The organism is Lacticaseibacillus sp. YLM2-1 (genome assembly GCF_056583465.1).
On record NZ_CM152617.1, the window covers coordinates 922,096 to 1,383,468 of the forward strand.

Annotated in this window: 439 protein-coding genes, 5 tRNA genes, 1 other RNA gene, 7 pseudogenes, 1 riboswitch and 1 other annotated feature (2 of these 454 cut by a window edge); of the genes and pseudogenes, 346 read left to right on the forward strand and 106 right to left on the reverse strand. The window is 46.5% G+C overall.

From position 1 onward, the window contains the following. Nucleotides 1-824, reverse strand: partial view of a magnesium transporter CorA family protein gene (locus AC07KQ_RS04495; RefSeq protein WP_003564155.1) — the 5' portion only. It extends 124 nt beyond the left edge of the window; only the first 824 of its 948 coding nucleotides appear in the window; it begins with the start codon at nt 822-824; its stop codon lies off the left edge, out of view. A 65-nt stretch (nt 825-889) separates the two neighbouring features. Here AC07KQ_RS04495 and AC07KQ_RS04500 point away from each other — a divergent pair, with 65 nt between their 5' ends. From AC07KQ_RS04500 to rny, 12 genes are all read left to right on the forward strand, one after another. Beyond that, nucleotides 890-1,732 carry a methyltransferase domain-containing protein gene (locus AC07KQ_RS04500; RefSeq protein ID WP_003569501.1) on the forward strand — a complete coding sequence of 281 codons (843 nt, stop codon included), beginning with the start codon at nt 890-892 and terminating at the stop codon, nt 1,730-1,732. 254 nt (nt 1,733-1,986) lie between these two features. Beyond that, nucleotides 1,987-2,496 carry a tRNA (uridine(34)/cytosine(34)/5-carboxymethylaminomethyluridine(34)-2'-O)-methyltransferase TrmL gene (gene trmL, locus AC07KQ_RS04505; protein ID WP_003564157.1) on the forward strand — a complete coding sequence of 170 codons (510 nt, stop codon included), beginning with the start codon at nt 1,987-1,989 and terminating at the stop codon, nt 2,494-2,496. A gap of 126 nt (nt 2,497-2,622) precedes the next feature. Continuing rightward, the gene (locus tag AC07KQ_RS04510) at nt 2,623-3,033 is read left to right on the forward strand and encodes a DUF1149 family protein (RefSeq protein WP_003564159.1); all 411 of its coding nucleotides are present in this window, start codon (nt 2,623-2,625) and stop codon (nt 3,031-3,033) included. 172 nt (nt 3,034-3,205) lie between these two features. Next, a complete protein-coding gene (locus tag AC07KQ_RS04515) occupies nt 3,206-5,527 on the forward strand; it encodes an FtsK/SpoIIIE family DNA translocase (RefSeq protein ID WP_480156621.1) in 2,322 nt (773 codons plus the stop codon). A gap of 8 nt (nt 5,528-5,535) precedes the next feature. After that, complete coding sequence (gene yfmF / locus AC07KQ_RS04520; protein WP_274991043.1) at nt 5,536-6,798, forward strand: EF-P 5-aminopentanol modification-associated protein YfmF; 1,263 nt, start codon at nt 5,536-5,538, stop codon at nt 6,796-6,798. Continuing rightward, the gene (gene yfmH / locus AC07KQ_RS04525) at nt 6,795-8,087 is read left to right on the forward strand and encodes an EF-P 5-aminopentanol modification-associated protein YfmH (RefSeq protein ID WP_004469407.1); all 1,293 of its coding nucleotides are present in this window, start codon (nt 6,795-6,797) and stop codon (nt 8,085-8,087) included. Before yfmF ends, yfmH begins: the two co-directional genes overlap by 4 nt. Beyond that, on the forward strand, nt 8,087-8,815 hold the full coding sequence (gene ymfI, locus AC07KQ_RS04530; protein ID WP_013245560.1) for an elongation factor P 5-aminopentanone reductase: 729 nt from the start codon (nt 8,087-8,089) through the stop codon (nt 8,813-8,815). The genes yfmH and ymfI overlap by 1 nt, the downstream gene beginning before the upstream one ends. 86 nt (nt 8,816-8,901) lie before the next feature. Then, the gene (locus tag AC07KQ_RS04535) at nt 8,902-9,831 is read left to right on the forward strand and encodes a helix-turn-helix domain-containing protein (protein ID WP_003569516.1); all 930 of its coding nucleotides are present in this window, start codon (nt 8,902-8,904) and stop codon (nt 9,829-9,831) included. After that, entirely contained in the window at nt 9,828-10,421 is a 594-nt protein-coding gene (pgsA, locus tag AC07KQ_RS04540; RefSeq protein WP_003569518.1) for a CDP-diacylglycerol--glycerol-3-phosphate 3-phosphatidyltransferase, read from the forward strand. Before AC07KQ_RS04535 ends, pgsA begins: the two co-directional genes overlap by 4 nt. A gap of 373 nt (nt 10,422-10,794) precedes the next feature. Further along, nucleotides 10,795-12,036: a competence/damage-inducible protein A gene (locus AC07KQ_RS04545; protein WP_013245561.1), complete on the forward strand. Its 1,242-nt coding sequence runs from the start codon at nt 10,795-10,797 to the stop codon at nt 12,034-12,036. 56 nt (nt 12,037-12,092) lie between these two features. Further along, entirely contained in the window at nt 12,093-13,154 is a 1,062-nt protein-coding gene (recA, locus tag AC07KQ_RS04550; protein WP_003587498.1) for a recombinase RecA, read from the forward strand. Between the two features lie 294 nt (nt 13,155-13,448). Further along, a complete protein-coding gene (rny, locus tag AC07KQ_RS04555) occupies nt 13,449-15,020 on the forward strand; it encodes a ribonuclease Y (RefSeq protein WP_003657913.1) in 1,572 nt (523 codons plus the stop codon). Nucleotides 15,021-15,113: 93 nt separating this feature from the next. Here rny and AC07KQ_RS04560 read toward each other — a convergent pair whose 3' ends face one another. After that, nucleotides 15,114-15,764 carry a YigZ family protein gene (locus tag AC07KQ_RS04560; protein WP_003574282.1) on the reverse strand — a complete coding sequence of 217 codons (651 nt, stop codon included), beginning with the start codon at nt 15,762-15,764 and terminating at the stop codon, nt 15,114-15,116. A 27-nt stretch (nt 15,765-15,791) separates the two neighbouring features. On the opposite strand from AC07KQ_RS04560, the gene AC07KQ_RS04565 reads away from it, so the two are divergent. The 3 genes from AC07KQ_RS04565 to hpf all read left to right on the forward strand — a co-directional run bounded on the left by AC07KQ_RS04565 (nt 15,792) and on the right by hpf (nt 18,409). Next, the gene (locus tag AC07KQ_RS04565; RefSeq protein ID WP_003598114.1) at nt 15,792-17,054 is read left to right on the forward strand and encodes a helicase-related protein; all 1,263 of its coding nucleotides are present in this window, start codon (nt 15,792-15,794) and stop codon (nt 17,052-17,054) included. 212 nt (nt 17,055-17,266) lie between these two features. Then, nucleotides 17,267-17,728 carry a ComF family protein gene (locus tag AC07KQ_RS04570; protein WP_003564183.1) on the forward strand — a complete coding sequence of 154 codons (462 nt, stop codon included), beginning with the start codon at nt 17,267-17,269 and terminating at the stop codon, nt 17,726-17,728. Nucleotides 17,729-17,851: 123 nt separating this feature from the next. Continuing rightward, nucleotides 17,852-18,409, forward strand: coding sequence for a ribosome hibernation-promoting factor, HPF/YfiA family (gene hpf, locus AC07KQ_RS04575; RefSeq protein ID WP_003569531.1), 558 nt, complete (start codon nt 17,852-17,854; stop codon nt 18,407-18,409). 99 nt (nt 18,410-18,508) lie between these two features. Here the strand turns inward: hpf and AC07KQ_RS04580 are convergent, their stop codons facing one another. Beyond that, nucleotides 18,509-19,753 (reverse strand): ISL3 family transposase, encoded by a 1,245-nt coding sequence (locus tag AC07KQ_RS04580; protein WP_013245374.1) that lies wholly within the window; start codon nt 19,751-19,753, stop codon nt 18,509-18,511. Between the two features lie 459 nt (nt 19,754-20,212). Between AC07KQ_RS04580 and secA the strand changes: the two genes are divergently transcribed. The 59 genes from secA to AC07KQ_RS04875 all read left to right on the forward strand — a co-directional run bounded on the left by secA (nt 20,213) and on the right by AC07KQ_RS04875 (nt 89,384). Further along, the gene (secA, locus tag AC07KQ_RS04585; RefSeq protein WP_003578257.1) at nt 20,213-22,576 is read left to right on the forward strand and encodes a preprotein translocase subunit SecA; all 2,364 of its coding nucleotides are present in this window, start codon (nt 20,213-20,215) and stop codon (nt 22,574-22,576) included. A gap of 125 nt (nt 22,577-22,701) precedes the next feature. Beyond that, nucleotides 22,702-23,818, forward strand: a protein-coding gene (gene prfB, locus AC07KQ_RS04590) for a peptide chain release factor 2 (protein WP_096772597.1) whose coding sequence is annotated in 2 segments (ribosomal slippage) — nt 22,702-22,773 and nt 22,775-23,818 — 1,116 coding nt in all. Because the reading frame shifts where the segments join, the coding sequence is not laid out codon by codon here. A 76-nt stretch (nt 23,819-23,894) separates the two neighbouring features. Then, nucleotides 23,895-24,581, forward strand: coding sequence for a cell division ATP-binding protein FtsE (gene ftsE / locus AC07KQ_RS04595; RefSeq protein ID WP_003564191.1), 687 nt, complete (start codon nt 23,895-23,897; stop codon nt 24,579-24,581). Then, entirely contained in the window at nt 24,571-25,458 is an 888-nt protein-coding gene (gene ftsX / locus AC07KQ_RS04600; protein ID WP_003564193.1) for a permease-like cell division protein FtsX, read from the forward strand. Before ftsE ends, ftsX begins: the two co-directional genes overlap by 11 nt. Nucleotides 25,459-25,781: 323 nt before the next feature. After that, nucleotides 25,782-26,885: a PDZ domain-containing protein gene (locus AC07KQ_RS04605; protein WP_013245563.1), complete on the forward strand. Its 1,104-nt coding sequence runs from the start codon at nt 25,782-25,784 to the stop codon at nt 26,883-26,885. Further along, nucleotides 26,882-27,589 (forward strand): response regulator transcription factor, encoded by a 708-nt coding sequence (locus AC07KQ_RS04610; RefSeq protein ID WP_003564199.1) that lies wholly within the window; start codon nt 26,882-26,884, stop codon nt 27,587-27,589. Before AC07KQ_RS04605 ends, AC07KQ_RS04610 begins: the two co-directional genes overlap by 4 nt. Beyond that, nucleotides 27,582-29,249 (forward strand): two-component system histidine kinase PnpS, encoded by a 1,668-nt coding sequence (gene pnpS / locus AC07KQ_RS04615; protein WP_003564201.1) that lies wholly within the window; start codon nt 27,582-27,584, stop codon nt 29,247-29,249. The genes AC07KQ_RS04610 and pnpS overlap by 8 nt, the downstream gene beginning before the upstream one ends. A 102-nt stretch (nt 29,250-29,351) precedes the next feature. Beyond that, nucleotides 29,352-30,212: a phosphate ABC transporter substrate-binding protein PstS family protein gene (locus AC07KQ_RS04620; protein WP_003569539.1), complete on the forward strand. Its 861-nt coding sequence runs from the start codon at nt 29,352-29,354 to the stop codon at nt 30,210-30,212. 140 nt (nt 30,213-30,352) lie between these two features. After that, complete coding sequence (gene pstC, locus AC07KQ_RS04625) at nt 30,353-31,276, forward strand: phosphate ABC transporter permease subunit PstC (RefSeq protein ID WP_003564205.1); 924 nt, start codon at nt 30,353-30,355, stop codon at nt 31,274-31,276. Next, nucleotides 31,273-32,157: a phosphate ABC transporter permease PstA gene (pstA, locus tag AC07KQ_RS04630; protein WP_003564208.1), complete on the forward strand. Its 885-nt coding sequence runs from the start codon at nt 31,273-31,275 to the stop codon at nt 32,155-32,157. Before pstC ends, pstA begins: the two co-directional genes overlap by 4 nt. 79 nt (nt 32,158-32,236) lie before the next feature. Then, nucleotides 32,237-33,055 carry a phosphate ABC transporter ATP-binding protein PstB gene (gene pstB / locus AC07KQ_RS04635; RefSeq protein ID WP_003564210.1) on the forward strand — a complete coding sequence of 273 codons (819 nt, stop codon included), beginning with the start codon at nt 32,237-32,239 and terminating at the stop codon, nt 33,053-33,055. A 9-nt stretch (nt 33,056-33,064) separates the two neighbouring features. Continuing rightward, the gene (pstB, locus tag AC07KQ_RS04640; RefSeq protein ID WP_013245564.1) at nt 33,065-33,829 is read left to right on the forward strand and encodes a phosphate ABC transporter ATP-binding protein PstB; all 765 of its coding nucleotides are present in this window, start codon (nt 33,065-33,067) and stop codon (nt 33,827-33,829) included. Between the two features lie 10 nt (nt 33,830-33,839). Then, nucleotides 33,840-34,517, forward strand: coding sequence for a phosphate signaling complex protein PhoU (gene phoU, locus AC07KQ_RS04645; RefSeq protein ID WP_003569545.1), 678 nt, complete (start codon nt 33,840-33,842; stop codon nt 34,515-34,517). Nucleotides 34,518-34,935: 418 nt separating this feature from the next. Continuing rightward, nucleotides 34,936-36,417: a daptomycin-sensing surface protein LiaX gene (gene liaX, locus AC07KQ_RS04650; protein WP_003564216.1), complete on the forward strand. Its 1,482-nt coding sequence runs from the start codon at nt 34,936-34,938 to the stop codon at nt 36,415-36,417. An 11-nt stretch (nt 36,418-36,428) separates the two neighbouring features. Next, on the forward strand, nt 36,429-36,698 hold the full coding sequence (locus tag AC07KQ_RS04655) for a hypothetical protein (RefSeq protein WP_013245565.1): 270 nt from the start codon (nt 36,429-36,431) through the stop codon (nt 36,696-36,698). Beyond that, nucleotides 36,698-37,033 carry a phage holin family protein gene (locus tag AC07KQ_RS04660; protein WP_003564220.1) on the forward strand — a complete coding sequence of 112 codons (336 nt, stop codon included), beginning with the start codon at nt 36,698-36,700 and terminating at the stop codon, nt 37,031-37,033. Before AC07KQ_RS04655 ends, AC07KQ_RS04660 begins: the two co-directional genes overlap by 1 nt. A 191-nt stretch (nt 37,034-37,224) precedes the next feature. Further along, entirely contained in the window at nt 37,225-38,184 is a 960-nt protein-coding gene (hprK, locus tag AC07KQ_RS04665; protein WP_003564222.1) for an HPr(Ser) kinase/phosphatase, read from the forward strand. 1 nt (nt 38,185) lies between these two features. Continuing rightward, the gene (gene lgt / locus AC07KQ_RS04670; protein WP_003578277.1) at nt 38,186-39,013 is read left to right on the forward strand and encodes a prolipoprotein diacylglyceryl transferase; all 828 of its coding nucleotides are present in this window, start codon (nt 38,186-38,188) and stop codon (nt 39,011-39,013) included. Between the two features lie 10 nt (nt 39,014-39,023). Then, entirely contained in the window at nt 39,024-40,079 is a 1,056-nt protein-coding gene (locus AC07KQ_RS04675) for an NAD(P)H-dependent glycerol-3-phosphate dehydrogenase (protein WP_003583985.1), read from the forward strand. Nucleotides 40,080-40,144: 65 nt separating this feature from the next. Further along, nucleotides 40,145-41,092 (forward strand): thioredoxin-disulfide reductase, encoded by a 948-nt coding sequence (gene trxB, locus AC07KQ_RS04680; RefSeq protein WP_003564228.1) that lies wholly within the window; start codon nt 40,145-40,147, stop codon nt 41,090-41,092. 231 nt (nt 41,093-41,323) lie between these two features. Continuing rightward, nucleotides 41,324-43,051 carry a phospho-sugar mutase gene (locus AC07KQ_RS04685; protein ID WP_013245566.1) on the forward strand — a complete coding sequence of 576 codons (1,728 nt, stop codon included), beginning with the start codon at nt 41,324-41,326 and terminating at the stop codon, nt 43,049-43,051. Between the two features lie 237 nt (nt 43,052-43,288). Then, the gene (locus AC07KQ_RS04690) at nt 43,289-43,936 is read left to right on the forward strand and encodes a response regulator transcription factor (RefSeq protein WP_013245567.1); all 648 of its coding nucleotides are present in this window, start codon (nt 43,289-43,291) and stop codon (nt 43,934-43,936) included. Continuing rightward, nucleotides 43,929-44,939 carry a sensor histidine kinase gene (locus AC07KQ_RS04695; RefSeq protein WP_003574294.1) on the forward strand — a complete coding sequence of 337 codons (1,011 nt, stop codon included), beginning with the start codon at nt 43,929-43,931 and terminating at the stop codon, nt 44,937-44,939. The genes AC07KQ_RS04690 and AC07KQ_RS04695 overlap by 8 nt, the downstream gene beginning before the upstream one ends. Before the next feature lie 99 nt (nt 44,940-45,038). Next, nucleotides 45,039-45,704, forward strand: a complete 666-nt coding sequence (locus AC07KQ_RS04700) for an ABC transporter ATP-binding protein (RefSeq protein WP_013245568.1) — start codon at nt 45,039-45,041, stop codon at nt 45,702-45,704. 5 nt (nt 45,705-45,709) lie between these two features. Beyond that, entirely contained in the window at nt 45,710-48,076 is a 2,367-nt protein-coding gene (locus tag AC07KQ_RS04705; RefSeq protein ID WP_013245569.1) for an ABC transporter permease, read from the forward strand. A gap of 157 nt (nt 48,077-48,233) precedes the next feature. Continuing rightward, nucleotides 48,234-48,881, forward strand: coding sequence for a YfbR-like 5'-deoxynucleotidase (locus tag AC07KQ_RS04710; protein ID WP_003564240.1), 648 nt, complete (start codon nt 48,234-48,236; stop codon nt 48,879-48,881). A gap of 205 nt (nt 48,882-49,086) precedes the next feature. After that, on the forward strand, nt 49,087-51,102 hold the full coding sequence (gene uvrB / locus AC07KQ_RS04715; protein ID WP_003578292.1) for an excinuclease ABC subunit UvrB: 2,016 nt from the start codon (nt 49,087-49,089) through the stop codon (nt 51,100-51,102). Between the two features lie 267 nt (nt 51,103-51,369). Beyond that, nucleotides 51,370-54,261, forward strand: coding sequence for an excinuclease ABC subunit UvrA (gene uvrA / locus AC07KQ_RS04720; protein WP_003564244.1), 2,892 nt, complete (start codon nt 51,370-51,372; stop codon nt 54,259-54,261). A gap of 351 nt (nt 54,262-54,612) precedes the next feature. Continuing rightward, entirely contained in the window at nt 54,613-55,152 is a 540-nt protein-coding gene (locus AC07KQ_RS04725; protein ID WP_003564246.1) for an HdeD family acid-resistance protein, read from the forward strand. 162 nt (nt 55,153-55,314) lie between these two features. After that, nucleotides 55,315-56,202, forward strand: coding sequence for an RNase adapter RapZ (gene rapZ, locus AC07KQ_RS04730; protein ID WP_003564248.1), 888 nt, complete (start codon nt 55,315-55,317; stop codon nt 56,200-56,202). Beyond that, entirely contained in the window at nt 56,199-57,227 is a 1,029-nt protein-coding gene (locus AC07KQ_RS04735; RefSeq protein ID WP_003564250.1) for a gluconeogenesis factor YvcK family protein, read from the forward strand. Before rapZ ends, AC07KQ_RS04735 begins: the two co-directional genes overlap by 4 nt. 4 nt (nt 57,228-57,231) lie before the next feature. Next, entirely contained in the window at nt 57,232-58,179 is a 948-nt protein-coding gene (gene whiA, locus AC07KQ_RS04740) for a DNA-binding protein WhiA (RefSeq protein ID WP_003564251.1), read from the forward strand. Nucleotides 58,180-58,564: 385 nt separating this feature from the next. Continuing rightward, nucleotides 58,565-59,020 (forward strand): MarR family winged helix-turn-helix transcriptional regulator, encoded by a 456-nt coding sequence (locus tag AC07KQ_RS04745; RefSeq protein ID WP_003564253.1) that lies wholly within the window; start codon nt 58,565-58,567, stop codon nt 59,018-59,020. 116 nt (nt 59,021-59,136) lie between these two features. Continuing rightward, nucleotides 59,137-59,727 (forward strand): ATP-dependent Clp endopeptidase proteolytic subunit ClpP, encoded by a 591-nt coding sequence (gene clpP / locus AC07KQ_RS04750; protein WP_003564255.1) that lies wholly within the window; start codon nt 59,137-59,139, stop codon nt 59,725-59,727. A gap of 103 nt (nt 59,728-59,830) precedes the next feature. Beyond that, nucleotides 59,831-59,902, forward strand: a tRNA-Arg gene (locus tag AC07KQ_RS04755). A gap of 625 nt (nt 59,903-60,527) precedes the next feature. Further along, entirely contained in the window at nt 60,528-61,565 is a 1,038-nt protein-coding gene (locus AC07KQ_RS04760) for a sugar-binding transcriptional regulator (RefSeq protein WP_003564263.1), read from the forward strand. Between the two features lie 36 nt (nt 61,566-61,601). Further along, the gene (gap, locus tag AC07KQ_RS04765) at nt 61,602-62,624 is read left to right on the forward strand and encodes a type I glyceraldehyde-3-phosphate dehydrogenase (RefSeq protein ID WP_003564265.1); all 1,023 of its coding nucleotides are present in this window, start codon (nt 61,602-61,604) and stop codon (nt 62,622-62,624) included. Between the two features lie 190 nt (nt 62,625-62,814). After that, complete coding sequence (locus AC07KQ_RS04770) at nt 62,815-64,005, forward strand: phosphoglycerate kinase (protein ID WP_003564267.1); 1,191 nt, start codon at nt 62,815-62,817, stop codon at nt 64,003-64,005. Nucleotides 64,006-64,079: 74 nt separating this feature from the next. Then, entirely contained in the window at nt 64,080-64,835 is a 756-nt protein-coding gene (gene tpiA / locus AC07KQ_RS04775; RefSeq protein WP_003564269.1) for a triose-phosphate isomerase, read from the forward strand. 48 nt (nt 64,836-64,883) lie between these two features. Further along, nucleotides 64,884-66,188, forward strand: a complete 1,305-nt coding sequence (eno, locus tag AC07KQ_RS04780; RefSeq protein ID WP_003564271.1) for a phosphopyruvate hydratase — start codon at nt 64,884-64,886, stop codon at nt 66,186-66,188. A 329-nt stretch (nt 66,189-66,517) separates the two neighbouring features. Beyond that, the gene (locus tag AC07KQ_RS04785; RefSeq protein ID WP_013245571.1) at nt 66,518-67,780 is read left to right on the forward strand and encodes an MFS transporter; all 1,263 of its coding nucleotides are present in this window, start codon (nt 66,518-66,520) and stop codon (nt 67,778-67,780) included. A 5-nt stretch (nt 67,781-67,785) separates the two neighbouring features. Then, on the forward strand, nt 67,786-68,142 hold the full coding sequence (locus tag AC07KQ_RS04790) for a hypothetical protein (protein ID WP_013245572.1): 357 nt from the start codon (nt 67,786-67,788) through the stop codon (nt 68,140-68,142). Between the two features lie 88 nt (nt 68,143-68,230). After that, on the forward strand, nt 68,231-69,802 hold the full coding sequence (locus tag AC07KQ_RS04795; RefSeq protein ID WP_003564276.1) for a ClC family H(+)/Cl(-) exchange transporter: 1,572 nt from the start codon (nt 68,231-68,233) through the stop codon (nt 69,800-69,802). A 185-nt stretch (nt 69,803-69,987) separates the two neighbouring features. Beyond that, nucleotides 69,988-70,224, forward strand: coding sequence for a preprotein translocase subunit SecG (gene secG / locus AC07KQ_RS04800; RefSeq protein ID WP_003564279.1), 237 nt, complete (start codon nt 69,988-69,990; stop codon nt 70,222-70,224). Between the two features lie 242 nt (nt 70,225-70,466). Beyond that, a complete protein-coding gene (locus tag AC07KQ_RS04805; protein WP_003569577.1) occupies nt 70,467-71,201 on the forward strand; it encodes an alpha/beta hydrolase in 735 nt (244 codons plus the stop codon). 1 nt (nt 71,202) lies between these two features. Then, on the forward strand, nt 71,203-73,572 hold the full coding sequence (gene rnr / locus AC07KQ_RS04810) for a ribonuclease R (protein ID WP_003564282.1): 2,370 nt from the start codon (nt 71,203-71,205) through the stop codon (nt 73,570-73,572). 31 nt (nt 73,573-73,603) lie between these two features. Then, the gene (gene smpB / locus AC07KQ_RS04815) at nt 73,604-74,077 is read left to right on the forward strand and encodes an SsrA-binding protein SmpB (protein WP_003564285.1); all 474 of its coding nucleotides are present in this window, start codon (nt 73,604-73,606) and stop codon (nt 74,075-74,077) included. 405 nt (nt 74,078-74,482) lie between these two features. After that, entirely contained in the window at nt 74,483-75,436 is a 954-nt protein-coding gene (locus tag AC07KQ_RS04820) for a LacI family DNA-binding transcriptional regulator (RefSeq protein ID WP_274991078.1), read from the forward strand. Between the two features lie 483 nt (nt 75,437-75,919). Further along, nucleotides 75,920-77,596 carry an alpha-glucosidase gene (locus AC07KQ_RS04825; protein WP_013245574.1) on the forward strand — a complete coding sequence of 559 codons (1,677 nt, stop codon included), beginning with the start codon at nt 75,920-75,922 and terminating at the stop codon, nt 77,594-77,596. Then, on the forward strand, nt 77,593-79,338 hold the full coding sequence (locus AC07KQ_RS04830) for a glycoside hydrolase family 13 protein (RefSeq protein WP_003569585.1): 1,746 nt from the start codon (nt 77,593-77,595) through the stop codon (nt 79,336-79,338). The genes AC07KQ_RS04825 and AC07KQ_RS04830 overlap by 4 nt, the downstream gene beginning before the upstream one ends. 129 nt (nt 79,339-79,467) lie before the next feature. Further along, a complete protein-coding gene (locus AC07KQ_RS04835; protein WP_016386501.1) occupies nt 79,468-81,729 on the forward strand; it encodes a glycoside hydrolase family 65 protein in 2,262 nt (753 codons plus the stop codon). Continuing rightward, a complete protein-coding gene (gene pgmB / locus AC07KQ_RS04840; RefSeq protein WP_013245576.1) occupies nt 81,722-82,414 on the forward strand; it encodes a beta-phosphoglucomutase in 693 nt (230 codons plus the stop codon). Before AC07KQ_RS04835 ends, pgmB begins: the two co-directional genes overlap by 8 nt. A 4-nt stretch (nt 82,415-82,418) precedes the next feature. Then, on the forward strand, nt 82,419-83,549 hold the full coding sequence (locus AC07KQ_RS04845) for an ABC transporter ATP-binding protein (RefSeq protein ID WP_480156622.1): 1,131 nt from the start codon (nt 82,419-82,421) through the stop codon (nt 83,547-83,549). A gap of 27 nt (nt 83,550-83,576) precedes the next feature. Next, complete coding sequence (locus tag AC07KQ_RS04850) at nt 83,577-85,202, forward strand: glycoside hydrolase family 13 protein (protein ID WP_013245578.1); 1,626 nt, start codon at nt 83,577-83,579, stop codon at nt 85,200-85,202. A 39-nt stretch (nt 85,203-85,241) separates the two neighbouring features. Continuing rightward, nucleotides 85,242-86,474 (forward strand): extracellular solute-binding protein, encoded by a 1,233-nt coding sequence (locus AC07KQ_RS04855; protein ID WP_013245579.1) that lies wholly within the window; start codon nt 85,242-85,244, stop codon nt 86,472-86,474. A 70-nt stretch (nt 86,475-86,544) separates the two neighbouring features. Next, a complete protein-coding gene (locus AC07KQ_RS04860; RefSeq protein WP_016386499.1) occupies nt 86,545-87,903 on the forward strand; it encodes a carbohydrate ABC transporter permease in 1,359 nt (452 codons plus the stop codon). A 5-nt stretch (nt 87,904-87,908) separates the two neighbouring features. Continuing rightward, nucleotides 87,909-88,766, forward strand: a complete 858-nt coding sequence (locus tag AC07KQ_RS04865) for a sugar ABC transporter permease (RefSeq protein ID WP_003564309.1) — start codon at nt 87,909-87,911, stop codon at nt 88,764-88,766. 137 nt (nt 88,767-88,903) lie between these two features. Beyond that, the gene (locus tag AC07KQ_RS04870) at nt 88,904-89,206 is read left to right on the forward strand and encodes a hypothetical protein (protein ID WP_013245580.1); all 303 of its coding nucleotides are present in this window, start codon (nt 88,904-88,906) and stop codon (nt 89,204-89,206) included. After that, nucleotides 89,196-89,384, forward strand: coding sequence for a helix-turn-helix transcriptional regulator (locus AC07KQ_RS04875; protein ID WP_003564314.1), 189 nt, complete (start codon nt 89,196-89,198; stop codon nt 89,382-89,384). Before AC07KQ_RS04870 ends, AC07KQ_RS04875 begins: the two co-directional genes overlap by 11 nt. A 393-nt stretch (nt 89,385-89,777) precedes the next feature. On the opposite strand, the gene AC07KQ_RS04880 is transcribed toward AC07KQ_RS04875, so the two are convergent. From AC07KQ_RS04880 to AC07KQ_RS04900, 5 genes are all read right to left on the reverse strand, one after another. Continuing rightward, the gene (locus AC07KQ_RS04880; RefSeq protein WP_013245581.1) at nt 89,778-91,019 is read right to left on the reverse strand and encodes an MBL fold metallo-hydrolase; all 1,242 of its coding nucleotides are present in this window, start codon (nt 91,017-91,019) and stop codon (nt 89,778-89,780) included. A 128-nt stretch (nt 91,020-91,147) separates the two neighbouring features. Continuing rightward, entirely contained in the window at nt 91,148-92,461 is a 1,314-nt protein-coding gene (locus tag AC07KQ_RS04885) for an ABC transporter substrate-binding protein (RefSeq protein ID WP_003564318.1), read from the reverse strand. 9 nt (nt 92,462-92,470) lie between these two features. Then, the gene (locus tag AC07KQ_RS04890) at nt 92,471-93,292 is read right to left on the reverse strand and encodes a carbohydrate ABC transporter permease (protein WP_003569669.1); all 822 of its coding nucleotides are present in this window, start codon (nt 93,290-93,292) and stop codon (nt 92,471-92,473) included. Nucleotides 93,293-93,307: 15 nt separating this feature from the next. Beyond that, a complete protein-coding gene (locus AC07KQ_RS04895) occupies nt 93,308-94,201 on the reverse strand; it encodes a carbohydrate ABC transporter permease (RefSeq protein ID WP_003564323.1) in 894 nt (297 codons plus the stop codon). After that, on the reverse strand, nt 94,191-95,252 hold the full coding sequence (locus AC07KQ_RS04900) for an ABC transporter ATP-binding protein (protein ID WP_003593952.1): 1,062 nt from the start codon (nt 95,250-95,252) through the stop codon (nt 94,191-94,193). The genes AC07KQ_RS04895 and AC07KQ_RS04900 overlap by 11 nt, the downstream gene beginning before the upstream one ends. A gap of 369 nt (nt 95,253-95,621) precedes the next feature. On the opposite strand from AC07KQ_RS04900, the gene AC07KQ_RS04905 reads away from it, so the two are divergent. Beyond that, nucleotides 95,622-96,203, forward strand: a complete 582-nt coding sequence (locus tag AC07KQ_RS04905) for a GNAT family N-acetyltransferase (RefSeq protein WP_003569672.1) — start codon at nt 95,622-95,624, stop codon at nt 96,201-96,203. A gap of 307 nt (nt 96,204-96,510) precedes the next feature. Here the strand turns inward: AC07KQ_RS04905 and AC07KQ_RS04910 are convergent, their stop codons facing one another. Then, nucleotides 96,511-97,017: an LURP-one-related family protein gene (locus tag AC07KQ_RS04910; RefSeq protein WP_003569673.1), complete on the reverse strand. Its 507-nt coding sequence runs from the start codon at nt 97,015-97,017 to the stop codon at nt 96,511-96,513. A 90-nt stretch (nt 97,018-97,107) separates the two neighbouring features. Continuing rightward, entirely contained in the window at nt 97,108-98,001 is an 894-nt protein-coding gene (locus AC07KQ_RS04915) for a Cof-type HAD-IIB family hydrolase (RefSeq protein ID WP_003569675.1), read from the reverse strand. Between the two features lie 119 nt (nt 98,002-98,120). Between AC07KQ_RS04915 and AC07KQ_RS04920 the strand changes: the two genes are divergently transcribed. From AC07KQ_RS04920 to AC07KQ_RS04945, 6 genes are all read left to right on the forward strand, one after another. Continuing rightward, entirely contained in the window at nt 98,121-98,807 is a 687-nt protein-coding gene (locus tag AC07KQ_RS04920) for a uracil-DNA glycosylase (protein ID WP_003564334.1), read from the forward strand. A gap of 121 nt (nt 98,808-98,928) precedes the next feature. Continuing rightward, nucleotides 98,929-99,906 (forward strand): phosphate acetyltransferase, encoded by a 978-nt coding sequence (gene pta / locus AC07KQ_RS04925; RefSeq protein ID WP_003578382.1) that lies wholly within the window; start codon nt 98,929-98,931, stop codon nt 99,904-99,906. Further along, the gene (tsaE, locus tag AC07KQ_RS04930; RefSeq protein WP_003569677.1) at nt 99,903-100,364 is read left to right on the forward strand and encodes a tRNA (adenosine(37)-N6)-threonylcarbamoyltransferase complex ATPase subunit type 1 TsaE; all 462 of its coding nucleotides are present in this window, start codon (nt 99,903-99,905) and stop codon (nt 100,362-100,364) included. Before pta ends, tsaE begins: the two co-directional genes overlap by 4 nt. Before the next feature lie 82 nt (nt 100,365-100,446). After that, nucleotides 100,447-101,055 carry a helix-turn-helix transcriptional regulator gene (locus AC07KQ_RS04935; RefSeq protein ID WP_003564340.1) on the forward strand — a complete coding sequence of 203 codons (609 nt, stop codon included), beginning with the start codon at nt 100,447-100,449 and terminating at the stop codon, nt 101,053-101,055. A 259-nt stretch (nt 101,056-101,314) separates the two neighbouring features. Continuing rightward, nucleotides 101,315-102,211, forward strand: coding sequence for an ABC transporter ATP-binding protein (locus AC07KQ_RS04940; protein ID WP_003564343.1), 897 nt, complete (start codon nt 101,315-101,317; stop codon nt 102,209-102,211). Beyond that, on the forward strand, nt 102,204-103,463 hold the full coding sequence (locus AC07KQ_RS04945; protein WP_003564346.1) for an ABC transporter permease: 1,260 nt from the start codon (nt 102,204-102,206) through the stop codon (nt 103,461-103,463). The genes AC07KQ_RS04940 and AC07KQ_RS04945 overlap by 8 nt, the downstream gene beginning before the upstream one ends. Before the next feature lie 133 nt (nt 103,464-103,596). On the opposite strand, the gene AC07KQ_RS04950 is transcribed toward AC07KQ_RS04945, so the two are convergent. Both AC07KQ_RS04950 and AC07KQ_RS04955 read right to left on the reverse strand, forming a co-directional pair. Next, nucleotides 103,597-104,139, reverse strand: coding sequence for a 3'-5' exonuclease (locus AC07KQ_RS04950; RefSeq protein WP_003564348.1), 543 nt, complete (start codon nt 104,137-104,139; stop codon nt 103,597-103,599). Nucleotides 104,140-104,150: 11 nt separating this feature from the next. Next, nucleotides 104,151-104,909: an exodeoxyribonuclease III gene (locus tag AC07KQ_RS04955; RefSeq protein WP_003564350.1), complete on the reverse strand. Its 759-nt coding sequence runs from the start codon at nt 104,907-104,909 to the stop codon at nt 104,151-104,153. 306 nt (nt 104,910-105,215) lie between these two features. Here AC07KQ_RS04955 and murB point away from each other — a divergent pair, with 306 nt between their 5' ends. From murB to AC07KQ_RS04995, 8 genes are all read left to right on the forward strand, one after another. Further along, nucleotides 105,216-106,121, forward strand: coding sequence for a UDP-N-acetylmuramate dehydrogenase (murB, locus tag AC07KQ_RS04960; RefSeq protein ID WP_003564352.1), 906 nt, complete (start codon nt 105,216-105,218; stop codon nt 106,119-106,121). A gap of 21 nt (nt 106,122-106,142) precedes the next feature. After that, nucleotides 106,143-108,251, forward strand: coding sequence for a cation:proton antiporter (locus AC07KQ_RS04965; protein ID WP_003564354.1), 2,109 nt, complete (start codon nt 106,143-106,145; stop codon nt 108,249-108,251). 307 nt (nt 108,252-108,558) lie between these two features. Beyond that, a complete protein-coding gene (locus tag AC07KQ_RS04970) occupies nt 108,559-109,098 on the forward strand; it encodes a helix-turn-helix domain-containing protein (RefSeq protein ID WP_003564356.1) in 540 nt (179 codons plus the stop codon). A 13-nt stretch (nt 109,099-109,111) separates the two neighbouring features. Continuing rightward, nucleotides 109,112-110,200: an ABC transporter ATP-binding protein gene (locus tag AC07KQ_RS04975; protein WP_003564358.1), complete on the forward strand. Its 1,089-nt coding sequence runs from the start codon at nt 109,112-109,114 to the stop codon at nt 110,198-110,200. A gap of 99 nt (nt 110,201-110,299) precedes the next feature. Then, a complete protein-coding gene (locus AC07KQ_RS04980) occupies nt 110,300-111,124 on the forward strand; it encodes an ABC transporter permease (RefSeq protein ID WP_003564360.1) in 825 nt (274 codons plus the stop codon). After that, a complete protein-coding gene (locus AC07KQ_RS04985) occupies nt 111,114-111,953 on the forward strand; it encodes an ABC transporter permease (RefSeq protein WP_274991081.1) in 840 nt (279 codons plus the stop codon). The genes AC07KQ_RS04980 and AC07KQ_RS04985 overlap by 11 nt, the downstream gene beginning before the upstream one ends. After that, nucleotides 111,937-113,010 carry an ABC transporter substrate-binding protein gene (locus AC07KQ_RS04990; protein ID WP_003564364.1) on the forward strand — a complete coding sequence of 358 codons (1,074 nt, stop codon included), beginning with the start codon at nt 111,937-111,939 and terminating at the stop codon, nt 113,008-113,010. Before AC07KQ_RS04985 ends, AC07KQ_RS04990 begins: the two co-directional genes overlap by 17 nt. A gap of 340 nt (nt 113,011-113,350) precedes the next feature. Further along, nucleotides 113,351-113,545 (forward strand): hypothetical protein, encoded by a 195-nt coding sequence (locus tag AC07KQ_RS04995; protein WP_003564368.1) that lies wholly within the window; start codon nt 113,351-113,353, stop codon nt 113,543-113,545. A gap of 69 nt (nt 113,546-113,614) precedes the next feature. Here the strand turns inward: AC07KQ_RS04995 and AC07KQ_RS05000 are convergent, their stop codons facing one another. Then, nucleotides 113,615-113,809, reverse strand: coding sequence for a hypothetical protein (locus AC07KQ_RS05000; protein WP_003564370.1), 195 nt, complete (start codon nt 113,807-113,809; stop codon nt 113,615-113,617). 253 nt (nt 113,810-114,062) lie between these two features. Here AC07KQ_RS05000 and AC07KQ_RS05005 point away from each other — a divergent pair, with 253 nt between their 5' ends. Next, nucleotides 114,063-114,818, forward strand: a complete 756-nt coding sequence (locus tag AC07KQ_RS05005) for a helix-turn-helix domain-containing protein (RefSeq protein ID WP_013245323.1) — start codon at nt 114,063-114,065, stop codon at nt 114,816-114,818. Next, nucleotides 114,794-115,690, forward strand: coding sequence for an IS3 family transposase (locus tag AC07KQ_RS05010; RefSeq protein WP_123796487.1), 897 nt, complete (start codon nt 114,794-114,796; stop codon nt 115,688-115,690). Before AC07KQ_RS05005 ends, AC07KQ_RS05010 begins: the two co-directional genes overlap by 25 nt. Before the next feature lie 228 nt (nt 115,691-115,918). Here the strand turns inward: AC07KQ_RS05010 and AC07KQ_RS05015 are convergent, their stop codons facing one another. The 4 genes from AC07KQ_RS05015 to AC07KQ_RS05030 form a co-directional block, all read right to left on the reverse strand. Then, complete coding sequence (locus tag AC07KQ_RS05015) at nt 115,919-118,711, reverse strand: cation-translocating P-type ATPase (RefSeq protein WP_013245590.1); 2,793 nt, start codon at nt 118,709-118,711, stop codon at nt 115,919-115,921. A gap of 114 nt (nt 118,712-118,825) precedes the next feature. After that, nucleotides 118,826-119,470: a TetR/AcrR family transcriptional regulator gene (locus tag AC07KQ_RS05020; RefSeq protein WP_003658467.1), complete on the reverse strand. Its 645-nt coding sequence runs from the start codon at nt 119,468-119,470 to the stop codon at nt 118,826-118,828. A 38-nt stretch (nt 119,471-119,508) separates the two neighbouring features. Beyond that, the gene (locus AC07KQ_RS05025; protein ID WP_003564376.1) at nt 119,509-120,648 is read right to left on the reverse strand and encodes an ABC transporter permease; all 1,140 of its coding nucleotides are present in this window, start codon (nt 120,646-120,648) and stop codon (nt 119,509-119,511) included. Then, nucleotides 120,638-121,372: an ABC transporter ATP-binding protein gene (locus tag AC07KQ_RS05030; protein ID WP_003564378.1), complete on the reverse strand. Its 735-nt coding sequence runs from the start codon at nt 121,370-121,372 to the stop codon at nt 120,638-120,640. Before AC07KQ_RS05030 ends, AC07KQ_RS05025 begins: the two co-directional genes overlap by 11 nt. A gap of 263 nt (nt 121,373-121,635) precedes the next feature. On the opposite strand from AC07KQ_RS05030, the gene cdaA reads away from it, so the two are divergent. The 4 genes from cdaA to glmS all read left to right on the forward strand — a co-directional run bounded on the left by cdaA (nt 121,636) and on the right by glmS (nt 127,088). Beyond that, on the forward strand, nt 121,636-122,493 hold the full coding sequence (gene cdaA / locus AC07KQ_RS05035; protein WP_003564381.1) for a diadenylate cyclase CdaA: 858 nt from the start codon (nt 121,636-121,638) through the stop codon (nt 122,491-122,493). Then, a complete protein-coding gene (locus tag AC07KQ_RS05040; RefSeq protein WP_016386672.1) occupies nt 122,490-123,575 on the forward strand; it encodes a CdaR family protein in 1,086 nt (361 codons plus the stop codon). The genes cdaA and AC07KQ_RS05040 overlap by 4 nt, the downstream gene beginning before the upstream one ends. A gap of 21 nt (nt 123,576-123,596) precedes the next feature. Next, entirely contained in the window at nt 123,597-124,961 is a 1,365-nt protein-coding gene (glmM, locus tag AC07KQ_RS05045; RefSeq protein WP_003564385.1) for a phosphoglucosamine mutase, read from the forward strand. 315 nt (nt 124,962-125,276) lie between these two features. After that, a complete protein-coding gene (gene glmS / locus AC07KQ_RS05050) occupies nt 125,277-127,088 on the forward strand; it encodes a glutamine--fructose-6-phosphate transaminase (isomerizing) (RefSeq protein WP_003569704.1) in 1,812 nt (603 codons plus the stop codon). Here glmS and AC07KQ_RS05055 read toward each other — a convergent pair. After that, complete coding sequence (locus AC07KQ_RS05055; protein WP_003658460.1) at nt 127,066-127,206, reverse strand: hypothetical protein; 141 nt, start codon at nt 127,204-127,206, stop codon at nt 127,066-127,068. The two genes, glmS and AC07KQ_RS05055, sit on opposite strands and share 23 nt — an antisense overlap. Nucleotides 127,207-127,295: 89 nt before the next feature. Continuing rightward, the gene (locus AC07KQ_RS05060; RefSeq protein WP_003658458.1) at nt 127,296-129,101 is read right to left on the reverse strand and encodes a M3 family oligoendopeptidase; all 1,806 of its coding nucleotides are present in this window, start codon (nt 129,099-129,101) and stop codon (nt 127,296-127,298) included. Between the two features lie 74 nt (nt 129,102-129,175). Here AC07KQ_RS05060 and AC07KQ_RS05065 point away from each other — a divergent pair, with 74 nt between their 5' ends. The 19 genes and pseudogenes from AC07KQ_RS05065 to AC07KQ_RS05155 form a co-directional block, all read left to right on the forward strand. Then, the gene (locus AC07KQ_RS05065) at nt 129,176-129,667 is read left to right on the forward strand and encodes a VanZ family protein (RefSeq protein ID WP_003564394.1); all 492 of its coding nucleotides are present in this window, start codon (nt 129,176-129,178) and stop codon (nt 129,665-129,667) included. 70 nt (nt 129,668-129,737) lie between these two features. Continuing rightward, entirely contained in the window at nt 129,738-130,469 is a 732-nt protein-coding gene (locus tag AC07KQ_RS05070; protein WP_003564397.1) for a YebC/PmpR family DNA-binding transcriptional regulator, read from the forward strand. Between the two features lie 123 nt (nt 130,470-130,592). After that, the gene (locus AC07KQ_RS05075; protein WP_003569709.1) at nt 130,593-131,459 is read left to right on the forward strand and encodes an ATPase, T2SS/T4P/T4SS family; all 867 of its coding nucleotides are present in this window, start codon (nt 130,593-130,595) and stop codon (nt 131,457-131,459) included. Beyond that, nucleotides 131,456-132,409, forward strand: coding sequence for a type II secretion system F family protein (locus tag AC07KQ_RS05080; RefSeq protein ID WP_013245593.1), 954 nt, complete (start codon nt 131,456-131,458; stop codon nt 132,407-132,409). The genes AC07KQ_RS05075 and AC07KQ_RS05080 overlap by 4 nt, the downstream gene beginning before the upstream one ends. A gap of 2 nt (nt 132,410-132,411) precedes the next feature. Beyond that, complete coding sequence (locus AC07KQ_RS05085; RefSeq protein ID WP_003564402.1) at nt 132,412-132,735, forward strand: type II secretion system protein; 324 nt, start codon at nt 132,412-132,414, stop codon at nt 132,733-132,735. Next, entirely contained in the window at nt 132,732-133,172 is a 441-nt protein-coding gene (locus AC07KQ_RS05090) for a hypothetical protein (RefSeq protein WP_003564404.1), read from the forward strand. The genes AC07KQ_RS05085 and AC07KQ_RS05090 overlap by 4 nt, the downstream gene beginning before the upstream one ends. A 44-nt stretch (nt 133,173-133,216) precedes the next feature. Further along, a complete protein-coding gene (locus tag AC07KQ_RS05095; RefSeq protein ID WP_003594020.1) occupies nt 133,217-133,453 on the forward strand; it encodes a hypothetical protein in 237 nt (78 codons plus the stop codon). Then, a complete protein-coding gene (locus AC07KQ_RS05100) occupies nt 133,413-133,874 on the forward strand; it encodes a type II secretion system protein (RefSeq protein ID WP_003569716.1) in 462 nt (153 codons plus the stop codon). The genes AC07KQ_RS05095 and AC07KQ_RS05100 overlap by 41 nt, the downstream gene beginning before the upstream one ends. After that, nucleotides 133,858-134,190 (forward strand): hypothetical protein, encoded by a 333-nt coding sequence (locus tag AC07KQ_RS05105; RefSeq protein WP_003564410.1) that lies wholly within the window; start codon nt 133,858-133,860, stop codon nt 134,188-134,190. Before AC07KQ_RS05100 ends, AC07KQ_RS05105 begins: the two co-directional genes overlap by 17 nt. Nucleotides 134,191-134,292: 102 nt before the next feature. Next, the gene (locus AC07KQ_RS05110; protein WP_003598234.1) at nt 134,293-135,303 is read left to right on the forward strand and encodes a class I SAM-dependent methyltransferase; all 1,011 of its coding nucleotides are present in this window, start codon (nt 134,293-134,295) and stop codon (nt 135,301-135,303) included. 218 nt (nt 135,304-135,521) lie between these two features. Then, a complete protein-coding gene (locus AC07KQ_RS05115) occupies nt 135,522-135,980 on the forward strand; it encodes a hypothetical protein (RefSeq protein ID WP_003604785.1) in 459 nt (152 codons plus the stop codon). Between the two features lie 138 nt (nt 135,981-136,118). Next, a complete protein-coding gene (locus AC07KQ_RS05120; RefSeq protein ID WP_013245595.1) occupies nt 136,119-137,507 on the forward strand; it encodes an amino acid permease in 1,389 nt (462 codons plus the stop codon). A 199-nt stretch (nt 137,508-137,706) separates the two neighbouring features. Next, complete coding sequence (locus AC07KQ_RS05125; protein WP_003564418.1) at nt 137,707-138,471, forward strand: lysophospholipid acyltransferase family protein; 765 nt, start codon at nt 137,707-137,709, stop codon at nt 138,469-138,471. Beyond that, nucleotides 138,468-139,307: a glycosyltransferase family 8 protein gene (locus AC07KQ_RS05130; protein ID WP_013245596.1), complete on the forward strand. Its 840-nt coding sequence runs from the start codon at nt 138,468-138,470 to the stop codon at nt 139,305-139,307. The genes AC07KQ_RS05125 and AC07KQ_RS05130 overlap by 4 nt, the downstream gene beginning before the upstream one ends. Next, nucleotides 139,308-140,264 (forward strand): glycosyltransferase family 8 protein, encoded by a 957-nt coding sequence (locus AC07KQ_RS05135; RefSeq protein ID WP_003578518.1) that lies wholly within the window; start codon nt 139,308-139,310, stop codon nt 140,262-140,264. Next, nucleotides 140,261-141,130 (forward strand): lysophospholipid acyltransferase family protein, encoded by an 870-nt coding sequence (locus tag AC07KQ_RS05140; protein WP_003569724.1) that lies wholly within the window; start codon nt 140,261-140,263, stop codon nt 141,128-141,130. Before AC07KQ_RS05135 ends, AC07KQ_RS05140 begins: the two co-directional genes overlap by 4 nt. Before the next feature lie 277 nt (nt 141,131-141,407). Beyond that, nucleotides 141,408-141,911: pseudogene (locus AC07KQ_RS05145) on the forward strand (glycoside hydrolase family 36 N-terminal domain-containing protein); the annotation flags it as partial. Between the two features lie 109 nt (nt 141,912-142,020). Continuing rightward, entirely contained in the window at nt 142,021-142,941 is a 921-nt protein-coding gene (locus AC07KQ_RS05150; RefSeq protein ID WP_003574021.1) for an IS30 family transposase, read from the forward strand. 19 nt (nt 142,942-142,960) lie between these two features. Continuing rightward, nucleotides 142,961-144,754 (forward strand): annotated as a pseudogene (locus tag AC07KQ_RS05155) (alpha-galactosidase); the annotation flags it as partial. Nucleotides 144,755-144,886: 132 nt separating this feature from the next. On the opposite strand, the gene AC07KQ_RS05160 reads toward AC07KQ_RS05155, so the two are convergent. The 4 genes from AC07KQ_RS05160 to AC07KQ_RS05175 all read right to left on the reverse strand — a co-directional run bounded on the left by AC07KQ_RS05160 (nt 144,887) and on the right by AC07KQ_RS05175 (nt 147,489). Continuing rightward, entirely contained in the window at nt 144,887-145,009 is a 123-nt protein-coding gene (locus AC07KQ_RS05160) for a hypothetical protein (RefSeq protein WP_003564429.1), read from the reverse strand. 15 nt (nt 145,010-145,024) lie between these two features. After that, nucleotides 145,025-145,333, reverse strand: coding sequence for a hypothetical protein (locus AC07KQ_RS05165; protein ID WP_003569727.1), 309 nt, complete (start codon nt 145,331-145,333; stop codon nt 145,025-145,027). A 271-nt stretch (nt 145,334-145,604) separates the two neighbouring features. Further along, nucleotides 145,605-146,753 carry a tyrosine-type recombinase/integrase gene (locus AC07KQ_RS05170; protein ID WP_013245598.1) on the reverse strand — a complete coding sequence of 383 codons (1,149 nt, stop codon included), beginning with the start codon at nt 146,751-146,753 and terminating at the stop codon, nt 145,605-145,607. A gap of 163 nt (nt 146,754-146,916) precedes the next feature. Continuing rightward, nucleotides 146,917-147,489 carry a helix-turn-helix domain-containing protein gene (locus AC07KQ_RS05175; protein ID WP_048481301.1) on the reverse strand — a complete coding sequence of 191 codons (573 nt, stop codon included), beginning with the start codon at nt 147,487-147,489 and terminating at the stop codon, nt 146,917-146,919. Nucleotides 147,490-147,624: 135 nt separating this feature from the next. Between AC07KQ_RS05175 and AC07KQ_RS05180 the strand changes: the two genes are divergently transcribed. From AC07KQ_RS05180 to AC07KQ_RS05255, 16 genes are all read left to right on the forward strand, one after another. Continuing rightward, the gene (locus tag AC07KQ_RS05180; RefSeq protein ID WP_013245601.1) at nt 147,625-147,900 is read left to right on the forward strand and encodes a helix-turn-helix domain-containing protein; all 276 of its coding nucleotides are present in this window, start codon (nt 147,625-147,627) and stop codon (nt 147,898-147,900) included. A 69-nt stretch (nt 147,901-147,969) separates the two neighbouring features. Then, nucleotides 147,970-148,191: a hypothetical protein gene (locus tag AC07KQ_RS05185; RefSeq protein WP_013245602.1), complete on the forward strand. Its 222-nt coding sequence runs from the start codon at nt 147,970-147,972 to the stop codon at nt 148,189-148,191. Between the two features lie 110 nt (nt 148,192-148,301). Continuing rightward, complete coding sequence (locus AC07KQ_RS05190; protein ID WP_013245604.1) at nt 148,302-148,493, forward strand: hypothetical protein; 192 nt, start codon at nt 148,302-148,304, stop codon at nt 148,491-148,493. A gap of 44 nt (nt 148,494-148,537) precedes the next feature. Next, the gene (locus AC07KQ_RS05195) at nt 148,538-148,813 is read left to right on the forward strand and encodes a hypothetical protein (RefSeq protein ID WP_013245605.1); all 276 of its coding nucleotides are present in this window, start codon (nt 148,538-148,540) and stop codon (nt 148,811-148,813) included. Then, nucleotides 148,810-148,998, forward strand: coding sequence for a hypothetical protein (locus AC07KQ_RS05200; protein WP_013245606.1), 189 nt, complete (start codon nt 148,810-148,812; stop codon nt 148,996-148,998). The genes AC07KQ_RS05195 and AC07KQ_RS05200 overlap by 4 nt, the downstream gene beginning before the upstream one ends. Next, nucleotides 148,982-149,809: a bifunctional DNA primase/polymerase gene (locus tag AC07KQ_RS05205; protein WP_043925799.1), complete on the forward strand. Its 828-nt coding sequence runs from the start codon at nt 148,982-148,984 to the stop codon at nt 149,807-149,809. The genes AC07KQ_RS05200 and AC07KQ_RS05205 overlap by 17 nt, the downstream gene beginning before the upstream one ends. Further along, a complete protein-coding gene (locus tag AC07KQ_RS05210; protein WP_274991075.1) occupies nt 149,802-151,226 on the forward strand; it encodes a virulence-associated E family protein in 1,425 nt (474 codons plus the stop codon). Before AC07KQ_RS05205 ends, AC07KQ_RS05210 begins: the two co-directional genes overlap by 8 nt. Before the next feature lie 272 nt (nt 151,227-151,498). After that, complete coding sequence (locus AC07KQ_RS05215; RefSeq protein WP_013245609.1) at nt 151,499-151,840, forward strand: hypothetical protein; 342 nt, start codon at nt 151,499-151,501, stop codon at nt 151,838-151,840. An 82-nt stretch (nt 151,841-151,922) separates the two neighbouring features. Then, a complete protein-coding gene (locus AC07KQ_RS05220) occupies nt 151,923-152,297 on the forward strand; it encodes an HNH endonuclease signature motif containing protein (RefSeq protein ID WP_013245610.1) in 375 nt (124 codons plus the stop codon). A 124-nt stretch (nt 152,298-152,421) separates the two neighbouring features. Further along, nucleotides 152,422-152,892 carry a phage terminase small subunit P27 family gene (locus AC07KQ_RS05225; protein WP_013245611.1) on the forward strand — a complete coding sequence of 157 codons (471 nt, stop codon included), beginning with the start codon at nt 152,422-152,424 and terminating at the stop codon, nt 152,890-152,892. Then, a complete protein-coding gene (locus AC07KQ_RS05230) occupies nt 152,889-154,592 on the forward strand; it encodes a terminase large subunit (protein ID WP_274991074.1) in 1,704 nt (567 codons plus the stop codon). Before AC07KQ_RS05225 ends, AC07KQ_RS05230 begins: the two co-directional genes overlap by 4 nt. After that, nucleotides 154,558-154,737 (forward strand): hypothetical protein, encoded by a 180-nt coding sequence (locus tag AC07KQ_RS05235; RefSeq protein ID WP_013245613.1) that lies wholly within the window; start codon nt 154,558-154,560, stop codon nt 154,735-154,737. The genes AC07KQ_RS05230 and AC07KQ_RS05235 overlap by 35 nt, the downstream gene beginning before the upstream one ends. Before the next feature lie 4 nt (nt 154,738-154,741). Then, the gene (locus tag AC07KQ_RS05240; protein WP_274991073.1) at nt 154,742-155,926 is read left to right on the forward strand and encodes a phage portal protein; all 1,185 of its coding nucleotides are present in this window, start codon (nt 154,742-154,744) and stop codon (nt 155,924-155,926) included. Further along, entirely contained in the window at nt 155,913-157,466 is a 1,554-nt protein-coding gene (locus AC07KQ_RS05245; RefSeq protein WP_013245615.1) for a phage major capsid protein, read from the forward strand. The genes AC07KQ_RS05240 and AC07KQ_RS05245 overlap by 14 nt, the downstream gene beginning before the upstream one ends. Before the next feature lie 55 nt (nt 157,467-157,521). Then, nucleotides 157,522-157,812 carry a head-tail connector protein gene (locus AC07KQ_RS05250; RefSeq protein WP_003586097.1) on the forward strand — a complete coding sequence of 97 codons (291 nt, stop codon included), beginning with the start codon at nt 157,522-157,524 and terminating at the stop codon, nt 157,810-157,812. Further along, nucleotides 157,796-158,137 carry a phage head closure protein gene (locus AC07KQ_RS05255; protein WP_013245616.1) on the forward strand — a complete coding sequence of 114 codons (342 nt, stop codon included), beginning with the start codon at nt 157,796-157,798 and terminating at the stop codon, nt 158,135-158,137. Before AC07KQ_RS05250 ends, AC07KQ_RS05255 begins: the two co-directional genes overlap by 17 nt. A 518-nt stretch (nt 158,138-158,655) precedes the next feature. On the opposite strand, the gene AC07KQ_RS05260 is transcribed toward AC07KQ_RS05255, so the two are convergent. From AC07KQ_RS05260 to ssrA, 3 genes are all read right to left on the reverse strand, one after another. Beyond that, the gene (locus tag AC07KQ_RS05260; RefSeq protein ID WP_003568371.1) at nt 158,656-158,796 is read right to left on the reverse strand and encodes a hypothetical protein; all 141 of its coding nucleotides are present in this window, start codon (nt 158,794-158,796) and stop codon (nt 158,656-158,658) included. A 15-nt stretch (nt 158,797-158,811) separates the two neighbouring features. Continuing rightward, nucleotides 158,812-159,060: a GlsB/YeaQ/YmgE family stress response membrane protein gene (locus tag AC07KQ_RS05265; RefSeq protein WP_003568375.1), complete on the reverse strand. Its 249-nt coding sequence runs from the start codon at nt 159,058-159,060 to the stop codon at nt 158,812-158,814. 239 nt (nt 159,061-159,299) lie between these two features. Further along, nucleotides 159,300-159,663: a transfer-messenger RNA gene (gene ssrA / locus AC07KQ_RS05270) on the reverse strand. 109 nt (nt 159,664-159,772) lie between these two features. On the opposite strand from ssrA, the gene AC07KQ_RS05275 reads away from it, so the two are divergent. The 4 genes from AC07KQ_RS05275 (at nt 159,773) to AC07KQ_RS05290 (ending at nt 163,186) form a co-directional block, all read left to right on the forward strand. Beyond that, the gene (locus AC07KQ_RS05275) at nt 159,773-160,168 is read left to right on the forward strand and encodes an SdpI family protein (protein ID WP_003584155.1); all 396 of its coding nucleotides are present in this window, start codon (nt 159,773-159,775) and stop codon (nt 160,166-160,168) included. Between the two features lie 15 nt (nt 160,169-160,183). Next, a complete protein-coding gene (locus AC07KQ_RS05280; protein WP_003564436.1) occupies nt 160,184-160,912 on the forward strand; it encodes a response regulator transcription factor in 729 nt (242 codons plus the stop codon). Next, nucleotides 160,909-162,384 carry a sensor histidine kinase gene (locus AC07KQ_RS05285; protein ID WP_013245618.1) on the forward strand — a complete coding sequence of 492 codons (1,476 nt, stop codon included), beginning with the start codon at nt 160,909-160,911 and terminating at the stop codon, nt 162,382-162,384. Before AC07KQ_RS05280 ends, AC07KQ_RS05285 begins: the two co-directional genes overlap by 4 nt. 268 nt (nt 162,385-162,652) lie before the next feature. Beyond that, nucleotides 162,653-163,186: a GNAT family N-acetyltransferase gene (locus AC07KQ_RS05290; protein ID WP_003564441.1), complete on the forward strand. Its 534-nt coding sequence runs from the start codon at nt 162,653-162,655 to the stop codon at nt 163,184-163,186. A 61-nt stretch (nt 163,187-163,247) separates the two neighbouring features. Here the strand turns inward: AC07KQ_RS05290 and AC07KQ_RS05295 are convergent, their stop codons facing one another. Beyond that, the gene (locus AC07KQ_RS05295) at nt 163,248-163,457 is read right to left on the reverse strand and encodes a hypothetical protein (RefSeq protein ID WP_003564443.1); all 210 of its coding nucleotides are present in this window, start codon (nt 163,455-163,457) and stop codon (nt 163,248-163,250) included. Nucleotides 163,458-163,905: 448 nt separating this feature from the next. Here AC07KQ_RS05295 and AC07KQ_RS05300 point away from each other — a divergent pair, with 448 nt between their 5' ends. After that, entirely contained in the window at nt 163,906-164,340 is a 435-nt protein-coding gene (locus AC07KQ_RS05300; RefSeq protein ID WP_003564445.1) for an ACT domain-containing protein, read from the forward strand. Between the two features lie 24 nt (nt 164,341-164,364). Beyond that, on the forward strand, nt 164,365-164,868 hold the full coding sequence (locus tag AC07KQ_RS05305; RefSeq protein ID WP_003564448.1) for a hypothetical protein: 504 nt from the start codon (nt 164,365-164,367) through the stop codon (nt 164,866-164,868). An 80-nt stretch (nt 164,869-164,948) separates the two neighbouring features. Here the strand turns inward: AC07KQ_RS05305 and AC07KQ_RS05310 are convergent, their stop codons facing one another. The 6 genes from AC07KQ_RS05310 to AC07KQ_RS05335 form a co-directional block, all read right to left on the reverse strand. After that, nucleotides 164,949-165,269, reverse strand: coding sequence for a hypothetical protein (locus AC07KQ_RS05310; protein WP_003574405.1), 321 nt, complete (start codon nt 165,267-165,269; stop codon nt 164,949-164,951). Further along, a complete protein-coding gene (locus tag AC07KQ_RS05315; protein ID WP_003564452.1) occupies nt 165,262-166,569 on the reverse strand; it encodes a Y-family DNA polymerase in 1,308 nt (435 codons plus the stop codon). The genes AC07KQ_RS05310 and AC07KQ_RS05315 overlap by 8 nt, the downstream gene beginning before the upstream one ends. 134 nt (nt 166,570-166,703) lie before the next feature. Next, nucleotides 166,704-166,880 (reverse strand): hypothetical protein, encoded by a 177-nt coding sequence (locus AC07KQ_RS05320; RefSeq protein WP_003564455.1) that lies wholly within the window; start codon nt 166,878-166,880, stop codon nt 166,704-166,706. Between the two features lie 135 nt (nt 166,881-167,015). Further along, complete coding sequence (locus AC07KQ_RS05325; protein ID WP_013245619.1) at nt 167,016-168,212, reverse strand: zinc-ribbon domain-containing protein; 1,197 nt, start codon at nt 168,210-168,212, stop codon at nt 167,016-167,018. A gap of 3 nt (nt 168,213-168,215) precedes the next feature. Beyond that, complete coding sequence (locus tag AC07KQ_RS05330) at nt 168,216-169,007, reverse strand: SGNH/GDSL hydrolase family protein (protein ID WP_003594062.1); 792 nt, start codon at nt 169,005-169,007, stop codon at nt 168,216-168,218. A 31-nt stretch (nt 169,008-169,038) separates the two neighbouring features. After that, on the reverse strand, nt 169,039-169,359 hold the full coding sequence (locus AC07KQ_RS05335; protein ID WP_003564461.1) for a DUF898 family protein: 321 nt from the start codon (nt 169,357-169,359) through the stop codon (nt 169,039-169,041). Between the two features lie 465 nt (nt 169,360-169,824). On the opposite strand from AC07KQ_RS05335, the gene pcrA reads away from it, so the two are divergent. From pcrA to AC07KQ_RS05385, 10 genes are all read left to right on the forward strand, one after another. Beyond that, nucleotides 169,825-172,080: a DNA helicase PcrA gene (gene pcrA / locus AC07KQ_RS05340; RefSeq protein ID WP_013245620.1), complete on the forward strand. Its 2,256-nt coding sequence runs from the start codon at nt 169,825-169,827 to the stop codon at nt 172,078-172,080. Between the two features lie 56 nt (nt 172,081-172,136). Continuing rightward, complete coding sequence (gene ligA, locus AC07KQ_RS05345; RefSeq protein ID WP_480156623.1) at nt 172,137-174,161, forward strand: NAD-dependent DNA ligase LigA; 2,025 nt, start codon at nt 172,137-172,139, stop codon at nt 174,159-174,161. 9 nt (nt 174,162-174,170) lie between these two features. Next, nucleotides 174,171-175,322, forward strand: coding sequence for a CamS family sex pheromone protein (locus tag AC07KQ_RS05350; protein WP_003569748.1), 1,152 nt, complete (start codon nt 174,171-174,173; stop codon nt 175,320-175,322). A gap of 51 nt (nt 175,323-175,373) precedes the next feature. Next, nucleotides 175,374-175,670: an Asp-tRNA(Asn)/Glu-tRNA(Gln) amidotransferase subunit GatC gene (gene gatC, locus AC07KQ_RS05355; RefSeq protein ID WP_003564470.1), complete on the forward strand. Its 297-nt coding sequence runs from the start codon at nt 175,374-175,376 to the stop codon at nt 175,668-175,670. Nucleotides 175,671-175,673: 3 nt separating this feature from the next. Then, entirely contained in the window at nt 175,674-177,128 is a 1,455-nt protein-coding gene (gene gatA, locus AC07KQ_RS05360) for an Asp-tRNA(Asn)/Glu-tRNA(Gln) amidotransferase subunit GatA (protein ID WP_013245622.1), read from the forward strand. 1 nt (nt 177,129) lies between these two features. Next, nucleotides 177,130-178,560: an Asp-tRNA(Asn)/Glu-tRNA(Gln) amidotransferase subunit GatB gene (gene gatB, locus AC07KQ_RS05365; RefSeq protein WP_003578560.1), complete on the forward strand. Its 1,431-nt coding sequence runs from the start codon at nt 177,130-177,132 to the stop codon at nt 178,558-178,560. A gap of 272 nt (nt 178,561-178,832) precedes the next feature. Next, nucleotides 178,833-179,867: a diacylglycerol kinase gene (locus AC07KQ_RS05370; protein ID WP_003564476.1), complete on the forward strand. Its 1,035-nt coding sequence runs from the start codon at nt 178,833-178,835 to the stop codon at nt 179,865-179,867. Next, complete coding sequence (gene rlmD, locus AC07KQ_RS05375) at nt 179,860-181,233, forward strand: 23S rRNA (uracil(1939)-C(5))-methyltransferase RlmD (protein WP_162484116.1); 1,374 nt, start codon at nt 179,860-179,862, stop codon at nt 181,231-181,233. Before AC07KQ_RS05370 ends, rlmD begins: the two co-directional genes overlap by 8 nt. 593 nt (nt 181,234-181,826) lie before the next feature. Then, nucleotides 181,827-183,038, forward strand: a complete 1,212-nt coding sequence (locus AC07KQ_RS05380) for an MFS transporter (RefSeq protein WP_020751533.1) — start codon at nt 181,827-181,829, stop codon at nt 183,036-183,038. A 28-nt stretch (nt 183,039-183,066) separates the two neighbouring features. Further along, nucleotides 183,067-183,903: a Cof-type HAD-IIB family hydrolase gene (locus AC07KQ_RS05385; protein ID WP_013245625.1), complete on the forward strand. Its 837-nt coding sequence runs from the start codon at nt 183,067-183,069 to the stop codon at nt 183,901-183,903. Between the two features lie 79 nt (nt 183,904-183,982). Here AC07KQ_RS05385 and AC07KQ_RS05390 read toward each other — a convergent pair whose 3' ends face one another. After that, complete coding sequence (locus AC07KQ_RS05390; RefSeq protein ID WP_003578566.1) at nt 183,983-184,858, reverse strand: PPK2 family polyphosphate kinase; 876 nt, start codon at nt 184,856-184,858, stop codon at nt 183,983-183,985. Between the two features lie 168 nt (nt 184,859-185,026). Between AC07KQ_RS05390 and AC07KQ_RS05395 the strand changes: the two genes are divergently transcribed. Together AC07KQ_RS05395 and AC07KQ_RS05400 are read left to right on the forward strand one after the other, a co-directional pair. Further along, the gene (locus AC07KQ_RS05395) at nt 185,027-186,931 is read left to right on the forward strand and encodes a M13 family metallopeptidase (protein ID WP_013245626.1); all 1,905 of its coding nucleotides are present in this window, start codon (nt 185,027-185,029) and stop codon (nt 186,929-186,931) included. 119 nt (nt 186,932-187,050) lie between these two features. Next, entirely contained in the window at nt 187,051-188,475 is a 1,425-nt protein-coding gene (locus AC07KQ_RS05400; protein ID WP_013245627.1) for an MFS transporter, read from the forward strand. An 85-nt stretch (nt 188,476-188,560) separates the two neighbouring features. On the opposite strand, the gene AC07KQ_RS05405 is transcribed toward AC07KQ_RS05400, so the two are convergent. The 4 genes from AC07KQ_RS05405 to AC07KQ_RS05420 form a co-directional block, all read right to left on the reverse strand. Next, a complete protein-coding gene (locus AC07KQ_RS05405) occupies nt 188,561-189,013 on the reverse strand; it encodes a GNAT family N-acetyltransferase (RefSeq protein WP_003574439.1) in 453 nt (150 codons plus the stop codon). A 298-nt stretch (nt 189,014-189,311) separates the two neighbouring features. Further along, nucleotides 189,312-190,184 (reverse strand): DegV family protein, encoded by an 873-nt coding sequence (locus AC07KQ_RS05410; protein ID WP_003569778.1) that lies wholly within the window; start codon nt 190,182-190,184, stop codon nt 189,312-189,314. A 257-nt stretch (nt 190,185-190,441) separates the two neighbouring features. Beyond that, nucleotides 190,442-191,368: an SPFH domain-containing protein gene (locus tag AC07KQ_RS05415; RefSeq protein ID WP_003578571.1), complete on the reverse strand. Its 927-nt coding sequence runs from the start codon at nt 191,366-191,368 to the stop codon at nt 190,442-190,444. A gap of 84 nt (nt 191,369-191,452) precedes the next feature. Then, nucleotides 191,453-191,647 carry a hypothetical protein gene (locus tag AC07KQ_RS05420; RefSeq protein WP_003564497.1) on the reverse strand — a complete coding sequence of 65 codons (195 nt, stop codon included), beginning with the start codon at nt 191,645-191,647 and terminating at the stop codon, nt 191,453-191,455. Nucleotides 191,648-192,153: 506 nt separating this feature from the next. Here AC07KQ_RS05420 and AC07KQ_RS05425 point away from each other — a divergent pair. Both AC07KQ_RS05425 and AC07KQ_RS05430 read left to right on the forward strand, forming a co-directional pair. Continuing rightward, complete coding sequence (locus AC07KQ_RS05425) at nt 192,154-192,891, forward strand: GH25 family lysozyme (RefSeq protein ID WP_013245630.1); 738 nt, start codon at nt 192,154-192,156, stop codon at nt 192,889-192,891. Nucleotides 192,892-193,023: 132 nt separating this feature from the next. Beyond that, entirely contained in the window at nt 193,024-193,380 is a 357-nt protein-coding gene (locus AC07KQ_RS05430) for a YxeA family protein (protein WP_003564501.1), read from the forward strand. Between the two features lie 211 nt (nt 193,381-193,591). Here AC07KQ_RS05430 and AC07KQ_RS05435 read toward each other — a convergent pair whose 3' ends face one another. Next, the gene (locus tag AC07KQ_RS05435) at nt 193,592-193,948 is read right to left on the reverse strand and encodes a DUF4828 domain-containing protein (RefSeq protein WP_003564504.1); all 357 of its coding nucleotides are present in this window, start codon (nt 193,946-193,948) and stop codon (nt 193,592-193,594) included. A 346-nt stretch (nt 193,949-194,294) separates the two neighbouring features. Between AC07KQ_RS05435 and AC07KQ_RS05440 the strand changes: the two genes are divergently transcribed. The 7 genes from AC07KQ_RS05440 to recQ all read left to right on the forward strand — a co-directional run bounded on the left by AC07KQ_RS05440 (nt 194,295) and on the right by recQ (nt 200,296). Then, nucleotides 194,295-195,248, forward strand: a complete 954-nt coding sequence (locus AC07KQ_RS05440; RefSeq protein WP_016386677.1) for a Gfo/Idh/MocA family protein — start codon at nt 194,295-194,297, stop codon at nt 195,246-195,248. Nucleotides 195,249-195,261: 13 nt separating this feature from the next. Continuing rightward, a complete protein-coding gene (locus AC07KQ_RS05445; RefSeq protein WP_003578577.1) occupies nt 195,262-196,548 on the forward strand; it encodes a DEAD/DEAH box helicase in 1,287 nt (428 codons plus the stop codon). Then, nucleotides 196,548-196,916: a PTS lactose/cellobiose transporter subunit IIA gene (locus AC07KQ_RS05450; protein WP_003569787.1), complete on the forward strand. Its 369-nt coding sequence runs from the start codon at nt 196,548-196,550 to the stop codon at nt 196,914-196,916. Before AC07KQ_RS05445 ends, AC07KQ_RS05450 begins: the two co-directional genes overlap by 1 nt. Before the next feature lie 73 nt (nt 196,917-196,989). Then, entirely contained in the window at nt 196,990-197,412 is a 423-nt protein-coding gene (locus AC07KQ_RS05455; protein ID WP_003564512.1) for a DUF3284 domain-containing protein, read from the forward strand. A gap of 92 nt (nt 197,413-197,504) precedes the next feature. Beyond that, a tRNA-Arg gene (locus AC07KQ_RS05460) sits at nt 197,505-197,578 on the forward strand. Between the two features lie 131 nt (nt 197,579-197,709). Further along, entirely contained in the window at nt 197,710-198,432 is a 723-nt protein-coding gene (locus AC07KQ_RS05465; protein ID WP_013245632.1) for a hypothetical protein, read from the forward strand. Nucleotides 198,433-198,517: 85 nt separating this feature from the next. Next, nucleotides 198,518-200,296 carry a DNA helicase RecQ gene (gene recQ, locus AC07KQ_RS05470; protein ID WP_013245633.1) on the forward strand — a complete coding sequence of 593 codons (1,779 nt, stop codon included), beginning with the start codon at nt 198,518-198,520 and terminating at the stop codon, nt 200,294-200,296. Nucleotides 200,297-200,449: 153 nt separating this feature from the next. Here recQ and AC07KQ_RS05475 read toward each other — a convergent pair whose 3' ends face one another. Then, nucleotides 200,450-201,685, reverse strand: coding sequence for an aminopeptidase (locus tag AC07KQ_RS05475; RefSeq protein WP_016386679.1), 1,236 nt, complete (start codon nt 201,683-201,685; stop codon nt 200,450-200,452). Between the two features lie 324 nt (nt 201,686-202,009). Here AC07KQ_RS05475 and AC07KQ_RS05480 point away from each other — a divergent pair, with 324 nt between their 5' ends. From AC07KQ_RS05480 to AC07KQ_RS05490, 3 genes are all read left to right on the forward strand, one after another. Next, nucleotides 202,010-202,618, forward strand: coding sequence for a TetR/AcrR family transcriptional regulator (locus tag AC07KQ_RS05480; protein ID WP_003564519.1), 609 nt, complete (start codon nt 202,010-202,012; stop codon nt 202,616-202,618). A gap of 389 nt (nt 202,619-203,007) precedes the next feature. Further along, nucleotides 203,008-204,381, forward strand: a complete 1,374-nt coding sequence (locus AC07KQ_RS05485) for a DUF2252 domain-containing protein (RefSeq protein ID WP_003564521.1) — start codon at nt 203,008-203,010, stop codon at nt 204,379-204,381. A 140-nt stretch (nt 204,382-204,521) separates the two neighbouring features. After that, complete coding sequence (locus AC07KQ_RS05490; RefSeq protein ID WP_003569796.1) at nt 204,522-205,529, forward strand: YihY/virulence factor BrkB family protein; 1,008 nt, start codon at nt 204,522-204,524, stop codon at nt 205,527-205,529. Nucleotides 205,530-205,614: 85 nt separating this feature from the next. Here the strand turns inward: AC07KQ_RS05490 and AC07KQ_RS05495 are convergent, their stop codons facing one another. Beyond that, nucleotides 205,615-206,076, reverse strand: coding sequence for a flavodoxin (locus AC07KQ_RS05495; RefSeq protein WP_003564526.1), 462 nt, complete (start codon nt 206,074-206,076; stop codon nt 205,615-205,617). A 250-nt stretch (nt 206,077-206,326) separates the two neighbouring features. Between AC07KQ_RS05495 and map the strand changes: the two genes are divergently transcribed. Beyond that, entirely contained in the window at nt 206,327-207,151 is an 825-nt protein-coding gene (map, locus tag AC07KQ_RS05500) for a type I methionyl aminopeptidase (RefSeq protein WP_003564528.1), read from the forward strand. A gap of 278 nt (nt 207,152-207,429) precedes the next feature. Continuing rightward, a complete protein-coding gene (locus AC07KQ_RS05505) occupies nt 207,430-208,491 on the forward strand; it encodes a glycosyltransferase family 2 protein (protein WP_274991071.1) in 1,062 nt (353 codons plus the stop codon). Nucleotides 208,492-208,709: 218 nt separating this feature from the next. Here AC07KQ_RS05505 and AC07KQ_RS05510 read toward each other — a convergent pair whose 3' ends face one another. Both AC07KQ_RS05510 and AC07KQ_RS05515 read right to left on the reverse strand, forming a co-directional pair. Next, nucleotides 208,710-208,967 carry a DUF2922 domain-containing protein gene (locus AC07KQ_RS05510; RefSeq protein WP_274991070.1) on the reverse strand — a complete coding sequence of 86 codons (258 nt, stop codon included), beginning with the start codon at nt 208,965-208,967 and terminating at the stop codon, nt 208,710-208,712. A 15-nt stretch (nt 208,968-208,982) separates the two neighbouring features. Next, the gene (locus AC07KQ_RS05515) at nt 208,983-209,192 is read right to left on the reverse strand and encodes a DUF1659 domain-containing protein (RefSeq protein WP_003564534.1); all 210 of its coding nucleotides are present in this window, start codon (nt 209,190-209,192) and stop codon (nt 208,983-208,985) included. A gap of 378 nt (nt 209,193-209,570) precedes the next feature. On the opposite strand from AC07KQ_RS05515, the gene AC07KQ_RS05520 reads away from it, so the two are divergent. From AC07KQ_RS05520 to AC07KQ_RS05540, 5 genes and pseudogenes are all read left to right on the forward strand, one after another. Continuing rightward, the gene (locus AC07KQ_RS05520) at nt 209,571-210,644 is read left to right on the forward strand and encodes a phosphomevalonate kinase (protein WP_003564536.1); all 1,074 of its coding nucleotides are present in this window, start codon (nt 209,571-209,573) and stop codon (nt 210,642-210,644) included. Nucleotides 210,645-210,801: 157 nt separating this feature from the next. Beyond that, a complete protein-coding gene (gene galU / locus AC07KQ_RS05525) occupies nt 210,802-211,716 on the forward strand; it encodes a UTP--glucose-1-phosphate uridylyltransferase GalU (protein ID WP_003564538.1) in 915 nt (304 codons plus the stop codon). 226 nt (nt 211,717-211,942) lie between these two features. Continuing rightward, nucleotides 211,943-213,241, forward strand: coding sequence for a zinc metalloprotease (locus AC07KQ_RS05530; RefSeq protein ID WP_013245637.1), 1,299 nt, complete (start codon nt 211,943-211,945; stop codon nt 213,239-213,241). A gap of 545 nt (nt 213,242-213,786) precedes the next feature. After that, nucleotides 213,787-214,467, forward strand: a pseudogene (locus AC07KQ_RS05535) (zinc metalloprotease); the annotation flags it as partial. Between the two features lie 429 nt (nt 214,468-214,896). Further along, on the forward strand, nt 214,897-215,730 hold the full coding sequence (locus tag AC07KQ_RS05540) for a zinc metalloprotease (RefSeq protein WP_013245639.1): 834 nt from the start codon (nt 214,897-214,899) through the stop codon (nt 215,728-215,730). A gap of 132 nt (nt 215,731-215,862) precedes the next feature. Here AC07KQ_RS05540 and AC07KQ_RS05545 read toward each other — a convergent pair whose 3' ends face one another. Beyond that, nucleotides 215,863-216,957, reverse strand: coding sequence for a sugar transferase (locus AC07KQ_RS05545; RefSeq protein WP_013245640.1), 1,095 nt, complete (start codon nt 216,955-216,957; stop codon nt 215,863-215,865). Between the two features lie 461 nt (nt 216,958-217,418). On the opposite strand from AC07KQ_RS05545, the gene AC07KQ_RS05550 reads away from it, so the two are divergent. Next, nucleotides 217,419-218,435, forward strand: a complete 1,017-nt coding sequence (locus tag AC07KQ_RS05550) for a glycosyltransferase (protein WP_013245641.1) — start codon at nt 217,419-217,421, stop codon at nt 218,433-218,435. Nucleotides 218,436-218,446: 11 nt separating this feature from the next. Here the strand turns inward: AC07KQ_RS05550 and AC07KQ_RS05555 are convergent, their stop codons facing one another. Then, entirely contained in the window at nt 218,447-218,635 is a 189-nt protein-coding gene (locus AC07KQ_RS05555) for a hypothetical protein (protein ID WP_013245642.1), read from the reverse strand. A 71-nt stretch (nt 218,636-218,706) separates the two neighbouring features. Between AC07KQ_RS05555 and secA2 the strand changes: the two genes are divergently transcribed. The 4 genes and pseudogenes from secA2 to AC07KQ_RS05575 all read left to right on the forward strand — a co-directional run. Further along, on the forward strand, nt 218,707-221,055 hold the full coding sequence (gene secA2 / locus AC07KQ_RS05560) for an accessory Sec system translocase SecA2 (protein WP_043925808.1): 2,349 nt from the start codon (nt 218,707-218,709) through the stop codon (nt 221,053-221,055). 21 nt (nt 221,056-221,076) lie between these two features. Further along, complete coding sequence (locus AC07KQ_RS05565) at nt 221,077-222,315, forward strand: preprotein translocase subunit SecY (RefSeq protein ID WP_013245644.1); 1,239 nt, start codon at nt 221,077-221,079, stop codon at nt 222,313-222,315. Nucleotides 222,316-222,327: 12 nt separating this feature from the next. Next, a complete protein-coding gene (asp1, locus tag AC07KQ_RS05570; protein WP_013245645.1) occupies nt 222,328-223,920 on the forward strand; it encodes an accessory Sec system protein Asp1 in 1,593 nt (530 codons plus the stop codon). 124 nt (nt 223,921-224,044) lie between these two features. Beyond that, nucleotides 224,045-224,859, forward strand: a pseudogene (locus AC07KQ_RS05575) (accessory Sec system protein Asp2); the annotation flags it as partial. 33 nt (nt 224,860-224,892) lie between these two features. Here the strand turns inward: AC07KQ_RS05575 and AC07KQ_RS05580 are convergent. The 4 genes and pseudogenes from AC07KQ_RS05580 to AC07KQ_RS05595 all read right to left on the reverse strand — a co-directional run. After that, nucleotides 224,893-224,994 (reverse strand): annotated as a pseudogene (locus AC07KQ_RS05580) (family 1 glycosylhydrolase); the annotation flags it as partial. A 56-nt stretch (nt 224,995-225,050) separates the two neighbouring features. After that, complete coding sequence (locus AC07KQ_RS05585; RefSeq protein WP_013245647.1) at nt 225,051-226,904, reverse strand: beta-glucoside-specific PTS transporter subunit IIABC; 1,854 nt, start codon at nt 226,902-226,904, stop codon at nt 225,051-225,053. 87 nt (nt 226,905-226,991) lie between these two features. Continuing rightward, on the reverse strand, nt 226,992-227,822 hold the full coding sequence (locus AC07KQ_RS05590; RefSeq protein ID WP_003604899.1) for a PRD domain-containing protein: 831 nt from the start codon (nt 227,820-227,822) through the stop codon (nt 226,992-226,994). A 674-nt stretch (nt 227,823-228,496) separates the two neighbouring features. Next, complete coding sequence (locus AC07KQ_RS05595) at nt 228,497-231,160, reverse strand: YfhO family protein (protein WP_013245648.1); 2,664 nt, start codon at nt 231,158-231,160, stop codon at nt 228,497-228,499. Nucleotides 231,161-231,470: 310 nt separating this feature from the next. On the opposite strand from AC07KQ_RS05595, the gene AC07KQ_RS05600 reads away from it, so the two are divergent. Beyond that, entirely contained in the window at nt 231,471-233,210 is a 1,740-nt protein-coding gene (locus tag AC07KQ_RS05600) for a glycosyltransferase family protein (protein WP_013245650.1), read from the forward strand. Nucleotides 233,211-233,658: 448 nt separating this feature from the next. On the opposite strand, the gene AC07KQ_RS05605 is transcribed toward AC07KQ_RS05600, so the two are convergent. The 4 genes from AC07KQ_RS05605 to AC07KQ_RS05620 form a co-directional block, all read right to left on the reverse strand. Further along, entirely contained in the window at nt 233,659-234,555 is an 897-nt protein-coding gene (locus AC07KQ_RS05605) for an IS3 family transposase (RefSeq protein WP_123796487.1), read from the reverse strand. Beyond that, nucleotides 234,531-235,286, reverse strand: coding sequence for a helix-turn-helix domain-containing protein (locus tag AC07KQ_RS05610; RefSeq protein ID WP_013245323.1), 756 nt, complete (start codon nt 235,284-235,286; stop codon nt 234,531-234,533). Before AC07KQ_RS05610 ends, AC07KQ_RS05605 begins: the two co-directional genes overlap by 25 nt. 166 nt (nt 235,287-235,452) lie before the next feature. Beyond that, nucleotides 235,453-236,382 (reverse strand): glycosyltransferase family 2 protein, encoded by a 930-nt coding sequence (locus AC07KQ_RS05615; RefSeq protein WP_003566527.1) that lies wholly within the window; start codon nt 236,380-236,382, stop codon nt 235,453-235,455. Between the two features lie 86 nt (nt 236,383-236,468). Beyond that, nucleotides 236,469-237,107, reverse strand: a complete 639-nt coding sequence (locus AC07KQ_RS05620) for a YkyA family protein (RefSeq protein ID WP_003590400.1) — start codon at nt 237,105-237,107, stop codon at nt 236,469-236,471. 127 nt (nt 237,108-237,234) lie between these two features. On the opposite strand from AC07KQ_RS05620, the gene AC07KQ_RS05625 reads away from it, so the two are divergent. The 9 genes from AC07KQ_RS05625 (at nt 237,235) to purB (ending at nt 245,240) form a co-directional block, all read left to right on the forward strand. Continuing rightward, nucleotides 237,235-238,200, forward strand: a complete 966-nt coding sequence (locus tag AC07KQ_RS05625) for an aromatic acid exporter family protein (protein ID WP_003566523.1) — start codon at nt 237,235-237,237, stop codon at nt 238,198-238,200. A 63-nt stretch (nt 238,201-238,263) separates the two neighbouring features. After that, entirely contained in the window at nt 238,264-238,392 is a 129-nt protein-coding gene (locus AC07KQ_RS05630) for a hypothetical protein (RefSeq protein WP_003594150.1), read from the forward strand. 683 nt (nt 238,393-239,075) lie between these two features. Continuing rightward, nucleotides 239,076-239,276, forward strand: coding sequence for a cold-shock protein (locus AC07KQ_RS05635; RefSeq protein WP_003566521.1), 201 nt, complete (start codon nt 239,076-239,078; stop codon nt 239,274-239,276). Nucleotides 239,277-239,517: 241 nt separating this feature from the next. Further along, complete coding sequence (locus AC07KQ_RS05640) at nt 239,518-240,000, forward strand: GNAT family N-acetyltransferase (protein ID WP_013245652.1); 483 nt, start codon at nt 239,518-239,520, stop codon at nt 239,998-240,000. Beyond that, the gene (locus tag AC07KQ_RS05645) at nt 240,000-240,641 is read left to right on the forward strand and encodes a glycoside hydrolase family 73 protein (protein ID WP_480156624.1); all 642 of its coding nucleotides are present in this window, start codon (nt 240,000-240,002) and stop codon (nt 240,639-240,641) included. Before AC07KQ_RS05640 ends, AC07KQ_RS05645 begins: the two co-directional genes overlap by 1 nt. Before the next feature lie 190 nt (nt 240,642-240,831). Continuing rightward, a complete protein-coding gene (locus AC07KQ_RS05650; protein ID WP_003566514.1) occupies nt 240,832-241,410 on the forward strand; it encodes a xanthine phosphoribosyltransferase in 579 nt (192 codons plus the stop codon). Nucleotides 241,411-241,416: 6 nt separating this feature from the next. Next, on the forward strand, nt 241,417-242,745 hold the full coding sequence (locus AC07KQ_RS05655; RefSeq protein WP_003566511.1) for a nucleobase:cation symporter-2 family protein: 1,329 nt from the start codon (nt 241,417-241,419) through the stop codon (nt 242,743-242,745). A gap of 20 nt (nt 242,746-242,765) precedes the next feature. After that, the gene (locus AC07KQ_RS05660) at nt 242,766-243,875 is read left to right on the forward strand and encodes an ATP-grasp domain-containing protein (protein WP_003598329.1); all 1,110 of its coding nucleotides are present in this window, start codon (nt 242,766-242,768) and stop codon (nt 243,873-243,875) included. 69 nt (nt 243,876-243,944) lie between these two features. Beyond that, nucleotides 243,945-245,240, forward strand: a complete 1,296-nt coding sequence (gene purB, locus AC07KQ_RS05665; RefSeq protein WP_003566506.1) for an adenylosuccinate lyase — start codon at nt 243,945-243,947, stop codon at nt 245,238-245,240. A 226-nt stretch (nt 245,241-245,466) separates the two neighbouring features. On the opposite strand, the gene AC07KQ_RS05670 is transcribed toward purB, so the two are convergent. The 5 genes from AC07KQ_RS05670 to AC07KQ_RS05690 form a co-directional block, all read right to left on the reverse strand. Continuing rightward, entirely contained in the window at nt 245,467-246,363 is an 897-nt protein-coding gene (locus AC07KQ_RS05670) for an IS3 family transposase (RefSeq protein ID WP_123796487.1), read from the reverse strand. Next, nucleotides 246,339-247,094: a helix-turn-helix domain-containing protein gene (locus AC07KQ_RS05675; protein ID WP_013245323.1), complete on the reverse strand. Its 756-nt coding sequence runs from the start codon at nt 247,092-247,094 to the stop codon at nt 246,339-246,341. Before AC07KQ_RS05675 ends, AC07KQ_RS05670 begins: the two co-directional genes overlap by 25 nt. A gap of 157 nt (nt 247,095-247,251) precedes the next feature. After that, complete coding sequence (locus AC07KQ_RS05680) at nt 247,252-247,821, reverse strand: branched-chain amino acid ABC transporter ATP-binding protein (RefSeq protein WP_003566504.1); 570 nt, start codon at nt 247,819-247,821, stop codon at nt 247,252-247,254. A gap of 9 nt (nt 247,822-247,830) precedes the next feature. Then, the gene (locus AC07KQ_RS05685) at nt 247,831-248,577 is read right to left on the reverse strand and encodes a hypothetical protein (RefSeq protein ID WP_003566502.1); all 747 of its coding nucleotides are present in this window, start codon (nt 248,575-248,577) and stop codon (nt 247,831-247,833) included. An 85-nt stretch (nt 248,578-248,662) separates the two neighbouring features. Further along, nucleotides 248,663-250,918 carry an LTA synthase family protein gene (locus tag AC07KQ_RS05690; protein ID WP_016386802.1) on the reverse strand — a complete coding sequence of 752 codons (2,256 nt, stop codon included), beginning with the start codon at nt 250,916-250,918 and terminating at the stop codon, nt 248,663-248,665. Nucleotides 250,919-251,383: 465 nt separating this feature from the next. Between AC07KQ_RS05690 and AC07KQ_RS05695 the strand changes: the two genes are divergently transcribed. The 3 genes from AC07KQ_RS05695 (at nt 251,384) to AC07KQ_RS05705 (ending at nt 254,572) form a co-directional block, all read left to right on the forward strand. Then, nucleotides 251,384-251,989, forward strand: coding sequence for a VanZ family protein (locus AC07KQ_RS05695; protein WP_480156625.1), 606 nt, complete (start codon nt 251,384-251,386; stop codon nt 251,987-251,989). 171 nt (nt 251,990-252,160) lie between these two features. Beyond that, nucleotides 252,161-253,018: a GRP family sugar transporter gene (locus tag AC07KQ_RS05700; protein WP_003566496.1), complete on the forward strand. Its 858-nt coding sequence runs from the start codon at nt 252,161-252,163 to the stop codon at nt 253,016-253,018. A 213-nt stretch (nt 253,019-253,231) separates the two neighbouring features. Continuing rightward, nucleotides 253,232-254,572: a glucose-6-phosphate isomerase gene (locus AC07KQ_RS05705; RefSeq protein WP_003566494.1), complete on the forward strand. Its 1,341-nt coding sequence runs from the start codon at nt 253,232-253,234 to the stop codon at nt 254,570-254,572. Nucleotides 254,573-254,805: 233 nt separating this feature from the next. On the opposite strand, the gene AC07KQ_RS05710 is transcribed toward AC07KQ_RS05705, so the two are convergent. The 9 genes from AC07KQ_RS05710 to AC07KQ_RS05750 all read right to left on the reverse strand — a co-directional run bounded on the left by AC07KQ_RS05710 (nt 254,806) and on the right by AC07KQ_RS05750 (nt 261,142). Further along, nucleotides 254,806-255,597, reverse strand: a complete 792-nt coding sequence (locus tag AC07KQ_RS05710; RefSeq protein ID WP_013245655.1) for a DUF1829 domain-containing protein — start codon at nt 255,595-255,597, stop codon at nt 254,806-254,808. A 21-nt stretch (nt 255,598-255,618) separates the two neighbouring features. Then, nucleotides 255,619-256,056, reverse strand: a complete 438-nt coding sequence (locus AC07KQ_RS05715; protein WP_016384445.1) for a DUF6978 family protein — start codon at nt 256,054-256,056, stop codon at nt 255,619-255,621. Between the two features lie 211 nt (nt 256,057-256,267). Then, on the reverse strand, nt 256,268-256,507 hold the full coding sequence (locus AC07KQ_RS05720; protein ID WP_032791034.1) for a hypothetical protein: 240 nt from the start codon (nt 256,505-256,507) through the stop codon (nt 256,268-256,270). A gap of 252 nt (nt 256,508-256,759) precedes the next feature. Beyond that, nucleotides 256,760-256,903 (reverse strand): hypothetical protein, encoded by a 144-nt coding sequence (locus AC07KQ_RS05725; RefSeq protein WP_158423317.1) that lies wholly within the window; start codon nt 256,901-256,903, stop codon nt 256,760-256,762. Nucleotides 256,904-257,167: 264 nt separating this feature from the next. Then, complete coding sequence (locus AC07KQ_RS05730; protein ID WP_013245658.1) at nt 257,168-257,455, reverse strand: putative quinol monooxygenase; 288 nt, start codon at nt 257,453-257,455, stop codon at nt 257,168-257,170. Between the two features lie 182 nt (nt 257,456-257,637). Further along, a complete protein-coding gene (locus AC07KQ_RS05735; protein WP_013245659.1) occupies nt 257,638-258,168 on the reverse strand; it encodes a hypothetical protein in 531 nt (176 codons plus the stop codon). Between the two features lie 80 nt (nt 258,169-258,248). Further along, nucleotides 258,249-259,100: a DNA/RNA non-specific endonuclease gene (locus AC07KQ_RS05740; protein WP_013245660.1), complete on the reverse strand. Its 852-nt coding sequence runs from the start codon at nt 259,098-259,100 to the stop codon at nt 258,249-258,251. After that, a complete protein-coding gene (locus AC07KQ_RS05745) occupies nt 259,097-259,843 on the reverse strand; it encodes a sunset domain-containing protein (protein ID WP_013245661.1) in 747 nt (248 codons plus the stop codon). The genes AC07KQ_RS05740 and AC07KQ_RS05745 overlap by 4 nt, the downstream gene beginning before the upstream one ends. Nucleotides 259,844-259,978: 135 nt before the next feature. Continuing rightward, entirely contained in the window at nt 259,979-261,142 is a 1,164-nt protein-coding gene (locus AC07KQ_RS05750; RefSeq protein WP_003574634.1) for a glycosyltransferase, read from the reverse strand. Nucleotides 261,143-261,528: 386 nt separating this feature from the next. Here AC07KQ_RS05750 and AC07KQ_RS05755 point away from each other — a divergent pair, with 386 nt between their 5' ends. The 3 genes from AC07KQ_RS05755 to AC07KQ_RS05765 all read left to right on the forward strand — a co-directional run bounded on the left by AC07KQ_RS05755 (nt 261,529) and on the right by AC07KQ_RS05765 (nt 263,250). Continuing rightward, nucleotides 261,529-262,446 (forward strand): Gfo/Idh/MocA family protein, encoded by a 918-nt coding sequence (locus tag AC07KQ_RS05755; protein WP_480156626.1) that lies wholly within the window; start codon nt 261,529-261,531, stop codon nt 262,444-262,446. A gap of 112 nt (nt 262,447-262,558) precedes the next feature. Further along, a complete protein-coding gene (locus AC07KQ_RS05760; RefSeq protein WP_013245663.1) occupies nt 262,559-263,026 on the forward strand; it encodes a nucleoside deaminase in 468 nt (155 codons plus the stop codon). Between the two features lie 152 nt (nt 263,027-263,178). Then, nucleotides 263,179-263,250 (forward strand) — tRNA-Glu (locus tag AC07KQ_RS05765). Between the two features lie 307 nt (nt 263,251-263,557). Here the strand turns inward: AC07KQ_RS05765 and AC07KQ_RS05770 are convergent. Beyond that, complete coding sequence (locus AC07KQ_RS05770) at nt 263,558-263,731, reverse strand: hypothetical protein (RefSeq protein WP_003574640.1); 174 nt, start codon at nt 263,729-263,731, stop codon at nt 263,558-263,560. 190 nt (nt 263,732-263,921) lie between these two features. Further along, entirely contained in the window at nt 263,922-264,404 is a 483-nt protein-coding gene (locus AC07KQ_RS05775; protein ID WP_016386755.1) for a TspO/MBR family protein, read from the reverse strand. Nucleotides 264,405-264,604: 200 nt separating this feature from the next. Between AC07KQ_RS05775 and AC07KQ_RS05780 the strand changes: the two genes are divergently transcribed. Next, nucleotides 264,605-264,751: a hypothetical protein gene (locus tag AC07KQ_RS05780; protein WP_003564909.1), complete on the forward strand. Its 147-nt coding sequence runs from the start codon at nt 264,605-264,607 to the stop codon at nt 264,749-264,751. 182 nt (nt 264,752-264,933) lie between these two features. Here AC07KQ_RS05780 and AC07KQ_RS05785 read toward each other — a convergent pair whose 3' ends face one another. The 3 genes from AC07KQ_RS05785 to AC07KQ_RS05795 form a co-directional block, all read right to left on the reverse strand. Then, complete coding sequence (locus AC07KQ_RS05785) at nt 264,934-266,127, reverse strand: MDR family MFS transporter (protein WP_003578695.1); 1,194 nt, start codon at nt 266,125-266,127, stop codon at nt 264,934-264,936. 204 nt (nt 266,128-266,331) lie between these two features. Further along, a complete protein-coding gene (locus AC07KQ_RS05790; protein WP_003569935.1) occupies nt 266,332-266,934 on the reverse strand; it encodes a TMEM175 family protein in 603 nt (200 codons plus the stop codon). Between the two features lie 119 nt (nt 266,935-267,053). Then, on the reverse strand, nt 267,054-268,484 hold the full coding sequence (locus tag AC07KQ_RS05795; protein WP_003564915.1) for a C69 family dipeptidase: 1,431 nt from the start codon (nt 268,482-268,484) through the stop codon (nt 267,054-267,056). Between the two features lie 126 nt (nt 268,485-268,610). On the opposite strand from AC07KQ_RS05795, the gene AC07KQ_RS05800 reads away from it, so the two are divergent. Continuing rightward, a tRNA-Gln gene (locus AC07KQ_RS05800) sits at nt 268,611-268,681 on the forward strand. 83 nt (nt 268,682-268,764) lie between these two features. Here AC07KQ_RS05800 and AC07KQ_RS05805 read toward each other — a convergent pair. Both AC07KQ_RS05805 and AC07KQ_RS05810 read right to left on the reverse strand, forming a co-directional pair. Beyond that, nucleotides 268,765-268,950 carry a hypothetical protein gene (locus AC07KQ_RS05805; protein ID WP_003564917.1) on the reverse strand — a complete coding sequence of 62 codons (186 nt, stop codon included), beginning with the start codon at nt 268,948-268,950 and terminating at the stop codon, nt 268,765-268,767. After that, nucleotides 268,943-269,278 (reverse strand): hypothetical protein, encoded by a 336-nt coding sequence (locus AC07KQ_RS05810; RefSeq protein ID WP_003569937.1) that lies wholly within the window; start codon nt 269,276-269,278, stop codon nt 268,943-268,945. The genes AC07KQ_RS05805 and AC07KQ_RS05810 overlap by 8 nt, the downstream gene beginning before the upstream one ends. 150 nt (nt 269,279-269,428) lie before the next feature. On the opposite strand from AC07KQ_RS05810, the gene AC07KQ_RS05815 reads away from it, so the two are divergent. The 4 genes from AC07KQ_RS05815 to AC07KQ_RS05830 all read left to right on the forward strand — a co-directional run bounded on the left by AC07KQ_RS05815 (nt 269,429) and on the right by AC07KQ_RS05830 (nt 274,658). Beyond that, nucleotides 269,429-270,151 (forward strand): histidine phosphatase family protein, encoded by a 723-nt coding sequence (locus tag AC07KQ_RS05815; protein ID WP_013245665.1) that lies wholly within the window; start codon nt 269,429-269,431, stop codon nt 270,149-270,151. A gap of 183 nt (nt 270,152-270,334) precedes the next feature. Then, the gene (locus AC07KQ_RS05820; protein WP_003569939.1) at nt 270,335-270,985 is read left to right on the forward strand and encodes a TetR/AcrR family transcriptional regulator; all 651 of its coding nucleotides are present in this window, start codon (nt 270,335-270,337) and stop codon (nt 270,983-270,985) included. A gap of 56 nt (nt 270,986-271,041) precedes the next feature. Further along, nucleotides 271,042-272,772: an ABC transporter ATP-binding protein gene (locus AC07KQ_RS05825; RefSeq protein WP_003569941.1), complete on the forward strand. Its 1,731-nt coding sequence runs from the start codon at nt 271,042-271,044 to the stop codon at nt 272,770-272,772. After that, nucleotides 272,772-274,658, forward strand: a complete 1,887-nt coding sequence (locus AC07KQ_RS05830; RefSeq protein ID WP_480156627.1) for an ABC transporter ATP-binding protein — start codon at nt 272,772-272,774, stop codon at nt 274,656-274,658. Before AC07KQ_RS05825 ends, AC07KQ_RS05830 begins: the two co-directional genes overlap by 1 nt. 403 nt (nt 274,659-275,061) lie before the next feature. Here AC07KQ_RS05830 and AC07KQ_RS05835 read toward each other — a convergent pair whose 3' ends face one another. Then, nucleotides 275,062-275,820, reverse strand: a complete 759-nt coding sequence (locus AC07KQ_RS05835; RefSeq protein WP_003564934.1) for a flavodoxin family protein — start codon at nt 275,818-275,820, stop codon at nt 275,062-275,064. Nucleotides 275,821-276,080: 260 nt separating this feature from the next. On the opposite strand from AC07KQ_RS05835, the gene AC07KQ_RS05840 reads away from it, so the two are divergent. Continuing rightward, on the forward strand, nt 276,081-276,947 hold the full coding sequence (locus AC07KQ_RS05840) for a VOC family protein (RefSeq protein ID WP_003564936.1): 867 nt from the start codon (nt 276,081-276,083) through the stop codon (nt 276,945-276,947). 38 nt (nt 276,948-276,985) lie between these two features. Beyond that, the gene (locus tag AC07KQ_RS05845) at nt 276,986-277,993 is read left to right on the forward strand and encodes a serine hydrolase domain-containing protein (RefSeq protein WP_003564938.1); all 1,008 of its coding nucleotides are present in this window, start codon (nt 276,986-276,988) and stop codon (nt 277,991-277,993) included. 367 nt (nt 277,994-278,360) lie between these two features. Here AC07KQ_RS05845 and AC07KQ_RS05850 read toward each other — a convergent pair whose 3' ends face one another. After that, a complete protein-coding gene (locus AC07KQ_RS05850; protein WP_013245667.1) occupies nt 278,361-279,713 on the reverse strand; it encodes a Mur ligase family protein in 1,353 nt (450 codons plus the stop codon). 127 nt (nt 279,714-279,840) lie between these two features. Between AC07KQ_RS05850 and AC07KQ_RS05855 the strand changes: the two genes are divergently transcribed. The 21 genes from AC07KQ_RS05855 to AC07KQ_RS05955 all read left to right on the forward strand — a co-directional run bounded on the left by AC07KQ_RS05855 (nt 279,841) and on the right by AC07KQ_RS05955 (nt 296,711). Continuing rightward, nucleotides 279,841-280,431, forward strand: a complete 591-nt coding sequence (locus AC07KQ_RS05855) for a thymidine kinase (protein ID WP_003569954.1) — start codon at nt 279,841-279,843, stop codon at nt 280,429-280,431. Between the two features lie 97 nt (nt 280,432-280,528). Next, a complete protein-coding gene (gene prfA / locus AC07KQ_RS05860; RefSeq protein ID WP_003564946.1) occupies nt 280,529-281,608 on the forward strand; it encodes a peptide chain release factor 1 in 1,080 nt (359 codons plus the stop codon). After that, nucleotides 281,601-282,431, forward strand: a complete 831-nt coding sequence (gene prmC, locus AC07KQ_RS05865) for a peptide chain release factor N(5)-glutamine methyltransferase (protein ID WP_274990948.1) — start codon at nt 281,601-281,603, stop codon at nt 282,429-282,431. The genes prfA and prmC overlap by 8 nt, the downstream gene beginning before the upstream one ends. Nucleotides 282,432-282,528: 97 nt before the next feature. Beyond that, nucleotides 282,529-283,530 (forward strand): L-threonylcarbamoyladenylate synthase, encoded by a 1,002-nt coding sequence (locus AC07KQ_RS05870; protein ID WP_003564954.1) that lies wholly within the window; start codon nt 282,529-282,531, stop codon nt 283,528-283,530. Between the two features lie 269 nt (nt 283,531-283,799). Beyond that, nucleotides 283,800-285,032, forward strand: a complete 1,233-nt coding sequence (gene glyA, locus AC07KQ_RS05875) for a serine hydroxymethyltransferase (protein WP_003564955.1) — start codon at nt 283,800-283,802, stop codon at nt 285,030-285,032. 160 nt (nt 285,033-285,192) lie between these two features. Next, nucleotides 285,193-285,822 carry a uracil phosphoribosyltransferase gene (gene upp, locus AC07KQ_RS05880; RefSeq protein ID WP_003564957.1) on the forward strand — a complete coding sequence of 210 codons (630 nt, stop codon included), beginning with the start codon at nt 285,193-285,195 and terminating at the stop codon, nt 285,820-285,822. 302 nt (nt 285,823-286,124) lie between these two features. Then, entirely contained in the window at nt 286,125-286,835 is a 711-nt protein-coding gene (gene atpB, locus AC07KQ_RS05885) for a F0F1 ATP synthase subunit A (protein WP_003564958.1), read from the forward strand. Nucleotides 286,836-286,857: 22 nt separating this feature from the next. Beyond that, a complete protein-coding gene (atpE, locus tag AC07KQ_RS05890; RefSeq protein WP_003564959.1) occupies nt 286,858-287,070 on the forward strand; it encodes a F0F1 ATP synthase subunit C in 213 nt (70 codons plus the stop codon). Nucleotides 287,071-287,104: 34 nt separating this feature from the next. Then, nucleotides 287,105-287,593 (forward strand): F0F1 ATP synthase subunit B, encoded by a 489-nt coding sequence (atpF, locus tag AC07KQ_RS05895; protein WP_003564960.1) that lies wholly within the window; start codon nt 287,105-287,107, stop codon nt 287,591-287,593. Beyond that, on the forward strand, nt 287,580-288,125 hold the full coding sequence (gene atpH / locus AC07KQ_RS05900; RefSeq protein ID WP_003574676.1) for an ATP synthase F1 subunit delta: 546 nt from the start codon (nt 287,580-287,582) through the stop codon (nt 288,123-288,125). Before atpF ends, atpH begins: the two co-directional genes overlap by 14 nt. Before the next feature lie 25 nt (nt 288,126-288,150). Continuing rightward, nucleotides 288,151-289,680 (forward strand): F0F1 ATP synthase subunit alpha, encoded by a 1,530-nt coding sequence (atpA, locus tag AC07KQ_RS05905; protein ID WP_003564962.1) that lies wholly within the window; start codon nt 288,151-288,153, stop codon nt 289,678-289,680. Nucleotides 289,681-289,691: 11 nt separating this feature from the next. Next, nucleotides 289,692-290,618, forward strand: a complete 927-nt coding sequence (locus AC07KQ_RS05910; RefSeq protein WP_003564963.1) for a F0F1 ATP synthase subunit gamma — start codon at nt 289,692-289,694, stop codon at nt 290,616-290,618. Between the two features lie 191 nt (nt 290,619-290,809). Beyond that, nucleotides 290,810-292,276 carry a F0F1 ATP synthase subunit beta gene (atpD, locus tag AC07KQ_RS05915; protein ID WP_003564972.1) on the forward strand — a complete coding sequence of 489 codons (1,467 nt, stop codon included), beginning with the start codon at nt 290,810-290,812 and terminating at the stop codon, nt 292,274-292,276. 14 nt (nt 292,277-292,290) lie between these two features. Continuing rightward, a complete protein-coding gene (locus tag AC07KQ_RS05920; protein WP_003564973.1) occupies nt 292,291-292,722 on the forward strand; it encodes a F0F1 ATP synthase subunit epsilon in 432 nt (143 codons plus the stop codon). 175 nt (nt 292,723-292,897) lie between these two features. Beyond that, complete coding sequence (locus AC07KQ_RS05925; protein WP_003564975.1) at nt 292,898-293,134, forward strand: DUF1146 family protein; 237 nt, start codon at nt 292,898-292,900, stop codon at nt 293,132-293,134. A gap of 64 nt (nt 293,135-293,198) precedes the next feature. Beyond that, complete coding sequence (gene mreB / locus AC07KQ_RS05930; protein ID WP_003564976.1) at nt 293,199-294,188, forward strand: rod shape-determining protein; 990 nt, start codon at nt 293,199-293,201, stop codon at nt 294,186-294,188. A gap of 9 nt (nt 294,189-294,197) precedes the next feature. Further along, nucleotides 294,198-294,368, forward strand: a complete 171-nt coding sequence (locus AC07KQ_RS05935; protein ID WP_003564979.1) for a DNA-directed RNA polymerase subunit beta — start codon at nt 294,198-294,200, stop codon at nt 294,366-294,368. A gap of 9 nt (nt 294,369-294,377) precedes the next feature. Then, a complete protein-coding gene (gene yidD / locus AC07KQ_RS05940) occupies nt 294,378-294,683 on the forward strand; it encodes a membrane protein insertion efficiency factor YidD (RefSeq protein ID WP_003564982.1) in 306 nt (101 codons plus the stop codon). Further along, nucleotides 294,676-294,897, forward strand: a complete 222-nt coding sequence (locus tag AC07KQ_RS05945; protein WP_003564985.1) for a DUF2969 domain-containing protein — start codon at nt 294,676-294,678, stop codon at nt 294,895-294,897. The genes yidD and AC07KQ_RS05945 overlap by 8 nt, the downstream gene beginning before the upstream one ends. A gap of 297 nt (nt 294,898-295,194) precedes the next feature. Next, nucleotides 295,195-296,400, forward strand: a complete 1,206-nt coding sequence (locus AC07KQ_RS05950; protein ID WP_003564988.1) for an FtsW/RodA/SpoVE family cell cycle protein — start codon at nt 295,195-295,197, stop codon at nt 296,398-296,400. Nucleotides 296,401-296,411: 11 nt separating this feature from the next. After that, nucleotides 296,412-296,711, forward strand: coding sequence for a glycine cleavage system H family protein (locus AC07KQ_RS05955; RefSeq protein ID WP_003564990.1), 300 nt, complete (start codon nt 296,412-296,414; stop codon nt 296,709-296,711). 74 nt (nt 296,712-296,785) lie between these two features. Here AC07KQ_RS05955 and AC07KQ_RS05960 read toward each other — a convergent pair whose 3' ends face one another. After that, nucleotides 296,786-297,910 (reverse strand): ArgE/DapE family deacylase, encoded by a 1,125-nt coding sequence (locus AC07KQ_RS05960; protein ID WP_003564992.1) that lies wholly within the window; start codon nt 297,908-297,910, stop codon nt 296,786-296,788. Between the two features lie 610 nt (nt 297,911-298,520). On the opposite strand from AC07KQ_RS05960, the gene AC07KQ_RS05965 reads away from it, so the two are divergent. The 14 genes from AC07KQ_RS05965 (at nt 298,521) to AC07KQ_RS06030 (ending at nt 311,748) form a co-directional block, all read left to right on the forward strand. Next, on the forward strand, nt 298,521-299,351 hold the full coding sequence (locus AC07KQ_RS05965) for a MetQ/NlpA family ABC transporter substrate-binding protein (protein WP_003564994.1): 831 nt from the start codon (nt 298,521-298,523) through the stop codon (nt 299,349-299,351). A 1,022-nt stretch (nt 299,352-300,373) separates the two neighbouring features. Further along, nucleotides 300,374-301,201 carry a MetQ/NlpA family ABC transporter substrate-binding protein gene (locus AC07KQ_RS05970; protein WP_003564996.1) on the forward strand — a complete coding sequence of 276 codons (828 nt, stop codon included), beginning with the start codon at nt 300,374-300,376 and terminating at the stop codon, nt 301,199-301,201. A gap of 18 nt (nt 301,202-301,219) precedes the next feature. Beyond that, the gene (locus AC07KQ_RS05975) at nt 301,220-302,272 is read left to right on the forward strand and encodes a methionine ABC transporter ATP-binding protein (protein WP_003564998.1); all 1,053 of its coding nucleotides are present in this window, start codon (nt 301,220-301,222) and stop codon (nt 302,270-302,272) included. Between the two features lie 4 nt (nt 302,273-302,276). Further along, nucleotides 302,277-302,966 (forward strand): methionine ABC transporter permease, encoded by a 690-nt coding sequence (locus AC07KQ_RS05980; RefSeq protein WP_003565000.1) that lies wholly within the window; start codon nt 302,277-302,279, stop codon nt 302,964-302,966. A 131-nt stretch (nt 302,967-303,097) separates the two neighbouring features. After that, the gene (gene sufC / locus AC07KQ_RS05985) at nt 303,098-303,865 is read left to right on the forward strand and encodes a Fe-S cluster assembly ATPase SufC (RefSeq protein WP_003565002.1); all 768 of its coding nucleotides are present in this window, start codon (nt 303,098-303,100) and stop codon (nt 303,863-303,865) included. Further along, a complete protein-coding gene (locus AC07KQ_RS05990; protein ID WP_003565004.1) occupies nt 303,858-304,889 on the forward strand; it encodes a SufD family Fe-S cluster assembly protein in 1,032 nt (343 codons plus the stop codon). Before sufC ends, AC07KQ_RS05990 begins: the two co-directional genes overlap by 8 nt. Further along, a complete protein-coding gene (locus AC07KQ_RS05995; protein ID WP_003565006.1) occupies nt 304,882-306,078 on the forward strand; it encodes an aminotransferase class V-fold PLP-dependent enzyme in 1,197 nt (398 codons plus the stop codon). The genes AC07KQ_RS05990 and AC07KQ_RS05995 overlap by 8 nt, the downstream gene beginning before the upstream one ends. Beyond that, entirely contained in the window at nt 306,065-306,511 is a 447-nt protein-coding gene (gene sufU / locus AC07KQ_RS06000; protein ID WP_003569981.1) for a Fe-S cluster assembly sulfur transfer protein SufU, read from the forward strand. Before AC07KQ_RS05995 ends, sufU begins: the two co-directional genes overlap by 14 nt. Beyond that, entirely contained in the window at nt 306,504-307,940 is a 1,437-nt protein-coding gene (gene sufB / locus AC07KQ_RS06005) for a Fe-S cluster assembly protein SufB (RefSeq protein ID WP_003565010.1), read from the forward strand. Before sufU ends, sufB begins: the two co-directional genes overlap by 8 nt. Before the next feature lie 185 nt (nt 307,941-308,125). Further along, the gene (locus AC07KQ_RS06010; RefSeq protein ID WP_003565012.1) at nt 308,126-308,308 is read left to right on the forward strand and encodes a hypothetical protein; all 183 of its coding nucleotides are present in this window, start codon (nt 308,126-308,128) and stop codon (nt 308,306-308,308) included. A gap of 197 nt (nt 308,309-308,505) precedes the next feature. Then, nucleotides 308,506-308,886 carry a DUF1694 domain-containing protein gene (locus AC07KQ_RS06015; protein ID WP_003565014.1) on the forward strand — a complete coding sequence of 127 codons (381 nt, stop codon included), beginning with the start codon at nt 308,506-308,508 and terminating at the stop codon, nt 308,884-308,886. A 100-nt stretch (nt 308,887-308,986) separates the two neighbouring features. Further along, on the forward strand, nt 308,987-309,955 hold the full coding sequence (locus tag AC07KQ_RS06020; protein WP_003565016.1) for a DUF2785 domain-containing protein: 969 nt from the start codon (nt 308,987-308,989) through the stop codon (nt 309,953-309,955). Nucleotides 309,956-309,985: 30 nt separating this feature from the next. Next, a complete protein-coding gene (locus tag AC07KQ_RS06025; protein ID WP_013245669.1) occupies nt 309,986-310,639 on the forward strand; it encodes an HAD family hydrolase in 654 nt (217 codons plus the stop codon). Between the two features lie 221 nt (nt 310,640-310,860). Continuing rightward, nucleotides 310,861-311,748, forward strand: coding sequence for a helix-turn-helix domain-containing protein (locus AC07KQ_RS06030; protein ID WP_003565019.1), 888 nt, complete (start codon nt 310,861-310,863; stop codon nt 311,746-311,748). Nucleotides 311,749-311,892: 144 nt separating this feature from the next. Here the strand turns inward: AC07KQ_RS06030 and AC07KQ_RS06035 are convergent, their stop codons facing one another. The 3 genes from AC07KQ_RS06035 to AC07KQ_RS06045 form a co-directional block, all read right to left on the reverse strand. Beyond that, a complete protein-coding gene (locus AC07KQ_RS06035) occupies nt 311,893-312,390 on the reverse strand; it encodes a universal stress protein (RefSeq protein ID WP_003565021.1) in 498 nt (165 codons plus the stop codon). 60 nt (nt 312,391-312,450) lie between these two features. Further along, nucleotides 312,451-312,729, reverse strand: coding sequence for a hypothetical protein (locus AC07KQ_RS06040; RefSeq protein WP_003565023.1), 279 nt, complete (start codon nt 312,727-312,729; stop codon nt 312,451-312,453). A 668-nt stretch (nt 312,730-313,397) separates the two neighbouring features. Further along, nucleotides 313,398-314,693 carry a replication-associated recombination protein A gene (locus tag AC07KQ_RS06045; RefSeq protein ID WP_003565025.1) on the reverse strand — a complete coding sequence of 432 codons (1,296 nt, stop codon included), beginning with the start codon at nt 314,691-314,693 and terminating at the stop codon, nt 313,398-313,400. A gap of 217 nt (nt 314,694-314,910) precedes the next feature. On the opposite strand from AC07KQ_RS06045, the gene AC07KQ_RS06050 reads away from it, so the two are divergent. Further along, nucleotides 314,911-316,875: a glutamate--cysteine ligase gene (locus AC07KQ_RS06050; protein WP_274990947.1), complete on the forward strand. Its 1,965-nt coding sequence runs from the start codon at nt 314,911-314,913 to the stop codon at nt 316,873-316,875. 31 nt (nt 316,876-316,906) lie between these two features. Here the strand turns inward: AC07KQ_RS06050 and AC07KQ_RS06055 are convergent, their stop codons facing one another. Next, entirely contained in the window at nt 316,907-317,347 is a 441-nt protein-coding gene (locus AC07KQ_RS06055) for a YueI family protein (RefSeq protein WP_003565031.1), read from the reverse strand. Nucleotides 317,348-317,417: 70 nt separating this feature from the next. Here AC07KQ_RS06055 and AC07KQ_RS06060 point away from each other — a divergent pair, with 70 nt between their 5' ends. The 8 genes from AC07KQ_RS06060 to AC07KQ_RS06095 all read left to right on the forward strand — a co-directional run bounded on the left by AC07KQ_RS06060 (nt 317,418) and on the right by AC07KQ_RS06095 (nt 324,473). Further along, on the forward strand, nt 317,418-318,020 hold the full coding sequence (locus tag AC07KQ_RS06060) for a DUF1054 family protein (RefSeq protein WP_003565033.1): 603 nt from the start codon (nt 317,418-317,420) through the stop codon (nt 318,018-318,020). Nucleotides 318,021-318,239: 219 nt separating this feature from the next. Continuing rightward, a complete protein-coding gene (gene sdaAB, locus AC07KQ_RS06065; RefSeq protein WP_003565035.1) occupies nt 318,240-318,905 on the forward strand; it encodes an L-serine ammonia-lyase, iron-sulfur-dependent subunit beta in 666 nt (221 codons plus the stop codon). Nucleotides 318,906-318,953: 48 nt separating this feature from the next. Continuing rightward, nucleotides 318,954-319,820 carry an L-serine ammonia-lyase, iron-sulfur-dependent, subunit alpha gene (gene sdaAA / locus AC07KQ_RS06070; protein WP_003565036.1) on the forward strand — a complete coding sequence of 289 codons (867 nt, stop codon included), beginning with the start codon at nt 318,954-318,956 and terminating at the stop codon, nt 319,818-319,820. A gap of 102 nt (nt 319,821-319,922) precedes the next feature. After that, on the forward strand, nt 319,923-320,606 hold the full coding sequence (locus AC07KQ_RS06075; RefSeq protein ID WP_003565038.1) for a histidine phosphatase family protein: 684 nt from the start codon (nt 319,923-319,925) through the stop codon (nt 320,604-320,606). A 255-nt stretch (nt 320,607-320,861) separates the two neighbouring features. Then, nucleotides 320,862-321,692, forward strand: coding sequence for a peptide-methionine (S)-S-oxide reductase MsrA (gene msrA / locus AC07KQ_RS06080; protein ID WP_003565040.1), 831 nt, complete (start codon nt 320,862-320,864; stop codon nt 321,690-321,692). 48 nt (nt 321,693-321,740) lie between these two features. After that, complete coding sequence (locus AC07KQ_RS06085; protein WP_003565042.1) at nt 321,741-322,676, forward strand: SDR family NAD(P)-dependent oxidoreductase; 936 nt, start codon at nt 321,741-321,743, stop codon at nt 322,674-322,676. A gap of 261 nt (nt 322,677-322,937) precedes the next feature. Further along, complete coding sequence (gene pnuC / locus AC07KQ_RS06090) at nt 322,938-323,669, forward strand: nicotinamide riboside transporter PnuC (RefSeq protein ID WP_003565044.1); 732 nt, start codon at nt 322,938-322,940, stop codon at nt 323,667-323,669. 75 nt (nt 323,670-323,744) lie between these two features. Next, nucleotides 323,745-324,473 (forward strand): deoxynucleoside kinase, encoded by a 729-nt coding sequence (locus AC07KQ_RS06095; RefSeq protein ID WP_003565046.1) that lies wholly within the window; start codon nt 323,745-323,747, stop codon nt 324,471-324,473. Between the two features lie 109 nt (nt 324,474-324,582). On the opposite strand, the gene AC07KQ_RS06100 is transcribed toward AC07KQ_RS06095, so the two are convergent. After that, nucleotides 324,583-325,206: a transmembrane-type terpene cyclase gene (locus AC07KQ_RS06100; RefSeq protein ID WP_003565048.1), complete on the reverse strand. Its 624-nt coding sequence runs from the start codon at nt 325,204-325,206 to the stop codon at nt 324,583-324,585. Nucleotides 325,207-325,325: 119 nt separating this feature from the next. Between AC07KQ_RS06100 and AC07KQ_RS06105 the strand changes: the two genes are divergently transcribed. Both AC07KQ_RS06105 and AC07KQ_RS06110 read left to right on the forward strand, forming a co-directional pair. Then, nucleotides 325,326-325,853, forward strand: coding sequence for a TetR/AcrR family transcriptional regulator (locus tag AC07KQ_RS06105; protein ID WP_003565050.1), 528 nt, complete (start codon nt 325,326-325,328; stop codon nt 325,851-325,853). Nucleotides 325,854-326,262: 409 nt separating this feature from the next. Continuing rightward, on the forward strand, nt 326,263-327,075 hold the full coding sequence (locus AC07KQ_RS06110; protein WP_274990946.1) for a PHP domain-containing protein: 813 nt from the start codon (nt 326,263-326,265) through the stop codon (nt 327,073-327,075). A 270-nt stretch (nt 327,076-327,345) separates the two neighbouring features. Here AC07KQ_RS06110 and AC07KQ_RS06115 read toward each other — a convergent pair whose 3' ends face one another. From AC07KQ_RS06115 to AC07KQ_RS06125, 3 genes are all read right to left on the reverse strand, one after another. Next, nucleotides 327,346-328,986 carry a peptide ABC transporter substrate-binding protein gene (locus AC07KQ_RS06115; RefSeq protein WP_016386480.1) on the reverse strand — a complete coding sequence of 547 codons (1,641 nt, stop codon included), beginning with the start codon at nt 328,984-328,986 and terminating at the stop codon, nt 327,346-327,348. Nucleotides 328,987-329,123: 137 nt separating this feature from the next. Further along, entirely contained in the window at nt 329,124-330,020 is an 897-nt protein-coding gene (locus AC07KQ_RS06120; protein ID WP_274990945.1) for a sensor histidine kinase, read from the reverse strand. Nucleotides 330,021-330,090: 70 nt separating this feature from the next. After that, nucleotides 330,091-330,768, reverse strand: coding sequence for a response regulator transcription factor (locus AC07KQ_RS06125; RefSeq protein WP_003565058.1), 678 nt, complete (start codon nt 330,766-330,768; stop codon nt 330,091-330,093). A 396-nt stretch (nt 330,769-331,164) separates the two neighbouring features. Here AC07KQ_RS06125 and AC07KQ_RS06130 point away from each other — a divergent pair, with 396 nt between their 5' ends. After that, nucleotides 331,165-332,094 (forward strand): ABC transporter ATP-binding protein, encoded by a 930-nt coding sequence (locus tag AC07KQ_RS06130; protein WP_003565060.1) that lies wholly within the window; start codon nt 331,165-331,167, stop codon nt 332,092-332,094. Then, entirely contained in the window at nt 332,091-332,861 is a 771-nt protein-coding gene (locus AC07KQ_RS06135; protein WP_274990944.1) for an ABC transporter permease, read from the forward strand. The genes AC07KQ_RS06130 and AC07KQ_RS06135 overlap by 4 nt, the downstream gene beginning before the upstream one ends. Nucleotides 332,862-332,934: 73 nt before the next feature. Here AC07KQ_RS06135 and AC07KQ_RS06140 read toward each other — a convergent pair whose 3' ends face one another. Then, on the reverse strand, nt 332,935-333,813 hold the full coding sequence (locus tag AC07KQ_RS06140) for a LysR family transcriptional regulator (RefSeq protein WP_003565064.1): 879 nt from the start codon (nt 333,811-333,813) through the stop codon (nt 332,935-332,937). A gap of 114 nt (nt 333,814-333,927) precedes the next feature. Here AC07KQ_RS06140 and AC07KQ_RS06145 point away from each other — a divergent pair, with 114 nt between their 5' ends. The 10 genes and pseudogenes from AC07KQ_RS06145 (at nt 333,928) to AC07KQ_RS06190 (ending at nt 340,243) form a co-directional block, all read left to right on the forward strand. Then, nucleotides 333,928-334,344 (forward strand): cupin domain-containing protein, encoded by a 417-nt coding sequence (locus AC07KQ_RS06145; protein ID WP_003565065.1) that lies wholly within the window; start codon nt 333,928-333,930, stop codon nt 334,342-334,344. A 1-nt stretch (nt 334,345) separates the two neighbouring features. After that, complete coding sequence (locus tag AC07KQ_RS06150) at nt 334,346-334,663, forward strand: carboxymuconolactone decarboxylase family protein (protein WP_480156628.1); 318 nt, start codon at nt 334,346-334,348, stop codon at nt 334,661-334,663. Beyond that, the gene (locus AC07KQ_RS06155) at nt 334,660-335,295 is read left to right on the forward strand and encodes an NAD(P)H-binding protein (RefSeq protein ID WP_003565069.1); all 636 of its coding nucleotides are present in this window, start codon (nt 334,660-334,662) and stop codon (nt 335,293-335,295) included. The genes AC07KQ_RS06150 and AC07KQ_RS06155 overlap by 4 nt, the downstream gene beginning before the upstream one ends. Nucleotides 335,296-335,431: 136 nt before the next feature. Beyond that, nucleotides 335,432-335,716 carry an ArsR/SmtB family transcription factor gene (locus tag AC07KQ_RS06160; protein WP_003565071.1) on the forward strand — a complete coding sequence of 95 codons (285 nt, stop codon included), beginning with the start codon at nt 335,432-335,434 and terminating at the stop codon, nt 335,714-335,716. A 48-nt stretch (nt 335,717-335,764) separates the two neighbouring features. After that, nucleotides 335,765-336,394, forward strand: coding sequence for a glutathione S-transferase family protein (locus AC07KQ_RS06165; protein ID WP_003565073.1), 630 nt, complete (start codon nt 335,765-335,767; stop codon nt 336,392-336,394). Between the two features lie 195 nt (nt 336,395-336,589). After that, nucleotides 336,590-337,228: an SAP domain-containing protein gene (locus AC07KQ_RS06170; RefSeq protein ID WP_003565075.1), complete on the forward strand. Its 639-nt coding sequence runs from the start codon at nt 336,590-336,592 to the stop codon at nt 337,226-337,228. A gap of 273 nt (nt 337,229-337,501) precedes the next feature. Further along, nucleotides 337,502-338,395, forward strand: a complete 894-nt coding sequence (locus tag AC07KQ_RS06175) for a GNAT family N-acetyltransferase (RefSeq protein ID WP_003565078.1) — start codon at nt 337,502-337,504, stop codon at nt 338,393-338,395. Beyond that, nucleotides 338,382-338,855 carry a GNAT family N-acetyltransferase gene (locus tag AC07KQ_RS06180; protein ID WP_003565079.1) on the forward strand — a complete coding sequence of 158 codons (474 nt, stop codon included), beginning with the start codon at nt 338,382-338,384 and terminating at the stop codon, nt 338,853-338,855. The genes AC07KQ_RS06175 and AC07KQ_RS06180 overlap by 14 nt, the downstream gene beginning before the upstream one ends. 113 nt (nt 338,856-338,968) lie before the next feature. After that, nucleotides 338,969-339,187: pseudogene (locus AC07KQ_RS06185) on the forward strand (iron ABC transporter permease); the annotation flags it as partial. A 198-nt stretch (nt 339,188-339,385) separates the two neighbouring features. Beyond that, a complete protein-coding gene (locus tag AC07KQ_RS06190; protein ID WP_003565081.1) occupies nt 339,386-340,243 on the forward strand; it encodes a DegV family protein in 858 nt (285 codons plus the stop codon). A gap of 117 nt (nt 340,244-340,360) precedes the next feature. Here the strand turns inward: AC07KQ_RS06190 and AC07KQ_RS06195 are convergent, their stop codons facing one another. From AC07KQ_RS06195 to AC07KQ_RS06215, 5 genes are all read right to left on the reverse strand, one after another. Continuing rightward, nucleotides 340,361-340,969, reverse strand: coding sequence for a response regulator transcription factor (locus AC07KQ_RS06195; RefSeq protein ID WP_003565084.1), 609 nt, complete (start codon nt 340,967-340,969; stop codon nt 340,361-340,363). After that, a complete protein-coding gene (locus tag AC07KQ_RS06200; RefSeq protein ID WP_003570038.1) occupies nt 340,966-342,003 on the reverse strand; it encodes a sensor histidine kinase in 1,038 nt (345 codons plus the stop codon). The genes AC07KQ_RS06195 and AC07KQ_RS06200 overlap by 4 nt, the downstream gene beginning before the upstream one ends. A 67-nt stretch (nt 342,004-342,070) precedes the next feature. Further along, the gene (locus AC07KQ_RS06205; protein WP_003565089.1) at nt 342,071-342,835 is read right to left on the reverse strand and encodes an ABC transporter permease; all 765 of its coding nucleotides are present in this window, start codon (nt 342,833-342,835) and stop codon (nt 342,071-342,073) included. Next, a complete protein-coding gene (locus tag AC07KQ_RS06210) occupies nt 342,832-343,719 on the reverse strand; it encodes an ABC transporter ATP-binding protein (protein WP_003565091.1) in 888 nt (295 codons plus the stop codon). Before AC07KQ_RS06210 ends, AC07KQ_RS06205 begins: the two co-directional genes overlap by 4 nt. Nucleotides 343,720-343,915: 196 nt before the next feature. After that, nucleotides 343,916-345,142, reverse strand: a complete 1,227-nt coding sequence (locus AC07KQ_RS06215; RefSeq protein WP_003565093.1) for a hypothetical protein — start codon at nt 345,140-345,142, stop codon at nt 343,916-343,918. A gap of 197 nt (nt 345,143-345,339) precedes the next feature. On the opposite strand from AC07KQ_RS06215, the pseudogene AC07KQ_RS06220 reads away from it, so the two are divergent. From AC07KQ_RS06220 to AC07KQ_RS06230, 3 genes and pseudogenes are all read left to right on the forward strand, one after another. After that, nucleotides 345,340-345,744 (forward strand): annotated as a pseudogene (locus AC07KQ_RS06220) (MerR family transcriptional regulator). After that, nucleotides 345,737-346,063 (forward strand): YrdB family protein, encoded by a 327-nt coding sequence (locus AC07KQ_RS06225; protein ID WP_003658351.1) that lies wholly within the window; start codon nt 345,737-345,739, stop codon nt 346,061-346,063. Before AC07KQ_RS06220 ends, AC07KQ_RS06225 begins: the two are co-directional and overlap by 8 nt. 612 nt (nt 346,064-346,675) lie before the next feature. Next, nucleotides 346,676-348,853: a Tex family protein gene (locus tag AC07KQ_RS06230; RefSeq protein WP_274990943.1), complete on the forward strand. Its 2,178-nt coding sequence runs from the start codon at nt 346,676-346,678 to the stop codon at nt 348,851-348,853. 424 nt (nt 348,854-349,277) lie between these two features. Here AC07KQ_RS06230 and AC07KQ_RS06235 read toward each other — a convergent pair whose 3' ends face one another. Then, nucleotides 349,278-349,835 (reverse strand): helix-turn-helix domain-containing protein, encoded by a 558-nt coding sequence (locus AC07KQ_RS06235; RefSeq protein ID WP_003565104.1) that lies wholly within the window; start codon nt 349,833-349,835, stop codon nt 349,278-349,280. Nucleotides 349,836-350,594: 759 nt separating this feature from the next. Here AC07KQ_RS06235 and AC07KQ_RS06240 point away from each other — a divergent pair. The 4 genes from AC07KQ_RS06240 (at nt 350,595) to AC07KQ_RS06255 (ending at nt 353,704) form a co-directional block, all read left to right on the forward strand. Further along, nucleotides 350,595-352,106 (forward strand): LysM peptidoglycan-binding domain-containing protein, encoded by a 1,512-nt coding sequence (locus AC07KQ_RS06240; protein ID WP_013245673.1) that lies wholly within the window; start codon nt 350,595-350,597, stop codon nt 352,104-352,106. 202 nt (nt 352,107-352,308) lie between these two features. Next, nucleotides 352,309-352,380 (forward strand) — tRNA-OTHER (locus AC07KQ_RS06245). A gap of 148 nt (nt 352,381-352,528) precedes the next feature. Next, complete coding sequence (locus AC07KQ_RS06250) at nt 352,529-352,894, forward strand: hypothetical protein (protein ID WP_041168856.1); 366 nt, start codon at nt 352,529-352,531, stop codon at nt 352,892-352,894. A 498-nt stretch (nt 352,895-353,392) separates the two neighbouring features. Further along, nucleotides 353,393-353,704, forward strand: coding sequence for a helix-turn-helix domain-containing protein (locus tag AC07KQ_RS06255; protein ID WP_013245674.1), 312 nt, complete (start codon nt 353,393-353,395; stop codon nt 353,702-353,704). On the opposite strand, the gene AC07KQ_RS06260 is transcribed toward AC07KQ_RS06255, so the two are convergent. Next, nucleotides 353,699-353,908 carry a hypothetical protein gene (locus tag AC07KQ_RS06260; RefSeq protein ID WP_041168857.1) on the reverse strand — a complete coding sequence of 70 codons (210 nt, stop codon included), beginning with the start codon at nt 353,906-353,908 and terminating at the stop codon, nt 353,699-353,701. The two genes, AC07KQ_RS06255 and AC07KQ_RS06260, sit on opposite strands and share 6 nt — an antisense overlap. 166 nt (nt 353,909-354,074) lie before the next feature. Further along, complete coding sequence (locus AC07KQ_RS06265) at nt 354,075-354,629, reverse strand: hypothetical protein (RefSeq protein ID WP_013245675.1); 555 nt, start codon at nt 354,627-354,629, stop codon at nt 354,075-354,077. A gap of 161 nt (nt 354,630-354,790) precedes the next feature. Between AC07KQ_RS06265 and AC07KQ_RS06270 the strand changes: the two genes are divergently transcribed. From AC07KQ_RS06270 to AC07KQ_RS06295, 6 genes are all read left to right on the forward strand, one after another. Beyond that, nucleotides 354,791-355,126 carry a hypothetical protein gene (locus AC07KQ_RS06270; protein WP_013245676.1) on the forward strand — a complete coding sequence of 112 codons (336 nt, stop codon included), beginning with the start codon at nt 354,791-354,793 and terminating at the stop codon, nt 355,124-355,126. Then, the gene (locus tag AC07KQ_RS06275) at nt 355,119-356,186 is read left to right on the forward strand and encodes a cell division protein FtsK (RefSeq protein ID WP_013245677.1); all 1,068 of its coding nucleotides are present in this window, start codon (nt 355,119-355,121) and stop codon (nt 356,184-356,186) included. The genes AC07KQ_RS06270 and AC07KQ_RS06275 overlap by 8 nt, the downstream gene beginning before the upstream one ends. Before the next feature lie 2 nt (nt 356,187-356,188). After that, entirely contained in the window at nt 356,189-356,776 is a 588-nt protein-coding gene (locus AC07KQ_RS06280) for a hypothetical protein (protein WP_020751556.1), read from the forward strand. A 220-nt stretch (nt 356,777-356,996) separates the two neighbouring features. Next, complete coding sequence (locus AC07KQ_RS06285) at nt 356,997-357,950, forward strand: protein rep (protein WP_013245679.1); 954 nt, start codon at nt 356,997-356,999, stop codon at nt 357,948-357,950. A 195-nt stretch (nt 357,951-358,145) separates the two neighbouring features. Beyond that, entirely contained in the window at nt 358,146-358,337 is a 192-nt protein-coding gene (locus AC07KQ_RS06290; RefSeq protein ID WP_013245680.1) for a helix-turn-helix domain-containing protein, read from the forward strand. A gap of 66 nt (nt 358,338-358,403) precedes the next feature. Next, on the forward strand, nt 358,404-359,456 hold the full coding sequence (locus AC07KQ_RS06295) for a tyrosine-type recombinase/integrase (RefSeq protein WP_013245681.1): 1,053 nt from the start codon (nt 358,404-358,406) through the stop codon (nt 359,454-359,456). A 70-nt stretch (nt 359,457-359,526) separates the two neighbouring features. Here AC07KQ_RS06295 and rpsD read toward each other — a convergent pair whose 3' ends face one another. Together rpsD and AC07KQ_RS06305 are read right to left on the reverse strand one after the other, a co-directional pair. Beyond that, nucleotides 359,527-360,138, reverse strand: coding sequence for a 30S ribosomal protein S4 (gene rpsD, locus AC07KQ_RS06300; protein ID WP_003565106.1), 612 nt, complete (start codon nt 360,136-360,138; stop codon nt 359,527-359,529). Nucleotides 360,139-360,313: 175 nt separating this feature from the next. After that, the gene (locus tag AC07KQ_RS06305; RefSeq protein ID WP_003565108.1) at nt 360,314-360,796 is read right to left on the reverse strand and encodes a GAF domain-containing protein; all 483 of its coding nucleotides are present in this window, start codon (nt 360,794-360,796) and stop codon (nt 360,314-360,316) included. Nucleotides 360,797-360,972: 176 nt separating this feature from the next. On the opposite strand from AC07KQ_RS06305, the gene ezrA reads away from it, so the two are divergent. The 17 genes from ezrA (at nt 360,973) to cls (ending at nt 381,021) form a co-directional block, all read left to right on the forward strand. Further along, nucleotides 360,973-362,676, forward strand: a complete 1,704-nt coding sequence (gene ezrA / locus AC07KQ_RS06310; protein ID WP_480156629.1) for a septation ring formation regulator EzrA — start codon at nt 360,973-360,975, stop codon at nt 362,674-362,676. Nucleotides 362,677-362,984: 308 nt separating this feature from the next. After that, nucleotides 362,985-364,142, forward strand: a complete 1,158-nt coding sequence (locus AC07KQ_RS06315; RefSeq protein ID WP_003565113.1) for a cysteine desulfurase family protein — start codon at nt 362,985-362,987, stop codon at nt 364,140-364,142. A 16-nt stretch (nt 364,143-364,158) separates the two neighbouring features. Beyond that, complete coding sequence (gene thiI / locus AC07KQ_RS06320) at nt 364,159-365,376, forward strand: tRNA uracil 4-sulfurtransferase ThiI (RefSeq protein ID WP_003565115.1); 1,218 nt, start codon at nt 364,159-364,161, stop codon at nt 365,374-365,376. A 305-nt stretch (nt 365,377-365,681) separates the two neighbouring features. Then, nucleotides 365,682-366,335 carry a redox-sensing transcriptional repressor Rex gene (locus tag AC07KQ_RS06325; protein WP_003565117.1) on the forward strand — a complete coding sequence of 218 codons (654 nt, stop codon included), beginning with the start codon at nt 365,682-365,684 and terminating at the stop codon, nt 366,333-366,335. Between the two features lie 82 nt (nt 366,336-366,417). Beyond that, nucleotides 366,418-366,619, forward strand: a binding site (T-box leader). A 90-nt stretch (nt 366,620-366,709) separates the two neighbouring features. Continuing rightward, nucleotides 366,710-369,352, forward strand: a complete 2,643-nt coding sequence (locus AC07KQ_RS06330) for a valine--tRNA ligase (RefSeq protein WP_003565119.1) — start codon at nt 366,710-366,712, stop codon at nt 369,350-369,352. Nucleotides 369,353-369,643: 291 nt separating this feature from the next. Then, nucleotides 369,644-370,921, forward strand: coding sequence for a bifunctional folylpolyglutamate synthase/dihydrofolate synthase (locus AC07KQ_RS06335; RefSeq protein ID WP_003565121.1), 1,278 nt, complete (start codon nt 369,644-369,646; stop codon nt 370,919-370,921). A 189-nt stretch (nt 370,922-371,110) separates the two neighbouring features. Then, complete coding sequence (locus AC07KQ_RS06340; RefSeq protein ID WP_003565122.1) at nt 371,111-371,755, forward strand: HAD family hydrolase; 645 nt, start codon at nt 371,111-371,113, stop codon at nt 371,753-371,755. Nucleotides 371,756-371,816: 61 nt separating this feature from the next. Further along, nucleotides 371,817-372,485: a RadC family protein gene (gene radC, locus AC07KQ_RS06345; protein ID WP_003565124.1), complete on the forward strand. Its 669-nt coding sequence runs from the start codon at nt 371,817-371,819 to the stop codon at nt 372,483-372,485. Between the two features lie 139 nt (nt 372,486-372,624). Then, nucleotides 372,625-373,626: a rod shape-determining protein gene (locus AC07KQ_RS06350; protein ID WP_003565127.1), complete on the forward strand. Its 1,002-nt coding sequence runs from the start codon at nt 372,625-372,627 to the stop codon at nt 373,624-373,626. Between the two features lie 88 nt (nt 373,627-373,714). Continuing rightward, on the forward strand, nt 373,715-374,575 hold the full coding sequence (gene mreC / locus AC07KQ_RS06355; protein ID WP_003565129.1) for a rod shape-determining protein MreC: 861 nt from the start codon (nt 373,715-373,717) through the stop codon (nt 374,573-374,575). Between the two features lies 1 nt (nt 374,576). Continuing rightward, nucleotides 374,577-375,107: a rod shape-determining protein MreD gene (gene mreD / locus AC07KQ_RS06360; RefSeq protein WP_003565130.1), complete on the forward strand. Its 531-nt coding sequence runs from the start codon at nt 374,577-374,579 to the stop codon at nt 375,105-375,107. Nucleotides 375,108-375,120: 13 nt separating this feature from the next. Then, a complete protein-coding gene (locus tag AC07KQ_RS06365; protein ID WP_274990940.1) occupies nt 375,121-375,777 on the forward strand; it encodes a septum site-determining protein MinC in 657 nt (218 codons plus the stop codon). Next, complete coding sequence (minD, locus tag AC07KQ_RS06370) at nt 375,778-376,575, forward strand: septum site-determining protein MinD (RefSeq protein ID WP_003565134.1); 798 nt, start codon at nt 375,778-375,780, stop codon at nt 376,573-376,575. A 665-nt stretch (nt 376,576-377,240) separates the two neighbouring features. Continuing rightward, nucleotides 377,241-377,897 carry an amino acid ABC transporter permease gene (locus AC07KQ_RS06375; RefSeq protein WP_003565136.1) on the forward strand — a complete coding sequence of 219 codons (657 nt, stop codon included), beginning with the start codon at nt 377,241-377,243 and terminating at the stop codon, nt 377,895-377,897. 12 nt (nt 377,898-377,909) lie between these two features. Next, nucleotides 377,910-378,548 (forward strand): amino acid ABC transporter ATP-binding protein, encoded by a 639-nt coding sequence (locus AC07KQ_RS06380; protein WP_003565139.1) that lies wholly within the window; start codon nt 377,910-377,912, stop codon nt 378,546-378,548. After that, nucleotides 378,545-379,357 carry an amino acid ABC transporter substrate-binding protein gene (locus AC07KQ_RS06385; RefSeq protein ID WP_003565141.1) on the forward strand — a complete coding sequence of 271 codons (813 nt, stop codon included), beginning with the start codon at nt 378,545-378,547 and terminating at the stop codon, nt 379,355-379,357. The genes AC07KQ_RS06380 and AC07KQ_RS06385 overlap by 4 nt, the downstream gene beginning before the upstream one ends. Before the next feature lie 230 nt (nt 379,358-379,587). Further along, nucleotides 379,588-381,021: a cardiolipin synthase gene (gene cls, locus AC07KQ_RS06390; RefSeq protein WP_013245683.1), complete on the forward strand. Its 1,434-nt coding sequence runs from the start codon at nt 379,588-379,590 to the stop codon at nt 381,019-381,021. Between the two features lie 84 nt (nt 381,022-381,105). Here cls and AC07KQ_RS06395 read toward each other — a convergent pair whose 3' ends face one another. After that, complete coding sequence (locus AC07KQ_RS06395; RefSeq protein ID WP_003565145.1) at nt 381,106-381,225, reverse strand: DUF4044 domain-containing protein; 120 nt, start codon at nt 381,223-381,225, stop codon at nt 381,106-381,108. A gap of 350 nt (nt 381,226-381,575) precedes the next feature. Here AC07KQ_RS06395 and AC07KQ_RS06400 point away from each other — a divergent pair, with 350 nt between their 5' ends. The 17 genes from AC07KQ_RS06400 (at nt 381,576) to AC07KQ_RS06480 (ending at nt 398,736) form a co-directional block, all read left to right on the forward strand. Beyond that, nucleotides 381,576-381,908: a hypothetical protein gene (locus tag AC07KQ_RS06400; protein WP_003565147.1), complete on the forward strand. Its 333-nt coding sequence runs from the start codon at nt 381,576-381,578 to the stop codon at nt 381,906-381,908. 175 nt (nt 381,909-382,083) lie between these two features. Continuing rightward, nucleotides 382,084-382,515, forward strand: coding sequence for a division/cell wall cluster transcriptional repressor MraZ (gene mraZ, locus AC07KQ_RS06405; RefSeq protein ID WP_003565149.1), 432 nt, complete (start codon nt 382,084-382,086; stop codon nt 382,513-382,515). Nucleotides 382,516-382,517: 2 nt separating this feature from the next. After that, nucleotides 382,518-383,459, forward strand: a complete 942-nt coding sequence (rsmH, locus tag AC07KQ_RS06410) for a 16S rRNA (cytosine(1402)-N(4))-methyltransferase RsmH (protein ID WP_003565152.1) — start codon at nt 382,518-382,520, stop codon at nt 383,457-383,459. Between the two features lie 12 nt (nt 383,460-383,471). Next, on the forward strand, nt 383,472-383,837 hold the full coding sequence (ftsL, locus tag AC07KQ_RS06415) for a cell division protein FtsL (protein WP_003565154.1): 366 nt from the start codon (nt 383,472-383,474) through the stop codon (nt 383,835-383,837). Next, the gene (locus AC07KQ_RS06420) at nt 383,834-385,981 is read left to right on the forward strand and encodes a penicillin-binding transpeptidase domain-containing protein (protein ID WP_003565156.1); all 2,148 of its coding nucleotides are present in this window, start codon (nt 383,834-383,836) and stop codon (nt 385,979-385,981) included. The genes ftsL and AC07KQ_RS06420 overlap by 4 nt, the downstream gene beginning before the upstream one ends. 14 nt (nt 385,982-385,995) lie before the next feature. Then, entirely contained in the window at nt 385,996-386,961 is a 966-nt protein-coding gene (gene mraY / locus AC07KQ_RS06425; RefSeq protein WP_003565157.1) for a phospho-N-acetylmuramoyl-pentapeptide-transferase, read from the forward strand. Nucleotides 386,962-386,991: 30 nt separating this feature from the next. Next, the gene (murD, locus tag AC07KQ_RS06430) at nt 386,992-388,371 is read left to right on the forward strand and encodes a UDP-N-acetylmuramoyl-L-alanine--D-glutamate ligase (protein ID WP_003565159.1); all 1,380 of its coding nucleotides are present in this window, start codon (nt 386,992-386,994) and stop codon (nt 388,369-388,371) included. Next, on the forward strand, nt 388,372-389,463 hold the full coding sequence (gene murG / locus AC07KQ_RS06435; RefSeq protein ID WP_003565161.1) for an undecaprenyldiphospho-muramoylpentapeptide beta-N-acetylglucosaminyltransferase: 1,092 nt from the start codon (nt 388,372-388,374) through the stop codon (nt 389,461-389,463). 5 nt (nt 389,464-389,468) lie between these two features. Further along, the gene (locus AC07KQ_RS06440) at nt 389,469-390,323 is read left to right on the forward strand and encodes a cell division protein FtsQ/DivIB (RefSeq protein ID WP_003565163.1); all 855 of its coding nucleotides are present in this window, start codon (nt 389,469-389,471) and stop codon (nt 390,321-390,323) included. A gap of 109 nt (nt 390,324-390,432) precedes the next feature. Continuing rightward, nucleotides 390,433-391,779, forward strand: coding sequence for a cell division protein FtsA (gene ftsA / locus AC07KQ_RS06445; RefSeq protein WP_003565166.1), 1,347 nt, complete (start codon nt 390,433-390,435; stop codon nt 391,777-391,779). 24 nt (nt 391,780-391,803) lie between these two features. Next, nucleotides 391,804-393,063 (forward strand): cell division protein FtsZ, encoded by a 1,260-nt coding sequence (gene ftsZ, locus AC07KQ_RS06450; RefSeq protein ID WP_480156630.1) that lies wholly within the window; start codon nt 391,804-391,806, stop codon nt 393,061-393,063. A gap of 17 nt (nt 393,064-393,080) precedes the next feature. Continuing rightward, entirely contained in the window at nt 393,081-393,536 is a 456-nt protein-coding gene (locus AC07KQ_RS06455; RefSeq protein WP_003565171.1) for a cell division protein SepF, read from the forward strand. 11 nt (nt 393,537-393,547) lie between these two features. Next, nucleotides 393,548-393,841 carry a YggT family protein gene (locus tag AC07KQ_RS06460; protein ID WP_003565173.1) on the forward strand — a complete coding sequence of 98 codons (294 nt, stop codon included), beginning with the start codon at nt 393,548-393,550 and terminating at the stop codon, nt 393,839-393,841. Nucleotides 393,842-393,847: 6 nt separating this feature from the next. Next, nucleotides 393,848-394,627, forward strand: coding sequence for a YlmH family RNA-binding protein (locus AC07KQ_RS06465; protein WP_003565175.1), 780 nt, complete (start codon nt 393,848-393,850; stop codon nt 394,625-394,627). Between the two features lie 56 nt (nt 394,628-394,683). Beyond that, nucleotides 394,684-395,469: a DivIVA domain-containing protein gene (locus AC07KQ_RS06470; RefSeq protein WP_003565176.1), complete on the forward strand. Its 786-nt coding sequence runs from the start codon at nt 394,684-394,686 to the stop codon at nt 395,467-395,469. A 246-nt stretch (nt 395,470-395,715) separates the two neighbouring features. Next, nucleotides 395,716-398,502 carry an isoleucine--tRNA ligase gene (gene ileS / locus AC07KQ_RS06475; RefSeq protein ID WP_003565178.1) on the forward strand — a complete coding sequence of 929 codons (2,787 nt, stop codon included), beginning with the start codon at nt 395,716-395,718 and terminating at the stop codon, nt 398,500-398,502. 12 nt (nt 398,503-398,514) lie between these two features. Then, complete coding sequence (locus AC07KQ_RS06480) at nt 398,515-398,736, forward strand: cold shock domain-containing protein (RefSeq protein WP_003565181.1); 222 nt, start codon at nt 398,515-398,517, stop codon at nt 398,734-398,736. A 137-nt stretch (nt 398,737-398,873) separates the two neighbouring features. Here AC07KQ_RS06480 and AC07KQ_RS06485 read toward each other — a convergent pair whose 3' ends face one another. Continuing rightward, nucleotides 398,874-399,779, reverse strand: coding sequence for a phosphate ABC transporter substrate-binding protein PstS family protein (locus tag AC07KQ_RS06485; protein WP_003565182.1), 906 nt, complete (start codon nt 399,777-399,779; stop codon nt 398,874-398,876). 175 nt (nt 399,780-399,954) lie between these two features. Between AC07KQ_RS06485 and AC07KQ_RS06490 the strand changes: the two genes are divergently transcribed. Then, nucleotides 399,955-401,391, forward strand: a complete 1,437-nt coding sequence (locus tag AC07KQ_RS06490) for an MFS transporter (RefSeq protein WP_003658327.1) — start codon at nt 399,955-399,957, stop codon at nt 401,389-401,391. A 95-nt stretch (nt 401,392-401,486) separates the two neighbouring features. Here the strand turns inward: AC07KQ_RS06490 and AC07KQ_RS06495 are convergent, their stop codons facing one another. After that, nucleotides 401,487-402,698: a toxic anion resistance protein gene (locus AC07KQ_RS06495; RefSeq protein WP_480156631.1), complete on the reverse strand. Its 1,212-nt coding sequence runs from the start codon at nt 402,696-402,698 to the stop codon at nt 401,487-401,489. Further along, nucleotides 402,695-403,357 (reverse strand): 5-bromo-4-chloroindolyl phosphate hydrolysis family protein, encoded by a 663-nt coding sequence (locus tag AC07KQ_RS06500; protein WP_003565189.1) that lies wholly within the window; start codon nt 403,355-403,357, stop codon nt 402,695-402,697. Before AC07KQ_RS06500 ends, AC07KQ_RS06495 begins: the two co-directional genes overlap by 4 nt. A gap of 301 nt (nt 403,358-403,658) precedes the next feature. On the opposite strand from AC07KQ_RS06500, the gene AC07KQ_RS06505 reads away from it, so the two are divergent. The 11 genes from AC07KQ_RS06505 (at nt 403,659) to AC07KQ_RS06555 (ending at nt 416,921) form a co-directional block, all read left to right on the forward strand. Beyond that, nucleotides 403,659-404,195, forward strand: a complete 537-nt coding sequence (locus tag AC07KQ_RS06505) for an NUDIX hydrolase (RefSeq protein WP_003565190.1) — start codon at nt 403,659-403,661, stop codon at nt 404,193-404,195. A 111-nt stretch (nt 404,196-404,306) separates the two neighbouring features. Continuing rightward, nucleotides 404,307-404,567 (forward strand): membrane protein, encoded by a 261-nt coding sequence (locus AC07KQ_RS06510; protein WP_003565192.1) that lies wholly within the window; start codon nt 404,307-404,309, stop codon nt 404,565-404,567. A gap of 102 nt (nt 404,568-404,669) precedes the next feature. After that, nucleotides 404,670-405,380 (forward strand): 5'-methylthioadenosine/adenosylhomocysteine nucleosidase, encoded by a 711-nt coding sequence (locus tag AC07KQ_RS06515; RefSeq protein WP_003565193.1) that lies wholly within the window; start codon nt 404,670-404,672, stop codon nt 405,378-405,380. Nucleotides 405,381-405,395: 15 nt separating this feature from the next. Further along, nucleotides 405,396-406,559, forward strand: a complete 1,164-nt coding sequence (locus AC07KQ_RS06520) for a cysteine desulfurase family protein (protein ID WP_003565195.1) — start codon at nt 405,396-405,398, stop codon at nt 406,557-406,559. Nucleotides 406,560-406,769: 210 nt separating this feature from the next. Then, a complete protein-coding gene (locus AC07KQ_RS06525) occupies nt 406,770-407,111 on the forward strand; it encodes a DUF1831 domain-containing protein (protein ID WP_003570154.1) in 342 nt (113 codons plus the stop codon). 216 nt (nt 407,112-407,327) lie between these two features. Then, nucleotides 407,328-409,610, forward strand: a complete 2,283-nt coding sequence (locus AC07KQ_RS06530; RefSeq protein ID WP_013245687.1) for an ATP-binding cassette domain-containing protein — start codon at nt 407,328-407,330, stop codon at nt 409,608-409,610. 575 nt (nt 409,611-410,185) lie between these two features. Beyond that, nucleotides 410,186-411,319, forward strand: a complete 1,134-nt coding sequence (gene mnmA / locus AC07KQ_RS06535) for a tRNA 2-thiouridine(34) synthase MnmA (protein WP_003565200.1) — start codon at nt 410,186-410,188, stop codon at nt 411,317-411,319. A 554-nt stretch (nt 411,320-411,873) separates the two neighbouring features. After that, the gene (locus tag AC07KQ_RS06540; RefSeq protein ID WP_003565202.1) at nt 411,874-412,536 is read left to right on the forward strand and encodes a histidine phosphatase family protein; all 663 of its coding nucleotides are present in this window, start codon (nt 411,874-411,876) and stop codon (nt 412,534-412,536) included. Nucleotides 412,537-412,573: 37 nt separating this feature from the next. Further along, entirely contained in the window at nt 412,574-413,242 is a 669-nt protein-coding gene (locus tag AC07KQ_RS06545; RefSeq protein WP_003565204.1) for a CDC27 family protein, read from the forward strand. Next, nucleotides 413,229-415,697 (forward strand): SF1B family DNA helicase RecD2, encoded by a 2,469-nt coding sequence (gene recD2 / locus AC07KQ_RS06550; RefSeq protein ID WP_480156632.1) that lies wholly within the window; start codon nt 413,229-413,231, stop codon nt 415,695-415,697. The genes AC07KQ_RS06545 and recD2 overlap by 14 nt, the downstream gene beginning before the upstream one ends. A 6-nt stretch (nt 415,698-415,703) precedes the next feature. Further along, nucleotides 415,704-416,921 carry a GNAT family N-acetyltransferase gene (locus AC07KQ_RS06555; protein ID WP_003565208.1) on the forward strand — a complete coding sequence of 406 codons (1,218 nt, stop codon included), beginning with the start codon at nt 415,704-415,706 and terminating at the stop codon, nt 416,919-416,921. Between the two features lie 73 nt (nt 416,922-416,994). Here the strand turns inward: AC07KQ_RS06555 and AC07KQ_RS06560 are convergent, their stop codons facing one another. The 3 genes from AC07KQ_RS06560 to AC07KQ_RS06570 all read right to left on the reverse strand — a co-directional run bounded on the left by AC07KQ_RS06560 (nt 416,995) and on the right by AC07KQ_RS06570 (nt 420,134). Beyond that, the gene (locus tag AC07KQ_RS06560) at nt 416,995-417,945 is read right to left on the reverse strand and encodes a diacylglycerol/lipid kinase family protein (protein ID WP_013245691.1); all 951 of its coding nucleotides are present in this window, start codon (nt 417,943-417,945) and stop codon (nt 416,995-416,997) included. A 289-nt stretch (nt 417,946-418,234) separates the two neighbouring features. Beyond that, nucleotides 418,235-419,917 carry a ribonuclease J1 gene (gene rnjA, locus AC07KQ_RS06565; RefSeq protein WP_003565212.1) on the reverse strand — a complete coding sequence of 561 codons (1,683 nt, stop codon included), beginning with the start codon at nt 419,915-419,917 and terminating at the stop codon, nt 418,235-418,237. Between the two features lie 4 nt (nt 419,918-419,921). Beyond that, a complete protein-coding gene (locus AC07KQ_RS06570) occupies nt 419,922-420,134 on the reverse strand; it encodes a DNA-dependent RNA polymerase subunit epsilon (protein WP_003565214.1) in 213 nt (70 codons plus the stop codon). A gap of 619 nt (nt 420,135-420,753) precedes the next feature. Here AC07KQ_RS06570 and AC07KQ_RS06575 point away from each other — a divergent pair. Together AC07KQ_RS06575 and AC07KQ_RS06580 are read left to right on the forward strand one after the other, a co-directional pair. Further along, nucleotides 420,754-421,203, forward strand: a complete 450-nt coding sequence (locus AC07KQ_RS06575) for a hypothetical protein (protein WP_003565216.1) — start codon at nt 420,754-420,756, stop codon at nt 421,201-421,203. A gap of 30 nt (nt 421,204-421,233) precedes the next feature. Further along, entirely contained in the window at nt 421,234-421,527 is a 294-nt protein-coding gene (locus AC07KQ_RS06580; RefSeq protein WP_003565218.1) for a hypothetical protein, read from the forward strand. A gap of 63 nt (nt 421,528-421,590) precedes the next feature. On the opposite strand, the gene def is transcribed toward AC07KQ_RS06580, so the two are convergent. Further along, nucleotides 421,591-422,145 (reverse strand): peptide deformylase, encoded by a 555-nt coding sequence (gene def, locus AC07KQ_RS06585; RefSeq protein WP_003565220.1) that lies wholly within the window; start codon nt 422,143-422,145, stop codon nt 421,591-421,593. Nucleotides 422,146-422,536: 391 nt separating this feature from the next. Further along, nucleotides 422,537-422,700: riboswitch (M-box (ykoK) riboswitch) on the forward strand. Nucleotides 422,701-422,917: 217 nt separating this feature from the next. Here def and AC07KQ_RS06590 point away from each other — a divergent pair. From AC07KQ_RS06590 to holA, 18 genes are all read left to right on the forward strand, one after another. Then, a complete protein-coding gene (locus AC07KQ_RS06590) occupies nt 422,918-423,733 on the forward strand; it encodes a P-type ATPase actuator domain-containing protein (RefSeq protein ID WP_013245692.1) in 816 nt (271 codons plus the stop codon). Nucleotides 423,734-423,993: 260 nt separating this feature from the next. Further along, nucleotides 423,994-425,106: a pyruvate dehydrogenase (acetyl-transferring) E1 component subunit alpha gene (gene pdhA / locus AC07KQ_RS06595; RefSeq protein ID WP_003565223.1), complete on the forward strand. Its 1,113-nt coding sequence runs from the start codon at nt 423,994-423,996 to the stop codon at nt 425,104-425,106. A gap of 2 nt (nt 425,107-425,108) precedes the next feature. Next, nucleotides 425,109-426,086, forward strand: coding sequence for an alpha-ketoacid dehydrogenase subunit beta (locus AC07KQ_RS06600; protein ID WP_003565225.1), 978 nt, complete (start codon nt 425,109-425,111; stop codon nt 426,084-426,086). A gap of 17 nt (nt 426,087-426,103) precedes the next feature. Continuing rightward, on the forward strand, nt 426,104-427,765 hold the full coding sequence (locus AC07KQ_RS06605; protein ID WP_013245693.1) for a dihydrolipoyllysine-residue acetyltransferase: 1,662 nt from the start codon (nt 426,104-426,106) through the stop codon (nt 427,763-427,765). Between the two features lie 2 nt (nt 427,766-427,767). Continuing rightward, nucleotides 427,768-429,171: a dihydrolipoyl dehydrogenase gene (gene lpdA / locus AC07KQ_RS06610; protein WP_012491553.1), complete on the forward strand. Its 1,404-nt coding sequence runs from the start codon at nt 427,768-427,770 to the stop codon at nt 429,169-429,171. Nucleotides 429,172-429,407: 236 nt separating this feature from the next. Continuing rightward, complete coding sequence (locus AC07KQ_RS06615) at nt 429,408-430,298, forward strand: Rossmann-fold NAD(P)-binding domain-containing protein (protein ID WP_013245694.1); 891 nt, start codon at nt 429,408-429,410, stop codon at nt 430,296-430,298. Further along, on the forward strand, nt 430,288-430,569 hold the full coding sequence (locus AC07KQ_RS06620; RefSeq protein ID WP_003565234.1) for a UPF0223 family protein: 282 nt from the start codon (nt 430,288-430,290) through the stop codon (nt 430,567-430,569). The genes AC07KQ_RS06615 and AC07KQ_RS06620 overlap by 11 nt, the downstream gene beginning before the upstream one ends. 2 nt (nt 430,570-430,571) lie before the next feature. Continuing rightward, entirely contained in the window at nt 430,572-431,363 is a 792-nt protein-coding gene (locus tag AC07KQ_RS06625; protein ID WP_003565236.1) for an inositol monophosphatase family protein, read from the forward strand. Between the two features lie 258 nt (nt 431,364-431,621). Next, on the forward strand, nt 431,622-433,466 hold the full coding sequence (gene typA, locus AC07KQ_RS06630; protein ID WP_003570179.1) for a translational GTPase TypA: 1,845 nt from the start codon (nt 431,622-431,624) through the stop codon (nt 433,464-433,466). Between the two features lie 239 nt (nt 433,467-433,705). Beyond that, nucleotides 433,706-434,875 carry an FtsW/RodA/SpoVE family cell cycle protein gene (locus AC07KQ_RS06635; RefSeq protein ID WP_016384330.1) on the forward strand — a complete coding sequence of 390 codons (1,170 nt, stop codon included), beginning with the start codon at nt 433,706-433,708 and terminating at the stop codon, nt 434,873-434,875. Then, nucleotides 434,868-438,305 carry a pyruvate carboxylase gene (locus AC07KQ_RS06640; protein WP_013245696.1) on the forward strand — a complete coding sequence of 1,146 codons (3,438 nt, stop codon included), beginning with the start codon at nt 434,868-434,870 and terminating at the stop codon, nt 438,303-438,305. Before AC07KQ_RS06635 ends, AC07KQ_RS06640 begins: the two co-directional genes overlap by 8 nt. Nucleotides 438,306-438,322: 17 nt before the next feature. Next, nucleotides 438,323-438,679 carry a YlbG family protein gene (locus AC07KQ_RS06645; protein WP_003605069.1) on the forward strand — a complete coding sequence of 119 codons (357 nt, stop codon included), beginning with the start codon at nt 438,323-438,325 and terminating at the stop codon, nt 438,677-438,679. Continuing rightward, a complete protein-coding gene (gene rsmD, locus AC07KQ_RS06650) occupies nt 438,666-439,232 on the forward strand; it encodes a 16S rRNA (guanine(966)-N(2))-methyltransferase RsmD (protein ID WP_003579005.1) in 567 nt (188 codons plus the stop codon). Before AC07KQ_RS06645 ends, rsmD begins: the two co-directional genes overlap by 14 nt. Continuing rightward, nucleotides 439,225-439,728 (forward strand): pantetheine-phosphate adenylyltransferase, encoded by a 504-nt coding sequence (coaD, locus tag AC07KQ_RS06655; protein WP_003605072.1) that lies wholly within the window; start codon nt 439,225-439,227, stop codon nt 439,726-439,728. Before rsmD ends, coaD begins: the two co-directional genes overlap by 8 nt. Continuing rightward, on the forward strand, nt 439,706-440,788 hold the full coding sequence (locus tag AC07KQ_RS06660) for a SepM family pheromone-processing serine protease (protein WP_480156633.1): 1,083 nt from the start codon (nt 439,706-439,708) through the stop codon (nt 440,786-440,788). Before coaD ends, AC07KQ_RS06660 begins: the two co-directional genes overlap by 23 nt. A gap of 113 nt (nt 440,789-440,901) precedes the next feature. Beyond that, nucleotides 440,902-441,585 (forward strand): helix-hairpin-helix domain-containing protein, encoded by a 684-nt coding sequence (locus AC07KQ_RS06665; RefSeq protein WP_013245698.1) that lies wholly within the window; start codon nt 440,902-440,904, stop codon nt 441,583-441,585. After that, nucleotides 441,582-443,786: a ComEC/Rec2 family competence protein gene (locus AC07KQ_RS06670; protein ID WP_016386566.1), complete on the forward strand. Its 2,205-nt coding sequence runs from the start codon at nt 441,582-441,584 to the stop codon at nt 443,784-443,786. The genes AC07KQ_RS06665 and AC07KQ_RS06670 overlap by 4 nt, the downstream gene beginning before the upstream one ends. After that, entirely contained in the window at nt 443,773-444,816 is a 1,044-nt protein-coding gene (holA, locus tag AC07KQ_RS06675) for a DNA polymerase III subunit delta (protein ID WP_003587824.1), read from the forward strand. Before AC07KQ_RS06670 ends, holA begins: the two co-directional genes overlap by 14 nt. 90 nt (nt 444,817-444,906) lie before the next feature. On the opposite strand, the gene rpsT is transcribed toward holA, so the two are convergent. After that, nucleotides 444,907-445,161 carry a 30S ribosomal protein S20 gene (gene rpsT, locus AC07KQ_RS06680; protein WP_003565265.1) on the reverse strand — a complete coding sequence of 85 codons (255 nt, stop codon included), beginning with the start codon at nt 445,159-445,161 and terminating at the stop codon, nt 444,907-444,909. A gap of 247 nt (nt 445,162-445,408) precedes the next feature. Between rpsT and rpsO the strand changes: the two genes are divergently transcribed. The 10 genes from rpsO (at nt 445,409) to AC07KQ_RS06730 (ending at nt 457,095) form a co-directional block, all read left to right on the forward strand. Beyond that, nucleotides 445,409-445,678 carry a 30S ribosomal protein S15 gene (gene rpsO, locus AC07KQ_RS06685; RefSeq protein ID WP_003565267.1) on the forward strand — a complete coding sequence of 90 codons (270 nt, stop codon included), beginning with the start codon at nt 445,409-445,411 and terminating at the stop codon, nt 445,676-445,678. 191 nt (nt 445,679-445,869) lie between these two features. Beyond that, nucleotides 445,870-446,565, forward strand: a complete 696-nt coding sequence (locus AC07KQ_RS06690) for a hypothetical protein (protein WP_013245700.1) — start codon at nt 445,870-445,872, stop codon at nt 446,563-446,565. 175 nt (nt 446,566-446,740) lie between these two features. Further along, nucleotides 446,741-448,423 (forward strand): ribonuclease J, encoded by a 1,683-nt coding sequence (locus AC07KQ_RS06695; RefSeq protein WP_003565271.1) that lies wholly within the window; start codon nt 446,741-446,743, stop codon nt 448,421-448,423. A gap of 86 nt (nt 448,424-448,509) precedes the next feature. Beyond that, nucleotides 448,510-449,421, forward strand: a complete 912-nt coding sequence (locus AC07KQ_RS06700; protein ID WP_003579029.1) for a hypothetical protein — start codon at nt 448,510-448,512, stop codon at nt 449,419-449,421. A gap of 210 nt (nt 449,422-449,631) precedes the next feature. Continuing rightward, a complete protein-coding gene (gene tuf / locus AC07KQ_RS06705) occupies nt 449,632-450,822 on the forward strand; it encodes an elongation factor Tu (RefSeq protein ID WP_003565275.1) in 1,191 nt (396 codons plus the stop codon). 453 nt (nt 450,823-451,275) lie between these two features. Next, a complete protein-coding gene (locus tag AC07KQ_RS06710; protein WP_003565277.1) occupies nt 451,276-453,012 on the forward strand; it encodes an ABC transporter ATP-binding protein in 1,737 nt (578 codons plus the stop codon). Between the two features lie 190 nt (nt 453,013-453,202). After that, nucleotides 453,203-454,540: a trigger factor gene (gene tig / locus AC07KQ_RS06715; protein ID WP_003565279.1), complete on the forward strand. Its 1,338-nt coding sequence runs from the start codon at nt 453,203-453,205 to the stop codon at nt 454,538-454,540. A gap of 194 nt (nt 454,541-454,734) precedes the next feature. After that, the gene (clpX, locus tag AC07KQ_RS06720) at nt 454,735-455,985 is read left to right on the forward strand and encodes an ATP-dependent Clp protease ATP-binding subunit ClpX (protein WP_003565281.1); all 1,251 of its coding nucleotides are present in this window, start codon (nt 454,735-454,737) and stop codon (nt 455,983-455,985) included. 219 nt (nt 455,986-456,204) lie between these two features. Continuing rightward, on the forward strand, nt 456,205-456,801 hold the full coding sequence (gene yihA / locus AC07KQ_RS06725; RefSeq protein WP_003565283.1) for a ribosome biogenesis GTP-binding protein YihA/YsxC: 597 nt from the start codon (nt 456,205-456,207) through the stop codon (nt 456,799-456,801). 3 nt (nt 456,802-456,804) lie between these two features. Continuing rightward, nucleotides 456,805-457,095: a nucleoside triphosphate pyrophosphohydrolase family protein gene (locus tag AC07KQ_RS06730; protein WP_003565285.1), complete on the forward strand. Its 291-nt coding sequence runs from the start codon at nt 456,805-456,807 to the stop codon at nt 457,093-457,095. A 43-nt stretch (nt 457,096-457,138) separates the two neighbouring features. On the opposite strand, the gene AC07KQ_RS06735 is transcribed toward AC07KQ_RS06730, so the two are convergent. Next, complete coding sequence (locus AC07KQ_RS06735) at nt 457,139-457,300, reverse strand: SPJ_0845 family protein (RefSeq protein ID WP_003565287.1); 162 nt, start codon at nt 457,298-457,300, stop codon at nt 457,139-457,141. A 154-nt stretch (nt 457,301-457,454) separates the two neighbouring features. Here AC07KQ_RS06735 and AC07KQ_RS06740 point away from each other — a divergent pair, with 154 nt between their 5' ends. The 3 genes from AC07KQ_RS06740 to uvrC form a co-directional block, all read left to right on the forward strand. Beyond that, nucleotides 457,455-458,912, forward strand: a complete 1,458-nt coding sequence (locus tag AC07KQ_RS06740; RefSeq protein ID WP_013245706.1) for an ABC transporter substrate-binding protein/permease — start codon at nt 457,455-457,457, stop codon at nt 458,910-458,912. Next, on the forward strand, nt 458,902-459,648 hold the full coding sequence (locus AC07KQ_RS06745; protein ID WP_003565291.1) for an amino acid ABC transporter ATP-binding protein: 747 nt from the start codon (nt 458,902-458,904) through the stop codon (nt 459,646-459,648). Before AC07KQ_RS06740 ends, AC07KQ_RS06745 begins: the two co-directional genes overlap by 11 nt. 176 nt (nt 459,649-459,824) lie before the next feature. Then, nucleotides 459,825-461,373, forward strand: the 5' portion of a protein-coding gene (gene uvrC / locus AC07KQ_RS06750) for an excinuclease ABC subunit UvrC (protein ID WP_003565294.1). The gene runs 260 nt beyond the window's last position; 1,549 of the gene's 1,809 nt are visible here — the first part of the coding sequence; its start codon is at nt 459,825-459,827; the stop codon falls past the right edge of the window.

Below are 461,373 nucleotides of genomic sequence, written 5' to 3' on the forward strand. Positions count from 1 at the left end.
AACGAGAAGACCAAAGTGGGAATGGTTAACAAAATTGAATAAGAAGTTAGGAACTTCATGACGCCGTTCATGTTATTGTTAATAATTGACGAGTAGGTGTCTGCCGTTTCGTTAATAATAGAATTGCTAATTTGTGCCATTTCGATGGCTTGTTGATTTTCGATGATGGTGTCTTCCAGAAAGTCTTGGTCGTCTTCATCCAAACCAAGAGGATTGCTGCGTTTTAATTGTTCGAGGACGTTGCGGTCGGTCCGCAAACTCATCATAAAATAAACCAGTGACCGTTGAATGCCCATCAAGCCGTAGAGTTCTTCGTTGCGGAGGCTGCGTTGCAGTTTGTTTTCATTGGCTTCACGTGCCTTGTTTAGATCACGTAGGTAGGTTAGGTAACTGATTGAAATCTGGTAAAGGAACTGCAGCACGGACCGATTTTGTCGGCGAGGGTCGAAGTTACTGACTTTACCTTCTGCAAAAAGACTGAGGAGTGGAATCGGCTCGCCGTTGATGGTGATCACCGCGGTATTAGTGATGATGATCGCTAGCGGAGCCGTTTCGTACACCACCTTTTTACGTGCGTCCCGTGTGACGATGGGCATGTCGAAAATAAACAGATGGCTATCATTATCTTCGTCGTATTCGTAACGGGCGCCTTCATCGGGATCAAGGCCGTACAAAAGGAAAGCTTCTGAGAGCTTAGCTTTGTCCTGTAGTTGCTGACGTTCCGCAGGAGTAGGATCAACCACATTGATCCAGACCCCCGGACTGATGCGGGATTGCTGGTTCAGTTGACCGGTTTTGTCATCAAATCGATAAATTGCAAGCATAGCGGGCTCCTTGGCTTTTTCTTTTAGTTTACAACAAGCAACAGCAGGATGCAGGAGGGAAACACATGCGTAAGCGTGAAACAAAAATTCATTTGGCCGCAGCACAAGCACCGCTTTTTGCTTGTCCAGTCTGTGGCCAACCATTACAGGTGACAGCGGGATCGTTGGTTTGTGTCAACGGACATGTACGCGATTTCAGCCACAAAGGGACGCTGAACTTCCTGAATCAGCAAGTAGCCACCGAATACACGACGCCGATGTTAGCCGCACGGCGGCGAATGTTGAACGCTGGTTTGTTCACCCCATTTTTGGCAGCTATGGCAGCCAAACTTCCGAAACATCAACGACTGTTAGATGTCGGCTGCGGGGAAGGCACGCCGACTGCGTATTTGGCCGAGGCGGGTCAACAAACTGCCGTGGGTTTTGATATCTCATCACCGGCGATCAATCTAGCAGGCGGCTTAGCGGCACCAGTTCTGTTTGCGGTTGCGGATCTGGCCCACCTGCCTTTCGTTAACGATGCATTTGATACCGTGACCGACATCTTTTCGCCAGGTAATTATCGTGAATTCAGACGTGTGCTGCGTCCTGATGGTCAGCTATTGAAAATTATTCCGCGGGCGGGTTATCTTCGAGAAATCCGGGAAGGCTTATACTCCGGGACGGCTAAGGCTGTGTATAACAATGAGCCTGTCTTAAAAAGGTTCTTAGCAGCTTTCCCTGATGCGAGTCAGGAGACAATCACCTACGATTTTCCGTTAGCGCCAACTCAATTTGGTGATTTAATGGCCATGACCCCGTTAACGTGGCAGGCGCCCGCCGATCAACGCGACCAAATGCTTGCTGCACCGCCGATTAGTATCCATATTGATGTTGATTTGCTCACTGTGTCGCATCTTGTCAAGTAAAAGGGTTGTAAACATCGATGGCTGGTGTTAATATTCCTTTAAGCTATTTATTTTTAACTTTTATCAGGGCTAGCTTTTGGGTAATTGATAAAAGTTTGCGATAAATTACTTCACTAACGTATCGCTTCGCTGAGTGCGCTCCGAAGCAATGCGTTTTTTTCTTGCTTATTTTTACAAATTGACCTGTCCACAAGGCCTGTTCGTGCAAGTTAAATGTGCTAAACTTAAACCACTTGCGTTGAAGGGAAGATAACATGGCGAATCACATTGTTTTATTTGAACCGCTGATTCCGGCAAATACCGGGAACATTGCCAGAACCTGTGCAGCAACGAATAGCTATTTGCATCTCATCAAGCCACTGGGATTTGAGACAGATGATAAGCATCTGCGTCGTGCAGGTCTGGATTATTGGCAACGCGTCCGGATCATCTATCATGATAGTCTGGATGACTTCATGGCAACCGTTAAGGAACCGCAACACCTTTACCTTATTACTAAGTTTGCTGATCAGACATACTCAGACCGAGATTATGCCGACATTGATCAGGATCATTATTTCCTTTTTGGCAAAGAGACGACGGGACTACCGGAAGGCTTCATGCGCGATCATGCCGATCAGTGCTTACGTATTCCCATGACTGACAACGTCCGCGCGTTGAACTTGTCAAATTGCGCAGCATTGGTCATTTATGAAGCTTTACGCCAGCAGCATTTTGCAGGACTTGAAACATCACATACGTACGAGCACGACAAATTAAAGTAACCCAACAATAGAAGTGTGCGAGCTGGCTCGAGTAGAAACTGGCATGTGAATGGCTTTGACCGTTATGGAAAAGGACGCTTACAAGAAGGTTTCTCGGTTGGCAAGCGCGTTTAGGAGGCTGTATTTATGGAAACAAAACGTTACCCTATCGCGGTTGAATCTTTTCACTATGATTTGGTTAAGCAAGGAACACCGGTTAAGAACGACTTGCAAGTTGCCATGCGCCAGATTGAATGGTCAGATCCCGCTAAACAAGATGAGTTGAAAAAAGGCAATCTTTTTCAGATGATGATTCCATTTGACGTTGTCCCTGACGATGCCGGTTTTGAGATTTCTGGCAAAATTACCCAGATCGTGCAGGTTTTGGATTATTTTGGTGAGGCAAATGAATTGCCGCAAGCCGAACTTGGCAAACTAAGCCGGCCATTGGTTGAAACCATTGAAACGTTGACTTACCAAGTGACCGCAGTTGCCTTGGATCAAGGGGTTAACCTTCAGTTTGGTGCCAGTGATGAACAACCGGGCCAAACAAAATAAGACAAAGTTGAGTCATGATGAAAGGCGGCCGTTATCAGCCGCTTTTTTGATGAGCGCGAATGCATTCTGACGACAGGCGTTGTCTTTTAGCTCAATGATCGCTGAATCATCATGGCTTTTTATTTGCGAGTTCAGCTCGTGTATAATAGGCGGGTATGAAAGGAGCATCACGATGGCACAGAAACGCAGCGGACGCAAAAGCCCGCGCAGAAAACGACCTACCAAACAACAACAGCACACCCTTAGTTGGGTCGGTGCGTTATTTGTGGTGTTCGCCAGCTTGGCATTTTTCCGGTTAGGCATTGTCGGAACCGTGTTTGCTAATGTTTTCCGATTGGTTGTTGGTGATAGCTTTCTAGTTGTCAGCGCAGGGATGATCCTGATGGGGATTTGGTTTCTCTTCGCAGATCGATTGCCGAAATTGGCACGGCATGTGTGGGTTGGTCTGGCAATTATCTTAATTTGTGCCTTGGTACTGTTAAGCGCAGGCACCATGACCACATTGAATGTGCACAGTCATTATTTGTTGGCGACCTGGCGCCTACTTCAAAATGATTTCGGCCTAATGACGACGGCCTCTAGTGTTGGCGGGGGATTGATCGGGGCGGGGTTGTATGCGTTACTTGCCCCTTTACTAAGCAGCATCGGTGCAACGATTCTTGCATGGCTAGGCATCGTTGTTGGCACATTAGCTTTTCTAGGTGTGGGTGCGAATCAGGTTTTTAATTGGTTGCAGCGGTGTGGGCAAGCTTGTAAACATGGCGTGATGCAGGTACAAGCAGCCGTGGCGGCTATGAAAAAAGAGCGCGCGCAAAAAGCGGCTGCCCAGCAGAAAAAAACCGTTTCTGCGAAGCCACAGACAACTACGCCGGTTACCGAAAACGAAGCACCCAGTGAAACACCTGATCACCAGGATGATTTCACGATTAACGGGCCGGCACCGGTTCACGAATCGACGCAACCGGCTCCCTTGCCACGCACAGAACCTAAGCCGCAGTCAGCTACGACTGCGCCACAACCTGAGCCTAGTGAAGCGGCATCTGGACTTGATGCAGACGATCCTTCCACGAATTATCAGTTGCCTGATCTTGACATGCTGACAACGATTCCGCCAGTTGATCAAAGTGCTGAATACAAGGCGATCAAAACAAATCGGGTTAAACTAAAAGAAACCTTTGAAAGTTTTGGGGTTCATGTTGCGGTTAAAAGTGCCACACTTGGACCATCGATTACCCAATACGAGATTCAGCCAGCGGTCGGCGTTAAGGTTTCAAAGATTGTCAATCTTTCGGACGATCTGGCCTTAGCTTTGGCAGCAAAGGATATCCGAATCGAAGCACCGATTCCTGGTAAATCATTGATTGGGATTGAAGTGCCAAATCAACACATTGCAACGGTCGGCTTCAAACAAGTCATGGCAGAAACGCCGAAGTCGCCTGATCGCCCATTAGTCTTACCATTGGGTCGCGATGTGAACGGCAAAGTCGTGACTTTTGATTTGACAAAAATGCCGCACTTGCTGATTGCCGGCGCCACCGGTTCTGGTAAATCAGTCATGATCAACGTCATTTTAACTAGCATTTTAATGCGAACGAAGCCAAGTGATGTTCGCTTAATGTTGATAGATCCTAAACGGGTTGAATTGTCGGTATACAACGGCGTGCCGCATCTATTAACGCCGGTTGTGACAGAAGCTAAACGGGCGCCAAGTGCGCTGAACAAGATTTTAACGGCCATGGATGAGCGGTATCAACGTTTTGCTGCGGCTGGCGTGCGGAATATGACCGAATTTAATCAAAAGGTGGCGGCTGATCCGACAAGCGGCCAACAAAAGATGCCGTATATTGTCGTGATCATAGATGAGTTGAGTGATTTGATGATGGTGGCAGGTAACGAAATTGAAACTGCCATCGTCCGCTTGGCTCAAATGGCACGAGCGGCTGGTATTCACGTCATCATTGCGACACAACGGCCGTCTGTGGATGTCATCACTGGGCTAATGAAAGCGAATATTCCCTCGCGGATTGCTTTTGCAACGTCTAGTGGCATCGATTCACGAACTATTTTAGACAGTAACGGTGCCGAAAAACTTCTAGGTCGCGGCGACATGCTCTTTTCACCAATTGGGGCATCTAAACCGATGCGAATTCAAGGCGCCTTCATACCATCTGTGGACGTTGAGCGAGTTGTTAAGGAAATTACTGACCAAGTTTCACCTGCATATGTGGAGAGCATGACGCCAACGGAAAATACGGAGGCTGAGAAACCCGGTGATTCAGAGGATGAGCTATATGATGATGCGAAGGCGTTTGTCATTTCACAGCAGAGTGCCTCGACGTCAATGCTGCAAAGACGCTTCCGAATTGGTTACAATCGAGCGGCGCGCTTGATTGATGATCTTGAAGCCAATCAAATTGTTGGGCCAAGTGAAGGCAGCAAACCGCGCAAAGTCTTTGTGACGCCAGAACAAGTAACGAATGGTACGCCATCATAAGGAGTTTTATGCGAAAAGAAATGAAACCGGGTGTTTGGTTGATTGTCTTGCCGACAACGCAATTTAAAACCACCCGCATCAATGTGCAATTTTTAGCACCGTTGCAACGGGCAACAGTGACTAAACGAACATTATTAACAAGCCTGTTAGAAACGAATAGCGCTGTCTATCCGACGCAAGCAGCTTTGTCAGCACATCTCGAGTCGCTCTATGGCGCTAATTTCAGTATTGGCGTGGCCCGTGAAGGCAAGTTGCATCGAATTGGCGTGACGATGAGTACCGTGGATGATCGGTTTACCGATACGCCTTTATTGCCTCAAGCAGCGGCCTTCTTACGCACCATCTTGTTTGAACCCAACATGCAGGCGGGTAGTTTTGACGAAGCCACTTTTGCGCGGGAAAAGGAGAATTTGGATCATTATTTAGCCAGTCTAGATGATGATCGCCAAACCCAAGCGGCGCTGGGAGTGCAGCAACTATATTTTGGAACCGATCAGGATCAGGCTATTCCGAGTTTTGGGACGCGGGAAGATCTTGCATCGCTGACGGCGTCCAGTTTGGCTACTTACTATCAAGAAATGATGCAGCATGATCAGGTCGTCATCACGGTGTTAGGAGATGTTGATCCTGAGCAAGTGGCAGCATTATTTGCTGATTGGCCACTTGATGCTCGGTCACAAACCGTACCAGCAGTGGCGTTTGATTTGCCGACGCATCCAGATGTGCTGACCCAAACAACCAAGGTGAATGCGCAACAGGCCAAGTTTGACTTGGCTTATCATGTTGAAACTGATTTGATGGGACCCAAATATGCAGCAACATTGGTGGCAGAGGAATTATTTGGCGGCTCAAGCTTGTCACTTCTATTCACCAATGTCCGCGAGAAGGCTAGTTTGGCTTATTATGCGAGCTCCATGTTCGATGCTTTTCGCGGCTTGATGCTGGTTCAAACCGGGATTGAAGGAAAAGATCGTCAGCAAGTTGCTGATCTTATTCGTGATCAGTTGGCGGCAGTGGTCAATGGCGATTTTTCTGACGCCCTATTGAAGGCCGTGAAGGACGGCATTTTGGATCATCAGCGTGCCGCCTATGACAGCCCACGGTTTTTGACAAACCAGGCGTTGTATCAGTTGTTAGTACCAGATGCGCCACAGAATTTTGATGAGTTTGCTCAGCGGATTAAGGCGGTTGATCGCCAAGCGGTTCAACAGGCCGCCGCAGATATGAAATTGCAGGCCACCTATTTCTTGACTGGGGAGGATAGCGAATGAAGACACAGTATTTTAGTGATGTCGATGAAACGGTGATCACGACCACGCTATCGAACGGGCTGCGATTGCAAGTTGTGCCTCGCCCGGCGTATCACAAAAGCTATGCGATCATGACAACCGATTATGGTTCGATTGATACGCAATTTGCACCAGATGGCAAACAGATGGTGACTTATCCGGCCGGAATTGCCCACTTTCTTGAGCACAAGCTATTTGAAAAGGAAGATCATGATGCCTTTGATCTTTTTGGTGAAACTGGGGCATCAGCAAATGCATTCACGAGTGCGACCAAAACGAGTTTTTTATTCTCTACAACAACGCAGCTGACGAAGAACTTACAGATTTTACTGGATTTTGTGCAAACGCCATTTTTTTCTAAGGCATCAGTTGCTAAGGAGCAAGGCATTATCGGGTCAGAAATTCAAATGTATCAGGATGATCCGGGGTGGCGCGGTTATGCTGGTTTGTTAGAAAACCTTTTTCCAAACCATCCGGCGCATGTTGATGTGGCTGGCACAGTGGCAAGTATTGCCCAAATCACACCGGAAATGTTGTATACGATTCATCGGGTTTTCTATCAACCAAGCAACATGACGTTGATTGTTGTGGGAAATATTGACGCTGATGCCATTATGGCTTTTGTTGCGGCTAATCAAGCAGCCAAACAGTTTCCGGCGCCACAGGCGATTGTGCGTGGCGTTCACGCGGATTTGCAGACGGATGATATCGTGCCATATCGCCAGTTGGAGATGCCAATTAGTCGCCCAAAGACGCTGGTCGGCATCAAAGGGCAGGTTGCGATTCCTACGACGGCTGAGGGCTGGCGGTACCAATTAACCATTCGGCTCTTGCTAGAAGTTCTGTTTGGCGATTCTTCCCAGTTATATCAAGATTGGTATGACCGAGGATTGATTGATGACTCATTTGATTTTGATTTTACGAACCAGCGCAGCTTTAGTTATGGCTTGGTCGGTGGTGATACCGATGATCCGCATGCATTAAGTGATGCGATCAAACATGTGTTGCTAAACGCAGCGACGCAGCCGGATTTGACCCGCGACCGGGTTGCTCTAATTAAGCGGGCGTCACTGGGTAAATACTACGCTGGCCTTAACGGACTGAATGGTGTGGCCAATCAGCTAAGTGCGTTGAGTTTTGGCCAGGCGAGTTTGTTTGATTTCCCCGAGATTTTGAGCAGCATCACGCTAGCGGATTTACAAGCTATGATTGATCAGGTTTTTCAGGCGAAAGCATTGACCGTTTTAGATATGATTCCGGAGGCAGATTGATGCGAGCAGCTTTGATTGTTGGTGCGTCGGGTGACATTGGCCAAGCGGTGGCTAAAAAGTTGGCCCACGATGGCTGGTCATTGTACCTGCACTATTTTGAACACGAACAAGTGGTTACCAGCCAAATTGCGACTTTTCAAGCGGCGTATCCGAATCAGGATTTTATTCCGTTACAGTATGATTTAACTGATGATCGTCATTTGGATGATTTGACGGCCCAGCTTTTTAGCTTGGACGCGGCCATTTTTGCGGCAGGGATGACGTATTATCATTTATTTAAAGATACAACCGTTTCTGAATTAACAACTTTGATGCGCGTGCATCTATTGACGCCGATGGCTCTTTTAACGAAGATCGAGCACAAATTAGCACAGTCCGGTCATGGCCGCGTTGTCTTTATCGGGTCTGTCTATGGTGGCGCAGGTTCAGCGATGGAAGTGGCCTATAGTACTGTCAAAGGCGCGCAAAGTGCCTTTGCAAAAGCCTATGCTCAGGAAGTGGCCAGTCTGGGCATCACGGTCAATGTGGTCGCGCCAGGTGCAGTGACAACAAAAATGAACACTAAAATGTTTGATCAAGCGACCTTGACCAAGGTTCGAGAGGAAATTCCTGCTGCACGATTTGCGACCCCACAAGATATTAGTTACTATGTGACTATGCTAGTTGCAAAAGATGCTGCTTATCTAACAGGACAAACTTTATATGTTACAGGTGGCTGGCGAATCTAGGAAACAAAGGATTTCTTAAGGCTTGCAGTTGGTTTTTCATGATATACTGAAAATGGTCAATAAAAAATAGCGGGTGAATAAAACTTATGGATGAAATTGGGCAAAAATTACGGGACGCCCGGATTCAAAAAGGCTATACGATTGATGATCTTCAACAGATCACCAAGATTCAAAAACGCTACCTGATCGCGATCGAAGAAGGTAATTTTGATGCGCTGCCAGGCGACTTTTATGTGCGTGCCTTTATTAAACAATATGCTGACACTGTCGGCCTTGATGGGGATGCGTTGCTGACGCAATTCCAGCAGGACATCCCGGAACCTCAACCCCAAGAGTATGCAGCACAATCAGTTGAAAATAAGACTCGGGCAACCCGCGCCGAAGAAGCGAGTCCGGTTAACCGTTTGCGGCGTTATTTACCGCAAATTGCGATTGCTGCAGTTGTTGTCGTGGCAGTCATTGTGATCTATGTCATCATGTTGGTTTACCAATCAGGACCCAAGCAAACGATCCCGACAGATTCAGAAAGTGTTGCGGTCTCATCGAAGCGTAGTACATCCAAGACTTCGAAATCGTCGACATCTTCGAAAACAAGCAAGACATCATCGGCTTCTAGTTCTTCGAAGACTGCGGAGAAGTCGTCCAAGAAGAGTACTAAAAAGAGTTCGAAATTGGACATTTCTGTAGCGGATGCCAATGGTGCTACTCAGGCAGTTACTTTAAAGAATCTGCCGAAGACGGGTAACAAGTTAACGCTTGGTGCAACCGGCGCCACTGCTTGGATTTCAGTGATTGTGAACGGCTCAACGACGTGGCAAGGTTCATTGACATCAGGTAATTCACAAGAAGTGACATTGCCAGACAACGTCACGACATTCCAAGTGCGGTCAGGCAATGCAACTGCGACCACCATCAAGCTCAATGGTCAGAGTGTTGATATCTCAAAGGGAACCAGCATCGTACGGACCATCACCTTCACGGCTGATGCAACAGAAAGCGAGGGTTCGCAAGAATGAATCTTCCGAATAAATTAACGCTCATCCGAATTTTTCTGATTCCTGTTTTCACGATCCTGCTGGCACTTGATTGGCCGGCTGGGTATCTGACACTTGCAGGAACTAAGGTCGCCTTGAGCTGGTTTATCGCGCTGATTATTTTTATTGTGGCCTCTTTAACCGACTTTGCTGACGGTCAAATTGCCCGACGCAAGCATTTGGTCACTAATTTCGGTAAATTTGCCGATCCACTGGCTGACAAACTGTTGGTTATGACTGCCTTCATCTTTCTGACGGCCAATGGTCAGATTCCAGCATGGGGAACCGCGATTATCCTGTGGCGTGAATTAGCCGTAACCGGATTACGCTTATTGCTTTCAAACGAAGGTGAAGTCTTAGCAGCGGCTTGGCCGGGAAAAATCAAAACAAACGCGCAAATGTTTGCCATTATTTTCTTGATGCTAAACAACGCATGGTTTAACAATATCAATGTGCCGTTTGCACTGATCCTGTTCTATATCGCCGTTTTCTTCACGATTTACTCAGGTGTCGAATACTTCTACAAAAACCGTGGTGTGTTCAAGGACTCATTCGGTTCAAGTCATCAATAATAAGTTATTCCAATACCCAGGCAGGTGCTTGGGTATTTTTGTAGAGCGCGAGCAGGAGCGATTAGAAACCGGAGTGTGAGTGGCCTTGAACGCAGGTTTCTGCGACTGCGAGCGCGTTTGCGAGCGCAGCGTGAAGTCGCCACTAACCTAAGCTGGGTGGGGAGCCCCACCAGCAAATACGGAGATCCCTATGTGCAAGCTTTTGGACCAGCAGGCTCGGTTGCGAGCAAAGCATGAATCAGCCAACAAAAATTGCACGCTAATCTTAGTAAAGATGTATCTAAGCACCATAGAGCTATTTAGTTGCAACTTTTTTTAAAAATGTCAGGTCAAGTACCTTAAAAAACGAATTCTATTGTTAGGTGGGAAAAGTATGCAAGCAGAGATTATTGCTGTCGGGACAGAGATCCTGATGGGACAGATTACTAACACAAATGGTGCCTATATGGCTAAGCAACTGACAGCAGTGGGTATTGATAGCTACCATCAACAGGTGGTGGGAGACAACGGTCCGCGACTTGAGGAGGCCATTAAGTTGGCGGAAAGTCGCAGTAATTTAGTTATTTTGATTGGCGGGTTAGGACCGACACCAGATGATCTGACCAAGCAAACATTGGCAGCGCACTTGAACCGCAAATTGGTTGAAGATCCTGACGCTATGGCTAAATTACAGGCGCGCGCCAAGCAACAGCAGCGGCCAATGACACCTAATAATCAATTACAGGCCATGTATCCGGAAGGCGCCGATATTTTGGTCAATCGGGTTGGCTTAGCGGTTGGTGCGTGGATCGTCAATGGGCAGCACACCTATGTCTTATTGCCGGGACCACCGAAGGAATTCGTTCCGATGGTTGATCATGAACTGCTGCCGCGGCTAGCAAAATGGAGCGGCCACGCGGAAGTTATGGTCAGCCGGGTCTTACGTTTCTTTGGCATTGGCGAATCGCAACTAGTGACAGATCTGGACGACTTGATTGCCAACCAAACCGATCCGACCATTGCAACTTATATCAAGGATCATGAGGTGACGGTGCGCGTCACTGCCAGTGGCGCTACCGAAAAAGACGCTGATGCAAAGTTAGAACCAATGGTCGGTGCCATCATGGATCGTGATGGTCAATATTTTTACGGCTACGGTGACGACAATAGTTTGGCAAAAGAGCTTGTGAAGACGCTTGCGGCAAATGATATGCAAATTACTGCAGCTGAGAGTTTGACTGCCGGCGCATTTCAAGCAGCGTTAGGCGATGTGCCGGGGGTATCCACTTATTTTAAGGGCGGTTTTGTCACTTACTCACTTGCAACAAAGGCCGCTTTTTTGGCAATTGATGCTCGCGAATTAGCGGCACACGGAGTTGTCAGCGCATTTACAGCCAAGGCGATGGCTGAACATGCTCGGCGTAAGGCAGCGGCGGATATAAGTGTCAGCTTTACCGGCGTTGCCGGTCCAGACACGCTGGAAGGACAGCCTGCTGGTACGGTTTGGATCGGTTTAGCGCGGCGCGGCCAACTGCCTGAAGCACATGTTTACCATTTTCCTGGCGGTCGCAATGATGTTCGGCAGCGTGCTGTGATGACTGGTATGATGCTTGCATTAAGGGCGCTGCAGGCCTAACAGAATCATTCTTTAACACGTTAATACGTCAGGTTTACGCAAGAGGAGGCGGCAAGATGGCAGGAGACGAACGCCAGAAAGCATTGGATGTTGCACTGAAAAAGATTGAAAAAAATTTTGGTAAAGGCGCGATTATGCGAATGGGTGCTAAGGCGGACACGCGCGTTTCCGTTGTCTCTAGCGGCTCACTTGCCGTTGATGATGCACTTGGTGTTGGGGGCTTTCCGCGCGGACGAATTGTCGAAATTTATGGACCGGAAAGTTCCGGCAAAACAACCGTCGCGCTGCATGCTGTTGCTGAAGTGCAGAAGCAAGGCGGTACTGCCGCCTATATTGATGCCGAGAATGCGATGGATCCCAAGTACGCAACTGCTTTGGGCGTCAATATTGACGAATTATTGCTCTCCCAGCCAGACACAGGCGAACAAGGGCTGGAGATTGCTGATGAACTAGTCGCGTCTGGTGCCATTGATATTGTGGTGATTGATTCAGTTGCTGCTTTGGTGCCGCGGGCTGAGATTGAGGGCGATATGGGGGATGCCCATGTTGGCTTGCAAGCCCGATTAATGTCACAGGCGTTACGTAAGTTATCCGGTTCCATCAATAAGACAAAAACGATTGCTTTATTCATTAATCAGATTCGTGAGAAAGTCGGGATCATTTTTGGGAGTCCGGAAACGACACCAGGTGGTCGTGCCTTGAAGTTTTATGCGACTGTTCGGTTAGAGATCCGGCGGTCGGAACAGATCAAGACAGGCGCAGATGTCGTCGGCAATCGCACTAAAATCAAAGTGGTCAAGAATAAGGTGGCACCGCCTTTTCGAACAGCAATTGTGGATATCATGTATGGCCAAGGCATTTCGCAAACTGGCGAACTTGTCGACATGGCCGTTGAGAGAGATATTGTTGAAAAAGCAGGGTCATGGTACGCGTATCAAGGTGAACGCATCGGCCAAGGTCGCGAAAACGCTAAGACATATCTTGATAACCACGCTGATCTTCAGCAGACGATTAAACAACAGGTTCGCGTGGCTTATGGTATGGCAGCCGCACCTGGTCGGGAGACGGCTTCGGTCAGTGAAGATCAACCCGAAATACCTCAACAGGCTGAAGTATGAATCATGAGTCAACTTGCTGTTGTCGGATGTGATGAGTCCGATGGCGCAAGTTTTTTTATCTGAGCGGTCTTAAAGAGATTTGATATATGTTTTATTTTTCTCAGTTCGTAAAAAGCATCACCCAGACTTAAGACTGCTTTAATGCTGGTTTTTAGGCGCCGCTATGCGCCTCCCGCTTCGGTTGACACCTTGCACCCTAGCACGTAAACTAATAGAGGTGTAATAATTTAAAAAAGCATCAAAGATTTTGATCAAAATTTGATTGAATCGCTTAGATGATGCGGAGGTGAAATGATGAGTTCAGTAACACTGGTCTCAATAACCCTCGCAGCAGTCATCGCTTTAGCGGTCGGTTTATTGATCGGATTTGCACTTCAAAAGAAGCTCCACCAGAACAATTTGGATCGAGCGACGCAGACAGCAGAAGGCATTATTGAGGCCGCTAAAAAAGAAGCAGCGACTTTAAAAAAAGAAAAACTGCTGGAAGCAAAAGACGAGAATCATCGCTATCGAACCCAACTTGAAGATGAATTGAAAGATCGGCGGACAGAAGTCCAGAAGTCGGAACATCGACTGAATCAGCGAGAGGATACTTTGGATCGGCGGGACGATACGCTAGATCGCAAGGAACAAAGTCTTGCTGACCGGGAAGCAAATTTGAACAAGCGGCAGCAACAGCTAGATGAACGTGAACAAGATATCTCTTCAGAAATCAGTAAACAGCACACAGAACTTGAACGGATCGCCGAGTTGACTCATGAACAGGCTCGGCAGCAGATTCTTGACCAGACACAATCAGAACTGACGCATGAACGCGCCGTGATGATCAAAGAAAGCGAAGATGAAGCTAAGGAAGCCGCGGATAAGAAAGCTAAAGTACTGATCGCCGATGCGATTCAGCGCAGCGCTTCTGACATCGTTGCCGAAACGACAGTGACCGTGGTGAACTTGCCAAATGACGACATGAAAGGCCGAATCATCGGCCGTGAAGGTCGAAATATTCGGACACTTGAGACTTTGACAGGTATCGATTTGATTATTGATGATACCCCACAAGCCGTTGTTTTGAGCGGCTTTGACCCAATTCGCCGGGAAATCGCGCGAATTGCTTTGGAAAAACTCATTCAAGATGGTCGGATCCATCCAGCACGAATTGAGGAAATGGTTGATAAGGCGCGCAAAGAAATGGACGACCGGATTCGTGAAATTGGTGAACAAGCCATTTTCGACGTCGGTATCCATAATATGCATCCCGATCTGATTAAGATTTTGGGCCGATTGCACTTCCGTACGAGTTACGGTCAGAACGTTCTGGATCATTCGATTCAGGTCGCCAAACTGACTGGTGTGATGGCTGCTGAATTAGGAGAAGATGTCACCTTAGCGAAACGCGCGGGGTTATTACATGATATAGGCAAGGCGCTTGACCATGAAGTTGACGGATCTCACGTTGAAATCGGGGTTGAGCTGGCAACGAAGTATAAGGAACCAAAGACGGTCATCAACGCCATTGCATCGCATCATGGTGACGTTGAACCAACCAGTGTCATTTCGGTACTGGTTGCCGCAGCAGATGCGATTTCAGCTGCCCGCCCAGGCGCGCGGTCGGAATCGCTTGAAAACTATCTTCATCGTTTGGAGAAACTAGAAGCAATCGCCAACAGTCATGCTGGCGTGGATCATAGTTTCGCTATTCAAGCAGGTCGAGAAGTCCGGGTCATCGTCCAACCGGAAAAGCTCTCTGATGATCAGAGCGTCATCTTGGCTCGTGATATTCGCAATGAAATTGAAAAAGAACTGGAGTATCCAGGCCATATCAAAGTCACCGTGATTCGGGAGACAAGGACTGTGGAATACGCCAAGTAAAAAACACAGTACCCACCAGCACAAAGTTGGTGGGTACTGTATTTTTTATGCTGTTTTAGTTCGGACGTTATTGTTAGACAGTTAGATGTCCTCTTAGAGCTTAGGCTTTGTTGGTAAAGGGACTTCGCGGTATTGACTGGCGCCAATGGTAGGCGAAAACTGTCCATTCAAGAAATCATTTAGGGCCGCGAGCGTCGCCTGCAAATGCTCATCATCTAGATACAGGGTGATGGTAACAGCGGTCCCGTAATCAGTGTTCGCAATTGACAAATGATTGGTTGTCAAAAAATGCTGAATTGGATCAAAGTCAGCGTAAGGAATGGTAAAAGTTACAGCTTTTTGTTTGATGCGCGCCACAATGCCGATGGTTTCGATCGCCGTGTTGGCATTGCCTGCATACGCCCGGATGAGTCCGCCAGCACCAAGTTTAATGCCGCCAAAGTAACGAGTTGTGACGGCTACCACATCACGCAAGTCATGCTGCAACAAAGCCTCCAGTGTTGGGGCACCGGCAGTTCCAGAAGGCTCGCCATTATCGCTTGCGCGTTGAATTTGATTGGTATCGCCAAGAACATAAGCAAAAACATTGTGGGTAGCTTTGGCGTTTTCCTTTGATACTTGCGCAATGACGGCCTTGGCATCGTCTTCATCCTTGATACGCGCAAGATGGGTGATGAAACGCGATTTTTTAATGGTATTTGTGTAGTTGCCGGTTTGTTGGATGGTAAGATATTGCTCTGACATGCGTAATCTCCTTATGAGGTGATCATGATGAATCTTGCTGGGGCACAATTGACAGAAAATGAACTGATGCGCTTAACCGTTTCTAATATAGCACAGGCCACATCACTGCCAGCGTTGATTCAAGAACACGGGCGCTGGTGTTGCCAACGTTGCGGTGATCGAAAGCCAGTTCAATTGCCTGATGGGCGGTTTTATTGTTCAGCTTGCGTGAGTTTAGGCCGCTTAACAAATCGTGATTTGCTTTACCGCTTTGAACAGCCGCACCGGCCTGTTGGCGACGGCTTATTAACGTGGCACGGGACATTGACGCCTGCCCAGCAAAAAGCGTCAACGGCTTTACAAACGAGTGTTACAGCAGGGGCTGATCATTTGATTTGGGCAGTGACAGGTGCTGGCAAAACCGAGATGCTTTTTCCGACCATTTCACAGATGGTACAACAAGGCAAGCGCGTGGCTATTGTTTCGCCGAGAATTGATGTTATTCGGGAGCTTGCGCCGCGACTGCGAACTGCCTTTGCAACCACGCCCATCGCCGTTCGATATGGCGGTCATTTTGATCAAACTGACAGTGATTTGGTGCTGGCCACCGTGCATCAATTATTACGATTTCATCGGGCTTTTGATCTGATTGTCGTTGATGAGGTCGATGCGTTTCCGATGGCGGGAACACCCATGCTCCATCGGGCTGTTCAAGGTGCCCGGCGTGGACCGGTTGTTTATTTAACGGCAACGCCGGATCGGCCATTGAAGGCGGCGATGCGTAAAGGGTTGATGGTCAGTCGATTGTTTCGTCGATTTCACGGGCACCCTTTGCCAGTTCCAGCGATTCGGTTGATGAATTTTAAAAAATTACCGTCCCAGTTGCCACCTGCCATCGTGAAGTGGGTGCGTGATGTCGTGGCGACAGGGCGGTCATGTTTGCTGTTTGTTCCTAAGATCAGCTGGGCGCCTCAAATTGCTGCGCTTGTTCAACGTAACGGGCTAAGGGTAGCTGGCGTTGCTAGCACGGACCGTCTACGGGCAGAGAAAATAACGGCTTTTCGTCAGCGGCAAATTCAGGTTTTAGTCACGACGACAATTTTGGAACGCGGCGTAACGGTGCCCAAGTGTGCGGTTGGGGTCGTGGCCGCAGCCGATCGGGCATTCACGGCCTCGGCGCTAGTACAGATCGCTGGTCGAGCCGGGCGGGCAGCCGATAGTGCCGACGATCCGGTTGTCTTTTTCACGGATCGCTATACGTTAGCATTGTTAGCGGCCAAACGTCAGATTGTCATGATGAATGGACGGTGATGGTGATGCGTTGTTGCGGGTGTGATCGCCATGTTGATCGTAGTCCGACATTGAAGGCGTTGTTAGCTGGCAGCAAGTTGATAGCACCCCGATTGTGCAGTAGTTGTTTAGCCCGCTTTAAGATGATTACTGGAGCGACTTGTCCAGGCTGCGGCCGGTCGGGTGATGCACGAATATGCGCGGATTGCCGCCAATGGGAGCAGCAAGGGCGGTTGTTACATAATCGGGCTTTATTTGTTTATGACGCAGCTATGAAACAATGGATTTACCAGTACAAGGGTCTTGGCGATTATCGCTTACACGATGCGTTTCAAGATCTCATTGCTGCACAATTGCAAAATGCTGGGACACTGGTCGCCATTCCTAGCGAATCCAAACATTATGATGTGCGGGGATTTGATCCAATTCAGGGACTTTTTGGCGGTTTGCAGCTACAGCCATGGCTACGTAAATCACCAACGGCCAAACCGCAGGCGCAGAAAAATCGTCGCGAACGATTACAAACGCCGCAAAGCTTTACCGTACTTGTGCCAGCAGCAAAGTTGAATCAAACCAAACAAATTACATTGGTTGACGATTTATATACCACAGGACGGACATTGTATCACGCTCGCGATGCGCTTGTGGCCGCGGGATTTCAGGGCACGGTGACCGCATTTACTTTAATTCGCTGAAATGTGGCTTTTGTTGTGTCTGGAGACAACATTCGGGTATAATGAAATTGAAGATTGGAAGGGTTTTATCCCAACCAATCGACGTGTAAGTGTTTATTACACGTAGGAAAGGGGAGAAGTTTTATGCTCACATACAATGTTCGTGGCGAAAACATCGAAGTCACCGAGGCCATCAGAAGTTACGTGGAGAAGCGGATTAGCAAACTGAACAAGTTCTTCGGAGGTTCGGTTACTGCAACGGCACACGTCAATTTGAAGGTTTATTCCGATAAAACTGCAAAAGTTGAAGTGACCATCCCGTTGTCTTTCTTGACCCTGCGTGCTGAAGAAACCAGCCCGGATCTTTATGCCAGCATCGATCTCGTGACCGACAAGCTGGAACGGCAGGTACGCAAGTTCAAGACAAAGATCAATCGCAAGTCACGTGAAAAAGGCTTTGGCCAAATCGACATTGATGCGACTGCACCAGCTGAACCGAAACCAGCCGAAGATGATGATAATCTGACGGTTGTTCGAACTAAGCGAGTGTCGTTGAAGCCGATGGATTCGCAAGAAGCCATTCTACAGATGGATATGTTGGGGCACAACTTCTTTATCTTTGAAGATGCTGACACCAATGGCACAAGCATTGTTTATAAGCGGCGTGACGGGCGTTATGGCTTGATCGAAACCGACGAATAAGCAGTTCTTAAAACAAAAAACGGCTCTACGTCAACTGGTGTTGAAGAATAAATTTATCATTTGAGGCGGTTCTCCATTTGGGGAGCCGTCTTTGTCATGTTATGCCGTGATTTGGTAGATTCGTTTGAAGAAGTTCAGCTGATTCTTGAAGCCAAAACAGGATCGTTTGAGTGACTTGATGAGGCGGTTAACGCCTTCGATCGGACCGTTGGAATAAGGGCTGGTGACAGCGGCGAGAACAGCGACTTTGTGTCGCTTAAGCGTCGCGATCGTCATGTCCATTGCCGTACCGTTTGGCTCGTAAGTAGCTAACAGGTTTGCCAGTTCCGCGGGATGTTTCTTCACCATCAAAGCATCATGAAGTGCTAAGTAGGTCTCGTAGGTTTGCTTGAGCTTGGGCTCAGTATCAAGTGCGATATCGATGGCCTCCTGTTGCGTGACGTATTCATTCAAACCAAACAGGAACTGTTTGTGTTTAGCGTCAGGCGCGGTTTGATGAAAAAGCCGCCAGTTTGTCTTCATGATCTTATAAGGACGGCTGTGTTTGTCATCAAGCTGTTTGAGCGCTTGGACGCGTACCTGATCAAGGGCACGAGCCGCAAGTTGAATGATATGGAACCGATCAATGACGACTTGGGCCTTGGGGAAAACCTCATGAATAATCGTTTGATAAGCTGCATTCATGTCCATGGTGACCGTCTGGACCCGAGTGCGGTCAGCGAGTGAATAATGAGCGATGAAAAAATTTTTAATCGTGCGGTTGAATCGATCACCAAGCAAGGCAATCAGACGATGTGAATCGGCATCAAGACAGATAAACGACATCATGCCATGAGTGGAACGGAACTCATCAAAGCAGAGTCGCGTGGGTAGCCGGCGAGCCGGTCGGAGTTTGAGATTTTGGTCAATGATCCGTTGAACCGAGGAGGCTGAGATTCCGATAATACGGGCGATGGTTTTGACTGGCAACCGTTCATGCGCTAACTTCATGATTCGCTCTGTCATGTGAGCGGCGATCGTGTGGTTGGGTTGCACGAGTGGCGTCTTGGCACTGACTGTGTGGTAACAGTTATGACAGCGCCATCGTTGCTTGTGCAAGTCAATGACTGTCGGCATTTCAACCCCATTGAGGACGCGCACGTGGGCCGTATAAAACCCGTTAGGGTGCAAGGCCTCAAAGCCACACAGTGGGCACCGGGTTAACCGGTAAGTCAGCTCGGCATCAATCACATGATACTGGCGGCGACGTACCCCGTTGCCGCGATATTCATGACGAACAAAGGCAACTTTGATATTATGGTCTGGTATTCCAAGGACGGACAGTGTAGGATCGTATTGGGACATTTACTCATAACCTCGCTTGCTTTTGGTTTCGACGCTAACAAGCATAGCATGGACACTGAGTAGGTGTCTTTTTGCGTTATCCAAAAAGGGCCTACACGTTCAGTGTTGATTATTTCTCAACACCAGAAAGTGTAGACCCCAAAAAACAAGATCGCCGCAAAAGGTGATCTTGTTTTTTGTTGGGAAAGTTTGCCATATGGACTTATTGCTGGTAAGTTTTTATTAAAGTTTAATGACAATATACAAATTGGGGCCTGGTATATGAACTTGCAGGCAGTGAAGATTGAGGCGCTATCGTGCTGGTATTCAGTTGTTATTGTGAACGGCATCGGCGTGCGCTCGTCGATGTGGATAATGCAGGATCTTTGTACTGCTCGGTTTTCAATACCCAATGAAAATGTTAAGATACTATAGATATACTGTCAGTTTAACAAAGTTTCGACAGAGAGGAATCCATTCATGGCCAATATTCTTAGAAAATGGGTCGAAAGCGATAAGCGAGAAATCGCGCGCCTAGGCAAAATTGCTGATAAGGTTCAGCAATATGAAGATGAGTATGCAGCATTATCTGATGAACAATTAAAAGCAAACACACCAAAATTAAAAGATCGTCTCGCAGCTGGTGCTACCCTTGATGACATTCTGCCAGAAGCCTTTGCGACTGCGCGGGAAGGTGCCAAGCGTGTTTTAGGTCTATTCCCGTTCCGAGTCCAAATTATTGGCGGGATTGTGTTGCATGAAGGCAACATTGCGGAGATGAAGACCGGTGAAGGGAAAACTTTAACCGCAACCATGCCTGTTTATTTGAACGCACTCACTGGTAAAGGTGTTCATGTTGTCACGGTCAATGAGTACCTGTCAACCCGTGATGCCACGGAAATGGGCGAGCTATACAACTGGCTTGGCTTGAGCGTAGGGTTAAACCTCAATTCCAAGAACAGTGATGAAAAACGAGAAGCTTATAATTGCGACATTACCTATTCCACGAACAGTGAACTCGGGTTTGATTATCTGCGTGACAACATGGTTGTTTACAAAGAGCAGATGGTTCAGCGGCCACTGAATTTTGCAATCGTCGATGAAGTTGACTCTATTTTGATTGATGAGGCGCGAACCCCATTGATCATTTCTGGCGGCGCAGAAAAAACAACCGGTCTCTACATTCGTGCCGATCGGTTTGTCAAGACGCTAAAAGCGGAGACCGATTACAAGATCGACTGGCCAACGAAGACAATCTCGTTAACTGAAAGCGGCATCCGGAAGGCTGAAAAGAATTTCGGACTGGATAATCTGTATGACACCGAAAATACGGCCTTAACCCATCATATTGATCAGGCCTTGCGGGCTAATTACATCATGCTCAAGGATATCGATTACATGGTTTCCGATGGTGAAGTCCTCATTGTTGATCAGTTTACTGGCCGAGCAATGGAAGGTCGCCGATATTCTGACGGCTTGCATCAGGCGATTGAAGCCAAAGAAGGCGTCCAAATTCAGGACGAAAATAAGACGATGGCTAACATCACTTATCAAAACTTCTTCCGGATGTACACCAAGTTGGCCGGGATGACTGGGACCGCAAAGACCGAGCAAGAAGAATTCCGAGAAATTTATAACATGGAAGTCATCTCTGTTCCGACCAACAAGCCAGTTATCCGGGTTGACTCCCCTGACGTGCTGTACCCGACGTTAGATGCTAAGTTCAACGCGGTTGTTGAAGACATCAAAGCGCGTCATGAAAAAGGCCAGCCGATGCTGATTGGGACGGTTGCGATTGAATCGAGTGAACGGCTTAGTAAGCAACTTGATGAAGCCAAGATTCCACATACCGTTTTGAACGCGAAGAATCACTTTAAAGAAGCAGAAATCATTATGAATGCTGGCCAACGCGGCGCTGTGACAATTGCGACGAACATGGCTGGGCGTGGTACGGATATCAAACTTGGACCTGGTGTCACCGAACTTGGCGGTTTGGCAGTTATCGGGACGGAACGCCATGAAAGTCGTCGAATTGATAATCAGTTGCGAGGCCGTTCAGGGCGTCAAGGCGATCCAGGTTCTACACAGTTTTACCTGAGCCTTGAAGATGATCTGATGAAACGCTTTGGTTCTGATCGAATTAAAGCTATGTTGGATCGCTTTAAGGTGGCGGATGATGATCAGGTGATTCAAAGTCGGATGATTTCACGGCAGGTGGAGTCAGCCCAGAAACGGGTCGAAGGGAATAACTACGACACGCGGAAGAATACGCTGCAATATGATGATGTGATGCGTGAACAACGCGAGGTCATTTACAAGCAGCGGCAGCAAGTCATCAATGAACAGGAAACGTTGAAGCCTGTCTTGATGGCTATGATCAATCGAACGATTACACGGATTGTTCAGACTCATACCCAAGGAGATCAGAAGGACTGGAACCTTGATGCCTTGTACGCTTGGGTCACTGCCAACATGATTGATCCTGAGAAATTCAAACGCAGCCAGTTAGATGGCAAGTCGCAAGACGAGTTGATCGGGTTACTGGCCGAGATGGCGGAGACCAACTTCCAGCAAAAGAATAAGCAGCTGGGCGATGACGCGCAGATGCTTGAATTCGAAAAAGTTGTTATTTTGCGCGTGGTTGATTCTGCTTGGACCGATCATATTGATGCGATGGATCAGTTGCGGCAGTCGATCGGATTGCGCGGTTATGGTCAAATGAATCCGCTGGTCGAATATCAAGAAGAAGGCTACCGGATGTTTGAAGAAATGATTGCATCAATTGATGATGATGTGACTCGGCTGTTCATGAAAGCTGAAATCCGACAAAATATTCGCCGTTAATAACGGCTTAGCGCCCCGGCACCGCGGCTACAGCTTGCGGTACTGGGGTGTTTTGAAGCAGTCGCCGACGCACTTAGTCACGCTACAATAACGCAACTATGTTTAAAAAAAAGGGAGATTACACGATGGAACTGAGTGTTATGCGCAACACCTTGGCCGCCATGCGGACCAAAATTAATCAATTTAGGGGGTCACTTTGACCTCGATGCGCTGAACGAACGCATTACTGAAAATGAAGGCAGAATGGCTGAACCCGGCTTTTGGGATGACTCGGAGGCGGCTCAAAAGGTTATTGACAACAACAATGCGCTCAAAGAAAAGCACGATCGATTTTATGCACTAGAAAATGAGTTGGAAGATCTTGAGGCTGGTTTTGAGTTATTACAAGACGAGCCTGATAAGGACTTGCAGCAAGAAGAAGAAGCAAAGATCAAAGATTTACAGGAAAAGCTGGACAAGTATGAGATGCAGCTTTTGCTGAACGGTCCATATGATCACAACAATGCCATTTTGGAAATTCACCCTGGTGCAGGCGGCACGGAATCTCAGGATTGGGGGTCAATGCTGATGCGGATGTATCAGCGTTGGGCCGATCAGAACGGATTCAAAGTAGAAGTGGCGGATTATCAGCCTGGGGATGAAGCTGGCATCAAGAGCGTAACGCTGCTGATCAATGGCGAGAATGCTTATGGCTTGCTGAAAAGTGAAAAAGGCGTCCATCGACTTGTGCGGATTTCGCCATTTGATTCCGCTGGACGGCGACACACTAGCTTTGCCTCGGTGGACGTGATGCCGGAACTCGACAACTCAATCGAAGTTGATCTGCGGCCGGAAGACATCAAAATGGAGGTTTTCCGCTCAAGCGGCGCTGGCGGTCAGCATATCAACAAAACCTCCAGTGCGGTTCGCTTGATTCATCTACCAACCGGAATCGTCACCTCAAGTCAGGCGCAACGGTCACAGTTTCAGAACAAAGCGACTGCGATGGCGATGTTAAAGGCTAAATTGTATCAGCGCGAAGAAGAAGCTAAGCGTGCTAAGGCCAAGGCCATTCAAGGCGAACAAAAAGATGTCGCATTTGGTTCACAAATTCGCTCTTACGTCTTTCACCCATACACGATGGTGAAAGATCATCGCACGAATTATGAAACAGGCAATGGCAATGCGGTTATGGACGGGGATTTGAATCCATTCATCAATGCGTATCTTCAATGGGAACTTGCGCAAAAGAATCCTGATTAAACTGTAATCTGCCTGAAACCTTGCTGACTTAATCGCCTGTTATACTGATGCTAGCTTAGAAAAAGGAGCAATTTGCATGATTCAAATGGAGAACGTGACGAAGCAGTATGCTAACGGCGTGACTGCCATTAAAAATCTCAATCTTGAGATTCATGATGGCGAGTTCGTCTATGTGATCGGTCCCAGCGGTGCCGGGAAATCGACTTTCGTCAAAATGCTTTACCATGAACTAATGCCAACCAGCGGTACGATTAAAATTGATGATTTTGATTTTGCAACAATGAAACCGAGCCGGGTACCATTTTTGCGACGTCATATTGGTATCGTCTTTCAAGATTTTAAACTTTTACCGCGGTTAACAGTGTACGAAAACATTGCTTACGCGATGCAAGTGATCGAAGCACCTGACGAAAAAATCAAGGACCGAGTCCTCGAAGTACTGGGCCTGGTAGGTCTCGAACAAAAACTGCGCCGTTTTCCTGATGAATTATCCGGTGGGGAACAACAACGTGTGTCAGTTGCTCGTGCCATCGTCAACAAGCCTAAGGTATTGATCGCCGACGAACCGACAGGCAATTTGGATCCACAAACATCAGATGAAATTGTTGATATTCTTGAGCGGATCAATGCCAGTGGGACAACTGTTATTATGGCGACGCATAACAAGGACATCGTAAATGAGCGTCAGCATCGCTTACTTGAAATTGCTGGCGGCCGTTTGGTTCGTGACGAAGAAGGAGGCACTTACGGTAATGAAGACTAAGATCTTTTTCCGGCATGTAAAGGATTCGCTGCGCAGTCTGAAGCGAAATGGCTGGATGTCAGTTGCCGCTGTCAGTGCCGTTACAGTTACCTTACTATTGGTCGGTATTTTCATGGCACTTATTTTCAACTTGCATCATGTATCAGAGCAAGTTGAAAATGACGTTCAAGTGCGTGTTTACATCGAGAAGAAAACTACGACGAAACAACGTGATGCATTAAAGACTCAGCTAGAAAAGCTTGATAATGTCAAGAAAGTGACTTACCGGTCACGTCAGCAGGAATTGAACACCATTGTCGGCGGGTATGGTTCGCAATGGAAAATGTTCTCTGGCGATCAGAACCCATTGAGTGATGTCTTCATGGTTAAGACAAGCAACCCTAAGGCGACGATCAAGGTCTCCAAACAAGCTCAAAAACTAAACCATGTGGTGGACGCAAGTTATGGCGGCCGGACTGCGAAAAAACTGTTCAACTCAGTTGATTCAGCACAAAAGTGGGGACTTGGTTTTACTGTCCTTCTGCTGTTCGTGGCGGTTTTCCTGATAAGTAATACCATTCGGATTACGATTCTGTCGCGTTCTGACGAAATCAGAATTATGCGCCTAGTTGGGGCAACAAATTCATACATTCGTTGGCCATTTATTCTTGAAGGCGCTTGGACTGGATTGTTCGGGGCTGTGCTGCCAATTGTGATTGTTGACATCGGTTATGCCGTTGTTTACCGCAGCTTCAGCTTATCAAGCGGCTCTAACGGTTATTCGCTATATGGCACGATGCCATTTCTGCTTTGGCTTGATTTGATGCTGGCGGGCATTGGTATCATCATCGGTGCATTAGGCGCAGTCATTTCAATGCGGCGTTTCCTCAAAATTTAATCGTGCAATTTGTGAACTCATCCTCGCTAATGACGGGGATGAGTTTTTTGCTTTGATGTGAGCGCTAAGTTGCAGTTGATTGAACCGGTGATACGCTGATTGACTGGTTTGCATGTCAACAGAGCCACTCAAAACTGAGGAAAAATAGTCATTAGAATAAGCGGGAGGGGAACACCTTAATCATCATGCATAAGCTTGATGATTAAGGTGTTTGCTATCATACTCGGCTATGCGTGCCTACTCACATTTTGATTTTTATGACGTTGTGGGAGCCTCCGGCGATTTCTGCTATACTGGTCACAGTGAATATTGGAGGGTTACCGATGGCAGTTGTAGTTGCCTTACTTATCAATCCGGTTGGTTTGGTGTTTTGGCTAGCGCTAGGTTTAACGATTTGGTTTGCTGTCAATCGCACTGATCGCGAGCGCCGCCGGTATCTGCGCGCAATTCATCCCAAACATCCAGAAATTGGTCGGTTCTTCTGGATCGGACTTGTCGTAGGTGCGCTAGTCTCGCTGGTGATGGTTATTGGACGACTGCAGATCAGTTTAGCTGCTTTGCTTGCATTAAGCGGCTTGACGTTAGTAGCATTGCTATTTTCTAAATGGCGATTTAGCCCTTGGTGGCTAGGTCTTGCCAGTCTGGCGGCAGTTGGTCAGTCTGGTTTGCTAGCTGAACAGCATGCAGCTAATTTAGCTATTTTGGTCGGCCTATTATGGCTAACACAAGCTGGACTTGCGAGATTCAACCGCGGCGATGAGATCGAGTCGCCTGTGATTCAACAAGACCGCCGCCAGCGGCAAAGTGCGGCGTTTGAGTTGCGGCAACTGTTCTGGGTGCCGTTAATCTTACCTGTTGCTGTTGAAAACGTCAGCAACCTCCCACTGCTGGCGGTTACAGTGCAGTCTTTGACTTTTGTGGGCTTGCCGTTGCTTTTAGGTGCGACCTTCATGACTCCGCGAGATCGCGCTCAGACGGCTTGGCGGCGAAGTTGGCCGTGGTATGGCGGCGCAGGTGGCGTGCTTATCATTTATGGCATTGTTGCCCGCACCATGACCTTGCCTTTGCTGGTTAGTCTTGTCTTTCCAGCAGTGGTGAGTTTAGTATTGGTTGGCGGCTTCATTTGGCAGGGACGGCAGGTGCATCTGACGGTGACTTTAGCCGATCAAGGTGTGGTGTTGATTGGTGTCGTGCCGCATACACCGGCTGCAGAGATGGGCTTACAACCCGGTGATCGTGTATTGGCCTGCAATCACCATTCCGTGAACAATTCTCGTGAGCTTTACGATGCCATTCAAAAAGAACCAACCTATTGCCGCTTGCGGCTTCGACAGGCAGATGGTGAGCTGCGATTAGCTGAGACGGCCATTTTTGCCGGTGCCCCACACGAACTTGGTATGATTTTATTTCCGGAGGAGACAGCATGAAGAAGATCTTGATTGTTGATGACGAACCTGCGATTTTGACGTTGCTGCAATATAATTTGGAAGCTGAACACTATCAGGTCGAAACAGCGACAGATGGTCAGGAGGCTTTGGATAAAGTACGCAACGAGCCATTTGACTTTATCATCCTCGATTTAATGCTGCCGAGTCTGAGCGGCTTGGATGTTACCCGCAAAATTCGTGAAGATAAAATTCAGACGCCGATTATGATCTTGACTGCCAAAGACAATGAAACCGATAAAATTGTTGGCCTAGAACTCGGAGCAGATGACTATGTGACTAAGCCGTTTTCGCCGCGGGAGATCATTGCTCGGATCAAGGCGATTGAACGACGGAGTCAGAGTCAGCCACAAACCAGTCAAAAACCGGGCAACAGTGATCAGATCACAGTTGGCCAGATCGCGATTGATCCAGAAAATTATAAGGCCAGCAAGGGTGGCAAACGGCTGCAGTTGACGCCAAAAGAATTTGAGCTACTGGTTTACTTTGCTCAACGTGTTGGCAAGACCTTGTCTCGAGATGCTTTATTGAACGGGGTTTGGGGATTCGACTATCCCGCAGAGACGCGAATGGTGGATATTCAGGTCAGCCATTTACGCGATAAAATTGAAACGGATCCGAAACATCCGGACTATTTAAAGACAGTTCGCGGTTTCGGATACCAAATGGAGGCACCCCATGAATAAACGAATCATTCGGCGTGCACTCATCATTAGTCTGCTATCATTGGCAGGCTTTTTTGTGCTTGTGACAACGGTGAATCAACAAATTGTCCATCAACAAGCGCGTGATCTTCGGCGGGTCGGCCGGACGTATGCGGCCTCGAGTCATGATGGGGTCAATCGGCAAGCATTGGCAGAGTCAGAGGCAGCCTTCATCACGGTCATTCCCAATAATCCGCGGACCACGCGTCAAAAAGTGATGGCTGATGCCTTGCGTGGTAATCGGGATGCAGCGTTTGTAACAACCGTCAACGTGAATGGTCGAACAGAGCAAGCGTATTTATTCCAAAATAAAGGGCAGTGGGTGGCAGTCAGCCGCTTTAAGTCAAGTGTCTGGACAACTGCACCAGAGCAATTCTGGCTCCTAACGCTTGCCTTTGCGGCATTGCTCGCTGCCATTCTCATTTGGCTTTTTCGATCTGAACATCGTTATCAAGAAGCGATTGAAGTCATGAGCCATAATCTAGATCGCATCCGTCGAAAGAAAGACCCAGATCCGGTGATTTTACCGCCCGATTCACCTTTTGTACCAGTTGCTCGCCGCATCAATGCATTGGCCGCTGAACAAGCCCATCTCCGTGAAAAAGTGGCGGTGCGTCAATCAAGTTTTGATCGGTTGATTGATAACTTGCCATTGGGAGTCATGCTGATTGACACCGATAAAGATGTCATCTTGCATAATCACGCCATGTCGCAGCTGCTAGGTCATCAAATCCCGCAGCCCCGACACAGCTATCTTGATGATGTTAAAACTTATGCCTTGGCGCGCATGATCGAACACACTTTTCGCCATGAAAAAACGCATCATCAGGAACTGACAATTTTGACCACGCAAAAATCCGTTGATGCTTCGGTTATTCCTTTGAATCAAGGCATCAGTCGGTTGCAGGTGCTGGTGATTTTATATGATGTCACTTACTTGCGACAGGTTGAAAAAATGCAACTGGACTTTGTCGGGAATGTCAGCCATGAATTGAAGACCCCAGTCACAGCTATTTCTGGATTTGCAGAGACTTTACTTGGCGGTGCGAAGAATGATCCGGCGACCTTGGACAGGTTCTTAGGGATTATTTATGACGAGAGCAAGCGATTAACACAATTAATTAATGACATTTTGACGTTGAGTCGACCGGATTCCAACCAAAATGTGGCTGCATCGGTTGCTTTGAAAAAATTGGTCGATGATGCATTGCATAATTTGGCCAAAGTGATTCAAGACAAGCAAATTCGCGTTGAAGTGGCAATTACCCCGGATCTATTGGTCGTGACTGACGAGCGCAAATTGACCCAAATCGTGCGCAACTTATTGAACAACGCAGTCTTCTACAATCGCTTGGCTGGTCATGTCACAATCAGCGCTCAGGTTGTCGATCATCAGCTGTCACTGGCAGTTGCCGACACTGGGATCGGGATTTCTGAGACGGAACAGGCCCGGATCTTCGAACGCTTTTACCGAGTAGATAAGGCTCGCAGTCGTCATAATGGCGGTACCGGTCTCGGTTTAGCGATTGTGGCCGAACTGGTTAAGAGTATGGATGGTCATGTTGCGGTTCACAGCCAAGTAGGGGTTGGGTCAACGTTTACGGTCACTTTGCCTGTGGGTGAGGGCCCGCACAGAGGATGAAAAACTGCAGCCATCATGCCTTTACACAATCTTTACATTCAATGACATGAACATTTACATGTAACTGATAAAATAATTGGAGCTTGAAATGGAGGATTTCGTGTGAAAAAAATTGTGACCCTGTTGAGCCTGCTGTTCTTGCCACTGTTAATCAGTGCTTGCAACAGCAGCAGTCAACAGTCGGGAGAATCGATCACCGCAGTTGGATCAAGTGCCTTACAGCCCTTGGTTGAAGCGGCGGGTGAACAATATCAGACGGAACATTTGGGGGTCTTTATCAACGTCCAAGGCGGCGGGAGTGGCACAGGTTTAAGCCAGATCCAACAAGGTGCTGTGGACATTGGTAATTCGGATCTTTTTGCTGAAGAAAAAGCTGGTATCAAGGCCAAAGCATTGGTTGATCATAAGGTAGCAGTTGTCGGGATTGCCCCGATTGTGAATCCGAAGGTTGGCGTTAAAAACGTCTCGATGGCACAGCTACAAAAAATCTTTCTTGGCGAAATTACCAACTGGCAGCAGTTGGGCGGCAAAAATGTGCCGATTGTTCTAGTCAATCGAGCGCAAGGCTCAGGCACACGCGCGACTTTTGAAAAATGGGTGATGCAAGGCAAACAGCCAATGGCCGCTCAGGAGCAGGATTCTACCGGGATGGTTCGACAAATTGTCGGCAGTACGCCTGGTGCCATTTCTTATGTGGCGTTTTCGTACATTGATAAAACAGTTCAGGGGCTCTCAGTTGATGGCGTCGCACCCACGGATGCAAATGTCACGACCAATCAATGGCGCATTTGGTCGTACGAACATATGTATACGAAAGGGCAGCCAAAAGGACTCACTAAGAAATTTTTGGCTTATGTGATGTCACCAGCTATTCAGAAGAAGCTTGTTTTGAAAATGGGTTACGTCCCGATGACACAAATGAAAGTGGTTCGGGACGCGAATGGCAAAGTGAGCAAGCAGTAACCTGTGATGTTATCAAGGCACGGTCAGATCCGTTGGCTGTGTCAGGTGTCGGACAGAAGCGTGATCTAATCCGGATAGAAACCGATGTTGTGGTCTTCGCCGGGAAGGTTTTAGTTAGAAAGCGCGTTTAGGAGGTCAAGATGGATCCAATTCGGGAAGCAATGCTCAAAAAATCGCGTTCAGCTAAGTTAGAGCAGCGTGGTAAACTGATCAGTTTGCTTTGTATCAGTTTAATTGTGATTGTGGTGGTGGCAATTTTCTTCTTTGTGGCATCGAAAGGACTAGCTACCTTCTTTCAAAACAAGATTAATCTTTGGTCGTTTCTAAGCAAGAGTGTTTGGAATCCGTCAATCAAAGATGCGCACGGCAATCCCGAAGTTGGCGCCTTGCCAATGATCGTCGGTTCGTTTGGTGTGACGTTCCTGTCAGCAATTATTGCGACGCCGTTTGCGGTTGGCGCAGGCATTTTTATGACTGAGATTTCCCGTAAATGGGGACAGAAGATTTTGCAACCGGTGATTGAATTACTGGTTGGGATTCCATCAGTTGTTTATGGGTTCATCGGCCTCTCCGTCATCGTGCCTTTTATTCGCCACATTTTTGGTGGTACTGGGTTCGGGATTTTAGCTGGTACTTTTGTTTTGTTCGTCATGATTTTACCCACTGTGACATCCATGACCGTGGACGCGTTAAAAGCTGTTCCACGACATTATCGTGAAGCGTCATTAGCATTAGGGGCAACACGCTGGCAAACCACGTATCGCGTGGTTCTACGTGCTGCGATTCCGGGAATTCTGACTGGGATTGTGTTTGGGATGGCACGTGCCTTTGGTGAAGCACTGGCGGTTCAGATGGTGATTGGGAACGCAGCGCTTTTACCGAAAAATTTGGTTTCTCCAGCTTCGACACTGACCTCTGTCTTGACGAGCGGTATTGGCAACACAGTTATGGGGTCGCTAGATAACAATGCTTTGTGGTCTCTGGCATTGTTGCTGCTCCTCATGTCGCTAGCCTTTAATCTGCTGATTCGCTGGATCGGGAAGAAAGGGGAGTTGAACAAATGAATCCAAAAGTTGCTGATAAAATCGCAACGACGGTTTTGTATATCGTCTCAGGTATCATCATTATCATCTTGGCGAGCCTTCTTGGATACATTCTATTTCAAGGCTTACCTCACATCTCCTGGCATTTTCTGACAAGTCCGGCTCAAAGCTTTGAGGCTGGCGGCGGGATCGGTATCCAGTTGTTTAACTCCTTTTATCTCCTGCTGCTCGCAATGTTGATTTCCACGCCAATTTCATTGGGTGCAGGGATTTACTTGAGCGAATATGCTAAGAAAAACTGGCTGACCGATGTCATTCGGACGTCCATCGAAATCTTAAGCTCGCTACCTTCCGTGGTGGTTGGTTTATTCGGCTTCTTGATTTTCGTGTTGCAGTTCAAGTTTGGCTTTTCAATTTTATCCGGTGCGTTGGCGCTGACGGTTTTCAACCTGCCGTTGTTAACGCGTAACGTGGAAGATTCGTTGCGTGGAGTTGAGTATGAGCAGCGCGAAGCCGGTCTGGCGCTTGGCTTGTCACGTTGGGAAACTGTCCTGCATGTTGTCATTCCTGAAGCATTGCCAGGTATCATTACTGGGATGATTCTCGGCGCAGGGCGTGTCTTCGGTGAAGCTGCGGCCCTGATTTATACCGCTGGACAAAGTGCGCCAGCGTTGGATTTTACCGACTGGAATCCTGCTAACATCGCAAGTCCGCTTAATCCTTTCCGTCCGGCCGAAACATTAGCCGTGCATATTTGGAAGATCAACTCGGAAGGCATTCAGCCAGATGCCGTTGCCGTCTCGGCCGGTGCAAGTGCGGTCTTGGTTCTGGCCGTTCTGCTGTTTAATCTCGGTGCGCGCTACTTTGGCAATCGCCTGTTCAAAAAAATGACCGCATCCTAATGTGAATACGCACATGCCATTGCAGTGAAGTTGGTGATGGTGGTCATAAAGTTGGCGACAAAACGCTTGGAGGCTCACGATGCAAGAACTTGAAAAATATTCATTAGATGACACTTATATTCGTCCATTCGATCGCGACAAGCAGGAAATTGCGATCGAAACAGAGAATCTACGCGTTTTTTATGGTGAGAATGAAGCCATTCATAAGGTCTCTTTACCGTTTGAGCGGTATAAGATTACGGCATTAATCGGCGCCAGCGGTTCAGGGAAGTCGACTTACTTGCGCTCGTTGAATCGCATGAATGATAATATTGAAGGTGCACGTGTCACCGGCAAGATCATGTATCGCAACCTTGATATCAATAGTGACGCGGTGGATGTCTACGAAATGCGTAAGCATATTGGTATGGTCTTTCAGCGGCCTAATCCATTTGCCAAATCTATTTACGACAACATTGCCTTTGCCTTACGTCGATTTGGATTAAAAGACAAGCAAAAACTCGACGAGATAGTTGAAACCAGTTTGAAGCAGGCGGCGCTTTGGGACCAAGTCAAAGATGACTTGAATCAAAGTGGCATGTCACTTTCAGGGGGGCAGGCGCAGCGTTTGTGTATTGCCCGCGCGATTGCGATGAAGCCTGATATTTTGCTGTTAGATGAACCAGCCAGTGCGCTGGATCCGATCTCAACTTCGGCGGTTGAGGATACCTTGATGTCATTGAAGGATAAGTATACGATTATCATCGTCACACACAACATGCAGCAGGCCGCCCGAATCAGTGACTACACGGCGTTCTTCTACAGCGGAACGGCGATCGAATATGATGAAACCCGCAAAATCTTTACCCGGCCTAAGATCAAAGCGACGAACGACTATGTCTCCGGACATTTCGGCTAGGAGGAACACATGGCTGAAGCAAAAAAAATTATTACCAGTTCAAATGTTCATCTTTTTTATGGCAAATATGAGGCTTTAAAAGGCATCGACCTAGACTTCAATCAGAATGAAATTACGGCGTTAATTGGGCCATCTGGCTGTGGTAAGTCAACGTATTTGCGAACCCTGAATCGGATGAATGATCTCATTCCGGGTGTCACCATCACTGGCAATGTCAGTTTGCGGGGCAATAACATTTATTCGCCCAATGAAGATGTCGTTCAATTGCGAAAACAAGTCGGCATGGTTTTTCAACAACCTAATCCATTTCCTTTTTCGATTTATGAAAATGTCATCTATGGTTTGCGGCTGGCAGGCGTTAAGGATAAAGCCGTTTTAGATGAAGCCGTTGAAACCAGTTTGAAGCAAGCAGCAATTTGGGACGAGGTTAAGGATCACTTGCATGAAAGTGCCTTATCATTGTCAGGTGGTCAGCAGCAGCGGGTCTGCATCGCTCGGGTGTTGGCCGTTAAACCGGATGTGATTTTGTTAGACGAACCAACAAGCGCGCTTGATCCGATTTCGAGCACGCAGATCGAAAATATGCTGCTGGAATTGCGTGATCAGTATACGATTATTCTGGTAACTCACAGTATGCACCAGGCCTCGCGGATTTCAGATAAAACGGCTTTCTTCTTGACGGGTAATCTGATTGAATTTGCTGACACAAAACAAATGTTTTTAAATCCAAAGGAAAAGGAAACCGAAGATTACATTACTGGACGCTTCGGATAGGAGGGGTAGTATGCGACGACTTTTTGTTGATGAATTGAACGATCTTCATGTGCGCTTTTCGGAAATGGGGATGATGGTCAACGAGGCCATCTATAAGTCCGTGAAAGCATTCATCAATCACGACAAGGCCCTGGCCCGCGAAGTGATTCATGAAGATAAGCATATCAATGAACGTGAAGTAGATTTGGAAAAACGCAGCTTCGAATTGATTGCACTGCAGCAGCCGGTTACGACTGATTTGCGGGTGATTGTGACGGTCATGAAGGCCAGCTCTGATTTGGAACGGATGGGTGATCATGCGGTATCAATTGCTAAATCTACCATTCGGGTCAAGGGTGAGACCCGGGTTCCTCAAATCGAGGAAGATATCGCTGGCATGGCTGAAGCGGTTAAAGAGATGGTAGAACAGGTTCTGGATGCGTATGTGAAGGAAGATTCTGCTCGCGCCCGCAAGATTGCGCTTGAAGACCATGGGATCAATGACTTTTCATCACGAATCTACAAGGAATGTATTCGGCAGATGCAGGATAATCCAGAAACGGTGATCGGATCCATGGATTACATGCTGGTTTCTTCCTATCTTGAACGAATTGGCGATTATGTCACCAATATCTGTGAATGGATTGTTTATCTCAAAACAGGGAAGATTACCGAATTGAACTCAAATGCTATTGAGGATAAGTTCTGAGAAAATGACGCTCTTGCTGGCTTGCAAGGGTGACTGAAAAAGATTGACATTGATTGTTATTTTGAAAGAGGGATGATTTTTACTTTTGTGAAAATCATCCCTCTTTTGATCTCTCATGGATGACTTACTAATATCTAAAGATCCCGGTGCCAAGGCGGAGCAATCATAGGCTAGATGGGGTTCAGCCGTGCAAACATCATCAGCTCAGCGTTGCCAGCCCCATCTGGCTGGCGACTGTGGATAGATTTTTTTTGATGAACGCGCTGATGATGTGTCTCATGTCAATAACCAGATGAGTAGATGCATTACTTTCAAGCGTCCGTCTTCCGACCCGTTCAAAAATCAACCTTTGGACCTATGCGCCCCGGCGCGAATCCGTGCATACTAATCATGTAATCAAATCCTGGAGGGATAACCCATGAATGAACGCGAAAGAATTTTAGACCTAGTTAAAAAAGGCGTTATTTCAAGCGAAGAGGCGCTGGTACTTTTGGAAAACCTGGCGAAACGTCAAGGTTCCCAGCAGGCCGCTAGCCCGGCCGATAACACAGCTCCCGAAGAAACTTCGGAAACGCCGAATACGGATGATGAGCATGCAACCAGTGACACGGATCGCAATGAAGCGCTGACAGAACTCAACACTGAGATTGCTGAAGCAGCAGGTGCCTTAGATGCTGCTACCGCACAGGTTACAACTATTGGTAAACAAATCGATGCGAACAACGAACAGATCATCGTGCTGGACACGATGGAAGATCTCGAAGCCCTTTCCCCGGAAAAATACCAAAAGCGCGGGGATTTGAAACAGGAGAATCAGAAATTGACTGATCAGTTGGCCGAACTAAAAGGCCAAATTGAGTCTCTGAAAGCGAACCTTGCCGGCTTACGTCACCAAAAGCATGATTTAGAGCGTAAGAAGCTTGGCGACAAGATTTTAAATGACGATTGGCAAAAAGATGCTCGCGATGCTTTTTCTGAGTTTGGCAAAAACTTAGGTGATGCAACCACGCAACTGGGTGGGTTCGTGAAGGATACTGTCAACAATGTTTTGGATAACGTTGACTGGAAGAATGTCACCATTACAGTACCCGGTTTAGCAACTGAAAAATTTGACCATGTTTTCGATTTTCCAGATAGTCAGGCAACGATTCTTGATGTGAAAGTTGCTAATGGTGACGTGAAGTTCAAGACTTGGGATCAGCCAGGCATTCAAGTTGCTGCTGCGATCAAGTTGTACGGCAAAATGGATGCCGCATCGCCGCTGGATGCGTTCAAAGACCGGAGCCGCATTGATGTCACGGACGATCATTTTAGCTTCCAAGTACCAAACAAGCGGGTTCAAGCTGATTTGGTCATCTCATTGCCAAAGCGCAGTTATGATCATGTTGCTGTCCGGTTATTAAATGGCAGTGCAGACTTAACTGGCATTACCGGTAAAGATTTCTATGTTAAGAGTACAAATGGTCAGATGAACTTCACTCATGTTGATGGTGTCATGATCGAGAGTGAAGGTGTCAACGGCTCAATCAAGGTTCAAGGTGGTCATACCCATGACTTGTTGCTCACAACAGTGAATGGCGATGTCAGTGTTGATGCCGATCCGGCAACGGCCGCCTTAAAGACAGTTAACGGGACTGTGCGAGCTACCTATCACACGGACTTCACGACGCTTGAAGGCACTTCGATGAACGGCAATGTTAAAGTCGCCGTGCCGTCCTCCATTGCGCTTAACGGCGAGGTTCGGACGCATTTTGGCAGCATCAAGAGCCGCTTGAGTGAGGTTGCCGAACCAGCAAAAGGGATTAAGCGTCTGGAACTGACGCGTCCCGGGACTGGCAGTAGTGAAATGAAACTCAATACAACCAGTGGTAACATTCAATTAAAAGATTCAAATGACTGAGGGGATTGCTTATGCCTTTTCTATTAATTCCATTAATGTTCTTTATCATTGGCTTGATCATCGTGGCGGTTTTTGCCATTGGGATATTCCTGCTGAAACTTCTCATTGTACCGGCCTTACTCATCATCTTAGCTGTGTGGCTCTTCTCGCGGCACGATCGGTCTGACCGTTATGATCGTTGGCGTCCGCGTCACCCTTATCGTGATCGCGACTCATCTCGGCCCCGAAAAAATGCAACGCATGTGACCGAGTCGCATGACGATGACTGGAGCGATTTCTAATGAACTTCGTCAAACGCACCATCATAACGACGGCAGTTTTCCTGATTTACGCGCAACTGTTTCCGGCTCAGCTTTATGTGGCAGGATTTGGCGTTGCGGTAGTCGGTGCATTGGTGCTCGGCGTCTTGAATGGTCTGTTGCGACCAATTCTAGTGATTCTGTCGATACCAATCACGATTCTGACACTAGGTTTGTTCCTGATCGTGCTGAATGGTTTGATGCTAAGCATGATGACTTGGTTCGTACCAGGCATTGTGTTCAGCGGTTTCGGCGCTACGATGTTGCTGGCGGTCATTATTTCCGTGTTGAATATGATGTTTGTTGGCAAAAATTAAAGTGACGATTGAAAATGGCTTGCGATCTGCAGGCCATTTTTGCGTGACTTGAATGAACTAAAGGCTTATCGTTACCTTCCAACGAAGCGCACAATGTGAATGACCTTTTGCGAATGTTTCAACCTGCTGACCATAAGGGGAATCGACTTATGGTAAAATAGAGCAAATATGGCGAAAGAAAGGTGGACTTCATGGCAGACAGCGTGACAGTGCGGCAGTTGGTTAAGGCAACCAAGCTCGAGGTATACAGCGGCGAGGAATATCTTGATCAGCGGCAAGTCGTTTTGAGTGATATTTCGCGTCCCGGCTTGGAACTGACTGGCTATTTTAATTACTATCCACATGAACGGATTCAATTGTTCGGTCGAACGGAAATTTCATTTGCGCGAAACATGTCATCCGAAGAACGTTTATTGATTTTAAAGCGCATGGCAACTGAAGATACCCCAGCATTTTTGGTATCGAGGGGGTTGGAGGCGCCGGCAGAAATGATCACCGCAGCGACAGCGGCTCATATTCCTGTTTTGGGATCGCGTTTGCCGACGACGCGTTTGTCGAGTCTGATTACCGAGTATTTGGATAGTCAGCTGGCGGAGAGGCGCAGTATGCATGGGGTGCTAGTCGATATTTATGGGCTCGGCGTGCTGATTACCGGCGATTCTGGTGTCGGCAAATCCGAAACAGCGTTGGAATTGGTTCAGCGTGGGCATCGCTTGATTGCCGATGATCGGGTTGATGTTTATCAACAGGATGAACAAACCATTGTCGGGGCTGCACCGCCGATTCTTTCGCATCTGCTGGAAATTCGTGGCTTGGGCATTATCGATGTCATGAATCTTTTCGGTGCTGGCGCTGTTCGTGAAGATACTACTATTTCATTAATCGTCCATCTCGAGAATTGGACACCAGACAAAACCTTTGACCGGCTTGGTTCTGGGGAACAGACACAATTAATTTTTGATGTGCCAGTGCCAAAAATCACAGTGCCAGTTAAGGTCGGGCGTAACTTGGCCATCATCATTGAAGTCGCGGCCATGAACTTCCGCGCCAAGTCAATGGGCTATGACGCCACCAAGACATTTGAAAAAAATCTTAATCATCTGATCGAGCATAATGAAGAAACCGACCAGAACAGTTCGGGGGACAAATAACTTGTTATTAGCACTTAATCCGATCGCTTTTCAATTAGGCGGTCTGGAAGTTCATTGGTACGGTATCATTATTGCCAGTGCCGTTCTAATTGCGGTTTATCTAGCGATGCGCGAAGCACCCAAACGCGGGATTAAGGAAGACCACATTTTGAATCTTATCTTGTGGGCGTTGCCGTTTGCCTTGATCGGCGCACGGCTTTACTATGTGGCGTTTGAATGGCCTTACTATGCCGCTCATCCCGGCGAGATCATTGCTATTTGGCATGGCGGGATTGCGATTTACGGTGCATTAATTGCCAGTGTCATCGTTTTTGCCATTTATTGTCGGGTCCAATGGTTGCCAGTTTGGCTTGTCCTCGATATTGCTGCACCAACTGTGATGTTGGCGCAGGCAATTGGTCGCTGGGGCAACTTCATGAATCAAGAAGCCCATGGTGCTGTGACCACGTTAGCCTATTTACGCGGCTTGCATTTGCCAGAATTTATCATTCAGCAGATGAACATCGGTGGGGCATATCGTCAACCGACTTTTCTGTATGAAAGCATGTGGAATCTAGTCGGCTTTGCTTTGCTCATGACGGTGCGTCACCATGAGCACTGGTTTAAGCAAGGCGAAGTTGTGTTGAGTTATGTGATGTGGTACAGCTTTGGCCGTTTCTTTGTTGAAGGTATGCGGACCGACTCATTGTATGTCATGCCCGGACTGCGTGTTTCACAATTGTTGTCGATCATCTTATTTGTTGCAGCGGCTGGCTTAGTTTGGTATCGGCGGCGGCAAGGAAATGTGGCATGGTATTTAGACGGCAATCCGCTTAAAGCGGTGGAATAGGAGTGATTTTGTGCCAACGAAAATAGCAGTGTTAGGGGCTGGTTCTTGGGGCACCGTGCTAGCCAATTTATTAACTGAAAATGGTCATGAAGTTGATTTGTGGAGTCACAATCCGGATCAGGTAGCCTTGATGAAGCGGACCCATCAAAATGAACACTATCTTGGTGCTGAGTTTACATTACAGCCGGCTTTGCATGTGACTGCTGACCTTGGCCAAGCCTTGGATCAAGCGGCGGTCATTTTGTTTGTTGTTCCAACCAATGCGATTCGCAGCGTGGCCGAGCAAGTTAAACCAATTCTGCAAGCTCATAAAGGGCGCGGTGAACAACCGATTATTGTTCATGCTGCTAAAGGACTTGAACGTGGCAGTGAGTTGCGCATCTCGCAAGTGCTCGCAGAAGTCTTGCCGAAGGAATTAATTCAAGGTATTGTTGTGATTTCCGGCCCGAGTCACGCCGAAGATGTCGCCACCCACGATATTACAACGTTAACCGCCGCTTCCGATGATTTGAAGTTGGCAGAAAAAGTGCAGAAGCTGTTCATGAATGATTATTTTCGGTTGTATACCAACACCGACGTCATTGGCGTTGAAATTGGTGCCGCTCTGAAAAACGTGATTGCCATTGGCGCTGGTGCCTTGCACGGTCTCGGCTATGGCGACAATACCAAAGCGGCCTTGATGACTCGCGGTTTAGCTGAAATCAGTCGGGTCGGCGTGAAGCTAGGTGCCGAACCGTTGACTTTCATCGGCTTATCCGGTGTCGGTGATCTGATTGTGACCTGTACCTCGGTCCACAGTCGTAACTGGCGAGCCGGCAACGCACTTGGACAAGGTGAAAAGTTGCCGGATGTGTTGAAAAACATGGGGATGGTGGTTGAAGGTGTCTCAACGACCAAAGTTGCCCATCAAATGGCCCGTGAACTTGACGTTGACATGCCAATCACAGACGCGATTTATCAAGTGCTCTACGAAAACGCGCCGATTCGTACTGTCATTACTGACTTGATGAAGCGTTCTGGTAAGCCGGAATTCGATTTTGACAATGCAAGTTTACAAAAACCATAAAACCATGTATATTAAACAGTATAGCTTACTAATTGTAAGCAATATGACAAAAGGAGAGACTGCCCATGGCAAAAAAATATGATGTAATCGTGATCGGTGCCGGCCCAGGTGGTATGACGGCTGCACTTTATGCATCGCGTGCCAATTTATCTGTGCTGATGCTGGATCGCGGCGTCTATGGCGGGCAGATGAACAACACCGCTGAAGTTGAAAACTATCCGGGTTTCAAGTCAATCCTCGGGCCAGATCTTGGTCAGAAAATGTATGATGGTGCCACCCAATTTGGTGCTGAGTATGCCTATGGCAATGTCGTTAGCGTTCAAAATCGCGGTGCCGTCAAGCTAGTGAAAACTGACGAGGATGAGTACGAGGCTAAAGCGATTGTCATTGCGACAGGCGCAGAGCATAAGAAGTTGGGCGTACCGGGCGAAGAAGCCTACAGCGGCCGTGGCGTTTCATACTGTGCTGTCTGCGATGGCGCCTTCTTTAAGGATCGCGAGTTGGCCGTTATTGGCGGTGGCGATTCCGCGATTGAAGAAGGCCTTTACCTGACACAAATGGCCAAGAAGGTCACAGTTATTCATCGCCGTGATCAATTGCGTGCTCAGCAGATTATCCAGAAGCGAGCATTTGCCAATGATAAGATGCATTTCGTTTGGAATGCTCAGGTTCAGGAAATCCAAGGTGACGATATGAAAGTCACCGGCGTGAAGTACCGTGATAAGGAAACTGGCGAGGAACATGTTTTGCCAGTCGCTGGGGTTTTCATTTATGTTGGCATTATGCCGATGACTGAAGCCTTCCAAGATTTAGGTGTTCTGGATGAGCATGGTTGGATTCCAACCGACGAGCATATGCGGACAAAGGTTCCAGGCGTTTTCGCGATCGGCGATGTTCGCGCCAAGGACCTGCGGCAGATTACCACAGCTGTTGGTGAAGGTGGCACGGCTGGACAAGGCGTGTTCAACTATATCCAGAGTTTGAATGATACGAATATTGAGATTAAGGCGTAATTTTGTTCGAGACCAGCGATGCGAGTCGCTGGTTTTTTTGTGTCTGTGAGCAGAAACGCTTAGAAACAAGCAGTCTTGGAAACTTGTTTTAGCTAGCACGCATCATCGGTAATAAAAGAATTTTCTTATTTGAGCGCGTTTTCAACCCAGCACTCGTCCACTTATAGTATGATTGGGACGGGAAGGGTATTGCCCGAAATTATTAATTATAGACAGATGGGAGCTGATCACGTGAGTTATCGTGATACGTATCAACAATGGGTCGACGAACCGACCCTTGATCCGGAGCTGAAAGCTGATCTTAAGAATATGGCTGATGATGAGACGACTAAGGAAGAGGCATTTGCTGCTCCTATGGCGTTTGGCACGGCAGGCATGCGTGGTGTTCTTGGTGCCGGGATTGGTCGGATGAATATTTACACGGTTCGGCAAGCCACTGAAGGTTTGGCCCGGTTTATGGACACACTGTCGGATGAAACTAAGGCCCGGGGGGTTGCGATTAGTTACGACTCCCGTTACATGAGTCAAGAGTTTGCTTATGAAAGTGCCGGGGTCTTGGGTGCTCATGGTATTAAGAGTTATGTTTTTGATCAGTTGCGGCCAACACCGGAATTAAGTTTTGCGGTGCGTCATTTAAAGACCTATGCAGGCATTATGATCACTGCAAGTCATAACCCTAAGCAGTACAACGGGTATAAGATTTACGGTCCAGATGGCGGGCAGATGCCACCGGAAGAATCCGACAAAATCACCAAATATGCTCGTTCAGCAGCGGATCTTTTTGCTATCAAGTCTCTGAACGTCCATGTGCTACGCGCCAAAAAGTTGATGCAACCGATTGGTGAAGATGTTGATGAAGCTTACTATGCTGAAGTGGACACGGTCACCATCAACCATGATTTGATTAACAAAGTCGGCAAGAACATGTCGTTGGTTTATAGCCCACTGCACGGGACTGGACGGATTCCAGCGCAAATGGTTTTGCGTAATGCTGGTTTCGAAAACTTCCGGTTGGTACCTGAGCAAAGTATTGCTGATCCAGAATTTGCAACTACCCCATTCCCGAACCCAGAGTTCGCTCAAGTCTTTGATTTGCCAATTGCATTAGGCAAAAAAATCGGCGCTGATGTCTTAATCGCGACTGATCCCGATGCTGATCGGCTGGGCACAGCAGTTAAAGTCGGCGACCATTATCAGTTGTTGACTGGTAACCAAATCGCTTCGGTCTTATTGCATTATATTCTGGAAGCGCGCAAGCAAGCTGGCACACTGCCGAAGAATGGCGCGGTTGTGAAGTCAATCGTGTCGACGGAATTGGCAACCGCCATTGCGAAGGATTATGGCGTGGACATGATCAATGTGCTGACTGGTTTCAAGTTTATCGGTGATCAGATCAAGCATTTTCAAGCTACTGGCGAGCACGAATTTCTGTTTGGCTTTGAGGAAAGTTACGGCTATCTGATCAAGCCATTCGTGCGCGACAAGGATGCGATTCAGTCAACAGTGCTGCTGGCTGAAGTTGCCGCCTACTATCAGTCACAAGGCAAAACGCTTTGGGACGGCGTTCAGGAACTGTACAAGAAGTATGGTTACTATGCTGAAAAGACTGTTGGCGTCGATTTTGAAGGGGTTGACGGTCAGAAGCAAATGGCTAACTTGATGACCAAGTTCCGCGAAGAACAGCCTGCTGATTTTGCGGGTGTCAAGATTACGAAGGTTGAAGACTTCCTGAGTCAGGAAGCTAAATCCGCTGATGGCACTGTTGAAAAACTGACCATGCCATCAAGCAACGTTCTGAAGTATATTTTGGCAGACGGTACTTGGATTGCTATCCGGCCATCCGGCACCGAACCGAAAGTTAAGTTCTATGTCGGTACCAAAGCAGACACAGAAGCTAAGGCCCAAGAAAAATTGGATGCCTTCGAAAAGGCGCTCAATGATTTTCGTGAAGAAGCTTAGCTTGTTTTAAACGAATCAATGTGTGAATCCTGACGATTAAGCAGGTGAAGCAAGATAGCGGCGAACGTATTGTCCCAAATTTGGGACAAGGCGTTCGCCGTTTTCTGTAGGGACTATCCGGACTTTTTCGGTTTCTAAAAGCGATTGTTCAAGGTCCTTTAAAAAACGTTGTCATGCCCACAGCCATGTTTCTCCGGTATACTTTAATCAAGGTAATGATACGGGGGTGGCATGATGATGAACTATTTAATCGTTGAAGATGAACCGGCATTAGGCGAGACACTGCGCGCCTATTTGGCCAAAGACGGTCAGGCCGTGCTAGCGACCTCGTTAGCGCAAGCCAATGAACGAGTCGCGCAGATTTCGCCCGATGTCATCATTTTAGATCTGAGCATGCCCGATGGTGACGGCTTGACTTGGTTAGCGCAATGGCGGAAGCATTTGACTGCTAAGGTGATTGTTTTGACGGCTAATGACGAGGAGCTAACGATGCTAAAAGGACTCCGACTTGCTGATGATTACGTGGTAAAACCGGTTAGTTTACGTGTTTTAAAGGCTCGCATTGCTAAACAGCTGCCGATGACAGTGCAACAATTTGGGGCGGTTAGCCTGAATTTAGCCACTGGTCAAGCGACGAAAAATGAGACAGCGGTTGTGCTAACGGCGGCCGAGTATCGTTTGCTGGCCTATTTTTTTGCCAACTCCAATCAAATTTTGGCAAGAGATCAGTTGCTAGCAGCCTTGTGGGACACGCGTGAGCAGTTTGTGGCGGATAATACTTTAACCGTGACCATCAAACGCCTGCGAGAAAAGCTTGAGGATGATCCGGCACATCCGACCTTAATTCGGACTGTGCGGGGAATGGGGTATTTTATTGATGGTTAAGCATGATTATTGGGCTATGCCGGAAACAAAAAGTGTGTTGAAACTAACAGTGTGGCTACTGGCTATCCTGTGGACTGTTTTACTGATGGTGATGGTGTTTGTCCCAGAAACTCGTATTTGGTTGGCTGCCATGGGTGTCGGTGGCACGTTGATCAGCAGTTGGATCGTGTGGCGTTGGGCAGTCAGGTTTAGTCGACGCTTTGATTTGGCGCTGCGACAACTAGATCTGACAAAGGCAGGTGCAAGCAACTATGCGATTGATCGGAATGATGAAGGACTGTTTTCCGATCTCAACAATCGACTTTATCAATATGCCCGCCAAATGCAGGCTGAACGCACGGCGGTGAAGCGTGATCGCGATCAGCTGAGTGTTGCTATTACCGATATTGCGCATCAGTTGCGAACACCTTTAGCGGCGAATAATAATTTGCTTGAAATGATGACCGCGGCTAATTGGGAGGTCACCCGTCAGGAGCTTTTAGCGCAGCACACACGTCAAGCAGAGTTAGTTGAGCAGCTCATTTTATTAGCTAAGGTGGATACACATACGCTGAGCCAAACTAGACAAGATGTGAGCGTAGCGGCGCTGGGAAAAGAGGCATTGAAGCCACTGCTGCGAATGGTTGCTGATAAGCAGTTGACGATTGATTGGCAGGTATCACCAGACCTAATGCTTCATGTGAACCCGGCATTGGTCAAAGAAGCGTTGGTCAATGTCTTGAAAAATGCGGTTGAACATACTGCTTTTGGCGGTCAAATTCAGATTATTGGGATTGCTGATCCTATTCGCGTCCGCCTGAAGATTATCAATACAGGCTCACCAATTGCTGAAGCAGATATGCCTCATTTATTTGAGCGTTTTTTCCGAGGTCAATATGCCACTGCCAATAACGTGGGCATTGGGTTAGCGATCGCTGCTGGCATTACGCGTGAAAACGATGGCCGCTTATCTGCTGAAAATACGGCGGAAGGCGTGCAATTCACGTTTGAATTTTTTCGTTGAGCGTGTTTTGTCACTTACTTGTCACTTACCATTGATAGGCTGAGAGTATCATAAGAAAGCCAACACAAATTGATGTGTCAGGCGCGAGGAGGGGTACTAGTGGCCATTTTGACGGCACGACAACTGACGAAGCAATATGCAGGGGAAAGTCGACCGGCCTTAGATCATGCCGATTTGAGCATTGAAAAAGGCGAATTTGTAGCGGTGGTTGGGCCGAGTGGTTCGGGTAAGTCAACCTTGCTACATCTGCTGGGCGGTATTGATCAACCAACCAGTGGTCGGGTACAGCTATACGATACAGATATTTATGCTTTGGATCAGACACAATTGGCGATTTTTCGGCGGCGACAAGTCGGGTTGATTTATCAATTCTATAATCTGATTCCCGATTTGACAGTGGTCGAGAACATGACGCTGCCCGCTGACTTGGACGGTCGAACCGTCGCGACATCTGAGTTGACAGAATTACTGGCTACTTTGGGCCTGACGGAAAAGCAAGATGCTTTGCCAAATCAACTGTCAGGCGGCCAACAGCAGCGCGTGGCGATTGGCCGGGCACTGATGAATCATCCGGCCATTATTTTAGCCGATGAACCAACGGGCAACTTGGACCGCCGTAATTCACAAGACATCATGACCTTATTGCGACAGGCGAATATCAAGCAAGGTCAGACTTTAATTGTGATTACGCATGATCCCGATATTGCTAAGCAAGCAGATCGCGTTGTAACCATCAATGACGGTGTGCTACGCGAAGGGCGGTGAGCGTCATGGGGACGATGACCAATTTAGTTTGGCGTCAACTGATTAAGGAGAAGGCGCGCACGTTCACAACCATTCTGGCGATGGCAGTTGCTGCGACCTTAACTGTGGCCACCTTGATTGGCATTAATTCGGCTCGGCATTCAATGTATCAAGATAATATTCAAAATACCGGCGGCCTACAGTTTGTTTTATCGAAGGTTAACCAAGAAACCGCACTGGCTATTCAGAAAAAAGCCGATATTTCCGAAAGTGTCCGCTATCAGCAACAAGGACAAATCAGCTTTGCTGATCAGGTACCTAACCAACCAGATTCGCCTTTGTTAATGTTGCCGAAACCGGCGCTGCAGCGATTAATCCAACCCATTCTTTTGGAAGGGCGGCTACCCCAAAATGAGCAAGAAGTCATGTTAGCCCAAGATTTGATTTCTGATGTTTATGCAGTGGGCAAAACCGTGGCGGCACAGCGCAATGGTCAGCGCGTCGTTCTTAAAATCGTCGGTAGTTACCGTGGCTATGCTGGCCTCATGGCAAGTGATGGCGCTGTCACCACCGGCCATTTTGACGGCACGAAGAACTATGCTGTTGCAGCGGCTTTTGGCAACTATGGCAATTTTTACGTGAAGTTGAAGAAACTCACAGCGCAGTATCATGTCGGATCCGACCAGCAGAGAGTGAATGAATTAGCTTTGGAACGGGCCGGTGAGTCGCGAGATGTCAAGGTCCGTGCCATGTTCGTATTACTTGTCATCGTGGTGCTAAGTGTGATTGGTTTGGTGTCATTGGCGTTGATTTATACCAGCATCAATCTGAGTGTACAAGCACAAACGCAGCGTTATGGCTTATTGCGTTCAATTGGTGCAACGCCGAGACAAATCCGGCAATCGGTGTATCTGCAAGCACTGACTTTGGTATTGCCAGCGATTTTACTGGGTTTGCTTGCAGGAATAGGTGGGTTGTCACTCGCTTTTCATGAATTGAATCGAATTTTTAAGGCGAGTGGTAACACCTTTCAGCTCCTACTCACGATCAGTTGGTGGCCGATTTTAGTCAGCGGATTTTTCATGTTGCTTGTCACGTTACTAGCAGCACGACGACCAGCCAAACGCGCCGCACAAGTGAGTCCGATTGCCGCAGTTCGCGCGCAGTCAGCAAGTCGGAAGGTGAGTCAGCGTATGTTACGGCAAGGGATGCTGGGACGATTTTTGCCGACGCCGATTGCTAAATTGGCTTATAAACATTATCGGCGTTTGGGCTGGTCAAAAGTCACGATGATGACAACGCTGGCCTTGTCACTCATGATCTTTATCGGCTTTACCAGTTTCTTTCGCGGCATGTTAACTTTTAGCGATGAAACGATTAGTCGCCAGGCAGATGTGACGATCACCAAGACACAATCGCTGGCATCAGCGGATTTCTCTTTTAATCCGAGGCGACTGCCAGGGGTGAAACGCGGAACGGTGACTGGCACAACTCAAGTCGGTTTGAAAAACGCTCCACAAGCATTTCATGATCGGCTGAATGTGATCGTGGTGAGTGACCAAACGTTCGGCACTGTTTTTAAAGATCAGCCGACGATTATCACAGGCAGTCGGTTAGTGACAAACTCAAAAACAGGCAAGCGCCAGCAGCAATGGGACACGCCAAAAGATTTTGCAGGGACCTTGGAGCTTGCTAACGAGCAAAGTAACCAAAAGACTTTAACGCAGCCGATGAAGGTCGTCACCAAGACTGCTGCGGAAATGACCGATTGGCTTGTCAGTGACCAAAGTGGTTTGGTGCTTTCTGCTAGCCGGTTCCGTCAAATCAGCCAAGCACTCCAAATTAAAAATGATGACATTACGTATGCCATTCAAGTCTTACTAATTAAACCAAATTTTCATGAGACGGTGGCCAGTGCTTTACGGCATGAAGTGCCACATGCAGCACTTTTTGATCAAATTGAAAATGATGCGCGTGGCAGCAGCTTTCAGCTTGCTATTCAAGTCATGGTCTATGGCTTTTTAACCCTGCTGACCCTTGTGAGTCTGGCGAACATTGTGAATCATATTTTTGCTAATCTGTTGCAACGGCGGCGAAGTCTCGCCATGCTGCAAAGTGTCGGTACGACACCTGGTCAAATTGTTCGGATGTTGGCACTTGAGAATGGGTTTCTGTTTGGGACAAGTATGGTGATTGGGTCTTTGCTGGGGACACTGCTTGGCTGGATTCTGCATCAAGCTGTCAACACCGGTATTACGATGGCTTTTCAGGTTCCTTGGTTAGAGATGGGGATGGCCGGACTTGCATTACTGGCTATCTGGGGTATTTTTGCAGGGATTAGTTTTCAGATTATGCGACATCAGGATATTGATCAATTGATTCGTGTGGGTTAAGACAAAAATGAAATGATTGATGGCACTTATGCTCCGGTTTCTAACCGCGCCTGTTCACGCTCTGCTCTTGCAATGGGCTTCACAAGGTGGTAGTCTTTTAACAATTTAATTTACTGCCATCACTATCACGCCACGAATATCAGGAGGTCATTTAATCATGGGCATGCACCAATTTATCCAAGGACTAAGCAACTTAGAGACACTGCGTCGGGCACCGGGATTCTTTAAGTATCAGGAACATTCAGTGGCGGCACATAGTTTCAAAGTTGCCGAAATCGCGCAAATGCTAGGCGATGTCGAGGAGTTAGCTGGTAACAAGGTTAATTGGCAGATGCTCTATGAGAAATCTCTGAATCACGATTATACTGAACGTTTTATCGGCGACATCAAAACGCCGGTTAAATATGCTACCCCGACACTGCGCCACATGCTGGCTGATGTTGAAGCGACCATGACGGAGAACTTTATCAAAAATGAAATTCCCCGTGACTTTCAGGATCGCTATCGTCGTCGTCTTTCTGAAGGCAAGGATGAAACGCTTGAAGGGCAGATCTTGAGTGTTGCTGATAAAATTGATCTGCTATACGAAGGTTTTGGCGAAATCGAGAAAGGCAATCCTGAACAGGTTTTTCTGGATATCTACTCCGAAAGCTTAAGCACGATCCTGCAGTTTCGGAATCGTCCTAGCGTGCGCTACTTCTTGGAGGAAGTGTTGCCGGACATGCTTGATGAAAAATTTGCCAGCCGCGATCAGCTTGCTAAACTGACTAAAGAAACCATGGCAGAACATGAACCAAACAAGTAGCGAAAGTATGTTCGCTATGTTATAATAAGCAAGACAAAAGTTGGAATGCGCATCATGTCGATTCCAACTTTTTTGATGACGAAATTTTGTTTGGATAATGTAAAAATGCGTTCACTGGGGCCTTTTTCCTGCACGGATTGACACGTGTTCACCTTGTATTCGGAATGAATGATGCCCATGTGATTGTTTTATAGGAGGCATGTCGATGATCGAACGAATAGCCGATCGTAAATTTGATCTGGTTTCACCTTACCAACCAGCTGGTGATCAGCCACAGGCCATTGCCAAGTTGACAAAGGGCTTTGAAGAGGGTAAGAAAGAACAGATCTTGTTGGGTGCAACTGGGACTGGGAAGACCTTTACGATGAGCAACATCATCGCCAACCTGAACAAGCCGACCTTGATTTTGTCTCACAACAAAACATTGGCCGGGCAGCTTTATGGTGAATTCAAGGAATTCTTCCCGCATAACGCGGTTGAGTATTTTGTTTCCTACTATGATTATTATCAACCTGAAGCCTATGTCCCGAGTACCGACACGTATATTGAAAAAGATAGTGCGATTAACGACGAAATTGATAAACTGCGGCACAGCGCCACCAGTGCGTTGTTGGAACGAAATGATGTCATCGTGGTGGCCTCAGTGTCGTCAATCTTTGGTTTAGGTGATCCGCATGAATACAAGAATCATGTGTTGTCATTGCGAACTGGCATGACGATTGATCGTAATACACTGTTACGCCAACTTGTAGATATTCAATTTGATCGAAACGACATTGATTTTCAACGTGGTCGCTTTCGAGTTCGCGGCGATGTCGTTGAAATTTTCCCGGCCAGTCGTGATGACCATGCGATTCGAGTCGAGTTTTTCGGTGACGAAATTGATCGGATTACCGAAGTCGACGCATTGACCGGCGAAGTCATCGGGACACGTGATCATGTGGCAATTTTTCCGGCAACGCATTTCATGACCAGCGATGAACAGATGCAGCGAGCGATTAAGAGCATTGCTGCTGAGTTAGAGGCACAATTGAAAGTCCTGCGCAGTGAAAACAAACTGTTGGAGGCGCAACGGTTAGAGCAGCGGACGAACTATGATATCGAAATGATGCGGGAAATGGGTTTCACCAGCGGCATTGAAAACTATTCACGCCATATGGATGGCCGTAAGCCTGGTGAACCACCGTATACACTGCTGGACTTTTTCCCGAAAGACTTCAACATTATGGTGGATGAAAGTCATGTCACCATGCCGCAAATTCGCGGGATGTACAATGGCGACCGAGCGCGGAAGCAAATGCTGGTCAACTACGGCTTCCGTTTACCAAGTGCTTTGGACAACCGGCCATTGAAAATCAATGAATTTGAACAACATGTCCATCGTATTTTATATGTGAGTGCTACTCCTGGTCCTTATGAACTGGATCGGGTTCCTAAAGACGATATTGCTGAGCAGATCATTCGGCCAACCGGGTTGTTGGATCCGAAGATCGAGGTTCGACCGGTCATGGGTCAAATTGATGATCTTGTTGGTGAAATTAACAAACGGGTTGATGCTCACGAACGTGTTTTCATCACCACCTTGACCAAGAAAATGGCTGAAGATCTGACTGACTACCTGAAAGACATGGGCATCAAGGTTCGCTACTTGCATAGTGACATCAAGACACTTGAACGGACGCAGATTATTCGTGATCTGCGACTTGGCAAGTTTGATGTGCTGATTGGGATTAACCTTTTGCGTGAAGGGATCGATGTCCCTGAAGTTTCGTTGATTGCAATCTTGGATGCTGACAAGGAAGGCTTTTTGCGTGCCGAACGTTCCTTGATTCAAACCATTGGGCGGGCTTCACGTAACGAGCATGGCAAAGTCATCATGTATGCTGATAAGGTGACAGATTCCATGAAGGCTGCCATTGATGAAACCCAACGTCGACGGACGATTCAGGAGAAGTTCAACGAAGAACATCACATCACGCCAAAGACCATTATCAAACCGATTCGGGCAGCTATTTCCAGCTATGAACAATCAGATGATGATAAAGCCGAGGCCAAGAAGACTTTTGCTGAAGTTGATTATGAGGATATGAGCAAGGCTGATAAGAAGGAGTTAGTAGCAAACCTGCGCTCACAAATGCAGGCGGCGGCTAAGAAGCTTGATTTCGAGCAGGCAGCGTCATTACGCGACACAATTCTTGAATTGCAGGCTGATATGTCTTAATCAGATCGCACTTGCACGATGGTACCAAGTCAGCCATGATTGCTTTGAACAGATCCGGTGAGCGCGAACCAGCCCGGTTAGAAACCGGAGCATAAGTGGCCTTGAACGTGATGGCCGGTCTTTAGCCATTGCGTTCAAGGTCCTTATGTGCAGGTTTTGGGGCTGGCGAGCGCGTTAAGGTGAGCGGTCAGAAGTCGGCGTATAAGCTGTTGTGGCAATGTGATTTTCGCCAATACTGCTTGCTAAAAATGAGGAGATCTTTTGTGAATGGCAAACGATAAAATTGTGATCCATGGGGCTCGTGCCCACAATTTAAAGAATATTGATGTGACGATTCCCCGCAATAAACTGGTCGTGATGACCGGCCTATCTGGTTCAGGTAAGTCCAGTCTGGCTTTTGACACGCTTTACGCCGAAGGTCAGCGTCGTTACGTGGAAAGTCTCTCAGCATATGCCAGACAGTTTCTGGGACAGATGGAAAAACCGGATGTCGATTCGATTGACGGCTTAAGTCCGGCGATTTCGATTGATCAGAAAACCACTTCAAAAAATCCCCGATCAACTGTGGGAACAGTCACTGAAATCAACGATTACTTGCGCTTGCTGTGGGCACGTGTCGGGCATCCGATTTGTCCAAATGATGGCACACCGATTACCAGTCAAAGTGTTGAACAGATGGTGGATCGCGTTTTAGCCTTACCTGATAAGACCCGGATTCAAATTCTGTCACCAGTGGTGCGTCGCAAGAAAGGCAGTCATAAAAAAGTCTTCGCCAAAATCATGCGTGAAGGTTATGTCCGGATGCGTGTTGATGGTGAAGTTGTTGATGCAACGGCTGATTATGAACTGGATAAAAATAAGTCGCATGACATTGATATTGTGATTGACCGAATTGTGGTTAAGCCTGAGGCGCGCAGTCGGCTTTTCGACTCATTTGAAGCAGCTCTGCGGTTGTCAGAAGGGTATGCCAACGTGGACGTGATTGGCGGTGAACCACTGCGCTTTTCCGAACATTTTGCCTGCCCGATTTGTGGCTTTACGATTGGCGAAATGGAACCACGACTATTTTCATTCAACGCTCCTTTTGGCGCTTGCCCAGAATGTGACGGGTTGGGTGTTAAGCTGACAGTTGACATGGATTTGGTGCTGCCAGAACCGAGTATGACTTTGGCAGAAGGGGCAATCGCGCCATGGAATCCAATCAGTTCCCAGTACTATCCGGAACTGCTGGCTCAGGCGGCGAAAACCTTCAAAGTACGAATGGACGTACCCTTTAACAAGCTGACCCACCGTGAGCGGAATGTGGTGCTTAATGGGAGCGACGGCAAGTTATTCCATTTTCATTATGAAAATGACTTTGGCGGTGTACGCGATGTTGATGTGCCTTTTGAAGGGGTGCTGAATAACATTTCCCGCCGATATGCAGAAACGAATAGTGATTTTACTCGCCAGCAGATGCGCAGTTATATGACAGCATTGCCGTGCCCGGTTTGTCACGGCAAGCGGCTGAATCGGCAGGCTTTGGCTGTTAAAATTGAAGGTCGCGATATTGCAGAAGTTTCTGATCTTGCCATCAAGGATGCCCTACCATTTTTCAAAACCGTGCATCTTAGTGAAGCCGAAAGCGTCATTGCCCAACCAATCGTGAAAGAAGTCGTTGACCGCTTGACATTCTTGGTCAACGTTGGTCTTGGTTATCTCACATTGAGTCGTAGTGCTGGTACACTATCCGGCGGCGAGGCTCAGCGAATTCGCCTAGCTACCCAAATCGGTTCGAATCTGAGCGGCGTCATGTATGTGCTTGATGAACCATCTATCGGCTTGCATCAGCGCGATAACGATCGCCTGATTGCCTCCTTGAAAAAAATGCGCGATCTTGGCAACACGTTGATCGTGGTCGAACATGATGAAGATACGATGCGCGCCGCCGATTATCTGATTGATGTCGGACCGGGGGCTGGCGAACACGGTGGCCGTATCATGGCATCCGGTACCCCTAAACAAGTTGCACGTGTGCGCAAATCAATCACTGGCCAATATTTATCAGGGCGCAAGTTTATTCCGGTACCACTAAAACGGCGACAAGGTAGTGGCAAAGTGATTCGTTTGGAAGGCGCCACTGACCACAACTTAAAAAACATCGACGTTGATTTTCCATTAGGTAAATTCATCGTGGTTTCTGGTGTTTCTGGGTCAGGTAAATCTACTTTGGTTAACTCGATTCTTCGGCGTGCATTGGCTCAAAAGTTAAATCATAATTCTGAGAAACCGGGTCCATACAAAAAGATTCTTGGCTATAAAAATATTGAAAAGCTGATCAATATTGACCAAAGTCCAATTGGCCGCACACCGCGGAGCAATCCGGCTACCTATACGAGTGTTTTCGATGACATCCGCGGGCTATTTGCCGAAACCAACGAAGCTAAATTACGTGGTTACAAAAAAGGCCGCTTTAGTTTCAACATTAAGGGTGGTCGCTGTGAGAACTGTAAAGGCGACGGGATCATCAAGATTGAAATGAACTTTTTACCTGATGTTTACGTGCCTTGCGAAGTTTGCCATGGCAAACGGTATAACTCTGAAACCCTCGAAGTAACGTATAAGGGCAAGAATATTGCTGAAGTGCTTGATATGACTGTCGAAGAAGCCACTGACTTCTTCAAGAATATTCCAAAGATTCGGCGCAAGTTGCAAACCATCGTGGATGTTGGCCTTGGTTACGTTAAGCTGGGACAAAGCGCTACCACCTTGTCTGGTGGCGAGGCTCAACGGATGAAGCTTGCAAGCGAACTGCAGAAGCTTTCAACCGGCAAGAATTTTTATATTCTTGACGAACCCACCACTGGTCTGCATACAGATGATATCAAGCGGCTGCTGGAAGTGTTGGAACGGCTAGTCGATGAAGGCAATACCGTACTGGTTATCGAGCATAATCTAGATGTCGTCAAAACAGCTGACTGGGTCATTGATCTTGGCCCTGAAGGCGGAGACGGCGGCGGTCAGATCATCGCCACTGGCACACCTGAACAGGTGGCTAATGTGGCCGATAGTTATACTGGCCAATACTTGAAACCAATCCTCGTTCGCGACACTCAACGGACTAAGGAAGCTGCGCAAACATCAACTAAGAATGAAGCGCAGGCGGTAAGCAAGAAGTAGATTGACTGAACAGGTTGGACCATCATTCACGGCGGTTAATAAGGGCAAACAATGACACCAAAAATTGTTTGCCTTTTTGATATGGGAAATTTATTAGAATTTTCGAGACACTAGTACCAAGGCGGAGCAATCGTAGACCGGATGGGGATCAGCAGTACAAAAAGCACGGCGACCGCGCCTTGTTACTGATGTTGTTAGGCGACTTCGAGACCGCGAGCTTTGCGAGCTTGGAGCGTTGTCTCCGGTCTAGCAACGCGTCGCCGGCCCAGAAACCGACTTGTTTCACACTCTGATTTGCTCATTCTTGTGCTTAATATTATGATGAATAGGATTAAGAAAGTAGGGAAATAGATGTTAAATCGAAAAAGTTTTGGTTTTGACTGGGGGCAGTTTATCACTGGTATCCTGTTCCTGATCGCCGCATTTGTTGTCATGCGCTATCCGCTGGCAACGTTGAAAACGGTGACCTTTATCTTTGCTGTTGTTGCCATTATTCGTGGGATTGCGATTTTAGCAGGGTATTCAACACTTCGCCAGCTCACTGGTAAACTAGCTTGGGTGTCGCTCTTGATGGGGATTTTTGACCTCGTTATTGGTGTCATTTTCCTGGTCAACAGTAATTTTGGTGTTGCAACGATTACCATGATGTTTGCAATCTGGTTCTTAGTTGATTCAGTTGGTTCGCTATTCAACGTGGGCCATTTGCGGATTGCAGGTACTGGCTGGTTTGTCCTTTACCTCGTTTTGGATATTCTGGCAGTGATTGTGTCTTTGATGCTGTTCATGCAGCCAGTGGTTGCGGCCATCACGTTGGTCACATTATTGTCGATGTTTTTCGTCCTATTCGGCATCGAATGTATTGTCCTTGCCTTTGCACGACGCAATATTTAATGAACATCGCTTTTATTTAACCTGATGCAGCTGATTCATTGCGCTGCATCAGGTTTTTTAATAACAACGCTTGATGATGCGGTGAAAAGAAACCGGGGATCGGTAGGAATGACACGCCCGGCATGTTATACTTGAATAAATATGATCAAAAAGGAGCCTTTTATGACTGAAAGTTTGGATCTTGTCATTATCACCGGTATGTCCGGTGCCGGTAAAACCGTTGCCATGCAGGCATTCGAAGACCTGGGATATTTTTGCGTAGATAATATGCCTCCAGCTTTGTTGCCGAAGTTTTGGGAATTGGTAAAAGAATCCGGAAAGATCACGAAGGTCGCGCTTGTTGTCGATCTGCGCAGTCGTGCTTTTTACGATCAGATTATCGATATGCTGGCTAATTTGGACAACAATGCCTATGTTCATTCTCGCATCTTATTCTTGGATGCAACTGATGAAGAGCTGGTTTCTCGGTACAAGGAAACCCGTCGCTCTCATCCGTTGGCCATGGAAGGCCGATTGATGGACGGCATTAAAAAAGAACGTGCATTACTCACAGAATTGCGCAATCGCGCGCAGGTTGTGATTGATACCACGACCTTAAGTCCACGTCAGTTACGGGAAAAGATTTTCCTTAACTTTAAGGAAAGCGGTAGTCAACCAGCATTTCATATTGAAGTCATGTCATTCGGGTTTAAATACGGATTACCAATAGACGCTGATATTGTCATGGATGTCCGTTTCCTGCCTAATCCTTTTTACATCAAGGATTATCGGCCCAAGACTGGGCTTGATCCGGAAGTTTACAATTACGTGATGGATAATGAAGATGCTGAAAGTTTCTATAACAAGTTTTATGATCTATTGTCTGAAATCATGCCAAAGTACAAGGCGGAAGGCAAAACCAGCGTAACGATTGCGATTGGCTGCACAGGCGGCCAGCATCGGAGTGTGGCTTTTGCCGAGCGGATTGGTAAGGCGTTTTCAGATGCATATGCCGTTGATATCACGCATCGAGACATTAAGAAGCATAAGGAGACGGTGAATCGCTCATGAGTCGTGAAACTAAATTTATTCGGGTCATCCGCGGTCGGCGTCCAAAGGTGGTTGTCATTGGCGGTGGAACAGGCTTGCCGGTCATTCTGCATAGTTTGCATGAGCAAGATGCAGATGTGACTGCAATTGTGACTGTTGCCGATGACGGCGGTTCATCAGGGACAATCCGCAACTATATCAACGTAGTGCCGCCTGGTGATATTCGCAATGTGCTAGTGGCTTTATCGGAGTTGCCGAGTTTGTATTTGGATATTTTTCAATATCGGTTCAATACAACTGATGCTTTTTTCGCTGGGCATGCGATTGGCAATCTGATTATTGCCGCGCTGTCTGAAATGAAAGGCGGCATTTTCCCAGCGGTTCAGCAACTAAGCGAAATGATGCAAGTTGATGGTCACGTTTATCCGGCCAGCAACACGCCGTTAACCTTAAATGCTGAATTCACCGATGGTACAAAGCTGTCTGGTGAAGCTGAGATTACAGCGGCTGGGAAAAACATCAAGCATATTTCGGTTTCAGAAACAGATCCCGCCAATGGCAAACCAGAGGCGGTCAAAGAAGTTATCGATGCGATTATGGACGCTGATGTTGTTGTTTTAGGCCCAGGCAGTCTTTTCACTAGCATTTTGCCTAACTTGATGATTGAAAATCTGGGGGATGCGGTGAAGAAGACGCAAGCCGAAGTGATTTACATTGTCAATATCATGACCCAAAAAGGCGAAACCCAGCATTTTACCGATGCCGATCATGTCCGGGTTCTGAATGAACAAATGGGCGAGAACTTTGTGGATACGGTTTTGGTTAACATTGAACCAGTCCCCGATAATTATCTGGATCATCAAAAGTACAACGAAATTCTCACGCCGGTTAAGCATAACTATCAAGGCTTGCGAGACATGGGCTGCCGCGTGATTTCCGAAGACTTTTTAAAGTTGCGCGATCATGGTGTCTTTCATGATGGTGATAAAGTCGCCAAGGAGATTTTAAACTTGGCCTTTCAGGTCAGCGGCAAAACCCGGAGGTGAGGGTATGGCAAGTTTCGCCAGTCTGGTGAAAAAAGAACTGACACAGCTCGAGGTACATCCAGAACATGCTAAGGCTGAATTGTCTGCTTTGATTCGTATGAACGGCAGCCTGACACTGATGGCTCATCGTTTTGTGTTAAATATTCAAACCGAAAATCCGGCTATTGCACGTCGGATTTATAGCTTGATTCGCCAAGTCTATCATCACGAAGCTAATCTGGTTGTTCACCGTAAGATGAAGCTCAAGAAGAATTATCAATACATTGTGCGGCTAACAGAAGGCGTCAATGACATCTTGTCGGATCTATCAATTTTAGATCCGGATACCATGGCGATTTCAACAACCGTTCCAGCTTCGGTGTTGAAGGAACCGCAGCGGATGCGTTCTTATTTACGCGGTGCCTTTTTGGCCAGTGGTTCAGTGAATAACCCGGAAACCTCGCGTTATCATCTGGAAATCTATTCTTTATACGATAATCACAATGCTGGTATTTTGAAAATGATGAATCATTTTAATCTGAACGCTCGCACCGTAGAACGGCGAAGCGGCTACATTGTTTACCTCAAGGAAGCAGAAAAGATTGCCGATTTCTTGCAGGTTATTGGGGCCACGAATGCCATGCTGAAGTTTGAAGATGTTCGGATCATGCGGGATATGCGGAATTCAGTGAATCGATTAGTTAACTGTGAAAATGCGAATATGAATAAAACGATTGACGCTGCACAGAAGCAGATTGAGAATATTAACTATTTAAAGAACCATGTTGGGCTAGATAACTTACCGGCCAAATTGCGGGAAATTGCAGTTTTACGCTTAGCACATCCTGACGTCTCGCTTCAAGAGCTTGGAGCGATGATGCCGAGCGGCCAAATTTCAAAGTCTGGGGTCAATCACCGGTTGCGGAAATTGAATCAGATTGCTGAAGGGTATCAACAACCAGAAGACGCTTGAGCACTAATGCGAAGTGGGCTGCGTTCATCATAATCGGGTGTTGACAATCAACAAATCAATCCCTTTGTTTCCTCAAGCTAATCGTGTACAATGTAACCGACATCAAGTTATTTTTTTGCTGAAGATTGACTGTTTTGGACGCATGTCGATGTCTTTTAGCTTGGATGTATCCCTTTGGCGACGACTTGTTTGAAGGAGCCGTGATGATCTTGGCAACCAGAGAGAAGCGCCATCGCTTTTTTGAGATGACTGTCTTGAAGCAATGACGTGAGCCCCGTCGGTGTTGATGGTGGCTAATAATTGATAGATGAGCGCATTTTTCACAGTGTGGACGGCTATTGCGAGCTGTTCGCGCGTTTAAAGGTAAGTTTTAGGAGGAAGCAGCATGGTTAAACCGATTACTTTGAACGAACAGCTTTGTTTTGCGATTTACAAAGCACAAAAACAATACAATCATTTCTATTCACAAGCGCTAGCCCCGTTCAAGTTAACCTATCCGCAGTACATCACGTTATTGTCGCTATATGAACATGGCACAATGTCGGTTAAGCAAGTTGGACAAACACTTGAACTGGATAGCGGTACTTTGACGCCGTTAATGAAACGGCTTGAAAAAGATGGCTGGATCAGTCGCAAGCGTTCCACTGAAGACGAGCGGCGAGTTGACGTCAGCCTGACCCAAAAGGCGCTGGACGCCCGTGATCAGATTTTTGAACACGTTGGCTCCTGCATGGAATTAATGAACCTTCCTAAGCCTGAGTATGACCATATTAAGTCCGAGGTCAGTCGGGTTGATGACCATTTAAGCGCTATTCCCGACGGCGCTTTTCCAGAAGCGTAACGCCCAAAAATAAGGTCAAAGATTTTTACCTAAATCTTTGACCTTATTTGACTTTAGTTGTATACTTAGCACTGTACTTTTAAGAGTGCTAATAACGATTATCAGGAGGTTAGGACATGCTAGTACCTACCGTCGTTGAACAAACTAGTCGTGGCGAACGTGCTTACGACATTTACTCACGTCTATTAAAAGACCGAATCATTATGTTATCCGGTGAAGTCAATGATCAAATGGCCAATTCTGTCATCGCGCAACTGCTTTTCTTGGACGCGCAAGACTCTGAAAAGGATATCTATCTCTACATCAACAGTCCCGGTGGTGTTATCACCAGTGGCTTGGCGATGCTGGATACGATGAACTTCATCAAGTCAGATGTGCAGACGATCGCTATCGGGATGGCTGCCTCAATGGCGTCCGTTTTGCTGGCTGGTGGGACGAAAGGGAAGCGGTTCGCATTGCCGAACTCAACCATCCTGATCCATCAACCTTCAGGCGGTGCCCAAGGTCAGCAGACCGAAATTGAAATCGCTGCTGAAGAAATCTTGAAGACACGTCGCAAGATGAACCAAATTTTGGCTGACGCAACTGGTCAAACGATTGAGCAAATCAAGAAGGACACCGAGCGTGATCATTATATGAGCGCTCAGGAAGCCAAGGATTACGGCTTAATCGATGATATCTTGGTCAACAAAAATACGCAAAAATAAGCTGTAAAAAGAAAAGCGCGTTGCCATATCGTGGCAACGCGTTTTTGTTTCCCCGAAAAGACTTGCAAAGCGAGGGCATATTGAGTAATATAATTAGGTACTTGCGCGGTTAGTGTAATGGATCGCACGTGAGATTCCGGTTCTCGAAATCCGGGTTCGACTCCCGGGCTGCGCAGAAACCCGGTTAAATGGGAAAAGGTAGGACAGCATAACCCCGAGTAATCGGGGTTTTTGTTTTGTTTAAAATTAAAAACATTCAAAACAGGATAGAGGCGTGACATGCATCATGCTAAAACGCCGATAAGTGATAGCCTGAGATCCGAATTGCAGCGACGATCTTCACCGTTCATTGCTCGGGTGCTTGATGAGAGATTCGGTGGCTATTTTTGCAAACGCTAACATTATGACTTGGAAACTGCTCATTATATAACGAACGGGAATAAAACCAACCCTTGTCACTACTGAACTAAGACACAAACTGAATCACTTTTCCCAGCATGAAAATTCCATTAGAAACAACCCGAAACCCGCTTTCAAAAAAACCCGCCAGACGGGATGATGTTTTAGTAAAATCCGAATAATCTTCACACCAAAAAAATAGATGTTCTAAGTTTACCGAATATGTGATTGTTTTTGGACGATTAAGGCCGCAGACTTGCGATAAAGCGGAACCCCTGCTACAATTGGTCTTGTTGGTAAAGGAAAACAGCATTTGTTGGGTTCCTAATTTTTTTCAGCTTGCTGGGTCGGCGAACGACTCGGAGGGACGTGAAATGACCCATTAAAGAAGGACGTGCCTTATGCATACTGAACTTGCGTGGCTCAAAGCGATCGCGCCTGATCTGATGGGCGTTGTCACTAAACGCTATCAGGTCCTTCAATTTATTAACTGGATGGCACCAGTTGGCCGGCGAACGTTGGCCGAACAGATGAAGATCTCAGAACGTGCTTTGCGCACAGAAACGGATTTTCTGCGTAGTCAAGGTTTGTTGGAAAGCTCAAAATCTGGCATGGTGCTAACAGCAAAAGGGTTAGAGACATTTCATGGCCTTGATCATCTTATGAATCAGCTGTTAGGAATTAAGGATGATGAAAAACGACTTGCTGCCCAGCTTCAAATCGATCATTGTTTGGTCGTATCTGGCGATGCCGATCAAAGTGGTCGGGTGCTTGATGAGCTGGGGAAGACGTTGAATTCGACCTTACAATTACTGTTGCCGCCGGGTCGCTTGACGGTTGCCGTGATGGGTGGAACGACAATGGCACATCTTGCAAGGCAGCTGACATTTCAGTTGTCTGCAGGACGTGAATTGACGTTTGTCCCTGCTCGCGGTGGCTTAGGCGAAGCGGTGACGATTCAGGCCAACTCGATTGCTGCTGCGATGGCGGAAGCAACCGACAGCAACTACCGAGCGTTGTATGTACCGGAAAATCTTAGCTCGGAATCCTACGAATCATTGATTAAAGAGCCTTCTGTTAAAGAGGTTTTAGGGCTGATTGATAAGGCTCAGGTCGTGATTCATAGTGTGGGTGACGCTTTAGTCATGGCTCGTCGCCGTGGCATGTCATCTGACACGATCAGCATGTTGAAAGCCAAACATGCCGTTGCCGAAGCATTCGGTGTTTTCTACGATGCGAGCGGCAAGGTCGTTTACAAGATACCGCAGATTGGTTTACAGCTCGCGGATCTTGATCATATACCGTATGTATTCGCTGTTGCTGCTGGCAAAAGTAAGTCCAAAGCAATTGCGGCATATATGCAACACGCACCGAGTCGGACGTGGCTGTTAACAGACGTCGGTGCAACTAATTCGATTTTAACTGGGGCAACCCGTTAGAATAAAACCTTATTTCCTAAAGGAGGAAATTTTAGCATGACTGTTAAGATTGGTATTAATGGTTTTGGCCGTATCGGTCGTTTGGCATTCCGTCGTATTTACGAATTGGGTGCAAAGAGCAATGACATCCAGGTTGTTGCAATTAACGATCTGACCAGCCCAACCATGCTGGCTCACTTGCTGAAGTATGATTCAACCCACGGTACTTTCCCTGGTGAAGTTAGTGCAACCGATAACGGTATCGTCGTTGACGGTAAAGAATACCGTGTCTACGCAGAACCGCAAGCCCAGAATATTCCTTGGGTTAAGAACGATGGCGTTGACTATGTTCTTGAATGCACAGGCTTCTACACCTCTGCTGAAAAGTCACAAGCTCATTTGGACGCAGGCGCAAAGCGTGTTCTGATTTCTGCCCCAGCCGGCAAGATGAAGACCATCGTTTACAACGTCAACGATGACACTCTGAATGCAGACGACAAGATTGTTTCTGCTGGTTCTTGCACAACCAACTGCTTGGCACCAATGGCTTACTTCCTGAACAAGGAATTCGGCATCGAAGTTGGTACCATGACCACCGTTCATGCTTACACCTCAACTCAGATGTTGCTTGACGGCCCAGTTCGCGGTGGCAACCTGCGCGCTGCACGTTCCGCTGCTGCTAACACGATTCCTCACAGCACAGGTGCTGCTAAGGCTATCGGTTTGGTTATCCCAGAATTGAACGGCAAGTTGCAGGGCCACGCACAGCGTGTTTCTGTTGTTGACGGTTCTTTGACCGAATTGGTTTCCATCTTGAAGACCAAGAACGTTACTGCTGATCAAGTTAACGAAGCTATCAAGAAGCACACCGAAAACAACCCTAGCTTTGGCTGGAACGAAGACGAAATCGTATCTTCCGATGTTATCGGTACGACACAAGGTTCAATCTTTGATCCTACACAGACCGAAGTTACAACTGCTGGTGACTATCAATTAGTTAAGACGGTTGCTTGGTACGATAACGAATATGGCTTTACTTGCCAGATGATCCGTACCTTGCTGAAATTTGCTACTCTCTAATCCGGAGTAACGCTTTTCTAGCCGCAACATCCGAAGCGGAGGGAGCTTACTCCCTCCGCTTTTTTTGGAAATAGGCGATCAATTCTCAGGATGTTTTAGCATCCTGCTGAAAACGAGCGCTTATTTCTGGTGTTAAGCGGTCGTTACTTGAAGTTAAGTCATCTTTAGGAAAAATAGGAGGTCATTTCTCTTGGCTAAATTAATTGTTTCAGACTTAGATGTTAAGGACAAAAAAGTCCTGATCCGCGTTGACTTCAACGTGCCGATCAAAGATGGTGTTATCGGTGATGATAACCGGATCGTGGCAGCATTGCCAACCATCCAGTATGTTATTGATCATGGTGGCAAGGCAATCCTCTTGTCACATCTCGGCCGTGTCAAGACCGAAGAAGACAAGGCTAAGCTGACCTTGAAGCCAGTTGCAGAACGTTTGAGTGAATTGCTGAAGAAGCCAGTGACATTTGTCCCGGCAACTCGCGGCAAGGAACTTGAAGATGCTATCAACAAGATGAATGATGGCGACGTTCTTGTTATGGAAAACACCCGGTTTGAAGATCTTGACGGCAAGAAAGAATCCGGCAACGATCCTGAACTTGGCAAGTACTGGGCAAGCCTTGGCGACTTATTCGTTAACGATGCCTTTGGGACTGCACACCGCAGCCATGCTTCAAACGTCGGCATTGCTTCCAACATGAAGCAAACTGCTGCCGGCTTCTTGATGGAAAAGGAAATCAAGTTCTTAGGCGATGCCGTTGACAACCCGAAACACCCATTCATTGCTATCTTGGGTGGTGCAAAGGTTTCCGATAAGATCGGCGTGATCGAAAACTTGGTACCTAAGGCTGATAAGATTCTTATCGGCGGCGGCATGACCTATACTTTCTATGCTGCTAAGGGTATGAGCATCGGTAAGTCTTTGGTTGAAAAAGACAAGATCGAACTTGCCAAGAAGATCATGGATCAGGCTGGCGACAAGCTGCTTTTGCCGGTTGATTCCGTTGTTGCAACTGAATTCTCTAACGATGCCCCACATAAAGTTGTTGACGGCGACATTCCTGATGGCTATATGGCCTTGGATATCGGCCCGAAGACAATCAAAGAATTCAAAGATGCTTTGCAAGGTGCCAAGACCGTTGTTTGGAATGGCCCAATGGGTGTCTTCGAAATGAGCAACTATGCTGAAGGGACCCTTGAAGTCGGCCGTGCCCTTGGCGACTTGAAGGATGCTACTACAATTATCGGCGGCGGCGATTCAACAGCTGCTGCTAAGCAATTGGGTATTGCACCTAAGATTACCCATATTTCCACTGGCGGTGGCGCTAGCCTTGAATATCTTGAAGGCAAGACCTTGCCAGGTATCGCAGCTATTTCTGACAAGTAATTGTCAGGCATGCTGATCTAACAGTCACTACCGGCAGACGGTGTCTGTCGGTACATATGAAAGGAAGATATGCCATGCGTACACCATTCATTGCTGGTAACTGGAAAATGAACAAAAATCCTAAGGAAACGCAAGAATTCTTAGACGGCGTTAAAGGCAAGTTGCCTGATGCAAGCAAGGTTGAGACTGTCATTGGCGCACCTGCCATTGATTTGACCACCTTAGTTGCTGGCGCTGAAGGCACACCTTTGAAGACGGCGGCTGAAAACTGCTACTTTGAAGACGAAGGTGCCTTCACTGGTGAAACCAGCCCGAAAGCTTTGAAAGAAATGAACGTTGATTACGTCATTATCGGTCACAGCGAACGTCGCGGCTATTTCCACGAAACCGATGAAGATATCAATAAGAAGGCTAAGGCCATCTTTAAGAACAATCTTTTGCCAATCATTTGCTGCGGCGAAAGTTTGGCTCAGCGCGAAGCTGGCCAAACCGAAGACTGGGTTGCTTCACAGATTGAAGCTGCTTTGGCCGGTTTAAGTGCTGACCAAGTCAAAGTTTCAGTCTTAGCCTATGAACCAATCTGGGCTATCGGGACAGGTAAGACGGCAACTGCCGATCAGGCACAAGAAGTTGTCGCACATATTCGTGCAACGGTTGAGAAGTTGTATAATAAAGATACGGCAGATGCTGTTCGTATTCTTTACGGCGGCTCTGTTAAACCAGCGAACGTCAAGGAATTAATGGCTAAGCCTGATATCGATGGCGGTTTAGTCGGTGGCGCTTCGATGGATCCTGAAAGTTTCATCGCCTTGGCTAACTACCAAGATTAATCTGGGTTCTACTATTAAACAGCCTTCTGGCAAAAAGGAGAAGAATTTATGTCTATCATTACTGATGTATTGGCACGCGAAGTCTTAGACTCCCGTGGCAACCCTACTGTTGAAGTTGAATTGTACACTGAAGACGGCGGCTTTGGCCGTGCGTTGGTACCATCAGGTGCTTCAACCGGTGAACACGAAGCCGTTGAACTTCGTGATGGTGACAAGGATCGTTTTGGCGGCAAGGGTGTTTTGAAGGCCGTTGGTCATGTGAACAACGAAATCGCTAAGGCGGTTATTGGCCTTGACGTGACTGAACAACGCCTGATTGACCAAACCATGATTGACCTTGACGGTACCCCGAACAAGGGCAAGTTTGGCGCCAATGCTATCTTGGGTGTTTCCTTGGCTGCAGCCCGTGCTGCTGCTGATGAAGTTGGCCTGCCATTGTATCAATATCTTGGCGGCCCGAATGCCCACGTTCTGCCAACGCCAATGATGAACGTCCTCAATGGTGGTGCACACTCAACCAACACCGTTGACTTCCAGGAATTCATGATCATGCCTGTTGGCGCTAAGAGCGTTCGTGAAGCTGTTCGGATGGGTTCAGAAACCTTCCATGCTTTACAGGCACTGTTGAAGAGTAAAGGCGACATCACCGCTGTTGGTGATGAAGGCGGCTTTGCCCCGAACTTGAAGGATAACGAAGAAGCCTTCGAACTTCTTGTTGAAGCAATCAAGAAGGCTGGCTACAAGCCAGGCGACGACATTGCTTTGGCCTTTGACGTTGCTGCTTCAGAAATGTACGATGCCGAGAGCAAGACATACACAACCAAGTGGTCTAACCCTGACAAGAAGTACACCACTGAAGAATGGACCGACATGATTGATGGTTACATTAACAAGTACCCAATCGTTTCTGTTGAAGATCCTATCGACGAAAACGACTGGGAAGGCTGGCAGACATTCACCAAGAAGATGGGCGACAAAGTCCAAATCGTTGGTGATGATCTGTTTGTTACCAACACCGACTACCTGAAGAAGGGTATCGATATGGGTGTTGCTAACTCCATCCTGATCAAGCTGAACCAGATCGGTACATTGACCGAAACCTTCGAAGCCATCGAAATGGCTAAAGAAGCTGGTTACACAGCTGTTGTTTCACATCGTTCCGGTGAAACTGAAGATACAACGATTGCTGACTTGGTTGTTGCAACCAACGCTGGCCAGATCAAGACTGGTTCAATGAGCCGGACAGATCGTATCGCTAAGTACAACCAGTTAATGCGGATCGAAGATCAACTGGGTGCACAATCCTTGTACAAGGGCCGCAAGTCCTTCTACAATGTGAAAGCAATCGACTAATTTGCTTAATTAGTTGGCAGCTTGGAAAGCACGTTTCCGTTAAGGAGCGTGCTTTTTTTGTGGAGCGTGAGCTGGCGCGGTTAGAAACCAGAGTGTGTAAGTTCAAGGTCCTTACATGCAGGTTTCCGCGCCAGCGAGCGCGTTTAATTGTGCGCGAACAGGAGCGCTTAGAAGCCGGAACATAAGTGGCTTCGACCAAATGGCGTGGTTTTAGCGAGGTCGCTTGGGTTGAAAGAATCAGGATTTTTTAATCGGTGAGACTGAATCGCGGTTGTCGGGTGCACCTTTCTGTATACTAGGGATAAGCACAAATGAAAGGACAGTTTTCTATGCAAACGACGCCACCTCATTGGCAACGAAACATTGCTATCTTTTTGCTTGGTCAATTTCTTTCTGGCATTACCAGTATGACGGTTCAGTATGCGATCATTTGGTACTTAACTGCTAAAACTGGTTCTGCAACGATTCTCAGCATTGCTACTTTATTAGGTATGTTGCCGACGATTCTGCTGAGTCCTTTTGTCGGGCCTTATATTGATCGCTTGAACAAGAAAATGTTGTTGATTGTACCGGATATTGTCGCCGCTATGGTGGCACTTATTTTGAGTGCCGTTGGCGAGTTCGGTGGCTTTTTTCCTGTTTGGCTGATCTTTGTGTCGTTGCTGGTGCGGGCGTTGGCACAAACATTCCAGATGCCGACGATTCAGGCTATTTTGCCAACCATGGTACCTGGTGATCAGTTGACGCGCGTGAACGGTCAACTCGGTGTGGTGAATTCGGCGAACATGATTATTGCGCCGGCACTGGGAGCTGTCCTTTTTGGCCTGATGCCGATGCCGCTTTTGATTTTGTTAGATGTTTTAGGTGCGATTCTAGGAGTCAGCTTGTTGTTGTTCGTTAGTATTCCAGAAAATCGCTTGGTCGGGACAACCGTCCATGTTGCGCAGGATGCCAAGGTCGGGTGGCAATTGTTGCGAGGCAATCGTGGCCTGTGGTATATGACTTTAATTGGCATGTTGACGACGTTTGCCTTCATGCCAGCCGCTAGTATGTATCCTTTAATGACCATGCGTTATTTTCATGGTACTGTCGGCCAAGCTGGATTGATTGAAGTTGTTTATTTTGCTGGGTCGCTACTTGGTGGATTGCTCATTAGCGCCTTTGGCCATTTTCGTGATCGTATTCATCCGATTGTCTGGGGGATGGTGGTCATTGGCGTGACGTTTGGATTAAGTGGTGTTTTGCCACGAACTGAAAATGGCTTTTTATGGTTTCTTATCTTGAATGGCGTTGCTGGCTTAGCTTGGCCGTTTTTCAACACGCCTTTGATCGCGATGTATCAGCAAAGTTATGCCCCTGAGACGCTCGGGCGGGTTATGGGGATTTTGAATGCGCTAATGAGTCTGCCAGGGCCGGTCGGCTTGATCTTTGCTGGTCCCATCGCCGATCGCTTTGGTGTCGCAACTTTATTTGTAGTTGCAGGGATCGGCGTGTTACTGGCCGCTGGCGTTATGTTCGGCTTGAAGATCACCCGCGAATATGACCGTCAGTTGCAAGCAGACGGGTCATCAGATTTGACTAAAAGGGGATAGATCGTTTGAAAAAATTCTTCACCGTGTTTGCTTGGCTGGAAGTTGTTTTAGGATTGACGATGTTATGGATGACGTGGGATGTGGGCTTGCGAGCATCTGGCCAGATTTTTGGCGCCTTAGTTGTTTTAATCGGGATTGTGCTTTTATACGGGTTGATCATTTATGCGTTGATTGGTTGGTTCATGGATCATACGCACCGTTACTGGTATGTGCTGACACTGGTGCTAACTTTGCTGTACAACGTGTTAGCCTGGACCTTTCCCAGCGTCATGATCCAAACATGGGCCACATATCCATTTCCGCTCATCACTTTGTTAATCGGTGCAATGTTGGTTTGGGTGGCTCGGCAAGAGAAACAATAATTGGCTTTGCTGACTCGGGTGACTGAGTCGTTTTTGATTCCCAGCCAGAGGTATATACTGAGATCATGTTGTACTGGAGGGGAATTACTTGGCACGACCTGTAAAAGAAAAATTTGACGTTACTCGCCTGCGATTTGTGCTACTCGGACTACTCGTTGGTTTAATGAGCGGCACTGTTGTCAGCGCGTTTCGCTATTGTATTGAGGTAGGGCTGCGCTACAGTCGGCTGGTATATGGGCACTTGCGAATAGCACCGTTTGTCTGGTGGCAATGGGCGTTGTTGATCGGTGTCAATCTTGGTTTGGCGTTGATCGTGGCGTGGCTTCTCAAGAAAGAGCCCTATATTTCTGGCTCTGGGATTCCGCAAGTTGAAGGCCAATTGGCTGGTGAATTGGAAATGCACTGGTGGTCGATCCTCTGGCGAAAATTTGTCGGCGGTGTTCTGGCGCTGGGGCCTGGGTTGTTTCTCGGACGGGAAGGACCGTCGATTCAGTTAGGCGCTTCAGTCGGGCAAGGTTTAGCTGCGGGGTTCAAGCTATCAGGAACTGATCGGCGATTGTTAATTGCATCCGGTTCTGCTGCAGGATTGGCGGCGGCATTTAATGCACCCATTGCTGGGACCTTGTTTGTCTTAGAAGAGGTTTATCATAATTTCTCACCGCTTGTTTGGTTAACGGCATTGGCTGGGGCAATTGGATCGGATTTTGTTTCACTGAATGTTTTCGGACTTGTTCCGGTGCTGCATTTAAGCTATTCGCGTAGTTTACCTGTATCAAGTTATTGGCATTTAATTTTGCTAGGCATTCTTTTGGGCTTGTTTGGGTACTTATACCAGCGAATCTTGTTGGTGATGCCGCGGTGGTATCGCAACTTGACACATTTACCGCGGCCATTACAAGGCATTGTACCGTTTCTGCTGGTGATTCTGGTTGGCTATTTTGCACCAAACTTACTTGGTGGTGGCAATGGTTTGATTGTCGGTTTTGGCCAGTATGTGCCATCTTTGCTTGTATTGATCGCAATTTTTGTTGTACGTTTCGTTTTTTCAATGATTTCATATGGTTCTGGATTACCAGGTGGCATTTTTCTGCCGATTCTTTCTTTGGGTGCCGTGATTGGTGCCATTTATGGCGTCTTCATGAATCAACTCGGCTTATTGCCGCACGTCTATATCATGAACTTAATCATTTTTTCAATGGCCGGTTACTTTGCTGGCATTGGGAAAGCACCGTTTACTGCGATTCTATTGGTAACGGAGATGGTTGGTAATTTGACGCATTTGATGCCGTTAGCGGTCCTATCGTTAACTGCTTATCTCGTGGTTGATTTGCTTGGCGGTGCACCGATCTATGAAGCGTTACTCGAGCAAATGACAATGCCGAAAACAGTTCAGCAGCTTCATCGACCCGACCGACTGGAAATACCGGTTTTCTTCGGCAGTCCCTTGAATGGCAAAATGGTCCGCGATATGCCATGGCCTAAAGAAGCATTACTAATCGGAATCCGGCGTGGCGAACAGGAAGTGATTCCACATGGTGATTCCTTGATCCGTGAAGGTGATACGTTGGTGCTGTTAACGGATGCGACCCAACGTGCTCGGGTCAAGCGGCGGATTGATGCGCTATCGGCGGCGTTGGGGAAAACGCACCAAAACTCATGAGCAAGTTATCTGTCAGGACGTTGACGTGCTACTATTGTGAGTTATTTTACTTGCTGTGAGACGGTTCAAGTAGCTAAAAAGGTGGATTTCAGCAAAGATGCCTCTTTTAGGTAGAATGCGTTCGCCTTTATGTTGCTTTTATGCTAAACTACTAGGGTGAGATTTTTCGCAAGGGAGGCAACAACTTGCAAAGTTTATTGACCACATTTCTTGTGATCGATTCGATTTTGATCGTGATCGCAACATTAATGCAACCAAGCAAACAACAAGATGCGTTAAGCGCATTGTCCGGTGGGGCAACAGATCTTTTCGGGAAGACGAAATCCCGCGGCTTCGAAGCTTTCATGGAGAAAGTCACCGTTGTACTAGGTGTTATTTTCTTCGGCCTCGCAATCGCGCTGGTATATCTGGAAGCCCATTAACGAAAGTCTCCTGGTACTCAGGAGACTTTTTTTGCAGAGCGTTCATTGGCCCGGTTTTTGGGCCAGTGAACGCGTTTCGACAGCAACTGCGGTGGAATAGCTAACCATATGACAAGGCTGACTTTATTCGCCAATAGACAAGACCTACAACCGTTTTTTTACCGCAATATCGAGCCTTTTCACCAAGAGATTGAATTTCCACTTGTCCACCCAGCCACTTGCCACAAAGGATGAAACCCATCATGATCTTTCGTGAACCGCAACCATTCGAATACGAGGGCACTGATACCGGTGTTGTTTTGCTGCATGCCTATACTGGCAGCCCAAACGACATGAACTTCATGGGGCGGGCCTTGCAGCGGGCTGGGTATGGCGTGTATGCGCCGTTGTTCACGGGACATGGTACCATTGAGCCAATGGATATTCTGACTAAGGGCAACCCAGATATTTGGTGGGCAGAGGCCAGCGCGGCTGTTTCGCATATGACAGCAAAGTATGACCGTGTTTTTGTTTTTGGATTATCACTCGGCGGTATTTTCGCCATGAAAGCTTTGGAAATATTACCCGGTGTCACAGCTGGCGGCGTTTTTTCATCGCCGATCTTACCGGGCAAGCACCATCTCGTGCCAGGGTTTCTGAAATACGCACAATATATGAATCGTTTGGCAGGTGTACCAGACGAAAGTACTCAGATTTTGGCTTACTTACCAGGTCAACTGGCGGCGATTGACAATTTCGCCACTGGGGTTGCCGCCGATCTGTATTTAGTTAATAAGCCGATCTTTATCGGCCAAGCCGGTGCTGATGAATTAGTTGACGGGCAGCTGGCCTATCAGCTACGGGATGCACTCATCAATGCACCGCAAGTAGATTTTCATTGGTATGACAATGCCAAACATGTGATCACCGTGAATTCGGCACATCACGCACTACAACAAGACGTTATCGCATTTATGCAACAAGAAAACGAGGGATAGCATGACCACAGTTGGCCATATTCGTAATGAACTTTTAGCAACATTTCGTAAAAATCCGAAGATTGATTATTCGGTCCAGACGCTGAGTCGTGCCTTGAAATTAAACGAAGGCACTGATTTTAAAACGCTGGTTCAAGCCTTAACTGGTATGGAAAATGACAATTTAATCCATCCCATTAGTGAAGGCCGTTATGCTTGGGGCGGCACGCCTAAAGTGTTGACAGGTATTTTCCATGGCAATGAAAAAGGTTTTGGTTTCGTTGCGATTGAAGATCAGGACAATGATGTTTATGTGCCGTCAACGAGCACTGATTTTGCTTTGGACGGTGATACCGTTGAAGTCCGTATCGTCCGTGAAGCACGTCCAAACGATACGCGTGGACCAGAAGGCGAAATCACTAAGGTTGTTGAACGCAGCCTAACGACACTTGTAGGCGAATTCAAACCATTTTCCGACAAAGATCGGGCCAAGTCTGGTTTTATTGGTATGGTTGTCAGCCACGAGAAGAAACTGAAGAATTTTCCGGTTTATGTCAAAGACACTGGTACCATGCCGCAATTAGGCGACATGACGGTTACCGAGATTACGGAATTTCCTAATGAACACCATCCGAAGCTGATGTATGGCATGGTGGTTGAAACATTGGGAAATAAGAATGATCCCGGTGTGGATATTATGTCATTAGTGATGCAAAACCATATCAAGACTGAGTTTCCTGATGAGGTAATGACTCAAACTAATGATATCCCGGATCATGTCACCCCAGAAGAACGGGTGAACCGTAAAGATATCACCGATCAAGCCGTTGTGACGATTGACGGCGACGACAGTAAAGACTTCGATGATGCCGTTGTCGTTTGGAAATTGCCAAACGGAAACTTCCATCTTGGTGTGCATATTGCAGACGTGTCGCACTATGTTACAGAAGGCTCAGCGTTGGACAAAGAAGCGTTTGATCGCGGGACTAGTACGTATCTGGTCGACCGTGTCATTCCGATGCTGCCATTCCGGCTGTCTAATGGCATTTGTTCGTTGAATCCTGGCGTTGATCGCTTGGCGATGTCTTGTGATATGGAAATTGATCAAGATGGTCACGTGGTTAATCACGAGATTTATCAAAGCATCATCAAGAGCCATGCGCGGATGACTTATAACAACGTCAACAAGATTGTGACCGACCATGACCCAGAAGTGATGGCCGAGTATCAGGAACTTGTGCCGATGTTTGAAGACATGGTTCAACTGCATCAAATTCTTTACAAGATGCGGCATGCTCGAGGTGCCATTGACTTCGAAGAAAACGAAGCCAAGATCATTGTTGATGATATGGGTCACCCGACAGACATTGTTCTGCGTGAGCGTGGTGTGTCAGAACGAATGATTGAATCCTTCATGTTGGCCGCTAACGAAACCGTCGCTGAACATTACAACAAGCAACATTTACCATTCTTATACCGGGTTCACGAAACACCAGATGCCGACCGCATTAAAGAATTCATGGAATTCATTGCTAGTTTTGGTATCACCGTGCCGATGAAAAAAGGCAAAGAAATCACCCCAAAGCAACTTCAGGATGTTGTGACAGATGTCACCGGCACGCCTGAAGAAGCAATGGTGAGCGTTAAAATGCTGCGGAGTTTAAAACAGGCTCGGTATTCACCAGATCCACTTGGACATTTTGGCTTGGCAGCAAAGTATTACTGCCACTTTACCAGTCCAATTCGGCGTTATCCTGACTTGGTCGCTCATCGCTTGATTCGTGATTATGCGGTTGAAGGCACTGGCGACGATATCAAGGCAAGCTGGAATAAGAAATTACCAGATATTGCAGCTCAGGCATCCATGGCGGAACGGCGGAGCATTGACGCTGAGCGTGCAGTTGACGATCTTAAGAAAGCTGAATTTATGGCTGATAAGGTCGGCGAAGAATTTGATGCTGTTGTTAGCGGCGTGACGAGCTTTGGGATGTTTGTGGCTTTGCCGAACACCGTAGAAGGGCTTGTTCATATCACGCGGATGACCGATGATTATTATTCATTCATCGATAGTCAGATGGCTTTAGTTGGCGAACGCACCAAGCGCACGTACCGAATTGGCCAGTCTTTGCGAGTTAAACTTGATAATGTTGATATTGATCAGCGACAGGTAGACTTTTCATTGATTCCTGATGAAAATACGCCAACAAGTGATCTGGGCAAGTTCGTCAAAAAAGAAGACCGGCGTGAACGTCGGCCAAATGGCAACAAGCCTGGTTTTGGCAATAATAACCATGGTGGGCCAAATCGTAATCAACACAACAATCGACCACGCAAACCAGCTGGTGCGCCACATCAAGGCAAGCACTATAATGCCAAGCGCGGCACTAAATAACGCTGGCAACTTTTGAAAGGGGGATGGTTCAATGGCGAAGAAACATCGACAAAAACCTGACAACCTGCTCGCCCAGAATAAAAAGGCCGGTCATGATTACAACATTCTTGATACCTACGAAGCCGGTATTGCGCTGACAGGTACCGAAATCAAATCCGTGCGTGATGGCAAGCTGAATTTGCGTGACGGCTTTGCCCGAATTCGGAATAATGAGGCGTGGTTAGAAAACGTCCACATTAGTCCGTATAAAGAGGGCAATTTATTCAACGTTGACCCAATGCGTAATCGCAAGCTGCTCCTGCACAAACGAGAAATTCGCAAGTTAGGTCAAATGACAGCGCGCCAAGGTGTCACGCTTGTGCCGTTGCGGATGTATTTAAAACACGGCTATGCCAAGGTTTTGATTGGTGTGGCTGAAGGGAAGCATAACTACGACAAACGTGAAACCTTAAAGCGCAAGGATCAGGAACGCGAGGTTCAGCGCGCTTTGAAGGCACGGTATTAAATGCCCAGTCGCCCAGTGGCATTAAGCTAATGCTGATCTGAGCATCAAAAATCAATCTTCTAGCTTGTCCATCAGCAATATCATGATGTCGCTGATGTGCAGGTTAGGTGACGTTATGCCAACTGAGTTTTATCAGTAAAGAGCATCGGGAGAAACCTGATGCTCTTTTTATTTTGCTATCATTTATTTCTAAACAAGCTAAAGTGTTGATGTTATATAAATAATTACACTATTGATTGACTAATAATTTCTTTTTCATTGTTTTGCTTATTTATTTATATAAAATGGTGATTTTTCCTTCTAAGGTTTTACTTAAGTAAGAACTAATATAAAATAGGGAAAGGAGACTGTCGTTGGTCAATGCCTTTGTCGACGAACTTCAGTTGAGGAGGGAGGATAGCATTTGTGGTCACACTGTCTGATGTCGCGAAAGAAGCCAATGTTTCAAAAATGACCGTGTCCCGTGTCATCAATCATCCTGAGCAAGTGACGCCTGAGTTAAAACAACTCGTCGAACAAGCAATGGCGATTTTGCATTATCGACCTAACTCTGCAGCGAAGACTTTGGCCAATAATCGGACTAACGTTATTAAGTTTTTGATTCTTGAAGATGTGGATACGACCGAACCTTATTACATGACGTTGCTATTCGGCATTGCCCGAGGACTTGATCGTCAGCAGTATGCTTTGCAATTAGTGACAGATCGCGAGCATCTTGATTTGGATCACGCCGATGGGTACATTATTACGGGTGCGCGGTCGACTGATTGTCAATGGATTGATCAGTTAGCGAAACCGGTTGTTTTATTTGGGGAAAATCGTCATGGTTATGATTTTATTGATACGGACAATAAATTAGGCGAACAGCAAGCAACCGAATATGCGCTGGCCAAGAATTATCAATCGATTATTTTTCTTGGTATTGATGTGAGAGAACCGTTTGAATATTCGCGTGAAGCAGGGTATATCAATACTTTGCAGAGACATCAAAAAGTACCGCAGATTCATCGAATGGGTAATCATAGTCACGAATCGCAACATTTTATCAGTGAAAATTGGCGAAAGTTCGCGCGAAATACTGTTTTCATCTGTGCAAGTGATCGCCTCGCGTTAGGTGCGGTCAGAGCGATTCAACAAAATGGTGGGCGAATTCCAACCGACTTTGGCGTCATTGGATTTGATGGCGTTTTTCTGGATCAAGTCTCAAATCCAAAATTAACCACCGTTAAACAACCGGTGGTGCAACTTGGTGAACTATTGGCACGGATGCTTTTGCAAAAAATCGCTCAGTCAGGTGCACAACAAGGGGAATTGCTGGTGCCGCCAAAATTAGTGCTGCGCGGCACAATGCGTACTTAGTTAATCATAGGATTCCGATTTGGCACAAAAAGTTTATCTATTGACAGGTTGGAATATCGTTAACAAACATCAAGAGTCCGGGAAATAATTCTCAGGCAGACAAATAAGAGGAACAATTTTTCGATTATTTATGCGGAAATTTGTTTCTTTTTTGTTTCTCGTGGAATATTTATTTGGATTTTAAAGATCATAGTGCTAAGGCGGAGCAATCGTAGGCCAGATGGGGCTCACCCGTGCAAACAACACAGCGACCGGGCTTTATCGCTGGTGTTGTTAGGCGACTTCGAGACCGCGGGTTTTGCGGGCTCAAAGCGCCGTCTCCGCTCTAGCTCCGCGTCGCCAGCCCCATCTGGCCGGAGATTGCGGAGTTTGGCACGGCAAAACCCCGCTCCTTTACTTTGTTTTGATAACGGTAACAAACGCAGTTAACTTGTATCATGCGTGCGCTTTCACTATGCTAGTTGGAAAAGGGGGGCGGGTCACATGAACACTTGGTATGATCAGGCGATTATTTATCAAATATATCCGAAGTCATTTCAGGACAGTGATGGCGACGGTATTGGGGATCTTAACGGCATTCGGCAACGCATACCGTATCTGCAGGACTTAGGCATCAACGCCGTTTGGCTGAATCCTGTGTTTGTATCACCGCAAGTCGATAATGGGTATGATGTCGCCAACTATTACGCGATTGATGAGCGAATGGGAACAATGGCCGATATGCAGGCTTTGATTCATGAACTTCATGAAGCGGGTATCCGTATCATCTTGGATTTTGTTTTGAACCACACATCAGATCAGCACCCGTGGTTTCAAGATGCAAGCCGGAATGTAAAAAGTATTTATCGTGATTATTATATTTTTTCTGGACATCATCATAAAAGACCAAATAATTGGGGAAGCTTTTTCGGCGGCTCGGTTTGGTCGCCTGATCCAGCCGGTACCGGTCAATCCTATTTCCATTTATTTGATCAACACATGCCGGATTTGAATTGGGCCAATGCCGAGGTTCGGCGTGCAATGGGGGATGTTGCTGAATTTTGGCTAAACAAGGGAATTGATGGGTTGCGGCTTGACGCGTTTATTCATATTGCCAAAGTTGATCTGGCGCAAAACTATCCAACGTTGGAAAGCCAACAAGAGCCTGTGATTGCAGAACCGTTTTTTGCTAATCTGCCCAATGTTCAGCGGTGGTTGCGGCCCTTCTGTGCTCAGATCAAGGCAGATTTTCCAAATACCTTTATACTTGGGGAAGCGGCAAGTGCAAATGTCAATCTTGCTGTTGACTACACGAGCCAGCATAACAAATTGATGGATAGTGTGATTACTTTCCGATATTTTACCGAAGATACGACGCAACTTGACACCAGCATACCAGCGCAGTATCAGCCGAAACCTTTGGATTTTGCAAAGTTTAAACAGACACAGGTTGTTTGGCAGCAAACACTTGCTGGTGTGTCGTTGCCGACGCTTTATTGGGGCAATCATGATATGGCTCGTCTGGCTACGCGCGTTGCCCATTCAGCGATTCAGGCGAGAAGTCTGGCAGTGCTGATGTATTTACAACGCGGTATTCCAATCATCTATTACGGTGAAGAGCTAGGGCTTGAAAATCTCACGTTGCCTGATGCGAAAGCTTTTTCCGATCCAAGCGTCCCGCGTTTCATTGCAGCAGCTGTGGACGCAGGGTATACCCAGGAGGCGGCGTTAGCGATGGTCAATGCGACCCATAAGTTGCCAGCGAGAGGGCCGATGACGTGGGATGCGACAACCAATAGTGGCTTTACGAGCGGCACGCCTTGGTTGGTTGGCAAGCGCAGCAGTCGCACGCATGTTGTCGAACAACAACATGATCCGCACAGCAGCCTTGCATTTTACAAGCAATTGATTGCTTTAAAGAAACGGTCGGTCTTTCAAACAGGCAGTTTTCGACTGTTGAGTACGGGGCCAGACAGCTATGTGTATCTTCGCCAGACAGACAAGGCGATTGCCGTTGTGGCGGTTGCTTTGAGTGATAAAACAGTCAACCTTAGATTGCCAGCCGGTGACTATCAAGCGGTGCTAATCGTCGGTGACGCGACACTGAGCGAAGAAACACTGACACTATCAGCCGATTCAGCAGCAGTATTCATTCAGGAAAAGGAGCGTGCTAAGCCATGAATTTAGCAGCTATGTCTCATCGACCAGAAAGTGAAGATTGTTTCTTATATACCAATAAAAAGCTACGTTTGCGGTTCCATACGGCACAAAACGATGTCGCCAAGGTGGTTGTTTTGTATGGTGATCCTTACTGGCAAGAGCTTGATCAGCATCAACAATATCGGTTGAGTTATCAGCGCAAACCGATGAGTCAGCTAGGGACAGGTCAAGTTGCTGATCATTGGGGAGTGACCTTGGAGGCGCCTTATCAACGTCTGCAGTACCTGTTTGAAGTGACCGGACAGGACGGTAGCAAATGGTTATTTGGTGATCGGGGATTGCGAAAAGACACAGAGTCCGCGCGAATTGATACCGGCAATTATTTTCGTGTGCCGTATTTTCACGAGATTGATCGGGTGAAAACGCCTGATTGGGTGAAAGAAACCGTTTGGTACCAAATTTTCCCGGAAAGATTTGCCAACGGTGATAGCACAAATGATCCTGTTGGCACGAAACCTTGGCGACCGTCTGATCATCCTGGACGTGATGATTACTATGGTGGTGATTTACAGGGGGTCTTGGATCACTTAGATGATTTGCAAGCATTGGGTGTCAATGGTCTGTACTTTTGTCCTATCTTTACCGCGAGTTCAAACCATAAATATGACACCATTGATTATTTAACGATTGATCCGGATTTCGGTGATAAGACACTGTTTGCCAAGTTGGTTAATGAAGCCCATAAACGCGGGATGCGCGTCATGCTGGATGCCGTGTTTAACCACATGGGCTTTGCTAGCATGCAGTGGCAGGATGTCTTAGCAAATGGCAAAAAATCACGCTTTGCTTCGTGGTTCCACATTCATGATTATCCATTGACGCCATTTCATAATCCCCTGAAAGGCGAGGGAGCGCCACAATACGATACATTTGCGTTTGAGTCGCGAATGCCAAAGTTAGATACGGCCAATCCAGCGGTTCAGGATTATCTACTGCAAGTGGCAACTTACTGGATTCAAGCATTTGATATTGATGCCTGGCGTTTAGATGTGGCGAACGAAGTTGATCATCATTTTTGGAAAAGATTTTACAGCGCTGTCACCGCCATTAAACCGGATTTTTATATTTTGGGCGAGGTTTGGCATAGCAGTCAACCTTGGTTAAATGGCGATGAATTTTCCGGTGTTATGAATTATGCCTTCACGCAGCAAATAGAGGACCACTTTTTGACCGGTAAGCAGACAGCTGCGGGGATGACCGCTTTGTTAACGGACCAATTGATGCTTTACCGCGATCAGACGAATCAAGTGATGTTAAATATGTTAGATTCGCACGATACACCGCGGTTGTTAACGGTAGCAGGTGATGACATTGAGCTAGCGTTGCAAGCATTGACCTTTGCTTTTCTTCAGACAGGTACGCCATGTCTTTATTATGGAACTGAGATGGGCATGGATGGGGAAAATGATCCTGATGATCGAAAACCAATGGATTGGACAAAATTAGGTCAGCCAATTTGGCAACGGGTGGCGAAGCTCATCGGCTTTCGTCGTGAACATGCGGCTACCCTTGGGCGTGGTACGACCAAATTAGAAGTGACACCTTCTGGATTAATTAAGGTTGTGCGCCACGGCCGTGAAACGCTGACGGCATATTTCAATACCACAGCGTCATCGGTTCCTTTGACGGCGGCACCTGTTTTGCATCAAGGGTTTGCTCAAAATGAGTTAGCTCCAAAAGGATTTGTTGTAGCAGTAAACTAATTATGATAGCGGTAACATTCATTTTGCGATTGTATAGCGCTTTCATTCATCTATAATAAAGCGTGTCCTTTAAGTGGTTGTTGCCATGACTATCGTAAAGAAAATGGTCACAAGGGAGAAGTGGAGAAGATGAAAAGAACATTTGCAGTCGATCCGTGGATGATTGCAACCCATCAGTTTCATCCAGAGGACAAGCGGCTTCAAGAAAGTTTGACGGCAATTGGTAACGGCTACATGGGCATGCGCGGGAATTTTGAGGAACAGTACTCGGGGGATCAGCTTTCGGGAACTTATCTCGGTGGTGTTTGGTTTCCGGATAAAACCCGCGTTGGTTGGTGGAAAAATGGCTATCCTGCGTACTTTGGCAAAGCAATCAATGCACCCAGCTTTTTGCCAATTCGCATCAAAGTGAATGAACAACCGGTTGATTTGGCCAAAAACAGTTTTCGGGATTTCTATCTGGCACTTGATTTACATCAGGGATTATTAACTCGGCAGTTTATCTATGAAGGGGATCAGGTTGAGGTTCGGTTTGAGTTTCAACGATTTTTGAGCAATGTGGTGAAGGAAGCAGCCTTGATTAACGTGAAAGCAACTGTGCTTAGCGGTAAGGCAACGATCACATTTGATGCTGGACTTGAAGGTCGTGTCGCTAATGAAGATAGCAACTATGATGAGCGGTTTTGGGAACCGCAAGCTGAGGATCCCACTCAAAAAACCATTCAATTGCAAACCAAGCCAAATCCTTACGATGTACCGCAATTCACCGTTCTATTGAAGCAACAGTTGCGTGTCAATCATCAACCGGTCACAGGCGTTGTCACGACTGGCAACGGCTGGTTAAACGAACAAATTGTGGCTGATGTGGCAACTGGCGAAACTTATCAACTGGAAAAGGATGTCATTGTGGTTACTAGCCGCGATGTTGCGCCTTCTGATCAGCAGCAAACAGCCGCAGCTTTGATGACCACATTGCAAACACACAGTTTTTCCGAACAACTGGCTGCCCATACGCAGCTTTGGGCGCAACGCTGGGAGCAAAGTGATGTGGTCATTGAAGGCGATCCGGCCGCACAACAAGGCATTCGGTTTAATATTGCGCAATTGTTTATGACGTACTATGGCGAAGATAAGCGCCTTAACATTGGGCCTAAAGGTTTTACAGGTGAAAAATACGGCGGTGCCACTTACTGGGATACTGAAGCCTATATTGTACCAATGTATCTGGCAGTGACGCCCCCAGATGTGACGCGAGCACTTCTTCAATATCGCCACGATCAATTACCTGGTGCGTATCATAATGCACAGCAGCAAGGACTGGCCGGTGCTTTGTTCCCAATGGTGACCTTTAATGGCATCGAGTGTCATAACGAGTGGGAGATCACATTTGAAGAAATCCATCGTAATGGTGCAGTTGCGTTCGCGATTTATCAATACACGGCTTATACCGGCGATGAAAGTTATGTCAACCGTGATGGTATTGAGGTCTTGGTGGGGATTGCCCGTTTCTGGGCTGACCGGGTGCATTTTAGCAAACGTGCCAATCAGTATATGATTCACGGGGTAACCGGTCCTAATGAATATGAAAACAATGTTAACAACAACTGGTATACCAACACCATGGCATCGTGGACGTTAAGTTACACGTTAGCGCGCCTGCCCAAGGCGAATGCCGACGTGGTCGCTAAACTTGAGGTGACTGCAGAAGAAAAAGCTAAGTGGCAAGATATTATTGATCGGATGTACTATCCCGTTGACGATGAATTAGGGATCTTTGTTCAACACGACACCTTTCTTGATAAAGATTTGCGACCCGCCAGTTCGATTCCTGCTGACCAGCGGCCGATTAACCAACATTGGTCATGGGATCGGATCTTAAGGTCGCCTTTTATCAAACAGGCTGACGTCTTGCAGGGCATTTATTTTCTCAATGACCGCTTCACCCAAGCACAAAAAGAACGCAATTTTGATTTCTATGAGCCGATGACGGTTCACGAGAGTTCATTAAGTGCGTCCATCCATGCCATCCTAGCAGCTGAATTAGGGAAAACGGAAAAGGCCGTGGCGTTATATGCGCGAACTGCGCGTCTAGATCTGGACAATTATAATAACGATACTGATGACGGGCTTCACATTACGTCCATGAGCGGCAGTTGGTTATCAATCGTCCAAGGCTTTGCGGGGATGCGCTATGATCACGACCGGTTACGATTCAAGCCATTTTTGCCAAAAGAATGGCACCGCTTCAGCTTTAAAATCAATTATCGTGGCCGTTTGCTGGCAGTGGACGTGAGTGAGGAGGCCAACGTGATCTTGTTAGCCGGCCCGTCAATTGATATTGAAGTGAATGGTGAGCTGCAGCACTTGGAAAAGGGGGATGACCATGCTTAAAGGCTTCATTTTTGATCTTGACGGGGTGGTCACCGATTCAGCTAAGTATCATTTAGCCGCCTGGGGGGAGTTGGCAAAACAATTAGGGATTACCATGCCAGCTACGGCAAATGAGGCTTTACGTGGCCGTTCCCGAATGGACTCGTTAGCGATCATCCTCGGTTACGGTGATCAACAGAAGCAATATACCGAAGTTGAGAAAGAAAACTTAGCAGATGAAAAAAATCGACGTTATCTTCAATTGATTGCCAATATGACGCCAGCCGATATTCTGCCGGGTATCAGTCAACTTTTATCGGACGCCAAAGCAAGGCATTTAAAATTGGCAATCGCATCTGCTTCAAAAAATGCACCGACTATTTTGCGTCAATTGAAGTTATTTGATCAATTTGATGCGATTGTTGATCCAGCTAGTCTGCATCGCGGGAAGCCAGATCCTGAAATTTTCATCAAAGCGCAGAACTTGTTGCAATTGCAAGCAGATGAAGTGGTGAGTTTTGAAGATGCATCTGCTGGTATTGCAGCAATTAATGCGGCTGGTCAGTTTTCGGTGGGTATCGGTGATGCCAAGGCGCTCGCAGCTGCTGATTATTTCGTGGCAAACACAGGCTTATTGCGACTCAAATCAATCACGACAGCCTTCACAAAATGGCAAAACGCGTTGAATAAGAAAGGAGATGGATGATGTCATGGTTGAGATTGATTTGAACCATCTTTATAAGAAGTACCCGAATGCCGCACAAGATTCTGTCAAAGATTTCGATCTGCACATTAAGAATAAGGAGTTCATTGTCTTTGTCGGGCCGTCTGGCTGCGGCAAGTCAACAACGCTTCGCATGGTCGCGGGCCTTGAGGATATTTCCAAAGGGACGTTAATGATTGATCATCAGGTAATGAACGATGTGGCACCGAAAGATCGCGACATCGCCATGGTTTTCCAAAACTATGCCCTTTACCCGCATATGACGGTTTTCGACAACATGGCGTTTGGTTTAAAGCTGCGGAAGTATAGCAAGGATGCAATCCAAGAACGGGTGGCAGCTGCGGCCGATATTCTTGGTCTGACAGAGTTTCTGGCCCGTAAACCAGCAGACTTGTCTGGCGGTCAGCGGCAACGGGTGGCATTGGGGCGAGCTATTGTCAGAGATGCACCGATTTTTCTAATGGATGAGCCGCTTTCCAATCTGGATGCTAAATTACGTGTTTCCATGCGTGCGGAAATTGCCAAGTTGCATCAGCGCCTTGAAACCACCACGATTTATGTGACCCATGATCAAACTGAAGCGATGACGATGGCCGATCGAGTTGTGGTGATGTCTGTTGGCCAGATTCAGCAAATCGGGACGCCCGCGGAAATCTATGAATATCCGCGTAACCAATTTGTGGCTGGTTTTATCGGTTCGCCAGCGATGAATTTCTTTGATGTGACGTATCGTGATGGTGTCATCAGCGATGGCAAGGGTCTTCACCTCAGTGTACCAGAAGGGCGCGCAAAAATTCTGGAGGATCAAGGCTATAACGGTAAGCAACTGGTTTTTGGCATTCGTCCCGAAGACATTCACAGCGAAGAAGCCTTTTTGGAAACTTGGCCGGAAGCGGTGATCGCATCGCAAGTGGTGGTTTCTGAACTTCTCGGTGCGACCAGTCAGTTATATCAAAAAATTGATGAAACCGAATTTGTCGCCATCGTGAATGCTCGAGATTTTCACAGCCCAGGAGATACCGTCAACATGGGATTTGATTTGAACAAAGCGCATTTTTTTGATAAAGAGTCGACGGATGCTATTCAGGCTGATGCAGACCGCACTGTCAAGGTATAAACGCCTGAATAAATGAGGGAGGGAAGTATGACACAGTGGTGGCAACGCGCCGTGATCTATCAGGTCTATCCGCAGAGTTTTCAGGATAGCAATGGTGACGGTATTGGCGATCTTAAAGGTCTGATTCAGCGTTTAGACTACCTGCAAAAACTCGGCATTGACGCCATCTGGTTGAGTCCAGTGTATCAGTCGCCTGGTCAAGACAATGGTTATGACATCTCAGATTATCAAGCCATTAATCCACAATTTGGCACCATGGCTGATTTGGAGGCGTTGATTCGCCAAGCAAAAGCACGCGATATTCGCATCATCATGGACTTGGTGGTGAATCATACATCGGACGAACATCGGTGGTTTAAAGTGTCGCGCCAGTCGCGCGCTAATCCATATCGTGACTATTACATATGGCGCGATGGTTCGGCCACAGGTGGCCCGCCTAACGCCATGAAATCAACATTTTCCGGTTCGGCATGGCGGCGTGATGAAGCCACCGGTCAATATTACTTACATCTTTTTGGTGATAAGCAGCCAGACTTAAACTGGGCAAATCCTCAAGTTAGACAAGCCATCTACAAGATGATGAATTTCTGGATCAGCAAAGGTATCGGCGGTTTTCGAATGGATGTTATTGACTTGATTGGCAAGGAGCCGGATCGCGGCATTCGAGAAAATGGTCCTAAGCTGCATCCATACCTTCAAGAAATGAATCGCGCGACATTTGGCGATACGGATTTGCTGACAGTTGGCGAGACCTGGGGTGCAACCCCCAGCATCGCCCAACAATATGCAGATCCCAAAAGACACGAGTTATCGATGGTTTTCCAGTTTGAAATGATGCAACTTGATCAGCAAAATGATGACAAGTGGGCATTGAGACCACTTGACCCAGCGGCTTTAAAACAGGTTTTAATCAAGTGGCAGACGGCATTTGATTATACAAAAGGGTGGAACAGTCTTTTCTGGAATAATCATGATTTGCCGCGAATTGTGTCACGCTGGGGTAACGATCAACGTTATCGGGTTAAAAGCGCCAAAATGTTTGCCATTTTACTGCATCTTTTGCGCGGTACGCCATATGTGTACCAAGGTGAAGAAATCGGCATGACCAACGCACCCGTGGCAAGCATAGTTGATGTTCAAGATATTGAAAGCGCTAACATGTATCGTGAACAGATGGCACTGGGGCAATCAGAAAAAACGATTTTAACCGCCATTAATGCAAAAGGTCGGGATAATGCCCGCACGCCGATGCAGTGGCGTGATGCCCCCAACGCTGGCTTCACAACAAGTCAGCCATGGCTGCGGGTCAATCCAAACTACCACACCATCAATGTGGCGGCGGCCTTAGACGATCCCGATTCGATTTTTTATACTTACCAGCAGCTAATTCGATTACGCCACGAAAATGATGTGATCGTCAATGGCCGGTTTGAAGCCATTCAAAATCTTGCCCCGGCGGTCATGGCATACTATCGCGTTCTTGGTGATACTCGTTGGCTTGTTGTGGTCAACTTATCGGAAAAGCGGCAACCATTAGATCTTAACGATCAGCTAGAAAAAACCATCGTGACAAATGATGCACCATTGCAATCATTAACAGACCAAACTTTACAACCATATCAGGCATTCGCCGCGATTGTGCGGCATGTGTAAGCTACCAGTACCGTTTAGTTTATTTTAGGGGGAACGATTATGAAGTTATGGAAGAAGATACTTATTGGAAGCGCCACACTTGTCACCGTCACCTTGCTAGCAGCCTGCAGCAGCAAGTCGACAAGTTCAACCAGTACTGATGCTAAGAAGGTATCAGGGAGTGTGAAGCTCTGGGTCGATACCACCCAGGTGCCTTATTACAAAAAAATTGTGGCCAATTTCAACAAAAAATATCCAGATGTCAAAGTTAAGGTGACGCAGAGTCCAAATGGTTCAGCGAATGCCAAGACAGATGTTGGCAAAGATCCTGCCAAGGCAGCTGATGTTTTCGAAGTGCCAAATGATCAGCTGGGTTCAATGGCTGAGGCCGGTTATATCAATCCGCTTTCTCCAGATGCCACCAAAGCTGTGAAAAACAACAATGTTGCCGTAGCATCCGAAGGGGTAACGTGGAAAGGCAAGATGTTTGCTTATCCGTTTGCGGAACAGGCCCAGACGATTTACTATAACAAGTCAAAGTTAACCGCGGATGATGTGAAAACCTGGGATGGTCTGACAGCAAAAGGCGTCTTGGCCACTGACTTCACGAATGCTTACAATTTTTATCCGGTTTTCTTGTCTGCCGGTACGCAGCTTTATGGGAAGACAGGCGAAACCGTCAAAGGGACGGACATCAATTCGGCTAAAGGCGAGCAAGCCATGGCCTGGTTTGCCCAACAAAAGAGCAACAAAGGCGTGATGCAAACTTCTAATGCGCTGAATCAATTGAAGTCCGGGAAGGCGGCCGCTATCCTTGATGGCCCGTGGAATTCTGCGAACATCAAAAAGATTTTAGGTAAGAATTTTGCTGTTGCGCCTTATCCAACCATCAAACTTGATGGCAAGGACGTTCAAATGCAAGCATTTTTGGGCATTGCAACCTTTGCTGTCAACTCACATGCTTCCGGATCAAACCAAAAAGCGGCAGCCACTTTAGCGTCATTCATCACCAATAAAGAATCACAGTTGATTGTGTATGATCATTCTGGTCAGATTCCGGTTGATAAAACTGCCCAAAAGAGCAGCAAAGTTGCCAGTGATCCAGTCGCTGGTGCAGTGATGACAATGGCTAAGACTGGCAATTCAACCCTGATGCCAAAAATGCCGCAAATGGCGACCTTCTGGAATGATGCGGCGCCACTGATCAATGGTGCTTACACCGGTTCAATCCCTGCAAGTCAATACAGCACGAAACTCGATACGTTCGTTAAAAATATCTCTAAAGCGAACTAATCAACGTTGAGGCACAAGCAGAAGGTTGGACGCTAAGCTGTCCAACCTTTTCGTTTGATAAGGAGAAGGTATGTTTAGAAGAAAAAATCATTTACCTCCTGAGGCGACGTATCGAGAAGTCTGGAAAAAGGGGGATGCAGCAACTAAGGCATCGTTCTTCCTAATGGGAATCAGTCAACTCAAAAACCGCCAGTGGGTCAAGGGAACGGCTTATTTAGTCAGTGAAGTGGTTTTCCTGCTTTGGTTGATTTTTAGTGGCACGAGTGCGCTTAGGATGTTAAGCAATCTCGGGGCAGTCAAAACCAAACAGGTTGTGTTTGATCAAGCTCAAGGGGTTTATATCACGAAACTGCCAGATAATTCGGTGCTGATTTTGCTTTTTGGCATCATGGCATTGATTCTGATGGTTGCGATGGTCGTCCTATATATTGCTAATTTACGGTCGGTTCGTAAATTATATGTGCTGCATCGTGAGCAACAACATGTGCCCACCAATGGTGAAGAACTAGCTTCTCTGTTAGACACCCGTCTGCACACAACGCTATTGATGTTGCCGATACTTGGGATCATTGCATTTACGGTTTTGCCGACAATTTACATGATCTCAATGGCCTTCACGAATTATGATGCGCACCATCCAATTGGGTTCTCATGGAGCGGGTTACAGGCGTTTGGCAACGTCTTAAGCGGAGATTTGGCCGGTACTTTCTTTCCGGTCTTAGGTTGGACACTGGTTTGGGCGGTTTGTGCTACTGTGACGACTTTTTTCTTCGGTGTTTTGCTCGCTTTGCTGATCGAATCAAAAGATATCAAGCATAAAGCTTTTTGGCGGACTATTTTCGTGATTGTCTACGCTGTCCCGCAATTCGTATCCTTATTGATGATGGCGCAGTTCTTAGATTTACAGGGGCCATTGAACAATATCTTACTCGGCTGGCATTTGATTGAACATCCGATTAACTTTATCGGGGCATCCGCCAGTCCGCTGGTTGCGCGCGTAACGGTGATCGTTGTGAACATGTGGATTGGGATTCCCGTTTCCATGCTGGTTTCAACAGCAATTATCCAGAACTTGCCTGAGGATCAAATTGAAGCCGCGCGAATTGATGGTGCCAATGCTTTCCAGATTTTTCGTGCCATCACTTTTCCACAAATTTTGTTTGTGATGTCACCAGCCTTGATCCAACAATTCATTGGTAACCTCAACAACTTCAATGTTATCTATTTACTGACTGGCGGCTTGCCGATGAATAATAATTACAACGGTGCCGGTTCAACTGATTTACTGGTTACCTGGCTGTATAATTTAACCTTTGGGCAAACGCAGCGATACAATGCTTCTGCGGTGTTGGGGATTCTGATCTTCATCATCAGCGCAACCGTTTCATTAATTGCTTATCGTCGGACAAATGCATTTAAGGAGGGCTGATCAAGATGACGTCATACAAAACACAACGCCGGCTGTCCTTGATTTTTCGCTATACATTGCTGAGTATTTTAGCGGTTGTCTGGTTGATTCCCATCATTTGGATTGTTCTTGCCAGCTTTTCCTTCAATGATACAGGGTTTGTGTCGACCTTTTGGCCGGGAAAATTCACACTCAGTAATTACACTGGCATTTTTACAAGTGACCAGTTTCCGTTTGTTAACTGGATTATCAACACGCTTTTCGTTTCGGTTGTCTCAACGATTCTATCAACGTTCGTGACGATTATTGTGGCATACGCGTTATCGCGGTTACGCTTTCGGTTACGAAAGCCGTTTCTGCAAATCGCGCTGATACTCGGAATGTTTCCCGGATTCATGGCCATGATTGCTTTGTATTACATTCTTAAAGGATTGAATATGCTGAATTTCGGCGGTTTAATCTTGGTTTACGTCGGCGGTGCCGGCTTAGGTTTCTATATTGCCAAAGGTTTTTTTGATACGATTCCGCGGGCAATTGATGAAGCCGCCGAAATTGACGGGGCGACTAAGTGGCAAGTATTCACCCATATTGGGCTGCCCATGTCACGGCCAATTGTCGTGTACACTGCTTTAATGGCATTTATTGGACCATGGATTGATTTTATTTTCTCGGGCATTATTCTTTCGTCTTCTGGTAATGCCAAAAATTATACGATTGCTTATGGGCTATACAACATGCTGCACAGCACAAAAGGCGCCTCGACCACGTATTTTACACAGTTTATCGCCGGTTGTGTCATCATTGCGATTCCGATTACCATCTTGTTCGTTATTATGCAGAAGTTTTATGTCAACGGTATTACTGCTGGGGCAGATAAAGGTTGATGTGGCAGTCAAGGAAGATCGTCCTCTTAACAAGGACGATTTTTTTTGCTACAAAAAGTCAAAATGTTTTGACATTTAGAAAACTAGTATTATACTGAAGATGTCAAAAGGGTTTGACATCAAAGGGAGTGATTATCATGAAGAAAATGGATGAGATGGAACTTAAATTTAGAGATCAGTCGATTAGATATGCATTTGCCTTCATGTTTACGGCCTTAGCACTTTATAATATTTCCCAAATGCTGATATCGTCCAAATTAAACTTTGGAACTGTTGTCCTTGGTATTACAATCGTGATTCAGGTTGGCACTTTTGAATGGCTCAAGCATCGGGCGGATAAAACAGATAAAGAACCAAGTAAAGTTTTGATGGGAGTCATTATCTTTATTGCGGTTCTTTTAACTTTGGGTGTCATTGGATTGATGTTCCATGGAAAATAATATCCATGCACTCAGAACGCACCAACAATTGACTCAACAGGAACTGGCTGACGCGGTGAATGTAACTCGGCAGACAATTAATGCCATCGAGAATAATAAATACGATCCAACGCTTTCTTTAGCTTTCGCACTTGCAGAACGCTTGGAGACGACTGTGGATCAACTGTTTCAACATTAGAGAAGCTGAAAATTATTTAAGGCTACAAAAAGAAGAGTGACTTTTTCCGATCACCGCATGTATGCGGCGGAAAAGTCACTCTTCTTTCGTTTTACTGTAGATCAAAGGTCATAGTTTAAAGATTCCAGTGCCAAGGCGGAGCAATCGGAGGCCAGATGGGGCTCAGCCGTGCAAACAACACAGCGAAGGGCTTTTGAGCTGATGTTGTTAGGCGACTTCGAGACCGGTTTTTGGGCTCGAAGCGCCGTCACCGCGTTCCAGCCCCATCTGGCCGGAGATTGCGGAGTTTGGCACGGCAGGAGTCGTTTTTGTCTGACGCTTGTGCCAAATCATCCCGCATCTAACAAATCATAAGTTCTAGATAGAAACTGAAGAAGCAACTACTGCTGACGATTACTCCTCTTCATTTAACTCATCAAAATCATAGTACAAATCTCTTTCAGGAAGCACCACAGCGGCATTTGTTTGGGTATCCAAGGCTTCGGCTTCGCGTTCCGGATGGAAGCTATGCCATGGCACAATGGTTCGAGGATTGACTTCTTTCGCCAAAGTAATTAAATCCTCACGGCTAGCATGACCCGAGGCATTCATGAACTGCAAGGGGATGTGATGCGCTTCTAGCCAGTCTTTGAGTTGCGCAAACCGCGGGTCGTAATCGCCTAGTGGCTCGCCGTTACTGTGGATGTAGGTCGTGATGGGCATGTCAGTCAGTCGTTCCAGATGGTCAAAACTATTTTGCAGGACATAGTGTTGGGGATCACGGGCAATGTCCGTCAGACTGATTGTTTGACCAAGAATAGCATCGGGTTTTTGATCGGTCATGGTGGTCAGCACAGCCGCGTCATCAGGTTCCCACACCAATTGACGGCCGGCAGTGTGTGCACTGGCCTGAAAACTCGACAGACGCTCGTAATTGCGGATGTAAGGATTGATGACGACAAGCGTCGGGCTTTCCGCCAACACTGTCTGAAATTGCTTCTGCAGGCTCATTTCGGTCAATGGGATGCTGGGGTGATCCTGATCTTCGACTGGTGCAGCTGTATCAAAAGAGAAGCTGGTGCCTTCCAACATAAACAAGCTTAGCTTTTCTTGGTTAAATCGCTTGGCCCAGGCATGAACCCGTTCAGCATGCGGGCCATTTAGCCGGACATCGCCAGAATGGGCGTAGCGGCGTGAGCCGTCATCGACTAGGAGCGCCATGACGCCCGGCTCGTCGTGATCACTGTGGAAACCTGTTACGGTGAGGTCACCGATGGTTAAGGGCTGTTCATAGGCAAGCGGATGCAGATTTGCAACTGGCTTTTCGATGCCTAGTTTGATTAACAGTTGATAGAGCTTATAGGATGGTTCCGAAAGATAAATCGGAATCGGTTTCTTTAAATATTGCAATGCACCCATGTGGTCAATGTGCAGATGTGAGATAAAGATGGCCTCATGTGTGTAAACGTCTGGTTGATCAAAAAATAGTTCCGGCACATGCGGCAATTTACCATTATCGATGGCAGAGCTGACTGTTTCGTTGCTGAGATCAGCAGCCACGCCGAAGTCCATGATAACGCGGCTGGTTTTAGTTGCGAATTCGACGATGTTGCCGCCGATGGTGTTTAACCCATTTAAAAAGCGAATTGTTGTCACAGTGTTACCTCCAATTGTTTCAATATCATTTTGAGAACACTAAAGCGTACCCCGCCGGCTACCGAAAAGCAAACAAAAACCGAATCAGCACATAGCTGATTCGGCAAAGATCAAGGCGGAGCAAACAATTACTTGTTTGTCTTGATGATGGTTTCAGTTTGACCCTGAAGTGTCTTCAAAGCCTGATCTGGTTTTTCATGCTTAGTCAGCATCGCATCAACCGCATTAAGAAGATCGTTACGATATTCTGAGAAGCCGATGAAAGCGGTGGATTGGAAGCCAAAGCCCAAAGAATCAACTGCAGCTTGGCTAGTTGGGTTAGCACTCAGATATTTCTTAAAGTCAGCAGATTTAACAGCGGACTTACGCAGTGGCACATAACCAGTCAATTGGGCCCACTTGGAAGTTTCCTTCTCAGAAAGCAGGTACTTCATGAATGCCCAAGCGCCTTTTTGCTTATCGCTAGATGCGGACTTGAAGAGGACGATATCATTACCGGCAAGTTCGGTTGCCTTTTTGCCTTTGTAGCTTGGTAGCGGCATTGTGCCCCACTTGAAGTCTTTCGGTGCATTTTGCTTCATGTTGGTGATCCCGGCACTTGAACCAGCATAAAAGAGTGTTTTACCAGCGGTGAAGTTCTTATCGCCGTAAATGTCTTCGCCGGCAGTCTTGGCTTCGCCGCTGTTAACCATGTCCATAATGAAGTTAGCAGCAGTTAAGGTTTTCTTGCTATCCAAGTTAGCTTTCAGCGGATCAGCTGAAACTAACGGATTGCCAGCCTGACGTGCCAGACCTTCAAATTCCATATCAAAACTCTTATCGAAACCAATAGCGGCAATACCGTCTGCCTTCAGCTTATCGGCATCTTTTTTGATGTCTTCCCAGCTGGTTGGCTTGGCAATATTGTATTTCTTCATCAGTGCTTCATTGTAGAAAAGAATACGTGTGGACTTGGAGAATGGCACGCTGTAATACTTGCCTTGATACTTGGAGCTGGACAAGAAGGCTGGGTAGATATCCTTCAAGTCGCTGCTGCTCATCTTGTCGTCGCCTTTGAGCATGTATTGATCAAGCGGGGAAATAAAACCATTTTTCACGTAGTCAGGAACAGTGGTGTAAGTTGTTTGGGCAATGGTTGGCAGGTTGCGAGATTTTGCTGCAGCCATGATCTTTTGTTGCAAGGCGGTGTAGTTACCTTGCGCGGTGCCGACAACTTTATACTGTTTCTGACTCTTATTGAAATCATTGATGATTTGATCAAGAGCCTTTTGGTAAGGACCGTTCATGCCGTGCCAAAAAGTGATCGTCACCCGTTTGCCCGAATCACTTTTGGTACTTGAACTCGATTTGCTGCTGCTGTTACTGCCGCAAGCCGTCAAAACAGCGACAAGAACGACGGTGAACATTGCAAGTAATGCTTTTACCCAAGTTTGCTTTTTCATTTTGGTAGATTATCCTTTCAATCCAGCTTTAGAAATCCCAGCAATAATGTACTTCTGCAAGAAGATATACAAAACAACCATTGGAATGATGACGAATGTGGAAGCGGCCATCAGAAGTTGATATTGCGTGCCGGCATCGGTCGTGAAGGCCTGCAAGCCGACTGGCAAGGTACGCATCTTGTCAGAGTTCGTAACGATCAATGGCCACATGAAGGCATTCCATGAGCCAATCACCTGAAGAACGGTGACCGCGGTAATCGTTGACTTGCTCATTGGGACAAGCACTTGCCACAAATATTTCCAATCGGACGCACCATCGATTTTAGCAGCGTAGTAGATCTGATTCGGTGTTGATTGGAAAGTCTGACGCAAGGTAAAAACGGTGAAGAAGCTGGCCAACCACGGCAGAATCAAAGCGCCGTAATGGTCAATTTGCCCTAAGTGTGACAAGGTCACGAAGTTAGGGATGATCAACATTTCACCTGGAATCATCATGGTTCCGAGGAAAATAATGAACAAGAGGTTCTTGCCGTAAAACTTCAATCGAGCGAAAGCAAAAGCGGCAAGAATACTGGTAAAGAGCTGCCCGACCGTTGTGATAACAGTGACGATCGTGCTATTAATGAAATACTGTCCAAACGGTGCTTCGTTCCACGCCTTGACATAGTTACCCCATTGTAGAACCTTAGGGATCCAGATCGGTGGAACGGCAATCGTTTCCGGTGCCGTTTTAAGTGATGTGGAGATCATCCATAAGAAGGGGATCAGCATGGTGATCGCGCCTAAAATGACAATCAGGTAAAGCAGAATTTTACTGATTTTTTTAGCCATGTTTTTGCCTCCTCCTTAGTAATGAACGTGCTTGCGGGAATACCACAACTGCACGAGTGTCACTAGCAGGATGAGGAAGAAAAGCACGACCCCAGACGCAGCAGCAATTGGATACTTGTACTCGGTATAAAATTTCTGGTACAGATAGTAAACAATTGTCAAATCAGCTTTACCTGGTCCGGGCGTGCCTTGGAACAAGGCGAAGATTTCATCGAACACCTTGAAGCTGCCGATGATCCCGTTAACTGAAACCAAGAAAGTGATTGGTGATAGCATCGGGATCGTGATGTTCCAAAATCGCTGACGCGCGTTGGCACCATCGATTTCAGCGGCTTCGTAATACCCGTGGTCAATGTTGTTGAGACCGACCAAGAAAAGAATGATGTTGAAGCCCAGACTTTTCCAAATACTCATAATGATCAGCGCCAGCAGTGCATAATGCGGATCAGTCAGCCAGTTAATGGGATGGATACCAAACCAGCCCATAAAGTAGTTGATCAGCCCATAGTTACTGTGGAACATCCAATTCCAAACCATCGCAATCGCCACAGTACTGGTGACAAACGGCAGGAAATAGACGGTTCTGAAGAAACCGGAGATGATCTTCACCTGGTTTAGCAATAAGGCAATGATCAAGGATAAAATGACAGTGATCGGAACCACGCCGACAACAAAAACCAGCGTATTCCGCACAGCCAAGTGAAAATCAGGATCATTCCAAAGATAAACAAAGTTATCAAAGCCCCAAGCACTGACCTTATCAGTATAAAAATCATACTTCGTGTACAAACTCATCAGAAATGAGTTAATAATCGGCCAGATATTGAAGGTGATGGTAATCACCAGCATTGGCAGCAAATACAGCGCTGCTTTGGCGGTCGATTTTAGGCTTGCTTTTTCATTCAGCATGACTTTCACCACCAAAAATCAAGGCGCCGGATTGGTCAAAAAGAAAGAAACCCGACTTGGTGAGATAGAAATCCAGATCTGGTTGATTAGCTGCGACACCAGCCATTTCTGTTGACAACAGGTGCTCGCCGTTATAAGTAATATCGGCTGTAGCTTCCCGTCCATATTTAGAACTTTGCGTGATCTTGCCGTGAAGCTTGGCTAGGACATTGTCGCCGGCATCATAAGGGATGATGGCTTCACTACGGATCCCCGCGGTGACTGCCTGCTTCAAAATATCTTCCGACACGGCGCTAGCTAGATCAGTTGTCAACGCTTGTGCTGGCAAGGTGTTGATCACAGGCTCACCGATAAACTTAGCAACGAACAAATTGTTCGGTCGCTCGTATAGTTTTTGCGGGGAACTGAACTGTTGTATCGAACCATTTGCCAAAACCATGATGTTATCAGAAATGTGCAATGCTTCATCTTGGTCATGGGTCACGAAAATCGTGGTAACACCGGTTTCGCGTTGAATTCGGCGAATTTCTTCGCGCATCTCAATTCGAAGCCGGGCGTCAAGGTTTGACAACGGTTCATCTAGCAACAATAGGCTAGGGGACTTGGCTAAGGCACGTGCGATAGCGACACGCTGTTGCTGGCCGCCAGAAAGTGCTCCTGGTTTCTTATCAAGCTGATCCTCAACATGAACCAGTTTGGCAAGATCCTTGGCTTTGGCGTGCCGTTCAGCCTTGCTGACCTTGGCCATTTTCAGTGGAAAGGCGATATTGTCCAACACTGACAAATGCGGATACAGACTGTAGTTCTGAAATACCATCCCAACTTTACGCGCTAAGGCATCTTTTTTAGTCACATCTGTATCACCAAAAAAGATTTGCCCAGCGGTCGGGGACAACAACCCGGAAATGAGATTCAGGGTCGTGGTTTTACCGCCGCCGGAAGGACCCAGCAGGGAAACCAGCGTGCCATCGGGAATGGTAAAGTTCAGATCCTTCAGGGTATCTGTCTTGCCATCGTAGGACATCGTGACGTCCTTGAAAGTAACTTTCAACCCAGTACGCTCCTTCAAATAGTTTTCTGCTCCTCACCTCCGTTCGTCGGTCTCCAGCAACAAAGGCTGTAAGAACGCGCAAAGAGAAAATTTGGAACAAGATATTGTGGTTGCTTCACCATGATTAGCTACATCTAGAGAAGGCAAACACAACTCTTCTCACATTTTAACCCAGATTCACTGAAAAATGGACTCATTCGCCCAAAAACATTTTGATTATGTTTAATTGCCATCACAACGCGAATGTTCGCCTTTTTTGCTATAATAGAAAGCATGCAAAAGGCGCAACTTGAACCAACTGCTTTCGCTGCTGATGAGTGTCAGCAAATTGGCGGTTCATTCAGCGCCAATAAAAGAGGAGCGATTTTTTTGATAATACGTCCAAGCAAACCGGACGATGCGCCGCAAGTAGCACCGTTGATCGATATTGTGTTTACGGAGATGGAAATTCCTCAGTTAATGAAGGTTCCTAAGAAGACCCTGTATTCGGTTTTGGAACAAGCCTTTTTACTGCCAACTTACCGGTACGGTTACCCGCAAATGTTGGTGGCTGATCAGGACGGTCAGATTGAAGGGATTGCTGTTGGCTATTTGCATGAGCAGGAAGCCCATATCGACGATGCTTTAAAACCGTTGTTGCCTAAGCTGGGATTGACCCCAAATTCATCGCTTTTTTCAGACACCGAAACTTATGCCGGCGAGTGGTATTTAGATACGCTAGCAGTCGCCGAGACAGCGCAGGGACATGGGATCGGAACCAAATTATTAAACGCAGTCGATACGGTTGCCCGGGCTCGGCACGCTAAAGTGGTTAGTCTGAACGTGGATCAGCAGAATCCGCGGGCTAAAAAGTTATATGAGCGCAATGGTTTTCTTAAACACGGCGAGTTGATGATTGGCAGTCATCGATACGATCATATGCTGCGGCCGGTTGTGGGCGAGGAAGTTTAATGTTAGTCAATAGGTTAGCCTAAAGCCCTTAGCCCGCCGAACGCCGCAATCTCCGACCAGATGTTTGCGACGCGCAGCCAGAGTGGAGACGGCACTTCGAGTCCAAAAACCGGTCTCGAAGTTGCCTAATCACATCGGCTCCAAGGACAGGTTGTACGGTTGAACGCCATCTGGTCTACGAGTGCTCCGCCTTGGCAATAGGGTCTCTAAATAGCAATGAGAAATAAAGACGACTGGTATTCCATGGAGGAAAATCAGTCGTCTTTATTTGATAGCTAGGAATGATGGTCTTAGCTTTTCTTTTCGTTTAATCTGGGAAATCCAGCCCATATTCATAACGCTTCAATGGATCGGCCACACCCACATGGCGAAAGCGGTCAAGGATAGCAGCTAACAAAATGGCCGCTGGAATGTCGCGGTTATTGGGAATGGTCAACTTAACGATTGCTGGTGCAATTTCTTCAGCACTGAAGATCGTTTTGACCCCATGAAACACTTGATAATGGTTATTCAAAAGATTACCCATGGCGACCCAGTTGAGATCTGAGATAAAGATGAACTGATGCCAGACCCCAAACATTTTTTTGACGCTGGCAACCTTGCGATTGGCGATATAAAGATCATAGCGCGGGAAAACGCTGACCGTTTTTTGTCGAATGGATCCAAGCGGTTCGCCGCTTAATGTATTCAGATCGAAGCCACCATTAATCAGTCCGTGCCGACCAGTTAGAATGTAGGCCGGCTTGCCGTTATCGGTTTTGACCACACTTAAACTACTCGTGCTTAAAGCATTGATATCAAGATATAACGCCATCGGCCAACCTCCCTTATGGTGAGCGTGAACCGGCGCGGCGCCTGTGTTTAAAAAATTAAAATCAGCAAACTATCGCTGCGCCAATGATTATTAGAATTGAGCGTTTGATTTTTCCGCCTTATTAATGCGAATGGCTTTGCGAATTGCCTGAGCAACGCCGTTTTCGCTATTAGTGGCAGTACTGCCCCATGCGAGCTTGGTGATTTCGGGGATGGCGTTCCCCATCGCCATGCCATATTTGGCCATTTTGATCATGCTGGCGTCATTCAAGTTATCGCCGATTGTCATGACCTCATCCATGGTAATACCGCGTTGCTTAGCGAAAGCTTCAACAGCATAACCTTTTTGCGCTTTGATGTTGTTGACCTCAATGTTATTCGCAGAGCTTGAGGTGACACTTAATTTACCGGTGGCTTCAAAAACCTTCGCTGGTGCTTTCAAAATATCGCGTTGCTCGCCAGTAAACGCAATGATTTTCATCACTTGGATAGTAGGGTCGGCTAGCAGTTCTTTATAGTCACTAACGTAATTGATGTTCATGATTTCCAGCCGTGCAGCTGCGAGCGCAACCGCCAGTTTGTAGGTTGTATCTGGGTTGAGATCAACCAATAGATCGGCAACATTTTGAATACGTTTGACGCGGCTGTCCGAGAAGACGCCTTTGTTGGTGATGATTTCAAAATAGATGTCGTCCTTTTGCAAGGTCTCGACAATGAAATCACTTAGGTCACTAGCAATTGGAATCGTGACCACCAATTCGCCAGCCTCATCAAAAACCATGGCGCCGTTGAGTGTAATGAATGCTGGTTTGAGATCTTGGGCGGCAAGTAACGGTGTAGCTTCGGTGACGCCGCGGCCAGTTGCGACCATAAATTCGATACCAGCGGCTTGCGCGTCACGAATGGCTTGGGCGTTTTCGTCCGAAACTTCCATTTTGTCGTTTAAAAGTGTGCCATCCATGTCTGATGCGATAAGTTTGATCATATTTACTGTTCCCTCCGGTTTGTCATGGTGCGGTTACGCCTCCAATTCTAGCATGAAAAAGCGTTTCCCGGTAGCAAACCCGCGGTGATTCTTGTACACTATTTGCGGAGGTGCACGTCTTGAAAACATTAATACATAATGACTGGCAGACGGTGCTGGAACCGGTATTTGAAAGTCCTGAGTATGCTCAACTGCATGCGTTCTTAAAAGAAGAATACGCGACAAAAACGATTTACCCTGAAATGCACCATATTTTTCAGGCATTCGAATGGACACCTTTCCATGATGTGAAGGTGGTCATTCTAGGCCAGGACCCTTACCACAATCCGCGGCAGGCGGTTGGTGCGAGCTTTGCGGTGGCGCCCGGTGTCGCTTTGCCGCCGTCTTTGCAAAACATTTATAAAGAGTTGCAAAGCGATTTAGGCTATCCACCGGTCCATCATGGTTATTTGAAGGCATGGGCGGACCAAGGCGTTCTATTGTTGAATGCCGTTTTGACGGTACAAGCCGGCGAAGCCTATTCCCATCAGAATCATGGCTGGGAAGAGTTGACAGATGCTGCCATTGCTGCCTTGTCTGCACGCGGCGGCGTTGTGTTCATCCTGTGGGGGAACGCGGCCAAAAAAAAGGCGGCCGTGATTGATACGAGCAAGAACGCGATTATTGCATCAGCGCACCCAAGCCCGTTATCTGCATCTCGTGGCTTCTTTGGCAGTCGCCCGTTTTCGCGCACCAATGCGGCACTAGAAAAAATGGGCGAGGCCCCGATTAATTGGCAGTTACCAGAAACGGTGAAGGCGGATTAACCTGAATTGACTAGCCTTAAGTGGCTCAGACACACTGTTTTTCCATTGTCTTCGACTAGTCACGACCCGATAAAAACGGTATGATGAACAAGAATAAAGCGCTTTTATGGAGGGATAAGATTTGGACCTATTTGAAAGTTTAAAAGACAAGATTAATGGCAAAAATTTACGGATTGTATTTCCGGAGGGCGAAGATCCGCGCGTTTTGGGCGCAGCAGTTCGGCTCGCAGCTGACGGGTTGATACAGGCCATCGTGCTAGGTAATCCTGATAAGATTCAGACATTGGCAGCTGCTAAAAGCTGGGATCTCAGCAAGTTGACAGTTCGCGATCCAGCCAACGATGACATTCACGCTAAAATGGTTGCGGCCTTCGTTGAGCGTCGCAAAGGCAAGGCAACCCCAGAACAGGCCGAAAAAATTGTTCAGGATGCCAATTATTTTGGTACGATGCTGGTTTACATGAAGGAAGCAGACGGTATGGTTTCAGGCGCAGTTCATTCAACGGCTGACACAGTCCGGCCTGCTTTGCAAATTATCAAGACGCGTCCTGGCGTGCATTTGGTCAGTGGTGCGTTCATTATGCAGCGTGGCCGTGACGAACGCTACTTATTCGCGGATAACGCCATCAACATTGATCCAGATGCTGATCAGCTGGCTGAAATTGCGGTTGAGTCAGCTAAAACCGCTGCCTTGTTTGATATCGAACCACCGCGCGTCGCCTTGCTGTCATTCTCAACCAAAGGCAGTGCTAAGGGACCGCAAGTAGATAAGGTAGTTGAAGCCACTAAGAAAGCTCATGAACTGGCACCTGATTTGGCCTTAGATGGTGAGTTACAATTTGATGCTGCTTTTGTCCCAAGCGTTGCCAAGCAAAAAGCCCCTGATTCCAAAGTGGCTGGGGAAGCGAATGTTTTCATTTTCCCTGAATTACAATCCGGTAATATTGGTTATAAGATTGCGCAACGATTCGGCGGGTTTGAAGCCATTGGCCCAATTTTGCAAGGTTTGAATCAGCCAGTTTCTGATTTGAGTCGTGGGGCAAATGAAGAGGATGTCTATAAATTGGCCATTATTACAGCGGCCCAGACCTTGCTATGACAAGTTTGAAAAAAGACTTCACTAGTGAGGCAGCCCTGCAATCCTTTGCGGCTTCACTGGGACCGCAGTTGCAAGCGGGAGACGTTTTGCTGCTGGATGGTGACTTGGGTGCTGGTAAAACTAGTTTCACCAAGGGCTTGGCAAAGGGCTTAGGCATCACCGATTACGTCAAAAGTCCAACATTTACAATTGTTCGCGAGTATCGTCATGGCCGATTACCGCTGTATCATATGGATCTGTATCGCTTAGAAGACGGTGGGGCCGAGGATCTCGGTCTTGAAGAGTACTTCGAAGGTGATGGGGTGTCTGTCGTGGAATGGCCGGATTTTTTGGGATTAAGTGAACCAGAGACCTATCTGATGATTCATTTTCAAAAAGATGACAATGAAGATACAACGCGGCATCTCGAATTTGTGCCGTTTGGCCAACACTATGAGAATTTACTCGAAAGCCTATGATAGCAAGCACGCAAAGAACATTTGCGTGCTTTTTTGATTTGGTTTGGTAAAGTGGTGCAGAACAAAGAAAAGGCGGTGCGTTATGAAATTTGGCGAACAGTTGGCCGCTTTGCGGAAGCATCGGACCATGACACAGGAAGACTTAGCTGGGCAATTGATGGTGACCCGCCAGACAATTTCAAGCTGGGAACGAGAAAAGAGTTTTCCTGATCTCACAATGTTACTTCAACTGAGCAAGGTGTTTGACACAAGCTTGGATCAGTTGCTTAAAAGTGACAGCCAATTAGAAGAAAAGCTCAAGAAACAGACGGTGCAGCGTTGGCTTGAACCGATGTACTGGTTTGCTGGCATAAATAGCGTTTTGTTTGCCACGGGACTGCTGATTTTTGCGCTTTTCCGGCAATCAGGTCTATCCATGATTGGGATACTTTTTGGATTAGTTGGATTTATTAATGCTGGTGTATTCTTTGGACTTCAAATGCTTCGTGGTCAACTTGCAGGTCGTTTTGTCGTTGACTTGAAGCAGCGTGAACGGCTTCTATTGGTTGTGTCTGGCCTATTGTTAACCGGCGCTATTGGAACGTTATTGTTGTGGCGTGTTACTGTTGCCGCTTTGTTTGTTGGGCTTTTCGTTGGCGAAGTCACAATCTGGGCAGTTATCCACACTTTTCGAAGACAATGGCGTGCATGAGGGTCACAGAATTTGGTCTGGCTGCTTTCACTAGGACAATAAATCTACTTTTGATAACACGTTATACTTTGATAACCAAAGTATGCATGGTAGACTATTGACAACGTGAGAAAGTGAGCTAATCAAAAGCGTGAGCAGGCACGTTTGAAAGCTGAAATATCGGTCTTAGTGTAATGGCCAGTTGTTGACCACTGTGGCTGAGACTTCTACATAAAGGTTTGAGCATCTGTGAGCGCGTCTTAAGTAAAGGAGTAATGCCATGTTAGAAGTCAAGGATCTTGTCAAGACCTTCGGCACGATGACGGCGGTTGATCGTGAAAGCTTCACCGTTAAACCGGGTGAAATCATGGGGTTGATCGGCCAAAATGGGGCGGGGAAGACGACAACATTTCGGATGATTTTGAATTTTTTGACACCGGATTCTGGTACCATCACTTGGAATGGTCATCCGTTAACAGCTAAAGATTATGACACCATTGGATACTTACCAGAAGAGCGCGGTTTATATCCAAAGATGCGGGTTCAAGATCAAATTATTTATTTTGCGCGATTGCGCGGTATGCGTACGTCAGAAATTAAAGCCAAGATTCCAGAATGGATGGACCGATTTCAGGTTAAAGGCAAGCCTACCGATAAAATCAAAGACTTAAGTAAGGGGAATCAGCAGAAAGTTCAGGTCATTGCCACAATGATTCATATGCCAAAGCTGGTTATTCTAGATGAGCCTTTTTCGGGACTTGATCCGGTTAACTCAAGCCTGTTGATGGCTGGCATTCAGATGCTGAAAGATAATGGCGCTGCGATTATCTATTCCAGTCATGATATGGCTAACGTTGAGGCTGTTTCCGATCATCTGGTGATGCTGAAACAGGGACGGATGGTCTTAAACGGAGCGGTTGGTGAGATTCGCGAAAGTTTTGGTCGGACCAAACTATTCATTGAGTCAGGGTTGACTGCCGATGACTTGCGTGAATTTGACGGGGTAACGAAAATCAAGCAGCATGGTCAAGAATTTGAGTTGACCTTAGCCGATCCGGCAGTTGGTCACCAGATTTTTGCTAAAGCAACGGAAAATGGCTACATACCAGAGTTCCGTCAACAACCACCGACACTTGATGAAATCTTCCGTTTGAAAGCAGGTGAAGCTGATGCATAAGTTTTGGGTGGTTATGAGTCAGGTCTATAAGAAAAATGCCAGAAGTGGTTCATGGATTTTTCTAGTATTGTCACCGCTATTTTTCCTTGCGATTGCTTTTGGGATCGTTTTTTATATTTCCAAAACGCAAGCACCTGCTCAGGTCGCAGTTGTCAGTGACGTTAGCGTTGTGCGCCAAGCATTGAGTAAACAGAGCACTGACGACTTGCAGTTTAAACCATATAGTTCTGCTCAAAAAGCCAATCAAGCGCTGAATAAAGAAGACATCGACGGTATCTTGACGGTGAATGCCAAAGATGACTTCAAGTCGCATTATGTTGCTCGCGATAACGGTCAGACAGTTGAGACTTCAACGCTGGTGGCAGCGCTGAGCGGATTGAAATTGAGCAGCACGGCCGCAGCCATGAAGCTGACACCAGCTCAGGTTAAGGCTTTAACGGCACCGCCGACAGTGACATCGAAAACGGTTGCCATTGAGGATGGCAAGCAGGTAGCCAAATCCAATACGGCACAACTTATGAATCATGGCCTTGCGCTCGTTTCAATGGTTTTGATTCTGATGGTCACCATGGTGTATGGTTCTATTCTGGCACAGGAAATTGCAACTGAAAAAGGCTCGCGAATCATGGAGATCCTTTTGTCCTCTGTCAGTGCCACGACGCAATTCTTTGGCAAGTTGGCGGGTATTTTCGCCTTGTTGCTGACACAACTGGTTATTTACGTGATTGCCGGTGTTATCGGATGGCAATTTTTGAAAAATCAGACAATGGTTGCCGGCTTGTTAAAGCAAGTGGATCTGTCGATACTAGCTTCTGGGACAACCGCCATGATTGCGCTTTTCTTTATCATCGGCACACTCACTTATTCGGTCTTGGCTGCATTAACCGGCTCGCTTGTTTCTAATCAGGAACAAGTCCAGCAAGCTGTTATGCCAATTACCATGCTGGGGATGATCGGCTACTTCATTACAATCGCCGCCCAAGCCAATGATTCGACGCTGGCACAAGTGACAAGCTACGTGCCTTTCTTGAATGTTTTTGTTATGCCAACGCAGATGTCGCTAGGCCGAGCAAGTATGGGTCAGGCATGGGTCAGTGTCGGTATTAGTGTCGTCTTTCTCGCCTTGTTTACTTTCTTTACGGTCGCGGTTTATCGGAATAACGTCTTGGTCTATTCCGGTTCGGGCTTGTGGCAATCAATGAAGACCTCCTTCAGCATTTGGAAGGCTGAACGCGGTGTGGCTAAAAAATAAATATAATTAGGCAAATAGGCAAAGTAAAAAGGCGATTCCTCAGCGGAGTCGCCTTTTTGCATGGCAGATGTATTCAGCAGTTAATGAGCGCGCAGTCGGGTCAAACGTTGAGCGGTTGCCAGTCGTACCTGAATCAACCCGCTTTTGAAAGCTTCATCATGCTTTTAATCCGGGCTTCGCCAAAGTGCTCATTTTCGGCGATCAAAATTCGTGCGCAGGCATAACTATCCGCCAAGGCATTGTGGTGATGCTCAAGCGGAATGTGCAAGGCGGCACTGACAGTATCTAACCGATGATTCGGCAACTTCGGCAAAAATTGTCGCGAGGTTTTAACCGTGTCAATCACTTGATAGCGCGGTGCCGCAATGCCGTAACGATCCAGTGTCAGTCGCATAACCGAAACATCAAACGGTGCATTGTGAGCGGTCACGATCCGACCTGGCGTATAGAACATTTGAATATGCGGCCAAACTTGATCAAATGTTGGCTGATCTTGAACCATTTCAGGGGTGATGCCATGAATGTGAATGTTTTGGGCATCAAACTGCATCTGCGGATTAATAAGGGTGTAAAAACTGTCAACCACTTTATTTTGCTGGACGACCACGAGCGCCAATGAACACGCTGAGGCTCGCTTGCGATTGGCAGTTTCGAAATCCATGGCGATAAAGTCCATCGTGTTTTCTCCTAAATCAAGTCTTTTGTGACAAGTTCAACTGGACAGTGGTCACTGCCCATAATGTCGGTCAGAATTTTTGCATCCTGAATATATGGTTTGAAGTCACGGCTGCTGACAAAGTAGTCAATACGCCAACCAGCGTTATTAGCGCGGGCATGGAATCGATAACTCCACCATGAGTAAGTGACGGTATCTGGATACAAGTTCCGGAATGTATCGATAAAGCCGCTATCTAACTGTTTTGTAAAGTCAGCCCGTTCTTCATCGGTAAAGCCGGCGTTGTGGTGATTGGTCTTGTCATTTTTAAGGTCGATTTCTTGGTGCGCGACATTTAAATCGCCGCAGTAAACGAGCGGCTTTTTGGCCGCGAGTTGGTTCGTGTAGGCAAGAAAATCTTTGTCCCATTGCTGGCGGTAATCCAGCCGCTTCAGTTCACCACCAGAGTTCGGCGTATAAACCGTCATCAAATAGAAGTTTGGATACTCTAAGGTAATGATCCGGCCTTCAGTATCATGTTCAGGAACGCCCATCCCATACGTGACATTGAGCGGTTCATGTTTGGTGAAAATGGCCGTACCAGAATAGCCTTTGCGTTCAGCGTAGTTAAAGTATTGATGATAGCCAGGCAGATCGAGTTCAACTTGGCCTGCCTGCATTTTGGTTTCCTGCAAACAGAACCAGTCGGCGTCTAATTCATTAAAAATAGTCATAAACTCTTTTTTTAAAACAGCTCGTAAGCCATTCACGTTCCAAGAAATTAATTTCATCAAATGATTCACTCCTAACGATGCATTGCGGTTCCATTCTACTAGATTTGACAGATGATTGCGATATGCAGAGCGCGAACAGGCTCCTGCGCCTGAGAGCGCGTTTATGGCAGAGCATAAGCAGGCCCGGTTTCTGGGTCTGCGAACGCGTTTTCTACGAGAAGTCAAAACACAGAAGTATCATTCAATTCAATTTCTAAGACTGACAGTAAAGATCTAGGGAAAGCTCTTCACAGCCTCCCCGTGTTCATAACAGCAATTATCTGCTAAAATAGCTTAGTAGTATTTGTGAAAGGACCTGATGTTGTGGTGGATGCGCCGCGTACGCTTGAAGGAATTACCATGATGCATGATGAACCTTTGAGTCATTATACGTTTACGAAAACCGGGGGACCGGCTGATTTATTGGCGTTTCCCAAAAATGTGGCCGAAGTGCGGGCGTTAGTTGATGACGCTCGTGACCAAGGCTTGCCTTTGACGGTGATTGGAAATGCCAGCAATTTAATTGTCCGGGATGGTGGCATTCGCGGACTGGTGTTGATTTTAACCGAAATGAAAACCATCACGGCCAGTGGCAATCAAGTGACAGCTGAGGCGGGGGCGCGGTTGATTGATACAACCGAAGCAGCTTACCGAGCAGGTTTGACTGGTCTTGAGTTTGCTGCTGGCATTCCTGGCAGTGTTGGCGGCGCTGTTTTCATGAACGCGGGCGCTTACGATGGTGAAGTCTGCAACGTCATCAGCAGTGTTGACGTTTTGACGCGAGAAGGCGAATTAAAGACGTATGATCACCGTGAACTGAAATTCCGTTATCGGCACAGTGTTGTTCAGGATACAGGTGATGTCGTCTTAAGCGCTACCTTTACGCTCAAAGCGGGTGACAAACCAGTCATTCGAGCAAAAATGGATGAGTTGAATGCGCGTCGGGCGGCTAAACAACCACTTGAATATCCTTCTTGCGGGTCGGTCTTTAAACGGCCAAAGGGGCATTTTGTTGGCCCAATGATCCAAAAAGCTGGTCTGCAAGGTCATATTATCGGTGGGGCACAGGTGTCAAAGAAACATGCTGGCTTCATCATCAACCTCGGCGATGCAACCGCAACGGATTACCTAGACATGATTCATCTTATACAAAAAACAGTGAAAGCTAAATTTGATGTTGATCTGGAAACCGAGGTTCGAATTATCGGTGAATCTGGTCAACCAAAATAGACCTTAGAAAGGGGCGACACAATGCATTTAGTCGAAGCCGTTTTGTTTTTGATGGCACTTGTCATCGTCTCAAACGTGCTCAGTCACTACATTGTGGCTGTCCCGGTCTCCTTGATTCAAGTCGCGCTGGGATTAGGCGCGGCTTTGTTTTTTCATTTGGAGATCAATTTAGCGACAGACTGGTTCATGCTGTTGTTCATTGCTCCGCTGCTATTTTATGACGGGCGTAATTTTCCGCGGCGCGAGTTATGGGAACTGCGTGGTCCGATTATCGGAAACGCGATTTTTCTGGTGTTTGTCACGATGCTGGTCGGTGGGTATCTGATTCACTTTTTGATTCCGCCGATGCCGTTGCCCGCAAGTTTTGCCTTGGCAGCGATTCTCAGCCCGACTGATCCGATCGCGGTGCAGAGTCTAGCTAAGCGAGTTCATCTACCAAAAGGTGTGCTGCATTTGGTGAGCGGCGAGAGCTTGATCAACGATGCCAGCGGGCTGATCGGTTTTAAATATGGCATTGCGGCGACCATGACAGGTACATTTGTCCTTGGCAACGCCGTTCGGGATTTCTTTTATGTGGCAATTGTCGGTGCCTTGGCTGGACTGGTGTTAATCAGTTTAATCAACCTAAGTCGCAAATGGCTGCTGCAGCAAGGGATTAACGATGTCATTTTGCATACTATCTTGCAGGTGCTAACACCTTTCTTCATCTATCTCGTGGTGGACGAGTTCATGCATGCGTCGGGTGTCATTGCAGTCGTTGTGGCGGGGTTGCTTAGTAATACTCGCTACAACCGTTACATTGCTGCCTTGCCAGAACTTAGAATTGTTTCGGAACGTACTTGGGACATTATTGTCTATACACTTAACGGGATTATTTTTCTCATTCTCGGCATTGAATTGCCGGTTGCGATGACCGACACGATTGCTGATCATGAGGTCAGCACGTTTCAGGCGCTCGGCTTTGTGGTTGTCGTTTACCTGGGCATTTTAATTGTTCGAACGCTATGGATTTACGGTTACATGCTGCTGGCAAAACGTTCCAAAGAAGGCAAGGCTTCATGGCGAGCAGCTCTTTTGAGTGGTATTTCTGGCGTGCGCGGCGCGATTACATTAGTCGGGGTGCTTGCCGTCCCAGCAGCTTTGAGCAACGGTGATGCATTTCCGGAGCGTAGTTTAATGTTGTTCATCGCGGCTGGTGTGGTGGTGCTAAGTTTAATCGTCGCCATTATCGCTTTGCCGTTAGTTACCCGTTCAGTGGCACCACTGCAAACGCGTGGATCCACGATTGTAACTGACGACAGTGGTGATCAAGATGATGATGACAGCAACGATATTCGTATCATTTCGCTGAGTCAGGCACAAACCTTTGTCTTTCAAATGGCGGTTCGCCGAGTTGAGTCGGAGCGCCGTGAGACGAATCAAAAAGCCGCTTTGGACTTGATTGCGGAATATCAGTACCTGATTCGCCGGTTAGAACTCGCTGAAGATACCGGTGCTGCCATTCCGCCGCTCATTCAGGATGAACTGGATCTGCGAAAAGTCGGGGTTCAAGGTGAGCTATATGCTTTAGACGATCTATGGCGTGACAACAAAATTATGTCCAAAAGTTACGCTAAAGCCCGCAAACAATTGCAACACCGCCTGAATGATCTGGACTCAATGGCCAAACGCTCCGGCCGACCAACTTTCCGCATGTTGTTCGAACGTTCCGCCTTGCGCTTATCGCATTGGTGGTACACCGTGGCCAGCGAGCAAAATCGTTCGCACCGATTCTTCAACGAGCGTTTATTTATTGAAAAAGAAACCGCAAAAGGCGGACTTAAATATTTATCGCAGTTTTTACGACAAAAGGAGAACAAAGCCCACAATTATAACCGCCAAGTTATTTATGCTTTGATTGTCCAATATCGAAATCGAATTGCTTCGGTGAAGGCTTTGAACACGCACAAATCAACTCAATATGAGCAGGAACTCGGGCGCTTGCGAGCTATTGCGTTTGCAGCTGAGCGGGCCGCTATCCACGATCTGACAGAAAAAGGGTATATCACGATGACGATGGCGCAAAAACTGAATCAAAATGTTAATTTCACTGAAAATGCGGCTACCTTAACGTCACTTGAAGAGGTTTAAGGGCCGCTGCGGACAAGTCATGCCTGTTCCAAAAGAGCGTTTGGTTGGGCCGAATCAGTTGGTTTTTACTTTTTAAAACAGACGTTAATTGACAACGGTATCGTCCTTGTCTCGATTGAGACTGGGCCGGTACCGTTTTTTTTTAATGTCCATGACATAGGTATTTGTCGGCATCTTGTGAGGATTCGGCGAAACTTTTTTGACGAATTACAAATCAAATACTTGCGTTGTTGGGTGGCACTCGTATAATAGGCAGAGTTAGTAAACTTAAAGTTTAGTTTAACGAAACCCACAAAGGCGGTGTCTTATGGAGATTGGCAGTCGAATTCGAGACTTGCGAATCCGGAAAAACTTGACCCAAGAAGAGTTAGGCGAGCGAACGGATCTAACAAAGGGCTATATTTCGCAGGTGGAGCATGACCAGAGTTCACCGTCACTTGAGACTTTTTTTGATATTTTGAGTGTTTTGGGTGAATCTCCGGCTGATTTTTTTCGTGAGGAACCAAAAGATTCCTTGGTTTATCACGAGGATGATCAAGTCACATATTTGGATGAAGAAAAAGGGTACCGTTTGAAATGGCTGGTGCCTGAAAGCAATGAAAATGAAATGGAACCGGTCATGATCGATTTTGCCGCGCACGGCATTTTTAAAACGTTCGAGCCTTCACCGGCAGAAACCTTTGTTTACGTTGTTAGTGGTCGTGTCAAATTACTGCTGGGTGAACAAACTTATGTTGCAAAGAAAGGCGAGACAATTTACTTTCACGCAACCAAGCAACATCAATTGGTCAACGCCGCGACGGGTCGTAGTAAGTGCTTGCTAGTCGCGACGGCATCTTATTTATAAGGAGTTGGGGTCATTGAGCAACATTATCGTTGAACTGAAGCATGTTGGTAAGCGGTACGGCGACACGCAGGTGCTGAAGGATATCAACATTGAGATCGAACAAGGCAAGTTTTACACGTTGTTGGGACCATCCGGATCGGGTAAAACAACGATTTTGCGTGCAATTGCGGGGTTTTTGGATGTCTCAGAAGGTGAAGTGCTGTTTGATGGCAAGCGGATCAATGATGTGCCTGCCAACCAGCGCAAGGTTAATACGGTTTTCCAAGACTATGCCCTATTCCCGCACCTAAACGTTTTTGACAATGTTGCATTCGGGTTGCGGTTGCATCGGATGAGCAAGCAGGACATTCAGACAAAGGTCGAAGATGCCTTAAAAATGGTTCGATTACAAGGTTATGCTGATCGGGAAATTTCTGAATTATCCGGTGGTCAACAACAGCGAGTTGCCATTGCTCGAGCGATTGTACTCGAGCCGCAAGTATTGCTGCTAGATGAACCGTTATCAGCACTTGACGCCAAATTGCGTAAGGATATGCAATATGAATTGCGCGAATTGCAGGAACGGTTGGGGATCACTTTCCTATTTGTGACACACGACCAAGAAGAAGCGTTGGCTTTGTCGGACGAAATTTTTGTCATGAACGATGGTGAAGTGCAACAAAGTGGTACGCCAGTTGATATTTATGATGAGCCGGTCAATCATTTTGTGGCGGATTTCATTGGTGAAAGTAACATCATTCAAGGGCACATGATTAAGGACTTTTTAGTTGAGTTCAATGGCAAACGGTTTGAATGTGCCGATGCCGGAATGCGTCCAAATGAACCAGTTGAAGTTGTTTTGCGCCCAGAAGATTTGGACATTACCCCAGCAAATTCAGGCAAGGTCAATGTTGAAGTAGACACCCAACTGTTCCGCGGTGACTACTACGAAATTGTGGGTTACGACGATCTCAAGAATGAATGGTTAATTCACTCAACCAACCCCGCCAAAGACGGCGAAACGGTTGGCTTGACGTTTGATCCTGAGGACATCCATGTCATGCGGCTTAACGAATCTGAAGAAGATTTCGACGCTCGGCTGGAAACCTACGAAGGGGAATAACGTCAGTAAGGATCAGTTGGGGCAGTGTCATCGAAGCGTTTTGACGATTAGATAGACACTGGTCGGCGCTGATCGATTTTCGAACTGAGGAGGGTCATCGTGAAAAAATCCACCACAAACGCCGCATTCTACACACCTTATGTGATGTGGCTGGCATTATTTGTGATCGCACCGATGGTTTTAATCGTTTATCAAAGTTTCTTTAACATCAGCGGTCACTTTACCCTTGCCAATTATCAGACCTATTTTCAATCAGGCACTTATATTATGATGACGATCAATTCCGTCTGGTATGCGTTCCTGATCACGTTAGCAACTTTGTTAATCAGCTATCCAACAGCATATTTGCTGCATTATGCCAAGCATAAACAGTTATGGCTGTTGCTGATTATTCTACCGACTTGGATTAACTTGTTGCTGAAAGCATACGCCTTCATCGGGATCTTCAGTCAGGATGGCGGGGTTAATAGTTTCTTGGGAATGTTTGGCATCGCGCCCCAGCAATTCCTGTTCACGGATTTTAGTTTCATTTTTGTTGCTGCTTATATTGAAATCCCGTTCATGATCTTGCCAATTTTCAATGCAATCGAAGAATTACCGGAAAACCTTGTCAATGCTGCCCAAGATTTAGGGGCCAAAAGCTGGCAGACCTTCACCAAGGTGATCTGGCCGTTGACAATTTCTGGCGTGAAATCCGGGGTTCAAGCTGTTTTCATTCCAAGTTTGAGTTTATTCATGTTGACGCGTCTGATCGGCGGGAACCGGGTCATTACTTTGGGGACAGCCATTGAAGAGCATTTTCTGACAACGATGAACTGGGGCATGGGTTCGACGATCGGGGTTGTCCTGATCGTCGCCATGTTCATCATCATGTTCCTGACCGGCGAACGTAAGAAGAAGGGGGCGCGGCGTCATGAAGCGTAAATTCAAATGGTCCAACCTTTATCTGATCTTCGTCTTCATCTGTTTGTATGTGCCGATCTTTTATTTGGTTATCTACTCGTTTTCAACGGGAGATCGCATGAGCAATTACAGCGGCTTCACATGGAAACATTATGCTGAGCTGTTTGCCGACACCCGGATGATTCAAATTGTTCTGGATACGTTGCTAGTCGCGCTATTATCAAGTTTGATCGCTACGATTATCGGTGCGTTAGGAGCATTAGCAATTGATCGTACTAGTCGACCTGTTGTTAAAAACACGCTCTTATCCCTCAACAACATTCTCATGGTGAGTCCAGATGTCATTATCGGTGCTAGTTTTCTGATCTTCTATACCGCGTTGAAAGTGCCATTGGGTTTCTGGTCCGTCTTGATGAGCCATATTGCCTTTTCTATCCCGATTGTCGTGTTGATGATCTTACCGCGGCTTCAGGAAATGAGCCATTCTTTACTAGATGCTGCTCGTGATTTAGGCGCGTCCAACTATCAAGTTTTAACGCGCGTGATCGTGCCTTATATTACGCCTGGTATTTTTTCCGGCTTTTTCATGGCCTTTACGTATTCACTAGATGATTTTGCCGTGACCTTCTTTGTCACTGGTAATGGTTTTGAAACACTGGCAGTCGAAATATACGCTCGCGCACGACAAGGCATCAGTTTGGAGATCAATGCGTTGTCAGGCGTCATGTTTATCTTTGCTTTACTGCTGGTAGTCGGTTACTACTTCATTCAACAAGCAGGTCAAAATCGGCGAGCCAAACAAAAACACAAGCGAGAAAGCGAGGCGTTGATCAATGAAACGACTCATTAGTATTGCGATTGCCATCTTAGCTGTTTGTCTCGGATTAGCAGTTTGGAGTGAAGGGTTACAAAAATCGCAAGGTGACACGGGTGAAAACACGTTAAACCTTTTCAACTGGGGCGATTACATCGATCCGGCGCTGATCAGCAAGTTTGAAAAACAAACTGGCTATCATGTTAATCAAGAAACCTTTGATTCAAATGAAGCCATGTTCACCAAGATTCAACAAGGTGGTACAAGCTACGATTTGACAGTACCATCTGACTACATGATCGAAAAAATGAAAAAGGCCAATCTGTTGCTACCGCTCGATAAAAGTAAATTACGCGGGATGCAAAACATGGACCCGCGTTTAATCGATAAAGATTTTGATCGCAACAATAAATACAGCATTCCGTATTTCTGGGGAACGCTGGGGATTATTTACAACGATAAGTTTGTCAAAGCCACTGAAGTTCAACACTGGGATCAACTATGGAACCCGAAATTCAAAGATTCAATCATGTTGATTGATTCGGCCCGCGACGTGTTTGCACCAGCGCTCATTTCGATGGGCAAGTCGGTTAATGAAACCAACCCGCAAACTTTAGCGCTCGCCAAGGCAAAACTTGATCAGCTGTCGCCTAATGTGAAAGCTGTTGTTGCTGATGAAATCAAAATGTACATGGCCGAGAACGAGGCTAAGATTGCCGTTGACTGGTCAGGTGAAGCCAGTGAGATGTTGGCCAACAATAAACATCTGCACTATGTTGTCCCGCGCGAAGGCAGCAATCTCTGGTTTGACAACTTGGTCATCCCTAAGACGGCTAAGCATTTTAAGGCCATCTATGCCTTTCTAAACTTCATGATGGAACCCAAAAACGCGGCCCAAAATGCCGAATATGTCGGTTATGCAACACCAAATGCAGCCGCCAAGAAGCTTCTACCAAAGAGTGTGCAAAATGATCGCCAATTTTATCCAGATGATGAAACAATGAAACATTTGGAGATTTATTCTGATCTACCACCAGCTAAGGTTGGGCTTTATAATGATCTTTTCTTGGAATTCAAAATGTATCGCCGATGAGAAGGCTCATCGCTTACAGTCCGCTATGATTAGCTAAAAAAGCTAATTTGCGGGCTTTTTTGGGCGTCACTTTTTCGATTGCTTCGGTAGTCTTAAACGACAAGGATTTAACTGATGATCTCGCAAAAAATAAGCCTTGATAACAAAGAGCGATGAGGGAAAATGGCTTTAAAGATGAGAACGTTTTCTAAAATGCACATCACACTAGCAAAATCTGGTACGCTTATTGCAATGAAAAACATCTGATTGTGTCCCAGCGTCATTAACTGACAAAGGGATAAACGGTTTTGCAGTCGTCTTGGTTACTTGTTTCAGATACGATCACTAAGAGGTGGGCAGCTTGGGAAAGAGAACTTACAAAAATGAAGAGCGCTGGGTAGACGTTGTTTGTTGCCTTAGCCTTTGGTTGGCATCTTTTAGTTTGATGGCAGCCGCTACGGTACTGGATGTCAATCGTCCATTCTTCATTATTATGCTGTCATTAACGGCCTGCGCCATTGGCGAAACGGTGACGTTGGTTAGGAAAAAGCGCTGAGGCGGATGATAAGATTGTTTAATGCTATCACGCGTCACGGTAAAATGGGCCAGTATTAGCTGTGTCTTTTCAGTGATTATTTTTGTGACTAATCAACCAATAACCGACTACGAAAAATACAGTTCCAAGTGTTGCAATTCCTAAAGCATCGAGCAATATGGAAGCGATAAAACCATTCCGAATGGCAAACCATACAACTGCACTGACAAACATCACGCACCATCCTCCAACAAAACTTAGACCAACAACTTTATTTGTTTGCATCAATTTAACCTCCAGTAATAGTTTAAGCTGCCAATGAGAATGCCTTCTATCTTATAGCAAGGATAACATGAAGCTGAAAATGTTGGTTACATTTTTTAACATAGGGGCAGTGATCTTTCAACTTTATGGCGATTTAATGCACGCCACTTCGCACACAATAAAAAGCGATCCGCCTATTTTTGGACGGGTACACTCCCTTTTGGGTGGACAGACCAAATATTTAAGGTCTGTTCTCCTGGAAGGGAGTTTTTTTATGCGGCGGAAGGGAATTCGTTATTCTTTGGAAGAAAAGATTCAATTCGTTAATCGAGTTCTGTCTGGCCAATCACTCATGGATGTTCAGAGGTCTGGGGGACCCCGCCATGTGGCTTTAGGTCGGTGGGTGCACAGCTATCAGCAATGGGGAGCGGCTGGACTCGTCCCGAAGAAACGAGCAACGCGACGCCACCCACGTAAACACAAGACGTATTCCAGAGAGTTCAAGCTTCAGATTGTCCAAGAATACCTGGCGGGTGGGACGTCTTACCCTAAACTATGTGCGGAGTATGACATCTCCAATCCAGCAGTCGTTTACCAATGGGTTTCTCTGTATAATAGTGGTCAACTACTACAGACCACTAGAGGGAGTGCACCCATGACAAAGGGCAAGAAAACAACTTACGTTGAAAGAATCGAAATCGCACAGTGGATCATCGCACATGATATGGACTACCAAGGGGCCATTAAGCACTTTGGAGTTTCGTACGGTCAAGTCTATTCTTGGGTGAAGAAGTTTCGCGAGAGCGGCGAGGAAGGTCTTAAGGATCGGCGAGGTCAGCATAAGCCTGAAAACACCCTTGATGAGAATCAACGTTTAAAGCTTGAGAACAAACAAAGTAAGGCCAGGATTGACTATCTGGAGACGGAGAACGCTCTCCTAAAAAAATTGCAAAATGTAGAGAGAAGGAGTGCCGGCAACAACACCGACAATACCAATATACTGCCATTCAAGAACTCACCCAAGAGGTAACCAGGGTCACCAAGCGATACCATTCGGTATCGTTGTGCTGCCAAATATTCGATATTCCACGCTCTGCTTATTACAAGTGGCTGCACCGAGAACCAACTAAACAAGACATCATGAACACTGAGCTGGTTCGTTTCATCAAGAAATTAGAAGAAGACAATCACTACATTTATGGGGTTGATCGGTTAAGGATGATCATTAATCAGGAGACTGATTATCATGTGAACCCTAAACGGGTTCGGCGATTGATGCAAGATAACGGTATTCAGTGTTCAATTCGCCAGAAGAAGCATGATCGAGTAGCGGAAAAGAAGGAATACATCCTTGGAAATAAATTGCTTAACCAGGATGGCAGCCATGCCTTTCATCCTACCCGGCCCAATGAGGTTTGGGTCACGGACTGCAGCGAGTTGACGTATGGCTTCAATTCAGAGTGCCATTTGCGTTTGAGCGCAATCAAGGATCTCTACGACCATAGTATCGTGGCTTGGGAGGTCGAGCCGAGTGAGACCGCTACACTGGTCACTCAAACATTCAGAGCCGCTGCAGAGGCAGAGGAGACTTTGCCTGAGCTGCTGCACAGTGACCAAGGTTCCGGTTACACATCCCGACTATACAATACTGAATTGGCCGGTTCTGGTGTTATTCATAGCATGTCACGGCCGGGAACACCGGGAGACAATAGTCCGATGGAGAGTCTCTGGAGCCATGCGAAGACTGAATATTTTGACTTTGTCCATGCCAATACATACGAAGAAATGATGCAATTCATTGAAGAATACGTGTTGTGGTACAACGGTGATCGGCACCAAGAGACACTCAACGGGATGACCCCAGCGGAATACCGAAATCATGCCATTGAAACAGCAGCATAATAGTATTCTGTAAGAATCCACGAGGAGGAGAGCCATGATTCAAGAAGGACCTTTTGATTAGGAAAGTGCTTGGATCAAAAATGGCAGCCCAGGCGGACTGCCAAAATTAATGATTAATTTGTCCCTAACTTGGAAATAACACGAGAACAACTTTTTAATATTTGAGCTGTCCACTTGACGGGGCACCGCCCCGACGGATCGCTTTTTGTTCATATTAACCACTATTACCTAATCAACAACATCGACTTTCTTAGCAGCCAATCGGCGTCGATTGAGCCACTTGCGTCCTTCTTCGATGAGGAAGAGCGGAATTGGAATAATAGCCAAGAAGATCCAATCCGTTGGGGCGAGTGGGCCGGTGTGAAAGAGTTCCTGTAAGAATGGGGTATAGCTGAGTAATGCCAATAGGAAAATTTCAAAGACGATCCCGAACCAAACGAGTTTGTTAGCAAAAAGACCGGCTTTGAAAACAGAAGCATTTTCAGTTCGGCAGTTCATCGCTGCGGCAATCTGACAGAAGATGATGGCGGCCAAGGTCATGGTAGTCGCCATGACGTAAGTGTTGCCACTGGTTGCTAGACCTTTCAACGGCCAGCCATTGAGATGGTTGACGAAGAAGTAGGCACCGCTTGAAATGATTGAGGCAATCAGGCCATACCAAGCAAACGCCTTCCAGAGAACGGTTTTACTCATGAGGTGGGCATCGCGTGCTCGCGGTGGCTTGTCCATGATGCCAGGTTCCGCTTTCTCAGAGCCAAGACCTAAGGCTGGCATCATGTCGGTGCCAAGATCGACGGTCAAAATTTGCATGACAGTCAACGGGAGCGGAATCGCACCACGTGAGAACAGGAATAAGGCTGAAGGTACCGCTTCAGGCAAGTTAGAATTCAAGATGTAGATCAGGAATTTCTGAATGTTACTGTAAACGGTTCGACCTTCTTCAATGGCGGCAACAATTGAGGCAAAGTTGTCATCGGTTAGGATCATATCAGCGGCATCCTTGGCGACATCGGTGCCGGTAACGCCCATGGCAACACCAATGTCGGCTTTTTTCAAGGCTGGGGCATCATTGACACCATCGCCGGTAGAAGCAACGATCTCCCCCATTTCTTGCAAGGTTGAGACGATTTTGTATTTCTGCTCTGGGGCGACCCGTGCGAAAATGATTTCGCCAGCAAGAGCCTTTTTTAAATCTTCTTTACTCATTGAATCGAGTTCGCCACCGGTGACAACCCGCGCTTTGTCAGAAGTGAGGCCGATTTTGACCGCGACGGACTTAGCTGTTAAGGAAGAGTCGCCGGTAACCATAATAATTTTGATGCTGGCACGGTGACATTTCTTGATGGCTTCGTAAATTTCCGGCCGTGGCGGATCGGACATGATTGCTAAGCCAACAAAGGTCAAATTGGTTTCGGCCGTGTCGATTGTGAGGCCGTCAAGTTGTTTTTCTTTATCTGTTTCTTGAGGCACCTCACGATAAGCGGTGGCAATGGAACGCAGACCGAGGGAAGCATATTTGCGGTTGGCATCGTCAATCGCTTTTTTATCGTCTTCAGTCAGTGGCCGAATTTTGCCATTTTCTTGGATAGTGTCACAATGCGGCAGCAAGTCGCTCAGCGAGCCTTTGGTGCAAATTGATAAGGTGTGATCGTCATGTTGATGAATGGTGGTCATACGCTTCCGATCTGAATCAAACGGCAGCTCTTTCAGGCGTGGATGCTTAATGCTGTATGCCTTGGTATCAATGCCGGACTTTTGGGCCAAAATGACCAGTGAGGCTTCAGTCGGGGTACCTAGGATTTTCGGCCGAGCACTGCCTTTTGACGGCTCAACTTCAGTATCATTATTGAAGGCAACTAAGCGGATCAGCAAATCCAGATCGGCATCGGTGCCATATTTAATGGGTTTCCCGTCTAGTTGAATCTGGCCATTATTCACGAAGCCTTGGCCAGTAACGGTGAAGGAATGAGCAGGTGTCCAGATGTGATCCACGGTCATCTGATTTTGGGTTAAGGTGCCGGTTTTATCTGAACAGATCACCGTGGTTTCGCCTAAGGTTTCAACACTATTCAGATCTTTTAACAACGCATGCTTTTTGGCCATGCGTTGAACGCCTTGAGCCAAGGACAATGTGACTGTTGGCAACAAGCCTTCAGGGATGAAGGCTACGATCATACCCAAGGCGAAAATGAAGCTTTGAGCCACAGGATAGTGGACAAAGAAGATTGCCGAAACGAAGAATACCAGACCAAGACCGATGGCAATCAGTGAAATCTGTTTGGTTAAACGATTTAGCTCTAATTGTAAGGGACTCAGACTTGGTTTTTGTTGTTGCGTTAACGCCGCAATTCGACCAAACTCGGTATTCATCCCCGTGGCAAATGCCACTGCAGTTGCCGTGCCAGCGCCAACAGTAGTGCCAGCATAAACAAGGTTTGATTCCGCGAACTCACCTTGACCAGCATCAAAGGCAACTTTTTTTGATTCAGGTACCGATTCACCAGTTAGGGCACTTTGATCAACTTGAACCGAAGTGGCCTTAATCAAGCGCGCATCAACCGGAACCGCATTGCCTGCCTGAAGATTGAAAACATCCCCAGGCACCATTTTGGTTGCATTAATTTGTTGAAGTTTGCCATCGCGATAAACTTGCGTATAAGCCGGTAGCATTTTCATTAACGAGTCAGTTGCTTTTTGAGCTTCATGTTCTTGCCAATAGCTGAAAACACCGTTGATAATATTGACCAGCCAAATGGCAATCCCTAATTCGAGGGTGCCTGACAGGATGGCGACAAAGCCGCTGACCCACAACAGAATGGCCATCACGCTCGTGAAATTTTTGAGGAAAATGAGTAATTGTGATTGTTGCTTTTCCCGAGTAATCACGTTTTCCCCATATTTTTCTAGGCGGTCGGTGGCCTCCTTCTGCGTTAATCCAGTTGACGTTGTGTGCAAATCCGTCATCAGATCCGGGACGGGATCCGTTGCAAACTTGCGCCGCGTCTCCTTTTCATTTTTCATGACTTAAGCACGTCTCCTTCATAAAGATGTTTAGCTTCATTCTAACGTTCTGAGCGACGGAAAACACCCAAAGTGCTGTTTTTAAGTAATTAAACTTTTCGGTGGCTCTTGAGTTTAGGCGTGTAAGCCGCGTTCTAAGAATTCAACTGCTTCCTGGACAGCGGTTTCGAGATCGAAGTCAGCCTGCTCTCCGATGATCATTGGCAGCAGGTAACTAAGGACAGCGCCAAAAATAGCACGGAGAACGCGGGTGAATGGCCAATCGACCAATTCACCTTTAGCCTGATAAGCGGCATAAAGGCGCGTGGCTTTTTCGGACAACTCGTTGTTGAATTGCTCGGCAAGTTCACGGCCCAAAGCAGCATCGCGAAGAACGGTAGCGGCTAAAACCCGCAACTGTGCTTGATTGGCAATCGCAAACTGCATACGATCATGAACAATGAAGGTTAAAAAGGTGTGGAGGTCGGGCAAATCTTGCTCGCCGACTTCATCGACAAACTCGGTCAGTGCGTGCGGCATGACTTGCCGAATCATGGGCGCTAGCAACGCCTGAAGAATGCCATCCTTAGTCTTGAACTGTTTGTAAACAGTCCCTTCGCTGACATGAGCTGCTTCAGCGATTTCTTTGGTACTGGTGCGATCGAAGCCTCGATTGGCAAATAGTGCCAGGCTAGCTTTTAAAACGGCTTGTTGTTTGGCGGATAGATTGCTTTCAGCTAGGGACATGGAAAATAAGTCGGTAATATTACGAGTACGCATGGCAAGATAACTTCCCTTCATTAACTGATCGCTCGGCTTCACACTTGGCGATATTTGCGCATGGTGAGTAGATTCAATCCAAGAAATAATAGGAAGAATCCGAATAAAGCCAACACATCCGGATAGAGGACGGCAAGCGATTGGCCTTTGGCGATGATACCGGTCAAGGCATTGGCGCCATAGTACAAAGGCATCACGTGGGCAATGGGCTGAAGCCAGCCAAGCATTTGATCAATTGGAATTAGTCCTGTAAAGAAAATCTGCGGGATGACCACGATCGGAATGAATTGCAGCATCTGAAATTCAGTGTTAGCAAAGGTTGAAATCAACAAGCCCAGTGCCAAGGCAGTGAATGCCAGCAATAAGTTGATCAAAAAAATGGCGGGGATGCTGCCAAGAATTTGAATTTTGAACACGAGCAGTGAATAGCCAACGATCAGTAACGTTTGAATGATCGCGAAGATGCCATAGCCGAGCAAATAACCACCGATGATCTCACCGCGTCGAACCGGGGTAGCCAGTAAGCGATACAACGTGCCAGTCGTTCGCTCGCGCAACAAGGCAATGCCGGAAATTAAAAAGACAAAGAAGAAGACAATGAATCCCATCAGAATCGGCAGCATAGTATCAAAGTAAGTCGAGTCGGCTGAACCATAACGGTAATGGGTGGTTAACGTGTAATCCGTTGTTTTTTGCTGCTGGGGTTCAGGGATTTGAGCCGCGCCGCGCGTGGCTTGTTTGAGGGCTGCCGCAAGTTTTTGCAAGGTAGTCGCTTGCGTTTTAAGGGCTGTGGCTGCCGCCTGCATTTTTAGTTTGATCGATGCAGCTTGCAAGGTTTGCTTCAAAATGGTGCTTTTTCCTTGATCAGCGTTGGCCAACGTCAGGGTTAACTTATCGCCATCCTGCGTGAGCACACCGGCATAATCATGAGCATTGATTAAGGCGATTGGCTGGTTACTTCTGACGTGATGCAACCGGACATGTTTCGTATCGATTGCGCTTGTTAATGCTGAGTCGACATGGTGAACTGCTAAATCTGCTTTGGTATTTGTATTTGATTGAAAAAGAAAAAAGATCAGCGTCATGATAAATAAGGGCGCGATAAACATCAAGGCCAGTGTGCGTTTATCACGGAGCATTTCTTTTAAAATCCGATTAATCAACGCTTCAATGCGCATCTTGCTGCCTCCCTGCGGCTAAAAAGACCGCTTCAATCGAGTCCGTTTGATAATCTGCCTTTAATTGTGCCGGTGTCCCTTGGGCAATGGCAGTCCCGTTGCGAATCATCAATAACGTGTCCGCTTCTTCGGCATCAGCCATGACGTGGGTCGTTAAAATAATGGCGACACCCTGATCCGCCAGACGATGCAATTCATGCCAGATCTGTTGACGCAGCTCAGGGTCAATGCCAACGGTCGGTTCATCTAAAATCAACAACTGCGGTTGACTGATGAGGGCGATGGCGAGCGATAATCGGCGCTTCATCCCGCCTGAATAATCCTTAGCTGGTTGCTTTAAGGCCGGTTGCAGATTGACGACATTAGCAGCATAAGCCATTTGTTTGGTAATCTGCGCGTGTGGGACGCCTTGCATTTTGGCAAAAAATGTCAGGTTATCGGCACCGGTTAAACTTTCATATAAAGCATCAGTCTGAGCCATGAAGCCGATTTTCGCGAGTAGGGGACGATTCGGCACGGCTTGCCCTAAAACGCTGACTTGTCCGGTGCGTGGGCGCAACATACCCATAATGGTACTGACTAAAGTGGTTTTGCCAGCACCGCTAGGACCGATTAAAGCAAGAATTTGACCATGATTTAAGGTCAAGTTGATGTCCTTAAGCACGATCTGTTTACCATAGCCTTGGGTGAGGGCGCTGACCTGAACAGCTTGATTTGTTTGCATATTATCGCGTCACTTTCTCAATAATATAGTGAGTGCTCACTCACTTGCCATTATCGCCAATTTTGGGGTAAAAGCAACTAAAAGTTTAAAAGTCATCAGCCAAATCAATCGGATTGTTGTCAAAAGGATGGCATCTAAAAGCTGCTTCAAGCTGTGTTATGGCGACTGAAACCGCTTATGCTCCCGTTTCTGGCCGCGCCTGCGCACACCTCGTGGTATAATTATTCAGAAGTTTGATTCTAAACCATAATGGAGGAACGCGGATGCGCACCTATCTGACAAATTTATTAACTTGGTCCACCTTGATCAATCTGGTTGACATCCTCGTCGTCTGGTATGTCATTTATCGTTTGATCATGCTTGTTCGCGGTACAAAAGCGGTTCAGCTTCTGAAAGGCGTTTTTGTCATTGCTGCGATCAAGATTATTTCTTGGTTCCTTCAGTTGAAGACGGTCGGTTATTTAACTGATTTGGTTATTACTTGGAGTGTGCCAGCACTGGTTATTATTTTTCAGCCGGAAATTCGGCGTGGCCTTGAGCATCTAGGTCGCGGTTCCTTGATTTTTCGGTCGAATAATAATCAGCACGAAGTCGAAGTACGGATGGTCAAAGAACTTGATAAGGCTATTCAATATATGAGCAAGCGCCGGATCGGGGCCTTAATGACGATCCAGAAGAGTACTGGGCTGGAGGATTACATTGAGACAGGTATTCCCTTGGATGCTGATATTAGTGGAGAGCTGCTGATCAACATTTTCATACCGAATACGCCGTTGCATGATGGGGCGGTGATCATTCGGGACAATCGAATTGCGGTTGCGGCTGCATACTTACCTTTATCTGACAGCAATCTCATTCCTAAAGAACTTGGTACGCGCCATCGTGCTGCTGTCGGGATCAGTGAAGTGACCGATGCGTTGACGATCGTTGTCTCTGAAGAAACTGGGGAAGTGACGATCACAAATAACAACAACCTGATTCGTAATTTGACGCGTGATGACTATATGAAGTTTCTGACGGCGCAGTTAGTGCCAAAAGAAGAGGCGCCGAATCCGAACCCAGTTGTCAGTTTCTTTTCGCGCCGGTTTAAGTCACGTAAAAAGAAGGAGGGCAAGCAATGAATCGCTTATGGGATAATCCATGGGTTAATCGGTTGTTGGCTCTGCTTCTCGCGATTGGGCTTTTTGCTTATGTCAACGTTGAAAGCATCAACAATACCAGACAAAGTGCAAATGATGATACAACCTTGGTTGCCAACAAAACCCAGACCGTGAAAGTGCCGTTACAGGTAAATGCCAACACGGACAAGTATTTTATTACCGGTTATCCGTCAAAAGTTTCAGTTGCATTGACAGGAACGGCTTCATTAGTCACGATGACCGCCAACACCCAAAATTTTCGGATCATTGCTGATCTTACCAAACTCGGTGTTGGCAAGCATCGTGTTCGGTTGAAGGCAGAAGGTTTGAATAAGGATTTGAGTTATTCGATTTCGCCTAAATCCGTGACCGTTGACATTCAGGTTCGGGACAATAAGACAATGCCGATTCAGGTTCGCTATAATAAAGCCAGTATCGCATCCGGGTATGCAGCTGGTGAGCCAAAGCTGTCGACGCGAACAGTGGATGTCACTGGCGCACGATCCGTGATTGACTCGATCGCACAAGTTGTGGCAAATGTCTCGCTGTCGCACAATACCCGGAGTACGGTTGACCAAGAGGTGCTGTTACAGGCGCTTGATGAGAACGGCAATACGATGAATGTTGTGTTGGCACCGCAGACTGTTCATGTAACCTTACCGATTTCTCAACCTAGCAAGAAACTTACCGTGGAGCTAAAACAAACTGGGAATGCCGTGTCAGGACGCACGTATGTCTTGTCCTCTGACACAAAACAGGTTACCGTATACGGAGACCAAAGTAGTTTGGACAAGCTGAGTAAATTAACCGTGGACGTCGATGTCAGCGGTATTAGCACGACGACAACTCGGACTTACAACGTAACTGATTTGAATGATGGCATTTCTGCTGCTAGTCCGAAATCACTTAAAGTGACGGTTAGTGTTGGCAACACTGGTAATGATGATAATAACAACAATGGCGGTTCAACAGCGAGCGCCAGTACTTCGAGTTCGAGTGCCGCAAGCACCTCGAGTGCCAGTGAATCAGACTCAAGTACATCAACAAGCGACAATAATGGCTGAAAGAAATGAGGAAGAATTAAGATGACAAAGTATTTTGGTACTGATGGCGTTCGTGGCATTGCAAACAAGGAACTAAGTCCGGAAATGGCTTTCCGGCTAGGGCGGACAGGCGGCTATGTTTTGACGCAGCACAAAGAAGATGCGAGTCGACGCCCATTGGTTTTGGTTGCTCGCGATACACGAATCTCAGGGCAGATGTTGGCTGATGCTTTAATTGCTGGCTTGCTTTCTGTTGGGATTGAAGTGCTGGATTTAGGCGTGATCACAACGCCTGCTGTTGCTTATTTAATCAAGATTCAAGGCGCCGATGCTGGTATCCAGATTTCGGCGTCGCATAATCCGGTTGCCGATAATGGCATCAAGTTCTTTGGAGCGGACGGCTACAAATTGTCTGACGATACTGAAGAAGAAATTGAAGCCTTACTGGATGCGCCAGAAGACAAACTTCCACGGCCAGCTGCTGAAGGATTAGGTACAGTAGACGATTATCCTGAAGGCGCACTCAAGTACACCCAATTTCTTGAGCAAACCTTGGCAGATGATCTGAGTGGCATTCATGTGTGCTTGGATGGCGCAAATGGTGCAACGAGTGGGTTAGTTAGTCGAATTTTTGCTGATCTTGAGACCGATTTTGATACAATGGCAATCAGTCCAGATGGGCTTAATATCAATGCTAACGTTGGTTCAACGCATCCTCAGGCGTTATCGAAATTTGTCGTCGAAAAAGGTGCTGATGTTGGCCTCGCGTTTGACGGTGACGGTGATCGCTGTATCGCAGTTGATGAACAAGGCAATATTGTTGATGGCGACAAGATTATGTTCATTCTCGGTAGTTATATGAAGTCACAAGGCCGGCTGAAGCAGGATACTGTCGTCACCACTGTTATGAGTAATCTTGGGTTATATAAGGCATTAGAAGCGAATGGCATGAAGTCCGTGCAAACGGCCGTCGGTGATCGCCACGTTGTCGAGGCCATGCGCAAAGATGGCTATAATATTGGCGGCGAACAGTCTGGCCACGTCATTTTGTTTGATTATCACAATACCGGGGATGGCATGCTAACAGGCATTCACTTGTTAAATGTCATGAAGAAAACCGGCAAGAAGTTGTCTGAATTAGCCGCACCTGTTCAAGACTATCCGCAGAAACTGGTTAATGTGAAAGTTGCGGACAAGGAAAATTGGCAAGCTTATCCAGAAATCCAAAGTGCCATTGATACCGTCGAAAAAGAAATGGCCGGTGATGGCCGTGTTCTGGTTCGCCCTTCAGGCACTGAACCTTTGTTGCGGGTCATGGCCGAAGCCAAAACCGAAGATTTGGTTTCCCGTTATGTGGATCAAATTGTGGATGTGGTGAAGCAAGAAATGGGCAGCAAGGAAGATTAACTGCTGTCTTTATCAAAAATTTAAACTTTATTTTAACCGAGTTGTCACGGGTCTCATCGACAACTCGGTTTTTTTGTCTGGTGATAGCATTCGTAATTGGCACGCTTTGAAAGCGCGTTCATAAAATCCCAAAACCAGTGTGCATAAGAATTGAGTAAATTAATATAGACCAATATATACGTTTCAAGTATACCAGTGTAAAAATGGTGTTGACATATAGCCTATTAAAAACTATAGTTAGCTTTGCTTTTAACAATACCAATAAAAAAATCTGTCTAAACCAATTTTTAGACAAAAATGAAAAGGATGTTGACTATGTGTGGAATCGTTGGCGTTATCGGTAAAAAGAATGCAACGCAGATCTTGCTTAAGGGATTAGAGAAGTTGGAATACCGCGGCTATGATTCAGCCGGCATTTACGTGAATGACCAAGCCGGCCATGATCATTTAATTAAGCGCGTCGGCCATATTTCCAATCTTGAAGAAGCGGTTACGCCTGATGTTCAAGGCGTTATGGGGATTGGCCATACGCGCTGGGCAACCAATGGCGGCCCTACCGAAGCCAACGCTCATCCGCATGTTTCCAATGACGAACGGTTTTATCTGGTGCATAACGGCGTTGTGACCAATGCTAACGAACTGAAGCAGCAGTACTTGCAAGACATTGAATTACAGAGTGATACGGATACCGAAGTTGTTGTTCAGCTGATTGCCTTGTTTGCCCGCGAAGGTCTGTCTGCTAAGGAAGCACTGCGCAAAACCTTGAAAATGATCCAAGGTTCTTATGCTTTCTCGATGGTTGATCGCCTTGACCCAACAGTGCTGTATGTTGCTAAAAACAAAAGTCCATTACTGATTGGCCGTGGTAAAGGCTTTAATGTGGTGGCTTCTGATGCCTTGGCAATGCTTAGTGAAACCGATCAGTTTGTTGAACTGAAGGATCAGGAAATCGTGACCTTGACGGCTGATGCCATTCACATTGAAACGATTGACGGCAAAGTTGAGGAACGTAAGCCATTCACCGTTAAAGTTGATGATGGTGAAGTTTCTAAAGGTACGTACCCATTCTTCATGCTTAAAGAAATCGACGAACAGCCAATCGTGATGCGGCGTTTGGTCGAAAAGTATACCGATGATCATGGCAACATCGTTTTGCCAGAAGATTTGCTGAAAGCTTTACAGCAAGCTGATCGTTTGTATATCGTTGCGGCTGGTACCAGTTATCATGCCGGTTTAGTCGGTGCACCTTTGTTCGAACAATTGGCAGGTATTCCGACAGAAGTGCATGTTGCTTCTGAGTTTGCCTATCATCAACCACTGTTGTCCAAGCACCCACTGTTCATTTTCCTAACCCAAAGTGGGGAAACTGCTGATATCCGTCAGGTCCTTGTTTCAGTCAAGGAACGCGGTTATCAGACATTAACGATCACAAACGTTGCCAGCTCAACGCTTGCTCGTGAAGCAACCTTTATGTTGCAGTTGCATGGCGGCCCAGAAATTGCGGTTGCTTCTACCAAAGCTTACACGGCACAAATCGCCGTTGAAGCGCTTGTATCGAAAGCAGTCGGCGAGGCTAAAGGATTGCAGGCTGCTAAGGACTTCGATGTGATCCATGAACTTGGGTTGGCAGCAACTGGTCAGCAGGCTTTGATTGACCAAAAGGATCGCATCCATGAACTAGCAACTGACATGTTCAAGACCACGCGCAATGCTTTCTACATTGGCCGTGGCGATGATTACTATGCCAGCATGGAAGCAGCATTGAAACTCAAGGAAATCAGTTATGTTCAGGCAGAAGGCTTTGCGGCTGGTGAATTGAAGCATGGTACGATTGCTTTGATTGAAAAGAATACGCCAGTGGTTGCAATCATTTCTGATCCGGTTACAGCAGCGCGCACTCGCAGCAATGCGGACGAGGTGCAAGCTCGCGGTGCCAAGGTGCTTCATATCGCAATGGCTAGTCAAGCCCAAGATGGTGACCAAATCGTTGTCGATGAAATCAATCCATTACTTGCACCGCTTTTGACGATTATCCCGGCACAGCTCTTGGCTTACTTTACTAGTGCGGATCGTGGTTACGATGTTGACCGTCCGCGTAATCTGGCTAAGTCAGTGACCGTTGAATAATCGCTAAGGATTTCATTTGGTGATCGGTGTCATTCATGTCAAGATGTGGATTCAATCCCCAGCTTGGTGTCTGACGTCGTAGCGGATCGTGATCCATGTATATAAAAAAGTGTTGCATCACGGGTATCCTCGTGATGCAACACTTTTTTAATAAGCACAAATTAAGTATTTGTGCGCTAAGTGACACGCTGCAAATCGGGAAGAACTTTATTTCAAGTAACCTTCACTCAAAGTCATAAACTGTTGCGCATCTTTGGCGGCTAAATCAATGCCTTGCTGCCAGAAATCCGGTTGCGTTAAGTCAACCCCGAGATGTTTTTTCGCTAGGTCTTCCGTTGTCATATTCGCCGTATCCCGCAACAAAGCAATGTAATCATCTTCAAAATTATCAGATGCTTGGGCCTTTGCGTAAATACCGCTAGAGAACAGATAACCAAAAGTGTAAGGGAAGTTGTAGAACGGTGGGTTGTCGAAGTAGAAATGCAGCTTATCTGCCCAGTACATGGGATCAAAAGAACTTAGACCACCTGCATAGGCTTGTTGTTGTGCAGTCGTCATGAGTTCTTTCAGTCGTGGCACACTGACAATTCCTTTTTCCCGTTCCTGATAGAAACTGTCTTCAAACAGGAAGCGAGCATGGATATTTAACAGCATCGCCAATGGATTGGCCATTTTAGCGTCTAACAAATTAAGTTTCTCAGCTGGTGAGGTTGCTGCTTTGACTGTGGCATCTGCAACGATTAATTCTGCAAAAGTTGATGCAGTTTCGGCAACATTCATTGCATAATCTTGACGCAATAGCGGCATATCTTTCAAAATACTGCTGTGGAAAGCATGGCCCAATTCGTGGGCAATGGTGGAAACACCAGATGCTGAACCATCGAAGGTCATGAAAATACGACTTTCTTTGACATCTGGGACGCTGGTCATGTAACCGCCAGCGCGTTTGCCTGGCCGATCCTCAGCTTCGATCCAGCCATTTTCAAATGCCTGTTTGGCAAAGGCAGCCATTTTAGGTGAGAACTTGGCAAAGTTGCTCACAATAAATTCGGCGGCCTCATCGAAGGTATAGGTCTTTGGCTGAAAATCGCCCACGATGACTGGCGCCCATTGGTCATACCATGGCATTGTTGGCTTGCCAGTTAATTCGGCCTTGCGCGTGAGGTAAGCAGCAAAAGGCTGTTTGTTGGCGCTGATGGTGTGCCACATTTGATCCAGCGTGGCACGTTGCATGCGATTGTATTGCAACGGCTTGAAAAGATAATCCGGATAATGATGCAACCGATAATTCGTAAGCCGGAAGCCGGCAATGTGATTCAGGGTCTCACCAAACAGACTGGCATGATCGTCCCACGTTTGTTCCCAAACGTTAAAGACTTGTTCACGCGTTTTAGTGTCAGGATCGCCTTCGAATTTATTCTGGGTTTGGCCAGCACTAAGCTCTGTGGTTTTGCCATCTTGTGTGATTGGGAACTTAAGACTGCCGCTCAAGGTGGTGTAATGATCGCTCCAGCCAGTAAAACCATCAACTGCCAGATCATTAATCATCGTTTCGGTTTGATCATCTAACAGTTCCTTTGCCTGATCGCGCATCTCTTGCAAGCCAAAACGACTAGCGCTTAAAGCTGATGTGGTCGTTAGCTGATCGAAAGCTGCTTGTGACATGGCTGCGAGTTTTTTGGCCAGCGGGTTGTTAATGTTTTGAAAACGGGTATAAAGAGTCGTGAGCTGACCTTGAACAGGTCCGGTTTTCAGATTAGCTGTATCAGCGCTGGCAATCATCTCGACGAAGCTGCTAGTAGTAGCGAGGCCTTTGCCAATGTCTTCCAGCAGTTGCCAAAGTGTGATGAAATCGGTAAACTCAGGAGCATCGTGGTCAGGGGCCCAAGCGGCTACTTTTGACTCCAGTTGAGGCAATTTGGCCGTCACATCGCTAATTCGGTCGGCAAGTTGCGGTGAGTCGATACCACCGGGGAAAATCGAATCGAGGTTCCAGTTAATTGGATAAGACATATTGGCACTTCCTTTCGAAATAGCTTTATTATACCGTAGATGAGAAAAGTCTGAGTGAAAGCAGGTAGAAGTTTGTGACGTCTTTTAAAAAACATTGGGGGTTGTGGCTGGCGGCAGTCCTTTTGTTTGTCTTGTTCTTTAGTTCCAGTATGACTTACAAAGAGCAAACAACGGTGCCGTTATTGGAACGCTTGTTACACAATGAACCGTTTAAGCAAGCCTTAAGTGGTATTCATTTTAATTATGCGGGTGAACAGCAATCAATTGCTGAGGTAGGCTATTTTAAATTTGTTGAATTTTTCATTCGCAAAGGTGCGCATGTCAGCATCTTTTTCCTATTAGGTCTTGGTCTGACACAAGGCACGTTTATGTATCAGAAAAATCGTTGGCTGCATTGGCCGCTAATGGTCTTAAGTTGTACCGGTGTTGCGGCATTTGACGAGTTTCATCAAATGCTGACAGGCGGGCGGACACCGCTTTTCCAAGATGTGATGCTCGATACTGCTGCTGCGGCTGTGGCCGTGACCTTAATGTGGTTATGGTTATGGCGGCAGAAGCGTCATTGAATAAAGTGCCGATCTTTGCTATAATTTTAGCGATTCATATGCTCCTAAACTTACGAAAAGAGGGTTTATCATGTCAGGACATTCCAAATGGCATAACATTCAGGGCCGTAAAAATGCTCAGGATTCGAAACGTGGTAAAATTTTCCAGAAATTATCACGTGAATTATACATGGCAGCAAAGCAAGGTGGTCCTGACCCCAGTGGTAATCCTTCCCTTCGTTTAGTCATGGACAAAGCTAAAGCTGCCAATATGCCAAAAGACAATATTAAGCGTGCTTTAGATAAAGCAAGTGATCGTGATGCGGCCAACTATGACGAAGTGACCTATGAAGGCTATGGGCCAGGTGGTGTGGCGATTTTGGTTGAAGCTTTGACCGATAATCGCAACCGGACTTCCAGTACCGTACGAGTGGCGATCACCCGACACGGTGGGAACATGGCAGCTGCTGGTGCGGTTTCATACATGTTTGATCGAAAAGGTTATCTGGTGATTAGCCGTGACGACCTTGATGTTGACGAAGATCAGATGCTAGAAGATGCGCTTGAAGCCGGTGCAGAAGATATGCAGACTTCAGATGAGGCATTTGAAATCTACACCGATCCTAAAGAATTTGCTCAGGTTCGCGACGCGCTTGAGGAAAAAGGGTACAAGTTTGTCCAAAACGAACTGACAATGGTTCCGCAAAACCTGACCCCGATTCCAGAAGATAAAGTTGAACAATTCCAAGCTATGATTGATCAATTGGAAGACGACGACGATGTGCAGGAAGTTTACACAGCCGGCGACTGGCCAGACGATTAATTCATCGATTGATAGCTAGTGATCAAGACGAGGGAAATCCTCGTCTTTTTTTTGCCCAAAATAGTCAAGAGGACGGGGTGATATATGACGCTCGCGAACTCTTTTAATACAGGGGGAAAAACGATGCAATCGGTGAATAAGCTTTTGACAATTGCGCTGGAAAAGGGTGCTAGCGATATTTACTATTTGCCTAGTCCGCAAGGTTATTTGATTCGCCTACGGGTACCGACGGGCTTGGTAACAATCGCCGAGCGAGACAGCAAACGTGGGCAGCAAGAAATTAATTACTTGAAATTTATGGCGGGCATGAATGTTGCCGAACATCGCCGCGTTCAATTGGGAGCCTTTTATCAAAAGGAATCAGCAGCTTTTTTACGGTTAAGTTCAGTGGCTGACTTTCGCGGTGGTGAATCACTGGTAGTTCGCATAATCAAAGGCATTCCAGATGCTGCAGGCGCACGTCATCTGTTAGATCGTCTGTTGGGTATTTTACTGCAGAAACGCGGCATGCTGACACTAGCTGGGCCGACTGGGTCAGGAAAAACGACATTACTCTATCAGTTAGCGACGCGTTTGGCGGAATCACGAATGGTCTTGTCGATCGAGGATCCAGTTGAGATCAATCAGCCGCAATTCTTACAGTTGCAAGTCAATCCGGAGGCAGACATGACCTATCCGCAATTACTGAAGGCGGCGCTGCGCCATCGACCAGACGTCTTGCTGATTGGAGAAATTCGTGATCGACAAACAGCGCAAAGTGCTTGCGAAGCGGCGATTAGCGGTCACATTGTCCTAGCGACCGTGCATGCCCGATCAGCGGCGGATACACCCTTAAGGTTGAGCAGTTTTGGCTTGCCGGATGAGTTAGTAGCGGCGGCATTGACGGCGAGTGCGGCGATCAGTTTGCAGTATCGGCCAATGATTCACCCAGTGGCGGAAGTCGTGGTTTTCAAGCAAGTAGGACAAGCTGATCAGGAGGTGGTTTCGTGAGCATGCCGCTGGTGATTCAGGAACGGTTTTGCCGTCAAAGCGCTGCGTTAATTGCTGCTGGTTTTAGTTTGCCGGATGTGTTTGCTTATTTGCGTGTGAGTTTACCGAAATACCGGCCAATTTGGGAACGAATCGAAACGGATTTGGCTTCTGGCATCGGATTGCCAGAAGCAGTTGACCATCAGGCATTAGCTCCCATCCTCTTTCAACAACTGCAACTAGCACAGGTTCATGGGGATTTGGCAAAAGCATTGGCCGTGGCTGGTGATTACTTAGGCTTGCGAGTGCGGAATCGTCAGCGGATTGGTCAACTATTAATTTACCCACTTGTGTTACTGGGCATGCTTGTTACCTTGCAAGTGGTCGTTGTGTTTGGCGTGTTGCCAGCCTTGGCGTTACCACAATCGCATTTAGTGCATACGCAGTTAATGACCATGGGTGGGGGCTTAGCCGCTGGGTTGCTAATATGGCTTGGTTGGCATCGACTGACGTTGGCTCAACGCTTGCAACTCTTACAACGATTGCCTGGTGTCCGTGGCGTCATGCAAGTGTACTATCAGTTTCAGTTCACAGCCGGAGCCGCCCACTTCTTACTGGCAGGTGCTGAGATTGCCGACTTTTGCCGACACTTGATAACCGTTGGCGGTCCGTTGGGTGATTTAGGAGCACGCATTCAACAAAAGATTCAACAAGGGGCTGAGTTGGCCGATGCGTTACACGAAGCCTTTGTGCCACCTGAAGTTGCCCGTTTATTGACAATGGGCCAGACACATCACTTAGTGGCGACCGGCTTAAAACTTTTTGGTGAACAACTATTTTTACAGTTGCAGCAACGTTTAGAACGACTGGTGAACTTGGTGCAGCCATTGCTGTTTTTGCTTATTGGTGGCGAAATTTTACTGATTTATTTGCAAATTCTCTTACCACTCTATCAATCTTTCGGGGGATGACCATGCGACGCAAACGATTACGGGCTTTTACATTGATTGAAGTGATTGCAGCACTTGGGGTCATTATTTTATTGACGTTAGCTTTGGTTTTGACAATTCAAGGGCAAATGAAACGTGTTGAAAGTCAGAATCTAAAAGCTACGGTGGCAACTGTGAATTCACAAATTGAAATGGCCTATAACGAGCCGGATGCTGACAAGAAATCACTTAAAACAATTCCTGATTTAGTCAGAGAAGGCGTGATTACCGATGCGCAGGCGAAGGACTTGGAAAAAGGCAAGGCAACGATGAGCGGTGACAATCCGCCGAAATTTAAAGTTCCATGAAACGGCTGCGTGGCTTTGTGATGCTTGAAGTGGTGGCTGTTGTGGTTGTGCTGGCAGGATTGACACTGGCGGCCGTTCCCTTAGGGCAAAGCGTGATTCGCCGAAATCAGGAAACCAAGTTTCTCGAAACCATGCGGGAACAATGGGAATTATTAGGGATGAAGGCATATGCCACGCATAAAATTGGCACCATGTCTGTCAATGATGAGGCACGTCAGGTGACATTTAGTCTTTTTAATGGTTCAAAACGAATTTTGCCATTTCCGCCATCCTTGAAATATGACGATAAAATTCCTACAAAAACGACGAGAGAACCATCAGGTAAATTGAAAGGCAACCGCAGCGTAAATTTTCTCAGTCAAGACGGCTATTACTGGCATATAACCCTACAGTTTGAATGGGGGCGGTTCTTATTCCAAAAAGTACCAAAACATTAACAGGTTCTTTGTTAATTGAACATCTTGCAGCTCTGGGGGTGCTCTTGCTGGCGGTTGGTTGGTTAATGGTGTTAGTGCGGTTATATGACCGAGTTGTGGTTGAATCCAGACAGCGAACGACGGCCTATTATGCGGCACGGGTGGCGCTTGTTCATTTGCCAGTACCAGGCGGAGAGACGACGGTTCAAGTCGGACCTGATGTGTGGCAAGTAACCGTCAATACGCAGGAGGTAAAGGCGCATGCCCAAAAGGGTCGATCAACATATACGTTCACGCCTTAAAGGCTTTACTTTAATTGAAGTGGTGGTCAGCCTGATTTTACTTGCGGCGGTCATGCTGTTATGGCGACCGGTTTTATTGCATGTCACGCGGTTCACGCTTCAAGACCATGTACTAATCACGTCATTGCAAGCAGAGCATGACTTGCAAATGTTTGTACGAGATAAAAAGTTGCGGTCTGTGGCCTTAATGTCGGTAAGGGTGAGAAGTCCCGAGAAAGCTTACACGATCAATTTTTATCAGACCAAACATTTTCGCGGTATGGTTCGTGTGATGGGATCTGAAAATGGGCATATGCCATTATTTACGCATCTAACCGGTGTCAATTTTAGCAAGGTAGCTCAAGGCTTTCGCTATCGTCTGTATTTGACGACTTCGCAGAAGATTGACGGTGGGGTGCAAATCGATGAAGATACGCGGTAGTGTTTTGATCAACACACTGATACTGTTTGCTTTACTTCTAATGCTGACTGTTGGCGCGATGCAACGTTTTCGTGACTGGCAGGAAAGTTATCAGGTGCTTGAACAGGTAGAAAAGCGCCAATTTACGGAGGCATACAACCATTGGCGAGAACAGATGTCTGATAAATCGAAAAGCGAGGCTGATTCCTCGACTTCAGCTGGCAAGGAATCTGATACATCAGCTATTCGATCAGCGCCGCCAGCGATTGGTGAGACCAAAGAAGCGACTAAGGAACAGCTTGAGGCAACTAGATCAGGGATTCACGCGCTTGAATAAGCTTTTCTCAATCGGTACACTGGTAAGCGGAGTGTCGGCGATGACCAGCGCCTGCACGCATCGTTTTTTAGGCCTGAAACCGTATTGATAGGGGGAAGCATCTTGGCCCACGAACATCTAGAGAAGCTGTACAATGTTTTGGATGAAAGCACGACAATTTTGCATCAACAATTGAAAACATCTTTTATTGCTGCTGTTATTGAAGCGGGAGAGGATCTTGCGTCGGGCAACGTCATGCAAGAAGATGGTGTTCCCAACGATGAAGCTAAAAAGAAGCTAACAGCGTTGTTTGATCAGATCAAACTCGCCACCTATGAGCCGGAAGAGATTCGTCAAGCCATTCAATTAGTGCTTGTTAAGGCAATCAAGGTAGATGGCATTGAACCCAATAAGCAAGTCACGCCTGATGCCATGGCCAGTCTTGCGACATTTATGGTGACGGTTTTTGCGCAACATCTGCCAAAAAAGATGCAAGTCGCCGATCTGGCCATCGGGACGGGGAACCTTTTATTTGCTGTGATGAATCAGCTCCACAATGCGCGTCAGGTGGCAGTCAAAGGCTACGGCATTGATAATGACGAAACCTTATTGGCAGTTGCCGGCATGAGCAGTACGTTGCAACAGTTAGATGTTGATCTTTTTCATCAGGATGCCTTAGATAATCTTTTGTTTAAAGACATCGATGTTGTTGTTTCTGATTTGCCAGTTGGTTACTACCCGGTTGACGAACGCGCCAAGCAATTTGAGACCGCGGCGGCCAAGGGACATTCTTATGCGCATCATTTGTTAATCGAGCAAAGTATGCGGGTCTTGAAGCCAGGAGGACTGGGTTTATTTTATGTGCCGAGTCAGGTTTTCCGTTCTGAAGAAGCGGCGGGGCTGACAGCTTGGCTGGCGAAGTCGACCTACTTCCAAGGGTTATTGAATTTGCCGGAAGATTTCTTTGCTGACCAAAAGGCGGAGAAAAGCCTGCTGGTTTTACAGAAACCGAGTCCGGATGTCAAGCGTGCTAAGCAGATCTTGTTAGGCCAATTTCCAGATCTAAATGACCGCGATGCTTTTGCCGCGTTTATTGACAAAGTGAAGGATTGGGCAGCTGCTAATATTGCGTGATTGATTGATTTTTAAGTAACCAAAAAGGAGAGCTGACAAATGCTTGTCTTGTCAGCTTTTTTTGTCATTTCAAAACACTTTTCATCTTGTGATAGCAAGGTGGTATGGCTGCTGTCACAGGATTTGGGACGTTAGAATAGACTTTACTGATCCGGTCGCCACTGCCTTTTTAAACTGGAATCGGTTAGAATGGGTTATCAAACTTAAGGAGAATTAATATGTCATTATTAAGCGTGGCCTACCTGCTGATTGCAATTATTTCAGTCGGCGTGACCATCTTTGATATCATTCAAGTTCGGATACATGCGCAACCAAAAGTCTGGCGTATTCTTTTGTATCTTGCGGTGGCAGCCTTTTCTCTGGTGTTGACCTTGCAGCAAAGTCAACATTTTGACGATCTTGTCAGCGGCGCCTTTATTGTCGTTATGTTTATCTGTTTTGCCTGCTGGCAGAAGGGTCTTGCTGATGCTGCGATGATTGGCGGGCTTGGTAGCATTCGATTGTATCAGAATCTTTCTGGCGTTGTTTTACAGGCAAATGCTGGGGGTACGCTGCTATTGGCGCAAGCCGGTCAAGTGACGGTTTTAAAACTGCAGTTTCGCCAGTCGCCAACAGATCTACAAAGCTTTTTGGTCGATAAAATGCCACCAGAACAGATTCAAATCGTGACAGGGTGATCAGTTGGGCGTTTTCTGAAAATGGTGTATAATTTTTTCTGATACGATTCAAAGAGCTGGGATATTTCTGCATTTGCAAAGACAGAACCTGTTATGTCCTGATTTTTTTCGGGTTAACACGTTTATAGGAGGATGAGCATGCAAGCCAAGAAAGATGACAAGCCCGAACTAGCGCGTCACTTGAAAAGCCGACACGTGCAACTGATTGCGATTGGCGGAACGATTGGGACAGGCCTTTTTCTAGGATCTGGTCAATCCATCCACACCGCTGGGCCTTCCATCTTACTAGCTTATCTCATCACAGGTGGGATTTGTTTTCTAATTATGCGGGCATTGGGTGAACTGCTGATGTCCGATGTGAATTCACATACGTTTATTGATTTTATTAGCCAATATATGGGAAAAGATGCTGGTTGGGTGACTGGCTGGACCTACTGGATTTGTTGGGTGGCGGTCGCCATGGCCGAAGTGACAGCGATCGGTCTCTACATTCGATTCTGGTTGCCAGGAGTTCCTCAATGGCTGCCGGGCCTGATTGCACTGGCAGTGTTGCTGCTAATGAATCTGGTTAGCGTTGGGCTGTTTGGTGAGGCGGAGTTCTGGTTTGCCTTGATTAAGATCGTGGCCATTATTGGGTTAATTGCGCTCGGCGTCTTTATGCTGTTTGTGCACTATAAAACGCCTGTTGGCTATGCCAGCCTAAGCAACCTCGTTAATGACGGCGGCTTTTTTCCAAAAGGAATGAGCGGTTTTCTTATGTCGCTGCAAATGGTGGTGTTTAGTTTCGTCGGGATCGAAATGGTCGGGTTGACTGCTAGTGAAACCAAAGATCCGCATAAAGTGATTCCAGAAGCGATCAATGAGATTCCGATGCGGATTTTACTGTTTTACATTGGCGCATTGTTTGTCATTATGTGCATCTACCCATGGCGTGATGTGTCACCCGTTAATAGTCCTTTTGTCGAGGTTTTTCGTAATGTCGGGATTCCAGCCGCCGCCGACATTATTAATTTTGTGGTGTTGACAGCGGCAGCATCTGCCTGCAATTCATCTATTTTCAGCACTGGCAGATTACTCTTCTCACTGACATTAACTGGTAAAAGCAAGTCCGCACGTTGGACTGCTAAACTGTCTCGGCGACAAGTGCCAGCGCGGGCCATTATGATTTCAACAGGAGCCATTGCTGTGGCTGTCATTTTGAACCTTTTTTTACCGGAGTCTGTTTTCGCACTGGTTTCAAGTGTTGCTACAATCAGCTTTTTATTTGTTTGGGGCATGATTGTCCTCGCTCACTTGCGCTATAAGAAACAACATCCGCGCGGAACGGATTTTCCAATGCCATTTTATCCTTATTCGAATTATCTTATTTTTGCGTTTTTAGGGCTGACTGCTGTGATTATGATTTTCGATCGGGCAATGCTGTCCGCATTGATCTTTGCGGTTATCTGGATTGCGACGTTATTCACCTTGCGCCGATTGCACGCTGATCATAAAGCTCACGAAGACAAAACAAAAGACGGTATTTAATCTGATTGAGTGAGCACTCGCTTCAATAACGGAAAAGATACTTGAGGACTCATATAAAAGTGAAAATAATTTTGAGTGTTCACTCAAAATTATTTATTTTAGGGTTGACTAACTTTAGCAACGCGTTATGCTATTGATGGTTCGTAGATCAACACGCATCCGTCATCATGATGGCGGTTTATAGAGAGAGGGGCCGACAATGGCAAAAGTCGTGACATATCGCCACTTGACAGACGATGTTGTTGCTGCACCTGATCAAGAAACCGAGATCCCGGATAATTATCGCTGGGAGCCTTCATGGCGGTTCCGGATCAAAGCAAATTTGGTTTATGCGGGTTCTTGGCTTTTTGCCCAAGGGTATTGCCGCAGCGTCTTACATGTTCGCAATCGCAAGGCCTTTCGCCAGGCTGCCGGGCGCGGTTATTTTGTTTATGGTAATCACACTCAGCCTTTTGGGGATGTTTTCACACCCATGCGCGTGAATCAGTCGCGCCGGGTTTTTACGTTGGCATCACCGGCTAATCTCAGCGTGCCAATTCTAGGACGAATCGTGCCTTATGGTGGCGGTTTGCTGGTGCCAAGCAAGTTACATCAATTGCGCCCGTTTGCTCAAGCCATTCGGCGCGTTATCAAACAACGACATGTGGTCATGATTTATCCTGAAGCCCATGTCTGGCCTTACTATACCGGCATTCGGCCGTTTGAAAATGGTGCTTTTCATTATCCGGTGACAACCAATGCACCAGTATTTGCAACCACAATGACTTATCAAGCCCGGCGGTGGCGGCAAAAGCCACGCCGGATCTTGTATGTCGACGGCCCTTTTTGGCCAGATGAACAGTTACCGCTCAAAGCGCGTCAGCAGCAGTTAGAGGCGCAAGTTCGAACGGCGATGACTACTCGCGCCGCCTTGAGTACGGCAACGTATATTCACTATCAGCAGCGAGAGGAGGCGGACTCATGACGATGAACATCATGTTTTGCGGTGATGAGAAGATGACGGATGGCGTTTTGATTGCTACCTTGTCATTGATGCGGCATACCGATCAACCATTGCATATTTATGTGTTAACCGCCAAGCTAAAAGTCAGTGGCCATGCTTACCAGCCATTCTCTGAGGTGACGGCTGAGCGCATGGCTGACTTGATGCGGCAGGAGAATCCGCAGCACCGCTTGACGCGGATTGACATCACTGATTTATTTATGGCTAATCCGCCGCAAGCAAACATGACCACGATGTTTACCCCTTATTGCATGTTGCGTTTGTATGCTGATTTGATTCCTGAGTTGCCAGATCGTGTGTTGTATCTTGATACTGATATTGTGTGCCGTCGATCGTTTAGCAACCTGTATCAAGAACCAATGAAAGACGTCGATATTGCTGGTGTATTGGATCATTATGGCAAATGGTGGTTCCATCATAAATTAACCTGGTTTGATTATATTAATTCCGGAGTTTTGCTGATGAACCTTGCTAGCATTCGGCAAGATGGCTTGCTGGTTCGCTGTCGGCGCCTGATCCGCCATCGTTGGCTGTTTATGCCAGATCAAAGTGCACTGAATATCATCGCAAAGTCAAAGCAGATTTTGCCGCGGAAGTATAATGAACAACATAAAGTCGAAACGGATACTGTCTTCCAACATTTCACCACCTCATTCCGTTTCTGGCCGCGGTTTCGTATTGTGACGGTCAAGCCATGGCAAATCAGTGCTGTTCATCAACAACTTGGCCTTCATGAATATGATGATCTATTAAACGATTATCGTCAGTTGGCCCCAAAATTGAAAGAAGTGTCTTAAATGCCTCAACAAACTACGGTTCCCATTTTCTTTTCTGTCGATGACGGTTACGTACCGTGTCTGGCTGTTGCTTTGACATCTATTCGAACGAATAAAGATCCGCAAACTGATTTCGTTATCAACATTCTTAACAGTGGTTTACTTCAAAAGAATCAGACGCGGCTTGCGGCTTTAGCAGCGCCGCATTTTACGATTAACTTTATCGACATGGACGCGGTCACGCAGCAGATTAGTGGCGACACAAATAAACTGCGCGGCGATTATGTGACGTTGACGATTTATTTCCGGCTATTCATTGCTGACATGTTCCCGCAATATGATAAAGCGATTTATATTGATGCCGATACGGTTGCCGATGGTGATTTGGCAGAATTGTTTACGACTGACCTAGGCGATAATTTAGTCGCTGGTGTTGCAGATCCGGTGATGATGACATACCCGGAAACCATTGAATACATTCAGCGTGATTTTGGTGTTCAACCAGGTGAATACATCAATTCCGGGGTATTGATTTTGAATCTCGCCCAGATGCGGCAGGAACATTTCTCCGACCGGTTTCTGCATTTGCTAAAAACGTATCATTTTACAATGATTGCCGCGGATCAAGATTACATCAATGTGATCGCACAGCATCGAATCAAGTACCTGCCAAAAACTTGGAATATGCAAACAGGTGTCCCGACTGCTGCTGAATCAGGCGGCAAGTTAATTCACTACAATCTTTTTGGCAAGCCATGGCATTACCGCGATGCTAAGTTAGCGGCAAACTTTTGGCATTATGCGCCAGCATCTGGTTTTGAAACGGATTTGAAGCAGCAGTTGGCGGCGTTTACGTCAGCTGATCAACAATCGGATCGGGACAGCATGGCGGCGATGCTAAAAACCGCCGTTCAAGTTTGCCATACTGATAACACGATCTTGAACGCAATCAAGCATGGTGAACAGGTGGCGCTATGAAATCCGGCAAGTTTGTTGGACCAGACCGAGCCGCGGTGATCGAAAATATTCGTCGCGCGGTGGCGGCTAAGGCATTCAACGTTAAGGTGGAAGAACACGACCCGACTTTCTCGGAAGCACAAGAAACAGCTATTATTGATCATTATTTACATCAGCGGCAACGCTGGACATTCCGAGTGAAAACTTTTATTTGCCGATTGCTGGTGAATGCTTATGCAGTGAGGGTCACCAGCGATGTTGAAGTTGTTGGGGTTGAAAAGATTCGGGCGATTAAAAGCGGTGGTGTCATCACGAGCAACCACTTTAGTCCGTTTGAAAATATGGCGATTCGCAAAGCTGTCCGTTTAGCTGGCCGCCACCGGATGTATATCGTGAGTCAAGACACCAACTTGGCCATGAAAGGGTTGCTGGGATTTGTCATGAATTATGACGATACAATTCCACTATCCGGTCGTCCAAGTTTTCTTAACGGACCATTTATGCAAATGCTAACGAAGGCCTTTTCTGGACATCATTGGGTGTTAATTTACCCAGAGCAAGAAATGTGGTTCAATTATCGCAAGCCGCGTCCACCCAAGCGCGGATCATATTTTTATGCGGCTGAGGCCGGGGTGCCCATTATCTCGTGTTTCACTGAGATTCGTGATTTGAAGGCGCGTGAGAATGATCAATTACGCGAGGTCAGTTATGTCCTGCATGTACTTGATCCGATCTACCCGGATCGCAACTTATCCGTCAGAGACAACAGTTTTCAAATGATGCAACGCGACTATGCTCAAAAGCGGCAGGCTTATGAAGCTGCTTATGGCAAGCCGCTGACTTATGCATTCAGCGACCAAGATATAGCTGGTTGGGACCCGCAGTAACTAGCAAGAAATATTTTTATTTCATTTAAAAAGAAAATGTGCTCGGCACTTGTTGGACAATCTGTCCGCCAAGTGCCGATTTTTTTGAGCATGAACGGATCAACTAAATAACCGAGGCCAAAGTGACAGTAAATGTCTCGGTGCCATTTGGTATGCTGCGGCGAATGCCAACCGTAACCTTCATAGTGATCGATTGATAGTGGCGCACAGGTCCTTCACCAACTTGCTTGTTATGCTATAACGGAAGTAAGAGGTTATATTTGAAGGAGGCTACGCTTTGATAGATGTTATAAATAATCAAGCTTTTCATCTTCACAACAATCAAATCAGTTATATTTGCGCTTTGCTGCCGAATGGTCAGCTTGGGCATCTTTATTTTGGTCCGCGCTTGTCATTAACTAAGAACGACTTAACCTATTTGTCTCAAGGCCCAAGTCCGTTTGCGTGGATGGCCAATTTTTCAGACGACCAGGAATTTGCCTTGGGTGATGCACAACAGGAGTATCCCGTTTACGGAACTGGTGATTTTCGCCAAGGCAGCCTGAGTGTGACTCAAGATGATATGCCAATTTATCCGAACTTTGTTTTTAAAGATGATCAATTGACACATACGAAAACGCGGGACTTGCACCATCCGACGAGTTTCGGCAATCCGGCATTGACCGATGTGCTGACGATTCATCTTGAAGATAAAACGGCCCAATTGTTGCTAACGTTGCAATATACGATTTTTGCCGACAGTGCGGCAATTGTTCGTTCCGCCACACTAACCAATCAAGGCCTAGATTGCATAATTAAAGTTACCACCCAGAAAATGTGAAAAAAGACCTGTCCGTTCTTGCTAAAATGGTGTTTGCATAACATACCATCTAGAGAGAAGGACAGGTCCCATGGCCATTATAACCTTAATTGAACGATCTCAGATAGAACTGATGCAACACCACACGATTCAATACATCGCCGCGACCTTAGGCCGCTCTCGTATTTCTATTAGGCATGAGCTTCACCGTTGCCCTGAAGGTGATTACTGCGCCATTATAGCTCAGGATCATGCCGATACTTGTCGGCATCGTTGTGGTCGGCACTCGATTTTAACGCCTAAGTTGAAGCGGATGGTAACTGAGAAGCTAAACCTAGGTTGGTCCCCTGAAATGGTCGGTTATGCCGTTCACTGTGCGCCACACACGATTTACCACTGGATTTATCAAAGACAAGTCGATTTTCAGCCAAGCCAACTCTTTGATCACGGTAAACGTCATAAAAGAAGACAAGACCTTCGGTCGCGCTATAACCAAGCAGTAGGCACCTCAATTGAGATTCGCAGTGAGTCAGCTAATCGGCGAACCGAAAAAGGACATTTAGAGATGGATACAGTTCGCGGTGGTCGCGGGTCAAAGGCTGCTGTTTTGACCATTGTCGATCGGGTGACACGTTTAATGGCGACAACTAAGCTTGAAAACTTATCACAAAATGCTGTTCTCAAGGGATTTGCAAGACTGATGGTGGACTTTCCGGGTCCGGTTCGATCAGTGACGGTTGATCACGGTAAAGAGTTTTCCTGCGATCAGGCGCTTACAAAGCGCTATCGGATACCGGTTTACTTTTGCCACGCCTATCACCCGAATGAACGGGGCACAAATGAACGGTTCAATCGAGAACTTCGCTACTATTTCCCGAAGGGAACACAGTTTGATCAGGTTTCAGAGACCGATATTCAACAAGCCACAGCGCTTATCAATAACAAACCTAGAAAATGTCTCCGTTGGCAAACCCCAGTTCAAGCAGTGAGCAAGCCTCTTTCTAGGTGGTAACTTTATTATTGCAATCTAGGAAGGGACAGCACCAGTGATGATTCAACGCATGCTGAGTGGCGTTTTGAACTTGCCGCAAGGACGGTATGACGTTGTTCATTTATCTGGTAATTGGGCGAAGGAGCGTCATATTCAAACGCAACCGTTAACCCAGGGAACTTTTTCAGTTGAATCGCTACGTGGTGCCTCCAGTCATGAACAGAATCCTTTTGTGGCCTTACATGCAGCGGGACAGCCGTTTGCAGCAGGCGATACCTATGGGGCGAACTTGATTTATTCGGGCAACTTTCTGGACAGCACCGAGGTCAACGAATGGGATCAGACTCGATTGCTAACTGGCATTCATCCCGCATCGTTTAGTTGGCGGTTGGATCCAAAAACCAGTTTTACCACGCCAGAAACCGTGTTTAGTTATAGCTCTGGTGGTCTTGCCGGCTTAGCTCAGGCCAATCAACGTTTTGTTGCTCGCCATATTATTGATCCGCAATGGCGTCAAAAGCAGCGTCCGGTCGTCTTAAACAGCTGGGAAGCGACTTACTTTGATTTGAACGAGAAGAAGTTGCTCAAGTTAGCGGCACTCGGCAAGCAGGTCGGTGTGGACTGCTTTGTGCTGGATGATGGCTGGTTCGGAACGCGCGACAATGATTTGAGTTCCTTGGGTGATTGGTTTACTAATAAGCATAAATTTCCCGACGGTCTCGGCCATTTTGCTCAGGAAATTCACGCGATGGGCCTGCAGTTTGGCCTTTGGTTTGAACCCGAGATGGTTTCACCGCGATCTCAATTCTTCCAAGCCCATCCGAATTGGGTCGTTCGACCAAAAAAGGGTCGTATCTCGATCACGCGTAATCAATATGTGTTAGACTTCAGCAACCCAGCTGTCGTCAACAATATTTTTGAACAGATGCAAAAGGTCATCACTGAAACCAACTTGGATTATGTGAAGTGGGATCTTAATCGCAGCATTACAGAGGCCTTTTCACCGTATCTCGAAAAGATCGGTCATCCGCAAGGCGAGTTCTTCCATCGTTATGTACAAGGCGTGTACACGCTCTATCAGAAGCTGCTAACAGCATTCCCGCATTTATTGATTGAAGGGTGTGCCGGCGGTGGTGGCCGCTTTGATCTGGGCATTCTGTTCTACAGCCCGCAAATTTGGACTAGTGATGATTCCGATGCGATCGAACGCCTCGCCATTCAATCAGGCACGGCTTTGGCCTATCCATTGAGCTGTATGAGCAATCATGTGACGGCCGTGCCGAATGAACAGGTTGGTCGATCAACGCCGCTGGTCACGCGGTTTCGGGTGGCGGCCTTTGGGATTCTTGGTTATGAACTGGATCTGACCAAACTTGATGCGCGAACATTGGCTACGATCAAGGCTCAAATTGCCTATTACCACGCCTTACAACCGCTAGTACTGAAAGGCGACTTTAGCCTATTGTTACCGCGACAGTCCAATGGTCAGAATCAGGTGGCGTGGTTGCTCAGCGCTCATGATCGCAAGCACCTTGTTCTTGGCTTTTTCCGAGTCTTGGCTGATGCAGACAGTCGCACCGTGCAGTATATGAAGGTACCATTGGCAAAATCTGACACACCGTATTGGGTCAATCAGCACACAGGTCCAATTTCCGGGGATGTCCTCCAGCGCGTTGGTGTGCGCTTACCAGTCCAATTCAACGGCGCCAATCGCGCACAAGCTCAGTTAATCGGTGACTATCAATCGGCACTGTTGACCTTTGATAGTGTGGCAAGTTTGGATCACATTGAAAGCCAGCAGACCGATGCCGACAAGCAAACAGTTGCCCATTAAATGTGCTGCCGAACAGCTTTGGTTTAACAATGGCTGTTCAGATCAGGAATATGATTAAAAAAAGCCCGATAAACGAGTTGCAAGTATCAGTTTTTGACTTGCAGCTCATCTATCGGACTTGTTTGTCCCTTTTTAGTCACGATGCTTGCTTACTAGCAAAATACCAGTAACCAAGCTCATGGTACCGGCAACGATGCCAACAGCACCAGCGACAAGTGTCACAACACCAACAGATCGAGAAAAAATTTTGCTCAAGAGATTAACACCTTTCTATTGTTTGGCAGGATCGTAACTAACAACAATGCATGAATCTTGATTAGGATTCTCAATCCGTTCATCGTTCGATTCATTGTTCAATAAATCTGGTTCATCGCTATGACGAAAGCGCGCAGTAAAAACAGTTTCGTCATTAATCCGTTTAATGTAACGCGCAGCTGCGCCGGGACTGACCAATTGAATGGACGTTGATTTGCCATCGTTAACGGCGTCATTCAGTTCGGCAACAGTACCTGCTAAATCGTCGTGCGAAAACCCAGCAGATTCTAAAATGCTGAGAAGTGCTTTTACTTTGTCGTTCATGATTTTCCTCCTACTTGTCATTTTCAGACTCACGGCACTATTGTAGCAAATATTTACTTACGGAAGGTAAGCTTTTGTCTGCTAGGTGACGACAAGGACACATTTTCCAAACAACCCAAAATAAAAAGCCCCAAAACGCTGATTTACCAGCATTTTAGGACTAACTAGAAGTAAGGGAAAATGTCATAATGGAGGTGAGGAGTCTCCAACTCGATTGGCCTCAACCACTGATATAACAGCATTTGTGCGGTGGCCTTACTCCAAATGTTACCTAAAATGTTACCTGTTCCATATATTCTGCTAATTTGTCGATGCCTTCTCTAGCGTCCGACTGATTCATGCCAGCATATATGCGAAGCGTCACATCGGGCGTAGAGTGACCCGCAAGCCGCTGCACAGTTGAAACATCAACACCACTGCGAATCATATTCGTTACAAAAGACTTACGCAGACCGTGCAATGTGATGCGAGGTGTAAGGTGGTTTGCTTCAATAATATCTTTCAGCCACTTGTTAGGCCTGTTAATGCCTAAACGTTTTTCAAAGTGTTGTGGAGATGGAAACAGTGGCCGATCATCTCTAATGCTGATAATCTTGCTTGCATCAAGTAATGCTATCCACTTTTTAAGCTGTATTGTCACTTTCGGGGTTAATGGTATTGTGCGCATACCCGCGGTTGACTTGGTGCCTTTAATTGATTCCTTACCATTCAGACCAGTTGCATAGGCTTTATTGATTGAGAGTGTGGACGTTTTGAAATTAACATCTGATACGTTCAGGGCGCATAGTTCTTCACGCCTGATACCGGTGCTAACCATCAGCAGAAACATTGTGTACTTTTCTGGATCGTTATTAGGATCAATGCAAGTTAGGAATCGGGCGACTTGCTTGTTATCCCAGTACACTGGTGACTTTCCAGATCGTACCCCGCGTGGCAATTCGACACCGTCTGCGGGGTTCTTTTCGATGTACTGCATCTTAACAGCAAATGAGAGTATCTTTTTCAAATAAATGAAACGTTCCTTGTATGCCTTGGTGGTTGTTTCTCGCCACTGACTGACAGCACTTTGAATGCTGCCGGTTTTTATCGCGGTGAGAGTTTTAGAACCAAACATAGGGATCAAGTGGTTATTGAAAAGCTGCTTAGTCTTATAGGCTGTACTTCCTTCCACAGTTTGAACATAGATTGGCCACCACTGATTGTACAAATCACTAAAGGTATGAACCGGTGGGGTAGTGTCGTTTTCATCATATAAACCATTAGCCACGTCTAGCTTGAGTTTTGACTCTAGTAGACGTGCTTTTTGCATGCTTTGAACATTGCGAACAATATTCTTGCGTTTTCCAGCAACAAGCCCAGCATTGACCGTTACGCGGTAGCGAACTGCACCAGACTTAAGCTCGACTTTCTTAATTGCCATATTCTTCTCCTATCCGTCACGCTGGGCAGGCGGTGTTAGATTGGAGAGTTTTCGCCGGAAATGGCGAAAAGGTGGCGGCTGATTTTTCAGCCATGATAATAATCATGCTTAATGGATCTCCACAGTAACAAGAATCCTAATGTATCTTCATAAGAAGGACAGCTTAATCACTAATTGTATACTGCCCGTGGTTGTTTAAATATAACCTAGATATTTGATTGTTAATTGCATTTTGTATTTTCACAAAATCATCAACGCCAAGAGGTTTTTGCCTAGAATCAGAATCGACCAATTGTACTAACAGAGATAAAACAATCTGAAGTTCTTCTATGTTTTCGTGCAAATGCTCACTACGACTAGACGAAATATAAAATCGCAATATATGAGAAACAATATTTTCCGAGTCCTCATCAATATTACCCCCATATTCCGAGCCGATTGAAAGCACTATATTAGCGAGACGTTGAAATGCTTCGCTTCTGACTTCAAATTTAATATTTTTTAAATTGCTGTTTGTTAGTGTTTCAGCCGGAGCATCAGTCAGTCCCATTAAATAAGCAGTATTTGTTTCAAAAATATCAGCTAGTTTTTTTAAAACTTCAGCAGAGGGTGTTCTCGTTCCACGTTCATAGTTGCTAAGAGTTGTTATGGGCATACCAGCCTTCTTTGCAAGTTGGCTTAATGTCCAGCCTTTTTCGTAGCGAAATGCCTTGATTCTATTTTTCAAAGTGATCACCTCCTGAATTGATGTTACTCGATTTGAAAAAAATGTCTAGCACCTATTTACAGATATTCATTATGAGTATATAGTCTATTTATACCCGAAACGGGTATAAACTTTTGTTTACTCATAGTGAAGGAGGCTAAACCAATGCAACTACAGATTAGCACTACATCAGAGTTTGAGAACAAGCTTCGGTCGCTCGTACGTCAAACCGTGGCAGAGATGATGCCACAGCAACAGACCAACCAGCCGCAGATTCCAGAATTCTTGAATCTTGGAGAGGCATGCAAGCTTTTGTCTGTCAGCCGCGGCACACTCGACAAGCTCATCAAGCGTGGCGAAATCAAGGTAACGCATGTAAATACTGCCAAGCGCATCAGCAAGAAGCAGTTGATCGAGTTCATGGCATCTAGGGAAGTTTAGACTGCTGGGCAGGCGGCAAATTGTAAGCAACTTATGGCAGGCGCAGGAGCGTCAGGAAGGCACAACATCATGAAGCTATTCAGTAAAGAAGAGATGGCACTAGACCGCGAACTCGGAGATTTGATGGACGACGTTAGCCTCAACATTCTGGCCATTACAGAAGACAGCAGTGTCACGGTTGGTGGTAAGCATGTCCCCAACAGTGAGCTGGCAATCACGGCTGCAAAAGAGCTGCTGCGGGTATCGGAGATCCTAAAGCTGTATGAAAACGAGGATGATGCCGATGATTAGCATTATTACGTGGCTACTAAGCCACCCGCTCACCGTCCCGGCACTCTGCATGGCGTTCCTGATCGGGGCCGTCTGCGGCGCTTATTTTCAATTCTCGGAGGACGATCGTCATGCCAAAAATGGTTAGCACAAAATATGGCTGGCAATGGCGAGACTACGTGCAAGCTGATGCTGATTGTGATCGGTACTGGCAAGCGCAAAAAGCCGAGAAACGCTCACTGATTGAAGCCACAAAAAAATCGCCAAGAGTTGCACCTCAAGGCGAGAAAAAGACAAGCGAAAAGCTATACATCAACTTTTAGCTTGCCTCGAATTGGTTACTTTGTCAAGGAAAACGGAGGCAATTATGATGAAAAATGTTTCAAACAGCACCAAAGCGCCTGATTTAGGTGAGGCGTCTTGGAACCTCAGCACTGCAAAAGGACTTTTAGAAGCCCTTAGTGATGAATTCGACATTATGGAAGGCTCTGTCGTTTCATATCAAAGCAATCGTAATGAAAAAAATGCTGCAATCTTGGCATACGGTACGGATCGCTCATTTTATACATGGATGGCGCTACTGAAAGCAATTCAAGAATACGTTGATAGCAGCTTGGCAACGATTGATGAGGTAAACAAATGATGAAGGAAGATTACTATACAACCGCACAGGCACTTTTGAGCGATACAAGTGCAATGGTGAATATCTTGCGACATCAGATCAATAATGAACAGCAATCAGCACTGGCCGACACAGTCGCTGACATGATTATTGATGCTCGCCGTCTACTTATGGAGGGAGATGCTGTCGATGGTCGACGTGCTTAAAGTAGCGCTTGGATATCAGCAGCATGGCTTTGCAGTCTATCCACTTGCGCCCGCGACCAGAACACCGATTAATGGTTCCCACGGCTATAAGGACGCTACCAAAGACCCAGAACAAGCCAAGAAATGGTGGGGCGAACATCCTAATTACAATATTGGCTTGGGGCTTGATGGTGTGCTGGTATTCGATATTGATATGGGGCATAAAAGCGAGGCTAATGGCAATGAGTCGTTGGCTAAATTGAGCGCTGAGGGTCGTGCTGATCAAATTCCATCTACCTATATAGAAACAACGCCAAACGGTGGACTTCATATTTTCTTCACCTATCCCAAGGAATTGCAGCTAACCAGTCGATCAGATCTGTTCTCTAAGAATGGCGAGAAAACCGGCCTTGATTATATTGCAACTGGTGTGCCGGTTTTTCCTAGCATTCGCGAGAACGGCATGTATCAACCACTCAAAGGGCACAAGATCACCAAGCTAGCCCCAGTGCCTCAGTGGTTACTAGATGAAATCCAACGTGTCAGCCACCCTAACCCACAGTTGGGTGGTTCAACAGTTTATCGAGGTAAACGATGGACAGGCAAGCTACTAGATGAAATAGTGAACGGCACTAGTACCGGCAATCGCAATGATTTTCTGACTATGATTGCTGGCAAAATGTTTTTCACTGGTGCAGAACCGCAGACAGTATATAACCTGCTGTTTACAACTAATGATAACTATCTAGATACACCCCTGTCAGAAGCCGAAGTGAACAAGATTTTCAAGTCAGTATTGAAAGCCGAAGAGAGGAGGCGTGCGGTTGGTTAAAGCAATGCCCGAAGATATTAAGCAAGAAGCCAAGAAAGTGGTCAACGTTGATTTTACAGGCCAAGAGCAATGGCGAAATGACCTTAAACTTGATGGCAATGGTGGGATTAGAAAAGATTCGGTGGTTAATATTCAACTGCTACTTGATAATGATCAAGCCTTCGCCAATGTCGTTGCTTGGGACGACTTTTCAGAGATGCTCATCAAGACAAAAGGCGTTAAAGGATTGCCGATTCGTAAGGGTTTTTGGACTGATGAAGATGATGCTGTCGTCCGCTCATATATGGAGCGTAAGCACAATCTCTTGTTTAGCAAGCAGAATGAGCAAGATGCCATGGTTGTTGTTGGCAAGGAACATTCAATTAATCCGGTTAAAGACTGGATTGAAACGGAAAAATGGGACGGTACCCCTAGAGCAGAACGTTACTTCATCGACTATCTAGCTGCCGAGGACAATGAATATACCCGTGCTGTTACTCGTAAATGGTTAGCTGGCGCTGTAAAACGTGTCTATCAACCCGGTTGCAAGTTTGAACTCGTTCCAATTCTTGAAGGTAAACAAGGACTTGGTAAGAGCACGGCTGCTCGTAACTTATTCCCGACAAAGTTCAGCGATTCATTAAAATCAATGGGCAAAACGGACGAAGATTATAAGAAGCTGCAAGGTAACTGGATCATGGAACTCGGTGAACTTTCTGCAATGAAAAAAACTGAGATTGAGTCGGCTAAGAGTTTCATTAGCGCCCAGTCTGATTCATACCGAGGGAGTTATAGCCATTATGTTTATCCACATTTACGCAAGTGTGTGTTCATTGGCAGCACTAATCAACAGGACTACTTGAAAGACGCTACTGGTGAACGCCGTTTCTTCCCTATCAGATGTGGCGTTACAAAGCCCACAAAGGTGGTGTGGCGCAATGAAGAAAGCGTGCCGAAGATCAACCACGATGTACATCAGGTACTGGCAGAGGTCAAAACATGGGTGGATGCAGGTGAGAGTGTCTTTGCTGATGATAAGCTGATGCAACTGGCTAAACCATATCAACAAGAAGCAGAGACCGTTGATCCTATGAAAGAGGCCATCGAAGACTTCCTCAACATGAAAGTACCATCAAACTGGGAAAAGTTGTCATTGAGCCTAAAGGCCAGCTTTTTTCACACTCATATTGATCATAACGGCGATGTTGCTACTTGGTTACAACAGCACCTGGATGCTGGAGAATTACAACCAATGCAACAAACCACGACTAGAGAGATCATGGAAGTCGTGTTCGACAAGTCAGTCGATCGTTACCTGATGGGGCGCACAAACTCTGATGCAAAACGGATCAAGCTCATTATGGACAACATGCCCGGTTGGCAAGCGCAACGAATCCGTATAGCCGGAGGGCAACCGCGCGGATACGTTCGACAGTAAACTTCATATTTTTAACGTGGCACAAGCGGCACACGTGGCACAATGCAGTAGTATCAACGCTTACAGCGATTTGATACGTGGCACAGACGTGGCACAAGACGGGGCATACGTGGCACATATTAATTCCGTGCCACGCGTGTGCCAGGTATGTGCCACGTAGAATTTCAGAATTGGCACAGATAAACCCCGTTATATCAACGATGTTCCAGGTGTGCCACGTGTGCCACGTATAAAACAAACAAGTTTAAAACTACCCACAAGGAGAAATTGAAATGACAAAAACAGCATATCGCAAAGCAGCACTTGTAGACGTTAAACACGATCGAGACAAATGGGCTGAACTTGGGGCGCTTGTAAAAGAACGCTACTTAGTTCGTAGCATGACACCAAAAGATTGGTTCATCATTGTTAAGCAACGTGAAGGCTATGAAATTGAAGTATATCCAACGTTTGAAATGTCAGATGGTTTTCAATTCTCACATGTTAATCTATTGACACGATCTTCATATGGAAGCATTAGCCACATTGCATACCATGAACTTTGCTCCTCAGCAAGTGACACTATTAGTTCAATTGACCGCATGATTGATCTCGTCAAGGATAAGAGATATTAAGAACCCCCAAGGCCGAGATGAAAGCGAAGTGATGCAAATGAGTGTGCCTTTGCACATTTGCATGCACCCCGGGTGCCGTCGCATGATCCCGTTCAATCAACGCTTTTGCGAGGAGCATAAGCAAGACAAGAGCAAACAAGCGACGAATCAGGAACGCATGCAATACGAAGAGAAGGAATTACGTTTCTACAAGTCAACAACATGGACAAAGCTTTCAAAGTCATTCAGGTTGCGCAATCCAACTTGTGCTAGCTGTTTGAAACGTGGGATTATTCGTCAAGCTGTGCTTGTTGATCATATTGAGCCAATCAAAACAGCTTATGGTTGGCAACACAGGCTTGATGAGAGCAATTTACAAAGCTTGTGCCAGACTTGTCATAACGCCAAGACCGCCCGGGAGGTAGCACAACGCCGGATGAGATCCCCCAAGAGATCGACCCCCGCCCGCAAATTTTAGAGCGAAAGAACGGTCGGCCTCTTTTCTTTTCGATGAATACCGAAAATCACAGAACCTATGTATAATCAATGTGTTATAATTATAATAGGTATAAACGAATACAAATTCAGAAAGGACGTTACACATGGGAGCACCCCTAAAATCAGTGACTAACCTAAGTGCACATTTATCCAAAAAACAGTTAGCTGATCGTGTTGCCTCTGAAAAAGCACTGTTCACTTACAAAGAATTGCAAGTACAGCCCCCTACATGGCTTGATGACTATGCTGTGACCGAGTGGCACCGTATTGTACCATTACTCAAAAAAGACATTCCAGTGAGTGAACTAGATGCCGCCCTGATTGCCAGTCATTGCCAAGCCTATTCTGACATTCAGAAAGCTGCCGAGCTAATTCAAGAACAAGGTATGATGGTTGAAACCACCGATAGTGTGAAAGCTAACCCAGCAGTTAAAATGAAGCTGGATGCCACAAATCAAATGATGCGCATTGACGAAGTATTGGGACTGTCAGTGTATAGCCGGGCGAAACTTGCCTTAAAGAGTGAGACTAAGAAGAAGCCTGACGATCCGTTTGCAGAGCTGGTGTCATCGTGAACTATGCGACTGAATACACCGACAAGGTACTAAGTGGTGAGATTGTTGCCGGTAAAAAAATTAAGCAAGCAGCAAGACGTTATCGCAGAGATTTGAGAGCCAGCAAGCGCAAGAAGAATCCATGGCCGTATTACTTTGATGAGGACTTTGCCAACAAAGCCATTGAGTTTATCGAACTGATGCCGGCACGTGATGGGTCACCACTCAAGTTAGAGCTGTTTCAGAAGTGGTTGATTTCAGAGCTGTTCGGCTGGCGTGATAAGGAAACTGGCAATCGCCGGTATGATCGAGCCTACATCAGCATGGCACGCAAGAATGGTAAGAGCTTCCTGATGGCTGATCTAGGTGCGTTGTATCTCCTCAGGGAGAACAAGCCAGCCATGAACCGAGAGATCGTCTATACAGCCAACAGCAACGCTCAAGCACATTTGGCTTTTGACATGCTGTCTAGTGGTTTGCGTCAGGTCTCTAAGATGTCTAAATCGGTGCGTGATCGTTTGAAGATCAACCGTAACGAAATCATCGACTTGCCGAGCAACAGCCCAGCTGTTCCGCTTGCGTCTGATCTGCATAGCCTAGATGGTTATCAAAGTGACTTGGCTATTATTGATGAGTTTGCCTTAGCTCGTAGCGATGAGATTCTACGAACACTCAAAACTGGCCAGATAAACAGCGACAACAGTTTGTTGGCCGTCATCTCGACCACGGGGCCAGACCTGAATGGTCCTATGTATAAAGAATATAAATTTGTCTCCAAAGTCTTAACCGGTCGCGAACAAGCAGATCGGTATTTTATTGCCATTTTTGAGCAAGACAGCAAGGATGATGCCTTTGCACCAGAGACTTGGGAGAAGTCAAATCCACTACTGGCTAATGCTGAAAGAGCGAAGACAATGCGGCCTAGCTTGCAAGCTGATGTTGATCTAGCAGCCAAGCAAGGAACCCTGCGGCCAATTCTCGTCAAGAACTTCAACATGTGGCAATCAGCCAGAGCAGACAGTTACATCAGTCTTGACGACTGGGAGAAAGCCACTATCGAGCCACCAGACACCAGAGACAAGGACGTGTATATCGGACTTGACCTTTCCAAGTCTAGCGACCTGACCAGTATTTCGTGGTTAGTTCCAGAAGATGGCTACCTGTATGCTGACAGCCATTCATTCGTAGGAACGAAGTACGGACTGGAAGAGAAAATCAAGCGTGACGGATTCGACTACATCAGTGGTGCTAGTCGTGGCGAATGTAGCATTACCAAACTCGACAGCGGCATGATCGACTATGACGAAGTTTTGCGCTTCATTCTCGACCTGATCGAACGGAACCAGTGGAACGTGCGTGCCATCTGTTACGATCCCTTCGCGATGGGCTACCTGATTCCAGAATTTGAAAAACGCGATTTGCCACTGCTTGAGGTGCGACAAGGTGTTAGAACACTTTCAATTCCGACAACTCGTTTTCGTGATGATCTCTTCAATGGCCAGTTAAAGCACCCTGATAATCAGTTACTGGCCTATGCGGTGAACAACGCTATTCTGAAATATGACGCTAATAACAATCCAATTATCGATAAGGCTCGCAACGCTACGAAGATTGACCCCGTAGCCGCACTGATGAATGCTTACACAATTGCAATGGATCAAAGCAAGGAAAGCGAGGTGGCAGACAATGACTTTTATTCGAGCGATGACTTTAGTTTTTAATGTGCAGACCGTGCTATTACTACTGGGGCTGATCTGTATGGTTGTCGGTATCTGGTGGCTGTTCGGGTTTGGTGTTGGCATGATAGCAGTCGGCACGGCTCTTATCTCTGTCGCAGTCATCATCAACTTCAACAAAGGGAGGTGAAACAATGAGCTTTTTCACGAATGACACAACACAACCACGCGATGACAACAGCGACCCGTTCTTAGATGCGCTTGTCAGCATGACCAGCAACGACAGTGGCCTATATGTGGGGATTGGTGCTTTACGTAATTCGGATGTGTTTACGGCGGTGCGCGTGATTGCCAGTGATCTTGCAACCAATCCGATTGAATACAGTGACAATCGTATCAGCGTGCTTCTTAACAAGGCACCCAATGGCCACATGACCGCATGGGCGTTCAAGTTTGCCATAGCTGCTAACATGTTGCTGAATGGTAACAGCTTTGCACGGGTTACTAAGAATCCCAGCGGACAAGTTACTGGCTTTGAGTTAGTCCCCAACAGCCAAATGGTGGTTAAACAAGACGATACGACCGGCATTATCAGCTACGAATACACGCCTGACAACGGCCGCTCACAGCGTTTAAATTCCAGTGAGGTATTACACTTCAAGTGCTTCACACAAGACGGCTACAAAGGAATATCGCCGCTTTATAGCCTCCACGATGAGGTCGGGGTGCAAAAGTCTGGGCATGCGTTGCTGAAAGGTTTCTTCAACTCTGGTGTCCAAGGGACAGGCATTCTTAAAGTCAACAAGACCCAACTAGACACCAAGGCCAAAGAAAACATCCGGAATAAATTTGAAGCTGCCAACAGTGGTGATAATGCCCTCAAGACCATCATTCTAGACAATGATATGGACTATAAGCAACTCGAAGTTAATACTGACGTGCTGAATCTAGTCAATTCTAGCGATTGGACAACGAAGCAGATTTCCAAAGCGTTCGGGTTACCACTGGATCGGCTGGGTATCGAAAGCGAGCACTCAAATGCCGTACAGTCTAACGTGATGTACTTGCAAAACACGCTGATTCAGTATTTTACCTGCTTCACAAGTGAGATGGATGCCAAACTGTCCACAGGTGACAACCGGTTCAGCTTCAACACTGACAAGCTATTTTCAGCGGACCCAGCCACGATGCAAGAACTAGCAGTTAAGGGGCTGCAAGGCGGTGTTCTGACCACTAATGAAGCACGAGCCAAGTTAAATCTGCCACCAATTACTGGAGGCGATGACATCATGGCCAGCCTCAACTACACACCACTAAACAACCTGACAAACTATCAAAACACAAGACAAAGGAGTGATCCAGAAAATGAATCAAGATGACGTAGAAAAACGCCTGAATCCTGACGCTGATCTGGCTGCCGCCGATGCGACTAAAACAGACGACGATCAAGATAAGGCTAAAACCGGTTCAAAGAAACTAAGTGGTTATGCAGTAGTTTTCAATAGCCCAAGCAAGGATCTTGGAGGCTTTAAAGAAGTCGTTGATCCGCACGCATTCGACAATGTGGACTTATCAGACGTCTATATGGTTTCGAACCATGATTTTAGCCAAGTCTTAGCCAGTACCAAGGCCGGCACGTTGACCTTAAACGTGGATGATAAAGGCTTGCAGTTTGAAGCAACCTTACCCGATACGACCACAGCCAACGATGCCTATAACAACGTCCAAGCTGGTAATCTGTCAGCCATGAGTTTTACTTTCAATGCTGCGCCAGACGGTGACACGTTCACTAAGGACGACAGTGGGCAAGTGATCCGTACCATCAAGCAAGTAAAGAGCTTGTTTGACGTCTCACTGGTAGCTATTCCAGCGTATGACGATACCAACGTCCAAGTGGACAAACGCAGCTACACTGAATGGTTGAAAGACCATGTAGAAGATCCAGAACAGCAACTACCACCAACCGAAAAACGAAAGGGAGTCAATCACATGACCGAAAAAACTATTATTGATAAAGAAGAACATACCGAGTCCCGCGCTTACGAAGACTATATTCGTAGCATGGGTGAGCAACGCGATGGCTTAACGACAACCACTGCTGGTGCAGTCGTTCCTAAAGAAGTCATCAATGATGTTTGGGACTTAAAGCAATCAGATTATGACCTGGCTAAATACGTCACTGTGAAGCAAGTAGGTACCCCTGTAGGCACCTATCCGATCGCCCTTACCAACAATGGCGTTTTAGCCACCAAGGCAGAACTTGCAGACGTGGCCGATGTTGACGCCAATATGTTTAAAGGTGTTGACTACAAGGTTGCTACCCGTGCTGGCAAGATTTATCTGTCTAATGAACTGGTAGAAGACAGTGAAGTTGATATTGTTGCCGAGGTTAAGAATCAACTCAAGAAGCTAGTACAAAACACGGACAATAGCAACATTATCAGCGTTCTGACTGGCAAGACGGGCACCAACGATAACTTCAAGCACATCACTGGCACTGGTCTCGATGACCTCAAGCAAACTTTCAATGTTGAGTTAGATCCAGCACTGTCCTTGTCTGTTATCGTCAATCAGGACGCTTTTAACTACCTTGATACCCTGAAAGACAGCGAAGGCCGTTACTTGTTACAACCTTCAATCACGGCACCATCAGGCAAGCAACTATTTGGGGCGCCGGTGATCGTGATTGCTAACGAAGTATTGCCGACTGATAAGGCGGGCACCTATCGGATCATCATCGGGGACTTTGCTCAAGCAATTTTCTTAGCCCAAAAGAACGAAGTCAACACCCAGTGGGAACGGTTCGACAGTTATAGCCAAGGCTTGGCCGTCGTGATCCGCAACGACTATGAAGTGGTTGATCCAGACGCTGCTCGAATCGTTGACATTACACCGGTAGCAGCCACGCCAGCAGCATAATTTAGTGGGGGCGTGCCTTAGGGTACGCCCCTATTTTTATATAGGAGATGAGCATATGAGTGTTACCACAGAAGATCTAAAGAAAGCACTGCGCATTAGCCACAGCGAAGATGATGCTATGTTGTCAGCCTACTTGTTGACGGCAAAGCAGTTCGTGATTAGCGCGGTTGACCAGACCCTTACGGATGAAAACTTTGGAGATGATCCTCGTTTTGACTTTGCTGTCTCGTTGTTAGCACAACACTGGTATATTAACCGTGGTGTCGATGGGGCAACGTATGTACCAGATAGCGTTGTGAGCATGATTCAGCAGTTGCGAGGTGTTGACTATGCCACTGGTAAATAGCATCAGCCAACTGAATGAACTCATTACTTTAGTGAGCTACACGATGGGTAATGTAAATGGGGTTCCTGTGAGCAACGTCAGGAAAGAGCACTTCACGACATGGGCACTTGTGTTAAGCCAATATTTAAGCGAAGTGAGGGCGTCAGTTGGGACGAAGCTCGAAGATACAGTGACCTTTGTTGTTCGGTATGATCAGCCAGAAACTATCCTTAACTCATGGCGCATTGAATGGCAGGGAAAGCAGTACGACATTGTGAAACTAACACCGGACACAGCCAAAAAACAATGGACAACAATCATAGGAAAACCAGTTGCCAATAAATAAGCTTTAACTTATAATTAGGATAGTCCTAGGCGATAAGCGGGCAGAACCGTTTTAACCGACGCACGGCATAGCTAACCGGTGGCGCATTTTATAGACCAAGTCAGATTGATTTCTCGTAGCAAGTGAAGGACATTCCTCAACCCTCGCTGATACGGTAGTCATAGTTTTCCTTGACTTGTTTCATTGCTTCTCATCTAAAGTAGCAATATCATTGGGCGAAGCGGGCAGAGATGCCCGTTTTTTTGTGTGCTGAGAGACGCATTCTGGTGCACGCTGAACAAGTTTAACTTGAGGTATGGTCGTTCTGGACAATAAAAATCGGTTAGGCAATCCGGAATTTCGGGATTGGCTCAACAAAGTCCGAAATTCTGACGTTCAAGAACGAACCAGCAAATTGTGGGTTCGTTGGGAAAAGGCAAGTCAAAAATATTGACCTGCTTATGAGAACCAAGTGACAAATATTCACCTAGTCAATGGATACAAAAATAGCCACCTCATAGCGAAGTGGCTATTTTGTGTTAGTCATGTAGCTTTTCTTGTAGTTTATCTCCAGCATTATCAATGCCCTTAGCTGCGAAGACTGTACCTGCAACTAAAACACCGCCAACGATGAGAGTACTAGCAACCATAAACTTAAATGCAGCTTTTAAAGCGTCCATAAAGATGTCCCCCTATCAGTCTTTTGATCTGCCAACAAAGAAGGAGACCACGGCAACAACAATAATTGCGCCGATAATTGAAGGAATCAAAGCCATTCCTGCCAGTTGTGGCCCCCAATGGCCTAAAAGTCCCTCACCAATTGCAGAACCCACTAATCCTGCAATGATGTTAGCAAACCAGCCCATCGATTTTCCCTTGCTAGTGATAGCACCAGCAATTGCACCAATAATAGCACCAACAATTAAAGCCCAAAGAAAATGCATGATAATTCCTCCTTTTTGGTTATATTGTCTCTATAGACGAACACAGTATAACATACAGTAGTAACAATAGATAATAAAATAGCCGCCCGTAATGGACGGCCACCGCCTGCCAAGCAGATTAAAATGTTACCTAAATGTTACCTGATGTTACCAACTAATGATAATCAGTGACTATCTGCCAAACATAAAATGCTGCTACACCGGCATTTTGAACACCGATGAAAGCTAATGATAATGATAAGTGGAGGTGAGGAGAATCGAACTCCTGTCCATCACCCCTGCTACATGCAGCTCTACACCTATAGCTGACTTATTTAAAATTCGCCGCGATGTCGCGCCAGCCAGCAAGGCTAACACAAGGCGGCTAACCTACTAGTCTCTTGTTAATGCCTCAGGTGGCAACATTAACCGTAGCTCAATCATTTGAGACCCAGACCCGACCCTTGAGCGAAGTCGGAAGGATCACGCTAGCTGGTTATTAAGCAGCTAAAGCGTAAGAATTTTCGTTCTTTGCAGTTATATTAACTGTTCCGTTGATGACGGAGCCGAGCCTCCGAGGTGCACTGCATGTGCGAAAAGCAATGTCGAGACCATTACACCCCCGATTAAGGTGCAAACGTTATGATACCACGGTATAATTAAGCTTGTCAAAATGTTTGGTTTTAGACTGGCATCAATTTCGGATTTAAGCTATTTTTATGGAGGCATGTCTATGATTCTACTTATTGCCGGATGCATGCAATTACTGATGGGCATCCTTCTTGCTGTTTTTCGACCACGTCATCAATCTGGTTTTTGGGGCTACACGTCCTATCTTGCCGGGGTGAATGCCGAAAGTTTTCGCTTGGCACAACGTTGGTTTTGCCAAGCATTGATCATCACAGGCGCACTTGAAGCCGGTGCGGGCTGGTTGATCCATTTTCTGGCATGGGACAATTTCTTTATTGTTTGGCTATTTTTGGCCGTCATGTTGTTTCTGCCAGGATTTGTCTATACCGAGACGCGGTTAAAGCATTATTTGCAAGCCCATGATGCACTGCCTTATGACTATGTGTCACCAGACGATGCACCGAAACCGCAACGCAAAAAAGGCTTTAAAGATCTGTGAAATGAGGGGTACATCATGAAATTATTAATGATCGAAGATAACACGAGTGTCGCCGAAATGATGGCGATGTTCTTTCAAAAAGAGAAATGGGAAGTCGTCAACGCCTATGATGGTGAAGAAGGTCTTGCTAAGTTTAAGGAAGCACCGGACAGCTTTGATATTATTACGCTTGACCTCAATCTGCCAAAAATGGACGGCATGCAGGTCGCAAAAGAAATTCGTAAAATCAGTCAAACTGTGCCGTTGATTATGCTCACAGCGCGCGATACTGAAAGTGATCAGGTGTTGGGACTGGAACTCGGTGCCGACGACTATGTTACCAAGCCATTTTCACCGATTACGTTGATTGCACGTATCAAGGCCCTACATCGTCGGGCTGAGGTAGGCGCCGAAGTGGGTGCTGAGCAGACAACAAGCGAGCCGCCTGACGGTTTTGATGTTGAAACTGATCACTTCAAGCTCAGTACCAAAACACGTGAAGCTTATTTGGATGGTAAGCAAATTGAAGGCTTAACACCAAAGGAATTTGATTTACTGCATACCTTGTCGAAAAGTCCGAAGCAGGTTTTCTCACGTGAACAATTATTGCAATTGGTTTGGGATTATGAGTATTACGGTGACGAACGAACTGTAGATGCCCATATTAAAAAACTACGCCAAAAAGTCGAAAAAGTCGGTCCGCAAATTATTCAAACTGTTTGGGGCGTCGGCTACAAGTTTGATGATTCGGGGCTTGATCGATGAAAATGCTCTACCAGCAGCTGATTGGCTTTTTCTCAGTCATTATGGTGACCTTAGTGATTGTCTCGATTCTGTTTATTCGGTCTACCACGAACACGGTTTGGGAAAATGGCTTTAAACAGTTAGAGCAATACACGGATGTTTTAAAAAATAATGCGGTTGATGAAAATACCTACGTCATCAATGCCAGATTTATTCAAAATGCTGAAGAGATTTTAAGCGATCAACACGTGCATTTTGTTATTTATGATGCCAATAACGTTGCTAAATATCCTGTGTCCCAAAAAGGTCAGATGCCGGCGATCAAGGCAAGCTATTGGAAAAAGCTAAAGCAAGGGGCGGCTGTTGCCGTCCCGGAGATGATGACGAATCCAATCAGCGGCCATGCACAAAGCATGACGATCTATTATCAACCGGTTTTTCTGAGTGAAAAATTACTCTTTGTGATTGCCGCCTTTGCGCCAGTTGAGCAAATTCAAAGTTCAATTAGCAAAACTGAGCATAATTTGCTTATCGCGTTCGTACTGTCAACGCTTGCGGCGTTCATCATCAGTTATTTCATTGCGTCCTATCAGGTGCGGCGGATTAATCAATTACGGCGCGCAACGCATCAAGTGGCAGAAGGCAATTATGATGTTGAAGTAAAAATTAAAAGCCGCAGTCATGATGAAGTTGCGGAACTGGCCGATGATTTTCGCGACATGGTGACCTCACTGAAAGCTAGTCAGCAAGAAATTCAACGGCAGGAAGATCGGCGCCGGCAATTTATGGCTGATGCGGCTCATGAAATGCGGACCCCGCTGACAACAATCAATGGCTTACTTGAAGGCTTGGCCTATGATGCCATCCCTGAAGAAAGTAAGGGAAAGAGTATCGAATTAATGCGGAACGAAACGAACCGCTTGATTCGGCTTGTCAACGAGAACCTTGATTATGAAAAAATTCGGACAAATCAAATTTTGCTCAGCAAACAGACGTTTAACGCGCGCACGGACCTTGATAACATCGCGGAACAGCTGGCGCAGAAATCCGAAGAGGCTGGTGATAAGATCACAATTGATGCCCCAGCAGATCTGCCGACATATGCAGATCATGATCGGTTCGTTCAGATTCTTTTCAACATTGTTCAAAATGCGGTCCAATTCACTAAAAATGGCCAAATCACCGTAAAAGCAAAAGTGGGGTATCACCAGACTGAATTTGCCATTAGCGATACTGGTATTGGTATGTCCAAGGATCAGATGAAGAATATTTGGGAGCGGTATTACAAGGCCGATCCATCACGTAAAAACACCAAATATGGTGAGTCCGGTTTGGGCATGGCGATTGTGCATCAGTTAATGGGACAACACGGTGGCACCATTCATGTTGATTCGACCCTAGGCAAAGGTACAACCTTTACGTTGACCTTCCCAGATGAAGCGACAGCGCCTAAGCAAAAGCAGCCAGGAGCCGATCAGCAGACCTCATCATGAAGAAGAGACAAGTTCAAGCAGCGTCAAGATACACCAAAAAAAGGCCATTAGGACCGTTCGAAATGATCATCACGCTCACGTGAATTGCCTGATTTTGTTAAGCAAAAGTTTTGCCGCATGTGATGGCTGGCAGGGCTTTTACAATGCAGTAGCTGCTTAGCCAAAATTATATAACAATTTTGGCTACTGGGTTGCGTCCAAATCCTCACAACGACGGCTTTGCATGGAAACGTGTATAATAGAATTAACAAACTAAAAGGAGACGCATATGACCATTCGACGAATACAACAAAATGATTTTGCTGATGTAGATGCCTTGTTACATGCAGCATTCAATGCCAGCAATCGCGGTTATAACGGTGAGGCAGAGCTAGTTGCCGGACTGCGGCGTGATCCTAATTATGATTCAGCCCTTGAAGTTGTGGCGATGATGGACGGTCATTTGGTCGGCTACGGGCTAATGACCGCGGCCAGCATTACGCCAGATGCCCATATGCAAGGGGTGGCGCTGGCACCGTTAGCAGTTGCCCCTGAATATCAAGGCGGTGGCATTGGGGTCGCGATTGTGACTGAACTCGACATGCGAGCAACTGATTTGCGGCGTGATTTTGTCAGTGTTGTCGGCGATCGACAATTCTTTGGCCGACTTGGCTTTCAAAAAGCAGCCAAGTACAAACTCGATCCGCCTTTCCCAGTCGTCACTGAAGACCATTTGATTAAGGAACTTGTGCCTGGTGTTTTGGCAAGTGTTCGCGGCAAGGTCAATTATCCAGCACCTTTTTTGACCCAGATAGCGAATTAATCATTGAGACCACCACATTAAAAAATGAGCCGCGTTGTTCAAAACGCGACTCATTTTTTAATTATTTTTGTTTTTCTTGATCCTTGTCGTGATGATGAGCCATGCGGATTGACCCAATACACAGACCGCCAGTGACTAAAGCACTTCCCATGAGTGTATTGTCGCTAACATGCGGCCAGCATTCAATGAAGACGACAAAGCCAATGATGACCGCGACTACCACAAAATGCCATGAGAAATGATGTGGATGATATGTATGCTGTACCTTCATGTGAAGGCCCCCTTATAAATGCGTTCGCAGGCGCAGAAACCTATCCATAAACATTTGAAACCCAACTGGTCAAAGACCCATTCATTTAAGCTTCAAGTCACGGATGTTCAGGTTTCTAAACGTGTCCGCGCACGCTTTGTATGAATTAACTAATACTCCCCGCAATGACAGTCTTAGCCTACCGCAAAAACGATCAAGATTAAAGGCACTTCACTTAAACGCTTTCAGGCTCATCAAAATGTCATCATCCATCTGGTCAAAAACGCTGCTATTTTTTTAAAAGACCGTAAAAACGGTCTTTTTGCTTGACTTTTTTTATTGCAAACCTTTTACAAGTTGACAGTGGGTTTGCAGAAATGACAATCACTGTTACAATATGAACATATCTGAACGAATGTCTATTATTCAAGGACATTTAGTTTTAGTCAATCGTTTTGGAGGTTTTAGCGTGAAGCAGTTTTATATTGTTGACAGTTCGATGCTTCCGGAAGTCGTCGGTAAAGTCATAGCGGCGCGCGCACTTCTCCAAAATGGCGAGGTTAAGCAGGTGAGCGAGGCCGTCAAACAGGTCGGCATTTCCCGTGGAACCTATTATAAGTACAAAGATTATGTTTTTTTACCCGACCCAGAAATGGCATCGCGTAAAGCGGTCATCTCGTTGATGTTGCATCACGATCGCGGCATTTTATCAGAAGTTCTGACAACCATGTCGCAAGCGCAAGCTAGTATCGTGACCATCAACCAAAATATTCCGATCCATAATTGGGCTAGTGTTGTGATGTCATTTGATATTTCGGCATTGCAGGGAACGTTAGATGATCTTGTAACCAAACTTGGCGACATTCGCGGTGTCAGTGATGTGCATCTGGTTTCTGTTGAATGAGCGCCATGATTATCTGGAGGCTGTATGAAAATAGCATTTAAACTATTACTCTGGGTCTTAGTGACCGGTGTGATTTTATTTCCCGCGCTACTGTTGATTTTGTTTGTCATTGGGTTGAGCGTGGTCGTTTCTGGTGCCATGGCAATTAGCGCTGTTGGGCTGGTACTCGGTATCATTTTTGTGGCCTTGGTGGGTCTCAGTATCATGATTCCATGCTTATTGCTGGTGATTCGCTTTATGACTTTCCGAACAGTGAATGTTCGTTTTCAACATCATGGTGAACGGGTGGTATTGCCGGTGACGGTCAAGTTGACGGGACGGACGATTTACCACGCGATTTATGAAAATTTCCGTGCGGGTCGACGGCGCGGGCGGCATCTTTTATCAGCCTGGGGGTTTGGGTTTGAGACTTACTTCCACGAAGACCTGCAGGCGTATCTTGCTGATCAGATTCTTGCTCAGCACGGCCCTGAAATGGCGGAGTCCTTTGTGGTTGATGAGAGGCATTCCTACTCAATTGCGTATTAACAAAATGAATTTAAAATACCATCCGCAAGAGTGCTGTGCCAGCGCTCTTTTTTCTTGGCTACTTTTTGAAATTGACGCGTTTATTCATCACGCCGCGGCCGCCATTGAATCACCCGATTTGATTCAGGCCAGCGCATCTCTTCAAAGCCGACATATTCAATCGTGAGTTGCGTGTGCTGACGAAGCAGGCCAATGAAGGTTTCTAAGTCTGCCAGGTCATAGTTGATCAGGCTGTGTAAGGGAATGGAACGTTGGCGCTGATCCTTAGGTTGAACGTTCATGAAAAAATTGTATGCCGGTGTATAGGTTTGATTGACCAGTGATAGCCAGTAACGTGTTTGACGGCGTCGTTTGAAAAGGGGGGTTAATCGCGCCATCATTAGCTTCAAATCTTTAGTCATAGCTATTGCCGCCATTATGTCCTCCTACTAGTGATGCCCGTTGAATCGCCGTTCCGCCATGCATCGCACTTTTAGCGTAGATCAAGCCCTTAAAGCCAAAACGATCGCGAATAGTATCTAGCGTGCGTTCTAAATTAGTTGCTTTAATTTGTTGATCAACCGGCTCAAAGAAATTGAGTTGTTCGCCGGTATCTGGGGCTAAGCGGCCGGTATAAACGGCAACGTTACGAATGACCTCACCATGCCAGTTTTGCCGAAAAATCAGTTGCAGTGTGGCAACAAGATCGCCGTCCCGATTCGTCGGTAAAATTCGCTTAGTTTGGTGAAACCCGCCGCGTCCGTCTTTTTCACTTTCAGCATAGGAAAAGCCGATACCTAGGGAAATTTCACCAGCTCGTTTGTGATGATGCCGCAACCGTGCGGCAACCTGTTCGCCGATTTCTTTAATAACGATTTCGATTTCAACTTGATTGCTATAATCGCGCGGCAGAACCTGTGAGTTGCCAATGCTTGGTTCGCGGGTGATGACGCGTTCGCTGATTTTTGTGCGGTCAATGCCCCATGCTAGCGCAAATAACTGCGTGCCAATGATGCCTAGTTCTTGCTTTAAGGCATACGGATTTGCGTGAGCAAGTTGTTTCATTGTCGTAATGCCCATACGTGCGAGATGCGCTGCTGTTCGTTGACCGATACTCCAAACGTCTGTCATATTGGTGATCTGCCAAATGGTATCTGGTACAGTTTGATAGGAGATTTGACCAATTAAATTAGGATCATGTTTTGCATAAACATCCAGCGCAATTTTGGCTTGAAGCGGATTGTCACCGATCCCGACTGTTGTGTAGAGACCAAGTCGATGCCGAATAGTATGTTGAATTAATTGCGCAACTGCACGTGGTGTTTTGCCAAAGAGTCGCCATGTGTGCGTTAAATCGAGAATGGATTCATCAATGGAATAAGGCCACAAGTCTTCATTGGCAACAAACTCACGAAAAATATCATTGATGGCTAGATTCTTTTTGATGTAAAGATTCATGCGTGGCGGTACCACGATCAGATGCTTATCCACAGGTAAGTCCCGTTGACGGCTAACGTTACTTTTAAGGCCATATATTTTTTTGGCCATTGGCGAAGTTGCCAAGATGAGGCCGCCATTTGTATTCTCTTGTTCGGACATGACCACGAGAAGGGTTCTTAAAGGGTTCAGCCCGCGTTCAATGCTTTCAACTGAAGCGTAAAAGGATTTATTGTCAATCAGGAAAACCGTTCGATGCGGTTCGTGGGAATAATCGTAGGCCATCAAAATCACCTCTGCAATTATTATACGAACATACGTTTGTATAAGCAAGCATAACGTGATTTCAGCCCAGAAAAAAACCGCTGCGTCAAAAAACGCAACGGTTTGATTGAATCGACGTTAAGCAATTGTTTCGGTTAGCGCATGCAACCGCCGATATGACTGCCCCATGAAGAGACGTTGGACATCATATTGCTGTGGAAGAAGCCCATTCCCATGCCACTGAAGGCCTCTAGGACAAAGAAGGCTGCAAAAATTGCCGCGATCACGATCAAGGTGACCATCAATGGCCGCCATTTTTCAGAATGTAACATAGCAACGACCCCCTAACAATTAAAAACACATGACAGCATGTAGTATAACACCATTAGATGACGGAATTGGGAGAAAATAAGGCGGCACGCACCAGTCTTATTTCTGAACAAAGGGGTGTTCACCTCAGTCAAGCATTAGTCTCGATCCCACTTAATCTTCAGATTAGTTTCAATCAAATCACCATCGTCCAATGCGAAAGGTTCGACGACACTGCTGCCATCATCTTTGGTGAACTTGATATTCAAGATGTTGCCATCGCGATAAACAACTTCCCACTTACCATTTGTTGGCGTGCCATTGCTGGTCGCCGTATAAGTACCGTCACTGTTGAAGTTGAAAGTGGCAGTGTCGCCTGATTCCCAGCGACCGACGACGCCATCCGTTGAATGATTATCATTGCGCTTTGAAGCATCAGAAGGATACTGGCGGTTCGTTTTGGTCACACCATTGTCATCATAATCATCATCGTCGTCATCATCATGAGATTCAGATGTTGAAGAACCGCTTGTGGCGTCATGCGTTGGTGTAACCGTCTTGGTAGCGGTTGCGGCATCCAATGTCAGTGCTTCCGGTTGCCCTTTAAGCGGGACGATGACTTCACGATTGAAGTCTTTCGTACTTCCTTCGTGCGTACCGCTCAGCTTGAGGGCGTACAGACCAGGTAATTGACTGGCAATGGTATAACTGCCAGAACGATTTTCAGGTTGAATTTGATTGCCATCCATGGTGAAAGCAGCGGCGTCAAGGTTGGTTTTGACTGTGACGTTCGCGGTACCAAGCTTAACCTTGTATTTCGGGAAAAGTAGCAGGTAACTGCCTTGTTTGACGACCTGAACCATGCCATTGGTTTGCTTGTCCATGATCATGGTTCGCAAGGTGCTGCGATAAAGCCGATTCTTAGTCAAACGGGCGAGAGGCTTAAGGTCACTTTCAGTCAATGGTGTGCCATCGTTTGCAATGGCAACTTCAGCCATGTCATCGGCATCTCCACTAGTCATTTCATCAGCCAACTCAGCGACTTGTCGATTTTGACCATAGTACATTGATCCGCCGAGATAGGCCGCACCTAAAAGAACGACAACCGCACCAACAACGATCCATGGCCAGCGCCGGCGTTTATGTACTTGTTGCTGCGCTGGCTGGGTTGAAGCAGCAACTGTCGCAGACTGAGTTGCTTTTGGTGCCTCGGCAGGGGACGTTGATGCTGGTTCTTGGGTTGATTGGGCTTCAAGTCGGGCTTTCCGCAAATCAAACCCGCAGTTAGGACAAAAGTCGTCAGTTGGTTTAATTGGTTGACCGCAGTTGGGACAAAATTTTAAAACATCATGCATAAGTTATTCCTCCAAAGTTTTCTTGAGCAAGGCAGCAATCTGATCATGACCGCGCTGGTTGGGGTGAAAAGTATCGCGCGGACCGTTACCAGCGAAGTCGGTGATGGCTGTACCGGCAGGGCCTGTGACGTCATCATGGTTTTGCCAGATGGTCGCCAGATCGGCAACTGGAACGTGATAAGTTTGACCGATTTGTTTGACCACAGCATCAAATTGCAAATCGGCGGCGGCATAAGGACCATGGTTTGGCGACCAGGTCGTCATAAGGATCAACTCAGCTGTTGTTTGCTTCTGCAAGGTTGCCACGATGGTTGTCAACGCCTGGCGGTAATCAGCCAGCGCCGTTGGTGTGGCGCCGCCAACCGCATCGTTCGTCCCAAACTCGATGGTAATCAAATCAGGATGCTGGGCAATCAACGCTGGCAGAGCAGGGACACCAAGATTAGTCGCGGTTTTTCCCACCTCTGCAATCCCTTCCTCTGTCACCGTCTTGTCAGTCAAACGGTGTAATTGGTCAGCAAAAAGGGTGGTAAACCGGCTTGTTTTACTATCCGCAAACAAACCAACAGAGAGGCTGTCGCCAAACGGTGCATACACGAGCGTCGTTTGTGATTTTGCCTTCAGCCGGGCGAGCATGCTTGTCTGCTTAATCGCAGCTGAGGATCGCGAACTAGGCGACTTGCGGCTGCGAAGCGAAGCCGCTGAACTGCTCGATTTAGCCACTTTATGTTGTACCCCGCAGCCAGCTGCTAAAATGAGCAATAAAAGACCAAAACCCAACCAAAACTTTTTCATAACATGCCTTCTCCAATGCAATCACGATGCGTCAGCTAACAAACCGCGTGTTCTTAGCTTTCCAGTCTTCTAATTTAATAAAAACCCAGAAGCCATAGATCCCCAACGTGATAATTGTCAGCAACAACCATTTAATCCAATTGCCGAACAAGCTCACGGCCGACCCAAAAAAGTGCATCCGATGACCCTCAATCACGGTATGATTGATTTTCCAACCATATAGCATGGTCAAAGCCCATGGATAACAAATGCCTAGTGTAAAAATCGTGATCAAAGTGCCAAGAATCGTCCAGCCGACGTAAGCCAACAAGCCACCATCAAAAAAAGAGTGCCGCCCATATTTCGTCTCCATAATCGTTGCTGCCTCCAACTTGTTTTCTCTAGTGTAGCAGAACTGGTAGGCAGGGTGGAGGAGGATGCTTGAATTGTAGCCTTTGATTTATTGCCTACAGCCACAACAGAGACCGGTGGCAATGCGTTTTACTGCCATTTGAATAGAAAGAGAGAGCTGGCGGAGCGGCGATGGGCTCAGTGGTGACATTGTTCTTAAACGGGTGGGCTTCCCGTTTTAGAACAAGGCCAGACTTTGAAACCGCGCACTTTGCGGGTTCAAAGCTGTGCCCACCACGTTCCAGCCCAATCGCCGCGGAGCCAGCTCGGACCACAGGTGAAGACTCACGTCAGATAGGACGAGAAACCTTGTACATCTGATTTTAAAGAGGTCATGATTGACCACTCGCTCACGCTCCCTCCCAAAATTTGGTACAATAGGTCAAGGAATTTTTCACTTGGTTTTTCTGAAAGGACGATTCGTTAAATGGTAATGGATGCCGCATTAAAGGGTATGAATGATAAGCAATCTGAGGCGGTGTTGGCGACTGAAGGGCCAGTGCTGATTATGGCTGGTGCCGGTTCAGGCAAGACACGGGTATTGACTCATCGGATTGCTTATTTAGTTGAAGAAAAGCACGTCAATCCATGGAACATCCTTGCCATCACGTTTACAAATAAGGCCGCCCGTGAGATGCGCGAGCGGGTCGGCAAGTTGGTTGATGCTGAGATTGCGCGCGATATTTGGGTCTCAACGTTCCATGCGCTCTGTGTCCGAATTTTACGACGCGACATTGACAAACTGGGCTATAACCGTGCCTTTACGATTGCTGATCCTGCTGAGCAACTGACGCTAGTGAAGCATATTTTGGCTGATTTCAATCTTGATCCAAAGCGCTACGATCCTAAATCCATTTTAGGTGCTATTTCGAGCGCTAAAAATGAACTCGTGGAGCCACAAACTTATGCCAATGAACAGGCTAACAGTCCTTTCACCAAAGTTGTGGCGCAGGTTTATGCGGAATATCAAAAGCGTCTGCGCAGTGATCAGGCATTGGACTTTGATGATCTCATCATGCAGACCATCGTGCTTTTTGAAAAAGACAAAGAAACACTGGCATTCTACCAGCGTAAGTTCCGCTACATTCATGTTGACGAATATCAGGACACTAACGAAGCGCAATACCAGCTCGTGCATATGTTGGCAGAAGGCTACCATAATTTATGTGTGGTTGGTGATGCCGACCAGAGCATTTATGGCTGGCGTGGTGCCAATATGCAGAATATTTTGGATTTCAAAAAAGACTATCCAAAGGCGCAAGTCATTTTGCTTGAGCAGAATTATCGGTCAACTAAAACTATTTTGAGTGCGGCCAATGATGTGATTCAGAATAATCAGAATCGCCAAGCCAAAACGTTATGGACGGAAAATCGCGAAGGCGACAAGATTACCTATTACCGCGCTCAAAGCGAAACTGATGAAGCTATTTTTGTCATTCGCCGAATTGAAGCAGAGATCGCTGATAATCATCGCAAATATGGTGATTTTGCGATTCTGTACCGAACCAATGCGCAGTCGCGGGCGATTGAAGAAGCGTTTGTGAAGTCCAACATTCCATATAAAATGGTTGGCGGGCATAAGTTCTATGATCGCAAGGAAATTCGCGATGCGCTAGCGTATTTCCGGTTAGTGGTCAATCCGGAAGACGATATGAGTTTTAATCGAATTGTCAATGAACCAAAACGCGGTATTGGCAACACAAGCGTTGAGAAGTTAGAGGCCTTTGCCAATGAGCATGACTGGTCCTTGCTGGAAGCAGCGGCGAATGCTGAACTCAGTCCGATTGCTGGTAAAGCTCGCGGACAGTTAGCTAAGTTCGGTAAAATGATCCAGGAGCTGGGTACACGGCGAAAAGATCTAAACGTGACCGAGATGATGCAGGCAATTCTTGAGGATAGTGGCTATTTATCAACACTGCGAGCGGCCCACAATCTGGAAGCCGATACCCGCATCGAAAACTTAGAAGAATTGCTTTCGGTGACCCAAGGATTCGATTCCCGGTATCAGCCGGAAAATGAAGACAGCGACATTTTCGTTGATTTTCTGGCTGAATTGGCGCTGTTATCGGATCAGGATGACGTTGAAGAAGATGCACAAGAAGTTACCTTGATGACCTTGCACGCTGCTAAAGGACTGGAATTTCCGGTTGTCTTTTTAGTGGGGATGGAAGAAGGACTCTTTCCATTGAGTCGGGCTTCCATGGATGAAAGCGAGCTCGAAGAGGAACGGCGCTTAGCTTATGTCGGCATTACCCGCGCCAAACAGAAGCTGTATCTGTCCAATGCCTATGGCCGGATGCTGTATGGTCAACGGCAAAACAATCCTGCTAGCCGTTTCATTGAAGAAATTAATCCTGACTTGTTGGAAGTCATTGGCACTACCCAGCCAAAAAGTGACATTCCATTTATTAATCGTACTGACCGCGCATTCAGCTCGCCGTATAGCCGGCACGCTGCTCAAAAAACAGCAACACCCGTTACTGTGCAAGCCGCGCCAACAACAGGTGCAGGCAAAACCAGTTGGGAAGCTGGCGACAAGGTGAAGCATCGCAAGTGGGGGACTGGTACCGTGGTGAAAGTCACGGGTACCGGCGATGATCAAGAACTCGATATTGCTTTTAAAGACAACGGCATCAAACGACTGCTAGCTGCCTTTGCTCCGATTGTCAAAGTGGCATCATAAGCGTTCGCAGTTTGACTCAGAAATGTCGGGATGCATATTTTTAGAGGAGGCTCGCTGTGTTAGCAAAACCAGCTGCACAATTCACACTTGAAGAAGCTCAGGCGGAAGTCGAAAAGCTTCGGAAGCAACTGAATCAATGGCGTCTTGAGTATTACACCAAGGATGCGCCAACTGTGACCGATAACGTCTATGACGATCATTATCGCGATTTACAGGCACTCGAGGAGGCTTATCCCAAGCTAGTCACGCCTGATTCGCCAACTCAAGAAGTCGGCGATGTCATTAATTCGGACTTTGCCAAGGTGCAACACCCAATTCCGATGTTGTCGATGGGCGATGTTTTTTCGTTCGAAGAGCTGAGTGAATGGGATGCTCGCATGCAAAGCAATGTCGGCCATCCGGTGGATTACAATGTTGAGTTGAAAATCGACGGGTTGGCTTTATCTCTGATTTATGAAAACGGCAAACTCGTTCAAGGCTCAACACGTGGTGATGGTAATGTCGGTGAAGATGTGACCAGAAATGTGTTGACCATTGCGTCAGTTCCCAAGCAGTTAAAGCAGCCACTTTCACTCGAGGTACGGGGTGAATGTTATATGCCTAAGGCGGCGTTTGCCAAGCTGAATGCGCGGCAGGAAACTGAGGGCGGCACGCCTTTTGCCAATCCACGTAACGCGGCAGCTGGATCACTCCGACAGTTAGACGCCAAAGTCACCGCTGCTCGAGAGCTGGATACCTTCATTTATACGTTAATTGAACCAGAGCAGTTTAACGTGACCACGCAGCATGAGGCGATTGCGTTTATGCAGGCACTTGGATTTACAACAAATCCAAGTTCAGAAGTGGCTGGTGACATGCAGGCGATTGACACCTATATTAAGAAGTACACCACCGACCGTGATGAGTTGCCTTACGGAATTGATGGGATCGTTTTGAAAGTGAACGATTTGGCGCTGCAAGCGCAACTAGGCAACACCGTTAAAGTGCCACGCTGGGAAATTGCCTACAAATTCCCACCTGAAGAAGCAGAGACCGTCATTCATGACATTGTCTGGACAGTTGGTCGAACCGGTGTGGTCACGCCGACTGCCGTGATGGACCCCGTTCAGCTTGCTGGAACCACAGTGGCACGGGCCACGTTGCACAACGCGGATATGATTCGTGATAAAGATATTCGCATCGGCGACACCGTCATGTTGCACAAAGCAGGCGACATTATTCCTGAAGTTTCGCGGGTACTGGTTGCTAAACGTCCAGTGGATACGCCACCGGCGCCGATTCCAGAGGTCTGCCCGTCATGTGGCCAAAAACTGGTCCATCTCGACGATGAAGTAGCTTTGCGTTGCATCAACCCGATGTGTCCGGCACAGGTCCAAGAGCAGCTCACCCATTTTGCGTCTCGCAACGCGATGAATATCGATGGCTTAGGCCCGAAGATTGTGGCACAGTTGCAGGCCAAGCATCTGGTAAAAGATGTCGCTGATTTGTATCACCTCACAGCTGCGGATCTGGCGAAATTAGATAAGTTTAAAGAAAAATCAATTAATAATTTGTTAAGTGCGATCAACAACAGTCGGCAAAACTCGGTAGAACGCCTAATCTTTGGGTTGGGCATTCGGCACGTTGGCGGTAAAGCCGCCCGAATTCTGGCCGAGCATTTCGGCGATTTGGATCATCTGATGACCGCCAGTCAAGAGGCGATCGCAGATGTGCCAAACATCGGGCCGACCATTGCGGAAGCGATCGTGACGTATTTTAAAGCCGCAACGGTTCAAAAGTTGATCACTCAGTTGCGCGAAGCTGATGTTAACCTGCGTTACACCGGACCGACCAAACCAGTGGTCAAAGATAATTTTGTTGCAGGTAAAACCGTTGTGATTACCGGTAAGTTTGCCGAGTTTTCGCGGCCAGCACTCACGAAGCAGCTAGAAGGATTAGGAGCCAAGGTCACAGGTTCAGTTTCAAAGAAAACGGACCTCCTGATCGCTGGCGACGCGGCTGGCAGTAAGTTGGCAAAGGCACAAAGCTTGAATGTCCCAATCATGAATGAGACGGAATTGCTGGCGAATTTGAAGGATTGAGGAACATCAATGAAGAAATTTTTAACGTTAACTTTGCTGGCTGGGGCTGCGGTGTTGTTAGCAGCCTGTGGCAAGTTGAATTTTGACAGTGGCAGCAGCAGTACTAGTGGCACAAAAACCGGTAGTTACCAAACCACCGGCACGGTTGATAATAGTATGTATCAAGGTGTTATCAAAAACGGACGTTATCAGACGAGCAGCGCCCGTGGTTTGACGCTGCAGCAGAATGATCAAGGCGAGAACAACTTCAATATTAAAAGTATGGAAAGTGGTCTCGAAAACCTAGCCAAAGCACAGTTTCCAACTGACAAATATAGTTTTGAAGAAGGTCAGTTGTTAAGTACGGCAACCGCTAAAAGTTGGCTGAAACGTGAAGCCAAGGACAACAAAGACGGCCTTAATCCGGTTGATAATGGCAAAACTGATCCTGATACTCGCAATCCGATTTATTTGCAGCAGATTTTAGAGCAGGATTTCATGGTGCAAGACGGTAACAGTATGAAGCTGGGCGGAATCGCAATTGCGCTTGGGATGAATAAGGTTGATTACTATACAAAGACGGAATACGGTGCCCAGTATCAAACCGAAATTTCCGATGAGGCGATCAAGAAACAAGGTGAAGCAATCGCTGCCAAGGTCGTCGCTCGTTTACGCGCCATGAGTAAAGTGCCGAATAATATTCCGATCATTGTCGGTATCTACAAGAATGCTGAACAAGATAGTCTCGTTGGCGGTGTTTATACCGAGCAGACAACCAGTAAAACCGGCACCAATTTAGGCGATTGGAAGAAGCTTGACCAACAGAATGAAGTGTTGCCAGTGGTGAGCGATCATAAGGCGATTAACAGTACCGTGGCCAATGACTTTTCGAATTTTACGAACCAAGTGAAGGGCTTCTTCCCGACTTTAGCTGGGATTACGGCACAGGCGCATTATGAAGGTGGTAATCTAGCCGGCATGAACATTACGGTTAACACACAGTTTTATGGGTTGACCGAGATTCAGAGCTTTACGCAATATATTTCAACGGCCGCAAGCAAGTATTTACCTTCTGGCGTGCCGATTGAGATCACGATTCAGAGCACGCAAGGCATGCAGGCCTTTGTATCGCGAAGTTCTGGCGACAAAGGCTTTTATACCCATGTATTCGGGAGTTATTAGCCGAATCTATGGTAAACTACGAATGATAATGAAACTGAAAGCGGGGATAGCATGATTTCTAAAGACAGTGTTGCGCATGTGGCAGGATTGGCCAAGTTGCAATTTTCTGAAACGGAACTGGAGAAATACACCAGCCAGCTCTCCGAGATTCTCGATATGGTTGAACAACTAGAAAGTGTTCCGACGCAAGATGTGCCGGTAACTACCCAGAGTATTCATCTGGAAAATGTGATGCGAGCGGATGTCGCTAAGCCAGGCGAGCCGGTAGCGGACTTGTTGAAAAATGTGCCGACCAAGAAGGGCACGTTGATCCAAGTTCCAGCGATCATCGATAAAGAGGAGGACTAGCGCGTGGATTACTTTAAAACCAGTATCGATCAATTGCATGAGCAGTTGCGCTCCGGCAAGGTGACCAGCAGTCAATTGGTTGACGAGACATTGGCCGGCATCAACCAGTTGGATGCTGAAGTAGATGCCTTCTTAGCACTGAATGCTGATGGCGCCAAGGAAAAGGCTGCTGCAGTCGATGCAGCCGGTATTGCTGACGATCAACCACTAGCCGGTGTGCCAATTGCTATCAAAGACAACATTGTCACCAAAGGCGTTGTCACGACGGCAGCGTCCAAGATGCTTGCCAACTTCAATCCGATTTATGATGCGACCGTTATGCAAAAGCTTGATGCAGCCGGTGCGATCAATGTTGGTAAAACCAACATGGACGAATTCGCGATGGGCTCGTCAACAGAAAACTCCGCTTTTAAAACGACTAAAAACGCTTGGGATCACACGCGCGTTCCCGGTGGGTCGTCAGGCGGCTCCGCGGCAGCTGTCGCAGCTGGTGAAGTGATTGCCGCACTGGGCAGTGATACAGGCGGTTCCATTCGTCAGCCTGCTGCTTTTAACGGCATCGTCGGGGTCAAACCGACATACGGCCGCGTTTCTCGCTGGGGTTTGATTGCCTTTAGTTCCAGCCTTGATCAGATCGGAACGCTGACTCGACATGTTAAAGACGCTGCGCAGTTGCTGAATGTGATTGCTGGTCATGACGAACGTGATAGCACCACAGCGGACACACCCGTACCGGACTTTACCGCCAAAATCGGTCAGGATATCAAGGGAATGAAGATCGCTTTGCCAAAGGAATACTTAGGCAAAGGGGTTGACCCAGCGATTGCGGATAAGATTAAAGCAGCTGCCAAGCAGTTCGAAGACATGGGCGCGACGGTGACAGAAGTGTCACTGCCACATACCCAATATGCGGTGCCATCTTACTACATCATCGCCAGCTCCGAAGCCAGCTCCAATCTGCAGCGCTTTGATGGCATTCGTTATGGTTTCCGCGCCAAGGATGTCAAAAATATTGAGGATGTTTATGTTCGTTCTCGATCCGAAGGTTTTGGCCCAGAAGTCAAGCGACGTATCATGCTGGGCACCTTCAGTTTGTCAGCCGGCTTTTATGATGCATACTTCAAAAAGGCAGGGCAGGTTCGAACTTTGATTACCCGTGACTTTGAAGATGTCTTCAAAGATTATGATCTGATTATTGGACCGACAACCCCAACCGTTGCGTTCAAAATTGGCGAAAAAGTCACCGATCCAGTTACCATGTACATGAACGACATTTTGACAATTCCGGTCAATCTTGCCGGCTTACCGGCGGCATCCGTGCCAGCTGGTTTCGTTGATGGCATGCCAGTCGGCTTACAGCTGATCGGCAAACATTTTGACGAAAGCACGATCTTCCAAGTTGCTGCGGCTTTTGAAGCACAAAACGACTACTTAGCACAGATCCCGGGGGGCAAGTAAGATGAACTTTGAAACAACAATCGGGCTTGAAGTCCACGTTGAGTTGAAAACCAAATCGAAAATGTTCTCACCATCACCTGTCACTTATGGTCAGGAACCCAACACCCAGACAAACGTGATTGACTGGGGATTCCCAGGCGTTTTGCCGAGCATCAATCGCGGGGCCTATCAACTTGGCATCATGGTGGGGCTGGCATTGCATGCTGACATCACGCGTTTGACTCATTTTGATCGGAAAAACTATTTCTATCCTGACAATCCTAAGGCTTATCAAATCACTCAAAGTGAGAAGCCTTTGGGCACCAATGGCTGGGTGGAAATTGAAGTTGACGGTAAGAAGAAAAAGATTGGTATCGCAGAACTGCACGTTGAAGAAGATGCCGGGAAGAACCAGCACGAAGACGATGGTTATTCCTATGTTGATTTGAACCGTCAAGGCACACCGCTGGTCGAAATTGTTTCCAAACCGGATATCACCAGTCCAGAAGAAGCTTATGCTTATCTGGAAACCTTGCGCCAAATCGTTCAGTTCACAGGGGCTTCGGACGTTAAGATGGAAGAAGGCTCTATGCGGGTTGATACCAATTTGTCAGTGCGGCCAATTGGACAGGAACATTTTGGTACCAAGACCGAAATCAAGAACCTGAACTCCTTCGTGCATGTTCGCGATGGCCTCGCATTTGAAGAAAAACGGCAGCAGGCTGTGCTTTTGAGCGGCGGTGAAGTGCGTCAGGAAACCCGGCGCTGGGATCCAGATGCTAAAGAAACGCTTCTGATGCGGGTTAAGGAAGGCGCCGATGATTATCGTTACTTCCCTGAACCAGACCTGCCACCAGTGGCTGTTTCCCAGAAATGGATTGACGACATTCAGGCCTCGTTACCGCAACCGCCAGCAGAGCGCCGGCAGCGTTACATCGAAGACTGGGGAATCCCAGCTTATGATGCCGGTGTCTTGACGCAGACGAAGGAAATGTCAGATTTCTTCGAAGCAACTGTGGCGCAAGGCGCCGATGCCAAGCAAGCGTCTAACTGGCTGATGGGTGAGGTTTCCGGTTTCTTGAATGCCCAACACGTTGAACTGGGGCAAGTTGCCTTGACGCCAGCGCATTTGGCAGGCATGATCAAGCTTATTGGTGATGGCACGATTTCCAGTAAAATGGCCAAAAAGGTCTTTAAGGAAATCATTCAACATGATACTGATCCGGATAAGTGGGTCCATGAAAAAGGTCTGATCCAACTTTCCGATCCGGCTAAATTGACCCCGATTATTGACGAAATTCTCGATAATAACCAGCAAAGTATCGATGACTTCAAAGCTGGTAAGGACCGGGCAATTGGCTTCCTAGTTGGTCAGATCATGAAACAAACACATGGTCAGGCAAACCCTAAAGTGGTCAACCAGATTTTGATGGCTGAGATTAAGCAACGATAAGAGATACTGACTATCTAGCAATTCAGTTCGGATAATAGCCTCGACATGTAGACAATGTTCTTTGTTGTTTACATGCCGAGGTTATTGCGCAAATTGCTAGTCTTGCTATTGTGGCAGCAGATGGGAAGTACCAAGAAAAATAGGCTCAAAAGTTGCTCATGATTGAAGCTTTTGAGCAAGACATTGACGATTCACGATTATGACAAAGACTGTTTCCGCCAGCAACGGGCCAGCAGTCCAGTATTGTTAAAACGTTTAAGGAGCATTGACCGATGAGAAAACGGGCGCGTTTGATATACAACCCTACATCCGGCAACGAAGGTTTAAAGCGCTTCGTCCCCGACATTTTGGATATCATGGAACAGGCAGGATATGAAAGTTCAACCTTTCAAACAACCCCGAAGCCTTTTTCTGCACGTGAAGAAGCAAAGCGTGCCACTGAAGCGGGTTTCGACTTAATTGTCGCTGCTGGTGGCGATGGTACGATTAATGAAGTGGTTAATGGGATCGCACCAGCTAAAAAACGCCCAAAAATGGCGATTATTCCAGCAGGGACGACCAATGACTACGCGCGTGCTTTGCGGATTTCGCGGGATGATCCGGTTGAGGCGGCCCAAGTGATTCTCAAAGGCCAAACCCTTGCGATGGATATTGGCCAAGCCAATCATCATTATTTTATGAACATCGCGGCTGGTGGCTTGTTGAGCGAACTCACTTATTCTGTGCCATCTGAAGTTAAATCTATTTTTGGCTATTTTGCCTATGTGATTAAAGGCGCCGAGATGTTACCAGCGGTGCGGACGGTGCCGATGAAACTGGAATATGATGGCGGGGTTTATGATGGACCCGCCAGCATGTTTTTCCTCGGCCTTACCAATTCTGTGGGCGGTTTTGAGCAGATCGTGCCGGATGCTGCACTTGGTGATGGCAAGTTCTCCTTAATTATTGTTAAAACAGCGAACATGGCGAATTTGCTGAAGCTAATGGCGCTTGTCTTCAATGGTGGTCGCCACGTGGATGATCCCAATATTATCTATACAAAGACTAAAAAGTTGCGGGTGAAGGCCGGCGGAGACGATCCGTTGAAAATTAACCTTGATGGTGAATACGGCGGCGATGCGCCGATGACGTTTATTAATTTGAAGCAACATATTGCCATGTATGCTAATCTAGACGAGATCCCGACCAAGAATCTTGGTACGGACGCGCAGAAGCAGAAGGACTACATGGCCGAAGTCGAATCCATTTCTCATCAAGATATTGATGGTGATGGACAGATCGGCTCACAAGACGAAAAGGATGACTAATTTGGCCCAACCAGCTGTAACCAAGAACCAAGATCTGGAAGTTACCATTCAAGATCTCACTTATGAAGGGATGGGCGTTGCCAAAGTTGACGGCTTTCCGCTTTTCATTGAAGATGCCCTGCCTGGCGAAAAAATGCAGGTGCATGTCCTCAAAACGCAGAAACAATATGGCTTTGCCAAAGTTGTCAAACGATTGAGCGACTCACCGGATCGTGTTCCCGGTGCAGATAGCACTTATATCCGTACGGGGATTGCGCCACTGTCGATCTTGGCATATCCGGCACAATTGCAATTTAAGCAGAAACAAATTCAAGAACTTTATAAAAAAGCGCATCTTGATATTGCGGTGCTGCCGACCATCGGGATGACGAATCCTTTAGGCTATCGCAACAAGGCGCAAGTACCGGTTCGTACCGTGAATGGCGAACTGCAAACTGGCTTTTATAAAAAACACAGCCACGACCTCGTACCAATTGAAGACTTTCTGATTCAAGATCCGAAAATTGACCAAGCCATTGTGGTGGTGCGTGATCTTTTACGAAAATACCATGTGCCAGCTTATGATGAGCGCGCTAATAAAGGCGTTATTCGTAACATCATGGTGCGCCGGGGCCATTATACGAAGCAGATGATGATTGTCTTGGTGTCACAAACTTGGCAAGTGCCGCATCTCAAAGATATTGTCGAAGAGATCACCTTAGCATTACCAGAAGTAACGAGTGTGGTTGTGAACTTGAATGACAAACGAACCAACGTCATTCTAGGCCGCAAGTCACGAACCATTTACGGCGAGGACTATTTGCTGGATAAGTTGCTAGGCAGTGAATTCCAGATCTCGCCAGTCAGTTTTTATCAGGTTAATCCGGTTCAGACTGAGGTGCTTTACAAAAAGGCCATTGAGGCTGCTGGTCTGACTGGTAAGAAAAATGTGATCGATGCTTATTCAGGTATCGGGACGATTTCCTTGACGATGGCACGTCATGCCAAACATGTTTACGGCGTCGAAGTGGTTGAACCTGCTGTGCGCGATGCCCGGGCAAATGCGGTGCGCAATCACATCGATAATGTCACCTTTGAAGTCGGCAAGGCGGAGGAGGTCATCCAACGCTGGAAAGACAACGAACTGCCAGTGGATGTGCTCATGGTCGATCCGCCGCGCAAAGGACTGGATAAAAGTTTCATCGACGCTGTCGGTTATATGAAGCCGCCAAAGATCGTCTATGTGTCCTGCAACCCCGCGACTTTGGCAAGAGATTTGCAGCTGCTAGCCGCCTTTGGCTACACAGCAAAGGAAACCCAGCCAGTGGACATGTTCCCGCAGACGCAGCATATTGAGAGTATTACGGCTTTGGCGTTGGCGAAGTAAGACTGCACAACTATCATGGCGCAACTCAAAGAGGCACCCGCACATCAATTGATTGCTGCGGGTGCCTCTTTTTGACTGTAGCAGGCATGAATATCTGTTGATTCAGTATCAGTTCTATTTCAGTTGAGATTTCGCCTTAGTCCGAGCTGGCTCCGCGGCGATTGGGCTGGAACGTGGTGGGCACGACTTCAAGCCCGCAAAGCCCGCGGTCTTGAAGCTCGGCCTTGGTCTAAGCGGAGAAAACCACTCCACTAAGACCAATCTCACCACTGAGCCCATCGCCGCTCCGCCAGCTCTCATGATTCTATTTTAGAACACGATCAGCATGTCGATCTTATTGTTGATTGAGGCTCGTATTTGGCAAAAGCACTGACTGAACGACAAGATCTTGATTCTTTGTGAGTTTGCAGTTGTGTCCACCACTCAAGCTTCGCAGTCGGCACCCCTGAATTGCCGCGGAACCAGCTCGAACTTTTACACTAGGCTTTTATTTTGGGCAAATCATGATAACACCCTAAATATTTGCTCATTCAAGTTGCTATAATAGGGCCATTTCCCTTATGATCAGTAGCAGTGACAAGAAATGGGGGAGTATGGTGCAGCAAAAGACTTTAGCAATGAAATGGTTATTTCTGGGTTCGTTGATTACGAATACCGGGATCAGCCTGATCTGGCCGTTAACAACGATTTATATGCATGAATATTTAGGTGAACCACTAACGGTTGCAGGGATTGTTCTTTTTGCTAATTCCATGTTTATGGTGATCGGTAACAGTTTCGGTGGGTGGTTATTTGATCATTGGCAGCCATATGGGACAGTTCTTGCTGGTATTGGCCTGAATCTCTTTGCGACCGGTATGCTGATTTTCTTCCATGGATGGCCGGCTTATCCACTGCTGTTAGTTGTGTCCGGTCTTGGCAGCGGTATCACAACGACGGCGATTAATTCCTATGCGACTCGGATTCAGAATAAACGACCGAGTGTCGTGTTCAATATTCTCTACTTTACATCGAATCTAGGGTTGGTTATCGGCACTTTAATTGTCGGATTTGTGCTGCCTTATGGTATTGGCGTTGTTTTCGCTTTGGCAACTGGCTTATTTGCCTTATTTTTAGTGGTTGCTTTGTTGCATTATCGAATTGATAAAGTGGCGATTGCGACTGCGACCACGCAAACTGTTAACAGCGAGCGCAACCCAGCCAAGCCGCGGTTAGTCATGTTGATGGTGACCTTATTTGTGACCTGGCTAATGTATGAGCAATGGCAGAGTAATATTTCTGCTTTCATGTTAGGCGAAGGTTTGACGATTAAGGATTATAGTTTCTTGTGGACGATTAATGCCTTACTAATTGTGCTATTCCAGCCAATTTTGACGGCTTTTGATCGCTGGTTATTACAACACATTCGCTTGCGTTTGATTGGCGGTTTTGTCTTGTTTGCCGGATCATTTTTGCTTTTGTTGAACGGTTCAGGACAGTATATAACGTTCATCGTGGCGATGATTGTTTTAACCATGGGTGAAGTCTTGGCCTTACCAGCAGTCTCGACTTATGTCACCTTGTTTACGCCATTGGCACAGCAAGGGCGTTATCAGGGATTGATTCAAGGCTTTGCTTCAGCTGGTCGCGCATTGGGTCCGTTGTTAGGAGCAATGGTGATTGAGGGCACCGGCAGCTATCAGTTGTTGTTTGTTGGTGCCACAGGCTTAATTTTGTTGGCGGCTTTGGGTTTTGCCTTCAGTGTTCGCCAGAGTATTCCGGCCCTGAACGATCCATTGCACCCGGTTACCCACCAGCAGTCGTGAAGTCTGAAAAGAATCGTTCGAGGGGATTATGAAAAAGAGAGGGGCTTTTGATTTGCGTTATCGACTGATTTTAAGTGACATTGACGGGACGCTGCTGAATTCAAACCACCAGTTGACCGATGAAGTTAAAACGGCCATCAAAGATTACGCGGCTGCTGGCGGAACCTTTGTGCTGGCTTCTGCGCGGCCGCCTTTGGCCATGACCGCTTTGGCACATCAGATGGGTCTCGACGTGCCACTTGCCAGTCTCAACGGTGCCGTCATTTGCCAACCGCAACATGGCGATTTAAAAATCCTGTCCGCAACGCCTTGGCCCGCTGGCATTGGTAGCCAAGCATACGAAGCGTTAGCTAAACTGGCACTCAGTCTGAATATTTTCAGTGGCGCGCATTGGTATGTGAACGTGGTGGATGCGTGGGTCCAACAAGAAGCCGCAATCACAGGCTTTGGCGCAGAAACTGCGCCTATGGAACAAATGCTGGCGGAAGGATTGCCAGTGCATAAAATGCTGTGCATGGGTGAGCCTGCTGTGGTTGATCGCGCGGAAGCCATCATTCTTGCCCATCCAGAGTGGCAATTGGTCGCTAGCCGTTCGAAACGAACCTATCTAGAAATTGTGCGGCAAGGCGTGTCAAAAGAAGCCGCTCTTCGCCAACTCAGTGACTTGTTTGCCATCCCCATGACTGAGACGATGGCGTTGGGCGATGGTGAAAATGATTTGCCAATGTTAAAAACTGCTGCACTTGGGGTGACCTTGGCCAATGGGTTGCCTGTGGTATTAGATGCAATTAAAACTGTTGTCCCTGACAACGATCATGATGGTGCAGCGGTCGCCATCAGGAAATATGCGATGGCCAAAGCATAATCAAAAAGGCGCCTTGACAGGATTCAATTTTGTCGGGGCGTCTTTTTATTCTGTATAAAATAGTTTTAAACGAATCTATTTAGTCTTTCAAAGCCTCAACAGCATGTTCAAGCTGCTGCTTTTGAGCATCGGAAATCTCCGGATATTTTAGCGGCAAAGCGGTGACTTCTTGATTGATAATCTGCGAAACAATCAGCCGTGAATACCATTTATCGTCAGATGGAATGATGAACCAAGGATTGGCCTTGGTTGCCGTGTTCTGAATAGCCTCTTGATAGGCTTTTTGATAATCATCCCAGTAGCGGCGTTCCTTAATATCAGCCAGTGAAAACTTCCAATTCTTTTCCGGAACCTCGATACGCTTAAGGAATCGATTCTTTTGTTCCGCCTTGGAAAGGTGCAGGAAAAATTTCAAAATTAGAATCCCGTTGCGCCGTGCGTAAGCTTCCAAAGCTTTAATATCATTGAACCGTTCAGCCCAAAGACTATCGGAAACGTCCTGAACACTGTCAATACCAGGCAGGTTTTCCTTGAGTAACAATTCGGGATGGACGCGGTCAACGAGGACTTCTTCATATTGGGAGCGGTTGAAAACTGTTAATTCGCCGCCAGCGGGAAAGGCCTTGTGAATTCGCCACAAAAAATCATGATCTAGCTCCAGCTCAGTCGGCACTTTGAACGAGACAACTGAGGTGCCTTGTGGATTAACCCCAGACATCACATGCTCGATCATACTGTCTTTTCCTGCAGCATCCATGCCTTGGAAAATGATCAAAACACTGTATTGTTTTTGCGCGGCTAAATGTTGCTGTACTTTTGATAATGTTTTGATGTTATTCTCAATATCTGCTTTAATTTGATCTTTTTTATTTTTAAAACTATCTGGCGGTGTGGTCGTGAAGGCTTTCATATCAAACTTGCCTTTACCGTCAAACCGATATTGTTCTAATGCCATCTCATCACCCTCTCTGTCTTATTGCTTTTAAGATAGAAGTTTCAAGGACATTGTGCAAGCAATTGACGCGCTTGCTTAGTCAAACTATGCTTGCATTATCGCATTTAAAAACCGCAGGAGGAGCATCGGATTTTGGTTCGACGAATGCGCTTAAAAGGAGGAATTTTGATGTCATTACCACGTATTCAAGATGATTTATATATGGCAGTCAACGGGACTTGGCAGCAGACCACGGTGATCCCGCCTGACAAAAGCGTCGTGAGTGCTGACAGTGATCTAACTGATAGCATTCGAATCAAGTTGGTAGCCGATTTGAAGAAAATAAACGCGGCACCACAAGCCGCCGATTCACCACTGCAAAATGCCGCACGACTATTTGCTAAGGCTAATGATAAAGTTCGACGCAACCAACTCGGCATGACACCGGTTCGTGCACGGCTGGATAAAATTGCTGGGCTTAAAACGCTGGCCCAGTTTCGTGCAGCACTGCCAAAACTACTGGCGGAGCAATATGTGTTGCCAGTAAGCCCGTACGTTGATGCTGATATGCACGATGCGGCTCACAATATTTTGAATCTTGGTGGTCCGGCCACGATTTTACCTGACGCTGCCATGTATCAAACCGATGATGCAGAGAATGCGGCAGATTTAGCTGCATGGTCGAAAATGGTCGCAACGCTTTTGGGTGAGGCCGGTTTTGACCAGACAGCACAAGCGCACTATGTGGAGGCGGCTAAAAGCTTTGATCGCCGATTGGCTGCGTTCATTCCGGCAAATGTCGATTTTGCCGTTGATAGCACCTTTGACAATCCGCTAACCTGGACTGAATTTGTAGAAGATGCTGGTTTCTTAGGCATTCCCGAAGCTTTGGCTGCTAAAATGCCGCAGACACCGACGAAGGTCAACGCCGTGGTGCCTGCTTATCTGCCGCATCTGTCGACATTAATCACCGAAGCAAACTATCCAGAATGGCAAGCATGGATGCTGATTAGCGAACTATTGGCTTGTGCTGATTATTTAAGCGATGATAGCCGCCAACTTGCTGGTCAATATGACCGTTTTTTGGCTGGACAGCCTGAGCCCGAAGCTTGGGAAAAGCATGCTTTTGGAGTTGCCAACGACTATTTTGATGATGCCATTGGTCAGTACTATGGCCAGACTTATTTTGGCGCGGATGCGAAAGCGGATATTACCGCGATGGTCAAGGAAATTTTGCAACAATATCAAGTTCAACTTGAACACAATACTTGGTTAAGCCCAGCGACCAAGCAGAAGGCTATCCGCAAATTAGCGACTATGAAAATTAAAATGGGTTATCCAGATCAACTTTTCCCGCTTTACGCGACCCTGCATGTCGAGCCAGAGGCTGATTTACTGCCGACCATTTTGCAATTGAGCCAGCAGACGCAAGACTTTTGGCTTCAGCAGGTGGGTCAGCCAGTGGATCGCAATGTTTGGGGGATGCCGGGGCACCTTGTGAATGCCTGCTACGATCCGATGAAAAATGACATCACCTTCCCAGCCGGAATTTTACAGCCGCCATACTACTCACTGAACTGGACCCGAGCGCAAAATCTTGGCGGTACCGGTGCTACCATCGGTCACGAGATTTCACATTCGTTCGATAATAATGGCGCCTTGTATGATGAATATGGCACGTTAAATAATTGGTGGACGGTTGAGGACAAACAAGCCTTCGACAAGTTAGTGACAGCTATTGCGGATCAATTTGACGGTTTATTGTATGAAGGCGTCAAAGTGAATGGCCGACTGACGGTTAGCGAAAACATCGCCGATAATGCCGGCATGGCGGTGGCGTTGGACTTGTTAGGGGATTCGGCTGACCCGAAAGTGCTGCAAGACTTCTTTATTGCCTATGCTCGTTCTTGGGCGACCAAAATGCGGCCAGAGCGCGCTAAAACGGTGTTGCGGCAAGATGTCCATGCCCCGGCGACCTTGCGGGTTAATGTCCCTGTGCAAAACTTTGAGGCGTGGTATCAAGCTTTCGATGTACAGCCGACCGATGGTATGTATCGATTGCCCGCAAAGCGCGTCACGATTTGGCGTCGGTAGCATTTAAACACATTTGTTTTAAATAAAACCGATATTAGTAGGCCTATCTTGTCCCTGAAATCGCCTCATAACGCTGTGTGTCAGTTATTAGTTGTCTTTAAATCTAAAATGAAACTGAGATGATCACCATGAGCGCCAGCCGTCGTTGGTTGATTTTGATTGCAACTTCAATTGTTTCCTTTATGGCTACATTGGATGCCAGCATCGTCAATATTGCTTTGCCCTACATTGCCCGGGAGCTGAAGGTGCCGATGAGCACCGTCGAACTTGTCACATCAGTTTATATGATCGCGATTTGTGTCCTGCTTATTTTCTGGGGGAAGTTGTCTGACAGCGTGGGTCGGATCTGGTTGTTTCAGTTGGGGACCATTTTGTTTGCACTAGGCTCGCTTTTTTGCGGACTATCCATGACCTTACCATGGTTATTAACGGCCCGACTGATTCAAGCCACTGGTGCCGCGATGACGATGGCGACTAATTTTGGCATTATCACCGCCATTTTTCCGATGAATCAGCATGGTCGCGCGCTCGGGGTCAACAGTGCCTTGTTGCAACTGGGCAATATCGCTGGTCCCGGTATTGGCGGCGGGGTGTTGGCTGTTTTAAGCTGGCATTGGATCTTTTTGATTAATGTGCCGGTTGCGCTGGTGGCGTTTTTAATTGGCGTGCTGGTTTTTCCAAGGCAGCGGCCGTCCTTGGCGGGGGCCCACATGGATTGGCCGGGATATGGCAGTTATTCGGTCATCATTTTGGGCTTTTTCATCACGGTGTTCTGGGCACAAACAGCCGGACTGTCGTGGGTGACGCTGTTACCAGGGATGCTTGCGTTCGTCGCTCTTGTGGCTTTTGTTCATATTGAGCGATATGCATCTGACCCGCTGATTCCGTTTGCCATTTTCAAAAATCCGGGTTTCACGATTGGTATTCTGACTGCGATGATCGTCTATATGCTCGGCTATTTTAATAGCGTGATCATGCCGTTTTATCTGGAAGAAACATTAGGCTTGAGTGCGTTAACGGTGGGCTTTTGTATGATGGCAATTCCGGCGGCCAATGTTATCAGTGCACCAATTGGCGGGAATCTGGGCGATCATTTCGGAGCAGAACGGGTGTCTTTCTTCGCGCTGTTTCTCTGGTGTGTGCCGATGGGGTTGTTTGCCGCGGCAACCCCGAACTGGCCGTTGGGTTGGATCGTGTTTGGCCTCGCGTGGTCAGGATTGGCCAATGGCGCTTTTCAAAACAATCCGATGATGATGGACAATGTCGCGCCGAAGTTTCAAGGACTGGCGGGGTCAATGGCTGCGCTTGGCCGTAATTTGGGGATGACAATTGGTGTTGCCTTGGTGACAAGCTTGTTGTACCTGAATATGAGTACGCAGGCTGGTCGGTACATTCATGATTATCCGCATGGCCATCCCCAGTGGTTTATCTATGGCATGCACCGCAGCTATGATTTTGCTCTGCTACTCTTATTGCTAGCTGTGCTGCTGTTAGGCTGGTTGAACCTGCATCGGCTGCACGAGCGTAAACAGTCGTTAAGTTGAGAATTAAAAAAAGAGACAAGTTCTGCGACCGATTATCAGGCGAAAACGCATGGTAAACAGCCGAAAACTTGTCTCTTTTTTCAGATTAATCTTTGCCAGCACGATCATAATGAATCCAGCCAGTTTCGCGGACGCCAAGCTGATCATACAGATGCTGGGCGCCATGATTGCTGATCCGTGTTTGCCAACTGCAGCCTGCATAACCGCGCTCATCAGCCAGTTGAAAGGCAGCCTGCATCAATTGTCGGGCCAAACCGTGGCGGCGAAACTTAGGGGCGACATAAACATCATTGATGATCAACAACGGCTTGAGCGTGCGGGTGTCAAAACTACGATAAAGAATCGCAAAGCCGACCAGTTGCTGGTCCAACTCAGCCACAAGCAAAGCCCCTAATGTGGCATCAGTCCGTAGCTGATTCAGATGAGCAGCCATGGCACTTTCATCAATCGTAAGTGGGACAGGGCTGTCATGATAATAACCTTGAACGAGTGATAATAAAGGCGAGACGTCGTTGGTGATGGCAGGGCGAATGGACATTGGAAAAACCTCCTTGGCCATAATCTGGTCCTATTTTACCTTGAAGTACGCCTAATTAGCACCTTTTCATGCTTGATTGACTGGCTTTTGGACATTCTGAATAGCTACCAGACAGACTAAAAAAAGACTAATTTGCCATATATAGGCAAATCAGTCTTCGCTCTCATAAATAGTCTGTTGGAATTTAAAGATTGCAGCATTTGGCATGGCAAGGAAGTTTTAGCGTAGCACTTCCTATGATTATTTGGGCTCTGACAAATTGTAGGTTTCAGAAGTTATCGTTCAGCCTGAGAGATAGTCATTGCCGATCGTCAGTAGCCATCGAGAAGACCGCGACACAACCGAAGCCGGTGTGGCTGGCGATGGTGGGGCCGATGTTGCCGACTTGCAGCGGTGTTTCAGGTGAGGCGGCATGCAATCGGTCTTTCACGAAGTTGGCGGCGTCATAATCGCCTGATGTTGAAATGATGACCCGGTGCGTCGGATTGGCTTTAACAGCCTTCAGCGTTTCATCAGTTAAGTCGATCAGTGACCGTTTTCGGGCGCGGACTTTGCGCACAACGCGAAGTTTCCCAGCAGTATCGACGTCCATAACCGGCTTAATATTCAGCATCGTTCCAAGGGCTGCTGATGTCCGCGAAACGCGGCCGCCATGATACAGAAAATCTAGCTTATCAACGGTGAACCACATCCGATAATGCAACCGATGATCTGTCAGCCATTGCGCTAACTCAGCAATCGGCATGCCAGCATCGCGTTTATCAATCGCGTCCAACACAAATTGGCCTTCCCCCGCGCAAGCGGCTAATGTGTCGATTAAATAAATTTGGGCATCAGGATGCTTTTCTAACAACATCGCTTTAGCCTGTGTTGCAGAATCAAACGTACCGCTTAAACCACTGGAGAAACCAATGTATAGAATCGGTGTTTTGGCTTCAACATAAGGTGTGAAGAAATCCACAAATTGGCCAACGTTGACCTGTGTCGTTGTTGGCATCACATTTTGCTTGAGCTGCTGGTAAAAGGCATTGATATCGTATTTATCTTCGCCAAGATCGTCTTCGTATTCCTGACCATCGATTGTAAAATGCATTGAGACAAAATCCACATGATGATCGTGTAATGTTTGATAGGGTAAGTCGCAGCAAGAATCGGTTAAAAGCTGGTACATTAGGTTCACCTCTCGTTGCCCGTGGTTAGCCACGGGGTATTTCCATCAATGTTACGCTGTTTTATCTATTTCTGAAAGTGCCGCACGGCTTTTCAAACATAGCGAGTGTTTTTTAACGCCTAAAAACAAGAGCTAGTTGCAAATCATTGGCCAACAATGGCCTGTTAAGACGGCATTTTGTCTAGCAGAAGGGAAAAGCTGACTTTTTGCCCAAAAAAGCCGAATAGCAGTCATCGTGCTATTCGGCTGTGACCGGATCAGTTATTGTCGGTAGTCTTCTTTTGGTTAAATAAGGTACCGACTGCTGGGATGCTACCGAGAGAATCAATGGCAGTGCTTGGCAGCACAACTGTGTTAGCGGTGCCCTTTGCCAGCGCTTCAAGTGCTTCGACATTCTTGTATTGCAAGTACAGATTGCCGTTATCAATCAGGCCGGCATTAATCGAATTGATCTGATCTTTGACGGCATCGGCAATGAGTCGCTGACTTTCAGCATGACCTTGCGCCTGCAAAATCTGAGTTTGTTTGTTGGCTTCGGCTTCAAGAATAGCCGATTGTTTTTCGCCTTCAGCTTTGGCAATGGCAGCCTGTTTGTGGCCTTCAGCTTCCATGATGTTGGCTTCCTTTTCACGAGAAGCACGCAACAGTTTGTTCATGGAATCCTGAATCGTGGCGTCAACTTGGATGGAATCGATGTTCACCCGATCAACATTCAGGCCGTAACCAGCAGTCGTTTCAGCAATTTGCTGGAACAGCGTTTGGTTAATCGTTTCGGTTCCGTTCAAGACATCGTTTAAATCCATATTGCCGATAATACCACGCAAGTTAGCGCGGGTATCTTGCACCATAGAAAGAACGGAATCCTTGTTTTGGTAAACATAAGCATTAACGTTGGTAATATGATATTTCAATGTTTCGGAAATGCGGACGACAACATTATCTTTGGTAATGACTTCCTGTTCGTCAACCTTCAACGGAATTTGCTTCATGTTGACAATTTCGGTAATCCGATAAATTAGCGGTGGCACCATGTGAAAACCAGGCTCTAAGGTTGCCACATATTTACCCAACCGTTCCACAATGCCGACTTCACCAGTATGGATGATGGCAACGCTGGAGAAAAGAATGGCAACGACAATGACTAGGACAACAACAATTAACGAGATCAAAATAATGCTATTCATAAAAATCACTCCTTCAAAACATCTAACCAGATGTCTATGAATTTCTACTGATACGGGTGACATGTATTAGGAACTTGGCGTGGCTTAATAATGCAAAGCATGTTCCGGTTTTACCACGCTGAGATACAACGGCGAAATAGCGTTGACAACGACCTTGTCGCCAGCGGCTGCATCATCTTGGACTCGATAATGATAATGAATGCCATAAAGGGTGATTTCGCCACTCGCGGCCGAAGTTGGCAACGTAAAAATCGTTCCTAAGAGCCGTTCATCAAGCATTTATCCGTCTCCTTCCCAGTTCCGCGATTGCGTTTGGTGGAAGCCTCATCAGCTTTGCAAAGCAATCGCTATCACACGCTAATTCTAAAGCACGGGTGAGGGAAAGACAACGATGACGACTTCAAAAAGCAAGTTATTTGCTTATGTTGGATAAAATTACTATTGTTTTTGCTCGCTTCTATTCTTATTGGCCTTTACTTAACAGACTGTGACGTTGATAAAACCAAATTTCGCGAAAATGATCGACTTTGCTACAATGGTAAAAAAAGAGCGTGAGCTGACCCGATTAGAAACCGGCGTGTAAGCGGCGTCAAGCGCAATGGCCGCACTTGGGCCATTGCGCTTGAGGTCCTTACACAAAGGTTTCTGGGTCCGCGATCGCGTTTAAAAAGAGCGTGAGCTGGCGCGGGTAGCAGCCGGAGCATAAGCGGCTTGGTCGTTGCGGCCAAGGTTCTTATGTGAAGGATGATGCGCCAGTGAAGGCGTTTATACGAGGAGGGGACACTGTGCGCAGTCGGGTCATTTATGCTGATACCTATCGCAAACGTCATCAAAGACGCTTATTTTTGCTGGCCGTTTTAATCATCGCTTTGGGCGCACTGTTTGTTTGGTGGCATCAGCGCAATCCCCGCCCTGATCCGCAGACCTATCCCGTGTTGGGTGTGCGTCTTGACCAAACCGATGGGGTGCAGGATTTTGACAGTTTGCGCAGCAGCAAAGTCAGTTTTGTCTATCTCAAAGCGACTGAAGGCAGCAGCTATTTTGATGATAATTTTAATACGAATTTTAATCAGGCAGCTGGCAGTCGACTGAGCATCGGCATTTACCATGTGTTCAGCTTTGAAACGACACCCCAAGCCCAAGCTGACCAATTCACGCGCCAAGTCGGCCAAAATATCGGTGATTTACCGATTGGCATTTACTTAAGCTATTACACTGAAAAGAAGCCAAGCACACAATGGCTGACAACTCAGTTACAAACTTTTGTCACATTGGTGCAGCAACATTATCATCGCCAAGTGTTGCTGATGGGTAGCCCAAGTATTTTAAAAGCTGTCCAAAAAGTCGACCCCCAAGCACCACGCTGGGTTGTAAGCGACAAGAAGCCGACAACGAGCAGTGGTTTCTGGCAATATACGTCTGGCGCCCGGTTGCCGAATGGACCGCACGCAGATTACCGCGCTGCCGTATTTATGGGGGATCGGGCGGCCTTTTTAAAACTGTCTCAGCAGATAGTCAATTAACGCCAAACACGGGAATTGTCAGCTAATCATAATTTTTGTGGCTGTATATGACAAAAGTGTTCGTTGATTGTTCGCGAAAAGCCATGTCAACCTTGACACCAATGCGGCATAATAGTTGCGAGGTGAAACTGGATGAAGAAAGTTTTGATCGGCCTTGTTGTGCTGATTGTGCTGGTATTTGGCGGCTTGAAAATTTTTGAAATCACAAATTATGGTGGCACGACTTATTACACGAAGATCACAAACGCTGGTCAACAGGCCACTGACCATGATCAAGATGGTAATAAATACACCATCTACGCCTACGACTTGCCCGGCTATGATGAAAAAGGCAGTTTGCAGCAGCTGAAGTTCAATGCTAATCAAGACCGACCACTTAAAATGAATGCTTATTTGAAAGTGATATACAATGATAAAAAAGGCGTCACTGATTGGCAGCGTGTCCCGCGAGCAGAGGTGCCAAAAGCGGCGCTGGCAAAGTTGGACTAGTCAATAAGATGCCAAAACGTTTCATAGACGTGAAGGTTAATTCAACCAAATAAAAACGGCTGATTTTCCGTATTGGAAAATCAGCCGTTTTTTGATCGCTCATAGATAACCCAGCAGAATTTACAGATGACAGTGCCAAGATTGAGCCACATCTAGCCAAAGATTACAGCGTTTGGCACGGCAAAAATCTGTTGATCAACTTCTGATGACTTTAAACACTCGGAACAATAATTGCATAAGTGGCATCTTCGGCCTCGTCGTAGATCGTTTGCGGACCATTATCGTCGGCCGTGATGACCAACTTATAGCCGTAATGGTCGAGAAAAGTCAGCTCATGGATGGTGATGCCGACGACTTGACCGGGAAGCACTTTGTTGTCGATTGCGATCTGCAGTTGTGGCGAGATCGCCAGCGAGTGGGTCTTGTTGGTTTGCTCATCGAGAAATGCAAAATTCCCCGTAAAATTCTTCGCCAATGCCAATGCAGGATTGGCTGCCTTGGTTTGCGACTCCTGATGATGACCCCGATGCGCGAGTGCATGTTTCAGCCCGCGTAAAAAACTCGCCATGTTATTCGACCTCCCATTTTTTCATTACATTAAGTCTACCATGACTTTTTCCTTTAGTGGTTACAGTGATGCTGTTTTTCTGTTACTGGGCTGTTACAATAATGGTAAGCGGTTCAGAGACTTGTCAAAAATACTTTGTTTTTAAAAGGATGACGGCAACTGAATCGGGATAAGCGTGCGTGATGACGCTTGATGATTGACCGTGTGAGTTGAAGACCGCCAGTTTATGAAGGCCACGGCTTAGGCGGTTTCGCGGTGTCTGGCATGTGCATCAGCACGTTAAAAAACAGAGCACGATTCAGCCAGTTTCTGAGCTGAATGGCGTGTCTGAAAAGGGGGATTTGCCATGTTAAAACTCGGTGTGATTGGAACAGGTTGGATCACCAAGCAATTCGTGGCGGCAGCGATGGCGACGAAAGCTTATCAGTTCACCGCTGTTTATTCGCGACATCAGGAAAGCGCGCAATCATTTATTGACAGCACGGCACCAGCTACTGCTTATACGACGATGGATGCTTTTCTTGGCAGTGATATCGATGTTGTTTACATTGCCAGTCCAAATAGTTTGCATGCGTCTCAAGCGTTGGCAGCGTTAGACGCCGATAAGCATGTGATCGTGGAGAAACCATTGGTTGCCACGACCATGGAGTTTGAAAAGTTGGACGAAGCGTTGCGGAAGAAACCTTCTTTATATCTGTTTGAGGCAGCGCGTCACGTGTATGAACATAACTTTGAAGTCGTCAATGAATTCACCCACAGTCAACCGGTTGATGGGGCCACCTTAACGTATATGAAGTATTCGTCAAAATACGATGCCTTTTTAGCTGGCAAGTTGCCGAATGTGTTTAATCCTGAATTTGCCGGCGGCGCTTTAATGGACCTCGGTATTTACCTTGTATATGATGCGATTGCATGGTTTGGTGTACCGGAGAATGCCGTTTATTTGCCGCATTTTCTCAAAAGCGGGATTGACGGCGATGGCGTTGCTCGTCTCGACTATGGTAAGTTTGCGGTGACATTGATCACGGGTAAAACGACTAATAGCGAGTTGCCGTCAGAAATTTATTCTGGCAAGCAAACATTGATGATGGACAACGCTGCTGAGCTGGAGACCGTTAAGCTCGGTGATCAAGTGCTGAGCACAGAAAAGTTGGCTAATCCGATGGAAGCTGAGGCAGCCTATTTTGCAAAAGCAATTGTCGGCAAGGACCGCAACGCTTTTGACAAGGCATGGCAGCTCGCCAAAGAGGTTCATCAGGTCATGTCAATTCTGCGGACCTCCGCAAATCTGGATTTTTAGTGAGGACAATATTGTGACAATTGCAACCCCGTTCCAAAAACGCTGGCAAGCAGCCGGCTATACTGAACAGACGCCGATTCAAACCGCCGTGTATCAACCGCTGAAAGCCGATGAAGATGTTGTTGGGCTTGCTCCAACAGGCTCAGGGAAAACATTAGCTTTTGGCTTACCACTACTTGAAAAAATGGTACCAGGCGATGGCTTACAACTCTTAATTTTGGCACCATCACAAGAGTTGGCGATTCAAACCCGTGATGTGCTCACACCTTACGCCAAAGATATTGGTATCACCGTGCAAGGCGTTATTGGCTCGGCGAATGTCAAACGTCAGCTCGATAGGCTAAAAGAAAAGCCAGAAGTCGTTGTTGCAACGGCGGGTCGCTTATTGGAACTGATTCAGTCGCGTAAGTTGAAACTTGATGGGTTGCAAACGCTGGTCGTTGATGAAGCTGATGAAATGTTGCGTGATCCAGGATTTGATCAGGTTCGAGAGATTGCGGCAGCAGCACCCGCGGAAGCACAATTGGCCTTTTTCTCGGCCACGCCAAGTCCTTATTTTAAGGAGCTGCATAAGTGGTTTGGTAAAACACCAGACATCATTGATGTTCGGGCAATTGATCGAACCCGTGGCGAAGTCAGGCATCTGTTTTTGCAGACGGATCGGGCGCATCAGGTTGATTGGTTACGCACCTTAGCCCATACCGATGGCTTCAAAGCCTTGGTCTTCTTCAATCAAAATTCGTCCTTGGAACGCGTGGCGGGGATCTTGCGTCATCAGGCGGTTCGCTTTGCAGTCTTGTCACGCGAAGGCCGGCAAACGGTTCGACAGAAGGCATTGACTGATTTTCGGCGCGGACGAATCACGCTCTTGCTGGTGACCGATATGGCAGGGCGCGGACTGGATATTCCTAAGTTGCCGGCTGTGGTAAACTTTGAACCACCGAAGCGCGCGGAAGTTTACATTCATCGGGCTGGGCGGACTGGCCGGATGGGTGAGGCAGGTCTGGTTGTGACCCTGGGGGATGATCATGATCGCCGCGACCTCAGCAAGTTGGTACCGCAGTATCATATTCATCGCGGCTATATGTCAGAGGGCAAGCTTGTGGACACGCCGCCAGCTAAAAAAGTGTCCGAGGCGTCGGCACCAACGACGGTTGAAAAGCCTGCATCGCCAGTCGCCAAGCAGCAGCCAGTTAAGCCAGAAGTGGCGCAAGAACCGGCTGTTCGTCCGCGTCGCAAGCATAAGAAACATCGCCTGCGAGATCAGCGGAATAAAGGCAAGCACAAGGATAACGCATAATGCAGCATCGGATGTATGATGAAGACAAGGGGGCAGTCATGGTGAGTATGAAAGCAGAACAAATGGCTGCCATGATGACATTGATGAGCGCTGCCGGTGATGCGGAAAATGCAACCATGACGGCGATTGACGAAGCCAAGGCCGGCCATGCTGAGCGCAGCCGTAAGCTGTTGAAGCAGGCAGATGCCAAGTTGAAGCAAGCTCATCAAGCTCAGACCCAGATGCTGACGTATGAAGCACGAGGCGAAAAAGTTGACGTGACATTATTGATGGTGCACAGTCAGGATCATCTAATGAGTGCGATGACCATTCGCCGGCTTGCCGATGAGATTATTGATCTTTATCAGCAAGTGCAGGCGCGTAAATAACGGCTGGCACAGCGCGGTTGACGTGCCTGCAACCGCGGCAATAACGCGCTCGCAATCAAGAGAGGTAATCCCCATGAAAATCGAAAAAACATTACAGACACCAGCAGCTTTTTTATATAGCAAGATTATTGCGCCCGTACAAGCTGATATTGCGGCGGCTAACAATCAACAGGTTGCGGCGGCAGAACTCGGTGGTTATGCTTATCGCAAGCAATTTCCAGATGGCGAGTGGGCCAAAGTTAAGGTTACCAAGAATGTGATTGATCGTGAATTTGCGATGTTGACCGTCACCCGTTTCTCGCGGTTCAAGGTTCGGTACCTGATCACGCCGTTAAATGCCAATGCCAGCCAAGTCCGTGTCAGTGAAACCGTGCAGCCGGTTAACTGGGCGGCGCAACTGAAGCAAATGGTGACCGAATTATTGGTCGGCAATAAACGCCGCCGTAATTACGGCCGGATGTTAGATTCGATTGAGCGGTCGTATATGACGGCTTAGGCGTTGTTCGCTGCATGTTGAACACTTTATAGTCAATATTTGCAAATGAATTTGAATTGCCCTGTGGCTTTTGGCATAATTGACTTTGTCTGGTGCCCTTAGCTCAGCAGGATAGAGCGACTGCCTCCTAAGCAGTAGGTCATCGGTTCGATTCCGATAGGGCACAGTACGAAGCACAGTCTTGATGGCTGTGCTTTTTTGGAAATCACATTGCACATTCTAAAAAGTCTTAAAGATTAAAAATGAGTGCAATCACATTTTTGCGGTAGCTTGATTTGTCTAAAAGGAGATTACGCGATGCAAGCCTTCACAGCCGTTTATTTGCCGGGCTGGTTGATTTTCATTGGCGGTATGTTGATCATTAGCAGTGTGAATGCAGCGACGGTGCAAGCCATGGTGAATCGGGCCGGGCGTTCGAATACGCAGCTCTGGTATATGAAACCAGGTATTTTTGTGCACGAGCTGTTGCACGCGGTTGTTGCGCGGCTCTTCGGATTACAAGTGACTAACTTTTCCATGCGAGCTGATGTGGTTAGCGGCAGCGCAGCGCATGTCAGTTTGCGGTACAATCGGCGCTCGCCTTGGGCACAACTGGGATTATTTCTGTCCAGCAGTGCACCTGTCTGGGGCATCAGTACCGTGTTGCTGATCATGGGACGATGGGCCTTTTTTCCGACAGATGGCCGGCTTTGGCCAGTCTTAACTGCCGCCACGAGTCTTAATGAAAAATGGGTGGCGATGCGCGGCTTGATTCAGATCAACTGGGTTTGGTTTGCGGCTTTTATCGTCACGGCCTTGGTGCTGACGCCAGGCATTGCGCTTTCAGCTCAGGATCTGCGCAACATGTGGCGCAGTGCCCCGATCGTGTTCTTGCTGACAATCGTGATTTTTTATGTTTTTTTGACGTTTTGGCCAGCTGGATTTGCTTGGTGGTCGCTGTTGAACTTGAATATGTTATTGTTAGATGCGATTATGCTGCTTTTCAGTATCTTGATTTGGTTACTGGCAAGCATTTTGTGAATGAATGTTGACAAGTGAGAGGGCAAATGTGCCCGATGTCATAATCTATAAGTGAAGCCTTTTGTTCTTTAGTAGGGGGAAGACGATGATTGCGCCGCAAGCGGAGACAATTTTAAAGGAAAAATTTGGCTATGATCATTTTCGTGCTGGTCAAAATCAGGCCATCAGTCGCGTTTTGGCTGGTGAAAGCACGCTGGTTGTGATGCCAACAGGCGGCGGGAAATCGTTGTGTTATCAGATTCCAGCGATGTTGTTGTCGGGATTGACGCTCGTGGTGTCGCCGCTCATCGCGTTGATGAAGGATCAGGTGGATGCGTTGAACGATAACGGGATCCCGGCGGCTTTCATTAATAGTACCCTTGATTATCAAGAGATTGCTGATCGTCTTGACCAAGCAAGAAGTGGTCGGATTAAATTGTTATATGTTGCCCCAGAACGGTTTGACACGGATTGGTTTGTGCAACGGCTTGGCAGCACCGATATTTCGTTATTTGCAATTGATGAAGCCCATTGTATTTCTCAATGGGGTCACGATTTTCGACCGAGTTATTTGAATCTGGCGAATGTGGCGGCTCAATTGCCTTCGCAGCCACCGGTCATTGCCTTGACCGCAACGGCCACACCGCGAGTTGCGCAGGATATTTGCCAGCGACTGGCGATTCCGGCTGACGGGATGATTAATACTGGTTTTGAGCGAAGTAATCTGAGCTTCAAGGTCGTGCGCGATCAGGATGAAGATCGGTATCTATTAGATTACCTGAAACTGAATGTCGATCAGGCGGGCATCATCTATGCCAGCACCCGTAAAGAAGTTGACCGTTTGTATACCTTTTTGGCACATAAGAAGTTGCCTGTGGCCAAATATCACGCGGGCATGAGTGAAGCGCAGCGTGCTGCTAATCAGGAAGACTTTTTGTTTGATCGCAAACCAATTATGATTGCAACGAATGCGTTCGGCATGGGTATTGATAAAAGCAACGTGCGGTTTGTCATTCACGCCCAGATTCCCAAAGATGTCGAATCGTATTATCAAGAAGCCGGTCGGGCTGGTCGTGATGGCTTGCCGAGTGAGGCAATTTTGCTGTTTAAGCCGCAAGATCTCCAGGTTCAGCGGTTCTTCATCGATCAATCCGAAGGCGATGACGAGCACAAACAGCGGCAATATGAGAAGTTGAAAATGATGGAACGGTATGCGAACACAGATCAGTGTTTGCAACAGTTTATTTTGAACTATTTCGGTCAAAACGGGACAAACCCATGTGGTCGGTGTTCGAATTGTTTGGATGACCGGGAATCAGTGGATGTTACGGTTGATGCGCAGAAGGTCTTATCTTGTGTGGTTCGCTTGCATGAACGTTTTGGCAAAGGCGTTGTGGCGCAAGTGCTGGCGGGGGCCCACAATCAGCGGGTATTGTCGTTTCATCTAGATCAATTGTCAACTTATGGGTTGATGAGCAGTCGTCGTCAACGCGACATTACAACGTTCATAGATTTTCTGGTGGCTGGCGGTTATTTAGAAACCCGCGGTGGTCAGTACCCAACTCTGGGCTTAACGGCCAAAGGCGCTGAGGTTCTTCGCGGACAAGCGCAAGTATTCCAGAAGACGGCGCAAAAAGCCGAGCAGCATCTCGAAGTCGACGACACTGTCTTTCAGGAACTGCGCAGTACTCGGCGACAACTGGCGGAGCAGCAGCATTTACCGCCTTATATGATTTTCTCTGATAAGACGTTGAAGGCAATTGGCAGCGCCATGCCGCAAAGTCTTGATGAGTTGATGGCGGTCAAAGGCGTCGGGCAGGCGAAGTTGGATAAGTATGGCCAAATCTTTTTGGATGTCCTGCAGGCGATTAAGGCCAAGGCTTGAATGGCTAGTGTCGATCAAAAAAGGTCGTGATCGCGTCTTTCCCGTTTTGAAGCGGGGGGATGCGGTCACGGCCTTTTTAGCTTTTTACCAGGTTTTCTCCGCCACTTTGGTTTATTTGGCGGAGAAAAGACAATTTACGGCGGAGAAAAATACCTAAGCCCAGTCACCATTGCGGAAAATCGGAACGACGGTGCCATCGGCCTTGATGCCGTCAATATTCATGTCAGCTGAGCCCATCATGAAATCAACGTGCGTGTTACTTTGATTGAGGCCAGCCGCGGTGCGTTGGTCGGTGGTCATGGCAACGCCGTCTTTGACGGAGAATGGATAAGCTTGTCCGAGCGCCATGTGATCAGAGGCGTTTTCGTCATATAACGTGTTGAAGAAAATCAAGCCGGATTGGGAAATCGGGGATGGATCAGGGACCAGCGACACTTCACCAAGCGAGCGGGCGCCGGGGATCTTTAGCAGGTTTTGTAATACCGCATCTCCACGATCAGCATGGGCGTCGACGACTTGACCGTTTTTAAAGGTAAAATGCATCCCCTCAAGGATATTCCCGGAGTAACTTAGCGGTTTTGTGGAGGCAACTGTACCATCAATGCGGCGGAAATCCGGCGCCGTGAAGACTTCCTCTGTCGGCATGTTGGCCATGAATTCCTCACCGCGCGGATTATAGGCGCCAGCACCTTCCCAAATATGGTGCTTGGGCAGACCGACAACCAAATCAGTACCCGGCGCGACATAATGAAGCCGATCGAACTGCTCAGCATTCAGCCAGTCCGCTTTTGTTCGCAATTGTTGATCATGGGCTTTCCAAGCAGCTTCAGGATCAGGCTGATCAATTCGGGTGGTTTTGAAAATAGCCGCCCAGAGTTTATCAGTCGCTTCTTCCGGGGTATTGGCATCAGGAAAAACTTTTTCGGCCCATTTTGGACTTGCGGCGCCGATGATGGTCCAGCTAATCTTCATTGAGCTGATTGCGTCCATTAGGCGGGCGTAAGCTTGATTGAAGGCATTTTGATAGTTAGCGATGCGTTGTGGATCCAGTCCTGCAAGGTTGTCAGGATCGGCAGAGATCACAGTAATCCGTTTGGCATTGTGATCGACCCAGTAGTCAAACTGACCCTTAATGAAATCGGGGATGTTGTACAGGCGGGATGTTGCCATGTGGGCCATGTCCAACCGCTTGATCAGATCATCGTGCCACTGAACTTGCACTTCAGCGGCACCACGGTCATAAGCCGCAGCCACAATCAACTGCGCAAGTTTGGCCTGATCCACGGCAATTTGCAAATAAACCGTGTCACCGGGTTTCACGGCGACGCCAATATCAACGGCGAGCTCTGCATATTGTTTGAGGCTTTTGTCAAAGTTAGGTAATGTCATCTTTCGTTCCCTCCAAATCCGTCGTTGGCAATAGTCTACCATAGCAGTCATCATTACGTGCTCAACAGTTCTAAAAAACGTCCGTGCTTTATGTTTAAATAAATGACACCACAAAGCATGGCGTTCTCTTTAAAAAATACTTCGAAAAAAATTAAGAAAACCGTCAATTTGTTTGCAAATAGTGTTTCTTTCTGGTATGAGGTCTGGTAAAATAACAGCATAACATCTAGATTGCCTTTTGGAGTGGAGGCGTATCCAAAGATGTTTGTAAATGAGTTGTGTGCAAGCTAGTTTTAAATAACTAAAGAAAGCAAGGGGAACATTATGGCACGAAAGAAAACAATTACGCATGATCAGATTCTCAATGCGGCGTATGACCTTGTTGTGGAACAAGGCTTCAAGAGTTTCACAGCGCGGAATATCGCCAAAAAGATGAACTGCTCAACACAGCCAATTTATTTAGAATTCAAAAACATGGCTGAGCTGAAACAGGCTGTCATGGATCGAATTAAAGAACTACTTTCACTGAAAATGGCAAAGCATTTTACCAACGATCCAGTCGTTGATTTGGGGCTTGCTTATATCAATTTTGCACTTGAAAATCGGCCATTGTATCGCGCCGTTTTTGTGGAAGATCACTTCGGTGTTGATGAAATGCGCGAATATGCGATGAGCACCGCAATGCGCGTATTCGATTCTTACGAACCAGCGCAGCACTTGAACGAAGCACAGTTGCGCAACACGATCTGCGGGGTATGGATCGTTGCAACGGGGATCGCCAATTTAATGGCACCAGGCTTCATTGATATTACACGAGATCAAATGGTTGATATTCTAACGGCTGTGACACAAGACTTCATTGTTAACGGCCGCTTCTCAGACGACCCGCGCATCTCTTGGTTTCAAGACGCCAAGATCGCTCAGGGATACTAACGATCATTAATAGCAAATTGGGGATAACCGTTCCGATGTGGAGCGGTTTTTTTTAGAGCGTGAGCAGGAGCGGTTAGAAACCGTAGTGTAAGCGGCCTTGGGCGTGATGGCCGGGCTTTGGCCATTGCGTCCAAGGTCCTTACACGGAGGTTTCTGGGCCAGCGAACGCGTTTAAAGGCGAATGCTTTTTCAACGACAATGAGTCCCACCGGTTAACAAAGACGGCAACAGTGCAAACCCTGATCTTGGGCCAAACACTGCTGCCGCCTTTTACATAGTTGCCACTTCACCGAATCACTGGAAAACCATCTCACAATGCGCTACTTTAAAACTAACGATGTTGTCTACCGTCTCACAAGACAACACAGAAAACCACAAGGGAGCTTATTATGGGAAGTTCATCAGACCTAAAAGACCTATTACGCGAACGAATCGCCGCTAAATATACCATTGACGATTTAAAAGATACTGGGAAAAAGATTCGTAAAACTGCACCAATTGAAAGTCTGGCCGCCGTCAGTAAGATTGATCGGGACCCCGTCCAGTTCATTAATAGTGTCGAACAAAACTTAACCAAATCACTGTTGCCTATGCGTCATAGTCGCATGGGCGCTTCGCAGGCAGCTTTTTTTCGCGGCACTGCTGAGTTGATGGCCTATGACTTGCAGCAAGGGGAGAAGTCTGGCATCAATCTGTTAATTGATGGTGACGCCCACTTACAGAATTTCGGTTTCTACGCATCGCCAGAACGCAACCTGCTTTTTGACCTCAACGACTTCGATGAAGCGCAGATCAACAGCTTTGAATTTGACATCAAGCGTTTGCTGACAAGTGTTTATTTGTTAGGCGACCAACAAGGATTCGATGCAGATAAATTGGATGAATTGGTGCAGACAGATGCATCGATTTATCGTAAAACCTTACGGGACCTTTTCAAGGTTGGTGCATTGGATCGTTTTTATCAGTCCACCGAAGTCAGCCATCTTGTGCAGTCGATCCCCGGCGCTGAAGATTCGGCGTTGCTGTCGAAATTTGTGAAAAAGGCGACGAAGCGCAATAATGACTCGGTGATCAAAAAATACACCACGACTATCGACGGTAACATGCGGTTTAAAGACGATCCGCCAAGCTCTGTCAGGTTGGATAAAGCGACTTATCAGGCGATCTTTGACGGCTTTACTCAGTACCGCAAGTCCACGCGGCCGGATATTTTGGTGCTACTGAGCGAATATCGGATTACGGACATCATTCATCACAGCGTGGGTATTGGCAGCTTTGGCACGAATTGCTATCTCGTTTTGCTAAGCGGATTAGGTGGCAGCCATCTTGTGCTGCAAGTCAAAGAAGCCTTGCCGCCGCGACCTGAATTAATTCCAAATACGGAACGCATCACGTTGCAACAAGAAGTCAGTCAGGGACAGCGTATTATTGCTTCTCAGATGATTTTGCAGAAAGCCTCTGATCCATTCCTCGGCTGGTTCAACGTAGGCGATAAAAGCTATTATGTCCGCCAGTTCCGTGATATGAAGGGGTCTGTGGATCTTGAGGAACTGACTTTCCCCGAGTTTCAGTACTACACCCAGATCACCACGTATCTATTGGCAATGGCACACGCTCAGACGCCTCAGGCTGCAGTGGTGACTGGCTATCTTGATAAAAGTTTTGACAGCGCCGTTCAGCGTTGGAGCAAATGGTATCTGAATCAGGTAAAAGCGGATTATTCAGCCTTTATGCGGGCAGTTCAGACGCACATGCTGGCCTGAGCCATCTTGGAACTGATTGACAGATCAGATTTTTCTTGTCCTGATGACGCTCACTCTGGCAAAATAAAGTTAAGACGCTAATCACCTAACTTAATGACATGCCTGAAGAGCAGGGCGTCACAGAAAGGAGGCAAGTGATTATGGCTCGCAAACAACATCAAAAAAAGCCGCCGCTGCTTTCCGCCGAACAAGAAGTCGCGATTCAATCCGGGCGTGCAGCATTGGCAGATTTGGCGTTGCCACGCCGCACCAAAATGCGGGTGTTTGTTAAACTTGCCATCAATCGGATCACCGAATCGAACATCGGCCAAAGTGCTGCTGCCTTGGCGTACTATACCTTGCTGTCCTTATTCCCATTGATTCTGTTTGTCGCCAATGCTTTGCCTTATTTTGGCCTAACATACAAAGGCCTTGCTGCCTATTTGACACAGGCAATCCCATCCAATGTCATGAATTGGTTGGACCCAGTGATCGCCAATCTGTTGGATTCCAGCAGTGGCGGTTTGCTGGGAATTGGGGCGGTTGCGACTTTGTGGGCGGCCAGTTTAGGCGTGAATGGTTTGAAAATGGGCTTCAATCAAATTTACGGCGTCGAGTCATCGCAGAATTTTATTATTCAACGCTTACTATCGATGCTCATGACCTTCACACTCATCATTGTGATGGGCGCCATTCTGATTGTTTTCGCATTTGGCCGCCAGTTTCTGGAATGGCTGATCCCACTGCTTCGTCTCAACGATGACTGGCTGCGAACATTTAATACCCTACGTTGGCCAGTGACGATTACGGCGCTTTTTGTCATTATTATGTTTTTAAATTATTTTCTGCCGAACGTCAAAATCCGGATGTGGACAGTCTTACCAGGCACCGCCTTTACGGTCGCCGGTTGGCTGTTAATTGCCCAGGCGTTTTCCTTATACATGAAATATTTTGGGACACGCTATCTGTCCTATGGCACGATTGGCACCTTCATCGCGATCATGTTATGGCTTAACTTCTCCGCACTGGTGCTGTTGTGGGGCGCCGTCATCAATGCACTCACCGCTGAGTATTTCATTGGTCGACTACACGGCAGTAAGGGGAAAGTACACGACTTCGTCAAACGCCGCGTGCGGACACCACACGAAGAAAAAGAAGCGAAAAGCTAGTCATTGAGTGAGCAACCATGGCTGAGAGCAGCAAAAAAGGACTTGCGTTCATCTGAGAGCGCAAGTCCTTTTGCTTTAAACGGTTTTATTGCAATGCCTGATACTTTTCAACAAGTTGTTTGGTAAAGGCCTCTAGGTGCTTAATATCGTCTTCTTCAGGGGCGAGATCGATCTTAACGTCTTCCGCACCCTTCGTGGCCCCGGTCTTGGCAAAAGCCTTGTCAAAGTCGTCTACCGAAGTGGCAAAGTCATCATAGAAGCGATCACCGCTACCGCAGCAACCGTAGACCTTACCCTTGAGATCGAGTTCTTGCAACTCTTCATAGAAGTCAACGGCTTCGTCAGGTAATTCGCCATCACCGACATCTGAATAGGTGTAAGTCGCGGTGACACAAATATCGACATCTTCAAAATCGCTGGCCAGCGCTTGAGAAACTTCCGTTGTCGTCACGTCCACCCCTAAGTCCTCAAAAGCTTCTTCAATAATACCAGCGATATCCTCGTTGTTGCCGGTCAAACTGGCATATACAATCCTTGCGCTTGCCATTTTTCTTTTATTCCTCCTAAAACACAGCACTCGGGGGCTTACACGTCGGCGAGGCTGCCTTTTCTTGTTCATTTGCCTGATTATAGCATAGGGGACACGACTCTGGGGATGTGAATCGAAAAGGCCAATGATCCCTGATGTCATAACCGACACCGACACTGTTTAACCAACCATTCTCAGACTTCTGTTGTTTATCCCTGATTAATGCTACACTAATTGCGAGCTAAACTTGTATTGGAGGCAGAAAAGCTTGATCACGATCAAATCAGCACGAGAAATTAAAGGCATGGCAAAGTCCGGTGCCATTTTGGCAGGTATGCACCTTGGCCTGCGCGATATTATCAAACCAGGCATCTCAAGCTGGGAAATTGAAAAGTTCGCCAAAGAATTCTTTGAATCTCATGGCGCCAAGGCCGAACAAGTCGGTTTTGAAGGTTATAAGTATGTGACTTGTGTCAGCATCAACGATGAAGTTGCGCATGCGGTTCCGCGTAAGGGCCTGAAACTCAAAGATGGCGATGTTGTCAGTGTTGACACGGTTGTCAGCTGGAATGGCTACTTCAGCGATTCTTGCTGGACGTACGGCGTTGGCAAGGTGTCAGAAGCTGACCAGAAGCTGATGGACGTTACCAAAAAGTCCCTGTACTTAGGGATTGATGAAGCAGTTGTTGGCAATCGGATCGGTGACATTGGCGCTGCTATTCAGACTTACACCGAAGATGATAACGGCTACGGCGATGTCCGTGAGCTTATTGGCCACGGCATTCAGCCAACCATGCACGAAAGTCCTAATGTGCCGCATTATGGCGTGCCAGGTCATGGTTTACGACTAAAAGCCGGCATGACCATTACGATCGAGCCGATGATCACTGAAGGTACTTGGAAGATCAAGGGTAAACAAGTCCCAGGCGATACTTGGGAATACTACGTCACTGCTGACGGCAGCAAGTGTGCCCAGTACGAGCACACGCTGGTCATCACAGATAACGGCCCGAAGATTTTGACTTCTCAAGGCGATGCCATTGATGAGAAGTACAAGTTAACCGAGGCCGATCTTAAAACACTTCCTGAATAATAGCGGCCAACGCGATCATTCAGAAACAATAGGGCACGAAAAAACGGGGTGGCGACGATGATTGCTCACCCCGTTTTGTATGTGAGCGCGAATCAGCCCGGTTAGCAACCGGAGTGTAAGCGGCCTTGATCGTGATGGTCGGGCTTTGACCATTGCAATCAAGGTCCTTATATGCAGGCTTCTGCGCAAGCGAGCGCGTTATCGTAACTTACAAACGAATGGTACTTAATCAAACCAGTTCACGTTATACTAAAGGAAAGGACGAAAAGAGGGAGTATATGGCAGATCCTGAAGCGCTGATCTCGGTTATCATGCCAGTCTACAATGCAGAGAAGTATCTCGCAGAGGCCTTGGACAGTTTATTGGCACAGGATTATCCGAATTATGAGATTATTTGTGTAGACGATGGTTCCATGGATACCAGTAAAGTTATCTTGGCGGCTTATATGCGAGAAAATCCCCGAATTCACGTTGTGCGGGTCCAAAATGGCGGTCAAGCACGGGCTCGGCAAATTGGGATTGATCATGCCAGCGGGGACTTGATCACGTTTATGGATAGCGACGATCTTGTGCATCCGCAGTGGCTATCCACCATGGCAGACGGGATGAAGGCACCACGGGTCGATATGGTGGTTGTCAATTATTACAACTACATTGGCAGTACGAAGATGAAGGCACGCGCGTTTCGTGAATCGACATTTAAAAGCGAAGGCGATGACAAGTATCGCTATTGGCTAGAGGATCGTGATTTGCGCGGTTATTTGTGGAATAAATTATTCCGTGCCGAGTTATTCGAACAGCCGGTGCCTGTCGCGAATTTCAATTTGTTAGAGGATGCTTACTTTATCGGCCATCTTTTGCCGCGAATTGATCAAATCGGCTTTATTGACGAACCTCGGTATTATTATCGGTTCAATGCGACCAGCAGTGTGCACGCCAAGTTTCAAAAGCGCGATTTAGAAGCAATCCATCAACTCGGCGCCGTTTTCCTGACCCTCGCGCATGACAAGCCGGAATTGACCTCGCTGGCAGTGCGCCGATATGCTGCCCTGAGTCTATTTGTGGTATCAAAAATGTCACCACGTCAGCTTGTTAAAAATTGGGGTTATGTCCGCCAGCTTGGGATGGTACTGGGGCAATATACCCGCGAGTTTCAAGATGTCATCTCGGCAGGCGATGTCAACGATTTAGCGACAGAAAATCCAGACAAGCCCAACAAAACGAGCCTGACAGGCAGATTGCGCGCATGGTCGCAGCTGCTGGGCTTGCCGACCTTCGATGACTTGAATAAGCTTGCCAAGGCGGATGATGATCCAGAAGATGTGAAAAGAGAATCCTAGTGAGGGACAACCGCACTCACAGCCGCAACAATATTTCGCGTGAGTGACCTCAGCGTTCAATGACTAAGACACAGTCACTAGACGCTGAGGCCACTTATGCTCTTGTTTCTAAACGACTCGCACAAAAAAGCCGCCACTCATGTGTTTCGCGAGCGGCGGCTTCCTAGCGATCATCGAAAAGGTGCTGATGGGGGTTTCAGCAGGTGGCGGTTGTTCAGTTATGCCTGTGGCTCTGCAGGTTGTGGTTCCTTCTTCTCATCAACATGGTAGATTTCAGTAACCTGTGTCTCGGTCATCTTGGCGCCTGTCGGAGTCGCGTACAGGTTGACGCCATCCTTGACGAAGGCCTTAGCATCAGCGACAATCTGCGCGAACTGTTTGGCTTGGTCCGCCGTTACGTCAGCTTCGTACTTGTTTAAACGAATACTGGTGGTCTTACCAAGTGAAGATTTGAAACTGAAAGAAAATGTTTTCATAAGTTAGCCCTCCGTTTAGGCGTTCAGTTCGGTTTGCTGTTGCAAGACCGTGCTGTGCAGTTGAGTACCCGGGTACAAACTAGCGAAGGCACTGCCGATCGCGAGTAATTGACCATCGTCAGCTTCAAGCGCGACGTTGTTCATGCGCCGGACTTGTTTGTAATCCTCCTTCTCTGGGTCGATCATCGTATAGACAATGGCTTGTGCTTTGATTGTTCGTGGCATGTTACTTCCTCCTTGTTTTCAGCGCTTGCGTGCGCTTTTCATCGTCAATTGCAACTGTGTGACTAGACTTGGCCAAAGTCAGGTCACGCGGTCTTTAAAATACAACTAGGTGGATCAAAAGGTGCCATGGCATCGTAAGACATTTTTTTGCCTTACACTTATACAAATCGGTGAACCCTTCGATTTGACAACCCTAAATGATCGAAAATTCGGAAACCATTGCACAAAGTTGAATCTCTGCTAAAATAATTAAGGTGATTCTTTAGAAATAGTAAGGTTTTTGTTGGTTTACGTCACTGTGACGTAAGGTCAGCTATACTTACAGTCGGATTCCCTCTGGGGTCCTATATAAATGAAAAATTGAAGGGTTCTGATTGTGTGATAACAGCGCAGGCGCCAGGCAAGCTTTATGTTGCCGGTGAATACGCGGTGGTTGAAACTGGCTTCCCCGCAATCATTGTGGCGTTAGATCAATTCGTCACCGTCACGGTTGAGGCAACGAAGCATTTCGGCAGTATCGTGTCCGAGCAGTATCAGGAAAACTCGCTGTATTGGCAGCGTCAAGGCGACGAGATGGTCTTTGATAATCGGGATAATCCGTTTCATTACATTCTCTCGGCAATCAAATTGACTGAACAATACGCTCGAGAGTTAGACAAACCGCTCGCGTTATATAAGCTCTATATTGATTCGCAGCTGGACGCCAAGGATGGGAAGAAGTATGGCCTAGGCAGTTCAGCAGCGGTGACTGTTGCCACCATTAAGGCATTAGCCAAGTTTTACGACTTGAAAATGTCGAAGGATCAGATCTACAAGCTGGCTGCCATTGCCCATCTAGACGTACAGGGCAATGGCTCTTTAGGTGACATTGCAGCATCTGTCTATGGGGGATGGATTGCCTACCGTTCGTTTGATAAAGCGTGGTTGGCGGCAGCACGAAACCAGATGTCACTAGCCGACCTGATTAACACTGATTGGCCAGAGTTGTCGATTGAATTGCTGACAGCTCCGGCTGACATGCAGTTGCTGGTTGGCTGGACAGGTTCACCAGCTTCAACTTCTCAGTTGGTCGACAAAATTACGCTGGCCAAAGCGAAGAAGCCACAACTTTACCGTGACTTCTTAACTGCTAGCCGCGAAACCTTAGAAAAATTAATTGATGGGTTCCGCAACCGTTCGTTGAGCAGTATTCAAGCTGGTATTCGCCGCAACCGTGAGTTGTTGGATGAATTAGCTCATTTCTCGGGGGTTGCGATCCAAACACCAGCATTGCGTCAGCTTGTTGAACTAGCTGAACAAGCAGGCGGCGCGGCAAAATCTTCAGGTGCCGGTGGCGGTGATTGCGGGATCGTCTTGATTGATTCTCATCAAGCCATCAAACCGCTACTTGCGGCTTGGCGCGACCATCATATCGAGCCTCTGAAATTTAATGTGCATGAAATTAATGATTAAAGACAACTCGATTGCTAATGGTGATCGAGTTTTTTATTTTCAGCGATGAAAATGTGAATTCTTTGTTAGAATTCAGGATTTCCAATACTTTTCGCAAGCGGTTTCTAGTATAGTATAGTAGGTAGTCAAATTAGTAAGAGAAGGGACTTGTGTACACGTGAAAGTTCGTAAAGCAGTCATTCCGGCAGCCGGGCTTGGGACCCGCTTTCTGCCAGCAACTAAAGCTTTAGCCAAAGAGATGTTACCAATCGTTGATAAACCAACCATTCAGTTCATCGTTGAAGAGGCTAAAGCCAGCGGGATTGAAGACATTCTGATCGTTGAGGGTAAACAAAAGCGTTCTATTGAGGACCATTTCGATTCTGCTCCTGAATTGGAGCAGAATTTGAAAGAAAAACATAAAGATGCCTTGTTGGAGTTGGTTCACTCCACCACTGACATCGGCGTTAATCTCTTCTTCGTTCGCCAGCCATATCCGCGCGGCCTTGGGGATGCCGTTCGTTTGGCAAAGTCATTCGTTGGCGACGAACCATTTGTTGTCATGCTCGGCGATGACCTGATGCATGACAAGGTACCGTTGACCAAGCAACTGATTAACGAATACGATAAGACCCACGCATCCATTCTTGCTGTTAAAAAAGTGCCACATGACGAAGTTTCAGCTTATGGCGTTATTGACCCTGAAAAAGAAGTTTCAAAGGGACTCTTCAACGTCAAGAAATTTGTTGAAAAGCCAGCTGTTGCCGATGCACCAAGTGACTTGGCCATCATTGGTCGTTACTTGTTGACACCAGAGATCTTTGATATTCTCGAAAATCAAAAACCTGGTAAGGGTAACGAAATTCAACTCACCGATGCCATCGACACCTTGAACCAAACCCAGCGTGTCTTCGCCCATGAATTCACCGGCGATCGTTATGATGTTGGGAATAAGTTTGGCTATGTGAAGACCAACATCGAGTACGGCTTGACCCATCCAGAAGTGAAGGATGAGCTGCGTGCTTATATTCTTGACTTGGCTTCAAAGCTGCAGGCAAATAAGCCTGTGGGGAAGCCCGCAAATAAGAAGTAAATTCATAACATAAAAGTTCAACTGTCAATAACAGAGCTGTTTGACGATACACAGATGAGTGTTCGATAAGACAGCTCTGTTTGTTTGCGCTTAGGACGCAGGAATAATGCTATAAAATGGTTTCAAGTATTTAGTAAAGCAATGACAATTGAATCAATAGTATAAATAGTTTAATATTGGAAAACGTTTTCTATAGCGTTAAAATAACGCGTAGGAGGCGAGGATCATGAAAAAGTTCTGGAAGACTTTGTTATCAGCACTGATTATCGCAATAAGTTTTGGTGCATTCAGTACAGCCAATCAAGTGGACGCAAGGGTTAAGTTCACCAGAAACGCCGATTATTACAAGAATGAGCCAGAAAATGCCAAACCAAGTGTGCTATCGACTATTACGACGATCAATAAAAATGGCACCATGATTTATGATGCAGACACTGTGAAGCAAAAAGATGTGATCACGGCGGCTGCGACGCATTGGAATAAGGCAGTCGGGATTAACTTGATTATGAGTTATCAAGAAGCCCATGTTGCTAAAGCTGATGCGGATGTCGTCATTGAACCTGCAGATTTACCGGCGGGTATTGGTGGGGTAACAGGCTACGACGGCTATGTATACGAAACTTGGCAGAATATCATCAAAATCGCTAACACCACGTTAGATGCTGCTAGTTCACAAAAAGGTTTTGTTCAAGCTGTTTCAACGACCAGTCACGAAATGGGACATGCATTAGGTCTCAATCATGATCCGGGCGCACTGATGGGAACGAGTGGTGCGGCTGAACTGGCAAATGGCATTTTACCGGCCATTCCTGACTATAATGTGAATGCCGTTGGCGCGATCTTGAAAGACTTGGATCAGTTATACCCAGGATCGAAGCCGATCACGATTCCAAACATGACAGATGGCAGTGCTTATCGCGATGCTGGCACAACTGAGGAAATATTGCCCACTGACCCAGTCGCGCAACTAGTACTAGGTGTTGATCACTTGGCGACACGTAACTTTAATGGTGGCACCGTAGACATTCTCAGCAATGAAAATGTCTATCAGGTCGGGCGAGGCCAAGTTGGCACCACGAACTCATTCAATTTGACTAAAACGAAGCAGCCAATTGTAACTGGTTACATGAGTGCTGGTTCCCAAAGGTATTATCAGATCAAAGTTGGCAGTCAATATTACATTATTGGCGGCGGTAGTCGCGTCATTATTACTGGAGATGCTTACCGTGATAACGGCACCACGACGGATGTCCTAGATACCGACTTAATCAGTAAACTATTCAAGGATGATTCTCGTTTAGTATCACGGGATCTTACTCATAGAACAATTGAAATTACAGGTAATGAAGATGTTTACCAAGTGGGTGTTGGACGTATCAGTACAACGAACGCACTTTTGTTGACAGGCACTCAACAAGAAGTCTTAACCACTTATGTGAAGGTAAATGGCTTTCATGTTTATCAAATACATGTAGGTGACAGGTACTTGATTATTTCAAGTGATTTTACCAAAGTAGTAAATTAAGCCGGGCTGTTGCTTTTTATTGACGAGGTATTATTAGATCAAAGTGGATAATCAGTACTACATTATTGAGGCGATAGTCGCGTCATTATTACTGGTGATGTGTATCGCGATAATGTCAATACTCCGGACGTCCTAAGTACAGATTTGATTGGTCCAAAGCAGCAAGCTCTGACAACTATCACAAATGCTGGTGAGGGACATGCTTATCAAATTCATGTTGGTGACAGATACTTTATTATTTGGCGCGACTTTACCAAGATAGTAGAGTGAATATTGTTGCCGCCTTAGAAATATGTTATGCGAGTTTACAATAATACTTTACGAAGAGTTAAGAACAACAAATAAAACGGTTTTAGTACCCTGATTGCATATTGTAGTTAAGAATACCGAGACAGTTGCTTTTGTTATTTAGTCGAGGGGATATTACAAAGCAAAGCCTATTGATGTTACGAGCTTGCGCTTACATTATTTTTGATAAATGGTTATATAATTTGTGGATATTAGGTGGAACGAATGTTAAAATAAATTTAAAGGGGATGATTAAAATGAAGAAGTGGTGGAAGATTGTTCTGTCAGCATTTATTTTTGCGATAAGCGTCATCTCATTTAGCACGGCGAGTCCGGTAGATGCTAAGATTAAAATTATCAATGGCATGGATTTTTATAAGAATGAACCAGAGAATGTTAAACCGAGCATCTATATACCTTTCACGGCCATCAACGCCAAGGGAACCATGATTTATGACGCCGATACTTTTCCGCAGAAGAATGTTGTAGAAGCCGCGGCAGATCATTGGAATAAGGCAGTCGGTATGACTTTGATTATGAGCTATCAAGAAGCAGGTGTTCCTAAAAGTGATGCAGATGTCTTGATTAAATCAGCCAATAACTTACCTGCGGGTACAGGTGGTGTCACTGGCTATAATGGTGTTGTATACGAAGGCTGGCAAAACCTCATTCAGATTGCTGATGGCACGCTAGTTAAGACCGGTACACCGAAGGGATTTATTCAAGCGGTGTCTACAACCAGTCATGAAATGGGACATGCATTGGGATTGTTTCATGATCCAGGCCCACTAATGGGCACAAGTGGGGTGGCTGATCTGGACAAAGGAATCCTTCCAGATATTCCTAAATATAATATTAATGCGGTTGGAGCCATCCTGAAAAACCTCGATAAACTATACAGTGGTGCCAAACCAGTCATCCTTCCAAACATGACCGATTAAGTAGAATGTTTATCAAATACATGTGGGTGATAGGTACTTGATTCTTACTAAAGTCGTTGATTAAAATTTTTCGTTCGAAGTAATGAAACTTAATAACAGGTTGACTTAACGGCATGCTGAGCGTGTTCAATTAGGTCAACCTGTTTTTTTGCGGCTTCTGTTAAAGCAATTCTTATTATGAAAATTTCAGTTTAGGCATGGCTTTGTCAACAAATACGTCAATAAAATCATTTTGGTTAACAATGAGCCAGTAAGAACATTACATAACAGATTCTTTGGGCAACGTTCGATTATCATTGTGTTGTTAGGTGAAAAAGTATGCTAGTAACTCGTAAGCAAAAGATCCGTTCATCGTGAGCTACTACCGCTATTAAGCGAAATAGCGTACAGTTAATATATAAAGACCCGAAACAAAGGGGTGAGACCATGAGAAAAAGATGGAGAATCTTTTTATCGATATTAACAATTATGACCAGCATAACCATGTTTAATAACGCGAACCAAGTTGATGCCAAAGTTAAGTTTATTAACGACTTAGATATGTTTAAAAATGAACCAGAAAATGCCAGACCAAGTAACCTCTCATTCATAACAACGATTAACAAACATGGCACGATGATTTATGACGATGATGCTATCAAACAAAAAGACGTGATAACAGCAGCGGCAGCTCACTGGAATAGAGCAGTTGGCGTTAATTTAATTATGAGTTATCAAAAAGCCAAAGTGGCGAAGGCTGCTGCCGATGTTGTCATAAAATCTGCAGATTTGCCTAACGGTGTTGTTGCCGAAACTGGTTACAACGGTATTGTCTATGAAGGCTGGCAAAACATAATAAAAATCAACGATACCATACTCAGCGGTGCTAGTTTTCAAGGAGGTTTCGTTCAAGCAGTGGCAGCAATAAGCCATGAGATGGGTCATGCACTAGGTATTAATCATGATTCAGGTGCGCTTATGGGAAACAGTGGCAATGCGCAACTTGCAATGGGGATTCTTCCGGATATTCCAGAATATAATATTAATGCTGTTGGTGACATTTTAAAAAATTTGAATCAATTATATGCCGGCGCGAAACCAGTGATCATTCCAAATATGACGGGCGGTATATTTTATCGGGGTGTTGACACAACGATGGACGTTTTAAATACTGGTCCAGTCAGTCAGCTTCTTAGTAGAAAGAGTCGGCCTTTGACTAGGGACTTCATGGTAGTGCAGTCCAAATTACAGATAGCGAAAATGTCCTCAAAGTCGAGTTAATTAATTCAATGAGATTAAAGAAGGCAGTCTCAATATTCCTTGGCTCAAGGAAAACTGAGACTGCCTTTTAAAGTGCTATGAAACATGTAAAGTCGTGGTGGCTAATGAGAAAAGATACAGAATGGGTTTTGTTTAAAACTCTGTGTAAGTTTCATTAACTGCCAATAGCGCGTTCATGGCCGCATGTTTGGCAAAGACACCATTTCGTATTAAGTGACTAACTCGAGTGAGATCAGGTTGCATGGCTTGATATTGCTCCTCGGTAAAGTTTTCGATAATTGACCAAATATCTGAAAGGTTTTCAACAGCAAAACCTAGATGATTTTCTGTGACCCATTTTGCCGGAGCCGCATGTTTCCAAATAAACACTGGAATTCGCTTTGAGAGGTAAAGGCTAAGCTTGTGCTCATAACAAAGGCGGTTATACTCTGCAGTTTCACCGGTTACTTGATCAAAACTGTCTGATGCCCAAACGAGGCCAAAACCACCATCGAGATGATTAGGCAGTTCAGTAGGCGTATAAGATCCTTTGTAATCGATGTTTCCTTTATTTAGAAGATCTTCATTCGGCTTGCCCCCGAAAACATCAAGACGCCATGTATCTGGAACTTGATTGAGGTAATTTGAACTGTTGATGTTACCAGCAAAAACTAATTTCTTTTGAAACTTCGGTGCCGATGTTTCTTCATCTTCGATAAACCGGTAACTGAAAGGTCCTTGTGTAATAATTGGGCCTTTAAAATCAAGTTCTTTTTTGAGTGCTTCTTTATAAGCCTCACCATGAACAATTAAGCCATCAAATAGTGAGAAAAGCACCGGATAGGTTCGATATGAATATTGATCAAGCCAAGGGTCAGAGTCAGTATCTTCCTTGGCAGCTTCCACAGCCCAAAGGGGATAATAATCGTGCACGAGACCGATAACCTTGCCCTGATATACATCTTGAATCTGAGAAATGAGTCGCTTGAGGTTAAGCGGTCGAATAAAGAATGGTACTTGCAGGATTAAGGTGTCGCCGGGTTTGAAACCAGCTAACATGCCGTCTAGACGGCTGGACAGATTAGCATCAGGCTCGTCACGCCAGTAGTAAAAAAATAGATCAAGGGGTTGAGCACCCATAGCCATTAAATCAGCAGTATAGTCTTCTCGTGCCTTATACATGGCAGTTCGATTGCTCTCATCGTAGGCTTTGACTGTTGTATAATTTCCTCGACTAACCCATAGCATAATTATTCCTCCAAATGATTAAAAATGACATTTCTAATACGTTCGACTCCTCGTAGAAGTGAGTCGCAGGCTATTAAAATAATGATAAGTAACTTGTTGCAACTGGTCAAGGGAAAATACCAAAAATATATTCTCAGAGAAGGTAAGATGAGATAGGAATAAGTTTTCAATTGAAGAGACATTGCTGACTTACCTTGCGGGTTGATTCGTTGGTTAAAATACCCGCGATCGCTAATGCGATCGTTTGAGTCATGTGTTACTATCTTGTTATGAAAAGAGTTTTTTCTAACGGCCTTTATGCTTGTTGAAAAGTACTTAATCACGTTAAATACCGTGACTTTACCCATCGTAGTCGTTTAGCATAAAGAATTCTTGAAGAAGTTTTCAGCTTGTAATGCTATGCTATAATTGACGTTATCGAGTGGGTAAGGCCCGTTAAAGTGTACGGAGGATATCAATCAATGAATTATATTATTTCACCATTACAGCCACAGACAGATCAGGCCACAATCAAACCTAAAATGGATATTGCTTATTTTTTTGGCAAAATTGGATTTCGTGAACTCTTTTTGTCGCGCTACGTCAGTTGGAATGATGAAAACTGGCGATCTGAAATCCTTGGCATGATTGCCACTGTTGATGAAGGCGATGTGGTTATTTATCAGATTCCAACGTATGCAGCGCCAGAGGTTGAAGAGGCCATTGTAGAATTAGTACATAAACAAAAAGCAAAGATTGTCGCGTTTGTTCATGATGTTGAGTATTTACGCTTTCCAGATCAATATGACAAAGCAGAAGTTCTAAGGTTCTTGTCGTCATTTGATGGTCTTATTGTTGGAACTGAACGCGTCAAGAGTCAGTTGACTGCTGACGGCATCACCATTCCAATGGTTCCTAGTGGTCCTTGGGGCTATCGACAACCAATCGAGTATAGACGCCCGACATTTTCTCAAAATATTCACTATGCAGGAAATTTAGTGACGCGAAAAGGCGGCTTCTTACAGAATGTACCTGAAGGACTCCACCTTAAAGTCTATGGATCTGCTGATGGGGATGTTAATCTACCATATTCATTAGCTGATTCCGTCGAGTATTTAGGCTCATATCGTCAGGAGGAGCTAGCCTTAGCTTTGAACAACGGGTATGGGCTATTATGGGATGCAGACACTGACAATCACTTTGACGATTACGCAAGAATTAACATGACGCATAAATTCAGCCTATATTTGTCCATGGGATTGCCAGTCATTGCGTTCAATCAGAGTGCAATTGGCAAATATGTGAATGAACAAGGTTGGGGTCTGGGAATTGATTCCTTGGACAACTTGCCTAATCTTCTTGAAGGCATTACAGAAGATGATTATAACCATCTCGTGGATAAAGTCGCAGACGTAAGTAGTTTGATCCGCAATGGTGTCCACAATCAAATGGCCGCTTTACAGATCGTGCTAGCTGTGAAAGGAACCATGCCATTTTAATTCACTGGCAACTACAGAATCTGAATAAGTGAATAAACAAGACCAAAAAGAACCATGACTGCAAGAAGCAGGGAAACGCCGACTTGGACAATCTTAGTTGCCTGTACGTGGTCCTTTTCTGGTTTAGTGATTTCTTCGTTTTCTTTTTTTATACGTTGGGCGATATCCTTATCGAGCAACTTTCTTTTTTTACTTGTCATAATAACCTGAGTATAGAGGTAGAAAAAAATAAAAGCAACGTATAACTAGGGCACAATGAAAGGGTTCATTGATGAATTTTTTTGGATCGAGTTACCGTTATCACAAAAAAACTAAACAAATTCTCAAGCTAGAAGCAACTTATAAAAAAATGGGTGATGAGGAACTCCGTCATCAGACAGTCTTATTTAGAGAACGTCTTCAAAATGGAGCATCTCTACGGTCTCTGCTTGTCGAAGCATATGCTGTGGTGCGTGAAGCGACATCAAGGGTTCTCAAAATGCGCCCGTTTCCTGTTCAAGTTCTTGGCGCAGTGGCAATGGAATACAATAATATCGTCGAGATGAAGACAGGCGAAGGTAAAACCTTGACTGCTACGATGCCGATGTACTTGCATGGCCTGACTGGCCCGGGAAATTTTCTCATTACGACTAATGGTTATTTAGCCAACCGTGATGCTGAACAAATGGGGAAAGTTTATCGATGGCTTGGATTAACCGTTAAAGCAGGTGTCCCTGAGCCAGGACATGAAGGTGAAGATAGAGATCGTGAAAAAATCTATCAGGCAGACATTGTGTACACGACTAATTCGTCACTTGGCTTTGATTATTTATTTGATAATTTAGCAGCAGATCCTAGCGATCAATACTTACGAAAATTAAACTTTGCGCTGATTGATGAAGCGGATGCCGTTTTGCTGGATTCTGCTCAGACGCCATTAATTATTGCTGGTATTCCGCGCGTTCACTCCAACTTCTATGGATCCGCTGAACGAATGATCACCATGCTTAGGGAAAAAGAAGATTACGAATTGAGCGTTGATCGCAAATCGGTTTGGTTTACGCCTGAAGGTATTGAACGCATGCAACATTATTTCGGTGTTGATGATCTGCTTGGAAAGAAATGGTATGAACTGTATCGTCATTTAGTTCTGGCACTTAAGGCTCATTTTATCTATAAAAGAGATCGAGATTACGTTGTTGATCATAACGAAGTGCTATTGGTTGATCTAGATAATGGCCGTGAACTGATCGGTATGAAGATGCAAGGTGGTCAACATCAAGCAATCGAAGCCAAAGAGCATGTACCGGTTACTGATGAAATGCGGACGATGGCATCTGTCACTTACCAGAATCTTTTTCGGATGTTCGGACAGTTGGCTGGCATGACCGGTACTGCAGCAACCGATGCCGCAGAGTTTATGGAAGTGTATCGACTGGCAGTTTATCAGGTTGCAACAAATAAGAAAATGATTCGCCGTGATCTGCCTGATGAGCTTTATATTACTCAGGCAGCCAAACTGATCGCATCATTAAATACCGTCCGTGAGGCGCATCAAAACCAGCAACCTCTTTTAATCGAAACGGGTTCTTTATCACTTTCAAACCTATACTCACGCTTACTTTTGCGAGAAAAAATTCCGCATAGCTTGTTAAATGCTCGTAGTGCCTCAAAAGAAGCGAAGATTGTTGCAGAAGCTGGCCAATTAGGGGCAGTCACTGTAGCAACTTCGATGGCAGGACGAGGGACTGACATTAAGCTAGGAAAAGGCGTCAAGGACAAAGGAGGGCTCTTGGTATTAGGTACCGAGAGAATGAACAACAAGCGTGTCGACAATCAGTTGCGTGGTCGTGCAGGCCGTCAAGGGGATCCCGGTAGCAGCATATTCTACACCTCGCTTGAAGACAGAATTGTCATCCAAAATTCTCCCAAATGGGTTCGAAAGTATGCTTATCAGCATGCAAATATCAAAAAACAGCACCTTAGTCGTCATGGCCGATTTAGGAAAGTGATAGATCGGGCACAAGATCAGGTCAGCAATAATGGCCGAAGTGCACGTTTCTCAACGCTACAATATGGTGAAGTCTTCCGAGCTCAGCGAGATAACGTCTACGCGACTCGTGACAAAATAATGGTTGCAAAATCGCTTGATCGGGTCATACAAGGGGTCTTCAAACAAGTTGGCGAACGTTATGTGCAAGAACATCGAGATGGTGACATACCGGATTTTCTGGATTTTGTGTACACAAATATTGATCGAGACTTCTTGCCACAAGCAATTACTGAGCGACCAGAATTGATACACAGCAGCACTTATCTTGTTAAACTGATGACGGACCAGTTTGCCAAAAAGCGAGCATTTTTAACGGATGACAAACAGTGGCATTTTTTTCACCGAGTGACAGTGCTGAAGACAATTGATTCCGCTTGGATCGATCAAGTTGATAATCTTCAAGCCTTGCAGGCAGTTACCATGAATCGCACAAGTAACGGTCGCGATCCATTGTATGAATATCAGAAAGAAACACGGCGGACGTTTAAAAAAATGAAGCAAGCTATGAATATTGGTATCACCCGGAATCTCTTGTGTTCCGATTTGGTGCTCAATCCAGATGGCTCTGTTGAGATTCAATTTCCGTAGTAACTAGTTAGGATGAGACAGATGAAGAAGCATCAAGATATTGTAAAACGTGTTTTGTTCACAATGATGATATTGGTTGTTTATGCCTTGGGACAACAAATTATGTTGCCTGGTTTTGACATTACTTTAGCCAGAAAGATTATGTCTCACAACAGTCTCCTGCAGATGTTTGGACTTACGACAGGTGGCCAGATGAATTTACCAACTTTGCTATCTTTGGGACTCGGTCCTTATATGACTGCGATGATTGTTTGGCAAGCAATTCAATCTCTCGATATTCGTACTATTAATAATATGTCGGTTCGCCAAAGTGGTGTCTTACAACGATTTGTAACGCTTGTCTTGGCTACACTTCAAGGTATTGTCATGGTGTATTATCTTCAAGACGCTATCAAACCATTGTACTTAATTAGTGACAATATTAATTTGGGCCCGGCAGTCGCCGTGCTGATACTTGTTGCAGGCGCCATGTTTGCTTTGTATATCGGGAATGAAAATGCTTCTTATGGGTTTGGGGGAACAATCGCTTTAATTATCCCAGGAATCCTGATGGGATTGCCTCACTCATTCCTTTATGGCTATGGCACAACTCGTATGAAATTGACCCCTGTTAGCATTTCGATTGCTGTGGTTGTGACGATTATTGTTTTTCTTGTGGGAATCATGGTTTTCCGAGCAGAAAGGCGCATTCCAATTCAACGCCCTTCTTTAGAAAGTAGCTTTAGTGATTCTTATCTACCACTCCCTTTTTTGGCGGCGGGCGCAATGCCATTTATGTTTTTAAATATGCTATTTATTCTCCCAGCACAAATAGTTAGTGCTCTGGGCTATCAGTATACAAATGTTGGACAGTTTATTATTAATCAGATAAATTATAATCATTGGCCAGGAATCATTGCTTATGCTTTCATTATTTTGTTTCTTGGATTTGCTTTCGGGTTAATTAATATCAGCCCCTCAAAGGTAGCTCGTCAGCTAAAAGAACGCGGTGATTATGTTTACCATACCGCACCAGGGGATGCAACAGAAGCGCTTATTATGTACCACTTTTTTAGACTAAGTTTAGCTGGAGATTTTTTCTTACTCTTAATCGGGGATCTTCCTCTGGCAATAGGCATGTTCATAAAACATGCAAGTAATTACAGTATGTATCTTGGCGGGCTTTTCATTATGATCGCAATTACTGACTCAATTACGCAACAGTTTATTGCTCTATGGAACAAGGAACGTTATAACCTGTTTGATGATCCGATTGAATGAAAGGAGAGCTAAATGCTGACATTAATGCCAACCTTTGAAAGTGGTACGACTCATCCGGCCAATGACCCAGTTGTTGAGCTTGGAACAATGTTTAAAACGAATAGCGTTGACTTTTCGTTGTTATTCAGTCATCAGATGCCTGATTTACGACGTTTGTTGTATCGGATAGGATTGGAAGGCTTTCCGTGGGTCAATGTTTATGATGATATTCAACAAATTAGTGTTAAAACTGGCATTCCATATACAATTGATGATTTGATATTTCCCGACGATGTCACGCCTCTTTTTATGGGCCGAGACGTGTATTATTTTCGCGATGCCAAACGAGTGATTCAAGTGCACTTCCATGACGAAGGTTTTGTGTACTGGGTTAAACGAGTCGCGTCGGAAGGTCAGATAGTTGTGGAACAATACGATGATCGTGGTTTCATAACGACGCGGACAGTTACTGAGCAAAACGGTATTAGAACAAAATATTGGTTAAATAATTTTGGACAAGTCGTTTTGACGCAGACCAAAGGGAAGGTTGTTGTTGCCCCAGAGCAAAAAAATAGATTTTACGCAACGCAGTATCACAGCATGCAAGAGATTGTTTATGAATTCTTGATGAAACAAAGCATGCGGATTGGCAAATCACTTCAAGTAATCACCAACTTAAATACTGATATGCTGGAATTACGAAACGGGCAACCCTTATTAAAACAAATGATTTTTTTGGTGAATCAGCGACTCAATTTATCCGATATGGACACAATGATGATTAATACGAATGATATTTTCATTTTTCCTACGTCTGCTGACCAAAGGCTTTTTAATCTTAAACTTGAGCCACAGGACAATCAACATAAGCTTTCTAAGATCAGTAAATATGTGATTCCTCAGTATGCAACAACTTTGGATTTAGGAGTTAGTAATGAGACAGCTCTAGATTTAATTTATTGGAGAATGGGGAATATTCAAACTGCGGAAGCACGTCAACTGTTTCAGAAATTTATTGATATGCTTCAACACCAGGATGATCGTGCATTGATGGTTGAAGGCACTAAGCTGCAGGTTGAAACAATTGGACATCAACTTGAAAATTTTGCGAGTGATCGTTTCGGAGTCAATCTAGAAAGTGAAGAGTATGAAGAAGTAGCAAACTTTATTGCTGATCAACGTAGTGGGAAACCAATTGCTGGTTTAAATAAGCGTGGAAAGAAATTACGCGAACTACCAGATTGGGAACAGCTAAGTGCAGCTGAGTATGTTGTTAGCCGTATTCATTTTCAGATTTCTAAACGAGAAGCTGAAGATGACATCATGCATGAAGCGCGAATTTATGTGGATACTGAAACGATCCCTGATTTACGCCTCATGATGCTGGCGATTAGTAATGGGGTACCATTGATCGTTAGGCAGGAAAGTACCCTGATCCAAAACCAGAAAAATGGCATTATCGTTGAAGATATAGCTGATGTACCACAAGCCTGTTCATTTTTCCTGAAGACATTACGTCGCTGGAACGATGCATTGGTTGTGAACGCTGAGCTGATTGACAAGTTTTCTGCTGAACGTCTCACACGACAATGGAAGGAGGTTCTTGCAGTTGGCAAAAAAAAATAAAAAGCTAATCATTCATTTTGGTGCCGTTGCTCTAGACTTTGAGGGCCTTCTCCTAAATGACTTCGAATATGTTTGGCAAAGTGATCCTTCTGTTCCTCCAGTGAAAGACAAGCCCTTACTTGAAATGGGAAGACTTAACCGTTATTACCAAGACGCTCTTTTTTTGTTAGATGAAACTTCGCCTTGGATTGATGATGAAACTGTACTGACGGCTTTACCGGCCAACCAGATACTGTGTGATAACGCTGTAAGAATGTCTGCTCGTTGTGAGGATATATTAGACCTAAAGGGGACTTTTAGATTTGACTTTAAAGATCTTCGGTCAATGGCTGAGCAAATCAACTACAGTTTTTTTGGTGGTCAAGATGGTTATCGTATACAATCAGATGCCTTCACAATTGCGCCGAACTTCACTGGAAACTTGCGCCAGATGGGACATGTTTATCACCAATTTGAAGTGGATTTTGACGCCAAGTGGCGATTAACAGCTTATCCGAATATTTCGCAGTGGGTGCCCGGGCACATTCAAGATTTGGTCTTGGTTGACTTTGATCGACTGGATGATTCAGTGCACATTAAAGCAGTCTTGAATCAGTATGATACCGAAACTAATGAGATTCTCAAAACCGACGAACTTGTTGACGATGATTTGAAACACGGATTTCTGGCTCAGGGCGGGAAACATGGCATTGACTTGCAGCTTCTAATCTTCACCAGTGGGAAGGGCCGTCTTCGAATTGGGCAATTCCATTTGCGGCGTTCGCGAGCAAAATTGGTGAGTTTTTTCTAAATGGTCGTCGTTTAATAGACCCTTCTGGCATGAACACAGAACTTGCAACCTATTTTGATGCAGGCGATTTGAAACCACCGCTCACTGTTTATTTTTCAGGATATCGACCAGCCGAAGGGTTTGAAGGTAACTATATGATGCGTAGTATGGGGGCCCCGTTTCTCTTATTTACTGATACAAGGTTGGTAGGCGCCTTCAAGTTGATTAGCGGCAGTAGCGCCGCCCCAGAGGAAATTTTCGGGGAATTGTTGGTTTGTCATAATTTTTCTCCTTAACGCGTTCACTGGCTCAGAAACCTGCACATAAGGTGGCTTCTGACCGCGGCTGTTCACGCTCTGTCTTACGCTTCTGAAACGGCTTGGGTGACGCTTAACAAGTGGTCGTCAGTCGTCACAGTCGCTTTTTCTTGAATGGTAATCCGGTCAGCTGGGGTGTTTAGCAGCAAGACCATCACCGTTGGATCGAAGCTTTCCTGCTCGATCAGGTTCAGATCAATTTGAATCAGCGGTTCGCCAGCAGTGACGTGTTGATCTGTGTTGACGAGCGTTTTAAAGCCGCGGCCGTTCATTTTAACGGTGTTGATCCCAACATGAATCAAAATTTCTTGACCGGTGGCTGTGGTGAGACCGATGGCGTGGCCGGTGGGATAGGTCATGGTCACGACAGCATCCACTGGGGCCACGATAAGTTCGTCTTCCGGGGCAATCGCGACGCCATGGCCGAGGGAGCCGGACGCAAAAACATCATCGTTGACATCTTTGAGGGAAATCAGTTTTCCAGTAACCACACTTTTCAGGCTTTGGCACTTGATGGCTGGCTCGTTCGTGTCGGCAGGGGTCTTTTTCTCGACAATGGCAAAGAGATAGGTTGAGACAAAGGTTAGACCGAACGCAATGGCAACAGTGAAAAGCGCGTTGCGGAAGTTGGCGGGATTATTGCCGATGAAAACTGGCAAGGTGAAAATGCCGGGTGAGCCAAACGAGTAGCGCACGAGGCCAGTGAGTCCGGCGAAAAGGCCAGCCAAGCCGCCTGAGACCATGACGCAGGTTAAAGCCCGTTTGTATTTCAAGGTGACCCCATAAAGCGCAGGTTCGGTGATGCCTGACAAGGCGGTCACACTGGCAGAAAGCGCGATCTGGCGGCCACGTGCCTGCTTTTCACGGAAGGCGATGGCGGCTGCAGCACCGGCTTGGGCAATATTGCTGGCGAGCATGCCGGGGCCCATGATGGTTTCGCTGCCGAACTTGGTGATTGACAGCGTTGCTAGCGGCAACAAGGAAACGTGCATCCCGACCATGACGAGCAGCGGGGTGAAGGCGCCGACAACGGTTGGTACCAGCCATGGGGTGTGTTGGTTAATGAAGGTGACAGCAGTGTAGAGGCCATCTCCTAGCAAGCTACCGATCGGGCCAATGACAATTAAGGCGACGGGGGCCGTTATCAGTGCGACTAATAATGGTTTGAGCATGGTTTTGATAATGGTCGGTGCGATTTTTTCGGCGAATCGTTCGACATAGCTCATGAACCAGACGATCAGAATGATGGGGATGACGCTGCCACCGTATGAAGCGAGGCGGATTGGTGCGCCAAACAAGGCGATGGGTTTGCCGGCTGCGACCATCGCGGTGAAGTTCGGGTGTAGCAGGACGCCGGCCATCATCATGGCTAAGTAAGTATTGGTGTTGAATTTTTTGGCGGCACTGACGGCGAGCATGAATGGCAGAAAGTAAAAGGCAGCGTCGGCCATGAAGCTCAGGGTCAGGTAGGGGACACCTTTGGGATCAAGGCCGAACAAGGCGAGAATCGCGATCACGACTTTGAACATGCCGCCTGCGATCAAGACAGTGATAATTGGTGCCATGATGCTGACAATGGCATTCAGGACCCGTTTTAAAATGTTCTTTTCATGATCCGCGCTGGGTTTGGTGCCATCACCGGCTTCGCGGATGTGATAGTTTTTGGTAATTTCGGCATAATATTTAGTCACATTGGCACCGATGACGACCTGTGATTCGTCGCCTGAGTTCACGGCACTCAGCACTTCAGGCATTTGTTCAAGTCGCTGAATATCGAACTGGGTTTTATCAGCCAGCGTGAACCGCAATCGCGTCGCACAATGATTGAGCGTTTTGACATTTTTGGCGCCACCCACCGCTGCCATGATACGATCGGTGATTTTTTGATGGTCAGACATGTTGTGTTCCTCCTCGGATAGTGAGCGCGAGCCAGCGCGGTTGCTGCGCTGGGGGGCGCGTTATGGTTGGGGTAAGGCATGAGATGACTAGTTAGTTAAAACCCGGTGGATATGAATAATGAGATAAGCCAACTCTTCCTTAGTCGGTTCTTTTTCGTAGATAGCAATAATGGCTTTTTGAACTTTAAGTGCGATTTTGGCCGCTTCAGGATACACAGTGTAGACACTTGTGAGTAGTTGGCCATCATCAGCGAGCATGGTATCACCAAGGTAACGCTCAGCAAAGAATTTCATATGGGTGACAAAGCGTTCGTAATTCAAACTCGTCGTGTCAATCGTGCCACCAGTCAGCGCACGCACCGCCTGCAAGACGTTGTCAACAAGCTGGGTTACTTCCAAAATATTCGCTTTACCGGCCGCGGCTGGTGTTGCATTGATGATGTGGAAGGCAATGTTAGCCGCTTCTTCCCGTGGGAGTGCCAATTGCAAGGTCGCTTCGACAACCGTCAGCCCATATTCGCCAATGGCAAACATTTCGGGGTAGTAGGTTTTCATTTCCCAGTAAATCCGATTACCCAGTGATTGCTTGCTGTGATAGCGCTGAACTGAAAAAGCCAGATGATCTGTTAAGGCGTAGTAGATACTGGGAAGAAGGGACAGCTGCAGTTGCTGCTCAGCATACGTCACAATCTGTGAGGTAATGCTGATGTAAACAGGTGGTATGTTATTGAGCGATTGGATCATTTCGCTTTTGCGACTGTCATCCAGCGGCATGAATTTTTTGAAGATCGCGTTGTCGGGAAGACAGGCGTTCACTTTTTGACGATAGCCAATGCCCTTGCCAAACGCGATATACTCGTGGCCGTCCTGTTCAGCGAGGACGACATTGACATTGAGCACTTTTTTGATGCGAAACATCGGACACCCCTTTCATAAGTCGTTCGTGTGATACTTGCGGGCCGCCACTGACCGCAAGTTTTGCAAAGGACGCGTGCCAGTTGTTGCGAAGCGCGTGTTTGGTGGCACAAAAAAGCAGGCAGACTGAAGAAAATCGTTTGCGATGAAACGATAATCCAAGTCTTGCCTGCATAAGCAGTAACATGCGCTTGTGATGCGTTATCTGGTCAATGTATTTTAGCATGATGACTATAGAAAACGCAACCATTTCGATGAATGAAAGCACATATTTTTATTATTTTATCTGATAATCATTAATATTTTGATTCAGGAAAGATTATAAATATGAATGTGATTATATTAAAGACTGGTTCAGCATGTTTGGGGCTGAATGATCGCTTAAGAACGCTTTCGAACAAAATCGTTACCCTTTGAAAAATTGAGCTTTTTTGTCAGCAGTCGGAATTTAAGATCCCAGTGCCAAGGCGGAGCAATCGTAGGCCAGATGGGGCTCAGCCGTGCAAACAACACAGCGAGGGTCTTTGACGCTGATGTTGTTAGGCGACTTTGAGATCGCGGTTTTTGCGAGCTCAAAGCGCCGTCTCCGCTCTAGCTCCGCGCCGCCAGCCCCATCTGGCCGGAGATGGCGGAGTTTGGCACGGCAAGAGGCTGAGTAGTACAGCCCCTTTATTTAGTTACTGCCATATTTTCCGAAAGCGCGCGGGCCAGTTAACCAGACTGGCATGTTTCCCATTTCGCGGCCAGTATTCAAGGAAAGCGAGGGCAATTAAGCCGATTAACCCAAGGCTTGTCACGGTCCAGCCAGCTTTGATCCCAGGGGTGTGATAACTCAAGGTGAATTTCAGGCTTGTTGAAGGGACTTTGAGTCCGATGAAGCCGCGATAGTTTTGGATTTTCACTTTCTTGTTATCAACTTGCCAGCCTTTTTCATAGGGGATGGTTAACATGATGTAGCCGCTGTTGTTTTGACGGGTGGTTAAAGTGACGCTGCCGTTTTTGACGACTTGCTTAGGCGCGTGTTGTTTTGCCGCCGCAACCGCCTGTTCGAATGGTTGGCGATTGAGGGTATATAAAGCAAAATGATCGAGATCAATCTGATCAATGTTGCGGTTGAACGTTAAGGTGACAGTAGTCGGTTTTTCCGCGTCAATAGGTAATGAGACCGTTTTGCTGCCATTGTCAGGATCGTTTTTGAGCGGCACATTATTGATGCTGATGGCCATGTTTTTGCGCATGTTTTCACCCATGACCAAGTAACGCTGCTCGGTACTCGGGTTGACGTTTAAGGTAATCGTCGCGCCGAGCTTTTTATCCTTTTTGGTGGCAATGGCATTGGTCAAGGTGGTCAGCGGCTTCACGTTGTCAACGGTGATGCCGGAGAAATCGGTGGTTGTGAAAATTGCGCCGATTGTTTCCGGTGTGAAGGTGCTGAAGTAGGCATTTTGTTGAAGCACGGGATTAGCTTGCACCTGTGTCGGTACTTTTCGATAAATCTGGGTGGCCACAGGGAGCGCATCAGGATTTTGGTAAATATTGAAATAATCGTTATGACCGATCAACTTGTATGCCGGTAGATCATAACGGGGGTTGTCAATGATTCGGGAAGAAATCTGCTGGTATTCAGGCGTTGTCGTTTTCGTGCTTTGCGTATTGACCAGCAACAGTTGCCGGACACCGAGCAGGCTTTCGAGCGGCCAAGTCAGGTCGTTGTTTTTCACGCGGCCGGCGGAGCCAATGGCACCGACATTGGTTAACGCATTGATCGTGCTAGTGTTGAGGACGGATGAGAAGGTGCTAATGCCGTTAAAATTGTACTGATAAGGATCGTCCATGGACCGCTGGGTATCACTGTTTACCCGGTAAAAAGTATTTGGCGCCAGTGTTTTCGCTTCGGTGTAAGCTGCGTTAAGCGCCTTGCTTGTAACGGTGAAGTCTGCTTTTGAGATGAAACTGATGGCTTTGAGACTCGCGTATGCATTGGCGCCCATATCTAGCACCAGCAAGGTTAGGAGACCGCCAACCACCCATTTTTGTGGGAACAGGTGATGCGCCCAACTATACAGTAAGATGGCCGCGACTAAGAGTAAGACGCCGCCGAGGACGAGGTTGGTCAAGGTGACATACTTGTGACTGCTCATGCGCCAAGCGGTTGGGATGAAGACGACCCCGCCGACAACCACGCTGGCGATGATCATTCGTAGACGTGAGACTGACGGCAGGTTGGCGAGACCGCGTAAACCGAGCAATAACAACCAGAAAATGACAATAAAAGAATGCCGATAAAGGTACCAAACCGGCGCGCGAAAACCTTGCCACATGATGACAAGCGGGTTGAGCCAAATGGACAGCATCAGAATCACAGTCATCACGCCGGAAATCAAACGCTCGCGAACCGAGATTGCTGGCGCTAAGAAGTAAAAGACAGCGCCTAAGAGGGCGATCATGCCCATGTATAAATTGGGCAGGCCATTTGATAACTGCGCAAAGTTGAAACTGCCAGGAATCAATTTTGACGGCAGATCGATCAGCGAGAAAAGTGGTTTGAGGGTGAAATCCGCACCAGCACTGGAAAGACGTGAGGCACTTAAGGCCAGATAAGTGGGGATCAAGACGATGGCGCCGATCATACCGCTCAGTAACGACCCGCCGACGAAAAGCGCGATTTTGCGCAGCAGTTGAGGCTGATGGTGACTCGCCCATTGCCAGCAGAAATACAGCGCCGAGAAAATGGCGACCATGAAACCAATATAATAGTTCGTGATGAAGCTTAGGCTTAATGGCACAACATAGGGGATGAGTCGGTGTTCTTCAAAGAGGCGGTCAATGCCTAAAATCACGAGCGGCAATAAAATCACGCCGTCCATCCACATGATATTCAGAAAGTTGGCAATCAGGAAGCCGGAAAGGCCGTAACTGACGCTGAAGTCCAAGGTGTACCAGTTTTTGCCATAGCGATGGCTGGCCAATACCTGCGCAGCAAGTGCCGCGGTGCTGTACTTAAGCGCGGTCACAAACAACATGGCCACGGGAATGGCTTGGCGCGATACAAGCACGAAGATCAAGTTGAAAGGACTTAACAGGTAATAGGTCCAATTTGCATACATGCCGCCGCCAAGACTGTTGGAGAAAGAATAAGCTTTGCCAGCTGTGCCCATTAAGGCGTGTTTCAGATAAGTAAAGAAATCAACATATTGAACGGCTGAATCGTTTGCCAAAATAGATGACGAGCCAAAAGGCGCCATTTTTAACGCGGCGAAAACGATCAGACTGATGGTGAAGGTCATGCTGAAACTGATGAGCAATAATGGCCATGTTCGATGCTTTTTAAATCGCGACATATAGAGAGGGACTCCTTCGAAAATTCGGTAGGGTCAAAAGTTAATAAACAATATGATAGCAGAAAAAATGACTGACTTAAAAATAAGCAAGTCTTGAATATTAACTTAATCATAACGCGTCTTTGAACTGAAAAGTGACCGGAAGCGCAATGAAAGCGCTGTGGCTGCTATTTTAAAAAAAACGTAGCAATTGGTGATACTTGTGACATCAGGTCGTGTGGTCAAAGGGATGAAAATAATCTTTTCCAGTAAGACAAACAGCATCGGGGAACGGTACAATAGAATGAAAGTTATTTTGGGAGGACGGTTTATGCACGCACAGACATCATCAGCAAAGCTGAAGACATTCATGACACAAAATGCTGTCTGGCTGTTGCCGATTTTGGCGATGGTCTTGGTTTTGCTCGTGCAGTGGCCGCAGCTGCATCTACCCTATATTTTTCATCAAGACGATACGATGCCACAGCTGCGGCGGTTGGAAAGCTATGTGACCAGTGTGCGGCACGGCCAGTATTTTCCCAAGGTTTTTCCTGAGGCAGTCCGCAACTTTGGCTATGCTTTTGACGCGTACTATCCTTCATTAATGTTGTTGCCATATGTGTGGCTACGGCTGATGGGGATGGGGGTGGTCGGTGCGTATGATGGTTATCAGGCCCTCATTCTCATCGTCACAGTATTGGCTGCCTACGCTAGTTTCTTGAAAATTCGGCGAAAACCGCTGGCGGCGTTTGTTTTCAGCATGGTGTATACGACTGCGGTCTACCGGGCCTTAGACGCCTTTGTGCGGGGGGCTTTGGGTGAAAATCTGGCCTTCATTTTCCTGCCGATCATCGTCGCGGGCATGTATGAGCTTTACGTCAAACGAACCGATAACTGGTTTTTACTGGCGTTTGGTGTGACCGGTCTGATGTATGCGCATATGTTGTCGCTGGTTATGGTGCTGGAATTTTTGGTTGGCGGCTTTCTCGTGTTGGTTGGCATGCGGCGCGTGACTTGGCGAATGGTCAAGTACACGATACTGGCAGCGATCAGTACGCTGCTGATGGGACTGGGCAGCTACTTGCCGATGATTGAGATGTCCAGTCATATTGCGTTGAAGTTAAGCGAGTCTGCGACGATCTGGCCGAACTTCATCCTCTATAGTTTGGGTGATCTTTTTGAGAACTCCCTGAGTATGTATGCCTCAACCAGTAATATGCAGAATGTCGGCCAAGCCTTTCGACCTGGCATGGGCATTTTCATGTTAATGACAGCCATTGTGCTGGTGATTCGTTGGCGGAAATTGAATCAAGCGGTTAAGGTAGTTGCTGGTCTAGGGCTGTTGACGATCTTTCTAAGCACCAATTTGTTCCCGTGGTCGTTGTTTAGCAAAACGATCTTCGGTGTCATCCAATTTCCTTGGCGATACTTGGAACTGACGACTTTATTTCTTAGTCTGGCAATTGGGTTGATCGTGGCGGATCGTCCAGCCTCATCACATGTTGCTTGGGGGCTGGTGCTGGCAACCTGCATTGTCGGTTTCAGTTATGCCGTGAATATCAATGCGACGATGCTTAATGCCAACATTTATCGCATCACCGATGAGAATGCAACGGCTTATTATGAAGATGCAACTGGCGGCGGGAGTGAGTATGCACCAGAAGATTTTGATTTAACGACTTTTTTTAAAAAGACAACTTATTCGGTAACGGCTTCTCATCAATTGACCCGTCTAACGATGCCCACCCAAACTTACAATGATATGCGTTTTACCTATACCAGCAGCAAGCCGGTGACCCTGAAGCTGCCAAAATTTGGCTACGTCGGTTATCATGTGACCATCAGCGGTAAGACAGTTGACTACTGGCCAAGTGGGAAAAATGCTCAGATTACGATAGCGGCACCAGCAGGCACGCATCGTGTTCGAGTTGTCTATACAGGTACGGCGCTGCAACATGTGACCGGCTGGCTTTCCTTAGTGGCTGCGCTTGGCTTTGGCGGCTGGTGGTTGTTGCGTGAAACACGTAGGCAACGGGCAACGGATGAGCGGATAACGACTGGGTCTGAATAATGAAACAAAAGAGATTCTTGCCGTGCCAAACTCCGCAATCTCCGGCCAGATGGGGCTGGCGACGCGGAGCTAGAGCGGTGACGGCGCTTCGAGCCCGCAAAACCCGCGGTCTCGAAGTCGCCTAACAACATCAGCGACAAAGCCCGGTCACTGTGTTGTTTGCACGGCTGAGCCCCATCTGACCTGCGATTGCTCCGCCTTGGCACTGGTATCTTTAAATTCTAATAAAAATATCCGTGAAAAAAAGCAAACAATTGGGGCGGTGCCCCGTCAAGTGGACAGCTCAAATATTAAAAAGTTGTTCTCGTGTTATTTCCAAGTTAGGGACAAATTAATCATTAATTTTGGCAGTCCGCCTGGGCTGCCATTTTTGATCCAAGCACTTTCCTAATCAAAAGGTCCTTCTTGAATCATGGCTCTCCTCCTCGTGGATTCTTACAGAATACTATTATGCTGCTGTTTCAATGGCATGATTTCGGTATTCCGCTGGGGTCATCCCGTTGAGTGTCTCTTGGTGCCGATCACCGTTGTACCACAACACGTATTCTTCAATGAATTGCATCATTTCTTCGTATGTATTGGCATGGACAAAGTCAAAATATTCAGTCTTCGCATGGCTCCAGAGACTCTCCATCGGACTATTGTCTCCCGGTGTTCCCGGCCGTGACATGCTATGAATAACACCAGAACCGGCCAATTCAGTATTGTATAGTCGGGATGTGTAACCGGAACCTTGGTCACTGTGCAGCAGCTCAGGCAAAGTCTCCTCTGCCTCTGCAGCGGCTCTGAATGTTTGAGTGACCAGTGTAGCGGTCTCACTCGGCTCGACCTCCCAAGCCACGATACTATGGTCGTAGAGATCCTTGATTGCGCTCAAACGCAAATGGCACTCTGAATTGAAGCCATACGTCAACTCGCTGCAGTCCGTGACCCAAACCTCATTGGGCCGGGTAGGATGAAAGGCATGGCTGCCATCCTGGTTAAGCAATTTATTTCCAAGGATGTATTCCTTCTTTTCCGCTACTCGATCATGCTTCTTCTGGCGAATTGAACACTGAATACCGTTATCTTGCATCAATCGCCGAACCCGTTTAGGGTTCACATGATAATCAGTCTCCTGATTAATGATCATCCTTAACCGATCAACCCCATAAATGTAGTGATTGTCTTCTTCTAATTTCTTGATGAAACGAACCAGCTCAGTGTTCATGATGTCTTGTTTAGTTGGTTCTCGGTGCAGCCACTTGTAATAAGCAGAGCGTGGAATATCGAATATTTGGCAGCACAACGATACCGAATGGTATCGCTTGGTGACCCTGGTTACCTCTTGGGTGAGTTCTTGAATGGCAGTATATTGGTATTGTCGGTGTTGTTGCCGGCACTCCTTCTCTCTACATTTTGCAATTTTTTTAGGAGAGCGTTCTCCGTCTCCAGATAGTCAATCCTGGCCTTACTTTGTTTGTTCTCAAGCTTTAAACGTTGATTCTCATCAAGGGTGTTTTCAGGCTTATGCTGACCTCGCCGATCCTTAAGACCTTCCTCGCCGCTCTCGCGAAACTTCTTCACCCAAGAATAGACTTGACCGTACGAAACTCCAAAGTGCTTAATGGCCCCTTGGTAGTCCATATCATGTGCGATGATCCACTGTGCGATTTCGATTCTTTCAACGTAAGTTGTTTTCTTGCCCTTTGTCATGGGTGCACTCCCTCTAGTGGTCTGTAGTAGTTGACCACTATTATACAGAGAAACCCATTGGTAAACGACTGCTGGATTGGAGATGTCATACTCCGCACATAGTTTAGGGTAAGACGTCCCACCCGCCAGGTATTCTTGGACAATCTGAAGCTTGAACTCTCTGGAATACGTCTTGTGTTTACGTGGGTGGCGTCGCGTTGCTCGTTTCTTCGGGACGAGTCCAGCCGCTCCCCATTGCTGATAGCTGTGCACCCACCGACCTAAAGCCACATGGCGGGGTCCCCCAGACCTCTGAACATCCATGAGTGATTGGCCAGACAGAACTCGATTAACGAATTGAATCTTTTCTTCCAAAGAATAACGAATTCCCTTCCGCCGCATAAAAAAACTCCCTTCCAGGAGAACAGACCTTAAATATTTGGTCTGTCCACCCAAAAGGGAGTGTACCCATTTTCCGCAATAAGGAGTTGTTTGCTTTTCTTTAATAGTACTGGATTATGTCCCAGCTCAATCATTTTTAAATTACTTTTGACTATGTGACATACAGTTACTTGATCTCACGTGCGATAAAAATCGGGCGTCGTTTGGTTTCTAAGTAAATGCGGCCGATGTAGCGGCCAACGATGCCGAGGGCGAACAACTGGAGGCCGCCGATCATCAGAAAGATAGAGACCATTGACGGCCAGCCAGCGGTCGGATCACCGTAAATAGCTGCGCGAACAACAATGAAGATTAAGGCTAAAAACGAGCCAACGAAACTGACAATCCCTAGGATGGAGACGAAAGTTAGCGGTGCTTCAGAAAAGTCGATGATGCCATCAAGCGCGTATCGCAAGAGCCCCATGAAGGACCAGCTCGTCTCCCCATGTTGACGCTCGATGTTGCGATAAGGCAGATACTTTGTTTTGAACCCAACCCAGCTGAATAGCCCTTTAGAGAAGCGGTTGCGCTCGGTCATTTGAATGACAGCTTCGACAACCTGTCTCGTCATCAAGCGGAAATCCCGTGCCCCTGGCACAATTTGAGTTTGCGAGACTTTATTAATGAATTTATAGAATAAATCCGAGAAAAATGAACGCATCCGAGCTTCGCCTGAGCGGTCAGTGCGTTGAGCACCAGCCATATCATAGCCGTCTTGCAAGGCGGCATACATATCAGGAAGCATCGCTGGCGGGTCTTGCAGATCAGCATCCATAACGGCGTAGTAGTCTGCTTTTGCGGTGGAGAGACCAGCATACATGGCCGCCTCCTTACCAAACGAGCGAGAAAGATCAATGAAGTGAACCTGATCGTCTTTTGCTTGTAACTGTTTGATCTGCTGAAGGGTATCGTCACTTGAACCGTCGTTGACAAACCAAATTTGGGCTTGTAACGCGATTAAGTCGTCGCGGAATGTTTTAACAAGTTCCTGATAGATCAGCGGAACATTTTCTGACTCGTTATGACATGGAATGATAATTGCCACACTTTGCGGCATGGGAAAGCCTCCTGTTTTGCGCTAATTTGATGATGGCTGAAAAAATACTTTGGCGTGCCAACTCGCACGGTGCCGCTATAACAGAGCTAATCTCGCATAGACTTAATCGCTTTTGCTAGCTTAGTTGTTTGACTGGTGACGGTTGTGAGATTGGCCGTCATGACATCGATTTGTTGATTGAGTGAACTGTAATATTGATTCAGCTGAGAAATTTGGCTTTCTAAGTCATCTTGTGAGGTGTCACTATCTGCGGTGGTGGAGAAGAAGGTATCCTCAGCCGTTAACATTTCGCGGTAATAACTGACCAGTGTTTTGTGATCTAACTTGGCGAGTTTCAGACTTGTGAGAACGTTATTCAACTGTGTTTGCGGTGTATCCTCAGATGGCTGATTGTTGAGCTTTGTCAACGTATTATTTGCCCCAACCAAAGCGCTGTTGGCGGCTTCTAGTGATTTAAACGCCGCGGCACGCCTATCCAAAAGTTTTTTGACAGGGCCATTTTCTTTTTTTAAATCAGTTTGCGGATTTTCCTGGTAAGCCTTTTCAAAAGCAGAAGGAAAGGCGTTTACCGTTGATCCAATCGTCTTTAACGCATCTTGTTCTTGCTGCACCTGCGTTTGAACGGTGGCGGTTGTGGTTTTTAACTGGCTTTTAGGATTTAAAGTCGCCGAGCATCCAACAATCAAGACTGCCAGACTGGCTAACAAAATGAGTAATTTTTTCATAGCAGCTCCTCTGTTTATATGGTAGCGTAAAGCCCGATTAAATACTAGCGGGGCGTGACGAGTACATGTGTTGACTATTCATTAAGTGGAATGTTCTATGCTAAACTGACACTGGAGGGTGATGGCCATGCACATAGGTATGCGAACGGTTAAAACAGCAGTGGGGACGGCAGCGGCAATGCTGATTGCTTACGAGTTGCACCTTGAATATTGGACGGCCGCTGGGATTATTACGATTTTATCAGTCCAGAATACGACCAAGGCATCATTTCGGCTAGTCGCGTATCGCTTATTGGCGACCGTGTTAGGTTTTGTGATTGCGATCGGTGCATTTTTGGTGCTGGGGTACAATGCACTGGCTTTCGGGCTTTTCTTACTCATTTTCATTCCTTTGACCAACGTGTTTGCGGTGCAGAGCGGTATCGTCATGACCGCGGTGCTAGTCACTCATTTTATGATGGCGAAAAGCTGCAGTTGGTTCTGGATTAAAAATGAACTATTATTGCTCGCAGTGGGCGCTGGTGTGGCATTGATTGCCAATTTGTTCATGCCAAGTCTGGAAGCCAAAATCACTGAGTTTCAGGCACAAGTCGAAGCCGAGATGCGCGAGATTCTCGATCATATGAGCCAGCAATTGGGTCCGGATCACATTAAAAGTGCGGACAATTGGGCGAATCTGTCAGATTTGAAAATGACCTTAGATGCCGCTGTTGCTTGGGCTAATCGCCATAGTGACAATCAATTGCTGGCCGATAATGATTATTTTCAAGCCTATTTTGAAATGCGCGACAATCAATATGAGTTGCTCCGGCAAATGCAAGACAGCCTTGACCGTATCGAAACACCTGTGGAACAAGCAGCCGTCATCAGCGATGCCTTGGCGATGACAGCCAGTGTTCTGACCGAAGACAATCCCGCCACACAATTGGTCACCATGGTCAAAAAAATTCAACGCGATTTTGCTAAATCAGCGCTGCCAACAGACCGCGCAAGCTTCGAAAGCCGCGCGCGATTGTTCTATTTCCTAGAAGACTTTTCCCGCTTGTTGCAGTTAAAGCGGAATTTTAACAATATTATTTCATCACAGAATTGATTTGCGGTTTCCTACATGTCCTAAGTCATTTAAGTTGGAAAATAAAAAGGGGCGTTTAATCTGATGGATGTCAAAGTCATAAAACTCGGTACCTCATTAGTGCCAAAAATTAACAACCCATATGCTGAGGCTAAATCTCTTTCACTTTATCAACCCGAAGAGTGGGCTGATATTGAGCACAATTTTCGCTGATGTCCCATCGCCGCAAGCAAGGTAACGATATTCCAGTTGATTCTGTCTCTCAAAGTGACGAAAATTCAATAATGGCATTCTCTGATCATTTGAGCAATCATGAGTACAACAGAGTAGTTGCGTCATCGGTATTCTAAGATAGAAAGCAAGAGCTGGCGGAGCGGCGAGGGGGCTCAGCCGTGAAATTGTTGTTGGCGGTTTACCGCCTACAACAAGGCCAGACTTTGAAATCGCGCGGGGTTTGCGCGAGTTCAAAGCTGTGCCCACAGCTCTAGCTTCGCGGTCGCCAGCCCTCCTCGCCGCGTAGCCAGCTCGGACTAGGGGAGATACTTGACTGGAATAGAACTGAAGAGAAACGTCGTTTGCATTGCAAAAACGCGTTCGCAGGTTTCTAATCGCGCCTGCTCACGCTCTTAAACGCGATCGCCAACCCAGAAATCTGCGTGTAAGGACCTTGGATGCAATGACCAGAGCCCAGTCATCACATCCAAGGCCGCTTACACTCCGATTTCTAACCGGGTTGGCTCACGCTCTATACTTGCTTGCCGTTTGGCGTGATGGTAGACTAAATATGTACTTTTTGAATGGTCGTGGTTGCATGGTTTCAGAACTTTCTTCCACTTGTACCAAACAGAAATACACGATATTATCATGCGTCAGCAGACGCAAGGAGGAATGTTCTCATGGAACACGGCACAGTTAAATGGTTCAATGCTGAAAAGGGTTACGGTTTTATCACTCGCGAAGATGGTAGCGATGTTTTCGTTCACTTCTCAGCTATCCAAGGCGACGGCTACAAGACCCTCGAAGAAGGCCAAGCAGTCACTTTTGAAGTTGAAGACAGCGATCGCGGTCCACAAGCGGTTAACGTTAACAAAGACTAATATGAAAGTTTCAGAGCTGGTTGCAGAGATGCAACCGGCTTTTTATTTTCGCGTGTGCACGAGGACAGATACAGGTAAAATGGGTGAGTAGCGATGTTGCGTACCGGCATCAAATAAAAGTGGCGGATTGTCTGACTTTTTCTAAAACTCATTTGGCAGGTGCTCAATGCGTGTAAGTGCATGTTAAACTAGTTCATAGCATGTTAATTGAAACATTTTTTGGAAGGTGGGGAAGGGCTGCATGTTAAGATTTGTGAAAGTTGCGCCGGAAGCTCGGTTGCATTATTTGGATCTTTTATTGATTGGGGATGAGGATCCGAATATGTTGCGGCGGTATTTGGACGCTGGCACGTTATTTGCAGCGATTGACGAGACTGTGCCGGTTGGCGTGGCCATGGTAGTGCCTGTGGATGCTACCACCATTGAACTGAAGAATCTTGCGGTACTGCCTGCCCGCCGTCGTCAAGGTATCGGTGCGAGCTTGTTACGGCACGTCGGACTGGTGTATGCGCCTGATTATCAGGATATGCTGGTTGGTACTGGTGATGTGGATTTCGAGAATCTGCGTTTTTACATGCGCCAGGGATTCCGTTTTGACGCAATCCGTAAGCATTTCTTCGATCAGTATGCCCATCCGCTGTATGCAGAAGGGATGCAGTTGCAGGACATGGTTGTGTTACGACGACGGTTGTTATTGACAAGTTCTGATAAAACAAAGGAGTAATGCTTTTGGCCAAAAGGCGCCGACATTTTACGTTAAAAATAATTCCGCTTGCCGCTTGGCTAGTCATCGGTTTCTTTGCGATCGGTGTGACGCTTGTGGTTGGTTCATACTGGGCCCAACAACAAACAGAAGTGACGCAAAAACAAGAAGTTGCGGATGAAAAGGCGGCAGTACGCGCAAAAAAAGTTGCCTTTATTAAGCGCTTAGTGCCGACAGCACAGGCCATGCAAAAGCAATATGATGTTTTGACAAGCATCACCTTAGCGCAGGCCATTTTGGAATCCAACTGGGGTACCAGTGCATTGGCGAAGGACTACCATAACCTGTTTGGCATCAAAGGTACCGATCCAGCCACGACCAAAGTGTTGCGCACGCAGGAATATGTCAATGACAAATGGATCACGGTCGATGGCCGTTTTCGGGTGTATGACAACGACAGTGAATCGATCCGCGATCATGCGCTGTTATTCGTTAATGGGACTGATTGGAATCCGCAACAATATGCCACAGTTCGTGCCGCTAAGGACTATAAAACAGCGGCAGCTGCTTTGAAGACGGATGGCTATGCTACTGATCCTGATTATCCACAAAAATTGATTCATTTGATTGAAACTTGGAATCTAACCCAATATGATAGTTGAACGTTCGTGTTTTAGCGATGCGGCAATCCTCGTTATTTTGACTTTTTAAAGCCGAATCACGGGGATTTTACTTATTCTTTTGATGAAAGCGGCTTCGCGTGTTTGTTCGGGAATTAGCGTGATTGTGTTGTTCCACACTGATTTTTATGGTAAGCTTGTTGAAAATTTACAATTAAAAGGAGTGCTTGTGGTGAAATTACTGGAAGACCGGATCAAAAAGGATGGCCAAGTAATAGGAACAGATGTCTTGAAGGTGGATAACTTTTTGAATCATCAGGTCGATCCTGATTTAATGGCAGATCTCGGTCATGAATTCTACCGGCGCTTCAGCAATGAGCCGATCACCAAAATTCTGACGGTTGAAAGTTCTGGCATTGCGCCGGCGATTGCAACGGCAATGGAGTTTCACAAGCCGTTGGTTTTTGCCCGTAAGCATAAGAGCTTGACTTTAAAAGATCATCTTTACACAGCTACGGTCTATTCGTTCACTAAAAAGACCTCCAATGAGATCGCTATCTCTCGCAAGTTCCTTTCAGCCGATGACAATGTTTTGATCATTGATGATTTTCTTGCCAACGGTCAGGCGGTCGAAGGCTTGATGGATATCATTGCACAGGCTGGTGCGACACTGAGCGGTGTGGGGATTGTGATCGAGAAGACTTTCCAAAAAGGCCGCAAGTTGCTTGATGAAAAGCATGTTCGCGTCGAATCATTGGCGCGCATCAATGCATTTGAAAATGGTCAGGTCATCTTTGCGCCGGAGGATTAGCCCACGATGAAGAATAAAGCGATTTCGAATCCTAAAGCAGCCGCATTGGGACTGCAGCATTTGCTGGCGATGTATTCCGGTTCGGTGTTAGTACCAATTCTGATTGGTGCTTCGTTGCATTTTACGTCTGAGCAGATGACGTATCTGGTGTCGATTGATATCTTCATGTGTGGTATCGCAACGGCTTTGCAAGTATTTGGCAACAAGTATTTTGGGATTAAGCTGCCAGTCGTTTTGGGCTGTGCCGTCCAAGCGGTGGCGCCTTTGATCATGATTGGCCAGAAGTTTAATTTTCAAACGATGTACGGGGCCATCATTGTTGCTGGGTTGTTCGTTTTCCTAATCGGCGGTGCTTTTTCAAAGTTGCGTTTCTTGTTCCCGCCGTTGGTGACCGGTTCGTTGATCACGGTCATTGGCTTGTCATTGATTCCGGTTGCTTTTCAAAATCTTGGCGGTGGCTCAACAACGGCCAAGGATTTTGGTAACATGACCAATCTGATGGTCGGGGCCTTCACGGTACTTCTGATCTTAGCGATCAATGTCTGGGGCAAAGGTTTCCTGCATTCAATCGCGATTTTGGTTGGCTTAATTGCTGGTACGGTGCTTGGCGGTTTTCTTGGGTTGGTTAGTTTTCAGCCGGTGATTGAGGCCAGCTGGTTCCACGTACCGACGCCATTTTACTTTGGGGTACCGCAGTTTGAGTGGAGCTCGATTGTCACGATGATTTTAATTTCGATGACATCCATGGTCGAAAGTACTGGCGTTTTCTTCGCGTTAGGGGACATTGTCGGCCGTAAAATTGAAGCAGACGACCTGAAGCGCGGCTATCGCGCCGAAGGGTTAGCCGTGATGCTTGGCGGGTTGTTCAATACCTTCCCATACACCACTTTCTCGCAAAACGTTGGGTTGGTTCAATTGTCAGGGATTAAGACCCGCAAGCCAGTCATTTTTTCCGCGATTTTCTTAGTGATTCTTGGTTTACTGCCAAAAATTGGCGCTTTAGCCACGATTATTCCAGCACCGGTGCTTGGCGGGGCCATGCTGGTGATGTTCGGCATGGTGGCTGTGCAAGGCATTCGGATGTTGCAACAGGTTGATTTTGACAATGATAAGAATTTGCTTGTCGCTGCCATTTCGATCGGTCTGGGACTTGGCGTGACAGTTCAGCCACATATCGTTCAGTTTTTGCCAAAAACAATTCAATTGCTGTTTGGGTCAGGCATTTTAATGACCAGCTTGAGTGCGGTTTTGCTGAACTGGCTGTTCAATTCGCCACGTCGGACGCAAGAAATGTCGGTTGATGAAGGCTTGAACGAACGCGATTCAGATAAATAAAGTCAAAGCGAGGAACAGATGTGACGCAATTTATTAGTCCAGGTGCAACGATTGGCATTATCGGCGGCGGTGTGACTGCTTTTCAAATGGCGAATACGGCCAATTCGATGGGCATGCGCACGGTCGTTTTGGCGCCAACACAAACGGATATTGCTTTTGAAAAGGCGGATATTCCGTTGGTGGGCGATGCCACTGATCGGACAGCGCTGAAAGAACTCACGCAATTAAGCACAGTGATGACTTTTACAGATGAGAATGTCGATGGTTCGTTGCTGGCGGAATTAGCCACTGCCAACCAATTGCCTTCCGGGGTCGACATTTTGACTGTCACCCAAGACCGCTATTTGGAAAAAGTCTTTTTGGACGATCTGAATATGAACATTTTGCCTTATACCCAAGTCATTACGCCGAATGATATTAAAGAGGCTGTTGACACAATCGGTTATCCAGCCTTGCTGAAACCGATTCAGAAGGGGATGGGCGTTGACCAGCAGCTGCTGCTGTCCACGGCAGATGACGTCGCGCGGGCACAGCAGTTGTTGCAACAGCGACCATATATTCTTGAGGCTTACTTACAAAACATCAAAGAAGTCGCTGTGATCGTTGCGAAGGCGGGGTCAGAAGTGCGCATCGGCCCGGTTATTCAGAATTATTTTGATCGTCATCAATTGAAGGCTTCATCTGTGCGCGCTGATGTTGATCCAGCAGTGATTGTTGAGATCCGGCGTATCGCCGCTAAAATTTCAGAGAAGTTAGCCTATACGGGCATCTTTAGTCTTGAATTTTTCTTAGCCAGCAATGGGACGCTTTATGTGAAGAGAGTTTATCCAGGGCCGAAATTATATGGCCATCTGATGCTGAATACGAGTGACATTTCTGAATATGAGCTGCATCTGCGCGCGATTCTAGGCTGGCCATTGCCGGAGTTGCAATTGGCCGAGGACGGCGTTGGCATTCCGCTGCGTTCAGAAGATATGGACGCGGTTTTGACTCAGATTCAAATTAAACCTGATTGGCGATTTACGTTTTATCCGACTGGTGGCGAGCTAACCGGCGAGATTCAGATCGTGGGTGATTTGAAAGCAATCAAAGCCAGTGTGAATGCGACTGGCCACTTTGTCATTCAATGATCGCGTGCTGGCAGTCGCAAACCAAGGATACCTGTTGTTGTTTTGTCCACTTGAAGGAGGAAAAAGCCTGTGATTCCGCGTTATAGTCGTCCCGAAATGGCCGCAATCTGGTCAGAGAAGAACCGTTATGCTGCATGGCTGGAAGTTGAAATCTTAGCTGCCGAAGCCTGGTCCAAACTGGGAGAAATTCCCGCTGCTGATGTCCAAGCATTGCGTGCGCATGCTAAGTTTGATGTTGATCGGATTCATGAGATTGAAGCGGTCACGCATCATGACGTGGTGGCATTCACGCGGGATGTTTCTGAAAGCCTCGGCGCTGAGAAGAAATGGGTGCATTTTGGCTTAACCAGTACCGATGTTGTCGACACGGCACAAGGCTACCTGTTGAAGCAGGCTAACGAGATTCTGCGTGCAGATTTGGCCGCCTTGAAGGCTAGTTTAGCGAAGTTGGCGAAGGCCCATAAGGATACCGTGATGATGGGGCGGACGCATGGCGTGCACGCTGAACCAACTACTTTTGGGTTGGTTGTTGCCACGTGGTATTCTGAATTGAAGCGAGACATTCGTCGATTTGAAGACGCGGCTAGCGATGTTGAAGCAGGTAAGATTAGCGGTGCAGTCGGCACCTTCGCCAATACGCCGCCTGCTGTTGAGGCGTACGTCACAGAGCAGTTGGGTATTCGCGCTCAAGAAATCTCGACTCAGATTCTGCCGCGTGATCTGCATGCGCATTACATTCAGACACTTGGCCTGATTGCGACTTCGGTGGAACGATTTGCTTTGCAGATTCGGCATATGCAGCGTACCGAAGTTCATGAAGTCGAAGAGCATTTCAACAAAGGTCAAAAGGGCTCGAGTGCTATGCCACACAAGCGCAATCCAATCGGTTCGGAAAATGTTTCTGGCTTGGCGCGCGTCATTCGTGGATACGAGACGCCAGCCTTAGAAGATGTGCTGTTGTGGCATGAACGCGATATCTCGCATTCCAGTGCCGAACGGATCATGTTGCCAGATGCTACCGGGCTGCTTGATTACATTCTCCATCGCTTCACCAGTATTTTGGACAATTTGGATGTTTTCCCAGACCGAATGAAAGCCAATATGAATCTGACGCATGGCCTGATTTACAGCCAGCGGGTGATGCTGAAGCTGATCGAAGCTGGCTTGAGCCGAGAACAAGCCTATGACTTGGTTCAACCCAAGACTGCGGTGGCATGGGATGAGCATCGCGCCTTCCGTCCGTTGCTTGAAGCTGATCCGAAGATTACTGATCGGTTAAGTCAGGCCGATTTAGACGATGCTTTCGACTACCACTATCACCTCAAGCATGTTGATGAGATTTTCAAACGAGTTGGTTTAGCATAAGCAAATAAATCAAACAAAAACGGCGAGTGCAGACGGGGCGGTGCCCCGTCAAGTGGACAGCTCAAATATTAAAAAGTTGTTCTCGTGTTATTTCCAAGTTAGGGACAAATTAATCATTAATTTTGGCAGTCCGCCTGGGCTGCCATTTTTGATCCAAGCACTTTCCTAATCAAAAGGTCCTTCTTGAATCATGGCTCTCCTCCTCGTGGATTCTTACAGAATACTATTATGCTGCTGTTTCAATGGCATGATTTCGGTATTCCGCTGGGGTCATCCCGTTGAGTGTCTCTTGGTGCCGATCACCGTTGTACCACAACACGTATTCTTCAATGAATTGCATCATTTCTTCGTATGTATTGGCATGGACAAAGTCAAAATATTCAGTCTTCGCATGGCTCCAGAGACTCTCCATCGGACTATTGTCTCCCGGTGTTCCCGGCCGTGACATGCTATGAATAACACCAGAACCGGCCAATTCAGTATTGTATAGTCGGGATGTGTAACCGGAACCTTGGTCACTGTGCAGCAGCTCAGGCAAAGTCTCCTCTGCCTCTGCAGCGGCTCTGAATGTTTGAGTGACCAGTGTAGCGGTCTCACTCGGCTCGACCTCCCAAGCCACGATACTATGGTCGTAGAGATCCTTGATTGCGCTCAAACGCAAATGGCACTCTGAATTGAAGCCATACGTCAACTCGCTGCAGTCCGTGACCCAAACCTCATTGGGCCGGGTAGGATGAAAGGCATGGCTGCCATCCTGGTTAAGCAATTTATTTCCAAGGATGTATTCCTTCTTTTCCGCTACTCGATCATGCTTCTTCTGGCGAATTGAACACTGAATACCGTTATCTTGCATCAATCGCCGAACCCGTTTAGGGTTCACATGATAATCAGTCTCCTGATTAATGATCATCCTTAACCGATCAACCCCATAAATGTAGTGATTGTCTTCTTCTAATTTCTTGATGAAACGAACCAGCTCAGTGTTCATGATGTCTTGTTTAGTTGGTTCTCGGTGCAGCCACTTGTAATAAGCAGAGCGTGGAATATCGAATATTTGGCAGCACAACGATACCGAATGGTATCGCTTGGTGACCCTGGTTACCTCTTGGGTGAGTTCTTGAATGGCAGTATATTGGTATTGTCGGTGTTGTTGCCGGCACTCCTTCTCTCTACATTTTGCAATTTTTTTAGGAGAGCGTTCTCCGTCTCCAGATAGTCAATCCTGGCCTTACTTTGTTTGTTCTCAAGCTTTAAACGTTGATTCTCATCAAGGGTGTTTTCAGGCTTATGCTGACCTCGCCGATCCTTAAGACCTTCCTCGCCGCTCTCGCGAAACTTCTTCACCCAAGAATAGACTTGACCGTACGAAACTCCAAAGTGCTTAATGGCCCCTTGGTAGTCCATATCATGTGCGATGATCCACTGTGCGATTTCGATTCTTTCAACGTAAGTTGTTTTCTTGCCCTTTGTCATGGGTGCACTCCCTCTAGTGGTCTGTAGTAGTTGACCACTATTATACAGAGAAACCCATTGGTAAACGACTGCTGGATTGGAGATGTCATACTCCGCACATAGTTTAGGGTAAGACGTCCCACCCGCCAGGTATTCTTGGACAATCTGAAGCTTGAACTCTCTGGAATACGTCTTGTGTTTACGTGGGTGGCGTCGCGTTGCTCGTTTCTTCGGGACGAGTCCAGCCGCTCCCCATTGCTGATAGCTGTGCACCCACCGACCTAAAGCCACATGGCGGGGTCCCCCAGACCTCTGAACATCCATGAGTGATTGGCCAGACAGAACTCGATTAACGAATTGAATCTTTTCTTCCAAAGAATAACGAATTCCCTTCCGCCGCATAAAAAAACTCCCTTCCAGGAGAACAGACCTTAAATATTTGGTCTGTCCACCCAAAAGGGAGTGTACCCGACTCGTCGTTTTTGTTTGGTCGCATTTGCGCCACCTGTTGACCATAGAAAAAGTCCTGTTCAAGTTGTGATAACAACGAGAACAAGACTCATTTTGTCAGGGCACTCAGCGTCAATACAGGCGGTTCCTGCCAAGCATGGTTAGGATTCGCATTTAACAAGGATTGATCTGTTGTTAAAACTAGCAAGCAACTATTGGTTTGTTGCAATGCATGATTGGCTTCAGTGAGGAAGTCGCGGGTAACATAAGGATCAAAGATCGCAGGAGAGCTGGTTAGCAGCAGGTAACGTTTTTTACCCATCAAGCCACGATAAAATTGCAAATAAATGCGTTGCATGGTGTTCAATGTCGCAGCTGGCTGGTCTAAGATCGGTGAATTCGTGGATAACCATTCAGGCAAGAAATCAGAGTCCTTGCAGCGTCCATTGATGCAAAGGTTGTTTCGCACGCTGAGATAGTCAAGGATACCTGTATGCCGGCTATTAATGAAGCCGACTTGCTTGATGACGCCACCATTAATAAAATCGCGCACGTACTGATCATGCAAGGCAATCAGGTCATTCTCGTTTGAGGCATAGAGATACTGAATCGTCGTTGGGGTAAAAAGTTTGGCAAAATTTTCGCGATAGATATCAAGTAGTTTTGATCGAAATAACATGGCTGTCTCCTAACGCGGTAAGGCACGCCTTTTCCGAAGCATGGAAAGTGGTGTGACCAAACCTATGTTGGTGATGAAAATCACGGCGAGACCATTTCCCAGTGCTGACAGGAAACCGGTTGGCTGTGTCATATCATCAGTTTTGCTACCGTAATAAAAGAGGGTTTCACGGGTAAAACCAGTCAGGTGACGGGCAAAGAGTTGCTCAAATGCGTGGTTCATTTCGATGCTGTCATACTTTTGTTGTAGCAGATGGGCAAATACCGAACGATTTGTGGTCGTTAAGAAATAAATCAATTGATCATTTAATAAAACCACAAGAAAAATACTAACAATGAAGCTAATTAAAAAGCTGAAAATTGCTTCAAAGGCGTATTGTAAGCCGATCGACATACTGCTTTTTCCGACTAAATACAAAGCATCAGTTTCAGACCGCCGACGCCGCCATAGCCAAGCAGTTCCTGCAAGCCACAAAAGACCGTCAGCAAAAACAACTTTGGTCAGCATCGACTGAGCAGCCTGCACCATTTGAATGTGGGCTTGTCCGACCTGCGTACTGAGCAAAATCGTCTGCCTATTTTGTGTTCCAAATGAGTTCAAGCGTTGCAAAAAAGCTGCCTGAGCAGATTGGTCAATCATTTCACTTGTCATCAGCATGATGCTGATCAAGCAGAACGCCACTGATAACAGCATCATCACAATATAATAACGGCGATGATAACGAAATCCTGAAAACGTTCGCTCAAAGAAATGCATCTACCCGTTCACCTCACAAGCAGTATAAGCAATGAATTTGAACAAAGTGTGAACATAAGCCGAGCATTTACTATGTTATTTGAATTTATTTAGATGGTTGGGTTGTGACATTCACATCAGACGAACTGCTAGATTCGCTGCTGCTGGAGGCTTCAGTTTGATCCTGAACTTTATCTGGGAAGGTGGTGATGGGATCAGTGTCGTCGGCTAATTCAGGAGCATCAGTTTGGTAAAGTCCAGTTGTTGATTGGTCATTATTTTCGCTATAGAGACTGGTGCTCTTGCTGCCTAGATTGCGTTCGATTGACAAGACATTGCTGAGACTCTGATTGTAGTCATATTGGTTAGGGTTGACGGGTTTAAAGCCAAGTGGCACGTAGAAGCGTAAGAGATTGCGGTTAGCGACATCGTCTGAAAGGCTGAGTCTTGTGTCCACTGACTTCTGATCCTTGACGATGGTTGCTTCAAGCGCAGGCGTCAATGTCAGCAGTTTACCGGTTGTATTATCGTAGACTTTACTGCCAAGTACGGTGTATTTAGAGGTGACAAAATTGTGATTACGGAAGGCAACAACGCTGTCGTGCTGACTGGACAGCAGATCGGTGCCAAATTGGACATAACGCGAGCTATCAATGCCTAGTAAGTGAAGTAAGGTCGGCAAGACGTCGATCTCGCCGCCGTAAGTGCTATTAACGCCGCCTTTAAGACCAGGCATGTGGAAAATCAGCGGGACGCGTTGCAACTGAGCATCATCGAACGCATTCCAAGTGCTAGGATCCTTGCCAAGCAACGGTGCCAGAGTGGTATTGCGATCATTACTAATACCGAAATGATCCCCATAAAGCATCACTAGCGAATTCTTTTCCAAACCGCTTGCTTTCAAATAGTTGAAGAATTCCTTGAGCGCTTCATCAAGATAATGAGCCGTGCGAAAATAACCGTTGATCGTGGCGTCATCAGTGCCGGCGTCAGGAAAATCGGAATCAGCTTGGGTGATATAAAAAGGATTATGATTGCTCGTCGTGATGATTTTGGCATAGAAAGGCTGTTGCAGATGCTCCAGATACTTTGGTGTCTCGGCCATCATCAACTTATCTTTAATGCCATATTCAGTCGCTGCTTTTTCGTCATGATTATAAAAGTTGCCGGAAAAGTAGTCGTTATAACCAAGACTCTTGTATACATTGTCGCGGTTCCAGAAGCTAGCAGAGCCACCATGAAAAACAGCACTAGTGTAACCGGCTCGTTGATTGAGAATGGCCGGCGCTCCTTCAAACGTATTTTCAGTGCCGAGACTGCTGAATAAAGAGCCATTGGCAATCCCAAACGTGCTGGTTTCTAGCATGTTTTCGGCGTCACTGGTTTTACCAAGGCCAACTTGATGAAAGAAGTTGCTAAAGCTTAGTGTGTCTTTTTCTTTAATGAGTGAATTCAGGAAAGGCGTGACTTCTTGACCGTCAATTTTTTGGCCAATCAAGAATTGTTGGAAGCTTTCCAAATGAATAATAATGACATTTTTGCCTTTGGCCGTCCCAAAATAACTGGCGTTTGGTGCGGCATAATGTGACCGCGTATATTGCAATACTGGGTCAAGATTCGAACTGTCTGCTTGGGCGCGGACCTGATTGTTCTGGGCTGTTTTGGCAGCATCGTACACGGTGAATGGCGCCAAGCCCAGATACTTAACGATATAATTCCGATCAAAAGTCCGCGTCAAAAGTTGCGGCCGATTCATTTCACTAACCGCCATGATCAACCCAAACAGCGCGATCCCAAAGACGGTGACAGCTTGCGGAAAGTGAAAGGGAAGTTGGCGGGTATCCAACGTCAGACCGAAATGCGGCCAGCGCAAAGGTTCATTGTGGATATAGCGCCAGATATTCCAAATACTGTAACTAAAATAAGCCAAGGCCACTAGCACAATATCAATTATATAAATGATATCGTGTGGTTTAACCATACTAAGCGAGCTAGCTCCAAGACCCTGACTCACTTTAGAGACGCCAAGGACCGTGTTGATGGTCAGAAAATCTGAAAACTCGCGATAATACAGAACATTTGCGAGTAATAGCAAAGTGCTGAGTATGTAAACAATGACGCCGATGAGGTAACCGCGGCGCGCATGCTTGGGATACAAGCCAAGCGATAGGAAAATGATCCCAGTTCCTAAAGGATTTAATAATAGCAAGGTATATTGTAGCGGATCATTTAAGCCAAGTGAAAAGTCCACAAAGTAACCAAAGATGGTCTTAGCCCATACCAAAAAAAGCAGACAGGCTAAAAAGCCAATCCGGGTTGATCTTATCCACTGTGCGAGGCGATTTAGTCGTAACCGTTTCAAAGCGGCAACTCCTTTCCACTTTGTTCTTTGTCATTGTACCCGCAAAAGGGAGGAAGCACAAAAGCAGCGTCTGAGCCAACTTGGTTTTGGGGGTGGCAAGCGTGTCTCAATATCTGAAAACTGAGCTGTGCTTGGGAGCGTGTTTCTGAAGCAACTGCAAAAGGCCTGATTACCATTTTGCTTAGACCCTTATGTGTTGGTTTCTTCGCTGCTTTGGCACAATGACGCGAGAACGCTATTTTAGTGCTTTTTGATGTCCCGCGCTGGCCTCCCGACATATTGATGAGATGATATTAAATCGTGATCCCGTCGCTGGTATCATGGCAAATCATGCAATGATTAGCGTACCTCATTTTCCTAATGGCAGAGGGTGATGCTCATCATTCTTACAGAGTCTTTAAAAGTTGTAACACATTGTGGGTATCCTTCAGTCACTTTGCTACAATGACAACTGGAGGTAGCACAATGCTGTTTTTGGGGCCATTTTACAACTGGATTAACACAACCTCGCTCAGTCGCGTCAACCATTTTCCTTTGGTTCGATTGATTGTTTTTAGTTTGGACAAAACTATTCTATACCTATTGATCTTTGCAGCATTGCGCTGCCTTTGGCTGTTGGTGACGAAGCGGAGAACCACTTTTGGGCGGGAATTGAAACTAGGCATTTTTGTCGGTTATTTAATGCTCTTATTTGCTTTGACAGTTTTTCGCGATGTGTATTATCCGTGGCAACTGCACTTTCATTGGAATCGGACATTATCTGTGATTAATATCCGACCACTTGTTGAAACGCTTAAATTACAACATGCTGCCAGTCACTTCGATCTCTGGTATCAATCACTAGGGAATATTGCTTGGTTTATGCCGCTTGGCTTTGGTATTCCCTGGGTGAGCAAACATCGACGGCGTCTCGCGGGCACGGTTATATTTGGCTTGCTGACGTCGTTAAGTATTGAAACCTTACAATTTCTGCTAATCAGTGGGGTAGCGGACATTGATGATGTTATTTTCAATGTGATCGGTGCGATTTTCGGCTATAGCCTATATCGCTTGTTTCATCATCGTAAATAAGCATGAGTCGTTTTAGTATTCATCATGAGTTTTCTGTGTATCATGAAGGTGAGCTGTCTCTTGGAAATGCTTTAGATCAGGTTGTGCTTGTCTTGCCGTGGGAAAACCGCTAGAATATTTTTTTGTGTTCAATTTTTTTAAATCAATCATTAAAATAGAAAGAGGCGCGTAATGGGATTTTTACTTGCGCTGATTCCAGCAATTGCATGGGGCTCCATTGGCTTGGTCAGTGGCAAACTAGGTGGCAATGCTTATCAGCAAACTTTGGGGATGACGTTTGGCGCGCTGGTTTTCGGGATCGGCACGTTGATTGTCATGCGTCCGGTCTTAGATACTAAAATTTGGTTACTTGGGATTGTCTCTGGGCTTTTCTGGGCATTAGGACAAGGCCAACAGTTTCAGTCCATGAAATATATGGGTGTCTCAATGACGATGCCCATTTCGACAGGGATGCAGCTTGTTGCGACAACACTGGCCGGTGCGCTGTTGTTCCACGAATGGCGTAATGGTCGTGATGTGACCTTGGGCATTCTTGCGCTGGTATTGCTGATTGTGGGCGCAACGTTGACATCAAGACGCGAACAAACAGACGACTTCACAACACAAAGTGGCGTTGCAAAGGGGCTGCGAACCTTATTGATATCGACAGTTGGGTATGCGGGCTACACGATTATTGTCAACGCTGGGCATCTTGGCGCTTTGGCCGTTGTGATGCCGCAATCCATTGGCATGATTATTGGTGCGTTATTAATGGGCATTGGCCATCAACCGTTTGCTAAGGCAACTGCCAAAAATATTTTGACAGGCCTGCTTTGGGGAACAGGGAATGTGTTCATGTTGTTATCGATGGCCAATGTTGGTTTAGCGGTTTCTTATTCATTGTCACAGATGGGAATTGTCATCTCGACTTTCGGCTCGATTTATCTGCTTGGCGAGCATAAAACACGCAAGGAAATGATCTGGGTTAGCTGCGGGTCGGCACTGGTGATTCTCGGTGGTGTCGTCCTTGGCATCATGAAAGCAAAGTAATCGATGAGAAGTTGCTCGATTGCTTGCTTTTTTACAAATTCAATTTTAAAGTTAACTTGTTAGAGTGTGAATTTGAACAAAGCATGGGTAACTGAATTTAAAAGTTTACTTGATGAGTTATTTCGAATTAATAATTGAATTGACGTTTTTTATGAAACCACTCTCATATCGACTTTTGACAGTTACTTATGTATTTAGAGGAGGAAGCACACGATGTCGTACATCAAATTTGATTCATCTAAGCTGGACAAGTTCGTTCATGCCAATGAACTTGAACAGATGCAGCCGTTAGTGACTGCAGCTGACAAGGAATTGCGTGAAGGAACAGGTGCTGGTAAGGATTTCCGCGGCTTTATCGATTTGCCAGTCAACTATGACAAGGACGAATTTGCCCGGATCAAGGCAGCAGCCAAGAAAGTTCAAGGCAATTCTCAAGTCTTTGTTGCGATTGGGATTGGCGGTTCTTATTTAGGCGCACGGATGGCGGTTGATTTTCTTTCCCAGACTTTCCGTAACCTTGACCCTGATCTGAAGTTCCCAGAAGTTTATTTTGCTGGTAACTCCATCTCTGGTACTTATCTGGCGGACTTGCTTGACATTATTGGCGACCGTGACTTCTCGATCAACGTGATCAGTAAGTCTGGTACCACGACTGAACCTTCAATTGCATTCCGTGTTCTGAAGGCAAAGTTGATCGAAAAGTATGGCAAAGATGGCGCAAAGGAACGGATTTATGCGACAACTGATCGTGCCAAGGGTGCCTTGAAGCAAGAAGCAGACGCAGAAGGCTACGAAGAATTCGTTGTTCCTGATGATGTCGGCGGTCGGTTCTCTGTGATGTCCGCTGTTGGTCTGTTGCCAATCGCTGTTGCAGGCGGTGACATTGACGAAATGATGCGTGGTCTCGGTGATGGTCGTAAGGCATACGCTTCAGCTGATTTGAAGGAAAACGAAGCTTATCAGTACGCCGCATTGCGGAACATTTTGTATCGCAAAGGCTATACCACTGAATTGCTGGAAAACTACGAACCAACGTTGCAATACCTTGGCGAATGGTGGAAGCAATTGATGGGTGAATCTGAAGGTAAGGACCAGAAGGGGATCTATCCTTCAAGTGCCAACTTCAGTACTGACCTGCACAGTCTTGGCCAATACATTCAGGAAGGTCTGCGCAACCTGATGGAAACCGTTGTCTGGGTTGAAGAACCAAACCGCGACCTAACCATTCCTGAAGATGCTAACAACCTTGACGGCCTCGGCTACTTGGCTGGCAAGAAGATGTCCTTCGTTAACCGCAAGGCCTATGAAGGGGTTGTTCTCGCCCACACCGATGGCGGCGTGCCAGTTATGACCGTCTCCATTCCAAAGCAGGATGCTTACACCTTAGGCTATCTGATCTATTTCTTCGAAGCTGCCGTTTCAATCTCCGGCTACCTGAACGGGATCAACCCATTCAACCAGCCAGGTGTTGAAGCCTACAAGAAGAACATGTTCGCATTGCTCGGCCGTCCGGGTTATGAGGATATGACCAAGGAATTGAACGCACGGCTTTAATAGCGTGGGTTTGAGGTCGTTTGGATAGGAAAAAATGAGAGCTCCAGAATCATGTTGGAAAAGTCCGTGGTGAAGATTTCGGACTTATCCACAGATTCTGGAGCTCTTTTTGTGTGCTCATTTGTTAAGGCTTTTTCGAATTGCCGATGGTTTTTGGGGGTTTTGAATATTTAAACTGAAAAGGGAGTTCGTTTTGCAACAAAAATAAAAGCTTACAAAAGGACTTTTACTGGTTATTCGGAGAATGTCGCAACATATTCCTCGCGTTTAGTATATGGCACCGGCGTAGCTCCAGCTTGGTTGAACAATTCAAGGATGTCTTTGTTAACAGGTTTAGGTTGATTTTTACGGTTTCGATCATTCAAAATGACAAAAAATTTTGTTGGCTCAACTTGTTGCTGTTTGGTTTCATAAATATCAGTAAAAATGGCTTTTGCAAAAATCGAATTGTTGGCAGACGAAAGCAGCTTGATTAGTTTTCTCGGAACGTTTTCTGCACCAGGGATCGAAAATTCGAAATTATGTGTTAAACCTGACTGCCCCATGAACGCGGCATTCTTTAAAACTCGGATATTGTTTGACTGAAAGAAAACAGCAACATCTTCAAAGAAAAAGTTTTGAGTTGGTCTAGGTGCAAGTACAAACATGTCATTTACAAAAATCATAGCTTGCAACAAATTTGTTTTTAGTCGGCCAAAGTCTTCACTCGGTCCAGATATCTCAAGTCTTGCCTCACGCCAATTCACTCCGAAAGAAGCTAGATGATCTAGGAGTAATTTTCTTCTTTGAGGCGAACGATCAATAAAAACTCCCTGGCTCTCTAAATTGTCGTTACTCCAACCATCGTCAGTGAGGATAATTTGAGAAGAATTTGGAATTTCAGATACGTACATAACCAGTCCATCATTAAATGGATCGGTAAATGGGCTATCAATGCGAACGGTTCCTTTATGGAGTTGTTTCATGGAGGTTTGTTCTTTGACCCATTCAAGGTATCGGTTGTTAAGCTCGGTTGCATTTAGCATGGGTCACCATCTCCTTAATCTTCAGTTGTTCTTGACATGTACGTACGCAATAAATTTTTCTAAATCTTCAATTAAGCTCTGAGGGTCCCCAAATGGGGTACTGGTTAGCGGATAAACATGTGCTTCCACTTCGCCCAAACCTTTAATAAAATGGTAGAGGTGAATATGATTTCCATCTGCAAAGGTTCCATCTGCATTATAATGCCGTCCCCCATTAATACACAATCGAACCAGATGGATATTGTTATCCGTGAAACGTAGATGAATACTGTATTTGTTCTCTATATTTCCTCGATAATAGTGCATAACATAGCGAATGCCATTCACCGAATCTTCGACATAGGCATCGTCCTTCGTTGAACCAACGAGTGGAGGTAGTTTGATAGGATCTTTAATGAATTGTTTGAATGTATTTATAAGATTAATAACATCAGGGTCAGTCAGTTGATCTAAACTCATCTTCTCACCTCCTTTTAGTTTTTCCCAGAATACTATCTTTTTAGTTGTAGTCACTGTAGTACATAAACTGACGGTTAGGTCTGATTTCTTAAAGAAATGGATGAAATCCTCGAGAACACTATCATCCACTTCCACTAATTAGACTCACTTAAATGAAATATATAGGCTAAACACTTGAGAATTATCAGTAAAAGTTTGGACAGAAATACGCTCAAGCTGATGAGTTTGTTTGAAGGTATTCGTGCTTTGCTGTGATCATCGCTAAATGTGTTTCAAGAGAAGCCTTGTCTCTGAAGTTCCATACCGCTATTCCATGTTGTTTAAGGTCGCCAACATATAGTTGGCTTTTTTCAGTAAGGCCGTCAACAAGGATATTAATGGTTGCATGGCTGCCATAATTGTCGTCTCGGAACTGTTGCGCGTCGCTCCATATACCAATGATAACGTTCATTGTATTTCTACTTAAACTTGTAGCCAGTTTTGTCAGTCTGAAATCATTTGGTTTGGGTGTAAACAGATACTCAAAGTGATATTTGGCGAATGATTAACATGGTGCGAAGATCGAACCAATAAAACTGTATTGGTCACGATGGCTCTTAAAGTAAGTTTTAACGTCATCGTAGAAAATATTGGCTGTGTTGTTTCGGTTGAGAAATACAAGGTTAGTTTAGTTTTAACATCCATAAATTGTATAGGGTGATTTTCAATCACAAATAAATTCGGTATTTCTTACCCTAATTTTACCACGATTATTTTCGTGTAAGACTGGAATGTACTTCTCTTTGAAGTGCTTGATGGACTTCGTTAGCCTATCTGCTTGATCTTGCGTTAATAATGAATCCTCCATCGGCTTCCTCCTGTATTTGTTGTCCCGATGTTTGTGTATTGACAGTTTCGTAGCAACAAATGCTGCTTGGCAAACTAAGCGAGTTAATTGCAATGACAAAATCAGCTATTTAAAAATAGATTCTGAAAGAACCCGAACTGAACCTGTGAACACAGATGTCATCGCATATTCTTTTATTAAGGAGCAAGCGACAAGGGTTAGGTGGGCTGATGAGTGCAATATAAATCCAAAAGTGCATCGCCTAGGTATTTGAAAACAGCAAAGTCAGACGTCAGCATCCATCCGAATAATCTCTGGGGAAATTGTCAGATAATCGTTGATTCCAGCCAAAAATTTTTGAAAATGCGCCGTCCCATTATGACTTTCAACGGCTTCAGCATCTCGCCAATGTTCGATGATTTCATATTCATTCGGAGTGGTGAGACTTTGATAGTGATCGTAGCTAAGGTTCCCTTGTTCCGCACGTGAACCTTGGACTAAAGCGGCGATGAATTGCCGATATGCTGCATCACGATCTGGTTTGACGACAAGTTTGACATTAATGATTTTCATTTTAAATCCTCCATTTTTTGTGTATGTCATATGATGATGGAAGCTGGGTCGCCAAGAAACGTTTTCGATCCATGGCTAGCTTCTTTTTGCATCAGTACTTGGTGCCTATTATACGGAGTGATTCAGATTGTATCAATTTTAAAAAGCAGCGTACATGGGTGGTGTCAATGATGTGTTTAAGTCTAAAAAATCACCATCAGCACAAATGCTGCCTCCATGATTAACAAGCCAAATAGGGCCGTGATCCTACCGATAAAACTGCGGTGACCTTGTTCAAGTGAGAAGGGGCGGATGTCTTCTTTGCTCGACGGTGATATTTCGAAATACTTCTCCATCATGTGACGTGAGATTGTGTATGACTGACAGCTTAGATAAATCAAAGTGATGGTGACAATTACCGTTAGCCAAGCGCTTACGCGACAAACGGTTGGGTCAGCGTAGACATTAAGTTGGTAGATGCCAGCAATCAGGAAACCGATGCAGGCACTCAGACTGAATAAGTTAAGGCGAAGCAGCAAAGCGACTTTTTGGGCCCGTTTCATTTCTTCAGGAAATGTTTTCAACATTTTTGCCGATAACATGACAACTTGATAAGAATTGGCACCTTTTGTCGGACGTTTTGCTTTTATGACTTTAACGACACCAGTTATTTCTGTGATGGCACCGATTGTTAAAAGAAGCAGGATACCGTCAAAAAAGATTTGATTTGTCATGAGGGACCTCCAAAAACTGAATCAAAAAAGCCGCTTCGACTGTTATGACGTCTAACGGCTTTAAGTGACGCTGATAGATTTTAATTCTTAGTGCTTGTCCCATCAGCATAGTTGATTGTATAACCAGGTTCAATATTAAAAATGTAAACATTAAAATAGACTTGATTGTCACCAATACTTTGCGCACGCATCTGAACACCACGAGCCACTAATTCATTGCCACGGAAAATTGGTTTGACTTCGTAGCGGACATAATGGCTGGTACTTTGTTTGAGGTAATAAGCGATATCCATCTCATGAGCCAGCATGAGTGGCGTATTAAGGGTTTGCGTGCCGGTCATAAGGTTCTTGGGGTTGTTGTTTTCGCCGGTTAATTGATAACCAATAAGATGGCTGCGATTGTACAGCCAACCATGCGCGGTTTTCTTGTTGTGCCAGCCAGTTGGGTTCCATGTGAGTGGTTCACGCTTGGCTGTTGGCATGAGTGATTTATTTAAAAGCGCATTTGCATCTGTCACGCGATTTTGACCATCGAGATCAGAATAAGTTGCCCAAGCACCATTGGCAGTAGATAGATCAGCATCACTAAATGCAGGATTATTTTTGTTGACAATGATTTCTTGTTGGCCAGTGTAGTCAAGATTGGCAAGATCGGACGCTGTCGTGGCAGCAGCACTTGTTGATGATTCACTTGCAGCAGGTTGTGTTTTCGCTAACTTGGCTTTGAGATCGGTGATCTCTTTGCGTTTTTCCGTCAGTTCTGAATCAAGGCTGCTGATAGCTGACTGCGTCTTTTTGTTAGCCTTGGTTTGGCTGGCAACTGGATCGCCAGCTGACTTTACTGAACGACTATTAGTTGTACTGCAACCGCCGAGAAGAAGACCAACAACGGCCAGCGGCATGAAAAGTTGAAGTAATTTATTTTTTCTCATCGTAAGGCCTTTCGATAACCAGCTGCTTGTGCATCAGCTTCGGAATTGAAGTAAACCGCGTTGGCTGAATTCATGTGATAGCCAGCTTGACCAGGCACATGGTAAATTTTGCTACGGCTGTTTCCGATGATGGTGCCTTGTTCAGCCGTATTCATGTCACCTTCATTAGTCGTGGCCTGCTGTGTTTGTGCTGTCTGTTCCTTAGCGGCTGACTTTTGAGCCTCTTCAGCTTGTTTGGCTGCCTGTGCTGCTGCAACTGCTTGCGATGAGGCCGCGGCGGCTTGCTCAGACGCGGCAACTTGGCTCGCTGATGCTTCTTTGGAAGCTGCCTCAGATGCCGCTCTAGACGATGAAGCCTCAGCTTCGCTGGAAGCAGCAACTTGCGAACTTGCTTCCGATTCTAAGCTGGCCTCTTGTTTGCGAAGTGCTTTTAATTCAGATGTCTTCTTGGCTTTCGCTGCCAGTAAAACTTTCCCACGAGCTTTTTCGCTCTTGAGTTGGCGCTGCTGTTTGGCAGATAGCGCCTTGGTTTTGCTGGTTGACGATGTTTGCTGTGGTGATCCCGATGCGGCTTTCGTATCTACCAGTGGTCCGCCAGCGATCAATAAGACAAGCCCACCAACGAGTATGATCAAGTTTAAGCGCTTGGTGAGCGGATGTTTGCGTTGCCGAATCAATCTGACAATACCCCATATGAATCCCACTAGCCCGAGCAGCACAAAAATACTTCCCAGTGTTGACATGTTATTCCCTCCAAAGTTTTAATATCGACATTAGTTGTTTAAACATAATAAGATTTTTGTCGATTATTCCAAAGCTTATTTTCCCAGAAAAAAAGCCCGGCGACAAGCGCCGAGCTAGCTTCACAGTCAGTTTTTTTAGGATTTGACCACATCGACATTAGCATACAAGTTTGCAATGATTGCCAGCATGTCTTTTTCAGTCCGGTCCCAGCCGATCGTTTTAAGAAAGGCTTGACCATTTTGGACTTGGTTGCTGATCGTGTCAGGGTTGGCACAAGCATTTGCAAGCGTTTTGGCCAGATCTCGTTCATCAAGATGACTGGCAAAATAGGTCCCGTCTTTTAAGAAGTAGCTTCCTGTGCCTTCCTTAAAATCAATGAGTGGCAGGCCAGTGCTCATCATTTCATAAGGGACAAGCGAAAAATTGGTCATAGATGGCGCGATCCCGAAATCAGCACTTTGGTAAAGTCGATTTAATTCCGGGGGAGTCAGCTTACCAAGGTTTTCACCATTGATGAATCGTTTGCTGCGGCCGGTACCGAAGTATTGAATTTTGAGATCGATTCCTTTGGCGCGCAGTAACTGGCGGCAATTTTCGAGGACAATCTGAATGTTGATGGGTGCGCGCCGCGGGCTGCTCCACTTGGTATAGACAGCAAGCTTGATTTGCTTCTTTTGTTGATAAGGTCCCATGTCGCGTTCCTTGAATGGATACCGTGCGACATCGACAGGAAAGTTAATCACATCAATAGGACTGTGAACCTTGCAATGCATGGTGATCATGTGGGCACACCATGGACCAAGCGATACCATGTGCAGACCTAGACTGTAAGTTCGTCGCGCCATCTGATAGCGATCGCCATATGGATAGAAATACGGTTCGTAATCTTGAACAAAATACATTTTGTACCCCGGTTTGTTCTTGATCACATAAACGGATTCCCATAACGTGGCGACCCAAATATCGGAACGATGGGACTCAAGTTCGCCCATTGGCAGACAGGTTCCTTTGTAACCGGGATAATTAAATTCAGCATTCTGAATCATTTCGTCTTGGCTTTGTGGGACATAGCTTAAATAGTAGACATCGTAACCGGCGTTGGCCAGCAGCGTACCTAGATGCAGCATCGTTGTTTGACCGCCATCAAAACCGATAATGCCGGTTGTGACAAATGTGATCCGATTACCACGCGGTTTCGTTTGATCGGCTGGTTGATCATTAAAATATTTCAAAATCTGATCATATTGATGAATACTGCCATCAGGGGCATCACTAAACTTAGTTTTTGCAGGTTTCACAACGAGTCCTCCTTGTATGATTAATGGTACTTTGTGTCGCTTTAGGCGTTGCTTAAATTTGAGTAGAAAAAAGAAGAGCGGACTAATTGTCATCTCGCGTTTGATGTGACGATCCGTGTAGGCTCAAGCAGCGTACAAAAACGGCTACTTTATTTTAGTTTACATAATAACCGTAAACTTCTTTTTGAAAGTTTTCAAGTTGTCGCTGAATGGTCGTTAAGAACGGAGAGGCGTAAAATAGAAGGACAGGACCAGTGGTATACTGTGTTAATAATAGTGGCATTTGGCTAGGCAGGCGGATCATTACGAATGCTTATCTTTACCCTGACAGGGGCCTGTGCTAGTGTGAAAGTAAATTATTTTGTCATGAAAGAACAGGTGAAACGATGTTAACGATTGGTGTCATGGGACTTGGTACGATTGCGCAGAAAGCATATCTGCCAGTTTACACACAAATGCAGAATCAAGTGCACTGGGTACTGAGCACCCGCAACGACGATAAATTGCAACAATTGGCAACACAAGACGGACTTGCGATTGCGGGCACGACTTTAGAGGATTTGGATGCGCAACCGCTCGATGCCATCATGATCCACACGCCAACGGAAACCCATTATCAGTATGTGAAACATTTTCTGGAAAAAGGCGTCAACGTTTTTGTTGATAAACCACTTGCCACAGATATGGGCCAAATCAATGAATTATATGATTTAGCCGATACCCAGCACGTGCTGCTAACGGTTGGATTCAATCGACGATTTGCGCCCATAATTCAGGACTTGGCTGAAGTCGATGATAAAACAGGCGTTCGCGTTGACAAAAATCGGATTGATGCCCCTGACGATCCAGAACATGCACTGTGGGATCTCTTTATTCATCCGGTAGATACGGCCTTAATGTTGGCAGGCTATCCAGAAAAACCAAATACCCGATATTCATTGCATACCGGCGATGATGGTAAACTGCAGCAAGCTAGTGTGATTTTCACCGCACCGGGCATCCGCGGTGAAGCCGGGATTGACTTACAAGCAGGTACCAATCTTGAAGAAGCTCAGGTTGCGGCTCCAAGTGGCGTTCAGCGTGTGCAGAATCTTGATCAACTCGTCGTTTACGGACGTGGCGGGGCAACGCAGACATTCGCGCCTGATTGGCAGCCGATGTTAACAACGCGCGGTTTTCAGCCAATGGTTCAGGCCTTTGTTCAGGCTGTGGCGGATCCAGAAGGGAAAAACCCGGTATCACCAGCTACTAGTCAATTGGCGCACGCAGTTGTTGCGGATTTGGTTAATCAGATCAAGGCTTAAGTTGTCGTGGATTTTGGGATATAAGGCATCTAATCATTCGGATGCCATCAAGAAAATGCTCGCTAGTGAATTTTTGGCGTGGTGAGTACTGTCTTTTTGGAGGGAATCGCTTATGTATCGAAAAGAATTTATGGCAATGGCCAATGAAGAAGCCAAGGCAAACGTCAATGGTAGCGATGGCGGTCCGTTTGGTTGTGTGATCATCAAAGATGGTAAAGTTGTCAGCCGCGCGCATAATCAAGTGCTGGTCGATCACGACCCAACCGCCCATGGCGAGATCACGGCGATTCGAAAAGCTGGCCAGGCACTTGGCACACATGACTTAACCGGCTGTGAACTCTACACATCTGCCATGCCATGTCCCATGTGTCTCAGCGCCATTATCTGGGCCAACATTAAGCAGGTATACTATGGCAACACAGCAGACGATGCTGCGGCAATTGGCTTTCGCGATGCCGCTATCTATGATTTCATCAATGCCGGCTTGAAAGGCGACATGCTTGCTCTGAACCAACATGATCGCGAGTTGACGATCGGGGCATTCAAAGACTATCAATCGGCTCAAAAGAAACTTTATTAGCAACACGAGTGGCATCATCTATCATTAGCCAAAATGACTGACAGGAAAAAGCGAAAACCCGCATCAGTTGTCACCAAGTGCTGTCAAAATGTATTTGACATTTTCGCACTTTCCTGTAGAATAATTTAGGTACGATATTAAGCGCCACTCATTGCCCGTTGGTCAAGGGGTTAAGACGCCGCGTTCTCAGCGCGGAAACACGGGTTCGAATCCCGTACGGGTGAGAAATAGAACAAATAAGAACAAATGAAATCCTCGAAATGCCTTTAGAATGGTGTTTCGGGGGTTTTTGTTTTGGGGAGAAAGGACTAAAAGGGATAACTTAGGGGGCATTGATCGGGGACTTTCACGAACAAGTATTCGTGGAAAAAGGCAAATCCCCCCTGAAACGTGGAAACTATTGTGCCTCAAGGGTTTTGGGCGGTGATAAATGCATTGAGTTTTTAGAAGTCCCCTAATGATCGCTGAATCCAGCGTCCAGCACGGAATGTGGCGACCGATGATGTTTTCAGTCTTTTGAAGGCATTTTTACTACTTTGTCCCTTTTTTTCCAAGATACTCTTGACCGATTGACACCCGCAACTTGGTGTCAGCTTCGGCCTGCATTTGCGTGAAGACATGGCCGTACATGCGGTGAAGTTCCTTTAAACTGCTGTAACCAAGACGCTTCGCAATATACCAGTCAGAGTAACCAGCGTAGATCACACAAATTTAACCTTAAAGTTGACAAAAAAGTCACTGTTGATACATTATAAATATTGAAAAGAGGCCATCGGGAGGGTACCCCGATGACCTCGACACGGTCTGGAAGACTGGTGTAGAAGCTAACCCTCGTGGCTAGCTTCTTTTAGTATCTTGGTTGCGTAGTTATTTAAAAATATTGGCCGGCAAGCCACTAATTCATCATCGCTACTCCTAACGTCAAATAGGTAGCGAATAAAATCCAAACAAAGTATGGCACAAACAGGTAGGCTGCCAGTTTGTTCACATTGCGAAAGGCAACTATGCAGGCAAGGACAACCAAATCAAGCACTATAATGATGATCAGTCCGAGCCAATAGCTATTGCCGCCGAAAAACACGATGCTCCAAATGAAGTTGAGAAGCAGTTGACTGCCAAAAAGACTGAGATTGATGGTTTTTTGGGTACGCGATGTCGTGTCTTTGATGACTAAGTAACCAGCAACGCCAATTAATAAGTAGAGGATGATCCATACTGGTCCAAAGACAGCGGCTGGTGGTGAAAGTGGCGGCAGCTTTAAGGATGTATAGATGCCCTTGATATTACCTGCGAGTAGACCGGAAAGGGACCCAATAAGTTCAACAACGACGATGCTCAAAATGAGATGAAACCAGTTGATATTTCTTTTTGTTTGCATAAGCAATTACCTCCTTTTTTGAGTTTAGCATGCTCATTATTAATTGTGTTAATATCACGCATTTGATAAGGTGCGTCAATCATTGATTGTCAAAGGCTGTTACTGATCCAGAAACTGCCTTGACATAAGTTCTATGATAAAGGTAGAGCCTGCTTGAAGGCTTTGGCAGGCCAGAAGTTTGATTAAGCGAGGCGATCATCATGATGCAATATCGATTACAATTAGATACTAAAAACCAGTTGTTTGTAGCAATTGACGCACATGACCAGAACCATTTTGGAACTGGTCGGACGGTTGAAGAGGCTATTAAGAACTTGAAGGATTCAACAGACAACAAAGCTGCATAAAATCAGGTCGTGGACTTTCGCACTTGCGAGAACCCACGACCTGATTTTTTAGTGGCGCTTATTTTCCTAAAAGGTTCGTGGTAAGGCATCTTCTAGTGCATTCCCAATTCAATTCGTCAGACAACGCCGTAGCTTTTCGATAAATGGATTTAAGCCTGCGTTTCCAAGTAGTTCGATTCGGATTACTGATATCGCACCAATCGCCGCCGAGTTCGGATCCAAACAACGATAAGCACAGCGACTAGCGCAAACACACCGACTGCGGCAATGATGAACAAACTGCGATAGCTGAGCCAGTCGATGATTAGCCCGCCGAATAATGGCCCGAGTGCGCGACCAACGGAACCCCAAGAATTGACGAAACCTTGGTAGCGGCCTTTGATTTCACGCGGAGTCAGATCGTTAACGAGTGCAGGAATAGCAGGGGATGCGGTCGCTTCGCCAGTTGTCAAAGCAATCATTGCGATCATGAAAAGCGCATATGTGTGCGCGGTGATCAGAATGAGAAATGAGATGGCAACCATCACGAGACCAAAAAGAATTTGATAGATAATCTGAATGCCGTTGACGTGTTCGTTGAACCAGTTTAAAAAGAGTTGAATGACGACGATTAAAGCGGCATTCAAGGTCCACAGGAAACTGTAATTGCGTAACGGAATGCCTAGTCCAGTCATGTAGACGGACAAATTGGATGACCATTGTTGATACATGAGCCAAAAGATGAGCAAGGCAAAAAAGAAAGTGGTCAACATCAGCTTGTTTGCACTAGGCAAACTCGGCTTTGGTGTTTCGGTCGTCGTCTCTTTTCGTGTCGGTTGCGCTGTTTTTGCCGCCGGTCGGAATTTGATTAGGACGATCCCAAAGAAAATGCCATATAACACAACCGCAATCAAAAAAAGTAGGGTAATGCTGATATCATAAACAAACCCAACCAACGCAGTGCCAACCACAACACCGACATTTTGCGCAAAGTAGAGCATCGTGAAGACATAGCGGCCGTCTTTTGATCGGATGCTTGTGCCGAGTGAATTCACCATCGTAATGTTCCACCCTGAGCCAATGCCCAGTAAGGTCAGCCAAATGCTGTAGGCTGGCCAGCCGTGCCACAAGGTCAAACCGATCAAGACCAAGCCGGTGAGCCCAACACCAAACAAAGCAAGGCGGTAGGGGTCGCCTTGGTCGTACAGACGTCCGCCAATGATACTGCCGACGACGCTCCCAAGCGAATTTAGCAGTAAAACGACACCGATGACAGTTAGCGAAATGTCTAGGCGATTATGCAAATAAATGCTGGTTAAAGGCCAGATGAAACTCATGCCAATGCTACTAAGTAAGGCACCTGTCAGTAACCAGCGTAACTGAATTTCGCGCACCAAGGGTAACGCCCCCTTTTTAAAATAATTGCAAGGCACGGAGCCGCTTGCTGCCTGTGTTTAAGACAATAATGCCATGTTACGTCAAGTGTGATCGGGCGGTCAAACCTATTTTGGGGGATGCTTTCATGATTGAAAATAAACGCAGACACATTTTGTGAGTCAGAAAAGGAAAAGAATAGGGACTTGGCAACATGTCCCAAAACCTTAATGCATAGCAGGCAGGCGCATGCGTAAATAAGCGATGAAATGGAAGACGATACCAAGTAGTAGCAAGACGCCAGCGATCCAAACGTTCAGCCAACTGACCAAAATGGAACTACCATAAATTAAGCCACTGATTAACGGATCGATACGTTGTGTAGGACTGGTGATGCCATGATCGGTGAGTTGTGGATGGGTGCTTAGATAATGATAAATCAACCAATAAGAAAGCGAAATTAAGAGAGCGACAATGTCGTAGACAATAAACGCTACCTGCATGTCAGCATGATTCAAGGTTCGTAACGCCATTGCAACCAGTGACATGCTGTAGTTGATTAACGTTGCGGTGAATAACAGGATGAGATTCAAAATATTCAGCGCCGTGGTGGTTCTCTTAACATGAGTAAAGTAGTCGTGGTGGAAAAGCCACAAGGTACCGACGTAAAAATAAGAGGTGAGGTAAGTGATTAATAATGGCATTTGTCCGGTTACTTGGTGCAACAGCGTCCCTGGTCGGCCAGCAACGGGATGAAATTCAAGCACCAAAATAGTGATTAAAATGGCAAACACGCCATCGCTAAACGCTTCGATACGAGATTTTGACATAGCGATCATTGCCTCCTTTTGATTGCCATTTGGGTGAGGTATGCCGGATCGGTTGTAAGAAGTTGTCAGCAAAAAAGCGGCCGCAAGATTCGGACCGCTTGATGTCATTCACTTATAACTTAAAGATTTTTATCCATATTAAACGTTAACTTCGACAGTTTTAAACTTTCCATGACATAGTTGTTAATCAAAGCTTTAGTAGCTTGCTTGGTGTGATCAACTAACTTGTAATTGGCTTCAGTTAAATACTGCGTCAACTCTTTATCCCCAAGATCCTTGGCACCGTCGTCGGTGGCTTGGATCATTTCACGATAGTCGCGATTCAGGGCAGTTAAATAATCGCGATCTGCTTGAATAAACTGGGTGTAATGCGCTTCGACTAACACATCCAAGAGGCGATGCAGCCAGTAAGCTGAATCGGCATCGATATCGAATGTTTTCGGCGTTTTAGAGTAGCTTGGATCGGTATCGTTGGCGTTGCAATAAAACGGTACATACGGGCTGAAAGTCGGCATGCCAATCGCTAGCCACATAATGGCAGCAAGTCCTTCATTGACATCACGGCGTAGCTGCAAAATGTGTGAATTTTGCGTACGGTTCAAGCCGATTGGCCGGTAACGGAAACGATCGGCATCACTACCATGACCATAAGGATCAAATGGTGTCTCGTTGTAATGGCTGCCGAGGATTTGGGCAATGTCTTCACGGTTGATCAGGTGATCGGTATGCATGATGAATGGCAATTCGGCTGATTCGGGATCAGCTTCGATTTCTGGATTCAGAATTTTGTGACCATACCACACACGCGGCGTGTTGTAGTGACGATCCTTTTCATTCATCGTGCCGAAAATGTGGCGGAAGTTCCAACCTTCTTTGTCGGTGTTCAGGTGATGCGCATCGACGAATTCTTGAATACCTTCACTCCAGACGAAATTGTCGGTATCATCAAAGTCAACTTGCTGGATAGCAACCTGATTAGCAGCAATCGCGTAGGCATCATCAGGAATGCGCTGTGCAACCCAATGATGGCCAGTCACGATTTCCATATACCAGACATTATCTTTGTCGGAAAACAACACCGAGTTGCCAGCAGGAGAGCCGTATTGCTTGATGAGTTGACCCAGATACTCAACCCCATGACGAGCAGATTCGATGAATGGCAGCACCATGTTGACGATCAAGTCTTCATCAAGCCCATCTTTAACCAACGGATCAAACCCCAACGCCCGTTCATTGCCGTAAGTACTTTCGGTGGCTGACATCGCGACATTGCGTTCGTTGATCCCGCTTTCCTCGTAATCACCGAGTTTATCGTTCTCAACATTTGGGACAGCATTATAGCGATAGCCGTTCTCCGGCAAGTCTGCTTCGAAACCGTTCAAAGGTGATTTAACGTGCAGCGATTTCTCGCCTTTCCAGCCCGCGTGCATATAGAAACGTTGTGGTGTTAGGGGACTGAAGGTGTCGTCGTTACGTGCGATCATCGTTGAACCATCGATGCTGGCCTTCTTACCGACCAGAATCGAGGTGCATGCAGATTCAATTTTCATTCTTGCGCCTCACTTCTTAAGTATTGGTAATAGTTTACGCCAGAATCAGGTATTTTGCACCTTCATAAAAAAAGACGTTGACAAGTGCGCAAAAATTTTTTAAGATATTACTCGTTGTTAAGTTATTGGGTAGTAGCGAAGTGGTAACGCAGTGGACTCTGAATCCATAATCATAGGTTCGATCCCTATCTACCCAAGCGCGATATTAAAAGATGCTGTGAACAGACATACTTGTTTGTTCACAGCATCTTTTTTTTCGTCTAAATCATTTTAATCCCGGTTATGAGCGCTGGGTCCAAGCTAAAAAGGCAGCGTAGCCAAAACAAAGACAACCATAAAGCAGAAAAGCGCCGATGATGAAGGACAGCCATGGCCAAGTTAAAAAAGCGCGTGCGATGAAAAGGAAGAAAGCCATCAGCACCGCGCGCAGGCCACGGGTGAAGACGGCTTTGACAGCATTATTCAAATGACACCTCAATTAGCAGGCGCCGTGCCTTGGTCAGGTGGCTCGTGGTTAACCACATATTATTAGTTGAAGCCTGCTCAGCGTCTTCACTCAATTCAGGCAGCAGGCTTAATAACCATGCACCTAACTCAGGATTATTGAATGCAAAATGTTCTGGCAAACGGATAACCCGTAACCGATTTGGTGGGAAAAAGAGTGATTGTTCAGGAAACAACACACGGTCGTCTAAAAGAATACTGGCGACATTTTGATAAGGTACCGTGCGAACCTGATAACTTTGCGGATGGGCATGGGCATATGCCAGTATCATGATGGCTGCGTTGATCACAAAAAAGGCCTCCATTCAGAAATGCTTACGGGTTTCATGATACCATGGAAAGGAGAAGTGTGTGCGTTAAGCGAGAATGCGCAGTGGACAGTCACGATGCGACAATGATGATGAGATGGCATAGGTGCACGGACTGAAGGAGTGATAGACATGACGATAAGGCTATATTTGGTTAGACATGGCGAAACGCCTATGAATGCGGCTCGACAATTGCAAGGCATCACAGATGCGGCGTTGACGGCTAAGGGACGCGCCGCTGCCGACCGATTAGGCGAGTTGCTACGGCCAGTGCCTTTTGCAAAAGTCTTTACCAGTGATCGCGGCAGGACAATTGAAACCGCTTATCGGATTATTGCTGGTCATCAGCCGCAACCGCCATTGATTCAATTGTCCGCCTTACGTGAATATTATTTTGGCGGCTTAGAAGGTGATTCTGGTAACGCCGTCATCACCCGCACGATTCGTCAATTTGGGGTGGCTGCCGCTTTTCGGGCTTGGCGCGGGTCGGAGCGTTTTGCTGGACTCGTGCGGTCAATTCGAGAAGCAGATCCGACCCATCAGGCAGAGGACTTACCAGATTTGATTGCTCGTGCCCACCAGGCTTTTACCCAAGTGATCGCCCAAAGCCCGGACAACAGTGACATTCTAGTTGTTTCGCACGGTATGTTACTGAGTGCGTTGATTTATCAGCTGGCGCCAGAGGACTTGCCGTTTATGCTGTTGAAGAATACCAGTGTGACGCGGGTTGACATCACAGAGAAGCAGTGGCAGGTGCGCGGCGTTAATTTAACGCGTGAACGCGACATTTTGGCACTTCGCGGCTCAGCAACGTCGACGGCACCCGATGCTGCCTCGGATCAGTCGCCAAAGTGATTTCTTGGACTGAATGGTTATTTAACAGCAACCAGTCATGTCCCAATAATAAGAATTTTGTTAAAACGACAACCTCAGACCTTCGACTGAATTTGTCGTTTTTTGATTGCATTTTAAAACAACCGCGACTATAATGACAGCTTGTCACATGACAAATTGTCATATCCGTGAAAGGAGGCCGTCATGCCGAAACCAACGTTTTTTCGGTTACCGGAAGCAAAGCAAAAACGTCTAATGGATGCCGCTAATAAAGAGTTTGCCCGCGCACCATTTAATGATGCTAGTATTAGTCATATTATAAAGGATGCAGGGATTCCGCGCGGTAGTTATTATCAATATTTTGATGACAAAGCCGATCTTTATTTTTATTTATTGGAACAAGTGCGGCATCGCGCAGTTGCTGCTTTGCAACAGGTGATGGCCAAACATCACGGGGATCTTTTTGCCGCTATGTCAGAATTTTTTGGGCTGACGATTGATGCGCTGGTTCAAGGTCCGCATGCAGCACTTTATCGCAATGTCTTTTTGCATATGGATTTCCACAGTGCCTCAAAAATGGCCGGATCACCTTTAGCTGAGCGGCCCCGTGGGCATCATGAGATTCATCAGTATTTGCTGGCAAATATTGATCGTCGTCAGTTACGAATCAAAAGCGACGATGATGTCAGTTTGCTCATTCGTCAGATTGTCGGGATGTTCATGCAGACAATCGGCTATTTTTATTCACGCCAGACTAAAGGTAAAGAGGTGACCGTTGCTGAGTTGAAGCAACGCACCAATCAAATTCTGGACTGGTTGCAGTACGGCGTTGCCAGTGAAGGGGAACGTCATTAAATTGTGCAAGACGGTCGACCGCAATTGCGATCTAATGCACGTGTTAGGAGGAAATTATGCTTAAGCTTGCAAAAAAACGCATGTCTGGCTGGGCCGTCATCGGCGCCGTCCTGTTCATGATCGTTCAGGTGATGAGCAACCTGTACTTACCAAACTTGACAGCCGATATTGTTAACAACGGGGTTGCCAAAGGCGATATTGATTACATTTGGGCAACCGGGATGAAAATGATCCTGTTTGCCTTGCTCAGTATTCTTGCGAGCGTGGGAAATGTTTTTCTTGCGTCGCAGACATCGCAAAAACTGGGACAAAAATTACGTTCCGACGTCTATCGCAAGGTCATTAACTATTCTCATGATGAGATGGACAAGGTCGGCACAAGCTCTTTGATCACCCGGACAACGAACGACGTCACCCAAATTCAAAACGTTTGGATGATGATCTTGCGAATGATGATCATGGCACCAATCATGCTCATCGGGGCAAGCTTTTTGGCTTATCAAAAGAGTCATACCCTGACCATGGTTTTCTTGATTAGTCTGCCATTATTAGCCTTTTTCCTATTGATTATTATGTATTTTGCTGTGCCGTTGTTTAAGGCTATGCAGAAGAAGACCGATAACATTAACTTAGTTTTCCGGGAAGGTTTGACTGGCGTTCGGGTCATTCGTGCCTTTCGTCAAGATGATTTTGAACAAAATCGGTTTGAAACGGTTAACCAAGATTACACGCACAATGCCGTGAAAGTCTTTTCAATCATCGCTGCGGTTTTCCCAGTGATGACGTTGATTATGAGTGGCACGAACATTGGCATTACTTGGTGGGGCGGCCATTTGATCGCGCAACAAGCACTTGAAACTGGGAATCTGATTGCGTTCATGACGTATGCAATGCAGATTTTAATGAGTTTCATGATGCTTTCTATGATCTTTGTGTTCATTCCGCGGGCGCAGGCTTCTGCGGTTCGTTTGAATGAAGTTTTGGACCAACATAGTCGGATTACGACGCCAACCTCACCAAAGTCGTTAGACACTACCCATCCTGCACTGCAGTTTGATCACGTCCAATTCCGTTATCACCATGCGGAAGAGCCAGCCTTGAGTGATATTGATGTGCAGGTCACTGGTGGTGAGACGCTGGCGATTATTGGCGGAACCGGGAGTGGGAAAACGACGATGGTCAATCTGATTCCTCGGTTCTACGATGCAGAAAAAGGGCATGTTCGAGTTGACGGCGAGGACGTAAAAGCCGTTGATTTGAAGAAGCTGCATGAAGCTGTGGCTTTCGTACCGCAGAAAGCCAATCTTTTCACCGGAACGGTGCGCGATAACATGAAATATGGGAATGATGAGGCAACCGATGATCAAATCTGGCATGCCCTTGAAATTGCCCAAGCTAAAGATTTCATCGCGGCCAATCCAGAAGGCCTGGACTATCAAGTTGAACAAGGCGGCGGTAATTTCTCTGGCGGGCAACGTCAACGGTTAGCCATTGCGCGTGCTTTGGTCAAGGATGCATCTGTTTATGTTTTTGATGATTCATTCTCTGCGCTAGACTTTAAAACCGATGCTAATTTGCGCGCCGCTTTAAAGGCCGATGCTAAAATCCAGACAAAAGTCGTTGTCATTGTTGGTCAGCGAGTATCAACTGTCGCCGATGCGGACACGATTGTCGTGTTGGATGAAGGTAAGATGGTCGGCAAGGGGACACATGCTGAGTTGAAGGCCACCAACACGACTTATCAGGAGATTATCAAGTCACAGATTCGGGAAGGAGACGAGCAATAATGGCAGATCAAAAAAAGTCTGAAACCACGAAGCAGCCGTGCGGCCCTCGGATGGGTCCAGGCGGCCGTGCCGGTCTCGTTGAAAAGCCGAAGAATTTCTGGGGCACGACGGCGCGTTTGTTTGGTTACATGCGCAATCGGCTGATTGGGATCATTGCCGTACTGGTTTTGGCGATTGCCTCAACCGTCTTTCAGATTCGCACACCGAAAATTTTAGGGGAAGCCACAACCGAAATTTTTAAAGGCGTCATGAAGGGGCAAGCTGAACAAAAAGCTGGCATGTCAGTTGGCACTTATCCAGTTGATTTTGACAAGATCAAACAAATTATCTTAATCGTCCTAGTCTTGTATTTGGGCAGTGCGCTGTTCAGTTTCCTGCAGCAGTTCATTATGACCCGAATTTCGCAGAACACGGTTTATCAACTGCGAAAAGATTTGAAGTACAAGATGAAAACTGTGCCGATTAAGTATTACGACACGCACAGCAACGGTGATATCATGTCGCGGGCGATTAATGATATGGACAATATCGCCTCAACTTTGCAGCAGAGTCTGACACAAATGGTGACAAGTGCTGTGATGTTTGTCGGGACGATCTGGATGATGTTGACGATCTCTTGGAAACTCACGCTGATTGCTTTGGTGACGATTCCGCTTGGCCTGATTGTGGTCGGGATCGTTGCGCCTAAGTCACAAAGGTTCTTCGCTGCTCAGCAGAAAGCCTTAGGGTTGCTGAATAACCAAGTTGAAGAGACTTATGGCGGCCAAGTCATCATCAAGAGTTTCAATCGTGAAGACGATGAAGTCCGCGATTTTGAAGGTCAGAACCAAGCCTTTTATAATGCTGCTTGGAAGGCCCAGTTTGTTTCTGGGATCATCATGCCGCTCATGATCTTCCTGAACAACATCGGTTATGTTTTTGTAGCAATCATGGGTGGTATCGAAGTTGCCAACGGTGCCATTACACTGGGGAATGTGCAAGCTTTCCTGCAATACATGCAACAGTTCTCTCAGCCGATTTCACAATTGGCCAACTTGGCTAACACGATTCAGTCAACGATTGCCAGTGCCGAACGAATCTTTGCTGTTCTGGACGAACAGGACATGCAAGACGAGCCGTCTGGTGTGCCAGCAGTCGCAAATGATCCGAACAAATTAGTGATGGATCACGTACAATTTGGGTATACACCGGATATGCTGCTGTTGAAGGATTACAATTTGCAAGTGAAACCAGGGCAAATGGTGGCCATTGTTGGACCAACTGGGGCCGGCAAAACCACGATCATCAACTTGTTGGAACGTTTCTACGACATCAGTGGCGGTTCGATTCGCTTGAACGGGACAGACACGCGTGATATGAAGCGAGAGGCAGTTCGCTCGCATTTTGCTATGGTGCTTCAGGATACGTGGCTGTTTACCGGTACCATTTGGGATAATTTGAAGTATGGTCGAGAAGATGCGACAGACGATGAAGTGCTTGCGGCTGCCAAGGCGGCGCATGTTGATAACTTTGTCCGGCAGTTGCCAGATGGCTATAACACGATTCTGAATGAAGAGGCTTCAAATATTTCTCAAGGGCAACGGCAATTGCTGACGATTGCGCGTGCGTTTGTCGCCGATCCTGAGATTCTGATTCTTGATGAAGCAACCAGTTCAGTTGATACCCGAACTGAAATTCATATTCAGCATGCCATGAACCGACTGTTGACGAATCGAACCAGTTTTGTTGTTGCACATCGACTTTCCACGATTCGCGACGCTGACAACATCATCGTGATGGATCATGGTTCGATTGTTGAAACCGGCAACCATGATGAACTCATGGCCAAAAATGGCTTCTACGCTGATCTGTATAACAGTCAATTTAGCGGTAATGTTGCTATTTAGGGCTGATTTGTAGGGACGAGCGTGAGCAATGATTCCCTTGTAGGACTTGTGATTCGTTAAATTCCGAATAATCGTAGGCGGGTGCTAGGCTAAAAGTTCCTTGCCGTGCCAAACGCCGCAATCTCCGGCCAGATGGGGTGGCGACGCGTAGCTAGAGCAGTGACGGCGTTTTGAGCTCGCAAAAAGCGCGATCTCAAAGTCGCCTAACAACATCAGCTCCAAGGACCGTCGCTGTGTTGTTTCCACGGCTGAGCCCCATCTGGCCTACGATTGCTCCGCCTTGGCACTAGGATTTTTAAATTTTTCCTGACTATCTATGAAAAACAAAGACGACTGATTTTCCGCAATTGAAAATCAGTCGTCTTTTGTTTGGCAATGGTGAACGTTGAAACATCTTAACTTTTCAGCGCCGCTTGTGGCGCATGAAGGTGGCGTAGTGCAGTAGGCAGGCTAACAGAACAAAGAAGATTACCACGAAGCTGACATAGCGCCACCAGAAGTTGGTGGCGATGCCAGGTAAAAGTAACTGAATGCCCATCGTCGCCAGCGCCATCACAGCAATCATACCGAATAATAAGAAGTATCGTTTCACGGTTTCATCATCCTTTTTCTTAAATGTGCCTAATTTTTCGCCGAGTTGGTGGGCTTGATTGACCTTTGCCAGTGGCAGTGAGGCCATCCCCCAAGTATGCGGTAAAACCAGTTCGGTTATTTTATGGACACCTGCTGCTGCCATGGCTTTATCAATCGCAACCAAGGTCGCATCGGTTTGGTGCGTGAACGTATTGTCCAAGCCGGTGGCAAAACAACTGGTGACACTGACATAATGCTTGTCCTTGAATTGCCCAGGCAAGGTGTCACCTTTATGAGTCATTCGCGTCATGCGATGGCGCATACAGTCCAGCAGTTGCTTAAATTGACCAGCGACAGTGCCAAAATAGGTTGGTGTACCTAATACCCAAACATCAGCAGCTTTTAATTTGGCTTCGAATTTATCCAGCGTTGGATTTGTGGTCTCAGGTTTGTCAGGATGAATTTGATATTGATTCAAATCGACAAACTCAGTTGTGGCGGGCGCTGCAACGCCGGCCAGCACTTCTTTGACTAAGCTGGCGGTGAGGCCATTAGCATCCTGACCACCGTATATTCCCAAAATTTTCATCAAATACTTGCGCCTTTCTATGTCATGTTTTTACATGACATCACACTTAACTCTAAAAAACATTTGTGAATTTCGCAACTTAGTTTTGTTGAAGAAGCCGACTTTCGCGATGGCCAGTACTTTTTGAGTTGATTTGCGAATTGAATCACCAAATCAAGCGTTTTGTTGGCAAAAATTGAACCGAATCATTATGCTGTTCTCAGTTATGTAAACAGCGGGAGATTAACGCTGTTTGCGTGTTCAAGAAGGAGCAGATTAAAATGACAGGAATCATATTGCCAGAAGAGACGCGAGTGGATTTTGTCGCGCTTAAAGTGGCGAATTTGACGTTGGTGAGTCAATGGTATCAGCAGGTTGCGCGGTTAGATCTGCTACGGCAAAATGGGTCAACGATTTATTTAGGCACCCGGCTTAATCAACAGGTTTTAGTGGTGTTGCATCAAATTACAGGGCTGCAGGCACAACAACCGGTGACTGGCTTGGATCATTTTGCCATTTTGTTACCGAATCCAGGTGCCTTAGGTGCGGCTTATCGCATTGTGGCTAAGAATCAAACTGTAACGACCGCCTTTCAGACAGGTTATCGGGAAGGCTACATTGCCCATGATCCTGAAGGCAACGGGGTTGCTTTCACCATTGATCGCGCGATTGAACAGTATCAAGAAGAACGACAATATAACTGGGAAGACGAAACGCTTCAGTCGATTGACCCGGCAACCATTGGCGAACATGCCGCTCGGGAATATGATCGATTGCCATCTGGTACGACGATTGGTTATGTCCAATTTCGGGTGTCCGATTTACCAGCGACAAGTCATTATCTTGAACAGGGATTGGGTTTTCGCGAAAAGACTAGCCATGATCCAAATGAGGTTTTTTTAGCGGCAGGGGATTATCGGCACCACATTGGCATTAACTTAAGACTGGATGCTAAGTTGGCGTTGCCGACGCCGGATATGTATGGTTTGGATTATGTGAGTTTTATCTTGCCAGATCAGCACGCTATGGAAAACATTTTGATGAACCTTGCTGCGGCAGGTTTAACGGATTACGATTATAATAAAGACAATCAATTTTTGATGATTGCTGGTCCTAATCGCCTAACGCTGTGGTTTCGGGTGGCGTGATTCGTGATAATGGTCAGTACATCAGAGAGAAGGCCAGCATGGATTTTCAAGCAGTGACGGATGAACTGAAGACATGGACAAAAGCCCGGGTAATGCCGGGTTTTAGTGTGGCATTATTGGCGGGTAAAACGGTGCAGACGGCGGTCAGTGGCGAGGCACAGTGGTTCCCGCAACCTGCGCCTTTGCAGCCGCATATGCTGTACGACGTGGCATCTTTGACGAAGGTGATAGGAACTACCACGGTGTTCTTGCAAGCATGGGACCAAGGCTTGGTTTCGCCGGATATGCCGCTACATCGATTCTTGCCAGATTTCCCACACACAACCACTTTTCGACAGGCACTCACGCATACTTCAGGACTGGAAGGCTATATTCCGCACCGTAATGCCTTGCCAGCCCCGGCGCTGAAACAGGCGTTGATGACGCAACTGACTGTTACCGAAGAAGTGGATCGTCAAGTGGTTTATCGCGACGTGAATTTGTTGCTGGTTGGCTGGGCTTTGGAACAGGTATATCATCAGCCAATTCAAACACTCATCACGCGGCAAGTGATACAGCCGCTAGCCTTACCGCAAGCTACTTTTCAACCTGATTCACAACAATGCGTTCCAACAACGTATAGTCCGGCAGTCGGGTTGCGGCAAGGCGTTGTCCATGATCCCAAGAGCGCTATTCTTGGTAAGCATAGCGGTGCAGCTGGCTTATTTGCTTCGTTGGCCGACCTAGTAACTTTCACCGAATACTTTTTTGGCAACCGCCAATCAGCAAGCTGGCCCGCGCATGCGGCTGATCTCACACAGGATTGGACAAAGCATCACTTAGGCCGAAGTCTCGGATGGGACTTGCGGCGCGATGGTCAAGACCGACTATGGCTTTATCATACTGGCTTTACGGGCACTTTTTGGCTGATTCAACCTGATGATCAATTGGCATTGGTTGTCTTGACCAATCGGGTTCACCCCCAACCAAATCCGGCTTTTTTGGCAAAGCGGGATGCTTTGATAGCCCGATTTTTAAGTGATTTCAAAACAATGCCTGCTGTATAACTGATAAAGTTTTGGGACATGATTTATAGTTGCAAAAAAAGACGAGCGATTGTCCGTAGTATTTGGAGTACGGAAAACCGTTCGTCTTTCATTTTGTTATAGACAATCTGCTGTTGAATTTAAAGATCCCAGTGCTAAGGCGGAGCAATCGTAGGCCAGATGGGGCCCAGCTGTGCAAACAACACAGCGACTGATCTTGTCGCTGATGTAGTTAGGCGACTTCGAGACCGGTTTTTGGGCTCGAAGCGCCGTCACTGCTCTAGCTACGCGTCGCCACCCCATCTGGCCGGAGATTGCGGCGTTTAACACGGCAAAGGATTCTTTGCCTAGCATTCCTTCCCACACTGTCGTACAAAGCATACGCGGCCTAAAAGCCTGCTTTGATGTACCCGCCATCGCTTAATTTCTTGCGTAGTTGCAACATTGCTGTATAGGTGGCCAGAACGTAAAGTTGATCTTGCGGGGAGCGTTTTAAGGTGCTGATGACATCATCAAGAGCTGGCTTGCTGACAAGCGCTTTTTCGGGCACACCTGCGACTGTAAGGCGTAAACCGATGTCCTTGTAGCGTTCGCCGCCGACCAAATAGCTGGCGGCCTTTTGACTGGCAACGAGTTCTTCAAAATTGCCGTCCCAAATCCAACTAGTATCAATGCCATCTGCATAATTGGCATTAAGCAGCATTGCAAAACCAAACGGCTGCTTGGCGGTTTCGATCATGCTGAGGACCTGGTTGAGGCCGACTGGGTTTTTAACCAAAATCAAGGTTAATTTTTTCTTGCCAAGTTGAATGACTTCTTGACGACCGAAGACCTTCTCGTCATAAGCAAAAGCTTGGCTGATTTCAGTCGGGGTAACACCGAACGCCCGGCCAACAGCAAAGGCGGCGAGCGCGTTGTAGATGTTATACATGCCACCGATGTCGATGTGGCATGGTTGATCATCAATCATGAAGTCGCTGCTTTGTGGGGTCATTTGGGTGACCTCGGTGATTTGATGGGTTAAAGCGGGGCGTTTGAAGCCGCAATGCGGACAAAAATAATTGCCCAAATTGGCGTAAGTTTGTGCATGGTAGTGCAGAATGTGCTGACATACCGGACATAAGACACCGTCCGTATTCGGCGGGGCTTTATGATCGCCATTTGCCGTGAGTTCAAAGCCATAGTAGGTGACTGGATTAGGCAGCTTTCGGGAGCTGAAAATCGGAGCGTCGCCATTAGCAATGACCATCGCTTCAGGATCGCGTGTCACACCGTCTAAAATTTTCTGATAGGTGGTATAAAATTCCCCATAACGGTCCATCTGGTCGCGGAAAATATTGGTGAGAACAAAGGCCTTGGGTTTTAACTGAGCGGCAACTGGTGCGACATTGGCCTCATCAACTTCGAGCACAGCGATACCGCGGCCATGACCGCGCTTCGGCTGGGCCAAAAAAGCCGTTGTGATACCTTGCAACATGTTGGAGCCAGTGGGGTTCGTTAAAACTTCTTTATATTTCTTTTTAAGCACCTTAACAATCAGGCTGGTGGTCAACGTCTTGCCATTTGTTCCAGTCACCACAATAACATCGTAGTTTTGACCGAGCGTCCGCAAGACTTGGGGATCAATTCGGTTGGCGAGCTGGCCTGGTAGGCTCGACCCGCCTTTTAGAAATGTGTGTAAGAACCAGTAACTGCTGCGACCAATGGCAGTTGCCAGGCTAGCTTTTGCAGAAAATGCCACGGCGTTCTTCCTCTCAACTTAATGGGACTATTTTAGCATAAGTTGCAAGCAAACCGGCGGGCGTGGTGTTCTTTGCACAAAAAATCCGTTATACTGTGAGCTGTGATATTTGAGATGGAGGCGGCATATGGCCCAGCTTTTCTTTCGTTACGGTGCGATGAACTCCGGGAAAAGTATTGAAATCCTGAAGGTTGCGCATAACTATGAAGAACAAAATAAGCGCGTAATTTTGATGACAAGTGCCGTGGATGATCGTGCCGGCGTCGGTATGATTGCCAGTCGAATCGGCTTAGAACGCACGGCAATTCCGATTACACACGAAACCAACCTTTACGACATCATCAAGGCAACTGATCCTAAGGCTGCCTGTGTGTTGATCGATGAGGCGCAGTTCCTGCAGAAACATCACATTTTTGAAGCAGCACGTGTGGTTGATGAATTACATATTCCAGTCATGGCGTTCGGTTTGAAAAATGATTTCCGCAATGAGCTGTTTGAAGGTTCAAAATATTTATTACTCTATGCGGACAAAATTGAAGAAATGAAAACGATCTGCTGGTTTTGTGCCAAAAAAGCGATCATGAATTTACGAATTCATGATGGCCAGCCAGTCTACGAAGGCAAACAAGTACTGATTGGTGGGAATGAGTCGTATTATCCAGTTTGCCGACATCATTATTTTCATCCGCCATTGAAGCAGATTGACCCTGCCGATTAAATTTTAAATGGCGCTTGACGATAAGTGCCCGCACTGGCGCGTTTAGCGACTAGGCGTGTCGATTGTGACGCCGGTAAATGCATTTTTAGGAGGAAACATGGATAAGATTTTTGAACAGTTGGATGGTCTGCTGGACCGTTATGAAGAACTTCAGGAGCTGATGTCAGACCCTGAAGTGATTAGCGATACAAAGCGTTATCTTGCCTTGTCCAAAGAAGAAGGCGGCATGCGGGATGTTGTCGCCGCTTACAAGAAATATAAGCAAGTGCTTTCAGATATTAAAGAAAGTGAAGAAGTTCTGCGGGAAAGCAAAGACGACGACATGGAAGCTTTGGCCAAAGAAGACCTCGAAGACTTGCAGAAGCAAAAGGCTGACCTTGAAGATCAAATCAAGGTACTGATGCTGCCCAAGGATCCTAACGACGATAAAAATATCATTATGGAAATTCGTGGTGCAGCAGGTGGCGACGAAGCCAGTCTTTTTGCTGGCGATTTGTTGAATATGTATATGCATTACGCTGAGCGCCAAGGCTGGAAGACCGAGATCATTGACGCAACTCCTACTGAAGTCGGCGGGTACAAAGAGGTTGTGGTCATGATTACTGGGGACAACGTCTACTCCAAGCTTAAGTATGAAAATGGGGCGCATCGTGTGCAGCGCGTTCCAGTGACTGAAAGTGCTGGCCGCGTGCATACCAGCACTGCAACGGTTGGTGTGATGCCAGAGTACGATGAAGTTGATCTAAAAATTGATCCAAAAGATATTCGGACAGATGTCTATCGGTCATCAGGCGCCGGTGGTCAGCACGTCAACAAAACCAGTTCGGCCGTGCGGATGACCCATATTCCGAGTGGCATTGTGGTCTCAATGCAAGATGAACGTAGTCAGCAGGAAAACCGGGCCCGCGCAATGCAGATTCTGCGTTCGCGTGTTTACGATTATTATGAAACCCAGAATCAGGAAAAATATGATCAGAATCGGAAGAATGCGATTGGGACTGGTGATCGGTCGGAACGAATCAGAACTTACAATTACCCGCAAAACCGGGTTACTGATCATCGAATTGGGTTAACACTCAACAAGCTGGATCGTATCATGAATGGCGAACTGGACGAAATTATCGATGCGTTGATCGTTCACGATCAGGCACAAAAGATGGAATCGCTCAATGTCTAAAACGTATGCCGAGGCGCTCAAGTGGGCGTCTTTGTTGTTGACCAAGGACGGGATTGATCCTGACGGTGCGCGGTATGTCTTGATGACACGTGCGGACTTCACCCCAAGTCAATTGATTTTGCATCGTCAAGATCTGATGCCTGAAACACGTTGGCAGCAATTTCAACAGGATGTCGAACGCTTGCGTCAGTTTGAGCCGGCCCAATACATTGTCGGGGTAGCCCCTTTTTTTGGTGAGTTGTTTAAGGTCACACCAGCAGTTTTAATTCCGCGATTTGAAACTGAGGAGCTTGTGGCTTGGGTCGCTGAAGAGCAACGGACAGCACAAACTGGCTTGGATCTTGGTACTGGCAGCGGGGCGATTGGCTTAACCTTAGCCCGCAAGTTGCCGCAAACAACGATGACATTGAGCGATGTTTCACCAGAAGCACTTGCGGTCGCTAAGCAAAATGCTAAGGAACAGCAGGTGGCAGTTCAGTTTACGGTGAGTGACTTGTTTGCAGCCCTACCAGCACGGTATGACTTTGTTGTGACAAATTTGCCTTATATCGCCCCAGAAGAGACGCCTGTGATGGATCAAAGCACGCTGCGTTATGAACCTAAGTTAGCATTATTTGCAGGGCATCATGGCCTCGCCGTTTTTGAGCAGTTTGTTGCAGCGTTGCCTCAGCACTTAACAGTTGGCGGGGCGGCATACTTAGAATTCGGTTATCGCCAAGAGCCGGCATTGCGCGAACTTTTTGCTAAGCAACTGCCACAGGCGCAGGTGACTTTTCGACGCGATATGGCAGATCATCCTCGTATGGCCAAGCTGCAATTCTGAAGGTTAAAACGCATGGTGTGACCCTTGAACCGATCTGCTACAATTTTTCTACTAAGTTTGAGCTATTTTAAAAAGAACATGATTTGGAGGCAACATCTTGTCAAAACGTTATCACGAATCTGATATTCCGGAAGCTGCGGCTGCGCTGAAGCGTGGTGAGTTGGTGGCCTTTCCCACCGAGACTGTTTATGGTCTCGGGGCGGATGCGACCAATGTGACGGCCGTTGGAAAAGTTTATGCTGCTAAAGGGCGACCGTCTGATAATCCCTTAATCGTAACGGTTGCCGACGCCGAAATGGTCGGACAATATGCCACGATTACCCCGCTTGCAGCAAAGCTAATGGAGGCTTTTTGGCCGGGGCCACTGACAATTATTCTGAATATTTTGCCAGGTCGGCTGTCCATGAAGGTGACTGGTGGCTTGCAGACAGCTGCCTTCCGAAACCCCGATAACGCGTTAACGCGCAAATTGATTGCGACAGCCGGCGTACCCATTGTCGGTCCATCAGCCAATACTTCGGGCAAGCCGAGTCCAACAACCGCTGACCATGTGTTGCATGATCTTGACGGCAAAATTGCCGGTGTACTCGATGACGGGCCAACTCAAGTCGGTGTTGAATCAGCAATCATTGATCTCACGGTCACGCCACCAGCTATTTTGCGGCCGGGAGCCATTGGACCCGATGAACTTGAACCGTTAATCGGACACGTTGATACGGCAGCACATCATGTTGGCCAAAACGAAGCACCTAAGGCTCCAGGAATGAAATACAAGCATTATGCACCAGCTGCGCAGGTAGTTGTTGTCGATGATCCAGCGCAATTTTCGGCAGCGGTCGCTTGGGCTAAACAAACTGGTCAAGTGTTTGGCCTGTTGGCAACTGATGCAATTTTGGCTCAGTATCCGACGATACCAAGCTATTCACTTGGGAAGGATGTTCAAAGCGCTGCCCACGCTTTATTTGCCGGGTTACGGTGGTTTGATTTACATCCCGATGTCACGCTGGTCTTAGCACAAGCCTTTTCAAAAACTGAATTAAGTGCTGCTTACATGAATCGGCTGTTGAAATCGGCTGGCGATATGCATTTTCAAGGATAGTCGCGGCGGATCATAGCGCTAACCGTTTATGAGTGCTGGACTATCGAGGACTCAAGTTTAGCCGTCGTGCTGAATCGTTATCTTGGATGATGGCAGCTGTTTAAACGAAACAGAACGCCAACATTCAGCTACAAATAAGTAGATTTTCTAGCAGACCCACGATGATTTGCTATAATGAGACCAACTGACAGAGCCTTTGTGAGTTGGTTTTTTTAATAAAAGCAAATGCAACGGGTGTTTTGGTGGCGCATTTTAAAGGAGGAACTTGCATGGATTTCATGGCACAAGATCCAGAAGTTTTCGGTGCAATTCATAACGAAGAGGAACGACAAGAACATAATATTGAACTTATCGCTTCAGAAAACATTGTTTCCCCAGCGGTTCGGGCGGCACAAGGGTCAGTGCTGACGAATAAGTATTCTGAAGGTTATCCTGGCCATCGTTATTATGGTGGTAATCAATACATTGATGTGGTTGAGAATCTCGCCATTGATCGCGCTAAGAAATTGTTTGGGGCCGAATTTGCAAATGTACAGCCGCATTCCGGTTCACAGGCAAATATGGCCACGTATCGCGCCTTTTTAGAAGATGGCGATAAAGTGCTGGCAATGGATCTAACCGATGGCGGCCATCTGACTCACGGCAGCCCAGTTAGTTTTAGTGGTCAGGAATATCATTTCTACCATTATGGTTTGGATCCGAAGACAGAACGGCTAAATTACGCCAAGATTCGTGAGCAGGTTGAACAGGTGCAACCGCGAATGATTGTTGCGGGGGCTTCGGCTTATAGCCGCGAGATTGATTTCAAAAAATTCCGCGAAATTGCCGATCATGTTGGGGCCTTTTTGATGGTCGACATGGCGCATATTGCCGGGTTGGTTGCCGCAGGTTTGCATATGAATCCGGTACCTTACGCCGATGTGGTCACAACAACGACGCATAAAACGCTGCGCGGCCCCCGTGGCGGCTTGATCCTTGCTAAGGCGCAATACGGCAAGGCCATTAATTCAGCACTTTTCCCCGGTATTCAAGGCGGGCCGCTTGATCACGTGGTTGCAGCAAAAGCCGTTGCATTAGGCGAAGCGTTGCAGCCATCTTTTAAAACATATGCTCAGCATATTCTGGATAACATGCAGGCGATGGTGAGTGGTTTTGAAGAAGATCCGCATTTGCGGTTGATTTCTGGTGGTTCTGATAACCACATGGTCTTGATTGATGTAACGGGTTATGGCGTAAATGGTCGCCAAGTTCAAGATTTACTGGATGAAGTTGGTATCACGACTAACAAAAATCAAATTCCAGGAGAGCAGAATGGCCCGTTTAAAACCAGCGGTATCCGAGTAGGTACGGCTGCCATTACCACTCGCGGCTTTACAGCAGATGAGAGCAAACGAGTTGGCGAATTGATCAGTGCCGCGATTGCCCAGCGTGATGATCAGCCAGCTTTGGACCAGATTCATCAAGAAGTGCTTGCACTGACAGCCCGTCATCCTTTATCATAGTTAGGGTTTGCAAACAAATGATTATCAAAGAAAACGTGATTGACTTCTTTTGAAACCGGTCTATCAGAGGGTTTAGGACGTGATGTTCACGGTAGCACATGACGACTAAGACCTTTATGTAGCGGTTTCTAGGATGAAGAATGCGTTTAGGAGGCGCCAAATGGGCAAATTTACAGTTTTGAATCACCCGTTGATTCAGCATAAGCTGACCCTGATTCGGGACAAGCATGCTGGAACCAAGGAGTTCCGCGAAATCGCCAATGAAATCGCGGAATTAATGGTGTATGAAATCACACGGGATCTGCCGCTTGAAAGTATCGAAATTGAGACACCGATGGGTAAAACTATCCAAAAACAGCTTGCTGGCAAGAAGCTTGCGGTTGTCCCAATTTTGCGCGCAGGTTTAGGGATGGTTGATGGTGTTTTGCGCCTGATTCCAGCCGCAAAAGTCGGTCACATTGGCATGTATCGCGATGAGAAGACCCTTAAACCGCATGAATACTTTGTTAAAATGCCGCCGGATATTGAACAACGGGATTTGATCATTGTTGATCCAATGCTGGCAACTGGCGGATCAGCTAACATGGCCATTGAGGCACTCAAGAAGCGCGGTGCCACATCAATGCGGCTAGTTGTCTTGGTGGCAGCGCCGGAGGGTGTTAAAGCCGTCCAGGCGGCCAATCCAGATGTCGATATCTATGCGGCAGCGTTAGATGATCATTTGAACGAAAATGGCTATATTGTGCCGGGTCTTGGAGATGCAGGCGACAGACTTTTTGGGACAAAATGACATTCTTTGGCATGTGTAAAAGCACGTGCCTTTTTCATATTTCTTCAAAAGAATTTTCATAGCCGCAAAAATAGGTGGTCAAAAGCCGCCCAAAGCCATGAAAACACTGATGAAAAAGCCGCTATGGCGGCAAAAGTTTCTGCTTTCAGTGCTTTGTCTTTTAGGTGAAATGGTGTTAGAGTAATGATTGTGTTTCAGGGGTCTGCCCTAGTAAACAACGATTATCGAAGTCTCCGCAATCGTGCATCATCATTTTGATGATACAAATGATATGACGTCACTTCAGTAAGGAGGTGAATTCTGTGAACGAACAATATCCCTCGATCAAGCTTTTTGGCTTAAGCTTTAACCTGACGAATGACATCGGCGTTTTGGTTTCGGCAGTTCTGGTATTCTTACTGGTATTCTGGCTGTCTCGCAACCTTAAGATGCGGCCAGGCGGCAAGCAGAATGTGCTGGAATGGATCATGGACTTTACGAACGGTATCGTCAAAGGTACCATGCCTGGTTCGGAGCGTTATACTTTTAATTTATTTGCGTTTACGCTCTTCTTATTTATTTTCATTAGTAACCAAATTGGGTTATTCATTGAAGTCGATATCGGCAAAGACACTTGGTTCCGTTCTGCGACCGCGTCGCCTGTCATCACGATGACGTTGGCCATGATGGTACTGGTCCTCTCGCATTACTTCGGGGTTGTCTTCAAGGGTTTCAAAGGATATCTCAAGGGGTATGCGTCACCGGTCGCAATCCTGCTTCCGATCAACCTGCTTGAAGAGTTTACAAATTTCATTACACTCTCCATGCGGCTGTATGGGAATATTTTCGCCGGCGAAGTCTTAGTCCTGCTCATCAGGCAATTTGCTTTCTCAGGCGGGGCCGTCAGCTTCGTCTCCGGATTCTTGCTTGAGGTTCTGTGGCAAGGGTTCTCAGTCTTCATTGGTAGTATTCAAGCGTACGTTTTTGTCACGCTTGGGATGGTTTACACATCACACAAAATTGTGTCCGAGTAACTAAATTAGGAGGAAATTTCTTATGCAATTCATCGCTGCATCAATCGCCGCCGGCATCGCTGCCTTCGGTGCTTCAATCGGTAACGGGATGGTTATCAGCAAAACCCTCGAAGGTATGGCTCGTCAGCCGGAAATGGCTGGGACACTTCGTGGGACTATGTTCATCGGTGTTGGCTTGATTGAAGCCGTTCCGATCTTGTCTGTCGTTGTTGCCTTCATGTTGATGAGTCGTTAATCTGGTTCATCAATAAAGAAGGGAGTGGCAAAAAATGACTTTAGGTGACACACTCTTCACACTAGTCACATTTCTGGTTCTGATGCTAGCCGTCGGGAAAGTGGCCTGGAAGCCAGTTTCGAAAATGATGGCGGATCGTCAGCAGAAAATTTCCGGAGATCTGGATTATGCTGAAAAGTCACGCAAAGACGCAGATGCTTTAGCAGCTAAACGTCAAGAAGAACTGCAACACTCCCAAGCCGATGCCGTTAAGATCGTGAATCAAGCCAAGGAAAATGGCGAGAAACAGCGGCAATCATTGGTCGACGCTGCCAACGCAGAAGTCACCACGATGAAGAAGAATGCGCAAACCGACATTGATCAAGCACGTAAAGATGCCTTGGCCAGTGCCAAAAATGATGTGGCAGACCTAAGTTTGACCATCGCGCAAAAACTGATCGGTAAGGAACTCAATGCAGACGATCAAAAAGGTTTGATCGATGACTATATTAAACGGTTAGGTGATGCAAATGGCAGTCACTAATCAGATGGTCGCACCCCGCTATGCCAAAGCTTTATTGGAAGCGGCACAAGATCAAAATCAGGTGGAGACGGTCCATGAAGAGTTACAAGCGCTACAGTCTGTCTTTAACGACAACCCAACGATCTTGACTATTTTTGATAACGCTCGAATCACGGCAGCTGATAAAGATGCCTTGATGACAACCTTAACCAAGGATGCTAGCCCGCTGGTCGCTAACTTGTTGAAGTTAACCCAGCAATATGGGCGATTCGGAGCATTACCAGCCATCATCAGCGCGTTTAACCAAGCGTACGATGAGGAGGCCGGGATTATTGCGGCGACTGTGACGACTGCAGTTGCTTTGTCAGCAGATCAAGCTGATGCTTTGCGCAGTACCATTGCTGCGCGTTTTGGCATGAAATCGACCCAACTGGATCAAGTCGTTGATCCAAGCGTCATCGGCGGTGTGCGAATTCAAGCACGCGGTTCGGTTATCGATGGTACGGTCAAGCACCGTTTCGATAAGATGAAAGCTGCACTGCTGGCAGACTAATGAGTAAGTAAAAGAGGTGAACCGGATGAGCATCAAGACTGAGGAAATCAGTTCTCTGATCAAAAAACAACTTGAAGGATATCAGGACGATTTGGCGGCTGAAGAAGTCGGCACTGTGACTTACATCGGTGATGGGATCGCACGTGCGACTGGGCTGGAAAATGCCATGGCCAACGAATTGCTCCAATTTAGCAACGGCTCATACGGGATGGCGTTAAACCTTGAAACGAACGATGTCGGGATCATTATCTTAGGTGACTTCGATGAGATTCGCGAAGGCGACCAAGTGAAACGCACTGGCCGAATCATGGAAGTTCCTGTCGGGGATGCCATGATCGGGCGAGTTGTCAATTCTTTGGGTCAGCCGGTCGACGGTTTAGGCGCGATTAAGACGGATAAAACCCGTCCGATCGAGTTTAAGGCGCCAGGTGTTATGCAACGCAAATCCGTATCAGAACCGTTACAAACCGGTTTGAAAGCGATTGATGCGCTGGTACCGATTGGCCGTGGTCAGCGTGAGTTGATCATTGGTGACCGGAAAACCGGGAAAACATCAATTGCGATTGATACCATTTTGAACCAAAAAGATCAAAACATGATCTGTGTGTACGTTGCGATTGGGCAAAAGGACAGTACGGTTCGAGCTCAAGTTGAAACGTTGAAAAAATATGGTGCGATGGATTATACCATCGTGCTGACTGCTGGCCCATCTGAACCTGCACCAATGCTGTATATCGCGCCTTATGCCGGTGCAGCGATGGGTGAAGAGTTCATGTATAACGGCAAGCACGTCTTGATCGTGTATGATGATTTGAGCAAACAGGCAACCTCATATCGTGAGCTGTCCTTGCTGCTCCGTCGTCCGCCTGGTCGTGAAGCCTATCCTGGGGATATTTTCTATACCCACAGTCGCTTGTTGGAACGCGCTGCTAAATTGAGTGATAAACTCGGCGGCGGTTCTATGACGGCGTTGCCGGTTATTGAAACTCAGGCAGGCGATATTTCCGCGTACATCCCGACTAACGTTATTTCTATCACGGATGGTCAGATCTTCTTACAAAGCGATCTGTTCTATGCGGGTACACGTCCAGCCATTGATGCCGGTGCTTCTGTTTCCCGTGTTGGTGGTGATGCGCAGGTCAAGGCGATGAAGAAAGTTGCCGGGACATTGCGGTTGGATCTGGCATCCTTCCGTGAACTGGAAGCCTTCACGCAATTTGGTTCTGATTTGGATGCAGCAACGCAAGCTAAGTTGAATCGTGGTCGCCGAACGGTTGAAGTGCTGAAGCAGCCTGTTCACAAACCGTTACCGGTTGAAAAGCAGGTTATCATTCTTTACGCATTAACCCATGGCTTCCTTGATCCAATTCCGATTGAAGACATTACTCGCTTCCAAGATGAACTGTTTGATTTCTTCGATAGCAATGCAGCTGATTTGCTCAAGCAGATTCGTGACACCGGTAATTTACCGGATACCGATAAACTTGATGCACAAATCAAGGCTTTTGCCGGCGGATTCCAAACGAGTAAACAACTTGCTGCAGCGAAAGACTAAGGAGGTGCCGCATGGCTGAATCATTAATGGACATTAAGCGCAAGATCGCATCGACCAAGAAAACCGGTCAGATCACGCAAGCCATGCAGATGGTTTCTGGGGCCAAGTTAAGTCAGATCGAAAAGCGGGCTAAAAAGTATCAGATTTATTCTGATAAGGTTCGCCAGATTGTGACCCATTTGGCTGCTGGGCAGCTTCTTGAGTTAGCCAACGCTGCAGAAAGTGATACCGATTCGGGCGACAAGAGTCAGGTCATCTCCGTTGCTAGCCTGCTTCAGAAGCGGCCGGTGAAGAAAACCGGCTATCTCGTGATCACAAGTGATCGCGGGCTGGTTGGCAGTTACAACAGCACGGTTTTAAAAGCCATGATGCAGATGATCAAAGATGACCATGAAAGTCCTGACGATTACGTCATGATGGCCATCGGTGGTGTCGGTGCTGATTTCTTCAAAGCACGCGGCCTGAATCTGGCTTATGAATATCGCGGTGTTTCTGACATTCCGACTTTTAATGAAGTTCGGGAAATCGTAAAAACAGCTGTGACGATGTTTGACAATGGTGTGTTTGATGAACTTTACGTTTGTTACAACCATCACGTCAACACTTTGACCTCTGCTTTCCGTGCAGAGAAAATGTTGCCGATCAGTGATTTGGATGTCAGTGAAGTGGCCGATACCAATGTTGAGTATCTGATTGAACCAGATCTTGACTCGGTTTTGGAATCAGTTTTGCCGCAATATGCGGAAAGTCTGATTTTCGGCGCGATTATGGATGCCAAAACGGCTGAACATGCCGCTTCGACCACTGCTATGCGTAGCGCAACTGATAATGCCAATGACCTGATCTCACATCTGTCGACCCAATATAACCGGGCCCGACAAGCTGCGATCACCACAGAGATCACTGAGATCGTCGGTGGTGCGGCAGCACTAGAATAATCACGCGCTAGCTGGTGCTGGTTCTTAAACACACCAGCTCGGTGCTCATCATAACGCGCTCGCTGACGCAGGAACCAGCGTGTAAGGACCTTGGCCGCAATGACCAAAGTGCGGTCATCCCAGCCAAGGCCGCTTACACTCCGATTCCTAAACGCGTCAGCTCGCGCTCAATTTACAACAGGAGGACGAAAATGCCAAATTCAACTGGTAAAATCGCGCAAGTGATCGGTCCTGTTGTCGACGTAGCCTTCCCAATCAATGGCGATCTGCCAGAAATCAATAACGCCTTGACCGTTGCCAAGAAGGATGGCTCCCAGCTTGTGCTGGAAGTTGCCTTGGAACTTGGTGATGGCGTGATGCGGACTATTGCGATGGATTCCACCGATGGTCTGCAACGCAACATGGCGGTTCAAGATACTGGCGGTCCGATCTCAGTCCCTGTCGGAAAAGACACACTGGGTCGGGTGTTCAATGTGTTGGGCGACCCCATCGATGGCGGTGAAGCCTTTGGACCGGATCATCGGCGCGACAGCATCCATCGTGATGCGCCAAAATTCGAAGATTTGAATACCAGTTCAGAAATCTTGGAAACTGGCATCAAAGTCATCGATTTGCTCGAACCTTACCTGCGTGGTGGGAAGGTCGGACTCTTCGGCGGTGCTGGTGTCGGCAAAACCGTTTTGATTCAGGAACTGATTCATAATATTGCCGAGGAACACGGCGGCATCTCCGTTTTCACTGGGGTCGGCGAACGAACCCGTGAAGGGAACGACCTTTACTTCGAAATGAAGGAAAGTGGCGTTCTGGAGAATACAGCCATGGTCTTTGGTCAGATGAACGAGCCGCCTGGTGCCCGGATGCGGGTTGCCTTGACCGGATTGACGATCGCGGAATACTTCCGTGATGTTGAAGGTCAGGATGTCCTGCTGTTTATCGACAACATTTTCCGGTTCACTCAGGCCGGTTCCGAAGTTTCTGCTTTACTTGGCCGGATTCCATCAGCTGTTGGTTATCAGCCAACGCTGGCAACAGAAATGGGTCAGTTGCAGGAACGGATTACATCGACTAAAAAAGGTTCAGTTACATCGATTCAGGCAATTTATGTGCCTGCTGATGACTATACTGACCCTGCGCCGGCAACGACTTTTGCGCATTTGGATGCAACGACCAACTTGGAACGGCGTCTGACTGAGCAAGGGATTTATCCCGCCGTTGATCCGCTGGAATCATCTTCTAGTGCATTGACGCCGGAAATTGTCGGTGATGAACATTATAAAGTCGCTACCGAAGTGCAACAAGTTTTGCAGCGGTATCGTGAGTTACAAGATATCATCTCTATTTTGGGGATGGATGAATTGTCTGACGAAGAAAAGGTCGTTGTGGCCCGTGCTCGCCGGATTCAGTTCTTCTTGTCACAAAACTTTAACGTTGCGGAACGGTTCACTGGCCAGCCAGGTTCATATGTGCCGGTTGAAGAAACGGTTAAAGGCTTTAAAGCTATCTTGGATGGCAAATACGACGATTACCCTGAAGATGCCTTCCGTTCGGTTGGTCGCATCGAAGAAGTTGTCGAAAAGGCTAAGAAGATGGGCTTTGCTCCTGACGATCAGAATACGGATGCTGACGAAAAGCCGGCTGCACAAGCTGCAGCTAACTAAGGAGGCGACGCGTTTTGGCTGAAACGAGCAACGTTCTTCGGGTCAACATCGTGACGCCTGATGGGTTAGTATACGATCATCACGCCAGGATGCTAGTTGTTCATTCTGTCGCAGGCGAATTGGGTATTATGGCTAATCACGAACCAATCGTGACACCACTTGAGATCGGTGAGGTTGACGTGCAACGTGTTGACGCCAGTGATCACAACGATTCAATTGCGGTTAACGGCGGTTTTATGGAAGTATCAGAAAATGTTGCTTCCATCGTCGCCGATTCTGCCGAGCGTGAGCGTGATATTGATCTCAGTCGTGCGCAAGCTGCGCGCGATCGTGCTCAAAAGCGCATTGCTCAAGCAAAGAATGATCATAATCAAGACGATCTTCGGCGGGCACAAGTCGCACTGCGACGGGCCATCAACCGAATTAACGTCAAGACCAGTCATTAAACATGAAAAGCAGTTCTCTCCCAACTTGGAGAGGACTGCTTTTTGCTTGCTGCTTGATGAAAGTTAGCAAAACCTGCAATCAAGGCCACTTATGCTCCGGTTTCTAACCGCGCCTGTTCACGCTCTGCTTGCGTCTTATCGCGTTCTGCGGGAAGATACCTCATGAGGTGATCATATGTTTCAGACAATCGGTTTAAACGGCGCGATTACAATCGTGTCGCATTTTGTTTTCATCATGCTCGCGTTCCGTGCACTCAATGCCTTGCGCTTTGAACAGTTCATCAAAGCCAACCATGTTCGTGAGGCACAGGTCTTGTTACTCTTCATTGCGGTTGCGCTAGGATTCTTAGTCAGTTCGTTCTTTCTATCACTCTTACAAGCAGCTTTAAACTTACCTAAACTTTTCCTGTAAAAACCTCGTCTTAACTATGGTATAATGCGATAGTTAGTCAATTTACGAGGAGAGATATATACCCATGGCAAAAGATATTGGGATCGACTTAGGGACGGCCAATGTGCTGATCAATGTAAAAGGCAAAGGCATCGTCTTAAATGAGCCCTCCGTTGTCGCCATTGATACCCATACCGGCAAAGTGCTGGCGGTGGGGACAGAAGCCTATAAAATGGTTGGACGGACACCGGGTAATATTCGGTCGATCCGGCCGTTAAAGGATGGCGTCATCGCTGACTTTGACATTACCGAAGCAATGCTTGAATATTTTATCAATAAACTAAATGTAAAAGGTGTTTTTTCAAAGCCTAATATTCTGATTTGTGCACCAACCAATATTACGGATATTGAACAGAAAGCGATTATTCAGGCAGCTGAAAAGTCTGGCGGCCGCCATGTTTACTTGGAGTTCGAGCCAAAAGTAGCGGCTGTTGGAGCGGGATTGGATATTTTCCAACCACAAGGCAATATGGTTATTGATATTGGCGGTGGGACGAGTGATATTGCTGTCTTATCCTTAGGCGAAATCGTCACGAGTCGTTCACTGCGCTTGGCAGGTGACAAAATGGATGCCTCCATTGCTGCCTACGTGAAGAACAAGCATAAGTTAATTATTGGTGAGCATACCGCGGAACAGATCAAAATCAAGATTGGTGCCGTTTACGAAGCCGATGAGAAAGAAACGATTGAAGTCCGTGGCCGTGATATTGCGACTGGTTTGCCACGCGAAGTTTCGGTGACATCTGTTGAAGTTGCTGAAGCTTTACATGAGACGATGATGGCGATCATTGAAGGCGCAAAAGGTGTGCTTGAAAAGACGCCACCGGAATTGTCTGCGGATATCATTGATCGTGGGATTATGCTGACAGGCGGCGGCGCCTTGCTTAAAGGTATTTCACAACTTTTTGCTGCAGAGTTGAAAGTGCCAGTGTTGTTGGCGGACGATCCTTTAGATGCAGTTGCACTTGGGACCGGTGTTTTACTCGATAATATTGAACACCATCGCCAGTACTAGGAGCGAGCTATGGACTCACAATATCCTAAACGCATCTTCCACATCATTAAAATTTGGCTGATGATAGCCTTAATCGCACTGATATTGGGCTTATTGATTGGCTTTGCTCTTGGGGAAGGTAATCCGCTTAAGTTGTTCCTACCATCAACATGGGTGCACTTCTTTAAGTTTCTGCGTTAGGAGTGTTTCATGAAACAGGTTCTGACATGGTTAGTGCGGGGCTACCAGCGCTTCATTTCCCCGTTGCTGCCGCCGAGCTGCCGATATTATCCGACATGTTCAACCTACATGATTCAGGCGTTGCAGAAACATGGCGCCATCAAAGGTTCCTTAATGGGGATTGCCCGGATTTTACGGTGCAACCCCTTTGTTAAAGGCGGGCTTGATCCAGTGCCAGCTTTTTTCACTTTGCGGCGTAATCCGCATCCCGAAAATGACTTGGATCTTAGTGACATTCAAAATCTCAATCATAAGCTAGGAGGCCGTCATGGCTAAGGAAAGAAATATCAAGGTCACACAGGCAGATGAAACTCGAAATGGTCATACAGTTTCGGTTTTAAAAATCGGTGACCGGGAGATTGGCTTTATTGAACCGGACGGCACGCGATTTTCAGCATTTGTAGCTGGCTCGACTAAGCCTAACCGGTTCAAAACACTGGATGCCGCAGTTAATGCGTTGATTGCCGAATACCATTTACATCAAGGCTGAAACAACTCTGGCAGCGCGCATCGCAACATCCAGTGCTCCGTGATTTTAGAGGTAAATCGGTATTTGAACGGTTTTATCATCAACATTCAGCTAGTAAAGAATATGCTTTTGCGAAAATCGAAGGCATTTTAAGAACGAAACGTGAACCAACGCGTTTAGGCAAGAGCGTGAACTGGCACGTTCAGAAACCGGGACATAGGCGACCTTGAGACGACCTGTTGGGTTTTGACCCTTTAGTTTCAAGGCTGTTATGTGCACGTTTCTGCGTCAGTGAACGTGTTTAAAGGAGGGCAGCCCGTGGAGTCACACGAAATCAAATCAAACTCAGAGGGTGATCGGATTGATTATGGCATCATCCTGTCAGTCATGTTACTGGCTTTGATCGGGCTTGTGTCCATCTATCTGGCCACCGCTCATGATACTTCTACGCTACAGAATCCTGTTCGTGCCACGGTTATGCAGGCGGCGTGGTATGTGATTGGCGGTATCGGCATTTTCTTCGTTATGCGATTTGATGCGGAGCAGCTTTGGCGCATTGCCCCTTATTTATACGGGATTGGCATTTTTCTGATGATTGCGGTATTGATTTTTTATGACCGCAACACAGAAGCCAGTACAGGTGCGAAAAGCTGGTTTGCCCTTGGCCCGATCAGTTTTCAGCCGTCAGAAGTGATGAAACCTGCCTATATTTTGATGTTGAGTCGCGTTGTGACCCAACACAATGCTGCTTTTTCACATACCATTCAACACGATTGGCAGTTAATTGGCCGGATGGTTTTGTGGACATTACCGATAGCAGTCCTCATGAAATTTCAAAATGACTTTGGGACGACACTTGTTTTTCTGGCGATTTTCGCTGGTGTTACCTTGGTTGCCGGGATTAATTGGCGCATTCTCGTGCCGATTGCACTTGTGGCTGGCATTATCGGGACAGTTGGCATTCTGTTAGTGACGCAGACATGGGGTCGATCTATTCTTGGTAGTATCGGCTTTAAAACATATCAATTTGCCCGAATTGATTCGTGGTTAAACCCTTCTGGTAGTACAACTGGCGACAGTTACCAGCTGTGGCAATCGATGAAGGCTATCGGTTCTGGTCAATTGACTGGGAAAGGGCCAATGCACATTGCAGTGCCTGTCCCAGTCCGAGAATCGGATATGATCTTTTCCGTGATTGGCGAGGCTTTCGGTTTTGTAGGTGCTGCGGTTTTGATTCTGTTATACTTTATGTTGATCTACCAAATGATTAGGGTCACGTTTGACACAAAAAATGAGTTTTATGCTTACATCTCGACTGGTGTCATCATGATGATCCTATTCCATGTATTTGAAAACATCGGCATGAACATCGGGTTACTACCATTGACGGGGATTCCGCTACCATTTATTTCACAAGGTGGTTCATTCTTGTTGGCTAATATGTTATCAGTCGGGATGGTCTTGTCGATGCGCTACCATCATACGAGCTACATGTTTAGTCGCGACACAGAAGATTTTGAATAGGGGAGAGCAAAATGGCAACAACTTATTTTTGGCAAGATGAACTGGCTGCCGGGCAAATTCGTCTCGGCTTGACCCAAGAGGCTCAAGAAACGTTAGGCAAAATCAAGTATGTTGATTTGCCAACAATTGGCGCGAGCCTTACCACCGGCAAACCTTTTTTAAGTGTTGAAGCCGAAAAAGCCGTGTTAGATCTTGAGGCACCGTTAGCAGGAACAATTGTGGACGTGCATCAGGAATTGAGTGATAAACCAGCTTTGTTAGACGAAACCGATCATAACAAAAACTGGGTTGTGACAGTTTCAACCAAATAGCTAATCAAAAAGCCGACCCGCATTTTTAAAATGACGGTCGGCTTTTTGCATGGCACATTGTGATTTAGCGCGGCTTATTCGAAGAAGCGCTTGGCAATTTCTTGATAAATTTTGATCGCCGTTGTGTAACTGTTCAGGTCGATGTGTTCATTCACTTGATGACTGAAGTGGTTATCACCGGGGCCATAGACAATCACATCAAAATGGTTAGATGATTTGATGAACTCGGAAGCATCGGTTCCTCCAAACGCAACGGCTAATTCAGCTGGTTTACCAGTTACCGCCGCGATGGCAGCATTTGCCGAAGTTACCAAGTGGCCTGTTTTATCGGAGTGAACCGGCAGAAAACGGTGCAATACTTTCAACGTGAGTTTCGCATTGGTCGTGGCGTTGACATGTGCCACTAAGTCTTCAAGCATTTTCACAACCAGCTCAATATTGGCCGATGGGGTCGGGCGAAGATTGCCACGAAGGAAAGCGTGGGCTGGAATGGTGTTGACTTGGTCGCCGCCATTGATGACCGTGATTGAATGTCGAAATGGGCCGAGATCCGGGTCAGCAGGCGCCTTGTCAAAGGCGTGATGTTCCAGTGCGGCAAAAGTCGTTAGACCATCGATGGCATTGACGCCTTTTTCAGGCCTAGAACTATGGACAGAGACGCCTTCACTGTCAATCTCGTAATTCACGGTACCAGCATGTGCATATTTTAAGATTTTAGTGGTGGGTTCACCAACAACTAAGCCAGCGAGATCATCGGCATAGCCTTGCTCTGTCAGCAAACGAGCGCCCATCGCACCGTATTCTTCGCCTACCGTTGCAATCAAGCGAATCGGATGAGTGAATCCGGATTGTTTGAGGGCGATCAGGGCCAGCACCATGGCGGCTAAACCGCTTTTCATATCATCGGTGCCACGACCATACATCACATTGTCGACGACTTTGCCGGAAAAAGGTGGGTACGTCCAGGCTGACTCGTCTCCAGGACTCACAACGTCTTCGTGGCCAGTGAAACCGAGAACGCGATCACCATGGTTTAATTCGGCAATTAAATTCACGCGGTCTTCTGTGTAGGGGATCAGCTTGGTAGGAATATCGGCAGCCTCAAGTTCGGCTTGCAGCAGTTTGGCGACGGCGAGCTCGTTGCCATTTACAGAATTGATTTGAATCAGCTTTTGGAGCAGGGCAATTGGTTCTGTCATGATTGCACCATCCTTTGTCGCGACAGTCAGCTATTGCAGACTTTGTGCGCGAGTTTTGTTGAGCACAGCTTACACTCTTTTTGATTTAAAATTCAATGATTGACAAGTTAAAAAATTGTGATAAGCTCACTTGTACAAACTTGAAATTGATTGTAAACGGACTGAGTGAGTAGTTACCGCGAGGCAGTACAGAAAACCTGATGAGCTGAGAGCAGGGTCGCTAGCGGAAATGAAGATGGCTTGGCACACACGGCACACCGAGCAAATTGCGAGGCTGTGATGGTTGGCACCCATTATCCTGCACCCGGATGAATTCGTCCGCTGAGTGGATCACGTTTTGTGTGGTCAATTAGAATGGTACCGTGGGCCAGAGCTCACTTCTAACAAAGATTGATAATTTGTTAGAAGTGAGTTTTTTTTCGGTCTTTTTGTATCAATGGCAAGTTTATGCGCCTCGGACTGCAGGCCGACGCACATATTTTAGAGAGCGCGAGTCAGCTCGGTAAGAAACCGAAGCATAAATAGGCGGGGACGTGATAGCCGTATTTTGGCCACTAGGAAACTTATGCGTAGATTGATGGGTTGGCGAACGTATTTAGGAGGAGAAGACATGAAACGGTTTTGGAAAATTTTGACAACCATTTTTGTTTTAGGATTAGTCTTGGTTGGGTGCGGTAAAAGTAGCAGCAGTTCGTCCAGTAGTCAAAAGCAAACGACGGTGAAAATCGGGGTCGTTGGCGCGGATAATCGCGTCTTGCAAGCAGTTGCTAAAAAGGTTAAAAAAGAGGGCATTACGATCAAGATCGTACAGTTCTCGGATTACAATCAGCCTAACACCGCCTTGCGCGATCATGATATTGATTTGAACCTGTTTCAGCATCAGTATTTCCTGGATAACTGGAACAAAACCCACAAGGCTGATCTAGTCAGCATCGGGCAGACCATCATTGCACCACTAGCGATCTATTCCAAAAAAATCACTAAAATTAGCCAGATCAAGAAAGGTGACACCATCGCACTTCCTAATGATCCGACTAACGAAGGCCGCGCATTACAGTTACTTGAAACTGCTGGTTTAATCAAACTGAACAAAAAGGTTGCCTTGCCAACCACGCGAGACGTGACCGAAAACAAATTGGATCTTCAGTTGAAGGCCGTTGATGCTGCCCAGACAGCAAGTTCCTTACCAGACGTGGCCGCTTCCGTCGTCAACTCTGGCGTTGCACACGATGCCAAACTGGATCCCAAGAAGGCTGTTTATACTGAAAAAGTCGACAAGCAAAGCCAACCATGGATTAACGTTTTCGTTGCAAACAAGAAAGATCAAAATAATGCTACTTACAAGAAGATCGTCAAAGCATACCGAACAAAAGACATCGCTGACTTGATTGAGAAACTTTATCATGGCAGTGAAGTCCCAGCTTGGACGCAGAAATTTTAATGGTGAGTTGAGAAAAGTTAATAGCAAAGTGAGCAATATTGAGGGTAATCCAGTTGGATCCTGGGATAGAAAGCAAGAGCTGGCGGAGCGGCGAGGGGGCTCAGCCGTGAAATGTGACTAGGTCATAATTCTTAGCCAGAGAATAAAAACGAGCAATTTTCCGCGTATTGGAAAAATCGTTTGCTTCTGCCCGCTTATAAATTATTTGTTGCGATTTTAAAGACTGTAGTGCCAAGGCGGAGCAATCGTAGGCCAGATGGGGCTCAGCCGTGGAAACAACACAGCGACGGGCTCTGGAGCTGATGTTGTTAGGCGACTTCGAGACCGCGGGCTTTGCGGGCTCGAAGCGCCGTCACAGCGTTCCAGCCCCAGCTGGCCGGAGATTGCGGAGTTTGGCACGGCAGAAACGCGTTCGCAGCCGCAGAAACCTGCACATAAGGACCTCAAGCCTAAATGGCCAAGGCCCAGCCATTTAGGCTTGAGGCCACTTATGCTCCGGTTTCTGAACGCGGCTGCTCACGCTCTGATTTAAACGCGTTCACCAGCCCAGAAACCTGCGTATAAGGACCACAAGTGCAATGGCCAAAGCCCCGGCCATCACACTTGTGGCCACTTATACTCCGGTTTCTAACCGGGCTGGTTCACGCTCTGAGTACTTTATCTTGACATTTTACCTAATCATCGTCTAAAATCGATTTAATTCATTTCGGGAAACGAATGACGTGAGTGAGTAGATCTAATCAGACTGTACAGAAAACCTGGGTAGCTGAGAGCAGGGTAGTTAATTGGATCGAAGATGGCTCATTGATCGGCATCGCTGAGCAGTGGTTAAGCGATGATGGCTGGCGGCCTTTAATCCGCACACAGGTGATTGCCTGTTATTGAGGACGCGATGGCGTCGAATTAGAATGGTACCGCGAGCTAGGCTCGCTTCTAAAACTTGTTTTTAGAGGCGAGCCTTTTTGAATGCTTTCATCGCTTGCACACATCATTTGTTTACCTGAACGAGGAGGAGAAAGTTCATGAAATTTTGGAAAAAGGCAATTTTGACGTTTGCACTGATTTTACCAATATTTGTTTTAGCAGCTTGTGGCAAGTCGGCTAGTTCAACGAAGAATACCACGGTTAAAGTTGGCATCATGAGCACGGATAAAGAAATTTGGACTGATATTCAATCACGTTTGAAGAAGCAGGGTGTGACGATCAAACTTGTTCAGTTCACTGACTATAATCAGCCTAACCAAGCACTGGAAGATGGCGATATTCAACTCAATGCCTTCCAGCATCACAATTTCTTGGATAACTGGAACAAGAAACACAACACCAAGATTGTTGATATCGGCGCAACCTACATCGGCCCGATGCGCGCTTACTCCAACAAGATCAAATCGTTGAAGGACGTTAAGAACGGCGATCAGATCTCGGTACCAAACGATCCTTCCAATGAAGGCCGTGCTTTACAGTTGTTGGCACAAAATGGCTTGCTGACGTTGAAAAAGGGTGTAGCTTCACCGACTATTCGCGATATCACTGAAAATAAGCTGAATCTGAAGTTTACTGAATTGGATGCCGCTCAAACAGCCCGTTCTTTGAATGATGTCGCAGTTGCTGTTGTCAACAATGATATTGCTGCTGCCGCTAATCTGAAGCCAGCTAACGCAATCGCAGTTGAAAAGATTACTAAGGCGTCCAAGCCTTGGGTGAACTTCATTGCTGCCAAGTCAGCCAAGGACAAGGACAATGCGACCTATAAGAAGATCGTGAAAGCCTATCAGACACAGCGGACAGCTGATCTTTTGAAGAAAGTTTACAAAGGTTCAACCTTGCCGGCTTGGAACTATAAGTTTTAGTTAGAAACGGGGACAATCATGTCAGATCAAGCAGTTGTGACTTTAAAAGATGTGGACGTTGAGTTCCACGGCAAAACCCGCTCGGTGCATGCCGTTGATCATGTGGACTTAACGGTCAACCGCGGTGATATTTATGGCATTGTCGGATACTCTGGTGCCGGCAAATCCACACTTGTTCGGACCATCAACTTGCTGCAGCGCCCAACTGGCGGCAGCGTCAACGTCCTAGGCCAGGATATGTTGGCCTTGTCGCCGGCGCAGCTGCGCAAGGAACGCAAACGTATCGGCATGATTTTTCAGCATTTTAATCTGATGAACAGTCGAACTATTGCTGACAATGTTGCTTTTCCATTAAAAGGAATCAAATCGAAGCAAGCGATCCAAAAGAAAGTTGCGGAGTTGCTTGATCTGGTTGGACTCACTGACCGCGCTAATTCCTATCCTGCGCAATTATCAGGTGGACAAAAGCAACGCGTCGGGATTGCCCGCGCGCTGGCGTCAGATCCTGAAATTCTCATTTCGGATGAAGCAACGAGTGCACTTGATCCAAAGACGACCAGTTCTATTCTGGAGTTGCTCCAGTCGCTGAATCAACGACTGGGCCTGACCATTGTACTGATTACCCACCAGATGGAAGCTGTGAAGCAGATCTGTAATCGTGTGGCGGTCATGGATGATGGGGCAATCATTGAACGCGGTGACTTGTTGCAGGTCTTTTCCAATCCTCAGCAACAGTTAACCAAAGACTTCATTGATACTACTTTGCAACTGGATCAGGCGATTGATGCTGTCATGCAGCAGCCGACCGTGAAAAATCTGGGGCCGGATGATCGTCTTTTACGATTAACCTACGTCGGTGATTCAGCCGATCAACCGCTGGTGGCTAAGCTGTTTAGTAGCTATCATGTCACGGCGAACATTCTGTTTGGTGACATTCAGATTTTGCAGGATACGCCGTTTGGCAACTTAATTGTGGTTCTTTCCGGTGACCATGATGAAGTTGAAGCCGGAATCGCGTATTTGAAACAGCAGGATGTCAAGATTGAAGACATTCTTAAGAAGGAGGCCTAGACAGATGGGACAGTTCTTTACAAAATATTTTCCTAACGTGGTGCCTATCTGGTCGGGTGACGGCGGGGTGACCCAGGCAATCAACGAAACGTTGTATATGACCGTGTTGACAGCAGTTGTTGCCGGCATTCTCGGGATTGTTATTGGGATTCTGCTGGTTCTAACCGATGAAGATGGTTTACTAGCCAACCAACCGTTTTATTTTATCCTCGATAAACTGGTTAACATTTTTCGGGCGGTGCCATTCATCATCTTGCTGGCAATCATGACCCCTGTGACGCGAGCCATTGTCGGGACGGGGATCGGACCAACTGCAGCCTTGGTTCCTTTAATTGCAGGGACCACACCGTTTTATGCACGGCAGGTTCAAAATGCCTTATTGACAGTTGATCCTGGCGTCATCGAGGCAGCTGAAGCAATGGGTGTTTCGCCGCTTGGCATTGTGTTGCGGGTTTACCTGCGCGAAGGTTTGTCAGAACTCATCCGAGTTTCAGTCCTGACGATCATCTCTGTCATCGGCTTAACCGCTATGGCAGGTGCAGTTGGGGGCGGCGGCCTTGGGAATCTGGCGATCGCGGTCGGTTACCAACGTTACCAATACGATGTCATCATCGTTTCCTTAATCTTTATTCTGGCGATCGTTTTCTTGGTACAATTTATCGGTGACTTCTTCGCACGAAAAACCCATCATTAAATTTAAAACTCGTTTTGTAGGCAGAACTCGTGATAGCGTTCTGCTTTTTTTTGAACGCGTTTGCCGCTGTTCTTTTTATGACGTAGAATGGCGATATAACTAAAAGTCAAATTCCAGTCGGGGGTATCATTGTGCACACACTTGAGATTAAGGATTTACATGTCAAAATTAAAGCAGAACCTGAGCATCCGGAGATTTTGACCGGCGTTAATTTAAAGTTAGCGACTGGTGAGATTCATGCCATTATGGGTCCGAACGGGACAGGAAAATCAACATTAGCCGAGACGATCATGGGCAATCCTGCTTATGAAGTGACTCAAGGCGATGTCTTAATTGATGGTCAGTCTATTTTAGACATGGCAGTTGATGAACGCGCGCGAGCCGGGCTTTTTCTAGGGATGCAGTACCCGCAAGAAATTGCAGGTGTTACCAATGCCGAGTTTATTCGGGCGGCGATCAATGCACGCCGGCCAGAAGATGATCAGATTCGCATCACCGACTTTTTAAAGCAATTGGACGACACAATGGCGACCCTCGAAATGCCGGAATCCATGGCGGATCGATATTTGAACCAAGGCTTCTCCGGTGGTGAAAAGAAACGCAATGAAATTCTACAGTTGATGATGATCCACCCGCACTTTGGTTTGTTGGATGAAATTGATTCCGGCTTGGATATTGATGCACTGCGGATTGTTGCCAAAGGGGTCAACTTATTGCGTGGACCAGATTTTGGCAGCATGATTATTACGCATTATCAACGGCTATTGGATTACATCATTCCCGATGTTGTGCATGTGATGAAAGGTGGCCGAATTATTGAAAGTGGCGGCCCAGAACTTGCTAAAGAATTGGAGAAGACTGGCTACGAACACCTTAAAGTAGGTGATCAAAATGGCTGAAGCAGTGACTTTACCGGCACCTAACTTGCCTAAGTTTCCTTTAGCTCGGTATTTAAAACTTCAGCCTGATGCCGTCCTAGACCGTGTGATTCTACACGCACCGCAATCGGTTGCCTATGCAGCAGGCTCCAGTGAGGTTCAACGGTTCACCCCAGTCACGTCATTGGATGCTTGGTTACTTGCACACCCCCAAGGCGCGACCACGATTGATATTCCGGCCCATTTTGTAAGCGGTGATGAGCCGATTGTCTTGACTGGTCCTAAGCAAGCGGGTGGACTGCTTTATGTTCATGTCGGCAAAGGCGCTAAAGTCACGATTCAGGAAAAATGGGCGAGCGGCGGCAATGTTTTAGGCGTTTGGCTTGTGTTGGTTATTGATGCCGATGCCGAAGTCAGCTGGCTGAGTTATGACAGTTTTACAGCTGAGACCGTGATTGCAAACCGTACCGCCACGCTTGGTGCCAATGCTAAATTGAATTGGACCTTGGCAGGGTTTTCGCGAAACTCCGGCCTTAACCGGGTGGATGTCCGCTTATTGGGCCAAAATGCCGAGGCAACCGTCAACGTGGGTGTGCTTGCGGCAGGAAGTCAACATGTCAGTTACACGACCTCGGTAACCAATGAAGCGCAACACACAGTAGGGCATATTAACCAACGTGGCGTCATTACTGGCAGTGCCCATTTATTATTCAATGGGATTGGTCACATCATCAAAGGTGCACGTGGCAGTGATGCCCAACAAGAAAATCGAGTCTTGATGTTGTCGCCACATGCGGAAGGTGATGCCAATCCGATTCTGTTAATTGACGAAAATGACGTCACCGCAGGACATGCGGCTTCAGTGACGCGTGTGAATGCTGATCAGCTTTACTATCTCATGAGCCGTGGTTTGTCTGCGACATTAGCGAAACGGTTGGTCATTCGCGGTTTCCTTGAAGGCGGCTTGGCTGAAATTGATGATGTCCGACTGAAGAAAGAACTCTTCGCAACGATTGATCGAACGCTGGTGGCTGAAGATGCGTGAACAATTTCCATTTTTTAAAGCTCATCCCGAACTGGTCTATCTAGATACGGCGGCGACTTCTCAGAAACCGCAAGCTTTACTAGATGCTATTCAAAATTACTATGTCAATGATAATGCCAATGTTCATCGTGGCTTGTATAAATTGGCTTATGACACCACCGAGGCTTATGAAAACGTACGCCAACAAGTGGCCGGCTTTTTAGGTGCGGCGAGTGCTGACGAGATTATTTTTACTCGCGGGACCACTGATAGCTTGAACTTGGTTGCTAGTGCTTATGGGCCGCAAGTCGTCACGGCTGGGTCACAAATTGTTGTGACAGGTGCAGAGCATCACAGTAATTTCATTCCTTGGCAGCAATTAGCCAAACGCCAGCAGGCTACGTTCACAGTGACGCCGGTAAAGCCGGATGGCACGGTGGATATTGCTGCCTTATTAGCGGCCATCACGCCTCAGACGAAGGTGGTTGCGGTGGCGCAAGTGACGAATGTTGCAGGTGATACGTTACCGATTGCCAAAATTGCGGCCAAAGCCCATGCAGTTGGTGCTGTTGTTGTTGTTGATGGCGCGCAGGCGGTAGCCCATCTGGCAGTTGATGTTCAAGCTATGGGGGCGGATTTCTATGCATTTTCTGGGCATAAAATTTATGGCCCAACTGGCATTGGCGTCCTCTATGGCCGCGCTGATTTATTGCAGCACATGCCGCCGATTCAGTTTGGCGGTGAAATGATTTCAGAAGTCCGCGATGATGTCAGTACTTGGGCAGACGGCCCAATTAAGTATGAAGCTGGCACGCCGCACATTGCTGGCGTGATCGGATTAGGCGCTGCTTTAACGTGGTTTGATCAGTCTGTGAATGCAGCAGCATTTGACAACGAACATCAATTGGCAGATCAGTTACGCGCTGGCCTGGCAGCGATTCCAGATGTGACCGTGTATGGTAATCAAGCAAGTTTGGCGACTGTGTCGTTTAACTTAACTGGGATTCACCCGCATGATCTTGCGACTTTCTTAGATGAGCAGCAAATTGCCGTTCGTGCGGGGCATCATTGTGCACAACCCCTGATGGCGCGACTAGGGGTGCCAGCCACGGTTCGTGCTAGTTTCGGCGTTTACAACAATGCTGACGATGTTGAACGATTGATTCAGGCAGTTCAGGCGGCAAGGAGGTATTTCCATGGCATTGACTAAGCTGGACCAGATGTATCGGGCGGTCATTTTGGATGAAGCACAACACCCGCGACATCACGGGGTTTTGCCAGCTTTTGACCATGAAATTACGGTTCGCAATCCAAGTTGCGGTGATGTCTTGCATCTTCAAATCAAAGAGGATGCCGGCCGGGTAACGGACGTGGCCTTCTCTGGCAGTGGCTGTACGATTTCTCAAGCAAGTGCTAGCCTGATGACGGAACAGATCATTGGCAAAACGCCAGCAGACATTGAACAAATGGTCGAAACGTTTTCTGATTTGATCATTAACGGGGATGTGCCAAACGCTGATATTTTAGGCGATGCAGCGGTTTTAAAAGGCGTCCACCAATTTCCTGCACGGATCAAATGTGCCACTTTGGCATGGAAAGCAGCGGCGCAAGTTTTGACGCAGAAAGGTGAAGACCATGACTGAGACAAAAAACACTAAAAACAATGAAACTGTCGCGGCAGATATCGACTTTTTGCCAGAAGACAATCCAGCAGATTTTAAGGATGATATCAAGCCGGTGTATTCTACAGGTCGGGGCTTAACCGAGGAAACGGTTCGCGCTATTTCTGCGGAGAAGCATGAGCCTGACTGGATGCTCGATTATCGGTTGCGTGCTTATGCAACGTACAAAAGGCTGGCAATGCCGAATTTTGGCCCGGATCTTTCCGATCTTGACTTGGACAACATGCTTTATTTTCAAAAGGCGACGGATCGAACCTATCGCGACTGGGATGACGTGCCTGACGCCATTAAAAATACGTTTGATCGGTTAGGCGTTCCGCAGGCTGAACGTAAATATTTGGCCGGCGCCAGCGCCCAATACGAGTCTGAAGTGGTTTACCATAACATGCGGGATGAATTCGAAAAACTCGGCATTATTTTTATGGACATGGACTCAGCTTTGAAAGAGTATCCGGAACTCGTGCATGATTATTTTGGCAAGCTGGTTAAACCTAGCGACAATAAATTTGCTGCTTTGAACGGTGCTGTGTGGTCTGGCGGCAGTTTTATCTATGTGCCTAAAGGCGTGCAGACAGATGTGCCAATTCAAAGTTACTTCCGAATTAATGCTGAGAACACCGGTCAATTCGAGCGGACGTTGATCATTGTTGAGCCTGGCGCGCATGTTAACTACGTGGAAGGATGTACGGCTCCTAACTATTCCAGCGACAGTTTGCACGCGGCGGTTGTTGAAGTTTTCGTCAAAAATGACGCTTACTGCCGCTATACGACGATTCAGAACTGGAGCAAGAATGTCTTCTCACTTGAAACCAAACGCGCACAGGCACTCGACAACGCCACTATGGAGTGGGTTGATGGCAACCTTGGCAGTAAAACTACGATGAAGTATCCTAGCGTGTATCTTGACGGTAAAGGCGCGCACGGTACGATGTTAAGTATCGCGGTCGCAGGTGAAGGCGTTGATCAGGATAATGGCGCACGAATGATTCATAATGCGCCGAATACCAGCAGTTCGATTGTCTCCAAGTCGATTGCCAAAGATGGCGGCGCGGTTGATTATCGCGGCACGGTTCGCTTCACTAAAAAGGCAGACAATGCCTTTTGCCACGTAGAATGTGACACGATCTTGATGGATGAAAAAAGTTCAAGTGATACAATTCCTTATAATGAAATCCATAATGCCACAGTGTCAATGGAACATGAAGCAAAGGTATCAAAGGTTTCCGAAGAACAGTTGTACTACTTGATGAGCCGCGGTATTTCTGAAGCCAAGGCCACTGAAATGATTATCATGGGCTTTGTTGAGCCATTTACTAAAGAACTGCCGATGGAATATGCGGTTGAATTGAATCGTCTGATTGGTATGGAAATGGATGGGTCTGTAGGCTGAAATCGAGTTCTTATTTTAATGTCGATTTTTGAAGAAAAGCTGGCTAAATTGTCATCTGCAATCTGGAGGTTGCGGATAGACGTTTGGACAGCTTTTTTTATTCGACATAAAAATATTAGGCAAGCCTAACTTTTTGCTTTATGATAGAAGCGGCAACAAAACCACACTAATTTAGGGGGCCGCAAATGGATAACTATGATAAAGCAAGAAAGGTTTTGCAATCAACGGCATTGTCAAAAATAGCTCAGCAGACCGGTATCAGTATCGGGCAGATTTGGCATTATCGTGATCGTCACGAAGGCATTGAAAAGGCACCAGAGGCCTATGTAAAGAAGATTGCCAGTTTGTATCGAAATAAGCGGTATTGAAATCGCTAGAATAAGGGGCTTGTTAATTTGGCCAAATTGCAAGAAGCATCAGGATAAAAGCTATGAACCCACAAAACAAGTCGTGAGCCTGATAGCGATCACACGTCATGGGTGCTACAATTAAATTACTGATTTGCAAACTGAATCTCAATTTTTTGCATGCTATTGCGTGTGCCATGATCGCGAGGAGGTGTACCATGGCTGAGGATCTTGAACATTTTATCAAGACAATGGCGCTGGGGATTCCAACGATTAAACCAGACGAAAAGCGAGCTTTTCTCGGTAATTTTCGTGAGCGAGTTGCGATGGCCATTACGATTAAGCAGTTACGCGATGCACGAATCACCACCATGCTTGATGCGGTGTTGACCCGTTATCCTGGTTATCGAATTTTTCTTAATGGCCGAATGGGCGAAAGTCTGGTCAATCAATACATGATGCAGGCCCTAGCCCACAACTATCCTTTCACCATTATGAATCAACCGGGGATGCGCGTGACTAAGCGCGTTTTGCAAACCGATTTTGGCTGGGTATTGGCGCACCCGACTCAGAAAATAGCCCGACCCATCCTTTTATAAGCTGGCGACACACGCCGGTTGTGAAGCCGTTTGCCAGTTGAACATTGCAAAAAGTGCGGTTAGTTTCTGACGACAATCACGTATTTACAGGAGGTCCATTTTGACGCAACTTGATACGATTCAGCGAACGGTACAACAACTACGCGATTTGCTGAATAAAGGCGAAATTTTTACAGCATTACCGAATATGTTGGGCAAAGTGATTGAAAGCGTGGCAGTTGAACCTGCTACCCCGATTAAAATACCTAGAGACGACAAGACGGCCATTGTCAAAATCAGAGCTATCCAGAAGCGGATCAAGCAAACAAGTGATCCCAGCGTGACTGATGATGAGATTGACTTTTTGGTAGCACATTTGGCAAGTACCAACCCTGCAGTTCGGGATAAAGGCGTTTTCTTCCTGTTCAATGATTTGTTTCAGGCGGAGGCCTTCACCAATGAGCAAATTAAAACGCTTTTCAAGCGGCTGCAAGCACCGGATATTTTGTTCAATCATATTTTTGAACCGCAAAACAATGGTATCTTTTTGCGCAGCTTTGCGTTGATGATTCTAAGCGGCGTGATCTATGCTGATCAGAATCGTTACCACGTGTTGACTAAAGCCGATTATTTGGCGACTGTTCAGAATATCGCCGTTTATATTCTGTTAGAAAAAGATGGCCGTGGTTATGTTGAGAAGAAGGGCTGGGCACATGCCTATACACATATTGGCAACATGCTGGAAGAATTGAGTCAAGTTGGGGTCTTACCGCGAGCTGAGAAAGTTTTGCTCATGGCCGCAGTTGTGGAAGCTTGGCGGCGCGTTGAAACACCGCTTGTTTTTGGGGAAGATCATCGCATGGCTTTGTATCTGAGCAGCCTGACCAACGTCAATAAGTTTTACAGTGAAACTTTATTGATGTGTCTCAAGAATTGGCAGCACGCCTTGGTGAATGTTCGTCCGCAAGAATCCTACAGTTTTTGGGTTCGGTGGTACAACCGCAATCGATTGTTGCAAGCATTGGCCCTGCGAGCTGATTTGCCACAGCCAATTGCCGATTATATTCAGCAAATTGTGGATCTTTTTTAGTTCAGATGGTCAATAGAAGGGAGCACGGCTTTGATTAAGGCTATTATTTTTGATATGGATGGCGTGATTGTCGACTCAGAGCCGTGTGCCTTAGAAAATCGACTGGCCTATTTACGTCAGGTGGGGATTGAAGCCGATGATCGCAAGTTGGCTGGGTTATTAGGGCGCAATATGGCCGATGTTTGGCGCATCATTGCGCCTTCGAAAGATGCTCTGCAACTTCAAGCAGGTTATGTGGCCTACAAACAGGCCCATCCGATTCCGTATGCAAAGATTGTAATGCCGGGTGCACGGCCAACTTTACAATGGTTGAAACAGCATGATATCAAAACTGCCATTGCATCAGCCTCAGATCTGACCTTTATCGAAAAGATGTGTACAGAGACAGGCTTGCGTCAGTATTTTGATCAATTGCTTAGCGGCGCCGACTTCACACGCACTAAACCGGCACCTGATGTCTACTTGGCAGCGCTGCAGGTGCTGGACGTGGCTGCTGAGGAAGCGATCGCGGTGGAAGATTCAACGCTTGGTATTGCCGCCGCAAAAGCTGCTGGTCTATATACCTTAGCAGTCCCGCTACGTGATCCCCGGTTCACTCAAAATCAGCAAGCAGCAGATCAACGGATTAAGAAACTAACCGATATTATGGGAATGGTTGATGATAAAAATGCTTATAATCAATAAGCATTTTTATTTTGCATTTATATTATAAAATTTATATCTCGTGGCTTTTAGATACAAAAGATCAAAATCTAAAAAGATATTTTTTAAAAATTGAATAAATATCAGTTGTTATTATTAGCTTTTAAAACCACTTATCCGTATAATTGACTCTAGGTTAAGGGTTAAGCCTTGCCAAAATTCTATGTTGATGCACTTAACTGAAACACTGGGGAGTGATAAGTATGCGAAAGGAGCAGCAAACACTGCGGATCTTGGGGGATAAGGTCCGTTATTATCGCAAGTTGAAGGGTCTATCGCAGGCCGAGCTGGCGGCAAATATTTGCACGCAAGCTACAATTAGCTTGATTGAGAAGCGTAATAAAGTGCCAAGCATGAATATTTTGATGCGATTAATTGGTCGTTTAGGAATTCAGCTGGATGACATTGTTGTCGAGCATCATGATCGGGTTCAGCAACTGTTGACCGGTATTGATTTTCAGATTCAGCACCACCAATATGCACTTGCTGCGGAGAATTTGAGTAAGATTCGGTTGGATAAGATCAAGAATGATGATGACCAAAAGCGCTACTATTATTATCAAGGAATTATCGAACTATTCAAAAACAATGCACCGGATGAGGCGATTTATTTCTTTGGCCGAGTCCTGAGCCCGTTAGTTAACTCCGAACGTGATCTTTTTGGTATTCTAGCAACGCTGGGGTTAGGATTGGCCTATGCTGCCAAGCATACGTTTGACCGATCTCGAGTTTATATTGATCAAGCGTTACGCATGTTGAAACACGTGCCACTGTCTGACAGTAAATATCTGGATGTTGAGTTGACAATTTATTGGCACATTGCCCGAATTTATTATGAACTCAGTGACTTTAAGGCCGTCCTCAAATACACTGATCTGGGTGTTCGAGAGGCAGTCAAGCACGATAAACTTTTCCTTCTAGATGAATTGTTTGCATTACAAGCAAGGGCGCTCAAGCTTTTGGGTGACCCCGATGCCTCTAAAAGTTATCAAATTGCGATCGCATTTGCCCGAGTGACAGGCTCAACGCCTTTGGAAACGAGCTTAGTCGCAGAAATGGTCTCGCAAAAACCAAATATTGAGACAGCTTGAAAAATCCTCATAGATGCTGCCGTCTATGACGAAAAAAATACCTGAAAACATCGGCTGATTTAAGAGCCAGATGTCTCAGGTATTTTTTTATTTTTTAAGCAGGTTTTAATGACCTATCTAACTTGAATATTAAAATTATAATGATTATTTATCACTGTTGTCAGTTGGCTTTTTAGTGCTTGCCAGTGCCGGTTTGTTGGCCAAATCGGTCCGGACAACCAAGACATCGCAAAGTGCGTTTCGTGTCACATATTCAGTGACGGACCCAATCAGTAAGCGTTCAACAGCGTTCAAACCGGTGGCGCCGATCATAATAAGGTCGATATTCTTAGCCTTAGGGATATCACGGGCGATGATCGTCTTCGGAGCGCCATACTCAATACTGAAACTGACCTTGTCCAATCCTGCCTTCTTGGCTTGATCCACATAGCCTTCCATGGTACTCTTCGCGTTTTCTGTGACTTGTTCAACCATCGCTGAGTCAAAACTGGAAACGTTCTGGAACGCGCGGGTGTCGACAATATGAATGAGAATCAATTCTGCGTCATTCCGTTTTGCAACGGCAACCGCTTTCTTGAATGCCAACTCAGCTTCGTATGAGCCATCGATCGCAACCAAAATATGTTGATATTGTTGTAACATTCCTCATCACCTCTACCTTCATTGTACTTGATTTAATCATGGAATTAAATGAAAAGCGTTTCACAACTTCATTTGGGTCAGACTAATTAGCACGAAAATCATGGCTAAGAAGGCACCAACGACCAAAATCACGAGATTTGCCCAGAGCGGAAAGAAAAGACTACCAATGATAGCAGCAATGCCAACAAGGACAAACAGGCAAGCAAATAGTTTAAGAAAACGGGTTAAACCCGGCGTTGGTTTCTTAATAATCAAAAAGTTTTGTTCACGATGCGACCATGTATAGGCTGCTAAGGCAAACGTTACTACGGCGTAAATGCCCATTAACAAGAGAGTCACGAGAGTCCTCCTATCTGTTTTCTTTATTATGCCATAGCTGGCAGGGAATGGCGGGGGGATTTTTCTGAAAATTGAGTGACTTTTAGACGCTCGTGTTACCACTTTACATTAACGCGTTCGGTCTACCTAGACCTTGGACGCGCTGGCCAAAGAACAGCCATCACGCCCAGGGCCACTTATATGCCAACTTCTAAACGCTCTGGCTCACGCTTGAGGCTGCTTTTTGCGGAAGGCTATAACTGACGCTGGGCTAGCTTTCTATAACGCGTTCGCCAGCCCAGAAACCTGCACATAAGGACCTCAGCCATAAATGGCTGGGTTTTGCCATTTATGGCTGAGGCCACTTATGCTCCGGTTTCTAACCGGGCTAGCTCACGCTTCCACAAAAAAAGCCGGCACTGGGCCGGCCAAAAACAGGTTTGGTTTTTGTGAAAGGCTAATTGGTGCCGTTTTCTTCCCGGATCGTTGAAACCCGCTACTAGCTATGTGGGCCCAGACGCCAGAGACATTAGCCGCTAAGTGAAATAGCAGCACCGTCCAAGACTCTTCCGGTCCCAAGGTCTCGATACTGTTCGGTCAACTGATAGTTAAGGAAGCGCGAACACCTTAGAACTTTCATAGTTATAGTAGCACGGGAAGGCAAGTAGTTGCAAGCGTAAACGCTTACGTTACCTTTTCTTAGACTTTTGCGCATCACGTTGCCAGTCTTTAAGTTGTTGTAGTCGCTGAGCCAGTGCCGCTTCGTATCTGCCGGTGGCTTTAGGCTGATAGTAGTGTTTATTTTTAAGGTTGTCAGGCAGATATTGCTGTGCAACCCAGCCGTTGGGATAGTTATGCGGCAGTTTGTAGTCGATACCATGGCCTAGTTGTTTGGCACCGCGATAATGGGCATCGCGTAAATCATTTGGGATTTGGCCGGCATTGCCGTTTTCAACATCGGCGAGAGCTTCGTCAATAGCCTTGATACCGGAGTTGCTTTTAGGTGCGAGGCAAAGATCAATGACAGCATCAGCCAGTGGAATGCGACCTTCCGGCAATCCGAGACGTTCAGCACTTTGAATGGCGGTCAAGGTGCGACTGGCAGTTGCTGGATTGGCAAGGCCAATGTCTTCATAGGCAATGACCAGCAGTCGGCGGGTGATGCTGTTGAGGTCACCAATGGCGATTAGCCGAGCGAGGTAATGTAAAGCTGCATCAGCATCGGAGCCGCGGATGGATTTTTGAAAGGCCGAAATAATGTCGTAATGCGCATCCCCGTTTGTATCGCCAGCCAAAGCGGGCTTTTGCAGACTTTGCTGAATGGTAGTTAGATCAATTGTGATCGTGCCGTCATCGCTTGCTGGGGTTGATAATACCGCTAATTCAAGCCCGTTCAACGCTGATCGTAAATCGCCATTGGTTGCATGGGTGAGATAATCAAGTGCGTCAGGCTGTAAGTCAACCTGATAGTCACCAAGTCCGCGTTTGTGATCGGCTAAAGCCCGTTTGATGGCGCTTGTAATATCATCTGGCGTCAGTGGCTTAACCTGAAAGATTTGAGTTCGGCTGCGAATGGCTGGCTGAATGTTCATATAAGGGTTTTCGGTGGTTGCCCCAATTAAAACGATGCGGCCACTTTCCAACAATGGCAGTAAAAAGTCTTGCTTGGTTTTATCCAGCCGATGAATTTCGTCTAGCAGCAAGATGACGGTCCCGCTCATTTTGGCCTCTTCAGCCACGATTTGAAGATCCTTTTTAGTGTCGGTAGCGGCATTTAAAATACGGAAGGCATACTTGGTGCTGCCAGCAATGGCACTGGCAATACTGGTTTTACCGGTACCGGGCGGGCCATAGAGGATCATCGAGCTTAATCGATGAGCGCTGACCATGCGACGAATGATGCGATCTGGGCCAACAAGGTCTTGTTGACCGACAACTTCATCTAAATTTTGTGGACGCATGCGGTAGGCAAGCGGTTGTTGCAAGGCGAACCCTCCTTGTGTGTGGCAGTTTAAAAATAGACATTAACTATAGGAAGTACTTTTAAGATGATTGACTTAGTTTAGCATAGAGATGTGACTTGAAAATAGGCGGTTGTTGTTGCACGGGGATGCTTACGCTCCGGTTTCTGATCGCGCCAGCTCGCGCTCTTGTTGTCTGCGTGTTAATCTAATTCTAGATCATCAAATAAAGGAATGACACATGTTGAATCATTATTGGCAACTGATCCAGAAAAATAACTTGTTTGGCTTACGGGACGACACTCGGATTGGGGTGATTCGGACGGTGAAGCCGGTGTTGGCGGAAGGCGAGCAGCTGCCAGTGTGGGCGAATGCGAGTCGGCATGCGTTGGTGCAGCAGGTGTCGGCTACAATGTTACAGTTGACGACACCGCTTTTAGACGATCCCAGCGAAGTTGTGGCGTATTTGCGTGCGGGACTCAGCCGCGTCTGGGCAGCGCTGCCAGAAAACGGCAAGCTGCCGGTTTTCACCACCGGATTGGAAAATAATCAGCGCATTCGCATTGTTTTGCCGGAAGTGTTGTTTGAGCGGCTTTATACGGCGGAAAATTTTCAAGGGAATGGCCCTGATTATGTAACGTACCGGAATCAAATTTATGATTTGGTCGCTGATGGGTTGATCACACAATTGCCGTTACTGACTTATCTCTTTGCCGCTTCACCGGCCAAAAACGGCCGGGCATTTTGGCCTGCGCCGGATCAGGAACGGCAACTGGTTCAAAAGGTCAGTGACCCTGATCACTTAGCGCGAACATTGGCTTTGGATGTTGCAGTGGAACTTGATCCTTATGCGGCGAGCGGTGTTACGGAACAAATGTTGAACTTTTTAATCGACAGTTGCTGGTTTGCTTTGAGTCAACCAGCGATTCCATTGCCCGCGGCGGCTGAGGTGCGCCGGCATAGTTTGGCAGAAGCACAGAAGATTGCTGCTGGCGATCCCACGGCACCGGTCGCGAGTTTGACAGCACCGATTGATGCCATGGCGGTCTGGCTGAATCAGGTCGGCCTCACACCGCAACGCAAACAAGCTTTTGAGTTGATGCAAAGTCGAGTCCTGAAGCCAGAAACGACGATTGCGGGTCAGGTGGCGGCGGCTTATTATGATATTTCAGCAGCTCAAACACCGTTAGCAACGCAAGCCCACGCAGATTTGTCAATGGAAGAAGATTTGCCGGGCTTCAGTAACTTGTCAGGCAACAGTCAAGCCTTGCTTCAGGCAGTGATTGATAGCGGGTATCAGTGGACCTTGCTGGATCGGGAACAGAACATTCTGCAGATTGCCAGTGATACTCAGCGCCATGTGTTGATTGACGGTGCGTTGACTAGTCGCACACCTGCTAGTGCCATGGTGGTAGCAGAACATCGCCAGGCCGCCAAAAAGATGTTAGCGGCGGCTGGGTTACCTGTTGCCAGAGGCGCCAAGTTCACACGTTGGCCCGAAGCTAAAGCTGCTTTTGAGCAAAGCTTTGCCCGTAAAAGTATCGTCGTGAAACCTGAACAGCGTAGTCATGGGCTTGCTGTTGAGCAATTTGCGGTGCCGCCGACTGCCAAACAATTCGCCAAAGCCTTTCACGCTGCTAACCAAGATCACGGCGTATTGGTCGAGATGATGGGGCGGGGAACAACGTATCATTTTACTGTTATAGGTCGCCGTGTGGTAAGTGTGTTGGAAAATGCCGCTGCCAATGTGGTTGGCGATGGTCGTAAATCAATCAAAGAATTGATTGCGTTGAAAAATGGTAAGCGGCCGAATGCACGGCAGCTCAAACTTGACGAAACAGCAAATCGGCAGTTGAAGTTACAATCGGTTACGATGAATACTGTCTTGCGGCGCGGTCAGCAGATTTTCCTTGCTTCTGCGGCGCACCCGCAAACAGGTGGCGATATTTATGATGTTACAACCGAAATCGATCCAAGCTACAACCAACTTGCGGTTGCCGCTGCTGATGCGCTTGAATTGCCGATTGCCGCCGTTGATATCGTGATTGATAATCTTTATGACGCCTATGCTGCTGAGCATGAAGGCCAAGCTATCATCATCAGTGTCGATCCGATTCCCGACTTAATGTTGCCACAACAACCAGATATGGGCGCGGCGCATTCAATTGCACCTGCTTTACTCACGTATCTGTTTAGCGAAAAATAAAACATCTGCCGTCATGTTCGGCAGATGTTGGTTATAACTTTTTAAAAAAATCAAAGCCACGTTTTTTCGGCTTTTCAGAATCTTGCTCAAGTGGTGGCAGATCAACATTCGATTGATTAATCGCCGTGTCGGCAACAATCAGCAATCCAGCGGCCTTGTCGGCTGTTTGCGCGGTTTCATTAGCCACCAGCGTGAATGGCACATTCGCATCCGTGAGCATTTTCATATAGGGGCCTGTGATGGCATTATCGAGTTTCCCGTTTAGCAACGCTTTATAACCATGAGCGTGAAAGTCTTTGAGTAAAGGCTGCACCTGCGCTTGTCGTTTGGGGTCTGCCAATGCTTGATTGGTGACCTGTAGAGCAACACGTTCTCGCAAAGAGCCCATATAGGCTCGACGTTCATCGGGTTTGGTCTGCGGGGGACCGTAAATCGCACTGTTCAGATGTTCCTGCATATTATCGTCTGACATTAATGGTGCCTCCTTTTAAACGCATTCATATGCCCTCATTGTAACATGTTCTTGTCTTGGAAAAGAGGTTGTGGTTCTGTTTACACTTGAAGATTTCGCCGTTTTTAAGGCGACAACGCTGGCGACACGAATGCATTTGATTCGCGAACAATTGGATCCCAAGTTTGCTGAGGCCGCCACGGTGATTGTGCCGCTGCTGCAAACAGATCAGCAGGCGATCTATTCGCACATTGCGAAGCATCAACGTCGCTATCGCAATCCGCCGCCGAATACCTGGGTCGCGTTTTCAACCAGTTCACGCGGTTACAAAATGGTGCCGCATCTGGCGCTCGGCTTTTGGGATGATCGGCTCTTCTTGTGGCTGTCAGTTTTACGTGAAAGTAAGCCGGCGTCGCGGGTATTGACGGGGATCACCGCGATGGCAACAACCTTACCGGGAAAATGGCAAGTGGCAGGGGAGCATACAGATAAGGCTATGTTACCACTGACTTCAGCCAATTTAGCGACAGTTAGGGCTCGATTTCAGACGATTAAAAAGGCGGAGTTCCTTCTAGGAAAAGTTTATTTGGCAGATGATCCGATTTGGGCAGATCCCGTGCGGCTTTGGCAGGACATACAACAGCGGGTTGTCGCCCTTAAACCAATGTTTGATCAGTTGGTTCAAAACGTCTAATGTCGGGGTGATCGCCTGCAAATGGATCATTTTGAATGCTTTGTATGAGAATGCCGCGAGAATTCAGCGAAACCTGTCCGCCGCCATGTTTAGGGTGGTAGAATCACACTGTGGTGTTGCTCGCCTGCGCGTGTTGGTAAAGTTTTGGCGAACGCCTATTTTGCCTAGTTCACCACTTGGATTAGCTAGCAAACTGCATCATGTTAAAGGAGAAAAGCCATGCCAGATGTACGATTTCATAGTGTGTTTGATATTATCGGTCCAGTGATGGTCGGCCCAAGTAGTTCCCATACAGCAGGTGCCGCCCGAATTGGAAAAGTGGTTCGCGATATTTTTGGTGAAGCACCAGAAACGATCACGATTTACTTGTATGAATCGTTTGCCAAGACTTACCGCGGCCACGGGACAGATGTGGCTTTGGTCGCAGGATTATTAGGCATGGCGCCGGATGATCCGCATCTACCTGAATCAATGAAGCTTGCCTATGATCAAGGCATTAAGGTTAGCTTTGTACCGAAAAGCGACAAAGTTGATCATCCAAACACAGCGCATATCGTGCTGCAAAAAGGCGACCACCGGCTAGCCGTGACTGGGGTATCGATTGGCGGCGGTAATATTCAGATTACTGAAATCAATGGCTTTAAGATTTCTCTGAGTATGGGGCAGCCAACTTATATTACAATTCATGAAGACGTTCCCGGGATGATCGCGCAGGTGACGAAAATCTTTTCCGATGCTGGTATTAACATCGGTACCATGACTGTGACTCGCGAATCAAAAGGCGAGCAGGCGATCATGATTATTGAAACAGACGACTATCAAGATGATATTTTGGCTAAGTTGAAACAATTGCCGCATATGGTGAATGTCACTTACTTCGAATGACAGTCGTTCTTAATTGTTGTCCCTGATGTTTTGATAAAGGAGTCGCCTATGTTTTATACCGTCAAAGAATTGATTGAACAAAGTCACGCGTTTCCATCTGTTGCTGCGTTAATGGTGCATACCGAGGTTGAAAACTCGACACGGACGGAGGCACAAGTTCGCCATCTTATGAGCCGCAATCTGGAAGTGATGGAACGATCCGTCAAAGAAGGCATCGCCGGTGTCAAAAGTGTTACCGGTTTGACTGGCGGCGAGGCGAAGAAATTAGACGCTTATGTCACCAGTGGTCAGTTCATGAGCGGCAAGCCGATCATGGAGGCTGTTCGCAATGCGGTTGCTGTCAACGAAGTCAATGCCAAAATGGGTTTGATTTGTGCGACACCAACAGCAGGCTCAGCTGGTGTTCTGGCTGGCGTTTTGCTTGCCATGCGCGATCGGTTGCATCTTAGTCACGATCAACAGTTGGATTTCCTTTTTACAGCCGGTGCGTTTGGCTTGGTCATTGCCAATAATGCCGGGATTGCTGGTGCAGAAGGCGGCTGCCAAGAGGAAGTCGGCTCAGCGAGTGCAATGGCGGCGGCCGCGTTGGTGACAGCTAATGGCGGGACGGTGGAGCAAGCAGCGACCGCGGTTGCGATTACCTTACAGAACATGCTCGGGCTGGTGTGCGATCCAGTCGCTGGCTTGGTCGAGGTGCCGTGTGTAAAACGCAACGCGCTGGGCGCCAGTCAGGCGATGATTTCCGCTGACATGGCGTTGGCTGGTTGCATCAGTGTCATTCCGGCTGATGAAGTGATTGAGGCGGTGAATCGCGTTGGGATGCAATTACCGGCGACCTTACGGGAAACAGGCGAAGGCGGTTTAGCAACCACCCCAACTGGATTGCGTTTGAAAGCGGAAATTTTCGGTAAATAATCATTGTCAGTCTTGGCTATTTCAGGGCGTGATATTTGTGGAGATGCCCCAAGCTGGGTGTTAGCGTCAGTTGCAGTTTAAACGGAAACACAGGAGGAGCTCGTGATTCATTTCTATATTGTTCGTCATGGGGAAACAGCCGGTAATGTCAGCCAGTTAATTCAAGGTATCACCAATTCGCAACTCAATGCGCGTGGCCGTAAACAGGCATTGGCTTTGGGCCGCGGGTTGCGGGCAAGCGGTTTGATGATCGACCGAGTCGTTGCCAGTGATCTGCTTCGAGCACAGGAAACTGCGCAACAAATTTTACTGGGCATGCAGGTAAAGCTGGCAATTGAAACCGACAAAGGACTGCGTGAAGAAAATGATGGCGTTTTTGAAGGACGATCGTTAAAAGATGTTTCACAGGAGGTTTTTGGTGTTCCGGATTATCACATTCTTGTGCGCAGCGGTAAAATGCCGCTGGAAGCGATTCCTGATGGGATACACGCAGCTGATGCAACTAATCAAGCTGAGAATACGCAACAAGTGGTTTCTCGGTATGATTTTGCCATGCGCCGAATTGTGACAGCCGCAGAAGCTGCGAATGAGACCAATGTGTTGGTCGTCAGCCATGGCACGGCCAGTCTCCTGTGGTTGCGAGCGCATGGTGGCGATTTGCCAAATCGGACCGAACTCACGAATGCCAGTGTTAGCAAGGTTACCTATGACAACGGGCGATTTAAGGTTGACTGGATGGACAACACTGAGTTTCGTGATCAGGGATTAAAAGAAGAATTATCGTAAAAATATTGGGAAAGCATCTGTAGGCAAGACGGCTATGGATGCTTTTTTAGGTGCACAGTTGTCTATATGTTAGGTGGCTCGGTTAAGTTCATCAGAGTAAAAAGATTGTGCGCTATCGAAATTCACCATTCGCGCGTATACTTGTCCTTAAGATATGGGCCATCACAGTTTTTGTGACCGTGATAACTTAGTAAAAATAGACAAGCTTATTCATCGTCGTTAAGTTGATAAGCACATTCAAAAGGAGCTGGTGACATGGAGCAAGACGTATTTTTAGCTAAGGTGACTAACTTGATGCTTGCACCGAGAACGCGTGCATTTGAGCGCGAACAATTGCGCCAGGCCAAACATTTGGTAGAGGCCGGGCGACCAGTGGCGGAAGGCTGGGCGCAACTTGAATCATCTTTGCGGCCATTGGCGATGCGTGATAACCTGACCCCGGATGTGGCTGACTTTTATCGAGCGGAGACCGGTGATCCAGCAGGGGCTGTGCAGACAGATTTGAGTGCCCATTTTGATCGCGACATGCCGTTTCAGGAGCGGGCCATTTTTGCTGGCGGTTGTTTCTGGTGTATGGTTGAACCATTCGTCGATTTGCCTGGTATCACCGCAGTCACTTCGGGGTACACTGGCGGGCATAGCGCACATCCCACGTATGAACAAGTGATCGGCGGCTATACCGGGCATGTTGAAGCCGTTGAAATTATTTTTGATACCCGCAAAATGAGCTACGCGGCATTAGTGGCGCTTTATTTTCAGTTAACTGATCCGACTGATGCACTGGGGCAATTTCAAGATCGCGGCAGTCAATATCGTCCTGTGATTTTTGCCAAAGACGATACGCAACGCCAGATAGCGGAAGCGGCTAAGGCTGAATTGGCTGCTTCTGGGCGTTATTTGCGGCCAATCATCACTGCAATTGAACCTGTTGCGACTTTTTGGCCAGCCGAGAACTATCATCAAGACTTTTATAAAAAGAATCCGAAGCGCTACCAGATGGTTGAACGGACGCGCCGCCAATTTCTTCAATTTCAGCGTGCACAAGGCAACCTGCGGGTGATGTTGAAACGGCGTAAAAACGCATAAATTCTTGCAGTCAAATGGCAGTTGTTGTTGAAACGGAGGTAGTGGCCTATGCGGGAACCGATACGACATTGGACGCAAAAGAATATGCCTGATCTTCACGGCAGCTATGCGGTGGTAACAGGTGGTACCAGCGGAGTTGGGTTTGCAATGAGTGCTGCTTTGTTGCGGCACGGGGCGACGGTGATCATCGTTGGCAAACAGGCATCAAAAGGCGTCACTGCTGCAGCCAAGTTAAGGGCGCAAACCGGTCAACAAAATGTCACGTTTATGGGCGCTGATCTGGCGGATCAAGCAGCCACTAAACACTTAGCCAACCGCCTGCTGAGGATGCTTCCTAAGCTGGATATTTTAATCAATAATGCCGGTGTGATGATGCCCGCTAAACGTACCTTGACCCGTGACGGTCTCGAGCTGATGTGGGCAGTGAATTATTTTGCCGGATTTATCTTAACAATCGAACTGATGCCGCTACTATTGCGATCGGATCATGCCCGTGTGGTTAACGTTGCCTCAATCGCCATGGGTCGACCACATTTGACCTTTAATCAGTTTGATGGCCATGACTATCGCCCTTGGACGATTTATACGACTACCAAGCTGGCGCAAGCGATGATGGTGGTTAAGCTCAATCAGCTATTGACAGAGGCAGGACAGTCGGTGACCGTGACTGGCTCAAGTCCGGGATTAGCCGCAACGAGTTTGAAAACAATCAGCTCAAGGAAAACTGCGTGGTTGATGCGAATGGGTGCGTTGAGTTTTCGCTTGCTGCCGTTTCTCCGGCAGTCGCCAGATCAGGCGGCATTGCCAGCACTGTACGCCGCAACTGATCCCAATGCGCAAGGCGGCGTGATTTATGCACCACATGCATGGCGTGGTTTGCGAGGTTACCCGGCATTATGGGCTTGGAATCAGCGGCCCGAATTACACGATCAGAAGTTGCTTGATCGTTTATATCGGGCTTCACGCAATGTAACTGGTGTATGACTGCCATTTTGGGCACGTTAGATTTTCTAAGAAGCGACTTTGCTAATGCCCCAAAAGCATCATTTCTGCTGATCCCATGCTATTTTTGCTGTGATTAGCGTTGTGTAAGCGGTTCACCTAAAATGGCACATGTAGTGGTGAGTACACTCGCTAACACCAATATATTGTATATTCAAGACTTACATTTAAAAAAATTTGTTGCATAATAGAGCATGGTCGTTGTCAATGCAACGAAAACGAAAGTTTAAGGGAGTCTTGTTTGTGCAAACATCTGGGAATTATTTTAGTTGGTTGATGCATCAGTTGAAGGGGTGGCCGCAGCAGAACTATTATTTGTTCTGGTTTGCTTTTGGGTGTCAGTTGATGACCCTTGTAGATGCTAAGATAACCCCCGTGACTATCATTACTTTTATTGGGACAACTTTGGGTGTGCTTTGCGTCTTGGCCATTAATGCCACTAAAGCAGTCAATGGGTGGTTAGGTCTTTTGAGTGCCGCATGTTTTATCTATGTCGGCTTTATCGCCCGCAATTATCTATCAATGTTTGAACAGCTAGCCTATGTGGTGACACTTGATTTGCCAGTTTTGATTAGCGTTCGGACTTGGAATGATGATACTAAGAACAACTTGAAGACATTCAATGCCCAGAAATGGATGCTGTCAATTGGCTTCACGTTGATTGTGTGGGCGGTCAGCGCCTATTTGATCGGCCAGTTTACCAATGATCCGCGGCCAATTTTTGATGGTATGGCTTTTGCGATTTCATTGACTGGTGGGATTGTTTGCTTCCTGCGATACAACAATCAATACTTCTGGTGGTTGTTCAGTGGCGTGGCTCAGCTCGTTTTATGGGCCATTACTTTTGCGCAAGGGGATGCCAGTTTAGCGATGGCGATTAATGCCAGCATTTACGTCATTAATGATATTTTGGCCTTCACGGTTAGTCCATGGTTCAATCGGGGCCGCAAGCAGCTGGGTCTAAAAACGATCTAAGTGGTGCTTTAGCTGTGTTTGTGGTAATGTTTGTTGTTGGCGCAACATAATAAACATAATTGAGGAGCGAGATCTGTGATCTACATTTTAGGCAGTATTGGTGCAGGAAAAACGTCGCTGACAAAAGTTTTGTCAGAAGATATGCAGGCACCGGCATATTATGAAGATGTTGAAGGTAATGGCATGATCGCCAATATGTTGCAAAAATTTTATGGTGCAGGCGTTGAGAGTCGTAAGCGAACCGGCGCGATGTTGCAGATTGCATTTCTCACGTTCCGTTACCAGCAATTGAAGAAGGCTGTGACCCAAGAAAACGCGATCATGGATTCTTCGCTTGAATCAGACTTCGTGATGGCCTCGCAGTTGCATAAACACGGTGAAATTGATGATGTTGATTTCAACGTTTATGTGACACTGTCTCAAGAGATGCAAAGTAATGTCAATGGCAGTCCTTGGAACGGTTTTCCTGATCTAGCAGTTTATCTGAAAATTGATCCAGATCACGAAATTGACGAAATTCAAAGTCGTGGTCGCGATATGGAAGATATTCGCGAAAAGCCGGAGTTGGTCGATTACTATCGGCGTGTCAACACAGCTTATCGTGATTGGGCGAAGGGTTATACGCGCTCGTCTATGATTACAATTGATCGTGATCGTTATGACTTTATGCACTCAGCAGCTGACCGTGCCAGTGTGTTAGATCAAATTGAAACCAAGCTTGTTGATCTCGGCAAATTATCCCCGCAAGCGTTTGATGCGTTGCAAGCGCAACATGCAGATGGGCCGATTTCTAAGTTTGCATGATTTCTAGTTAAATTGTTAAAAAAGAACGGCCTGTGCAATCATCAGTTTTTCGGGAATTGCGCAGGTCGTTTTTTAATTGGTGGACATTGGGGACACCATCGGTAAGCGGCTATTTTGGTGCAATCAGCTTTTGCTTGACCATTAACAAAATGATATACAGAATATCAAAAATGGCACACAGAATACCAAGAGTCAAAACAAGCGGATTTGGTTCGATAACTCCCATCAGGATTGTCGGGGCTAATGTTCCAATAAACTTTGTGATACCAATAGCAACTGACTGACCTTCAACACCGTGCCGAATGAATAACATGTTTAAAAATAATATCGACATCAGTAGATTTTGAAGATAGGCTGACAGCCGTGCTCCTGTGTGAACACCAAAATAATTGAGTAAAAGTATCTGGACGATAAATGAAACGACTAAAACAAAGATGCCTAGTAATCGATAGTGATTTTGAAGTTCTACTGGCTGGTATTTCCTACCATATTTGAAGTAAGTGACAACAATCAGGACATCGCACAATGCCCAAATAATATTGATGACGCTTTGTGCTGAAGAACCGTTTGGATGAATAAAACCATTGATACCATAAGTTGTTTCCCAAGCAATGTTTAATCCTAATGCCCATAATGGCATACCGTAAGTATGTTCTTTGAATCCTTTACGAATGAGAAAATAGTACACAAGTGTCCAACTGATGCCACTAATTAATGTTAATGCGAGTGCCATAAAACTTCCTCCTAACTGAACTTGCATCAGCATAACGCTGAAAAGATCAAAGAAAAACGTTCGTGGCTAATAACTGTTACAATATTAACTTGTAAGTATCAATTAATGGGAGGTATATCATGAATCCCAAACAAAAGCGGACTAAAAACCAAATAGCTAAGGCGTTTATTGAACTTTTGAGTCGTCATTCATTCGACAGCATCACAATTGTTTCACTTACACAGGCGGCGGGTGTCGCTACTGTTAGCTATTACCGAAATTTTGCATCTAAAGAAGCCGTTCTTCAATACTACCTTGACGGTCTATTTAGTGCATACATCAATGAGCTTCAAGCACATCACGAATTAAAACTCAAAGATTTTTTTGAAAGCTTTTTTCGCTTTTTTGGTCAGAATGCATTATTTGTGAATAGTTTGATTCGAGATGACCGTACTTACTTGTTAATGTATGCATTCAGAACATATCTCGACACAATTTTTTCAATGTTGACTCGTAAGAATACGACCCACACAGTTAATATGCCTGATCAATATACAAAATTGATGCTTGCCGGAGGACTTTATTATACTTTGATTGAATGGATTAAGGATCCTAACCGACCCAACCCATCGGTATTAGGCAAGCAGTTAGCGCTAAGTTATAGATAAGTTAATCACAGCCATTGACAGTTGGTTTAGAAATCACAGGGTAGCAGTTCAACTTTTGGCATTCACGGCATGATTATCAGCATCAATACGCTAGCTTTGCTGTTACAACTTTCAATTGTCGCAAAGCCAGCTCTTGTTTCGAAGTATGTAGTTGATCCACAAAAGCGGTCACACTCGCAGAAATCTGCGTGCAAGGCCCTTGGGCGCACTGCCCAAAAACAGCCATCTTCATAAGGCGACGTACACATTGATTTCTAACTGAACTGGTTTCTAGTCTTCACATATTTTCGATCACAAGTTCAGTCTATGATATGCTTATGGTATAAGAAGCCATGGTTCGAGACCCTAACTAGCATTGGTTGTCAGTAGGGTAAGGGACTCTGATCCCACTAGAAGGAGGAACTCATTCGTGACAATTTATGATCAGCACATGCATACCTTGTATTCATTTGATTCCGAAGCCCAACTCCGTGATTACTTAACGCAGACCAAGGCGCCTGTCGTGACAACGGAACATCTAGAGTTTGATAATCCTGATGATGGCGGCCGGGATAATCTGCCCGACTATGCTGGAATGAAGGCAACACAGGCGGCTTTGGCTGAAAAGTTTCCTAACCAGCTTTTGCTTGGAATCGAAGCCGGCTATTTTGCTCCTGCCGATGCTCGATTCCGACAGTACTTGGACAACCATAACTTTGATTTGACACTTCTGAGTTTTCATCATGATGGTCATTACGATTATCTGGATGAGCAATTGACATCTACACCAGCAAAAAAGCAGCTTGAAGATTACTTTCAACGAATGCTTGCAGGCCTCAAACAATTTCACGATGCTGACGTCTTGGCGCACTTTGATTATGCACTGCGCCGATTTGACGTCACGCCGGAACAGCTTGAGGCATGGGGTAAACCGCTACTGGATCAGATTTTTACCATCGCCGTCGAAAATGACTTGGCGCTGGAGTTGAATACGAAGTCGATGTATCGCTGGGACAATGCACCGTTGTATGATCGGGCGATTGCTTGGTATCAGGCAGCGGGTGGTCACTTGTTTACCATCGGCAGTGATGCGCATGAAGGACCGCAATACGAGGCAAACTTTGCTGATGCGCTAGCGATGCTTAAACGTCACGGGGTAAAAGAAATCGCCACGTATCGTCAACATCAGCGGACAATGGTACCGATTGAGCCGCCAGTGATTGATGATGATAATGCTTATTAATGGCAACAGGGTGAGGACATCATTCACAGCTTCGAAAAATAAAGACGCCCGATTTTTCCATTTGCATGGAAAATCGGGCGTCTTTCGTTTTCTCATAGATAACTGTCGGGATTTAAGATCTCAGTGCCAAGGCGGAGCAATCGTAGGCCAGATGGGGCTCAGCCGTGCAAACAACACAGCGTTCCAGCCCCAGCTGGCCGGAGATTGCGGAGTTTGGCACGGCAAAGGATTTTTTAGCCTAGATTGTTTCTTCAAAACGCCGTGAAGCGCTTATTTCAGATAGGCGTAAACAAAGTTGAAACTGTTGCCCGGGCTCGTCTTCAGATCATGGATCTTCGGATTAACCATGCGTGCTGCAACGAGTTGATACAGCGGGATGGCACCGGCTTGATTGACCAGCAACTGTTCAGCTTCAGTCATGTCCTTGAAGCGGGCAGTCGGGTTGTTAGCATCCGCACCGTTACTCTTAGCCATGAGCTTATCATAGTCAGCATTTTGCCACTGGCCATGGTTGTATTCACTGCTACTCGTGAACAAATCGAGATAGGTGTTGGGATCTGGATAATCCGCCCCCCAAGTACTGAGGACCATGTCAAAATCGTGGGTGGCAGCGCGCTGCTGACGGTTCTTAGCTGGCACACTGGCGATACTGATTTTGAGGCCTGGCAAATTCTCTTGCAAAGCACCTTGAAGATATTCTTGAGTTGCCTTGACTGCATCAACATCATCACCTAGCAGCTCAACATCAACTGTTTTGGTGCCAACTTCTTTCAGGCCTTCTGCCCACAATGTTTGAGCCTTCTTCTTATTGTAAGTCGTGATGGCCTTCGTGTTCTTGGCGACCGCTGTCGCATAATCGGTGCTGCTGTCCGGCAACTGGCTGAGATCAGCCGGGGTAATGCCACGGGCGACAATAGAACCGTCGGCTAACACATTTTTAACAAAAGAGTCGCGATTGATCGCCATGGAGATGGCCTGGCGAATCTTGGTATTCTTGAATGCCGGGACCTTGTTTTCATTTAATTCAAGGAAGTAAGTCCGGGCCCGTTTAGTGGCAACATAACCATTCTTGCCCTTTTGTTGGGCAGCGAGCTGGCCGGTTAAATTGGCATCGTCAAGTTTACCAGTGCGATATAGGTCAAGTGCCGTATTGGTATCCTTGACTACCTGAACGTCAATTTGCGTCAAATGAACATTCTTTTTGTTCCAATAGTTGGTATTTTTAACTTCTGTCCATTTATCGCCAGTGCCGGTCCAGCCTTTGGATTTAAAAGCACCGTTCGACAAAGTATATTGCGACTTGGTACCGTACTTGGCGCCCCATGCCTTAACCTTCTTAGCAGGTTGCGGGAAAAACGCAACGTTATTTAACAAGCTATTGAAGTAAGGAATCGGGTGTTCAAGCGTGACTTCTAAAGTTTTATCATTAATAGCCTTGATGCCCAGATCTGTTGCCGGCTTTTTGCCTGCACGAATGTCGTCCGCATTCTTGATGCCAGAGTACATGTTGGCCTGAGTGGACTTGGTAGCTGGATCAACGGTTCGCTGCCAAGCAAAAACGAAATCTTGGGCTGTGACCGGGGTGCCGTCACTCCACTTGGCATTGCGTAACGTAAAGGTGTAGGTGAGGCCATTATTTGTCGGCTTCACGATTTTGGTCGCCATGGCTGGTTGCAGGTCGTGACCGTAGTATTTATATAACCCGTTCATGGTATCAATGATAGCCTGTCCAGAGACACCTTCAGATGCTTTACTTGGATCAAGCGTTTGCAACACATCGGCTTCCATTCGGTGCCAGACCTGTTGCTTGCTGGAACTAGAACTGTCCTTGCTCGATTGGGTACCGCATGCAGTCAGTACAAAAGTGAGTGCTGCAGCAGCAACCACAAGCCATTTTTGTTGTGTTTTCAAATCATGCCCCTCCAATTTGTAAGCTGTTACTAGAATAGCAATCTCCTTACAAAAAGCAAGTGTTTTGTATGAACTGATGCTTTTTGAATGACAGCTTAAAAACCCAGTTCACGAATGGACTAGGCAAAGGCGTGATCTTAGACGTTGTGGTCGCGAAAGATGAGCGTGACAGCAAATTGTTGCCTGTCTGCTTGCAGCGTCATTTTCCCGCCAAGCGTGGTGGTGAGTGATTGCACAATGCTCAGACCCAAGCCGACGCTTTGGGTTGTCCGAGCCGAATCGGTTGTGTAGAACCTGTCAACGAGCTGGTCAGCATTCGCGAGTGGTTTGTCGGTGTTGTTGGTGAAGGTGATGGTCAAGTGCTGCTCATCTTGGCGAACGAGCGTGACACTAGCCTGATTCTTGGCATATTTTAGCCAGTTACCAATAAGATTTTGGAAAACTCGGCGCATCATCGTCTCATCGGTTGTTAAAACAAGATTGGGTGCGATTTTTGGGGTTACCTCCATACCATTGGCCGTCAATTGGTCAAAATAATCAAATAATTCGGTTTCCAGTAATTTTGATAAGTTGATGGGTTTTAGCTTTAACGCCGTGGATTTCTCCTGAATGAGATTGAAGTCCATCAGGTAATGTAAGTAGTAATTAACAGATCGCAAATTGTGTGTCACGCGGGCCAGCGATTGTTTGGCGTCGGCGTGCGGATCGCGATTTAGAAGTTGAACGTAGCCAGTTGCGACGGTCAGCGGGGTTTTAATATCATGCGTCAAATTCAGCAACATCTGATGAATCTTTTTTTCTTGCGCAATTTGCTCAAGCCGCAACTGGCGGGTGGCATTCAGATTGTCATTAATCCCAGCTGCGAGTTTACGAACCAAAGGAAAATTGGTATTGGTTGTCACCCCAGCGTTAGTCTCGACGTGATTAATATAGGTAAGTTCGCGATTGATACGGCGGATATCGATGATGATCAACAAAAGAGTGATCGCCAATACAAGACAAATGACGCTGAGTCCGATGATGATACCAAGCATAGCCTTCTCCTTTGAAAAACATTTTTCGATTGCTAGCAGTTATCCTTAAAAATGATCCGAAGCTAACTAGCTATATCAACCGAACGCCGATGCCCCAGATTGATACAATATACTTCGGATCTTTTGCCAGATCATTGATTTTGGTGCGTAAATTGCTAATGTGCACGTTCAGCGTATTATCTGCGTTCATGAACGGCTCGCCCCACACCTGCTCATATAATTGTTGTTTGTCGAAAACTTGATGGGGATCGCGCATCATCAACGCCAGCATCGCATACTCTTTTTTCGGCAGGGTCAGCGGTTGATTGTTGACAGTAACCGCATGACGTTTGAGATTCAGCGTGATTTCACCAACCTGTAAGTGATCTTGTGCTTTAGCCGATGGTGCAGGCAACGTTTGACGCAACTGCACCTGAACCCGAGCCAATAACTCGTCAATGTCAAACGGTTTGGTTAAATAATCATTGGCGCCTTGTTGCAGAAGCGCGACAGTTTTTTGCTTGTCTTGAATGGCGGTAAGAACCAAAACTGGCACGCTAGATGTTTTGCGAATGGTCGTCAAAACACTTTCACCGGTGACGTTTGGCAGCATTAAGTCAAGAATAATCAAGTCAGGTGCTTCCTGATGAAATTGTGCTAAGGCACTGATACCGTCATAAGCTTGGATCACAGCGTAGTAGGGTGATAATACATCTCTTAACAAGGCTTGAATATCTTGATGATCTTCGACAATTAAGATTTTGCCCATGCTGTCACACCTCCTAAACGCGTTCGCTGACCCAGAAACCTGCGTGTAAGGACCTTGGCTGCAACGGTCAAAACCCGACCATCACAGCCAAGGCCACTTACACTCCGGTTTCTAACCGGGCTGGTTCACGCTCTCTTAAACGCGTTCGCAGCCGCAGAAACCTGCACATAAGGACCTCAAGTACGATGGTCAAAGTGCGACCATCGCACTTGAGGCCACTTATGCTCCGGTTTCTAACCGCGGCTGCTCACGCTCTCTCCTAATAGTGTAAGCTATAAGAGCAGTTTTTCACAATTTAGGTTTAATTAAGGATTCATTATATAGCCAGTTAAGAAAGGCCCGTTAAGCTGATTTTGTAAGCAAAAAGCGGTGACAAAATGGTGGAGGGAGATTGCTATGACACAATCAGTGTTAACGATTGAACATGTTAGCAAACAGTTTGGACGTTTTCAGGCATTAGATCAGGTCAGTTTCACAGTTGAAAAAGGGGATATTTATGGCTTAATTGGCGAAAACGGGGCGGGTAAGACTACTTTAATGCGGTTGATTACCGGCTTGTCACCGATGCAGCACGGAACCGTCACATTACTAGGTGAGCAAGCTGGTCACTATCAACATGCACTTAGTCGAATTGGAGCTGTGATTGAAAGCCCAGCAGCGTTTGAGAAGTTGACCGTTTACCAAAATTTGCGGTTGTGCGCAATTCAACATGGCATTCAAGATAAACAGGCCATCACGGAAGCCATTGATTTTGTGGGACTCAAAGCGAAGCAAACCACCAAAGTCAAACATCTTTCTTTAGGACAGAAACAACGACTAGGTTTGGCGTTAGCGATTTTACCGCGTCCGGATTTTCTGATTCTTGATGAACCGATTAACGGCCTTGATCCTTCGGGTATTATGGAATTTCGCCAATTATTGAAACGCTTGAACGAGGAGCAGCAGACAACCATTCTAATCTCCAGCCATATTTTAAGTGAGTTGTATCAAGTGTCCACCCGATTTGGCATTATTCATCATGGACGGATGATCAAACAACTGACCAAGGCTGAGCTGGATAAAGCCAATCAATCAGGCTTAGCGGCTACCGTTGATGATACGGCACTGGCAGCACAGGTTTTGGATCAACATGGGTATCAAGATTTTGACATCATTGACGATCATCATCTTTTGTTGAGACAACCGGAAGTTAATGCAGCGGGGGTGAACCAATTGCTTGTGACCAGTGGCGTGGGTGTTCAGGATATTAGTCATCAAGCCGGGTCACTGGAACAATTTTACATGCAGTTACTGGGACAAACAGAGAAGCAGGAGGGGCAGGCATGATTAATCAAATTCGGGCCGATTTTTATAGTCAAATACATACAATTGGCATGTACATCATGTTTGTGTTGACGATTATTTACTCGGCCATGACAACCTTGGCACAAAATGTTGGCGGCGTGACGGTTCATGGCGACAGTGATCAGTTTGCCCAAGTTGCGGCTAAATCTTGGTCGATATTAACTGGCATCAAAGTGGCGAATATGGGTGACACGATGCTACTTTACGTTTTTATCGGCGTGTTCGTCATTATTTTCGGCTATGAGTTCAGTCAAAAGGTTTACAAAAATACCTTGATTTCGGGTATCTCCCGGTTACAGTTTGTCTTAGCCAAGTATTTGGTGATGTTACTGGACTTACTCTTGCTATTCGCCGTCAATTTCTTAACCGCACTGGTGGCCGGACTTGTTGCTGGACGGCCATTAGGCGGAAGTTGGGCAACATTGATTGGGACCGTTAGCCTGAGTTTCGTGGCCGCGACCTTCTTTGTGAGTGTGATTTTCAGTATAGGTGTTTTCCTGCTGGTATTAACTGGATCAATTATGATCCCGGCCATCGTGGTGGTGGTCTTTCCGCTTATCATTGGCGTGCTCCATGTACTCGGCGAGTGGGACTGGATTAAATATATCGACTTCTTCGGCGTCGCCCAAAATATCGGCGTCGGTGGCATGAAGGTTAGTGCATTGCCACCGTACATCGCTGTCAGTTTAGTGCTATTGGTTGTGATGATTGGCTCGTCAGCATTAATGTTGCGAAACAAGGAACTGTAACTGACTTTTTAAGATTTAAAATGATCCGCATTTTGGCTAGTTGGCCTTGTGCGGATCTTTTTTTTGTTGCTTGCTAAACAGTCTCGATTAAGTGGTTGAAAATTTCCAAAAATTTCTGAGCAGCGCCAGACATTGGGACGTTTTTTGTCCAGATTAAGGCCATCTTGGTGGTTAGTGTCGGAGAAAAGGGAATGAATTTTAGCTGCATTTCATCATGGCCGATTAAATGGCTGAGACCGACAATATACCCGGAACCGAGTTGAGCAAGCAGACCAGCATTGTAAATCAAGTTGTAGCGAGCCACGACTTGATTAGGGTTAAAGGCGTGGCCGGCCCAATCAGTGAGCATTTTGACAACTGGTTCGCGCTCCGAAACGATCAACGCCTGACCCCGAATCGTTTCTGGTGAAATAGCGGTTTGTGCCGCTAGCGGATCAGAAATGGGGATGAGCAGGCCCCAGCGATTTTCACCTGGAATCCGGCGATAGGCATATTTATACGTGTCGGCCGGATCAATCACGACCCCAAAATCAAGTAAACCATGATCTAACCGCTCCTTAATATCATCGGCATTGCCGCTGTATAGCTGCAGTGTCACATCAGGGAAAGCAGCGATCAATTGTTGCGCTGCCTTTAACACAATCTGATTAAGCCGTGACTCGCCAAGACCAATTGCTAGCGTACCGCTGACGGCATGGTCATCGACAATGTCTGCAACCGCAGCGTCTGTCAACGTGAGAATTTGTCTGGCGCGATTCACCAAATACGTCCCATTAGCGGTTAAACTGATCGCCCGACTTTTTCGGTTAAACAGCTTTGTACCGAGTTCTGTTTCTAATTCTTGCATTTGTCGCGACAAAGCAGGTTGTGAAATATGGATGGCATTGGCAGCCGCCGTAATCGTGCCAGCGTCGGCAATCGCCACGAGATAGCGCAATGTTCGTAATTCCATGAAAAGGCCTCCGATACATAAGGAAATATCATAATACTATATAGTATATAAGCATTATACATTTTAAGCCATCGGACCGATAATAACCTTAAACATTGAAAGAAGGCATTCGTCATGAATGACAAGAATCAAAACGCTGGACTATTCGGCTTAGGTGAAGCTAATACCGCTTACCAACAGTATTTTACGGGCAACAGTTATCTGAATGGTTTGGTCGCCGCGGCAGATGAGATCGATGTGACTGTTGCCAATGTGACATTCGAACCTAGTTGCCGGAACAATTGGCATATTCATCATAATGGGTTTCAAATTTTACTGGTCACAAGCGGTGAAGGCTGGTATCAGGAAGCCGGCAAGCCAGCACAATTGCTGCATCCCGGTGATGTGGTCACGATTCATGAAGGCGTGAAGCACTGGCACGGTGCAACTAAGGACAGCTGGTTTAGTCATGTGGCGATCACCAAAGGTACTAGTGAATGGTTGGAACCTGTATCGGATCAAGCTTATGCGCAGCTAACGGAGGCAAAATAAGATGGCAAAACAAACAGCAGGACGCAAACAGTTGGGAAAATTTGCCCCACAGTTTGCTGCATTGAATGACGATGTTTTGTTTGGGGAAGTTTGGGCAAAAGAGAATGAACTGTCTGCCCATGATCGCAGCATGATCACGATTGCTTGCCTTATGACCAGTGGCGATTTTCCACAACTCAAAGCCCATTTACAATTAGGAAAAGAACACGGCCTGACGAAAGAGGAAGTCGTTGCTGAAATCACTCATCTCGCTTTTTACGCCGGCTGGCCAAAGACGTGGTCTGCGTTTAATCTGGCGAAAGAAGTGTATGGCGAATGATAAACGTCCTCATACTTGGTGCTGCCAGTCAGATTTCACGCTTTTTAATTCCAGATTTGTTGGCAGATAAAACTGTGAACCTGACGCTATTTGCCCGCCGAGCACCGCAACGGTTAGGGCAATATGCAGGTGAGTCACGTGTGACGTTGGTTGACGGCGACTGGAATCAAGAAGCCGATATTGAACAGGTTATGCCGAATCAAGACATCGTTTTTCTGGCAAGTTCCAGTCTTGTCGGTAATCAAAATGTTGTCACAGCGATGAAGCATACCGGTGTCCAACGTTTGATTGTCGCAGGCGGCCTTGGGATTGACGATGAAGTTGCCGGCAAGTTTGGCAACTGGAATGCGCGGATGATGGGAGATTACACACCATACAAACAGGCCGCAAAGGTGATCTTAGACAGCGGCTTGAATACCACTTATCTTCGCATGACATGGTTATACGACGAAAACGGCAACGAAAAGTATCAAATCGTGCCAGAAGGCCAGCCATTGCGCGGAACTCAGGTAACACGTCAAGCAGTGGCGAAGTTAGTGACTGCCATCGTGAGACACCCTAGCTTATACCAATACGCAAATATTGGCGTTGTTGAACCGGGGACTGAGTGGGACAAACCATCGTTTTATTAAAGTTGCATGATTCATCTGAACCACCGATCAATTCGCAAATTAGAATTGATCGGTGGTTTTTTGAGATGTTACCTTGATGCTAGCTGATTAGAGCACTGGGGTTGTCATTCAGGATCAAAAGAATTACGCTTGTTCTATGAATATCGAACAAGCAGATCAAACAATGGCGAATATTTTTAAAGTTTTAGGTGAACCGCATCGAATTGAGATTTTGCGTATCCTTTATCATGCTGGTCGAGAATTGACGTGCTCAGAAGTCAGTGCCCAGTTAAATTTGAGTAAATCGACAGTGTCGTATCATTTTCGAGCTATGCGGTTAGCGGGCTTGACGAATACGCGCCAAGTAGCACAAATCAAGTATCTGTCTATCAATACGGCAGCTTTTGATCGGTTTTTACCGGGGTTTTTAGCGACCCTGTAATTTTTGGCTTGCTTGTTCGATATTCATCGAATAAAGGAGATGTACCACATGCTTAAATTATTTTATGCTTCAGGAACCAGTGCAATGGCGCCGCATATTCTACTGACTGACGCGGGACTTAATTTTGAGTTGGAAAAGGTGAACTTAGATCAAAAAACTTGGCGCGGTGGCGATTACGATCAAATCAACGCCAAGTCTTATGTGCCGACCTTGCAAATAGCGCCAGAACAATACTTAACAGAATGCGCTGTGATTTTAGAGTACATTGACTTTCAAGCCCGACAAAATGATGGTAGCAATTATGCCACAGATGAATACTGGCAGGAGCGGGTGTGGCTCAATTATATTGCCACAGAACTCCACAAAAACTTTATTTCGCCTTTTCGGAAGGGTAATTGGCTACCTAATACAGATGATAGCAAACGGTTGGTGTGGCAGCGAGTTGCCCCGCGACTAGCTTATGTTGAAGCACGGTTTCAGGGACCATGGCTAATGGGGCAGCATTTTTCAATGACGGATCCTTATCTGTTTGTCATGACAAATTGGATGCACCGGCTTGATTTTTCATTTGATCATTTGCCAAAATTAAAGGCCTTTGACGAGCGAATGCGACAACGGCCAAGTGTGCAGGAAGTTCTGCGGGTGGAAGGGAAGCCGCACAGCGTTACTGATGGTTAATGCGGGTGAAGCAGTGACGCTTGTGTCTTTCTTGTGTCCGAACGACACTATTGACAAGGTCTGCTTGAACGAGACTCATGCTTCAAGTAAACTTGTCGGTACTTTTACAGATCATTGATGTTCAAAATGAGTGAGACAGAGCCATCAATTTTGCTGATAGTAACCTATTTTGCGATCACAATAAGGAGTAAACTGTTGGACTTAAATGAAGACTTTTTCAAACATTATCATTACAAAACAGAGTTGGCGGCAATTTGCCGACAGCATCGTTTACCTGCTAGTGGCACAAAAACGGTATTAAATCAGCGTTTGCAAGCATTGGTGGCAGGGCAGCGGCTTGATACACCAACAAGCAAGGTTAAACGACTGGCTAAACCTGTTAAGGAATTATCGGTAACGACGCCCCTCGCGAACTCTGGATTTTCCTTCAATGCTGCGGCGCGACAATTTTTTGCTGCGTACTTTCATGTCAGCAAGTTCGCATTCACAAAACCTATGGCCGTTCTCAAACGTCAAGCGGAAGCGCAACCCCAATTAGCATTAACGGTCGCTGATTTAATTGACGTTTATCAGGCAACTCGCAATTCAAAAGCTCGTCAACAATTTCTCGCGGAAAATGCCGAAGAAAAAACATATGAATGGAATCGTTTCGTTCATGACTTTTTTGCTGATCCGGCGACTAGGCAATTTCGACCGCGCCTAAAGGTTGCCGCGATTCTTTGGCAACAGGTCAAGCAATCAACCGCACCCAAGCAATACGTCCATAGCTTGTTGCAGGCTTATCATGAGGCTATTGCCGGTTACGTTCAGACCTCTTCAGAGATTGATCAATGAAACATTGAGCAATCATCCACAGCCCTCAAACAGGCCAACAATGCCATATACAGCGGCAATGTTGGCCTGCTTCTTATGGGTAATTATTATTCGGAATCTGACAAAGCCCATGTCTTAGAAGAGAATGATGACTTATATTATTTGTTCAATTCGCCAGTTGTTTTCTGTATAATCATAATCGTAACCATAAGTAAACGAATCTTCTTATGATTTTTTTGGCGACTTGGTAAAATTACTGCAGGGAATGGCATTTGGGGGATTTTGGAGGAAGGAATGCAAATTAAAGCAGGGACGGCCGATCAGGGATGGGCTTTAGAAGAAAAACTGGACGAATTTAATCGGCATCAGCATCCCTTCAACGGAGCAGGTGCCGACGTGTCATTTGCGTACGTCATCAAAAAAGGTGACCAAGTGGTTGGCGGTGTCGCGGCGAGTTCGGATGACAATGCGATTGGTTATATCGAGTTGCTCTGGGTAGATGAAACCATGCGGCGACAGGGGTTAGGGTGTGCCTTGTTAACGAGTGTCGAACAAAGCTTGCAAGCTGCTGGTTGCAAAAGGGTGCGATTAGAAACTTTTGATTATCAAGCACCAGCATTTTATCTTGAAAACGGCTATCACGAATTTGCCAAACTTAATTACGACTATGCCGGTGTGATTGAATATTTCTTCGTCAAAACGTTATCGCTGCCAATCGGCTACGACATACCATCGGCTTTTTCGATTGAAGCAGCTGAAGACCCAGCGATGGAAGCCATTGAGAATAAACTTCATGCCTACAATGTGAAAATGAAACCACTACTGCAAGAAAAAATGGGTGTGACTTTTACTTTTTTAGCGGAAGAAAATGGCCAATGTATAGGCGGCATTTTTGGTTACAGCACCATGTATAAAATCGGCTATATTGAAAGTCTGTGGGTAGCCGAAACTAACAGACATGCAGGTGTTGGCACGGCTCTCGTTGATGCTTTATTAAATGCCTTAAAAGATTTTGGCTGTCCGATTGTTCACCTCGATACCATGTTGTATCAAGGGGCGGCGTTTTATAAGGCACTTGGCTTTGAGCAATTTGGCCAGCTGACCTACCCGGAAATTGACGCAGCAGAGGTTTTTTTCGTCAAACACTTAGTTTCAGTTGGAGAAAGGACAATAAATGCCAACAAATAAAGGTATCACAGTCGCTCGCGAAGAAGATCCAGATCTAAAGCAAGCGATTGTGCGGGCTGTTTTGGCCGATTTGCCCGAATGGTTTGGCTTGCCGGATGCAACTAACACTTATGTTGAAGAGGCTGCAAAACTATCTTTATGGGTTGCTTGCTATGAAGGTCAGGCGATTGGGTTTATCGATTATCGCCAAACCAGCAAGGCAAGCGGCGAAATCAGTTGTATGGGTATTAAGAAACACTTTCATCATCAAGGGATTGGTCATCAGCTGGTAAAGGCATTAGAAGCCGACGCTAAACAACATGCCCACTACCTGCAGGTAAAAACGGTTGATGAAGGTCATTATCCTGAATATGATCAAACCATCCGTTTTTACGAGTCAGTGGGATTTGAGCGATTGGAAGTTTTCCCGACATTATGGGATGCTTGGAATCCGTGTCTGGTGTTGGTCAAGAAGCTTTAATAAGCGGCCAAATCGCCCAGAACAAAGTCAATAAAAATCGCCATGCCTGACAGAACAGATCGGCTCGTGTAAACTTGATATGCGTAAGCGCATTCAAAACGAGGGATTAGTATGGGGCCATTCTTTCATGGGTCACGATGATCTCAGAATTATCCACATCCATTCTGTTGTACAACGTCAAGACTCGGACAATGACAGTAGCCATTTATACCGAAGTTATTCGTGGAAATTACGGCGTTGCCGCTGCACTATCAACGATTTTGACCGCGTTGACAGTGATTTCCTTGCTAATCTTCATGAAAGTTTCTAAGAATGGGGATATTGCGATGTAACCACAAAACTTCGTCGGAAATAGGACAAAAGGGAGTTGACCGTGACTGGTTGACTCTCTTTTTGCTGTGGAAGCGACTTTTGTTGGCAAAACTGGCTGAATATTCACATGAAAGGAAAAAGATATATGTGGTGAACCTATTTACATCTAGTCTTAGAAACCATATAATATGGATATTAAAGCCGCAAGGAGGCAGAACATGACCAAAAAAATTGCAATTGTCGTTGATTCGGGTTCTGATGTCCCTCAAAGTGTTCTTGATGAAAATAAAAATATTGCAGTCGTACCGCTGAATATTACTATGAATGGGCATAATTACCTTGATGCAGTTGATATCACACCGGATGAATTTTATTCGGCGCTAGCAACGGCAGAAACATTGCCGCAGACTTCAAGTCCGTCACCGCAAGCTGCCAAAGAGGCGATGGATCGGTTGTTCGCGGCTGGTTATCAGCAAATCCTCGGTATCACAATTTCGAGCGCGTTGTCTGTGACGAACAACGTCTTTCAATTGGCCGCGCAAGATTTTCCCGCTGACACCGTAACCATTCTTGACACAAAAAGCATCGGCATTGGCAGTGGCATCCAAGCAGCCTATGCCGCATCATTGATCAATGCAGGGGAATCCTTTCAGGACGTGATTGCAAAAGTTCGTGCCTCAATCGTCAAAAGTCGGATTTATTTCTACGTGCCAACTTTGAAGTACCTCAGTGCCGGCGGTCGAATCGGCCGAGTGGCAGGCCTTGTCGGTTCGGTTTTGCACATTAAACCGGTGATCTCATGTGATCCAGAAGGCGTCTACTACCCTCTTTTTAAGGCGCGATCCGAAGATAAAGCGATTCGGAAATTGGTTGAACAAGTCAAAACGGATTGCTTAAATAGCGCTCATTATCGTCTAGGAGTTGCCCATGGTCAAAATCCAGCTTTGGTTAAAAAGTTGGCAGAAAAATTGCGCGAAGTGACTGGCCGACCGGTTGATTTTATTGGTGAGATCTCGCCGTCATTGGGGGTTCATACAGGACCGGGACTGATTGGTGCAACGATTCAGTCGTATTAAGCGTCACGAGAATGAGCCATGCTTCATAGACTTGACCTGAACTGACATCAAATTAACAATGCCCGTTTCTCAATATGTTGGGAAACGGGCATTGTTTGTTTTGCTTGATAGAATCTGTTACTCCAACCACTTATTCTTCTTAGCCATCTGCACGGCCTCAATTCGATTATGAACACCGAGTTTACTGAAAATAGCAGACAAATAATTGCGGACGGTTCCTTCCGAGAGAAACAGCGATGCAGCAATTTGTTTTGAGGATAAGCCGCTGGCGACTTCTGCCAAAACAGCGAGTTCGCGATCAGTAAGGGGATTGCTTTCAGCGGTCACCATATTCGTGACTAATTCCGGGGCATAAACCGTTTGGCCCGTCATCACTTTTCGAATAACATCAATCAAATCATCACTGGGGCTGTCTTTGAGCAGATAACCATTCACTTGGGCAGCAATAGCGCGTTCAAAGTAAGCTTTCTGCGCGAAGGTCGTTAAGATAATAATTTTTGTTGCTAACTGGCTGCCATGAATCTTATCGGCAACGTCCAATCCGGTTAACTTGGGCATCTCAATATCTAGAACGGCAACGTCCGGTTTGAGTTGCTGAATGTCCTGCCATGCTTTTGCACCATCACCAGCACTGCCTAGTACGTGTAGATCATCTTCCAAGTCTAGTAGCTGGGTGAGGGCGGAGTTTAACATACTTTGATCTTCCGCGAGATATAAGGTAATCATTGTGATAGCTGCTCCTTTGGTAAAGTGAGTGAAACTTGAGTGCCTTGGCGGTTGTGATTAATCGTAAACGTTCCATTAACCTCTTTCATACGTTGTTGCATGCCACTAATACCGTTTGATCCTGTGCGCTTATAACTTTTGGAATGGCCATCATCTTGAATCTCAACCAGATAGCCATTTGGATTCTGCTCAAATATCATCTCTACCTGATGCGCGTGAGCGTGGCGGATGACATTGGTGATAGCCTCGGAAATGACCGCACTCAGACGAATTTGTACTTTTGTCGGCCATTCAGCGGCCTCACTTTCGCCACTGGTTAGCAGAACGACATTTGCCTCAGCAAGATTCTTGCCTTGCATCAACATCATTTCGCTGAGGGACTGCTGGTGCAGATCGTTAACAATCGAACGGACTAACTGTAAGTCATCTCGACTAGTTTGTGCAATATCGTCTAACTCTTGAGCGACGCGGTCAGGCGCCTTCACGAGCAACTTTTTTGCTAATTCGGTTTTAAGCGTAATCATCGAAAAGCTCTGACCGAGCGTATCGTGCAAGTCTCGGGCGATTCGTTCGCGTTCACCGCGCCGGACAATTGCTTGAAGTCGCCGATTGGTTTGACGTAATTGCCGTTGATGGATAACTGACCGGGAAACAGTATAAGAGATGATAGGCGAAACAAGTGGAAAAATCAGATTAAACATATCAGGATTATTGATATTGATAATCCCGGGATGAAGCTGATTAACGCGCCATAAACTTACAAAAATGATTAAATAAAAAGCCGCGGCAAACCAACGGAAATATTTTCGTGGAAAACGGGCTAAGATAAAAGGAACTTGCCAACCAGGGTAAATAATCATGTAATTGTTGAGGGCAAAAATAGAGAAAATGCCTGCAATGGCGAGTTCAAGCGGAATCGTAACTGGCAGCCAATGATCGACCTCGTTCACTAAGATATAGACAATTAGAAACAGGATACCTAAACCTATCCAAAGCCAATCATTGATTGATTTTACTGGCACAAATTCTGACATGATGTACGGCAAATAGACCAGCCAAATATAGCTGGTCCATTCGAGATTTCTTAACCATGAACGGAGACTATGCCTCACCCAAAGCCACGCCCTTTCGTTGTTCGTGTTTGGTCATCGTAACAACTAGCAAACTGCCAAGCACAAACCAGACCACAATACCAACTAAATTAGTTAAGTCTACTGTAGCACGTGAAGTGAGTTGATTTAAGAGCTTGTTTACAAAGTAGGTTGGCATCTGCTTGCCAATAACTTGTAACCAGTTTGGCAGCATGGTGATTGGCCACCACAAGCCGCTGATAATCGCCATTGGAAAGGTGAGCAGGTTACTAGCAAGACTGAGCATTTCTTCGCGATGGATATACGACAATGCGATGCCAATCATGAGCACTGGCAGCTGTCCAATCAAAACGACACCAAGGAGTCCTAGCCATTGGTCGGTACCAAGGCTCACATTATTGACACCAACAGCAATGCTGCCTAACACGATGACTGAGAGTAAACTCATCATAAGCATCCAAAAGGTGATTGACACATAGTAGGGCAAAGTGCCATGCGGAGATAGTCTTAGAAAGGTTGTGAACCCCTTATCGCGGTCACGCTTTAAGATGGATGCAATGCTGAAGAAAGCATTAATCAAAATGCTATAGACAATCATCTGATCCATATAACTGATATTAAAATATTTAATTTCAGTTGCAGAGCCGCTGATCATCATTTTGGTATAGAGCAAATAAAATCCTGCGGGCATTAAGAGTGAGAAGAAAATAAACGAAGAATTGCGGACGACTAACCGCTTGCCGTCAAAGGCCAGTTGCGCTAAGAGTGTTTTCATTTTTCTGCCTCCTGTTTAGTTAATTGTAAGAAGATATCTTCAAGTGATTCCCGACTGAGGTTGATTTGATGCAAACGATCAAGCATTGGGACGAGTGACTTAAGCGTTTGATCGCCATTGTTGCTATGGATCGCGAGTTTGGAACCGATACTGTGAACCTGATCAACAGCAGCGAGTCCTTTAAAGATGGCGGGTTGCAGATCGGTTTCAAAAGTAATGGTAGCGCCTAAATGCTTTTTTTGAAGTTGTTGGAGTGAGCCGTCAAAAGTGAAACGACCATCTTGTAAAATCAACAAACGATCAGCGACCTGTTGAATTTCTTCAAGATAATGACTGGTGATGATAATCGTTTTCCCTTGTTGCCGGAGTTGCTCGATTTTGTTCCAGAATTCTTTGCGTGCAGTGGCGTCCATGCCGACAGTCGGTTCATCAAGAAAGAGCAAATCAGGCTGACCAATTAAGGCAACGGCGAATGTAACTCGACGTAACTGACCACCGGAAAGACTGCCGAGCCGTTGCGATTTAAGCTGTTGCAGTTGCAGCTCTTCGAGTAATGCAGCTGGATCAAGCGCATCAGGCGTCTCGGCAGCAGCAAGAGCCAGAATATCCCCAACCGTGATGCTAGGAATGATCATGTCGCCTTGCAGCATTGAACCAAGTCGTGCCTTGATAGCAGTTGTACCTGGTTGTTGATCAAAAACCTTGACGGTACCTGTTCCTGATAGTAGTCCGAGCAAGATATTAAGTAATGTGGTCTTCCCTGCGCCGTTAACGCCAATTAAGCCGACAATTTCACCTGGCTGAACCGTCAAATTAATGTCTTTTAGGACTGTTTTGTCACTGTAGCTAAATTTTAAATGTTCTGCTTGAATTACTGTGGTCATTTCGTCCACCTCCACCATTGATACTACGCGGTGGGTGGGTTAGCCAGTAGTCGCGAATGTCATGAATGGTATGTGACAAATGTCATGATCCCTATGAAAAAAGCCTATCTTTGAATTTAATCAAGCACGGTCAATAAAAAGCGGCTATCTGAAAGCTTAGTGGGGCTTCGCAGGTAGTCGCTTCAGTTGTAGCGCACTATAACGGTATATCCGCCCCTTGATGCAAGCCTTTCTTAGTCTGATCGAAACTTTTATCGGACTTAAAGGCCCCAATGAGCTGCCGCATGTTCATGTCACTGTCACGTATTTCAGGCATGGTAGGCCGCAAAGTGGTACCGGAAACCGTGAGGCTGTATTGAGTAGCAAGACTGGTAATAGGCGTTTTGGACTGATACATATTGTAGAAGGCAACCTGCTCACCATCAATCAGGGCATAAAACATATAGTCTGTCTGATTGACCGAAGGGATAAACTCAGAGAACACGATGAGTTTGCTGCTAGATCCCGGGACGAGATGATAACTGTAGGTTTCACTAGTACTGTTTGCGTAGTCAGCGACTTCGGATTGTTGTAAGCCGTTGAGGGTCCAGTAAGCCGTGAAGAGCAAGGCCGCCCGGTCAGCATCTGTCAGACCCGCTAGCTCACTGGCAGGTGCAAGTGGTGCTGTTTTCATAGCATCAATCGGGTAGGTGGTGTCGGTATTTTGCGTCCATGAACTTGAAGTGGCCGATTCATTGGTGACTTCGGACGAGGAACTTGCAGTGGAGGCACTGCTGCTAGATACCGTCCTTGGTAGGCGCGTTTGTGAAGCCATCTCTGACGCGACTGGCAACCAGTTAAAGGCACCAGTTAAAGCCAGAAAAATGGCACCGACCATCAAAATGCCCTGGAGACTGATCCGGAGTTGATATTGTCGTTTCAATAAATGCTTCGGCGTCCAATAAAGGTCCGTTGCATCGCTATCATGGTCGTGATCCGCTTTTTCAAGTAGCTGAAATAACCACTGCGTCAGGTAAAACCAGATCATGCGACTGATCAACGCTAAGGCCATACCACCAAAAAGAAAGATGTTTTGAATCTCGTTGTTTGAGGCCGCGAGCATTTCGGCTAGTCGAAGTCCGAATGGTGACGTCATCAGGTCGGCGGAAAATACGTCTTGGTAATGCATGACAATTGCTGTTACGAGGCCAGTTGCTGCGAGCACATCCAAAACAATGGCAACGAGTCGCCAGTTGCGTTTGCTAGGATGAGATCGGTAGATACCGCGCACATAGACAATTCGGGCACCGCGGACTTGGCTAGGAAACATCATCTTGTGCTGCTCAAGCTGAATATCCACGATTCGGTTGGTGTTGAGATGTTGTAACGCGATCACTACTAAGACGGCAATCAGAAAAAGACTGAGAATAAAATAGAAAATCATGGGGTTCTCCTTTGCTAAACAGCGGCTCAAGCAGATGGCGATCACTGGTTTTATAGATGCGGTGTAACGATCAAAAAAGTTGTTGACAGACATTATGATAATTAGATCTAGGAATAGCTTGTCGATCATTTTCTAGTCCTTGACCTTGATGTATACTCCAATGTTATTCTGATGACACGAAAAAAGGGGATTTTCTTATGAATATTAGGACATGTGCGCAACAATCCGGTGTTAGCAAAGATACGTTGAGGTTTTATGAAAAGATTGGCTTGATTGTGCCATCAAGGGGTGAAAATCATTATCGCGATTATACCCCAGATGATGTGGTTAAGTTGCAGATCACGCGAAATTTAAAAGCGGTTGGGTTGTCTTTAAATGAAATCAGCATGATATTGTGAATGTATGATGTGCCAGTGACAAAGGCTTGTCGCGAAGATACCTTGGCCATTTTGCAAAGTTATCGCGAAGTCTTTAAACGCCGGGCGAAGCTGGATCTTGCCCTTAGCAACATAGCGCTTGATATGACCACTGCCATTAAAATGCAGGCAGGGGATCATGCAATGATGACATTATTTAAAAAGATAGGGGCACTTAATGATTAAAACAATTGCAGATGGGATTCGTTTTCTGTTAGAAATTGCAACAGTTGTGTTATTGATCATCGCTGGGTTCAATAGTAGCGATCTTGTGGTTAAACTAACTGTAGGTGTGATAGTGCCGGTGCTCGGCATTCTTTTTTGGGGTCGGTTTATGGCCCCGATGTCGCTTCACAGGTTACCAACAATTGGCCGGGTGATAACGGAAATACTCATATTTGGGGGAACATCGTTGGCAACGTATTTGCTAACAACACATAAAGCCGCATTGATTTATGGCAGCATAGCATTGATAGATACTTTGATTGAGCATCTAATACCGTGAGTTGATTTAATTTAACTGGCCAGTAGGTACTTTGTCTTGGTTTGTGCATACTTAGGGGTGAAATGCTTTGTCCGGAAAAGCTCACAACTTACCATTTATGATCCATGTGATGACCAAATTCAAAAAGTTATCTGTGTAGGAAATTATCGGCAATCATTTAAAAAATCCACTCGGTCTTGCTCTGGGTAATTTTCAAGGAAACTATGATTGCTGACAGGCATCGCCAAACTAGATCCCGCGTAGTTGCAAAGCAAGGTGAGTTATCACCTAATCCGTCGTGTTTAGACTGAAAATGGTGGATGTTAGTTGTATGTCAAGGGGATTAACGACAAAAGGAAAAGGTTTTGAAAAGGAATTGCTTAATTTTGACAGGTTTTAAATAAAAAAGGTCGAATTAAATGTGACACGGTGTCACCAATCATCCTTTTTTATAACCCTTAGAGAATGTGAGGTGACACGGCGACTGCTTTCACAGGTTGTGCGTGTTTGTCAAAATGGTGAGCAAGTTTGGCTGGCATCAAGGCCTTAGGTTTTATATCAGACGCGTGGTTGCTATAATAGTGTTTGCTGAATAAGTAATGACACTGACTAGAAATCGTGAGGAACAACAACTTGATTGAAGAACAAACTGTTCAATTAGTCCAACAAAGTTTAACCGACATCACCGATCGACAGATTAATACCGTTTTGAATTTGATGCAAGAAGGCAACACGGTACCGTTTATTGCGCGTTATCGTAAAGAAATGACAGGCAGCCTTGATGAAGTACAGATTCAGGCAATTGAGGAAGCTTATAAACGTGCGACTGCTTTGCAAGATCGTAAAGCGGCCGTCATTAAAAGCATCGCCGAGCAAGGAGCACTGACTGTCAAGCTGGAACAGCAGATTCAAGCCAGTACCAAACTGCAAGATGTGGAAGATATTTACCTACCATACAAGCAGAAGCGCCAGACCAAGGCGATGGTGGCTAAGTCGCGCGGCCTTGAACCATTCGCCAAATGGTTGCTTGCTTTTCCAAGTGGATCTCTTGAGCAAGAAGCCCAGAAGTACGTTGATCCAGCCAAAGAAATTGCCACTGTCCAGGATGTTTTAGATGGCGCCCACGAAATTTTGGCGGAGACTTTTAGCGAAATGGCGCCGATTCGTAACTGGGTGCGCAATTTTACCATGCGCACAGGAACCATTAGCGCGACAGTCAAAACGAAGGGCAAAGAACTAGACGAAAAAGGCGTTTATCAGCAATACTACGACTTCGAGGAAACCGTCAAGAAGATGTCCTCAACGCGTACGTTGGCGGTCAATCGTGGGGAAAAAGAGAAAATTCTGACGGTTAAAGTCAAAGTTGACACTGATGCTGTCCTGCATTACTTCCATTTTAAAATTATCGACAATCGGCCCAGTACGGAAGCAACGGCGTTTATTGAGGACGCTTACGAAGATGCATACAAGCGATTTGTTGGGCCAGCGATTGAGCGGGAAGTACGAAATGCGTTAACAACTGATGCCGAAGAGAAATCCATTAAGGTTTTCGGCCAAAATCTGTACAACTTGCTGATGCAAGCACCAATCAAAGGCAAGGTTGTGTTAGGTTTTGACCCTGCATACCGCACTGGCTGTAAATTGGCCGTCGTTGATGAAAATGGTAAGTTCTTGGCCAAGGCTGTGATTTATCCGCATAAACCAGCACCAGAAAAAAAGCGTCAGGAAGCCGCACCAGAACTCATTGCGCTGCTTGAAAAGTATCAAGTGACGATGATCGCGATCGGTAATGGCACGGCGAGTCGGGAATCCGAGCAATTTGTCGCCGAAACATTGAAGCAGATCAAGCGTGATGTTTTTTACGTGATCGTGAATGAAGCAGGGGCGTCTGTTTACTCTGCGAGCCAAGAAGCGCGTGATGAATTTCCCGACTTGCATGTGGAACAACGCAGCGCTATCAGCATTGCGCGCCGCCTACAAGATCCGCTCGCCGAACTCGTCAAAATTGATCCAGAGTCGGTCGGAGTTGGTCAGTATCAACACGACTTGCCAAGCAAAGATCTGTCCAATGAAGTCGATGTCGTGGTCGAACGCGCTGTGAACCAGGTCGGCGTGAACTTGAACACAGCCAGTTACCAACTGTTGACGCACATTTCCGGCCTATCCAAGACCATCGCAACTAATATCGTGCACTACCGCGATGAAAACGGCAGCTACAACAGCCGTGCAGAGTTGAAAAAGGTGCCACGTTTAGGACCGAAAGCATTTGAGCAATCAGTCGGATTCCTACGCATTATCGGCGGCAAAAATCCGTTAGACAACACCGACATCCATCCTGAAAGTTATCCAGTCGCTAAAAAAGTTCTGGCGGCAGCAGGTGTGACCGCCGCTGATTCAGGCAATGCAGCAGCAGTCGCTAAAATTCGCGAGGTACCCATTGCGCCATTGGTAAGTGAAGGGGTTGGTGCTGAAACCGCGAAAGATATCATCACCAGCCTGCAAAATCCAGGCCGAGACCTGCGTGACAACATGGCCGCGCCTATTCTGCGACAAGACGTCTTGACAATGGAAGACTTAAAAGTGGGGATGAAGCTAGAAGGCACCGTCCGCAATGTCGTTGACTTCGGCGCATTCGTTGACATCGGTGTGAAACACGATGGTCTCGTCCATATCTCCAAGATGGCGCGCAAATTTGTGCGTGATCCAAAGACCGTGGTTGCCATTGGTGACATTGTTGAGGTTTGGATTGAGTCGGTTGATTTAGCGCGCGAACGGATTCAGTTGACGATGGTGGATCCGGCTGTTAGCTAATGCGTAGGGAGAGTGACTGTTAGTTACAAAACCTATTTAAAAAAGAGGCGTTGCTTTTGATGTTGGTTTGAAGCCAAACATCAAAAGCAATGCCTCTTTTTTTGGATACCAATCAGTTAAAGTAAAGCCACTTGGTCTTATTATCTGGGCTGTGACCTTCAGGGTGCTTGTTTAAGGTCAAGCTAGCCAGTTCATCACTGAACCAAGGACATTGCTCGTTGCCGTGCCATGTCATGTTACTTATTGACCTACCTGTGTCGATAACAAGTACAAGCTTAAAATTTTGCAAACTTGGAGATCAAAAAAACTAGGCGGACGTTATACGCAGTCAAACTGGTTTTTTACCATAGGCGCAGCGTTTCTGCACGCAAACTCTTGCACCGGAGAACGCTTGGCAAGTGGTTTTCTTGAACTGGAGAAAAGCTTAGTTAGATTGTGCTTCATGATCGGCATCCTCTGTGAGGCGAACACCAAACGTACCTTTTTTGTTAACTTTTGCCGTATATGCGAGATGATAAACAGTCTCACCATGAAGCATGGCATCTTGAATCTTTTTGATCTCTGTTTCAGCTGCCTGCCTTGTTTGATACCAGCCAAGTTCAACGAGACGGGTAGTCCCTAGAAAGCCACGTTGGCTACTTTCACCAATTAATAGAAAAGAAGGTGCCGTTTTGCTAGGGATGCCTTCTGCAACTTGAAATCCTGTGTAACTGCCCAGCCGGTCATTGATCAAGGAAGTGATCGTGATCGAGGCGCTTGAAACGTTATTAGAGGTTATCTGCTGCTTTGGTTCTTTACCGAGAAGATCGGCATAAGAAACGCCTAAAATGTCTCTTAATTTTGCAATTTTATCAAGATCAGGTTCAGCTAGACCGTTTTCATACTTTGATATGGCTTGACGACTGATGCCGATGGCTTCTGCTAGGTCATTTTGTGAGAGTCCTTTTTGCTTGCGTAGCTGCGTAAGTCTTTCACCAAACATTTTTCTCGCCTCCTTCTATACTTCAATTATCCGATAAACATCTATGCCATACAAGCAATCAATGGGTGCAGGTTGTCAACTGGCGGTTGCGAAAGCGAGCAACGAGGAGTTATTCCCAAAAATGAGGATCGAATTTTATGTTCTGGTGATTTTTTTGTGAATCAAAAATGCGGCGTAAAGTTTGTTCGCTCTATCAGCAGAAAAAAACAACCAACCCCGTTAAGGATTGGTTGTGATCGTGAAGTATTAAAGTTTCTGGTTATATAGATATAAATTCAGTCAAGATGAACTTGTAAGCAATCCATCTATATCAAGAACTGGACAAAAATTGGTTGGATGAAATTTGATGAAAATTGACTGAACTATATAACTTTTGTGCCAATTTGTACCAACTACTAGCTGACCCCTAAAATACATTAAATAACGGCTTCTCAACAATTGAGAGGCCGTTATTTTTCGATGTCGCATTGATTCAGCACGTGGTTGCCGGAGTTGGCTTTGATGATTAGATCTAATTGCAGATACTGTGCAGTGTTTTTGTACTAGGATTAGGGCACGTTTTCATTTGGTCGACTAGCATTCAGCAGAGGGCGACTTAAAATCAGCTTCGCCATTTTGAACAAGACATTCTAAAAAGGTAGGCCGAATGGTTTCAAAATACCAATTGTTCTTTTAAGTCTTTGAAGACACGTTTATAAGATGTATAATGTCATCAGATACCTATTCAGTATCAAAAATAAAGTTTGGAGTTGAATATTAATGAAAAAGAAGACCGTTTCAACCGCCATTGCCACCGGCTTACTGCTGGCACCGCTGGCGTTAGGCTTGGTTGCTAACCAAGCACCCACCAATGTCGCGCACGCCGCGATCAGTACCGTCGCTAAAAGTCAAAGCACCAATGTTTTAGCCAATTGGACCGCCAACACACCGAGCCACATCAAGGCCCAGATTCAAGCACAGGCCATTGACCCAGCTAACGCCAAGGACGCCGTTTATACCATTCAATGGGGCGACACGCTTTGGGGCATCAGTCAGGCGACCGGTATTTCAATCGACCAGCTGGTCACCGATAACCACATCGCCAACCGTGATCTGATTATCGCGGGTGCCAAACTCACCCTGAACGGGTCCGCTAAGGCCCAAACCTTTGTTCAAAACGCTCAAGGTCAGTCCGCCGATTCAAAAGCGTCCGTTGCAGGTGTGAATAGTGCTGCGGCGGGTACCACTAGCGCAGCAACCGGCACGGCTAGCAATAAAGCCGGTACGGCTACCACGCCAAACGGAACCGAAGCTTCCGGTTCCAGCGTCAAGGGCGGCAACACCAGCAGCAACACCGGTGCCAATACCAGCGAAGGTGGTTCCGGCAGTGCCGTAACGCCATCCAAGCCAAGTACCGATTCAGGTGATGGTACCAGCACGGTTAACCCAAGCAAGCCAAGCACCGGCGCCGGCAGTTCATCCAGCTCAAGCAACGATGGTTCCAGCACCAGCAAGCCGTCCACCCCAAGCACGGGTTCCGGTTCACAGGGCAGCAGCAGCAGTTCCAGCGGCTCTGATGCGTCCAAACCGTCCGAACCGAGTCAGCCAAGCAAGCCGTCTGAACCAAGCAAACCAAGTACCGGTTCCGGTGACGATGGCAGCACCACCCCGTCCAAACCAGTCACCCCGACTGCTGAATATGCGGATGTCACGGTCAAAGCTGTCACCAGCGATGGCACCGTCTTGAAAACCGCGACGATCTCGCATCAAGAAGTCGGCAAGTCCGTCACCGCACAGGCTAGTTCCGTCGCCGTCAGCGGCTATGATTTGAGCGACACCAGCAGCAAGTCGGCTGTCGTTTCAAAGAGCGGTACGGTCATCACGTTCACGTTCAAGAAACACGTGGTACCCGCTGGTAATACCTATACTCCAAACGTTGACCACATCAAGCAGCTTGTCATGGCCAAGTACAATTTGGCATCACATGGCAAATATTGGGGTAAGCCAGTTGGTAAAGCCGGCGACAACGGCAGTATTGTTGGCGCCGATGGCCATCTGTATCTAGCAACACCTGAAACATGGCCACTGGATAACAATCCATATACCTCCGACGAACAAATTGCGGAAGCCATCTGGGAAACCCGTGTTACTCAGGCCCTCGATGACCCTAACAATGTCTCAGCTGTCATTGATACCTTAACGGCTACCGGTTCAACTACCATTAACCCTAATGGTACGGTATCCGGCAAGATCCAAACGTATATGCACATGACTTGGTACCAAAAGTTCTAATAGCCAATAAGCTTCACCCATCCCGCTCTGGTGAGCACCTGTCGGTTCGATTCCGACACGGGATCTAGCGCGGGTGCCAACCCTTAAATCCCACGCTCGTTTGTCGCAATGGTGCGATAGGCGCACCAAGTGCTGCATCACGCTTATGGTCAACTCAAAAGACCACCGCTGCCGTGCGGGACGTGATGACGGACAGCACTTACCATCGGTCGCTCAGGCTGGTAGAGCAGATTCCTAACGGAATTAGTCGCGGGTTCAAATCCCGTCCGATGGTCTTGCCGCCTAGCCTTCAATAGGCACCAGCGGTATAAACAAAGCGTTATAAAATTAGTAAAATTTTTTGACATTAGTGTCAGGATGGAGTGGATAAAGAAAGATTGCACCAGAATCAAATACTTCTACATACTCTTGGAGGAATTTATATGGTTAAAAAGAAGTTAGCTTTCACACTAGTTCCGTTAGTGGCGTTTTTGCTTGTCTTTTTATCAGGCTGTGGATCGTCAATGGCTGGGACTTATCATGGGACTAGCGGTAGAACTACCATGACCTTGTCAAAAGATGGTAGTGCCGGATATGGAGAAATCGTATCAACTGGACATTCAGACACTTGGCACGGTAAATGGACAGTTGACGGGAATTCAATTCATATTGTATTAAAAAGTAATTCAGATTTCGGCTTTAATCTCAAAGGTACAATTCACGACAACAATACATTCGAATTACCAGACCAAAAGGGTACGGGGGATAATAATAATTGGAAGGACGAAACGTTCACAAGATCTAAATAAGGTCTGATGTAAATAATCTGAGAAGGAGTCACTTGAGCATTTACTGACGCAGTGATGAAGTTACGTTATAATTCTAGTTTTAAATTGAAAGCCCTGAGTTTCCGCAAATTTCGGAAACTCAGGGCTGTTTTTAGTTTGCGGAGTTGTTACTAAAACCCGCTGTGGTGGGTTCACGGGTACCCACTTTTGAGACACATAGATGCTGCTTCTCAGTACGTCAAGGGTGTAATAAACATTATTGATATTATTAGACTTGTGCTGGATTGAGTTTACCAAAATTAAACTACCCGTATCTTTATAATGCATAGTTACAACAGTGTGCGGAAACCACACTTGTGAATCGCAAATAACGTGAAATTCTTAAAGTGTCAAGAGGTCTGTTTCGGAAGTAGCAATAGTGACATTTTACACTTGAAATTACATCTCTAAATCCCTGTCTTGTATTCACTTATTCCCGTAACGTGGCATTAAAGCTACTTTTACAGGAGGAATCGTTCAGTGTTGATGAATATTGGAAGAATTGTGCGGGATAGACGCCAAATAAAAGGGATAACGATTGAACAGTTAGCCGAAAAAGCCGATGTTTCTGTGTCGTTAATATCCCGATTAGAGCGTGAACGTGTTGACAACATTAAACTAGCCAACCTAGCAGCAATAGCCAATGCTCTACAACTTCAAATGGCGGACTTCTTCAGGGATTCGCGATTGCAGACGCCTAAAGTCGTTGAGCTGCTGGATTACTTGGCTGAACAGCCCGAACAAAAGCGAGAGGATGCAGCGGCGCTCATGCTACGTTTGATGAAGTTATAAGTTATAAATGGTTACAATTTGATGGGCTAGGGCTTCGACACCCACAGATTTATGTAAGTGGTACAAGTCTGCGAGGTTGATAGTCTTATCAGGCAACTCAAGTGTTAGCAGTTTAAAACAGTGGTAGTCAAAGTCATATCTAGCGTTAACAAATATTTCAAATTTCAAGTTTTGTAAATCAAGTAGCGTCTTTTCTAAGTTCATTATGTTTCCTCCGATAACTAAAATAACCTCAACAATTTTTCTGTTGAGGTTATTTTAGTCCGCTTAAAAACTGAGATACAGTCTTGTTAAAAAAGGGAATTTGTTCTTGTTGAAAAATATTACGTTTCTTGTATAGAACAAATTTTAAACACGGTGTCAAGCCGAGTCAAGATTTATCATCATATTGTTTGTAAGCAAAGACTATTGTTGGACTCAGATTTGGTATATATCGGTATTCTTGGACTGGTGGTATTGCTGGGAGTCCAAAAGGATTAATCCAATTTTCGGAATGCTTAAGCTTTTCAATATCGGATTGCAAACCTATTATTTCGTTTTGTTGTTCAACAAGTAACGATGCTAATGCGTTAATGGACGCAAGTGGTAATTTGTTATAAATTCGATGATTACTGTTTGACTTATGATTTGGTTTATCGGTAGCCGATGCTGGGTAATGCCGGAAATATTGCCAGAGATCTAGATCTTCCTCCATAATTTTGTTCTGTGATTCCCAGTAGGCACAAAATCGGTTAAATGCTGGCAAGGGCAGGCCTTGCACAGGTTTCTTAATACCATTAACCCGTATTTCATTGAACTCGGACTTTAAAAATTTAAATTCTTTGGTGTTGAGATATCGATAAACGGTTTTGCTAGATTTCTGCATTACTTCGGCAATATCTTTTACTGTGGCGAATTCTTGCCCGGTTTCTGTATCTATAACCATATTAACACCTCAATATTAATTCTCATTAAAATACAAACTTATAAGGCTTAATCGTGTTCTATTGTACCTTATGAAACAAGGCAATACAATAATTGCATACAGATCAATTCTCAACCAAAAGTGAGCTGAATGATCTGAATTTAATTTAGGAAGGTGTTCCCATGAAAGCATTTAGAAAGACCGGTTATAGCAAAAGTGTTGCCGATGATTACATTAACAAAGATTTACCGGTTGTTTATGTAACCAATGTGGTTGAAACGATGTACAAATATGAGGACAGTCACCGGACTGACTCAGTAAGTGGTTATCGGTATTGGTTCATCCAAGAGGGACTTAACCCTTTCCGTGTCAAGTTTTCTGAAAAGTTAAGCGAAGGTTTAAACGCTTTTGATCAAGTAACTTTTGATGAGTTGGAAGGCATCGAGATCAAAGGAAATGTTTATTTTCGCGCGAAGGGCGTAAAACTTCTTAATGAAAAGGGGAAGTCCGATGAGTAATGAGGAAGTTCGGACCTATCTGCTTCAGTCGCTGAACATGTCTCTAGACATTAAAGGTGAAACCACCTATACAAACAGCTTTGATGTCCAGATCACAGACAAGGGTTTCCTTTTTATTCCACGTGTACCATGTTCGTTTGTTTTAGATGCTGACCTTTACCAACGTATTTTTTCAATTGCCAATGGTGTCCTGTATCCAAAGTTTACATTATTGAAACAAAGTGGCGCGTTTTTTACTCCTACAAAAAGTTCGAATTTTCATCTCGCACGAGCCTTTTTTTATCCATGGTTCGTTGGTATTCCCGAACGGTTAGTTATTAAAGATATTGATGATTTTGTCAGCACCGTTCCTCTCGGTGAACTTCCTTTGATGAAGGGAGTCACTGTTGATTTTGATCAAATCACTCATGTTGAAATTGCCGGAAATTCAGGAGCTGGCAAATCATATGCATTGGTTTATCTATTGAATGTCATCAACAAGTTTGCTGATCTAGTGATTGTTGATCCGAAGTATGATTCTCCGTCTAGATGGGGAAAAGATCATTCAGTTCGCGTTGTTCATCCTGACGACAGCTCTTCTCAGAATGACTATGTTACTCAGGTTAATGGGGTGCTAAGTGAGGTGCTTAAGATTATTCATCGTCGACAAGCAACCCTTCAAACCGGCCATAGCTTCAATTTCAAGCCAATCGTGATTGTCATTGATGAACTGATGGCGCTTTCTATGGCCGTGACAAAGACGATTAAAGATTCATTTTTCGGTCTTTTGGGACAAGTGGCACTTTTAGGGCGGACGACTAAAGTACATCTTATTCTAGTCTCTCAACGTTTTGACGCGTCAGCACTACCAGTAGCTGTACGTGAACAGGCGAACCTGTACATCCAATTGGGAAATATCAATAAAAAAACAACTCAGTTTTTATTTCCAGACTTGGATAACACTGATGGAATAGTAGTCCCCGTCGGCCGCGGAACCGGATTAGTTCAAATTATAGATGGAATTCATGCGCCCAACATCATGCCACTATTAATGCCAACTTATGGGAGAGGGGGTGATTGAATGTGAAAAAAGAAAAAAAGCAAACACGCTTTCTGCGATTGTCATGGATTCGTATTTGGATGATGGCACTTGCATTGGTAATGTTGCTCTTCAGCTTCGCGTCTGTGATGTTTTTAAAACTTTTAGACGATGATTTATTTCGCGGTGTGGCATCGCTTGGTTTTCGTGACCAATTAACCGGGGTGAGTCACATTTCTCAGTATGGGGCATTCTGTCTGTTTATCCTCGAAGCTTTAGCTTGGATTATTGAACTTAAACGGTACCGAGGAAATATCAAACGTTTGGTTAGAGCTGTAGTTGTTAAGTGGCGTTTGGAACGAAGCTTGTTCCGGCCATCTGATCACGCGGGTGAATCTAGTAAGAAGTTATCAAGCTATAACTATGCGGTTAAGCGCCTGTCAGTCTTTGTTTCTGAAAGTCAAGTTACACTGTGCATTCCTCTTCCATGGGATGGGCTGGCGCAAAAAATGATTGAAGACAGCCAGTCAGTTATTAAACAGAAGACTTCAGATTTATTTAACACTTTTGTTTTTTCAAGCTTTGAAGAGAAAGCTGGCTTTTTGTGGCTTAGAGGTTCGCGGCGAAACTAGAACTGAGATGCGGCCTCGGCCTCGCGCAGCGAGATGCCGAAAGGCCGCAATCTTTTTTAAGCCGCGAACAAATCCAGTGTCTTAGGATTGGCCTTATCTTGATACTAATAGAAACAACCCCATTCTTCAAAATGGCTGATAAGTGCGATGACACCGGGAAATACAGATAACAATCTTGTTGAATGGCTCTAAGTTGTTTAGGTAAGTGAGGTGATCTTGTGTGACAGATATTCTAAAAGACGTGACAAGTTATGGTCATGAACAGCCTTGGCGAGAACGAAAGATTGCTTGCCGGATGTATGGGGATTATGTCACTAAATTAAATTACAAAAAGGCGGCACGTGTCGTAGATTGCGGTGAGACATTAAAATTTGCCAGAAGTGGGTCAGATTTGAAGTTATTTCAAGCGTGGTTTTGCCACTCTCGACTGTGCCCAATGTGCAATTGGAGGCGCGCGCGAAAGCAGTCATATCAACTAAGCTTAATTATTAATGAAGCTTTACAGCAGAATTCATCTGGTGTGTTCTTATTCTTGACACTGACAGAGAAGAATGCCACCGCATCAACTTTAAAGGCAGAGTTAAAGAAAATGAACGCCTCATTTTACAAGCTCTTCCAGTACAAAAAAACCAGCAAGAATTTACTGGGATATGTTCGATCGACAGAAATTACGTTTAATGAGAAAAATCAGACATATCACCAACACGCACACGTTCTATTGTTCATGAAAAGCACCTATTTCAGAGATTCGCAGAACTACATTAAGCAGGCTGAGTGGTCTAAGTTTTGGAAGCGAGCACGGAAGCTAAACTATGAGCCAATTGTTAATGTGAAGCGGGTTCGTCCAAACGTTAGGAGGGGGGACACCAGTTTGGCGTCGTCGGCTCGCGAAGTAGCTAAGTATCAAGTTAAAAGCACGGATTATTTAACAGGGAGTGAAAGCCGCGATTTGAAAGTTGTTGGCACACTTGAGAACGCGTTAAATCATACGCGGCAATTATCTTTTGGGGGCGTTTTAAAAGACATTCGCCAGCAGCTAAAACTGGATGATCTTGATAACGATGACAGCCCTCAAAATTTAATTAAGCTCGGAATTAATCCGGCAACTGGACAGAAGGTGACCGAAGTGGATTATGTTTGGAATCCTGTGTCAAATAATTATGAAAAGTGGTAGTGACTGTGTGATGAAAATGAAAATAAAAAGTGTTGCACCGTGAACTTGTTACGGCGCAACACCTGATAGCTCCCACTATCAACAGAAGTATCTCATTTTCATCCAGTTTTTAACAGAGCAAAAATTTGCGGAATTGATGACAGACAACGATACAGAAACTCATCAATGATGCAAAGACGAGAAAGGGTGAAAATCATGGTTCTAAAAAAGACATATGATCATATTTTGTTGAACCGTGAAGAAGCAGCAGCGTATCTAGGCATTGATCCGGTTTCCTTTGACAAGTATTTTCGAAAAAAGGGGCTGAAGGCATTTATGCTTGGGAAACAAGAACGGTATCTGCAAAGCGAATTGTACAGCTTCATTAAGAAAAATAGCATTACCTGAAGCAACGTGATAAGCTGATTCCGTATTGACGGGGCCAGCTTATTTCTTTAATAAGGAGATAAGATCATGGCGGTAATAGTAAAACGAAACAATAAGTTCAGAGCGTTGGTGTCTGTTCCTAATCGGGGAGAGTATAAGCGTCTTACTAAAACCTTTCCGACATATCAGGAGGCCAAAGTTTGGGGCTTGAAGCTAGAATTGCAGAAGAGTAATGGCGTTGACTTGATGACGCGTGACACATTACTTGTGGACTACTTTTCCTATCATCTTGAATTTGTGAAGAAAGCGGAGGTGAAAGAATCAACTTATTTGGCTTATAAGCGGCAAGGTGAAATTTTGAGGAAGCTTTTTCCTAAAATCAGAATCAGAGATTTGAACGATGTACTAATTCAAACGATTATTAATGACTATGCCAGTAACCACGCACTTAAAACAGTGCAGTTGCTAGTAACGCCATTACGGTCAGTTCTGAAGTATGCCTATGCGCATGGCTTGTTAGTCAACGATATTTCATCATTGATTCATGCCCACGGCAACGTGCCAAAGAAGCGCAATCGTGCGTTATCAATTACGGAGCTTAAAAAGTTACGACACTATTGCTTTGAGCATACACAAAGTGAGTTTGCGATTCTGGTACTTTTGGCAACTGATTCTGGGTTAAGACGGGGAGAGATATTGGGATTAAAGCCGGACGATCTTTCTGAAGAAGCGGGGGAGTGCGATGTCCAAGTTAATCGCTCATTAAGCCCATTTTCCGATGCAGTGTCGTTAAAAACCGAGTCTTCAAGAAGAAAAGTATCAATCACGAAACCGGTGTATGACTTGGTCAAAATGATTCCAGTGAAGGCAGACGGTTATATTTTTGAGCGGGACGGTTTCCATCAATCCATGATGCTTGCACCTTTTCTTGCTAAAGTAGGTATTAGCCAAACGACTTTTCATGGTCTGAGGGATACGCATGCTTCATTTCTCTTTAGCCAAAATCTCGACTTGGCATATATCTCTCAACGTTTAGGCCACTCTAGCTTGCTAACGACTCAGAATTATTACATTACATTAATGCCCGAAAAAAAACACGCCCAAAATGGACGTGCAATGGACCTGTTGGCAGGTCTTTAACGATTTGTACCAATTTGTACCAGTCGAAGTGCTCCAAACACCTTTGTTAAGGCGTTTATAAGCGTTTCGATTAAAGTTTCTGGTTATAGTATTCAACAACCAGTGATTCGTCAACTTCTGGTTCGAGTTCGCCACGTTCTGGTAAACGAACGAGGGAACCGGTCTTCTTAGTGTCGTCAAAGGTAACGTAGGCCGGACGGGAAACGGTGTTCTCGATGGCTTCATTGACGATAGCAAGGTTTTGTGAACGTTCGCGAAGAGCGATCACTTGGCCAGGCTCTACTTCATAAGAAGGGATATCGACGCGCTTGCCATCAACGGTGATGTGACCGTGGTTAACAAGTTGACGTGCTTGCGGACGGCTGGAAGCCAGACCCAAGCGGAAAACCAGATTGTCCAAACGGGTTTCGAGCAGGATCATGAAGTTATCACCATGGGTGCCTTCTTTGATCTTACCGGCGCGCAGGAACAAGTTCTGGAATTGGCGTTCGTTTAAGCCGTACATCCAACGTAACTTTTGCTTTTCACGCAATTGTTGGCCGTATTCAGAGATCTTACGACGGTTGTTGGCACCATGATCACCAGGTGCATAAGGACGACGAGCTAATTCTTTACCAGTGCCGGAAAGGGAGAGGCCAAGACGACGGCTCTGCTTCCAGCGAGGACCAGTATAACGAGACATATAGATATTCCTCCAAGATTTTATTTGGAGTAAAATAACGAATTGCGGCTTTAGCACACGGGCAGTCCTGCAAAGGTTCACCTTTGCAGCCGCGGTTACTACTGTCACCGGCTTAACGCCGAGGCAGGACTGGAGCCGACCATGCCGGCCGCTGCTGCATTATTTTACACGCGTGCTAGTATACCGTGTTTAGCGCAGCAGTGTCAAGGTGCGCCGCCAACGTCTCACCAAACTTAGTGAGGATGGCTTCGTCATTTTCACTAAATCGATCAAGTGTTGGGGAGTCGATGTCCATGATGGCGACCACCCGATTGTCAACTGTGATGGGAACAACGATCTCAGCGTTGCTGGCAGAGTCGCAAGCGATGTGGCCAGCAAATTCGTGAACGTTTGGCACGCGCAGCACAGCGTTTTGGGCGTAGCTGGTGCCAACGACACCGTTGCCTGGCTGAATGTGCATGCAGGCGACTTTACCTTGGAATGGCCCGAGGTCAAGCTGGCCAGTTTTATCATTATAAAGGTAGAAACCTGCCCAGTTGAGGTCAGTCATCAAGTCGTTTAGCAAAGCGCTGGCATTGGCAAGTACCGTAATTGGGTTAGTTTCGCCGGTTAGCAAACCGTCTAATTGGTCAACAATGATGGGATCAAGGGTCGTCATTTAATCAGTCCTTTTAGAGAATTTATGAAAAGCGATGTGTAGGCCTTTTAACTGAAGCCTTTTTTTGCGATACTTGTACTTAGGATATTCTCACATTTTGATGCTTAACGGCATTTTAGCCGTGAAGCTGTCAAAATGCAATTGAAATGATAATAGGTAAAGCAGAGGGTGTAGGGATGATCTGGTTCTTTGTTATCGTAGTGATCATAGTTGTCGCTGCCGGCGGTGTCTGGTGGCTGCAGCATTATTTTCAGACTCGAATCAAGAACTTGGACGCGCAAGTCGAAGCGATCGACGTTGGTGCGCTGTCGAGTCAGATTCGCAGCATCGAGCAGTTAAAGTTAACTGGCGATAGTCTGGCAACGTTCAGCAAGTGGGAACGGGCCTTTGATCAGTTGAATGATGACGACTTGGCTGACCTACAGAAGATTCTGCTTGATCTGGAGGACCAGGCCAAGCGTTTTCGCTTTGATCATGCCCAGAAAATTGCTAAGGTGCTGGAAGCAAAAATTGACACAGCCCGCCAACAATATGACTTGATCAGCCAAGCCTTACAAGACATTCGGCATGATGAGGCGGATAATCGCAGCAAGATGTTGCAGTTACGTGATGATTATCAAGTGTCGCGTAAAACGATCCTCGCCAAAAGTTTTGTCTTCGGGGATGCCCAGCCGGCTTTGGAACAGCAGTTGCAACAACTGGCTGAACTTTTTCAAAAAATTGACCAGATTAATAATGATGGCGATCATCAAGCTGCCAAGAGCGAGGTTAAGCAGTTAAGTGATGAGATGGCGGCATTGCGGCGTCAAGTTAAAGAATTGCCACCGCTTGTCAATGAACAGGTGAACGAATTCCCGGCGCAGATTAATGAAATCGAGCATGGTTATCGGCAGTTGACAACGGCTCATTATGTTTTCACTGATGATATTCCGGGCATGGTCGAGGATGTTAACGAAAAGATGGCTGACGCTAACACCGCGCTTAAGTCGCTTGATGTGGACGCCACAGAAGCGGCTAACAGCGAAATTGAAGCTGAGATTGATAAGATGTACGCGATTATGGAAAAGGAAATGCAGGCTAGAAAGCGCGTCGATGCTGCTGCGCCAGACCTGCGCCAATTTATTGATCACGCCTTGCGTCAAAATCGCGAGTTGCAGACAGAGCTGGATCATTTGAATCAGAGCTACACGTTGAATCACAATGAAATCAAAATTGCCAAGGATTTAAAGACGCAGCTTGATTCGATCGATGCCAACTATATTAAGGATACGGATGCGATTGAAGCTGGTAAGGCCGTTTATTCTTATGTGATTGAGCGGTTTGATGCCACCAAAGATGAGTTGACAGCGATTGAGAAGCAGCAGGTTCAAATTAATCAAGCGGTCGCAGGCTTAAAGAAAGGCGAGATTGTCGCCAACAAGCAGGCAGAGAATTTTGAACTGGATATGCGTAACATCAAACACGAAATTTTACGGCATCACCTACCTGGTCTGCCACAAGATTATGTGAGCCAGGTCAAGCACGTCACTGCCGAGATCGAGCAATTAAACCATGATCTTGATCAAGTGAAAATTAACATGGACGCGATTGCGAAGTTTCTGATTAAAATTGCCAGCGATATTGATGCGTTGAAAAAAGCTACCAGCGCTTTGATTGACGCTGCGGGTTTGACAGAAGAATTGATGCAGTATGCCAACCGCTATAAAACAACAGTGAAACCAGTCGCCGAAGCAGTGCATCAGGCTACTGAGTCGTATATGCAATTTGATTATAAGCAAGCCGCGGATACCTTAGCGACGGCATTGGAGCAAACCGAAGCCGGAAGCTATAAGAAGGTTGAGGATGCGTACCTTGCGCGGAAGAAAGCTTCATTATATTAGTGATTCGGATTTGGGAAAACCAGCCGGTGGTGGCTGGTTTTTTGTTTGGAGGTTGTTGTTGTGCGAATTTGTGGGTAATTTTCGTAGGACTTGTTGTACGAACTTTCTGATGTGATCTAGGCTCCGATAAACGCGCTCGCCAGTCCAGAAACCTGCGTGTAAGGACCTTGGTCGCAATGGTCAAAGTGCGACCATCACGCCCAAGGCCACTTACACTCCGGTTTCTCCCGGACTGGCTCGCGCTCTTGAAACTTACTAACTTTTTGTCTATAATTCAACGCAGTCACAATAACGGAAGGGGCCGGCAGATGATTTATTTTGATAATAGTGCGACGACGAAGATTTCGCCGGAGGCATTGGCTACTTATAATAAAGTCAGCACGGATTTTTTTGGTAATCCGAGTAGCTTGCATGCCTTGGGGACACGGGCAAATGAGGTTCTGCAAAGTTCACGGGCGCAGATTGCTCAGCTGATCGGTGCGAAACCAAACGAAATTTACTTCACCAGTGGTGGTACCGAAAGCGATAATTGGGTGATCAAGGGAACGGCGATGGCGAAACGTGAATTCGGCCGGCACCTGATCACAACCAGCATTGAGCATCCTGCGGTCATTAATACGATGAAGCAACTAGAAAAATTGGGCTTTGACGTGACCTATCTGCCGGTCGATCATCGCGGGTTTATCAACATCGATGATCTCAAAGCAGCGATTCGCAAAGATACGATTTTGGTCTCGATCATGGCGGTCAACAATGAAATTGGCAGTATGCAGCCGATTGTTGAAGCAGCACGCGTGCTGGATGCCTATCCCAATATTCACTTTCACGTTGATGCTGTGCAGGCAGTCGGCAAGGGGCTGGATGCTGCCTTGCAAGATCCACGGATTGATTTTATGAGCTTTTCGGGGCATAAGTTCCATGCTCCGCGTGGCACAGGGTTCATCTATGCCAAGGAAGGCCGGATGATCGCGCCATTGCTGACAGGCGGTGGCCAGGAAAATGACTGGCGCTCAGGCACGGAAAATGTGCCAGCGATTGCCGCAATGGCGAAGTCACTACGGCTCCTTTTGGCCAATGAAGCGGATAACGTGGCTCGTCAGCAAGCTGTTCGCAAACGAATTTACGATCATGTCAGTCAAAAGCCAAAGGTGACGATGTTCAGCCAATTGACCCCTGATTTTGCCCCGCATGTGTTGTGTTTCGCGATTGCCGGTGTCCGTGGCGAAACAATCGTCCACGCTTTCGAGGCGCAAGCTATTTACATTTCGACAACTAGTGCCTGCTCCAGTAAAAAAGGAACGGAAAGCAGTACACTCGCGGCAATGCATACCGATTCCCGGATTGCAACGTCAGCGATTCGTGTTAGCTTAGATGAAGCGAATACTTTGGCCGAGGCAGATGCTTTTAACAAGGCATTTGATACGGTTTATGCGAAGTTTGCTAAACTTGATAAGGCGACCGTTTAACTGAAAGGATTATAGTATGCAATATTCAGAAATTATGGTTCGTTATGGCGAACTTTCGACAAAAGGCAAGAACCGTCAAGCCTTTATCGGCCGGTTAAACGGCAATGTCACCCGTGCTCTGCACGAGTTCCCCAAACTCACGATTCGCCCTAAGCGTGATCGGATGCATATCGAATTGAATGGGGAGCCGAGTGATCAGGTGATGGCTCGGTTATCACAAGTTTTTGGCATTCAAAATTTTTCACCAAGTATTGCGGTTGAAAAAGATATGGATAAGGTGCATGCAGTTGCCTTGCAATTAATGAACGAAACCGCGCCAAAGGGCATTAGCTACAAGGTCAACACGCGCCGCAGTGACCACGATTTTGCCTTAGATACAAACGCCATGAATTTGGATCTGGGTGACTATCTGACAGATAAGCGACCTGATTTGGTTGTTAAAATGCATCAGCCCGACATGATTCTGCGGGTTGAAGTCCGGCGCGAGGCGATTTATTTGTCCACGAAGACCATTCAAGGGGCAGGTGGGTTGCCAGTCGGGACTGCCGGCAAAGCAGCTTTGATGCTAAGTGGCGGCATTGATTCGCCAGTGGCTGGCTATTACGCGTTAAAGCGGGGTGTGGACATTGAGATGGTTCACTTTTTCAGCCCGCCGTATACCAGCCAGCAGGCACTCAACAAAGCTAAGCAACTGACCGCGAAGTTGACGCCATATGTCGGCCGGATTTACTTTATCGAAGTGCCATTTACGGAAATTCAAGAGGAAATCAAGGCGAAAGTGCCAGAAGGTTATCTCATGACCGTTCAACGGCGATTGATGTTGCGGCTAACGGAAGCCATTGCTCAGCAGCGTGGCGATCTCGCGATTTTCAATGGCGAATCGGTCGGTCAAGTTGCCTCGCAAACGTTGGAGTCGATGGCGGCAATCAATGATGTGACAACGATGCCGATTATTCGACCGGTGGCAACGATGGATAAGAATGAAATTATTGCCGAAGCCGAGAAAATTGACACTTACGATTTGTCGATCATGCCATTTGAGGATTGCTGCACGATTTTTGCGCCGCCTTCACCGAAAACTAAGCCAAAGACAGATCGCGCGCGTTACTATGAAAGCAAAATTGATGTTGCCGGCTTGATGGATCGCGCACTGGCTGGCGTGAAAATTCAGGAGATCAAGTCATCGGATCAATTTATGAATCAAGATCAAGATGTTATTGCTGAATTACTTTAAAAAGAATGCCTGTTGTTTGCCTATTGATGCTAGTGGTCATGGCAAACAACGGGCGTTTTTATTTAATAAAGGAAACATTTCACAAAAGCTGAGACTTTTGACGGTTTTCATCTTTTGGTTATCTGTGGTGATAAAGTCAGAAGCACAGACCAAACTGCCCGGTCGCTGACAGATAATATGATAACATCAGTACAATCGTAACGATTCATGCCAGTCATTACTTTTGAAAAAAGATAGCCAAGCAAGCCGAATTCTGGTAAGCTAATATGTGAAAAGAGTAACAAAAGCGTGCGGAGGTGTTCAAAGTGGTAGTCAGCAAGCAGGCGTTATCACAGGCAACAATTAAACGGATTCCCGTGTATTATCGAACGGTTAAAGACTTGCAGCAGACCGGCGAGAAACGGGTGCGGTCTGATCGATTAAGTAAATTGGTGCACATTGCTCCAGCAACGATTCGACGTGATTTTTCTAATTTTGGCGATTTAGGCCGAAGTGGCTATGGCTATTCGGTTGACTTGCTTGCACAGGTTTTTGGCGAGTTGCTTGAAGTCCACTCAGAAGAACAGATGGCGTTGGTGGGTTGTGGTAATTTGGGCCGTGCCTTGCTGACGAATAATTTTCGCCGCAACCCTGATCTTTCTATCACGATGGGCTTTGACACCGATCCGCAATTAATCGGGACAACGATTGCCGGCGTGCCGATTTATGATTTGGCCGCTTTAGCTGAAAAATTGCGTCCGAGTATGCACACCGCTATTGTCTGCGTCCCAAGCTCGGCCCAAGCTGCAGTGGTGCGCCAATTAGAAGCGCAAAACGTCACTGCCATTTTGACCTTTGCTCCCAAACCGGTTCCTGCCAAACCGACAACCACGATTCGCTACATTGATCTCACCAGTGAACTGCAAGCCTTATTGTTTGTCGATCATCAAAAGCAGGTTAAACGAGTGTCGCAAGGGTAGCACAACTGAGCCGTAGCAGGCTATGTTTCCGAAAAGGATAGCGCTAGCGATTGACCCGTCAAAATCAACGGGTTATAATTCAGCTAATGCAATGATCAAGAGGGTCATGGTCTTTTTTTCCAGCGACAAGGTGGTTGGTGCAAACCTTGAAAAAGGCTATGGTTGTAGCTTGTGAGCTGCCGTCCTGAAGTGAGTAGGGAGCGGCCGGTGACAGCCGTTATCCTGAACCAAGTGGGGGATTGTTTCCCAATTTAGGTGGTACCGCGAGCTGACTCGTCCTAATTTTTTTAATTAGGGCGGTTTTTTTTATTCTCGTAAGTCAGCTTGCGGGCCGCGTTACTGCAGGAACAGAAAAAAATTGTGAGGTGGAGCCAATGAAAGAGCAAGCATTAGCACCTAAGTACGATCATAAGGCCGTTGAAGCTGGCCGGTATCAAGAATGGCTAGATGAGGATGTTTTCAAACCGAGCGGTGATCAAAAAGCCAAGCCATACTCGATTGTCATCCCGCCGCCAAATGTGACGGGTAAGTTGCACATGGGCCATGCCTGGGACACAACGCTGCAGGATATTGTGATTCGTGAAAAGCGGATGCAAGGTTTTGATACGTTGTGGCTGCCCGGAATGGATCATGCTGGAATCGCGACCCAAGCCAAAGTTGAAGCTAAGTTGCGTAAAGAGGGCATCAGCCGCTATGACCTAGGGCGCGATAAATTTGTTCAAAAAGTTTGGGAATGGAAAGACGAATTTGCCAAGACGATTCACAGTCAGTGGGCGAAGATGGGGTTGTCACTTGATTACAGCCGCGAGCGTTTCACCTTGGATAAGGGACTTAACGAGGCTGTTCGTAAGGTCTTCGTTGAGTTGTATAAGCAAGGCCTGATTTATCGGGGCGAATATATCGTCAACTGGGATCCGCAGGCCCGTACGGCGTTGTCGGATATCGAAGTCATTCATGAAGATGATAAAGGCGCCTTCTACCATGTGAAATATCCATTCGCAGACGGGAGCGGTTATATTGAGATCGCCACAACCCGTCCCGAAACGATGATGGGCGATACCGCCGTTGCTGTCCATCCTGGTGACAAACGCTATCAGGACTTAGTTGGCAAGGAGCTGATTTTGCCGCTGGCTAATCGCAAGATTCCAATCATCGAGGATGCGTATGTTGATCCAGCATTTGGGACAGGGGCGGTTAAAATCACGCCTGCACATGACCCTAATGACTTTCAGGTAGGAAATCGCCATGACTTAAAGCGGATCAACACGATGAATGAAGATGGCACGATGAACGAAAATGCTGGCAAGTACAATGGCATGGATCGTTTTGAAGCTCGGAAGGCCATGGTGGCGGATCTGGATAAGGAAGGTCTGTTACTGAAAGTTGAGCCAATTGTGCATAGTGTTGGTCATAGTGAACGCACCGGTGTTCAGGTCGAAGCTCGGCTGTCAACTCAATGGTTTGTGAAAATGAAGCCGTTAGCGGACGCTGCCATCAAAGCACAACAGGAAGCTGATAAAAAAGTGACCTTCGTGCCAGATCGGTTTGAGCACACCTATTTGCAATGGATGGAAAATATTCACGATTGGGTTATTTCTCGGCAACTTTGGTGGGGTCATCAAATTCCGGCTTGGTACAACAAGCAGACTGGCGAGACCTATGTGGGCATGGAAGCACCAAAAGACATTGAAAATTGGCAGCAAGATCCAGATGTTTTGGATACTTGGTTCTCAAGTGCTTTGTGGCCATTTTCAACGATGGGCTGGCCGGATACCGATTCACCGGATTACAAACGCTACTATCCAACGGACACATTGGTTACCGGCTACGATATTATTCCATTCTGGGTGGCTCGAATGATTTTCCAAGGGCTGCATTTCACTGGCGAGCGTCCGTTCAAGTACACCTTGATCCATGGCCTGATGCGAGACGAACAAGGCCGCAAGATGAGTAAATCCTTGGGCAATGGGATTGACCCGATGGATGTGATCGAAAAATACGGGGCCGATGCTTTGCGCTGGTTCTTGATTACAGGGAATAAGCCTGGTCAGGATACTCGCTTTAGTTACAAACAAGTTGAAGCCGCTTGGAACTTCATTAACAAAATCTGGAACATCTCCCGATTCGTGATGATGAATCTCGGGGACTTGGAGAAGCCGCAACAACCAGATCCAAGCACCTTCGATTTATCTGATAAGTGGTTATTTGCCCAATTGAACGAAACGATTAAGCAGGTCACTGATCTATCTGAACGCTTCGAATTCGGCGAAATGGGTCGGACTCTTTATAACTTTACTTGGAACGTTTTTGCTGACTGGTATGTTGAAATGAGTAAAGAAGTGCTTTATGGCGATGACGAAAAAGCGAAGGCAGCTAAGCGAGTTAACCTTGCTTATGCGCTTGACCAGATTCTGCGCCTATTGCACCCAGTCATGCCGTTTGTGACTGAAAAGTTATGGCTTGCTTTGCCACACGCAGGACAGTCAATTGTAACAGCCAGTTATCCAGTTGCTAATGATGCTTTTGAAAATTCGGCCGCTGTTGATGCCATGGATTCAATCATCGCTTTGATTCGTGGCGTCCGTAGCATTCGTAAGGATGCAGGTGCGCCACTCAAGACGAAGGTTGACATTATTGTCAAATTAACTGACCCGGCTTTGAAGCCAATTTTTGAGGACAATTTTGACTTTATTGATCGGTTTGTTAACAGCAAAGCTTTCACAGTAGGAACCGATGTTGCCGAGCCCAAAATGGCTGGCAGCACCGTGATCACGGGAGCAACAATCTTCGTACCGTTAAATGAACTGGTGGATCTTGATGAAGAGCGCGCTAAGTTGACAAAGGACGCTAAGAAGCTTCAGCAAGAAATCGATCGCATCGATAAAAAGCTGAACAATCAAGGCTTCCTCGCCAAGGCACCTGAGGCAGTTGTTGAAGAACAACGGACCAAGCGCAGCAATTTTGCCGATCAGCTGAACAGCACACAGCAGCGGTTGGCACAGTTGCAGCAGGCTTAATCAAGTTTCGCTTTAAGGTAACGATCAGATTGACGTTGGTTTGCTTTTTGTTAATAGATTGATTGAAAAGGGGACTGACCATGGTAACATGGCCAGTCCTTTTTGTTTGCCTATAGACGGCTGACGATTAAACGCTTTTGGCACAAGGTTACGTCTAGTTATCATTCAAAAATCACTGGGTAAACATCATAACTTCTCCAGAATTTCTGGTATCATGAAACTTATGAAGCTAGCACTTGCACGCTGGCATAGAAACCGGGCGCGTTCATGCCCTGAGGAAAGAAGTTGACCATGGACTACACCGAAAGTGTCGCGTATATTCATTCGTTTCCGCGCTTGGCCAAAACTGGCGATCATCAGCGCATTCTCACCTTGTTGCATGCCTTGGGTGACCCGCAAAAACGAGGCCATTATATTCATGTCACTGGGACAAATGGTAAAGGCTCAGCCGCCAATGCCATTGCCCATATCCTTGAAGCAAGCGGTTTGAGCGTCGGTTTGTATACATCACCGTTCATTATGCGGTTTAATGAGCGCATGATGATTGATCATCAGCCCATTCCTGATGCTGAGCTTGTTAAAGCGGTCGCTGTCGGACAACAGGCCTTAACCCAGCTGCGGCAAGCGACACCAGATTTCGGGGTCACGGAATTTGAATTTATCACGGCTCTGGCCTTTTGGTATTTTGATCAAAAACAGGTGGATTTGGCAGTGATTGAGGTGGGGATTGGTGGCGACACGGATTCCACCAATGTGATCACGCCGGTTGTAAGTGTGCTGACTGAGGTAGCTTTAGACCATCAAAAACTGCTTGGCGATACGATTACTGCGATTGCAACGCATAAAGCTGGCATCATTAAACCGCACGTCCCGGTTGTGACTGGCAATTTGGTACCAGATGCTGATGCTGTTGTGGCGGCAAAGGTTGCAGCAACAGCTAGCATGTGGTTGCGATTTGACCGCGACTTTTCCGTTCCTAAAGCGCGCTTGCATGGCTGGGGTCAGCGACTGACTTATGCCGACAAGGATGGTGAGCTGACAGACATAGATATACCGCTGGTTGGTGATTACCAACAGCGAAATATGGCAATTGCGATTCAGACGGCAAAAGTCTATGCCTCTGCAACGAATTGGCCGTTGAAGTCGCAGGAGATTCGCAAAGGGCTAGCGGCCAGTCGATGGCCGGCGCGATTAGAGAAGTTAAGTGACGAACCACTGATTGTGATTGACGGCGCCCATAATCCGGACGGCATCAAGGGATTAATTGCCGCATTGCACCAGCTCTTTAAGCAACCGGTGACAGTGATTGCTGGCATTTTGGCTGACAAGGATTATCACACCATGGCCGATGCACTAACGAAGGCATTTCATACCGTGTATCTCGTACCGGTACCAGGCAATGCCCGGGCTTTGCCTGAGGCTGGGTATGCAGCCTTGCATGAAGGCCAATTAAAGGATTCCTGGCAAGAAGCAATGGCCGCGAGCCTTGCTGACGATCCGGATCAGCCAATCATCTTAACCGGCTCGCTTTATCTGGCCGCTGATGTTCGACAAACTTTAAGAGCGTGAGCCAACCCGGGTAGAAACCGGAGTGTAAGCGGACCTGAACGTGATGGCAGGGCTTTGGCCATTGCGTTCAGGGTCCTTACACGCAGGTTTTTGGGCTGGCGAACGCGTTTCAGAAGAGCCGAGACCAGCTCAATTAGAACAGCGCGTGAGCAGTTTTTTTGTGTCACGAGCGACTTTAAGGAGGAGACCATGACGACTACCATTATTTTTGATCTTGATGGCACCTTGGTGAACACCGAGGCACTTTATCTCAAAAGCAATGTCAAAGCTGCCGCTCAACTGGGATTGCATCGCACTGAGGCTGATTTTCGGCCGTTAGTGGGTGCAGCCGGCCCCAGCGAGGCCAAAGTGATTGCCGACATGATTGGCGCCGAACATGCTGCTTGGTTTCAAAAGTTTTCGACGGCGGATGTTCTTGATCAAATTCAAGGCGGCGCAGATTTTGTTTTGCCAAATGTACAGCCAACTTTAGCGGCATTGACAACGGCAGGTTATCCATTGGCGCTGGCGACGAGTAGTCCGCGGCATTATGTGGATGTTGTCTTGGCAGCAACCGGCTGGCAGCGGCAGTTTCACCCGATTTTGACTGGCAGCGATGTACAGGCGCATAAGCCTGATCCTGAGATGTACGAAGCAATGAAAGTCAAGCTGGGAAATGTGCCAGCTGTTGTCGTTGAAGATACCCATGTTGGTGTTGAAGCGGCTGTTGGAGCTGGCCTGCCAGTGGTCATGATTCCTGGTATTGCGCAAAAACCCGATTCAAAAGCGACCGCGATTCTGTCATCAATCAGCGAATTACCAGCTTGGTTGAAAAATCAGCCTGCGTTTGCGTAATTTTCTAATGACACCGATAACTGATCGGTGAAGTGAGAAAATGCCAACAGGGGGAATTTTCATGGCAGATGCAGCAGAATTGCCACGTGAACGGTTATTAGCACATGGTCCGCAGGCTTTGACGGATGCTGAGCTTTTGCAGCTGGTGGTGCGAGCAGGGAATCAACATTATCCGGTTAAGCAGATCGTGAGTGAAGTTTTGGCGACTTATCCGAAACTTCAGGGCTTGGCAGAAGGGGATCAAGGCTTGCTTGAGCATATTCGGGGACTGGGCGCTGCCAAACGAGCTAGTATTTTAGCTGGGGTGGAGTTGGGGCGGCGGGCTATGCAACGGCAGACGGTTCGCTACGGGCAAATCAAAAATAGCGAACAGTTAGGCAAAACGATGATTTCTCGGTTTGCTGGTGTGAATCAGGAATCCATGTTGATTTTATTTTTAGATGTTAAGAATCAGATTATTACTGAACAGATTGCTGCAATTGGTACAGTAGATTCAGCTATGGCAGATCCGCGTATTGTTTTTAGAGAAGCGTTAAAGTTGAGCGCCACAAACCTGATTATGGTACACAATCATCCCAGTGGTGATCCCTCGCCAAGTCAGGCGGATCGGGACACCACGACTCGGTTTCAGTTGGCCGCCGCGTTGCTTGGCATGCATTTGATTGACCATCTCATTGTTGGTGGGGAACGCTATTATTCATTCGCGCGCGATGATCCGGAGTTCAATTAGGCAGGGGAACAAAGTTGTAAGCTTTTCTCAAATTGCCCATCTGGCATGAAAATCGGGTAGTTTCACATTTTGTCACAGAAATAAATATGCTATAATGCATGGAGTTATACGAAATGAGTCAGCATAAGGGGAGAACGTCTTGTTTGGATTTGGATCAAAAAATATCGGGATCGATCTTGGCACTGCAAATACCTTGGTTTACGTTGACGGTAAAGGCATCGTTTTAAACGAACCTTCCGTTGTCGCGAAGAATACCCAAACGGAAGAAGTCATTGCGGTTGGTGAAGAAGCTCGCGACATGATCGGTCGTACCCCGACCAATATCGTGGCGATCCGCCCAATGAAAGATGGGGTCATCGCTGACTACGATACAACGGCAGCCATGTTGAAATACTTCATGCAAAAGGCGCTCGGCAACGGTAGCCATCCGCAGGTCATGATTTGTGTGCCTAGCGGTGTGACCGAAGTTGAAAAACGCGCCGTGATTGATGCGGCTAAAGTTGCTGGTGCACGCGATGCATTCGTCATTGAGGAACCTTATGCTGCTGCGATCGGTGCTGGCTTGCCAGTTATGGATCCTACCGGCAGCATGGTTGTTGATATTGGCGGCGGCACGACTGACGTGGCGACCATCTCACTTGGCGGTATCGTGTCCAGTCGTTCTATTCGAGTGGCCGGTGACAAGTTTGATGAAGCGATCATCAATCACTTACGGCAGAATTTCAACCTGTTAATCGGTGAGCGAACAGCTGAAGCCATGAAGATTCAGATTGGCTCAGCATCTGTTGAAAAAGCAAAAGATATTGACGGCATGACGGTTCGCGGTCGTGATTTGTTGAGTGGTTTACCGAAGACAATCGAAATTTCAGCGACTGACATTGCCAGTGCCATTCATGAAAATGTTCTTGATATCATTACAGCAATTAAAGAGACGCTTGAAGAAACTTCTCCAGAAATTGCTGCCGATGTCATTGATCATGGGATTGTTTTAACAGGTGGCGGTGCCTTATTGAAGCACTTGCCGGATGTCATTTCGGATGAAACCAAGGTACCGGTCTTCATTGCCCAAGATCCATTGGATTGTGTTGCCATCGGTACTGGCGAGTCATTGAAGAATATTGATGTCCTAAAGAAGCGTTAACAGCCCATAAATGAAGATGGTTCGTGTGTGGCAAGAGGCTGGGATGATTTGATCCTGGCCTTTTTTCGCGAGTATGACGGAGGAACCAATGCAGAAATTCTTTTCCAATAAAAAATTGATCGCCCTCATGATCGCGTTGCTGGTCAGTCTTGGTTTGATCGCAGGGTCGATGTATGCGAGTAATAATCGTAACACCCCGCCATTTATTCAACGGATTGCCAACGATGTCGTGGGCATTGGCGGTCGCTTGGTTGCCATTCCTGGGGATTTTGCTCGGAATGGCTTGGATGACATCAACAACCTTTTGGATACCTTTCAGGAGAATCAACGGCTAAAAAGTCAGCTGGATAATTTAGCTCAGACGAAGGTTCAGGTGCAGACACTTAAGCGGGAAAACAAGCAGCTGAAAACTCAGTTGAAGTTAAACGGCACCTTGACCGATTATTCTCAAATTAGTGCCGCGGTGATTTTACGGACACCAAGTGACTGGCGCAACATGGTTGTGATTAATCAAGGCAGCGCTGCTGGCGTCAAGAAAGGTATGCCGGTTATGGCCGGTTCGGGACTGATTGGTCGAGTTGTTGAAGTCAATCGGACGAACGCCAAGGTTGAGATGTTGTCGACGGCTAACAAGTCTAGTGATCGCATCGCCGCCGCTGTTGAAACTAAAGGCGATAAAGAAGTGAACGGGATCATTACTGGTTACGACGAGAAGTCCGGTGATCTCATTTTGGGTGAGCTGAATACTGATACTGATATTAAAAAAGGCGACGATGTTGTCACCAGCGGGTTAGGCGGTATGACCCCGAAAGGCTTACTCATCGGGAAAGTTGCCAGCGTCAAAAAAGATGACTATGGTTTGGCCAACAGTGTTTACCTAACGCCTGCCGCCAGTCTGAATGATGTTACTGTGGTGACCGTCATTTCGCGCACGATTGCAGGTGACTAAGATGCTGAATGAAAAACACTTTACTGGTCATTGGTGGGTTGTTCTCCTGTTGTTGTTGCTGATGTTGATTGATGGCAGTCTGGCATCGGTATTAGCCCAATGGATCATGCGCCCAAATTTTATGGGCACGCCGCAGCTGACATTACTTGGACTCATCATGATCACGTTATTTGTCCCTGAGGAAAAGTATATTACTTGGATTGCTGCGCTCATTGGACTCTTGTTTGATACGTTTTATACTGGCATTTTAGGGGTCAATGCACTGCTCTTTCCATTAGTCATTTATACCATTCGACAGATTCGGCCGTATATTCCGCGAACACCGGTGTTTGTCGGTATGGTTTATATTATTGGGTTATTACTGTATGGCATTGCGAACTACATCATGAATCGGTTTATCGGTTTCGGTACTGGAAATGTCGTGATGCTTATTGCAAACCACCTCGGCCCTGGTCTGACAGTCAACTTGGCGTTGTTTGTCATTGTATATGGGCCGTTGCACCGTTTGTTAGACAATTTAGCTGAAGAATAGTTGGGGTGATGATGTGGACAGTGTCGTCTTAAAAGGTCGTAACGATGGTCTGGCGCTGCAGCTTCAAGATACAGCAGATTTTGAGCAGATCATGCGCACACTGAAAACATTACTAGGCAAACTTTACGAAGAAACGCCAACTGGTGATGTCAGTTACCGACTTGAAACCGGAAACCGTTTGCTGACCGAGGAGCAATTAGCCGATATTCAAAAGATTTTTGCTGATTTTCCGCGTTTTTCAATTAATGGGGTTGTCAGTGCGGTGATCGACAAAACGGTTGTTAACGAAATGATTGCAGCCAAAACAACCCATCGCATCGGTGGCGTTATTCGTTCTGGTCAAACCATCGATTTGATGGGCGACGTGCTTTTTCTCGGCGACCTTCATTCTGGTGCTACCTTGTCTGCTTCTGGTAATATCTTTGTGATGGGTCAGGTTGGCGGCGTGGTTCAAGCCGGCAGTCAAGGAGATGCTCGTGCCGTTGTTGTCGGTGATTTGAAAGGTGCGGGGCAGATTCGAATTGCTGATGTCGTGGAGATTGTGGCAGATCATTACGATCCTGACCGACCAGTGGCTTATCTGAATGAGTTACATACGATGACACATGCGGGATTAGCGGATCTGGCCAGCATTCGACCGCGATTATTCAAGCAAATGGAGGCAATGTAGATGGGTACTGCGTTAGTTGTCACATCAGGAAAAGGCGGCGTCGGCAAAACGACATCGTCTGCTAATATCGGGACAGCTTTGGCTCTGCAAGGGAAAAGGGTCGTTTTGTTGGACCTTGATATTGGTTTGCGAAATCTGGACGTCGTGATGGGTTTGTCAAACCGAATCATCTATGACATTGTCGATGTGGCAACCGGTCGCGCTAAACTACATCAGGCTTTGATCAAGGACAAACGGTTTGATGACTTGTTGTACTTACTGCCGGCTGCGCAAAACGCGGAAAAAGATGCTTTGGAGCCAGAACAGGTTGTTGAAATTGTTGAGCAATTACGGCCTGATTTTGACTTTATCATTCTTGATTCACCAGCCGGTATTGAACAAGGGTTTAGAAATGCAACTGGAGCTGCTGATGGTGCGATTGTGGTGACGACACCAGAAATTTCTGCCGTCAGTGATGCAGATCGTGTTGTTGGTTTGCTTGAACAACGTGAAATGCCAATAAAACCGCGTTTGGTCATTAATCGCATTCGCCAAAATATGTTAGCCGATGGGCGCTCCATGGATATTGATGAAATTACGAGTCATCTGGGACTCGATTTGCTCGGGATTATCGTGGACGATGATGGTGTGATCGCAAGCTCGAATAAGGGTGAGGCGATTGTGATGAATCCAGACGATCTTGCCAGCAAGGGTTATCGTAACATTGCTCGCCGGCTGTTAGGCGACAGCGTTCCATTGATGGATATTCGGATAAAAAAGCAGGGCTTTTGGTCAAAACTGTTCCATCGTCACGACTGAAATACGTGCTGGCGTGACAGCAAATCGGTGAAACTTTTCAGAAACTAGTTGACATTGATTAAGATTCGGTGTAATTTAGTGACAATTCATTAAAGCGTTGAGTGGAATCGATGAATGGTCGTGTCTTGAAGCGAGTCCGGGATGATGGGAACCGGATAGACATCCATTGATCACACATCCACGAGTGGACGATTGAACGAAGTAGGTCGTCTCGGTTGGGCTCGTTATCGCCGTGGTTGAGATAACTACATGAGGTTAGCTGTGTGAGCAGTTAACAAATCTGAGGTGGAACCGCGGTAAAAGCCGTCCTCTTACAGCAATTTGCTGTAGGAGGACGGCTTTTTGTTTACCGGACATCTTTCTTGGACATGATTTTTCAACCACGTGAGGCTGATTGTGTGAACAATCAGCAAACTGAGGTGGTACCACGCAAAAGCGTCCTCTTGCAGCAGCATGCAAGGGGGCGCTTTTTTGACGAGTTGGCGCGAACAGTCCCAGCTATGCGAACGCCATCAGTCACACTGACACAGCGCTGAAACGAATATTATTAGGCTTGAATACGAAAAGGGCGTGAACTGTTGCGATTAGAAACCGGAGCGTAAGCGACCAAGGTCCTTATCAGCAGGGGTTTTGCACCAGTGAACGCATTTAGAGGAGGAAACACCATGAGCTATATTTTTCAGATTTTACCGGCATTATTATCTGGTGTGAAAATGACGTTGGGTATTTTTGCTATCACACTGATTGGGTCCATTCCGTTAGGCTTGATTCTATCGGTTGGGTTGATTCCAAAGCCAAAATCGATACTGGGTAAAGCAGGGAAAGGGCTGCTTGAAGGTTATGTGTGGGTTTTCCGCGGCACGCCATTACTGCTGCAGTTAATGTTTATCTTTTACGGACTCCCGATTATTGGATTGGTATTTGATCGATTCTCCGCCGCACTGGTCGCCTTCATTTTAAATTATGCCGCCTATTTTGCCGAAATTTTCCGTGGCGGCTTCGGGGCAATTGATGAAGGCCAATTCGAAGCCAGCACCGTCTTGAACATGACGCGTTGGCAGGCGCTGCGGTACGTTGTGATTCCTCAAGTGGTCAAAATTGTTTTACCGTCAATTGGTAATGAAGTCATCAACTTGGTGAAGGATTCCAGCCTAGTGTACGTCATTGGCTTGGGCGACTTGCTGCGAGCAGGTAATATCGCCAGTGCTCGTGATGTTACCTTGGTGCCACTGGTACTTGTGGGGATCATTTATCTGTTGTTGACACTGATCCTGACATTTTTACAAAAACGGATCGAAAGTGCATTTTCATATTATCGCTAGGAGGGGCAACCTATGTTAGAACTCAAACAAATTAATAAATCATTTAATGGCCAGCCAGTCCTGGTGGATATCAATGTGACGATTGAAGATGGCAAAACGTTAGCCATTGTTGGACCAAGCGGTGCTGGGAAGACAACATTGTTGCGAATCATTAGTGGACTAGAAACTGCAGATTCCGGGACGATGATCTGGAACGGTCAGCCAACGACAGCGCAAGCATTACGCAAAGAAGGCGTCATTGGCGTTGTATTCCAAAATTTCGAACTTTTTCCGAACTTATCCGTTATGCGCAACATCACGCTTGCACCAACCTTGCAAGGCGTTGATCAGAAGAAAGCTGATGAAACGGCCAAGAAGTTGCTAGATCGGCTTGAATTAGTCGCTCAGGAAAATGCCTATCCGTATTCATTGTCAGGCGGTCAAAAGCAGCGGGTAGCTATTGCTCGGGCGTTGGCACTGAATCCGCAGATCTTGCTTTACGATGAACCCACCAGTGCGCTTGATCCACTTTTGCGGGAAAATGTGGCTGCCTTGGTTAACCAATTCAAAGCTTCTGGCATGACGCAGGTTGTCGTCACGCATGACATGGACTTTGCCGAAAGCGTGGCTGACACGACTTATCACGTTGGCAAAGGCGGTGACGGTCAATGAAACGCCGAATCGTACTGGCACTCATGTTACTCGTCACATTGCTAGGCACCGTCATTAGCGGATGTGCGCGCGAAACCGTCGGCAATTCCTGGCCACGGATCGAACGAACCAAAAAAGTCGTCATCGGTTTGGATGACACCTTTGTTCCAATGGGATTCCGTCAAAAGAACGGTCAACTGGCTGGCTATGACATTGATCTGGCAAAAGCGGTATTCAAACGCTATGGGATTAATGTCGATTTTCAAACGATTGATTGGTCAATGAAGGAAACTGAACTGAAAAATCAAACAATTGATTTGATCTGGAATGGTTATTCGGTGACACCGGAACGAAAAGAGAAGGTGGCTTTCTCTGATAATTATTTGATTAATCACCAAATTTTAGTCACCAAGACCAAAAGTAATATCAAAACGATCAAAGATATGGCTGGGAAAACCTTGGGTGTCCAAACTGGGTCAAGTGGCGCCTTTGATCTCGATGCCCAGCCAAAATTGCTGAAGAATTTCATTGCAAACAAAACACCAATTCTGTATGACACCTTTAACGATGCTTTCATTGATCTCGATGCAGGACGCATTCAAGGAATTTTAATGGATGAAGTCTACGCTCGCTATTACATTGCCCACAAACCGGACCCGTCCAGCTATCGCATTGCCAGCGACGACTTTCCACCTGAAAACTTTGCGGTTGGCATGCGCAAGTCAGACAATGTCTTACGCAGCAAGATTAATGCCGGTTTGAAAGCACTTAAAGCTGACGGCACCGTAGCAAAGTTGCAGAAAAAATGGTTTGGCAAAGTCGAGGAGTAATCAGCGTATTTGCGAAAAAAATGAGGTTGTGCCGCTGGCAATTGTCAGGGCATGACCTTTTTTCGTCAAGAGGCACCTAAAAAGGGAACTTCGGGACCACTTGGGTGAGTACGGAAATGTATTTTTTACAGGCATAGCTGGGCTAATTAGGTTATGATACTTAAGTAACCTTCGCCAATGAAACCACTTGTAGACTCAAAATTTGCTGGCAGTTACGGGGAGGAAATGTTATGTGGATCTGGTTGGTCCTTGGGTTTCTTTACATCATCAACGCACTGACAGCGATCATCACGGTCTTTCGTTCGCATCGTGATATTTCTGCAGTTTGGGCATGGCTATTGGTGCTTTTACTGTTGCCGGTGGTCGGCTTCTTGATCTATTTTGTTTTTGGCCGCAAGTTACGGGCTAATCGCATGCAGGATCTGATGACGCAGCGTTTGCTGGGCATCGACGATTTAGTTGATCAGCAGCAGCAAGCCCTGGCAGCTGGCCAACCGTTGATTGGAACGCCTGGCAGTGGCGGTGTTTCCGAACTGGTCCGCACCTTATTGCGTGCTGATGACGCGCTAGTAACCACCCACAATGATGTGCAAGTCTTAGCATTGCGTGAAGCCTTTTTTAAGCAATTGTTCGAAGATATTGCTGTGGCAACGGAACATATTCACATCGAAGCTTATACTATTCGGCCTGATGCAATTGGCCACCAGTTGCGCGATTTGTTAATTGAAAAAGCCTACGCCGGTGTCACCGTACGCGTGCTTTACGATACATTTGGCTCCCACGACCTACCAAACAATTTTTGGAAAAAATTAACGGCAGCTGGCGGTCAGGTTGAGCGGTTTGTCGCTACAAAACTGGGGCGTTGGAATCCGCGAATCAACTTTCGTAATCATCGTAAGCTGATCATTATTGACGGACAGCTTGCCTATCTGGGCGGTTTTAACCTCGGCAAGGAACACCACGGATTGCCAATGTTGCGCGATACTCAGTTACGAATTCAGGGCAAGGCGGTCGCCGTGGCCCAGGCGCGCTTTTTGATGGACTGGAACGGAACGAGCAAGCAACAAAAAGTAAAAAATGTTGATGTCCTGTTTAGAGAACCGGTTGTCACTGGGAACACGACGATGCAAATTGTCTCTGGCGGACCAGAGCAGCAGGTTGAAGCAATCAAACTAGGCTATCTTGGCCTCATTAATCAGGCAAAAAGAAGTATTTGGATCGAATCGCCATATTTCGTCCCAGATGACAGTTTGCTGGATGCGCTAACCATTGCGGCGAATGCCGGCGTGGATGTTCGAGTGATGATTCCCAAAAAAGCCAATCAGATCTTGATGGCCAAGGCTTCGCTATTTTATCTTAATCAGGTTGTGGCAAATGGTGGACAGGCATTTTTATATGAAGAAGGTTTTTTACATGCTAAAACGATTGTGGTTGACGGCAAATACGTTTCAACTGGCACTGCCAACTTCGATATCCGTTCGTTTAAACTGAACTTTGAAATTGCGGCATTTATTTACGACCATCGGATTGGGAAGACTTTCCAAAAGCTGTTCTTAGCGGACATGGAACGGGCAATGCCTTACACGCAAAAAGTGATCAAAGCAAAAACGCGGCCTAAGCAACTCAGTGAAGAACTCTCCCGCTTACTAGCACCAATTCTGTAATCGCCGTGCCATGAAGCTGAGTTGAAAAAGGGCAGATAAAAAGCCGCTGGCACACAGCGGCTTTAAGTATAAGGTGAGATCGGTTTAGATCAATTGTAAACTTGCTAGGGCACCCAGAACAACGCCTAAAACGGTAATGATGATCATGACCCAGGCGCTGATGATGGTCATCTTCTGGAACTTGCTTTTTTTCTTTTTCTGCACCGAAAACACCACCTTTGTTGTTCTGCTGGCTATCATTGTACTGGTTTTTGCCGGTATCGGCAAGATAATCGCTGCTTTTTGTGGTCTTTTCTAGCGACTAGGTCGGCGAGGCAGTATTAGTTGTGGTCAAGTACTGCGGCAATATCGGGGGCTTCATTCTTTAAAAGCCTAATAGACGAGCTAACAGGGTGTTATTCAATTTTTTGTTAAATTTTTTCAAAAAAGCAGGCAACTTTACTACGCAATTATTTTGCAGAGCTTGACGCTCCACGGAGCTTTGGTTAGGGTTAATTGAGAGATGTATCAATACGCGGCACCGAAGACGGTTGCTGCTTTTGGAGGGAATCATCATGGTGTTGCTTGCGATGGGTTTGCCCATTCTGGTATGGCTGGTCGTCGTTGCGGCTGTCGTTCAATTCGATTTTCATGGCGGTTCGTGGTTTTGTTTACTCGCAATCGTTAATTTTTGGGCTATTTTTAAACTAACCTTTACCAAGACACCAAATTTTATTTGGGTCATTTTGTTTACCACGATGGTGATTGCCTTGATTTTGGTCATTTGGCAGGTGGTACGTGAATATGACCTAATCGTTCGTCGATATTGGCGCATGTTGACCCGTGTTTTAGCCTTAGCCACCACATGTTGGTGGATGGCGGGTGTTTTAATCTTTTTTCTGGGTTAATTCCCCACTTTTCTCCCACAACTCATTATCGCCCGTGATCCTTGTGATCACGGGCTTTTTTGTGCTCTTCAAAATGATTAGCTTATTAAATAACCCAATTTTCATTCATAAGTGGTTACATGTGGAGAAGAGTGGGTCATTGTGGTAGACTGAAAAAAGTAGGGAGGTGTCAACCATGCTCATGGGTGAATTTGAACGCAGTATTGATGCAAAAGGGCGTTTAATTATTCCAGCTAAGTTTCGCGATCAGCTGGGCGCCTCTTTTGTGCTCACCCGTGGTATGGATGGCTGCCTTTTCGGTTATCCGATTGCTGAATGGGACAAACTCCAGACCAAACTTGCAACTTTACCATTGGCAAAAAAAGATGCTCGAACCTTTACCCGATTTCTTTTTTCTGCCGCAACGGAATGTGATATCGACAAACAGGGACGAATTAACATTCCAAAACCGTTGTTCAAACATGCTGGTTTGCAAAAAGATTGCGTACTAGTCGGCGTGAACACGCGTATCGAAGTTTGGGATGCCGAACGGTGGGAACAGTTTGCTGAAACCGCTGAAGAAAACTTTGATGATATTTCTGAAAATCTAACGGACTTTGGGTTATAGCGATGACAGAATTTAAACATGAAACAGTTCTATTAAAAGAAGCGACGGCGGCATTGGCGGTTAAACCTGCTGGTATTTACGTTGATGCAACGTTAGGCCGCGGCGGCCATACTCGACAGATTCTCAATCAGCTGACAACTGGGCGATTAATTGCTTTTGATCAAGATGAGGCGGCGATTGCAACGGTCACAGCCGATTTTGGAACATTGCCAAAACAACTCACTTTGGTACATAGAAATTTTCGAGATTTGACCGATGCATTAACGACGCTGGGAATAACTGAAGTTGATGGCATTTTATACGATCTCGGCGTTTCGTCACCACAATTTGATGATTCAAAGCGCGGCTTTTCCTATCGCTTTGACGCGCCACTCGATATGCGCATGGACCAGCGTCAAACGCTCGATGCAAAAACAATTGTCAATGAATGGCCTTATGCCGATTTGGTTCGCATCTTTTCCCGATATGGCGAGGAACATTTTTCTAAACAAATCGCTCGGCGCATTGAGCAAGCACGAACAGTCCAGCCGATTACAACGACCTTCCAATTGGTTGAGTTGATTAAAGCAGGCATTCCAGCAAAGGCTCGGCGAACAGGCGGTCATCCAGCTAAAAAAGTTTTTCAGGCAATTCGGATCGCGGTTAATGATGAGCTATCAGCGCTTGAGTCGTCCTTAGAACAAGCGTTGAAGTTGATCAACGTCGGGGGACGCATCAGCGTTATCACGTTCCAATCTTTAGAAGATCGACTCGTCAAAACGATGTTTAAAGAAGTTTCTTCGGTTCAGGATGTGCCGCGTGGCTTGCCGGTCATTCCGGCCTCTGCACAACCGAATTATCGCCTAGTAAATCGAAAACCGATTTTACCAAGTGAAGAGGAGCTTGCGGTGAATCACCGCGCTCATAGTGCCAAATTGAGAGTCATTGAAAAAATTCACGATTAGGGGGTACAATCTATGCTTGAGAGTACAGCAAGACCATTAGTGCAGCAGCCGGAAACACCGCCAATACATAAACCTGTCACCACACCTGCGCCCAACACACATATTGCATTTAGCGGGTTTGAAAGGACATTGATGTTTGCATGTGGTGTTTTAGCGACCGTGGTTTGTGTAGTCTGTTTGTTTATGCAAAATCGGTTGAGCAATACACAGCGTCAGTATGAAGATTTGCAGACGCAGATCGCCAAACAGTCCCAGACGACTGCGAATCTCAAGCAGGAGATTGGTGAACTTTCAAATTCAGAACGCCTTGATGCCTTTGCCAAAGCACACGGTTTTAAGGTTATCAACGGCAACATAAAGCGTGTTGATAATAAATGAAAATTTTCAAATCAAAACGATCAACGAATGCACATCCTGCCCGAAACCGTAAAATTTTCGGCATCTGGATGATCGGGGTCACACTCCTGATCCTTGGTGGGTTCGTTCTTCGTTTTTCTTTTGTGGCGACTGTTGGCGAGGTTGATTCTAACAATCTGGCGAAGCAGCGACAAAAACAATATCAAACTGATACTGTCTTGCAGGCTAAGCGCGGCGCCATTCTCGATAAAACTGGCAATGTGATCGCAGAAGATTCCAATACTTATACCATTTTTGCGATTTTGGACAAGCAAAGCAAAGACAGCAACAATAAACCTGATTATGTGGTTGATAAAGCAAAAACGGCGAAGATTCTGAGCCGTTATTTGGCGATGTCAGAAGCAAAAATTTTGGCGCGACTAACGCCAGGTAAAAATATGTATCAGGTTGAATTTGGCACACCTGGCACCAAATTGAGTTTGGCGATCAAGAAACAAATTGATGCTGAAAAACTGCCGGGCATCCATTTTCGTGAAACACCGTCGCGACTGTATCCAAATGGCGTCTTTGCGAGTCACGTGATTGGTCTGGCTCAGGCACAAGGCAAAAGTACCAGCTTGACAGGCGTCATGGGGCTTGAAAAGCAATTCAATACGGTTTTAGCCGGTACGAATGGTTATCGTCGCAGCCAGACTGATGCATATGGCTATAAGCTGCCTAACGCAAAGACGAATCTGAAAACGCCTGTTAATGGCGGTACCGTCTATACAACGCTCGATAGTGGTTTGCAGGCCTATTTAGAGACGCTGATGACCGACGTGCAAAATAAATACGAACCAAAAGGCATGACGGCAGTGTTGATGAGTGCTAAAACTGGACAGATTTTGGCAGCGACTCAACGACCAACGTTTGATGCCTCAACGGGTGAAGGCTTAGGCGACATGTGGCGTGACTCGCTTGTTGAAGATAATTATGAACCAGGCTCGGTCATGAAAATTGTGACGCTGGCGGCTGCGATTCAAAGTGGCAAGTATCACCCAAATGATTATTATCAATCCGGATCTATCAAATTGGATGGTGGTACTGTTAATGACTGGCGAACCGGCGGCTGGGGATCCATTCCTTTAAGCAAAGCCTTCCCTCTGTCGAGTAACGTGGGGATGGTTAAGATTGAACAGGCAATGGGGGCTGGCATCTGGAAGCAGTATTTGGATAAATTCCGTTTCGGCCAGAAAACTGGCATCACCTTGCCGGGTGAAACTAGCGGGCACATTAGTTTTGAACGGCCCCTCGACCAAGCAATCACCTCATTTGGTCAAGGCATTGAGGTCAATGTGATGCAGATGCTGCAGGCGATCAGTGCCGTTTCCAATGGCGGCAAAATGTTGAAACCGCAGATCGTTTCTAAAGTCATCTCTCAGAACGGCAAAACCAAAGTTTATAAACCGGAAGTCGTTGGGCAACCCATTTCAAAGGAAACTGCGGCCCAAGTCATTGATGCAATGCGGCATGTTGTTAACGATGAAGACGGCACCGGTGTCGCATACAAGATGCCCGGTGTTGATTTGGCTGTGAAAACCGGGACGGGGCAAATTGCCAGTCCACAAGGTGGCTATCTGACAGGTGATTCAAACTATACCTTCAGTGTTGCCGGGGTTGCGCCGGCTTCTGATCCACAGTACGTCCTTTATCTGGCCATGAAACAACCGCAAAAAATGACGGAACCGGCCGAATCCATTTTGGCTAGCATTTTTAAACCGATGATGCAGCGGGCACTGGATACAACTGCTAATGGTGCGGTTACTGATGATACCAATACGGCCACCATTCCAGCGGTCACTAACGCGGCATTGACAACGGCGCAAGATAGCTTGAAGCAAGCCAATTTCGACGTGGCAACGGTGGGTACAGGTAATAAAGTTGTGCAACAATTACCAACAAGCGGTACCAAGGCACTGCACGGTTCCCGAGTTTTGCTTTTGACGAACGGGGCCATGACCATGCCTGACTTAACTGGTTGGTCAAAATCTGATGTGTTAAAATTTGTACAACTGACCGGTAAGAAATTCAAACTTGTCGGTGATGGTTTTGTAACCCAGCAAAGTATCGCTGCAGGCACATTGTTAGGCGATACTAGCGGGACCATTAAATTTAAACAACAATAGAATTGGGGATAGTCATGCAACTTGCTCAGATGCTCATCCCGATGGTTTCGGCATTTGCAATTACCATTATGTTCATGCCATTGTTCATCGGCTACATGCGTTACAAAAAAGAAGGTCAGGTGATTCGCGAAGAGGGTCCAAGCTGGCACGAGAAGAAATCAGGAACACCGACTATGGGTGGTTTGATTTTTATTGCTGCTATCATTGTGTCGGCCATTTGGGTCGGTATTTGGCAGCATCAACTGACGCTCAGTGTCTGGGTCTCCTTGTTTATTTTGGTGCTCTATGGACTGCTTGGCTTCTATGACGATTTTGAGAAACTGGTTCATCATCGCAATGAAGGGCTTAAGGCATGGCAAAAGCTAGCCGGTCAGATTCTGGGTGCGATTATTTTCCTAATCGCTTATTTCCATGAAGGCTTTGATCACACGCTATGGGTGCCAATTATCGGCAATGTCAGTGCCACTTGGTTCTACGTTCTTTTTGTCATTGTTTGGTTGGTAGGCTTCAGTAATGCTGTTAATTTGACGGACGGCTTGGATGGCTTGGTTGCCGGTCAAACAACAATTTCATTTGGCACTTACGCGATTATCGCGGCACATGACGGTCGGACTGATGTTTTGATCGTTTGTTTGGTGACGATCGGTGCCATGCTTGGTTTCTTGATGTTCAATCACAAACCTGCTCAGATTTTTATGGGTGATCTTGGATCATTAGCGCTGGGTGGCATGTTGGCAGTGGTTGCTATCTTGCTGCATCGCGAATGGTCATTGTTGTTGATTGGGATTATTTATGTCACCGAAACAGCCAGCGTGATTTTGCAGGTGGGTTCTTTTAAGTTAACCGGCAAAAGAATCTTTCTCATGTCACCTATTCATCATCATTTTGAAATGAAGGGCTGGTCTGAGTGGCAAATTGATCTGACGTTCTGGTTGGTCGGGCTAATTGGCAGTGGCATCTATTTAGCATTTTTTCTTTAAAATTAAGGCATAAGCAAAGAAGGATAAATCGTGAAGAATATTTCGGATTATCGCAATAAAAAAGTGCTTGTTTTGGGATTAGCGAAAAGTGGCGTGAATGCGGCACGCCTATTACATAAGTTGGGCGCTTTAGTGACAGTCAATGACAAACAACAATTTGACGACAACAAAGACGCTCAGGAACTGCTTGCAGACGGTATGCGGGTCATTACCGGCAGGCATCCGGTTGAGCTCTTAGACGAGCATTTCGAGTTGATGGTCAAAAATCCTGGCATTCCTTACAGTAATCCGATGGTTAAGCGGGCTGAGGCGTTACATATGCCAATTATCACTGAACCCGAGTTGGCTTATCAGGTTTCGGAAGCTCAATGGATCGGGATTACTGGGACAAACGGTAAAACGACCACAACCACGCTGATTGGCTTGATGTTGAATCAGCAGCGGCCACATCATGCATTTGATGCGGGCAATATTGGCATTCCCGTTAGTCAAGTCGCTCAAAAAGTCGGCAAAGACGATACGATTGTGGCTGAGTTGTCGAGTTTTCAACTGTGCGGCATCAAAACGTTGCATCCACATATTGCCGTTCTAACGAATATTTATGAAGCTCATCTGGATTGGCATGGCAACCGGGCAAATTATGTTGCGGCCAAAATGCGAATTACCATGAATCAAACACCAGACGACTATTTCATCATGAACTGGGATTTGCCAGAAATGCATGAGTTGGCGAAACAGAGCAAGGCACAAATCGTCCCGTTCTCAAGAAAGAACGCGGAAGGCGCTCGAGCTCAGTTAATCGATGGTTGGCTGACGTTTGATGGCGATCGGATTATGAAGGCCAGCGAGATGCAGATCCCCGGCTTACATAATATCGAAAATGCGTTAGCTGCCATCGCTGCCGTGAAACTCGAAGGGGTCGGTGACGATGCTATTCGCGAAGTGCTGCGAACATTCTCCGGGGTTAAACATCGGATTCAATATCTAGAAACCATTGATGGCCGCCGGGTCTACAACGATTCAAAAGCGACTAACGTTGAGGCAGCCACCGTTGCCTTGAATGCATTCGACCAACCGATTGTCTGGCTGGCAGGTGGTTTGGATCGCGGATTGCCAATGGATGCACTGACACCACTGGTTAAGAAACACGTTAAGAGCATGGTTGTTTTTGGTCAAACAGCACCCTTGATGGCCAAGATTGCTAAAGATGCCGGGGTACCAGTTCAAACGACTGAGAATGTGATGACTGCGGTGCCACTTGCCTATGAAGTCAGTCGCCCTGGTGATGTCATCTTACTTTCGCCAGCGGCCGCAAGTTGGGACCAATATCCTAATTTTGAAGTTCGCGGCGATGATTTCATTAAAGCTGTCAATCAATTAAAAGCAACAGTCGAAAGTGGGGATAAGTAAATGCGGCTGGTGATCTCTGGAGGCGGCACTGGTGGCCACATTTATCCGGCACTGGCGTTGATTGAAGCCTTAAAAGCGGAAGGAAAACTTGACGATGTGCTTTACGTTGGCACGAAAAGGGGCTTGGAAAGTCGGATTGTACCAGCGACCGGACTTAAGTTTGCGACGCTCGATTTGCAAGGCTTCAAGCGAAGTCTATCGTTAAGTAATTTCACAACAGTCCGGAAATTTCTTGGTAGCTTGGGTGAAGCGAAAAAATTGCTACAGGATTTTCAACCTGATATTGTGGTTGGTACCGGTGGCTATGTTTCCGGTGCCATCTTATTTGCCGCGACACGATTGCATATTCCAACCGTGATTCATGAATCCAATTCGGTGGCTGGGGTGACGAACAAGTTTCTGAGTCATTTCGTTGATCGCGTGGCCATCGTTTTTCCTGAAGTTGCTAAGGCTTTTCCAGCCGATAAAGTGGTGGTGACAGGGAATCCGCGGGCCCAACAAGTTGCTGGTTTGAAGCCGAACGATCGGCTCCGTGATTTCGGCCTTGATCCGCATATTCGTACTTTGTTAGCCTTTGGTGGTTCTCGTGGGGCGCCACGGATTAATGATGCGGTTGTGGCGGCCTTGCCGATTTGGGCGAAAGCAGATTTTCAAGTGCTGTTTGCCACTGGCCGGACGCATTACGATCAAATTAAGGCTAAATTGCCTGATTTACCAGCGACAATCAAAGTGGTCCCGTACATTGATGATATGCCATCCATTTTACCGGATATCGGGTTATTGATCAGTCGGGCAGGGGCGACGACTTTGGCAGAAATCACGGCGCTTGGGATTCCGGCAGTTCTGATTCCCAGTCCCAATGTGACTCATCATCATCAATTTTTAAATGCCCAAAGTCTAACGAAACAAGGGGCAGCGATCACAATTACAGAAGATGAATTAGACAATCATTTTCCACGTCGGGTTGTGACCTTGATGGAAGATGACGAAAAACGTGCCGCAATGGCTAAGGCATCAAAAAAATTAGGTGTCCCAGATGCAAGTGATCAATTGATCGCAGTGATGACGACGCTACTTTCGAAACGTAGGTGATAACTTTGGCTTGGCCCCGAAAAAAGAAACCGCAACCTGACCCGCTGACACCGTGGCAGCAATACCAGGCGCGCCAGCAGCAGACGCCGCGACATGATCGGCGCCAGAAGCCAAAATTGAATGTCGATCTGCCGAAAGTACAGAACTTACGGCGGCGTAAGCTGGTTAGAAACCTCACGTTGATTTTGCTCCCCCTGCTGATATTGCTGGGGGTTTTTGGCTATTTTGCTAGTCCGCTATCCAAGGTTGGGCTTGTGAGTGTGCAGGGTGTGCGGACCGTGCCTGATCAGCAGGTGATTAATGCCACAAAATTGTCGGATGATGATTTGATGTTAAGCGTTATATTGCATAAAAAAGCGATCGCTCAACGTGTTCAAGATTCTTTACCAGAAATTAAACAAGCGAGTCTGACGTTTACCGGCTTGAATCATATTGTTATCAAAACCAGCGAGTATGAGACGATCGGTTACGTCTATCAGAAGCATACTTATCACAAGATTTTGATAACCGGTAAAGTGCTGAAGAACGGGACGCAGACGCCAGTTGACACTTACCCTGTTTTTTCCGGCTTTACAGCGAAGGAATTGCCGCAGATGATTTCCTTGCTGCAGCAGTTTCCGAAGGCCATTCAGCGAGACATTTCCGAAATTGATGCTAGCCGTGGTGACGCAAATCCTTACCAGATCTCGATGAACATGAACGACGGTTATCGCGTGATTGCCGATTCGCGAACAATTGCTAACAAAATCAAGTATTATCCGGCAATTGTTTCACAGGTTAAGAAAAAAGGTGTTATCGATTTAGAAGTTGGGGCATTTTGGCGGGCATACTCAAGTGCGGAAAAGTCGTCAAACGACTGATTTTGTAAGGTTTGTTTTCTCAAGGCAAATCGAGTGTGTTACACTGATAATGGCACCATTCAATTATGAAATTAACCTATTAAACGTTACACAAGGAGGTTCCCGATACATGGATAATCAAGGTATTTACGTTGGACTTGATATCGGAACCACCTCAATAAAAGTCATTGTTGCCGAAACAGTAAAGGGACAAATGAATGTTATTGGTGTGGGAAGTCAGCGATCGGAAGGCGTGAGCCGCGGGGTGATCGTTGATATCGATAAGGCAGTTGCCGTCATTCGTGCGGCCGTTGCCCAAGCTGAAGACAAGGCAAATATCAAGATCGATCGGGTCGTTGCTGGCATTCCCGCCAACATGCTGCAGATTGAACAAGTTTCCGGGATGATCGCGGTCGGTGAAGAGAATAAAGAAATTTCCGACAACGATGTTCGCAGCGTGGCAGCGGCAGCATTGGTCCGCAACTTACCACCAGAGCGTGAAACATTATCATTAGTCCCGACCGAGTTTATCGTAGATGGTTTTGATGATATTAAAGATCCGCGTGGTATGTTGGGCGTTCGGCTTGAGATGCGTGGCATCATGTTAACTGTTCCTAAGACCGTGATTCATAACACGAAGAAAGCCATTGAAAAGGCGGGTCTTCGAGTTGGCGGTTTGGTGATTTCGCCTTTGGCCATTGGTCGTTTGGCCTTAACCGATGGTGAACAAGATTTTGGCACCGTTTTGATTGACATGGGTGGTGGTCAAAGCACCGCTGCCGTGATCCATGACCGTAAGCTTAAGTTTACGTCGGTGGATCAAGAAGGCGGCGAGTATATCACTAAGGATATTTCAGTTGTCCTCAACACGAGTTTTACGGACGCTGAGAAACTCAAGCGTGAGTATGGCAATGCTGATTCACTGGCAACGAGTGAGGAAGAGACTTTTCCTGTAACGGTTGTTGGCAAACACGAGCCAGCGATGATCTCTGAAAAATACCTTTCCGAGATTATCGAGGCGCGAGTGGCGCAAATCTTTAAACGTCTGAACAAAGCGTTGGACGCTGTTAATGCGCTTGATTTACCCGGCGGCATTGTGATTACTGGCGGCACTACGGCGTTGCCAGGCGTGACGGAATTGGCTCAGGACATTTTCGGCCGACCGGTCAAACGGTTTATTCCCGATGATATGGGGTTGCGTCACCCATCGTTTACTGAAGGGCTTGCCCTTATCAAATATGCTGCCCAGATGACAGATATTGAAATGCTGGTCTCCAGCGTCTTGCCGACACCATTCATGGTTGATGGCGCCGATGTCCGTCCACAACCACAAAGTAAGCAGCCAGAGCAACCGGCTGCCGCTGTGGACCAAGGCAATCAGCGATTACTTAAGCGCAAGCAGGAAAAACAACCGGATAAACCAAAATCCAAGGAACCTTCAGCATTACGCCGGTTCTTTGGCAATTTCTTTGAATAAATCTCGATCCTAGGAGGAACACGAATGGATTTTCAAATGGACGCACAAAATGAAAAAGGCGCCAACATTAAAGTAATCGGTGTCGGCGGTGCAGGCGGCAATGCGATTAATCGCATGATCGCCGAAGATGTTAAAGGTGTTGAGTTCATTGCGGCGAACACTGATTTGCAGGCTTTGAATGCCAGCAACGCTGAAACCAAGATCCAACTCGGGCCTAAATTGACCCGCGGCCTAGGTGCCGGTTCCAATCCGGAGATCGGGCAAAAGGCTGCTGAAGAAAGCGAAGAAGCCATCGGTGCTGCGCTGCAAGGTGCAGATATGATTTTTGTTACCGCTGGTATGGGCGGTGGTTCTGGCACAGGAGCAGCGCCGATTGTTGCCAAAATTGCCAAAGACCAAGGTGCCTTGACTGTCGGCGTGGTTACCCGTCCCTTTACTTTTGAAGGCCCTAAGCGCGCAAAGAATGCGACAGAGGGCATTGCACAACTGAAAGAGCATGTGGATACCTTGGTGATTATTGCCAACAACCGTCTACTTGAGATTGTCGACAAGAAGACGCCGATGCTTGAAGCGTTCCATGCTGCTGATAATGTGTTACGCCAAGGTGTTCAAGGTATTTCCGATCTAATCACCAGCCCTGGTTACGTTAACTTGGACTTTGCCGACGTGAAAACAGTCATGGCTAACCAAGGATCTGCTTTGATGGGGATTGGGAGTGCTACGGGTGAAAACCGTACCGTTGAAGCGACTAAGAAAGCCATCTCAAGTCCACTGCTTGAAGTAAATATTAGCGGTGCCAAGCAGGTACTGTTAAACATCACTGGCGGCCCAGATTTGAGCTTGTTCGAAGCTCAAGATGCTTCCCAGATTGTTGCCGACTCGGCTAAAGATGATGTTAATATCATCTTCGGGACATCCATCAACGAGGAACTTGGCGATGAAGTCGTCGTGACGGTCATTGCGACAGGGATCGAAGAAGATCCCCGTCAGGAACCTTCACATCGCAACGTTGCTAAGAACCGTACAACGGATCAAGATAATCAAGGCGGCGGTTATCGCCCAGCCTATGCTGATAGTGACGCCAGCGAGAATCGGCAGGCAAAAAGCGATGATCCGTTTGGCAACTGGGACTTGCGGCGTGAACCAAGCAAGCGTCAGGCACCAAGCGGCGATGATATGAGCAACGCTAAGAAAAAAGATTTCGACATTTTTGAAAATCAAACTAACGCAGACGATGCTGGCGGCGATGATCAGCCACCATTCTTCAAGCGTCGGCGTCAATAGTCAGGAGGTCATGATACATGGCGTTTGAAAAGTTAGGCGAAAAATTTAGCAACTTCTTTGCCATGGACAATGAAGATGATTATCAAGACCAAGAAGACGAACAGGCGCAACAACCCGCACCAGAACAACCGGTGGACAATCATTATCGCAGCAACAAGGTGGTTTCAATGGCAACGCCCGCTGGTAAGACAGCGAAGATCGTGGTTTATGAACCGCGAGTGTACTCTGATGCCAAAGAAATCGGGTCGCATTTATTGAACAATCGGGCGGTTGTCATTAACTTTGATCGCATCGGCTCCGATGATGCGACGCGCATTGTCGATTTTTTGACAGGCACTGTGTTCGCCATTAATGGTGAGATTAAACGGGTGGGCGAGTCGATTTTCCTCGTGACCCCTGCTAACTTTGAAATTGATGGGTCACTCGCCAGCACCATTGACTCTGACGGTTTGAACCTTTCTTCGCAACATTAACGAGGTGTCAAGTGTTCAATTTACTCAATGCAATCTATCAGGTGGGCAGTTGGGCAATTTACCTTTATATCATCATGGTCTTCATTTACATTTTGATATCTTGGTTTCCCAATGCTCAAGGCTCAGCACTGGATCGCTTTTTAAGCAGATTTGTTGATCCGTTTCTGAGCATCTTTCAGCGATTCATCCCACCATTGGCTGGGATTGATTTTTCACCAATCCTAGCATTCTTTGTACTTTCACTTATTAAAATGGCTTGGACGAAATTATTTATCATGTTAGTCCAGAAGCTTGTAATCGGGTGACAACTTATGGATGCCATCTATCAGCATTTTCGAAAAGATGAAGCGGCACTGATCGACCATTTTGCGGAACTAATTGAAACCGCACGAACGGAGTACCGGCCAGTGCTGACAGACTTTACAGATCCACGTCAACGGTTGATTGCGACCAGTTTAGTAAGCGCCGATGACGATATTAAGCTCGTACATTTTGGCGGGTATCCCCGCGCTGAGCGGCAACGAATCATTTTTGCACCGAGCTATTTCTCAGCAACGGCGGTTGATTTTGATATTCGGTTGTTACAGATCATTTATCCGGAGAAATTCGCCGAACTGCACCATAGTACAGTGCAAGGCACCCTATTGAACGCAGGCCTTGATCGTGATGTTTTCGGTGACATTATCACGGATGGTGACATTTGGCAGTTCTTTGTGGCCGCACACATGCAGGATTGGGTCACAAGCAATGTTGATAAAATCGGGCGCGTGGGTGTTCATTTCACTGAACATCCGCTGGCGGATTATGTGACACCGGAAAATGACTGGGAGCCGCTCAATTTTTCAGTCAGTGCTTTACGCTTGGATACAGTTGTGGCCCACGGCTTTAACATCTCGCGTCAACGTGCCAAAACCTTAATTCAAGGCGGTAAGGTGCGTCTTAACTTTGGTGAATCGGATGCACCGGATGCTGAAATTGCAACATCAGATATTATCTCTGTTCGAGGGTTTGGCCGCTTGCGGCTTGATGAGATTCTTGGAGAGAGTAAAAAAGGTAAACTAAGGGTCTCAGCGGCTGTGATTCATAAGTAGTCACACCGCCGAGTTCAACAATGTCCCAGAAAACGAATTGATGAGGAGGACTATCAATGGCTTTGAGTCCACTAGACATTCACAATAAAGAATTTAGCAGCAAAATGCGCGGCTATGATAAGGACGAGGTCAATGACTTCCTTGCCCAGATCGTTAAAGATTATAGTGGCTTGATCAAGGACAACGAGGGCCTGAAAAAAGAATTGGCAGATGCCAAGGAAAAGGTTCAGTACTTCACGGATATGAAGGAAGCCTTGAATCAATCGATTATTGTCGCTCAGGAAAGTGCTGAAAAGGTTAAAAATAGCGCGCATCAGGAAGCTGATTTGATTAAACAGCAGGCGCAGCAGGATGGTCAGGCTATTTTGAGCAAGGCCAAAGCAGATGCTGACCAGAAGTTGCATCAAGCTCAAGCTCAAACGGAACAAACCTTGCACGATGCCGCATTGAAACGTCAGAATATCTCTGTCCAAACTGAAGACCTCAAGCGACAAAGCCGGGTCTTCCGCCAACGTCTGCAAGTGATGTTGGAGTCACAGCTTGAAGTTGTGAAGAGTCCAGAGTGGAAGGAATTGCTTTCCAGTTCACCTGAAGCTGCCGATACGACCGATCCGAGTCAAGATTCGCTTGACAATGCCCACGAGGGTTTCGTAAACTCAGAGGGAGCAGTTTCCGGCGCTGATGGTACCTATACTGAGATCATTTTCCCAGATGATCAAAGTGGCGCACCAGCCTCGCAAGCAGCAGCAGATACACCGGCTAGTTCGGCGGCGGCTGAGTCAGAATCGACAAATGACAGTACCAATGATTCTGAGTCTGCAACCGATCATGATGCTCAATAACGTATGAACACGCGTCGTTTGGTGGTTCCCTTTGCAGCGAGTCAGGAAGTAGGTGTGAGCCTGACAAGTACCGCTGAACGATATCAGTTCACAGTTGTCCTGCCGAAGTTGGTAAGCGGGACCGGTTGATCACCGTTAGTCAATCACTGAGGGGGACTTGTTCCCTGAAGTTAGGTGGTACCACGTTTGCTCGTCCTAATATTAGGGCGGGCTTTTTTGATTTCAATTAATAAAGGAGCGGGTCACGTGAAAATTAAAGATACCTTGAACATGGGTAAAACCAGTTTCCCAATGCGCGCTGGTTTACCGAAGAATGAACCGATTTGGCAGAAAAAGTGGGATGAGGACCACGTCTATGAGCAACGCCAAAAATTAAATGAAGGCAAGCCAACGTTTATGCTACATGATGGCCCGCCATTTGCGAATGGCAATATTCATATGGGTCACGCCTTGAATAAGATCAGTAAAGATATTATTGTTCGCTACAAATCCATGAATGGCTTCCGGGCGCCTTACGTTCCTGGTTGGGATACTCACGGGTTGCCGATTGAACAGCAACTAGCGAAACAAGGTGTGAAGCGCAAGGAAATGTCGATGACCGATTATCGTGAACTTTGTCGGCAGTTTGCCATGCAGGAAATCGACAAACAGCGCACTGACTTCAAACGCCTAGGCGTGATGGGTGACTGGGAACATCCTTACATTACGCTGCAGCATCATTATGAAGCCAGTGAAATTCGGGTTTTTGGTGCCATGGCGAAAAAGGGCTACATCTATCATGGCTTGAAGCCGGTTTACTGGTCATGGTCATCTGAATCGACTCTGGCGGAAGCCGAGATTGAATATCACGATGATAAATCACCATCCATTTACGTCGCCTTTAAAGTGGTGGATGGCAAGGGCTTACTTGACACTGATACCTATCTGGTCATCTGGACCACCACACCTTGGACCATTCCGGCTAACTATGGGATTACGGTTAATCCGCGGTTCGATTACGTTCAGGTTCAAGTTGGCGACAAAAAGTACGTGGTTGCTGCCGAATTACTTGATCGCGTAGCTGAAGAAATTGGCTGGGAAAATCCGAAGATCCTGAAAACCTTTAAGGGCACGGATATGGATAAAATGACTGCTCAGCATCCTTTATATGATCGCACGAGTCTTGTCATGAATGCTGATCATGTCACGTTGGATGCTGGGACTGGACTTGTCCATACAGCGCCTGGTCATGGGGAAGATGACTACAAAGTCGGGGTTAAATACGGCTTGCCTGTCGTCTCAGTGGTTGATGCCAAAGGTTACATGAATGAATATGCGCCTGGTTTTGAAGGTGTCTTTTATGATGATGCCAACAAGCAGATCACCCAAGCACTGGCTGATAAAGGCGCCCTGCTGAAGCTTGATTTCTTCACCCATAGCTATCCGCATGACTGGCGGACAAAGAAGCCGGTTATTTTCCGGGCAACGACACAATGGTTTGCGTCAATTGATGCATTCCGTGATCAGATTCTAAAGGCTATTGATACGGTTGACTTTAAGCCGAGCTGGGGCAAGACACGGCTGTACAATATGATTCGTGATCGTGGCGATTGGGTTATTTCCCGTCAGCGCGCATGGGGCGTGCCGTTGCCGATCTTCTATGCTGAAGATGGCGAACCGATTATTGAAGAAGAGACGATTAATCACGTTGCTGATCTGTTCGGAAAATATGGCTCAAATGTGTGGTTCGAACGAGAGGCGAAAGACTTGTTGCCAGAAGGCTATACGAATCCTCATAGTCCGAATGGTCAATTCACCAAAGAAAAAGACATCATGGATGTGTGGTTCGATTCCGGTTCCTCTCATCAGGCTGTTTTGGCGGCTCGTCCAGAGCTCAGTTTCCCAGCTGATTTGTATTTGGAAGGGTCTGATCAGTATCGCGGCTGGTTTAATTCCAGTTTGATCACCAGCGTTGCTGCCACTGGGGTCGCACCTTATCGCGGTATTTTGTCGCAAGGTTTCACCTTGGACGGCAAAGGACGCAAGATGAGTAAGAGCCTAGGTAACACGATTGTCCCGGCCACGATTGAAAAGCAGTTTGGGGCTGAAATCATCCGGCTGTGGGTCGCAACGGTTGACTCTTCCTCTGATGTGCGAGTTTCTGTAGACAACTTTGCCCAAACTTCTGAAGCTTATCGAAAGATTCGAAATACGATGCGGTTTATGGTAGCTAACACAGGCGACTTCGATCCTGAAAAAGATACGGTTGCTTATGATGAACTTGGATCAGTTGATCGTTACATGATGGTTCGCTTAAACCAAATCATCAAGCAAGTCAAAACAGCTTATGATGCGTATGATTTTGCGACCGTCGAAAAGACTATCAGCAGTTTCCTTGTCAATGATCTGAGTGCTTTCTATTTGGATGTCGCTAAAGATGTTGTGTACATCGAGGCGAAAGATGATGCTAAGCGACGTGGGATGCAAACCGTGATGTTTGCCGCCTTATTGGCCCTCACTAAGTTGATCACGCCGATTCTGCCGCATACAGCAGAAGAAGTTTGGCCATATCTCAAGCAGCCAGAAGCCTATGCTGCTTTGGCTGATATGCCAGAAGCAGAACAGTTTGATGATGAAAGCCAATTGTTAGATATCTGGTCAGGCTTTATGGACTTCCGTTCTGAAGTGCAAAAGGCTTTGGAACTTGCTCGTGACAACAAAGTTATCGGGAAGTCGCTTGAAGCTGCAGTCACAGTTTATCCTTCTGAACCTGTTCGCGATATGCTGGATGACGTCGATGCCAATGTGATGCAGCTTTTGATCACAAGTCACTTCGAAATTGCGCCTGCAACTACAAAGGCACCGGCCGATGCCGAACAGTTTGATGACATGGCTGTTGTTGTAAAACATGCTGACGGCGAAGTTTGCCCACGCTGCCGAATGGTGCGTACAGATATTGGTACAGATCCAAAGTTGCCGCAATTGTGCAGCCGATGTGCAGCTATCGTTGAGGCTAATTTCCCAGATGCTGTCACTAACGGGTTTGATAAGTAGGCGGGTGAAGACATGCAAGGACGCGTTAAAAACTTTAACGTTGACAAAGGCTATGGCTTTATTGAAGCTGAGGGGCAACCGGATATATTCGTTCACTTTTCGGCGATTAATGAACCGGGATTTAAAAGTCTGACGCCCGGTGAAACGGTTGATTTCGTTATTGTTGAAGGGCCTCGGGGTCCACAAGCAGCGAATGTGACGGTTCATCGGTCTGAGGATGGTACACCGCAATAGACTTTTTGATGCCCCGTTGTCGGCTGGCGACAGGGCGCTTACGTAAACTCTAGACAGTAAAAAAACACCGCGAGATCAAATCGCGGTGTTTTTGTATACAGCATTCAGTTTTTGTGGTGCAAGTTTTTAGACTTAAATTACTTGTTGATTTCTTCAATCTTACCGTCATGCGTACGGGCAACGGTCATCTGAGTAACGGGGATGTAACCGAGCTTTGGTACCAATGTCTTTTGGACATTCTTTGACTGAATATAATTGATGAAAGCTGCTGTGGAGGCGTTTGGTTTGCCTTTGGTGTACATATGTTCATAGGCCCAAATCTTCCAAGTGTTGGTGGTCACATTCTTGTCCGTTGGTTGGACATGATTAAGGGCAAGCTTTTGAACACCGTCTTTAATTGCTGAGAAGGCGAGATAGCTGATGGCACCCGGTGTTGTTGAAACCATCTGATAAACAGTACCGCTAGAATCTTGTTCCTGACTGGTTTTAACTTTATTTGTCTTGATCCCGAACTGTTCGAACGTTGCTCGTGTCCCGGAACCTTGTGCGCGGTTAATCAATACGATGGCCTGATCTTTACCACCAACTTCTTTCCAGTTAGTGATCTTGCCTTGGAAAATATCAACTAATTGCTGCGTGGAGATGTTTTTGACGCCGGCGTCCTTGTTGACAACTGGCGCAATCGCAACAACGGCTACCTGATGGTCAACCAGATCATCAGCTTTCAAATCAGATTTTTCTTGGGCAAAAATGTCTGAATTACCGATTGTAACTGAACCGGCTGCAACTTGACTCAAACCGGCGCCTGAACCACCACCTTGCACGGTGATTTCTGCCTTAGGATTGTCTGTTTGATATTGCTTAGCTGCCTGTTCAACCAAAGGCTGTAAAGCTGTTGAACCAACTGCCAAAATCTTGCTCTGCTTGATTGGGGCAGAGCTGGATTTGCTTGAACTGCTGGCGGATTTGGACCCGCAGCCTGCCAATACTAAGGTGGCGGCTAAGGCCACGGTCAAACCGACGAACAATTTCGAATGCTTCATTACTTTTCCCTCCAATACTTGAATAACCTAAGCATAAGGTTGCTGTGTAAAGACTTCGCCACGTTGCTGTAAAGAATACGTTTTACTTTTGTAAAGGCTGTAACGGTTCCTTTGAAATGCCGACAACACTCGGCGTATAATGACGCAGATAGGCTTTATTAAAGGAGCGGAACACGTGAAAAATTACATTGAGGACAAAAATGTTCAGAAAAATCGGTGGTGGATCCTAACTGCCATCGGAATGTTTACAATTATGTCGACGCTAGATGGGTCAATTGTCAACATTGCTTTACCAGTGATGAGTCGCGATTTACATATTCCAATGAATCAAGCGGAGTGGGTGGTTTCGATTTATCTGATGATGATCTGTGGTTTGTTGCTGTTTTTTGGCCGGCTAGGTGATTCAATTGGCAAAATCAAAGTTTTCCGAGTTGGGATGGTGCTATTCTTAATTGGTTCGCTTTTTGCCGGTTTCAACAATAGTCTTGCCTTGTTGCTTGCTGCGCGAATTGTTCAAGCTACTGGTGCATCTATGACCATGGCGAACAATAATGGGATCGTAACGGAGATTTTTCCAATGAATGAGCGCGGTCGCGCCTTGGGTCTGATCGGTTCCTTTGTGTCGATTGGCGCAATTGCTGGTCCTGGGATTGGTGGTTTGATTTTAGGCCAGTTGCCTTGGGGGTATATTTTTTGGATCAATATTCCGATTGGGATTGTCGCTTTGATCCTCGGAACAATTGTTTTGCCAAAAGATCTACCCAGCAGGCGCGTGCCGATTGATTGGGCTGGTTTTGTGACGTTTCTAGTCTTGATTTTGTCCCTTTTTATGGGGATCTTTTTGGGACAAGAACGCGGCTTTACCGATCCCTTCATTCTTGGGCTGTTTGCATTAGCTATCGTGGCGTTCGCTGCCTTTGTTCATATTGAAAATCATAAAACCGATCCATTGGTCAGCTTCAAGATTTTTCAAAACAGTGCGTTTACCCTGAGTTTGTTGTCTGCGTTTTTTATTTTCGTCACGAACTTTTTCTTCAACGTCATTTCGCCGTTTTATCTTCAGAATGCGCGGGGATTATCACCAGAAAAAGCTGGGTACTTATTGATGATTTTTCCGATTGTGCAAGTGATCGTGGCTCCGGTGGCGGGTAGCATTGCTGATCGCATCGGTCCTTATCGCATCACAATGGTAGGGTTGTTGATCATTGTTGCCAGTCAGATTGGGTATGCTTTCTTCAATTTGCAGACATCGTTTATGTTTGTTGCATTGATGATCGGCTTAGTTGGATTTGGCAATGGGCTGTTTCAAGCACCAAATAATACTGTGGTGATGTCGAGTGTGCCGACCCGTGATTTAGGAATTGCTGGCGGTATGAATGCGTTGGCGCGTAATTTAGGAATGGTCGTCGGCATCTCAACGGCCACCACAGTGCTGTTTTCTTCCATGAGTCATACTGCTGGGAAAAAAGTAACCACTTATCTGACTGGGCAACCGGACATTTTCATTTCTGGTATGCATGTTTCTTTTTGGGTTGCGACGGGGTTGTGCATACTAGCGGTGGCTTTAACCGGCTATCGCATGTGGCAGGTACGTCATGAGACAGCTGTCTAAGTGAAAGACATAAAAAAAGCATCCCTGCTTTTTAGTTTCATTGCGGGGATGCTTTTTTAATTGGCGAAGTGTTTTTATAGCAGATAACTGACTGATCAGTTGTCTGGTGTGACGTCTTTGGGGCCTTGATGACTCATATCACCGTGCGTATAATTTAGCAGTTGTTCCTTCAGTTCGCCTTCCATTTGAACCAGTTGCTTTTCGGCATTTTGGCGTTTAACCCGACCGTCTTGTTGAATCTGCAAGGTCTGTTTTAAAGTGTCAATCAAGTCGTTTTGTGTTTGCGTTAACGTCTCAATATCGACAACACCGCGTTCATTTTCCTTCGCAGTTTCAATCGAACTGATCTTCAACATGTCACTGTTCTTCTTTAACAGGTCATTGGTGGTTTGCGAGACTTGTCGCTGGGCCGTGACAGCATCTTTTTGCCGCAACAAGGTGAGGGCGATGGCCACTTGATTTTTCCACAGTGGGATCGCTGTGTTGATGCTGGCTTGAATTTTTTCGGCCAAAGCCTGATTCGTGTTTTGAATCAGGCGAATCTGGGGTGCTTGTTGAATGGTAATTTGTCGAGCCAATTGCAGATCGTAAGCACGTTTATCCAAACGTGACGCGAATTGTTTCAGATCATTGACTTGCTGAATTGCCATTTGGTCATTGGCTGCTTCGGCTGCTTTCACCGCTTCAGGAATGGTTTTGTCATTGAGTTCACGCAACTTAAGATTGGCCGCTTCAATATAAATATTTAGAGCATCAAAATAAGCTTTGTTTTGATCATATAATTCGTCTAACAGCTTGTTATCATTGAGTAACCCGCGTTGTGATGTTTCAAGGCGATTGGCAATCGTATCAATTTGAGCACCGATCTTTTGATACTTCGCAGTGATTTCATAGATTGATCGCTTGACACGGCCAAATAATTTGCGGAAAATATTATTATTTTCAGCTTTTAATTCGTCTGGGTTAGTCTCGTTCAATCTCGTCATGAGACTTGTCAAGGCATCACCGACTGCGCCGGTATCCTGACTTTGAACTTTAGTTAACATGTTTTGTGAAAAGACGCCAAGTTGTTTTTGGGCATCAGCGCCATAATTCAAAACAGTTTCGCCTTTCGTCACATCGATTTTGCTGGCTAATTCTTGTGCTTTTGCTTCTTGTTCAGCACTTAGTTTTGGTCTCGCTGTAGCCGCTGCTTGAACAGCCTCAGCCGAATTGTTGTTGGTCATTGAAGCTTCTGACGTGCTGAAAGGATCGGCCAATAAATCATCTGTCAGATTGGTTTGTTTGTCATCATTCACATTATTCACTCCGTTTCATGCGCCTTATCTGGATCAAGGTGTTTTTTGGCAAGACGAACATCGCTATCGAGATCATCAAGATCATCTTTAATGAAAGCTTGATAGTCTGACTTGATTTTGCCTGCCATAGAAGTCATGGTCGAAAATGCTTTGCCTAAGGTTTCGTACGTATCTGCCGTCTTAACCTCGTGATGCGTAATCTGGGCATATTTTTGCATCAGATCCAGTAAATTAGGTACCTGCTGATAAACGAACGTGCCGGCATCGGTTAAGCGTTGTGGTGCTTGAACAAGTGCCTCAAAATAGGCATGCAGCAGGTCAACCAAATCGGTATTTAATGTGAGCGCACGCAACTTTGGTACTTCTTTTGTGAGTGCCTCGATAGTCCGAATTTGTTCGGCAAGATCGGCCATTGTTTTTCTAAAAAGTTTGATTTCCTCATCACTTAAACCGGATGCAGCATAATGTTCAGCCATCTTCGGATCAAGTGACGGGAGACTGGTTGATTTTGGCTTAGGCCGGCTTAGTTCACCGATATAGCGGGCGAAGGCAAAGACCACACCAATGGACAAGGCGATCACCCAACGTCCGGACAGTGCACCTATTGCCGCACCCATGGCGGCCCAGAGTATAATTCGCCATATGCGAATACGTTTGCTTGTGGCCACGAGATCACTTCCTCTTTCGTTTGCATTTAGTGTAGCACAACCCCGCGGCTTGACTATCAGCCGGAAGTTGGATATTAGTAATTATTTTATTAAGGATGCACGGTTGTAGGTTGGCTGGTGTAAGCTGATAATTAGGGTTGTTTGGCCATTTTGAAGCTTTAGAGGCGAGCATGGACTCGCGCGGTTAGAAACCAGCACTTAAACGGGTTTAGGCGGTGATGACCATTTTTTGGTCATGATGGCCGGGGTCCTTATGTGAAGATTTCTGCGCCTGCGAATGCAGTTAAGGAGGGAAAATCAAGTGGACGAAGAACCGATCGCTCAGCAACGCGTTTTTACTGGGCAATTAATTGCTGTGGATGAACTCACAGTTAAGTTGCCAAACAACACAACCGCACAGCGAGAAATTGTACGCGCCCAACCGGCTGCTGGTGTTTTGGCCTTAAAAGACGACAAGGCGCTGTTTGTCAGCCAGTTTCGATCAACAATCGGTCAGATGACATTAGAGATTCCAGCAGGTAAAATCAATCAAGGAGAAGCACCACTCACAGCTGCACGCCGGGAATTAAATGAAGAAACCGGCATGACGGCGATGAAGTGGCAACCTTTGGCGAGTTACTTTCAGTCACTAGGTTTTTCTGATGCGACCATGGCTTTGTTTCTGGCCAGCGAGCTGCATTTGGCAACCAATCAATTGCATCAGGATCCGGATGAGTTCGTCAAAGGCGAATGGTTGACACTGCCAGAAGCTTGGCAAGCAGTTGATGACGGTCGCATCTGCGATAGCAAAACCTTGCTGGCTTTACTTTATTGGCAGCAGCAAGGAATAGGAGCGTGAACCGGCTTGGTATATAAGAGGTCGTAAGTATGATGGTCATTTTTTGACGAGTGCAATGATGATCCTTATCCGCAGGCTTCTGGCTTGGCAAACGCGTTAAAGGAGGGCAACATGGCGGAAGTTAACACGCGCAAAGCATATCGTGAGGCACAGGAAAAAGAACAACACGCGGCGCGCGCCCGCGAGGCCAAACGAGTTGAAGTTGAAAAAGACTATGCTCGCAAATCCAAAGGCAAACCCGAAATCAAGAATGCCCGTTTTGACGAAGTGACCTTCAGGAAGGTCAACAGTCTCAAAAAAAGATTGAATTGGGCCATCGGGATTGTCTTTGGCTTGTTGGTGATTGTTTTTCTGGTACTCTATTTTGGGTAAGCTAGCTATTCTTGGCACTTACCAGAAATGGTTACTGTAGCGCAAGCGCAGTGGAAGAAAGTTGATTCACTCATATTATAGAAGAAAGAACGGAGCGATATTTTGATAAAAGTCGGCGTTATTTGTGCCATGGAAGAAGAAATCAGGACCTTACTGGCCAAACAGACTCAGCAACATGAAACGGTGATTGCCAGTCAACATTATTTTGAGGGCCAAATTGACGGGATTGATGTGATTTTGGTTCAGTCTGGTATTGGCAAGGTTCAAGCGGCCATGACGGCGGCTTTGTTGTTGGGAACTTTTAAACCGGATGTTGTGATTAACACCGGAAGTGCCGGTGGTATTGGTCAAGGTCTGGCGATCGGTGATGTTGTTATTTCGAGCGGGGTTGCGTATCATGATGTGGATGCAACGGCTTTTGGTTACTTACCAGGGCAGTTGCCGCAACAGCCGCAAATTTTTGAAGCCGATTTAGACTATGTGGCTAAAATTCAGGCGGCAGCCAGCACAACCGGTTTAACGTCAAAGGTTGGTCTCATTGTGACAGGCGACAAGTTTGTTAACGGTCAGGATGCGATTGCGGCAATTCTGAAAATCTATCCGCAGGCGTTAGCAAGCGAAATGGAAGGGGCGGCTATCGGTCAGGTGGCCAAAGAGTTCCATACCCCGTTTGTTGTCATCCGGGCAATGAGCGATGTCGCTGACGAGCAGTCCGGAGTGGATTTTGACAAATTTGTGATCAAGGCGGGCGAACAAAGTGCTGCGATGCTTCTTAGCTTTTTTGCTCACCTACAGGCATCACCTCAGTCTTAGGAGTTGATTGTTAATATGCAACATGTTTATCTTGATAACGCGGCGACCACACCCATGGCCCCAGAAGTGATTCAGACCATGATGGACCAAATGGAGCACGATTTTGGTAATGCCAGTTCGACTCATTGGTTTGGCCGAACAGCTCATACTGTCATGGACAAGAGTCGCAAAATTTTGGCCGATGCAATCCATGCGCAGCCCGGAAATATGGTGATCACCAGTGGCGCAACAGAAAGTAACAATACGGCGATCACTCAAACGGCGCATACGCGCGCTAGTTTGGGGAAGCACATCATTACAACGGCTATTGAACATCCCTCCGTTTTGCAGCCGCTAAAAGCCTTGGAAAAGGAAGGCTTTCGGGTGACGTATCTGCCAGTCGACGAAAATGGCCGAATCAGTTTAGCTGATTTTGACGCGGCTTTGGACGATGACACTATCTTAGTGACCATCATGATGGGCAATAATGAGGTTGGCAGTCGGATGCCAATCAGTGAAATTGGTGCGCGACTAGTCGATCATCAAGCTTGGTTTCATACAGATGCAACCCAGGCTTTTGGCTTACTAGACATCGATGTTCAAGCGCAACACATTGATATGTTAAGTGTTTCGGCGCACAAAATTAACGGACCCAAAGGCATCGGTTTTCTTTACCGCGATCCTAAGGTTCAGTTCCCGTCTTTGTTGAAAGGTGGCGAGCAGGAGTTGAAACGTCGTGCTGGTACAGAAAACATTGCTGGCATTGCCGGGTTTGCAACGGCGGTTAGTCTGATCACGTCTGATGAGAAGGCTAAGCGGCAGTCAAAGTATCTTGGTTTTAAGCAGCAGATTATGGGTGCATTGGATGATGCGGAGATTCCCTATGCAGTTAATGGTGATATTCGGCCAGATAATGTCAATCACGTTTTCAATATCTGGTTGAAGGGGATCTCAACATACGCTTTGCAAACCAACCTTGATTTGGCTGGCATTGCAGTTTCTGGTGGTTCTGCCTGCACAGCTGGTTCACTTGAGCCTTCACACGTTTTAACTGCCATGTTTGGCGCTGATAGCCCGCGGCTTGGCGAGTCGATTCGTTTGTCATTTGGCGCGCAGACAACCAAAGCAGATATTCAGGCGTTTATTGATGCCCTGTTACCAATCGTGCAACGGCTTCAGGCAAAACAATCGGCGCGATAAGTCTGGTTTGCGAGTGACCCGTTACCATGCGTTTCAACGGTTAAAAAGCTCAAAATTGTCTGTCACCACCTAATAATCCTTATCAACCTCCCCAGTGTTGCGACCAATATGCTAAACTTATAAACAGTCAAGCGTGTTCCTCGCATGCGCTGAAATAAAAACAGTTTCACCACCTTTTTGCTGGTGAAACTGTTTAGGGGAGGTTTTTGTATGGCACTAGCAGCAACCGGATCCGCACAAGGCGATCCGAAAACCTATCAAATCGGGTCAGCGTTGAAACGATTTACCTTGATAGATTTAGGCTTTGTTCAAACTAAGAACGGCAATTTTCAACTGCAACGCTCGCTTGATCCAAATTCACCGTACACAACGGCAAACAAGCTGAAAATGACGGTGGCAAAGAATTTAGATAAGTTCCAGCTCGATGTCACAACGGGCAATGGTCTTAAAGCGATTAACATTTTCAAAACCGATGCCACAAAAGAAAATGTCGAGCAATATCAATATTGGATCAACAATTTGATTGAGCGCGGTGTGATTGAAGCAAAATAGGATGTATGCCGCGCTTTAACATTAAGCTGCCACGATGTTGGCCTCAGGGAGGCTGACAGCTTAGCAGCTTTTTTGCTTTCTTTGATTAGATCAAACCTTACGAAGCGATCGTATTCACAGTAAAAATGTCAATCCGTAGCAAATTAGTTCTTATGATTATCAGAAACGCTAAAGTGATAAGCTGAAATTAACGAAGAAAAGAAATGGAGGGATAATATGTTTGACCACGGCTTCATTGAGGTCCACGATGCTAACCAAAATAACTTGCAACACGTCAACGTAAAGATTCCTAAGGATGCGATTAGTGTTTTCGTCGGCCGATCAGGTTCAGGCAAGTCTTCTTTAGTTTTTGATACCATTGCCGCTGAGTCCCGCCGCGAACTGAATGAGACTTTTCCGAGTTTTACCCAACAGTATCTACCTAAATATGGTCAGCCGGATGTCGGCCAAATCGACCATTTACCAGTGGCAATTGTTGTCGAGCAGAAGCGCATTGGTAAAAATGCGCGGTCAACGCTTGCCACCTATACGGGTATTTATTCCTTGTTGCGGTTGTTGTTTTCACGAGCTGGCAAGCCGTTTATTGGCTATTCGGACACTTTTTCTTTTAACCTGCCACAGGGAATGTGCAAGACATGTCAGGGACTCGGGTATGTGGATGACATTGATGTTAAAAAGTTAATTGACCCGAACAAATCGTTGAATCAGGGCGCGATTACGTTTGTCAGTTTTGGACCAGACACGTGGCGGTGGAAACGCTACGCTTACAGTGGTTTATTTGATAATGACAAACGATTGGGCGACTATACAAAGCAGGAAATGGACACCTTATTGTATGCCCCGCAGCAAACACTAGATCATGCGCCAACAAAGTGGCCTAAAACAGCTTTGTACGAAGGCGTTGTGCCGCGAATCAGGCGGTCCATTATTGGTAAGAAAGAGGCTGAACATCATAAGACGGCATTGGCAGAAATTGTCACCCGTATGCCATGTCCAACATGCCATGGAACACGTTTGCGGCCAGAGGTTTTGACTTGTTTCATCAATCAAACGAATATTGCTCAAGTGCTGCAAATGGATCTCGTCAAGGTTCGCCATTTTCTGAATGGCATTCAAGAACCACTTGTTCAGGACGTGATCCGTGAGCTGTTACGAAAAATCGATTCTTTGATTGACATTGGGTTAGGCTACCTATCCCTTGATCGACCGACTGAGACATTGTCGGGCGGCGAAACCCAGCGCATTAAAATTGCTAAGTTTTTGACTAGTGCCTTAGTCGATATGGTTTACATTTTGGATGAGCCCAGTGTTGGCTTGCATCCGCATGATATTGAATTAATCAAGCGTGCCATTTTGCGTTTGAAGGAGAAAGGCAACACTATTTTAATCGTTGAACACAATCCGGCACTGATTGCGATTGGCGATAATATTGTCGAAGTGGGTCCTGGAGCGGGGACAACGGGCGGGCATATCACCTTTACAGGTACCTACCAAGCCCTTTTAGACAGTGACACTTTGACAGGAAAACTGTTGAAACAGCCATTGACTTTTCGCCAGCCGCGGCCAGCCACATCAACGATTTCATTACAGCATATTCATCGACATAATTTAAAAGATGTTAGTGTCGCAGTGCCGCTGGGCATTGAAACTGTGATTTCCGGGGTCGCTGGTTCCGGGAAGAGTACGTTGGTATCTGCTTTACGTGATCAGTTAACCGCACCATATATTGATTTGGCACAAGCCGATATCGGTGCTAATATCCGCTCAACGCCTGCCACATACCTCTCAATCCTCGATCCAATTCGCAAAGTCTTTGCTGACGCGAACCATGTGGCTAGCAGTTGGTTTAGTTACAACGGTCGCGGCGCTTGCCCACGTTGTAAGGGTAAAGGTGTGACCATTACCAATATGGCGTTCATGGATCCGGTTGTACAGACTTGTGAACAATGTCATGGACGACGTTACAATGATCAGGCGCTGAGCTACACTTATCATGATAAAAATATTTCTGACGTGCTGCGCATGCCGATTACAAAAGCACAAAACTTTTTTGCGGATGTACCGGCTATTGCCGCACCCTTGCGAAATATGGCACGGGTTGGCCTCGACTATCTAACACTTGGGCAACCATTGACCACACTTTCCGGTGGCGAAAAGCAGCGTTTAAAGTTGGCTGTCGAATTGAACCGCACCGGTACCTTGTACTTGCTTGATGAGCCAACCGCTGGCCTACATTTGCAAGATGTGAAAAAGTTGATTCAGCTATTTGACGAACTTGTCGCAGATGGCAACTCGTTGATCATCGTTGAACACAACTTAGAGGTCATTAGTCAGGCAGACTGGCTCATTGACATGGGTCCAGACGCTGGCATCTATGGTGGTCAAGTCCGCTATACGGGGACACCTGAAAATAGCATGACTGTCAAACAATCACGAACGGGACAAGCCATGAAACAATACAATCAGGCGCCGGAACGGCAACAAAATAATAGGCATTGACGCCAAACTTGATTTATTTGTATTGACCGTTCTGCGTCACGTTGCACTGAAGCAAGAATGAGCTGGTGACTTGTTGTTTGCTTGGATCATCAGAGAAAAACTAAACTAGCATATAGCATAGACCAGAAAATGATGGTTTGCAGTTCCGCGTAAGCAGCCGTCAGCCTAAATAGCCAAAGCTCAGCTATTTGGACTGGCGGCTGTTTATGTCTAGATCGCTATTGGCAAGCTTGTTATTTTTGGCTAAAACGCGTTCGCCACCCCAGAAGCCTGCGTGTAAGGACCTTGGATGCAATGGCCAAACCCGGGCCATCACACCCAAGGCCACTTACACTTCGGTTTCTAACCGGGGTGGGTCACGCTCTTGATGAAACGCGTTCGCAGGCGCAGAAACCTGCACATAAGGACCTCAAGCCAAATGGCCAAAGACCAGCCATTTAGGCTTGAGGCTACTTATGCTCCGCTTTCTACCCGCGCCTGCTCACGCTCTAACAGTTGCTATCTCATCATTCACTGTTATAATGGTTTTTACTGGAATTCGACCTTCAAATCGGATATCTCCAGAATCTGATGAAATGATGGTGATTGTTTTGGACAATTCCAACATCCGTGTTGTTGTCGGCATGTCCGGCGGCGTGGACTCGAGTGTCACGGCGCTGTTGCTGAAACAACAAGGTTATGATGTCGTCGGGGTCTTTATGAAGAACTGGGACGACACAGACGAAAATGGCGTCTGTACAGCAACAACGGACTATGAGGACGTCGCCAAGGTTGCTAGTGAAATCGGCATCCCATATTACTCGATTAACTTTGAGAAGGAATATTGGGATCGGGTTTTTCAATACTTCCTCGATGAGTACAAGGCTGGCCGCACACCAAACCCTGACGTGATGTGCAACAAGGAGATCAAATTTAAGGCTTTCTTGGACTACGCTGATCAGCTCAACGCGGATTATATTGCGATGGGTCACTATGCGCAGGTTAAGACAGACGAAAACGGGATCGTGCACATGCTTCGCGGCGCTGATGGCAATAAGGATCAAACGTACTTTTTGAGCCAGCTTTCGCAGGATCAGCTTAAGAAGTCGCTTTTCCCAATTGGTCATTTGCAGAAACCCGAGGTTCGTAAAATCGCCGAGGCAGCGGGACTGGCAACGGCAAAGAAGAAGGACTCGACTGGTATTTGCTTTATCGGCGAGCGCAATTTCAAGCAGTTTTTGAGCACGTATCTGCCAGCTCAGCCGGGCAAAATGATGACGGTGGATGGTGTCGAGATGGGTACCCATGATGGCTTGATGTATTACACAATCGGTCAACGCCAAGGCCTCGGCATAGGCGGTAACTCAGATAATTCTGAGCCATGGTTTGTGGTAGGCAAAGATTTAGACAAGAACATCTTGTATGTCGGCCAAGGGTTTGACAACCCAGCCTTGATGGCCACCAGCTTGAGCGCTTCTAACCTTAACTGGACGACTGGTCAGGCACCGGCAGAAGGCACCCACATGACGGCCAAGTTCCGTTATCGTCAGCGGGATACAGGGGTGACGCTTCATTATCATGATGATGGCACCGCCACTGTTGACTTTGACGTGCCAGTTCGCGCAATCACACCGGGTCAGGCGGTTGTCTTTTATGACGGCGACGAGTGCTTGGGTGGTGGAACCATAGATGCTGCATACGCACACACGAATGAGTTACAGTACGTTTAATTAAACTGAGTGCAAAAAGAAAGTCGGCGATTATGTCGGCTTTTTTACATAGCGGCGGCTGATTGCTGCTTGAAACGCGTTCGCAGGCGCAAAAATCTGCACATAAGGACCTTGATTGCAATGGCCAAACCCGGGCCATCACGTTCAAGGCCGCTTATGCTCCGGTTTCTAACCGCGCTTGCTCACGCTCTTGTCTGAAAACGCGTTCGCAGGCGCAGAAACCTGCACATAAGGACCTTGACCGCAATGGCCAAACCCGGGCCATCACGTTCAAGGCCGCTTATGCTCCGGTTTCTAACCGCGTCTGCTCACGCTCTGCTTGAAACGCGATCACCACCCCAGAAACCTGCGTGTAAGGACCTTGACCGCAATGGCCAAACCCGGGCCATCACGTTCAAGGCCACTTACACTCCGGTTTCTAACCGGGGTGGCTCACGCTCTGCTTGAAATTTTCCTTCAAAATCTCGATAATGAAAGAGTTAAGATGCGAAAGGATAGTACGGTCATTGATTGGGACTTTTGAATCATTGGCTGTGACTAAAGGGGATTGACTTGTGACGAAGTTGTATTTTGTACGTCATGGCAAAACAGAATGGAATAATCAAGGACGTTATCAAGGAGCTAATGGGGACTCGCCGTTATTGCCGGAGAGTTATGCGCAAATTAAGGCGTTGGCCGGTTATTTGCAAGGAATTCCTTTTATGCATGCTTATGTCAGTCCATTAAAGCGTGCACGAACAACTGCCCAAACCTTGATTAAAGATTTGGATGAGTCAATTCCGTTGACCATTATGCCAGCTTTGCGGGAGTTCAATCTCGGTAAAATGGAAGGGATGACGTTTACTGATGTAGGTAAGCATTTTCCTCAGGAGCTGCATGCCTTTCGTCATGAACCGGCAGCCTATGATCCACGAAAAATACATGGGGAATCTTTTTCACAACTGATTAATCGGGCTATTCCGGCGATCGTGGCGACTGTGGCCATGGATCGCACTGGTGAGGCTAATTTGCTGTACGTCAGCCACGGGGCCGCACTCGCTGCGGTGATTCAAAGTCTGTTGGGCACACCACTGGCGGATATTCGCAAAGACGGAGGTTTGACCAATAGCAGTGTGACCATTTTGCACGCAGATGGACCGACCTTGCCGTTTACCTTGCTGGATTGGAATGAAACCAGTTTCTTACCGGAACCGCCAAAAGCAACGGATACGATTTGAGTTGCTACGGCTGTCAACAACGAGATAAGAGGGTCAAATGGATTCAAAAATTTTAACCATGTTCAACCAAGGCAAGCATGAGGAGGCGATTCAAGCGGCAGTCAAAGCCATTGATGCTGCCCCTGATGATCCGAAACGCTATGCGATGTTGGCAACAATGCTGATTAGTATCAAAGCGCTGGATCAGGCCGGTGAATTGCTGGCCAAAGCGCGCCAGCTTTTTCCAGAGGATCTGGAATTGCAATACACCGCTGGCTTGTTTGCGTATGCTCAAGCGGACTTTGCGGCTGCAGTCTCATGGTTTGCCAAGGTTAGAACCGACCAGACTTTGAAAAATGATGCTACCTACATGTTGGCTTTAAGCTACCAACAAGCTGGCCAGCCAACGAAGGCATTGGCGTTTGCATTAACGGCGCATGACTTGGCGCCAAAGCAGCTCGATGCCGCCCTTTTAGCAGCTGATTTGCTGATGGCAAACGATGTATTTGATGCAGCAGCCCGAGTGTTGAAACCATTGTTGGCAACCGAACAGCCACAGGTTCTGTTCACGTACGGCATGGCACTGAGCGCCGCTGGTAAAGATGGCAGTCATTATTTGAACAAGGCCAAGGCACTCGATCCAAAAGGGTATGATCAAAAAGCTAACATTGTCGCTGATATCAACCGATTCTTGCGATTGCAGGAGGGTCAAGATGGACACGCGTGAGGAGACTGTCACCGGTCGGGTCAAAAGTATCTTTTTCCAGAATCCAACAAATTTTTTTAAAATTCTTCTGATCGAAATCTCTGCGACGACTATCACCTGGACAGAGTCAGATATTGTGGTGACAGGAACGTTTGGTGATATTAAGGAAGATGCGACCTACACGTTCACTGGGCATGTCGTGGATCATCCTAAGTATGGGCAGCAGTTTCAAGCAGACAATTACCATGCGGATCAGCCGACGAATAAAAGTGGGCTGGTCGATTATTTGAGCTCAGATAAGTTCCCGGGGATCGGTCCGAAAACGGCAACGAAAATTATCGATCATTTGGGTATGGATGCTATTGACAAGATTCTGGATGATCCGAAGGTTTTGGCAGGCTTAGGCATGACAGCTGCCAAGCGTGATATGTTGGCGACAAATCTGAAATCGAATCAAGGCATGGAACGGGTTATTATTGGTCTTAACGATTACGGCTTTACTAGCAATATGGCAGGTCGTATTTACCAACAATATCAAAATGACGCCTTAGATGTGATTAAGCACAATCCGTATCAATTGATTAACGATATTGATGGTATCGGCTTTACTCGGGCTGATCAGATTGCGGCAAAATTGGCGATTGCCCCGACTTCGCAGCTTCGTCTTGGCGGTGCAGTGATGGATACCCTGCAACGGTTGACCGATGGCGAAGGTGATACCTATGTGACGCTGAAGTCATTGGTCACTCAGACACTTGATTTATTGGAACGGGCGAGAAACGTTGCCGTTTCGCCAGACGCAGTAGGACAGGCAATTGTGACGCTGGCTAAAGACAATGCCCTGATTGCAGAAGGCGACCGCATTTTCCCGAAACGATTATATGATGCTGAATGGCAGATTGGTCGGCAACTAAAAGGACTGGCAGAGGCAGACGCAACGGCTACTGAACCTGAATTGGCTGAGATTGAAAAAACGTTAGCGGCGGTCGAGGCGGATACCGGTATTGCGTATGATGCGACGCAAAGAAAAGCCATTGTCACGGCGTTACAGTCGCCCATTTTTCTGTTGACTGGAGGACCTGGTACTGGGAAAACCACAGTAACAGATGGTATCGTGCGGACGTATGCACGGTTGCATGACCTTTCATTGGATCTTGATCAGTATACGACTGACGAGCCATTTCCAATCATGCTGGCAGCGCCAACCGGGCGAGCAGCGAAACGGATTAGTGAAACCACCCAACTGCCAGCCAGTACGATTCATCGCCTGCTCGGTTTAGGTGTTGACACGCAAGAATTTGCACCTAATGAGTTACCAAATGGCCTGTTGATTATTGATGAGATGTCAATGGTTGACACTTACTTGTTCCGGACGCTTTTAACGGCATTACATCCCGGAATGAAAATTGTCTTGGTTGGCGATAAAGACCAGTTACCAAGTGTCGGTCCCGGACAAGTATTCGCTGATTTATTGCGCAGCGGCGTGCTGCCGCAAACAGCGCTGACGCATATTCATCGTCAGGATGCCGACAGTTCAATTATTCCGCTAGCGCATGCAGTGAATGCTGGCAAGTTGCCGGATGATTTTACCAAGCCGCAAGTTGATCGCAGTTTTTTGGCGTGTGCGCCTAGTCAGGTACCTGAAGTTGTCGGACAAGTGGTGCAACGAGCCGCAGTCAAACAATTCTCGATCGCGGATATTCAAGTGTTGGCACCTATGTACCGCGGAACCGCTGGTATTGATCGTTTGAATCCGTTACTGCAAAACATTTTGAATCCAAAACGCAGTGCCCGAACGAAAGCAATTCAGTTTGGAGAAACGGAATATCGAATTGGTGATAAGGTGTTGCAACTGGTCAATGATCCCAACCAAAATGTTTTTAACGGTGAAATCGGTCAGATTGTCGGCATTACTTTGGGCAAGGAAGCCGAAAGCAAGACGGACGAATTAACGATTGATTTTGACGGCAATGAAATCACTTGCAAACGCAGTGATTTTAATAAGATTACGCTTGCTTATGCCACCTCGATTCATAAAGCCCAAGGCAGTGAGTTCCCGATGGTGATTTTGCCGCTCACTTTGCAAAGCCGCCGGATGTTGCGACGTAACTTGTTGTACACCGCCATTACGCGGGCTAAATCATTTTTGATTTTGGTTGGCGAACTGGCAGCCTTTCAGGAAGCGGTCAGTGAAGTAGCCGTTAATCGACATACTGGGCTGGTCGATCGGCTCATGACCGTATTTGGCAAAACCGTTGCCCCTCAGGTTGCTGATGCTTCAGCAACCAAGGATATTTCAGCAAGTCCCAGTGAGCCGCAAATTGACACAACTGCACTTGACTTGGATAATGAAGTTAAACAACAACCACCGGCAGCGCACCAATTAACGCCTGCCTTGGTGGCTTCTCAACGAATCGATCCCATGATTGGGATGGATGGTATGACTCCGCAAATGTTTATGACGAAGGAGAATTAACTAGCTATGGAGGACAACATACGCAAGTCACTGGTGATTAAGCCAGTGACGCCTCAGGATCTCGAGCAGTTCAACGATCTATTAACTTATGTGTTTCAAGTGACTCAAAAGGACTTGGAACAATCCGGTTATGAGGAAGGGGAGTTAGAACGAGCTAAGCGTCCAGTTTTAGAGAAATCGGATGTTTTGGGCTGGTTTCACAAAGATGAGCTTGTCAGTTCACTGGCCATTTATCCTTGCACAGTGAATATTCACGGCACATTATACAAAATGGCTGGTTTGACAGGGGTTGGCACGTATCCAGAGTATGCCGGCCACGGTTTGATGCACGATCTTGTCCGACTTGGCTTGCAGCATATGCGTGACCACAAGCAGTGGATTTCGTATTTATATCCTTACAGCATCCCTTTTTACCGAAAAAAGGGATGGGAAATCATGTCCGATCATCTCACTTTTGACGTGAAAGACACACAATTACCTAAACAGGTGAATGTGCCCGGACATGTTGAGCGTCTGGAAATCGATGATCCTGATGTAATTGAAACGTATAATCGCTTCGCCATGAAAAATCATGGGGCGATGATCCGCAACCAGTTGAATTGGGACGAATACTGGCGTTGGGAAAACGAGGAGGAGCGTACGGCTGGTGTTTATTATGACGCCAACGATGAACCACAAGGCTATGTTCTTTATTGGATTGCCGACGAGGTTTTCCACGTCAAGGAAATGATTTACACCAACCAAGAAGCCCGAGTCGGCTTATGGAACTTTATTAGTGCTCATTTTTCAATGGTGACGCACGTTAAAGGTAACATTTACAAAAATGAACCGTTGCACTTTTTGTTAGATGATGGTGATATCTATCAGACGATCAAACCATACTTTATGGCCCGGATTGTGGATGTGAAGGCTTTTCTGAAGCAGTATCCGTTTGCGGCTGAAACGCCTGAGTCGTTTCATTTTGTCGTAACTGATCCTTTGGCGCCGTGGAACAATGGGACCTTTGGGGTTTATTGGGACGAAAAAAATCAAGTTCAAATTACTGACCGACCGGTGGGTGAAGAGATAAAAACTGATATCCAAACCCTAACAACCATGTTGATGAGTTATCGGCGGCCATCGTATTTGGCCCAGATTGAACGACTTTTTGCTAGTAAGCATGCGATTAAGTTGCTGGAAAATGCCATTCCAATGGAAGAACCTTATTTTTCAGATTATTTTTGATCGTCATGTTCAATCACAGAAAAGCGCTGCACCTACCAGAAGAAAACTGGCGGTACAGCGCTTTTTGATCGGTTTAAATACTGCGATCAATCCAAAATTTTTGTTTGGCCATTGAGAAGTCGATTTCAAACGGCCGTGTTCCCATTTCCTCGCCATCCATCTGACCAAACTCGAGCGAACTGGTCTCAACTGTTAACTTGTCTGCGTGGAAAATGTGAGTAGCCCGACATGTCGGTTTTTTACCACGCATGAGTTGAATCATCGCCAACGCCCATGAGACGATATTAAACCATTCAACAATCACGAGATCAAGTTTCCCGTCGGTTGGGTTAGCCGGTTTGTAAAGACGAATGCCGCCGCCAAAATAAGGAATGTTGGTGGTGGTGCAGATATAGGCGCGATGAAAAAAATGGCGAACGCCTTTTTCATAGACGGCAACCGGGAAGGGACGGCGAGTCATCAGCATACCGACAACATGAAATAAGTAGGTGAGTTTACCAAGATGCAGCCTATTGAGCAATTGCTTACTATCACTGCGGTTAGCAGCGTTAACAACGGCAGCGTCAAAGCCAATACCGATATTATTCACGAAATAGCCACTTTCGCCGCGGGTGCGTTCATGAAATCGCCCGATATCAATCGTAACCGCTTCTGTAGCCTGTAATACTTGTTCCAGCGCATGCATCGGATCTTCAGACATACCGATACCGCGAGCGAAATCATTACCCGATCCGGCTGGTACGTAAGCAACAGGAATCTCTGACTGGCGTGTGCCAGCTAACCCATTGATCGCTTGATTCAAGGTGCCATCCCCGCCAATGACTAACAAAACCGGATGCTCACGTCGATTGAAATCACCAATTTGCTTTGTGATCACGTTGGTATGTCCGGGATAGCGGGAAGTTTTGATGGCATAAGCCAAATGACGCTGATCCAAAACGGCCTTCACTTGTTTATAAATTGGAATCGACGAACCACCGCCAGCCGCCGGATTATAGATAATATAATAAAAAACAGCCGTCATCAGCTTTCCTCCTAATAGACACGCACTCAATTATACCGAAAATAAGGCGAAAAACAATGGAACAGTGACGACCTTATTGTCATCAAACGAACATTTTTTGAAGAGGCAGATGACTACAAACCAGCAAAGTGTCGGTCCAGCACCTAGCAAGGCGGTAACAGGATTTTAATCATGATTTTTGGCAATAGATGCCAATAAAAAAGCCACGCGACAAGCACCTAAGTGGTTGTCGCGTGACTGTTAATCATTTTCAGTTAATGAGTGACGTTGCCAGCTATCTGACCGGAATTTAGAGCAAAATCAGCATCGGTAAAATAACCGGGTGTCGTTCTGTTTTGTCGAACAAAAATTCTTGCAAGTTGCTGGTGATTGCATCTTTTAAGCTAGCTTCCGTCACCTTTTCACTGCTTGAGAAGGTTGACTTAATGGTGCGATAGACGCGCCGCTGAGCCTGATTAATCAACTCGCCGGATTCACGCATATAGATGAAGCCGCGAGAAAGCAGATCAGGACCAGCTAAGACCGCTTGTTTTTGCATATTGATCGTAGCAACGACCACAACCAAGCCTTCCTCAGACAACATGCGCCGATCACGAATGACAGCATTTCCGATGTCGCCGACACCATTGCCATCAATGTAAACATCGCCAGCAGGGAAGTGACCGGCAATTCGAGCACTATCTTGCGTAAGAGCTAATACATCGCCATTTTCCATAATGTAGCAATTCTTTTCAGGGACGCCGCATTGTTGGGCAAGTTCGCAATGAATCTTTTGCATCCGATATTCACCATGGCAAGCCATAAAGAATTTTGGCTTGATTAGCCGCAACATAAGCTTCTGGTCTTCTTGACCGCCGTGACCGGAAGTGTGGACGTTGTTGACCTTGCCATGGATGACCTCGGCACCAGCTTCACTTAGCTGATTGATCACGTGATTAACACTGACAGTATTGCCGGGAATCGGATTACTGGAGAAGATGACGGTATCCCCAGGTTGAATACTGATTTGTCGATGCGTGCCATTAGCAATTCGGCTCAGCGCTGCCATTGGTTCGCCTTGTGAACCGGTACAGAGGATCATCACTTTATCAGCTGGCATCGAATTAAGTTGATGGGCATCAATCAAGACGTCATCAGGGATGTTAAGGTAGCCAAGTTCGCGGCCATTGACCATCGCAGTTTCCATTGAACGGCCAAAAACAGCAATTTTACGACCGTGTGCCATTGCCGCATCAGCTGCTTGGGCGATCCGTGAAATGTTTGACGCAAAGGTGGCAAATATGATGCGACCATCAATTCGATCAAAAATGTGGCGAATTGACTTGCCAACAAATCGTTCTGACTTAGTAAATGTTGGTACTTCCGCGTTGGTCGAATCCGACATCAGTACCAGCACGCCTTCTTCGGCGAACCGGCACATTTTTTGGAAGTTAGGGGATGGCTGATCGCCAACCGGCGTGAGATCAAACTTGAAGTCCCCGGTTTGAATGACGATGCCTTGCGGTGTATGAACCGCGATGCCCAGCGTATCCGGAATACTGTGGGTCGTGCGGAAGAACTCAACACTAAGTTTTTTGAACTTCAACACGGTGTCTTCGTTAATTTCAGTTAATTTGGTAGTGCGTAACAAACCGTGTTCTTCAAGTTTGCCACGAATCAAAGCTGCTGCTAACGGACCAGCGTAAATTGGCACATTCGGTACCTGCTGTAAGAAGTAGGGAATACCACCAATATGATCTTCATGTCCGTGAGTAATAACCAGTGCTTTGATCTTGTCTTTGTTTTGAACCAAGTAGGAATAATCGGAAATGACATAATCAATCCCAAGCAGATCATCTTCAGGGAACTTGATCCCTGCATCAATCACGATGATTTCATCTTGGAATTGAACCCCGTACATGTTCTTCCCAATTTCACCTAAACCGCCGACAGCAAAGACGGCGGTTTCGTTATTCTTAATATTTAATTTCATATAATTAGAAAGTTGTCAGCTTAAAGTTGGCTGACTTTTCCTCGTATTCCAGGAAGTTTCCGGATAATTCCTGGATGAATTCAATATTATAAGGCGTGTTCTTTTCAACAAGCGCACGCGCTTCAACCGCAGATGGCGCCTCGAGGTAAAGCGTCTGGGTTGTTTCCCGTCGTGGATTTTGAATCTTGTCTTTCTGATATAAGACTTTGTAGATCATGATGGACTCCTTCCGTGGTACAAAAAGAAAGGAAGTGCAACAAAACGGCTTCCGAAAAAAAGGACATACCATCAAGATGGAAAACCACAACAGACATGGTCTATCTTATTGGGATGGCCGATATTTCTCGTCGTTCGAACCCGAAAACAGGCATACCTGCGCTATTTCGTCGTTCTATTTCTGTCACAACTCCTAAATACTTTATGACCGATCGATTTGTTGTGAAAACAACAGCTAGCAACAGTCTATCATATTTGAAACGGTGTGAACAGACCAGAGCGTGAACCAGCCCGGTTAGAAAAACCGGAGTGTAAGTGCTCCTCAACGTGATGTCCGGATTGAGGCCATTGCGTTCAAGGTTGTTATACGTAGGTTTCTGAACTGGCGACCGCGGTTATGCGGCAATTGTAAGGTCTATCCTTTGGTGCTAATGCGGCTGGCACACTGATCCTAGTACTCTCTTAGGAATCAAACCAGATGATGCTCACGAGTTTGTGACCAGCTATTATTGTCAAGCTAACTTCCGATTGCAAGAATCACATTGGCGATAGCGTGGTTGTTCTGGGTATAATAAAGGTAAGAATCAATAACATATTGGCTTTTGAAGGGAGTGGACGTTATGGTCTGGCTTATCGTTGTTCTAGTTCTGATCGTGCTCATCGTTTTGTGGGTGCTCAGGAAGCGCTGGCGGCGTAATAAAGCAATCCAAATTCTGCTTCATCATAGCCAGCGACTAAGTGATCAGGTCATGGATGCTGCTTTAACATCACTTAAAATCCCTGTCCAAGAACCTTTGACTTCAAAACCAATTACGGACATTTGGGGTCATGGTGTAATGGCGTTCTCCTATATTTTCCCCAAGAGCTTTTCCACCATTGATCAGCATCAATTAGCCGACGCTTTGCAAAAAGCGGCTGAAGAATTGGATATTGCCAGTTCCGATCCGGCATTACCGCCTTTTGTGATCACGGATTACTTTGAACTAGAGGGGCAGCAACATGTTGATCTCGCTTTTATTGCTAATGAGGCTACCATAGAATATGTCCGCGATGTGAATCGCGTTGCTTAATTTTAGAAAGTGCCGAATGGAGGGGTTCAAGTGAACGATGATCAGGATTTATTGATGCGTCAGATCAAAAGTTTTGCCCAAGGATTAGGCGCTGCGATGAGTAAGAAAGATCGACGCCCAGATGATCCAGTCGTCGTTTTCCACGATGCGGAAGTCAGCTTGGCCAGCTATCAAGCAAAACTGATAACCGAAGTGAAGGAAAATGGCTTTTCGGCAGCTAAAGCACTTTTGACAACATGGCGGGACACCCGCTTATCGCGACGACAGTACGAAGACTTAACGGCATGGTTGCAGGGACAACGATTTGTGTATAAAGAATCGTAAGTTGGGTGAAAAATAGTGTCAAAAAAAGAAGGCTTTAAGCCTTCTTTTTAGTACAAGCGTATTTTACTTGATAATGACGGCATCCGGGTCGATGGTGAAAGGATGTTCCTTATTAATATGATCGTAAAACAGGACGCCATTTAAGTGATCGATTTCGTGCTGGCAAACGATAGCCGGATAGTTCTTCAGACGAATCTTTTTATGTTCACCGGCTTCATTTTGATAACTGATGGTAATCCGATCAGCCCGGACGACATATCCGGGAACATCCTTATCAACGGACAGGCAACCTTCGCCTTCAGCCAAAGCAGCATGTTGAACGCTGTTGCTGATGATCCGCGGATTAATCAAAACTTCCTTAAAGAGGATTTCATTATCGTCACCGGGAACCAAAACAGCAGCCATCGCCTTGCTTTGCCCGACTTGTGGCGCAGCTAGTCCAACGCCAGGACGCAAATGATACTTTTCGTTTTGTTCTTCATCTTGGCTGATGACCAAGTAAGCCATCATATCATGCGCCAGTTGCTTGTCCTCGTCAGAAAGTGGGAACGTGACTGGCTTTGCCGTTTCACGCAGGACCTTGGCCCCATCGCGCGTGATATCCTTCATCAAATACACAATCTGTACCTCCGTTCATTTCTTCTACTAGATTAGCACAGGACCAGAAGGCTGAAAAGCTTCGCGTGCAAGAGGTTTGCCTTAAATGCTGCAATAGCAGAAACTTTTTCTGTGTCTGGGTGATAAGCAAGAAAAAAACTATTTTTGAAGCTTTGCTCATTTTCAAGGAATTCACGCTATTTCGATTCATAAAGCTACAGAAAAAATAATAGCTCTGTATCACTTACAAAGACAAATACAAAATGTTTTTTGTCTAATTGATGATTCGCAAGTTTTATGTTCTAACCAACAACCTTTTTGAATTGCCATGATTGTTCAGCTGTGCTCGATTCGGTGAAACATTTGACATTCGGTTTTTTTTACCCTACTATATAGAAGGTTAAACAAATACGGTGCTTTCCGTTAGGTGAGGCTCCTATACGAACAATGCTGCTGCTCAGAAACATCGAGAGATGCCAATTGAGTCAACTGCGTCTGCCCATTAAGGCTTACGCTAATGCAGCTGAAGCTCGCTTCTAGGCGTATAGTGCTAAAACTAAACGATTGGGATGCTTTTTCTGCACGCTCTCAATCGGCGTGCAATTTTTTTGCCTAATGAAAAGCTGAGGAAAAGGTGGTGAGCATAATGGAACAATCTTCAAAGAGTAGCGGTAGTAGTAGCGATTTAGCTGATCCCGGAAGGCCCATTGTGCTGCCGCTACGATCTCTTAAGTGAAATTAATGGATTTGGCAGCATCGCGGTCCTTCTCGGGAAACGGGAAGGAGTTTGTCGATGTTGATGATGGTTTCGAGTGGCCTGTCACGCTACGAAGCGCAAAAGGCCCAACAAACAGTTACACCACGTCCTAATACGATCAACAAGGCAAGTCTCTTCTTACCGTTGTTGATCATGACTGCCGGTGTCAGTGGCTTGATCAGTGTGATCACTCGCAACTGGCTTCTTACAGTTGTTATCGGCGTGTTGCTTAGTATGATGATGGCTGTGATCGTTTATCTGCTCACAGCTGCTACCCGACATCAGGGCGATCCCAAACAGACGGTTTTGGTTGTACGCGAGGGCTTGGTTCGCCAAGTGAGCGCAAATGACCTTGTCGTCGGTGACGTGCTGATGTTGACGACAGGAGAAAAACTGCCTGTTGACGTTGCGTTGGCTCTCGATGCACACGTTTCCTTGCCAAGTGATTTGGCCGGGCTGCTGGCTTTGATTGGTCGGCAGGTACCAGCGGGGGTAGGCATTGCTGGCGCTGTGATGGCGACCGATGCCCAAGCAACCGTCACGGCGGTTTTGCGTGATGGTCTTGTCGACCATGCCTTTGCACAATTGAACGGAAAGACGGAAAATCATGCGCCAGCTTCACTTGTAACGAGTGCGGCAGTTGGTTTTGTCCTTGCGCTAAAACAGATTTTTCGGGTATCCGGCATTGCTGTATCACTCCTGGCAAGTGAATTGTTAAGAAGTAAACAAGTAAATCGTGCGCAGCAGGTTCGGTTACATGCCGACCTTGCCCAACACGCCACCTTGGTTGGCGCCATGAAACATCACAGTAAAACAAGTGATTTTCGGCACAACCAAGATCCGGTCTCGTGAAGCACGATGAATGAATCCATTAAAAGAGGCACGCGCTTGTGAAGCGACGTGCTCTTTTTGTGTCTTATTTTTTATAAGGTTCTGTTATAGTCCCATTCGTTAAAAAATGAGGCACAACAAGCTCGGAAAAGGATTCCCGCCAGTGCTGAAATAAAACGCTTGCAAGGATAAAACCGCAATGTTACGCTTGGTTTGTAAAGATTTTCATTAGTACAGTTTTCCTGCGTTAATGACAACAGGAATGGAAAGAGGTTCTGATTATGGCAAAACAGCATGCTGCAGTTGATTTCAAGAAACTGTTGGAAAATCAAGATGCCGATTTTAAGCCGACCATCCAAATTCTGGATGAAGCGGGCAAGGTCGTCAATCCTGATATCATGCCCGATCTGAGTGATGATCAGTTGGTCGACTTGATGTCCAAAATGGTTTGGCAGCGGGTTCTTGATCAACGAGCAACCGCGTTGAATCGGCAAGGACGATTAGGTTTTTATGCGCCAAGCGCTGGTGAAGAGGCCAGCATGATTGGCAGCCATTCGGCCATGAAAACAACGGACTGGTTGTTACCTGCTTACCGTGACTTGCCACAGTTGATTCAACATGGCTTGCCACTGGATAAAGCATTCTTATGGTCTCGTGGTCATGTTGCCGGTAATGAATACCCAGAAGATTTTCACGCGTTACCGCCTCAGATTATTATTGGTGCGCAGTACGTCCAAACAGCCGGCGTTGCACTCGGCTTAAAGAAGAATGGCAGTGATGAAGTGGCCTTCACGTATACCGGTGATGGCGGCACGTCACAAGGTGATTTCTACGAAGGTGTCAACTTTGCTGGTCATTTCAAAGCCCCAGCAATCTTTATTGTGCAAGATAACGGCTTTGCGATTTCTGTACCGCGGGCCAGTCAGACGGCTGCGAAGACTTTAGCGCAAAAAGCAGTTGCTGCTGGTATTCCAGGTGTGCAAGTTGACGGTATGGATGCCCTAGCTGTCTATGAAGTGACAAAAGAAGCGCGGGCATGGACCGCCGCTGGTAATGGCCCTGTCTTGATTGAAACGCTGACCTATCGTTATGGGCCACATACGTTATCTGGCGATGATCCGACGCGTTATCGTTCCAAGGAGACAGATGAGTTATGGCAAAAGCGCGATCCGTTAATTCGAATGCGGAACTACCTGACTGATAAGGGACTTTGGAACAAAGACAAGGAAGACGCCTTAATTGATCAAGTTAAGGATGAAATTAAGGACGCAATTAACAAAGCTGATAAGGCACCACAGCAGACGGTATCCCGCTTCCTAAAGGACACGTACGAGACCGCACCGCAAAATGTTGCTGAACAGCTGGCAGAATTTCAAGGAAAGGAGTCGAAGTAACCATGGCACAAAAAACAATGATCCAAGCCATCACGGATGCGCTTGATGTTGAGTTGGCGAACGACCCTAAGACCTTGGTATTCGGCGAAGATGTTGGGAAAAACGGTGGTGTTTTCCGTGCAACTGATGGTTTGCAAGCAAAATACGGTGAGGATCGGGTTTTCGATACCCCACTAGCGGAATCTGGCATCGGCGGTTTGTCGATTGGGTTGGCATTGACCGGTTGGCGGCCAATTCCTGAAATTCAGTTTTTCGGATTCGTTTTTGAAACGATGGACAGCATTGGTGGTCAGATGTCACGGATGCGTTACCGGATGGGCGGCACTCGCTCAATGCCGATCACGATTCGGGCGCCTTTTGGCGGTGGTGTTCACACTCCGGAAATGCACAGTGACAACTTTGAAGGGTTAATTGCGCAATTTCCTGGTATGCGTGTCGTTATTCCAAGCAATCCATATGATGCCAAAGGTTTGCTGATTAGTTCGATCCGGAGCAATGATCCTGTCTTGTTCCTTGAGCATATGAAACTATATCGTTCCTTCCGGCAAGATGTTCCAGAGGGCACGTACACGGTACCGTTGGACAAAGCGGCGGTGACCCGCGAAGGTTCAGATGTATCGATCATCACGTATGGTGCGATGGTTCGCGAAGCGCTGAAAGCTGCTGATAATTTAGCCAAAGATGGCATTCAGGCTGAAATTGTTGACTTGCGGACAATTGCGCCACTTGATGTCGAAACGATCATCAATTCGGTCAAAAAGACGCATAAGGTTGTTGTGGTGCAAGAAGCACAACGCATGGCCGGTGTTGCATCAACGGTGATCAGTGAGATTTCCGAACGGGCGATTCTGTCGCTTGAGGCACCGATTGGTCGGGTTGCCGCTCCGGATACCCCGTTCCCATTTGGCCAAGCTGAAAACATTTGGCTGCCAAATGCTAAGGATATTGAAGCTAAAGTCCGGGAAACCGTTAATTTCTAGAAAGAAGAGGTGCCAACATGGCTTTTGAATTCAAACTGCCAGAACTTGGCGAAGGTTTGGCAGAAGGCGAAATCGTTAAGTGGGACGTCAAACCTGGTGATGACATCAAGGAAGACGATACCTTACTTGAGGTTCAAAGTGATAAAAGTGTTGAAGAGATTCCATCCCCGGTCTCCGGCAAAATTTTAAAAATTCTTGTTCCAGAAGGGGAAACCGCGTCAGTTGGTGATCTATTGGTTGAAATCGATGATGGCTCCGGACCGGCAGCTGCACCGGCTGCACCTGCGACTGCAACAGCAGCCCCTGCGACACCCGCTCCAGCAACGTCTGCGCAACCTGCACCTGCGCAATCGGTTTATCAGTTTAAGTTACCCGAATTAGGCGAAGGTTTGGCAGAAGGCGAAATTGTTAAATGGTCAGTCAAGCCTGGCGATCAAATCAAAGAAGACGACACGCTGTTAGAAGTTCAAAGCGACAAGAGTGTCGAAGAAATTCCTTCTCCAGTTGCCGGAACGGTTGTTAAGATTCTGGTACCAGAAGGCGAAACCGCGACAGTCGGTGAAGCGCTGGTTGATATTGATGCACTGGGTCATAATGACACATCGGTTGCTACTGAGGCTGGCGCTGCACCGCAGCCGGTTGCTGCAACACCGGCTGCGACGCCAGCTGCACCAGCAGCGGGTGGCGTGCCGGCCATCACCGATCCGAACCGGGAAATTTTAGCAATGCCATCTGTGCGTCAGTATGCACGCGAACAGGGCATTGACATCTCACAAGTGCCAGCAACCGGCAAACATGGCCGGATTACCAAGGCTGATGTCGATGCATTCAAGACGGGCGCACCAGCTGCATCTGCACAGCCAGCAGCCCCTGCTGCTCAGGCACAACCGCAACCAGCCACAGCAAAGCCAGCTGCACCGGCAGCACCAAAGCCGCAAGCAGTTGCACCATACGTTTCGAGTGGTAATGAAGCTGAACTTGAAACCCGTGAAAAGATGACCCCAACTCGGAAAGCGATTGCTAAGGCGATGCTTGCTTCTAAGCAACGTAGCCCGCATGTGACGAGTTTTGATGACGTTGAAGTTTCTAAGTTAATGGCTCATCGCAAGAAGTACAAGCAATACGCAGCTGATAAAGGTATCAAGTTAACCTTCCTGCCGTATATCGTCAAAGCACTTGTGACGGTGTTGCGTGAATATCCGGAATTCAATGCGTCCATTGATGATACAACGGATGAAATTGTCTATAAGCATTACTTCAACATTGGGATTGCAACGAATACGGATCACGGCTTGTATGTGCCTGTGATCAAGAATGCCGATGCAAAGAGTATGTTTGAAATTGCTAAGGAAATTAGTGAAAATGCCCAGAAGGCTTATGACAGCAAACTAAAGCCGGATGAAATGCGCGGTGGCTCCATGACCATCAGTAACGTTGGGTCAATTGGCGGCGGCTGGTTCACCCCAGTGATCAATCAACCTGAAGTTGCGATTCTCGGAGTGGGCAAAATTGCTAAGGAACCTTATGTCAACGAAGACAACGAAATTGTGGTTGGCAACATGTTGAAATTAAGTTTGAGCTATGACCATCGTTTGATTGACGGCGCGTTAGCACAAACCGCCTTGAATCTGATGGATAAATTGTTGGCAGATCCTGATCTGCTGTTGATGGAGGGATAAGCATGGTTGTAGGCGATTTTGCAATCGATTTGGATACCGTCGTCATTGGTTCCGGCCCCGGCGGTTATGTTGCTGCGATTCGCGCAGCTGAAATGGGTCAAAAGGTGACCGTGATTGAGAGCACATTCATTGGCGGTGTTTGTTTGAATGTCGGCTGCATCCCATCAAAAGCTTTGATCAACGCAGGTCATCGCTATCAAGACGCTTTGGAAGCAAGTACGTTTGGCATTCATGCCAAAGGTGCTGACCTTGATTTCACGAAAACCCAGGAATGGAAGCAAAATAAGGTTGTGCATACGCTGACAAGCGGTGTGTCGATGCTATTCAAGAAACACAAGATCGACACGATTATGGGCACGGCGTTCTTAAAAGATGACCATAGCCTGCGCGTGATGCAAAAAGATTCAGCTCAGACCTATACGTTCAAGAATCTGATCATTGCGACTGGCAGCCGGCCAATCGAAATTAAAGGCTTTAAGTTTGGCAAGCGCATTTTAGATTCAACGGGGGGGCTGAATCTTCCTGAAGTACCAAAAGAATTTGTCGTCATTGGCGGCGGCTATATCGGCTCCGAGTTGGCGAGTGCGTACGCTAATCTTGGCGCGCATGTCACGATTCTTGAAGGCACAAGTTCGATTCTGCCAAACTTTGAGAAGGATATGGTTCAGCTAGTTCTGAATTCCTTCAAAAAACGTGGCGTAACAGTTATTACCAATGCGATGGCTAAAGAAGCTGAAGACACTGGCAAAGGTGTCAAAGTGACGTACACGGCCGATGGTAAGGAACAGACGATTGCCGCTGATTATGTTATGGTGACGGTCGGACGGCGGCCAAATACTGACGATCTTGGTCTCGATATTGTCGGGGTCGAAACAACTGATCGCGGTTTAATCAAGGTCGACGCTCAAGGCCGGACCAACAAACCGAATATCTATGCGATTGGCGACATTGTGCCAGGTGCAGCATTGGCGCATAAGGCTAGCTATGAAGGTAAAGTCGCTGCTGAGGCCATCAGCGGCAAAGCCAGTGCGGTTGACTACAAAGCGATGCCTGCCGTTTGCTTCACGGACCCTGAACTTGCAACAACTGGGATGACAGTTGCCGAGGCGAAGGATAAAGGGATCAAGGCTAAAGCCAGCAAGTTCCCATTTGCTGCCAATGGTCGTGCCCTCAGTCTTGCCCAGACAGAAGGGTTTGTCCGCTTGGTCACTAATGAAAACGGTACGGTTATCGGCGGCCAAGTTGCTGGCGCCGGTGCTAGTGATTTGATTTCAGAACTGACCGTTGCTGTTGAAGGCGGTTTGAACGTTGAGGATCTGGCCTTGACCATTCATCCGCACCCAACACTGAGTGAAGTTATCATGGATGACGCTGAAGTTGCATTGGGACTCCCAATCAATATTTAGTATCTGATAGAGATGTCATGAAGCAGTCTGATCTCCTTGATCAGGCTGTTTTTGTGTCATTTGGTTATCGCTAATGGCGAATGCTGTGAGCATGGCAACAGCTAATTTTTACAAAAAGATGAGAAACGGCTAATATTTCAGTTAGTTAACAATTGCGTCTAAACCCCTTTTTAATTTTGTCTTAAGATTCTGCTTCCGTTAAAATGTAACTAATGGAGTGGAGGGGAAGGGTTTTCATGCAAAGAGTCGTGGTGAGCGGTGCCAGTATCGGGACCCAAGGGCTTTTAGAAACATTAATTGCATCACAGTTGCTGTTGACGGTGGGTTGTTATGAACCAGATGAATCATTGATTGATATGGTTGGGTTGACAGCTTTAAGTCAAATATGTCAAAACACATTTGCAAAAGTCACGCCGAAAGTTTTAAAAGCGGCGGATATTTTAATCTTGACCGATACGGGGTCACCTGATGCCGATGATTTTATTGAGACGAATATTGCGGCAATTCGCAAAGTTCTCAATTCAGCGATGGCGGCGGGCTTCACAGGTAGAATCATTGTTGCGATGACACGTGATGAACTTTTTACGTATTTTGCGCAACGTTTTTCCGGAGTGAATAAAAGTCAGGTTATTGGACTTGGTACGTTCGGTGCAACGTGGCGATTTGAACAATTTCTGGCTGCTAGGTTGGCAGTACCGGCGAAACATGTGACGGCTTATGTGGTAGGTACGCGACAAGCCCCAGTGTTGATTTGGAGCCGAGCTTACGTTGGTGCAACGCCGGTTTTGCGCTTATTAAATGATCAGACGATTTTTACTGATGGCTTGGATGCGGTTCGAAGCTTTTTGAGGAGTCCCTTGACTGTCTTGCTTGGCAGGTTGGTGATTCCGATTATTGCGGCGTATAGTGGCGATAGTTTGATTGGCACGCTGACGCATCTGATGGATGTAGAGGATGACACAGGTCAGGTTTATAGTTCTCCAGTCCTCTTGAATGATAGCGGCGTTGTGACGCTCGCCACAGTTGCTGGTTCGGATGATGAGGAAGCTGCGTTGAGTCAAACGAAACAAACTGTACAGGATCAAATTAAGGCGATAGAACAAGGAGCTAGTAAACATGAAACCTAATTATGCCTATCCACTCGACATTGACTGGACAACTGCCGAAAAAGTAAAAGTCACGACCTTTTATACCTTAGTCGAAGATGCATATGAACACGGTGTTGATCGTGATAATCTGCTTGCAGCGTACCGTGGATTTAAGGAAGTTGTGCCAGATAAAGGAACCGAGCGCAAATTAGATCGGGAGTTTGAAGCACTGTCCGGTTATTCCATGTATACTGTTATACAGATGGCCCGCAAAGGCGTGAGCCAAAAGATTAGGGTAAGGGTGAGTTAACCATGACACAAGATCCAGAAATGTTGCGGCAAACGATTATTAGCTGGTTTGCTGCTAGTCGCAAACAAATTCTAACCGCAATGGCTGCCCCATTAGATGTTGCCACCAAAAGTAATCGCAACGATTTGGTCACCAATGTCGACAAGGCGAATCAACAATTTTTGATTGGCAAAATCAGAGAGGCGTATCCTGAAGCCGGTATCATTGGCGAAGAAGGACATGAGCACGATGACACTGATTTAGCTGGTCTCGTCTTCTTTGTCGATCCAATAGACGGCACCATGAATTTCGTCAAACAACAAGCTCATTTTGCCATTATGATTGGTGTTTATCAGGACGGTGAACCTGTTGTCGGCGCGATTATGGACGTCATGCGAAATGAAGTGCTTAGCGGGGGCCCAATGATTCCCGTCACCCATGCTGGACAACAAGTGAAGGTTTTGCCAGACTTGCCGCTTAAAGATGGCTTGTTAGGTGTCAATGGCCCGATGACGATTAAGAATCGGTTGCATCTAGGCGATATCGCGTTGACCAGTTCTGGCGCTAGAATGAGCGGCAGTGCAGGAATGGAATTCATCGAAATTGCGCTGGGTCGACAGATCGGGTATGTGTCTTACTTACAGCCGTGGGACGTAGCGGCTGGAATGGCGATTACTAAGGGTCTTGGCGTTGTTTTCAGCCGTGAAGATGGCGCACCAATCAACTTGCAGCAACCAGGCGTTGTGGTTGCTGCTACACCAAAGGCACATCAAACGATTTTGACGATGATGGCGGATGGCGGCAAAGAGGCTTAAGCTAAACCAATAGACAAATCATGATTTCTGGCGCAAACTAAGTGGCGCCAGTTTTTTTCTTAATAAAAGGGTCGCGTGATAGCCCGCTTTATAAGAAAATGCAAGGTCTGTGATTGCGTGAAGCACTTCACTTTTCAGAAAATCCAGACAGACTTGTCATTGTGTGTTATAATTTCAAATCGTATAACTGTGTCAGTTGCTGGCACTTTTTTAATGCGGTAGGCGGCCAGTAGTGCCAGCAGAAAGGAAGTATAAATCGTGAAAACACGTGACGATATTCGCAACATTGCGATCATTGCCCACGTTGACCATGGTAAGACCACATTGGTTAACGAAATGCTTAAACAATCAGATACACTTGATCAACACATTCAATTACAGGATCGGGCAATGGATACCAACGCCATTGAAAAAGAACGTGGGATCACCATCCTGAGTAAAAACACGGCAGTTAAGTTCGGCGATACGACCATCAACATCCTCGATACCCCGGGGCATGCTGACTTTGGTGGTGAAGTGGAACGGGTTATGAAAATGGTTGACGGCGTTTTGCTTGTCGTTGACGCTTTTGAAGGCCCAATGCCGCAAACGCGGTTTGTCTTGAAAAAGGCGCTTGAACAGCATTTGACACCGATCGTTGTCATCAACAAGGTCGATCGTCCAGGTGCGCGCCCTGAAGAAGTCGTTGATGAAGTTCTCGAATTGTTCATTGAATTGGGCGCTGATGATGCACAACTGGAATTCCCAGTTGTCTATGCTTCCGCTGTCAATGGCACTTCCAGCATGGATTCCGATTTGTCAACGCAAAAGCACACCATGACCCCGTTGTTTGAGACCATCGTCAAAACCATTCCGGCACCCATCGACAACAGTGACGAACCTTTGCAGTTCCAAGTTGCGATGCTTGATTACAACGATTACGTTGGTCGAATTGGGATTGGTCGGATTTTCCGCGGCAAGATTAAAATCGGCGACAATGTTACCGTTATGAAGCTGGATGGTTCTCAAAAGAACTTCCGCGTGACAAAACTCTTTGGTTTCTTTGGCTTGACCCGAACCGAAATCAACTCTGCTAAAGCCGGCGATTTGATCGCGGTTTCTGGGATGGATGACATCTTCGTTGGTGAAACGGTGACGGCAGCTGATACGCCGGAAGCTTTGCCGATTTTGCGGATTGATGAACCAACTTTGCAGATGATGTTTGTTGCGAATGACAGTCCATTTGCAGGTCGTGAAGGTAAAAATGTGACTGCTCGTAAACTTGAGGAGCGTCTGAAGTCGCAATTGCAGACAGATGTGTCGCTGCGCGTTGACGACACTGATCAGGCAGGTGCCTGGATGGTTTCCGGTCGTGGCGAATTGCATCTTTCAATTTTGGTTGAAGAGATGCGGCGCGAAGGTTTTGAATTGCAATTAGGTCGTCCTGAAGTTATCTATCGTGACATTGATGGTGTCATGATGGAACCGTTCGAAAGCGTCCAAATTGACACTCCTGAACAATATACTGGGACAGTCATTGATGCGATGAGCCAACGTAAGGGCGAAATGCAGAACATGGAGAACGAAGGCAACGGTCAAACCCGTTTGACATTCTTGGCGCCTTCTCGTGGTCTGATCGGGTACTCAACCGAATTTCTCTCTGCTACTGGTGGTTACGGCATCATGAACCATACCTTCGAAAAATACGCTCCGGTTATCAAGAATTGGGAACCAGGCCGTACACAAGGTGCTTTGGTTTCCATCAACGCTGGTTCAGCAACGACGTACAGTCTGCAATCCGTTGAAGACCGTGGCCAGTTGTTTATCAATGCCGGCACCGAGGTTTATGAAGGCATGATTGTTGGTCAAAACTCGCGTGAAAATGACATTGCAGTCAATGTCACCAAAGGTAAGAACTTGACCAACACCCGTGCAGCCGGGAAAGACCACGCAGCAGCCATTAAGACGCCAAAAGATATGACGCTTGAAGAATCCATTGAATTCTTGAATGATGACGAATACTGCGAAGTTACCCCTAAGAACATTCGCTTGCGTAAGAAGATCCTTAACACAGGCGAACGTCAAAAAGCGGCTAAGCGCAAGAAAATTGCCGCATCCAAGTAAATAAGTCGGTCAAAAAGTCGTCTGTAAAAGGCGGCTTTTTTGATGTCTTGATCACAATAATTGTGATTGTTAGACAAGGCTTAACTTGTCGACTGAGCGGTTGTTAAATCAGCATGTATTGGTGTGAATGACCGCCTGAAAAAACAGTTTTTAGTGATTACCGCAGAACACGGCTTGGAGCGTGAAGGCGATATGCTATAATTAGTCCATTAATTGCTTGAAAGGCCGCGTTTTCATTGATGAATAAATTACGGCACGTGGATTACTTCATATTAGTTCCGTACCTCGTTTTATGTGCGATCGGTATTGTCATGGTGTACTCTGCCAGCGCTTATTGGGTTCAACGGCAATATGGCGTTGCCGAAACGAAATACTTGATTCAACAAGCACTGTTTGTCCTGCTCGGTATCGCGACTGTGTTTTTCTTTTATAATATGTCCTTGAGGGTGGTCCACAATCGTTGGGTTCTGTTGACTTTAATGGCCGGACTAGTTGTGATGCTGATCTATCTCATTGTGCACGGCCGCGCCGTTAACGGGGCCGCTGCATGGATCACGATTGGCGGGTTTCGCTTACAGCCATCAGAATTTGCTAAAATGATTTTGATTTTTTATCTGGCGCACATGCTGACATCGCGCGAGGATCGCTTTCAACAAGAGGACTTTCGGCTAAGGCAGATGTGGCAGCCATTGTTTGTCGCTGGTATGATCATGCTTCTGGTTTTTGTCGAACCAGATACCGGTGGATTTGCCATTCTTTTCTTGATTACATTGGTCGTGGTTATGTCCAGCGGGATACCGATGCGTTACGGTTTTTTGTGGGTCTTGATGTTGATCGCGATCACAGCACTGGGCTACTACATCGTGTCGCATTATCATTTTCCCGGATTGGAGAAGAATTACGGCTATCAACGATTAGTGGCCGCCATTCATCCGTTTGCTAAAGCGAATACGGTTGGCAATCAGGTTGTTAACTCCTTGTATGCGATCAATCACGGTGGGCTGTTTGGTGTTGGACTAGGCATGGGCAGCCAAAAGTTAGGCTATCTGCCTGAGCCTTATACTGACTTTATTTTGGCCGTGATTGCCGAGGAACTTGGCTTGGTTGGGACATTTGTCGTATTGAGTTTGCTTTTTTTCCTGATCATGCGTTTTTATCTGATCGGAATTCGTTCCAAGAACACCTATCACACGCTGATCGCGTACGGCATTGCCACGATGATGCTGGTGCAAACCGTTTTCAACGTTGGTGCTGTGACTGGGGTTTTGCCAGTTACCGGGGTGACGCTGCCGTTTATCAGTTACGGCGGTTCGAGTATGATCGTGCTGTCAATGGCGATCGGCATTATGTTAAATATCAGTTATCATAGTGAACGTACGCAACGAAAGGTAGAGAAGACGCATGCATAAAGTTTTAGTCGCTAATCGTGGCGAAATCGCCATTCGGATTTTTCGTGCCTGTGAAGAGCTTGGTCTTAAAACAGTCGGTATTTTTGCTAAAGAGGACGCTTTGTCAATTCATCGATTCAAAGCGCAGGAAAGTTATCAGGTCGGAGCAGGAAAAGCGCCTATCGCTGCCTATTTGGATATGGACGATATTATCCGAATTGCCAAGCAAAGCGGCGCGGACGCGATTCACCCGGGCTATGGCCTGCTTTCAGAAAATGCTGAGTTTGCCCGGAAAGTTCGGGCAGCCGGCCTCATTTTTGTTGGCCCGCGTTCGGAATTACTCGATATTTTTGGCGATAAAGTTGCGGCCAAGGAAGCTGCTCACAAGGCAGGCTTGGCGACTATTCCCGGCACGCCGGAACCAACGCGCGATTTTAGCGAAATTCAGGATTTCACAGCCACACACGGTTTTCCGGTGATGCTTAAAGCAGCATCAGGCGGCGGCGGGAAAGGCATGCGAATCGTTCACTCTGAAGCTGAACTTGAGGCCGTGTATCAAAATGCGGTGAATGAAGCGAAAGCTAGTTTTGGCGATGATCGGATGTACGTTGAAAAGTACATTGCCTCCGCCAAACATATCGAAGTCCAAGTTCTTGGCGATGAGCATGGCCATTTGTTGCACCTCTTCGAACGTGATTGTTCAGTACAGCGCCGCCAACAAAAAGTGGTTGAAATTGCCCCAGCTGTGGCATTGCCAACAGCCTTGCGGGCGCGAATTTGCCAAAGCGCTGTTGATTTAATGCAAGGCTTGCACTATGAAAATGCCGGTACCGTTGAATTTTTGGTTGATGGCGACCAGTACTATTTCATTGAAGTTAATCCGCGGGTACAAGTGGAACACACGATCACCGAACTGATTACCGATGTGGATATTGTGCAGTCACAGTTAAAGATTGCAGCAGGCGCCGATCTTTTTGCAGACTTGCATTTGCCAAAGCAGGCAGATTTGCATGAAAATGGCGCGGCGATCCAGTGCCGGATTACGACTGAGGATCCTGAAAACAATTTCATGCCAGACACAGGCACCATTAATACTTATCGGTCACCAGGCGGCTTCGGGATCCGCCTTGATGTTGGGAATGCCTATGCTGGGGCAGTTGTCAGTCCTTATTTCGACTCCTTATTAGTAAAGGCCAGTGTTCACGCACCGAATTTCACCGCTGCCGTAGCCAAAATGCAACGCGCTTTACATGAATTTCAAATCACCGGCGTCAAAACCAATGTTGCTTTCCTTGAGCACTTATTAGCGACAGAAACTTTCCGGACGGGTGAAGCAGAAACCGCGTTTATTGATGCCCATCCAGAACTCTTGCAAGTTCAGGCAAAGCCCGACACGGCTTCGCGGTTACTGTGGTACATCAGTGATGTGACGGTTAATGGGTTCAAAGGTGTTGAACGACAGGCACAAAAATATTACCCTGAATTGCGCTATGATGTTCATTTTCCTGCTGCCAAGCCGCAAAAAGATTTAGTTGCCTTGCTGCATTCTGACGGTGCGCAAGGGGTTACTGATTGGATTAAGGCACAAAACCAGTTGCTGTTAACGGACACGACTTTCCGTGATGCCCATCAAAGTCTTTTTGCTACCCGGATGCGCACTCGAGACATGTTGACGGTCGCACAGGATATGGGCAATGGCTTGCCAAATCTTTTTTCCATGGAAGTATGGGGCGGCGCGACGTTCGATGTCGCTTATCGATTTTTGAACGAGGATCCGTGGACCCGTTTGAAAAAATTGCGGGCAGCCTTGCCGCACACCTTGTTACAGATGTTATTCCGTGGCAGTAACGCGGTCGGCTATCAAAACTATCCGGACAATGTGATTAAAGCTTTCATTCAAAAAGCAGCTGATGATGGCGTTGATATTTTTCGAATTTTTGACAGTTTGAACTGGTTGCCACAGATGACGCTCAGTATTGATACCGTCAAACAAACAGGTAAGCTTGCTGAGGCGACGATGTGTTACACAGGCGACATTCTAAGTCATGCCCACCCTAAGTATCAGCTAGCTTATTATGTTGATCTGGCCAAACAATTAGTTGCAGCTGGCGCCGACATGCTTGCGATTAAAGACATGGCCGGCTTGTTGAAACCGCAAGCGGCGACAGAGTTAGTAACGGCGCTCAAAGATGCGGTCAGTGTGCCGATTCATTTGCACACACATGACACCACTGGTAACGGTATCGCGACTTATGTAGCCGCTGCTAATGCTGGGGTCGATATCGTTGATGTGGCGCAAAGCAGTTTTTCCGGAACGACCAGTCAGCCTAGTCTAGAAAGTCTTTACTATGCATTAAGTGGCAATCAGCGACAGCCAGATATTGCCATTGAAAAGGCGCAGAAGTTGAATCGCTATTTTCAGGCAATCAGACCTTACTATGCCGATTTTAGTAATGGTGTGACGGGTCCGCTAACGGATATTTATACAGTCCAGATGCCAGGTGGCCAGTATAGTAACTTGCAGCAACAAGCGCGTAGCATGGGGATAACGGATTTTGAGGCCGTTAAAACGATGTATGCTCAGGTAAATACCTTATTTGGCGATATCATCAAAGTAACGCCATCCTCAAAGGTGGTGGGTGATATGGCGTTGTTCATGCTGCAAAATCACTTGACACCCGATGAAGTGTTGGCGCATGGTGAGCAATATGATTTTCCGGCCTCGGTCGTGGCATTCTTTAAAGGCGATCTCGGGCAGCCGGTTGGTGGTTTTCCGAAATTGCTCCAAGCAAAAATTCTGAAAGGGCAAAAACCGTTGACGGTACGTCCAGGGCAATTGGCGAAGCCGGCTGACCTGAAGGCTGTTCGCGCGGCGTTAGTACAAGCCGGGATGAATGAACCCAGCACAGAAGACGTTTTGAGTGCAATTCTGTATCCGGATGTCTTTAATGCATACGCCCGCAAGCAACGGCAGATTGGACCGGTGACGAAGTTGGATTCGCCATCGTATTTCCAAGGAATGCGGATAGGCGAAACCGTGTCTGTGCCGATTAAAGCAGGTAAGACAATGATTATCCAGCTCAACGCGATCGGCGAGGCGGATGCAAGTGGTATGAAGACGCTGTACTTTACTGTTGATGGGCAAAAGCAGGAAGTTCAAATCCGCGATGCGCATCAGAAGAGCGCGGGGTTGCGGCATCAGTTGGCGGAACCGACTGATCGTAATCAAATTGGTGCACCGATGGCAGGGAAAATTGTTTCAGTTGCCGTTAAGTCCGGTCAAGAAGTGGCACAAGGGGATGCCTTGTTTGTCATTGAAGCCATGAAGATGGAGACGACGGTTCATGCGCCATTTGCAGGTACCGTCACTCATCTTTACGTGGAGGCAGGCGCCTTAATTAAGAGTCAGGAACTGCTGGCCAAGCTTCAACCCGGTGTGACCAAGCAGTGAGTTTGGAAGGTGAAAAAATGTTTGCTATCAAACAGCGGCAAGGACTTGTCGTTTGGGTGTATTCCCTCAAACAATTAAAAACGCTGCGTCGATATGGCACGATTATGTATGTCTCGCGCCGCATGAAGTATGTTTATCTTTATTTGGATCAAGACGAGTTGGCTCAGACAAGTGCCAAACTCAGTAAATTACGATTTGTTAAACGTGTTGAACCCTCCCATCGGCCAGAATTGGCGACTGAATTCGGTAGCAACATCGGCCAATTTAAGCCGACTGAAGAGGATCTTGAGGTGAAAGCCAAGCCAAAACGTCGCTTGCGCCCAAGTTCGGCTGGCGATGAGACATCAGTAGGTGATCACGATGCGCGTCATTAGTGGAGCATTTCGGGGATTGCGGCTGACGGCAGTGGCAGGTAACCAAACCCGGCCAACTGCAGATAAAGTCAAGGAATCCATGTTTAACATGCTGGGACCGTACTTTGACGGCGGACAGGCACTCGACTTGTATGCTGGCACCGGTGCGTTGGGCATTGAAGCAGTCTCGCGTGGTATGGCTCACGCGACGTTGGTTGATCGGCAGTACGCCGCAATCAAAACGATCAAAACCAATCTTGCACTAACCAAACAGCCTGAGCACTTCACCGTTTTGAAGCAGCCGGTCAATAAGGCTATCCGCCAGTTTGCGGAAGCTGGCCAACAGTTTGACTTAATCATGATGGATCCACCCTATGCGCAACAGCAAGTATTGGCACAACTTGCGGCGTTTATCAGTACTAATTTGTTGCGGCCAGGCGCACGTGTTTTAGTTGAAACCGGTATGGATGTGACTTATCCTGATGAGATCCCCGGCTACATCAAGCTACGGCGCCAAACCTATGGGGTGGCGCAGGTCTTAATTTTAGAGCGAAGCGAGGAAAACAATGACTAAAAAAATTGCAGTGTTTCCCGGTAGTTTTGATCCTTTCACGAACGGTCATCTTGATACCGTCAAAAGAGCTAGTCGGTTGTTTGATGAAGTGGTTGTAGCAGCCATGACCAACACGAGCAAAAAGCCGCTTTTTTCCAGTGAAGAGAAATTGGCGCTGATCAGTGAAAGCACCGCTGGGCTACCAAATGTTAAAGCCATGGCAGCGCCTAAACGATTAACAGTTGAATTTGCCCGGTCAATCGGTGCCCGGTTTATGATTCGTGGTATCCGCAATGTCGCGGACTTTGGTTACGAGGCTGATATTGCGACGGTGAATCATGATCTCGATCCTGAAATCGAAACAGTTTTCTTGCTGGCAGACAAGCAATATGATGCCTTATCCAGTACCATCATCAAAGAGGTCGCGGCCTTTGGCGGTGACGTTCATCGTTTTGTGCCTGCGCCTGTCGAAGCAGCTTTGTATGCGAAACTAGGTGACGCTCATCAAACCAAGTAATCAGAAACGTCGGCGCTGGCGTTGGCTTATCGGACTGTTAATAGCAGTCGTTTTGTTGGCTGTCTTCTTTTTGATCCCAACCAATTACTATCTAGAAGTGCCCGGTTCAGCGGAATCTTTGAAGCCGTACGTTAAAGTCAGTGGCAATAAAGATGATGCTAAGGGTGCCTATATGTTGACGACAGTGGGTGTCGTAGGGCCAGCATCTCCGGCATTACTTCTGCTCAGTAAGGTGCAAGCGCACACCGATATTGTGTCGAAACAGGATCTGATGGGCAATGATAGTAGCGCTGAGTATGATCAGCTGCAAGCCTACTATATGAAAAGTGCCGCTAATAACGCGGTTGCGGCAGCATTCAAAGCGGCCAAAATGCCAGTGAAAACGGAACATCTGGGTATTTATGTCATGTCCGTGCTGCCGCAGTCGCCATTCAAAGGTAAGCTGGCGTTAGGAGACACGATTACCGAATTGAATGGCCAGCACTATACAACCGCTGATGCTTATGTCAATGCGATCAAATCTAAGAAGGTCGGATCAAGTCTGACACTGACATACCAGCACAAGGGAAAGACCAAACAAGCAACTGGCAAGCTGATGCGGTTACCGCAAACAAAACGGGCGGGTATTGGTATCACACTGACGGAGAACACCGCGGTCACAAGTGAACCGAAAGTGACTATTGATGCCGGTAACATCGGCGGACCGAGTGCCGGTACGATGTTTGCCTTACAGATTTACACGCAAATTACACACCAGAATCTGCGGCGGGGAGCAGTGATTGCCGGTACCGGGACGATCGATAGCGATGGTAATGTGGGACAAATTGGCGGGATTGATAAGAAGGTGGTTGCTGCCGATGCCAAAGGCGCAAAACTCTTTTTTGCCCCCAATCAGCCAGCTACAAAAAAGCTAAAACATTATGATCCCAATTACGTCAACAACTACGCTGAAGCCGTCGAAACAGCGAATCAGATTAAGACCAAGATGAAGATTGTCCCGGTCAAAACATTGCAAGATGTCATCCGTTACATGGAAGCTTATGCAAAATCGGCATCATAAGCGCTTGCCAGTTGATCGAACATTGGCATGAAGAGATGGTGATGATGAAGAACTGCCAACCAAGGCAGTTCTTTTTTTCTTGGCCTGCGTAATGTGTTGGTGAGGTGAGAGAGATGACGACACTTATGTTTTGGTTGAAAACTTATTGGTATGTACCGCTGGTGGCGCTTGTCGGCGGGTTCTTTTTCTGGCAGCAAACTAAGGCAGCACCAGCACAATCCCAGCTGGCCGTTAGTGTTCACACCACTCGCAGTCATGCATCTAATGTTCATGGTCAGTCGACCACTATAGCGTCCAGTAGGCAAACAAGAAGCAGTACCAGCCGACCAACCCGTGGATTTGTACATATCAAAGGAGCAGTCCAAAAGCCTGGGTTATATCCGGTTCGTGCTGATACGCGTTGGGATGCGGTGGTTAAAGCCGCTGGTGGGCTCACAGACAAAGCTGATATCAGTCAGGTGAATTTAGCCAAGCTAGCGGTGGATCAAGAAAGTCTTCAGATTCCAGAGAAAGGTGGCGCTGTTGCCACCGCGCCAGCTTCAGGGACTGCCAGCACTGGCGGCACTGCTGGCCAAACAAATGCGGCGGCTGGTAGTCGTGCAGTTGTGAATCTAAACACGGCTGATGTTAGCCAACTCCAGACAATCAGCGGCATCGGTCCGAAAAAAGCTGCTGACATTATCAGTTATCGCGATAGTCATGGTGGATTTAAGGATGTGGCCGAATTAAAAGAGGTTCACGGCATTGGCGATAAAACGTTTGAGACTTTAGCACCTCAGCTAACGGTTGGCCCATGAGTGGTCGGTTTATTTTAATGGCAGCAGGTTTGCTTGCTGGTATCTTGATTGGCATTGGGGGATGGTTGCCAGCTTGTTTATTGTTGCTTTGGCTACTCGTTAAAACGACTCGCAATCTGGTCATAGTCGTAAGTTTGGCTATTCTCGTTGGGTTAGGACGTGGCTTGATTGATGCCCAGCAGTGGCGGCAACCGCCTGTTCCCCAAGGATCAATTGTGATCCCTGCGACAGCACTCAAGCTTAAAGAAGGTTACGCAAGTTTTACTGGTCGAGCAGCTAATGGGGTGATTGTTAGTGGTCGCGGCAGCGTCAATCAGGCCGTCGCTGCCCGATTAAAATCAAATAATCAACCACTCGTGCTGCACGGTCAGCATCAAATAAAACGTCTAGCGCCGGCAAGAAATCAGTTTGAGTTTGATTACGCGACTTATGTTTGGCAAACACAGCAGTTAGCCTACGAGTTAGTGAAACCGCAATTGAGTTTCGAGTCAAGGTCGCCACAAAATATAGCAGAGTTAGTTGATGGTTGGCGGGTTCATTTATTTGACTATTTTGAGCAATTGCCAACAAAAGTTCGTCAATATGCAAAAGGCCTATTTCTAGGCCAACTTGATGAAGACTTTTTGACTCAGCGGCAAGCTTTCGTTGACTTAGGGATCTTTCACGTTTTCTCTGTTTCAGGGATGCATCTTTTTGCAATTATTGCCGGTTTATACTGGTTTGCGGCGCGCTTGCGAGTGCCTCAAGGGTTAGTTGATCTGAGTCTAATCGTCCTGCTGCCGTTGTTGTTACTCCTATTGCCACTTGGTGCTGGATTGTGGCGCGCAGTTTGGATGCGATTGGCCGGTATTGTGAATGATCATTTGCAACTTGGTTTCAGCGGGCTTGACTTATTTAGCTTCGTTTTAATGGTTAATTTATTTTGGCAACCGCGGGTTTTGTTAACCATGGGTGGTCAACTAACTTACCTGTTAACCGGTTTATTAGTGGCGCTTCCTGCCATGCGTTCGTGGCAGCTCAACTGGCGACTGGTACTTGCCAGTATGCCAGTGATTGCTTGGCACACGTTCAGCTTCAATATACTGACGGTTCTTTTTAACTGGCTGTTAATGCCGATCTTTGAACTTGGGGTCATGCCAGGGCTTGCGATCGCGTTGCTTTTGCCACACGCCACCTTGACAGCCACTTTTGACGATGGTTTGCAATTGTTGGAAAATGGCTTAGTTAGTTTAAGCCGTGTACCTGGCCAAATAGTCACTGGCGCTTTTCCAAGTTGGTTAGCGCTTATCGGTGTTGTCGTGATGCTGACGGTGATTGTTGCTAAACGCTGGTTGGCGGCGGCTTGCTGGTTTGTGACTGTCTTTGGCTGGTGTTGGTATCAGCCAAATTATCGGGTGGTCATGTTTGATGTTGGACAAGGGGACGCAATTTTGATTGAAACCCCTTTTCATCAAGGTGCTTTGTTGATTGATACTGGTGGGCGAATTTTCGGGAAGACGACCAATCCACCTGTCCGACGAGCCATTGTGCCATATTTGCATGCTCGCGGCTATGCTCGGCTGGATACCTTATTACTGACGCATCCGGATATGGACCATGTTGGCGATGCCCCGTTGCTATCTCAGCTAATGCCAGTCGGTCGACTGATCACCACAGCGACAAGCATTCAGCATCAAATGATTCAAAAAGTTGCCAAGCAAGTGCAACATGTGCAGCTCGTGGCGGCTGATGACTGGTTGCGCATTGGACCCGCTAAATTTCAGGTCGTATCACCGAAAGCGCAGACATCCGGCGATCCTACCAAGACAAACGCCGATTCAATTGTGCTCTATGGTAAAATAGGCAACAGCAGTTGGTTGTTAACTGGCGACGCCGAAAAAGAAGCGGAAGAAAAGAATATCATGCCGCGTCAGCTAACGGCCGATTATTTAAAAGTCGGCCATCATGGTTCGAAAACATCAAGTACCCCGGCATTGATCAATAGCTTGCATTTAAAAGCAGCACTTATTTCCGCCGGTGTCGATAATCGGTATGGTCATCCCCATCCAGAAACCCTTGCAACGTTGGCTGCAGCCCACGTTCCATGGGCTAGCACTAGCGAGCGAGGAATGCTGTGGGTTGAGCCGGGGCAAAACAAACAGGAAGATCAGCTTTTTGGCTGGTTACCAACAAAGGAGCAAAGCAGCAATGCAGGTCCGTGATTTTATCAAACATCTTAAGAATGGCGAACGACCGCCGCTGACATTGATTCTCGGTGAAGAATCCGCATTGCGTCAGCAGGCACAACACGCGATAGCCAGCATGATTCCGGAAGATCAACAGGCTATGAACTTTGGCCGCTATGATATGCAGCAAACGCCTGTTGGTGCAGCCTTGAATGATGCGACCTCGATGCCCTTTTTTGGGGATTATCGGGAAGTCGTTATTGACGATCCGTATTTTTTGACAGGCGAAAAAAATGCCGACAAAGTCGATCATGATCTTGCTGGTTTGCAGGCTTATTTTGAGAACCCAGTACCGTCAACGATGATGGTCATCATCGCGCCTTATAAGAAACTTGATGAACGGAAAAGGTTGACCAAGGCATTGAAAAAGGCGGCGCTCATTGTGAATGCAGCACCGCTTGATGAACGGGAGGCGCGTGCTGCTTTAGCCCAAACATTTAAGAAGCACCAAGTGACCATTGATGCACCGGCATTGGATACCCTTGTGCAGCGCACTAACGGCCAGTATTCGATCATGATGGGTGAGGTTCGCAAACTACTGACCTATGCCAGTGATGGCAGCCCGCTGACCGTTGCAGCGGTCGAAGCCCTAGTACCTAAGCAGCTCAATGATCGGGTGTTTGACTTGGTGACTGATGTTTTGCGCAAAAATGCTGCGGCCGCTTTGGCGCTGTATCGTGATTTATTGGCTCAGCGTGAAGAACCCATTCGTTTGAACGCATTGATGCTAGGCCAGTTTCGACTATTGCTGCAGGTGAAATTATTAGCAAAAAAAGGGTATAGTCAAGGCGATATTGCTGGCACCCTCAAGGCCCATCCATATCGAGTTAAATTAGCCATGCGGCAAGTGGATCGCTTACCTTATCAGCAGCTTGCGACTGCCTACAGTGGCTTGGTTGATACTGAAACAGCAATGAAAACGGGAACTATCGATAAGGCGTTGGCTTTTGAACTATTTATGCTAAAGTACACAGGACAGCAGTCTGGCAAGCATGTGCGCGGTTAAGCAACATCGTGCGGATTGCAAATGATCGTTAGACGCAAAAATCCCCTCGGATAGAAACCCGAGGGGATTTTATTTGGCATGACGCCTTAATTACTTGTTAAGTAGTGCAGAAAGACGACTCTTGTCGCGGCCGGCCTTGTTCTTCTTGATCAGGCCTTTGCTGTTTGCCATGTCGATAGCACGGGCAGCAGCCTTGTAAAGATCCTGACTGTTGTCAGCATTTTGTTCGGTTGCGGTCTTGAACTTCTTAACAGCGGTACGCATTGCGTTCATTTGCGCAATGTTACGTACACGAGCAGCTTCTTGCGTCTTAACGCGCTTGATTGCAGATTTGATTTGTGGCATGAGATGTTCACCTCCAACAGTGGATTATGATAAAACTGCATAAGTTTCAACAGTCGCTATTATACAGAAGGCTTGGGGGCAATGCAATAAAAAGTTGTAAAGGGAAAATGCTTGATAGGCAAAAAGACTTGCAATCATTGGGCAGCTCCGGTAAAGTAAGTAAGTACTTTTGAACCTGATACTTAGTTTAGCGAACCACCGACGCTTTACTCAGTTTCAGGCAATACTCAGAAAGGTGGTACACACAATGGCAATTGAACAAACACAAAAAGATGAAATCATCAAGCAGTATGCACGGCATGATGGGGACACGGGTTCACCCGAAGTCCAAATCGCAGTTTTAACTGCAGAAATTTTGGCCTTGAATGACCATTTGTCCGTTCATAAGAAGGATCATCATAGTTACGTTGGTTTGATGAAGAAGATCGGTCATCGTCGTAACTTGCTTGCATATCTACGTAACAAAGATATTACGCGTTACCGTGATCTGATTAAAGCATTGGGTCTGCGTCGTTAATTTAACTTTGAAAGGTCGCCTTGGCGGCCTTTTTTTGATGGTTACAAACTAGTCTGATTAGAAAGCGGCGTGTGAAAGGCTTTTAAATGTAGTCTGGGAAACGCCATTGTGTTCAAGCCTTTTAGGTGTAGACTATTTGCGACTATGAGCGCGTTATGAAAACCGGAATGCCAGACAAAGGAGTAAGCATCATGGGAGCGGAATACCGTCAACGTTATGAGGATCATTTGTTGAGAATCACGGTTTTAGCAGCGACACATCAGATAACGGTTGTCTTTGCAGCAATGGCTGCTGATCAGTGGGCCGCTGCGGGGATTACTAAAAAAGGAGCAGTGCAGACCGCCGCAGAGGGCATTGCGCTGCCTCTTCAGCAATTAGTGCAGACGATTGCGATTGGCTTAATTGGTAAAACACCAACCTTATCGTTGTTGCCGTCAGAGTTGCAAAAAACGGTAACCACTATTTTACAAAATCGTGAACTGCTAATGACAGCAACGCCGACAGGACTGACGATCATGCCTCAAGTGGCTGGTACAACGGTGGACTTTTGGCTTGCTGGTGATGCCGCGTTTTTAACTGTACCGGATGATCGCTTGCAACCGATAGATTTGAAAGCGTGGGTACAAAATATCCTACCACAAGCTCATGGCATGGGCTTCGGCCCAGTAACCGGGCAAGCAGCGTTGGCGATCCTAGCCAACGACCATGGCAAACATCTAGCAGCTGGTTGCTCATCAGAAGTTGCAGTCGTTTTAATGGCGGATCATGAAGTAGCGGCCTATCATCTTGACGCGGCACAGACGAGTGATGCTGGCTATCAGACAGCCGTTGCAGCGGCCAAACAAAATCACCACGTTGTGCAACGTTTCTTTGAGAATCACGTTTAGAAAGAAACATCTGTACTTAGGCTCATTTGGCATGAAGTCTTTGAAATGCATCCAATTGCGCTCTATAGGTTTTCCTTCCGTCATGTGGTACACTTGTATAAGAATTTATTCGGCGGAAGCGGGTTTGAGTGATCATCATTGCCGCGCTTCCATAAATTAACCACGAGGTGAAACCATGACGAAGATCAATCTGGTCGCTCTTGGTGGGGTACGTGAAAACGGAAAAAACATGTACGCCGTCGAAGTTGACGACCAAATTTTTGTATGCGATTTTGGGTTAAAATACCCTGATAATGAGTTACTTGGCATTGATGTCGTTATCCCTGATTTTAGTTATTTAACTGAAAATGCTGATCGGATTGCCGGGATTTTCCTGAGCCACGGACATGCGGATGCGGTTGGTGCCTTACCATATTTTTTGGTTGAACATCCTGTGCCAGTTTTTGGCTCGGAATTGACGATCGCGATGGCCAAGGTATTCATGCAACATGATGCTCAGGCTAAAAAGTTCAAAGACTTTCATGTGATTGATGAGAAGTCGGTCATTGATTTTGGCGATGTGTCTGTCTCCTTCTTTAGGACAACACATAGTATTCCCGGATCGTTGGGGATCGATATTGAAACCAGCGAAGGTCAGATTGTTTATACCGGTGATTTCAAATTTGATCCCAGTGCCACACCGATGTATCAAACTGATTGGGCGCGCTTGGCACAGATTGGGAATAAAAAGGTATTGGCCTTGCTTTCGGATTCGGCCAATGCGGAATCTCCTTATCCAAATGCTAATGAACATGAAATTTATGATCACATTAAAGAAACATTCGAGTATCAGGATGGCCGGATCATTGTTGCCGGTGTTGCCAGCAACATTCAGCGCATTCAGCAGGTTATTAATGCGGCCGCTTCGCTCGGACGACGCGTCGTTTTGACCGGCCGAGATGTTGAAAAAGTAGTCAAGACTGCGATTCGCATGGACTACATCAAGTTGCCGAATGAGGACGTCCTTGCTAAAACCAAGGAACTCAAAGCGCTTGCCCCAGAAAAAACGGTTATTTTGGAAACTGGTCGTATGGGTGAACCGATGAAGTCCTTGCAACGCATGGCGACTTCTCGGCATCGTTTGATTCACATTCATGAAGGTGATTTAGTCTTTATTACGACCACCATCGCCCATGCAATGGAAACCATGGCAGCACGTACGAAAGACATGATTTATCGTGCTGGCGGAGATGTGAAAGTGCTTGGGGATGATATTCATTCATCTGGCCACGCCTACAAAAACGATCTTCAGCTCATGATCGACTTGTTAAAACCTCAATATCTTGTGCCAGTGCAAGGCGAATACCGTCTGATGGCTGCTCACGCGGAGATTGCGCATGAAGCCGGCATCCCAACTGCCAATATCTTTATTGTTGGAATGGGCGACATTTTACGTTATGAAAAAGGTAAAATGACTGCATCGGGTCATGTCAATGCAGGTAACACCATGATTGACGGGATCGGTGTCGGTGATATTGGCAATATCGTTTTACGAGATCGTAAAATGCTTGCGGAAGACGGCATTTTCATTGCAGTTGTGACGATTGATCGCAAGAAAAAACGCGTCGTATCAAAGCCGAAAGTCACGAGTCGCGGATTCGTTTATCTGAAGACCAGTCGTGATCTGCTTGCCGAAAGCGGCACACTAGTGACTGATACGGTCCAAAAGAACTTGGACAACAAAGAATTCGACTGGACACATTTGAAGCAGGATGTCCGCGATAAACTTAGCCGTTTTCTGTTTGAACAGACGAAACGCCGCCCAGTTATCCTGCCGGTCATTATGGAAGTTAATCAAAATAGCGCCAAGCGCCAATAATCAAAAAGAAAATTCGGATCACCATTTCCGGATTTTTTATTTTTGCAGTGATGACACGCTTTCTACAGCACGACAGGAGGGTTCTTATGGCAAAAATGGTTTCATTACCGGATAATGAAAAACGTCATTTTGACATCGGCGAGCAAGCTTTGCAGAAGGGCAATTATGCTTCGGCAGCGGCTCATTTTGAAAAAGCCTATGAAGCAGATCAATCGTATGCAATTGCCCAACCGTTGGCCGCAAGTTTGAATGGCTTGAAGCAGTTTCACGAAAGCTTAAATGTGATGTTGCCACACTATCAAGCTTTCATGCAGACAGACGCAGACGTTCAGTTAATGTTGGATGCTTGGTTAGGGACACTCAATTTTGTCATGGCACGTGGCATGTTGCGCCATTTTGATGCGGTGCGGCGCGCTACTTTTGACCGACAAATTGACGCTGCCGAGGCACTTGCTTTAAGTAGCCATGGTGAACAGATTGCTTCATTGGTGCGAAAAATCAGCCATCTCGGCGGCTTTTCGCGGCAGGAGCAGCAAGATTTGTTCAGCCAAATTGGCATTTTGCCAAAAGCGGCGTTAGTTGAAGCAGCTGTGCCTAATTTGGCCGATCAAACGGTTCCTGTTGCGATGCGCGTGTCTTTGCTAGATTTGTTGACAAGTATCAGTTATAACCAACCTGTCAGATATCAGGCATATGACCGCATTGAAACCCTTGTGCCAAATGAGTTGCCTGGAATGGCGGAGGAAAAAAGCGGACCGGCCATTTTGACGCAGTTGCAAGCTGCCTTGGGCGATGATGATCAGGAACTAGGGACGGCATTGGTTCAGATGGCGCGGGTGCAAATTGCCTTTCTCTATCCCGATATTGACCGTCTGATTCCAGATCCAGCTGCATTCGTCCAAGCTTATTTGGATCATCACCAAGGTAAAAGCACGGTATTTGATCAACTTTTTGCATGGCAGACCGCCGAAACGGCAAAATTGTCGGAACAGGCGTAACGATACGTTTTCACTGTAAATGAAAGAAACTTGACGCTATCTGTTTACAAAGTGAAATTGACCATGTATACTCATTGCTGGAATTCATTTCCAGCGTAGATATTTGTTTTGGTATTTACGCTCAAATGTAGTACACTTAAACGTAAAGGATTATCAGGGTACACAAGGTATCCTGTATTCTTACGAAAAATACAGGAGGTTCGTTTTTTCATGGCTGAAAAAGAACACTATGAACGCACAAAGCCCCACGTAAACATTGGTACGATCGGGCACGTTGACCACGGTAAGACTACTTTGACCGCGGCTATCACTAAGGTATTGTCAGAAAAGGGCCTTGCCAAAGCGCAAGACTACGCTTCTATCGATGCTGCTCCAGAAGAAAAGGAACGTGGCATCACAATCAACACCGCCCACGTTGAATATGAAACCGAAAAGCGCCACTACGCACATATTGATGCGCCAGGGCATGCTGACTACGTTAAGAACATGATCACCGGTGCTGCACAGATGGATGGTGCGATCTTGGTTGTTGCGGCAACTGATGGCCCAATGCCACAGACCCGTGAGCATATCTTGTTGGCTCGTCAGGTCGGCGTTGATTACATCGTTGTTTTCCTGAACAAGACAGACTTGGTTGACGATCCAGAATTGATCGACTTGGTTGAAATGGAAGTCCGGGAACTGCTCAGCGAATACGATTATCCTGGTGATGATATTCCTGTTATCCGTGGTTCTGCTCTGAAGGCCCTTGAAGGCGATCCAGAACAGGAAAAGGTTATCATGGAATTGATGGATACCATCGATGAATATATCCCAACACCTGTTCGTGAAACAGACAAGCCTTTCTTGATGCCTGTTGAAGATGTCTTCACCATCACTGGTCGTGGTACAGTTGCTTCTGGCCGTATCGATCGTGGGACGGTTAAGATTGGTGACGAAGTTGAAATCATCGGCTTGAAGCCAGATGTTATCAAGTCTACCGTTACTGGTCTTGAAATGTTCCGTAAGACCTTGGATCTTGGTGAAGCCGGCGATAACGTTGGTGTCTTGCTTCGTGGTGTTAACCGCGAACAAGTTGAACGTGGCCAAGTTTTGGCAAAGCCAGGTTCAATCCAATTGCACAACAAGTTCAAGGGTGAAGTTTATATCTTGACAAAAGAAGAAGGTGGCCGTCATACGCCATTCTTCTCAAACTATCGTCCGCAGTTCTACTTCCACACCACTGATGTTACCGGTGTGATTGAATTGCCAGATGGCGTTGAAATGGTTATGCCTGGCGATAACGTTACTTTCGAAGTTGACCTGATTGCTCCGGTTGCTATCGAAAAAGGTACCAAGTTCACCGTCCGTGAAGGCGGCCGTACTGTTGGTGCCGGCGTTGTTTCCGAAATCCTTGACTAATTTCTGAATATACGCATGAACCCGCAAGCTTGCTTGCGGGTTTTTTCGTGCAGAAGCGCCTGAGCAGGCTCGGTTTCTGGGCCTTCTCACGCGCTTGTGCAATGTAAGGTCATCCAGGCCCATGACTGAGTACCGCTAGATCCAAATTCAAAGCTGAACCAAGCCACTAGGCGAAACGCGATCAAAAACACAAATATGGTCATTTATCCTGACTGATCAAGCCTCCAGTCAACCGCGGTCAACGCCGGCACTGGACCTTCACTAGCATACGATGAGTGACCAAGCTTTTTCATCGCCAAAACATGACGACTGTTATATGATAGATGTTCACGAAAAGACAGAGCGTGAGCTGGTGTGTTCAGAAATCGGAGCATAAGCGGCCTGGGTCATGACACTCAAGGTACTTATGGGCAGGTATTCGCACCAGTGAGCACATTTAAGGAGGAGCCACCTATGAAACGATCCACCACATGGCGCATGTTGGTGTTTTTCTGGCGTCAACTTGCGGATATGAAGCGTCAATTGATTCGAATTATAGTGGCGCTAGTGGGCGTTGCCGGTGCACAATATGCGATTCCACGCCTGTCACAGTATGTCATTGACCGCGTGATCCCGAGCCGGGCTGTCTCAACACTGGTGCTCACAATTTTCCTGGCTTTAGGCCTGACTGCTTTGGCTGGCTTGCTGAATGCGCTCAGCACATATTGGATTGGACAGGTTAGTTTAAGCGCGATCGCCCGTATGCGTGACGCTTTATTTCGGCATACGTTGGGACTTGACATGCATTATTTCGAGACAAGTAAAACCGGGGACTTAATGGTGGTTTTAACCAGTGATGTCAACACCTTGCAGCGTTTAATCTCAAGCAATACCTTGGGCCTGTTCGGAAGTATGCTGAGTTTTTTTGTCGTGCTGGTGTTGATGCTGATTCAAAACTGGCAGCTCACAGCGCTGATTTTGCTCACGTTTCCTGTTTTGTTCGTTTTGAATAATATTTTTGTGCGCCGAATTCGCGCTGCTTATCGGCGGGTGCGGACCAGTTCGGGTGTGATGAATAACCAAATTCAACAAGCTTTGACGAGCATTGGGCTTATCAAGAGTTTCACAACTGAAAAAGCAACCGCGAATACCTTTGAAAACGTTAATGAGCAGAACCGCGATAATCAACTGACAGCAACACGTCTTGGAGCAACTTTTTCGCCGATCACTGACTTCGTTAACTATCTTGGTACGGCGATCATTTTAGGATTTGGTGCATTTCAGGTAATGCATGGGCAATTCACAGTCGGGCTAATTGTCGCCTATACAGCTTATCTGGGTATTCTTCAAGCACCGATTCGCCAAGTGACCGGCTTGATTCAACAATTGCAGCAAGCAACGGTTTCTTTTGAGCGGATTGAAACATTGCAGGCGGCGGTGCCGCGGGTGGTATCTCCGCCAAATGCGATCAAGTTAGCGCGTTTTCATGATCGCATTCAATTCGATCACGTCGGCTTTAGCTATGATCCGTCAGTACCTGTGCTTAAGAATATTGATTTTTCACTTGCTAAAGAACAGGTGATTGCATTGGTCGGATCTTCAGGTGCAGGGAAGACGACCATTACGAACTTGCTGGATCGATTTTATGATCCGACAGAAGGGAAAATTACGCTTGATGGGGTCGATCTTCGCCAAGCTGACTTAGAGAGCTTGCGGCAACAGATTGCGATTGTTTCGCAAGATGTGATTCTATTGGATGGTACGATCAAGGAGAATCTTGAATACGGTACACCAAATGCTAGTGAAGCGGCTATTTGGCAAGCCGCCGAAGCCGCCAACATTGCAACGTTTATTCGCGAATTGCCTGATGGTCTTGCCACTCAAGTTGGTGAACGGGGGATTCGTTTATCAGGCGGTCAAAAGCAGCGAATTGCCATTGCTAGAGTCTTTTTGAAAAATGCGCCAATTGTTATTTTGGATGAAGCCACGGCTGCCCTAGACAATGAGTCAGAGCGATTTGTGCAGGCTAGTTTTGATCGGTTGATGGCGGATCGTACGTCATTAGTGATCGCCCACCGTCTGTCAACCGTCCGGCATGCGGACAATATTCTCGTACTGGAACATGGCGAGATTGTCGAATCTGGTACGCATGACCAACTGATGGCGCAAAACGGTCGTTATAAAGAACTTTATGATTTGCAATTTACTTGATAATTGCAGTTAGCTGGAAAGCTTAAAAATCGGAATCTATCGCTTCAAAGCTCTCAGGGCGGGGGAATGTGAAAAAAAGCGACGCTGATGTCGCCTTTTTTGGCCACAACATTTACATTCAAGTGGGTTTCGGGTATCATACATTAAGTATGCAATGTGAAATTGCGAGACTAATTGTCGGAGGTACAGCATGTCTGCAAAATGGGAAAAAAAGGGCACCAATGATGGTGAGCTCACCTTTGAAATCGATTTACCACAAATTCAACAAGGTTTAGACCAAGCGTTTCAACGTGTTCGCAAGAACTTGACGGTTCCTGGGTTCCGTAAAGGCAAAGTTAGCCGCACCGTGTTCAAACGGATGTATGGCGACGCTGCACTTTATGAAGATGCTTTGAACATCTTGCTGCCAGACGCTTATGAAGCAGCCGTTAAGGAATCCGGTATTGATCCGGTTGACCAGCCGCAAATCAACGTTGATTCTATGGACGAAGGCAAACCTTGGGTCATCAAGGCAACCGTTACGGTTAAGCCAGAAGTCACACTTGGCCAGTATAAGGGTCTTGAAGTGCCAAAGCAGGACGTTGAAGTTTCTGCAAAGGATATTGACGCTGAATTGGAAAAGCGTCGCGAACAGCAGGCTGAACTCGTTGTTAAAGACGACAAAGCAGCTGAAAATGGCGATACCGTTGTGATCGACTATGTCGGGACAATTGACGGGACGGAATTTGACGGCGGCTCTTCCAAGAACTATAGCTTGGAATTAGGGTCAAACTCATTCATTCCTGGCTTTGAAGAACAACTTGTTGGTCACAAATCTGGTGATGAAGTGACCGTTAATGTCACCTTCCCAGAAGACTACAAGGCAGCTGATTTAGCTGGTAAAGCAGCCGAATTCAAGACCACGATCCATGAAGTCAAAGTTAAGGAATTGCCTGCATTGGATGACGACTTTGCGAAGGATCTTGATGATGATGTTGATACCCTTGATGAATTGAAAGCAAAAATCAAGAAGGAATTGACCGATCAGCGTGAGGAAGCTGCAAAGAATGCCGTTCAGGAAGCTGCCATCAAGGAAGCTACTGACAATGCGACGATCAAAGAAGTGCCAAATGCGATGATCGAGCAAGAAGTGCATAATCAGATGGATCAATATCTTGGCAACATGCAACGCCAAGGGATCTCACCAAAAATGTACTATCAATTAACTGGTACATCAGAGGATGATTTGCACAAGCAGTTTGAGGCTGATGCAGCTACGCGTGTTCGGACAAACTTAGTCCTTGAAGCCATCGTGAAGGCCGAAGATATTCAGCCAACCGAAGACCAAGTGAACGAAGAAGTCAAAAACTTGGCTTCTGAATACAACATGGACGAAAAGGCCGTTCGTAAGGCTTTGAGTGAAGATATGCTCAAACATGATATTGGTGTCAAACAAGCCATTGATATCATCACGGACAGTGCAAAAGAAGTCGAATCAGCTAAAGATGATGCTGACAAAGAAGCCTCTGACGCCAAGGCTGACAAATAGTTTGCCGTTTCCACGTAAAAGAGACGATCCCCGATCGTCTCTTTTGTTGTATGAACGCGTTTTTAGCGTATACTTGACGTTATTCTTTTAGCAGAAAGAAAGGCAAGTTATTTGACAAAACGGTGGGTGTGCTTCCGCTAGTCGGCACTTGACGCTTCTGTTAGAATGAAGGTATCAAGAAAGGGTTGAATCAGATGTTTGACAACGTCGAAACGACGGGTCCAGTTACTTGTTCTTTTTGTGGCAAGTCACAGGATCAAGTGAAGAAAATCGTTGCTGGCCCTGGGGTTTATATTTGTAATGAATGCATTGACCTCTGCAAAGAGATCATTGATGAAGAATTTAAAGAAGAAGCCTATCAGAATCTGCTTGAAGTGCCTAAGCCAGTCGAGATCATGAAGACGCTCAATGAGTATGTCATTGGTCAAGATGCCGCGAAGAAAGCTTTGTCGGTTGCGGTTTATAATCATTATAAACGAGTTAACCAAATGCAGACTGCAACGAAAGATGACACCGAACTGCAGAAAAGTAATATTGCGTTGATCGGGCCAACTGGTTCCGGTAAGACTTTCCTTGCCCAGACATTGGCCAAAATTTTGAACGTGCCATTTGCAATTGCCGATGCCACCACACTGACCGAGGCTGGTTATGTGGGGGAAGATGTTGAAAACATCTTGCTTAAATTGCTTCAAAATGCAGACTATGATGTTGAGCGTGCTGAAAAAGGGATCGTCTATATTGACGAAATCGATAAGATCGCTAAGAAGGCAGAAAATGTTTCCATTACCCGTGATGTTTCGGGTGAAGGGGTTCAGCAAGCCTTATTGAAGATCTTAGAAGGCACGATTGCCAACGTACCGCCGCAGGGTGGCCGAAAGCATCCGCAGCAAGAGTTCATCCAGATCGATACCACTAACATTCTCTTTATTGTTGGCGGTGCTTTTGATGGTATCGAAAACATCGTCAAGAACCGGATTGGTGAAAAGACGATCGGGTTTGGAACGGATTCAAACGAGCAAGTTGATCCGGATAAGTCACTGATGCAGCAAATTATTCCAGAAGATTTGATGCAATTCGGGATTATTCCAGAATTCATTGGCCGTATTCCGATTTTAGCCGCGCTTGAGAAGTTGAATGAAGACGATCTGGTACGGATTTTGACCGAACCGAAGAACGCCTTGGTCAAGCAGTATCAAAAGCTGCTGAGCTTGGATGATACCGACTTGGAATTCACCCCGAATGCTTTAAAGGCGATTGCCCATCAGGCAATTGTGCGCGACACTGGCGCCCGTGGTTTGCGGTCCATTATGGAAGCCATCATGCAGGATACCATGTTTGACTTACCAAGCCGCAGCGATGTTGACAAAGTTGTCGTGACCAAGTCAGCTGTTGAAGGTAAGGCTAAGCCACAACTGGTCTTAACCAAGGGCCGTGAAGCTTCTTAAAACGCAACTGTCATGAAAGCATCAAGCGAAAAGCTTGGTGCTTTTTTTTGACTATTAAAAAATTCTTTTGAGGTTAGCCACGGCCGTGTTTGCGGATAAGGTGTCACCCGAATCACGACCGGTTTCTCCGGCGAGGCTGCGTAAAATATGCTAAACTATTTGAAGCGGTGTTGTGTTTAGACATCACGTTGAGGTAAAGCCAAGAGGAGGCCGTTTGAGATGGACGTGCATGACGTCAAATTAACTATTAGTGCGGTTGCGGCCGCTCAGTATCCCGAGGACGGTCATCCAGAGATCGCTTTTTTGGGCCGCAGTAATGTCGGCAAGTCATCACTGATCAATAAACTGATTCAGCGCAAAGCCATGGCACGCACTTCTGGTGTGCCAGGTAAAACGCAGACATTGAATTTCTATGATCTTGATAGTCGACTCTTTTTTGTTGATGTACCCGGATATGGATATGCTAAGGTCAGCAAAACCGCACGAGCGAAGTTCGCCGCCATGATTGAGACTTATCTGACGACGCGGCAACCATTGCGCGGTGTTGTTTTGCTGGTCGACAGTCGGCATGAGCCTACTGCTGATGACATCAGTATGTATCAGTATTTAAAATATTATCAGCTCAGAACACTGGTAGTGGCCACCAAAATTGATAAGACGCCAAAAAGTAAACGGCTGCATGTGGCCAAACAGATCAAACAGCGACTTGATTTGAATCAGACCGACGATGTGATTCTATTTTCGGCAACAACTGGTGAAGGTTATGAGGCTGTCTGGTCTTGGCTTGAACAAACGGCTGGCTTGGAGGGAAGATAAAGCATGAATTTCAATGACTATCAGCAAAAAGCAAATCGCACCTTAGCTGGCAATGAACACGTTTTGACTAACCTGTCATTAGGGTTGGCAAGTGAAAGCGGCGAAGCGATCGATTTAATCAAGAAATATACATTTCAGGGACAGGATCTTGATAAAGTCAAGCTGCAACATGAGCTAGGCGATGTGTTGTGGTATTTATCACAGATTGCTTTGTGGGCAGACATTGATTTTGATGATGTTGCAACGAGTAACCTTCAGGAATTGGCGAAACGCTACCCACAAGCCAAAAAATAATCGGTTTCTAGGTATGAAAAAAGCGAAGTGCGTGGGCACTTCGCTATTTCTTTGCTTCTTTTTCTGTTTTTTCTTTGGCTTTCTTGGCCAACTTGTCGTGGTGTTTTGGATCTGGCCCGGTTGCGTTCTCCTTATCACCAGGCAGACTGGCAAACTTATCGAACATGTCATTCAGGTTGGTTTGTGTGTTGATTTTCAGTGCCATGCACGCCACCCCTTTCCTTGCTGAAAGTATAGCATCAACACTGGGGCGCGTCTAGGTAAGTTGCCTGAACAAAAAAATCCGGAAAAATATGAATGCATATTGCATAAAAATCAATTTAAGTGTATAGTACACTCTTGTAATCAAGGAGGGTATTATGAAGCATTTGAGACGCTGGTTGATCGCTTTAGTCGCTGTTTTTGCGGCTGTTGTGACATTGAATATGCAAACGGTCCATGCTGATGACAGCTTGGCCAAGGTTCAACAAAAAGGTACGTTGGTGATGGGCACGAGCCCTGATTATGCGCCGTATGAATTTTTAGTCAACAAGAATGGCAAGAATCAAGTTGTTGGCATGGATGTTGAAGTTGCGCGTAAGATTGCCAAGGATCTGGGTGTAAAGCTGGTCATTAAACAGATGAACTTTAACTCACTTCTGGTCGCCTTGCAAACGGGTAAGGTCGACATGGTGTTGGCGGCGATGTCACCGACGAATGCCCGACGGAAGTCAGTTGACTTTTCAAATACGTACTACAAGTCTGGACAAGACATTTTGGTCAACAAAACGGATGCTAAGATCTACAAAGATCATAAAAGTTTTGCGAACAAGAAAGTCGGCGTCCAGAATGGCAGCTTGCAAGAGACGTTAGCGAAAACACAGATGAAGACGAGTTCCACATTGGGCTTGACTAAGGTCACCGACCTGATTTTGGCGTTGAAGACACATAAGGTAACTGGTGTTGTCGCTGAAGGTGCGGTAGCGAAGGCTTACACGTCAAATGATGATTCGTTAGTTGAGATTCCCGGTCACTTCAACTTATCAAGCGACACAGTCGGTACCGCGATAGGGTTTGCTAAGAACTCTGATTCATTAGTGGCAGCCGCCAACAAGAGCTTGGCAGAGATTAAGCAAAAAGGTTTAATTAACCAGTATCTCAAAACTGCTGGCAGTTACATGAAAACCAATACTGAAGATACCAGTATGATCCATTACTGGACCTACTTCCTAAAAGGGGTCGAGTATACGCTGTTGATTAGTGCTATCGGTGCTTTCTTCGGGGTTCTACTCGGCACGATCTTCGCCTTGCTGCGGTTGAGCAAGAATAAACTGTCACATTTGATAGGTGTGTCATACATTGAGTTCGTTCGTGGCACTCCGCTGATGATTCAAGTCATGTTTGTCTATTTCGGTATAGGGATCTTCATTGATATTCCTGCGCTAATTGCAGGGTTGATTGCTGTTTCCTTGAACTCGGCGGCGTATGTGGCTGAAATCATCCGTAGCGGGATCGATAGCATTCCAGTGGGGCAAACAGAAGCTGCCCGTTCGCTCGGCCTGTCAGAGCGGCAGACGATGATAAGCGTTGTTTTACCACAAGCAATCAAGAATATTTGGCCAGCGCTTGGTAACGAATTTATCTCCTTGATTAAGGAAAGCTCGATTGTTTCCATTATCGGGGTTACCGATCTGATTTATCAGTTAACGGTTGTCCAAACCGCGACATACAAGGGAGTTCAACCAATCCTTGTCGCGATGGTCCTCTACTTTGTTCTGACATTCGGGCTGTCCAAGCTCTTGAGTCATTTTGAAAGGAAGATGAATCATGCAGCATAAACCTTTAATCCAAATCAATCACCTCACCAAAAAGTTTGGCGACAATGTTGTTTTGAACGATATCACCGAAACCATTGACAAAGGCGATGTGATCGTTGTTATCGGTGCTTCCGGTGGGGGGAAAAGTACCTTCCTGCGTAGCCTGAATTTACTGAATCGACCAACAAAAGGGGAAATCCTTTTTGAAGGTACTGATTTAGTTGGTTTGAGCGAGAAAGAGCTGGATAATGTCCGAGAAAAAATGGGAATGGTGTTCCAAAGTTTTAATTTGTTCCCCAATATGACAGTTTTGGAAAACATTAAACTCGCACCACTTAAAGTCAAAGCTGTGACCGATGAAGAAGCAACCAAAACAGCCAAAGAAATCTTGGATCAAGTTGGCTTAGCCGAAAAGGCAGATGCTTATCCATCCAGTCTTTCCGGTGGTCAGCAACAGCGTGTCGCCATTGCTCGTGCATTAGCGATGCATCCTGATGTCATGCTGTTTGATGAACCAACCAGTGCCTTGGATCCTGAAATGGTTGGCGAAGTTCTGAAAGTTATGCAGGATTTGGCTAAAACCGGGATGACCATGGTTGTTGTGACCCACGAAATGGGCTTCGCCCGTAGTGTGGCCGATGAAGTATGGTTTATGGATGGCGGCAAAATCCTTGAAAAGGGAACGCCGGAACAACTGTTCGAACACCCGCAAGAAGAACGGACACAAGACTTCCTATCCAAGATTCTTGCCCAATAAGCAAAAACACCTCAACCAGCAGCTGGTAAGCGGCACTGGTTGAGGTGTTTTTGGTGTGAAGTGACCATTGCTAAATTGGGGCAGTCATGCCGTCACTGATCAAAGCCGCTTGCTTGCAATCTATTTTTAGAATCTTTATAATGTTAGGCGAACATTTGTTTTATAAGGAGATTACGATGGCCTCAGCACACATTGAACACAAGTTATCGTTGCTGCCAGATCTGCCTGGCAGTTATCAAATGAAGGATATCAACGGCAAAATTATTTATGTCGGCAAGGCCAAAAACCTGAAAAATCGGGTGCGGTCTTATTTCAAGAGTTCACACGACGGTAAAGTTGCGGCGATGGTGTCACAGGTAGCGGATTTTGATTTCATTGTGACTTCAACTGACAAAGAAGCCTTTTTGCTCGAAATTACGCTGATTCAAAAATATCAGCCGTATTACAACATTAAGTTGAAAAAAGGGACTGGCTATCCGTACATTAAAATTACTCATGAACGCGATCCGAAGATTGAAATCACTGGTACTATCCGTAAAGATGGCGGTTATTACTTTGGGCCATACCCAAATGTCTATGCGGCGCAAGAAACCATGCATTTTATCCAGAAGGTTTATCCATTGCGGCGCTGTAATGGCTATCAAGGCAGACCGTGCTTGTATTATCACATGGGTCAGTGTCTGGGTGCCTGCTTCCGGACTGTTCCGGAAAAGGAATACACGGACCAAATTGAACGTATTAAGCGCTTCTTGAATGGGAACGTTGGCAAGGCTAAAGCCAGTTTGACGGCTAAAATGGAGCGGGCTGCGAAAAATCTTCAATTTGAGCGAGCCGCAGAAATTCGGGATCAACTGCATTATATTGAACAGACGGTGGAGAAGCAGAAAATTATTTCACACGACAATACAACGCGTGATTTGTTCAATTTTTATATGGATAAGGGCTGGATCAGTATCCAGGTCTTCTTTATTCGTCAAGCACGTTTAATGAAACGTGAGTCACGACTTTTTCCAGTGGTGAATACTGCCAAAGAAGAATTCGAATCATTTATTTTACAGTTTTACAGCCGCAAGAATAATGTGAAACCACGCGAAGTTCTCGTACCTGCTGGGCTTGATAATAAAGTACTGGCAGATATCCTAGAGATTCCAGTTAGAACGCCACAGCGCGGTGAAAAACGGGACTTGATGGCCTTGGCTGCTAAGAACAGTCAAATTAAGCTTGAAGACAAATTCCGTTTGATGGAATTGGATAATCGTACCACGATTGGCGCGATGAAAGAGCTGATGGCCGCTTTGAACTTGCCAATGGGGCATGTGGCTGAGGCATTCGACCACAGTCACATTCAAGGAGCTGATCCGGTGTCGGCGATGGTGCAGTTTGTGGATGGCCAGCCAGCTAAGAACAATTATCGAAAGTACAAGTTGGATGCTGACAAGACGCATAATGGCGCAGATGAGGCGGCTAATACGCGCGAAGTCATTCGCCGGCGCTATACCCGGTTGTTAAAGGAGCGTGCACCGTTACCGGATTTGATCTTGATGGATGGCGGCGAGATTGAAATGAACGCAGCTAAGGATGTTTTGGAAAACGAACTCAACCTTGATATTCCCGTGGCAGGGATGGTCAAAAATAATAAGCATAAAACGGCAGCATTGTTATTTGGCAATGCTGATCAGCTGATTAATCTTGATCCTAAGTCGCAAGGCTTTTACCTGCTTGAAC

Bases quoted from the DNA above. Each gene is read 5' to 3' on its own strand.
- AC07KQ_RS04500 (WP_003569501.1), top strand. From the start codon at position 890: ATGCGTAAGCGTGAAACAAAAATTCATTTGGCCGCAGCACAAGCACCG.
- trmL (WP_003564157.1), top strand. From the start codon at position 1,987: ATGGCGAATCACATTGTTTTATTTGAACCGCTGATTCCGGCAAATACC.
- AC07KQ_RS04510 (WP_003564159.1), top strand. From the start codon at position 2,623: ATGGAAACAAAACGTTACCCTATCGCGGTTGAATCTTTTCACTATGAT.
- AC07KQ_RS04515 (WP_480156621.1), top strand. From the start codon at position 3,206: ATGGCACAGAAACGCAGCGGACGCAAAAGCCCGCGCAGAAAACGACCT.
- yfmF (WP_274991043.1), top strand. From the start codon at position 5,536: ATGCGAAAAGAAATGAAACCGGGTGTTTGGTTGATTGTCTTGCCGACA.
- yfmH (WP_004469407.1), top strand. From the start codon at position 6,795: ATGAAGACACAGTATTTTAGTGATGTCGATGAAACGGTGATCACGACC.
- ymfI (WP_013245560.1), top strand. From the start codon at position 8,087: ATGCGAGCAGCTTTGATTGTTGGTGCGTCGGGTGACATTGGCCAAGCG.
- AC07KQ_RS04535 (WP_003569516.1), top strand. From the start codon at position 8,902: ATGGATGAAATTGGGCAAAAATTACGGGACGCCCGGATTCAAAAAGGC.
- pgsA (WP_003569518.1), top strand. From the start codon at position 9,828: ATGAATCTTCCGAATAAATTAACGCTCATCCGAATTTTTCTGATTCCT.
- AC07KQ_RS04545 (WP_013245561.1), top strand. From the start codon at position 10,795: ATGCAAGCAGAGATTATTGCTGTCGGGACAGAGATCCTGATGGGACAG.
- recA (WP_003587498.1), top strand. From the start codon at position 12,093: ATGGCAGGAGACGAACGCCAGAAAGCATTGGATGTTGCACTGAAAAAG.
- rny (WP_003657913.1), top strand. From the start codon at position 13,449: ATGAGTTCAGTAACACTGGTCTCAATAACCCTCGCAGCAGTCATCGCT.
- AC07KQ_RS04560 (WP_003574282.1), bottom strand. From the start codon at position 15,764: ATGTCAGAGCAATATCTTACCATCCAACAAACCGGCAACTACACAAAT.
- AC07KQ_RS04565 (WP_003598114.1), top strand. From the start codon at position 15,792: ATGAATCTTGCTGGGGCACAATTGACAGAAAATGAACTGATGCGCTTA.
- hpf (WP_003569531.1), top strand. From the start codon at position 17,852: ATGCTCACATACAATGTTCGTGGCGAAAACATCGAAGTCACCGAGGCC.
- AC07KQ_RS04580 (WP_013245374.1), bottom strand. From the start codon at position 19,753: ATGTCCCAATACGATCCTACACTGTCCGTCCTTGGAATACCAGACCAT.
- secA (WP_003578257.1), top strand. From the start codon at position 20,213: ATGGCCAATATTCTTAGAAAATGGGTCGAAAGCGATAAGCGAGAAATC.
- ftsE (WP_003564191.1), top strand. From the start codon at position 23,895: ATGATTCAAATGGAGAACGTGACGAAGCAGTATGCTAACGGCGTGACT.
- ftsX (WP_003564193.1), top strand. From the start codon at position 24,571: ATGAAGACTAAGATCTTTTTCCGGCATGTAAAGGATTCGCTGCGCAGT.
- AC07KQ_RS04605 (WP_013245563.1), top strand. From the start codon at position 25,782: ATGGCAGTTGTAGTTGCCTTACTTATCAATCCGGTTGGTTTGGTGTTT.
- AC07KQ_RS04610 (WP_003564199.1), top strand. From the start codon at position 26,882: ATGAAGAAGATCTTGATTGTTGATGACGAACCTGCGATTTTGACGTTG.
- pnpS (WP_003564201.1), top strand. From the start codon at position 27,582: ATGAATAAACGAATCATTCGGCGTGCACTCATCATTAGTCTGCTATCA.
- pstC (WP_003564205.1), top strand. From the start codon at position 30,353: ATGGATCCAATTCGGGAAGCAATGCTCAAAAAATCGCGTTCAGCTAAG.
- pstA (WP_003564208.1), top strand. From the start codon at position 31,273: ATGAATCCAAAAGTTGCTGATAAAATCGCAACGACGGTTTTGTATATC.
- pstB (WP_003564210.1), top strand. From the start codon at position 32,237: ATGCAAGAACTTGAAAAATATTCATTAGATGACACTTATATTCGTCCA.
- pstB (WP_013245564.1), top strand. From the start codon at position 33,065: ATGGCTGAAGCAAAAAAAATTATTACCAGTTCAAATGTTCATCTTTTT.
- phoU (WP_003569545.1), top strand. From the start codon at position 33,840: ATGCGACGACTTTTTGTTGATGAATTGAACGATCTTCATGTGCGCTTT.
- liaX (WP_003564216.1), top strand. From the start codon at position 34,936: ATGAATGAACGCGAAAGAATTTTAGACCTAGTTAAAAAAGGCGTTATT.
- AC07KQ_RS04655 (WP_013245565.1), top strand. From the start codon at position 36,429: ATGCCTTTTCTATTAATTCCATTAATGTTCTTTATCATTGGCTTGATC.
- AC07KQ_RS04660 (WP_003564220.1), top strand. From the start codon at position 36,698: ATGAACTTCGTCAAACGCACCATCATAACGACGGCAGTTTTCCTGATT.
- hprK (WP_003564222.1), top strand. From the start codon at position 37,225: ATGGCAGACAGCGTGACAGTGCGGCAGTTGGTTAAGGCAACCAAGCTC.
- trxB (WP_003564228.1), top strand. From the start codon at position 40,145: ATGGCAAAAAAATATGATGTAATCGTGATCGGTGCCGGCCCAGGTGGT.
- AC07KQ_RS04690 (WP_013245567.1), top strand. From the start codon at position 43,289: ATGAACTATTTAATCGTTGAAGATGAACCGGCATTAGGCGAGACACTG.
- AC07KQ_RS04695 (WP_003574294.1), top strand. From the start codon at position 43,929: ATGGTTAAGCATGATTATTGGGCTATGCCGGAAACAAAAAGTGTGTTG.
- AC07KQ_RS04705 (WP_013245569.1), top strand. From the start codon at position 45,710: ATGGGGACGATGACCAATTTAGTTTGGCGTCAACTGATTAAGGAGAAG.
- AC07KQ_RS04710 (WP_003564240.1), top strand. From the start codon at position 48,234: ATGGGCATGCACCAATTTATCCAAGGACTAAGCAACTTAGAGACACTG.
- uvrB (WP_003578292.1), top strand. From the start codon at position 49,087: ATGATCGAACGAATAGCCGATCGTAAATTTGATCTGGTTTCACCTTAC.
- uvrA (WP_003564244.1), top strand. From the start codon at position 51,370: ATGGCAAACGATAAAATTGTGATCCATGGGGCTCGTGCCCACAATTTA.
- AC07KQ_RS04725 (WP_003564246.1), top strand. From the start codon at position 54,613: ATGTTAAATCGAAAAAGTTTTGGTTTTGACTGGGGGCAGTTTATCACT.
- rapZ (WP_003564248.1), top strand. From the start codon at position 55,315: ATGACTGAAAGTTTGGATCTTGTCATTATCACCGGTATGTCCGGTGCC.
- AC07KQ_RS04735 (WP_003564250.1), top strand. From the start codon at position 56,199: ATGAGTCGTGAAACTAAATTTATTCGGGTCATCCGCGGTCGGCGTCCA.
- whiA (WP_003564251.1), top strand. From the start codon at position 57,232: ATGGCAAGTTTCGCCAGTCTGGTGAAAAAAGAACTGACACAGCTCGAG.
- AC07KQ_RS04745 (WP_003564253.1), top strand. From the start codon at position 58,565: ATGGTTAAACCGATTACTTTGAACGAACAGCTTTGTTTTGCGATTTAC.
- clpP (WP_003564255.1), top strand. From the start codon at position 59,137: ATGCTAGTACCTACCGTCGTTGAACAAACTAGTCGTGGCGAACGTGCT.
- AC07KQ_RS04760 (WP_003564263.1), top strand. From the start codon at position 60,528: ATGCATACTGAACTTGCGTGGCTCAAAGCGATCGCGCCTGATCTGATG.
- gap (WP_003564265.1), top strand. From the start codon at position 61,602: ATGACTGTTAAGATTGGTATTAATGGTTTTGGCCGTATCGGTCGTTTG.
- tpiA (WP_003564269.1), top strand. From the start codon at position 64,080: ATGCGTACACCATTCATTGCTGGTAACTGGAAAATGAACAAAAATCCT.
- eno (WP_003564271.1), top strand. From the start codon at position 64,884: ATGTCTATCATTACTGATGTATTGGCACGCGAAGTCTTAGACTCCCGT.
- AC07KQ_RS04785 (WP_013245571.1), top strand. From the start codon at position 66,518: ATGCAAACGACGCCACCTCATTGGCAACGAAACATTGCTATCTTTTTG.
- AC07KQ_RS04805 (WP_003569577.1), top strand. From the start codon at position 70,467: ATGATCTTTCGTGAACCGCAACCATTCGAATACGAGGGCACTGATACC.
- rnr (WP_003564282.1), top strand. From the start codon at position 71,203: ATGACCACAGTTGGCCATATTCGTAATGAACTTTTAGCAACATTTCGT.
- smpB (WP_003564285.1), top strand. From the start codon at position 73,604: ATGGCGAAGAAACATCGACAAAAACCTGACAACCTGCTCGCCCAGAAT.
- AC07KQ_RS04825 (WP_013245574.1), top strand. From the start codon at position 75,920: ATGAACACTTGGTATGATCAGGCGATTATTTATCAAATATATCCGAAG.
- AC07KQ_RS04830 (WP_003569585.1), top strand. From the start codon at position 77,593: ATGAATTTAGCAGCTATGTCTCATCGACCAGAAAGTGAAGATTGTTTC.
- AC07KQ_RS04835 (WP_016386501.1), top strand. From the start codon at position 79,468: ATGAAAAGAACATTTGCAGTCGATCCGTGGATGATTGCAACCCATCAG.
- pgmB (WP_013245576.1), top strand. From the start codon at position 81,722: ATGCTTAAAGGCTTCATTTTTGATCTTGACGGGGTGGTCACCGATTCA.
- AC07KQ_RS04845 (WP_480156622.1), top strand. From the start codon at position 82,419: ATGGTTGAGATTGATTTGAACCATCTTTATAAGAAGTACCCGAATGCC.
- AC07KQ_RS04850 (WP_013245578.1), top strand. From the start codon at position 83,577: ATGACACAGTGGTGGCAACGCGCCGTGATCTATCAGGTCTATCCGCAG.
- AC07KQ_RS04855 (WP_013245579.1), top strand. From the start codon at position 85,242: ATGAAGTTATGGAAGAAGATACTTATTGGAAGCGCCACACTTGTCACC.
- AC07KQ_RS04860 (WP_016386499.1), top strand. From the start codon at position 86,545: ATGTTTAGAAGAAAAAATCATTTACCTCCTGAGGCGACGTATCGAGAA.
- AC07KQ_RS04865 (WP_003564309.1), top strand. From the start codon at position 87,909: ATGACGTCATACAAAACACAACGCCGGCTGTCCTTGATTTTTCGCTAT.
- AC07KQ_RS04870 (WP_013245580.1), top strand. From the start codon at position 88,904: ATGAAGAAAATGGATGAGATGGAACTTAAATTTAGAGATCAGTCGATT.
- AC07KQ_RS04875 (WP_003564314.1), top strand. From the start codon at position 89,196: ATGGAAAATAATATCCATGCACTCAGAACGCACCAACAATTGACTCAA.
- AC07KQ_RS04885 (WP_003564318.1), bottom strand. From the start codon at position 92,461: ATGAAAAAGCAAACTTGGGTAAAAGCATTACTTGCAATGTTCACCGTC.
- AC07KQ_RS04890 (WP_003569669.1), bottom strand. From the start codon at position 93,292: ATGGCTAAAAAAATCAGTAAAATTCTGCTTTACCTGATTGTCATTTTA.
- AC07KQ_RS04895 (WP_003564323.1), bottom strand. From the start codon at position 94,201: ATGCTGAATGAAAAAGCAAGCCTAAAATCGACCGCCAAAGCAGCGCTG.
- AC07KQ_RS04910 (WP_003569673.1), bottom strand. From the start codon at position 97,017: ATGGCGTTATATCTTGATATCAATGCTTTAAGCACGAGTAGTTTAAGT.
- AC07KQ_RS04915 (WP_003569675.1), bottom strand. From the start codon at position 98,001: ATGATCAAACTTATCGCATCAGACATGGATGGCACACTTTTAAACGAC.
- tsaE (WP_003569677.1), top strand. From the start codon at position 99,903: ATGACAAGTTTGAAAAAAGACTTCACTAGTGAGGCAGCCCTGCAATCC.
- AC07KQ_RS04935 (WP_003564340.1), top strand. From the start codon at position 100,447: ATGAAATTTGGCGAACAGTTGGCCGCTTTGCGGAAGCATCGGACCATG.
- AC07KQ_RS04940 (WP_003564343.1), top strand. From the start codon at position 101,315: ATGTTAGAAGTCAAGGATCTTGTCAAGACCTTCGGCACGATGACGGCG.
- AC07KQ_RS04945 (WP_003564346.1), top strand. From the start codon at position 102,204: ATGCATAAGTTTTGGGTGGTTATGAGTCAGGTCTATAAGAAAAATGCC.
- AC07KQ_RS04950 (WP_003564348.1), bottom strand. From the start codon at position 104,139: ATGGACTTTATCGCCATGGATTTCGAAACTGCCAATCGCAAGCGAGCC.
- AC07KQ_RS04955 (WP_003564350.1), bottom strand. From the start codon at position 104,909: ATGAAATTAATTTCTTGGAACGTGAATGGCTTACGAGCTGTTTTAAAA.
- AC07KQ_RS04965 (WP_003564354.1), top strand. From the start codon at position 106,143: ATGCATTTAGTCGAAGCCGTTTTGTTTTTGATGGCACTTGTCATCGTC.
- AC07KQ_RS04970 (WP_003564356.1), top strand. From the start codon at position 108,559: ATGGAGATTGGCAGTCGAATTCGAGACTTGCGAATCCGGAAAAACTTG.
- AC07KQ_RS04985 (WP_274991081.1), top strand. From the start codon at position 111,114: ATGAAGCGTAAATTCAAATGGTCCAACCTTTATCTGATCTTCGTCTTC.
- AC07KQ_RS04990 (WP_003564364.1), top strand. From the start codon at position 111,937: ATGAAACGACTCATTAGTATTGCGATTGCCATCTTAGCTGTTTGTCTC.
- AC07KQ_RS05000 (WP_003564370.1), bottom strand. From the start codon at position 113,809: ATGCAAACAAATAAAGTTGTTGGTCTAAGTTTTGTTGGAGGATGGTGC.
- AC07KQ_RS05005 (WP_013245323.1), top strand. From the start codon at position 114,063: ATGCGGCGGAAGGGAATTCGTTATTCTTTGGAAGAAAAGATTCAATTC.
- AC07KQ_RS05015 (WP_013245590.1), bottom strand. From the start codon at position 118,711: ATGAAAAATGAAAAGGAGACGCGGCGCAAGTTTGCAACGGATCCCGTC.
- AC07KQ_RS05020 (WP_003658467.1), bottom strand. From the start codon at position 119,470: ATGCGTACTCGTAATATTACCGACTTATTTTCCATGTCCCTAGCTGAA.
- AC07KQ_RS05025 (WP_003564376.1), bottom strand. From the start codon at position 120,648: ATGCGCATTGAAGCGTTGATTAATCGGATTTTAAAAGAAATGCTCCGT.
- AC07KQ_RS05030 (WP_003564378.1), bottom strand. From the start codon at position 121,372: ATGCAAACAAATCAAGCTGTTCAGGTCAGCGCCCTCACCCAAGGCTAT.
- cdaA (WP_003564381.1), top strand. From the start codon at position 121,636: ATGCGCACCTATCTGACAAATTTATTAACTTGGTCCACCTTGATCAAT.
- AC07KQ_RS05040 (WP_016386672.1), top strand. From the start codon at position 122,490: ATGAATCGCTTATGGGATAATCCATGGGTTAATCGGTTGTTGGCTCTG.
- glmM (WP_003564385.1), top strand. From the start codon at position 123,597: ATGACAAAGTATTTTGGTACTGATGGCGTTCGTGGCATTGCAAACAAG.
- glmS (WP_003569704.1), top strand. From the start codon at position 125,277: ATGTGTGGAATCGTTGGCGTTATCGGTAAAAAGAATGCAACGCAGATC.
- AC07KQ_RS05055 (WP_003658460.1), bottom strand. From the start codon at position 127,206: ATGCAACACTTTTTTATATACATGGATCACGATCCGCTACGACGTCAG.
- AC07KQ_RS05060 (WP_003658458.1), bottom strand. From the start codon at position 129,101: ATGTCTTATCCAATTAACTGGAACCTCGATTCGATTTTCCCCGGTGGT.
- AC07KQ_RS05070 (WP_003564397.1), top strand. From the start codon at position 129,738: ATGTCAGGACATTCCAAATGGCATAACATTCAGGGCCGTAAAAATGCT.
- AC07KQ_RS05075 (WP_003569709.1), top strand. From the start codon at position 130,593: ATGCAATCGGTGAATAAGCTTTTGACAATTGCGCTGGAAAAGGGTGCT.
- AC07KQ_RS05085 (WP_003564402.1), top strand. From the start codon at position 132,412: ATGCGACGCAAACGATTACGGGCTTTTACATTGATTGAAGTGATTGCA.
- AC07KQ_RS05090 (WP_003564404.1), top strand. From the start codon at position 132,732: ATGAAACGGCTGCGTGGCTTTGTGATGCTTGAAGTGGTGGCTGTTGTG.
- AC07KQ_RS05100 (WP_003569716.1), top strand. From the start codon at position 133,413: ATGCCCAAAAGGGTCGATCAACATATACGTTCACGCCTTAAAGGCTTT.
- AC07KQ_RS05105 (WP_003564410.1), top strand. From the start codon at position 133,858: ATGAAGATACGCGGTAGTGTTTTGATCAACACACTGATACTGTTTGCT.
- AC07KQ_RS05115 (WP_003604785.1), top strand. From the start codon at position 135,522: ATGTCATTATTAAGCGTGGCCTACCTGCTGATTGCAATTATTTCAGTC.
- AC07KQ_RS05120 (WP_013245595.1), top strand. From the start codon at position 136,119: ATGCAAGCCAAGAAAGATGACAAGCCCGAACTAGCGCGTCACTTGAAA.
- AC07KQ_RS05125 (WP_003564418.1), top strand. From the start codon at position 137,707: ATGGCAAAAGTCGTGACATATCGCCACTTGACAGACGATGTTGTTGCT.
- AC07KQ_RS05130 (WP_013245596.1), top strand. From the start codon at position 138,468: ATGACGATGAACATCATGTTTTGCGGTGATGAGAAGATGACGGATGGC.
- AC07KQ_RS05135 (WP_003578518.1), top strand. From the start codon at position 139,308: ATGCCTCAACAAACTACGGTTCCCATTTTCTTTTCTGTCGATGACGGT.
- AC07KQ_RS05140 (WP_003569724.1), top strand. From the start codon at position 140,261: ATGAAATCCGGCAAGTTTGTTGGACCAGACCGAGCCGCGGTGATCGAA.
- AC07KQ_RS05150 (WP_003574021.1), top strand. From the start codon at position 142,021: ATGGCCATTATAACCTTAATTGAACGATCTCAGATAGAACTGATGCAA.
- AC07KQ_RS05165 (WP_003569727.1), bottom strand. From the start codon at position 145,333: ATGAACGACAAAGTAAAAGCACTTCTCAGCATTTTAGAATCTGCTGGG.
- AC07KQ_RS05170 (WP_013245598.1), bottom strand. From the start codon at position 146,753: ATGGCAATTAAGAAAGTCGAGCTTAAGTCTGGTGCAGTTCGCTACCGC.
- AC07KQ_RS05180 (WP_013245601.1), top strand. From the start codon at position 147,625: ATGCAACTACAGATTAGCACTACATCAGAGTTTGAGAACAAGCTTCGG.
- AC07KQ_RS05185 (WP_013245602.1), top strand. From the start codon at position 147,970: ATGAAGCTATTCAGTAAAGAAGAGATGGCACTAGACCGCGAACTCGGA.
- AC07KQ_RS05190 (WP_013245604.1), top strand. From the start codon at position 148,302: ATGCCAAAAATGGTTAGCACAAAATATGGCTGGCAATGGCGAGACTAC.
- AC07KQ_RS05195 (WP_013245605.1), top strand. From the start codon at position 148,538: ATGATGAAAAATGTTTCAAACAGCACCAAAGCGCCTGATTTAGGTGAG.
- AC07KQ_RS05200 (WP_013245606.1), top strand. From the start codon at position 148,810: ATGATGAAGGAAGATTACTATACAACCGCACAGGCACTTTTGAGCGAT.
- AC07KQ_RS05205 (WP_043925799.1), top strand. From the start codon at position 148,982: ATGGTCGACGTGCTTAAAGTAGCGCTTGGATATCAGCAGCATGGCTTT.
- AC07KQ_RS05215 (WP_013245609.1), top strand. From the start codon at position 151,499: ATGACAAAAACAGCATATCGCAAAGCAGCACTTGTAGACGTTAAACAC.
- AC07KQ_RS05220 (WP_013245610.1), top strand. From the start codon at position 151,923: ATGATCCCGTTCAATCAACGCTTTTGCGAGGAGCATAAGCAAGACAAG.
- AC07KQ_RS05225 (WP_013245611.1), top strand. From the start codon at position 152,422: ATGGGAGCACCCCTAAAATCAGTGACTAACCTAAGTGCACATTTATCC.
- AC07KQ_RS05235 (WP_013245613.1), top strand. From the start codon at position 154,558: ATGACTTTTATTCGAGCGATGACTTTAGTTTTTAATGTGCAGACCGTG.
- AC07KQ_RS05240 (WP_274991073.1), top strand. From the start codon at position 154,742: ATGAGCTTTTTCACGAATGACACAACACAACCACGCGATGACAACAGC.
- AC07KQ_RS05245 (WP_013245615.1), top strand. From the start codon at position 155,913: ATGAATCAAGATGACGTAGAAAAACGCCTGAATCCTGACGCTGATCTG.
- AC07KQ_RS05250 (WP_003586097.1), top strand. From the start codon at position 157,522: ATGAGTGTTACCACAGAAGATCTAAAGAAAGCACTGCGCATTAGCCAC.
- AC07KQ_RS05255 (WP_013245616.1), top strand. From the start codon at position 157,796: ATGCCACTGGTAAATAGCATCAGCCAACTGAATGAACTCATTACTTTA.
- AC07KQ_RS05260 (WP_003568371.1), bottom strand. From the start codon at position 158,796: ATGGACGCTTTAAAAGCTGCATTTAAGTTTATGGTTGCTAGTACTCTC.
- AC07KQ_RS05265 (WP_003568375.1), bottom strand. From the start codon at position 159,060: ATGCATTTTCTTTGGGCTTTAATTGTTGGTGCTATTATTGGTGCAATT.
- AC07KQ_RS05275 (WP_003584155.1), top strand. From the start codon at position 159,773: ATGATTCTACTTATTGCCGGATGCATGCAATTACTGATGGGCATCCTT.
- AC07KQ_RS05280 (WP_003564436.1), top strand. From the start codon at position 160,184: ATGAAATTATTAATGATCGAAGATAACACGAGTGTCGCCGAAATGATG.
- AC07KQ_RS05285 (WP_013245618.1), top strand. From the start codon at position 160,909: ATGAAAATGCTCTACCAGCAGCTGATTGGCTTTTTCTCAGTCATTATG.
- AC07KQ_RS05290 (WP_003564441.1), top strand. From the start codon at position 162,653: ATGACCATTCGACGAATACAACAAAATGATTTTGCTGATGTAGATGCC.
- AC07KQ_RS05295 (WP_003564443.1), bottom strand. From the start codon at position 163,457: ATGAAGGTACAGCATACATATCATCCACATCATTTCTCATGGCATTTT.
- AC07KQ_RS05305 (WP_003564448.1), top strand. From the start codon at position 164,365: ATGAAAATAGCATTTAAACTATTACTCTGGGTCTTAGTGACCGGTGTG.
- AC07KQ_RS05310 (WP_003574405.1), bottom strand. From the start codon at position 165,269: ATGACTAAAGATTTGAAGCTAATGATGGCGCGATTAACCCCCCTTTTC.
- AC07KQ_RS05315 (WP_003564452.1), bottom strand. From the start codon at position 166,569: ATGGCCTACGATTATTCCCACGAACCGCATCGAACGGTTTTCCTGATT.
- AC07KQ_RS05320 (WP_003564455.1), bottom strand. From the start codon at position 166,880: ATGTTACATTCTGAAAAATGGCGGCCATTGATGGTCACCTTGATCGTG.
- AC07KQ_RS05325 (WP_013245619.1), bottom strand. From the start codon at position 168,212: ATGCATGATGTTTTAAAATTTTGTCCCAACTGCGGTCAACCAATTAAA.
- AC07KQ_RS05330 (WP_003594062.1), bottom strand. From the start codon at position 169,007: ATGAAAAAGTTTTGGTTGGGTTTTGGTCTTTTATTGCTCATTTTAGCA.
- AC07KQ_RS05335 (WP_003564461.1), bottom strand. From the start codon at position 169,359: ATGGAGACGAAATATGGGCGGCACTCTTTTTTTGATGGTGGCTTGTTG.
- pcrA (WP_013245620.1), top strand. From the start codon at position 169,825: ATGGTAATGGATGCCGCATTAAAGGGTATGAATGATAAGCAATCTGAG.
- AC07KQ_RS05350 (WP_003569748.1), top strand. From the start codon at position 174,171: ATGAAGAAATTTTTAACGTTAACTTTGCTGGCTGGGGCTGCGGTGTTG.
- gatC (WP_003564470.1), top strand. From the start codon at position 175,374: ATGATTTCTAAAGACAGTGTTGCGCATGTGGCAGGATTGGCCAAGTTG.
- gatB (WP_003578560.1), top strand. From the start codon at position 177,130: ATGAACTTTGAAACAACAATCGGGCTTGAAGTCCACGTTGAGTTGAAA.
- AC07KQ_RS05370 (WP_003564476.1), top strand. From the start codon at position 178,833: ATGAGAAAACGGGCGCGTTTGATATACAACCCTACATCCGGCAACGAA.
- rlmD (WP_162484116.1), top strand. From the start codon at position 179,860: ATGACTAATTTGGCCCAACCAGCTGTAACCAAGAACCAAGATCTGGAA.
- AC07KQ_RS05380 (WP_020751533.1), top strand. From the start codon at position 181,827: ATGGTGCAGCAAAAGACTTTAGCAATGAAATGGTTATTTCTGGGTTCG.
- AC07KQ_RS05385 (WP_013245625.1), top strand. From the start codon at position 183,067: ATGAAAAAGAGAGGGGCTTTTGATTTGCGTTATCGACTGATTTTAAGT.
- AC07KQ_RS05390 (WP_003578566.1), bottom strand. From the start codon at position 184,858: ATGGCATTAGAACAATATCGGTTTGACGGTAAAGGCAAGTTTGATATG.
- AC07KQ_RS05395 (WP_013245626.1), top strand. From the start codon at position 185,027: ATGTCATTACCACGTATTCAAGATGATTTATATATGGCAGTCAACGGG.
- AC07KQ_RS05400 (WP_013245627.1), top strand. From the start codon at position 187,051: ATGATCACCATGAGCGCCAGCCGTCGTTGGTTGATTTTGATTGCAACT.
- AC07KQ_RS05405 (WP_003574439.1), bottom strand. From the start codon at position 189,013: ATGTCCATTCGCCCTGCCATCACCAACGACGTCTCGCCTTTATTATCA.
- AC07KQ_RS05410 (WP_003569778.1), bottom strand. From the start codon at position 190,184: ATGTACCAGCTTTTAACCGATTCTTGCTGCGACTTACCCTATCAAACA.
- AC07KQ_RS05415 (WP_003578571.1), bottom strand. From the start codon at position 191,368: ATGAATAGCATTATTTTGATCTCGTTAATTGTTGTTGTCCTAGTCATT.
- AC07KQ_RS05420 (WP_003564497.1), bottom strand. From the start codon at position 191,647: ATGCTTGATGAACGGCTCTTAGGAACGATTTTTACGTTGCCAACTTCG.
- AC07KQ_RS05430 (WP_003564501.1), top strand. From the start codon at position 193,024: ATGAAGAAAGTTTTGATCGGCCTTGTTGTGCTGATTGTGCTGGTATTT.
- AC07KQ_RS05435 (WP_003564504.1), bottom strand. From the start codon at position 193,948: ATGGCGAGTTTTTTACGCGGGCTGAAACATGCACTCGCGCATCGGGGT.
- AC07KQ_RS05440 (WP_016386677.1), top strand. From the start codon at position 194,295: ATGTTAAAACTCGGTGTGATTGGAACAGGTTGGATCACCAAGCAATTC.
- AC07KQ_RS05450 (WP_003569787.1), top strand. From the start codon at position 196,548: ATGCAGCATCGGATGTATGATGAAGACAAGGGGGCAGTCATGGTGAGT.
- AC07KQ_RS05455 (WP_003564512.1), top strand. From the start codon at position 196,990: ATGAAAATCGAAAAAACATTACAGACACCAGCAGCTTTTTTATATAGC.
- AC07KQ_RS05465 (WP_013245632.1), top strand. From the start codon at position 197,710: ATGCAAGCCTTCACAGCCGTTTATTTGCCGGGCTGGTTGATTTTCATT.
- recQ (WP_013245633.1), top strand. From the start codon at position 198,518: ATGATTGCGCCGCAAGCGGAGACAATTTTAAAGGAAAAATTTGGCTAT.
- AC07KQ_RS05475 (WP_016386679.1), bottom strand. From the start codon at position 201,685: ATGACATTACCTAACTTTGACAAAAGCCTCAAACAATATGCAGAGCTC.
- AC07KQ_RS05480 (WP_003564519.1), top strand. From the start codon at position 202,010: ATGGCACGAAAGAAAACAATTACGCATGATCAGATTCTCAATGCGGCG.
- AC07KQ_RS05485 (WP_003564521.1), top strand. From the start codon at position 203,008: ATGGGAAGTTCATCAGACCTAAAAGACCTATTACGCGAACGAATCGCC.
- AC07KQ_RS05490 (WP_003569796.1), top strand. From the start codon at position 204,522: ATGGCTCGCAAACAACATCAAAAAAAGCCGCCGCTGCTTTCCGCCGAA.
- AC07KQ_RS05495 (WP_003564526.1), bottom strand. From the start codon at position 206,076: ATGGCAAGCGCAAGGATTGTATATGCCAGTTTGACCGGCAACAACGAG.
- AC07KQ_RS05505 (WP_274991071.1), top strand. From the start codon at position 207,430: ATGGCAGATCCTGAAGCGCTGATCTCGGTTATCATGCCAGTCTACAAT.
- AC07KQ_RS05510 (WP_274991070.1), bottom strand. From the start codon at position 208,967: ATGAAAACATTTTCTTTCAGTTTCAAATCTTCACTTGGTAAGACCACC.
- AC07KQ_RS05515 (WP_003564534.1), bottom strand. From the start codon at position 209,192: ATGCCACGAACAATCAAAGCACAAGCCATTGTCTATACGATGATCGAC.
- AC07KQ_RS05530 (WP_013245637.1), top strand. From the start codon at position 211,943: ATGAAAAAGTTCTGGAAGACTTTGTTATCAGCACTGATTATCGCAATA.
- AC07KQ_RS05540 (WP_013245639.1), top strand. From the start codon at position 214,897: ATGAGAAAAAGATGGAGAATCTTTTTATCGATATTAACAATTATGACC.
- AC07KQ_RS05545 (WP_013245640.1), bottom strand. From the start codon at position 216,957: ATGCTATGGGTTAGTCGAGGAAATTATACAACAGTCAAAGCCTACGAT.
- AC07KQ_RS05550 (WP_013245641.1), top strand. From the start codon at position 217,419: ATGAATTATATTATTTCACCATTACAGCCACAGACAGATCAGGCCACA.
- AC07KQ_RS05555 (WP_013245642.1), bottom strand. From the start codon at position 218,635: ATGACAAGTAAAAAAAGAAAGTTGCTCGATAAGGATATCGCCCAACGT.
- secA2 (WP_043925808.1), top strand. From the start codon at position 218,707: ATGAATTTTTTTGGATCGAGTTACCGTTATCACAAAAAAACTAAACAA.
- AC07KQ_RS05565 (WP_013245644.1), top strand. From the start codon at position 221,077: ATGAAGAAGCATCAAGATATTGTAAAACGTGTTTTGTTCACAATGATG.
- asp1 (WP_013245645.1), top strand. From the start codon at position 222,328: ATGCTGACATTAATGCCAACCTTTGAAAGTGGTACGACTCATCCGGCC.
- AC07KQ_RS05585 (WP_013245647.1), bottom strand. From the start codon at position 226,904: ATGTCTGACCATCAAAAAATCACCGATCGTATCATGGCAGCGGTGGGT.
- AC07KQ_RS05590 (WP_003604899.1), bottom strand. From the start codon at position 227,822: ATGTTTCGCATCAAAAAAGTGCTCAATGTCAATGTCGTCCTCGCTGAA.
- AC07KQ_RS05595 (WP_013245648.1), bottom strand. From the start codon at position 231,160: ATGTCGCGATTTAAAAAGCATCGAACATGGCCATTATTGCTCATCAGT.
- AC07KQ_RS05600 (WP_013245650.1), top strand. From the start codon at position 231,471: ATGCACGCACAGACATCATCAGCAAAGCTGAAGACATTCATGACACAA.
- AC07KQ_RS05610 (WP_013245323.1), bottom strand. From the start codon at position 235,286: ATGCGGCGGAAGGGAATTCGTTATTCTTTGGAAGAAAAGATTCAATTC.
- AC07KQ_RS05615 (WP_003566527.1), bottom strand. From the start codon at position 236,382: ATGCCGCAAAGTGTGGCAATTATCATTCCATGTCATAACGAGTCAGAA.
- AC07KQ_RS05620 (WP_003590400.1), bottom strand. From the start codon at position 237,107: ATGAAAAAATTACTCATTTTGTTAGCCAGTCTGGCAGTCTTGATTGTT.
- AC07KQ_RS05625 (WP_003566523.1), top strand. From the start codon at position 237,235: ATGCACATAGGTATGCGAACGGTTAAAACAGCAGTGGGGACGGCAGCG.
- AC07KQ_RS05630 (WP_003594150.1), top strand. From the start codon at position 238,264: ATGGATGTCAAAGTCATAAAACTCGGTACCTCATTAGTGCCAAAAATT.
- AC07KQ_RS05635 (WP_003566521.1), top strand. From the start codon at position 239,076: ATGGAACACGGCACAGTTAAATGGTTCAATGCTGAAAAGGGTTACGGT.
- AC07KQ_RS05640 (WP_013245652.1), top strand. From the start codon at position 239,518: ATGTTAAGATTTGTGAAAGTTGCGCCGGAAGCTCGGTTGCATTATTTG.
- AC07KQ_RS05645 (WP_480156624.1), top strand. From the start codon at position 240,000: ATGCTTTTGGCCAAAAGGCGCCGACATTTTACGTTAAAAATAATTCCG.
- AC07KQ_RS05655 (WP_003566511.1), top strand. From the start codon at position 241,417: ATGAAGAATAAAGCGATTTCGAATCCTAAAGCAGCCGCATTGGGACTG.
- AC07KQ_RS05675 (WP_013245323.1), bottom strand. From the start codon at position 247,094: ATGCGGCGGAAGGGAATTCGTTATTCTTTGGAAGAAAAGATTCAATTC.
- AC07KQ_RS05680 (WP_003566504.1), bottom strand. From the start codon at position 247,821: ATGTTATTTCGATCAAAACTACTTGATATCTATCGCGAAAATTTTGCC.
- AC07KQ_RS05685 (WP_003566502.1), bottom strand. From the start codon at position 248,577: ATGCATTTCTTTGAGCGAACGTTTTCAGGATTTCGTTATCATCGCCGT.
- AC07KQ_RS05695 (WP_480156625.1), top strand. From the start codon at position 251,384: ATGCTGTTTTTGGGGCCATTTTACAACTGGATTAACACAACCTCGCTC.
- AC07KQ_RS05700 (WP_003566496.1), top strand. From the start codon at position 252,161: ATGGGATTTTTACTTGCGCTGATTCCAGCAATTGCATGGGGCTCCATT.
- AC07KQ_RS05705 (WP_003566494.1), top strand. From the start codon at position 253,232: ATGTCGTACATCAAATTTGATTCATCTAAGCTGGACAAGTTCGTTCAT.
- AC07KQ_RS05710 (WP_013245655.1), bottom strand. From the start codon at position 255,597: ATGCTAAATGCAACCGAGCTTAACAACCGATACCTTGAATGGGTCAAA.
- AC07KQ_RS05715 (WP_016384445.1), bottom strand. From the start codon at position 256,056: ATGAGTTTAGATCAACTGACTGACCCTGATGTTATTAATCTTATAAAT.
- AC07KQ_RS05720 (WP_032791034.1), bottom strand. From the start codon at position 256,507: ATGAACGTTATCATTGGTATATGGAGCGACGCGCAACAGTTCCGAGAC.
- AC07KQ_RS05725 (WP_158423317.1), bottom strand. From the start codon at position 256,903: ATGGAGGATTCATTATTAACGCAAGATCAAGCAGATAGGCTAACGAAG.
- AC07KQ_RS05730 (WP_013245658.1), bottom strand. From the start codon at position 257,455: ATGAAAATCATTAATGTCAAACTTGTCGTCAAACCAGATCGTGATGCA.
- AC07KQ_RS05735 (WP_013245659.1), bottom strand. From the start codon at position 258,168: ATGACAAATCAAATCTTTTTTGACGGTATCCTGCTTCTTTTAACAATC.
- AC07KQ_RS05740 (WP_013245660.1), bottom strand. From the start codon at position 259,100: ATGAGAAAAAATAAATTACTTCAACTTTTCATGCCGCTGGCCGTTGTT.
- AC07KQ_RS05745 (WP_013245661.1), bottom strand. From the start codon at position 259,843: ATGTCAACACTGGGAAGTATTTTTGTGCTGCTCGGGCTAGTGGGATTC.
- AC07KQ_RS05755 (WP_480156626.1), top strand. From the start codon at position 261,529: ATGTTAACGATTGGTGTCATGGGACTTGGTACGATTGCGCAGAAAGCA.
- AC07KQ_RS05760 (WP_013245663.1), top strand. From the start codon at position 262,559: ATGTATCGAAAAGAATTTATGGCAATGGCCAATGAAGAAGCCAAGGCA.
- AC07KQ_RS05775 (WP_016386755.1), bottom strand. From the start codon at position 264,404: ATGCAAACAAAAAGAAATATCAACTGGTTTCATCTCATTTTGAGCATC.
- AC07KQ_RS05780 (WP_003564909.1), top strand. From the start codon at position 264,605: ATGATGCAATATCGATTACAATTAGATACTAAAAACCAGTTGTTTGTA.
- AC07KQ_RS05790 (WP_003569935.1), bottom strand. From the start codon at position 266,934: ATGTCAAAATCTCGTATCGAAGCGTTTAGCGATGGCGTGTTTGCCATT.
- AC07KQ_RS05795 (WP_003564915.1), bottom strand. From the start codon at position 268,484: ATGAAAATTGAATCTGCATGCACCTCGATTCTGGTCGGTAAGAAGGCC.
- AC07KQ_RS05815 (WP_013245665.1), top strand. From the start codon at position 269,429: ATGACGATAAGGCTATATTTGGTTAGACATGGCGAAACGCCTATGAAT.
- AC07KQ_RS05820 (WP_003569939.1), top strand. From the start codon at position 270,335: ATGCCGAAACCAACGTTTTTTCGGTTACCGGAAGCAAAGCAAAAACGT.
- AC07KQ_RS05825 (WP_003569941.1), top strand. From the start codon at position 271,042: ATGCTTAAGCTTGCAAAAAAACGCATGTCTGGCTGGGCCGTCATCGGC.
- AC07KQ_RS05830 (WP_480156627.1), top strand. From the start codon at position 272,772: ATGGCAGATCAAAAAAAGTCTGAAACCACGAAGCAGCCGTGCGGCCCT.
- AC07KQ_RS05835 (WP_003564934.1), bottom strand. From the start codon at position 275,820: ATGAAAATTTTGGGAATATACGGTGGTCAGGATGCTAATGGCCTCACC.
- AC07KQ_RS05840 (WP_003564936.1), top strand. From the start codon at position 276,081: ATGACAGGAATCATATTGCCAGAAGAGACGCGAGTGGATTTTGTCGCG.
- AC07KQ_RS05845 (WP_003564938.1), top strand. From the start codon at position 276,986: ATGGATTTTCAAGCAGTGACGGATGAACTGAAGACATGGACAAAAGCC.
- AC07KQ_RS05855 (WP_003569954.1), top strand. From the start codon at position 279,841: ATGGCCCAGCTTTTCTTTCGTTACGGTGCGATGAACTCCGGGAAAAGT.
- prfA (WP_003564946.1), top strand. From the start codon at position 280,529: ATGGATAAGATTTTTGAACAGTTGGATGGTCTGCTGGACCGTTATGAA.
- prmC (WP_274990948.1), top strand. From the start codon at position 281,601: ATGTCTAAAACGTATGCCGAGGCGCTCAAGTGGGCGTCTTTGTTGTTG.
- glyA (WP_003564955.1), top strand. From the start codon at position 283,800: ATGGATTTCATGGCACAAGATCCAGAAGTTTTCGGTGCAATTCATAAC.
- upp (WP_003564957.1), top strand. From the start codon at position 285,193: ATGGGCAAATTTACAGTTTTGAATCACCCGTTGATTCAGCATAAGCTG.
- atpE (WP_003564959.1), top strand. From the start codon at position 286,858: ATGCAATTCATCGCTGCATCAATCGCCGCCGGCATCGCTGCCTTCGGT.
- atpF (WP_003564960.1), top strand. From the start codon at position 287,105: ATGACTTTAGGTGACACACTCTTCACACTAGTCACATTTCTGGTTCTG.
- atpH (WP_003574676.1), top strand. From the start codon at position 287,580: ATGGCAGTCACTAATCAGATGGTCGCACCCCGCTATGCCAAAGCTTTA.
- atpA (WP_003564962.1), top strand. From the start codon at position 288,151: ATGAGCATCAAGACTGAGGAAATCAGTTCTCTGATCAAAAAACAACTT.
- AC07KQ_RS05910 (WP_003564963.1), top strand. From the start codon at position 289,692: ATGGCTGAATCATTAATGGACATTAAGCGCAAGATCGCATCGACCAAG.
- atpD (WP_003564972.1), top strand. From the start codon at position 290,810: ATGCCAAATTCAACTGGTAAAATCGCGCAAGTGATCGGTCCTGTTGTC.
- AC07KQ_RS05925 (WP_003564975.1), top strand. From the start codon at position 292,898: ATGTTTCAGACAATCGGTTTAAACGGCGCGATTACAATCGTGTCGCAT.
- mreB (WP_003564976.1), top strand. From the start codon at position 293,199: ATGGCAAAAGATATTGGGATCGACTTAGGGACGGCCAATGTGCTGATC.
- AC07KQ_RS05935 (WP_003564979.1), top strand. From the start codon at position 294,198: ATGGACTCACAATATCCTAAACGCATCTTCCACATCATTAAAATTTGG.
- yidD (WP_003564982.1), top strand. From the start codon at position 294,378: ATGAAACAGGTTCTGACATGGTTAGTGCGGGGCTACCAGCGCTTCATT.
- AC07KQ_RS05945 (WP_003564985.1), top strand. From the start codon at position 294,676: ATGGCTAAGGAAAGAAATATCAAGGTCACACAGGCAGATGAAACTCGA.
- AC07KQ_RS05955 (WP_003564990.1), top strand. From the start codon at position 296,412: ATGGCAACAACTTATTTTTGGCAAGATGAACTGGCTGCCGGGCAAATT.
- AC07KQ_RS05960 (WP_003564992.1), bottom strand. From the start codon at position 297,910: ATGACAGAACCAATTGCCCTGCTCCAAAAGCTGATTCAAATCAATTCT.
- AC07KQ_RS05965 (WP_003564994.1), top strand. From the start codon at position 298,521: ATGAAACGGTTTTGGAAAATTTTGACAACCATTTTTGTTTTAGGATTA.
- AC07KQ_RS05970 (WP_003564996.1), top strand. From the start codon at position 300,374: ATGAAATTTTGGAAAAAGGCAATTTTGACGTTTGCACTGATTTTACCA.
- AC07KQ_RS05975 (WP_003564998.1), top strand. From the start codon at position 301,220: ATGTCAGATCAAGCAGTTGTGACTTTAAAAGATGTGGACGTTGAGTTC.
- AC07KQ_RS05980 (WP_003565000.1), top strand. From the start codon at position 302,277: ATGGGACAGTTCTTTACAAAATATTTTCCTAACGTGGTGCCTATCTGG.
- AC07KQ_RS05990 (WP_003565004.1), top strand. From the start codon at position 303,858: ATGGCTGAAGCAGTGACTTTACCGGCACCTAACTTGCCTAAGTTTCCT.
- AC07KQ_RS05995 (WP_003565006.1), top strand. From the start codon at position 304,882: ATGCGTGAACAATTTCCATTTTTTAAAGCTCATCCCGAACTGGTCTAT.
- sufU (WP_003569981.1), top strand. From the start codon at position 306,065: ATGGCATTGACTAAGCTGGACCAGATGTATCGGGCGGTCATTTTGGAT.
- sufB (WP_003565010.1), top strand. From the start codon at position 306,504: ATGACTGAGACAAAAAACACTAAAAACAATGAAACTGTCGCGGCAGAT.
- AC07KQ_RS06010 (WP_003565012.1), top strand. From the start codon at position 308,126: ATGGATAACTATGATAAAGCAAGAAAGGTTTTGCAATCAACGGCATTG.
- AC07KQ_RS06015 (WP_003565014.1), top strand. From the start codon at position 308,506: ATGGCTGAGGATCTTGAACATTTTATCAAGACAATGGCGCTGGGGATT.
- AC07KQ_RS06030 (WP_003565019.1), top strand. From the start codon at position 310,861: ATGCGAAAGGAGCAGCAAACACTGCGGATCTTGGGGGATAAGGTCCGT.
- AC07KQ_RS06035 (WP_003565021.1), bottom strand. From the start codon at position 312,390: ATGTTACAACAATATCAACATATTTTGGTTGCGATCGATGGCTCATAC.
- AC07KQ_RS06050 (WP_274990947.1), top strand. From the start codon at position 314,911: ATGTTGAATCATTATTGGCAACTGATCCAGAAAAATAACTTGTTTGGC.
- AC07KQ_RS06055 (WP_003565031.1), bottom strand. From the start codon at position 317,347: ATGTCAGACGATAATATGCAGGAACATCTGAACAGTGCGATTTACGGT.
- sdaAB (WP_003565035.1), top strand. From the start codon at position 318,240: ATGCCAGATGTACGATTTCATAGTGTGTTTGATATTATCGGTCCAGTG.
- sdaAA (WP_003565036.1), top strand. From the start codon at position 318,954: ATGTTTTATACCGTCAAAGAATTGATTGAACAAAGTCACGCGTTTCCA.
- msrA (WP_003565040.1), top strand. From the start codon at position 320,862: ATGGAGCAAGACGTATTTTTAGCTAAGGTGACTAACTTGATGCTTGCA.
- AC07KQ_RS06085 (WP_003565042.1), top strand. From the start codon at position 321,741: ATGCGGGAACCGATACGACATTGGACGCAAAAGAATATGCCTGATCTT.
- AC07KQ_RS06100 (WP_003565048.1), bottom strand. From the start codon at position 325,206: ATGGCACTCGCATTAACATTAATTAGTGGCATCAGTTGGACACTTGTG.
- AC07KQ_RS06105 (WP_003565050.1), top strand. From the start codon at position 325,326: ATGAATCCCAAACAAAAGCGGACTAAAAACCAAATAGCTAAGGCGTTT.
- AC07KQ_RS06120 (WP_274990945.1), bottom strand. From the start codon at position 330,020: ATGCTTGGTATCATCATCGGACTCAGCGTCATTTGTCTTGTATTGGCG.
- AC07KQ_RS06125 (WP_003565058.1), bottom strand. From the start codon at position 330,768: ATGGGCAAAATCTTAATTGTCGAAGATCATCAAGATATTCAAGCCTTG.
- AC07KQ_RS06130 (WP_003565060.1), top strand. From the start codon at position 331,165: ATGACACAATCAGTGTTAACGATTGAACATGTTAGCAAACAGTTTGGA.
- AC07KQ_RS06135 (WP_274990944.1), top strand. From the start codon at position 332,091: ATGATTAATCAAATTCGGGCCGATTTTTATAGTCAAATACATACAATT.
- AC07KQ_RS06140 (WP_003565064.1), bottom strand. From the start codon at position 333,813: ATGGAATTACGAACATTGCGCTATCTCGTGGCGATTGCCGACGCTGGC.
- AC07KQ_RS06145 (WP_003565065.1), top strand. From the start codon at position 333,928: ATGAATGACAAGAATCAAAACGCTGGACTATTCGGCTTAGGTGAAGCT.
- AC07KQ_RS06150 (WP_480156628.1), top strand. From the start codon at position 334,346: ATGGCAAAACAAACAGCAGGACGCAAACAGTTGGGAAAATTTGCCCCA.
- AC07KQ_RS06155 (WP_003565069.1), top strand. From the start codon at position 334,660: ATGATAAACGTCCTCATACTTGGTGCTGCCAGTCAGATTTCACGCTTT.
- AC07KQ_RS06160 (WP_003565071.1), top strand. From the start codon at position 335,432: ATGAATATCGAACAAGCAGATCAAACAATGGCGAATATTTTTAAAGTT.
- AC07KQ_RS06165 (WP_003565073.1), top strand. From the start codon at position 335,765: ATGCTTAAATTATTTTATGCTTCAGGAACCAGTGCAATGGCGCCGCAT.
- AC07KQ_RS06175 (WP_003565078.1), top strand. From the start codon at position 337,502: ATGCAAATTAAAGCAGGGACGGCCGATCAGGGATGGGCTTTAGAAGAA.
- AC07KQ_RS06180 (WP_003565079.1), top strand. From the start codon at position 338,382: ATGCCAACAAATAAAGGTATCACAGTCGCTCGCGAAGAAGATCCAGAT.
- AC07KQ_RS06190 (WP_003565081.1), top strand. From the start codon at position 339,386: ATGACCAAAAAAATTGCAATTGTCGTTGATTCGGGTTCTGATGTCCCT.
- AC07KQ_RS06195 (WP_003565084.1), bottom strand. From the start codon at position 340,969: ATGATTACCTTATATCTCGCGGAAGATCAAAGTATGTTAAACTCCGCC.
- AC07KQ_RS06200 (WP_003570038.1), bottom strand. From the start codon at position 342,003: ATGTCAGAATTTGTGCCAGTAAAATCAATCAATGATTGGCTTTGGATA.
- AC07KQ_RS06205 (WP_003565089.1), bottom strand. From the start codon at position 342,835: ATGAAAACACTCTTAGCGCAACTGGCCTTTGACGGCAAGCGGTTAGTC.
- AC07KQ_RS06210 (WP_003565091.1), bottom strand. From the start codon at position 343,719: ATGACCACAGTAATTCAAGCAGAACATTTAAAATTTAGCTACAGTGAC.
- AC07KQ_RS06215 (WP_003565093.1), bottom strand. From the start codon at position 345,142: ATGATTTTCTATTTTATTCTCAGTCTTTTTCTGATTGCCGTCTTAGTA.
- AC07KQ_RS06225 (WP_003658351.1), top strand. From the start codon at position 345,737: ATGATTAAAACAATTGCAGATGGGATTCGTTTTCTGTTAGAAATTGCA.
- AC07KQ_RS06235 (WP_003565104.1), bottom strand. From the start codon at position 349,835: ATGTTTGGTGAAAGACTTACGCAGCTACGCAAGCAAAAAGGACTCTCA.
- AC07KQ_RS06240 (WP_013245673.1), top strand. From the start codon at position 350,595: ATGAAAAAGAAGACCGTTTCAACCGCCATTGCCACCGGCTTACTGCTG.
- AC07KQ_RS06250 (WP_041168856.1), top strand. From the start codon at position 352,529: ATGGTTAAAAAGAAGTTAGCTTTCACACTAGTTCCGTTAGTGGCGTTT.
- AC07KQ_RS06260 (WP_041168857.1), bottom strand. From the start codon at position 353,908: ATGAACTTAGAAAAGACGCTACTTGATTTACAAAACTTGAAATTTGAA.
- AC07KQ_RS06265 (WP_013245675.1), bottom strand. From the start codon at position 354,629: ATGGTTATAGATACAGAAACCGGGCAAGAATTCGCCACAGTAAAAGAT.
- AC07KQ_RS06270 (WP_013245676.1), top strand. From the start codon at position 354,791: ATGAAAGCATTTAGAAAGACCGGTTATAGCAAAAGTGTTGCCGATGAT.
- AC07KQ_RS06275 (WP_013245677.1), top strand. From the start codon at position 355,119: ATGAGTAATGAGGAAGTTCGGACCTATCTGCTTCAGTCGCTGAACATG.
- AC07KQ_RS06290 (WP_013245680.1), top strand. From the start codon at position 358,146: ATGGTTCTAAAAAAGACATATGATCATATTTTGTTGAACCGTGAAGAA.
- AC07KQ_RS06295 (WP_013245681.1), top strand. From the start codon at position 358,404: ATGGCGGTAATAGTAAAACGAAACAATAAGTTCAGAGCGTTGGTGTCT.
- rpsD (WP_003565106.1), bottom strand. From the start codon at position 360,138: ATGTCTCGTTATACTGGTCCTCGCTGGAAGCAGAGCCGTCGTCTTGGC.
- AC07KQ_RS06305 (WP_003565108.1), bottom strand. From the start codon at position 360,796: ATGACGACCCTTGATCCCATCATTGTTGACCAATTAGACGGTTTGCTA.
- ezrA (WP_480156629.1), top strand. From the start codon at position 360,973: ATGATCTGGTTCTTTGTTATCGTAGTGATCATAGTTGTCGCTGCCGGC.
- AC07KQ_RS06315 (WP_003565113.1), top strand. From the start codon at position 362,985: ATGATTTATTTTGATAATAGTGCGACGACGAAGATTTCGCCGGAGGCA.
- thiI (WP_003565115.1), top strand. From the start codon at position 364,159: ATGCAATATTCAGAAATTATGGTTCGTTATGGCGAACTTTCGACAAAA.
- AC07KQ_RS06330 (WP_003565119.1), top strand. From the start codon at position 366,710: ATGAAAGAGCAAGCATTAGCACCTAAGTACGATCATAAGGCCGTTGAA.
- AC07KQ_RS06335 (WP_003565121.1), top strand. From the start codon at position 369,644: ATGGACTACACCGAAAGTGTCGCGTATATTCATTCGTTTCCGCGCTTG.
- AC07KQ_RS06340 (WP_003565122.1), top strand. From the start codon at position 371,111: ATGACGACTACCATTATTTTTGATCTTGATGGCACCTTGGTGAACACC.
- radC (WP_003565124.1), top strand. From the start codon at position 371,817: ATGGCAGATGCAGCAGAATTGCCACGTGAACGGTTATTAGCACATGGT.
- mreC (WP_003565129.1), top strand. From the start codon at position 373,715: ATGCAGAAATTCTTTTCCAATAAAAAATTGATCGCCCTCATGATCGCG.
- mreD (WP_003565130.1), top strand. From the start codon at position 374,577: ATGCTGAATGAAAAACACTTTACTGGTCATTGGTGGGTTGTTCTCCTG.
- minD (WP_003565134.1), top strand. From the start codon at position 375,778: ATGGGTACTGCGTTAGTTGTCACATCAGGAAAAGGCGGCGTCGGCAAA.
- AC07KQ_RS06375 (WP_003565136.1), top strand. From the start codon at position 377,241: ATGAGCTATATTTTTCAGATTTTACCGGCATTATTATCTGGTGTGAAA.
- AC07KQ_RS06380 (WP_003565139.1), top strand. From the start codon at position 377,910: ATGTTAGAACTCAAACAAATTAATAAATCATTTAATGGCCAGCCAGTC.
- AC07KQ_RS06385 (WP_003565141.1), top strand. From the start codon at position 378,545: ATGAAACGCCGAATCGTACTGGCACTCATGTTACTCGTCACATTGCTA.
- cls (WP_013245683.1), top strand. From the start codon at position 379,588: ATGTGGATCTGGTTGGTCCTTGGGTTTCTTTACATCATCAACGCACTG.
- AC07KQ_RS06400 (WP_003565147.1), top strand. From the start codon at position 381,576: ATGGTGTTGCTTGCGATGGGTTTGCCCATTCTGGTATGGCTGGTCGTC.
- mraZ (WP_003565149.1), top strand. From the start codon at position 382,084: ATGCTCATGGGTGAATTTGAACGCAGTATTGATGCAAAAGGGCGTTTA.
- rsmH (WP_003565152.1), top strand. From the start codon at position 382,518: ATGACAGAATTTAAACATGAAACAGTTCTATTAAAAGAAGCGACGGCG.
- ftsL (WP_003565154.1), top strand. From the start codon at position 383,472: ATGCTTGAGAGTACAGCAAGACCATTAGTGCAGCAGCCGGAAACACCG.
- AC07KQ_RS06420 (WP_003565156.1), top strand. From the start codon at position 383,834: ATGAAAATTTTCAAATCAAAACGATCAACGAATGCACATCCTGCCCGA.
- mraY (WP_003565157.1), top strand. From the start codon at position 385,996: ATGCAACTTGCTCAGATGCTCATCCCGATGGTTTCGGCATTTGCAATT.
- murG (WP_003565161.1), top strand. From the start codon at position 388,372: ATGCGGCTGGTGATCTCTGGAGGCGGCACTGGTGGCCACATTTATCCG.
- ftsA (WP_003565166.1), top strand. From the start codon at position 390,433: ATGGATAATCAAGGTATTTACGTTGGACTTGATATCGGAACCACCTCA.
- ftsZ (WP_480156630.1), top strand. From the start codon at position 391,804: ATGGATTTTCAAATGGACGCACAAAATGAAAAAGGCGCCAACATTAAA.
- AC07KQ_RS06455 (WP_003565171.1), top strand. From the start codon at position 393,081: ATGGCGTTTGAAAAGTTAGGCGAAAAATTTAGCAACTTCTTTGCCATG.
- AC07KQ_RS06465 (WP_003565175.1), top strand. From the start codon at position 393,848: ATGGATGCCATCTATCAGCATTTTCGAAAAGATGAAGCGGCACTGATC.
- AC07KQ_RS06470 (WP_003565176.1), top strand. From the start codon at position 394,684: ATGGCTTTGAGTCCACTAGACATTCACAATAAAGAATTTAGCAGCAAA.
- AC07KQ_RS06480 (WP_003565181.1), top strand. From the start codon at position 398,515: ATGCAAGGACGCGTTAAAAACTTTAACGTTGACAAAGGCTATGGCTTT.
- AC07KQ_RS06485 (WP_003565182.1), bottom strand. From the start codon at position 399,779: ATGAAGCATTCGAAATTGTTCGTCGGTTTGACCGTGGCCTTAGCCGCC.
- AC07KQ_RS06510 (WP_003565192.1), top strand. From the start codon at position 404,307: ATGGCGGAAGTTAACACGCGCAAAGCATATCGTGAGGCACAGGAAAAA.
- AC07KQ_RS06520 (WP_003565195.1), top strand. From the start codon at position 405,396: ATGCAACATGTTTATCTTGATAACGCGGCGACCACACCCATGGCCCCA.
- AC07KQ_RS06525 (WP_003570154.1), top strand. From the start codon at position 406,770: ATGGCACTAGCAGCAACCGGATCCGCACAAGGCGATCCGAAAACCTAT.
- AC07KQ_RS06530 (WP_013245687.1), top strand. From the start codon at position 407,328: ATGTTTGACCACGGCTTCATTGAGGTCCACGATGCTAACCAAAATAAC.
- mnmA (WP_003565200.1), top strand. From the start codon at position 410,186: ATGATGGTGATTGTTTTGGACAATTCCAACATCCGTGTTGTTGTCGGC.
- AC07KQ_RS06545 (WP_003565204.1), top strand. From the start codon at position 412,574: ATGGATTCAAAAATTTTAACCATGTTCAACCAAGGCAAGCATGAGGAG.
- recD2 (WP_480156632.1), top strand. From the start codon at position 413,229: ATGGACACGCGTGAGGAGACTGTCACCGGTCGGGTCAAAAGTATCTTT.
- AC07KQ_RS06555 (WP_003565208.1), top strand. From the start codon at position 415,704: ATGGAGGACAACATACGCAAGTCACTGGTGATTAAGCCAGTGACGCCT.
- AC07KQ_RS06560 (WP_013245691.1), bottom strand. From the start codon at position 417,945: ATGACGGCTGTTTTTTATTATATTATCTATAATCCGGCGGCTGGCGGT.
- rnjA (WP_003565212.1), bottom strand. From the start codon at position 419,917: ATGAAATTAAATATTAAGAATAACGAAACCGCCGTCTTTGCTGTCGGC.
- AC07KQ_RS06570 (WP_003565214.1), bottom strand. From the start codon at position 420,134: ATGATCTACAAAGTCTTATATCAGAAAGACAAGATTCAAAATCCACGA.
- AC07KQ_RS06575 (WP_003565216.1), top strand. From the start codon at position 420,754: ATGGTCTGGCTTATCGTTGTTCTAGTTCTGATCGTGCTCATCGTTTTG.
- AC07KQ_RS06590 (WP_013245692.1), top strand. From the start codon at position 422,918: ATGTTGATGATGGTTTCGAGTGGCCTGTCACGCTACGAAGCGCAAAAG.
- pdhA (WP_003565223.1), top strand. From the start codon at position 423,994: ATGGCAAAACAGCATGCTGCAGTTGATTTCAAGAAACTGTTGGAAAAT.
- AC07KQ_RS06600 (WP_003565225.1), top strand. From the start codon at position 425,109: ATGGCACAAAAAACAATGATCCAAGCCATCACGGATGCGCTTGATGTT.
- AC07KQ_RS06605 (WP_013245693.1), top strand. From the start codon at position 426,104: ATGGCTTTTGAATTCAAACTGCCAGAACTTGGCGAAGGTTTGGCAGAA.
- lpdA (WP_012491553.1), top strand. From the start codon at position 427,768: ATGGTTGTAGGCGATTTTGCAATCGATTTGGATACCGTCGTCATTGGT.
- AC07KQ_RS06615 (WP_013245694.1), top strand. From the start codon at position 429,408: ATGCAAAGAGTCGTGGTGAGCGGTGCCAGTATCGGGACCCAAGGGCTT.
- AC07KQ_RS06620 (WP_003565234.1), top strand. From the start codon at position 430,288: ATGAAACCTAATTATGCCTATCCACTCGACATTGACTGGACAACTGCC.
- AC07KQ_RS06625 (WP_003565236.1), top strand. From the start codon at position 430,572: ATGACACAAGATCCAGAAATGTTGCGGCAAACGATTATTAGCTGGTTT.
- AC07KQ_RS06635 (WP_016384330.1), top strand. From the start codon at position 433,706: ATGAATAAATTACGGCACGTGGATTACTTCATATTAGTTCCGTACCTC.
- AC07KQ_RS06640 (WP_013245696.1), top strand. From the start codon at position 434,868: ATGCATAAAGTTTTAGTCGCTAATCGTGGCGAAATCGCCATTCGGATT.
- AC07KQ_RS06645 (WP_003605069.1), top strand. From the start codon at position 438,323: ATGTTTGCTATCAAACAGCGGCAAGGACTTGTCGTTTGGGTGTATTCC.
- rsmD (WP_003579005.1), top strand. From the start codon at position 438,666: ATGCGCGTCATTAGTGGAGCATTTCGGGGATTGCGGCTGACGGCAGTG.
- coaD (WP_003605072.1), top strand. From the start codon at position 439,225: ATGACTAAAAAAATTGCAGTGTTTCCCGGTAGTTTTGATCCTTTCACG.
- AC07KQ_RS06665 (WP_013245698.1), top strand. From the start codon at position 440,902: ATGACGACACTTATGTTTTGGTTGAAAACTTATTGGTATGTACCGCTG.
- AC07KQ_RS06670 (WP_016386566.1), top strand. From the start codon at position 441,582: ATGAGTGGTCGGTTTATTTTAATGGCAGCAGGTTTGCTTGCTGGTATC.
- holA (WP_003587824.1), top strand. From the start codon at position 443,773: ATGCAGGTCCGTGATTTTATCAAACATCTTAAGAATGGCGAACGACCG.
- rpsT (WP_003565265.1), bottom strand. From the start codon at position 445,161: ATGCCACAAATCAAATCTGCAATCAAGCGCGTTAAGACGCAAGAAGCT.
- rpsO (WP_003565267.1), top strand. From the start codon at position 445,409: ATGGCAATTGAACAAACACAAAAAGATGAAATCATCAAGCAGTATGCA.
- AC07KQ_RS06690 (WP_013245700.1), top strand. From the start codon at position 445,870: ATGGGAGCGGAATACCGTCAACGTTATGAGGATCATTTGTTGAGAATC.
- AC07KQ_RS06695 (WP_003565271.1), top strand. From the start codon at position 446,741: ATGACGAAGATCAATCTGGTCGCTCTTGGTGGGGTACGTGAAAACGGA.
- AC07KQ_RS06700 (WP_003579029.1), top strand. From the start codon at position 448,510: ATGGCAAAAATGGTTTCATTACCGGATAATGAAAAACGTCATTTTGAC.
- tuf (WP_003565275.1), top strand. From the start codon at position 449,632: ATGGCTGAAAAAGAACACTATGAACGCACAAAGCCCCACGTAAACATT.
- AC07KQ_RS06710 (WP_003565277.1), top strand. From the start codon at position 451,276: ATGAAACGATCCACCACATGGCGCATGTTGGTGTTTTTCTGGCGTCAA.
- tig (WP_003565279.1), top strand. From the start codon at position 453,203: ATGTCTGCAAAATGGGAAAAAAAGGGCACCAATGATGGTGAGCTCACC.
- clpX (WP_003565281.1), top strand. From the start codon at position 454,735: ATGTTTGACAACGTCGAAACGACGGGTCCAGTTACTTGTTCTTTTTGT.
- yihA (WP_003565283.1), top strand. From the start codon at position 456,205: ATGGACGTGCATGACGTCAAATTAACTATTAGTGCGGTTGCGGCCGCT.
- AC07KQ_RS06730 (WP_003565285.1), top strand. From the start codon at position 456,805: ATGAATTTCAATGACTATCAGCAAAAAGCAAATCGCACCTTAGCTGGC.
- AC07KQ_RS06735 (WP_003565287.1), bottom strand. From the start codon at position 457,300: ATGGCACTGAAAATCAACACACAAACCAACCTGAATGACATGTTCGAT.
- AC07KQ_RS06740 (WP_013245706.1), top strand. From the start codon at position 457,455: ATGAAGCATTTGAGACGCTGGTTGATCGCTTTAGTCGCTGTTTTTGCG.
- AC07KQ_RS06745 (WP_003565291.1), top strand. From the start codon at position 458,902: ATGCAGCATAAACCTTTAATCCAAATCAATCACCTCACCAAAAAGTTT.